Origin of the sequence: Streptomyces sp. CBMA152, from assembly GCF_014596475.1 — a bacterium.
Lineage (GTDB): Bacteria > Actinomycetota > Actinomycetes > Streptomycetales > Streptomycetaceae > Streptomyces.
On sequence record NZ_MECJ01000002.1, the window covers coordinates 169,722 to 631,094 of the forward strand.

A 461,373-nucleotide genomic window follows, 5' to 3' on the forward strand; every position below is an offset into this window, starting at 1 on the left:
ACCCGGAAGTGGACCGGATCCCGCGACAGCAGCGCGCCGCGCAGATGGTCCTCGTACGCGGGCCGGTCCAGCCAGGGCACGGCCTGCCACAGGGGTTGGCCGAGCAGTTCCGCGCGGGGCCGCCCGAGCAGCAGGGCGGCGCGCGGGTTGACGTAGCTGATCAGCCCGAGGCGGTCGAGCGTGAAGACGCCCTCGGGCAGCAGCTCCGCGGCCCCGTCGCCCGTCGCACCGCCGCCCATGTCGACCACGATGCCGCTGAGCCGGGTGTCGTCCGGTGCCGCGCCGCCCGGCCCGCAGACCTCCAGCAGGCGCATGCCGCCGTCCGCCGCGCGCACCCGCAGCGGCCGGGGCGGCGCCTGACCGGTCTCCGCCGTCTCGCGCAGCGCCGCGAGCAGCTGGTGGGCGTCGTGCGGGGCCACCGAGGCGGCCAGCGCCTCGGGCGTCCCGGTGAAGTCCCCGGTGCCGAGCAGGGCGGACAGGGTGTCGTCGGCGGTCACCGTGCCCGTCGCCAGGTCCCAGGAGAACCGTCCGACGGCGCCCGGCGGGGCGTCGTCGGCCGGTGGCCGTACGCTCAGCGGCTCGCCGTCCCACACGACCTGCGGCCCGTCCTCCTCCAGCTCCAGGAGCGCGGCGCCCAGGCCCTGTGCCACCTCGGTCAGACGGTCGCGGTCGAGCTTGACGGCCGTCGCGTCCGGCGTCGCGGGCCGCAGCACCGCGAGGACCCCGTACGGCGTGGACGCCCCCACCACGGGCACGTACACCGAACCGAACCGGAACGGCAGACCGGCCGCGAGCTGCGGATACCGGCGCATCGTCTCCGTCGAGTCGGCCAGCTGGATCTCCACGCCCAGGCGGTGGGCGTCGGCGACCGGGAACGGCCGGTCCATGTGCATCCGCCACCAGGGGCGGAACAGCGGTCCGGGCAGCCCGGCGAGCACGGCGAGGCGCAGCAGTCCGGGCGTGCTGGACCGCAGATACGCACCGCCCACATGGCCGCCGACCGCGCGCATCGACTCCGCCACGGCCCCCGTGAGCAGGGCGGTGAGCCGTCCAGGCGCCCGGTGCCGGCTCTCGGCGCTTCCAGTCATCGGTCTGCCCTCGTCCGCGTGCCGCGCGGTAGGTGATACAGCAAGAATGCGCCCCGGCGCCGCAGGCCCGCACTTCGGCGCCGGACCGTCCCGCCCGGCTTGAATGGATCGTACGTTCGATATCTACCGTGCCGGGACCGGGCCGCCGGGGCTCTGCTTCGGCCGGTGGCGCAGGGCCCGCACGGCCTTGCCGATGCCGCCGCTGAGCAGCAGACCCACCGCGCCGAGCGCGAGCAGGGCCACCAGCGGATGCCACCACGCGGACTGCAGCCAGGGCAGCGTATGGCGGCCGACCCAGCCGATGTCCTTGCCCGTGCACTTCACATCGCAGGCGCCGGTCCCGAAGAGCGATCTGCGGCGGAAACTCATCGCGGCGACGAGTCCCACGACGACCAGCCCCACCAGGGCCGGGACGAGCCGTCGGCTCAGCCCCCAGGCGGCGAGCGCGATCAGATACACGCCGATGGCCACGACCACCGCGCCGCCCAGGCTCAGCACCCGCGTCCCGAGCACCATGGCGGCGACGCCGATCACCACACAGACGAGCCCCGTGATCGTCAGCGCCCGGGGCGCGCCGCCGAAGAGGGCGGACGCGCGATAGCCGGTCATCGTCACCGTGCGCGCGGACGTGAGGAACGGTTTGACCGACGCCGGGGACTGCTTCACCGCGGTCGCCGTGGCGGTCGCGGTGGCGAGCGCCTTCGTGACGGTACGCGTGAACAGCGGCTCGCCCAGCTCCGTCGCGAACGTCTCGTCGGGGACCGGGCAGTCCGCGAGCCGCGCGGCGATCGCGTCCGCCGTCGCCGAGGTGGGTTCCGACCGGGCTCCGGACGCCGTGGTGTCGAGGGCGGACGCGATGAGCTTGTTCTGCTCCGGGCTCCACTTGCGGGTCATGACCGCCGACGCGGCCGCCTGGGCCGCCGCCACCGCCTTGTCGGGCTGCCCGGCCGCATCCAGTACCTCAACTGCCCACGGAGTGTGGTGAGTTGACGGATTGCCGAGCACGTGGCGGGCGACGACCGGCAGTTCCTCCGCCGCGATCCACCGCTGCCAGCTGTGCGCCGCCCACAGCGCGGTGAGGGGAAGACAGGTCGGCATGGCGCCGGCGTCGTCGTCGAGGAACTCCAGCTCGTTGATGACGGCGTCGCGGGTGAGCTGGACGGCGGCCTCCCCGGCCGCTTCGATGGGCCAGCTCTGCGGCTCCCCACCGTCGAGCACTTCGTCGCGCAGCCGCTCGTAGAACCACTGGCTGCGCGGGATGTCGTCAGTGGGGTCGTGGGACTCGGCGAGTGCGTGGACGCGCCGGGGATCGAGGAGCAGATGGACGATCCAGCCCGCGCCGTCCAGGCGGCCCCAGGCCCAGTCGTTCGCCCGCCAGGAGGACTTGTAGAACGCCCCGAAGTGGAACAACTGCATCCCGGTGAGCTTCGAGGCCGCGGTGGCACGCCGTGGGGCGAGCACACTGCGGGTGTCCGCACTCACCTGGATGAGCTCGACCGGCTGCTCCACCTCCACGGCCACGGGGAGTACGGAGCGGGTGGCGACGTGGAGTTCGAAGAGGCGGAACGCGATCGCGTCGAGGTCGTCGGAGTCGCTTCCACCGCACAGGAACTGGACGTAGGTCGCGAGTTCCGCCGCGGCCTTCTGCCGCGCCCGCTGCGTGGAGTTCGGCCGGAAGGCGTCCGAGTCGGTCGGTGTCGTCGTGTGACCGCTCATGGCGTACGTACGCAGGCGATCCACCACGGCTGACAACGCGCGCCAGCCGCTCTCAAGTGGGTCCGGCGTGGGATCGGGCGACGGAGGTTCGGGTGTCTGTGCCGGGAGCGCCAGCAGGTGCGCGTACTGCCCCGCGAGCGACTGGGCGAGTTGAGCGAGGGTGCGCTGATCCCCGTCGTCGCCGTCGAATTTCGTCAGCTCGCTCTCGACGAGCTCGTCGGCCCGGGGCCGCTCGCCCGGGACGAACGCCTCGTGCACCTGCTTGTTCAGCGCGGCCAGTTCGGTCCACTTCTCGGGCCGGCTGACGTACGCGGCCTGCAACATCGCAAGGACCGTGGCCTTGGCGCCGTCGAACGCCGGGCGCCCGAACTTCGCCAGCCCGCCGAGGTCGCGCCGTTCGGGCAGTACCCAGTCGGAGGCGATCGCCGACGCGGCCGCCTCCTGGCACTCCTCCTCGGCGCTGCGGCCCGGCGCCAGCGCCTTGCGCCAGTCGTCCGGCATCCGCTGCCCGGGCATCGTCGTCAGCGCGCGCATCAGCGCCGTCACCACGGGCTGGACGAGCCAGGTGGCCTCGCGGACGCGGTAGTCGTCCAACACCGTCTGGGTGAGCAGGCGAAAGCCCGGGAACTCCGTGGACGGTGGGCGGTCGGCCAGCCGGGATCCGATCTCCGCCATCCGCAGCCGGGTGTCGCGCAGCGCGTCCACCCGGTCGTTGTGCTGGCGCAGGGCCTTGAGGTCGGCGCTGATGCTCTGGTTCAGCACACTGCCGAGATCCTTGAGCAGTGCCTCGCCGAGCGTCCAGGGCGCGTCGAACGACTCCTGGAGCGCGGGCGCCTGGCGCGGGTCCGGGGCCTCGCCGGGCGACGGGACGACGTACAGCAGCACGCGCCTGACCTGGCGTTCGGCCGGCCGGTCGAAGACGGCCTGGAGCAGCGGGGCGATCGGCCGGTTGGCGAGCAGCCCGCCGTCCGCCACCCAGTGGTCGCGGGTGATCTCGGCGTACGGCTTCATGCCCGGGTGGCGCAGGATCCCCTTCGGAGGGACGGCGGGGATCTCCTTCTCGAACGGTACGAACGCGGGCTCGAAGGCGAGGGGATACGAGGCGCTGCACCGCGCCGCGAGCGACACCATGTCGAAGGCCGCCGCGCCCTTGAGCTGCTTCTCGTCGAACGCGAAGAGCCCACGGTGATCCACGTCCTGGACCAGGGTCCCGAAGGCGTCCGTGAAGCGGCTCGTCTCGCCCGTGAGCAGGGTGGTGGTGATGAAGAGATCGGTCGGCGGATCGGGTTCCGGAGCGGTCGCCGGGGGGCGGTACGACTGGTCCGACTGCGGCAGTGCCTGGATGCCCTTGAGCAGGTCGTTGAACAGCACGCCGTCGCCTTGCAGCAGCGAGGGCGGGTTCTTCTCCTTCGGATCCCGCAGCAGCGTCTCGAAGGCGCCGGACGTCAGCCAGAACTCCCGCAGAGGGCCCAGGTCGAACGCGTTGACCCGGGCAAGACCGAGCAGTGCGCCGTTGATTCCCCCGGCACTCGTGCCGGACAGGACGTCGATGCTGACCGTGGTGTCGAGGAGGTTGAGCAGCCGTACGTAGAGCTCCCGCACCTTGCCCTGGGGGTCCGGTGATGCGCCGAGGTGCGCGTCGAAGTCACCTTCCGCCGGTGGATGGCGGCGCCACGCGGCCTGTTGCAGCAGATTCAGTTCGCGCGCGACACCGCCCATCCAGATGGCCAGACTGACGCCTCCGGTCATGGCGGTGGCGATACGGATCTCCTGCGTACGCGCGTCGACCGGTTTCACATCCATGCTGCTCCTCTGGGCGGGACTGCTCTGGCTGCGCAGAACGGTCAGGCTCCCGCAAACACGGCACTTGCGGCATCCCGCCACGGCGGAGCGGCCCTTACTTTCTTCGCGCCTGTTCACGGCTCTCGCCGAACGTGCGGCGGTAGGCGCCGGGTGTGGTGCCCAGCGCGGCGCGGAAACGTCGACGGAGGTTGACGGCCGAGGCGAGGCCGACGCGGGTGGCGATGGCCTCGACCGGCAGATCGGTCTGCTCCAGCAGCACCCGTGCCGCGTCCAGGCGTTGACGCAGCAGCCACTGGCCCGGGCTGGTGCCCAGCTGGTCGGTGAAGCGCCGGGCCAGGGTGCGGCTGGACAGCTTGGCGTGGGCGGCGAGCCGGTCGAGGGTGAGCGGGGTGTGGAGTTGGGTGGTGGCCCACTCAAGGAGGGGTGCCAGCGACTCGTCGGGAGCCTTGGCAGGTGTGGGCCGCACAGCGTACTGGAGTTGGCTGCCCTCGCGGTGCGGTGGCAGGACCATGCTGCGGGCTATCTCGGCGGCGTGCGCCGAGCCGTGGTCGGAGCGTACGAGGTGCAGGCACAGGTCGATGCCCGCGCCGCTCCCGGCGCTGGTCGCCACGTCGCCGTGGTCGACATAGAGGACGTCGCTCGCCACGTCCACCGCCGGGAAGTCGGCGGCCAGCTGGGCGGTGCGGCGCCAGTGCGTGGTGGCGCGACGGCCGTCGAGCAGCCCGGCCTGGGCGAGGACGAACGCGCCCGTGCAGATGGCGACCATCCGGGCGCCGCGCCGATGGGCGGCCCGCAGCGAGTCCAGGATGGCCGGCGACACCTCGGGCCCGGGCTGCTGCCAGCCCCAGCCGGGTACGACCACGGTGTCCGCCTCTTCCAGGGCGTCGAGCCCGGCCTCGACGAGCATGCTGTAGCCGACGGTGGTCGGGAGCGGCCCAGGGCGCTCGGTGCACACCTGGAACGCGTAACGGCTGGGCAGTTCCGGCCGTTCGGTGGCGAAGACCTCGGAGGCACAGGCGAGTTCGAACGGTGACTGGGGTGAATTGAGCAGGGCCACGACACGATGACGGTCCATGGCGGGAATGTACCCGACGATGTCTTTCTGGACTCTGCGGCAGAGGGCTCGACTCGATCACAGTGGAGTCATGAGCGAGATCACTGAAACAGGACCGTTGAAGAGCGTCGTGCAGGTCGAGGAGGTGGAAGCCGTCACGGTGGCACCGGGGATCGTGCAGCGCAGGGTGGGCGGCACCGACCACGCGCTCGGCTGGCTGGTCGACTTCGCGCCGGGCAGCGAGTGGCCGGGGATCGACTCCCACACCACCGAGGAGCGCTACTACGTGCTCAGCGGGGAGATGATCGAGGGCGAGGAGCGCCACGGGCCGGGCACATATGTGGTGTTCGCGCCCGGCAGCCGGCACCGGCCGCGCAGCGAGAGCGGGGCGCGGATTCTGGGAATCACGGTGCTCTGAGCACGCGTATACACGAGTGGGCCGGAGGCAGTCTGCCTCCGGCCCACTCGGCCGCGTATGAGTCGGGACTAGCGTGCGGCGTGCCCGCTCGCCAGCGGCCACTCGCGGTTGAGCGCGCCCAGCGGGATACGGCGCTCGATCACCGGCGTCCCGAACAGGGAGAGCTGGAAGTGGAGTTGACCGCTGAGGTCGAATCCGCCGTACAGCGCCCAGGCGCCGGACACCGAGGTCTTGCCGTCGCTGGACGCGGTGGCCTTGGCGTCGGCCTCACCGCGCAGATACGGGGCGAAGTCGGCCGAGACGCCGACGGCGCCGTACAGACCGACCTCCGCCTCCGCGCCGAGGGCGCCCTTGACGCGCCCGGCGGCCGTGACGCTCGCCGTCACCGGGGTGCTGTGCACTGCCGAGGTGCTGACGGGGGACCAGCCCTTGCCGGCCGCGTAGCTGCCGCCGACGCGGAAGTCGCCCTTGACGTCCTGCTGGACGTCGAGCGTGACCTTGCCGTCGGCCTCGACCTGGACGTAGCAGGTCAGGTCGAGGTTGACGACGACGGGCACCGGGCCGACCTGGATGACGGGCGCGCTGTGCAGCTTGGCGAACGGGATGCGCTTGGGCTGGCCGGTGCTCGCGGCGGCGCGGCCCTGGAGCGCCCACTGCGAGGACCACTTGCCGCTCATACCGAGGAACGCGGAGCTGGGACCGAAGCCGCTGCTCTTGCTGCCGTCGTACGAGAACTCGACCTCGGGGGCGAGCTGCACGAAGCCGGAGACGGAGGCGCCGGCCGAGGCGGGGGCGTCCTTGGCGGTGTCCACGGCGGCGTTGACGTCGAGGCGCAGGTTGCCGAGGGGCAGCTTCGCGCCCTTCGGGCCGAAGTTCAGGCCCTCGCCCTTGGCCCAGGAGAAGGTGACACCCTTCATCAGGGGCACCACGGTGACGGCCGACGGGTCGACGGGGACCTTGCCGTCGGCCTTGTCCTCCTTGAGGACGGAGGCCAGGGTCGTGTCGGCGGTCTTCACCTCGGTGCCGTGCTCGGTCTTGCCGACGACCTCGGTGACCTTCGCGAGCAGGCCGTTGGGGGCGCCCGGGGCCGGTGCGCTGGCGATGATGTCGCCGACCGCGACGGGCTTGTCGGGCGCGGGGGAGTGACTGGGGGCGTGGCTGGGCGAGCCGGGGCGGTGCTGCGGCGCCGAGGATATGACGGCCCGTTGCTTCGCCTTGTCGTAGGAGGCGACCTTCAGCGCGGACTTCTCCGGCTGGCCCTTGCCCGAGCGGGTGCGGGCGATGGAGGTCGGCGCGGACGACTCCAGTGGCGCGGCGGCCACGTCGAGCTGCTGGGTGTCGTCGGCCGCGGGCGCGGTGGTGGCGGCGCTGCCCGGTGCGGCCGCGCTGGTGTGCTCCGAGGAGGAGCAGCCGGTGGCGGCGAGCGCCAGCGCGGTCAGACCGGGGACGAGGAGGCGTCTGGTGAGGATGCGCACGTAGGTGTGACCTTCACAGTGAGGGGGGTGGGGCGTTACTCGCAAGTAACGGGAAGGTGATCATGCCATGTACGCCCTGTGGCAGTCACATCGAGACGGCCGCCAACTCGCCCTCCGCACGGCAAGGTTGAAGCTTCATTTACGCGGGGTGTGCGCGCTCTGTTGGTGAGCGTCGGTGTGCGCCGTGTGATGACCCCCGCTCAGGCGCGCGGTGCCGTGCGCTGCCAGGGGTTGAGCCGTTCCAGCTGGGCGACGAGATCGAGGAGCTGATGCTCGGATCCGGGCCGCCCGACGAGCTGGATCGCGCCCGGAAGTCCCGTCGGCAGCAGCCCGAACGGCATCGACAGAGCCGGGCGGCCGGAGAGGTTCCATGGCGGGGTCATCGGTGAACAGAAGGTGTTGACCGCGATGTTGGCGAGCCAGCCGCGCTCGTGCCAGGCCACGGCCGCCGGGCCTCGCCGGGCAAGCGCGGGGGTGAGCAGGACGTCGTACTCCTCGAAGAACGGATCCAGTCGGGCGTTCAAAGCGGCCCGGTGGTCCGGGCGCAGCAAGCCGAGCCGTTCGGCGGCGCGGCCGATCGCCGCGTGCTGCCGGGTGCGGCGGGTGAGCAGCCGGGGGTCGAGTCCTTCGGCGTCCTGCGCCGTGCCGCCGGTCCAGCGGGCGAGGATGACCGCGCCGAACGAGAGCGGGTAAGGCGGGTTGGCGGTGGCCAGTTGATGGCCCGCCCCGGCGAGCAGCCGACCGGCCTGGCGGGCGAGCGCCGCGTACGGCTTGGTGACGGGCACGCCCGCGATGGGGCTGCGCGTGGAGAAGGCGATCTTGAGGCGGTGGGTGGCCTCGGCCTCGACGGACCCCGCGCCCGCCGGCACCGAATCGTGTGCCGGTACCGGTTCGCCCGCCAGCACCGAGAACATCAGCCGTGCGTCGGCCGCCGTCGTCGCCAGCGGGCCGTTCTCCGACATTCCGAACCAGGCGTCGCCGAGGTCGACCGGGACGCGCCCGCTGCCGGGCTTCAGACCGATCAGGCCGCAGTGGGCGGCGGGGATCCGCAGCGAACCCATACCGTCGTTGCCGAGCGCGATCGGTACCAGACCCGCCGCCACCGCCGCCGCACTGCCCCCGGACGAGCCGCCCGCCGTACGCGACGGATCCCATGGGTTGCGGGCGATGCCGTGCACCCCGTCGGTGGTGCCGAAGACACACAACTCCGGTACGTGGGTGAGTCCCACCACCACCGCGCCCGCCGCCCGCAGCCGGGCGACGGTCTCGTGGTCCTCGGCCGCGAGCGCGGTCGAGGTGGCCGCCGAGCCGATACGGGTCGACTCACCGCGTACCGGCAGGTTGTCCTTGACCGCCACCGGCACGCCCGCGAGCGGCAGTTCGGCCAGATCCGTCCGTGCGCCGACCGCGTCCGCCTCCTCCAGCGCGGCGGTGGCACGCACCACCCGGAACGCACCGACCCGGGCGTTACCGGCGGCGATCCTCGCCAGGTGCTCGGCGACCACCTCCCGGGGTGTGACCTCCCGGCGGCGCACCGCGTCGGCGATCTCGGTGGCGGTCCGGCCTGCCCAAACGGTCACGGTGGCTCCTCGCGCTGGCGTACGACGGGTTCGAGCTCACTCTGTACGACCCGGGTGTGCCGTGTCGATACCGCGTGGATCTTCACCACCGCCCGTGCGCTATGGACACGGCGTGCGGGCCGGGGCAGGCTCCGGCGCCCCACTCTCACCTGGAGGTATCGCGGCGGGCAACGACGGACTGCACCGGCCGCCGCCACCATCACCGAGGGGCAGGTCAAGGAGGTCGCCCGGGGTGGTGTGATCACGTATCCCTCCGTCACCAGCTGTCTGACCGTGACCGTACGGCTGCGCGGCGGCGGGCTGGTCGGTGCGCACGCGAGTCTGTTCCAGGTGCCGGGTGAGCTCCGGTCGGACGAGATACTGCCCGCCGTACGGAAGGCCGTGGCGGGACGTGCGGTGCGGGCCGTCGAGGTGCGGGGTGCCGTGGGCGCCTGGAATCCGAGCTACTTCACCCGGGCGATCGAGAGTTACGGGGACGGGGAGGCGGTCCCGGTTCCGCAGGGGCGGGACTTCGACGGTCTGGCGCGTGCGGTGGCTCGCCAACTGGTCCAACCCCGTGGCGCGGTGAGCGTCGAGGACGTACCGGACGGGGACCAGATCGTCCGCTGACCAACCCCCGGATCCGCTCGGGGGTTAACCCCACCGAGGCCGTCGTGCCTGCCGGATTGGATCATGGAAAGGGCTCAACCACCCTTGTTCCATGACCACTTACCGCAATCGAAGCCTCGCCGTCACCCTCTCCGCCGCAGCCGTCGCGACGGCCCTGACGGCCACCGTCGCCCCGACGGCCCACGCCGGGACGGGTGGCCCCGAGGTGCCCGAGCTCGACTGGACGTCCTGCGCCGGGGCGGGCGGCCAGGAGTGCGCACAGCTGCCCGTTCCGCTCGACTACCGCCACCCGGACGGGCCGACCGTCACCCTCGCCGTGACCCGGCTGCGCAGCGACGACCCCGACAAGCGGCGCGGGGTGCTGCTCGCGATCCCCGGCGGCCCGGGCGGGTCCGGGGTCGGGCTGCTGAAGGAGAAGGGTGACGCCCTGCGCAAGCAGATGGCGGGGGCGTACGACATCGTCAGCCTCGACCCGCGTGGGGTCGGCGGCAGCACGAAGGCGAGCTGCGAACTCACGCCGGACGACCGGATGCTGGTGAACGTGCGTTCCTGGCCCGGCGCGGGCGGTGACATCAGCGCGAACACCGCCAGGTCCCGCCGCGTCGCCGACGCCTGCCACCGCAACGGCGGCGAAGTGCTGCGCAGCTTCACCACCCTGAACGAGGCCCGCGACATCGACCTGTTCCGGCAGGCTCTGGGCGAGCGCAAACTCTCCGGGTGGGGTACCTCGTACGGAACGTATGCCGGAGCGGTGTACGCGCAGCTCTTCCCGCAGCACACCGACCGCTGGGTGCTGGACAGCAACGACGACCCGAACCCGAGCCGCGTCGGGCGCGGCTGGCTGGCCAACGCGGCGCAGGGGACCGAGGACCGGTTCCCCGACTTCGCGGCGTGGGCGTCCGACCCGGCACAGGAGGCCAAGGGGCTGCGGCTGGCCGAACGGGCCGAGGACGTCCGGCCGTTGGTGCTCGGCCTGGCGGCGAAGCTCGACGCCGCACCGAAGAAGACGACCACGAAGGACGTCCCGCTCACCGGCAACATGCTGCGCCAGACGCTCCAGATCGCCCTGATGAGCGACGACTCCTTCCCGATGATGGCGAAGCTCGTCAAGGACGCCCAGGACCCGACGGCGACGCCCGCCCTGCCCCCCTTCCTCGCCCAGCCGCTGAGCGACGAGGCCGTGGCGGTCATGTTCGGGGTCGTCTGCAACGACGTCAGCTGGCCGACGCAGGTCTCCTCGTACGAGCAGGCGGTCGCCGCCGACCGCGCCCGGCACCCGCTCACGGCCGGGATGCCGGTCAATGTCACACCCTGCACGTTCTGGCAGGACGGGGCCGCCGAGAAGCCGGCCCGGATCACCGCCGACGGGCCGTCCAACGTCCTGCTGATTCAGAACCGGCGGGACCCGGCGTCGCCGTACTCCGGCGCTCTGAAGCTGCGTCAGGCCCTGGGCGACCGGGCCCGTATGGTCACCGTCGAGCACGGCGGCCACGAGGTGTATCTGGCCAACGGCAACCCGTGTGCCGACCGCACGGTGACCACGTTCCTCACCACGGGCCAGCGCCCGGAGCAGGACACCGTCTGCCCGAACTGACGGTCATTCAGCTGGTGAAGCCGATGTGCACATGGTCGTGGTGGGTGGCGTCGGAGAAGTACTGGTTCGCCGTCGAGCCGCCCGACAGCTGAACCGGTCCGCCCACGTTGTACGAGCCCGCGGCGGCGGCCGCCCGCATGAACGCGGTGATCAGGCCGCGCGAGGTCGCCGGATCGACGACCGGGTGGCCGTCGATGCGCCAGACGTCGAAGGCCCGGCCGAGCGGGTGGTCGCTCGGCCGGTTGGTGCCGAACACGTCCAGCGGGTGCCCCGTCCGTACGACACTCACCGACACCCGGTAGTCGCCCGCGAGACGGAGCATCGCGCTCAGCACGCTCTCGTGCACCTGGCCGCTGCGGATGTCGGCGGCCGAGGCAGGCGGCAGCTCGATCCGCGACTGGGCGAGCACCGCCCGCGCCGAGGCCCCGAGCGCGGCCGGGGGCCCCGGGTTCGCGGGGTGCAGGGAGGTGACACCCCAGCCGGTGGAGGTGCGGCTGAGCCGTACGTCGACGGTGGTGCCGCCGTCCTGCACGGCCGCGCCCGTCCTGGTGCTCTGCGCGCAGACCACCAGGACGCTCGCGGAGTGGGAGAGGATCCCGCCGTACTGCGCGTCGATGACCCGGACGACCGCCGCGTCCGCCGCCGGGGTCAGCGGACCGGCCTGGGCGGCGAGTGATCCGGCGAGCCGGGCGGGGATGCCGAGCGCGGCCGCCCGGGCGGCCGCGTTGTCCGAGCCGCCCTGTCCGGTCGGCCAGGTCCCCAGGGCCTCGATCAGCCGGACGGCGGCGACTTTCGCGGCGGGTTCGACCTCGCTCGGGCCCGGCCGCCACGGCACGGCGGGCGGCAGCGTCGCCCCCGCGCTCGCGGTGGAGCCGGATGCGGTATGCGAACCGGCGGCGGACGGGGAAGTGGTGGTGGACGGGGAACCGGTGGGCGGCGACGCCTTCGTACTCGTCGAGCAACCGGCCGCGCAGACGCACCACGCGGCGGTGCCCAGCAGCAGGGAACGCCGTCCGACGCCTGATGGCTCGTTCTCGCGGACCGTGGGACGACGTGCCATGACCGCTCCTCCGACGACGCACGGTGTGCAGACGGTGTCCACTATCCGCCCCACGCCCCCCGGCGGCGACGAACGCCTCTCCGTGACTACTCCGGATGCGCCAACTCCCCGTACCCGATCATCACGTCGGAAAGCTGCCGGACCCGGCCCCGGGGCGGCTGCTGGACTGTCGGGACGAAGACCGGCGGACCACCAGTCACGGGACGGGACCACATGAGCACAGCCACCACCACCTCCTCGACCTCTGCAAGCCGTGCCACGCGGCGACCACCGCTGTCCGGCTGGCTCGCGGTGCTGTCGGTGACGGCGGGCCTCTTCTCGATCGTGACCACCGAGATCCTGCCGATCGGTCTGCTCACCCCGATCGGGGCCGACTTCGGGGTCTCGGACGGTACGGCGGGTCTGATGATGACGATGCCGGGGATCCTCGCCGCGCTGGCCGCGCCCGCCGTCACCCTGGCGACCGCCCGAATCGACCGCCGTCTGATGCTGTGCGCGCTCATGCTGCTGCTTACCGTGGCGGACTTCCTGGCGGCGGCCGCGCCCGCGTACTGGCTGGTGGTCGTCTCGCGGGTGCTCGTCGGCGTGACCATCGGCGGCTTCTGGTCGATAGCGGCCGGACTCGCCGAGCGGCTGGTGGGGCCGGAGTCGGTCGGGCGGGCAACTGCCGTGATTTTCGCTGCCGTTCCGCTGGGATCGGTCCTGGGCGTGCCGGTCGGGACCCTGGTGGGGGACCACGCCGGATGGCGAACGTCCTTCGCCCTCATGGGAGTTGTCTCGGCAGCGGTGTTCGTGGCGTTACTCGTGGTCCTGCCGCCGCTGCCCGCCGTGGCGGCCGTCCGTCCCGCCGTACTCCGCTCGCTGCTGCGCACCACCGGCATCCGGCGGGCGCTGCTCGTCACGTTCCTGACCGTGATCGCCCACTTCGGTGCGTATACGTATGTGACGCCGTTCCTGGAGCAGGTCACCCGGGTCGGCCCGGGCGCGGTCACGGGTCTGCTGCTCGTGTACGGGGCCGCCGGTATCGTCGGCAACTTCCTCGGCGGCGCGATGGTGACCCGCCATCCGCGTGCCACCTTCGGCGGGGCCGCCGCGCTGGTCGCCCTGGCTGCTCTGCTGCTGCCCGTGCTGGGCGGTTCGGCCGTGGGAGCGGTGCTGCTGCTGGTCGTGTGGGGGATCGGCTACGGCGCCGTGCCCGTCTCCTCCCAGACCTGGTTCGCCGTCTCGGCGCCGCGCGACCCGGAGGCGGCCGGGGTGCTGTTCACCGCCTCGTTCCAGGCGACGTTGTCCCTGGGAGCACTGTCCGGCGGGGTGGTCGTCGACCACGCCACACCGTCGGCGGTCATGCTGCTCGGCGGGTCGGTGGCGGCGGCCGCCGCGCTCGCGACGACGGTGGTGGGCCCGGGCGGGCGGCGCCGTCCCTGATGAGGACGGCGCCGCCGATGGGCGTTACGAGGCGGTCGGCGCCGGGTGGACCGACCAGCCGGACGCGGCCTGGGGCTCGAAGCCGTCGGCCGGGTCCAGGGTGAGGGTGGTGAGCCGGGCCTGGGTGTCCAGGACCGCGACGACCACGCGGCCCTCGGCGTCCAGGACGGCGGAGGGGGCGTGCACCAGCGGGCCGCCGCCGAGCGGGATCCACCGCTGGCGGACCGGGCTGCCGTCCAGCGGCTGGAGCGAGAGGCTCAGCCCGTTGTCGTCGGTGCGCTGGACCACGGCGGCCTCGCCGGTGGGCAGCAGCACATGGGCGAGCGGGCCGAACCCGGGGTTGGTGTCGGCGATCTCGGGCTGCGTGTCCCAGGTCCCGCCCGCCTCGCGCTGACGGTTGACCAGCAACCAGCCGGTCCCCGGCTGCCGCGAGATCATCATCAGTCGGCCGTCCGACTGCTCAAGGAGCGTCACCGGCGCCGCGGGCCGCGCCAGCTGGGTGCCGTAGTCGCGCTGGAACGGGCCGCTGGGCGTCTGCTGGTACCAGCGCAGCATGCCCATGCCGATCATCCGGCTGGTGGCGTAGACCTCGACGGCCCCGTCGCCCCGGGTGACGGCGGCCGCACCCTCCAGCGCACCGCCCTGGAGGTCTCCCCACGGCTCCCAGCCGCTCGGGGTGTACACCCGCGAGCTCAGTCCGGTGCCGAAGTTGCGGATCACGACCTGGATGCCCTTGTCGGTGGCGGCGACCACGGGCATGCCGAGCGCCCGGCGGCGCGGCTCGTGCTCCGCCGACGTGCCGTACGGGCTCTTGAGGTCGGTCCAGGCGCCGAACTCGCCGGTGACGGCGTCCTGGACGACGTGCATCAGGTCGCGCTGGTGCGCTTCGGGCGCGGCGCCGAGCGTGGCGCGCACCGCGATGACATGGATGCGGCCGCCCGCGTCGCGCACGGCGTCGAGCCGGTCCAGGCAGCGGCCCTCGCCCCGGGGCCACTGCCCGAGCGCCTCGGGCCCCGACCAGGTCTCGCCGCCCGGCCGGTCCTGCGTCCACATCACCGGGCGGCCGCCGAGCACCGCGAAGGCGGTGAGCCGGCCGTCGGAGCGCTGCTGGAGCCAGCTGGTGCTCGGCTGCCAGCGGTAGCTGGTGCTCTGCCCGTAGAAGCGGTTGTACGAGCGGTCGCCCAGCACACGGTCACCGCACATGCCGGGGGCCTCACGGCACTCGTGGCCGTCCTCGCCGCCGTACACCGCGAGGTAGGAGAACTTGCGGGCGGCCTGCTGGGCGCTGAGGTTGTTCGGGCGGAGCTTGTTGCAGTAGCCGATGTAGCTCTCGACGGCGGGCTTGCACACGGGGTTGGTCCGCTCGTACGCCTCAAGGGCGGCCAGGGCGAAGCACGCGGCGGCGGTGTGGTCGGAGTTGTCGGCGTAGGTGATGTGGCCGGTGGCCTTGTCGATCCCGGTGCGCTCCGGGTCGGGGTTCATCACGCGCACGACGCTCGGTGCATATGTCTGGAGGATGTCGGTCAGCGTGTCGATGACCCCGTCGCGGGTGAACGGTCGGCCGTCGCTCTTGGCGGGGATGGGGCTGTCGGTGGGCCGCAGGGTGTCCAGGCGCGGGTTGAGCTTGCGCCACAGGCCCATGATGCTCGCGCCGTTGGCGCCGAGGCCGGTGCGCAGGTTGAGGAAGATCAGGGTGACCCGGCCGTCATCGAGTGTGCTGATCTCGGCGGTGACGCCGTCGTGGACCTTCATGGCCGAGCGCTGCCAGTCGGCGCGACGGTTCCCGGTGACCATGGCGGCGTACGCGGCGCGTATGCCGTGCTGGCGCGCGGCGGTGTATCCCGCGAAGTCGGGCACGGCGGTCTTGCGGCCGGGGTCGTCCGTGGGGAGGTTGATGCCGTCGGCCTCGCCGGTGGTCAGATACACACTGACCATGCCCACTCCCGATTGCAGGGACTCCAGCAGGTCCGGCGTCATGAAGTACAGGTCGTCGTCCGTGTGGGCGCAGATCTGCAGATGGGGCGCGGCGGTCGCGGGCTGCCGGGGCTGCGGCAGCGAGGGAGTGGTGAAGCGCTTGAGAAGTCGCATGGTCGGTAGTGGCCTTTCCTGAGCTCCGATCGGTGGGGCGGTCGGTCCTTTGGACGGGAGCGCAGCGGACGCACAGGAGGTCGCACGCCCCTGTGAGTGGTGCTGATATGGGTGATGTGAAATGCGGAGTACGCCTCGACGGGGCTCCGCGGCGCACCGGCCGGAGTGTGGGGTTTCTCCGGCCGGTGATACGAAGGTCAGAGCTGGGCGAGGCCCTGCTTGAGCCGGCGGCCCAGCGGTCTCTCGACATAGCGGTGCACCAGCCAGGCGGCACACAGCATGGTGACGATCACCGAGCAGAGCAGCGCGTAGGCGGGCACCCGCGGGGACAGCGAGCTGAACAGCTCACGTCCGATGACCTCGTGCAGGAGGTACAGCGGGTAGGTGAGGGCGCCCGCGTAGGGCAGCCAGCGCCAGGTGATGCCCGAGAGCTTGCCGGTGGCGACGAGGGCCATGAGGCCGAAGCACGCGGCGATGATCAGGACCACCGGCCAGGACGGGACGTTGTGTCCCATGTACTTCTCGGTGTTCGCCCAGGTGTTGAGGGCGAAGGGAAGACTGGCGGAGAAACACAGCAGGACGACGCCGGTCAGCATCAGGTTCGGGCGGAACCGGTACATCAGGTAGAACGCCATGCCCGCGATGAAGTACCAGCTGTTGTCCGGCATGATCAGCAGCCGCAGCGGGCTGTTGGTCGGCGCATTGGCGAAGAACACGCTGGTCACGGCCCATATGCAGCAGAACGCGAGCACTCTGCGATAGGTGAGACCCCACCAGGCGACAACGGCGAACAACAGATAGAAACGCAGCTCGGCGAAGAGCGTCCAGTAGACGCCGTCGACGTGCTCCACCCCGATCGGCTCCTGGAGCATGGTGAGGTTGGTGATCACCGCGTTCCAGGGCAGTGGCTTCGCGCCGCCGGGTATGAGGGCGACGGTCAGCGTGGTGGCGAGGACCCCGAACCAGTACGCGGGGTAGAGGCGCACCACTCGCGAGACGAAGAAGTCCTTGAGCGACTTGCCCCAGCAGCTCATACAGATGACGAAGCCGCTGATCAGGAAGAAGAGCTGGACACCCAGCCAGCCGTAGGCGGCCACCGGGAACGCCTGCGGGAAGAGTGTCTTCACGTCGGTGTGCCAGCCGCCGCCGCGGGCCATGTAGTGGTAGAGCACCACGGTGAGGGCCGCGATCAGCCGGAGTCCGTCGAGCGCGTAGATGCGTCTGGGACGGGTGGCTTCGGGTGGAGAAGCGGTTTCCGGCCGTTGCATCGTCGATATGAGCGCGCGCGTCGGATCAAGCATTGGTTTGGTAGTCCCCTTGCCGGTGGTGTCCCGCCACCGGGCCGATTAACCGTGCCCAAGCAAAGGGCCCCTGGTCAGGTAGGCCCATGGCACGTGGCCTGGATCGTATGACCTGCCACAGGAACCTCACAACAAAGATCATGCAAAGCCGTGTCGGGGCTCGGTGCCTGGCCCGAAACGTCGCCGGTACGCGGACGGACTGAGACCAGTCTCACGGCGCAGCCGGGCGCGCAGGTTCGCCGCCGTGCCCAGGCCGCTACGCTGAGCGACGGCGTCGAGCCGCTGCTCGCCGCGCTCGATGAGACGGCACGCGAGGGCGACGCGCTCACCGGTGAGCCAGGCCAGCGGAGTCGTGCCGAGCTGGACGCGGAAGCGGCGGTGCAAAGTGGCGGGGCTCACAGCCGCACGGGCCGCGAGGTCGATCACCGTGAGTGGTTCGCCGAGCCGTTCCTGCGCCCAGGCCAGGACCGGCGCCAGGGATTCGTCCGGCACATCGGGGACGGGCCGCTCCACGAACTGGCGCTGGCCGCCGTCCCGGTGCGCGGCGAAGACGAGGCGCCGGCTCACCGAGTTCGCCACTTCCGCGCCGTGGTCGCGGCGGACCAGATGCAGTCCGAGGTCGAGCGCGGCCGCACTGCCCGCCGCGGTGAGGATGTCGCCGTCGTCGACGAACAGGACGTCCGGCTGGAGCTCGACCGAGGGGAAGCGGGCCCGGAAGGAGTCGGCCCACTGCCAGTGCGCGGTGGCCCGGCGCCCGTCCAGTACCCCGGCCTCGGCCAGCGTGAAGGCGCCGCTGCACATCCCCACCAGCCGCGCGCCCCGTGCGTGCGCGCGCCGGATGGCGTCGAGCACCGCCGGGCGGCGCGGCACATCGGTGTCCGGCCGGTTCGGCACGATCAGGGTGTCCGCCGTGTCGGCCGCGTCGAGCGGCGCCACACCGGTGAGCGTGAAGAACCCGTCGCGCATCACGGTCCGCGGCTCGGGGGAGCACAGGGTGAAGTCGTAGAGGTCGCGGCCCAGTTCGGGCCTGCGCAGCCCGAACACCTCGGTCACACAGCCGAGTTCGAAGGGGTTGGAGTTCTCGTCGACGATCACGACGACGCGGTGGGTGCGGTGATCAGCCGTCCCCTGAGAGGAATCTTGCGGCATATGCGATTTCTAGCACTCGTGGCGGTGGCGCGCCACGGCCGAGGATGACCCCATGAGCAACGAGAACGACAACAAGGCCAGTGCCCCCATCGCGCTGACGCAGGCCCTGGCCTCCTTCGACGCCCTGTGGAGCCCCCACATCGTCACCCGCGTCAACGACTACGACGTACGCGTCGCCAAGGTCGAGGGCGATCACATCTGGCACGTCCACGAGCACACCGACGAGTTCTTCCTCGTACTCGACGGGGAGTTGAGCATCGCGCTGCGCGAGCCCAGCGGGGAGCGTTCCGTGACCCTGCCCACCGGCTCGGTCTTCACCGTCCCGCGCGGCACCGAGCACAAGCCGTCCGCGCCCGACGGTGCCTCGATCCTCATGTTCGAGCCCAGCGGAACGCTGTCGGTGGGCGACCGCCACGACGAGGTCCCCGGCCATGTGGACGCGACGACCGGGCACGCCCTCTGAGCTCACCTGACGAGCACCCGGGAACCTCAGTACCGCCGGCCACACCCCTGAGCCGGGCATTCCGCTCGCCCGGGCAACGTCCGTACAGCAAAAGGGACTTCCCTCCCCGGGTGATCGTCTGACATCTTGCGTCCACCACTCGTTTCGTACGACCCGGTAGGTGCCAACGGCCCCCGGGTCATCGGAGGACGCATTGATACCCCCCATATCCAGACGCCCCCGACGTGCCCTGATCGCGGCTGCGGCCGTCGGGGCCGCGCTGACGTTCGCGGCGCCCGCGCTCGCGAGCACCCAGCCCGTCGCACCGTCGCCGTCGCCGTCCCGGCACGCGGCCGCCGCCCCGGTCGCGGGCCGGAGTGCGGTCGTGGCCGGCACCCGTGCCTACCTGGTCATCACCGCCCCCGGTGACAGCACGGCGGTGCGCTCGGCCGTCACCGCCAACGGTGGCACGGTCTTCTCGTCCTTCGACGCGATCGGCGTGATCGTCGCGCACTCGGCCTCCGCCACCTTCGCCACCACCATGCGGGGTGTGTCCGGAGTGCAGCAGGTCGGCGCCACCCGTACCGCCGATGTACCGGCCGACGCCGACAACCCGGCGCTGCCCAACAACCCCGCGCAGTCCACCACCCCGGCGGGCGAGCCGGTGCGCTGGGACATGAGCCAGATCAAGGCCGACCAGGCGTGGGCCGTCAACCCCGGCTCCGCCTCGGTGAAGGTCGGCATCCTGGACACCGGTGTGGACGACCAGCACCAGGACCTCGCGCCCAACTTCGACGCGGCCGACTCGGTGTCCTGCGCCTACGGCAAGCCCGACACCCGTACGGGCGCGTGGCGTGACGTGGACAGCCATGGCACCCATGTCGCGGGCACCATCGCGGCCGCGAAGAACGGCAAGGGCGTCGTCGGTGTCGCTCCGGGCGTGAGGATCGCCTCGGTCCGCCTCGCCGAGCCGGGCTCCACCCTCTTCTACGCCGAGAACACGATCTGCGGTCTGGTGTGGGCCGGTGACCACGGCTTCAAGGTCACCAACAACAGCTACTACACCGACCCCTGGCAGTTCAACTGCCCCGACGACGCAGACCAGGCCGCCATCATCGAGGGCGTGAGCCGGGCCCAGGCGTACGCGGACGGCAAGGGCTCCCTCCAGGTCGCCGCCGCGGGCAACGCCAACTACGACCTCGCCAACAAGACCACGGACACCGCAAGCCCCAACGACTCCACCCCGACCACCCGCCGCATCACCAACGCCTGCCTCGACATCCCCACCGAGCTCCCGGGTGTCGTCACGGTCGCGGCCATGGGCAGCGGCAATGTGAAGGCGTCGTACTCCAACTTCGGCAACGGTGTGATCGACGTCGCGGCCCCGGGCGGCGACGGCGCCAACGGTGTGTACTCCACGCTGCCGGGTGGCAAGTACGGCACCAAGAGCGGTACGTCGATGGCCTCGCCGCACGTCGTGGGCGTGGCCGCGCTCATCGCGAGCGCCAACCCCGGCATCACCCCGGCGCAGATCCGCGACAAGCTGGCCGTCCAGGCCGACGACGTCGCCTGCCCGTCTGACAGCCGGTGCACCGGCACCACTGCCAACAACAGCTTCTTCGGCGAGGGCCAGGTCGACGCGCTCAAGGCGGTCGGCGCGACGCCGCCCGCGGGCAAGTACTTCGAGAACCAGACCGACGTCGCCATCGACGACAACACCACCGTCGAGAGCCCCATCACGGTCAGCGGCGTGAGCGGCAACGCACCGGCCGCGCTGAAGGTGGGCGTGGCCATCAAGCACACCTACATCGGCGACCTGAAGGTCGACCTCGTCGCCCCCGACGGCACGGTGTACACCCTGCACGACCACACCGGCGGCGGCACGGTCGACATCAACCAGGTCTACACCGTCGACGCCTCCGCGCAGCAGGCCAACGGCACCTGGAAGCTCCGGGTGAACGACAACGCCGACGGAGACACCGGCCGGATCGACGCCTGGAACCTCACGTTCTGAGTACGTACCACCGAGGGGCCCTCGGGTGGCGGAGCGACCGCTGCCCGAGGGCCCCTCTTGTCGTGGTGCGCGGCGGGTGCCCGGTTCGCCCCGGCAGCAGGCCGCCAAATTCCATCCAATCGGATGGTTTTTGTCAATCTCACCCGATAAGTGGGGAGTTAGAGAGCATGATTCATGCGCTCGCCAGATCCTCACCGACCACTGCCCTGACGCTGCTCGCCGCGCTTGCCGTGGCCGCCGCGCCGACGTCCCCGGCGGCAGCGGCCGCGAGCCAGTCGCTGACCGTTCTCACCTACAACATCCACCATGGCGCGGGGGCCGACGACAGCCTCGATCTCGACCGCATCGCGCGCGTCGTCAAGGACAGCGGCGCCGACATCGTCGGGCTCCAGGAGGTCGACCGGCACTTCGCCGCGCGCAGCGACTTCGTCGACCAGGCGAGCTGGCTCGCCGACCGCCTCGGGATGCATCTGGTCTACGGGGCCAACATCAACGAGGACCCGGCCCGGTCCGGTGGCTCCCGCCGTCAGTACGGGACCGCCATCCTGTCCCGCTTCCCCGTCCTCGACGCGCACAACACCCTTCTGCCGCACCCGAGGGAGGGCGAGCAACGCGGGCTCCTCGCGGCCGACATCAATGTGCGCGGCACCACCGTGCGCATGCTGAACACCCATCTGGAGCACACCTCGCAGACCGAGCGGCTGGCCCAGGCGGACGCGATCGACAAGGTGATCGACGCGTCCGGCCGCCCCACGGTGCTGGTCGGGGACCTCAACGCCACCCCGGACACCCGCGAGGTCACCACACTCACCAAGCACCTCCGCGACCAATGGCGCGCCGTGGGAGACGGCAACGGCTACACGTTCGACGTCAGCAACCCGCGCAAGCGCATCGACTACGTCCTCACCTCACGCGGGATCGGCGCGCGGAGCGCCGACGTCCTCGACAGCGACGCCTCCGACCACCTGCCCGTACGCGCCGAGATCTCCGTTCCCTGAGCCGCCCGAACCACCCGTACGGGGACCGCTCTTAGAACCCTCTTAGAGCGCACGACTATTCACGACCCATGACATCCGACTCCGCACTCCACGACCACGATCGCGACCGCGCCCGACGGCGCGCCGCCGTACGCGGGTTCGCCGCCCTGCTGGCCTTCACCGCGATCACGGGTTGCAGCACGGCCGCCGGAGCCGAGGTCGACTCGGCTCCGGCGGGCTCCCACCCCGCCCACTCGGTCCGGGACGGCAAGCTGACCGTCGCCGTCGAGGGCGGCACGGCAGTCGTCGACATCGCCTCGCTCGGCGTACGGGCGCATCCGGCGTCCGGTGGTGACCTGGAGCTGTCCGCCCCGGCCGCCACCGGCCTCGGCGAGCCGGGCCCCGTCACCGACGTCGATGGGGGAGCCGGCTGGACCTACCCCGACCAGGGGCTGGCCGTCACCGCCGTCTCCGATCACGGGCGGCTGAAGGTCAGCATGCGGGCGCAGCGCGACGGCGAGGTGCGCTGGCCGGTCACCGGCGCCGACCGGTCGGCCTCGGACCTCCAACTCCCGCGCGGCGAGGGCCTGGACATACCCGTCTCGGACGCGTTCTGGAACGCCCCCGACCGTGGACTGACCGGCGATCCGATCGACCTGGGCTCCGGCGCGCTGAGCATGCCGCTGTGGGGCTATACGTACGGCAGGCACGGCGCCAGCTATCTCGTCCCCACCGACATCGGCACCTCGCTGCGCTTCGTCTCCGACCACGGGCGGCTGCGCAACACGGCCACCCACACCTTCGACGCGGGCGCCGACACCCGCTCGTACACCGTCACGTTCAAACTCACCGACGGCAACCCGGTCGCCCCGGCCGTCGACTACCGCGACTGGCTCTTGGAGCACGGTGAACTCGGCAGCCTGCGCGAGAAGATCAAGAAGAACCCGGCCACCGGGAAGCTGCTCGGCGCCTTCCACGCCTATCTGTGGGGCGACGCCCGCAAGCCGCAGGGCGTCGAGGCGCTGCGCCGCCTCGGGGTGAGCCGGATGTGGCTCGGCTACGACCCCGGCAACGACCCGATGGGCGCCGACGCGGTGAGCGCCGCGAAGAAGGACGGCTACCTCGTCGGCCCGTACGACTCCTTCGCCAACGGGCAGGACCGCGCCACCGCCGACTCGCCGAACTCGGCGTGGCCCGACACGGTCTACCCGGACTACTGCGTGATCGACGCCAAGGGCAAGCCGGAGACCGGTTTCGGGAACCGGGGCTGCTACCTCAGCACCCAGGCGTTCGAGCAGTCCGAGCCGACCAAGGGGTATCTCGCCGCCCGCACCCGCGCGATGGTGGCCAACGGCTCCGACAGCTACTTCCTGGACGTGGACTCGGCGGGCGACCTGTTCCGCGACTACGCGCCCGGCCACAAGATGACCATGGCCCAGGACCGGGCCAACCGTATCGCCCGGATGAAGCGCCTCCAGGACGGCGGGCTCGTCCTGGGCTCGGAGGCCGCCGTCTCCTGGGCGAACGGCGTCGTCGACTTCAACCACGGCTCGGCCACCCCGGTCGCGGGCGGGCTGTGGAAGCTGGAGCGCAACAAGGAGACCTGGGGCGGCTACGTCCCCGAGAAGGCGCCGAAGACCTTCTTCAAGCCGATCGACCTCCCAGCCGACCTGGCCAAGGAGATGTACGACCCGAAGTACCGCATCCCGCTGTACGAGACCGCCCTGCACGGCTCGCTCGTCAACGTCGAACGGTGGGAGCTGTCCTTCGGCAAGCTTCCCCAGCAGAAGACGACCCGGGCGCTGCTCGCGATGCTCTACAACGTGCCGCTGAACTACGTCCTGGACGGACCGACGATCCAGCAGTACGGGTCCGAACTCGCCGCCCTGCAGCAGTACTTCGCCCCGCTCCACGAGAAGGCGGGCACCGAGCAGCTCACGTCCTTCGCGTGGCTCACGGGTGACCGCAGCGTGCAGCGCACGGTCTTCGGCAAGGGCGCGCTGACCGTCACCGCCAACTTCGGCACGAAGGCCCACGACGGCCTGCCCGGCGGATGCGTGAGCGCGAAGCTGAAGGGCGACAAGAAGCCGCGGCTGCTGTGCCCGGCGAAGGTGATCGGCTCAGGCCCGCAGAAGTCGGCACACTGACACACTCACCGGCGGGCATCGGACTTAGCGGCGCATGGGGCCTATGTCGGACTCAGCGGTACATCGGCGCCGGAAGGTTGGAGCGGGGCGGCGCGATCACACGTTCCAGGCTGCGCTGGATGTGTTCGGCCTCCCGGCGTACGTCGCCGGGGACGTCGCCCCGTTCCCGTATGAGCTGGGCGTAGATCGGTACGTCACCATGGCTGTTCACCGCGCGCTGTCCTCCTGGCTGCCGGCGACTGCCGCCGGCGGGACGATTTTAGGGGGGAGCCCCGGCAGCCAGGTACGCGGGCTAGCGACGTGTGGAGTGTGCGGGGGTATGGGCCGGGGTGACCGTGTGCGGGATGGCCGCCGGGGTCGAGGTGGTGGGCGCGGTCGCCGGACGCAGGAGGCCGCTGAAGGCGTCCGTGGAGTTCAGCGGCTGGTTGTCATTGGCCTCCACGAGGAGCGGACGCAGGGCACCGGGCCCGTCCGTGACCAGCCCCTGGTAGTCGCCCAGGAAGTGCCCCCAGCCCGCGATCGGCGCCTGCAGCCAGTCGAAGACCCGGCTGATCCGCCGTTCCGAGGGGAACTGCTCACCGCCGCGCGGGAAGGACACCAGCCACTCCGCCGTGGGCAGGGTCGTGGTGTTGCCGGGCGTCAGGAAGCGCAGGTCGTAGTACGTCAGCGAGACCGTTCCCCGCCCGTCCACGGCGATGGCCGGGGTGAACGCGGGCGCGTTCGGCGCCTGGTTGATCCGGGTCGGGCCGGACCAGGTGTGCCCGCCGTCGGTCGAGTGCACCAGCTGGATGGCGTCGAACTTCCCGCCCGTGAACTCGCTTCCCTCGTACGCCATGTACAGCTCACCGGTCCGGGGGTCGATCGCCGCGCTGGGCAGCCCGGATCCGGCGCGCAGCGCCTTGGTGGAGTCGGTGGGCGCGTTGGGGTCCAGCTCGGGGACCGCGGTGTCGGTGGCGACCGTCTCGGGCTTGGACCAGGTGCGACCCTGGTCGTGCGAGTGCACCACCGCGAAGTGGATGTCGGTGGCCGTGGTGGCGTTGACGTCCGAGTAGGTCTGCCACTCGAAGAAGTCGTAGAGGGTGCCGTCGCGCGGGTCTGCCACGATGACGTTGCCGATCGTCTGCGAATTGGGAACGACGCTGGTGTCGACGAAGGGCCGGGCGGTGGACCAACTCCGGCCGCCGTCACGGGTGATGGAGATGTAGGCGGGTCCGTCGAAGACCGCGTTCGGACCGGTCGGCACCTGCTGGATACGGTCCCAGACCTGGTAGGCCGTGCCAGGGTGCAGCGGGTCGGCGGTCACGGCGTTCTTGTCGTCGACGAACGCCGCGTCCGTGTCCTTGATCAGCTCGGTGGTGTTGCGCCAGCTCTTCCCGCCGTCGTACGAGGTGGTCGCGGCCACTCCGTTACGGGCGGTGGTCGCGTCGAAGACCAGCCCGCTGGCGTACGCGACGCCGTCCGGGCCGAAACTCACCCATGGGTCCGACGCGCGCTGGTACGCGAGCCCGCCGGGCGCGCAGTGCGAGAAGGGCAGCGGCACGGTCGTGAAGTGCTCACCGTCCGTGGTGTACGTCGACGTCAGCCCGCGCGAGCCGCCGTTGGACCAGCGGTCCTGCTGGAAGGCCCCGATGACGTTGTGGGCGTCGCGCGGATTGGCCGAGAGGTTCGGCTCCTCCTCGGCGGCGGGATAGTTGGTGCCGGGGCCGTCCCCGGAGATGTTGCAGGCGGCGTACGGGTCGCCGGGCGAGACCAGCCGTACGGGCTGGTCGGCCGCCTGGCCGATCGAGGGAGCGAGAAGCGTCAGCGCCGCCGAGGCGACCGCCCAGAACGACGCTCTCGCCGGCCATACCGATGCTGTTGCACGTACACGCATGAGACCCCCCATGGTCCTTTGGCTGTGGTGCCTGGTGACTGTCCTGGGTGGTGCTGTGCTGTGCCGGGTGCGGTGTTTCGTTGTTGTGCCGCATGACTGCTACGCGATTTCCGTGCGCGGGTGAGCATAGGGAGCGCTGCCGCGAACTGGCGGGATTTGGTCGGAGTTTGGCGAACTCCTGACCGTTCCGCGCCAGGGTTCACGCTCACGCGGCGACGGCGTACAGCACCTCCCGCAGCCCCGGCACGGCTTCCCGGTCCGCGCGCCAGACCACCCGCAGATGCAGGTGGAGCGCGGGGGAGTCCAGCGGGAGCCGGACCAGCGAGCCGGAGTCCAGCTCGTCCCGTACGGCGAACTCGGGCAGCAGCGCCATGCCCAGACCGCGCTCCGCACACGCGCGGGCCACGGCCACCCCGCCGGTGCGGATCCGCTCGACGTCCGGCCCGAGCAGCCGCTCCCCGGCGAGCCAGAAACTGCACGCGGGGGTGTTGACCAGGAGCCGCTGGCCCCGCAGATCGTCCCGGGTGAGCGCGTTCTCGGTGGCGAGCGGATGTGCTGGTGCCACGACGAGCGCGAGCGGGACGTCCTCCAGATCGACGAAGTCCAGCGGGACCGGCGGCAGGTTGAAGCCGAGCTCGCCCAGCGGGCCCGAGGTGTCCAGGATCAGCACCGCCTCCAGCTCCCCGGTGGCGACGGAGTTGAGCAGTCCGTCGCGCGCGCTGTCGGTGTGCAGCGAGATGTCCAGCTCGGGGCGGCGTTCGGCGAGCCGGGCCAGGACGGCGGGCACATGCGTGGCTGCGATGGTCTCCAGCGCGCCGAGCCGCAGCCGGGGACGCGCGTCGACGACCTCGCGCCGGGCCTGCTCGGCCTGGTCGAGCAGGCGCCGCGACCAGAGCAGCAGGCGGTTCCCGGCCGCCGTGAGCGTCATTCCGCGCGGCGCCCGGTCGAAGAGGGGGACGCCGAGGGACTTCTCCAGGGTGCGTATCTGCTCCGAGACGGACGAGGGTGCGAGGCCGAGCGCCACGGCGGCGTCCGTGACGGTGTGATGGGCCACGACCGCCTCGAAGGTACGCAACTGCCTCAGTTCCACGGGTCCCCCAGGGTCGGTCCGGCTCTGCGGGAGCCAAGCGTACGGTGCGTTCGGATATTCCGAACGGGGTGTGCGGCGGGGGCGGTGGAGCGGTCCCCGCCCTGGCCGGACAGTGAGTGGCACAACACCGCACGCCCTTCGGAGATGCCAGATGTCCGCTACCGCCGTGTCCCTCAACTCGCCTACTACACAAGCCAGCTCAAGACGTCCACGCGCCCTCCTCGGCATCGCGCTGGGCTATTTCATGGTCCTGCTCGACACCACCGTCCTCTCCGTGGCCGAACCGGATCTCGCCCGTTCCCTGGGCAGTTCGACAGCCGGTCTGCAATGGGTGGTCACCGGTTACAGCGTGGCCTTCGGGGCCGTACTGCTCTCGGCCGGGGCGGCCGCCGACCGGTTCGGGGCGCATCGCGTCTTCCGGTTCGGCATCGCCGCCTTCGGGGCGGGCTCGCTGCTGAGCGCGCTGGCCCCGAACCTGGGGACGCTGATCCTGCTGCGTGCCGTACTCGGCGTCGCCGCCGCGGCCTGTGTGCCCGCGAGCATGGCGCTGATCACCCGGCTCTACCCGGTCCCCGCCGAGCGGGCCAAGGCGATCGCGGTGTGGTCGGCGGTGAGCGGCTGCGCCATGGCGTTCGGGCCGCTCGTCGGCGGCGTGCTGGTCGATCTGTCGGGCTGGCGGGCCGTGTTCTGGGTCAATGTGCCGCTCGCGGCGGTGGTGTGGGCACTCGTGGCCGGAAAGTCGGTGCACTGCCCGCGCGGTGAGCGACGCATCGACTGGTGGGCCCAGCTGGCCGCGTGCGCTGCGCTGGCGCTGTTCACCGACGCGCTGATCGCGCTCGGCTCCGGCGCCTGGGCCCATACGGGCGGGTCGGCGGCCGGGGCGCTGGTGGCCGGGGCCGCGTTCGTGCTGCGCGAGCGGCGCAGCACCGCTCCCGTGCTCCAGCCGACGGTGGTGCGGGCACGCGGGATGCGGACGGTGCTGCTGGCGGGTGCGGCGGTGAACTTCGCGATGCTGGGTGCGTTCTTCGTCCTGCCCCTGCTGCTGCGGCAGACGCTGCATCTGTCGCCAACACTGCTCGGCGCGGCGTTCCTGCCGATGACGCTGCCGCCCGGCTTCAACCCGCTGCTGACCGGGCGGCTCGTCGCGAAGGTCGGGCCGTGGCGACCGGCGCTGGGCGGTCTCGCCCTGCTGGTCGTCGGCAATCTGCTCTTCGGCGCCTCGGCCCTGGACGGGATGTCGTATCCGGTCCTCGCGGTGGGGCTGGTGTGCGCCGGATTCGGTGTCTCGTTCGCGCTGCCCGCGCTGATCACCGCCGTCGTCGCCACCGCGCCCGAAGGCAGCGCGGGCGCGGCGGGCGGACTGCTGAACGCGGCCCGGCAGGTCGGGGCGACGCTCGGCATCGCCGTGCTCGGCGCGTTCGTCGGCGTGGACACGGGCGGCCGGGGCCACACCGCCGCCTTCGCCATGCTCGTCCCCGCCGGAGTGTGCGCGCTGGCGGCGGCGCTGGTCCTCCGGGTGAACAGCCGCAGTCGGAGGTGAGCAACCGCGCCGCTGGACCCGGGCGAACCACCTCACACGGTGGGCAACCGCGCCGTGAGGTAGCTCACCGAACCGTCCCGCATTCCCCCTGTCCACAACCTCACAGTCGGCCCAACACGGCTGTGAGAATACCGCAGTTGACCGGTTGCCCTTGAGGTCAGCGCGCTGTCCGGCGTTATCTTCAAGCCCCCGTCGGCCCCGGCGAACCGGTGCGCGGCGGGCGAACGCCCAGCGAACCGTCGCGGAGTCCCCGGGGCGGGAGACAGGAGTGTGTTGGCATGAGGAGTGGCGATACGAGGACGCTGTGCATCGTCGGAGCCGGGCCCCGCGGGCTCTCGGTTCTTGAGCGACTGTGCGCCAACGAGCGGGCCGAGCCGTCGCACTCCGCCGTGACCGTCCACGTCGTCGAGCCGTGCGAGCCGGGCGCGGGCGCCGTGTGGCGCACCGACCAGTCCCGGCTGCTGCTGATGAACACGGTGGCGTCCCAGATCACGGTCCACACGGACGCCAGTTCCCAGATCGACGGCCCCGTGGAGCCCGGCCCGAGCCTGGAGCAGTGGGCCCGGGGCCTGGTCGCGGCGGGCGCCCGCGCCGGGCAGGACGAGCAGACGCTCGCCGAGGCGCGCGACCTCGGGCCCAACACCTACCCGAGCCGTGCCTTCTACGGCAGCTATTTGTCCGCGATGTTCCAGCAGGTCGTACGGCGTGCCCCCGCCCATGTCACCGTCGAGGTGCACCGCTCGCGCGCCGTCGCCCTGGCCGACAGCCACGGCCAGGCCGACGGCGAGCAGGCGGTGTGCCTGGCGGACGGCACCTGGCTCAGCGGACTCGACGCGGTGGTGCTGGCCCAGGGGCATGTGCAGGTGCGGCCGACCGCCCGCGAGCAGACGACCGCCAGCCTCGCCCGCGTCCACGGCCTGGCGTATCTCCAGCCCGCGAACCCGGCGGACCTCGACCTGAGCACGGTCCAGGCGGGCGAGCCCGTCCTGCTGCGCGGACTCGGCCTCAACTTCTTCGACCACATGACGCTCCTGACCCAGGGACGCGGCGGCTCCTACGAGCGCATCGACGGCCGCCTCGTCTACCAACCCTCGGGCCAGGAACCGCAGTTGTACGCGACCTCCCGCCGGGGCATTCCGTACCACGCACGGGGCGAGAACGAGAAGGGCGCCTCCGAGCGGTACTACCCCCGGCTGCTCACCGTCGAGCACGTCGCCGGACTGCGCCGACGCGCCGAATCCGGTGAACGGATCGTGTTCGGGACCGAGTTGTGGCCGCTGATCACCCGCGAGGTGGAGAGCGTCTACTACGGCGCCTGGCTCGCCGCCCACGGCAGAGCCGAGGAGCGCGAGAGCTTCGTGGACCGCTTCCTGGCGTGCGCCTTCAAGGAAGAGCGGAACGCGTTGCTGGACGCCGTGGACATACCCCGCTCGGCACGGTGGAGCTGGGAACGGCTCTCCCGCCCGTACGACGGACACGACTTCCCCGACCGGGACGCCTTCCGCGCCTGGCTGCTCGACTATCTCCGCGACGACGTGCGCGAGGCGAAGCACGGCAACCTCACCGGACCGCTCAAGGCCGCCCTCGACGTGCTGCGCGATCTGCGCAACGAGATACGGCTCGCCGTCGACCACAACGGCCTCGAAGGCGACTCGCACCGCGATGAACTCGACACCTGGTACACCCCGTTGAACGCCTTCCTCTCCATCGGCCCGCCCACCTCCCGTATCGAGGAGATGATCGCGCTGATCGAGGCCGGTGTGCTCGAACTGACCGGCCCCGGGACCGAGATACGTATCGACACCACCACGCCGTCCTTCGTCGCGTATTCGCGCGCCGTGCCGGGACCTTCGGTGCGCGCCCGCGTACTGATCGAGGCACGGCTTCCGGAGCCGGACCTGCGGCGGGCCGCCGACCCGCTGCTCCAGCACCTGGTCGCCACCGGGCAGGCCGTCAACCACCGTGTCCCCAACCGGGACAAGGACGACTACGAGACCGGCGGTCTGGCCGTCGCCGAGCGCCCGTACCGTATCCGCGACGCAGGCGGCCGCGCGCACCCCCGGCGGTTCGCGTACGGCGTGCCCACGGAGGCGGTGCACTGGGTGACCGCCGCCGGAATCCGGCCCGGGGTCGACTCGGTGACCCTGGCGGACTCGGACGCGATCGCCCGCGCGGTGCTCGCCCTCGCGCCCTGCCGCGAGACGACCGTCGCCGATGCGGACGCGCTGCAAGGAGCTCTCGTATGACGAGTGGTCAGAATGGTCTGATCGACTCGGGGTTGCTCTCGCCGGTCCGGGCGGGCACTCCCGTGGAGGAGGTCGTCAGCGACGCGGCCTGGCTGCAGGCGATGCTCGATGCGGAGGCCGCCCTCGCCAGGACCCAGGCGCGGCTCGGCACCCTGCCTCAGAAAGTGGCAGAGGTGATCAGCGCCGAGGCCCGCGCCGAGCAGCTGGATCTGCGTGAACTCGCTCTGGCGGCAAGGGAGACGGCCAACCCGGTGGTGGGTCTGGTGCAGGCGTTCAGCCGCCGCGTCGCGGCCGTGGACCCGGACGCCGCCAACTATGTGCACCGCGGCTCCACCAGCCAGGACATCTTCGACACCGGCGCGATGCTCGTCGCCCAGCGCGCCCTGCGGCTGATGCGCGCCGACCTCGGCAGATCCGCCGAGGCGCTGGCCGCCCTCGCGGCGGCGCACCGCGACACCACGATGGCCGGCCGCACCATCGCCCTCCAGGCGGTGCCCACCACGTTCGGCCTGAAGGCGGCCGGCTGGCGCCGACTGCTGCTCGACGCCGACCAGCGCCTCGCGCGCGTCCTGGACGGTGGACTGCCCGTCTCCCTCGGCGGGGCGGCCGGGACGCTCGCCGGATATCTGGAGTACGCGCGGCTCGACGGCGAGGGTCCGCTGGACGCGGCCGACTACGTGGCACGGCTCACCGACACCTTCGCCGAGGAGACCGGTCTGGCCTCCGCCGAGCTTCCCTGGCACACCCTGCGCACCCCGCTCGCCGATCTCGCGGCCGCCCTCGCCTTCACGGCAGGCGCCCTCGGGAAGATCGCGGTGGACGTCCAGTCGCTGACGCGCACCGAGGTGGGGGAGGTGGCGGAGCCCGCCGTCACCGGGCGCGGCAGTTCCTCGGCCATGCCCCACAAGCGCAACCCGGTCCTGGCCACCCTGCTGCGCAGCGCCGCACTTCAGGTCCCGGTCCTCGCCGCCGGTGTCACCCAGTGCCTGCTCGCCGAGGACGAGCGCTCGGCCGGTGCCTGGCACGCCGAGTGGCAACTGCTGCGCGAGTGCCTGCGGCTGACGGGCGGTGCCACATACACCTTGGTCGAGCTCGCCGAAGGGCTCGAAGTGCGGCCGGAGCGCATGGCCGCGAACCTGGCCCTGACCGGCGGCCAGATCGTCTCCGAGCGGATCGCCGCCGTACTGGCCCCGAGGCTCGGCAAGGCCGAGGCCAAGCAGGCGCTGACGCGGGCCTCGCACACCGCGCAGCAGTCCGGGCGTTCGCTCGGCGAGATCCTGGCCGGGTCCGAGGAACTGCGCGGCCACTTCACCGCCGCCGAACTGGCCGAGCTGTGCGACCCGGCCAACTACACGGGCGCGGCGGGCGTCTTGGTGGACCTGGCCGTGGCGCGACCGCACTGAGCCCTCTCGTACGTATGAGATCCCCCGGCGCCGCACCCGCCGGGGGATCCAGCAGGTCAGTGGTGGAATCAGATCCGGGTTGTCCGAAGGGTGAGCTATGTTTTGACCACGTTGTGAAGGCGCGAGGCACGAGAAGGAGGCCCGCCGGTGTCATCGGGGCAGAAGGCACGAGCGCAGGCGGCCGCGATCACGCCCAGCGGGCAGCCCGCGTCCAACGAGCGCGCCCCGGCCGACCGGGTCCGCGCACTGTTCGGCGGCCATCAGCTCTCCCCGGGCCAGCGCCGTATCGCCCAGTATCTGATCGACCACCTCACCGAGGCCGCGTTCCTGTCGATCACCGAGCTCGCCGAGCGGGTCGGGGTGAGCCAGCCGTCCGTCACCCGCTTCGCCGCGTCCCTCGGCTTCAGCGGCTTCCCCGCCCTGCGCGACGCGCTCCAGCCGATCGCCCTGAGCGCGGTCGCCGGATCCCCGGAGAGCCGTGAGGAGATGCGGCACAACGAGCTCCAGGCGGCGGTGGACGCCGAGATCGAGAACCTGGAGAACGTGCGCCGGCTGCTCGCCGACACCGACCAGATGCTGGAGATCGGCCGTGCGCTGGCCCGCTCGGTGCCGCTGACCGTCCTCGGCCTGCGCATCTCGGTCTCACTCGCGGAGTACTTCGCGTACGCGGCCCGGCGCATCCACCCCGATGTGCGGCTGGTGACCCGCGGCGGCAGCGTCGCCTACGACGCCCTGCTCCAGTCCCGGTCGGCGGGCGGCACCTGGGTGCTGGCGTTCGCGATGCCCCGGCACGCCAAGGAGACGCTGGCCGCGATGCGGACGGCCCGCAGCGCGGGGCTGCGCATCGCGCTGATCACGGACACCACGTTGGGTCCGCTCGTGGACGAGGCGGACGTGGCGCTGACGGCGGGCACGGGCTCGCGGCTGATCTTCGACTCGTACGCGGCGCCGGGCGTCCTCGCGGCGGGCCTGCTGCAAGCGATGGCGGACGCGGACCCCGAGCGCACCCAGGCCCGCCTGGAGGGCTATGAGCAGGCCGCCGACCAGCACGGATTCTTTCTCTAGCCGCCTGCGGATTCATCCCTCCAGGCCCGCATAGGTCCCATTTTCCCCAGCCGTTTCCTTCGGATCTTCACACTTCCAAGGCGCATGAATTTTTTCATACCCTTGTTTACTCGACGGTATATATGTTTACTGAGGCCGTGGTGCTCACGGATCCCTCATACGCCAAGGAGAGCGACCCCACGCACTCCTGGAACGCACACCCCGCCTGACGACCCCCTCCTCACGTCAGTCGCGGAGTCCGCTCCGGGCTTGCGGATCCGGCAGGGCCCGCCATGGCGGCCTCGGTTTACCCCTAGGCCGAGGCCGCCCACCCCTCTCGATCAACGTTCGACATCATTCGGAAGCGACGAGAATGTCCTACACGGCCCGTATCACCACCCTCAGCCCGGAACTCAGTCCGGACTGGCCCTGTCAGGTCAAGGCACCCGGGACCCGTGACTGGGAACGCACGGCCACCCGCTGGCTGCGGGACCTCCTCCCGGCCCGCTACGCCGGATACTCCCCGCTGACCCGCCACCACGTACTGCTCGCCCGGCACGCCCAGCTCCAGCTCACGCACGAGATGCGCGCGGTGCGGGTGGCGCTGCAGACCAGCCGCGCCGAGCTCCCGCCGATGGGTGTCGCCGAGGCCGTCATCGAGAACACGATCCGGATGTACGCGACGGAGCTGGAGCAGCTTGGCCGGCTGGCCCGGGGCGTCCGCCTCGTCACCGACGCGCTCGTCGGCGACAGCGCCACCCACCGCAGGTTCTGACCCGCGAGCGCCCGGCTCAGGTCAGCGCCGCCCCCAGTGCCACGAAGCCGCAGATCAGCACGAACAGCACGGCCAGCAGCGGCCAGACGAAGCGCAGGTACTTGTCGTAGCCGACCTTGGCGAGGGCGACACCGCCGATGGTCACGGCCGTCGTCGGCACCCACAGGTTCATCCACCCGCTGGCCGCCTGCCACGCCGTGACGACCACCGCGCGCGAGACGTTCGCGAAGTCGGCGAGCGGGGCGAGGATCGGCATCGCGAGGGTGGCGTGGCCGGAGGTGGACGGGATGAGGAAGGCGAGCGGCAGGTTCACCAGGAACACGATGACCGCGAAGACACCGGACGAAGTGCCTTTCACGACACCCTCGATGGAGTGCAGCACGGTGTCCGTGATCTTCGAGTTGTTCATGATCACCGTGACGCCCCGGGCCAGCATGATGACGAGCGCGGGGGAGATGAAGTCTCCCGCGCCCTGAATGATCGTGGAGCTGAGCTTCTGCTCGCCGAGGCGCGCCACCACGCCCACGAGCACGGCCGCGCACAGGAACAGCGCAGCCAACTGCGGGAAGGACCAGCCGAGTTCGAAGGAGTACGGCTTCGCGTCGGCCTTGCCGGTGAGTGCGCTCGACCACGGCACCACCGAGAAGATCATGAAGGCGAAGACCAGGCCGAGCAGAGCGAGGACGGCCTTGTGCGTGCCGGTGAGTTCGGGCGCCTCTTCCGCGTCCTCGGCCGTCGCGGTCTGCTCCCGGTCACCGGGCAGGAACCCGCTGACGGAACGCTCGGGATCCTTCTGTACGCGCCGCGCGTAGCGCACCACGTACGCGATGGTGACGGCGGTCAGCACCAGCCACATCACGAACCGCAGCACGATGCCGTCGCCCAGCGAGATGTCGGCCGCCGAGGAGGCGACGCCCGTCGCGAACGGGTTGACGGTGGAACACAGCACCCCGACCCCCGCCCCCAGGATCGCCGTCCCGACCGCCACCATCCGGTCGTAGCCGAGCGCGAGCATCATCGGCACCAGCAGCCCGTAGAACCCGAGCGTCTCCTCGGCGAAGCCCTCGACGGTGCCGAGGACCGAGAAGGCGAGCATCACCCCCGCGATGAGCAGCGCACCGCGCTCGCGCAGCCGATGGGCGAGCCGTGAGATGCCCCGGTCCAGGGCGCCGGTGGCGAAGACGACCGTGATGAACGCGCCGATGGCGAGGACGAAGAGGAACACCCCGGCGCTGCCGTAGAGCGCGCCGCTCAGATCGGGGCCGACCTGACCGCTGGTGGAGTCCTTCACGCCGTAAAGACCGTTGACCGGCGCAAGGAAGAGGTCATTGAGGCGGTCGACGAAGCTCTGGGCGGACGCGACGCGGTGGTAGGTGCCCTGGACGGGCGCCCCCTTGTCGTTGCGGTCGTACTGCCCGGACGGGATGAGGAAGGCGAGCGCCCACACCGCGATCGTGACGATCGCGAGGACCGTGAGGGCGCTGGGAAAGGCGAACCCGGCCTTGTGCTGCGGCTCCTGCTCCGGCTCCTCGGGCTCGGCGACCGGCCGCGCGTCGCCCGCGTCGCTCACGCTCGGCCGCCCTCGGCGCGGAAGTCGGCCGCGTACTCGCGGACGAAGGCGGCCAGGGCGATCACCGTGTTGCGCAGCTCGGAGAAGAGGACCCGTTCATTGGGCGCGTGCAGGTTGCACATGCTGTCCTGGGCGCCGAACAACAGCACCTCGGCCTCGGGCGCGGCCTTGGCCAGCCCGTTGACCAGCGGAATCGAACCGCCGGTCGCCACATACGAAGCCTCCTCGCCCCAAGCCTCCTTGAGCGCGGTGAGCGCGGCGCGATAGGCGGGTCCGCCGGTTTCCGCCTCGAAGCCGGGCCCGGTGTCGCCGGGCGTCACCGTCAGCGTGATGCCGAAGGGCCGCAGCGCCCGTAGATGCTCGACCAGCCGGAGCTGCGCCTCCTTCGGGTTCTGGAGCGGATGGAAGCGCAGGTTCAGCTTGGCTCTGGCGTACGGGACCACGGCCGAGGCCGCGTGCTCGACGCTCGGGGCGTCCAGACCGATGACAGTGATCGCGGGCCCGCTCCACAGCCGCTCGCCCAGCGATCCCGAGCCGATGAGCGGCACCCCGTCGAGGACGCCCGCGAGCGAACGGAACTCGTCCTCCCGGTACGTCGTCCCCGTCCAGGACTCCCGGAGCAGCCCCTCCACGGCCACATCGCCGTGTACGTCGTGCAGGGTGGCCAGGACCTTCACCAGGGCGAGCAGCGCGTCGGGCGCCGCGCCGCCGAACTCACCGCTGTGGCGCGGCTCTTCGAGCGTACGGACCTCGACGGTCACTTCGGCGGCGCCGCGCAGCCCCGTGGTCAGGGTCGGGGTGCCGGGGCGGAGGTTGCCTAGGTCGGCGATGACCATCGCGTCGCAGGCGAACCGCTCGGGATCGGTCGGCGGGTATTCGTCGAAGGGGCTGCCGTACTCCTCCTGCCCCTCGATGACGATCTTGATGCCGACAGGCGGCCGTCCGCCGTACGCCCGCAGCATGCCGAGGTGGGCGATGACATTGGACTTGTCGTCCGCGATGCCCCGGGCCCGCAGCCCGCCCTCGACAGGCGTCGGCTCGAACGGCGGCGAGAGCCACAGCGCCGCGTCGCCGGGCGGCTGGACGTCGTAGTGGCCGTAGAGCAGGACGGTGGGCGCGGCCGGGTCGGGCGGCGGGATCTCGCCGTAGACGACCGGTGCGGTGCCGGGCAGATCGAGCCGTTCGACCGTGGGCACACCGGCGCCCCGCAGCAGCTCCACGACCAGGTCGTGGGCCTGCTCGACGGGTTCGGGCGGAAAGCCCGGAAAGGCGATCGAGGGTATCGCGGCCAGCCGCTCCAGATCCGCGCGGAGTCCGTCCATCAGAGAGTCGACCCGGGTTTCCAGCTCCATCGCACGCCGCCCTGACTGCCGTTCTGCCGACGCGTCTCATACACATGTCGACATGGTCGAATGTCGTCGGCACCACGATTCTCGATCGGACGCGGCGGCGCACTTCGGGTGGTGCACCCGGGTCACCCGTCCGGTCGCGGACCCCATGGCGCACCGGCGATGTCAGTGGCGGCTGGCACGCTGGCGGGTATGGACGAGCTGATACGGCGCCGGGTGTACGGCGCGGACCACGACGACCCCGACCCCGGGCCCCGGCCGGGCCGTGTCTACCGGGAGCTGGTGGCCGGGCCGCTGGACGGGCTGCTGCTCGACGTCACCGGGTGGAGCGAGGAGTGGTTGCGGGACGGCGCGGCCCTCGCCACCGAGATCGGCTCGCACGGGCCGGGCGGCCATGCCTGGTACGGGCCGCGCCCGGGCGACCCGGAGCACTGGGACTGGTCCGGCGACACACCCTGACCTCCCGGTGGGAAGTCCCGGATCATGTGCCCCCGCGCACGATGAGCCGCGTCAGCAGGACCACCGAGCGCGGGGCCGAGCGGTCCCCGTCGATCCGGGCGAACAGCAGATTGGCGGCCGTGGTGCCGAGCGCGACCGGGTCCTGGCTGACCACGCTCAGCGGCGTGCTGAGGCGATCGGCGAGCGGGAAGTCGTCGAAGCCGACGACGGCGACGGGGTCGCGCTGTCCAAGGCCGTTCATCACCCCCATGGTGATCACGTCGTTGGTGGTGAACAGGGCGGTGGGCGGCCGGGACAGCGCCCGCAGCTCGGCGAGGGCGACGGCCGCGTCCGCCCGCGAGCGCAGCTCGTGCCGGACGAGCGCGGGGTCCTCGGGCACGCCGTGGGCGGCGAGCGCGTCGAGATAGCCCGCGTGGCGCTCGCGCTGGGTCCAGATGCCGAACCGGTCGCCGAGATAGGCGATACGGGTGTGGCCCTGGCCGAGCAGATGCCGTACGGCCCGCTCGGCGCCGGCGCGGTTGTCGACGGTGACGGTGTCCACGGCCAGGCCCTTGGTGGGCCGGTCCACACAGACGACCTGCGTCCCGCCCTCCATCGGCTGCTTGAGGAAGCCGTGGCCGCCGATGGTGGGGACGAGGATGAGGCCGTCCACCTGACGGGCCGTGAACGCGCCGATCACCTCGCGTTCGCGGCGCGGTTCGTCGTTGGTGCTGCCGACGAGGACCAGGTAGCCGCGCCGATGCGCCTCGTCCTCCACCGAGCGGGCCATCAGCGCGTAGAACGGGTTGGCGAGGTCGTCAACCACGAGCCCGATGGTGGACGTCCCGAGGTTCTTGCGCCGTAGATTGCGGGCGTTGTCGTTGCGCTGGTAGCCCAACTGCCGTACGGCCTGCTCCACTCGGGCCGCCGTGTCGGGGGAGACGCCGGGCTCGCCCGACACCGCACGCGAGACGGTCATGGTGCTGACCCCCGCCGCACGGGCCACGTCCTTCATCGTCGGGCGCTTCACGGGCCTCCTCGTCATCGGATCCGGTGTACAGCTTGCTAACGTTCCCGGCGGAGTGCTGTGCGGCACCGATGGAATCTGATGAAGCGTCAAAAATAGTTGAGCACAGATGTTTTGGTCATTTTTGCAGATGAGGGCGGAGCGTGCGAGAGGTCGGCGATCCCGAATCCGGTACGTGCTCTTGACGGGCGGTCAGGGACACCTCAACAATCCCGAGTTGATTGGTAACGTTCACACGCACTCCGAGCATCACCCGTCCCCGAGGTCCCCCGCCGGACGGCGAGAGGTCCTCCGCGAGAAGGTGGTCCCTCTCATGCTCCGTTCCGTGCACCCCGCAAGACCGGTGCTCTCAAGACCGGCCCGCCGGTCCCGATATCTGGGCGCGCTGAGCGCCCTCGCGCTGTCCGCCTCCGCGCTCGTCGGCCTCGCCGCGACGCCCGGTCATGCGGCGGGGACGCTTCCCCTCACCCAGTACGTCGACCCGTACATCGGCACCGACGACAGCAACGCGCCCAACCCCGTGCCCGGAGGCGCCGGAGGCAGCACCTACCCCGGCGCCGTGGTCCCGTTCGGCGGCGTGCAGTTCAGCCCCGACACCCCGACAGCCTCGCCCTCCGGCTACCGCTACAAGGACACCTCCGTCGAGGACTTCAGCCTCACCCACTTCGACGGCGCGGGCTGCGCCAACAACGAGGACCTGCCCCTGCTGCCGGTCACCGGCGCGCTCGGCAGCTCGCCCGGCACGAACTGGACGAGCTACGCGTCCGGGTACACCAAGGCCAACGAGGTGGCCAAGCCCGGCTACTACAAGACCCGCCTGGACCGGTACTCCACCGACGTCGAGCTGTCCGCCACCACCCGTACCGGCATGGGCAAGCTGACCTACCCGGCCTCGACCTCGTCGCGGCTGCTGATCAACACGGGCCGCAGCGCGACGGGCAACCGCGCCGGCACGGTCCACATCAGCGGCAACGAGCTGACCGGCAGCGTGACCGCGGGTGGCTTCTGCGGTTCGCCCAAGACGTATCAGATCTACTTCGACGTGCGCTTCGACCGCACGCCCACCGGCTTCGGCACCTGGTCGGGCGGCACTGTCAACGACGGCTCGGCGAACGCGTCGGGTACCAACACCGGCGCGTACGTCACCTTCGACACGACGAGCAACGCCTCGGTCCAGTTCAAGGTGGGTCTGTCATACGTCAGTGTCGCGGGAGCGCAGGCCAACGTGACGGCGGAGAACAACGGCTGGGACTTCGGCGCGGTCCGCACCGCCGCCGACTACTCCTGGAACCAGATGCTCAACAAACTCCAGGTCTCCGGCGGCAGCGACACCGACCGGCAGAAGTTCTACACCGCGCTCTACCACGTCCTCCAAAGCCCCAACGTCTCCAGCGATGTGAACGGCGATTACCGGGGCTTCGACAACGCTGTCCATAACTCGTCCCACCCCGTCTACCAGAACTACTCCGGCTGGGACATCTACCGCTCCTGGGCCGCGCTGGTCGCGTTGATCGCGCCCACCGAGGCGAGCGACATCGCCAAGTCGATGGTCCTGGACGGGCAGCAGGGCGGTCTGCTGCCGAAGTGGTCGCAGCAGACCAACGAGGATCTCGTCATGACGGGCGACCCGGGACCGATCATCGTCGGCAGCCTGTACGCGTTCGGCGCCCGCGACTTCGACACCTCGGCCGCGCTGTCCCTGATGGAGAAGTCATCCAACGGCGGCACCGCACAGGGCAGCGCGATCCGTGGCCGCCAGTCGATGTACACCAGCCTCCACTACCTCGAAGACCCGTCCGACTCCCTCGAATACTCCGCCTCCGACTTCGCGGTGGCCCAGTTCGCCAAGGCGCTCGGAAACACCTCCGGCTACAGCACCCATATGGGCCGGGCGCAGTGGTGGCGCAACACCTTCAGCCCCGAGTCGTCGTACGTCCAGCAGCACAAGAGCGACGGCTCCTGGACCTGGCCGCTCGACCCGGCGAGCCAGTCGACCTTCACCGAGGGCAACGCCTCCCAGTACACCTGGATGGTTCCGTACGACTTCGCCGATCTGATCAACTCGATGGGCGGCCGCCAGACCGCCGTCCAGCGCCTGGACCACCACTTCACCGAGGTCAACGCCGGTCAGAGCAGGCCCTATTACTACATAGGGAATGAGCCCGAGCACGGTGTGCCATGGGCCTACAACTACGCGCGCCATCCCGCCGGTGCCTCGGACGCGGTACGCAAGGTGATGGCCGACTCCTTCACCACCGGCGCGGGCGGGCTGCCGGGCAACGACGACCTCGGCGCCACCTCGGCCTGGTACGTATGGGCGGCGCTGGGGATGTATCCCGCGACGCCCGGCGCGGACACGCTCGCCCTGCACGGGCCGCAGTTCCCGTCCGTCCTGATCCAGCGCGCGGCCGGGAACATCAGCATCAACACCTCCGGGTCCGGCCCGTATGTGCAGGCGCTCGACGTCAACGGCACAGCGACCACGCACAACTACCTGCGCTACCCGGATGTCGCCGGGGGCGCGACCCTCACGTACACCATGGGCGCCGCACCCGGCGCGGCCTGGGGCACCGGGGCGAACGACGTGCCGCCCTCGTTCCAGGACGGCGGTACACCGGTGCCCGCCGCGCCCGAACTCGGTCCCAACCTCGCCCAGGGCAGGACGGCGACCGGAACCGCCACCTGCGCGACGGCCGAGAGCGCTGACAAGGCGGTGGACGGGTCGTTGATGAACAACAGCAAGTGGTGCTCGGCCGCGGCCACCCCCACGCTCCAGGTCGACCTCGGCTCCGCCCGTACGGTGTCGTCGTTCGTCGTCAAACACGCCGGGCTCGGCGGTGAGAACACCGGTTGGAACACGGGTGCCTTCCAGATCCAGACCAGCACCGACGGCTCCTCCTGGACCACGGCGGCCACCGTCACCGGATCGCGCTCCAGCCGGACGTACCACCCGGTCTCGGCCCGGACGGCCCGTTACGTACGGTTGGTGATCTCCAGCCCGGCCAACACGTCCAGCAGCGCGGCGCGTATCTACGAGCTGGAGGTGTACGGCGGAGGCAGCAGCAACTTAGCCCTGGGGCAACCGGCCACCGGCTCCACTCCGTGCAACTCCTCGGAGACCCCCGACAAGGCGGTCAACGGCAGTGTGAGCGGCGGCAACAGCGACAAGTGGTGCTCGTTGGCCGCCGGGACCAAGACCCTCCAGGTGGACCTGGGCGCTTCGCATCAACTGAGCTCGCTCACCGTCCGCCACGCGGGCGCGGGCGGTGAGAGCGCGGCTTTTGACACCAAGGACTTCGACCTGGGTGTCTCCGCCGACGGCAGCACCTGGACGACGGTGGCGCAGGTGCGCGGCAACACCGCCGACTCCACCACCAACCCGGTCGCTGTCTCGGCCCGCTATGTACGGCTCTCGGTGATCACGCCCACCCAGACCACCGACCAGGCCGCCCGGATATACGAGTTGGAGGCCTACGGCACCTGACCACCGCGACCCGTATGCCATGATCATGGCATACACGAGCGTGCCCCGGCGGGTGTGGCCCGCCGGGGCACGCGTGCGTCTGGTCTCGGATCAGACGAGGTCCATCGCGGCCACCTCGTCCGGGCTGCCGTAGCTGACCGGGCCCTGGAAGCGCCGGCGGGCGGTGGCGAACCACCAGAGGGTGGCGATGACCAGCACCGCACCCAGCGCGATCGGCGCGTAGTTGAAGTTGTCGGTGGTGATCGGAGACGTCTGCGGGAGCATGAACAGCACACTGCTCAGGACGATCCAGATCACCGCGATCGCCGCCACCGGCTTGCCGTAGCGCCCCAGGTTCCACGGGCCGGGCTCGAAGTCGTCCAGGCGCAGCCGCAGGAAGATGGGCACACCGTAGGCGAGGTAGAGCCCGACCACGTTGACGCTCACGATCGCGGTGAACGCGGTGTGCGACCACCAGCCGGGAATGATCAGCACCAGCGAGCAGGCCGCTGCCAGCCACACCGCCTTGACCGGGGTACGGGTGCGCAGGGACACCGAGTGCCACCAGCGCGATCCCGGCATCGCGCCGTCCCGGGAGAAGGCGAAGATCTGCCGGGTGTTGCTGGTCATGTTGGCGAGGCCGCAGAAGAGCATGGCGCCGATCACGATCAGCAGAAGCAGCTTGGCGGTGCCCATGCCGAGCGCGTCCACGAGGATCTGCACCGGCGGCGCCGACGCGCTCGCCTCGCCCGCGTAGTCGCGGATCGCGTAGACGAGGGCGAGCATCAGGACCAGTCCGGCGAGCGCGGAGTAGACGATCGCGCGCATGATGCCCTTGGGGGTGTTGACGGTGGCCTTCACCGTCTCCTCGGACATGTGGAAGCTGCCGTCGAAGCCGGTGAACGTCCAGCTGGTGACCAGCAGGCCCAGCATCGCCGCGTACAGACCGTTGTTGAAACCGGTGTTGTTGACGAAGTGGTTGGCGAAGGACGCCGACTGGTGGTGGCTGGGCTTCAGGGTCAGGGCGGTCACGATGACCACCATGCCGATGAGCAGCCACCACACCGAGATCCGGTTCACGACGGCGACCAGTTGCACGGTGTACGTGTTGGCGAGGGCCTGCACCAGGAGGATCACCGCCGAGATGCCGACCGTCTGCTGGGCCGTGGGCTCGTACGACGTCCACTGCATCGCGATGAACGCCTGGATGAAGGTCGCGGCCGCGTAGTTGGTGGCGGCCGTGCCGCCCACCTGGCCGACGAAGTTCAGCCACCCCGTGTACCAGGACCAGGCGCCGCGATGGCGTTTGGCGAGCTTGCCCGCGGAGAAGTAGAGGGCGCCGCTGGTCGGGTAGGCGGAGGCGATTTCGCCCATCGCGGCGCCGACGAACAGCACCATCACCGAGACGCCTATCCAGCCGAAGACGAGAATCCGCGGCCCGCCGGCGGCCATTCCGAATCCGAATGCGGAGAAGATTCCGGAGATGATGTTGATGATGGTGAACGAGATGGCGAAATTGTCGAAGGCGTGGAAGCGGCGGGTGAGTTTCCGGGGATAGCCCATCGCATGCAGGGTCGCGTCGTCGTCCAGGGCGACGGACTCGTCATGGTCACGGATTTGCGGGCGAGTGCGGGATATGCGCTCGGACACAGCGGCAACCTTTCCGGTGGGGGGTGGGGACGGGGGTGCGGGGGTCTCGCGCGGGTGGCCGTTCGGTCGGGGGGTGTTAAGAACGCGGAGGTCAGGCCGGTCCGGGTACCGGGAGTCCGCACGACCGCCTGGCCTTGGTCAGCCGTTCCTCGGGATCGCCGAACACGCTCCAGGGCATGCGCGAGGCATAGGGACCCATGGCCGTGAGGACTTCCCGTGCCTCGAATTCGCGCTTCGCCATGAAGAGCGCGTGTGCCAGATATGCCAGGTCCAGTACGGGGGTGAAGCGATATGCGGCGGTGCGCGGAAACCAGTGGTGGTAAATGCCGAGCGCCGTGGTCGTCCACTGGGACTGTTCCCAGGTGCTGTCCGCGAGGAGCGCGGCCGGGTCGTACTCCTCGACCAGTGCGACCAGGGGAAGAAGCCGCAGCGCGGAGGTGGCCGGGGCGCGGTGGCTGAGAAAGGAGGCGACGTCCCAGCGGGCGCTCGCCGAACCGCCGTTGCGGGTGAAGAAACAGGCCAGGAACCGGTGGTGTGCCTCACGGTTCCAGGGGTCGAGCCGCAGGATGTGCGAGAAGAGCAGCCAGGGGCCCGGCGGCGCGGTCAACAGCCCCTTGGGTGCGGGGTCGTACGAGCGCTGGAGGCGCGCCAGCGCCAGCTGGGCGACCCAAGGAGTGGGGTCCTTGGGTAACAGGCGCGCCGCGCGCGTGCACGCCGACAGCGCGATACGCACCAGGGTGTCCGCCCGGCCGTCATCGGCGTCGGCCATGCGCAGCGCGCGCACCATCGCCACACGCGCCGCCAACAGCGCGGCCTCCGGGCCCGGTTCCTCGGCCATCCAGCGTTCGGCGAGGTCGGAGTCGGCCGCCTCGGACGCGAGCACCAGCGACCGGTGGGCCCGCACCTCGAAGTCGGTGCGCGCCTCCTTGAGGACGTTGTGCGCGCCGAGGTAGCGCCCCGCCCTGACGTCGATGCAGGCCTGCGCCAGCGCGCGATCGTCGGCCGCCGGGTGCCATACGTACTGTCCCTCGAACGAACCAGCAGCCACGATTCCCTCCCCATCCGCCGACGCCACCACGCGGGTATGAATTCCGGCCACACCGAAATAGGCCGGAGTCGGCTCCCGAACTCGGGATCACCGACAGCGAGGTTCACCTTACTCATCCCTAACTCGCATCGAAACTCATCGCCCGGAATATCTGCTTCCAGGTGCTTTATGGTGCGGGTAAAGAGATGGCCGCGCGCCCGGGTCGTGGCGGGTCGGCGGCAACGGCGGCCACAGGGTATGTATTTGGCATATTCTTCGCGCCGGTCGCCGCTCGTCTGTTTTCCCTCAGGGGTGGCTGAAAACAGATGTCGGAGGGGTCGGTGGGGGAGCGGGCGAGTCGGCGCTGTGGCGCCGTGGGGTGAGGTGTGCGTCGGCGCTCCTGGTTGACCGGTGCGAAGCGTGGCGGCTCCGTCGCAGTGGGGAGTGCGCGCTGGTGAGGGTAGGCTTTGTCAGCCAACTCTGAAGCGGGTGCCAACCCGCGGAAGTGGCTCTGCCGCCGTATCGGCAGGGGAACCGGGTGCACTTTTCGGCCGATGACGAGCAGAAGTGGAACCGGAGCCTGCCGCTCTCCCTCAGACTTGGGTTTGCGGGGGACCTGCGTATTTTCCACTGGAGGGGCGATGGCGGACGGCGGCTTGGCATCCTTTGCCGAAGCGGGCGAGGACCGGAGTGTTCGCGAGGTCCGGGATCTGATGGTGACCTCTCAGTGGGGGGAGTTCGTCGAGTGGGGCGACGCGGCCCCCGCCTTCGCCGGGGGTGTCGACGCCGTCGCGGCCGACCGGCGTTCTCCCGACGAGTTCTGGTTCTTCAAGGGCGACCAGGTGATGAAGGCCGACATCGTCACCCGCCAAGTGGTCGAGCCCGCGCGGAGCATCGCCGAGAAGTGGCCGCTGGTGACCGCGGACTACGCGGGCGACATCTGTGCCGCGTTCATGCCGCCGGGCGCCATCGCCCCCATCCTCGCGCTCGTGAAACCCAGTGGGGACGCGGGTTTCCTGGACCTGGACGGTGCGCTCGAATTCCAGATCGCGACGGTCTGGGACCAGATCGGGGCGGCGGCGCCCGCAGGGTTCACCGGTATCGACGCGGCCATGCCGGACCCCGCCGACGACGGTCACCTCTACCTCTTCTCGGGGAAGCAGTCGCTGCGGTGCAACCTGATGGCGGGCACTGTGGAGGCGCCCACGGCGACGGCCGACCGCTGGACCGGAGTACGGGCCACAGGTCCGGGTGAGCGGGTCGACGCCGCACTGTCGCGCCCGGACGACACCGTCGTCCACCTGCTCCACGGCGACACATACATCAGCCTCGACCTCGCCACCCAGACCTGCCGCGCAACCTCCTAGGGCTGCCTCAGCTCGTGTACAACTGACGTGCGGGGACGATCTGTTGGTCCTGGCCCGGGCTGGACCAGAGCAGTTTCATGTGTGCCTCGCCGGTCTGCTCCGCGTAGTCGATCCTGATCGTGTGCCGGGTGCCCGCCGTGAGGGTCAGCTGCCCCTTGTCGACGCGTGGCTCGTGCGGCGACCAGGAGTCGATCACCAGCTTCCCGTCGATCCACACCCGCGTCATGTCGTCGGAGACGGTCGTGAAGGTGTACGTCTCTGAGCGGCGCGGTTCGATCGTGCCGCTCCACCGGATGCTGAACCGGTCCGCCGGGATGCTCTGGTCCGGTGAACCGGTGAACTTCCACGAGTGGTTGACCGTGGGGTCGACGCGGGTGATCTTCGGGGTGCCGCTGAGGTCGGCGTTGTCGAAGATCTCCTCCTTGAGCCCCTTGCCGCTCCCGACGGGGGCGGTGGGGCCGGGGTCCACGGTCAGCTCGATCACCGTGGCCGTGCTGTTGGTGGCGGCGCCGGACGGCCGCAGGTCGTACCCGTCCCCGGCCTTGACGACCTGCACCTTCTGAGTGCTGCCCAGCACCCGGGCCGCCTTCACGCCGAAGGCCGTACGCGCGCGCAGATGCAGGGCCGCGCCGGCCGACGGCCACTGGGTCGCCGCCGCGTACAGCTTGTCGCCCTTACGGCTGACCGAACCCCAGGCCGGTTCCTCGACCAGCCCGCCGTATCCCGCCCCGTACACGGCCTCGCCCTGACCGGCGGTGCGCAGCCAGTCGCCCATCTGCTTCAGGCGGTCGACGGCGGGCTGCGGCAGCCGGCCGTGCGCGTCCGGACCGACATTGAGCAGGTAGTTGCCGCTGCGGGACGCGGTGGCGAGGAGGTTGCGGGTCAAGGCCGTACTGGACTTCCAGTTCTGGTCGTAACGGGCGTACCCCCAGTGGTCGTTGAGGGTCATGCACGACTCCCACAGCTGCCCGTCGACCGGGCTCGCCGGGATCTCCTGCTCGGGCGTGCCGTAGTCGCCGTCGACTACGCGGCGCTTGCCGACGCGGTTGTTGATGACCAGACCCGGCTTCAGACCGTGCAGATACGCCTCAAGGCGCTCCCCGTCGTTCGCCGTCCAGGGGTTGGTGGGGTTGTCGGTGCTCCACTCGCCGTCGAACCACAGCAGGTCGGGGTCATAGCCGCCGACGAGCTCCTTGAGCTGGGCGTACATGCGCTCTTCGTACTGGGGGAAGGTCGCCGGGTTCGCGAAGTCCGGGTCGTGCCAGTCCCAGATCGAGTAGTAGAAGCCGAGTTTGATGCCCGCGGCGGTGGCGGCCGTCTTGAGCTCGGCGAGGATGTCGCGGTTCTTGTCGAAGGCCGAATGGTCGCGGAGATTCCAGGAGTTGACCTTCGTGGGCCACATCGCATAGCCCTCGTGGTGCTTCGCCGTGATGACGATGTAGCGCATCCCGGCGTCCTTGGCCGCCCGCACGACGGCCTTCGCGTCGAAGTCGGCGGGGTTGAAGGTCGCGGCCTGTTTCTCGTACGCGTCCATCGGGATGTTGCACTCCCGCTTGATCCACTCCGCGTTGCGGCAGACCGTGCCGTCGGGGCGGCGGTACTCGCCCTCCCAGTTCGCGTACGAGCCGAAGTGGATGAACATGCCGAAGCGGTCCTGGCGGAACCAGTTGGTGCGGGAGGCCGTGAAGGGGTCGTCGGCGGCGTAGTCGGTGCCCGGGCCCGAGGCTTGAGTTTTCGCGGTCGGAGCGGCATCCGGCGGGGCCGCGTGGCTTGCTGCGGCGCTGGGGACCACCCCGGCTCCCAGGGTGGCGGCGAGTAATACGGCGAGCCCGGTGACTGTGCGACCGGTGCGCGTGAGCAGGGTGTGCATGAGGCGGCTCCCTGGTCTGGTGTTGGGGGTTCGCCGGGGAACGTAGAGATGAATACATCGGATGTCAATGCGGGAAGCGTGGGTTCGGTGGTGCTGATTTGGTCCGAACCTCGGTGAGTGATCCGATGACTGAATGAAGAGTGCCAGGTAGCCAACCCGGCCGCTGCCGGGTTTGATTGACTTGCCGTATGAGTGATCTCTTCGTCAAGATCTGCGGTCTGCGGACCGAGCGGGATGTGGACACGGCCGTGGACGCGGGGGCCGACGCGGTCGGGTTCGTCTTCGCGGCCAGTCCGCGCACGGTCGACGCCGACACCGCCCGGCGGCTGGCGCTGCGGGTGCCCGCGCATGTCCTCACGGTCGGTGTCTTCCGGGGCCAGTCGATCGACGAGGTGCGGCGGCTCACCGAGGAGAGCGGCATCGGGGCCGTACAACTGCACGGGGACGAGGGGCCGGAGTACTACGAGGCGCTGCGGGCCACGGGCCGGACGCTCATCCGGGCCACCGCCGCCACCGAGCACGCGCCGCGCCTCGGTGAGCTGGGCGAGGACATGCTGCTGCTCGACGCCCCCGACCCGGGCTCGGGCAAGCCGTGGAACTGGGCCTCGCCGCAGTTCACCGCCCCCGCCGGCCGCTGGCTCTTGGCGGGCGGGCTGCACCCGGGCAACGTCCGCCGGGCGGCCGAGGTCACCGGTGCGTGGGGAGTGGACGTCTCCAGCGGGGTGGAGGGCGAACGCGGCGTCAAATCCCCGGAGTTGATCCGGTCCTTCCTGGCGGCGGCCCGGTCGTAACGGCCGCAGGTCTTGGGACAGCTGTTCCGGGCCCCCGTCCAAGCGTCGCGTCCTTGGTGCGCCCGCCCGCGGCCGCAGTGGCTCGCTCAACCGGAGCATCCCGTCGGTACCGTGGGCGTATGACGACACCCGACGCGATAAGTCCCGTAAGCCGCACGGCACTTGCCGTGGCCGCAGTGCGGGCGTGGGAGAGCGCACGGTCCGACAAGCTCTTCGACGACCCGTACGCGGCCGCCTTCCGCGCCGCCGCCGACCTGCCTCCCGCCCGCTCCGCCACGCCCAGCCCGCTCGCCGTCGGCTTCGCTCATCACGCCGTGATCCGTACGCGCTTCTACGACGACGCGTTGCTCGCGGCGTGCGATGCGGGCATCCGTCAGGTGGTGCTCCTCGCGGCGGGCCTGGACTCCCGGGCCTTCCGCCTGCCGTGGCCGGCGGACACCAGCGTCTACGAGCTGGATCTGCCGCCCATCCTCGACTTCAAGGAGGGCGTGCTGGACGGTCGGACGGCGGTGGCCCGCTGCGCGCGCACGGTGCTGCCCGTCGACCTCCTCGACCATGCGTGGCCCGAGGCGCTGCGGGAGGCGGGATTCGACCCAACTGCCCCCACTGCATGGCTCGTTGAGGGACTTCTGGTGTACCTCACGGCCGACGAGGCGGCCGCTGTCCTCACCGCCGTCGGCGAGCTGAGCGCGCCGGGCAGCCGGGTCGCCACGGAACGGGGGAGCGGCAATACCGTCCGCCCCGACGGTCCGGAGCTCGCCCGGATCACGTCACTGTGGAAGGGCGGACTGGGCGGCGGCATGGTGGACTGGCTGTGCGAGCGCGGCTGGCGCGTCGAGGAGTACGAGCTGCGCGAACTCTCGGAGCTGTACGGCCGCCCCGTCGAGCACCCGCTCCCCACCGGGTTCCTGACCGCCCAACGCGCCGGATAGCGGCGACGGTTCGCGCGTCTCAAGAGGCCGCGCGTCACGCTTCCAGGCGGGCGAATCCGGAGGTGCGCCAGGACTGCCCGTCCGGCGTGATCGCGTACGCCTCGTACCCCTCCAGCGATTCCAACCACCCCCGCGCGTCCTCTCCTCGGGCGAAGGCGGCCGTGGCGTACGCGTCCGTCATGGTCAGCCGGGGGCCGGTGACCGTGACGGAGGCGAAGCCCGTCGCGGGTGTGTTGCGGTGCGGGTCGATGATGTGGTGCCCGCGTTCGGCGGTGCCGGAGGTGGCGACGGCCAGGTCGGTGCCGGTGACGACGGTGACCAGTTCGCCCGGGCGCAGCGGGTCGGTGATGCCGATCCGCCAGGGGTTGCCGGGGGAGGACTCACCGCGCAGTTGGAGGTCGCCGCCGCCGTTGACGCACGTGTTGCGGGCACCTGCGTCGTACAGGAGGCGGGAGGCGTTGTCGATCGCCCAGCCCTTGACGAGGCCGGAGGGGTCGAGGCGGCCGCCGGTGACGACGCTGAACCAGCCGTCGGTGGCCTCGGTGACCGTCGCGCACAGCGACAGCACCTCGTGGACCTCGGGCGGGCAGTCTCCGAGGGCCATCTCGCCGCGGTCGAGCCTGCTGATGGCGCTGTCGGGGCGGTAGGTGGAGAAGACGGCGTCGACGGTGTGCAGCCCGCGCACCGCTTCCGCGAGAGCGCGGTGGATCGCCGGGGTGGGCCGGTCGCGGATGTCGAACGAGAACACCGTGCCCATCACATGCTCGACATGGCGCACTCCGCGCGGCGCGTCAGACATGGGCCTGGTCCAGCGCGCTCTGCAGGGACTGGATGTAGCCCTCGCTGGTGTAGCTCGCGCCGGAGACCGCGTCGATGTGCGCGCTCTGCGCGCCGAGCGCCTCCTGCGTCAGACGCGGGAGCGAGTACGCGGCGAGCTGCTGGTCGCGGCCGTTGCGGTCGGGTGCCTGGAGTATCCGTACGTCGGTGATCTTCCCGTGCGCGAGGACGGCGGCCACCTGCACGGTTCCGTACGGTGTGTCGATGGCATCGCCGGTGTACGTCCCGGTCGCCGCCGGTGCGCCGGGCGACGCGCTCGCCGGTGCGCGCGGGGCGGAGGTGGGGGAGGGGCGCGGTCCCACCCCGGCCACCGCCTGCGTATGGTGCGGTTTGAGCGCGAGCAGGGTGACGATCAGGGCGCTGATCCCGGTGGAGGCGAGCACGGCTCGGCGCATGGCGGTTCTCCTCAGAACTCGAACGACTCGTGGTGGACGCGGCGGCCGGGCACACCGGCCTCGCGCAGCGCGCGCCGGGCCGCCTCGGTCATACCGGGCGGGCCGCAGAGGTATACGTCGTGCGCGGCCAGATCCGGTACCAGTGCGCTCAGGGCGTGTGCCGTGAGGGGTGCGTCGCCGTCCGCGAGGTAGTGGACCCGCGCGTGGCGGGCGGCGGCTATGGCGTCGAGTTCGGCGCGCAGGGCGAAGTCCTCGGTGCGGCGCGCCCGGTAGAGGAGTGTCACCTCGCCCGGCAGGGTCTCGAAGAGCGTCCGCAGCGGTGTGATGCCGACGCCGCCGCCGAGGAGCAGCACCTTGCCGGAGGTGCGCCGGTCCGCCGTGAAGCTGCCGTAGGGGCCCTCGGCCCAGACCCGGGTGCCGGGGGCGAGCCGGGCCAGCGCCGCGCTGTGGCCGCCGGCGGCCTTCACGGTGATGCGCAGCCAGCCGGGGTGGGCGGCAGCCGACAGGGAGTACGGGCTCGCCGTCCACCACAGTCCCCGGGCGAGGAACCGCCAGCGCAGGAACTGGCCCGGCTCGGCGCCCAGTTCGGCCAGACGCTCACCCGTGAGGTACACGGAGACGACGCCCGGTGCCTCGGGGTGGACGGCCGCGACCCGCAGCCGGTGGCGCAGACCACGCCGTACGGGACCGGCGAAGCGGTACCACAGGACCAGGGCCGCGACGCCGAGATACAGGGCGTACCAGGCCAACTGTGCCGAGCGGTTGCCCACGAAGTCCGCGCCGTTGGACAGCTGGTGGCCGAAGGCGAGGAAGACCGCGAGATAGGTGGCGAAGTGGAGGTAGTGCCACACCTCGTAACTCATCCTGCGGCGGGCGGCGCGGGCGGAGACCACGCCCGTGGCCACCAGCAGCAGAAAGCCGATGGTGCCCTTGAGGAGGTCCGGGTAGTGCAGGACCAGCGCGGACGTCTGGCTCACCACGGAGGCGTGGGACGTCAGCGAGTAGCCCCAGATGATCAGCAGCACGTGCGCGAGGATCAGCGCGACCGTGCCCCGGCCGACCACCGCGTGCCAGCGGGCCAGCCGGTCGGTGCCGACGCGGTGGTCCAGGGCCGGGACCCGGGCCATCAGCGCCAGCAGGACAGCGCAGGCGTACCCGGCGAGGAGGCCGGTCATGCGCCCCGCGCCCGTCAGCCAGCCCGCCGGGCCCACCACGGAGGTGGTGTCGCTCCACCACAGGGCCAGCACGCCGAGCCCGCCCGCCCCGATGACCAGGGGTGCGAGGAACGGCACGACATCGCGACGTGGCCGCCGATGGCGCAGACCCCCGCTCGTACGAGGGGTGGGCGTGAAGGCGGTGGCCATGAGGACTCCTCCGGAAGGGTTCGCTCCGGTGATGGACGGCCAGCTTCACAGGGCAACCTCTGCGTACTCTCTGAATCGGCCTCCGCTGAGACGATTCAGAGGAAACTCAGAGGCGCCGCACATCTCGCGGCGGGCCGGTCCGGGGGATGCTGGGCACACCATGGAAGAGCGCCCCGCCACCTCCCCGCTGCTGCGCCCGGACGGCGACCCCGTGCGGGTCCTCGTCGTCGACGACGAACCCGACCTCACCGACGTCCTGGCAGGTGTCCTGACCAGCGAGGGCTTCGCCGTCCGCACCGCTGCCGACGGGGCCACCGCGCTGGAGACGGCCCGTGACTTCCGTCCCGACGCGGTCGTCCTGGACTGGATGCTCCCCGACATCGACGGTCTGCGGGTGCTGCGCGAGCTGCGCCGCGAGTCGGCGGGCATGTGCGTGCTGTTCCTCACCGCCCGCGACGCGGTGGAGGACCGCATCACCGGCATCACCGCGGGCGGCGACGACTACGTGACGAAGCCCTTCAGCCTGGAGGAGGTCCTGGCCCGGCTGCGCGGACTGCTGCGGCGGGCCGGGATGAGCCGGGCGCCCGGCCAGAACTGGATCACGGTCGGCGACCTCATGATGGACGAGGAGGCGCGCGAGGTCCGGCGCGCGGACACGGTCATCGAGCTCTCGCGCACCGAGTTCGAGCTGCTGCGGTTCCTCATGCGCAACCCCCGGCGCGTGCTGTCCAAGGACCAGATCCTCGACCGGGTCTGGGCGTACGACTTCGGTGGCCGGGCCCATATCGTCGAGCTGTACATCAGCTATCTGCGCAAGAAGATCGACGTTGGCCGGGTGCCGATGATCCATACGGTCCGGGGCATGGGATACGTCCTGAAGCCGGAGTCGTCGTGAGAGCACTCTCGAGACGGCTCGTGCCCCGCACGCTGCGCTGCCAGCTGACCGCCGGGCTCGTCACGCTGCTCGCGCTGGCGTGCCTCGCCGTCGGCGTCACCACCGTCCTCGCCCTCGAAGGCTTTCTGCGGGGGCGCCTGGACCAGCAGCTCACCTCCTCCGGCGGGCGCTTCGCGGCGAGCCTGGAACACGAGGCCAAGCCCGACGCCGACAACGTCTTCGACACCCGGGGCCAGGCCGAGTCCACCTTCGGCGCCCGGCTCCTCAATGGCGTCGTCACCCAGGCCGCCGTGGTCCACGACGCGGCCGACCATCGTGTCCCGCTCACCCCGGCCGATCGCCACGCCCTCGCGTCCGTACCGGTCGACGGGCACGGGCACGACATCCACCTCGACCGGCTCAGGGCCTACCGTGTCATCGCGGTGCACGGCGACGACCAGGACGTGCTCATCACCGGGCTGCCGCTGCATCCGATCGAGGAGACGCTGCACCGGCTCGAAGCGGTCGAGGCCGTGGTGTTCGGCGTCGCCCTGGTGGCCACCGGAATCGCGGGCGCGCTGTGGGTGCGGCTCTCCCTGCGGCCCCTGCGGCGGGTCACCGTACAGGCGGCCAACGTTGCCCAACTGCCGCTCGCCAGCGGCGAGATCGCGATGCCGGAGCCGCTGGCGGACGCCGATCCGGCCACCGAGGTCGGCACGGTCGGCAACGCGCTCAACCATATGCTCGGCCATATCGAGGACGCCCTGAAACGGCGTCATGCCAGCGAGGAGCGGCTGCGCCACTTCGCCGCGGACGCCAGCCACGAACTGCGCACCCCGCTCGCCAACATCCGCGGTCACGCCGAGCTCGCCCTGCGCCACCAGGGCTCCGTGCCCCCGGCCGTCCATCACGCGCTGGAGCGCATCGACGCCGAGTCGCAGCGTATGACGGGTCTCGTCGACGATCTGCTGCTGCTCGCCCGCCTCGACGCGGGGCGCCCGCTGGAGCGCGAGAGCGTCGATCTGACACTGCTCGTTCTCAACGCGCTCGACGACGCCCGCGCCGCCGGTCCCGGCCACCGCTGGCTGCTTGACCTGCCCGAGGAGCCGGTCACCGTGACGGGCGACGCCCACCGCCTCCAGCAGGCCATCGGCAACCTCCTCGCCAACGCCCGCACCCACACCCCGCCCGGCACCGAGGTGACCGTCGCCCTGTCCACCGAGGGCGCCGGGGCCGTGCTCACCGTGACGGACGACGGGCCGGGCATCCCTCCGGAGCTCCAGCCGGAGGTCTTCGGCCGTTTCGTCCGCGCCGATCACGCCCGCTCACGCAGCACGGGCAGCACCGGCCTCGGCCTCGCCATCGTGCACGCCGTGGTCACCGGCCACCAGGGCACGGTCGACGTCACCAGCCGCCCCGGCCACACCGTCTTCCGCATCACGCTGCCGGGCTGAGCGCCGAGCCGCGGGACCCATCGCGTACGACGCCACGAGTATCGCGCCGCCGAGCACCAGCCATCCCGGGGTTCCCCAGTCCACCAGGAGCGCGGTCAGCAGCAGGGGGCCCAGGGTGCGGGCCACCGTGACGCCCGTACCGAACAGGCCCTGGTACTCGCCGATCCGGTCGGCCGGGGCGAGGCCGAAGCCGAGCTGCCAGGAGCCCGCCGAGTGCAGCATTTCGGCCACCACGAGCAGCACCGACCCGGCCAGGAGCGCCGCGACGGCCACCCAGGTGGAGCTGCCGAACGCCGACAGCGCGAAGACCAGGCAGGTCGCGAACATGACGGCGCCGGACCGGCGTACGGCACGTATCGCCGTCCCAAGTCCCGTGACACTACCGGCCGTTCGTACCTGGAAGAGCATCACGGCGCCAGTGTTGAGGACGAACAGCGCCGAGACGAGCCAGGCCGGCGCGTTCGTACGCTCGGTGATCCACAGCGGCAGCCCCAGGCTGAGCAGCGGCATCCGCAGCAGCAGGACGGTGTTGAGGAGAGCGACCACGACGTACGGCCGGTCGCGCAGCACCATGAGGCGGCCGTCCTTGCCGGTGGGCACCGGTTCCACTGCGGGCAGTCGCCACAGCAGCAGCGCGCACACCAGGAAGCTCGCCGCGTCCATGGCGAAGACCGTGAGATACGCGCCGGTCGTGCCCGCGCGCAGGGCCACACCGCCGAGCGCCGCGCCCACCGCGAGCCCGGCGTTGAGCGTCGCCTGGAGGCGGGCGAGCAGGCCCGTCCGCTCGCCCTCGGGGACGAGCCCGGCGAGCAGCGACTGGCGGGCCGCGGCGAGTCCGGACTGGGCCGTGGCGTAGAGGCAGGCGGCTATGACGAAGGGCAGGAAGGCGCGGACGAACAGGAACGACGCGACCGCCGCGCTCGTCGCCAGGGCCAGCAGCACCGCCGTCCCCCGGGGCCCGCGCCGGTCCGCGAGCCGCCCGAGCGGCACGCCCGCGACGGACCCGATCGCCCAGGCCACGGTGAGCCCGAGCCCGACACGCGCCGGGGAGAGGCCGACGACGTGGGTGAAGTAGAGCGCGGAGGTGACGTAGTAGGCGCCGTCGCCCACGGAGTTGCTGAGCTGGGCGAGCGCGAGGAGGCGTCGCGGGCCCGCGAAAGGCGTCTGCCAGATCTTCATGGACACGACACTATGGCCCCGGTGGCCCTGTTGGGTGGTCCATTGAACATCTTGATCAATGGGCCACTTGAGGCGGTGTCACCTGGCGTTCATGGGGCCTGAACGCGCCATGTGGCGCCGACCGCCTGCGCAGCGGTGGCACCACATGTGCACGTGCGTCCGGAGGGGCTCAGGGATGAGCCGGCCGGCTCAGTAGTGGTGGCGGTCGCCGCGGTCGTTGTCCGACTTGCAGTCGTTCTCGTAGAACGAGCCGCGGTTGGCGCTGCTGCCCATGGCGGTGTGGCACTCGTGGCTCTTGCCGTGGTCACGGCCGTAGCTGTGGTGGCGACCGTAGTCGTTGTCGCGGCCGTAGCTGTTGCTGTGGCGGCCGTTGTCGTTGTCGCGGCCGTAGCTGTCGTTGTGACGGCCGTAGTCGTGGTCGCGGTTGTAGTTGTGGTGGCGACCGTTGTCGTGGTCGCAGTCGTCGTGGGCGAGGGCGGATCCGGCCCCGCCGAGGACCGCGCCGAGGGCCAGGACACTGGCGGCGATCGTGGTACGCAAACGCATGTGTTCTCCTGTGAATCGGAGACGGAACGTGACCTTGTCAGCGATCACCGTTACGGGCAGCGACGAAACCTGGCTTCACCCGACCGCCGAGGGTGTTAACCCGGTTCCCCGATCCCCGGGTGCGGCTTCGCCGTCCGGCGGGTTCGATTGCGGACGGTGGCCCGGAGCGGGGTCGCGGGTTGCAGGAGCAGTCCGGCGTGCGGCCTCGCCTCGGTGCCGGGCAGGTCGAGGTGGCAGCGCTGGGCGAGGGTGGCCAGCACCAGGGCGGCCTCGACCTGGGCGAACCGCGCGCCCAGGCAGGTGCGCTGGCCGCCGCCGAACGGGAACCAGGAGTGGTCGGGCACCGCGTCCGGGGCGTCGGCGCCCCAGCGTTCGGGGCGGAACCTCCCGGGCTCGGGGAACCAGCGCGGGTCCCGGTGGGCGGTCCACTGGCTGCACCACACGATGGTGCCGGCGGGGATACGCGTCCCGCCGAGCGTGGCGCCCTCGCGGGCGACCGCGGGGACGGTCCAGACCGGGGGATAGAGGCGCATCGCCTCCTTGACGATCTGCCGGGTCCAGGCGAGGTCGTCATAGTCGTCGATCGTGGGCGGCCGCCCGCCCAGCACCCGCTCCAGCTCCGCCTCCAGTCGGGCGCGCACCTCGGGCGCCCGGGCGAGCAGATAGAGAGTCCAGGTCAGGGCCGTGGAGGTGGTCTCGTGACCGGCGGCCCAGAGGGTGACCGCCTCGTCGCGCACCTCCTTGGGCGTCAGTGGCCGACCCTCTTCGTCGCGGGCCGCGAGGAGCCGGCTGAGCAGGTCGTCCCGCTCCTCGGCGGCGCCGCCCGCCGCGAGCCGCGCCTCGATGAGGCGGTGCACCTCGGTGTCGATGGTTTCCACGGCCTTCAGTACGCGCCGCCGGGACGGGGTGCGCACCCAGGCGGGCAGGAAGAGGCCGACGCTGCGCAGCTCGTCGCCCACGGCCCGTCCCGCGAAGTCCATCGCCCGGCTCAGGGCCGCTGTCTGCTCGCCGAGGTCGTTGCCGAACAGCGTGCGCACCACCACGCGCTGGGTGATGAGCGCCATTTCCCGGTGGACGTCGATCCGTTCGCCGTCGCGCCACCCGCCAGCCGCCGCGCCCGCGCATTCGACCATGGTGTCGGCGTACGTACGGACCTGGCGCGGCCGGACGGTGGGCTGGACCAGCGAGCGCTTGCGCCGCCAGTCGCCGCCCTTGCTGAGGAGGACGCTGTTGCCGACGACCTGCTGGAGCACCCAGCCGATCGTCAGGATGTCGTAGGTGTCCTCCCGGGCCGCAAGCATCTCCATGATGTGCTCGGGGCGGGAGACGAACAGGCTGCGCCGGGGGCCGAGTGACCAGGTCACGGCGTCCCCGAAGTCGTCGCGCAGCCGCGCGAAGAAGCTCAGCGGGTCCTTCCCGAAGGCGGGGAGATTACCCAGCGCCGGCAGGCCGCGCGGGCCGTGCACGGGGCGCAGTGTGGGCGCTGATACGGGCAAGGGGACTCCCGGGGTGTGCCGGATGCGGTTCACCATAGGGAGGTTCTGCCCGGTGTCGGGGTGCGACAGGCCAGTGGTGCCCGGACGTCACGCGTCCGAGGGCGGCAGCCGCTCCGGTTCGCACGGCGGATGGAGCTCGGGGTGGGCGTCCCACCAGGCCCGGTGGAAGGCGTTGTTGTCGACGTTGGCCAGATAGGCGCAGGCCGCCGCGCGATACAGCAACTCGGCCTGCTGCGGCGGGATCGCCGAGCGGTTCCAGGCGAGGCGGATACGTCCGGACAGCGGGGCGCCGAGCAGTGGCCGCATCACGGTGCCGTCCGCCTCCGGCGCCGTCGGCTGGCTCAGGGCGACCGCGCGGCCCCGGGCGATCAGGGCGTACTGCATCTTGCGATCGGTGATCCGGTGCCGCAGCGCGGGCACGAACCCGGTCCTCGCGCAGGCCTCCACCAGGGCCTCGGGCCCGCCGTCGTCGTCCTCCACCAGGGCCATCCAGGACTCGTCGGCGAGGTCGGCCAGATCGATGAACTCCCTTGTGGCCAGGGGATGTTGGGCCGATATCCGAATGGAGAACGGCTCCTCGGGGATCAGGGTGCGGACCATGGCCCCTTCGGGCAGCGGGACTTCGTGGCCGTTCACCTCGCCGTACACGATGGCGTCGTACCGTCCGGCGCCGAGCATGCGCGCCAGCGCGGTCACCGAGTGCTCCAGCTCCACGGTGATCTCGCGGCCGGACAGGGAGATGTCGGTCTGTTCGAGGAGACCGTCCACCAGGACCAGCAGGATGCAGCCGAGCCGCAGCGGCGCGTCGGCGGCGACGGAACGCGTGCGTGTCCCCAACGCGTCCATCTCGCTGAGCACTCGGCGCGCCCGCGCCAGGACGAACCGGCCGAGCGGAGTGAGCTCCGTTCCGTACCGGCTGCGGACGAAGAGGTCGCCGCCGGTCACCCGCTCGATCCTGCGCAGCTGGGCGGAGAGCGAGGGCTGCGACACCCCCAGGCGGCGGGCCGCGCGGCCCAGACTTCCGGCCTCCGCGATCTGGCAGACAGCCTGTAAGTGCCTCAGCTCCAGCTGCATCTTCCGAACGTACACAGCACGTCTTCAGCAGGCCATAACCCGCGTCCTATGCCCGATTGGTATGTACCTATTTTGCCATGTCCACGTCCATACTCGGCGGCGAAGCACAGGCCCCCCACGATCGGAGTGGACGTTGCGCCCCTTCAGATTGACGGCCGCCGTGGCAGCCCTGGCACTGACCACCAGCCTCACCGGAGCCATAGCCGGTACGGCATCGGCCGCACACCGCTCGCAGTCCGGGTCCGACCAGCGGCCCACCGCTGTCTCCCGCGCCCTCGCCGCCGCCGACCAGGCGGTGCGCAGCGGCCTCGACACCCTGGTCAACTCCCCGCAGGAACAGTACGAGAGACGCATGGTCACCCCCTGGGTGAAGGACCTCTACTCCATCGCGTACGAGCGCAGCTACCGCGGTCTGCCGGTGGTGGGCGGCGACGCGGTGGTCCTTGCGGACGGCGACGGCCGTGTGCGGGCCGTGCGCTCCGCGTCCTCGTCGAGGATCGATGTGGCGACCACCGCGACGGTCGGCGCGAAGTCGGCCGAAACCACCGCACGCGCGAAGCTCGCGAAGGTGGACAAGGTCATCAACAGTCGCCTTGTCGTCCGGCTCGTCGACGACAAGGCGACCCTGGCCTGGGAGACGGTCCTGACCGGCCGTACGAAGACCGCCCCCAGCAAACTGCATGTGTTCGTCGACGCCCGGACCGGCAAGGTCGTCGACACCCACGACGAGGTGGTGGCGGGCACCGACAACAGCAAGTGGAACGGCCCGCCGCCGGTCAGCATCGACACCACCAGCTCCGGCGGCAGCTACTCGCTGCGCGACCCCAATCGGCCGGGCCTGAGCTGCGCGGACTACGACACCGGCGCGGTCCTCACCAAGTCCTCGGACTCCTGGGGCACCGGCAGCCCCACCAGCAAGGAGACCGGCTGCGCGGACCTGATGTTCGCCGCGCAGAAGGAGTGGAACATGCTGGGCGCGTGGCTCGGCCGCAACGGCGTGGACGGCAACGGCCGCAGCTTCCCCGGAAACGTCGGCCTCAGTGACCTCAACGCGTACTGGGACGGCAGCTCCGTCACCATCGGGCACAACAGCGCCAACGAGTGGATCTCCGGCATCGACGTGGTGGCCCATGAGTACGGGCACGCCATCGACAGCAACACCCCCAGCGGCACCAGCGGACAGGAGTCCGGTCTCGGCGAGGCCACCGGGGACATCTTCGGCGCGCTGACCGAGGCGTACGCCAACGAGCCCGCGCCGTACGACACCCCGGACTACACCGTCGGCGAGATGATCAACCTCCAGGGCAACGGGCCGATCCGGAACATGTACAACCCGTCGCTCGTCAACAACGACCCCAACTGCTACAGCTCCTCGATACCCGGCACCGAGGTGCACAAGGCCGCCGGGCCGCTCAACCACTGGTTCTATCTGCTGGCCGAGGGCAGCAGCCCCGGCGGCGGCAAGCCGAACAGCCCCACCTGCGACAACTCCACCGTCACCGGGGTCGGCGTGCAGAACGCCGGGAAGATCTTCTACGGCGGCATGCTGCTCAAGACCAGCGGCATGTCGTACAAGAAGTACCGCTCGGCGACCCTGAGCGCCGCCAAGGCGCTCGACCTCACCACCTGCAACCTCTTCAACCGGACCAAGGCGGCCTGGGACGCGATCAGCGTGCCCGCGCAGAGCGGCGACCCGACCTGTACGCCCAGCGGCCAGAACGACGACTTCTCGATGGCCCTGAACCCGGCGTCCGGCATGCTCCAGCAGGGCGGGTCTCTCACCACGACCGTGTCCACCAGCGTCTCCACCGGCTCCGCCCAGTCGGTGGCCCTCACCGCCTCCGGCCTGCCCTCCGGTGTCACCGCCTCCTTCAACCCGGCCACCGTGCAGTCCGGCCAGTCCTCGGTGCTCACGCTCTCCGCCACCGCCAACGCGGCGCCGGGCAGCTCCACCGTGACGATCAAGGGTCAGGGCACCACGTTCTCGCACACCGTCGACTACGCACTCACCGTCGGCAGCACGCCACCGGGCAACGACCCGCCGAACATCGACGTGGCCAACGTCCAGGCGCACCTGGCGCAGCTCGGAACCATCGCCTCGCAGAACGGCGGCAACCGCCGTGCGGGCAGCGGTGGTTACACCCAGTCGGCGGCGTACATCAAGGGCAAACTGCAGGCCGCCGGATACACCGTCACCGAGCAGAACTGCTCCACCTGCACCTACCCGTCGAACAACCTGATCGCCGACTGGCCCGGCGGGCCCACCGACCAGACGGTGATGTTCGGAGCGCACCTCGACAGCGTCTCGGCGGGCCCCGGCATCAACGACAACGGCTCGGGCTCGGCCACGCTCCTGGAGAACGCGCTGGCCCTCGCACAGCGCAACCCCACCATGACCAAGCATGTGCGCTTCGCGTGGTGGACGGACGAGGAACAGGGCCTCAACGGCTCCAAGTTCTACGTCAACCAGCTCTCCAGCGCCCAGCGCGCGGCCATCAAGGGCTACTACAACTTCGACATGGTCGGCTCGCCCAACGGCGGCTACTTCATCGACAACGTCGGCTCCGCCACGGCCGCACCGCTCAAGGCGTACTGGGCCTCGCTGAACCTCGCCCCCGAGGAGAACGTCGAGGGCCAGGGCCGCAGTGACGACGCCTCCTTCCAGTCGGCCGGCATCCTCACCTCCGGCTACGCGGCCGGAGCCAGCGACACCAAGACGTCGGCGCAGGCGGCCAAGTGGGGCGGCACCGCGAACGCCCCCTACGACTCCTGCTACCACAGCGCCTGCGACACCACGAGCAACATCGGCGCCACGGAGCTGGACCGCAGCGCGGACGGCGTCGCCTACACGATCTGGAAGACGTCCGTGGGCGGTGGCACCCCGGCACAGGACTTCTCGATCGCGACCAACCCGTCCTCCGGCAACGCCAACGCGGGCGGCAGTGTCACGTCCACGGTGAACACCACCACCGTCAGCGGTGCCGCGCAGACGGTCGCACTGTCGGTCTCGGGCGCGCCGAACGGTGTGACCGCGACCCTCAGCCCGACGTCCGTACAGTCGGGCGGCTCCTCGACGCTGACCGTACAGGTCGGCGCCTCCGCCCAGCAGGGCACGTACACCCTGACGGTCACGGGTTCCGGCACCGTCACCCACAGCACCACGTACACGCTGACCGTCGGGGGCGGCGGCACCTGCACGCCGCGCCAGGTGGTCGTCAACGGGGGCTTCGAGAACGGCTCCAGTCCCTGGTCGGCGACCTCGGGTGTGATCACCAACCAGGCCGGGGAGTCGCCGCACAGCGGCTCGTACATGGCATGGCTCAACGGCTGGGGCTCCCCGCACACGGACAGCGTCTCGCAGTCGCTGGCGATCCCGGCAGGGTGCTCCACCTACCGGCTGTCGTTCTACCAGCACATCGACACGGACGAGACCGAGAACGTGGCCTATGACGTCTTCACCGTCTCGGTGGGCGGCAAGACCCTGGCGACCTTCTCCAACCTCGACGCCAACTCCGGCTACGTCCAGAAGTCCTACGACCTCTCGCAGTTCGCCGGACAGACCGTCGTCCTCAAGTTCAACGGAGTGGAGGACCAGGCGCTCCAGACGTCGTACGTGGTGGACGACGTCGCGCTCGATGTGAGCTGAGTCTGTCCGCGCGTGTCCGATGGGTATCCGCTCCGGCTTGCGGGCCGGGGCGGATACCGTGGGTTTTTCTACGGTTTCCGCAGGTGAAATGAGGTGGCGTCACCCATACGGCCCCGGCCGATCGCAGTCCGTCGGGCGCGCGGATACGTTCGAGACCGGACGTTTCGCGGCCGCGTGCCGCATCCCCCTCTCGCCGCCCAAGGAGCACCGTCATGGCCGGTCTCGTACGAAAGAGCTTCGACTCGCCGGAGGAAGTCCGTCCCTTCGAGGACGGCAAGGGGCGCCTTGAGCTGGTGAACGTGGACGCGGGCGCGGTGGGCCGGGCGACGTTCGAGCCGGGCTGGAAGTGGTCCGAGCACGTCAAGCCCATCGCCAAGACCGACAACTGCCTGGCCGCCCACGCGGCCTACGTCGTCTCCGGGCGGATGAAGGTCGTCATGAGCGACGGCCAGGAGGAGGACTTCGGTCCGGGCGACTACATGAACATCGCGCCCGGCCATGACGCGTGGGTGCTCGGCGACGAGCCGTGCGTCGTCGTCGACTGGCAGGGCTTCGCGGACTACGCGAAGGCCTGACAGCCGGGACGGCTTCGGGCTTCGGCCATGTCTGGTGGGTCGGCGTCTAGTGGGTCAGCGGATAGGACCTCCGTCCCGTGGCCTCGTCGATCTCACCGTGTGCCTTCTGCAACAGCTGCGACGCGAGATCCATGAGGACGCGCGCACCCGCGATCTCCTCGCCGACCCGTAGCTGCTCCGGGTCGGAGGGGTGGCGCATGGCGTAGCCGCGCCCCTTCACCTCGGTGCCGTCACCGAGTCTGACCAGGGCCGCCGCGCTGGTGCGGTCGCCCTCCTCGGAGAATTCCAGTTCCACATGCCACCCGACGAGCGTGGTCATGACGGATCACCTCCAGGGCTTGCCCCTTTCCGTCTCTCCAGGGTCCCTCTGCGGGGCCTGCGACGCGAGCCGGTGCCGGGCCGGTCAGGCGGCGGGGAGCTGATCGTAGGTCTTGAAGGTGTAGTACGCGGTGTAGGAGAGATGGTTGGCACCGGAGCCGGCGGGCAGCTTGTCGCGACGGTTGACCAGCTGTCCGAGCGGGCCGCAGTCGGTGGCCTGCGGGGTGGTGAAGGTGTTGTCGTACGCCTCGAACCTGACCAGCGGCGGATTCTTGGACAGCCAGGTGCTGGGCCCGGCCTTGCTGAGGTGCAGGTCCACCGGGTTCTCGTCGGTGCCTATGGTGCACCCCCGGCCGAGGAGCGGTGACACCAGCCGGAACTTCATCCCGAGCGCGCCCTTGTTCGTGGCGGTGCCCAGGAAGTCGGAGTAGCCGCCATACTCGGGCTGTACGGCGAGGCCGAGCACGGGCGACCGCCCCTTCGTCCCACCGAGCAGCCCGCCGGGCACCGGCGTCGGCTCGGCCCGCAGCGACCCGAAGACCTGACCGAAGGTGCCATCGGCCAGCGGCCCCTCCGCGTGCACGAGCGTGATCGGCTTGATGTCGGGCATATCGATCCCGCCGAGCGTGATGTGCCCATAGGTGACGGTCACTTCACACCGCCACGCGGCACGATCGACCCCGGCAGGCAGATCCTGCGGGCAGTCGGAGTAGTCGACGGTCGAGAGGATGTCAGGATCGGAAGCCGGGCCCGCCTCCGCGAAGGCGGGCCCGGTCGCGGCTGCGCCGACGAGGGCAAGGGCGGCGGCGACGGTACCGACTGCGGCAGCGGCGCGGCGAGGGGCGGCCGGGGTGGTGCGGTGAGCGGTGATGTGGCTGGTGCGGTGGGCGGTCGAGATCTTGTTCTCCATGCCCAAGATCCTCACCCGGCATCGCCCCTCACCGTATGGGGGAGCGCCCTGACCCACCCCCGTACGAACCCTGAGACGACGTCAGGGGTGTGGCCCCGACAGGCAGTTATGCCACGGCGACCGATCCGACGGGATGCCCCGCACCGCCCTGACCTGGATGGTTTCCTGAAAGTCAGTATCCGACTAAAAAGTCGGTACTTGTGGGGTATCGGGACCTGCCCGAACCATAGGGGCATGACGAACAATGATCTTGCACCCGTTACCGTTCTCGGCCTCGGCGCGATGGGGCAGGCCCTTGCCGGTGCCTTCCTTGCCGCCGGGCACCCCACCACCATCTGGAACCGTTCCGCCGGCAAGGGAGAGGAACTGGTCGACCGGGGCGCCGTGCGGGCCGCCAGTGCCGAAGAGGCCGTGCTCGCCGGGGAGTTGGTGGTCGTCTCCGTCGTCGACCACGACGCCTCCAAGTCCATTCTCGAACCGCTGACGGACGTCCTGCGTGGGCGCGTTCTCGCCAACCTCACCTCGTATCCGCCGGAGCGGGCCGTGGAGGCCGCCGAGTGGGCGGGGCGGCATGGCATCTCCTATCTCGACGGCGCCGTGATGGTGCCGACCCCGCTGGTCGGCACGCCCGAGGGGCTGATCCTGTACTCCGGCGCGCGCGACGCCTTCGAGTCGTACGAGGGCGCGTTGAAGGCGCTCAGCGGGCAGGCCGCCTACCTCGGCGCGGACCACAAGCTCGCCGCGGTCTACGACCTGGCCATGCTCGACTACTTCTACGGATGCATGGCGGGGATGGTGCACGCCTTCGCGCTGGGGCGCGCATACGGAGTGGGTGCCAAGGACATCGCGCCGTTCTTCCACGGCATCGACTCGATCATGCCGGCCATCACGGACGGCAGCGCCGTCACCATCGACTCGGGGAAGTACGACGGTTCGCAGGCCAACCTGGCCATGATGACCGCGAGCGTCGACCACCTGCTGCACCTGTCGCGCACCCTCGGCCTCGACTCGGGCGTACTCGCGGCCATCAAGTCCGTCGCCGACCGCGCGATCGCCAAGGGGCACGGGGCGGACGACTGGGCGGCCACCATCGAGGCGCTCAAGGTCTGACCCGAGCCGACGTCCGACGTCCTACCGGCATCCGGTTGCGATCAACTGCCGTACACATGGCCCAAGTTCAACACTTGCGCAAAGCTGCAATGATTCGCGATACTCGGCCCTGCTGGTTGGCATGGACGCGATAAATCTCGTGTACGCCGGACACCCCGGCGGACGTGCCCGACCGGCGCTGTCCTCCGGGCCCGGCAGACCGTGGCGGGCTCAACCCCCACTGGAGGTACCGAGATGAAGCAAAGAACGACGTCCGGGCGGCGGCGCGCGGCCACAGCCGCGGCCGGAGCCCTGGCGCTCACGGGCGCCATGCTGGCGACGCAGAGCGCGACCGCGGCTCCCGCGTCGCCCGGCACGGACGGGCTCACCGCCGTCTCGGCGGGCCGGTTGGCGCACCACGTCGAGAGCGCGCTCCTCGGCCGCACGGCGGGCTCGTACTACGACAGAGGGGCCAACAAGCTCGTCGTGAATGTCGTCGACAACGGAGCTGCTGACGCCGTTCGCGACTCGGGAGCCGAGCCCCGTCTCGTCAAGCACTCCATGGCCCAACTGAACGCCGCACGCCAGGAGTTGAAGGCCAAGGCGTCCATCCCCGGGACGGCCTGGTCGATGGATCCCGTCACCAACAAGATCGTCGTCAAGGCGGACCGCACGGTCACCGGCGAACGGCTGGCCAAGCTGTCCAAGGTGGTGCGCGGCCTCGGTGACACGGCCGTACTGAAGACCACGCCCGGACGGTTCCGGCCGCTCATCGCGGGCGGCGACGCGATCTGGGGCAGCAGTGCGCGCTGCTCCCTCGGGTTCAACGTCACCGTCGGCGGTCAGCCGTACTTCCTCACCGCCGGGCACTGCGGCAACGCGGTCTCCAACTGGTCCGACCAGCAGGGTGGTTCGGACATCGGGGTCACCGAGGCCTCGACCTTCCCCGGCCACGACTACGCGCTGGTCCGCTACGTCGCCGACGTCGACCACCCGAGCGCCGTCGACACCTACGACGGCTCCTCGCAGCCGATCAGCGGCGCCGGCTACGCCACCGTGGGGGAGCAGGTGCAGCGCAGCGGCTCCACCACCGGGGTCTACGGCGGCCAGGTCACCGGCCTCAATGCCACTGTGACGTACCAAGAAGGGCAGGTCGACGGCCTGATCGACACCACCGTGTGTGCCGAGCCCGGCGACAGCGGCGGCTCGCTCTTCGACGGCGGTACGGCCCTGGGCCTCACTTCCGGCGGCAGCGGCGACTGCAGCTCGGGCGGCGAGACGTTCTTCCAGCCGGTGCCGGACGCACTGAACGCTTATGGGGCGCAGATCGGCTGATGCGCTAAAAAAGGCCTTCGCCGAAGCCGTTTCCGCAGCCTTCCCGGGCGGCGGCGCCGCACCCATCGGCGTCGCCGTCCGGCCGTTCCGGTGATTGTCAGTGGGGCATGTCAGGATCGACGACATGCACCTTCACGTCCCGCTTCCCTCGGATCCGAGCCGGTCGACGGTCTACGTCGACTGGGTCAGGGCCACCGACGCCGACCCCGCCGCGGAAGCCGCCGCGCTCGCGGTGGTCGACGAGGTGGGCGCGAGCATAGCGTCGGCGTATCCGAAGACGGGACGTTGCGTCGACGTTCTTGAACGCCGGGCGCTCCGGCTGCCACCTGCTCATCTGCCCTGGTTCTGGGACACGGTGGGCCACCGGCTGATCTCCTGGCACCCCCGGTCGGCGGCGCGCGCGTACACGCTGGCCCGCAAGGCAGAACGTGAGCAGAAACTGCCCATGGACGCGGACCGGCACCGGGCGAACGTGCTGCTGTATGCCCGCGAAGGAGCGCTTCCGGTCAAGGAGTTGAACGACCATCAGCGCTGGCTGGCCGGTGTGGTGCCCGCTGTCGAGGCGCACGACGAGTACGTACGGGTCCTGACCGCCTGGGCCGCATCTCCGGGCGAGCTGCCCGCCGACCTGGCCCGGCGAGTTCGAGCGTCGGCACGTGCCGCCGGTCTCGGTACGGACGAGGACGCGCGCGTACTGGGGCACTTGCTGGCCTCGGCGGCTGGGAAGGCGGTGCCCGACGGACTGCTGGACGCGGCCGCCGCACTGCTCGCCGATCACCCGCAGGACGACGCCGTCAACGCACGTCTCCTTGACCTGTTCCCGGAGACGAGGAACGACGCCTCGGCCTGGCTGCGGCTCCTGCTGCGCTCCGGCGCCGCCGACGCCGTTGTCGCCGGGCGGCTGACCCCGGAGGGCGGGCTCGCCGCCTGGCTGGGGCGGTACACGCGCGCGTACTCGCACGGCAAGGTCGTGGGCGGCGGGGTGATGCGACAGCCGATGCCGCCGGAACTGTTCGAGCTGGTGGGCCGGTTCGGCCCCCGGCTGCGCGCGGCCGGGACGCCCGTGCGACTCCATGAGGACCGCTACGGCTATCCGGGACTGGACGCGGACCTGCTGGACCTCTGTCTCGCAGAGGGCATGACGGTGGAGGACCCGGGCGGCGCCGTACGACTGGAGTTCTGGGGCGAGCAGTCGCGGCGCGGCCTGAAGGCGCTGGCGGCCGACGCGGTGTTCGGGCGCCGCCTGGAGGGCACGGTCCACGCCGGGCTGCGCGGCGGCGGCACCGCGATCACCAGGCTGCCGCAGAACGAGGGCATCGCCGCCGAGGTGCACACCAGGATCGAGAGCCTGCTCGGTGCGTTGCGCGGCGGCGGTCTCGCGGCGGCCGACGAGGCCCTGGAGGAGTTGCGCGACCTGCTGGACCGGCCGACGGCCACGGCTCTGGACGGCATCGAGGAGGCGCTGGCGGAGCTCGACCTGAGCGGCCCCCTCGCGCGCGCCCTGCGGGCTGGGCTGCCGGAGGAGCTCGGCTGGCCCGCCCTGGACGAGGCGCTGGCCGGGTTCGGGCCCGACGAGATGGTGCGGGTGACGTCCACGTGGCCGGTGCTGACCGTGTACGGGTCGGACCGCGCCGTCGCCGTCGACCACGCGGGCCGACGCGGCACCTGCACGTTCCGGGTGCCCGACGACGCGACCCTGCACACCGTCCACTACGCGGGCGGACAGTTCCTGGTGAGCTGGACGACCTCCGAGCGGTACTCCTTCGGAGAGCACGCCTTCTGGGCCGACCACCCGGACGACGTGTTCGAGCCGGAGAACCTGAACCTTGAGCCGTACGGCGGGATCACCCAGGGCGGCTTCGGGTTCCAGTTCGAGAGCCCGGACGGCGGCGGACGCCACGACGGAGAGCGGGTGCTGCGGCCCGGCGACCGCCACGGCATCGGGGACTACGAGCTCCAGATGAGCGACGGCCACCGGTTCTGGAGCGCCGAGGTGTTCCACTCACGGGGCGACTGGACGCAGGTCGACCCGTTGACGGGGGAGCGCGGCAGTGACCGCACGCTGCCCGACTTCCACCGCGCGCGTGAAGTGCCGCCGGGAATGGAGGAGTTCGGCGACGGCCAGACCTTGGCGGCGCTGCCCCAGGACGCGCCGCCTTCGCCGCTCGGGCAGGACGGCCGCTTGGTCGGCTGCCGGGTCCTCAACCGCACGCCGTACGCGGGGCCTTCGCCGACCGCATTCCTGCTGGAGAACATCGACGGCCGCAGCGCGCGATACCGCAGCCGACGCCCGGGACGGCGGCCCTGGGGCATTGTCGGGCTGCCCGAGGGTGGCGAGTACGCGGTTCTGGTGGGCCAGGACAGCATCCGCTGCCACGCTGCCGAGGACAACTCACTGCTGTGGCAGGTGCACGGCTTCCCCGGCTCGGGCCGCAAGCGGACCGTGACGTTCGGGGAGGACGCGGGCCCGGTACCGCCGCCCGCGTTCTGGCACTTCCTCACCCCGCGCGACCCGTCCTCCTCGAAGACGCTGCGTACCGTGGCGGACGGCACGGCACGGGCGCTGGTCGAGGCCGCGGTCCAGGAGAGGCGCGGAGCGGACGTCCTCCCGGCCACGGTGGCCCGGATGCTGCCCGAAGTGACCGAACCGACGGTCATCAAGGGCGTGTTGAGGGCGGCGCGACTGGCCGCCGATGTGCTGCACCGCCGCGAGGAGCTGTCCCGGCGCGTGGGCATCATGCGGTCGGGCCCGGTGGTGGCGCCGGCCAACCCCGTGGCGGACACCGTGCTCACCCCCGCGCTGTGCGGGCTGCTGCCCGACCTCCTTCCGTACGAGGCACATGTGCCCCAGGCGCACCCCGCGTTGCAGACGGCGATCGCGGCGGACGGCCGTTACCTGCGCGGCGAGATCGACGACGAGACGCGACGCCTTGCGCTGCCCGCCGAACCGGCCGAGTGGGCTGTGTTGGTGGGCCGGATCGACGCGGTGGCCTGGCGCGTCGCCGTCGAGACGACCTCCACCGAGGAGCGCGCGGCACTGTCGGCCCTCCTTGAGACATGGAGCGGGCAGCCGTTCGCCGAACCGGGTGGAGTCTGGCGCACCGGCCGGGCGCCCGACGGGGAGCTTGCCGCATGCCGGTCCGCCGGAGAGACCGTGGCGTCGGGCGCCACGCGCGGCGGGTTGGCCCGCTTCCTCCAGCGGGCAGCCGACCCGGCTCCCGCAGCGGCGGAGGAGTGCGAGACCTCCACGGTCGCCGGGGACGACCGCGTACGCCTGCCCCGGCTCCTTGAGCTCGTGGCACAGCACGGGCCGCTCGTCGTACCGCCCGAGGCGGTGGCGCTCTTCTGCGCGCGTACGGGAGTGCGCCGCTCGATCGCGGCCCTGGTACTCGTCGGCCTGCCCCAGCGGGAGCGGTACGACGACCACCTCAAGATGCTGGGCATGGCGCTGCCCAAGGTGAACCAGAACCTGGTGGGGGAGTACGGCGCGTCCTGCCAGCGGCTCGGCGCGGCGGGCCGGGGCGCGGTCCTCGCGGCGGGCGTGCCGCAGGATCCGGCCGAGCTGTGGGCGCCTGGCGGCGTGAGTGCGGCGGCGGAGCGGATGGCTGCCGTATGGGCCGAACTGCTGGGCGCGAAGCTTTACATGGACGAGGAGTTGGCCGCCGCCCTTGAGGCGGACCTGGGGCTGAGCGACGTCTGGGCGCGCACGCTGACGACTGGCGCCGCTTCGGCGAGTGACGGAGCGTCCGGCGACGCACTGCCCGGCACCAACGGATCCGTACTCGTACGCAACAGGGACGGCGGGATCGACGTGCACCACGTCGATCCCGACGGCACGGCCGGGGCGTGGGTGCCGTGGACCCGGCCCGCGCACAAGGAGGCCGCGTCCGTCGTGGCCTGGGCGCTGACCGAGCGGCCGGTCGGAGATCCGACCGCCGAGGGCGCCGTGAAGCTGTACGAGCAGCTGCGGGCGCGGTTCGACGATCCTCGGACGCTGATCCCCATCGGCCAGTACGCCCCGCTCGCGCGGGCGGTGGCCGGCGACGCGGAGTTCGCGCCGTACCGGGGCGAGATACTGCCCTGCCCCAAGCCCCTGGCGGACGACGCCACCGACATATCCACGGTCTACGACGACGGGCTGCTGGTCGTCGCCGTGCCCCGGGGTGAGGTGTTCGTGCGATCGGCGATGCTCGCCGAGCCGGAGCGGGTGGAGCGGGCGCTGCGGTTCTGCGACGAGGTGAAGCTGCCCTGGCTGCGGGAGGACATCGTCAGGCTCCGGGGGACGTTCGACGGGCTGGACCGGATGGCCGCGCGTGCGGCCGCGACGCCGGTCTCCCCGGGCGGGTACGAGATGAACCCGGCGCTCAGCACCCCGGACCTGGTCGCCGAGGCCGCGCGGTCCCTCGGTGTCGGTGCGGACGCAGCCGCCCTGTACCTCCAACTCCTGGCGCTCGCCCGGCCCACCGACAAGAACGTCCGCCGCTGGAACGGCTGGTCGGCAGCCCGGCACAAGGCGGCCCAGGCGGAGCTGGTGGCGGCCGGTGTGGTGGAGAGCGACAAACGGGCCCGGGCGGGGCGCACGGCGTTCCTCCCCGGCCCATGGACGGAGGTGAACGCGCCGGACCTCCCGTTGGAGGAGGCGAAGGCCGCTGCCCATCTGACGGTTGTGCTGGGGAAACGGCCCTACGGCCCGTTCGTCCGACTTCTGCCCCCGCTGCCGCCGCACGAGTTGTTCGCCCGGGCGTGGGCGGTCAGCGGACCCAGGTCGTCGTGAGGGACTGGACGGCCGAGCCGTCGAGGTCGGCGAGCTTGGTGGCCACGAAGTCGCGGGCCCAGTCGGAGGTCTGGATCCGCAGCGGCGGCCGCTCGGCGGCGAGCGCGCTGATCACGGGCGCCGCGGCCTCGGCCGACGTCTGGGCGTTGTCGAAGGACTTCCGGGCGCGGTTGATGTACGCCTCCAGGGCCGGGGCGTAGGGCCCGGCGGCGGTGAGCAGCGCGGGGACGTCGAGCTGCTGGCTGGCGACGAACTCGCTGGCCACCGCGCCCGGTTCGACCAGAATGACGCCGACGCCGGTGGTCGCGGCGACGGGCGCCAGTGACTCCATGAAGCCCTCGACCGCGAACTTCGCGGCGCAGTACGCCTCATTGAAGGGCTGGCCCACCACGCCGCCGACGCTCGTGACGGTGATGACGCGGCCGTGCGAGGCGCGCAGATGGGGGAGGGCGGCACGGGTCACCTCGACGACGCCGAAGTAGTTGACCTCCATGGCGGCGCGAACCGGGTCCATACCGTTCTGCTCGACGGTGCCGAGGAACCCGGCGCCCGCGTTGTTCACCACGGCGTCGAGCCGGCCGTGCTCGGCGACGACCTCGTCCAGGCATCGGGCGACGGAGGCGGGATCGGTCACGTCGAGCTGCTTGACCTGGAGCAGGTCGGCGACGCCCGCCTCGGCGGCCGCGGCGAGCAGGGCGTCAGCCCGCCCGGTGTCCCGCATGGTGGCGACGGTGTGCCAGCCCGCCTTCGCGGCTCCGACGGCGGCGGCCAGGCCGATTCCCGACGAGGTGCCGGTGATCAGAACAGTGTTGTTGTTCGTGGTGCTCATGAGGTCTTTTCTCCGCTCGGACAAGCAGGGGATATCTGTGCGTGCACACACACCATACGATTGTGTGTACGTACACGCAAACAGGTAGGGTGGCGGCATGGCGCACAACGACCTCACCCTGGGCGAGCTCACCCCCCGCGACCACGCCTTTTACGGGCTGGTGTGGGCCGGGGCGACGCTCAGCGCCCGGGTGGACCAGGCCCTGGTCCGGGCGCATGAGCTGCCGCTCTCCTGGTTCGAGGTGATGCTGTGGCTGCACGGCCAGAGCGAGCCGGTCGCCGCCTCCGACCTGGGCGCCAAGACGCTGCTCAGCCGCAGCCAGGTCTCCCGCGTGGTCGACTCCCTCCAGGCGCGCGGCCTGGTGGCCCGCGTCCCGTCGGAGACGGACGCCCGTTCCGTACGGATCGCCCTCACCGACGCCGGGCGGCGCGCCTTCGCCGAGGCCGACGCCACCCGCCGGTCCACGCTGGCCGACGTCTTCGACGACCGGCTGGACGACAGCGACATCGAGGCCCTGGAAACGATCTGGGCCAAGCTCAAGCAGCCTCGCGACGCGTGACGCCGCCCCCTCACCACAACGGCCACCGCCAGAACGGCGGTGGCCGTGTGATGTCACCGATTCCGGTCGGGAAGCGGCGGGAGCCGTGCGACGCGGTTACGCCTGGGCCTTGATCAGCCGCCAGTCGCCGACGTTGCTCGACCGGTTCCAGTAGGCGCTGGTGCACACGTCGTACTTGCCGCCGGACGCCGTGGTGCCGCCGTTGGTCTCCAGGAAGCTCCCGGTCGGCGAGTAGAGGTTCCACAGGATGACGACGTCGTTGACCCGTACGGCCTGGTCGGCGGGGGCCGAGGTCTGGGCGAAGATCCGCCAGCTCGCGGTGCCCGCCCCCGCCCGGTCCTTGTCCTTGTTGGTCGTCACGTCGTACTTGGCCGCCGCGGTCTGGGACGGTGAGGCCCCGCCGTTGGTGTCCAGGTACCCGCCGTCGTTGGCGTAGAGGTTGCGCAGGTGGATGACGTCACCGCTCATCACCTGCTCGCCGGTCTTCTTCCCGGCGGCGGAGATGATCTCCCAGGTGCCGGTGCCCGTGGCGCGCGCGGGGGTCTCCGTGGTGGAGACGCCGTACAGGGCGCCTGTCTGGCTGCTCCCGCCGTTGGTGTCGAGGTACCCGCCCTTCCAGCCGTTGTAGCCGTTCTGGATGTGGACCCTGTCGCCGTACTTGAGTACGTCGGCCATGGCCGCCCCCTCAGTCGATGAGTGATCCCCCTGACGAACGGACCTGAAGCTCCGTCATCTAGGGACGAAGCCAAGCAGCGGGCGGCGAACAGTGACAGGGCTCGAACCAGCCAAGGATCGGACCACCCTCCGCTCCGACGTTTTCGGCCCCGGTCGCGGCTACGGTTCGAAGGCCGCGAGAAGGTGTTCCAGGGCCGCCTGGTCCGGCCCGGCGGGACGGTCTCGGGTTCCATGTCCCTGAGCGGCTGCATGGTGGCGAGCTCCGCGCTCGGCGTCGTACCGCCGAAGCAGCGCGCTACCCGCCCGTACACGTGAGATCGGCGGACGGCAGTCGTCCGGAGGCGAGATAGGTGTTGACCGTGTCATTGACACAGGCGTTGGCGTAGGTCAGGCCGTAGACCGCGTGACGGTCGGAGTTCCGTACGGTGAGCAGGCGGGAGCTGGGCCAGCGGGTGTGCATGGCCTGGGCCTCGGAGTAGAGGACGCGCGGATCACCCGTGGAGTTGACGAGCAGCGCCGGGACGTCGTTGTCGACCACGGTCGGCCGCTCGGGCGGCCGTGTCCAGAAGGCGCACGGGGTGATGTCGTTGAAGAGCGGGCCGAAGAGCGGGTGGTGTGCGCGGCTGTGCTCGACGGCCCGCCAGAACACCTCCGGGTCGCGTGGGCCGGGTGTGTCGGCGCAGAGATATGCCGTCTGTGTGCTGCCGTACGCGGAGTCCTGGCCGGTGAACAGCGACGGCAGCAACTCCGCGAGGCCCGGGTCCGGCTCCGCCCGCCCGGTCTCGGCGGCCCGCTTCAAGGTGCGGACCATGACGGCGATGTCCTGGTCGGTCTGCCGCAGGTCCTCGCCGAGCACCCCGTACATCAGGAGCGGCACCGCATGCCGGTCGAGTTTGTACGTGCCCACCACGAGCGGTTTTCGCACGGCGGCGGCCTGGACGCGGTCGACGGTGGCGAGCACCGCGTCCGCCGTGCTGCCGAGGCCGTAGGCGGCGTTGTCGGTGGCGGCCCAAGTCGCCCAGTGGCGCAGGGCGTTCTCGTTGGCCTGCTCGGTTCCGTACTCCGCCCAGGGCGCGAGGTGGCGCGGCTCGTGGACGCCGTCGAAGACGACCCGGTCGGTGCGGCCCGGGAACATCGCGGTGTACACCTCGCCGAGGTACGTACCGTACGAGATCCCGAGGTAGGAGATCCGCCGTCGGCCGAGTACGCCGCGCACCACGTCCATGTCCCGGGCGGCGTTCCGGCTCGACGCGTACGGCAGCAGATCGCCCGCGTTGCGTCGGCACTTCGCGGCCAGGCCGCGCTGGAAGGCCGTCATGCGGAGGAAATCGGCACGGTCGACACCGGCCGCGCGCATATACGTGGAGGTGGGCCAGCGGCATTCGAGGGGCGCGTTGCGGCCGACGAACCGGGGGTCGATGCCCACCAGGTCGAATCGTGCGGCGACCTTCTTGAGCGCGGTGTGACGGGTCGTCAGGTAGTCGATGGCCGGGTCACCCGGGCCGCCCTCGTTCACCACGAGGGCGCCGATCCGGTGGGCGCGGTCGGTGGCCGGGATGACCGCGACCGCGACGGAGATCGTACGGCCGCCCGGGTGCGTGTAGTCGGGGGGGACCTTCACGGCCGCGCACCGCGCGCCCAGGGCGTCGAGCTGCTTGCCCGGGGTGTCCTCGGCGTTGCGCACACAGGACTTCCAGGCCGGGGACTGGCGGTAGTAGCGGTCGAGCGAGTGGTCGGCGGCGGCCGAGGCCGGAAGGGCGGCGGTGAGTGACAGCGCGGCGACCAGGGCCGTCGTCGCCCGGAAGTGGAGGCGATTGCGGTACGCGAGCTTCATGCCACGGAGCGTAGTTCCTGTTAAGTGCGCCTTCGGGCGGATTGCGCAAAATGGTCACTGCGGCACAGTGCGATTGCGCCAGGCGCCGGTTCGGGCACCATGGTCACGTGCCGAGAAACCGACGAACGCCACCGCCGCCCACGCCAGTTGACGACCCGTTGCTGGACCAGGCCCTCACGGACCTCGACTGGTACGCGCGCTGTCGCGACCGCGCCCGCCGGTGGCACTGGGGCACCGAACTGGGCGCGCTGCTGACCGGTGCCGCGACCGTGGTGGCGGCGGGCATCCAGGCTCCCGCCGCCGTCACGGCCACCCTCGCGGGAATGACCGTCTTCATCGGTGGATTCCGCCAGGTCTTCGGTCACGCGGAGCGCCATGTGCTCGCCTCGGAGGCCTGGTCGAGGCTGCACCTGGCGGTCCGCCGCTACCGTCTCGTCCCCGAGGAGCAACGGGACGAGTCCGTCCGCCGACGCCTCCTCGAAGAGGTCGAGACGGTGGCGACGACCGAACTGCAAAGCTGGGCGGCCAGTCGGCGCGGACGGCAGCCCGGGCCACTCATGGGCAGTCAACTGCCGTAGGGTTCAGCCGACTTGAGGCGAGTCCGTTACGTCCGGTTCAGCCCGTGAAGTGGAGGCAGATGCCGAGCGGCGCGCCCCAGCCGGTGTGTACGCGGACCAGTACCGCGCTGTTGACCACGGTGACGTTCTCCGAGTAGACGTGCGCGTCGCCGACGAACTCCTGGGAGGGCAGGCCGCCGCCAGCCTCGGACGCGGAGGCGGTCACCGGCTGTCCGGCCGACACGGGGGCGCCGTACCAGGGTATGGTCTGGCCGTCGTTCACCCCGGTGTAGCAGTTGGTCTGGGTGAACGAGGTCGCGCCGAAGGCTCTCTTGCTCACCAGCGTGGCGGCGGAGTGGTTCTCCCGGGCGCTGTTGCCGGAGGGGGCGGAGCTGGAGGACGACTTCGGGGTGGTGTCCGCCGAGGCGATCCCGGGAGCGGTCAGGAGCGCGGCGGCCACGGCCGTCACGCCCAGCACACCGGTCAGCGAGCGCTTGGCCTGCGAGGAAATCCGCATGGTGGTTCCTTTCTGTTCTGGTGAAAGTGGAGTGTCGGACGGGAATTCATGGGTGGCGCAAAGGTGCGATGGAGCTGTCGTGACCGACGTCATACGGTGATGCCGTACCGTGATGTCATGAGCCCATCAAATCCCTGACCGGGTGCGGCGGCGAGAACGTCGCCGAGCACTGCCACGCTAGGTCGATGCGAAAGTCGTCCGGTATCCCGAGTTCTGGGTATGGCGCGACGGACGGTCCGTGTGCTCGCCGGGGAATGCGCCTCCTGTGGCCGACCTCCGAGAGGGCTGTGCGGCCAGGTGAGTTGTGCGCCCTGCAAAGGCGCGGCGCGCGGCGCCTAGACTGGGGGCGTGCCGGGCCCGGGGACGTGGTCCGGGCGGAAACGGGAGAGCGAACGTGACGGCACGCAACGGCCATGTCGAGGACCCGCCTGCCGAAGTGCTGGCGGAGGCGGCCGCCGTGTTCGGCCTGCTGGCCTCGCCCGCGCGGCTGCACATCGTATGGGCCCTGGCGCAGGGCGAGAGCGATGTCACCGGGCTCGCGGAACGCGTCGGGGGCGCCCTGCCCGCGGTGAGCCAGCATCTGACCAAGCTGAAGCTCGCGGGCCTCGTCCGCGCGCGGCGCGAGGGCCGGCGGCAGATCTACTTCGTCGACGATCCTCATATGGTCTCGATCGTCCGGCTGGTGATGGGGCAGCTGACCGAGCCCGTCGAGGAGCCCGAACGCCGACTGCGCGGCCTCGGCTGAGATACGACGGTGATGACGGTGGGGCACAAGGGCAGAGGAGGGGGTCGGTGATGGCCGAGCGCCGCAGGCGTGGGCTGGGTTGGTGGCTGGTGCTTCCGGTCCTCGCGCTCGCCCTCTGGGCGTGGGCGCGCGGTGGCGACGGTCCGGACACGAAGAGCGCGGCCCCGCAGAGTTCCGTCAAACCCACCCCGTCGGCGAGCCGCACGGCCTCCGCCGACAAGCACACCGCGTACGACCCCGCCGACTACGCCCCGCAGGTGCGTACGTACGCGAAGAAGGCGGGCGTCAGCGCGCAGCTGCTGATGGCGATCCTCTACAACGAGTCCTACAAACCGCACGACCCCGACTTCGAACGGTCCTGGCAGCGCTACAAGACCGACTCCGCCTTCGGCATCGCCAATATGCACCGGGCCGCCTTCGACGACACCAAGCGCGGCCGCGACTTCGCCGACCGGCGGTGGGACGAGCTGCCCGACGACCGCACCCTGGCCGTCGAGGCGGCTGCCTGGCATCTGCACGACCTGGCGAAGCAGCTGCCCGCGCACTGGACCGGCGCACGCACCAAGGACGAGCTGCTCGCGATGGGGTACAACGCGGGCGGTGGCAACATGCTGGCCTTCGCCCGCGGCGTCCGGCCGGGCAGCCAGGCCCAGTCGTATCTCGACACACTGCACAACAACTGGGACAAAGCAGGCACTGCCGTGCGCGACTGACGCCCGAAATACCCCCTTCTTCCCCTTTTGTGCCGCCCCGCTCTCGGCAACACTTTAAAAGTTGCGCAATGCTTGAAGTATGGTGTCCGGCGGGAACGCCTGCCGCCGGTCGGGCGGGGCGTGCGAGGGCTTGGGGGTGGGGAATGGCGCGCGACGGGGACGGGCTGCGGGCGCAGGACAGGCCGGTCTTCGCCCACGTCCTCCAACAGGCCCTCGATTCACCGGAGATACGTGCGGCGCTGCGCGATGCCTCCGTAACCGTCCGCCCCGAGTGGCTGCGGGCCCAGGCGCTGCGCGATCGGGAGGTGATCGCCGAGATGGCGGTCGTCGAGTATCGCGTGTACCTCCGGGCGAGCGCCGTCGCCGAGTCCGATTCCGACGGAGGAGTGTCGGATCCGAGCGCCTCGTGGCGCGACGGCGAGCAAGTCACCAGTGCGCGCGCCGAGTTGCTGTCCGCGCTCACCTTTTTCATACCCGCGCTGAGCGCCGTCGCCGCGGCCGCCTTCCTTCTCATCGGCCACAGCCTGGAACTCGTGGGGCTGCATCCGCTGCTCGCCGACGAGTTGCAGACGTGGGGGTGGGGATTCGCCCTGGTCGCCGGAGCGGGTGCGGCCGTCGTGCTCGCCCGGCTCCTGATGGCGGCCGCGCACAACACCCCGGCGGCCATGGCCGAACCGGCGGCGGACGCGTTCGACCGCGCCCGGCGTGAACAGGCCGTATGGCGCCAGGCGTTGCTCGAACGCGGAGTGCTCCCGTATCTGCGTCGTCGTATAGGTGAGGAGCGGCGGGCGGCGTCGGACACCGAGACGCGCCGTTGATATTTTAGTGATTGCGCAAGTGATGTAACTATAGTGACGGGCGCAGCAGGACTCGACGGACTCGACGCACTGGAGGAAGACCGTGGGAGTGACCCTGTCCAAGGGCGGCAACGTTTCGCTGAGCAAGGAGGCACCCGGCCTGAGCGCCGTGACGGTCGCCCTCGGCTGGGACGTGCGGACCACCACCGGAGCCGACCACGACCTCGACGCCAGCGCGCTGCTGTGCACGGAGGCCGGCAAGGTCGTCTCCGATCAGCACTTCGTCTTCTACAACAACCTGACCAGCCCGGACGGCTCCGTCCAGCACACCGGCGACAACCTCACCGGTGAGGGCGAGGGCGACGACGAGTCCATCAACGTCGACCTGTCGCGTGTGCCCGCAAACGTCGCGAAGATCGTCTTTCCGGTCTCCATCCACGACGCGAACGCCCGGGGCCAGAGCTTCGGCCAGGTCCGCAACGCGTACATCCGTGTGGTCAACCAGGCCGGCAACGCGGAGCTGGCCCGGTACGACCTGAGCGAGGACGCCTCGACCGAGACCGCGATGGTGTTCGGCGAGCTGTACCGCCACGGCGGCGAGTGGAAGTTCCGCGCCGTCGGCCAGGGGTATGCCTCGGGCCTCGCGGGGATCGCGTCCGATTACGGCGTCAACGTCTGAGCGTCTCGGCGGCGGCATTTCGAAAACATCGGCATGAACTTCGGGATCATGCCGGTGACCGGCATGCCGCTGCCTTTCGCCGGCTACGGAGGTTCTTCCCTGTTCACCGGCTGGATCGCCGTGGGTTTGCTCCAAATGATAAGGGTCCGATAAGGTCCCGGCGAACCGTCACAGGCTGAACACAGAATTGACCCCTGGTTTCCTTTGATTCGAACGGATTTGGCGAAGAGTCGGCCGACTCTTGGTGCGCTGTTTGTCGTTGAGATACGAACCACGGCCGCTCATCGCGCATCTCTCAATACGTTCAGCCCGCGTCCGCACGCGCGGAGCACAATTCCAAAGGAAACCTGCCTTGAACCCGCAACCGCCATACCCCGCCTCGGTGCGACGGATGACACATCCGCAGGAGCTGCTGACAGCTCGCCCCACCACCGGGGCACTCTGGCAGCCCGTTCCGCCGCCCGCCGCTCGCACACTTCTCGACGTCCTGGAGACGACCGCACGGACCCACCCCGCGGCGCCCGCCCTGGAAGCCGGGAACAGAGTGCTCGACTACCGCACCCTGATGGCCGAAGTCGGCGAGCTGGCAGCCAAGTTCAGAGCGCAGGGCATCGGGGTGGGGGACCGGGTCGGCATACGTGTGCCCTCCGGCACCACCGACCTGTATGTGGCCATCCTCGCGGTGCTCCACGCAGGTGCGGCCTATGTGCCGGTCGACGCCGACGAAGGTGAAGAGCGCGCCGAGATGATCTGGTCCGAGGCCGCGGTGTGCGCGGTCGTCGGCGCCGGACTCTCGGTGCTCCCGCGTTACGAGACGGCGCCGCAGGCGATTCGCCGCAGGCCGTCGCTGGACGACGACGCGTGGATCATCTTCACCTCCGGGACCACCGGGGTGCCCAAGGGCGTGGCCGTCAGCCATCGCTCCGCCGCCGCGTTCGTCGACGCCGAGGCCCGGCTGTTCCTCCAGAACGCGCCGCTGGGCCCCGGCGACCGTGTGCTGGCCGGGCTTTCGGTGGCGTTCGACGCCTCCTGCGAGGAGATGTGGCTCGCCTGGCGGCACGGTGCCTGTCTGGTCCCGGCGCCGCGCTCGCTGGTGCGTGCGGGCGTCGACCTCGGGCCGTGGCTGGTCGAGCGGGGTATCACCGTGGTGTCGACCGTGCCCACGCTCGTGGCGCTCTGGCCGCCCGCCGCGCTCGACCGGGTGCGGCTGCTGATCGTCGGCGGCGAGGCCTGCCCGGCCGAACTGGTGGACCGGCTCGGCGGCGGACGCGAGATGTGGAACACCTACGGCCCCACCGAAGCCACCGTGGTCGCCTGCGCGGCCCGGTGCCTGCCCGGTGAGCCCGTACGTATCGGAACACCGCTGGACGGCTGGCAGCTCGCGGTCGTCGACACCCAGGGCCACCCCGTGCCGTGGGGTGCGAGCGGTGAACTGGTCATCGGGGGCGTCGGCACCGCCCGCTACCTCGACCCCGTCAAGGACGCCGAGAAGTTCGCGGCCCACCCCGCCCTGGAGGGCCGCCGCGCCTACCGCAGCGGCGACCTGGTCCGCGCGGAACCCGAGGGGCTGATCTACCTCGGCCGCGCCGACGAACAGGTGAAGATCGCCGGACGCCGTATCGAACTCGGCGAGATCGACGCCGCGTTGCAGGCGCTGCCCGGGGTCCGGGCGGCCGCTGCCGCAGTGCGTACGACAGGGAGCGGCGCCCAGATCCTCGTCGGCTATCTCGTACCTGATAGACCGTCAGCCAATGGCGGCCTGGACACCGGCGCCGCCCGGCGTCAGCTGCTCGAACGGCTGCCGCAGGCCCTGGTCCCCGTCCTCGCGCTCGTCGGCGACCTGCCCACCCGCACCTCCGGCAAGGTCGACCGCAACGCCCTGCCCTGGCCGCTGCCCCAGTCCTCAATGGGTGCGGACGACAGCGCGGGGCAGCCGCTGGAAGGCACCGCGGCCTGGCTCGCGACGCTCTGGCAGGACCTGCTGGGCATGCCGGTGACGGCGGACGCGGACTTCTTCGTGCTCGGCGGCACCAGCCTCGGCGCCGCCAAGCTGGTCACCGCGCTGCGCGACCGCTATCCGGCGGTCTCCGTGGCGGACGTGTACCACTGCTCGGGTCTGCTCGCGCTCGCGGACCGGCTCGACTCGTTCGGCATGCGCGGTGCGGCCCGCCGTGAGGTGAAGCCGACGCCGCGTCACGTCGGAGCGGTCCAAAGCCTCGTCCTGGCCGTGCTGTTCACCGTGACCGGGCTCCGCTGGCTGCTCGCGCTCGCCACCCTCGACAACATGATCGGCCCGCTGCCCTGGGCCCCGCACACCTCCTGGTGGGTGGTGATCGGCGGCTGGGTCCTGCTCTACAGCGCCCCCGCCCGCCTCGGCATCGGCGCGGGCCTGGCCCGCCTGCTCACCCGGGGCATGCGCCCGGGCGACTACCCCCGGGGCGGCGCCACCCATCTGCGGCTGTGGGCGGCCGAGCGGGTGGTGGCTACCTTCGGCGTCCCGGCACTGCTCGGCACGCCATGGGCCTCGGTGTACGCACGTGCGCTCGGCTGTGACGTCGGCCGCGACATCGTGCTGCACACCATGCCGCCGGTGACGGGCCTCGCCCGCCTCGGCGACGGCTGCTCGATCGAGCCGGAGTCCGATCTCTCCGGCTGGTGGCTCGACGGTGACGTGCTGCGTCTCGGCGAGGTACGCATCGGGGCCGGCGCCCGGGTGGCGACGCGCTCGATGCTCTTCCCCGGCGCGCAGGTGGGCGAGGGCGCCGAGCTCGCGCCCGGAGCCTCCCTCGACGGCGCGGTGCCCCCGTACGAGCGCTGGGTCGGTGTGCCCGCCCGGCGCGACGCGGCCGCGGCCCCGGCGGGCAGCGACTGGCCCGCTCCGCCCCGCCACCACCGCCGCCATCGCCGCAATCCCCGGCGCTGGCACTGGGCGTACGCGGCCGCGCTGCTCGGTTTCAACGTCCTGCCACTGCTTGCGATGGTTCCGGCCCTGGCGTTCCTCTACGAGGTCGCCGGACATGACAGCTCGCTCGGCGTGCTGCTCGGAGATCTGCTGTGGACCGCGCCGATCCTGACCGTGCTCAGCGCGACCTGCTACGCCGCTCTGCTGGTGGTCGTGGTCCGGCTGGCCGCACGGGCGCTCAAGCCCGGTTTCCATCCGGCGCACGGCAAGGCGGCCTGGTGCGCCTGGGTCACCGCACGCCTGATGGACCAGGCCCGGGGCTCTCTCTTCCCCTTCTACGCCAGCCTGTTCACCCCCGTATGGCTGCGTCTGCTCGGCGCGCGGGTGGGGCGGCGAGCGGAGCTGTCCACCGTGCTCACGCTGCCGAGCCTGATGACGGTCGAGGAGGGTGCGTTCCTCGCGGACGACACCCTGATCGCACCGTACGAGACACGCGGCGGCTGGCTGCGGCTGGGCAAGGCGAGCGTCGGACGGCGGGCGTTCGTCGGCAACTCCGGCATCGTCGGACCGGGCCGCGACCTGCCCGACGGCGCGCTCGTCGGCGTACTGTCCGACGCGCCCGCACACGCCGAACCCGGCTCGTCCTGGCTCGGCAGGCCCGGATTCACCGTGGCGCGCAGCGCGGACACGGGCGATGTCAGCCGTACCTTCGAGCCGCCCAGGCGTCTGGTGCTGGCCCGCGCGGCGGTCGAACTGTGCCGTGTCATACCGCTGTTGTGCAGCGCGATACTCGCCGATGTGTCGTTCGTCGTCCTTCAGGAAGTCGTCAACCTCGACGGCTGGGCCCTGGCGTCCGCGCTGGCCGGTGCGTTGATGCTGGTGACCGGAGTGGTGGCGTGTCTGACCACGACGGTCGCGAAGTGGCTCCTGGTGGGCCGGTTCCGCCAGGGTGAACACCCGCTGTGGAGCTCGTTCGTGTGGCGCAACGAGCTGTTCGACACCTTCGTCGAGGAGCTCGCCATGCCCTGGCTGGGCAGCTCCCTGATCGGAACGCCTTTCCTCAACACCTGGATGCGGACGCTGGGCGCGCGTATCGGGCGCGGGGTGTGGTGCGAGAGCCACTGGCTGCCCGAGACGGATCTGGTGCGGCTCGACGACGGTGCGAGCGTCAACCGGGGCTGTGTGCTGCAGACGCACCTGTTCCACGACCGGCTGATGCGCATCGACGAGGTCCACCTCGGCCGGGGCGCCACGCTCGGCCCGCACTCGATCGTGCTGCCCGGCTCGTCGATCGGCGCCACCTCGGTGGTCGGCCCGTCGTCGCTGGTGATGCGCGGCGAGCAGGTTCCGGCCGACACCCGCTGGCTGGGCAACCCGGTCTCCGCGTGGACGCCGCAGAGCAACGAACCGGCGACCGCCGCAGTGTGACGTCATGTCAGAGGGCCCGCTCGCGTGCCGCGGGCGGGCCCCCGCGAACCCTTCAAGGAGACAAACCGTGTGTGGCTGGACTCGTCGGGCGTTCGTCACCGGCGCGCTGTCGCTCCCTGTGTACGCCGCATCGACGGGTGGAGGCCGGATGGACGCCGATGGAGTGACCCAGGCCGAAGAGCGCCGCGCCCAGGCGACCGGCCACTACTTCCCCCGCCACGGCGACCCCGCGTTCCACCCCACCGCGTACGACCTGCGACTGGCCTACCTCCCGTCGCAGCGCACCCTGACGGGTGTCGCGCGGGTGACCGCCACGGCCGAGGCGGCCGTCGAGCGCATCGGCCTCGATCTGTCGGCCGCGCTCGGGGTGAGCGCGGTGAGCCTGGACGGGGTGGACACCCGGTTCCGGCACCGGCGGGGCAAGTTGTGGATCGACGCGCCGAGCGGGCTGCGGCCCGGGCAGTCGTTCACCGCCGAGGTGCGCTACTCGGGCAGGCCCCGGCCGCTGCGCACCCCGTACGGCGACATCGGCTGGGACTACACCCCCACCGGTGTCCTGGTGGCCAGCCAGCCGCTGGGGGCGTCGTCGTGGTTCCCCTGCAACGACCGCCCCGGCAGCAAGGCCGCGTACCGGATGGCGGTGACGGTTCCCGACGGGCATCAGGTGGTCGCCAACGGGACGCTGAGCGAGCGCAGTCCGGCGAAGGCGGGGCATTCGACGTGGACGTATGAACACCGCAGGCCGATGGCGAGCTATCTGGCGACGCTCAACATCGGCCGGTTCGCCTTCAGCGAGCAGCACGGCGGCCCGGTGCCGATCCGCAACGCCTACCCGCCCCGTATGGCGGCGGCGTTCGCGCACGACTTCGGACGCCAGCCCCAGATGATGCGGCTCTTCGAGCGCCACTTCGGACCGTATCCCTTCGAGGTGTACGGATCGGTCGTGGTGGAGGCCGAGTTGGACCAGCCGGTGGAGAACCAGACATACTCCCTCTTCGGCGCCAACCACCTGGACGGCAAGCGCGGCAGTGAACACCTGGTCGCCCATGAGCTGGCCCACCACTGGTTCGGCAACAGCGTCGGACTCACCGAGTGGCGGCACATCTGGCTGAACGAGGGGTTCGCCACCTACTGCGAGTGGCTGTGGTCGGAAGAGTGCGGTGACGCCGACGCCGATGACTGCGCGGCGGCGAACTGGGCCGACCTCGCCGACGACAGCCAGCGGGTGCGGATCGGCGACCCGGGCCCGGCCAAGCTCTTCGACGAGCGGGTGTACTCACGGGGCGCCTGCACCCTCCACGCGCTGCGCACCACGATCGGCGACGAGCGGTTCTTCGCGACGCTGCGGGCGTGGGCGACCGAATACCGCCATCGCAACGCCGGGACGGACGAATTCATCGCCCTCGCCGAACGGCACGCGGGCCGAAGCCTCAGTGATTTCTTCCACCCGTGGCTGTACGAGAAGCGGCTGCCGCCGCTGCCGAGCGACGAGTGACCGGCACACCGCCGTACGCTCGCACCGGCGGAGCGCACCTCTCCACATTCTTGCTATATTGCGCAACTATGCAAGTCATTCGCTTCGCGGACCATTCCGTGAACGGGTGCTGACCACACCGGGCCGGGGGACGAGTGAACATGTCGAACAGCGGCGCGGGCGTACGCGATTGGACGGCCCGGCGCCGCAACACCGAACTGGTGCTGGTCGTCCTCGCCGTCCTCATCGCGATGTTCGGCCATGCCTCGGTGGGCCTGGCCATGCACGACTCGCTGCCCTCCGGGTTCTGGGGCTACAGCCTCGGTCTGGGCGCGCTCGCGCTCACCGCGCACCTGGCGGTACGGCGCTTCGCCCGCTACGCCGACCCGCTGATCCTGCCGGTCACCGTGATGCTCAGCGGTCTCGGTCTGGTGGTGATCGACCGGCTCGACGACTCGTACAAGACCCACTACCACGCCACCTCCGCCGCGCCCGGACAGGTCATGTGGACGGCCGTCGGCGTCGGTGTGCTGATCGCGATCATCGTCGCCCTCAACCATCACCGGGTGCTCCAGCGCTATACGTATGTGGTCATGGCGACGGCCCTGCTGCTCCTGATGGCGCCGGCGTTCTTCCCCGGCGACACCTACGGCGCCAAACGCTGGATCTTCCTGGGGCCGGTGTCGTTCCAGCCCGGTGAGTTCGTGAAGATCAGCATCGTGGTGTTCTTCGCGGGATACCTCACCGTCAACCGGGACGCGCTGGCCCTGGCCGGACGCAAGGTCGCGGGCATCAGTCTGCCCCGGGGCCGCAACGCGGGACCGGTCATCGCCGTCTGGGTGCTCAGCCTGCTGGTCCTGGTCTTCGAGCGCGACCTGGGCACCTCGCTGATCTTCTTCGGTGTGTTCGTGCTCATGCTCTACGCGGCCACCGAGCGCACCAGTTGGGTGATCTTCGGTGTGGTGATGGCGGCGGTGGGCGCGGTGGTGGTCGGGTCGCTGGAACCGCACGTCCACGGCCGCGTGGTGGCCTGGCTGCACCCCTTCGACATCTATCTCCCGCCCGACCGGCGCCCGGCGGGCCTCGTCTCCGACCAGGCCGCGCAGGCGATGTTCAGCTTCGGCCACGGCGGACTCACCGGCACCGGACTCGGCCGGGGCGAACCCTGGCTGATCGGGTTCGCCGGGCGCAGCGACTTCATCCTCACCACCATCGGCGAGGAGCTCGGATCGGCCGGAGTGATCCTCGTCCTGATGCTGTACGTCCTGCTGGTCGAGCGCGGACTGCGTACCGCCCTCGCGACCACCGACCCGTTCGGCAAGCTCCTGGCCCTGGGCCTCGCCACCACCATCGCGCTCCAGGTGTTCGTGGTCGCGGGTGGTGTCACCGGCCTGATCCCGCTGACCGGCAAGGCCCTGCCGTTCCTGGCCCAGGGCGGCTCCTCGTCCGTCGCGAACTGGCTCCTTGTGGCACTGCTGCTCAAGGTCAGCGACAGCGCGGGACGGGCTTCGACGCAGCCGGAGGGGAACGCGACGATCCTCACGCGGGTGGTTCAGCCGACGGGTTGACGGGTCCGGGCGGGGTCATCGGCTGCGCGAGTTCCCCGCCCGGTGCTCCGTGCCTGACGCTCCGTCAGAGAGTGCGCGCGAACAGCGCCAGCAGGTCCTCCCAGTGGCGCTTGTCCGCCTCCGCGTCGTACGCGGCGGTGTCGGCCTGGGTGAACCCGTGCTGGGCGCCCGGGTAGATGCCGCCGCTGTGGCGGACACCCGCCGCCGAGAGGGTCTTCTCCAGGTGGTCGATCTGCTCCGCCGGGTTGCCCCCGTCCTGGTCCGCGTGCCCGAAGTACAGCTCGGCGGTGATGTTCCCGGCGAGCAGATGGGGGCTGTCGGGGGCGTCGTTGGCCAGCCGTCCGCCGTGGAAACAGGCGGCGGCCGCGACGCGCGTGGGATGGGTGCCCGCGGTGCGCAGGGCGATGTTGCCGCCCATGCAGTAGCCGGTGACGCCCGCCGGTCCGTCGGTGGTCAGGGGCGACGCGGCGAGCCACGAGAGGTAGGCCTCCGCGTCACGCATGGCCAGTTCGGGGGTGAGGGCGAAGAGGAACGGGGTGATCTCCTCGAAGAGGTTGGGGCGCTCCGCCGGGTCGATGAAGTCGGGCAGCCCGAACAGCGGCGCACGGCCGGCACGGTAGAAGAGGTTGGGCACCAGTACGGTGTATCCGGCCGCGGCTATGCGGTCCGCCATCTTCTTGAGGTGGGGGCGCAGCCCGAACGCGTCCATGTAGAGCAGGACCGCCGGGTGCGGGGCGCCGTCGTCGGGGTGGGTGAGATAGGCGTCGGCGATGCCGTCCGGGGTGGGGACGTCGATATCGGTTCCGTGCACGGTGGCCATGGTGAATTCTCCTTCAATCCTGCTGAATCCTCTCGGCAGGATAGGCGACCAACATGGCATCAGGGCATCGCAGTTGACCTTTGTCACGTCTTTGACGGACCGTCATGTACAGCTTGGCGAAAAAGCCGTGGACCGGCAGCTGACCTGCCGGTCCACGGCTTTCGGCGTTCCGCCGCTTCGGGCTCAGCCCTGTCGCGGGTTCGGCTTCAGGACGGCGAACACCGCGCCGTACGGGTCGGCCAGCCAGGCGATGCGGCCGACGTCGGGTACATCGGCGGCCGGCATGAGCACCGATCCGTCGTTCTCCTGCACCTTGGTCACGATGACGTCGGCGTCGGCGACGGCGAAGTACGGCACCCAGCTCGGATCCCGCTGCCCCTCCTGGAGCGCGGCCACTCCGCCGAAGGAGGCTTCCCGCTGCTCGCCGTCCTTGATGCTGAGCACCCGGTAGACCATCCCTGGTGCCTGCATCTCCTCGGACCGCCAGCCGAACAGGCCGTTGTAGAAGTCGATGGCGCGTACCGGGTCCGGAACGTGCAGCTCCGTCCACACCAGGGTGTTGTCCTCGGACGTCTTCTCCAGGCCCTTGGTCTTCCCGGGCTGCCACACCGCGAACTGCGCGCCCTGCGGGTCGGTGAACTGGGCCAGCCACCCCTCGCCCATGACGTCCATGGGCTCGGCCCGCACGGCACCTCCCGCGGCGACCACGTCACGTGCGGTGGACTGGATGTCATCGCTCTGGAAGTACGTCGTCCAGGCCGACTTGGCACCGTCCTCCGACAGCGGCCCCAGCGCGCCCACGGTCTTGCCGCCCAGCTGGAAGAACCCGTACCCACCGGCCTCGGGCCCGGCGGAGGCGAACTGCCACCCGAAGACCGCGCCGTAGAACGCGGCGGCCCGGGTCGTGTCGGGGCTGCCGAGGTCGATCCAGTTGGGCGAGCCGGTGCGGAAATCGGTGCCGAGCATGTGTTTCCTCCTGCGGTTCCGGTACGAGGACGCCTGCCACGATGCCGATCGCACGGCCCGCCGGGATGATTACCGGGCTGGGCGGGGCGGGGTTTCACCCGGACGGTGGCAGCGGCGGTGGAGCGCGGGAGGAGATACGGCACGGCCGAGGCCGGGAGGCGCGACGACGGCGCGCGTCCCGGCCTCGGCCGGAGCAGAGCGGAATACGGGATTACGGCAGGAAGTACATCGGGTTCGGGATCTTGTACGTCTTGTCGGCGTGGCCGCCCGCGAGGTCGGTGTACTGGTCGCCCATGTTGGCGACGATGTTGTAGCCCATGTCCTCGATGTGCTTGCGGGTGCCCGACTTGTAGTCGACCGTGGAACACGTCCACTTGGGCTTGCCGCAGCTCAGGTACGCCGGCGGGTTGGTCTTGTCCTTGAGGAAGAAGTGCGCGGTGTCGACCGGAACCGCGTAGCCCGCCCTGGTGAGGTTGGCGGCGCTCGCCTCGCGCTGGGAGGCGTCGCGACCGGTCAGGAAGAAGACCGTCACACCCTTCTTGGCCGCGTAGTCGACCAGCTCGGGCATGCCGAACACCGCGATGGAACGGGCGCTCTGGACATACGCGTTGAACGCGGTGGCGTTGTACGCGAAGCCGTTCTTCTTCTCGTAGTCGTACGTGAGCAGCGTCGTGTCGTCGACGTCGAGCACGATGGCGGGCTTGCGGCCGTCGTGCCCGGGGTGCGCGGCGGCGCGGGTTATCTGGCGCTTGGCGCGGGCCTCGATCGCGGCGACCTGCTTGGCGTAGTTGCTGGTCGGGGAGGCCTGGTAGGCCCCGGTGGAGTCGGCGGCGCCCCCGTAGTAGGCGTCGATCTTCTCCTCGACCTTGGTGATGTTCGGGATCTCCTTGTCGCTCTTCGGCGTGCTGTCACCGGCGGAGGCCGCGCCGGCGCCGTACAGAGCGGCGCCGGTCACGGCGAGGGCGGCAGCAGTGGCTGCGGTTTTGGTGAGGGTGCGCATGAGCCTCATATCTACGCGCATCACACATCGCCCCGCCAGGGGGTTTGATCAACTCTTTACCGTGTGGTTGGCCGCATTCCTCGCCCATGAACCGAACGCGAAGCCGCTCACGCACGGCCTCCCGTGGTGCCCTCGGCCAGTGAGTCGGCGAGGTAGGCGGCCAGGTCCGTGCATAGGGTGTGCCGAATGACACGACACCTGGAATTCGAGCGCCTGCACAACTTCCGTGACCTCGGTGGCTATTGCACCTCGGACGGACGCACCCTTCGCTGGGGTCTGCTCTACCGCTCGGACTCGCTGGCCAAGCTCCAGGGCGCGGACTGGGAGCGCTTCCTCGCCCTGAACATACGTACCGTCATCGATCTGCGGTATCCGTGGGAGATCGAGGCCAAGGGCAGGGTGCCCGACGCCGACGGGTTCACGTATCTCAACCTCAGTGTGGAGCACCGCCCCTACGACCAGGCGGAGATCGACCCGGCGCTCGACCCCTGGCGCTTCCTCGCCGACCGGTACGCGGAGGTCGCTCTCGACGGGGCCGAGGAGCTGCGGCAGGCGCTGGAGGCCATCGCGGACGAGAGAGGGCCGCAGGTGTTCCACTGCGCCTCGGGCAAGGACCGCACCGGTCTGCTCGCGGCCCTGGTGCTCTCGCTCCTGGGGGTGGACGAGGACACCGTCGCCGCGGACTTCGCCCTCACCGAACTGGCCACGGACCGGCTGATCGCGGACTGGCGGGCCGCCAACCCGGGGCGGGCGCTCAACTGGCCCGGATACGGGCGGGCGCCCGAGGAGGTCATCCGGCTCTTCCTCGCCGACCTGACCGCCACGTACGGCTCGGTGCACGACTACGCGGTCAAGCACGTCGGCGTCGACGACGCCCTGATCGAGCGGCTGCGCGCCCGGCTGCTGGACTGAGTGCCACATCGGCGGGCGTCGGCCAAGGTGGCCTGGACCTGATGGTACCTACTAGGTACCATCAGGTATGCCGTCCTTGAATATCACGTTCACCGACGAAGAGCTGGCGGAGGTCCGCGCCGCCGCGGCCGCCGAGGGCAAGTCGCTCAAGCAGTATGTGCACGACCTGCCCCTGCGCGAACGCCAGCGCCGTCAGTTCGTCCGCTACGCCGTCTCCTGGGGGGAGGCCCATCGGGAACAGTTCGACGAGGCCTTCCCCGAAGAGGTCCCCCCGGCCGACCGACCGCAGGGGAGCCAGGCCGCCTGATGACTCTGTACATCGATGTGCCCTGGCTGCTCGATGTCCAGGAACAGGCCGTCCCCGAGGACGTCTCGGTCGCCGACTACTCCGCGCTCGTCGCCGCCGTGGCGCGCCACAAGACCCGTATCCCGCGCCCCACCACCGCCGAGCCCGACCCGGCCTGGCGCGCCGCCGCGCTGCTGCACACCCTGGTGCGCCTGCAACCGCTGCCGTACCGCAACTCGCTGTACGCGTGCCAGGTCGCGGTCGCGTACATGCACGCCTCCGGCGAAGGCATGGACCCGCCGTACGGCGCCCTGGTGGACCTCGTACGGGACATCCAGGCGGGCAAGGCGTCCGTCTACCAAGCGGCGGACAGCATCCGCGAATGGCGGCTCTGACGGGGCCAGTTGTCCCCGCACAGCAGCGCGCCCGCTCCGGCGGCCGGTCCGAGGGACCTGCTGGAGCGGGCGCTCGCGGTGATCGGGGTCAGTGCAGCACGACGACCTTGTGCATCCCGAGGAAGGCGTGCGGCACGCCGTTCTTGTCGTCCGGGATGAAGCAGAGCAGCGCGTACGTGCCCGGCGGCAGGTGGTGGGCCCGCAGCAGGACCGTGCCACCGGGGGAGACGGCGCCGAGGCCGAGGGCGGGTCCGGTGAACGGCGCCGTGGCCGGCTTCCCGGCCGCGATCTTGTCGAAGTACGCCTGGAGCTGGGCGTCGGTGGTCCCCGGCGTCACTGGCTGGAGTTGCATCTCGTGGAGCTCGTCCGCCGCGTTGTGGAACAGGATCGGGTCCTTGGCCTCGTGCAGGCCCCGGACGTCGAAGCGGGGCCCGGCCGGTGTCTCGCGCGTGACCACCGTGGCCCGGTGGTCGGTGCGGAGGCTGCCCTGGTTGCCGTCGTGCAGATGCATGACGCGGAACACCGGGTGCGCGGGGTCCTTGAGGAACGCGCTGAAGTCCAGCAGGACCAGCCGTCCGGGCTTGACCCGCGTGGTGAAGCTCTCCGACACGTTCCGGGTGACAAAAGCACCGCCGGGCGCGTCCGCCTCGTCGCGCAGCGCCGTGATGCCCTGGGCCGTCGGGACCGGCATGCGGCTGACGGCCTTGGTGAGATCGGCGAAGATCTTCTTGAGCGTGACCCCGTGGTGCGGGCGCAGAAGTTGCAGCTGGCGGCCGTTCACGTCGTCGGTGTGGACGCGGAAGGTCCGCAGACCGCCCCGGGCGTCGTCCTGGGCGTGGATGCCCGAGGTGTCGATGCCGATGTCGATGGGCTTCGGGCCGTGGTGGTGGCGGGCGCCGGCCGAGGCGTCGGCGTTCGCCATGCCGCCGAGCGCGCCGGCGACGGCGAGAGCGGTGACGGCCGCGGCTCTGGCGCCACGTCGTAGCAGTGCGGTGCGCATGAAACTCCTGTCGTTGTACGAACCCCCGATCACCCAGGCCACCACCTCATGGGCCGACCGGCCGTCAGCCACGCGGGCCGCAGGGCCCGATCGGAGCATCGGCTGTGTCCGGGGTGATGCATGGTGCGCGGGGGAACGGGCAGGATGAGGCGGCCATGACACACCCGTCCGGTGTCGCTCCGAAGGGAACCGTCCCGTGCTCCGTAAGGTAAGCGCCCTGCTCGCCGCCGCCGCTCTGCTTCCGCTCGGTACCGCCGTACACGCGGCCGCCGACACCAAGGCCGCGCCCGCCCCGGCTCCCGCCTGCACGTATACGTCGGCCGTCCCCGCCGACAACTTCAAGGGGATACCGGTCTTCGACCCGGTCAAGGCCGCCAAGCCCTACAGCGCCACCCTGCGCACCAGCCAGGGCGCCATCACCTTCCAGGCGCTCACCGACGAGGCGCCGTGCACCACGTACTCCTTCAAGTTCCTCGCCCAGCGCGACTACTTCGACCGCTCGCACTGCCACCGGCTCACCACCGCGCGCATCTACGTGTTGCAGTGCGGCGACCCGACGGGCACCGGGAGCGGTGGGCCCGGTTACTCCTTCCCCGACGAGAACCTGACCGGCGCCACCTATCCGGCCGGGACGGTGGCGATGGCCAACGCCGGGCCCAACACCAACGGCAGCCAGTTCTTCTTCGTCTGGAAGGACACCAAACTCTCGCCCGCCTACACGCCGTTCGGCCGGGTGACGGCCGGTCTCGACGTGCTGCAGAAGATCGCGGCGGGCGGCGAGGACGACCAGAACAACCCCGGGGACGGCTTCCCGAAGCTGCCGGTGAACATCAAGCGCGTACAGATCAAGAACAGGTAGTACGCCCTGGTCAGGATCGAGTCGCGGGAACCGGGGCCGTGTTGGCGCGGGTCTTCTCGGCGGCGACCGCGAACTGCCGGTTGGCCTCGGTCTGCCGCCGGTAGTTCTCCGGCAGGTCCGGCAGGGCGAGCAGGCGGTCGCAGGCCCGCAGGGAGCCCGCGTAGTCCCCGGTCCAGTACGCCGTGATGGAGAACTCGAAGAGCAGGCCCCAGCGGTAGACCCACGGCTGGGTGAACAGGATGTCGTCCGGGGCGGCGCGGTCCAGGCCCGCCACGGCGAAGGCGTGGGCCGACTGGTGGTGGCCCCGCGTGCGGAGCCGGGAAGTCAGCTCGTAACAGGCCTCCAGCCGTTGCGGGCGGGCTTCCCAGGCCCGTACGAGAGCGTCCATCGCGCCCGGCCAGTCATCGCTCTCGGCCCGCAGGACACCCACCTGCAACTGCGCGCAGTACACCTCCTCCGCCCAGCCGCCCATGTCCGCGCGGCGCTGGTAGAGGGCGATGGCCTCCTCGGTGCGGCCCATGTCGCGCATGGTCTGGGCCAGATAGAAGACCGTGCGGGCGTTGTCGGGATCGCGCTCCAGCTCCGCGCCGAGCAGCCGGGCGTCCCGCTCGAACTTGTCGTGCCGTGAGCCGCCGTCGGCGAAGTCCTGGATCGTCAGCGCGTCGAGGTGCTGCTGCCCGGAGCTCCCGTCGCAGGTCAGGTACTCATGGGTGACGCCTTCGTAGCGCCAGTCGAGGTCCGCGCGCACCAGGCGCTTGATGCGGTACGAGGTGGTGCCCTCGTGGCGCAGCATGTACGCGTCCGCGGTGAGTTCGAGGAGTGGGGCGTCCTGGCGGATGACCAGGTCCGCGTCGAGGAGCAGCAGGTAGTCGGCCCTGCCGCGTGCGTGGGCGATGTTGAGGCTGCGGTTGTGGCCGAAATCCACCCAGGGCTCCTCGTGCAGCTCGCCCGGGACGCCGTCGAGGGCCGCGCGGATCAGGTCCTGGGTGCCGTCGGTCGAGCCGGTGTCGGAGATGACCCAGGTGTCGATGAGATCGCGTACGGACGCCAAGCAGCGCTCGATGACGCGCGCCTCGTTCTTGACGATCATGCAAAGGCAAATGGACGGCTGCTGCACGGCATCCTTCATGTCCCTCACACCCTTCGTTTCGCGGCGGCCCACTGTGGCACGAGGGCGGGGACGCCGGGTCGCCGTGCGCGCGGAGTCGTCGGCGACGGACCTCGGTCGGCGTAGTGATGAGCGTCCGAGGGGTGGTGTGTTGCTGCGCCCGAGGGTGTTTGTTGGTCCGATGCGCTGATAAACGGGCGTGTCTGCCCGGGATCCGTGGTCGGCGGGTCATCGGCGGGGATGTTCCCGGAGGCGTTGGATAACGCCCGTAGAAGCCTCATCTAGGAGTAACGGGATGTGGCTCCTGATCGCACGACAAGGTCGCGGCTCGGACCGCTTCCCCGCCGGAGCAGATGGCTCGCCGGTGGCGCTCTGGCGTCCCTGGCCATGCTGCTGGCCGGTGTGGCGAGCCCGGCGGTGGCCTCGACCCAAGGCGCCGGCGCCCCTGTGGCGCAGCCGGGCGGCGGTGGCGACGACCACTGCAAGCCGAAGCCGGACAGGAAGGCGGGCACACCGGGTGCTCGCCTGGGCGGTGGTGGCGACGACGACGATTACTGCAAGGGCATGGGCCCAAAGGGCCCGCCCGGCCCCACGGGTCCCCCCGGCCCGAAGGGCGACACCGGACCGACCGGCCCTCCCGGCCTATCGGGTCCGACCGGTCCGACGGGTGACACGGGAGCCACGGGTGACACAGGGCGCTACTGGCGCGACCGGAGCCACGGGCGCCACCGGTGCGACCGGCCCCTGCACCGCCATCGACGGCATCGAGCCCTCCGCCACGGAGGACTTCACCGCCGTCCTCATCAACGGGAAGGCGTACGCAGGGCGGCAGAGCACCCCTGGCGGGACGATCGTCTGGACGGACCTGACCAACTCGGACAACCCCAACTACCCCGTCCACGTCTGCGGTATCTCCATCACCGAACAGGACAAGGACGCCTGGATCAAGGTGGTGACCACCGACGGGACGGTCTGGCAGACGCATGGCGACGTGAACGGCATGAACTTCATTTGGGCCGAAGGCTGGACCCAACTGGCGACGCCTGTACCGGGTTCGCTACGCAGCGGCGCCCCACGCAGGACAGGAGCCGCCAGAACCTCCTGAGCTGTTGGTGACACCGGGTGTGTGCCGTGGGCCCCATGGCACACACCCGGTTCGACGGTCACCACGTACGGCTCGGGCGCGTGCGCCCGCGCATGCTGCCGCACGCTCTTCGGCAGGTTCTCGCCACGCGGCACGCTGGCCGCAGGAATTGGCCGGATGAGTTAGCCGAAAACCTCGGTGGGTGGCAGTCCGAGAGCTGAGAGACAGGGGAATGTTCATGTCTGTTGTGATGTCGATGCGTTGGGCCGGGGTCAAGCCCGAGCAGTACGACGCCGTGCGTGCGGAGGTGAAGTGGGAGGAGGAGACCCCGGACGGGGCCTCCCTGCACGTTGCCTGGTTCGACGCCGGCGCACTGCATGTGATCGACGTGTGGGACGCCCAGAACGACTTCGAGAACTTCTTCGCCGAACGCCTCGCGGCCGCCGTGGAGAAGGCCGGCATCGCCGGTGAGCCGGAGATGCAGTTCACCCCGCTGCACCGCCGCTTCGTGGCTCCGGGCGTGAGCGGCGGCGGCGCGTAGCACCCCTCGGAAGTCCGTCGTCAGAAGTCCGTCGTCACAACTCCCGTGTCAGAACGCCGAGTTGGCGAACCAGCGGTCGAGCAGCTCCGTGTCTCCGGTGCTCTCGACCGTGTCCGCCGAGCGGTCGACGCGGCGGTACAGGAGCAGCAGCAGATCCGCGGCGCTCGCCCGTACCGTCGCGTCGGCCGTCGTCGCGGCGCTGTCCGCGACCACGCCGAACCCGTCGGGCCGCAGGCGCACCAGCCACTCGGCGCCGCTGTCGGCGCACTGGAAGCGGATGCTCTGGTCGGAGCCGCGCAGCTCGGCCACCTTCGGCGCGAAGAAGGCGGCGAAGGGGAGGTTGGTCAGGAACTCGTCGACGCCGTCCCGGGCGAGCGCGGGGTCGATGGTGGACGCAAGGCCGAGCGTCCACTCGGCGTCGACGCGGTGCACCAGGGTCTCGAACAGCATCCGCCGCACCCAGAACCGCGCATGGCCGTCGGCGCCCCAGACCCACATCGGCGCGTCCAGGTCGACGCTCGCGAAGGTGTCCGCCGCCACGGCGGCACTCGCGCCCAGCCAGTCGGCGTACCCGTCCACCTGCTCCGGCAGCTGCAGATCCACATCACGGCTGGTCGGCCGCTCCTGGACGCGCTGGCGCAGCAGCGCCGAGAACCACCGCTGGACGCTGCCGGTGTGCTTGATCAGGTCGGCCAGCGTCCAGCCGGGGCAGGTGGGCACCGGAGCCGTCAGGTCGGCGCCCTTGACCAGACCCACGAACCGGGCGGTCTCCGCCGCGACGGCCGTGCCGTGGTCGGGCTGATCGACTGTGTTCATCCTGATATGCCTTCCTGGCGTACCGATTTTCCTTGCCGTGCTTGCTGCGTCCCTTGCCATTTCGGCAATCCGGTTGACCTCAAGTTTGGTAGAGGTCGTACGTTTCCTTCATGAGCATGGAAGCCACCGCGTGGACGCAGCTCCACAATGTCATGAACGCGCAGCAGGACCGACGCCCCTTCAACAGAGCGACGCTGCGGCGCATCGCCGCGTTCGCCCGTCCGCATCGCCGCCGTATCGGGCTGTTTCTCCTGCTCAGCGTGGCGACGGCGCTGCTCGCGGTCGCCACTCCCGTCCTCGCCGGGCGCGTGGTCAACGCGATCGTCAGCGGCAAGGAGGAGGGCACGGTCACACGGCTCGCCGCACTCATCGCCGTGATCGCCGTCGCGGAGGCGGGGCTCGGGCTGGTGAGCCGCTGGCTGTCGTCGACTCTCGGCGAGGGGCTGATCCTGGATCTGCGGACCGCCGTCTTCGACCATGTGCAGCGGATGCCGGTCGCCTTCTTCACCCGGACCCGCACCGGCGCCCTGGTCAGCCGTCTCAACAACGACGTGATCGGCGCCCAGCGGGCGTTCAGCAACACCCTTTCCGGTGTGGTCAGCAATGTCGTCACGCTGCTGCTCACCCTCGGCGTCATGCTCAGCATCTCCTGGCAGATCACCGTGCTCGCGCTCGTGCTGCTGCCGATCTTCGTACTGCCCGCGCGCCGGATGGGTACGCGGATGGCGAAGCTCCAGCGCGAGGCCGCCGAGCACAACGCCGCGATGGGCACCCGGATGACCGAGCGCTTCTCCGCGCCCGGCGCGACCCTGGTCAAGCTCTTCGGCCGGCCCGCCGACGAGTCCGCCGAGTTCGCCGCCAGGGCCAGCCGGGTGCGTGACATCGGCGTCCGTACGGCGATGGCGCAGTCCGCCTTCATCACGGCCCTCACCCTCGTCTCGGCACTCGCGCTGGCCCTGGTGTACGGGCTCGGCGGGTACTACACGCTGCACGGACACCTCAAGGCAGGCGCGGTTGTCGCCCTCGCCCTGCTGCTCACCCGGATGTACGCGCCGCTCACCGCCCTCGCCGGTGCCCGCGTCGAGGTGATGAGCGCGCTCGTCAGCTTCGAGCGGGTCTTCGAGGTGCTCGACCTCAAGCCGCTGATCGCCCAGAAGCCGGACGCGCGGCCGGTGCCCGAGGGGCCGGTCTCCGTGGAGTTCGACGGGGTCCGCTTCGGCTACCCGTCCGCCGACAAGGTCTCCCTCGCCTCGTTGGAGGAGGTCGCGAGCCTGGACACCCGGGGCGGCACCGAGGTGCTGCACGGGGTCTCCTTCCGCGCCGAGCCCGGCCAGATGGTGGCCCTGGTCGGCTCCTCCGGCGCGGGCAAGTCGACCATCGCGCAGCTGCTGCCCCGCTTGTACGACACGGACGAGGGCGCCGTACGCCTCGGTGGCGTCGACGTACGCGATCTGACCGCCGACTCGGTCCGCGACACCATCGGCATGGTCACCCAGGACGGCCACCTCTTCCATGAGTCGGTCCGCGCCAACCTGCTGCTCGCCCGGCCGGACGCCGCCGAGGAGGACCTGTGGGACGCGCTGCGCCGCTCGCGCCTCGACGGTCTGGTCGCCTCGCTGCCCGACGGGCTCGACACGGTCGTCGGCGAGCGCGGCTACCGGCTCTCCGGCGGTGAGCGCCAGCGGCTGACCATCGCCCGGCTGCTGCTGGCCCGCCAGCGCGTGGTCATCCTCGACGAGGCCACCGCGCATCTGGACAACACCTCGGAGGCGGCGGTCCAGGAAGCGCTCGGCGAGGCGCTGGAAGGCCGCACCGCCGTGGTGATCGCCCACCGGCTCTCCACCGTACGGTCCGCCGACCTCATCCTGGTGGTCGAGGACGGGCAGATCGCGGAGCGGGGCACACACGAGGAACTGCTCGCGCTCGGAGGCCGCTACGAGGAGCTGTACCGCACCCAGTTCGAGCGCCCCGGCAACACGCCCGCGGGCCGCGGCTGAGCGCACGGCCGGCCGGTGAGCCGTCGAGCTCACCGGCGGGCGGCCGGTGCGCCTTCGACCTGGTCGCCGTGGTGGCTTCACCAGGTACGGAGCCCGCCCCCTAGGACTTCACCAGCGGGTGGTCGGAGTGGAGGAGGGCACTGACACGGACGGCGACAACGTACGGCTATTCGGGCGCGGCCTCCTCCCGCTCCAGTGCCCGTGTCAGGGCTGCGAAGCCGGGGTCGATCCCCTCCCTGTCCCCGCCGGTCCGCCAGTCCACCAGGAAGCCGCGCAGGACCCCGAGGATCATCTCGGCGACCTCCAGCTTGCGCCGGTCGGACCAGTGCTCCGGGCAGATGGCCAGGAGGGTCGGCAGATACAACTTGGCCGCGCCCCGGCCGAGTTCGGCGTAGCGCGAGGGGTCGTACATCGCGAGCCCGATGGCCTGGTCGAGTGCCAGTTGTCCGGGGTCGTCGGCGGTCAGGGTCGACCAGATGGCGCGTACCCGGGCCGCCAGTGAGGGATGGCCGGTGACATTGGCTGCGGCGGCCACCGCGTTGTCGATACGCCGGGTGCGCAGTTGCAGGATCGCCTGCTGGAGCAGGTCGTCCGCGCTGTCGAAGTGGTAGAGGAGCACCTTGTGCGTGGTGCCGGCCGAGCGTGCGGCGCGCCGGAGCGAGAAGTCGACCATGCCGTGGGCCGCGAGATCCGAGGCGACCAGGTCGAGCAGCTCCCGGCGTCTGGCCTCGCCCCGCTTCGATCCCGTCGACCGCCGGTAGCCCGCCCGTTCCTCGGAAGCGTCGTGCGCATCTCCGTCGACAGTGTCCACGGCCGAATCTCCTCCCGAAGCCCTCGCCAGTAAGTGAACCGCGTGGTTCACTCTATCTCAGGGCGGTTCGGCCCACTGGGAGGTTGTTGTGCACTCGTCCGTGGAACGGCAGAAAGTTCACTTCAGCAGCGGCGGCACCCACTGCGCCGCCTGGCACTATCCGGGCACCAACGGAGGCTGTGTGGTCATGGCCGCCGGAACGGCGGTCACCAAGGAGCCGGGCACCGACCGGTTCGCGCAGCGTTTCAACGAGGCCGGGTTCGCCGTCCTCGCCTTCGACTTCCGCCGGATCGGCGAGAGCGGCGGCGAGCCGCGCCAGGTCATACGTATCCCCGACCAACTGGCCGACTGGCAGGCCGCGATCGCGTACGCACGCGCCCTGCCGGACGTCGACCCGGCCCGGATCGCCCTCTGGGGTTTCTCCCTGGCGGGCGGGCATGTCCTGCGACTGGCCGCACGCGACGGCGAGTTGGCGGCGGCCATCGCCCAGACACCGCTCGCCGACGGCCCGACCACCGCGCGCGCGGCGATGCGGCACTCCACACCGGGCGCGATGCTGCGCCTCACGGGGCTGGTGGTCCTGGACGCGCTCGGCGCTCTCGTCGGCCGTCGGCCGATCCTGGTGCCGAGCGCGGGCGCGGCCGGGACCGTGGCCGCGCTCACCACACCGGACGCCATGGACGGCACCCGCGCGCTGGACCCCGACGGCGAACACCCCGACTGGGAGCAGACGATCGCCGCGCGCTCGGCACTCGCCCCCGGGTTCTACCGGCCCGGGCGCGACGCGCGGAACGTGAAGTGTCCGCTGCTGGTCGTGGTCGCCGAACAGGACCAGTCCGTCCTGCCCGGCCCGGGCCTGCGCGCGGCGGAACAGGCGCCGCTCGGCGAGTCGACACGGGTTCCCGGGACGCACTACGCCGCGTTCACCCACGCGCACCAGCTGGCCGTGGAGGCCGAAACAGCGTTCCTGCAAAAGCACTTGCTCGGTCCGTCGGCCGACCTTGTACGACTGAGGCCTCCGCGGCGAAACTGAGGGTATGGCGATCAACGAGCAGGCCCCGGACCACGACGTGCCGGATGACGCGCAGCAGACGGCCCAAGCCGCGTTCGATCTGGGGGCGCAGGAACGCACCGCGGGCAACATCGATGCCGCCCGCACCGCGTTCCTGCGCGCCGCCGCCACCGGCCACCCCGACATCGGCCCCATGGCCCTGGCCAACCTCGCCGTACTCGAAGCGTCGGACGGCCGGACCGAGCAGGCCCGTACCGTGTTCGCGCAGGCGATAGCCACCGGGCATCCCGAGCACGCACCGAAGTCCCTCTTCAACTTCGCGATCTTCGAGCAGCGCAACGGTGAACTGGCCCACGCCCGCGAGCTCTACGAGCAGGCCATCGCCGACGGGCACCCCGAGCATGCCCGCAAGGCCCGGTTCAACCTCGCCAACCTGGCGGCTCACCAGGGCCGACTCGGCGAGGCATGCGGTCTGTTCCTGGAGGCCATGGCACCCCCGTTCATCGGGGACACCGCCGAGCGCGCCCACCGACGGCTCATCGAAGTCGACCCCAGCCACCTCGCCGAGGCCCGCGAGATATACCTCCGGGCCATCACGAACGAGGACAAGGAGACGGCGGCGCAGGCCCGCGACCTCCTCTTCGACCTCGACCCCCACCACATCCTGCCCACGGACACCATCACGCTCGGCCCGAGGGAGGTCGACCTGGCCGACGTCGAGTCCGCCGACTGGGCGACCGGACGGCGACCGGCCTATTCCAGCGGCCATCTGGACGTCTACACCCGCGACGGAAACCAGTACACGATCTTCGTCGACCTGCGCGACCGCTACGACCGCCGGAAGTACAACATGCTCCGGGCACACCTCGGACCGGACTCGATCTGAGCGGTTTCGGTGAAGCGACGGGTGATGCGGTACGGGCTCAACCGACGGCGATCTCGCGTCGGTACCGCACCCCCGGGCGCCCGTTGATGACGGTGTCGCCCACGATCATGAACCCACTGCGTACGAGTACGGCCATGGACGCAGGGTTGTCGAGGGTGGTCTTCGCGGTGAGCGCCGAGAGCCCGTACACCTCGGCGGCGAGTCGGCATACCTCCGCGACCGCCGCCGTCGCCATACCCCGGCCCGAGGCGCGCTCGCCGACCCGGTAGCCGAGCTCGGCGGACCCGTCCTCGACGTCCACGAGATTGATTCGGCCGACCAGGTCACCGTGCTCGTCCACGACGACGTGGAAGTGACACACACCGGCGTCCTGTTCGGCGAGACGATCGCGCTGGTTGGAGGCGAACTCGGCGAAGTACGTGTCCCCGCGATCCGGGATGGTCCGCGCGAAAAACTCCCGGTTCAGGCGCTCGAATTCCAGCAGAGCGTCCGAGTGTTCGGCCCGCAGCCGCTCCAACCTCACCATGCGCGCCAGCATACGCACGCACCCGCCGATGGGCATTGCCTTTACGATCACCGTTGTGACGAACACTACGACCCGCACAGAAGAACCGGTCCTCGTCCGCACGGAGGGCCGTATCGGGCGGTTGGTCCTCAACCGCCCGCGCGCGCTCAACGCGCTCAGCCACACCATGGTGCTCCGCATCGAGGAGGCGCTGCTCGCGTGGGAGAGCGCCCCCGCCGTGGCGGCGGTGGTGCTGACCGGGGCCGGTGAGCGCGGGCTGTGCGCGGGCGGGGACATCCGCGCCATCTACGAGGACGCCCGCGCCGGTGGTTCCGCCTCGGCGGAGTTCTGGCGCGACGAGTACCGGCTCAACGCCCTGATCGCCCGCTACCCCAAGCCGTATGTGGCCCTGATGGACGGCATCGTGATGGGCGGCGGGGTGGGGGTGTCCGCGCACGGGAGCGTACGTGTCGTCACCGAGCGTTCCCGAGTGGCCATGCCCGAGACCGGCATCGGCTTCGTCCCCGACGTCGGCGGTACGTATCTGCTCGGGCGCGCACCCGGTGAGCTGGGCACGCATCTGGCGCTGACCGGTGAGGCCGTCGGCGCGGCGGACGCGATGCTGTGCGGCCTGGCCGACCACTTCGTACCGTCCGAGCGGCTCGACGCACTGCTGGCGGACCTGACCATGTCGCCCGTCGACGACGTCCTCTCCCGGTATGCCGCCGAGGCGCCGCCCGGTGAACTGGCGGCGCACCGGGCGTGGATCGACGACTGCTACGCGGCCGACACGGTCGAGGAGATCGTGGAGCGGCTGCTCGCACACGGCGACCCGGCCGCCAAGCAGGCGGCCGTCACGCTGTCCGCCAAGTCCCCGACCGCCTTGAAGGTCACGCTGGCGGCGGTGCGCCGCGCGCGCCAACTCGGTTCTCTGGAGCGGGTGTTGGAGCAGGAGTACCACGTCTCGTGCGCGGCACTCAGCTGCCCCGACCTGGTGGAGGGCATCCGGGCCCAGGTCATCGACAAGGACCGCACCCCCCGCTGGTCCCCGGCCACCCTCGCCGAGGTCACCGAGGAGGACGTGGCCCGCTTCTTCGCCGCGCCGGCCGCCTGAAGCCCGTACTCAGTCGAACTGGGAACTGGGCACCGGGCCGGACGAGTTGAGCTGGGCCCGGTCGCCCCGGAGCCAGGTCCCGCGGACGGCCTCGGCGAACTCCGCGAACCGGTCGTCCGGGTCCGCGGGCGTCTCGCCGTCGCCCTCTTCCGGCGTCGGGTCGGCGCCCACGATCTCGGCGGCGATCCGCGCGGCCGGGCGGTCGTCGGCCGGTGCCGGGTCCATCTCGCCGTCCTCGTCCGCGTGCAGCTGCTCGTCCCAGGGCGCCATCACCATCTGGTGCAGCAGGGCGACGCTGTCGGCGGTGATCACCGGAGGGTCGGTCCAGTTGCTCGCGTGCTCGTGCAGCACCTGTCCGGGTACGCGCTCGAAGAGCTGCCCGAGGATTTCGGGTCCCTCGTCCGTCTCGCCCAGCTCGTTGAGGTCGTACGCGATCACCACGGTGTTCTCGCGCCCCGCTTCGAAGGGCTGCGCCGGCAGACCGAGTACGTCGGCGGCGGCCAGGCCGAGGATCTGGCTGCCCCGGTCGGGCAGCAGCGACACCGAACCCGGCCGCACCTCGGCCGACTCCAGCAGCGTCTTCAGCCGCAGCAGACCCCGCAGGCACTGGTCGTGGGAGTCCTGCAACCAGGCGTACCGGCCGGTCATCGCCGCCTCGAAGCCGAACGGGGACAGGGTGCCGAGGACCGTGCCGCCCATCACGTACTGCCAGCCGCGCAGATCCTGCGTGTCCAGCGGGCTCACGCGCGCGGCCTCGGCGGCCCGGTCCAGCATCCGGCGCTGGCGGTCGCGCGTGGGTATCCACATCTCGTCCTGCGGGTCCGGCAGCAGGGCGTGGTGACGGTTCGCCAGGTCCAGGTCGCCCGACATGAGGGCGTTGTAGGCCAGCAGATAGCGGTCCGGCCAGTCGGAGAAACCGCTCTCGTGCCGCGCCAGTACCTCGACGGCCTCGCCGTGGCGGCCCTCGCGCTCGTACGCGGCCACCAGCTCACGCACCACCGCGAGCGCACCCGGGCGCTGCCGCAGTGCCTCGCGCAGGGCGGGGACCGCGAGGTAGGAGAGCCCGCGCTCGACGCATGCGTAGCCGAACGCGTACTGCGCCTCCGCCGACTCGGGGCCCGCTGCCAGCTTCTTGGCGGCCTTGCGCAGGTCGTCGAACCCGGCCGCCTCGGCGGCCCGCCCGACCACGAGCGCCACTTCACCCAGCGGCAGGGTTTCGGCACCCGCCCTCAGCAGCCGCAGGGCACCGGGGACGTCACCTGAGTCCATGCACTCCCAGGCCTCGACGAGCTGGGCGGACTTCGGACGGGTCTTCTTGCGCGAGAACATCCGCAGATCATCGCCGATGACGGAGTGTGATCTCAAACCGTTTCGCGGATGCCGCTGCCGTCCCTACCGTCGCTCCCCCTTCCCTTCGTGCTCCAGCACCGAGTCGAGGTCATGACGGTGTCCGGCCGCAGCGCGTGCGCAGACCTCGGCCTCGTTCGCCGCGCTGAAGGTGTCGGCCAAGGCGGTTGACCTGCGGTGTGCCACGGCGGCCTCGGTGTCCGCGTGCACCAGATCCGCGTTGATCGCCATCGCCGCCTGCACACCGGCCGCCTGGGCGAGCGGGAGAGTCGCCATCAACTCGGTGACGTTGCCCGCCACCCACACCCCGGCCACCTCGGTCAGCCCCGTGGCATCCGAGGCCACATACGTACCCGTGGCCATGGGGTGTTCCACCGGGACGAGCCCGAGGCCGGACAGCACCTCGCCGCGCGCCACCAACCGCGGCGCCACCACCAGCGCCTCCACCGCCACGCGCCGCCCCGAGGACAGCCGCACCCCGGCCAGCCGGTCCGCCACCACGTCCAGGGCGGTCACCGCGTCCTCGACGACCGTGATCCCGCGTGCCGCCAGGCGCTCCGAGTCCTTCTCGGCCAGGGCCGCACCGGCGGGCAGGAACAACGTGACCCGCGACGACCACTGCCGCAGCAGCAACGTCTGATGCAGGGAGGCGGGCCGGCCGCCCAGTACGCCGATCGGCGCGTCGCGGAACTCCCAGCCGTGGCAGTACGGGCAGTGGAGCACATCGCGCCCCCACCGCTCCCGCAACCCCGGTACCTCGGGCAGCTCGTCGACCAGCCCCGTCGTCACCAGGAGCCGCCGTGCCCGCAGCTCACGCCCGCTCGCGGTGCTGACGACGAAGCCGCCCGCCACCCGCCGGGCCGAGACCGCCCGGTCGGCGATGATCCGGCCGCCGTATCCGGCGACCTCCTCCCGGCCGAGGCGCAGCAGCTCAAGCGGGGCCACACCGTCGCGGGACAGCAGACCGTGGGCCTCCGCAGCGGGGGCGTTGCGCGGTTCGCCGGAGTCGACGACCACCACGGAACGGCGGGCACGCGCGAGCGTCAGCGCCCCCGACAACCCGGCGACGCCCCCGCCGATCACCACGACGTCCAGCTCTCCGGATACTTCCTCGGACGCTTCTACGGAATCCCTGTTCGCAGTCATGGAAACACCGTGCGCCCTGCCTGCCGGGCCCGCCATTTTTGTTGCTGATTCGGCAAGGGCATCAACGACGGCGCAGCGGCACCCCCGGCTCCCACCGCTGCTGGTACCGGCCGGCCGACGCACCGGCGGTGAACGCGGCCGAGGACGCGGTCGACGTCCCCACCCGCCAGTCGATCTCCTTCACCGCCTGGTACCAGATGACCCCGATGATGTCGCGCCGCCGGGGCAGCGTGCGGAACATATCGGTGATCCACTCGGCCTTCCGCCCGGCCGCGTCGGTGGCGCCGACCTCGGTGATGACGAGCGGCTTACGGGTGAAGCGCCGCAGCTCCGTCCGAGACGGGTTGAACAGCCGGTCGAACGACTGGTAGTTCTCCTTGCCCACCGTGCCGTAGTAGCCGGACAGACCCACCCAGTCCACATACGCGTCCCCGGGGTAAAGCCCGGCCAGCGGTGTGGAGTTGGCGTAACTGATGTTGGGGCTCCACACCCACACCGCGTTGCGCGCGCCCACCGCGTCGAAGATCCGGTGGACATGGCGCCAGGCCTGCACGTACTCACCGGCGCCGTTGCCGTTGGACTGCTCGCACCACGGGTACCAGTAGCCGTTCATCTCATGGGCGAAGCGGATGGCCACGGGGTAGTGGAGCGACTTGATGCCCTGAGCCCAGGACCGTACGTACGCGTCGAAGGAACCGTCGATGATGTGGGAGAGACGGTATGTGGGTTGTTCGCCGCGCAGCCTGGGCTCCTTGGCCTCGGCCGTGTGGTCCCAGGGTTCCCAGGCGATCATCGGGAGCATGCCCCGCTCGGCGACACGGTTGATCGCCCCGGCGTCGAAGTGGTCGCTCTTCCAGTCGGCCGAGAACTCGTACACCTGCGGATGGTGCCCCGTCTGCCGGGCGAACTCGGCGGCCTCCGTGAAGTCATGGGTGCCCGCCGAGGTGAAGACGCCGATGAACGCCTTTCCGGTGGCGGGGAAGGAGGCGGTGGTGGGTTGCTGTGCGGCGGGGTGTCGGTCGTCGGGCAGTACGGTCGTCGGGGGCAGTACGGCGTCGGCGCGTGCGGCGGCCGCGCGGCGGTCGCGGTCCGCCAGGTCCGGTGCCAGCGTGAAGGTGTACCAGGTCAGCAGTACGGCACCGAGCAGCGCGAGCAGCCGTGGTGCCGTGATCTTCACCGTTCGGCCCTCGCGGTGCGCAGCCGGGTGGAGAGGCCCTGGACCAGTGCGAGCAGCGGCGGGGCCGAACCGGCCGCGAGGCCGAGCAGTGTCCACATCCGCATCGCGGTGTAGTCGTGGTGGTGCAGGAAACTGGCCGTGAGCAGAGCCCCGGCCATGAGCGCCCACAACAGGTGCAGGCGGAACGTGCGCAGCGACTCCGAGCTGCGCAACTCGCCCTTGGCGGTGACGACATACGCCAGCGGTCGGCGCAGCAGGGCGTTCGCCGCCGCGTCGATGTAGACGGGTCCGGCGAAGAGCGAGAGCAGGATGCCCGCGATACCGATCTCCCGTCGCTCGTGTTCGGCGAGGTTGAACCGCCGCAGCCACAGCCACAGCGCGAACGAGCCGCCCATCCCCGCCGACCACAGCAGGAACCAGGGGAGACCCGGCAGTTGGATGGAGGAGACCCCGAGCAGCATGTACAGAGCGGTGGCCAGGGTGCCGAGGCCCAGACTCATGGCGACGCTCGGGTAGTAGAACTGCACCAGGCCGTACAACAGCCGCTGCCCGGGCCGCAGTTGAATGCCCTCCCGCAGCCGGGAGTTGAGGGTGATCTCCCAGACGCCGTACGCCCAGCGGCGCTGCTGGTTGAAGTAGTCGGTCCAGGTCGTCGGGCCTTCACCGATCGCCACCACATCGGGGGTGTAGACACCCTTCCAGCCGTTCCCGGTGGCGGGGTTGACCGTGCCGTGCACCCGCATGCTCGTGAGGTGGTCCTCGATGATGGAGTCCTGATAGCCGCCGATCTTCTGCCACGCGGTGACACGGTAGAGGTGGTTGGTGCCGATGAGCAGCGGCGCGTCCAGACCGTTGCCGCCGCGCTCGACCATGCTGCTGAACAGGTACTGCTGCACCGAGGCGCCGTGCGAGACCCAGTTGTCGTACGCGTTGCCGTACACCTGCGGGGCGACGACGAACGCGGTGTCGGGGGCGTGGAAGTAGCCGAGCGTCCGCTCCAGGAAGCAGGGGAGCGGCACATGGTCGGGGTCCATCTGGGCGACCACGTCGTAGTCGTTCTCGTGCTCGGCGCGCCAGGCGTTGTGGTTGCCCGACTTGGTGCGGGCGCGGAACGGGCCGGACGGCTGGTTGTACTCCGGTCGGCCCTTGCGGCTGAAGTGGTGCACGCCGAGCCGCGCCGCCATCTGCCGTACGGCCGGATCGTCGCCCTCGTCCAGGATCCAGACGTCGACGGTGCAGTTCCAGCGCTCCACCTCCAGCATGGCCCGCAGGGTCCGCTGGACGACGGCCAGCGGCTCCTTCGACGGCACGATGGTGGTGAGCATGGCGACGCGCAGTCCGGACGGCGGGACCATGGGGATGGGGTCCTTCGCCCGGAAGGCGAACACCCAAATGGCCGCCGCCTGCACGACTTTGATCGTCTCGACCCCGATCACCAGACAGAACCCGACCCGGGCCAGACACAGCCCGCAGCCCCCGAGCCCGGTCACCCCGGGTCCGGGCACATGTTCGGGCAGCAGCAGCCAGCCGATGAACACGATGTCGGCGAGCGCGGTGGCGGCGGTCACCGCCGTGAGCAACACCCGCTGGTCCAGGCGCAGTACGGGGCAGTACGCGACCTCCCGGCCCGGGTTGGCCAGCGGGCCGCAGGCCCGGGCGGCGCGGACATAGGCTTCGACGGCCGACGCGTTGCGGCGATCCCTCCTCTCGGCGCGCCGATCGGGCCGGGATGCATCTCTGGACATGTCCCCCCTTAGTGGCAACCAGCGTCACTCCGCTGTGAACAGGCCACTACCTGTTGTGAGTGAAGGACAGCGGCGTCGGCCGCCCGGTTCCCGCCGTTCTCGGATACCACCCGCTCGGATGTGAGAGGGCTCGGACGGGGCTCAGATACGAACGGCGTACAGGGTGCTGTCGTCGCCGCCGAAGTACACCGTGTCCTGTGTGACGGCCGGTGAGTGCACGGGGGCGGAGGCGGAGAAGGCCCACAGCTGCTCTCCGGTGGTGGAGCGCAGTGCGTAGAGCTTGGTGTCGTCGCTGCCCACGTACACCACGGATCCCGCCGTGACCGGTGAGTGCACGTCTCCGGCGGCGGTGAACTCCCAGGCGGGCTTGCCGGTTTGGGCGTCCAGTGCGTGCAGTGTCCTCCCACCGCCCACGTACACCACACCCGTGGCGATCGTGGGGTTGGAGCCGACCGAGGCCCCCTCGAATCGCCATACCTGCTTTCCGGTGCCCGCGTCGACGGCGTACAGGTTTCCGTCGGTGCTGCCGAAGTAGACGAGGCCGCTCGCGGTGCAGGGTATGCCGGACACGGCCCCCTTGGTGGTGAAGGCCCACCGCTTGTCACCGTTGTTCGCGTTCACCGCGTAGAGGTTGGTGTCACTGCTGCCCACGTACACCGTGTCGCCCGAGACGGCGGGGGAGTGGGTGTCGTTGTCCGCGGTGAAGGCCCATCTGCGGTTTCCGTCGGCGCTGTCCACGGCGTACAGGCGGTGATCCGCGCTGCCCACGTACGCGACGCCTCCCGTCACGACGGGGGTGTGGACGATGCCTCCCGTGACGAACCGCCAGCGGACCTTGCCCGACAGTGCGTCGAAGGCGTAGAGCGTACGGTCGTCACCGCCGAGGTAGACGCTGCCGCCAAGCACGGTGGGTGCGGAGCCGATGGCCGCGCCGGTCGTGTACGACCAGCGGCGCGTCCCGTCGGCGACGGCGAGCGCATACAGCGTGCCGTCGTTGCTCGCCGCGTAGACCAGATCGCCGGCGACTCTGGGATACGACAGTACGGTGCCGGTGGTCGTGAACCGCCAGCGCGGCGTTCCCGAGGTGGCCGACTTGCTCCCGTGTGTGAGGGCCCACGTGGCAGCGGCCACCCCACCGGCGGCCACGACTCCCGCAGCGCCGTACAGCAGTCGGCGCCGACTGACCGGCCGCTCGGGCAACGGCGCTGGTGGGAGCGCAGGGGTGTAGGGGGGTGCGGGCGGCGTCACCCGGTCCGGGACCGGGACCTCCGCGCTCTGCCAGGTCGTCGGCAGCCACCCGGCCGAGAGCAGTTCCACCGGCGACCGGCCGCCGGTCAGAGCGGGCATCAGAGCCGCCAGGGTCGGCCGGTCGGCGGGCTTCTTCGCCAGGCACCAGCCGATCAGCTGGCGCAACCCGGCCGGAATCGCTCCCAGATCGGGCTCCTCGTGCACCACGCGGAACAGTAGCGCCGCCACCGACACTTCCCCGAAGGGCCCGGCGCCCGTCGCGGCGAACGCCAGGACCGAACCGAGCGAGAAGACGTCCGACGAGGGCTCGATCGCGTGCCCCTGGATCTGCTCGGGCGACATGTACCCAGGAGAGCCGATGGTGGTTCCGGTGAGGGTGAGTCCGCTGTGCTCGGCGAGCCGGGAGATCCCGAAGTCGATGACGCGGGGCCCGTCTTCGGCCAGGAGCACGTTCGCGGGCTTGAGGTCCCGGTGGATCAGGGAGGCACCGTGAATCGCGGTCAGCGCCTCCACCAGTGCGGCCCCCAGCGCCCGTACCGACCGCTCGGGGAACGGTCCGCACTTCTGCACTGCTTGCTGGAGCGAGGGCCCGGGAATGTAGGCGGTCGCGAGCCACGGCTGACGCCCCTCGGGGTCCGCGTCGACCACCCCGGCCGTGAAGAACCCGCCCACGGCCCGGGAGGCCATCACCTCGCGCACGAAGCGCTGCCGGAACGCGGGTTCCTGTACGTACTCGGGACGGATGACCTTGATCGCGACCCGTCGACCGCTCGGCGAATACCCGAGGTAGACACGGCCCATGCCCCCACTGCCCAACTGGGCCACCACTCGGTACGGTCCCACGGCGACGGGATCGTCAGGCCCCAACGGCTCCAAGGCGCCCCCCGGGTCACGTCCTGGACGAATCACCAACTCGCTTGCCGTAGAAGCGTAGCGAAGCCAGGCCGGGCGCCGCGGGGAAACGCGCTTGACGTGCGTCGGAGTGGGGGGATCGGATGACGCCCATGAGCACAGGGCAGCTGGATCCGGATCTGCGTCCCATCGACGACGAACTCGTACGCGAGCTGATAGATAGTCAATTCCCGCAATGGACGGGGCTGATGGTGAAGCGGATTCCCTCCGGTGGCACGGTCAACGCCATGTTCCGGCTGGGCGAGGACATGGTCGTACGACTGCCCTTGGTGCAGGGTGGGGCTGCGGATGTGTCGATGGAGCGGAAGTGGCTGCCGCGGCTCGCGCCCTTGCTGCCCACGGCCGTGCCCGAGGTGCTGGGGGCCGGGGAGCCCGCCGAGGGGTATCCGTGGCCGTGGTCGGTGTACCGGTGGCTGGCGGGGGAGAACCCGGAGGAGGGGGCGCTGAGCGAGCCGGTGCTGTTGGCGAAGGATCTGGCCGAGTTCGTGACGGCGATGTGGAGCGTCACGCTGCCCGGGGCGCCGTGCGCCCACCGTGGCGGGCCGTTGGATTCGCTCGACGCGTCGACCCGGGCTGCGATCGAGGAACTGCGCGGGATCCCGGAGGAGGGCGTCGACTGCGATGCCGTGGCCGCTGTGTGGGAGGACGCGCTGGCGGCGCCGGGCTGGGACGGCCCGCCGGTGTGGCTGCATGCCGATCTGATGCCGGGCAATCTGCTGGTGGACGGCGGCAGATTGACGTCGGTGATCGACTTCGGGTGCATGGGGGTCGGCGACCCGGCCTGTGATCTGTTCCCGGCGTGGAACCTGCTGCCTCCCGATGCGCGGCGGGTCTTCCGCGAAGCGCTGGACGTGGACGACGCGATGTGGCGTCGTGGCCGGGGGCGGACGCTCTCGCAGGCGCTGGTCGCGCTGCCGTACTACCGCACGACCAACCCGTCGATGGCACGCAACGCCCGGCACGTGATCCGGGCGGTGCTGGCGGAAGCCGCCTGACTCGGGGCTCTCAGCGGGGCGCGTCGGTCTTGGTGAAGACGTACTCGTCGAGGATGAGGCCGATGGCGACGGCGGCCGGGATGGCGACGAGTGCGCCGATGATGCCCAGGAGTGCGCCGCCGATCAGTACGCCGACGACCGTGACCAGCGGGTGGACGTTCACCGCGAACTTCATCACCTTGGGCACGATGAGGTAGTCCTCGGCGAGCCGGAAGGCGGTGTAGAAGCCGGCCGTGGCGATGGCGACCGGCAGCGAGACGGACAGGGCGATGAGACTGACGACGATGCCGCCGATCGTGGACCCGACGATGGGGACGAGGTCCATCAGGGCGACGAAGACGCCCAGCGCGGCGGCATAGCGCACCCCGGTCCCCTCGCACCACAGGAAGGTGGCGAGACCGGCGATCGCGGAGGTGGCGACGTTGCCGAGCATGTAGCGGCCCGTGCGCGACAGGATCTCCTCGGTCATGGCCCGTACGTGCTCACGCCGGTCGAAGGCGACGAAGCGCAGGCAGAACTGTTTGAGCGCCGGCAGGAACGCCATCATGTACACCGCCACCACGACGACGATCACGGTGGAGGCCACGGCGCTGATCACGGCCTTCCCCGCCCCGAGCAGCCCGCCCACCAGCCCGGACGTCCCGCCGGACGAGAGCCGCTGGTTGGCCTTGTCCAGCAGATGGAAACGATCCTCCAGCCTGCCCAGCGTGGAGTGGTGGTCGTGCAGCTGCTTCAGCCACCCGGGGATCGACTTGGTCAGGGCATTGATCTCGTTGCTCACCGGCGGGATGACCAGGGCGAGGAACCCCGCCAGGACCGCGAGCACCAGAACCAGTACGACGGCGACGGCCAGTCCGCGCGGCAGCCGGTGGCCGGTCAGCCAGGTGACGACGGGGTCCAGCGCGATGGCCAGGAACATGGCGAGCAGCAGGAGCGTCAGCAGATTGCTGAGCTGGACCAGCGTCTGGGTGGTGAGCCAGGCCAGGGTGCCGCCCAGGCCCAGGCCGAAGCCGACCTTGAACCAGGACGTGCCGTGCGCCGCGGCCGGACGGAGAGCGGGACTGTGGGGGCTCGCCGGTGCGGACGCGTCGGCGGAGCCCTCGGCGGGGTCTCGTCCGTCGGGGTCGTCAGGCCGGGGGGAGGACATCGTGGTGCCCCCGTCCACCGGGGTCGGCCGAGGCGGCGGAGCGAGTGGCCCTCATGCGTGCCTGCCTCTCGTCGGTGTTCCGTGGTGGCGCTGTCGTGGCTGTCCTGGAGCCGTGGGTCCTCTCGTGCCCGTTGTTCCCAGTATCCCGATGCGCGGACTCCATGCCCGGCGTGCGGGACGGCCTCATTCACTCGTATGGCCTATGGCGCGGGCGGGCCCGGCTCCCGTAGACAGGTAGGAAATCGTTCCCGGAATCGGGCCGGGCAACCGGCTGCGGGGCGTCGGCCGTGGCTGTGCCCGCGCTCCTCTCGGCGCTCCGAGATGCACTTCACGAGCCCAGTGGGGACTCTGTAGGCGGGGGCAGTACGCAAGGAGGATGGCCATGTCCGTGATGGACAAGCTCAAGCAGATGTTGAAGGGTCACGAGGACCAGGCGGGACAGGGCATCGACAAGGCGGGTGACTTCGTCGACGAGAAGACCCAGAGCAAGTACAGCAGCCAGGTCGACACCGCCCAGGACAAGCTCAAGGAACAACTCGGCAGGGACCAGGACCAGCCCCCACAGTCGTAGCGGCGCCACCGTCGCATGGGCCCGGCTCGCACAGAGCCGGGCCCGTTCGGCGTGCGCCGACTGCTGACGTCCGCCCGCGCGCCCGTGCCTATCCGAGCAGATCCAGCAGCTGACGGGACGGGATGACGGGAAAGGTCACGGGCGGGGTGGCGGAGACAGGCTTTCCCAGCTCGCTGAACCGCACCGAGACGGCTCGCCCACCGTCGACCGAATACTCCGCGCCCCGCAGTACGGGCTTGCCGTGCGCCGACACGTAAACCCGAACGGTGACAGGCCCGTTGACCTGAACCAACGAGCGTACGCGCGCCCCGTCACGCTCCACCACGGGCCCGGCGTTGACAGTTCCGTCACCGTTCCCGGCCTCTGCCAGCAGGCGACCCGCCCGACAGACCGGGGCGAGGCCCTCCACCTCCGGCTTCGCACCGGGCAGATCGGTCACCAGGTACGCCCCGCGCAGCAGCCGGGCGGCCCGCCACGCCGGGTCCGACCGCGGGTCCGCCACGGGATCGATCACCTCGTCGAGCGGGCCGCCGTGCAGAGCGGCGAGCGCGTCGGGCACCGCGGCGTCATCCCAGTGCGTCCAGACCCGTTCACCCATCATGATGCTCTCGGCCCGCCCCAGCCGCCCCGTGCAGTTGCCGTGCGTATCCACTCGGGCGTCCACCGGCGTGCTCGACCCGTCGGCCGCTCGCAGACTGCCCACCATACGAAACGATCCGGCCGCACGAAGAGGTTGCACCGCCTTCCGCAGTGCCTGTGCGTCACTGTCCTTCGCCGCACCGCCCCCGGTGCACGCCGACGTGCCCGCCACCACCGACAACGCGGCTAGGCAGAGCCCGGATATCCGTAACGCACGGGCGGCGCCCATGTGTCCCCCAAGTGATCGATGGTGAGGCCCACTAGAGGTCACTCTTCACCATGGCCATCGTCCGGCACATACCCCCGCGCGCCACGTTCCGTGAGGAGTCGGGCCGGATCCTGACAGGGTCCGTATGGCCCGTGTTAATTGCGAATTGGGTGAACCGTACAGGCTGCGCATATCGTCCTCACTTCCGGGAGAGGCGGATCGACGTCAGCGGGGAGTGGACGTTCGTGGCACTGAGCGAACTGAAGACGAAGATGAAGAAGAAGTACGCCGTGGGCATAGCGGTCGGGGCCTCGGTGGTGGCGCTCACGGGGGCTGTGTGGGGCGCGACGCTGTTGACCGGGTCCGGGCACGACAGTGCTGCGCGCGGGGGCGCGGCCGGTAACCAGGGTTCCGTACGCGAGGGTTCGGAGCGTCCGGAGGTGACGGTTCCGCAAACCATCGCGCACGCGGCCGAGTCGGGCGGGCAGGCCGTGAACATCACCATCGACGACGGGCCGGACCCGAAGTGGACGCCCAAGATCCTGCGGGTTCTGAAGGAGAACCAGGTCAAGGCGGTGTTCTGCATGATCGGCCCGCAGGCCAGGCAGTACCCGGAACTGGTGAAGCAGGTGGTCGCGGAGGGCCACCGGCTGTGCGACCACACCATGACCCACAACACCTCGATGGACAAGAAGCCCGTGGCCTACCAGCAGCAGGAGATCCTGGCCGCGAAGAAGATGATCGAGGACGCCGCCGGGGGAGCGAAGGTGGAGTACTACCGCGCCCCGGGCGGCGCCTTCACCCCGGACAGCCGGCGCATCGCGGCAGGGGCCGGGATGCGGCCGCTTGGCTGGAACGTGGATACGAAGGACTTCGAGAAGCCGGGAACGGGCGTGATCGTCAACAACGTGCACCGGGAGCTCACGAACGGTCCCACGATCCTGTTCCACGACGGCGGTGGCGACCGCCACCAGACCGTCGCGGCGATGGAACAGATCCTTCCGTGGCTCAAGGAGCAGGGCCACCCCACCAGTTTCCCGGTGCGGACCCAGCCCTGACGGGAGGGGACACTGCGGTACGGCACCCCGTGTGAGGTGGAGGGGGCACGGGGTGCGTCGTGGCCGGGGAACTCGCCCCGCTGTGGCCGAAAGTAATGTTCTCCGGCGACGGAAGCGTCGCGTTGGACATGGCATGAACAATGCAGTGGGATGGACGCGGACGCTGGACTGGCAGGTCTTGACCACCCCGCGGGCCCCTTCCGGGCCAACAGGCGGGCTCACACCGGGGCCCGGGTCGCGGCCGGGGCCCCGGATGGAGGGGACTCCGGTGTACGAGGCGGTGGTGCGGCTGTGGCTGTCGCTGGGGCGGGAGGTGCCTCGGCAGAGTGGGGCGTGGGTTGTCGACTCCTGGCGTGCCGGGGGCGACGGCCCCGATTTCTTCGGTCGGGGCTGAGCCGCCGCGCCGCGCTGGAGCGGTGGTTCGGCTGCGGACCGTGGGGCTGGTCGCGCCCACGCGGCGGAGCCGCATGATGTCACGGCCCCGCGCCCTGTAGGTTCGCGGAACCGTTTCGGCGCCTCATGAGCGGGTTGGCTAACTGGCCTTACACACCACGGGAGTTGAGGCGTCACGGCCCCGCGAAAATCACGCGCGCCCCTTTGGTCGTGAGCGGTACCGTCCCCGGATGCATAGTGACGACGGATACTTCGGCGGCGAGGTCGCGGCCGCGTATGACCAGACCGAGGCGGACATGTTCCGCCCGGACGCCGTGGAACCGGCGGTCGATCTGTTGGCCGAGCTCGCCGGGGACGGACCGGCGCTCGAACTCGGCATCGGCACCGGGCGGATCGCGCTACCGCTGGCCGCGCGCGGCATCCCGGTGTCCGGTATCGACATGTCCCGGGCCATGGTGGACCAGCTGCGTGCCAAGCCGGGAAACGACGGCATCGGCGTGACGATCGGCGACTTCGCGACGACGCGGGTGGCGGGGGCGGGCACGTTCGCGGTCGCCTACCTCGTCTTCAACACCATCAACAACCTGACCACGCAGGACGCCCAGGTGGACTGCTTCCGCAACGCCGCCGACCATCTGCGGCCCGGCGGCTGCTTCGTCGTCGAGGTCAGCGTGCCGGAGCTGCGCCGGTTGCCGCCGGGGCAGACCGCCGTGCCGTTCCGCATCAGCGACACGCAGTGGGCGTTCGACACGTTCGACGTGGTCACGCAGGCGATGAGCTCCCACTACGTCACGATCGTCGACGGCCACGCCGAGCACCGCTCCCTGCCGTTCCGCTACGTGTGGCCGTCCGAACTGGATCTGATGGCGCGGCTCGCCGGGCTGAGGCTGCGCGACCGCTGGGAGGGGTGGTCACGTACGCCGTTCACGGGCGAGAGCCGACGCCACGTCTCGGTGTGGGAGAAGCCCACCGCGTGAGGCCCGCGAGCGATCGGCTCAGGAGTCACCACCCACCGCGAACCGGTCGAGCGCCCGGAGAACATACCCCCTCGTCGTCTCGCCGCCCAGGTGCCCCGCGTCCTCGACGACGATCAACTCCGCGTCCGGCCAAGTGCGTTGGAGCTCCCATGCCGTGTCGAGCGGTCCGCCCATGTCGAGGCGGCCGTGGATCAGGACCCCGGGGATGCCGGTCAGCCGGTGGGCCTCGCGCAGCAGCGCGCCTTCGTCCAGCCAGGCGCCGTGGGAGAAGTAGTGGGAGCAGATGCGTACGAGGGCGAGTTGGGCCGTCGCGGGGCGGTCGCCGTACGGGTTCGTGGCGCCGTTCGTCTCGCCCGACAGGACCGCGTCCTCCCAGGCGCACCAGTCGGCCGTGGCCTTCTCCCGCACCTCGGCGTCGGGGTGTTCCGCGAGCCGGGCGTAGGCGGCGACGATGTCGCCGTCGCGTGGGGTGCCGGGGGCTCCGGCGAGAAAGCGCTCCCACTGCTCGGGAAAGTACCGGCCCACTCCGCGATACAGCCAGTCGATCTCCGAGCGCCGGGTCGTGGTGACACTGGAGATGACGATTTCGGACACGCGGCTGGGATGCTGTTCGGCGTACGCCAGGATCAGCGTCGATCCCCAGGAGCCGCCGTGCAGCAGCCAGCGCTCGATGCCCAGGTGGTCCCGCAGCCGCTCCATGTCGGCGATGAGGTGTGCGGTGGTGTTGTGCCGCATGTCGGTCGTCGGGTCGCTCGCGTGCGGGGTGCTGCGGCCGCAGCCGCGCTGGTCGAACAGGACGACCCGATACCGGTCCGGGTCGAAGTATCGCCGCGCCCCGATGCCGCACCCCGACCCTGGCCCGCCGTGGACGACGAGCGCGGGCTTGCCGTCCGGGTTGCCGCACATTTCCCAGTACACGAGGTTGCCGTCGCCGACATCGAGCATCCCCTTGTCGTACGGCTCGATCGGCGGATGCGACTCGACCACGTCAACTTCCTTTCAGACATCCCAGGTCCCTCAGACGAAGGCGGCCGCATGGTCGGCGGCCCACCGGGCGAACGACAGCGGTGGACGGCCGAGCACCCGTCGTACGGTATCCGTCGCCGGGGACCCGCCCTCGGTGGCGGCGGTGATGAACTCCACGACCGCGGCCGCCGTCTCCCGTGACCCGAACCGCTCGAAGTCGTCCAGCGCCTGCGCCTCGGTGAGCTCCTCGATCCGGATGGGCCGCCCCGCGGCCTCACCGATCAGCTCGACCTGACGGCGCTGCGACAGCAGCTCCTCGCCGGTCAGAAGGTCACTGAGATCGCCGAGGCCGCCCGCCCCGTCCTCGGACCGATGGCCGGTCAGCGCCGCGACCGCGACCTGCGCGATGTCCCGCTCATGGATCGGCGCGGTCACCGCGTCCGGGTGCAGCAGCCGGGCCACGCCCTCTTTGCGGATCGAGTACGCCCAGGTCAGCGCGTTGCCGGCGAAGACGAGCGGACGGATCGGGGTCCAGCGCAACCCGGCGGCGGCGAGCACCCGCTCGGCCGCCCGGTGCGCCAGCGAGATCGCGTTGGCCTGCGCGTACGGCAGGAGCACGCTTCCGGACGACAGGAGCACCACATGCTCTACACCCGCCGCGCGAGCTGCCTCCGCGAAGTCCGCGATGCCCCGCGAGGTGACGTACAGGAAAACCTTCCGCACCCCGTCCAGCGCGGGCGCCAGCGTCTGCGGGCGGGTCAGATCGGCCGCGACCACCGGCACGCCGGGCGGCAGATCCGCCGACTCGGGATGGCGAGCCGAAGCGCGTACCGGCTCGCCCGCCTCGACGAGCTGATCCAGCACATGCCGCCCGACACTTCCGCGGGCCCCGATCACGAGCGTGGTCATGGTCGTCCTCCCCGGGTCGGCGTACTCCCCGACCCTCAGCAGCCTTCACGCAGGACCAACTGCCCCCGGCAGCCTCGGACAACGTAGTCCCAGCAGCGGGTCCTACGCCGTCGTCTGCCGCAGTACGACCTGTTACGCCTTCTTGACCACGCTGGACGAGTGGTGGTGGGGGCCACGGAAACCAGCCGGGTCCAATGCAACTTATGCAACCAATGCAACCAATCGGGCCGAAAGTGACGTCATGGCAGATGTCCCACCGTACGAACGCCTTCTTACGAACGAACGAAAGGACATGACTGTGCGACCCATCGGAGCCCGTGCGAGTCGGCGGACCGTGTTGGCGACCGGGGCCGGGGCGGCGCTCGCCGCCGTGGCCGTGGCCGCCCCGGCCCGTGCTGTCTCGCCCGCGACCGGCGACCGTGTCACCCGGCAGCTGCGCGCCCTGGAGCGGGAGCATGGTGCGCGCCTCGGTGTGTACGTGCATGACACCGCCACGGGACGCACGGTGGTGTACCGGGCGGACGAGCGCTTCCCGATGTGCTCGGTGTTCAAGACCCTCGGCGCGGCGGCGGTCCTGCGGGACCTGGACCGCAAGGGCGAGTTCCTGGCCCGCCGCATCCGTTACACCGCGCAGGACGTGAAGGAGTCCGGCTACGCGCCGATCACCGGCAAACCCGAGAATCTCGCTCGCGGTATGACGGTGGCCGAGCTGTGCGAGTACGCCATCACCTACAGCGACAACACCGCCGCCAACCTCCTGTTGCGTGAACTGGGCGGGCCTACCGCCGTCACACGTTTCTGCCGTTCTATCGGCGATCAGGTCACCCGCCTCGACCGCTGGGAGCCCGAACTGAACTCGGCGGAGCCATGGCGAGAGACGGACACCACCACGCCCCGGGCCATCGGACGGACGTATGCCCGCCTCGTCCTCGGTGACGCGCTCGGCCACCGCGACCGCCGGTTGCTCACCGACTGGCTGCTCGCCAACACCACCAGCGGTGAACGCTTCCGCGCCGGTCTGCCCGCCGACTGGAGGGTCGCCGACAAGACCGGGGGAGGCAGTTATGGCGTCACCAACAACGTCGGTATCGCCTGGCCTCCCGGCCGCCCACCGGTTGTTCTGGCCGTCCTGACCACCAAGCCCGCCCAGGACGCGCCCGCCGACAACCCTCTGGTCGCCAAGACGGCGTCCGTGCTGGCGGCGGCGCTGAGCTGAGCTTCGGCAGCGGTCGACGCGACCGGGCCGCCGAATAAATCCAGCTGACTGCGGCGTCGAACTCGCCTATCGTCAGCGTGATTTCCGGCGGACACCTCAGTCGGCCGGGGACGACGACGTGGAGGTTGATGGTGCGCTACCGCGAGCTGGGCCGCAGTGGGTTGTCCGTGTCCGAGATCGGTTACGGCGCCTGGGGCATCGGTGAGTCCAGTTGGGTGGGTGCGACGGAGGACGAGTCCGTACGCGCCCTGCACCGCGCCATCGACCTCGGCGTGAACCTCATCGACACAGCTCGTGGTTATGGCGAGAGCGAGCGGATCATCGGGCGCGTGGTGCGTGAGCGGGCGGGGGACGAGGTGTTGGTCGCCACCAAGGTGCCGCCGAAGAACCGTGTGTGGCCCGCGCCCGCCGGTATCGACCCGGCCGAGGCGTTTCCGGGTGAGCACATCCGTACCAGCCTGGAGACCAGTCTGCGGGCCAGTGGCCTGGACCACTTCGACGCCCTGCAGTTCCATGTCTGGAGCGACGACTGGATGGGGCGCGGCGACTGGTTGGAGACCATCGCCGAGCTGAAGCATGAGGGCAAGATCCGTCTGTTCGGTGTCTCCATCAACGACCATGAGCCCGACAGCGCGCTCGCGCTCGTGCGCAGCGGCGTCGTGGACAGCGTGCAGGTCATCTACAACGTCTTCGACCAGGCGCCCGCCGACGCGTTGCTGCCCGCCTGCGAGGAGCATGGCGTGGGTGTCATCGTGCGCGTGGCGCTGGACGAGGGCGGTCTCACCGGCCGGATCACCGCCGACACGACGTTCCCCGACGGCGACTGGCGCCACCGCTACTTCCGTGGTGACCGCCCGGCGCAGATCGAGCGGCGGGTGGCCGCGATCGTCGACGACCTCGGTATCGAGACCGATCAGATCGCCGAGTACGCGCTGCGGTTCGTCCTGAGTTCACCGGCGGTCTCCACCGTCATCCCCGGTATGCGCAGCGTCCACAACGTCGAGCGCAACACCGCCCTCAGCGACGGGCGTCCGCTCACCACCGACCAACTCGCCGTGCTGGCCAAGCACCGGTGGGAGCGCAACTTCTACTCCTGATGGGGTAGTTGACGGGAGAGGGCCGGTCGGGGGCATCGTCGTCGCCACGATGCCCCCGACCGGCCCGGTTCCGTAACGCCTACGGGTCAGGCGCTCAACGCGTTGACACGTACGGCCATGTTGCCGGACGGGTGCTTGTTCTCGTACATCAGCTGGTGTGCGAGGCCGGTCTCCTCGAAGTCGCCGACCCAGGACAGACACGGGTCGAGCTTCTTGCTGGCGGCGAGCTCGATGACCTGTCGGCACTGGCGGATGTTCGCGAAGTGCGAGCCCTGGAGGCGCTTCTGACGCATCCACAGGAACCGCAGGTCCACATCGCCGTTGTAGCCGCTGGTGCCACCGCAGATGACCACCATGCCCGCCGTGTCGCACAGGTACATGGAGGTGGGGATGGTGTTCTGGCCGCTGTGCTCCAGCACGATCTTCGGCGCCCGGCGCTCGCCGAGGACGTCCCAGAACTTGGTGCCGAAGGCGCGGACACCCTTCATCCACTTGCCCATGGCCGCGCTGTCCGTGGTGTCCGGCAGCCGGCCCCAGTGGTCGAACTCGTTGCGGTTGATGAACCCTTCCGCGCCGAGCTCCAGACAGTGCTTGCCGCGCTCCTCGTCGGAGACCACGGCGATGGGCACACCGCCGCGGATGCGGGTGATCTGGATCGCCATCGAGCCGAGGCCACCGGCGCCGCCCCAGATCAGCACCGGGTCCCCGGGCTCCACGGTGTGCGGGGCCCAGCCGCACAGCTGCCGGTAGGCGGTCGCGCCCGTCAGCAGGAAGCAGGCCGCCTCCTCCCAGGTGAGGTTGGCCGGCTTGGGGTGGCACTGGTAGTCGTCGACGAGCGCGTACTGCGCGAACGAGCCGTAGTTGGTCTCATACCCCCAGGCGTTCTGGGTGGCGGAGGTCATCGGGTCGGCGCCCATCCGGATGTCCTGGGCGGTCTCGTCCCAGGTGCAGCCCGAGAGCATCACCTCGTCGCCGACCTTCACACAGCTCACGCCCTCGCCGACGGCCCAGACTATGCCGGACCCCTCGGAGCCGCCGATGTGGAAGTCCTCGGGCTCGCCGCGCTTCTGCCGCCCGGCGATGACGTCGTACGGGTAGCCGAGGGACGCCCAGACGTTGTTGTAGTTGATGCCCGCGGCCATCACATAGACGAGCACCTGGCCCCGGCCGACGCGCGGCGTGTCCACGACCTCCATGGCGAAGCCCTGCTCCGGCGGACCGTAGCGGTCCGGGCGGATGACCGACGCGTGCATACGCGAGGGCACCTCGCCCAGCGGGGGCATCTGTCCGATGTCGTACAGGTCCTTGGTCAACTCTTCCTCCACCTGGTGTTTCTGTCGTTGCTGTCGAGCAGGGGGTGTCGCGGGGGTCGTCAAGCGACGGTGTCCGCTCCGAGTTCCACTTCGAGCTCCCGGGCCAGTGACGCGGTCGTGGTCTCCTTCACCAGCCGGGTCATGGGCAGGGCGACGCCGAGGTCCTTCTCCAGCCGCTTGCGCAGCTCGGTGGCCATGAGCGAGTCCATGCCGAGCTGGCTGAACCGCTTGTTCACATCGAGCCGGGCGACGCGCATCTTGAGGACGGCGGCGACGTGCTCCGCGACGCGTTCGGTGACGGTGCGGTTCGTGGCGGGCTGGGGTGTGGCTTGCGGTGCGGGGTGGGGCTGGGCCTGTGCTGCCGCGACGGGGGCGGGTGCCGCGACGGGCGCGGCGGTACGGACGGGTGCGGCGACCGGCGTCGCGGCCTCCACCCCACGTGCCGTACCGGCTGCGTTCGCCGCGATCCGCAGGCTGCCGCGCAGCTCGATCACGAAGCCACTGGAGGGGTCGGTCAGGCGCAGCTCGCCGGTGAGTTCGATGCCCTGGCCCAGGCCGTGCACCTCGCCCGGTTCCGCCGCTCGCGCGTGCTCGGCCGTCATGGTCGCGTTCACCTTGTCTTCCTCGTTCTGTTCGCCGGTGCGGCGACGTATCGGCATGCCCTTGGCCTCGGCGACGACACGGCGTTCGTCGTCGAACAGGGCGATGTCCAGGGCGAGTTCGCCGTCGGCGGCCTCGGTGATCCGGCACGCGGTCCACAGCTCGTCCGTCGCCGGGCCGTACACCGTGAACCCGGTGAGGTTCGGCGTGAGGAGCGAGGGATCGGGGAGCAGCGCCAGGGCCGGCTGGTAGGCCGACCGCACCAGATCGGGGTGGACCGGGTGACCCGTGCGGGGCTCCATCGAGGCGGGCCGGTGCAGTCGCGCGACGGCCTCGCCCTGCCCGAGCCAGATCTCGTCCAGTACGCGCCGCAGCGCACCGGCCCCGGCCGTGCGGCGGTAGAACGTGTCGGGATCCAGCCGGTCCGGGCAGCGCGCCAGGATCTGGTCGAGCGGTTCGTGCCCGGCCGGGGTCCCGTCGGGCAGCACCGTGGCGGTTCCACCGGCACGCCGCGTCCAGTCGCCGTCGCCGGGTCGGCTCGTGACCTCGAACTCCCAGCTCCCGTCGGTCGCGGCCGGGGTGAGGACGACCCGCAGGGTGTGCGCCTCGCCGGGCCGTACGAGCAGCGCCTCCTCGATGTCCACCCCGGTGAGCAGCACCGACTCGCTGCCCGAGGTCAGGGCGGCGGCGGCCCTGGCGACCTCCACGAACTCCGGCCCGTGCACCACGGCCGGACCGCCGTCGGCGCTCTCCGGCAGGAACGGCGACCCCGCCGCGTCCAGCCGGAACTCATGGGACTGCGGCAGTGACTCCAGGTCCTCCACCCAGTAGCTCTCCCGCTGCCACGGATACGTCGGCAGCGGTACGGCACGGCCGCCGCCGTACAGCCCGTTGAAGTCGACGCGGGCGCCCGTCTCGTACACCTTGCCCAGATGGGTCAGCAGGGTGCGGCGTTCCGGTTCCTCGCGGAGGAGGGAGCCGATGGCGGTGCCGGGCAGGGCGGCGTCGTCGAGGGAGTCCTGCACCGCGCCCGACAGCACCGGGTGCGGGCTGATCTCGATGAACACCGTCTCACTCTGGAGCGCGGTGCTGAGCACGGCCTCGTGGAAGTGGACGCGGCCACGGATGTTGCGGGTCCAGTACGAGGCGTCGAGCCCGGTCCCGTCCTCCAGCTCACCGGTGACCGTGGAGCGCAGCGGGATGCGTCCGGCGCGCGGCTCGATCTCCCGTAGTTCCGCCGCGAGTTCATCGAGCAGCGGGTCCATGTGGGCGCAGTGCGAGGCGGCTTCGGCCTTCATGACACGGCAGAAGACATCGCGGCTGTCCAGCTCGGCCTTGATCTTCTCGATGCCCTCGATCTCCCCGGCGAGGACGGTGGTGCGCGGGCCGTTGCTGGCCGCGACCGAGACATCGACGGCGAGCTCGGCGATGAGCTGTTCGGCGTCGGCGGCGGCGAGCGCGGCCACCGACATCGTGCCGCTCCCGGCGACGCGGTCGCGGATCAGCCGGGCCCGGCGGCAGACCACGGCCGCGGCATCCGCGAGGCTGAGCGCGCCCGCGACGCAGGCGGCGGCCGATTCGCCCATGCTGTGCCCGATGACCACGTCGGGTTCGACGCCCCAGGCCCGCCAGGTCTCGGCGAGCGAGACCTGGATCGCCCAGAGCACCGGGTGCACGATGGCCACGGTCTCGCCGATCAGGTCGCTGCCGTCGCTGAGCCTGTCGATGACGGACCAGCCGGTCTCGGCGCGTACGGCCTCGTCGCAGCGGATCAGCGCCGCGCTGAACGCCGGTGAGACGTCCATGAGTTCACGGCCCATGCCGATCCACTGGGAGCCGTGGCCGGAGAAGACGAAGGCGATCTGCGGGCGGCCCGCGTAGCCCGTGTGGCCGTCCTCGGCCAGGGTGTCGCGCAGGCGCTCGGCGAGTGCGTCGTGGCTGTCGCCGACGACCGAGAGGCGGCAGTCGAGGTGCGGGCGCCGAGTGGCGGCGGTGTGGCAGAGGTCCGCGAGCTCGGCGCTGCGGCCCGCGCCGCCCGGGGCGAGGTGGTGCGCCAGGTCCTGGACGCGCTGCCGCAGGGCTTCGGGGGAGGCGGCGGAGAGGGTGAGCAGGTGCTCGGCGCCGGTCTCGGTGGCGGCCGGACGGCGGACGCCGCCTTCGTCGGGCTCGGCCTCGGTCAGGACGAGGTGCACGTTGGTGCCGGACACGCCGAATCCGCTCACCCCGGCGGCCAGCGGGCGCCCTTGTACGTCGAGGGGTACGGCGCCGAGGCGCGGGATGTCGAGACCCGCGCCGTCCCAGTCGACCGTGGAGGTGCGTTCGGTGACATGGAGGCTGCGCGGGATGGTGCGGTGCTTGAGGGCAAGGGCGATCTTGATCAGCCCGAGCACGCCGGCGGCGGAGCCGGTGTGGCCGATATTGCTCTTCACCGAGCCGACGAGCAGCGGCCGGTCCGTGCGGTGGCCGGTGAACGCGGCGGCGATCGCGCCGAGTTCGACCGGGTCGCCCGCGCGGGTGCCGGTGCCGTGGGCCTCGATGTAGTCGACGTCGGAGAGGGCGATCCCGGCGTGCTCGTAGGCGAGTTGGAGCATCTGGCGCTGGCCGCTCAGGGCGGGGCTCATCATGGTGTCGCTGCCCGCGCCGTCGTTGTTCATCCCCCAGCCCCGGATCACCGCGCGGATGGGGTCGCCGTCGGCGATCGCCCGGTCCAGCGGCTTGAGCAGGACCACGCCGACGCCTTCACTGAAGACGAACCCGTCGGCGGCGGCGTCGCCGAAGCGGCAGTTCTCCGAGAAGACGTTGGCGTCGACGAACCCGTGGTTCTCGGTGTTGGCGAGCAGCAGCTGCGAGCCGCCCGCGATGGCCAGGGTGGACTCGCCGGCCTGGAGGCTCTGGCAGGCGAGCGCGATGGCGGTGAGGGAGGACGAGCAGGCGGTGTCGACCGAGAGTCCGGGCCCGGCGATGTCCAGGGCGAACGAGACGCGGCCCGTCGTGGTGGAGCGCGAACCGGCGCCGAGCGAGGCGTGGATGTCGGGCCAGCCCACGCTCTGCTGGAGATCCCAGTAGTGGACATTGGTGGTGCCCGCATAGACGCCGGTACGGGTCCCCGCGAGCTCGGCGGGGTCCTGCCCGGCATCCTCAAGGGCCTCCCAGACGGTCTCCATGAAGAGCCGCTGCTGCGGGTCCATGCCCGCCGCTTCCCGGGGGGAGATCCCGAAGTACTCGGCGTCGAACCGGTCCACGTCCTTGAGGAGCGCGGAGCGGACACGGGCCCCGGGAATCTCGTACTGCCGCCCGAACCTGACCGGCGGAACGTCCTCGACCGAGCAGACCTCGTCCATCAGGAGCTGCCAGAAAGCGTCCGGGCCGTCGGCGCCGGGGACCCGGCAGGCCATTCCCACGATCGCTATCGGTGCGGGCCGCACCGGGGTGTCTTGACCCATGATGTGTACGTGACTTCCTTAAGTCGGGCAGACCGCACGGCAGTCGGCTGCGCGGGATCGGATTCGACTCTCGCAATAACGGCCGGGAATGTTCAACATCCCGTCAGCAAATTGCCAGAGTGCCCGGTGAATTGATGTCATCAGTGGCAGGTTGCTGCCTACACGTAACGTGGAGGAAACGGCTGTGGACTTACGCCTGCAACAAGCCCATGCGGGCTGCGTGGAGTCCGGCCTGGAATCGGGAACGCGCGCCGAGCAGGCGCATGATGTCCGCGACTCGTCTGCGGTAGGTCCGCACCGACATGTCCAGTTCCCGGGCGGCCGCTTCGTCCGTGCAGCCGTCGCCGAGCATCTGCAGAATCCTCGTTCCGCAGTCGCTGCTGAGATATTCCTGGAGTTGCTGGTACTTGGCGAGCGGGGCGGCCCGGTGCCACGCGGTCATCATGAGGTCGTGGAGCGCCCTGACCACGCCGGGGGCGCGGATGATGGAGGCCTCGGCGCCGGGGGTGACCACGCCGGGCGAGCGCACCAGCGCGACCTGCCGGTCCACGACCAAGGCGGCCTGCCGCACGTCGGCGGCGGCCAGCCGGATCTCCACGCCCTCGACGATCGCGCCCAGTCGGGCCAGCCGGTCGTCCCCGGCCAGGTCGGGCGCCGCGAGAATCCGTACGCGGATATCGCGCGGGCGCCGGGCGGCCAGTCCGCGTAACGCGGCGCCGACCACGGGTAACGCGTCCTCTGAATTCGGTACGAGCATGGTCACCGAATGCTCGGCCCGCTCCACCAGGGATTCCAGTGTGTTGGCGGCGACACTTCTGTCGTCTATGACGGCGAGCGTCGAATCTTCGAGTGCGCGGATCTGTACATCGTTGACGACGGATTCGATCAACGGCCGCATCTGCGACAGCACTTCATCACAGAGGGAGTTGGAATTACGCATGCATGCCTCATCGAGTTTGCAGTATCGCGTCCGAAAAGGCAGCCGTGCTCGCAGCGACGAGGGAGTGAGGGGAAAATCCGGGTAGCGATGCGCGGCGCCCACCATTTCATGCCCCTGAAAAACACGCGCCTCTCTGTGATCACCACCCTACCGCTGAGTAACGCTACAGTTCGTAGCGATACATAGTCAACGCGTGACCACTGCACGGGGGTTGACATCCGGCCAGTCGCATGGTGCTGCGCTCGGTGACGCGGCCCACAGGGAGGGCAGGTCGGGCCCGCGCCCGCGCTCCCCGGCCACCATCGGACCGGCCCGGTGGGGCAACGGTTACCGCCGGTTCGGTGACCCCTGCGGCAGGCCCGGTGGCGTGAACGGCCGGACCGCGGCCAGTGGTTCGGATCTGACGCTTTTTGCGTGGTCCGAATTCTTGCGGGGCACGCAACTTCTGTACGCTGCCCGGCCATGGGCACTGCACAGCACAACGCCCCCGGGCCGGGGCTGCGCGAGCGCAAGAAGCAGGCGACCCGCACCGCGCTGAGCCTCGCGGCGCTGCGGCTCGCCTCGGAACGCGGCTGGGAGGCCGTCCGCGTCGAGGACATCGCGGCCGCGGCCGGGGTGTCGGCCCGTACGTTCAACAACTACTTCTCCAGCAAGGAGGAGGCCGTGATGGCCACGGGCGCCGACCGGGCCGAGCGGGTCAGGGTGGCGCTGCGGGGGCGGCCGCCCGAGGAGCCGCTGTGGGACGCGCTCACCCATGCGCTCACCAGTGCGCTCGGGGAGTCACCCGCAGTCGAACCCGGCATCGTCCTGCGCGCCCGCCTCACCCTCGCCCACTCACAACTCGCCGCCGAACAGATGCGGTTCGAGACGACCATGGCGGCAGCCCTCGCCGCCGAGATTGCCCGGCGCACCGGCACCGACGCCGAGCGCGACCTCTATCCGCGCCTGGCGGCCACCCTCGCCCTCACCACCACCCGGCTGGCCTTCGAGCACTGGGTGACCAGCGGCTCCGACGCCTCCGCGCTGGACTCCGTACGGCAGGCGCTGCGGCGCGTACGGATCGATCCGTAGCCCACCGCGGCGCGGACCCCGTCCGGCACGGCCGCCTCGGGTGCCCCAACGCACAGAGAGAGCCAACTGCCATGTCCCGTAAGCCTGTCAGCAATCCTGTCAGCACCGCATCACCCGCCAAGACTGCCGACGCGGAATCCACCGCACCGGACGGCTGGCGCAAGGTCCCGATCCTCGTCGTCGGACTCACCGCACTCCTCGTCGCGATGCTCACCGCCTTCGCGTTACCGGCGATCAACTCCGGCCCGCACAAGGTGCCCATCGCCGTCGTCGGGCCCGACGCGGCCGCAGAGAAGATCGCCGGGCAGCTGGAGAAGGCCAAGCCCGGCGGGTTCCGCATCAGGACGCTGCCGGACGCCGAGGCGGCCCGCGAGCGCATCGACGACCGCGACATCTACGGCGCGGTGGTCGTCGGCGCCACCCCGGGCGCCAAGCCCGAGGTCCTGATCGCCACCACCGCCAGCCCCACCATCGCCACGACCCTGCGCACCCTGGCCCGGGCGCTCGACCCGGCGACCGCCGAGTCCGGGGTCGTGGTGCGCGATCTGCACCCGCCGATGGCCGACGACCCCAACGCGATCGGGCTCTCGGCCGGTGCGCTGCCGCTGGTGCTCGGTGGGTATCTCGCCGCCGCCGCGATCGTGACGCTGCTGCGCGAACCCGCCCAGCGCGCCGCCACCGCGTTCGGCTTCTCGATCGCGGGCGGTTTCGCCCTCACGGCCCTGTTGCAGTACGGCTTCGGTGTGACCAACGGGAACTACGCGCTGACGTCGCTGGCCGTCACCTTCAGCACGGCCGCCACCTGCTGGACCATCATGGGCCTGCAAGCGGTGCTCGGCGGCGCCGGGCTGGGTCTGGGCGCGGCCATGATGATCTTCCTCGGCAACCCGCTGTCGGGGTTGGCCGGTGGCCCCGAGTGGCTGCCGACCCCATGGGGCACCTTCGGCCAGTTCCTGCCGCCGGGCGCGGGCGGGACGCTGCTGCGCTCGACCGCGTTCTTCGACGGCTCCGGCAGTATGCGCGCGCTGATCGTCCTGTCCTGCTGGCTCCTGGGCGGCCTCGCGCTCTTCGTCCTCGGATCACGCCGAGAGGCAGCGCCGGGAGTCGTGGCCCACACCCCGCAGCGGGAGCCGGAGCCCACGCTCGGCAAGTCCTAGGAAGGACAGCGGCCGTACGGGCCCCGAACCCGTACGGCCGCTCCGCCTCACTCCTCGACGAAGGCCACGGCCCGGGTGGGCGCCGCGCTCGTGCCGGTGAGTTTCAGCGGGAAGAAGCCGACCATGAAGCCGGTCGGCGGCAGGGAGGCCAGGTTCACCAACTGCTGGACGATCAGGGCCTCCTTGTCCTGGATCGCGTAGTGGCCGTCCCAGATGTGCGTGCTGTCACCGGTCTCCTGGAAGGCCGCGCGCATCCTCGGGATGGGGCGGTCCCAGCCGATGGCGTCGGTGCCGAGGATCGTGGCGCCCTTGCCGGTGAGGTAGCGGGTGCCCTCGCCGGACATACCGGGGTAGTCGAAGTACTGCGGCTCGCCCAGGGTGTAGCGCTCCTGACCGGTGCGGATGAGGACCGCGTCGCCTTCCTCGATGTCGCGTCCGGTCGCTTCGACGGCCTTGCGCAGCGCCTCCACGGGTATCGCCTCGCCCGGTTTGGCCCATGGTCGTACGTCCAGGACCAGGCCTGGGCGGTAGAGCTCTTCGAGGGCGAGGTCGCTGATGGTGCGGGAGGGGCGGCCCTCGCACATCCGGCCGCTGTGCAGCGGTGCGTCCACATGCGTACCGCAGTGGGTGCTGATCTCGCGCATGACCTCGCCGGCCGGTCCCTCGCGGCTCGGCAGGTCGTCGGGGTCGCAGCCGAAGGACGCGACCATGAAGTCACGGCCCCAGGCGTCGTGCGTGTGGTAGTCGATCTTCGGCGCGACCACCAGCGCCAGGTCGGGCATGTCGGGGGGGATGAGGTCTAGGTCACGGGGGTCGAGTGGGGAAGTCAGGTCGACGATGCGGCTCATCTCAACTCAGCCTCTCTCGGGTGCGGCGTGCGGGGACCTGCCGATGACTCCTCTCAGCTCGGTCTTCAGGACTTTTCCGTAGGAGTTCTTGGGCAGCGCGGCGACGAAGCGGAAGTCCCGTGGCCGCTTGAATCGCGCCAGCTGCCCAAGGCAGTGGTCGTCCAGCTCGGCGGCCGTCGCCGTCCGTCCGTCCGCGAGGACGACGAAGGCGACGGGCAGTTCACCCCACTCGGGGTCGGGAGCGCCCACGACGGCGGCCTCGGCGACCGCCGGGTGACGCAGCAGGGCTTCCTCCACCTCACGCGGATAGATGTTGGAACCCCCGGCGATGATCAGGTCCTTGGCGCGGTCGACAAGGGTGAGGAAACCGTACGCGTCGAACCATCCCAGGTCGCCGGTGTGCAACCGACCGCCGCGCAGGGTACGCGCGGTGGCGTCCGGGTTGTTCCAGTAGCCCGCCATCACGGTGTCACCCCTGACGGTGACCTCGCCCGTGGTCCCGGGCGCCACCTCCCGGCCGTCCGCGTCCACCACCCGCACCTCGACCCCGGTGCGCGGGCGCCCGACGCTCGCCAGGCGCCGTCCCAGCGCCTCGGCGTCGTCGCCCTCGTGGTCCTCGGGCCGCAGATGGGTGATGGTGGCGGGGGTCTCGCCCTGCCCGTACCCCTGCCACAGCCGCCGGGCTCCGAAGCGGGCGATGACCTTGCGCAGGTCCTCGGTGTACATCGGGGCCCCGCCGTAGAGGATGTGGTGCACCTGCCCGACCAGCGCGTCCGGCAGCAGGGCGGGATCCAGCAGTCGGCGCAGGATGGTCGGCACCGCGAAGAACGTCACCGGCCCGTGGGCCCGCAGCGCCTCGGCCAGGGCGGGTGCGTCCACCGCACCGCCCCGGGGGAAGACCTGGGGCCGCGAACGGGCCACCGTGGCCAGGCCGAAGAGCCCGCCCGCGTGGGACAGGGGTGCGATGTGCAGCAGCGAGGCGTCCATGCCCCGGCTGATGTCGGCGAGCGCGCAGGCGGTGGCCGCCGCCAGATTGGCATGGGTGAGGGTGGCGCCCTTGGGGTGGCCGGTCGTGCCGCTCGTATAGAACAACCACGCCGGGTCACCCGGTCGTACGTCCGCCGGGGGCTCGCCCCCGGGCTGTTCGACCGCCCCGGCCAGCTCCGCGACCGACGTCAACATGGTTGATCCCAGGCCGTGTTCACGCAGCAGACCGAACAGCTCGTCCGTGGCGACACACACCCGGGCCGTGCAGTCCTCGATCTGCTGGGCGAACTCCTTCGGGTGCAGCCGCGCGTTCATCGGCGTCGCCACAAGACCGGCCCACCACACGCCGAACAGGATCTCCGGATAGTACGGAGTGTTGCGCATCGCCAGCGCGACCCGGTCGCCGGGTCGCAGACCGTACTCGCGCAGCAACGCGGCCCCGATCGCCCGGGCCCGCTCGGCCAGTTGACGATAGTCGCGCACCACGTCGGCGCCCTCGCACACCGCCGGGGCGTCCGGGGTGCGCCCGGCCGCTCGGTGGAGCAGCGCAGCGATGTTCACGGGTCCGTACATCGGCTCGTTCATGAACGTCCCCCTTCGCCGGGCGGCGCCTCCAGGACGACGACCGCGGCGGCCGCCTCCTCGAAGCCCAGGAACCCGCCGCCGTTCTCGGCGAGCCCGATGCGGGCACCGGGCACCTGACGTACACCGGCCTCGCCGCGCAACTGTGTGGTGAGCTCTGCTATCTGCCCGATGCCGGTGGCCCCGACGGGATGGCCGTTGCACTCCAGACCGCCGGAGGTGTTCACCGGGAGGCGGCCGCCGAGCTCGGTGTGGCCGCGCTCGGCCGCGAGGGCGCCCTCGCCGGACGCCACTAGGCCGAGGGCTTCGAGCTGAAGGACCTCGCCGATCGCCGTCGCGTCATGGACCTCGGCGAGCGAGACGTCGCCGGGACCAAGTCCCGCGCGTTCGTAGGCAGTTGAGGATGCGAGCCGGGTGATCTGCCGTGCCTCGTCGTCCAGGGCCCGGCCCGAGCCGGAGGCCACCACGCTCGCCCGGATCCGCACGGCACGCCGCAGGCCGAGCCGTCGCGCCGCCGCCGGTGAGCAGACCAGGGCCGCCGCCGCGCCGTCGCCGATGGGCGCGCACATCGGCAGCGTCAGCGGCGCCACGATCTCCCGTGCGGCGAGCACTTCGTCGACCGTGAGCGGGGTGCGGTGGGTGGCCTTGGGGTTGAGCGAGCCGTGCCGCCGGTTCTTGGCGGTGACGGCGGCGAGCCGGCGGGGGGTGCAGTCGGGGTGCCGCCGTCGGTAGTGGGCGGCGAGGGCGGCGTAGATGTCCATGAACACCGAGCGCCGCCCGGGCGGGACGGCCTCGGCCCCGGCCGCCTCCCGCAGCGCCTTGAGCTCGGCCTCCCAGCGCGCCACGTCAAGACCGCCCCGGAACGCCTCGGTCGTGCGCACCTCGTCGGCCCCGTACATCTTCTCGGCGCCGAGGGCCAGGGCGACCTCCATCTCCCCGGCCCGTACGGCGGTGGCCGCGAGATGGAAGGCCGTGGCACCACTGGCGCAGGCGTTCTCGACGTTGACGACCGGAACACCTTCGAGGCCGGTGCCGCGCATCGCGATCTGACCCCGTATCAGATGCTGTCCTTCCAGGGCTCCTTGGGTGGCGTTCGCGAAGAACACCCCGTCGACCACGGAGGATTCGACCCCGGCGTCGGCCAGGCACAGCGACAGTGCCTCACCCGCGAGCGCGCCGACGCCGAGGTCCGGGAACCTGCCGTACGGAGTACGGCCCACGGCGAGCACGTACGCGTCGCTCATGAGCCGTTCGCGGGGCTCACCGGGACGCGCACCGTATTGCGCAGGACGCCGATCCCCTCGACCTCCAGCTCGACCACGTCCCCGTCGCCGAGCGAGCGCGCCAGGTCGAAGCCGGTGCCTGAGGGGACCGTGCCGGACCCGATGACGTCCCCGGCGTGCACCGCCCGGTCCCGGCTGAGCTGCACGATCGCGTCCTCGAAGCTGTGCTCCATGCCGTCGGTGGTGCCGCGCGACCACTCCTGGCCGTTGACCCGGGCGGTCATCGTCAGCGCGTACGGATCGGTCAGCTCGTCGCGGGTGACGATGCAGGGGCCGAGGGTGTTGGACCCGGCGAAGTCCTTGCCCTCGCAGGGCCCCACGCCCGCCCGCATCAGCACCATCTGGAGGTCCCGGGCGCTCCAGTCGTTGAAGACCGTGTACCCGAAGATGTGCTCGCCGGCCGCCCCGGGCTTGACCTCCCGGCCCGTACGGCCCACCACGGCGGCGAACTCCAGCTCGTAGTCGAGCTCCTGCGCCCCCGCCGGGGCGGTGATCACGTCCTCGGGCCCGCTCACCGACAGATGGTCGGCCGTGTAGTACATGACCCGCTCGCGGAACAGCGGGTTCAGGTCGAACCGGCCGCTCGCCATGAGCCGTTCGAACTCGGCGGCGGGATCCTCCGCCCCGGCGGACTGGCGCCGGGCCAACTCCCGTAATCCGGACTCCAGATGGGCGATGAACAGCCCGCAGTCGCGCAGCCGGGCCGGGCGCGGCAGGGGCGACAGGAGGCGGACGTCGGCCCGGGCGAGCAAGCTGCTGTCGGGACGGCGTTCGGCCAGCTCCTGGGCGCGGGCGAGACCGGCGTCGGCCGACTCGATCAGCGCCTGCATGGAGGCGAAGGCCGCTTCGTCGGGAGCTGCGGCGGTGAGATCGAGGACGGTCGCGTCCTCGTCCAGCAGTGCCCCGACGCACTGCCGGTTCGGTTGGTTCTCCCTGACGAACGTGACCAGGCGCATGACGTCTCCCAACGTGCGGCCAGCGGCTCGGAACAAGACTCGGAACGGGTACGGCTCAGAAGGGGTGCGGCGGGAAGGAGGCACGGCTCGATGGCTTCGACGGGGTGGCGAGACTCGCTCACCCGCGAATACTGGACAGCTGTCCAATCGTTGGACGCCTGACACAGGTCGTCAAGAGTCCGGACATGATCAGTGTCCGCGCGGTGCTCGGCCCGGCATCGGCCGCCGGAGGTCTGGGGCGGCCGCACCCCCTGTGGAACAATCGCCCGCATGGCTGGTCGTCGTGAGGAATCCGCGCGGGAGAGCCGCCGTCGTCTGCTTCAGGCCGCGACGGACCTGGTGGCCGAGGCGGGCCCGAGGGCCGCGTCCGTACAGGCGGTCGCCGAGCGGGCGGGCATCAGCCGGGGCTCGGTCGCCTGGCACTTCGGCTCGAAGGACGGCCTGATCGTCGAGGTGATCGAGCGCGCCTTCACCACGGCCGAGGAGGAGTACCGCCGACGCCTGCCGCAGTCCGGCCCGCTCTCCTTCGACCTGCTCGTGGACGCGCATCTGGCCGTGGTCGACGCCCCCTGCGGCCGCGTGTTCGCGACGGTCCTGCCCGAAGTCCTCGGCGGCGAGGGCCCGTTGAGGGGCGCCTACGTACGGGGTTACGAACGCACCCGGCAGGTGTGGATCGGCTATCTGGAACGGATCACGGCCGGAACGCCCGGACTGCCCGACGCGAAGAGCCTGGCGTCGATCGTCTTCGGCAGCGGGGTGGGCGTGAACACCCTGCACAGCCTCGACGGCCTGGTGGACCGGGAGGCGGCCTTCGCGGCCCTGAAGCAGCTCTTCGCTCTGGCGGTGGCTCCTCGCGGGGAGTGATGGTGCGAACACGTGGTGTGTGCTTGCGTTGGAGTGCGCTCCAACCTCTAGCTTCGACCACATGAACAGCGCACAGCACCACGCACCCGCTCACACCTCCCACTCCGACATCAGCGTCGACGACCGTTTCGAGCGTGGCCTCGAACTGCTCAGGAAGGTGGGCGGGCGGGAGCGGCCGGCCGTTCTCGACGCCGTCGCCGACATCGCCCCCGACCTCGGTCGTATGACGGTCGCGTTCGGATACGGGGAGCTCCTGGCGAACGACCGGCTCACCCTCCCGGAGCGCCAAGTGGCCACCGTCGCCGCGCTGTCGGCGCTGGGCAACGCCGCGCCGCAGCTGCGCTTCCACATAGACGGCGCGCTGAACATCGGTGTCACCCCGGCCGAGGTGGTCGAGGTGCTGATCCACACCGCCGTGTACGCGGGCATCCCGGCCGCACTCAATGCCATCGCCGTGGCCCGCGAGGCGTTCGAGGCCCGGCCCGACCTGGCCTTCGAGCCGGTCACCACGGCTGAGCAGGGCAAGCGATACGAGCGTGGCCTCGCCAAGCTCGCCGAGGTGGACGGGCACGCCGGGGACGCCGTCGTCGCCTCCCTGCGCGACATCGCCCCCGATCTGGCGCGCTACATCATCGAGTTCGTCTTCGGCGACATCTACTCCCGGCCCGCCCTGGACCTCAAGTTCCGCGAGCTGGCGAGCGTCGCCATGTGTACGGCGCTGGGCACCGCCGCGCCCCAGCTCCGGGTCCACATCCACGGCCTGCTCAACGTCGGCGGCACGCAGGAGGAGGTCGTCGAGGTGATCACGCAGATGGTGGGTTACGCCGGTTTCCCCGCCGCCCTGAACGGCATCGCGGCGGCACGCGAGGTGTTCGCGGAGCGGGCGGCGGGCTGAGCGCCCCGACTGATCCATGCGGGCGGAGGGCTGAGCGCCCGGACTGGTCGAGCGGTCACGCCACCTGCGCCGCGATCACACGTGCGCACTCCATCGACTCGACACCCGCCGTGTCCACCTCCACGTCGTACACCATGCCCCGGTGGACCAACTCCGCCTGGGACATGGCCATCCCGGTGATCCGGTCGCCGCGTGCCACCTCGCGGCCCGCGGCGACCGCGCCGTCGCACCGGACGCCGACCCACACCACCCGCAGCTCGCCCAGCGCCTTCTGCCAGCGCAGCTGGGAGTCCGCGCCGCCGAGGAAGACCTCGTCGAGGATGATCCGGGCGCCCGCGCGGGCCATCGCGGCGATTCCCTCCATCCACGCCGCCTCCACCGCGCGGAACTCCGGACCGACGATCACCTCGCCGTCCCCCGCGAGCTCGATCCCGCCGCCCCCGGCACGCATCGACGCGGGCGTCGCCTCGACGAGCGTGTCGATACCGAGAGCCAGCCAGGGATCCGGCAGAACCGCCTGCAGACACCGTGCGATCCCGGACTTGCCCGAGCTGGAGCCACCGTTGAGAACGATCACCTGAGTCATCACCGCGCCACAGTAGGGGCATCGTGGCCAGGTACGACACCGGATTTCAGCGCCGGGCCCACCGGGGTGTCCACGCGTCGTCGTGGTCGGACGGCGTCGGGCCGAGGTGGTCGCGCAGCGCCGTGAGCGCGGGGTGGGTGTTGTCGGCGCGCCAGATCAACGAGTGCGGGTAGACCGGCGTCGGGTCGTGCACGGGGATGCGTCGCAGGTCGTACCCGGCGGGCCAGACGAAGCGGGTCTGTTCACCGACGAGGGTCGCCAAGTCCGATGAATCGGCGATCGCTTCAAGAAGGTGCTCCATGCCGAAGTTGGGGCCGAGCGGATCGATGGTGAGTCCGAACTCGGTGGCGAGCTCGTCGTAGTACGCGGCCCACTCGGTGCCGGTGACGATGCCGGGCATCCAGATCCGGTGGCCGACTAGTTGACGGAGTGTCACTTCCCGGGCGCCGGCTAGTGCGTGGCCCGGTCCGGTGAGCAGTTGCAGCGGCTCGTCGTGCACCCGCGCGGCTTCGATGCCTTCGGGGAGCTGCCGTACGGGCACGGTGACCGCGCGGAAGGTCGCGTCGATGGTGCCCGAGCGGACCGCCGCGATCGCCGCGTCGGCGTCGAAGAGGGTCACCACGTCGAGCTCGACGGCGGGATGCGCGCGGTGGAAGTCCTGCAGCAGACCCGCCGGGGCGAGTCGGCGACCGATCACGTCGACGCGCAGCGCACGCCGCCCGGGCCGCACGGACGCGGCCGCCCGTTCCTCGGCCTGGAGCAGAGCGCGCGCGTACGGCCGGAACGCCTGCCCGTCGATGGTGAGCCGAGCCCCGCGCGCGGTGCGCGTGAAAAGCCGTACACCGAGGTCCTTCTCCAGCGCGGCGACGCGCTTGGAGACGGCCTGCTGGGTGATCGAGAGATCGGCGGCGGCTTCCCGGAACTGACCCGCGTCCGCGACGGCGACGAAGGTGCGTACGGCATCGAGATCCATGTCGAGCGATCCTAACGACACAACGAAGCGTTGTGGCTGAGCCTCCGGACGGTTGTTTGATCTGCGGCCCGGCCGCTGGCTTTAATCTTGACGGCCAACATGAGGTTGTACGGGAACGTCACGGCGAGGGGGACTCACATGGTGGCGGGGCGACCGCTGGGGCGGCGGTTCGGGTGGCTCTGGGCGGCGTACGGGGTGAGCACGCTCGGCACCTGGCTGGCCTTCGACGCGTTCCCGCTGATCGCGATCCTCGTGCTGCACGCAGGCTCGACCGAGGTGTCGCTGCTCGCGGCGGCGGGCCTCGCGGTGGGGGCGGCGGTGGCGGTGCCGCTCGGCCCATGGGTGGAGTTCCGCCGCAAGCGGCCGGTGATGGTGGCGATGGACCTGGTCCGGTTCGCGGCGGTGATCAGCATCCCGGCCGCGTACGCGCTCGGTCTGCTCGGCTTCGCCCAGCTCCTGGTCGTGTCGATCGTCGTCGCCGCGGCCGACATCACCTTCACCGCGGCCAGCGGCGCCTGCCTCAAAGCGCTCGTACGCCGCGAGCACCTGCTCGTCGCGAACGGGCGGTTCGAGTCGACGACCTGGACCGCCACCGTGCTCGGCCCGCCGCTCGGCGGGGCCGCGATCGGGCTGTTCGGCCCGGTCACGACCGTGGCGGCCAACGCGGTGAGCTTTCTGCTCTCGGCGGCGGGGATTCGCGCGATCGGCGGGAAGGAGCCGCACCCCGTACGCACCGAGGCGCCGCGCGGCCGGGTCGGTGAACTGCTCGAAGGGTGGCGCTACATCCTGACCCACCCGGAGCTGCGCCCGCTGTTCTTCAACACGATCCTCGTGAACAGCCTGATCATGGCGACCGGGCCGCTGCTGGCCTTCCTCATGCTCGGCCGCCTCGGCTTCGCACCCTGGCAGTACGGCCTCGCGTTCGCCGTGCCGTGCATCGGCGGTCTCGTCGGCTCACGGCTGGCCCACCGCCTCGTCACACGGTTCGGACGGCACAAGGTGTTGATCACCACCGGGGTGCTGCGGGCGTGCTGGTCGATCGGGCTCGCCTTCGTCCGCCCCGGCGTCACCGGGCTCGTCGTGGTGATGGTCGTCGAGCTCGGCCTGATCACCTGCTCGGGCGTGTTCAACCCGGTGTACGCCACGTACCGCCTCGACCGGACCGCCACGGACCGGGTCGCCCGCACCCTGTCGGCGTGGTCGGTCAGCACCAAGACCGGCATCGCGGCGACGACCGCGGCGTGGGGCCTGCTGGCGGGCATGGTGGGCGCCCGCACCGCGATCGGTCTCGCCGGCGCCCTCCTCCTGGCGACCCCGCTCCTGCTCCTGAAGCTCCCGCACGTCGGCGGCGATCGGACGGCCGACGTGGTGGGGGCCGCCTGAGCCGAGGTGTTCCGTGGCCGAGCCCGGGTACTCGGCCGGGCACCGCACGCCGAGGGGCGACGAAGGGGGCGAGTGGGATGTCGGGCGATCGCGTACCCGCACGGGCGGACGGCAGGCACGAGAGCGCCGACCAACGCGCGGACCGCAGGTGGGGCGAGCTTATCCAGGAAGTACGGGTGACCCAGACCGGCGTACAGATCCTCTTCGGATTCCTGCTGACCGTCGTGTTCACGCCGCGCTACCAGCAACTCCCGCACATGGACCGAACGATCTACATCGTGACGGTGGTCCTCGGCGCGGCGGCCACCGGCGCGCTCATCGGGCCGGTGTCCTTCCACCGGATCGTCGCCGGGCGGCGCATCAAACCCGAGGCGGTGCGCTGGGCCTCGCGCCTCACCTTCGCGGGTCTGCTCCTGCTGCTGGCCACGATGACCTCGGCGCTGCTGCTCGTCCTGCGCGTGGCCACCGATGGCGGCTATGTGCCGTGGCTGGTGGCCGGGGTGGTCGCTTGGTATCTGGCCTGCTGGTTCGTGCTTCCCTTCTGGGCCCGCCATCGGCACACCACCGGTTGACGGTGGCCGCTCCTACGCGACGGTCGCGTGCTCCCGCGCCGCTTCTGATCGACGGTAGGAATGGAACCAGCGGGAGCGGGAGCCGAGGACGCCGAGGCCCAGGGCGACCAGGTGGCCCGCGTCTGCCAGTTCCTGGTCGATGATCCAGGCCACCGCGAGCAGTACGGTCAGCGCGGTGAGCCCCAGCAGGCGGACGCGCCGGCCGGCGAGGGCCAGCAGGCAGGCCGTGGTGGCGACCAGGCCGTAGCTGATCCCCACATCGCGGGCCCGGGACAGGGCACCAGGCAGATGGGCGAGGTGCATCAGCCACATGGCGCCTTCCGTGAGCAGCGTCGCCACGACGTGCCCGAAGAGGAAGACACCGAACCCCCGGATGCCTCCCCACCGCCACTCCGCGAGCCCGAGCACGACGGCCACCGCCGCGATGCCGAGCAGTACGGGAACGCCGTCCACCACCAGCCCGCTGGTGAACAGGGTCCACCATTTCCCGACCTCCAGGTGGTGGACATTGCTGCTGTTGTGCCGGACGAACCGCGCCTGTTCCCCTACGGACTGGCTGGACATCCAGGCGGCCGTCACCAGCAGCAGCGTGACGTAGACCGTCGTCGCGGGCAGCCGGGGCACGGCGGCCAGCACCGTACGGACCGCCCGCCGCTCGCGCACCCCGTGCATCCGTACCTCTCGTCTCGCCTCATACGTCGACGCGTTCCAGCGCGCTCCCTTACCAAGAGCGTCCAGGTGACGGGACGGTTGCGCGATGGTGGTGAGGCGGGACTCACACCGCGCGCTCCATGAGCTGCCGCGCCGTCGCCCGGAGTTCGGCGAGGAAGGCCGCCACGGCGGGGGAGTCGGCGCGGCCGTGCGGGGTCGCCGCGTAGACCGCGCGGTGCGGCACGTCGTCCGGGTGGACGGGGACGAGCACGATGTCCGCGCGGACCGAGTCGGCCGCGAGCGCGGGCAGCAGGGTCACCCCGAGACCGGCCGCGACGAAACCCTGCTTGGCGATCCAGTCCCGTACGACGAGGGTCGCACGCGGCCGGAAGCCCGCCTCCAGGACCGGCCGCATCAGGGTGTCCTCGGGCCGGGTGCTGCCCGCCACCCACTCCTCGTCGGCGAGCTCGGCCAGCCGCAGCCTCCGTCGACCCGCCATACGGTGGTCCAGCGGCACGGCCACGAACATCGGCTCGTCCAGCAGATGCCGCAGCGCGCAGCCGTCGAGGGCCCGTCCGGCCGTGGCGCTGACGACGGCGATGTCCAGCTCCCCGGAGGCCAGCAGCCCCAGATGTTTGACGGAGGGGCCTTCGGTACGGGCGATGGTCACACGGGGATGCAGCCGCCGGAACGCGGCGAGGCTGCGGGGGAGCAGTGCGGCGTCGGCGGTCGAGAACGCCCCGACCCGCAACAGCCCGCTGTCGAGGGTGCGCAGCGCGGTGAGTTCCGCGCGGGCCGCCGCGAGCCGGTCCCGTACGGCTTCGGCGTGCGGCACCAACACCCGCCCCGCCTCGGTGAGTTGGACGCCACGGGGCAGCCGGTCGAACAGGACGCTCCCCAGCTCGGCCTCCAGCGTCTGCACCTGGCGGGAGACCGCGGACTGGGTGTAGCCGAGGGCCTGGGCGGCGGCGGTGAACGACCCGTCGGCGGCGACGCGCAGGAAGACGTCGTAGAGGCTGGAGCCAGAGGCATGCGTGTCGGTCATGGCTGCCATGCTAGACATTCGCTTGTGGCATGAGTGAGGTGATCCGTACGGTCGTTCCATGAACACGGACATGAAGACGAACACGCAGCGGGTCGCGTTTCTGGGACTGGGCAACATGGGCGCGCCGATGGCCCGTCGGCTGCTCGGCGCGGGGTATGAACTGACGGTCTGGAACCGTACGGCCGCCAAGGCCGAGGCGCTGGTGGCGGAGGGGGCCGTGGTCGCCGCGAGCCCGGCCGAGGCCGTGGCCGACGCGGACGTCGTCATCACGATGCTCGCGGATCCGGCGGCGGCACTGGCCGTCGCGGACACGATGATTCCGGCGCTGCGGGAGGGGGCGACGTGGATCGACACGTCGACCGTGGGCCCGGACACGGTCCGGGAGTTGGCCGCGCGCCTGCCGCAGGGCGTGACGCTGGTCGACGCGCCGGTGATGGGCAGTGTGGACCGGGCGGCGACGGGTGAACTGCTGATCCTGGCGGGCGGTGACACCGGCGAGGTGGACGCCCTGCTCGCGGAGCTGGGGTCGGTGACACCCTGCGGCGAGGTGGGCACCGGAGCGGCGCTCAAGCTCGTCCTGATCAGTACGGTCATCGGCGGAGTGGCCCTGGTGGCCGAGGGGTTGCGACTGGCCGAGGCACTCGGCCTGCCGGAAGAGCTGGCCCGCACGGCACTCGCGGCGAGCCCGGTCGCGGGGGTGGTGGCGCGGGCGTTCGCGACGGACGCCTACTTCCCGGTGTCGCTCGCGGCCAAGGACGTGGCCCTGGCCACCGCGACGACCGACCTGCCGGTCCTGGAGGCGGTCCACACCGCACTGCGCTCCCGGCCGGAGCTGTCGAGCGCCGACCTGGCGTCGCTGCGTACCTGATCGTCGGCACTTCCTCGTACGAGATCTCTCCCGTCCTCACACGACGGCGAGGACGAGGGAGGCGACGGCGAGGGCGAAGTAGCCCCCGGGGAAGTGGATGTTGCCGTACACCCGGGCTCGGATGTGTGCCACGAGCGCGCCGAGGAAGAACAGCACCAGCCCGATGGCCGCGGCGACACCGATGACGTGAAAGCCGAGAAGCCCGAGCAGCAGTCCCACGGCTCCGGCGGCTTTCATCGTGGCCAGCATCGGCAGCCAGGTCCGGGGCAGATTCACTTCGGCCGAGTTGGCGAGGACGAACTGGGCCCGGGCGAAGTCGGCGACGGCCATCCCGGCGTTGGCCGCGATGGTGAGGGCGGTGACGACTGCGTACGCGATGAACATGGTGACTCGGTATCTCCCGGTCGGGGGTCGTGTGCGGCGGCGAGCTGTCGCCCACCCGCTGTGTCGACCCTCGCCGAGGCTGCCGAGGTGCGTCCAATACCTGCTTCTATAACCTGATGGCATGGACGTCGACACCAGGCTGTTGCGTTACTTCGTCGCGGTCGCGCGGGAGGGCAGTGTCACGGGGGCCGCGGAGCGGTTGTTCGTGTCGCAACCGGCGCTGACCAAACAGATCAAGCAGCTGGAAACCCAGCTCGGGGTGCGGTTGTTCACGCGTTCCCGCGCCGGGATGGCCCTCACCGAACCGGGCCGGGCGCTTGCGGAGGGGGTGCCCGCGCTGCTGTCCGGCTGGGAGCGGGTGCTGCGCGAGACCAAGAGCGCGGACAGCCGGGCGGCCCGTGTGCTGCGTATCGGTTTCCTGGCCAGCGCCGCCAACGAGGCCACCCAGCACATCGTCGCGGCCTTCACCCGGCTGCGGCCGGGCTGGCGGGCCGAGATGCGGCAGGCCGCGTGGTCGGACCCGAGCGCAGGACTGGCCGACGGGGACGTCGACGCGGCCCTGCTCCGGCTGCCGTTCCCGGGCCAGGACAGGCTGCGAGTGGAAGTGCTGTTCACCGAACCCCGGTGGGTGGCACTACCCTCGTCACACCCACTGGCCGGGCGCGACCTGATCCCCTTCCGCGACCTGTGGGACGAGCCGTTCGTCGCGGCCCCGCCCGAATCCGGCGAGTGCCGGGACCACTGGCTGGCCACCGACGAACGCGAGGGCAACCCCGTGCGCGTCGGCGCCGTCACCGCCCAACCCGACGACTGGCTCAGCGCGATCGCCAACGGCTACGGCGTCGCGCTGGCCCCCGAGTCCGCGGTCCGCTTCTACGCCCGTCCCGGCGTCATCTACCGCCCGGTGAGCGGTGTGAGCCCCAGTGCGGTCGGCGTCGCCTGGGCGCCCGCCGACGACGCCAACCCCGTGGTCCAGGACTTCGTACGCTGCTGTCTGAGCAGCATGCCACCGGACGCAGCCACCGACTACCAGTCCCCGCCGCCGAAGTCACTTCCCGAATCAGAGCCGAAGCCACCGCCGCCGAAACTGCCCGAGAAGTCGGACGGGTTGAAGTCGGAACCCGTGAACTCACCGCCGCCCGGGGCGCTTTCGGCCCCCGCGAAGTCCGGGGCGGCGAACGCCGAGGGCGCGCTGAGCAGACTGCCGAGCGCCGTTCCCACCAGGAGGCCGCCGAGGATGCCACCGGCGCCGCCGAAGTAACCACCCGCCCAGGGCGCGTACGCGGGGCCCGCGTTCCAGTACGGCTGCGGCCCGTTGTCGGTGTGGACCATACGGGAGTCGGGCTCGTCACCGGCCTTCACGCGTACGGCGTCGGCGCCACACGCGGGCACCGGGCGCGGCGCCCCGCCCGCCGGCGCCCACTGCACGTCCTCCACCGAGGGCCCGTGGCGCGGGTCGAAGAAACAGGGCACACGCCGCTCGGGCAGCGGCGCGCCCGAGCGGCGGGCGGCGAGGGTGGCCAGCGCGAAGCGGCCCTCACCGAGGGTCTCGGTCACCGGTTGCACGTCCTGCGGCCCGGTGGCCGCGGCCATCTGCTCCTTGGCCTTGTCGTACGCGTCGAGAGCCCGCGCGTAGTCCTCGCGCATCGCGTCCGTCGCGCTGGGCTCGGACGGGGAGAAGACGAGCCGGTCCAACTCCTCGCCGAATGCGGTGATGTCCTCGTCGACCACGACGCGCAGAGCGTCCAGCTCGGCGCGTTCACGCTCCTCGCGCTTCTTCTTGGCGCGGCGGAACAAGGCGTACGCGCCTGCCCCGCCGGCCACGATCACACCGCCGCCGACGAGCAGCGCGGTGGCTCCGGAGCTGCCGTTGTCCTTGCCCGCCCAGGAGGCCGGAGCCTTGCCCTTGGCCTGCTCCAACGCCTGGTCGACAAAGCTGTTCAGCTCCGCCTGCGCGTTGCCGGGCGAGGAACGTTTGACGGCGCCCACCAGGTTGTCGACGGAGTTGCGGGACATCACCCGCCGGTCCGCACCGGCGTTGAAGCCGTCGCCGAGGCGGATCGCGTACACACCGCTGATGCCGGTGAGGGAGCGTACGTCCTTGAGCACGGAGCTCTTGGGGTAGTCGGCGGTCGTGGGCAGGACGGCGACGAAGACCGGCTTGCCCGCGTCCTTGATCTTCTTGGCCAGTGCTTCGGCCTCCGGCTTCGGCAGTTGGTCCGTGGCCCGTGGGTCCACGTACACGGGACCCTTCTTGAGCGCGTCGGCCACGTCACCGGTGCCGCCGCCCGCGGCGTGCGCGGGCAGCGGCAGGAGAGCGGCGGCGACCGCCAGCAGAAGTCCGGCCGACGCGGTGGCCGGACGGAGCCGTGAAGCAGCAATGGCGGGCATGGGGGAGCCTCCGCAGGTGACTTGTCGGTGTGGCCGACGGTGTCGGCCGACTGAGAGGGCACCCTTGAGGGCAACGGGACGCCCGCGCGCCCCCTCATACTTCTATAGTTGCGCAATATAGCAAGTAACCGAGGAGGGTGTGTCGGGCATGTCGGGTGTGTCGTCGCGCCGGTGGCGTCAGCCGATCGGCAGACAGACCACCTGGGACTGGAAAGTCCGTGCCGCGGTCCCGGTGTTGTTCATCGTCACGATCCATGAGTCCGTGACCGTGTGGGACGCCACCGGGATCAGACCGCTGGACTCACCGCCCCGGAACTGAAAGCCACCGCCGGTGACGCTCGTTCCGGCCGGGCACCTGGCGATGGCGCTCTCGGAAGCGCCGGGAGCGACGGTGGTCACCGCGCTGAGCACGGTACGGGGAGGCTTGGTGACCCCGGACGGACCGGTGGGGCCCTGATCGCCCTTGTCCCCCTTGTCTCCCTTATCGCCCTTGTGGCCCACTTCGCCGCCCTTGCCTGCGGGCCCTGCGGGGCCCGCAGGGCCCTGAGGTCCGACGGGTCCCTGTGGGCCATGGCAGACGAGGTAGTCGCCCATACGCTCGCACGGGTCGTCACCTCCGCCGGGAGGCGCCGCCGAGGCGGCCGGAACCGCCAGCGCGCCGACACTCATCACCGCGGCGGCGGCCACGGCCATACGAGTTGCTGCCCTACGAGTGTTCATGGTGTTCCTCTCCTTCGACTTCTTCGACGTGGGATCAGGTTCCGGGCTTGTGTCCCCAGACGTATACGGCGTCGCCCTCGTGCAGGGTCGTCCAGAGGCGGCGTGCGTCGTCGTAGCGCAGGTTGACGCATCCGTGGGAGCCGGCGCCTTCGTAGATGTTTCCGTAGACGCCGTGGATCGCCTGGCCGCCGCTGAAGAACTGGCTGAACGGCATCGGCGAGTCGTACAGCGTGGAGACGTGGTCGCGGTTGCGCCAGTAGACCGTGAACCAGCCGGTGCGGGTGGGGGTCTCGGTCTGGCCGCTGCGGACGCCGACCGGCGCGAAGGTCACCTTCCCGGCCGTGGCGACCCACATGATCTGGTGGTCCAGGTCGACGCAGGCCACCCGGCCCTGGCGTGTGGGGCAGCCGTGCAGCTCGCCGGTGTGGTTGAGGGCCCAGTCCAGGTACAGGGCCGCGTACGTGATCGGTCCGGCGGAGCCGTTGGCCGGGACGATGACCTGGCCCTCCTGGTACCGCTGGATCGCCTGGCAGTCGTCGGCCGACTGCTCGCCGTCCACCGTCAGTCCCAACAACCGCTCGACCTCGCGCTGATAGGGACCGTTCGACAGCACGCACTTCTCATGCGGGTCCACCACCGAGCTGGACCGGTGCGCCTCGGCCGGGTGAGTGGCGGCTCCGTGGGCCGGAGCGATGCCAACCGTGAGTACGAGGGGTGCCGCGACCGGGAGCAGGCCCCATCGGAGGCGACCGCCGGGAAACTTCCACATGTCGCATACATGTGCACCGTCTGGGCCGCCTCCTTCTCCCGTGGAACCGAAGTTCACTCTCATGCGTCGGGCAGATGGAGTGCGGGGAGACCGCGCGACCCCGGCTGATACACCGTCAGGCGGGGCCGAACACTCCCGACGGCAGCCGTGCCACGGAGTCCACGAGCGCGTGCACCGCCGGTGACCAGGGACGTTCCTGTGGGCCGCACAGCACGAGGCTTCGGCTGTGGTGCGGGGTGACCGGTACCAGGACGAGGTCGTCCGGGATCAGTGGACGGGAGACCCGCGGCAGGATGGAGACACCGAGGCCCGCTTGGACCATGCTGATGAGGGTCGGCAGGTCCCGTACGCGGTGGGCCGGGGTGTACTCCTCGCCCGCCAACCGGTGGATGGTCCGGATGTGCCGCTCGCAGCCGTTCGGCGAGAGGACCAGCGGGTCGTCCGCCAGCTCGGTGACGTGTACGGACTTCTCGCCCGCCAGGGGATGATCCTGGGGGAGCAGGGCGAGGAAGGGGTCGGTCACCAACGGCGCGCCGGTGTCGTCCGGCGGGTCCACCACGACGGCCGCGTCCGCCGCCGCGCTCGCCAGCCACGCCTCGGTCTCCTCGCCACTGCCCTGGAAGACGCGTACACGGACGGCGGGCAGACGCTCCTCCCAGTGACGCAGCAGCGAGGGCAGCAGGCCCTGGCACACCGTCGGGGTGGCGGCGAGGCGTACAGTGCCGCTCGTCGTCGCGTCGTGCAGCGCCGCCGCCTCCCGGATCGCGTCCGACGCGGCCAGTGCGGAACGGGCGTGGGCCAGGATCGCATCGCCAAGTGTGGTGGTACGTACGGGAGTTGAGCGGACGATCAGTGGACCGGCGAGGGTGCGTTCCAGCGAGGCGACGGCATGCGAGACGGCCGACTGGCTCAGGCCCAGGTCCACCGCCGCCGTACCGAAACCGCCCGCGTCGACGACCGCGACGAAGGCGCGCAACTGCGGCAGGTTGAGCGTCATGCCGTCCCCACCCCACCCCATGCCATGAGGCCCCCTCATGAGCCATCGAAGATCCGCGTTGGACTCATTTTCCCCGACCGGAAAAGGTCATGAGCAGTCACCCCCGCTCCTCTTGGAAGGCGTCGTCCCATGCCCTACATCCGTGTCACCGTCTCCGACCCCGACCTGGCGCCCGCCCGCCGCGACGCCCTCGCGCAGGGCCTGACCGACCTGGCCGTAGCGGCGCTCGGAAAGTCAGCCGCCCGCACCACCGTCCATCTGAACCTCGTCCCGGCCACCGACTATTTCGTCGCCGGACGCGCGGTACGGGAAGCCACCGGCGCCCATGTGGAGGTGAGCATCACCGCAGGCACGAACAACGCCGCCGAGAAGGCGCGATTCATCGCCGAGGCCCATGAGTTGCTGCGAACCACCTTGGGCGCGCTGCCGCCCATCGCCGGGGTCGCGCTCTATGAACTCGACCCGGAGGGCTACGGCTACAACGGGATCACGCAGTTGGACCACTACGGGCGGGTGGCTCGGAGTGTCCCGGACGCGAGCTGAGTCCCCTCCCGGGCGTACGCCTTTGAGGGGACGATCGGGCCTGGTCTCCGTGGCTACCATCGCCGGATGGATCACTCGTTGCCGCGCCCACCGTGGCTGAGGCGGTTGCCTGCGGCTGTGTGGACGGCCTCGGCGTGGTGTGCTGCCGGGCTGTTCGCGCTCGTTCTCTTCGCCACCACGACGTATCAGTTCCGCACGCAGTCGGGGTCGCCGGTCCTTGTCGGCCTCGGGCTGCGGGTGGGCCTGGCCGTGGTGTTGTCGCTGGTCGTCATCGGGGCCCGGCGTCGGCCGGTGACGGTGTTCGGGGTGCTCCTGGCTGAATCGACGGTGACACTCACCCTCGGCGAGAGTACGTGGCCGTTCTTCGTGGCGGCGGACGTTCTGCTCTGCCTCATCGCGACCACCCGCCGACGCCGAACCTCCTTTGTGGCGGCGACAGTTGAGCTGGCCGTGTGGCTCGGGCAGTGGGCGGCCACGGACCACGGCCAGGCGGAGTTCAGCGACTTCCTGAGCACCTTGCTGGCCGTCGTGGCGGGCATCGTCATACCCTTCGCGATCGGCAACTCGATCCGGCAACAACGCGTGTACGGCGAAGCCCTGCGCACGCACGCCGCCGCGCGGGCGGTGACGGAGGAGCGGCTGCGTATCGCCCGCGAACTGCACGACATGGTCGCCCACAGCATCGGCATCATCGCCATCCAGGCCGGTGCGGCGGGCCTGGTCATCGACACGCAGCCGGAAGGCGCCCGCAAGGCGTTGGGGATCATCGAGAGCACCAGCCGCGAGACGCTGGCGGGGCTGCGGCGCATGCTCGTATCGCTCCGCCGTGCCGAAGCCGACGCCGAGTCCGATCAGGCAGTTGCCGTTTCGACGACGGGTCTTGAGGGCGTCGAGCGGCTGGCCGCGACCGCGTCGGCCGCCGGGGTGCGGGTCGACGTCGACTGGCTGGGGGTACGGCGTCCGGTGCCGCCCGAGATCGATCTGGCCGCCTTCCGGATCATCCAGGAGTCGGTCACCAACGCGGCACGGCACTCCGGCGGTCGGCACTGCCGGGTGTGCGTCGAGTACCGCGACGAGGAGCTGGCGATCGAGGTCGTCGACGACGGGCACGGTCCCGCACGCGCCGCTGCCGGGACCGGCCTCGGGATATCCGGCATGCGCGAACGCGTCGCCCTGCTGGGCGGCCGGTTCAGCGCCGGGGCCGGGCCCGAGGGCGGCTTCCAGGTGGCGGCTAGGCTCCCGGTATGACGATCCGTGTCCTGCTCGCCGACGACCAGGAGCTGGTGCGCGCCGGTCTCCGTATGGTCATCACCGATCTGCCCGACCTCGACATCGTCGGGGAGGCCGGAACGGGTGCCGAGGCGGTGCGGCTCGCCGGTGAACTGCGGCCCGACGTCGTGGTGATGGACATCCGTATGCCCGGCATGGACGGCATCCAGGCGACCCGGGTGATCTCTGAGACAGCGACGGCACCTCCACGCGTGCTCATGCTCACCACCTTCGACGACGACGAGAACGTCTACGCCTCGCTGCGCGCCGGAGCGAGCGGGTTCCTGGTCAAGGACATGGCGCTGGTGGACATCATCGCGGCGATCCGGGTGGTCGCGGCGGGCGACGCCCTGATCGCGCCGAGCGTCACCCGCCGTCTCATCCAGGAGTTCGCCGAACGGCCGCCGTCCGCCGCGCCCGGGCGGCGGATCGACGGCGTCACCGAGCGGGAACGCGAAGTGCTGACCCTGGTCGGGCGGGGCCTGTCCAACGGCGAGATCGCCGCTCACCTCTTCATCGGCCCCGCCACGGCCAAGACCCATGTGGCCCGCCTGCTCACCAAACTCGGCGCCCGCGACCGCGTGCAGCTCGTCATAGCCGCGTACGAAGCGGGCCTGGTCTCACCGGGGTCGTCCTGATCCCGCCCCGAACCGGCAGCAGTATCAGGGGTGTTGGAAGGTGACCTCGGGGTTCGCCGCTGACGGTCCGTCAAGCAGCGGTTGCGCGATGCCCTTCAATTGCAGATCGAAGAAGGCCGAGACGTAACCCCGTGTGATCTCCTCCGAGCGTTGCGCGGAGAGCACGCCCGGGTGCGGTCTACCCGCCGCCTCGCTCAGGACCGGCATGTCGGTGAAGCTGCCGTGGTCGGCACTGGCGACGGTCAGCCAGCGCTTCCAGCCGTTCAGGGCGGTCCAGCCGGCGTCCCAGGTCTCGTCCCGGCCCGGCGCCATGTAGTCCGCGCCGAGCATCAGGAAGGGGCGGCCGCCCAGACCGGCGGCGGGTATCCGCTCGAAGAACGTGCCGTCCAGGTTCACTCCGGCCCGCACCCGTCCGTCCTCGGCCATGGTCGCGGCGGCCGCGTCACCGCCGATGGAGTGGCCCGCCATACCGATCCGCTTCGGGTCGATCATGTGGGCCGCGCGCCAGGCCGGGTGGTGTCCGGTCAGCTGGTCGAGCACGAAGGAGCTGTCCTTCGCCCGGCTGCGTGCGACGGCCGGGGTGCCGCCCGGCGGAGGTACGTCGCAGATGACGCAGGTGGCGGTGTGCCCGTCGGGGAAGGTGATGCCGGGTGCCTCGTAGGTGTGGTCGACGAGCGCCACCACGTATCCGCGGCTCGCCAGCTCCTCCGAGAGACCGGTGAGCGTTGCCCGCGGGAATCCGAGGCCGGGCGAGAGCAGCACCAGCGGGAACCTGCCGGGCGCCGGGCGGGCGTCGGTGTGCGCCCAGGTGCGGGTCGCGGTCAGGACCTCGGGCGGGTAGCCGGAGCCCGGAGCCTTCTCGTCCAGGAACAGCTTGGCCTCCTCGGTGGTCATGTACGCGGCGGGTCCGCCCGATCCGGGGCGGGCGGGGTAGTACATCGACACCATCAACTGCCGTGCGCCCGCCGCCGGGACCCAGGGGTCGGTGCGATGGGTGTCGACGAGGTGGAGCGTGCTGCGCCCGACCGCGTGCGGGCCCGTCGGACGGGGCAGCCGGGGCACGGCGAGCGTGCTGTGGGTGCCGGCGGAAGGTGCGGCGGCGAAGGTGGCCGGGGTCGCGGAGGCCACCCCGGCGACGGGCAGCGGCAGGACGAGCGCGAGCGCGGCGGCCGCGGCGGTACGACGGATTCTGTTCATGCCCAGGACGCTAGGTTCCGAGCACATCTCCTGGCGTCCGCTCCGGAGCGGACCATCGCGTCCCCTCACAGGTTTACGGAGTGTCCCCCTCTGGGTGGACGGCCGGGTGGATGGCAGGTGAACCTTCGGAAGTTCTCCCTATACGCAATTCCACATACATATCGAAGGGCATTGTTTTAAGCCACCATCGGTCCCGAAGGGCACACTCGATTTGGAGCTGTGTCAACTGTGTTCCATGATGTGGACGAGCGTCGGTGGGGGATCGGCGCTGCCCGGGTGCGTGAAGTGCACGTATCCCGAGGAAAGTTGAACGGTGAAGCAGGCGGGTCTGGGGGCGACCCGGTCTGTTGGCTCGCCCATGCCCCGGCCTCTCTTTTCTTCACCTCTCTTTAGGAAAACGCCGCATGCCCGTCCATCAGGTTTCGGACCTCATACGTTTCGCCCGTGACCACTCTCCTTTCTACGCGGATCTCTACGCGGACCTGCCGCCCGAGGTCGACCGCATCAGCGACCTTCCGGTGGTGGACCAGAGCGCTTTCTGGGCCGCCAACACCCTGCACGACAACAGTGTTCTGACCGCTCCCCTCGGGGAAGCCGTCGTGTTCAAGACCGGTGGCACCACGGGTGCGCCGAAGTTCTCCTGCTACACCCGGGAGGAGTGGCAGGAGTTCGTGACCGCGTTCGGTGCCGGGCTCGTCGACGCGGGTCTGCGCCCCGGACACCGGGTGGCCGATCTCTTCTACGCCGGTGAGCTCTACGCCAGCTTCCTGTTCATCCTGGACTCGCTCGCGCACGCCCCCGTCGCCAACGTACGGCTGCCCATCGGCGGCGGTGCTCCGCTGGAGTCGACGGTCCCCACCCTTGAGGACTTCGCCGCACAGGTCGTGGCCGGTACCCCGACCACCCTGTGCCGCCTCGCCGAGCACCTGATCTCGCTCGACCGTCAACTGCCCGCCGTAGAGCTGCTGTTCTTCGGCGGTGAAGCACTCTTCGACGACCAGCGCCGTCTGCTCGCGGCCGCCTTCCCCAACGCCGAACCCCGCTCGCTCGGCTACGCCAGCGTCGACGGCGGCCTCCTCGGCCGACCGGTTCCCGGCCCGGACCCGCGCACCCACCGCGCGTTCACCCCGCACACCGTCGTCGAGATCCTCGACGACGAGACCGGCGAGCCGATCCGCGAGACCGGCCGGGCCGGACGCGTAGTCGTCACCCAGCTCTTCCGCCGCCTCATGCCCGTCATCCGCTACCCCGCAGGCGACCGCGCGGAGTGGACCGACGTCGAAGGCGGTGTCTTCCGCATCCTCGGCCGCGCCGAGGAAGGCGTGCGCGTGGGCCCCGTGTCGCTGTACGCGCAGGACGCCCAGGCCGCCGTCGCCGAGGCCGACACCGAGGGCCGCGTGATGGGCATGCAGCTCGTCGTACGCCGTTGGGAGGGCCGCGACGGACTCGTGCTGCGCCTGGCCACCGCCCCCGGCGACGACGACCCGGCCGACCTGGAGGTCCTTGCCAAGGCGGTCGTCACCGAGCTGAACGACGCCCGCCCGTTCTACCCCGACTGCGTCGCCGCCGGATTCGTCCACCCGCTCCACGTCGAATGGGCGCGCCACCGCGACCTCGTGGTCAACCCCCGCTCGGGCAAGCTCGTCCGCGTGATCGACGAGAGGCCGACCGCATGACCACCCCGACGACCCCCGACCGCCGCCTCCCGCTCGTCCTGCGCAACCGCGCCTTCGGAACGGTATGGCTGGGCCAGGTGTTCACCCAGGCCGCGGTGCGTATGTTCCAGGTGGGTATCTCCTGGTGGCTCATCGCGTACGCCGCGTCCGGCTCGGGCGGACTCGCGTCCGGGCTGTTCATGGCGGTCAGCACGGTGCCCGCCGTGGCGCTCGCGCCGCTGGTCGCCCGCACCATCGCCCGTTACGCCCACCGCTCGCTGCTGCGCGCCGCCGCAGGTGGTGCGGGAGCGATCGCGACTGTTCTGGCCGTCTGGGCCTGCGCGAGCGATCTGCCCATCGTGGCGGCGTACGCGGCGACCCTCGCCCTCGCCACCTGCCAGGCGTTCTTCGACCCCTGTCTGACCACGTCCGTGCCCGAGCTCGTGGACGACGAGGACATCGAGGCCGCGACCGGCTTCGAACTGTCCACCCAGTCCCTGGCGAGCCTCGGCGGTGCCCTGCTCGGCGCCCTCATCGTGGACAAGGCCGGTGTGGCCGGACTCGCCGTCGGCTGCGCCGCCGCGTACGCGACCGCCGCACTGCTCATCGCGACCGTACGGTTCCGTACGGCCGATGACACCGCCGACGCCGGAGCGGACGCGACCGGGGGAGAGGCGCCGCAGCGGACGCTGCGTCAGATCCTGGGCTCGCTGCCCTACGTACGCGCGATCCTGCTCTGCTTCGCCGCCGCCAACCTCTTCACCACCGCGGTCTTCGTCGTGATGCCGCTGTACACCGCCTCGGTGCTGCACGGCGACGGCAGCACGGTGGCGCTCCTGGAGGCGTCGCTCGGCGCGGGCACGCTCATCGGCTCGTTCACCGGCGCGCGGATACCCGGGCGGCCCACCGTGGTCGGCTCGATCTGCCTCGCCACGATGGCCGTCGTGCTCGCCGTGCCCGGCCTGGTCGCCGCGCGGCCCGTCATCGCCGGTTCCCTGCTGGTGACCGGTTGGTGTGTCGGTGTGATCGGCGTCCGCTTCGTGGCGCTGTTCCAGCGGCTCGTCCCGGCCGCCGACAAGCCCGCGTTCTTCGCCGTCATGCAGGCCGTCCTCGGCGCCACCTTCCCGGTCGCCTCGCTGCTCTTCGGCCTCCTCGGCGACCATCTGTCCGCCCAGACGCTGTGCCTGATCCAGGCGGCGGGGCTGGTGCCCGCGGCCGCGTTCCTGGGTCTGCTGGGCGACAACCCGAAGGCGACGGACATGTCTGACGATTCGTCAACTGCTGCCCCGGAGCCGGTCACCGTCGGAGGCGCCCGATGACCGCCACCATCGAGCAGGCCACCCCCGCCGACATCGCCGACCTGCGCCAGCTCTACTACGCGGTGTACGGCCCGCACTACCCCACCGCGCTGGGCACCGACCCCGCCGAGATGTCCCGGCTCATCCAGGACCCGCACACCCTCTGGCTCGTCGCCCGCTGCGCCCGCACCGGCGCGCTCGCCGGGTCGGCCGCGGTCCACGGCGAGCCCGGCAGCCGCATCGGCCGGCTCGAAGGGCTCGCCGTCCACCCCGACCAGCGCGGCTCGGGGCTCGCCGGACAGCTCACCGAGGCCCTGTGCGCCCGTACCCTCGGGGCCGGGACGCTCGACTCGGTGTACGCCACGGTCCGCACGGTCAGCGCCGGACCCCAGCGTGTGGTGGCCCGCAACGGCTTCCGCCCGATGGGCATCCTGCCCAACGCCGTGGATCTCAGTAGCCGCGAAAGCCTCGCGCTCTACGCGCGTCACTCGCCCGGTGTCCTCGACCGGCGCGTCCCCGTCGCCGAGGTGCCCGCGTCGCTCGCGCCCCTGCTGCGTACGGTCGAGGGGAGCCTCGGCATCAGCTACGCGGACACCCGGCCCACCGCGCCGCAGCCCGTACCCGCCGGGTCCGCGCCGGCTCCGCTGGAGATCGTCGAGGCACCGGCGTTCGTGCGCCGCCACTTCCATGAGCGCTTCCCCGAACCCGGCCGCTGGTTCTACCCGTTGCACACCCCGAACATCCTGCTCACCCCGGACGACGGCGGCTTCGAGGTGTACGCGTACCTCAACCGCGTCGGCGGGTACTGCGCGTTGGTCACCGCCCACCCCGACCCGGCGTTCGCCGCGGGCTGGCTGGAGTCGGTCACCCGCACCCTCACCCGGGCCGGCGCCGGATACGTCGAGGCGCTGGTGCCGCTGGAACACCACGCCGCGCTGTCGGCGTTCGGTGCCCAGGGCTTCATCGCCGGGGCGCTGTATCCCGCGATGCGCCGGGACGGCGACGGCTTCCACGACTACGTGGTGATGTCCCGTACCACCGAGCACATCGACTTCCGCGGTGTGGTCGTCGACACACCGCTCCAACCCTTCCTCGATTCCTATGTGTCGGCCTGGGCGTCGACCTATCTGCCCTCCCGTGAGGTTGCCTCATGACCCCCTCGAACCCCCATCTCGCGCCCGTGGACGTCCCGGACGCCGCGGCCCTGGCCCGGGTGCAGCAGCTCTGCGACCTGACCGAGCCGTACGCCTGCGGACCCGCCGAGGACGAGCTGTTCGCCGCCGCCATGGCGGAGTCCAACGCCTGGCACCGCGAGCGGTCGCCGTTCTTCCGGAGCCTGTACGACGGCGAGCGCCAGGACACGCCGTACGACGCGCCCCTGGTGCACGCGAACTTCTTCAAGCGCCACGAAGTCCTGTCCATCCTCGAGGACGACGTCCATCTGCATCTGACCTCCTCCGGCACCACCGGGCAGAAGTCGCAGATGTTCTTCGACGAGTGGACCATCCGCTCCGCCCAGCGCATGGTCGCCCGTATCTTCGAGCGCAACGGCTGGATCACCCCGGACCAGCAGGTCAACTACCTGCTCTACAGCTACGAGCCCGCCCGCGACCTCAAACTGGGCACCGCGTTCACCGACAACTACCTGTGCGACTTCGCACCGGCCCGCGAGGTCGAGTACGCCCTGCGCGCCACCGGCAACGGGCACGAGTTCGACCCCTTCGGCTGTGTCGCCGCGCTGCGCCGCTTCGCCGAGGACGACGCGCCCGTACGCATCCTCGGTTTCCCCGCCTTCCTCTGGTTCACCCTGGAGCGGATGCGCGCGATGGGTCTGCCGCCGCTCCAACTGCCCGAGGACTCCCTGATCATCCTCGGCGGCGGCTGGAAGGGCCACACCGACCAGCAGATCGGCAAGCACGAGCTGTACGCCCGGGTCACCGAGCAACTGGGCATCCCCTCCGAGCGGATCCGCGACACCTTCGGCTCCGTCGAGCACTGCATCCCGTACATCGAGTGCTCGCACCACAACCTCCACGCGCCCGTGTGGTCGCGGGTGTTCATCCGTTCCACGCGCACCCTCGAATCCCTCGGGTACGGCGAGCGCGGCTATCTGCACCTCGTGTCCCCGTACATCACCTCGGTACCGGCGCAGAGCGTCGTCATGGGTGACCTCGCCTCGCTCCACCCGGGTGAGGAGTGCGGCTGCGAACTGGACACCGACTGGTTCACCATCCACGGCCGCGCCGGGGTGAGCCGCAACAAGAGCTGTGCCGTGGCCGCCGCCGAACTGATGAAGGGAATGTCATGACCGAGGCAGAGACCGTGATCAACCACCATTACTGGCAGGGCACCTTCATCGGCGACGACGAGGCCGCCCGGCGCCTGGCCACGCTGCCCGCCACCGTCGAGGCCGCGCTCGCCACCCCGCTGGACACCGAGACCGTCCTGGCCGCCTGCGACGCGCTCGCGGGCGCCCTGCGCGACCCCGGCCACCCCGTACGGGAGCGGCTGGCCCCGCACCTGCCCGGCGGCGACGCGGAGGACACCGAGGAACTGCTCGCCGAACTCGCCGCGTTCCTCGGCCGCGACGCGCTCACCCGCAAGCTCCGCCGCGAGCTCGGCGGCACCGCCCCGCAGCGCCTCAGCCGCCCGGACGCCAAGGAGACGGTGTACGAGGCGTGGGCCCCGGTCGGTCTGGTCGCCCACATCGCCCCCGGCAACGCCGCCACCGTCGCGCCGCTCAGCCTGATCGAGGGACTGCTCGCGGGCAACGTCAACATCCTCAAGACCAGCAGCGCCGACACCCTGCTCGCGCAGCATCTGCTCGCCGAACTCGCCGCGTTCGATACGAGCGGCGCCCTCGCCGAGCGGGTCATCGTGCTGCGGTTCTCCTCGTCGCGCGCGGAGTGGCTGCGCCTGATGTGCGCACCCGCCGACGCCGTCGCGGTGTGGGGCGGCGAGGCCGCCGTGGAGGGTGTGGCCGCGCACGTTCCGGCGGGCTGCCGTCTGGTGGAGTGGGGTCACAAGATCTCCTTCGCGTATCTGACGCGGGACGCATGGGCGGACGAGGCGACGCTGACCGCGCTGGCCCAGGACATCTGCGTCTTCGAGCAGCAGGCGTGCTCCAGCCCGCAGGTCGTCTACCTCGACACCGAGGACACGGGCGAGCTGCACGCCTTCGCCGACCGCCTCGCCGCCGCGCTGGCCGTCCAGCCCGCGCCCGTCGAGGACGAGCTCGACCCGGCCGAGTACGCCGAGCTCACCACCACCGAGCACCTCGCCCGCCTGGAGGAACACCTCGGCCTGACTCGCGTCCTGGCCGCCCCCGACGGCACCTGGCGCGTCATGGCCGACACGCGCTCGGCGCTCACCGCGTCCCCGCTGCACCGCAGCGTCTGGGTCAAGCCGCTGCCCCGCAAGAACGTCATCGCCACGCTGCGGCCCATGCGCCGCTATCTGCAGACCGCGGGCATCGCGGGCAGCCGCACCGACATCGCCGAGCTCTCCGCGGCGGTCCTGGCCGCCGGTGCCACCCGGGTCACCCCGGTGGGCGCCATGACCGCCGGCTATGTGGGCGAGCCGCACGACGGTGTGTACGCGTTGCAGCGTTACAGCCGCCGCGTCGCCGTCCAGGCCGACGCCCGCTTCGCCACCACCGCCTGCCTAGACGACCTCGCCCACCGGCCCGCGTTCCCGGCGCCCACCGGACCGCTGCTCGACAAGGCCGCCGTCCAGGAGCTCAACCGGGACGTCGAACGACGCGACGCCGAGCTGTACTTCCGCAGCGGCGGCAGCACCGGCACCCCCGCCCTGTCGCTCTTCAGCTACGACGACTACGACGCGCAGATGCATGCGGCCGCACGTGGTCTGCTCGCTGCGGGCTACGACCCGGCGAGCGACCGCACCGCCAACCTCTTCTACTGCGGCGGTATGTACGGCGGTTTCATCAGCTTCTTCTCCATCCTCGAACGCCTCGGCGGCGTGCAGATGCCGATGGCCGCCGGATCCGACCACCGCGCCACCGCCGAGATGATCGTCGCGTACGAGGTCGACACCCTCTTCGGCATGCCCTCCTACCTGTGGCAGCTCCTGCACGAGGAAGCGGACCTGCTGCGCTCCTACGGCGGCATCCGCAAGATCTTCTACGGGGGTGAGCACTTCACCGAGGAACAGCGCCGCACCCTCACCGAGACGTTCGGCATCGAGGTCGTCCGCTCCATCACATATGGCAGCACCGACCTCGGCCCGCTCGGCTACCAGTGCGTCGAGAGCGGCGGCAGCGTCCACCACCTGCACGCCGATCTGCACACCCTGGAGATCGTCGCCGTCGACGCCGACCGTCCGGTGGCGCCGGGGGAGACCGGCAGGCTCGTCTTCACCACCCGGGCCCGCCGGGGCCAGCACCTCGACCGCTACGTCATCGGCGACCTCGGCCGCTTCCTGCCCGGCGACTGCCCCTGCGGCAACCGCGCCCCGCGCTTCGAACTCCTCGGCCGTCTCGGCGAAGTGATGCGCGTGGCAACGTATTTCCTCAACTACCGCCGGTTCGTGGCCATCGCCGAGGAACACCTGCGCTACAGCGGCGAGCTCCAGGCGGTCCTGACCAGCGGTCCCGCCCGGGAATGCCTCACCCTGCGGATGGAGAGCTCCAAGGCCCCGGACGCGGACGTGGCGCGCGACGCGTTTCTCGCCGCATACCCGGAGGCGCGCTCGGCCGTGGACGAGCGGCTGCTGGACTTCGCGGTCGAGATACTGGACGGAGCCGATCTGGACCGTACGGCGACGAGCGGGAAGCTGCGGGCGGTGGTGGACCGGAGGCGTTAGTCAGCTCGTAGGTCGCAGTAACTCCGCGACCACACAAGCGAGTTCGAGAGACTGCCTGCGGTTCAGGCGGGGATCGCAGGCAGTCGTGTAACGGTGGTGCAGATCGGCGGGGGAGATCCGCTGCGCACCGCCCAGGCACTCGGTCACGTCGTCGCCGGTGAGCTCCACGTGGAGCCCACCGGCGTGCGTGCCGAGCGTGCGGTGCACCTCGAAGAAACCCCGCACCTCGTCGACGACGCAGTCGAAGTGCCGGGTCTTGTAGCCGGTTTCGGAGATCACCGTGTTGCCGTGCATCGGGTCGCACTGCCAGACGACGGTGTGCCCGGACGCGGTGACCTTCTCCACGATCGGCGGCAGCACGTCGTGTACCTCGGTGCTGCCCATCCGGCTGATGAGGGTCAGCCTGCCGGGTTCGTTGCGCGGGTCGAGCCGTTCCACGTATTCGATGGCCTGCTCCGGGGTGGTCGTCGGGCCCAGCTTGAGCCCGATCGGGTTGGCCAGGAGTTCGGCGAACGCGATGTGCGCACCGTCCAACCGCCTGGTCCGCTCGCCGATCCACAGGAAGTGCGAGGACAGGTCGTAGAGCTTCGGGTCGTACGGGCCTGTCACCCGCAGCATGGCCCGCTCGTAGTCCAGGAGCAGGGCTTCGTGACTGGTGAAGAAGCCGTGCTCGTACGGGAGGTGGTCATCCGGGCCGACCGCTTCGGTGGCGACCAACGCGCGCACCATCGTCATCGCGGCGCTGGAGTTGACGTAGGCGCGGAGCATCCGGTGGGGATCGGGAACGCGAGCCTCGATGGTGGCCTCGATCCCGTTGACGATGTCGCCTCGGTAGCTCGGCAGGCCACACGCATCGAGGGGCGCCGAGCGCGGTTTGGCGTACTGTCCGGCGATGCGGCCCAGTGTCACCACCGGCAGCCGTCCCGCGCGGGTGAGTATCGAGGCCATCCGGCTCAACGTGCCTACCGTGCCCGCGATATACCGCTCGGTGGTGTCGGCGAAGGTCTCGGCGCAGTCACCGCCCTGGAGCAAGAACGCCGTACCGCCCGCGACCTCGGCGAGGCGGGACCGCAACTGGTCGACCTCCTCGGCGCGCACCACCGGCGCCACGCCTTCGAGGACGGCCCGCACCTGGTGCGCGGCCTCGATGTCGGGCCACTGGGGCTGCTGCGCGGCGGGACGGGCGAGTGCGTCGTCCACCGCCATACGTAAGTGATCGGGTAGCGGCGACGGCCGCACGGCTCCGAGTCGGGACACCACGGGCGCGTGTCCGGTCAACGATCCCCTCAACGATCCCCCTCGTGAAGCTCGGCATGACCGTGGCCGGAGCCGAATACGTCGTTACGGGTTCGGACGAGCAGGCGGGCAGGGAAGTGGCCTTGTCGACGAGTCGATCTTATCGATTCTGCTCCGTACGACAAATGTCCAATGCCCAGGCCGAGTTGGCGGAGATGGACACGGGTGAACAACGCGACCCCCTTCGCTAGCGTTGATCGAATCGAACGCCTACCTGGTCGGGAGAGGACGTACGCGGTGAGTGGACTGATGCGGGGCAAGGTTGTTCTGGTGACCGGCGCGGCCCGTGGGCAGGGGCGCGCGCATGTGGTGCGGATGGCGGCGGAAGGCGCCGACGTGATCGCCGTCGACGTGTGCGCGACGCTGCCGGGCGTGGCCTATACGTCGTCGGTGCCCACCGACCTCGCGGAGACCGTCGCCCTGGCGGAGAAGTCCGGGCAGCAGGTCATTCCCCTGGTGGCCGATGTCCGGGACCTCGCCGGATTACGGGAATCGGTCGACGGGGCCGTGGAAGCCCTCGGGCGCCTCGACACCGTGGTGGCCAACGCGGGTATCTGTATCCCGTGCGCCTGGGACGAGGTCACCGAGGAGATCTTCCAGGACACCATGGACGTCAACGTACGAGGCACCTGGAACACGGTGATGGCGACCGCTCCCCATCTGGTGGCGGCGGGCGGTGGCTCCATCGTGCTGATGAGTTCGTCGGCGGGCCTGAAGGTGCAGCCGTTCATGATTCCGTACACCACCAGCAAGTTCGCGGTGCGTGGGATGGCGAAGGCGTTCGCCGCCGAGCTCGCGCGGTTCGGCATCCGGGTCAACAGTGTGCACCCGACCGGCGTCGACACCGCGATGGGCAGCCGCGCCATGCTCACCCAGGTCGCCAAGGCGAGCATGGCCGATCCACGGCTGCGGGGCATGCTGGTCAACATGCAGCCGGTCGACGGTATTTCGGTCGAGGACGTGGCCGACGCCGTACTGTTCCTGGCGTCCGACTCCTCCCGTCATGTCACCGCGCACGCGATGGCCGTCGACGCCGGGGTCAGCGAGTTCTGATCCGGGGTGTGGCGCCGACCAGGTTCTCGACGGTCGTCCGCAGACGCTCGCGCAGCACCGCCGGGCTGCTGATGTGCAGGGTGTGCATGCCCAGTTCACGCGCGGCCGTGATGACCGCGATCCGGTCGTCGACCATCAGCGCCTCGCGCGGATCGATACCGCACCGGTCCAGTGTCTCGGCGAAGTACTCGGCCGAGGGCTTCACCTGGCCGACCCGCCACGATGAACAGAGATGGTCGAACAGCCGGTAGTGGTGGTGCCGTTGGTTCTTGAGTTCGTCCCAGTGCGCGGCCTCGTTGTTGGCGAGGACCAGGGTGACCTCCGGATGCTCGCCGGCCACCTCGGCCAGCTCCATGACGTTGGCGCTGTGGCAGCGGACGTTGTCGGTATACCGCCGGTCCACCCACTCCGCGTCGTACGCGCCCACCAGCGGGCTGCCCGCCTCGTCGAGCAGCCCGCGCAGGACATCGTGCACATGGCACACGCCGCTCTCGTAGAGATGCGCCGACGACTGGACGGCCCACAGCAGCCGGTCCGCGTCGACGCGATGGCGGCGCGCGATCTCCGGTACGAACGCGGTCTCCTCCGTGATGTTGTTGAACAGGACGCCACCGGCGTCGACCAGTAATGCCTGAAGCATTGCTCAATTCCCTTTCAGTCGTCGGGCGTATGTGGGAAAGGTGTTCTCTTATGTCGCTCTACCGCGATCTCGTCGGGCGGACCTGGGATTCCGGGACCCGGCAGTGGGCCTTTGCCGACACCGCCCTCTATGCGCTCGGGGTCGGCGCGGGCGCCGAGGATCCCACCAGCGAGTTGGAGTTCACCACGGAGAATTCCGGAAGAGTCGCGCCCGCAGTGCTGCCGACGTTCGCCACCACCCTCGTCTCCCGCGAGGCCCAGCCCGCGCTCGGCGACTTCGATGTGTCGCAGCTGCTGCACACCGAACAGTCACTGACCCTGCACGGCCCGCTCCCCGTCGAGGGCACGGCGTCCACGACCTCCCGGCTGACCGCGCTCAGGGACCGGGGCCGCAGCGCGCTCGCGGTGATCGAGTCCTCGTGCGTGCACCCGCACACCGGCCAGCCGCTCGCCGACCTCCGCACCGGACTGACCATCCGACACGAAGGCGGCTTCGGCGGTGACCCGGGCGAGGAGGAGCCGTGGGAACGGCCGACGGGAGAGCCCGGCCACGAGGTCACCTATCGCACCGCACCCAACCAGGCCCTGCTCTACCGCCTCAGCGGCGACCGCAACCCGCTGCACTGCGACCCCGTGATCGCCGGACGCCTCGGCTTCCGGCGGCCCCTGCTGCACGGCCTGTGCACCTTCGGGTTCGCCGGCCGGGCGCTGCTGCACACGCTCTGCGGCGGCGACACGGGCCGGTTCGGGACGATGTCCGGCCGGTTCACCTCGCCCGTGCTGCCGGGCCAGGACCTGACCGTACGGATCTGGGAGCAGGAAGCATCCGCGCTGTTCGAGGTCCGGTCCGGGCAACGGGTCGTCCTCGATCGCGGCAGGTTCATCCGGCGTGTCCCTGGCGGGAGTTGAGTGCGGTCTCAGCCCGCATCCGCACGTCCGCACGGCTCGGCGAGCGTGTCGACGTACCAGCGAACCGTGCTCCGCACCCCTTCCGGCAGCCCGATGCCCGGCTCCCACCCGGTGGCGCGCAGCCGGGAGATGTCGAGCAGCTTGCGCGGGGTCCCGTCGGGTCTGGCGGTGTCCCAGGTGATCCGACCGGTGAAGCCGACCGCCTCGGCCACCAGCGCGGCCAGGTCCGCGATGCTCAGGTCCTCGCCGACGCCGATGTTGACCGGCGACGGATCGTCGTAGTGGTCCAGCAGATGCAGGCACGCCGCTGCCAGGTCGTCGACGTGGATGAACTCCCGGCGCGGTGTGCCGCTGCCCCAGACCACGACCTCCTCGGCGCCGGAGCGGACCGCCTCGTGAAAGCGCCGGATCAGCGCGGGCAGGACGTGCGAGCGGGTCGGATGGAAGGTGTCGCCGGGGCCGTACACGTTGGTCGGCATCGCGGAGATCCAGCGGCGGCCGTACTGCCTGCGATACGACCGCACCGCCAGCACTCCCGCGATCTTGGCGATGGCGTACGCGTCGTTGGTCTCCTCCAACGGGCCGGTGAGCAGGGCGGATTCGGGGATCGGCTGGGGGCTGTGCTTCGGGTAGATGCACGAGGAACCCAGGAACAGGAGTCGGTCCACGTCGGCCGCGTGCGCCGCCGTGAACAGGTTCGTCTGGATTCTGAGGTTGTCGTTGAGGAACTCCACCGGCTCCGCGTCGTTGGCGGCGATGCCCCCGACCCGGGCGGCCGCGTCGATGACGACGGCGGGCCGGATCGAGGTGATCCGGTCGAGCGTGGCTTGGGCGTCGGTGAGATCCACGTCCTTGGAGTGGATCCCGACGACCGAGGTGAACCCCTCGGCTTCGAGGCGGCGGAGCACGGCCGAGCCGACGAGTCCGGACGAGCCCGCGACCAGCACGGTCGCCGAGCGGTCGAGGGCAGGCTGAGGTGTGGGCATGGTCATCCTCGTTCGGCGGGCTTGTGCTGAGCAGGCGGTTGTACGGGGCGGACGTCGAGCGGGATCGGCAGCTCAAGCCCCCGGCAGTGCAGCGCTCCGAGCAGGCGCAACAGCGACACCGGCTCCGGCGTCTCCCGCTGGCCGGACGCGATCACCAGCGGATCCTCGATCCCCTCGGCCCGCAGCGTCTGCCGGATCGGCGGGATCAGCACCGGGTGCGGGCCGATCTCCACATATGCCCGGATGCCCCGGCGGGCCAGCACGGAGACCGCCTGGGTGAAGCGGACGGGCCGGCGCAGATTGCGCGCCCAGTAGTCGGCGGTGGCGAGCCCGGCCGGGTCCGGTTCGCCGTCGACGGTCGAGATCCAGGGGACGCGTGGCGCGGCCGGGACGAGATCGGCCAGCGCGTCCCGCATCTCGGGCAGCACGCCGTCCACGAACGGGCTGTGCGAGGCCGCGTTGATCCGGATCGTCCGACACCGCACGCCCTCGGCCTCCAACTCGGCCACCAGCGCCCGGGTCGCCTCGGCCTCCCCGGTGACCACCGTCTCGCTCGGCGCGGAGTGGGCGGCGACGACCACCGTCCCCGGTATCTCCGCGCAGCGGCGCTCGACGGTGTGCCGGTCGAGGCCGACCGTCGCCATCGCACCGCCGCCTCCCGCCCTGGTCAGCAGGCTGGAGCGCACGGTGACGACCCGCGCCGCCTCGGCGAGGGTCAGCGCACCCGCGACATGGGCGGCGGCGACCTCGCCGAGGCTGTGCCCCACGACCGCCGCCGGCCGCAGTCCCAGTGAGCGCAGCCAGTGGGCGGTCGCGACCTGCACGGCGAAGATGAGCGGCTGGGTCGTGTCCGGGCTGCCGGTCTCCCCGTCCGCTGAGCTCATCAGCGGCTCGACGACGCCGAAGGGCAGCAGTGCGTCGAGTTCCGTGAGTACTTTCGCGGCCGCCGGCGACCAGTTGAGCAGGGCGCGTCCCATGCCCGGCCACTGGCTGCCGTGGCCGCCGAAGCACCAGGCGACCCGCGAGGCGGCGCCGTCGGCCCGGCCCGACACCCAGCGCGGACTCGGCAGGCCGTCGGCGAAGAACGACAGCCCCTCGACCAGACCCGCCCGATCCGCGGCCGCGACCGCGAGGCGTTCCTCACCGGGCCGGGACGCGCGGCGCGTGGGCACCAACGACTCGGGCCGGGCGCCATCGGTCAACGACTGCGCCGCCGCTCTCGCCGCATCCGTCAACTCGCCCCGGCCGTCGGCGGAGAACACCAGCAACCACGGCGGGGGAGCCGGTACCGAGCCGTCGGTCGAAACCGCTGCCTCACTGTCGGATGACATAAGCACTCCCAATTTCCGTAAGCCTGACCGGTTTTCATAAAGGATCGACACGTCGTCAGGACTTGCTACCATCGCTTGCGCTGGAAATATCGGACAGTTGCCCGATAACGCCATGCGCGATAACGCCATGCGCGATAACGCGATGCTCGACAACGCGATAAAGGAGTAGAGGAAGCATGCCGGAAACCTCCTTCCAGGGCCAGATCGTCGACACCGAACCCGCCTCCGACGTATTTCTCGTCATCGGCATTCCGGGATCCGGGAAGAGTTCGGTGTCGGACAGCCTGGCCCGTCGGTTCCCGCTCGGTGCGCACATCGAGGGCGACCACCTCCAGGACCTGATCGTGTCGGGGGGACATCTGCCGTCGCCGGAGGAGGACTTGGAGGCAGATCGCCAGCTGCTGCTGCGGGCCCGTAACGCGTCGGTCCTTGCACGCAGTTTCCACGCCGGCGGTGTCGTCCCGGTCATCGACGATGTGGTGGTCCGGCGTGCGCACCTGGAGTTCTATCTGGAGCAGTTGAAGGATCTGCCGCTGCGGTTGATCGTGCTCGCGCCGTCGGCGGACGTGGTGGCCCGGCGGGTCGCCGAGCGGGACAAGGTGCTCGCGGACGACTGGTCGTTCCTGGACGACGCGATGCGTAAGGAACTCGCCGGTCAGGGAACGTGGTTCGACAGCTCCGAGCTGACCCTGAAGGAGACGGTCGACGCCATTCTCGCCTCGGGTTGATGCGCTGAGCACAGGTGCGGCGCGGGGAGTCCGGGCGGATTCCCCGCGCCGCACGCGTGTGTTCCTCAGCTGCCGTCGACACGGCGGACGGCCGTCAGCCAGGTACGCATGAGGTGGGCGCTGCGGTGCAGGAACGCCCGTGCCTCGGGCGACCAGGCCCGGCCCCGGGCCTGCTCGGCGAAGTCCTGCAAGCCGTGGCTGAGGGATTCGTACGCCTCGCGGTAGTCGCTGCCCTGCAGCGGGAACACCCGTAGCCACTCCAGGAGTTCGTCCATGAACCGGATCGCGGGCAGCTCGATGGTGAGGTCGTTGAGCAGGTCGTGTTCATTGCGCTCATGGTTGACCAGCGGACCGCCGAACCGCACCGAGTGGCCCAGATGTTTGGCGCACGCGGCGACGAAGTACCCGCTGAAGATGTCACCGAAGCGCTCCACCGCCGCGCCGCCGATGGGCTGACCCATGCGCAGGAAGTAGTACGCGGGCAGGGCGTCGTGGTGCACGGCGGTGTTCTGGGAGTTGACGGGGCACCAGGTGTTCTTGGCCAGTACGGCGGGTTTGCCGTTGTACGCGGTCACCCTCGGCCGGACCGCGAGCCGGGTCACCGCGTCCACATCGGGATCGTCCAGCCACAGCCCGGCGTTGACACGCACATCCGCCACCTCTTCGGTGGTGGTGACCTCGGTCGCGCTCTCCCGGGGCCCGTAGGGGAAACCCCGGGGGAAGACCCGGCAGGGGTCCACGGTGAGCAGATCGCACGCGTTGAACCAACCGTCGGCCGCCGACACCACGGGGTGGCGCACCGGACCCTGGAGGACGATGCGGTGCTCGTCGAGGAACGGGCGGTCGATCGGCAGGTTGTCGTCGTCCATCGAGACGGCCAGGGCACTGCCGTTCGCGTACGACAGCAGATAGCCGATGTTGCGGCGGTTGTCGGAGTCGTACGGGATCAGCTCGGGCACACCGAGCTTCGCCAGCAGCCGGTCCTGCTCCTCGATATCGGGGGAGACGACCGTGGCGCCCCGGGCGCGGGCCTTGTCACAGGCTTCGTAGAACGACTTGGGCGTCTTGCGGTCGGGTATGACGACGAGTCGGGCACCGCTCTCGGCGAGGGTGTCGGCGTAGTGCTCCAGGAACGATCCGGAGCCGATGGTGGTGATGACGATGTCGATCGCTTCGGTGGACATGTGTGGTCACTCCAAAGTGGGGATGTCCCGCCAGTTCCGCAGGCGGGAGGAGGCGGTGATGAGCGGGGCGCTGAGCCAGAGGAACATCACGACGGTCAAACCGAGCCGTGGGCCGAACAGGCTCCCGAGGCCGCCGCCGACGAGGCCGCCGAAGAAGAGCATGCCGCGGCTGATGAACCGGACGCAGGCGACGGTCCGTTGCAGCAGATCGGGCGGTGTGAGGAGTTGTACGAGCGTTGCCTGGCCGACCGTGAACACGGAGAAACCGGCGTGGAACAGCAGCGCACCGCACAGGAACAGCAGCAACCCCGAGCCGGGCCGGGTCAGGGGCAGCAGCAACCCCGCCGGGGCGAGGACGGCGGCCGGGACCCAGACGGCGCGTGCGGTGCCCAGGCGGCGGCTGACGCGGCCCGCGCTGAACGCCCCGATCAGCCCGCCGATGCCCACCGACCCGAGCAGCATGCCCAGGGTGCCCGGGGCGATCCCGACGTCGTCGGCCAGGAAGATGACGACCAGCGCCTCGTACGCGGCGAAGCAGCAATTGCCGACGGCCGAGCCGGCGATGGAGGCCAGCAGCACCCGCCGCCGCTTGATGAACCGTACGGCCTCGGCAAGTTCGGCCCACAGACCCTCCCCGCACGTCGCGTTGGTGGTGGCCTCGACGTGGGAGCGCATCATCAGGTTGCAGGACGCGGACGCGACGAAGCCCGCCGAGTTGAGCAGCGGAGCGTGCTCGGCTCCGAGCAGCTGCACGGTGAAACCCGCCACCGTCGGCCCGAACGCGAGCGACACCGCGCGGGCGACCTGCAGCCGTATGTTGCCGTAGACGAGTTTGTCCTTCGGTAACATCCGTGGCGGCATGGACAGATACACGATCTCGTAGAACACCGTCGCACAGCTGACCAGGACGTTGGACAGATAGAGGTGCCACAGGGCGAGATGGCCGGTCGCCGACAGGATCGGCACCATGGTCACGATCGCCGCCCGGCCGAGGTCGGCCAGGAGCAGCATCGTCCTCGGCGGCAGCCGCGCGCTGTACACGCCGGCCGGCAGGGTCAGGATCAGCCAAGGCAGATACCCGGCGGCGGTGATGAGCCCGACCTGGCCGACGCTCGCCCCGAGGGTCTGGGCGGCGAGCAGCGGGAAGGCGACCACCGTCGCCATCCCGCACAGCTGGCTGATCCCGCTGCCGATCCACAGCAGGCGGAAGTCCCGCTCGCGGTCGGACTCGGTCGCGAGGGTCACGGTCATGGCGCCACCGGGACCGATCCCGATCTGGCCGATCGCTCGGCGGCCAGCGCGCAGCGCAGCGCGTCGTGGGAGTCGCGCCAGCCGCCCGCGGCCGGGTCGTTCGGCCCGCCTGCCGCCATGGCCAGGAACGCGCGGGCTTGTTCGCGGTAGGCGGTGGCGAAGCGGTCCCAATACCCGTTGAATTGCGCGGTGTTGATGCTTCCCACCCCGACGGGTGCCTCCGCGTGGGTCAGTCCGGCCGCCATGTTGCCCCGTTCGCCCAGCACTTCGGCGCGGACGTCATAGCCCACGGGCTGCCAGCGTCCTGCGGAGAGTGCGGCCAGGGTGCCGTCGTCGAGCCGGACCATCGCCGTGACCGTGTCGAAGTCACCGATGTCCGCCAGCTCGGGCCCGGACAGCGCGGAGCCGTCGGCGACGACCTGGACGATCCTGCGGCCGGTGAGCCACCGCACCATGTCGAAGTCGTGCAGCATCAGGTCGGTGAAGATCGAACCGCTCTCGCGCAGCCGGGCGATGGGCGGCAGCGACACATCGTGCGAGACCAGTCGGAGCAGCTGCACACGGCCGAGCTCTCCTGCGACCGTACGCGCCCGCAGATCGGCGAAGCCGGGGTCGAAGTGCCGCTGGAACCCCACCCACAGAGGCACTCCGCGTTCTTCGGCCGTTCTGCCGAGTTTTTCGGTCCGCGCGAGGTCGATGGCCAGCGGTTTCTCGCAGAGTGTCGGCACCCCGGCCTCGATCAGCGCGCCGACGAGTTCGGGGTGGCTGGTGGTGGCCGCCGTCACCAGCGCGGCGTCGCAGCCGAGGGCCAGCAGCTCGCCGACCGATCCCGCGACGCTCCCAAAAGTCACCGAGCGCGCCACCTTCTCCGCGCGGTCGCGGTCCGCGTCCACGCAGATCAGGCGGTGCGAGCCGAGCGCGTCGAGGTGTTCGGCGTACATCGCGCCGATCTGACCGCAGCCCACGATGCCGACGACCAATCCCGTACTCATCGGCGCACCTCCACGGTCCGGGCGACAGCGGAATGGGCGAGGGCGGCCAGGTCGGTCGTCTCACGGCACGCGCGCAGCCGGGCACCCCAGTACGTCGCCCGCTCGGTGAACCCGGCATCGTCCAGGACCTCGGCGATGCCGCGCCGGACATCCTCGACGCGTACGCAGGGTTGGTCGGACGGGCCGGAGTACCGGTCGCGGAAGGTGAGGCGGCCGTGCGGGGTGGTCTCGCTGGTCCGCAGCAGGACACCCGCTCCCGTTGCCTCGACCAACTGCCGTCCGTTCATCTCCTGTTCGGACATGAACGGCATCACGACCGAGGGTTTGCCGTGCAGCAGGGTGGCGAGGACCGTGGCCGAACCTCCGTGGTTGACCACCACGTCGGCCCAGTCCAGCGGGGTGTCCAGACCGGTGAAGCCCGCCACCGTGACGTTGTCCGGTATCTCCAGGTCACCCTCGAACGCGAAGCCGCTGGAGACGTAGACGCTCCATGGTTGGTCCGCGCACGCGTCCAGTACGTTCTGCAGCGCCTGTCGGCCCACCGTCCCGCCGCTGCCGATGGTGACGTACACCTTGGGTCGGTCCGTACGCGGGGGAGCGGGGCCGTCGGTGGCGGCCACCGGATTCCAGTACATCGGTCCGACGTAATGCAGCTCGCCCCGTTGCGGCGGGCCGTCGAGCGGTTCCAGGTCGGACAGGCTGGACACCAGGGTGACCTCGCCCCACAGCAGGTGCTCCGCCCGCTCCACCGGACCGAGGCTCAGCTCCCGCGACACCTCGTCCCACACCGGCAGGCTCGACGGATGCGGCAACAGGTCGCGCGGCGCGACCGTCGACCAGGGCATCCACCCGTTGGCCTGGGGAGTGATGAAGTCCGCGTCCGCCAGCGAGACCACGGGGATACCTGCGGCCCGTGCGGCGAGAGCGGCGGTCGGGCACATGTCGATGACGACGAGCGTCGGACGGTATTTCTCGATGAGTTCGGCGTCCGCCGCGATCCGGCTCCGCACCCGCTCGATCCGGTGATACGTCGCCGCGACCGCGAACACCCGCTCCACATCGGCGAACGGCAGATACGGCGGCATGGGGTGCCGGTCGGGCGGTCGGGGGGCCTCGGGCTCGGAGTCGAGGACCGGGAAGCCCGCCTCGCGCACCATGGCGTTGATGCCGCAGTCCGCGAACGCCACCTCATCAGCCGCCTCGGCAAGCGCCGAGGCCAGCGCGAGGCACCGGCCCGTGTAGGCCGCGCCGCCTCCCCAGCCCCAGGGGAAGAACAACACTCGCTCGCTCACACGTCCTCCTGCTCGTCGTTCGTCCTCATGTCGTCATCCCGCCGTCCACCGCGATGACCTGCCCGGTGACGTACGACGCCGCCTCGGAGCACAGGAAAGCCACCACCGAGGCGATCTCCTCGACCCGGCCCGCCCGGCCCAGCGGCGTCCGGCCCACCACACCGTCCCGCGCCGCCACTGGCATACCGTCGTACGCGGGGGTGTCGGCGATCAGTCCGGGGGCCACGCAGTTGCAGGTGATCCCGAACCGTCCGTACTCCCTGGCGGTCGTCCAAGTCAGGCCGTGCAGACCGGACTTGCTTGCCGCGTACGCCGCCTGGCCCGGCTGGCCGCGCAGCCCCGCCACCGACGAGACGAGGACGATCCGCCCGCCCGTGTGCCGGGTCATGGCTTTCACCCCGGCCCGCAGACAGCGGAACGCCCCGCTCAGGTTGACCGCGAGCTGCTCGTCCCACTCCTCCTCCGATGTGTTGAGGAGCAGCCGGTCGTGGTGGACCCCGGCGTTGACCACGAGCGCGTCGAGCCGCCCGAACTCCTCGACGACCCGCCCGACGACCTGCTCGCCGCTACCCGGGCGCGACAGGTCGCCCGACACCGCGACCGCCTCCGCGCCCGTTGCCCGCACCTCGCCGACCAGGGCTTTCGCCGCCTGCTCATTGCGGTGTGCGTGCACCCCCACCGCGTAACCCGACAGGGCCAGGGCGTGCGCGATCGCTCCGCCGAGGGGGCCGGAACCCCCGGTCACCAAGGCCACCCGCTTGCTCACGCCCGCGCGTCCTCGCGTACGGGGAAGCAGGTGCTCTCGATGTGCGCGAACCGCGCCCGCATCCGGGCCGACGCCCCAGGGTCGGCCGGTCCCTCCCGGCCCCCTGCGGCGACCAGGGCCTCCCGCAGCCGGTCGAGGGCGGCCCGCAGCGGACGGCCCAGCTCCAGGACGCGGGGGTAGACCGCGAGCGGATCCGGCTTCTCGTGCGCCGCGATCAACGCGATACCGAGTCGCATGGCATGAACTCGGGCTTCCAGTGCGGCAGTTCGCACCGCCGCGACCTCCGGGGGCAGGGCCAGGGACTCGCCCGGGGCAGGGGCCACGGCGAGCGCGTTGGCGTAGATGAAGAGCTGGGGCTGGATGTCGCCGAGCACCAGCACATGCAGGGCCCGTGCCGTCACCGGCCCGAGTCCCGTCTCGGTGAGCTCGTCGATGAGCCCGCCGAGGGCGTCCACGCCCACCGAAAGGAGCGCGGTGTCGCGGTCCAGGCGTTCGGCGAAGTACTGCGCCGGGTCGGTGTGGTCCGGTGCGTCGGTGACCGTGACCGTGCCCACCCAGGTGAACAGCGACCGCAGCGCGGGCGTCAGCGTCCAGTACCGCCGAAAGCCCCCGTCCGGGGCGGCATCGGTGTCCAGGACCGTCATGACGCTGTCGTGCGGTGACCAGTCCACCGCCAGCACCGCGTGGTCGTGGAAGTGGAAACGGCCCTCGTACACATCGCCGGGCAGGTGGTACCGGTCCGGCAGCACCATCACCGGCTCGCCCGCAGCGAGACTGTCGAGGACGAACGGCACGTTACGGGTGCCGTCGTCGAACTCGGTGCGGTAGTCCACCCGGCAGCCGTCGAAGTCCTTCGCCAGATCCCGGCCCACCGGGTCCAGCGGGCCGTTCAGAGCGCGGGCGACCGCCAGCGGGTCGAGCCCCCGGGACTGCAGGACGGACTCGACGCAGCGCAGCACGCAGTTCAGCCCGTCCAGCGCGCGGTCCTGCCATCCCAGCGCCCCCAACTGGTCGAACCGGGGAGCCGTCGTGCCGGTCATCGTGCTTCTCGGGCGGCGGTACGGGCCCGGGCGACCAGGGTATCGGCCAGGTGCCCGAGGTTGTCGAAGGCCGTCCAGTCGGTCTCGTCGCCGCTGTAGGGCACACCCCACTTCTCCTCGAAGCGGGAGAGCACCACGATCAGGTCCAGCGAGTCGATGCCGATCTCGTCGAGCCGGGTGGTCTCGCTGAGCTGGTCCGGCACATGGGGACGCTCCGCGAGCACGGTGGTGATGAGCTCCATGACGTGCTGCCGGTCGGCGGGCACGGGCTGTGCGTCGGCGCTGTTGGTCATGTGGTTCTCCTTCTCCTTGTCGGGTGTGCCGGGGGCGTCAGTTGCCGTCTTCCAGCAGCGCACCCCGGCGGATCTTGCCGCTGCCCGTGCGGGGCAGTTGGTCGACCCGGCGGATCACCGCCGGCACCTTCACCGTCATCAGCTGTTCCCCGGCCCGGCGGCGCAGGGACGCGGCGTCGAACTCGTCGGCGGCGGCCTCGACGAAGGCCCACACCTGGTTCTCGCCCGAGGGCCCCGGCCGCCCCACCACGGCGCAGTCGTGCACCCCGGGCATCCCGCGCAGGACGGTCTCCACCTCGACCGGCGAGACCTTGTTCCCGCCGATGTTGATGAGCAGGTCGCTGCGGCCGGTGAGCCGGAGTCCGTTGTCGTCGAGCACCCCGAGGTCGCCGGTGGTGACCCAGCCCTCGTCGTCGGCGAGCGGTATCGCGTGCCCTTCCTCCATTCGTACGGGGAAGAGGCCCGGGAAGCGCGCCGCCACCGGTCCCGGCTCGCCGCTGCCCGCCTTCAACTCGACGCCGGGCAGCGGATATCCGACGCCGGGGGTGCCGCCGACCGGGTTGAGGGTGAGCTGGCCGAGCTCGGAGTTGCCGTAGTGGTCGTACACGGCGACGCCCGCTTCCTGCCAGGGTGCGGCGGCCCGCGCCGGGAGGGCTTCGCCCGCGCTGACACACCGCTTCCAGGAGCCCGCGTGAGGCACCCCGCCTCGGCCCCACCAGTCCAGGATCAGCGGAACGCTCTGCAGGACGGTGGGTCGGTGGCGCTCCACGAGAGCCACCGCTCGCGCGGGTGTCAGCGGTCCTGACGGCACCACCTGACACGCTCCGGCGGACAGTACGGCCAGGGTGCCCGCCTCGATCGCGTAACTGTGGCCGAGCGGGCTGGTGGTGAGCACCACGTCATCGGCGTCGAAACCGAACCCCTGGGCGAAGGCAGCCGAGTTGCGCAGGGTTCCCGACCACTCGCGGGAGATCACCTTCGGCCGCCCACTGGTTCCCGAGCTCGTCACCGCGAACGCCGGGTCGCCCCCGCCGGGCCCGGTCGACCTCAACCGGGTCATCAGACCGGCCGCGAGGCCGATCTCGGCACCGAAGTCGGCGAGCGCGGCCGAACGTTCGGCGTCGGCGGCGTGCTCCTGGAGCACCAGCACGGCGGCATGCAGGGAGGTGGCCGCCGCGAAGTCCACGACCGAGTCGAGGAGGGAGGTGAGGACCAGGCCGACCCGGCTCCCCGGGCCGACACCCGATGACCGTAACTCCCGTACCCGCTCGGCTACTTCACGTTCCAGCTCGGCATACGTCACCGAGCGCCGCTGGTCCACCAGGGCGAGACGGTCGCCCCGCCCGGCGCGGCGGTGTCCGGCCAGGACCTCCGGCAGTGTGTCGTCCACGGTCATCCTCCCTCCTTGTACGCGGTGCAGCGGTAGCCGTGCCGATGGTTCGACGCGGTCACTGTCGTGGTGGCAGGCCCGTCGGTGAGCGCCGCCGCCAGTTCGGCCAGCGGGGCGGTCGCGCGTACGTCGGAAGTACGCGAGGTCGACGGCGGGCCTGTCTCGACGGGGCCGAGACGGGCGAGCACCTTGACGCCCCGTTCGTGCGCCCGCGCGGCCGTCTCCAGGACCAGGAACGCTGCCCGCCCGGTCACCGGCTCGCTCCCGCACGCCTTGGCTGCGGCGGGGCTGAGCAGCTCGTACGCGCCGCACAGCACCGGGCCGTCGTCCGCGAGGCGGAGTCGGCGCTGGCCGAGGGCGAGGGCCTGAAGGCCCGCGCCGGGTCCGAGCACCGTGGCGCAGTAGCCGCGCAGACGGTGGCGCAGACAGATCAGGGACGTCACGCCGTGCGCGTTGAAGTACAGGAAGGACTCGGGCGCCAGCGACGAGCGCGCACCCGCGTCCAGCCGGGCGCGCATGGTCTCGGCCACCTGCCCCGAGCCATATACCGAACCGATGACGCAGGCGGTGTCGGACGGGTCCGGGGCGCCCGCGCCCGCGAGTGCCTGGCCCGCCAACTCGGCGATGCGCTCGGGTAGTTCGCGGGTCCACTTGTTCACGTCCCGCCAGCCGTCGGGGCCCGCGCCGTGCGCCTGCCACAGCTCTGCGGTGTCGACCTCGCCCGAGGCCACGGCGGTGATCACGACCGAGTCGTCCATCAGGGCCTCCGGAAGACGAGTGCGGTGTTCATACCGCCCAGACCACAGGACACGCTCAGCGCGGTCCGCAGTCCCGGCAGCGGCCGTGGGCCGTCGTCCAGGACCAGGTCGAGGTCGGCACAGATCGGGTCGACCGGCTCGGCGCCCCAGGTGGGGGTGACCGCGCCGTGCGTCAGCGACAGCACACACGCCATCGCCTCGATGGCGCCCGCGGCTCCTTGCAGATGCCAGAGCACGCCCTTCACGCTGTTGACCGGTATCGAGCCGAGCCGTGGCCCGAACACCGCGCGCAGCGCCTCGATCTCGGCGGTGTCGCCGCGTCGGGTGCCCGGGCCATGGGTGTTGACGAAGTCGATGTCCTCGGGTTCGAGGCCCGCGTCGGCCAGGGCGAGCCGTACGGCCAGCTCGATGCCGTCGGCGCCCGGGGCGGCGAGGTGACCGGTGGCGTTGGTCAGCCCGCAGCCCGCGAGCACGGCCAGGGGTTCGGCGCTGTCCGGCCCGATGTCGTCGAGGAGTTCGAGCCGCAGGACCGCCGCGCCCTCGGACACGCCGATGCCCCGCCGCTCGGTGCTGAACGGGCGGCAGCCCTCGGGGCCGAGCGTACGCAGTGAGTTGAGGCCCAGGAACGCCATGTCGGTCACGGCGTCGGCGCCGCCGACCACGGCAGTCGGTGCGTCGCCGAGCGCCACCAGGTCGCGGGCGACCGCAATGGCTGCGGCGCCGGAAGCTGAGGCGTTGGCGAGGGTGATGGCCTCGCCGCCGAGGCCCGTCCGGTCGGCGCAGGACGCGGCCAGATCACCGGTGAAGTGCCCCGGCCGGGGCGGGACCACACCGGGGTCGGTGGTGCCCAGGACCAGCGCGACGTGCTCGCGCTCGCCCACGCCGTCGAGGGCTTCCCGCACGGCGGTCTCGGCGAGGTCGAGCGCGCGCCAGACCCCGTCCCCGCCGGTGTGCCCCGGCACCTGACCGGCCGCGCCGAGGGTGGCGCCGGAGGCGTCGAAGGCGGTGATGGGTGGGTGGTTGGCCCGCCCGGTGGCCAGCGCCTCCCACAGCGCGGACACACCGACCCCGCCCGGGCCGCACACACCGAGCCCGGTGACGGCGACGGTCGGACCCGTGCCGCTCATCGCCGCTCCCCCCGGCTCAGGGCCGTGGCCAGCGAGCTGATGCTCGCGGACTGGAGTACGGCGTCGTCCGGCAGGGCCACGCCCAGCTCCTGCTCCAGCTCCCCGACCACCGAGATGAGCTGGACCGAGTCGACTCCGGCGGGCGCCAGCGGCTCGGTGTCGCTCAGCCACGGCAGGCTCGGGTCCTCCTGCAACTGGTGGGCGAGCTTGGCCCGTACGCGGGCCAGCATCGCCTGATGGGTGTGGGTGTCCACCATCACGCCACCTTCGCCGCGGCCCGGAACGCCTCGTCGCAGGCCGCCAGGGTGTGGTCGAGGTCGGCGTCGGTGGTGGCGGCGCAGATGAACCAGTGGTGGGTCGGGTGCAGCAGTACGCCTCGGCGGGTGGTGTTGGTGAAGAAGGTGTCCTGCATCAGTCGGGCGCGGGCCGGGTCCGGGTGGGAGAAGGTGAGGAACGGCATCTGCGGCACACCGCGCACCTCGGCCGGTACACCGTGCCGTTGTATGAGCTCGCTCAGTCCGCTCTGCAGCCGGACACCGAGGCGGCGCACCTTCTCCAGTGCCACGCCGTCGGCGAGTTGGTCCATCGTCGCCACCGCCGCGGCCATCGCCACGGTGTTGGAGTAGAACGTGGAGGAGATATGCGTCCGGCCGACCATGGCCATCACATCGGCCCGGCCGGTCAGCGCCGAGACCGCCCAGCCGTTCGCCATCGCCTTGCTGAACGTGGCGAGGTCGGCCCGTACACCGAACAGCTCCTGCGCCCCGCCCAGCGCGACTCGGAAACCGGAGCGCATCTCGTCGAAGACCACCAACGCACCGTGGTCATGGGCGAGTTCGACGGCGCCCTGGAGGAAGCCGGGTTCGGGGCTGTCGAGTTCGAACGGCATCAGGAGCAGACAGGCGATCTGCCCCGGATACCGGAGGAAGACCTCCCGCAGGCTGTCGAGGTCGTTGTACCGGAAGGTGTCGACCTGGGTCCGTACCGTGTCGGGGATTCCGCCCGGACGCTGGGCGGCCCAGTCGTGCCAGCCGTTGTAGCCCCAGCGCACCACCCTGTCCCGACCGGTGTACGCGCGGGCGAGGCGGACGGCGGCGCTGGTGGCGTCCGAGCCGGTCTTGAGCAGGAACACCCGCTCCGCGCCGGGGATGATCTGCACCAGGCGCTCGGCGAGTTCGATCTGCGTCCGCTTGCGCAGCGTGATCGAGAATCCCTCCTCGATCTCCCGCAGCGCGGCCTCCGTCACCACCGGGTCGGCGTGGCCGAGGATGATCGTGCCGTACGCCAGGATGTAGTCGAGGTATTCGTTCCCGTCGGCGTCCCAGATCCGGGCGCCCCTGGCCCGCTCGCCGTAGACGGGGTAGGCGCCGTCCACCAGCCGGTCCCGCTCGATGACGTAGTCCTTCTCGGACAGCGTCGCGTCGACGAGGCGGCCGCGCGCGAGCAACTTCATCGAGTTGTCGAGCCGGAGCTCTCCGGTCACATCGGTCACTTCGGTCACGGCGTGGTCCCCTCGGTAGCTTGACGTCCTCTGTTCGCCCGTACGGGACGGGAGTTGGCGCTCACAGCACGACCGGGCCCGACCGGGTCCCGCGCACGAGCCCGCCGGGCAGCGCGCCGGTGGCCTCGCCGTCGCGGAAGGTGATCTCACCCGCGACCACGGTGGCCGCGTAGCCGTCCGCCCGCTGGATGAGGCGGCCGCCACCGGCGGGCAGGTCGTGGACGAACTCGGGGGAGCGCAGGCTGAGCCGGTCGAAGTCGATGACGTTGATGTCGGCCCGGTAGCCGGGGCGCAGCAGCCCCCGGTCGCGCAGCCCGTACAGCCGCGCGGGCTCCGAGGTCTGCTTCCTGATCACGTACTCCAGCGGGAGCCGCGCACCCCGGCTGCGATCGCGCGCCCAGTGCGTCAGCATCGACGTCGGCGTACTGGCGTCGCAGATGAGCCGGCAGTGCGCGCCCGCGTCGCTGAGTCCGAGCACCGCCTGGGGGTGCAGCAGCATCTCGCGGATCGGGTCGAGGGTGTACTCCGCGTACCCGAGCAGCGGCCGGAAGATCATCCCGCTGGTGTCCTCGGAGGTGAGGAAGTCGTAGATGAGCGCTTCCGGGTTCTGCCCGGTGCGCCGGGCGAGGGCGTCGAAGGACTGGTCGGCGGCGGGCTCGTAGTCCGGCGCGGTCGCGTTCATCGGGAAGTGTCGCTCGTATCCCTGCGGGAACAGCGCCGAGCGCGGGTCGGCGTTCTCCGGCCGCTCGGCGAGGAGCCGCTCCCGCAGTACCGGGTCGCGCATCGCCGCCCGCCGCTCGGGCGCGGGCAGATGGGCGATCTTCTTGTACGAGGGCCGTTTGTGGAAGGGGTGGGTCGAGTCGAGGCTGATGATGACGCTGAACGGCCGCCCCGCCACCTGCGGATGCAGGTCCGCGCCCTCCGCCACCGCGTCCTCGGCGATCTGCAGCAACTCGCGCCAGCCGTCGGGGTCGTTGTCGTTCTGGAACAGCCCGAACGTGATCGGGCGCCCGACCGCCGCCGACAGCCTGCGCATCCACTTGATCTCGCCGAGCGGATCGTCGACCTTCTCGCCGCCCGCGCCCAACGGCACCAGCTGGAACACCCCGGTACCGGCTTCACCGAGCACCCCGCCGAGCGCGAACAGCTCGTCCTCGGCGGCGAACGTGCCCGGCACCGGGGCGCCGGTGATCGCCAGATGGGTCAGCGTGCGCGAGGTGGAGAACCCGATGGCCCCCGCATCCAGCCCCTCACGGACCAGCGCGCACATCCGCCGCAGGTCGTCCTCGGTGGGCGGTTGGTTGTCGGCGCCCCGCTCGCCCATCACGTATGCGCGCAGCGCGCCGTGCGGGACCTGGGCCGCGACATCGAGTACGCGGGGGACGCGCTCCACGGCGTTCAGGTAGTCGGGAAACGTCTCCCACTCCCAGGTGATGCCCTCGGACAGCGACGCGCCGGGGATGTCCTCGACGCCCTCCATCAGCCCGATGAGCCAGTCGTGGCGGTCCGGTCGCGCAGGGGCGAAACCCACCCCGCAGTTGCCCATCACCACCGAGGTGACACCGTGCCAGCAGCTCGGGGTGAGCTGGGGGTCCCAGCTGACCTGCCCGTCGAAGTGGGTGTGGATGTCGACGAAACCGGGGGTGACGAGATGGCCGTAGGCGTCGATCTCGGTCCGGCCCCGCTCGGTGACCCGCCCGACCTTGGTGATCACACCGTGGTCCACCGCGACATCGCCGGTACGGGCGGGCATGCCGGACCCGTCGTACAGCGAGCCATTGCGGATGATCAGGTCATGCATGGTGATCCGGCCTCCTCGTGTCGGATGCGTGCCACTGGCCCACCGGCGCGAAGAGCAGGTTCTGGTACGCGTAGTGGGTCTGCGGCCGATGGGGTACGGGGACGCCGCCGCGCAGCTCCCACGGCTCGTAGCCGGTGGCCATCAGCGTGTCGACCAGCTCCCGGCTGGTCGGTGCGCCGGGCACGTCGAGGTCGCCCACCTCCAGGGAGACGACGGGCCGTTGGTCGCTCAGCAGCTCGCGCATACCGCTCAGGACGTGTGCCTCCGCGCTCTCGGTGTCGATCTTCACGAAGTCGACGGTCATCCCCTCGGCGCGTACGTAGTCGTCCAGGCAGATCGCCTCCACGGTGAACGCCTTGGACGGGATCCGTGCCCGGACGGCGTCGGGCAGCCGGGCCTGGAACGCGGAGTTGTAGGCGCTGTAGCCGAGTCCGTGGTCGTGGAAGACGAGCTCTTCCCGCTTGGACCAGACCGCCGCGGGCACCACCGAGGCGTTGGGCAGCCGGTCGGCGTTGCGCCACAGCACCGACAGGGTCGAGGGCGTCGGCTCGAAGGCCACCACCTTCCCGGCGCCGCCGACCAGGGCGCTCGCCCACATCGTGTAGTAGCCGATGTGGGCGCCGACGTCGAGGACCGTCGCGCCGGGGCGCAGATGGGAGAGGAGGAACGCGGTGAGGTCGTAGTCGACGAACCCGTAGCGGTGAATGGAGATGGACACTTCCTCGGGGAGCGCGATCGACATCTCGTGACCCCAGAAGGTCCTCGCGGTCGAGGGGTGGCCCTCGCCGCGGTGTCGACGCGCCCGCAGTGCGCGGGTGCTCGGGTACGAGGTCCTGACCGGGTGGCGCAGACGCTGGGCGAACCCGCGGATCCCGGCGGTGTGCGAGCGCCGGTCGAGCGCGGTTCGCCATGCGGTTCGGTCGGTTGTGATCACAGACTGCTCCGGATGCGGGGGACGGGGGTGCGGTGCGGTGGGTGCGGGGTGGGACCTGTGCGGACGCGCATGTGGTGTGCGCGCGGGGTCACACCCCTCTGACGCGCTCGTGGTGTGCCCGGGAGTCCGCGAAGGGGATCGCGCTCAGGGGCTCGCGGGTGCTCGCGCCGATCCGGGCGAGTTCGGCGTCGACCATGATCTGGGCCAGCCGGTCCACCGAGGTCTGCGCGGTCCAACCCAGCGCCGTACGTGCCTTGGTGGCGTCGCCGACCAGGGCGTCCACCTCCGTCGGGCGCACGTACGCCTCGTCGTAGCGGACATGGCTGCGCCAGTCGAGGCCGACGTGGGAGAAGCAGTGCTCGGCGAACTCCCGCACGGTGGAGCCGACTCCGGTGGCCAGCACATAGTCGTCCGGCTCATCGCGCTGGAGCATGCGCCACATGCCCTCGACGTACTCCGGGGCGTAACCCCAGTCGCGGACGGCGTCGATGTTGCCGAGGTAGAGGTGTTTGTCGAGGCCGCTCTTGATGCGCGCCGCCGCCCGGGCGATCTTCCGGGTCACGAACGTCTCGCCGCGCCGGGGCGACTCGTGGTTGAAGAGGATGCCGTTGACCGCGAACAGCCCGTACGCCTCACGGTAGTTGCGGGTCATCCAGTAGCTGTAGACCTTCGCCGCGCCGTAGGGGCTGCGCGGGTGGAAGGCAGTCTGTTCGTGCTGGGGCGGCGGTGTGGCGCCGAACATCTCCGACGAGGAGGCCTGGTAATAGCGGATGTCCTGCGCGGACATGAGAATGGCTTCGAGTAATCGAGTGGTGCCGATACCGGTGATGTTGCCGGTGTTCTCCGGCTCGTCGAAACTCACCCGTACATGCGATTGCGCGGCCAGATGGTAGACCTCGTCCGGTCGGATGCGGGCGAGCAGGGTCACCAGCCGGCTTGCGTCGCTGACGTCGCCGTAGTGCAGGATCAACCGCCGCCCGGCCTCGTGCGGATCGCGGTAGATGTGGTCGAGGCGTCGGGTGTTGAAGGTGGAGCTGCGGCGGACTATCCCATGGACTTCATAACCCTTGTCCAGCAGCAAGTCGGCGAGATACGAACCGTCCTGACCTGTGATGCCGGTAATCAGCGCCCGCTTCACACCAATTCACCCGTCCTTTTCCAGAGGTACATACCTGGGATTGAACTTCTCGTGTATGTACACCCGTCCCGCGTCGCCGCAGTCGATGATGTATTCCTTGCTGGCGCATTCGGGCGAGGCGTCGCCGCTGAGCGGCCAGGTGTCGAGTGCCGCGGCGATCGCCTCCCGCTTCATCGCAAGTCCCGACTTCTTCAGGTAGGGGCCGAGGAGTTCATCTGGCGGCGGTATCAGCCGGTCGCTGTGCGGTCCGGCGATGACGACCCGGTTCACGCTGATGACGTCGCTGTCCGGGGTGAGGATGCGGGACTGGCGGTCGACCACCAGGGCGTTCGGTGCGGCGCCCAGGATGTGGCAGCCGATGCGCTGGACCTGCGCGGCGGGAATCTGCCGCTGATGGTCGACCCGTACGCTCAGCCCCTCGCCGACAAGGGCGTTGAGGAGCAGGGTGGTCGACCCGTCCGTACAGACGAGCATTCTCGTGTGTGGGGGAGCGGAGGAGAATGGGGTGAGCCGTTGTGTCATGTCACGACCGTTCCGCGCTGCAAAGCGACCAGTGCAATGGGGGCTCCTGGCGATTCCGTTCACTCGGGATTGATCATGTGCCGAGAAGGCTAGGAGTTTCCGAAGTGACCGGTCAAGCAGTGTTCGACGGAAGGCGACAGAAGGTCACGGAAGGTGTTCGGCGGGCGGTGTTCGACTGCACAACATTGTGCAACCGAACACCACGCGGAAAGGTGTGGCCGAATATCGTTCCAACCGGTGCACCGGTTTTCCCGATTGCCGCGCCGGAGTTACCGCTGCTCCAGCCTTCGGGCGAATTCCTCCAGGTTGGCCACGCACACGCGCATGGCCCGTGCCGCGATCCCGGTGCAGTGCTCGGGGACGCTGTTCACAATGGTCTTGTGGTTCTTGCTGATCGCCGCTGTGAGGCGCAGCCACTGCACCAGCATGCGGCCGGCGTCGGTGTGCCGTACGGACGGGTCGCGGGCCAGGAGCTCCAGATGGCGCAGGTGCTCGGAGCCGGCGGGGTGGGCGTCCGTGCGGTGGAGGGGGGTGGGTGGGGGCGGTGGCAGTTCGGGTGAGCCGTGCTGCTCGGTGGCGCGCCGCCGTACGTCCTGGGCGGTCGACGGGGAGATGTTGGCCGCTCTCGCGATCTCCCGCAGGGAGGCGTGGGGGTTGTCGTGGAGATACTGTTCGGCGATCCTTCGGTTCTCCTTGGGGTTCACGGGCCGGGCGCGTCCGTCCACCCCGATCCTCGGTTGCCCGGCCCCGCCCGTCGGCAGCTGCTGCCGGATCTTGGCGACGGTCTGCTGGGCCAGGCCGGTGAACTTCGACAGGGCGCGGTCCGACATCGTCGGGAAGCTCTCGATGATTCTCATCGCCGCGGCTCTGCGGTCCGCGCGGGAGAGCGGCAGCCCGTGCCTCGTGTTCGACTGGACGGCGAACAGGAAGGCCTCGCTGGCGCTTCCCGAGAAGTAGCGGGCCCGAATGGTGGTGTCACCGCGCTCGGCGCCCGCCCGCAGGCGGTGCATACCGTCGATCACCCGCATGGATTCCTTGTGCACGACGATGGGTTGCAGCTCGTCGTCCAGCTCGGCCATCAGCCGTACGTGCTCCATGTCCTCGCCCTGGAGGCGCGGGGAGTCCGCGGGGAGCAGCGACCCGATGGGGACGGAGACGCAGTACTCGCTGAGGTATCGCTGGAGCGGAAGGAAGTGATCGGCGCGGTCCTCATGTGATAAGTCGGGAACTGTCGACATGATCCCCCAAGCCCTGGTGGTGTCATCTCCCGCTCACTCGATGTGGACGTCGTGGCGGGAGTCCGTACTCCGGTTCCCTCGCGCCTGCCTGCCCGGGCGACCCTCGGGGTGGGTGGAGGCCACTGAACTCCCCTTTCGGTCTGCGAGGTACTGCTTTCAACCTTCGCCAGCCGCAGGAGGAGGTGCAAGTTCCGTTTCGGACAGTCCTGATCATCGTCGACGGTGCTGAGCAGGCCCGTACGGTCGCACAGCGGCGGCGGACAACAGTCCTGCTCTACGCTCCAGTTGAGGGAGGCGGACGGGCATGTCGTCCTCTTCGCCGACTTCGCCGAGTTTGCCGACCGATCCGATCTGAAAGGGACGAGCCATGGCTCCCGCCCACACCCGGACCACCGTCGGCATAGTCGGCGCGGGCCCGGCCGGTCTGATGCTGTCGCACCTGCTGGCCCGCGCGGGCATCGACTCGGTGGTGGTCGACCACCGCACCCGGCCCGCGATCGAGGCCACCAGCCGCGCGGGCATCCTGGAGGCCGGCAACGTCCGGCTGCTCACCGAGAGCGGGGTGTCCGACCGGGTGCACCGCGAGGGCCGCCCGCACGCGGGCATCGAGCTGCGCTTCGGCGGCGAGAGCCACCGCGTCGACTTCGAGGCGCTGGTCGGCAGCAACGTATGGCTCTACCCGCAGACGGATGTGTTCACCGACCTCGCCGACGCCCGCGAGCGCGGCGGCTCGGACGTCCGCTTCGGCGTCACCGGGACACGCGTGGTCGATCTGACCGGCGACCGCCCGGGAATCCTGTTCACCGACGCCGACGGTGTGACCCAGGAAGTGCGCTGCGACATACTGGTCGGCGCCGACGGGTCGCGTGGAGTGTGCCGGGCCGCGGTGCCCGAGGCGGCGCGTACGCACTTCTTCCGCGAGTACCCCTTCGCCTGGTTCGGCGTCCTCGTCGAGGCCCCGCCCAGCGCCGCCGAACTCGTCTACACCCACTCCGAGCACGGTTTCGCGCTCATCAGCCAGCGCACCGAGTCCGTCCAGCGCATGTACTTCCAGTGCGACCCCGACGAGGACCCGGCCGCCTGGTCCGAGGACCGGATCTGGGCGGAACTCCAGCAACGGGTGTACGGCGCCGACGGGTTCTCCCTCAAAGAGGGCCCGGTGACCGACCGCTCGGTCCTGCGCTTCCGCAGCTTCGTGTGCGAGCCGATGAGATACGGCAACATGCTGCTGGCCGGGGACGCCGCACACACCGTCCCGCCCACCGGGGCCAAGGGGCTCAACCTGGCGCTGGCCGATGTACGGGTGCTCGCCGAGGTGCTGGAGAGAGCCCTCGCCAAGCGCGACCACGGTGTCCTCGACGAGTACGGCCCGCGTGCGCTGCGCCGCGTGTGGCGGGCCCAGCACTTCTCGTACTGGATGACGACCATGCTGCACCGCGTGCCCGGCTCCACCGACTTCGACGTACGCCGCCAACTCGGCGAGCTGGCCGGGGTGGTGGACTCCACCGCCGGGTCGACGTATCTCGCCGAGGCGTACACCGGATGGAGCGCCGGATAGCGCGCCGGGGGGAGCCGTGGGCGACGTGTTCGCGACCTCCGGGGCGCGCGGCCACGCCCTCCCGGGCTGCTTCGCGCCGGTTCCAGTGGCCGGGCGACGAGGAACGTTAAGTCAGTCCAGTTCGGCGAGGGCCGCCTCGGCCGCCGTCGCGCCTTCCTCGAATCCGTGGGTCTTCGCCTCGTGCAATGCCTCGGTGAGCTGGCGGCGGGCCTCTTCGGCGCGGCCGAGACCGGCCAGTGCCTCGCCGTAGGCCGTACGCAGCAGGACGCGGCGGGGGGCCGCGTCCAGCGAGGGGCCGAGTTCGAGGCCGAGCGAGGCGTGCTCCAACGCCTGCTGCGGGGCGCCGGTGCGCAGGAAGTGGCGGGCGAGGTGCTGGTGGGCGAGCATCTCGGTGGAGCGGTCGCGACCTCGCCGGGCCAGGTCGAGGGCGTGCGTGACCAGCTCCAGGGCCTGCTCGTGTTCGTCGTACGCGGCGAGGGCTAGGGCGAGGTTGATACGGGCGATGGCCTCGCTGGTCAAGTCCCCTGCCCGGTGCGCGAGTTCGGGCGCCGCACGCAGATGCTCCAGCGCCTCCTCGTAGCGCTCCTCCTCGTGCAGCACCCACCCGAGCAGGGCGCGCGTGCGGGACTGCGCGTCCAGATCGTGGTCCAACTCCGCTGATTCCAGGGCCTGTTCGAGCAGCGGGACCCATCCGTCGCGCACCCGCCACACGATCAGCGGCCACTGGAGCAGGACCAGGCGCCAGACCCGGTCGTGCAACTGGGCCGCCGCGGCGGCGGTGGCCGCGCCGAGCAGGGTCGCCCGCTCGGCCTCGAACCAGGACAGCGCGTCCTGCCGGTTCTCGAACTCCCTCACTGCGGGCGGGCGCCGATAGGTGGCGGGCAGGGTGAAACAGGGCTGACTGGAGGGTTCGGCGGTGGCGGTGGCGATCAGACCGGTGTGCAGATAGTGGTCGAGCAGCCGGGTCAGGGCGCCGGGGTCGGCCTGCGGGGCGAGGGTGCGGGCGTACAGACGTACCAGATCGTGCAGGGTGTACGCGTCGGACGGGAGCCCGGAGTCGACGATGAGGTGGGCGTCGGCGAGCCGGTCGAGCGCGGACCAGGCGTGGTCGGGGGTGCAGTCGGCGAGCGCGGCGGCGGCGTAGCGGTCCAGGCGGGGGCCGGTGTGCAGGCCCAGGGAGTGGAACATGCGCCGGGCGTGCTCGGGGAGCTGGTGGACGGTGAGGCCGAGGGCGGCGGCCACCCCCGTGTCCTCGATGTTCATCAGGCCCAACCGCCGCTGCTCGTCGGCGAGTTCGGTGGCGAGCGCGGCCAGCGTCGCCCGCGGCCGGGTGGTGAGGCGGGCGGCCGTGATCCGCAGGGCCAGCGGCAGGCCGTCGCAGAGCGCGGCAAGGCGCCTCGCCGCGTCCGGTTCGGCAACGACGCGGTCCTCGCCGAGCACCGCGCCCAGCAGCGCGGCGCAGTCGTCGGCGGGCAGCTCGCCGAGCCGCACCGGCCGGGCCGCGTCGCTGGCGATCAGACCGCCGAGCCGGTCACGGCTGGTGACCAGGGTGGCGCTGTCGTCGCCGCCGGGCAGCAGCGGGCGGATCTGATCCGAGTTACGGGCGTTGTCCAGGACGACGAGGATGCGGCGCCCCGCCGTGAGGGACCGGTACAGCGACCCCATCCCGGCCTCGGTGTCGGGAATCCGGCGCACCGGAACACCGAGCGCGAGCAGGAACTCGTGCAGGACGACCGTGGTCTGCGGAGTCGGGGTGTCGCTGTAGCCGCACAGATCGGCGAAGAGCCTGCCGTCGGGAAACGCCGCCGCGTGCTCGTACGCCCAGTGCACGGCGAGCGCGGTCTTGCCGACGCCCGCACCGCCGGTCACCAGGGCGATCGGGCTGTGCGGACCGGTGGCCACCCGGGTCAGCGCGGTCAGTTCGGCCAGCCGGCCCGCGAAACCACGAGGCCTGCGCGGCAGCATGTCGGGCACGGCCGCGACCGGCTCGGGCTCGGGCACAGCGGGAGACTCGACGGCGTCGGGCGCGCCGATGTCGAGGACGGTGGTGTAGGCGTCGGTGAGCTGGGGGCCGGGGTCGACGCCCAGTTCGTCGGCGAGCAGGCGCCGGGTGCGCTGGAACCAGTCGAGCGCGTCGGAGCGCTGACCGGAGCGGGCGAGGGCCAGCATGAGCGCGGCCGACAGCGGTTCGCGCAGCGGATGCGCGACGGCCTCGGTACGCAGCACGGCGGCGGCCTTGCCGTGCTCGCCGAGTTCCCCGTACGCGGCGGCCAGCGCCTCCACCGCCGAGAGCCGCAGCTCTTCGAGGGCGTGCGCGGGGGCTTCGAGGGGAGGGCTCGCCACGGTGTCGGTGAGTGCGGGACCCTGCCACAGGGCCAGCGCCTCACGCAGCAGAAGCACCGCGTCACCGGGACTGCGCCGCCCCCGGGCGAGCTGGACCAGCTCCTCGAAGCGGTGCGCGTCCACCAGCGTCTCGGGCAGCCGCAGTACGTAGGCCGACTCCAGGGTCGCGAGCTCGATCCCGTACGTCCGGGCGCCGCGCGCGGCCAGCAGCGCGCGCAGCTGCGAGACATGACCTTGCAGGACGGTACGGGAGTGGGTGGGTGGCTCGGTGTCCCACAGCGCCTCGGTGAGCCGGTCCAGGGTGACGGGCTGGTTGGGGTGGAGCAGCAGCATCGCGAGGAGGCTGCGGCGTTTGACCGGGCCGAGCGGAAGGAGCTCGCCGTCCTCGGTCGCCACCGCCACGCTTCCGAGCACGCGGAAGTCCAATGCGCCCCACCCCTCCGGACCACTGCGGCCCGTTCGTACCGGTATTCGAGGATACGTGGGGTGGCCGGGCGGGGTGACGGGAGGGTGCGGTATGTCCGTAAGCAGACGCTGATGGGGTCGGGGCCGTGTGGCCCCGACCCGCCGTCGTCACTTGGCGCGGCTGAAGAACTCCAGCTCCGCGATGGCCACTTGCTTGTCCTTCGTGGCGCCGTACGCCGAGCGCAGCACCAGCCGCGCGGTCACCGCGTCCCGTACGCGCACGTCGACGCGCTGGACGCCGCCGTCGTCGATGACGTGGTGCGAGGTGTGGGTCTTGCCGCCGGAGTCGGTGACCAGCAGGTCGAACTCCTGCGGGCGGGCCTGTTCGGCCTGCTGGCCCGAGCGCTTGGAGGTGCCCGGGGTGACGATCAGCGCCAGTAGGTCGGTGGGCTGGCCGAAGGTGGCCTCCAGGTACTGGCCCGCAGAGTCGCCGCCGTAACCACTGCCCCACCAGGTGTTGGAATAGCTGTCGAAGGCGAGCTCCGGGCCGTGCCCGGCGGCCGAGTGGGACGCCTGCCAGGCGGTGGGGTGGACCGCGACGCGCTTGGAGAAGTGGTCCTGCACGGCCCGGGCGGCCGGGGGACCGCCGAGCACACCGCCGACGACCAGCGTGACGGCACCGGCGATGAGCAGGGCCCGCGCCACCCAGCGGGTGCGGTCGCGGTGGAGTGCCGGACGCTGACCCGCGTACGGGCCCGACGCGGTGTCGGCCGGGCGGGGGTCGAGCGGGTTGGCGCAGCTGCGGCAGAAGTGGCGGTGCGGCCTGTTGGGCGCGCCGCATCCGCGACACGGGGTGCCGTCCTCCGGCTCGGGCGCGGGCTGTGCGGCGCGCACACGGGGACGCGCCGCTTCCGGGCGGGCGGGCAGCACCGTGCCGGGCTCCTGCGGCGGCGTCGGGGCGGTCGGCTCGGGGACGGGGACGAGCAGGGCCCGGGCGGCCTCGGACTCCCGCGTCCGTGTGGCGGCGGCTTCGGAGTCCCGCTCCCGTGCGGCGGCCGTTTCGGATTCCCGTTCCCGTACGGCGGGCAGCGGTGCGGTCGTCTCCTCGCGGGCGGGCCGGTCGGGTTGGGCGGCCACCGCCGGGAGTGGGGCGGTTTCCGGCTCGGCGTTCTGCGGCGGCGCCGTCTTGTCGTGAGCGGTGGCGGGTGCAGATGCGGCGGTAGATGTGGATGCGGGCGCGGGCCTTCGCGCGGGCGCGGGCGTGGCGGGCGGCTCGGCAGCGGACGCCGGTGCGGGGGTTTCCGCCGCCGGGGACGTGTCCGGCGTGGCCGAACCGGCGGGAGCCGGCGGCGTCGCACTGGTCTCCCATTTCAGGAACGCCCCGCAGGTGTCGCAGAATGACTGGCCCATCGGGCGGGCCGGGGTTCCGCAGTCGGGGCACGAAAGGGTGGCGGACATGTCTCAACGGCCTTCCGGAAGCGATGACGTCGAGGAGGTCACCTCGACGGTGAAGGGGAGGTGGGCCGGCCGCGACGCGGCGACCACGGCATGCAGGCGGTACGGGTCGACCTCGGCGGGCTCCGCGACCCGCAGGGTCACATGGAGCGCGGCGCGCGGCTTGCCGGGAAACGGCCCGAGCGGCCGCGCGGACCAGGCCGCGCCGCCGCTCTCGGTGAGCTCGGGACGTACGCCGAAAGCCAGTTCCACGGCCTCGGACAGACCCCGGGCGGTGCCGCGCACCCGGTGCAGCGAGACCGCCGTGGCGACGGCGTGGCGGCGCACCGCCAACGGCTCGGTGCCGTCGAGCTCGGTGCCGACCCAGCCGGTCAGCCAGTCCACGAAGTCCTCGGGGGCCAGCGCGGGCGTGAAGTACGCCTCCAGGCAGTCGAGCACGGTGAACAGCGGGGCCAGGATCGTGTCCAGACCCGTCACGAAGCGCTGCGCGAAGTCGTCGTCGGCGTAGACGGCGGGGAGCTGGGCGCCCAGCGGCAGGGCGGAGCCGAGTCCCTCGACGGTGCCCCGGGAGCTCATCGGGCCTCGATCACGCGGACGCGGTGGTCGAAGGGGAACAGCAGGGCGGACGGGGCGAGTTCGATGCGGTCGGTGGCATCTCCCCGGCGGCCGGTGAGCGGGTCGGCCGAGTGCAGCAGCACCTCGTCGACCAGCTCCACGCCCGGAACGCGTTGCAGCGCGGCGAAGATCTCGCCCGCCCGCAGCGGCCGCCCGAAGGGCCAGCCGGTGCCGTGGGCGCCGCCGGTCAACGGGTCCAGATACGAGTAGAGGACGTTGAGCGCGTCGTCGCGCACATGGTCGGCCTTGGCGGCGCGGAACGCGTGCAGCGTCGCGACGACGGTGACGCCCTGGTAGAACGGTGGGCCGACGGCGAGCCGGGTGCCCAGTGGGCGCCGCTCGTCCAGGAACGAGGTCACCCGCCCCAACAGCTCGTCGCCCGGGACCAGTTGCTCGAACCGCAGCCGCCCGCCACGGTCGGGCACCGCCTGCGGGACCACGAGCACCCGCACCGCGTTCTCGCCCGCGTCGGCCGCGTCCGCCGCCAGACAGGCGATCCGGGCGGTCTCCGGGGCCGCCCGCCGCGCCAGCTCCTCGTAGTCGCGGGCGGTCACCGCCCGCTCCTGGGCGCGCAGCGCGATCGGCGCGCGGGTCTTGGCCTCCTCGACCGTCTCGCCGTCGACACCGCCGCGCGCCGCCTCCCGGTTCTCGACCCGGGCGATGTACGGGATGGAGCTGCGCAGCACCTGGATCGTGCCCCGCGCCACATTGCCCGCCCGGCCGCCACCGGTGCCGTACCGGGCCGCCCTGATGGTGGCGCCCTTGGCCGGCACCGCCCCGAACTGCCGCAGCAGGCCGTCGGGTTCGCGCACGGCGGGTCCGAACGCGAGCTCGCCGGTCGCCGCGTCCAGGGTGAAGTGCCGGTCGAAGGGGCCGGACGCGGCGAAGTCCCCGACGTGCTCCCACTCCTCCCAGCCGTCGCCCGCCGAGATCTCAAGACGCACCCCGCCGACGACCGGGGCGTGTGCCAGGCGCAGCCGCTGACCGGGCACACCCTCGGACTCGCCCAGGGACTCGTCGCGCACCGACTCCGCGTGCGAGACCGGGGTCGTACCGCCGATGGTGAAGGCGGACGCGCCGCGCACGGTCGGCGAGACACTGTAGAACGGCTGGCCCGCCGCTGCCGACACGACCCGGCAGCGCAGCCAGCCCGCCTCCAGGCGGCCCATCCGGTTCAGGGTGTGGCCGCCCGGCAGGTGCAGCACCACCTCGCCGGGGCGGTTGAGGCCGCCGGTGGAGTCCTCGGCGACCTCGCACTCGGCCCAGCCGTCCGCCGTCCACGCCTCCCACACCAGCGGCGGCTGACGGGGGTCGACACCGACACCGTCGACACGGCTCTCCAGGCGCAGCGCGACCGTGCAGTCGGGCACGGCGGCGGACAGGCCGAAGAGCAGCACGTCGCCGGGGAGCGGGGCCGGGGTGAACACCGACACGTCGGTGCCGCCGAGCATGTCCTGCGAGCAGTCCTCGGGAGCCGCACCGGCAGGCTGGCGCAGTACGTGGGAGAGCTCGCAGGGAATGATCGTCAGGTCCTGCTCGGTGGCGAAGACGACCGCCTCCTCCGTCTCGGTGCGGCCGGTCGCCACCTCCGTACCCCTGGGCAGCACCACGGACTCCGGCTGCGGCGCGGAGAGCCAGAACGTGACCGAGGCGCGCGCGGCGGACGGCGGGAAGAGGGTGACGCCGAGCAGATCGAGGAACGCCAGCTGGTTCTTCTCCGGGACCCGGTTGAGGCGGTACACCAACTGGTCGGCCATGTGCGCGACCGCCTCGATGAGCGTGACACCGGGGTCGGAGACGTTGTGGTCGCTCCACTCGGGGCAGCGCTGCTGGATGTAGCGCTTGGCGTCGTCGACGAACTGCTGGAAGCGGCGGTCGTCCAGGTGGGGTGCGGGCAGGGCCATCAGTGTCGTTCGCTTTCGCCGGCTGCCGAGTCCCCCGGGGCGGGGGCTTCGTCGGGGATCACATAGAAGGGGAAGACGAGGCTGCGCGGGTTGTTGGTGCCGCGCACCGAGTACCGCACGTCGATGTGGAGCACGGTCGGCTCGTCCGGCGCCGGGGTGACCGTGACCTCCTGGACCTCGATCCTGGGCTCCCAGCGGTCGAGCGAGGCGCGCACCTCGTACCGGATGCGCCCGGCGGTCGCGTCGTTGGCCGGCGCGAACACCAGGTCGTGCACGGCGCAGCCGAACTCGGGACGCATCGGCCGCTCACCCGGCGCGGTCGCCAGCACCAGGCGCATGGACTCCTCGATCTCGCGGTCCCGGCGGGCCAGGGCGATACCACCGCCCGGGTCGGTGCGCAGCGGGAAGGCCCAGCCCGCGCCGACGAAGTGTTCGCTCATTGCTCGCCCAACTCCTTTAGAACGGGAGGCCGTTGCGGAGGGTGATACCGGTCAGCTCCACCGTCATGGCGGTGATGTTGGCGTTGCCGACGGCCTTGATCGACGCCGTGCCGAGCGCGTTGACCTCGACGGCGCCACCGGCGTTGATGGCCGCCTCGCCGCCCGCCTGGACGCCGAACTTCATCCCGGCCTTGACGTCCACGCCCATGCCCGCCTTGATGTCGACGCTGGTGCCCGCCGTCAGCTTCAGCGCGCCCGCCGCCTTCAGCGACAGATCGCCGCCCGAGCTGATGTCGACCCCGCGCGCACCGCTGATGGTGACCGTGCCGTCGCTGTCGATGGTGAGGGTGGTACGGGCCTCGTTGAGCTGGACGCTCAGCTTGCCGCCGCCGGTGCGCAGCCGGATGCCGCTGGACGCCCGCGCGGCGCCGCCGGATTCCAGCAGCTCCACGGTGTGGCCGCTGCGGGCGGTCAGCGCACGCCAGTTGATCTGCCCGCTGGTCGGGTCGACGGCCGGGATGTTGTCCGGCTCGCGGGTGGGCTTGTCGATGCCGTTGTAGAGCCCGGCGAGGACGTACGGGTGCTCGAGCGAGCCCCGGTCGAAGGCGCACAGCACCTCGTCGTTGACCTCCGGAAGCAGCAGCCCGCCGCCGCGCACCCCGCCGAACTGGGCGATACGGCACCAGTCGCTCTCGTACGTCTCGGACAGCCACGGGAAACGCAGCCGGACCCGGCCGAGGTTCATCGGGTCCTTGGTGTTGGTGACCAGCGCGACGGCCACACCCGGCATGGGCGGCGCCTGGTCGGTGCCGCCCGAGGCGAGCCCGTACAGCGAACGGAACTGGCGCCCCGAAACCGTCAGCCAGGTGGTGAACTGCTCGCCGGAGGCGAAGACATGACGGACCCCGGTCGCCGTGTACTTGCCCTCGAAGGGGAATCCGGCGCCCCTGACCGCGATCGGCACACCGGGCTTGAGCTCCGGGTTCCCGGTCACCGCGACCTCCACCTCCGCGAAGGCACCGGTGACGTCGTCGGCGAGCGCCTGGGCCGCGTGGGTGACCTCGGACTGGGTGGTGTACGGGATCGACGTGGCGGTGATTTCCGCCGCCCCGAACGGCGTGGAGATCACGCCCGGGGTGATGTCGGCGGCGATGTCGGGGCTGGTGATCGCCGGTGCGGGGGCCGCGAGTTGCTGCTTGGTGCGCATGTCCCAGCCGCGCACATTGACCTGCTTGACCTGCCCGGCCGCGGTCATCGCGATCCGGCTGTGCAGGGTGTTGGCCCCGAAGTCCAGAACGTACGGGCTCTGGGCGGCCGGGGTGGTGTCGGCGGGGGCGCCGGAGGCCGGGTCGAGCGCGGCGAAATTGAGCTTGCCCTCGTTGTCGCAGGCCAGCCGCACATCGTTCTCGGCGGCGAGCCGCGACAGGAAGTCCCAGTCGGTGGTGTTGGGCTGCGTCGCCAGCTCGTACACCGTCGGCGTCGAGTCGACCTTGCCGAGCGCGATCCCGTTGAGACCGGCGACGCGGCGCACGATGTCGGACGCCGTCATGTTCGGATAGCCCACCACCCGCCGGTTGCGCAGCAGCCGGTGACCCGGGTCGTAACCACGTACGACCAGATGGCGGCCGGTGCCCGGCTCGGCGTCGACCTCCAGGGCGGTCACCTCGCCGGTGAGCATCGGGTCGCCGCGCCGCCCGTCCGTGAACGGGCTCAGCACCACCTTCGCCCCGATCTTCAGCTGCGGGAACTTGGTGGTGACCATCCCGTCCTTGTCGCTGAAGGTGAGCTGGAAGGCGGACGGGACGTTGACGCTGGCGTCCACCCAGCCCTCGATGAGCCGCACGGCCAGCGGATCGGGCAGCACGGCGCCCTCGATCTGGACGTGCAGGACGGTGGTGAAGGTCTTCTCACTCATACGACGCCCTCCGAGGCGGCGGGAAGAAGCAGCTCGGTGCCGGGGCGCAGCCGCATCGGGTCGTCGATCGCGTTGGCCTCGGCGATGGTGCGCCACCGGGTGGCGTCGCCGTACTCGCGCCAGGCCAGCGAGGCAAGGGTGTCCCCGGCGACCGTGCGGTGCACCCGGCGGGCCGACAGGGCGCCGGAGGTGGGGTTCTGGCGCTTGGTCTCGCTGGAGACCTCGACCAGCGCCAGCGTGCAAGTGGCGCGCAGCGGAACGCCGTTGGGGCTGAACAGGGTGTAGTTGGCGTTGACGCTGGTGACGTACGCGACGAACTGCACCGTCGAGAACGAACCCCAGCTGAACTCCACCCACGGAGGCGAGGGCGCCTTCGCGGCGACGCTCTGCGGGGTGACCTCACAGCACGAGAGCAGCAGCTCCACCTGCGTCTGCACAGTGGTGGAACTGGGCGTGCCGGACGCGTCGAGGAACACCTGCAACTGCAGGGACGCGGGCTGCGCCCCGGTGAACTTGGGCGGCGCGCCCCGCGTGTACGCGATGGCCGGCATCACGGTCCAGCTCGCGGACCGGCCCAGCTGCACCTGCGACGGGTTGAACTGGAACTTCACCTCACCCATGAGCCCGCCCATCGAGCCGCCCAGGTCGGTGGGCGGCTGGTGGATGGCAAGGGTGGCCCGGGACAGCCCCGCGGCCTTGCCCCCGGTGGGAGCGGCCATGCTCAGGCACCCCCGGCGTCGGTGAAGCCGTGGTGCGCGATCTCCAGCGTCTCGGTCGCCACACCCGGGCTCGCCGGGTCGAGGGTGGGCCCCGTCCAGCGCACCGGCAGCACCTCCACGAGCCCCCACTGCGCCACGATCGAACCGTCCGCGCGCAGCGCGGCGATCTGCGCGGTGGGACGGGTGATCCCGGTCGCGAGCGACGAGATCCACGACGCGACCTTGGCGGTGTCGGCGGTCAGCGGCCGGGTGAGCCGGATGGTCGAGAACGTGACGCGGGTGGGCAGCTGCCACACAAACCCGTTGTTCCCGCCCTCCTGGTGCTGCTCCACCTCGACCTGGGACGCGAGACCGTCGCAGCCGTTGAACAGGCCGAGGTTCTGGCCGTCGATGGTCAGCGTGAAGAAGACGGTGGAACCGGGGTCAAGGGTGGTGGGCACAGGGTTTCTTTCGGTGTCGGGAGGGGGTTTGCGTGGCTGCGGTCAGCGGTCGCGGAGGCGGCCGATGCGCTCGCGGTCCCCGCGGAGCTCGGCGCGCAGCAGCCGCGACAGCGGCGCGACGAGCCGTCGGGCCAGCGCGTCCAGATCGGCGGGCTCGTCCGGGGGTTCGGGGCTGGGCGCGGCCGCCGGTTGGGGAGTTGGTGCGGATGCGGTGGGCCGGGGGGCGGGGGCGGTGCTTTGGGAGCGCTGGATGGTGGGGGTGGGTGGAGGCTGGTTGCGGAGGGTCGGCTGGATTACGGGTGTGGGTGCGGGGGGTGTCGGCTGGGGGGCGGCGGGGCGGCGCTGGACGACGGGTTGGGGGGTGGGGCGGGCGGTGACGGGGGTGGTGGCGGCGCGCTGTGGGGTGACCACGGTCGGGGGGCGTTCGGTGGCTGTGGCGGGCGTCGCCTGCCGCAGGGGTATGGGGGCGGGCGCGCCGACCGGTGCCGGGCGGTGTTGTTCGCTCGGGGTGATCGGGCGGGACGAGGCCAACGGGCTGGATGCTGGGGCGCGTTGGATGGCGGGGGAGGGGAGACGGACGGTTCGGAGCGGGGTGAGGGGTTCGGGGGCGGGGGTCGGCTCGGGTGCGGGTGCGGGTGCCGGAGCCGGTGCTTCGGGTGTGGGTGCCTGGTGGGGTGCGGCGGGGGTGCGTTGCACGGGCGGGGGTGTGGTGGCGGGCTGGGGAGTGAGGGGGGCGCCGATGAGGGGCCTGCGGCGGGCTGCCGTTTCGGGCGCGGGGGAGGGGCCCGTGGTCGGGCTGGTGGTCGCACTCTGGCTGCGGGTCACCCGGCGTACGAGTGGCTTGCGTTGTACGGGTGCGGGGGTCGCTTCCGGGGTTGGGGCGGCCGGTACGGGGTCTGGAGTCCTCGCACCGGCGGGGGGAGCCGGTGCGAGGACGTCTTGGGTCGGCGCGGGAGGCTGTACCGCGCCGACGGGGGCGATCCGCCGCGTCGGCCTTACGGGACGCGGGGCGGATACGAGGGAAGGGCGTATGGGTGGGGAGAGCGGCATCGTGGCGCGCTGGATCGCCGGGGAGGCGGGAGTTGCCGTGCCAAGTCCCGAGGGCGCGGCCTCGGTCCGCTGGGCGGGGTGGGTCGGCCCGGTGGGCTGGAGGGGCGCGGGGGCCGGTGCCGGGAGGCGTGCTGCCTTGCGCTGAACCGGGTCGGGGGGCGCCGGTCGGGCGACGCTGGGGGCCTGAACGTGGCTGTGGGGTACGGGAGTTGAGCGCGGCATCTCGACTCGGTGCGCGGGGTGGTCCGAGGGTGGGGTGGCGGACGTCGGGTTGTTGTTCGCCGTGATGGCTTGCTGGATCCCGGCGCGGCGAGGCGTGGGGGGGAGGTGGGTGGGTGCGGCGGCATGTTGAATTGGTGCCGGGGCAGGGGCTGTTGACCCGGTAGGACGAGGGTTGCCCGACGCGGGTGCGGCAGAGCGCGGGGCCTCCGGGGTTGTGGCTCGCTGCGGGGTGGGCGAGTCGGGTGTGGTGGTCCGCTGAACCGTGGACGGAGTCGCCGTCGGTCCGCTCTGCCCAGTCCCCGGGCGGGCAGGGGCCGTGGGCCGCTCGACCTGCGGCGCCAGAGGCATGGCAGCACGCCGGATCGAGGGCGAGCTCTCCTTCGGCGCCTGCGGCGTTGCGGCTCGTTGGACGGCGGGTGAGGTGGTGCTGTGCGCCGTCTGGTCAATGCCCGGGCGGGCGTGCTCGGCCTGGGCGGCTGTACGTGCGGCTGCTCGCTGGACGGCAGGTGCAGGGTTGCTGTGAGCGGTCTGCTGAACGCCCGGGCGGGCAGGCCGGGTGGGTCGCTCGCTCTGCGGGGTCGTGGGTATGGCGGCCCGCTGGACTGCGGGTGACGTGGTGCTGGGTGCGGTCTGCCGAGCCTCCGGGCGGGCAGGCTCGGAGGAACGCTCGGCCGGCGACGTTGTGGCCCGCTGGATTGCGGGCGAGGCGTCGTCGGGCGCAGTCCGCCGAATCTCCGGGCGGTCGGGCGGGGTGGGGTGCCCGGTCTGAGGGGTCGTGGGTGCGGCGGTCCGCTGGACTGCGGGTGACGTGCTGTTGCGCGCTGTCTGCTGAGTACCCGAGTGGGCAGGCTCGGAGGGTCGCTCGCTCTGCGGGGTCGTCGGCGTGGCCGCGCGCTGGATGGCGGGTGGGGTGTTGATGGGTGCGGTCCGCCGAGTCGTCGGGCGGACGGGTTCGGCGGTCTTCGGCGCCGCAGGGGCGACGGCCCGCTGGGGGGTGTCGTCGGCCGCTGTCTGCTGAATCTCTCGGTGGGCAGGGCTGATGGTCCGTGCCGAGGGCGTCGTGGTGGGCGCACCAGGTACGGCGGTGGCTCGCTGCACGCCGGGGCCATCGACCTTGGCAGCCCGTTGGATCGCAGGCCCGTCCGGCGACACCGCACGCGGTGCCTCGATGCTTGGCCGGGCCGCGGACTGCCCGGCCGACGAGGTCGGCGGAGCAGGGTGCCCCGGCACGGATTCGATCGGCCGGCGGATGGCCGGACTCGGCGCCGGGACGGCGTTCCGGGCCGGGGTCCGCTCAGCGGACGTCGAGGCCGTCCGCTCCGAGCGGCCCGGCGCGGCGGTCCGCTGGATGGCGGCCGGGTTCATGGCCGGTCCGGCCTCCGAAGCCGAGGTCGGCTCGGGGGGTGTCGGTGCCGTCCGCGCCGGGTGTCCCGGGGCGACAGCCCGCTGGACGGCGGCCGGTTCGGCCCCCGCCCCGCTGTCCGTACGGCCCGCCCTGTTGCCCGTACGGACACTCGGGCTTGAGGCCCCAGTACGGGAAGCGTCTCCGGAACGTACAGCGGCCCCAGACCTCATGACCTCGGCCGGTCCAGCCGCCTCAGCGGACTCCGCCGTCTCACGAACGGCCCCCGCCACCGGCAACCGAAGCGCCGGCAACGGCAGCCCGGTCGGGCGGCCGGTGACCGGGGTCAGGGCGTCGCGGAGTACGCCATGCGGGGCCGAGTCGCTCACCGAGTGGCCCAACTCCCGTACGAATGAAAGGGGTTGGTGCGCGGCCAGAGTGGAGCCGAAGCCCGGCTCGGCGGTCAGGCGCGGGGTCGGGAGGATCCGCTGGACCGGCGGTGCGGCCGACCAGCCCGGGTCATGGCTGACCGGGGACGGCGTCTCGGCGGGGTGCGTCGCGGCCGACTGCTCCGTACGTGCCCGTCGGCGTCTGAACAACCCCATCCCCTGTCACCGTTCCCCTTCGCCCTGTTCCACCAATGCCGCCACCCGCCGTACGTACGCCCTCCGGTCCGCGTGTTCCAGGTCGAGGATGGCGTCCATGCCCCAGTGGAAGTGGTAGGCGAGGTACGCGGTCTCCTCCTCGATCCGGTCGGCCGCGTACGTCACGATTCCCCCAGGCGGCTCCCGGCCAGCTCGACTTCGAAGGACTCCTCGCAGTGCGGGCAGGCGACGGCCGCACGGGTGTGGCCCTCGGCGTTGATCTGCCGGTAGAAGTCCTGGAGGAAGGCCAGGTCGGAGGCGAACATGTTCTCCACCGTGCCGTCGTGCACATTGGCGAGCGTGCCGAGCCGGGTGATGACCCGGCCGAGCAGCACCACCGACAGATACGCGGGGTTCTCGCGCACCCGTACGTCCCGCAGCGGGACGAGTTCGTCGCGGGCCGTCGCCAGCCGCATCGCACCATTGCGGTGCACCGTGCCGGACTCGTCCACATACCCGCGCGGCAGCTCGAACTCGAACTCCGTGCGCAGCGGTTCCACTGAGAGTGAGGGGGAGGGAGTGGGGGCCGAAGCGGCCCCCGGACCTTCGCGGCGCATTACTCGATGACCAGCTCTTCGAAGGTGATGTTGACCTGCTCGGTCATCGCGGAGGCGTCGCCCGCCTTCACGGCGCTGATCTCGACCTTCGTGCACCAGGCGTTGCGCATGTGGTAGCGCTTCACCGGGTTGTTCATGTAGTCCATCATGATGATGGTGGCGTTCTTGCGGGCCGAGCCCATGTTCCCGTCGATGGACGTCTTGATCCACTCGGAGAACGCGGAGGAGTGGGTGGCGCCACGGGTCACCGTGCACTCACCGGCCTTCTTCACACCGGGCAGCTTCTTGATGACGGGGCGGCCGTCGGCGGACACCTGCTGGTACTCGATGACGTCCTGCTCCATCGAGAGGCTGCTGACCTCCTGGAGGAACTCGACCATGACACCGTCGATCTGCAGGCCGAAATTATGGGTGGTGAGGGCGTCACCGGGCTGAAGCGACATGCTGGGTTACTTCTCCTGATCGTGCGAAGTTGGCTGTGCGGTAGGTGAGTTGGAACGGCTGCTACTCCTCCAGCTCGCCGCCGCCACCCGAGAACTGCGCCAGGCGGAACACCACGAACTCGGCGGGCTTGACCGGTGCGATGCCGATCTCGCAGACCACGCGGCCGAGGTCCACGGACTCCGGCGGGTTGGTCTCCTCGTCGCACTTCACATAGAAGGCGTCCTCGGGGCGCTGCCCGAAGAGCGCGCCGTTGCGCCACTCGTTGACCAGGAAGGCGGAGATGTTGCGGCGGATACGGGCCCACAGCGCCTGGTCGTTCGGCTCGAACACCACCCACTGGGTGCCGATCAGGATCGACTCCTCCAGGTAGTTGAAGTACCGGCGTACGTTCAGGTAGCGCCAGGCCGGGTCGGAGGCGAGGGTGCGGGCGCCCCAGACGCGGATGCCACGGCCCGGGAAGGCCCGGATGCAGTTGACGCCGACCGGGTTGAGCAGGTCCTGCTCACCACGGGTGATCTGGAGCTCCAGATCGACGGCGCCGCGCACGATCTCGTTGGCCGGCGCCTTGTGCACACCGCGCTCGGAGTCGTTGCGGGCCCAGATGCCGGCCATGTGGCCGGACGGCGGGACGGTCTTGGTCTGGCCGCTGGCCGGGTCGAAGACCTTGACCCAGGGGTAGTAGAGCGCCGCGTACCGCGAGTCGTAACCGGCCACGTCCATGCGCCACTTGCGGATGTCACGGGCGTTGAGCCCGGGCGGCGGGTCGAGGACGGCCATCCGGTCGCCCATCAGCTCGCAGTGCGCGACCAGACCGAGCTGGACCGCCTTGACCTGCTCCAGGTCGATCAGGCCCTGCTGGTACGCGGCCATCAGGTCCGGCACCGCGACCGTGTTGATCTCGTCCAGGGACTCCAGGCCGCCGAAGCCGGTGCGGTCGGCGGAGTCGCCGATGAACCGGGCGGTGTCCAGACCGGCGGCGCTCGCGGCGCCGCCCTGGACGGCCACGGGGGCGGCGACGGGCGGCGCGAGGGTCACGGCCTGCGCGTCCGGCTTCGTCAACTGGCCACCGGCGGCGGCCTCTTCGAGCACGATGGTCTTCGAGCGCTGCTTGACCTGGGTGACGACGAAGTTGCGGGCCGACTTCTTCGCGCTGACGTCGAAGCTCTCGACGACGGTGTCGCCGTCCTTGACCACCAGCTTGAATCGGTCGTTGCCCGACTCGCCCTCGACGTCCTGCACCTCGACGGTCAGCGAGCCGTTCGCGCCCGGGGCGATGGCCGCCACCTTGAACGCGCCGAGCGTCACGGACGCGCCGGGGGTGAGCGCCTGCGGCGTCGCGGCCTGCGGGGCCGCGTTGGCCGTCCCGCCGTCGGTGCCGCCGACCCGGACGACGTACGCCGCCGTACCGCCGTTGTTGAAGAACCCGTACACCGAGTGCGCCAGGTAGTACCCGTCGGTGAACTCACCGAACTCGGCCACGTACTGTGACCAGTTGGTCACCAGGGTCGGCTCGTTGAGCGGCCCGGTGGGCGCGAGCCCGACGAATCCGGCGACAGAGGTGCCCACTCCCTCGATGGGGCGGGAGCCACTGGCGACTTCTTCGACGTAGACGCCGGGGGACAGGTAGTTGGGCATGCAGCGTTCTCCCACGAGGAGTGATGAGGGGGGCGCCCGGGCGCGGCCAGGTGTGGCTCGGCGCCGACGGAGCGGTCTGTCCATGATTTTTACGCACCCGCAGTGGCACCGACAGGGGCGTACGGACGTCTCAAGGGGCAGCGGCAGGTGTCCGAACGGACTCGGCCGAAGTGTCGGTCGGCCCGGCCATGGGCGTAGCGTTTGCCCTGGTCATCGGGGTGGTGGTCGGTGCTGGACACGACAGTACGGCCGATGGCCGCAGAACGACAGGGAAGGTGAGGCGTCAATGCCGGGCACGGGCGAGGGCGGGCTGCGGTTCCGGCTCCTGGGGGCGTTCGAGGGGGAGCTCGGTGGGCAGCTGCTGCCGCTCGGGCCGCCGCAGCAGCGCGCCCTGCTCGCCGTACTGCTGCTGCGCGAGAGCCGGCCCGTCTCCATGCCCGAACTGCTCGACGCGATGTGGGGCGAGCGGCTGCCCCAGCGTGCGGTCGGCACGCTGCGTACGTATGTGTCACGGCTGCGGGCGCTGCTCGAACCGGGGCGCCCGGCCCGTTCCACCGCCACCGTCCTGATGTCCGCGTCCGACGGCTATGTGCTGAGGCTGCCGCAGGGCGCGTTGGACACGGCCGAGTTCGAGCGGCGTATCGCCGGGGCCGGGCGGCTGCGGACGGGCGGCGACGCGTTGGGCGCGCACCGCGAGTTGGAGGCGGCGCTCACCCTGTGGGCCGGCACCCCGCTCGCCGGGCTCCCCGGCCCGCACGCCGAGCGCCAGCGCGACCGGCTCACCGAACTGTGGCTCACCGCCCGCGAGGAGCACTTCCACTGTGCCCTCGCCCTGGACCGGCACGCCGAGACGGTGGCACCGCTGCGCGCCTTCACGGCCGAACACCCGCTGCGCGAGCGCGCCCAGGCACTGCTGATGCTGGCCCTGCACCGGGAGGGCCGACAGGCCGAGGCCCTGGGGGTGTACGAGGCGACGCGCCGTACGCTCCAGCGTGAACTGGGGGCGAGCCCGGGCCCGGAGCTGTCCGCGCTGCACGCGCGTTTGCTCAACCCCGTCAAACGTTTGCCCGCCACCGTCACGCCGAAGCCGCCCGTTGCTGCCGCGACGGTATCCATACATACGGGGTCGGCCATGCTCCGGCGTGTGGCTCAGCTTCCCTCTGATGTCACGGACTTCGTGGGCCGCGAGGAATCCGTCGCCACCCTCAGCGGACTGCTCAAGCGGGCCGCCGATGGACAGGGCGCGGGGGTCGGGGTGATCGGAGGAGTCGTCGGGGCCGGTAAGACGGCGCTCGCCGTGCGTGTGGGACATGCGGTGCGGGGTGTGTTCCCGGGCGGTCAACTCTTCCTCGACCTGCGCGGCAGTACGGATGAGCCGATCGGTGCCGTCGCCGCCCTGGGCCACGTGTTGCGCTCGCTGGGTATCACCGAGCAGGCCGTGCCCGAAGCGGTGGAGCAACGGGCCGCGCTGTACCGGTCGCTGCTCGCCGGACAGCGCGTCCTCGTCGTTCTGGACGACGCCCGGGACATGGATCAGGTGGGCCCGCTGCTCACCGACAGCCCCGGCTGCGCGGTGCTGATCACCAGTCGCTCGCGCACGCTGTCCCCGCCGGGGGCACAGCACGTAAACGTCGGACCGCTCGACGAGGAAGAGGCGTTGGCCCTGCTGGGGGCGGTCGTCGGGGTCGAGCGGGTCGGTCGGGAACCGGAGGCGGTTCGTGATCTGGTCGCGCTGTGCGACGGGCTGCCCCTGGCCGTACGCATCGGCGCCTCGCGGCTCGGGGCCCGCCCGCACCTGCCGCTTGCGGATCTGGCGCAACAGCGGATGGACGGCACCGGCGTCGAGGCCGTGCTTCAGGGTTGTTACGAGGCCCTGGACCCGGTCGCGGCCCGCGCCTTCCGGCTGATGTCCGCTGTCGAGGTGCCCGACTTCGGGCCGGACACCGCGGCCGCGCTCCTCGCGGTACCCGAGCCCCAAGCCGCAGAGACTCTGCATACGCTGGCCGAGGCGGGCCTCCTGCAAACCCACCACCGCCCGCACGGCACGGACCGCTACACCTGCCCCCGCCCCTTCCGCGTCTTCGCCCGCCACCGCCTCGACGACTCCCCGGACGCCGCCGAGCGCCCCGCCGCCCTGCGCCGCCTCGTCGAGCAGACCCTCGCCGGAGTGCGCAACGCCATCGCCCGTACGAGACCGCTCAGCGTCGTGCCGGAACTCCTATACGTACCGGAGCAGCCGGGGCAGTGGCCCACCGACGCGGACGGAGCCATGGAGTGGTTGCGCGAGGCTCATCCGCTGATCAAGGCCGTCGTCGAACAGGCGGTGCGGGAGGAACAGGTGCCTCTCCGGCCCGTGGTCGACCTGCTGACCGGCTGGACGCAACTGGTCCTCGGCACCGCCCATTGCCGTGAGCCGGCCGACCCGGCACGGCTCACGCTCGCGGCCGCCCACCGCCGGGGCGATCAACTGGCGGCGGGGCGGGCGCTGCGCGTACTCGCCGCCGTGCCGCCGACCGGTGCGTACGGTTTCACGCGCACCGCACGCATGCTGCGTCAGGCGCTGCGGCACGCCGAAGCCTCGGGCGACCGGCTGAGCCAGGCCGCCGCGACCTTTGAACTCGGCCTGTCCGCAGGGGTGTTGGGCCGCCCGGACGAATCGCTGCCGTTGTTCGAGGAAGCCCGTGCGCGGTTCGCGGCGCTCGGTGCGCGCACCGAGGAGGCACGCGCCCTCGCCTCGATCGCCCGCGCCCGCATGGCGCTCGGCGAGACGGAAAGGGCCGAGGAGGCCATCGACGAAGCGCTGTGCCGGGCGCGTGAGCTGGCGGACCCGATCACCCTCGGACACGTCCTCTTCCACGTGGGATGTGCCCTGCTGTCCGCCGGACGGATCGCCCGCGCGGCCGCCCATCTGCGTGAGTCCCGTCAGCACCATCAGCGCACCGGCAGCCCGCGCTGGGAAGCGCTTGTCTGGGCGCGGCTCGCGTACTGCGCCCTGGCCGGGGACCGGCCCGGCGAGGCGGCGGCCTGCGCCACCCAGGCGCTGAGCCTGGAGGGCCCGGTGGGCGATCCGTACTGCCGGGGCCTGGCCCTCGCGGCCCGCAGCCGGGCGCTGCTCGCGCTCGGCGACGTCCCCGCCCTCGCCGCGCTGGACTCGCTGCGCACCGCGAACCGGATGCTGCGGGCGTGCGGCGCGGCCGAGGCGGACGACGTGGCCGGGCCGCCGATGGCCCGACCACCGCTGTCCCGGACGCCGGTCGGGACAGCCGCCCGCACAAACACTCAGTATGCGGGGGCAGTGAGCGCTGCCCCCGGACAGTGACTTTCGGGCTAGGGAGAGTAGGGGTGCGCCTCCTAGCCTTCCCGCATGAGCATGTGGACGTCCCTGGATCCCGCCGCCGTTGCCCTCGATCCGGGAGGGCGGGCCACCGCGCGGCTGCGGGTACGCAACACCGGAGACACAGTCGAGGAGTACCGCCTTTCGGTTGTCGGCACACCGGCCGGCTGGTCCCGTATCGAACCGGACACCCTGCGCCTGTACCCGGGCACCGAGGGCACCGCCGAGATCTCCTTCGCACCCCCGCGCTCGCCGGACGCACCGGCCGGCCCCACCCCGTACGGCATCAGGGTCGAACCCCGTGACCACCCGGACCTGCGTGACGTCCTCGAAGGACAGGTCACCGTCGCGCCGTTCGTGGAGATACGTGCCGAACTGCTGCCGCCCAACCTGATCGGGCGCTTCCGGGGCCGGGCCAAGGTGGCCGTCGACAACCTCGGCAACGCGCCGCTGACCGCGTCTTTGACGGTCCGTGACGAGAGCAACCGCCTCACCTTCGACATGGCGCCCAACGCGGTCCAGGTCGCCCCGGGCCGTGTCTCCTTCGCCGAGCTGACCGTACGGCCGCAGCAGGTGCGCTGGCGGGGTACGGCCGAGCAGCACAAGATGACCGTCTCGGTGCGCCGCTCCGGCGACGAGCGCGGCCACGACCTGTCCGGTGGCTTCGAGCAGCGGCCGGTGCTGCCGCGTTGGCTGCTGGCGACCGGCAGTCTGCTGGTCGCGGGGGCGGTCGCGTTCGCCGTGTTCTGGTTCGGGTTCGCGCCCAAGTTCGGCAGTTCCACCGGTGAGGCCCAGGCGGCCGGTGCCAGCCCGCAGCCGGTTCCGCAGGGCGCCGAGACCCCGCTGGGCCAGGCGCCGCCCACCTCGCCCCCGCCCGGCGGTGGGGCGGCCCAGCCGCCCCCGGCCTCGGACCCGGGCGGCGGGGGCGGCAGTGGTGATGGCGGAGGCGGCGGTGGTGGAGGCGGTGGCGGTGGTGGCGGTTCCACGCCCGGTGGTGGCCCGCCGGTGATTCCCCCGCCGCCGAAGACCGCGCCCGCTCCGAAGGCCGGTGCGCCGGCCGGGCCGCCGTGGCAGATGGGGTACCAGGCCGACGACATCGTGAAGTTCGCCCAGTACCGCCTGGCGACCCTCAACAACGCCTGCGAACTCAGGCCGGGCTGGACGGCCGGAGTGATCGACCGTCTCACGGACACCTCGCTGCGCTGCTACCAGCAGGCCGTCATGCACGACAAGAGCACCAGCATGCAGCTGACGAGGACGGACCCGATCGGCGTCCTCGGCCGGGCCACCCTCGGCTCGCTGTGGGCCCAGGGCATCAAGGCCTCCGACGTCACGTACGGGTCGAAGAACTACGAGGTCACGAAGTTGCGCGCGGCCCTGTGGTGGGCGATGCAGGCGAAGATCTCCACCAACGACCTCAACCGCGACCGCGGCTACGCCCAGTCCGGCATCGACTACTTCAAGAACGGCCAGCGGGGCGGCGAGTCGAGCAGCTTCGACGACACGATGAAGTCCGGGATCAGGACGTACCAGGGGCAGGTGGGACTACCGCAGACCGGAGTGGCGGACACCACCACGATCAAGCGGCTGATCGGCGGTTCCGTCAACGGACCGGGCCAGTCCGGACGCTGATTCCGTCCGTACGCCGGGGGGCGTTAGCGGACGTTAGTGGGCCCGGCAGACACCGTTGGTGGTGCGTCTGCCGGGCCCATGAGTGGTGCTTGCTTGCGGGGCCCGGCAGGGACCACCTCGTTACGGAGCCCAGCCAGTCCCCGGCACCAGCCGTCCCGACTTCACGTACTCGCGGCGCGCCCCGGACCGTACGTCCGCCGACGTCACCACGTCACCTCGGGCGGCAGCCAGGTAGGCAGCGGTGGCTGCGGCCGCTCGAATCGCGCCGCCCGCCAGCTCGAACTCCTTGGCGCACAGCTCCAGATCCGCGTCCAGGGCGGGATCCTGCGGGGCCGAGGCCAGACACGAGCGCCACAGCCGCGCCCGCAACGCGGCGTCGGGGAACGGGAAGTCGACCACCACGTCGAGCCGGCGCGTGAACGCCTCGTCGATGTTGGCCCGCAGGTTGGTGGTCAGCACGGCGATCCCGTCGAACGCCTCAAGGCGCTGGAGCAGATACGCGCTCTCCAGGTTGGCGTACCGGTCGTGCGAGCTCTTGACCTCGGAGCGTTTGCCGAACACCGCGTCCGCCTCGTCGAAGAGCAGCACCGAGTCCGTGCGGTCGACCTCGGTGAAGATCCGCTCCAGGTTCTTCTCGGTCTCGCCCACGTATTTGTCGACGACCGAGGACAGGTCGACCACATACAGGTCCAGGCCCAGTTCACCCGCCACGACCTCCGCCGCGAGCGTCTTGCCGGTGCCGGAGTCCCCGGCGAACAGTGCGATCACCCCGCGTCCGCGCCCGCCGCCGGTGCGCAGCCGCCACTCGCCGAGCACCCGGTCGCGATGGCGGGCGCGCCCGGCCAGTTCCTCCAGCATCCCGAGCGGCTCGTCCGGCAGCACCAGGTCCGCGAACCCGACGGCGGGCCGCACCCTGCGTGCGTGGCGGCCGAGCAGGGGCGTGGACAGCAGCCTGGCACTGCGTTGCACATGGCTGAGCCCGACCGGCGCGCCCTCGAAGTCGGCCAGCACCGCGGCGGCCCGCGCGGCCCGCCGCGCCTGTTCACCACCGATGCGGTACGGGGCGGTCGCCTCGGCCAGATCGCCCTCGTACTCCGGGAGTTCGCCGTGCCAGGCCGTCAGCGCGTCCTCCACGCCGACCTCGTCCTCCAGTGCGATGACCGTGGCCTGCGGCGCCGCCCAGGCCGGGTCATAGCCGTCCGTACCGGCGAACACCACGGTCACGTCGCGCTGCGCGGTCAGGGCCCGTACCAGCGGTCCGGCCGACGACGGCAGCGGCTCGACGACGACCGCCGCGCCCGCGCCCCGAAGCCGCGCCTCGCGCAACAACGCGCGCCCGATCCGCGCATCGGCGTGGTCATCGGGACGGTGACGCAGCACCACCCGCCCGGCGCCGCGCAGCGCGGCCGCCACGGCGTCGGCCCCACCACCGTCCCGGCGCTCGCGCAGATGCACGGCGACGGGGCGCGGGAACTCGGCGACCCGGGCCGCGAGGCCGCTGCCCGCCGGACCGCCCGGAGGCAGCACGTCCACCCCGGCGTCCAGGAGCCAGGCGTCCAGGGTGTCGTCGCCGAGCAGATGCGCCACCACACGCTCCGGCACCCGTACGGCCCGCCCGGGCAGCGGCCGGTCCTCGTCCTCGACGGCCAGGAGACCGCCGGCGGTCAGGGGCGCGGCCGGATGGAACCGGGCGCGCGCCGCCGCGTCGTGCGGCCCGGTCCCCGCCAGCTCCAGGACCAGCGCGACCGTGGCCCGGCGACGACTGACGTCGTCGTTGAGATACCCGTACAGCGCCTCGAACCGCCGGTCCACATCGGGGGCGAGGGCCGCGACGAGGATCCGCTCGTCGAGCTCGGTGAGGCCGAAGCCGCGTACGAGGGCGGTCATGCGGGAGCCCGCCGGACCGTGGCCGACCGGTTCCGACTCGCTGTGCGGCATCGGTTCGGCGGCCAGGCGCGTGGCCGTCTCCGCCGTGACGAACAGGCCCCGCATCGGGTCCCCGGCCGTCGGGTCGTCGGCCGATCGGGCGTCGACCCGGGCCGCGACAGCCTGCCGGAGTTCTTCGAGTCTGGCCAGCAACTCCTGTGCGGGGACGCTCACTTGGCGGCCTCCCGACGGGTGCTGGTGCGCAGCGTCCGGGGCCGGGAGTCGCCCGGCACCCCGTCGCGTCCGCGCACCGTGATCATCGCGTCGGTGACCGGCGGCGCCACGTCGTACACCGGTGTGACCGGGAACGGCGTGGTGATCACGACGTCCAGCGACGGCTTCAGCTCGCCGCCGAGCGCGGACCAGATGTCGGCCAGCGAGCGCGACTCGGCCGGCGGCACGGCGACGGTGAGCGGGATCCCCGCCCGGAACGCCGCGAGCGCGTCCGGCACCGACTCCTGCGGCAGCATCTCGTGCGGCAGCAGGCAGGCCAGCGCGCCCGAGAGCAGCCGGTGTTCGTCCTCGGGGCGGCTCGTCCAGGCGGTGAGCAGGTAGGAGAGCCGGAACCAGCGCGGCGGCTGGCGTCGGCGCAGCACCACGCCGTTCTCGTCCCGCTCCGCGTACGCGCCGCGCTCACGGCGGGCCACGTCCTCGCGGATGTCGTACAGATAGGCGTTGAGCGTCGGTGTGTTGCGCCGCGCGGCCCAGTCGCGGGTCGGTGCCTCGAAGACCACCTCGCCGGTGCCCTCGGGCAGCGCGCCACCGCGCAGGAGGCGCCGCAGCGCCTCGTCGATCTCGTGAATCATGGAACTCGTTCTTCCGTCGGTCGAGAGGGAGCGTTCGCGCGGTTTAGATGTAGCCCTCGCGCAGCGCGTAGGCGACGGCGTGCGCGCGATTGCTCAGCTGCAACCGGGTCATCAGCGCGTGCAGGATGTTCTTGACGGTCCGCTCCGAGTAGGCGAGTTTCTCGGAGATCTGCCGGGTGTCCAGGCCCTCGGCGACCAGACGCAGCACGTCCACCTCGCGCGGTGCCATGCCGAGGACGGGCGCGGGGCCGCCGGAGCCGGTGGCCAGCGCCGACTCCGAGCGGCGCAGCCGTCCCACCTGGGTGAGGAGACGGCTGAGCAGGTCGGGCGGCAGCTCGCCCTCGTCCCGCGCGGCGCTGTGCACCGCCTTCAGGAGGCGCTGTTCGGTGGCCTGGTGGCGCCACAGGATGGCGCGCACGCCGCACTCCACCACGGTGAGCAGATCCGACTCGCGCAGTTCGCGGGCGACCAGCACCACCCGCTGCTCACCGCCGCGCACCACGCGTCTGAGATCGGCGGAGACCGGCTCGTCGACCTGGTCGACCAGCATCACCGTGACCGTCCGCTCGCCCGGCCGTGTGTTCTGGTCCAGCGGCCCGCAGGAGTCGTGGATCACCTCTACGGTCGGCTGGTGCTGGAGATGGCTCATCGCCCCGGCGCGGCTCACCGGGTCGGAGGCGTGCACGGTCACCCTGACGCGCTTGTTGATCACGAGGTATCCGGTCCTTTTCGGCTGTGTACGTGTTGGTGTGCACAGGTTGGCCGGGGTGAATCAACAGCGAGTCAATGAACGTTAAGGCCGGGCGCGGCACCGGGGTTCAGCCGCCGCCAGCGCGCGTACACGGGGCTGGTGGCACACGTGGCCAGATAGCCGTCGGTGACCCGGCGCAGGATCTCGGCGGCGTGCGCCGCGATCGGACCGTCGTCGTGCCAGGCCAGAATGTGCCGGTACCACAAGGGGTTTCCGGCCAGCGGGCGCACCACGGTCCCCGGGGCCTCGATGAACGTGGCCTGGCAGAGGCTGACCGCGAGCCCCGCCCGGACGATCTCGACGAGCTGGCGCCCCTCCGCCTCGTACGGGGTGAAGGGGCTGCGGCCCGTCAGGGAGCAGACGGACGACCAGTATTCGCGGGTGCGGTCGCCGTCGGGGCGCGGGACCGCCCAGTCCTCCTCCACCAGCTCGGCCAGCGACACCTCCTCGCGCGCCGCGAGCGGATGGGCGGCGGGCAGCAGCGCGAAGACCGGCTCGCTGACGATCGGGTGCTGAGCCACACCCTCGCGCGGCGGCAGCTCCTGGTCGGGGTGGTCGCCCAGGACCGCCGCTTCCAGACGGTCCGCCGCCAGGTCGTCGAGGAGCGCGGCGGGGGAGTACTGGCAGCGCGAGGTCACCTCGGCCTCGGGCAGCAACTCCTTGACGGCCAGCAGGAGGTGGCCGAGCAGCGGGGCACCGACCGAGCCGACGCGGAGCCGGTCGGCGGCGGCCATCCGGCGGGCGGCCCGGGCGGTGTCGGCGAGCAGCCCGTCGATGCCGGGCAGCACGGCGCGGGCGCGTTCCAGGACCAGCTCGCCGAAGGGGGTGGGCAGCGCGCCCGCGTGCCGCCGGTCGAACAGCGCCCCGCCGAGCATCGTCTCGATGCGGCGCAACTGCGCGCTGAGCCCCGGCTGGGTCATACGCAGCGAGGCGGCGGCCCGCGTCAGGCTGCCCGCCTCGGCGATCGCGCACACCACACGCAGATGCCGTACCTCCAGATCCATGGCGCGGATGTTATGGACCGACGACAGCTTTCGGACAGGCCCCCTGCCACTCCAATCTTATGTGAAATGTCACACGCCATACATTGAGAGGTTGTGACCCCGTGATAAGCACGCGCCCCACACGGCCCCAACGTGCCGCGCTCCTGGCCCCGTTGCTCGCCGCGCTGCTCCTGCTGCTGACCGGAACGCCCGCCGCCCACGCGGCCACGACGGCCGACCCGGCGTCGGCCTGCGCACTGCCCGCCACCACCGGCTGGATGGACGAGGGCCACGACACGGACCACTCCGTGTTCAAGCGCCCCACCGGTACCGTCAGAGTCGCCATGATCTTCGTGGACTTCCCCGACGCACCCGCCACCGAGAACCCGGCCGACGACTCGGCCCAGCTCACCCCCGGCGCGGACTGGCTGTGGAACGCGTCGTACGGCAAGACCTGGCTCGCCATCTCCCAGTACCAGCACTGGGTGCGGATGCCGCGCGCCTCCACGGACTACGGCTTCGCGCGCGGGCTGTCGCACGAAGCGCACGAGGCATACGTCCGGGACGCGGTCGCGGCGGCCGATCCCCAGGTGGACTTCTCGCACTACGACCTGGTGTACGTCGTCCCGACCCGCAACGCGTCGGCGATCTCCTTCACCCCCACCTACATCTACGACCCGGACACCGCCGGAGTCGTCGCCGACGGCACCCGGATCAAATGGGCCGTCACCTTCGGCCAGGACATGTGGCACTGGGGACCCAAACTCGTGGCCCACGAGACCGCCCACACCTTCGGCCTGCCCGACCTGTACGCCTTCGACGCGGGCAGCGACGCACACCGCTTCATCGGCGGCTGGGACCTGATGGGGCTGATCGGCGGGGCCGGGCCGCAGTACTTCGCCTGGCAGTCCTGGAAGCTGGGCTGGACCGCCGACAGCCAGGTCCGCTGTCGGGCGTCGGCGGGCAGTGACACCGTGTATCTGACGGCGGTCGAGTACGGCAGCGGCACCAAGATGGCCGTCATACCCACCGGCCCCACCACGGCGTACGTCGTGGAGTCCCGGCGCGCCGTCCAGGGCGACAGCGGCCTCTGCTCGACCGGCGCCCTGGTCTACCGGGTCGACACCTCGGTCCCCACCGGCCAGGGCCCGATCCACGTGATGGACGCCAAGCCGACCGCCACACCGCCGAGCGGTTGCCGCCCCCTGGACGACGCCCCGTTCTGGGCCGGCGAGTCGTTCACCGACGCGGCGGCGGGCGTACGGATCGACGTGCTGAGCGCAGACGGCTACGGCGAGACCGTCCGCGTCACCAAGTCCTGGTGAAACAGGGACAGTTGTGCCCCGGCCCCCCTTGAGGGGAGCCGGGGCACCCCCCTGTTCAGGCGGCTTCGGGGAAGTGGCAAGCCACCTGGCGTGTGGTGCCCGGGGAAGTGATCTTCAGCAGCGGTGCCTCGGTCCGGCACACCTCCTGCGCCTTCGGGCAGCGCGGATGGAAGGTGCAGCCGGGCGGGGGTGCGGCCGGGCTCGGCGGGTCACCGAGCAGCGTGATCCGCTCCCGGGTCCGCTCGGCGGCCGGGTCGGGCAGCGGCACGGCCGAAAGGAGCGCCCGGGTGTAGGGGTGCGCGGGGGCCGCGTACACCCGTTCCTTGTCGCCGATCTCGACTATCCGGCCCAGGTACATCACCGCGACCCGGTGACAGACCCGCTTCACCACCGACAGGTCATGGGCGATGAAGAGGTAGGCGAGGCCGAGTTCGCGCTGGAGCCGCTCCATCAGATTGACGATCTGCGCCTGTACGGACACGTCGAGCGCGGACACCGGCTCGTCCGCGACGACGAGCCGGGGGTTGGTGGCGAGCGAGCGGGCGATGCCGATGCGCTGGGCCTGACCGCCGGAGAACTCGTGCGGATAGCGGTCGATGTGCTCCGGGATGAGCCCCACCAAGTCCATCAACTCGACCGCCCTCTTGCGCGCGTCGGCCGCCGAACTCCCCTGGATCAACAGGGGGTCGGAGATGATCCGGGCCACGGTCTGGCGGGGGTTGAGGGAGGAGTGCGGGTCCTGGAAGACCATCTGCAGTTCGCGGCGCAGCGGCTTGAGCTCGCGCTGGGACATGCGGCTGATGTCGTGTCCGTCGTAGGCGATCGAGCCGGTGGTGGGTTCGAGCAGCCGCACGATCATGCGGCCGGTGGTGGACTTGCCGCAGCCGGACTCGCCGACCAGGCCCAGCGTCTCCCCGGCCGCCACGTCGAAGCTGACGCCGTCCACGGCCCGTACCGGAGCCGCACCGCGACGCCGGGCCGGGAAGGCCATCGTCACATCCCGTACGGCGAGAAGGGGTTCAGGTGCGGTGGTCATGAGGCGACGCCTTCGTACGCGGGGAGGTGGCAGGCGGCCGGATGCCCGGCCGGGCCGCTCAGCAGCGGCCGTTCGGTCTCGCAGCGCAGTCGCTCGCTCGCCGTGGCCTCCGCCGCCCGGGGGCAGCGGGGTGCGAACGCGCAGCCGGGAGCGGGGCTCAGCAGCGACGGCGGACTGCCGGGGATGGCCCGCAGCGGTTCCCCGTCGCTGTCGTCGAGCCGGGGCAGCGAGTCCAGCAGACCCCGGGTGTACGGGTGGACGGGCGTGGCGAACAGGGCGTCCACCGGGGCCTGTTCGGCCGCGCGTCCGCCGTACATCACCAGCACGTCGTGGGCGACGCGGGCCACCACCCCCAGATCGTGCGTGATCATGACGACGGCGAGGCCGCGCTCCTGCTGGATACGGGCGATCAGCTCCAGGATCTGCGCCTGGACGGTGACGTCGAGCGCGGTGGTCGGCTCGTCCGCGATGAGCAGTTCGGGCTCGCAGGCCAGCGCCATCGCGATCATCACACGCTGGCGCATCCCGCCGGAGAACTGGTGCGGGTACTCGCCCGCCCGGCGCTCCGGCTCGGGAATGCCCACCTCGGCCAGCATCTCCACGGCTCGCCGACGGGCGGCGGAGCGGCGGGAGTTGAAATGGACCCGGTGGTGCTCGGCGATCTGCTCGCCGACGGTGTAGTACGGGTGGAGGCTGGAGAGCGGGTCCTGGAAGATCATCGCGATGCGGCGGCCGCGCAGCCGGTTGAGCTCGCGTTCGGTGAGGCCCACCAGCTCCTGCCCGTCGAGCCGGATCGAACCGGTGACCTCGGCGCCGGTGTGCAGACCGAGCACGGCCATCGAGGTGACCGACTTGCCGGAGCCGGACTCGCCCACGATGCCGAGCGTGCGGCCCCGGTGGACGTCGAAGCTCAGCGAGTCCACGGCCCGCACCGGCCCGCGCTTGGTCGGGAAGGTGACGCCCAAGTCATCGACACGGAGCAGAGGTTGGTTATCAGTCATCAGAATCTGACCCTCGGGTCGACAACGGCGTACAGCAGGTCGACGGCCAGATTGGCGACGACGATGAACGTGGCGGCGAGCAGGGTGACACCGAGGATGACCGGCTGGTCACCGGTGGACAGAGCGCCGTAGAAGAGCCGCCCGATGCCCGGCAGACCGAAGATCGACTCGGTGATCACCGCGCCCGCGAGCAGTCCGCCCAGATCCATGCCGAAGAGGGTGAGGATCGGGGTCATCCCCGCGCGCAGCCCGTGCTTGACCACGACCGTGCGGCGCGGCAGACCCTTGGCGCGAGCGGTGCGGATATACGGCTCCGCCATCGTCTCGATCATCGAACTGCGGCTCTGGCGCGCGTACATGGCCGCGTACAGGATGGCGAGTGCCAGCCACGGGAGCAGCAGGTTGGAGGCCCAGTGGACGGGGTCGGAGCCGAGCGACACGTACTGCGGATAGGGCAGCAGTCCCGCGGTCCTGATCAGTCCGTAGATCAGCATCATCGAGGTGAAGTAGACCGGAAGCGAGGCGGCGCCGACCGCGCCGACCATCAGGACCTTGTCCACGAGGGTGTCCTTGCGCAGCGCGGCCGTGACACCGGCGGTCAGACCGATCGCCAGCCACAGCACCGCCGAGCCGAACGCGAGCGAGGCCGAGACCGGCAGCCGGTCCATCAGCAGGCTCCACACGGACTCACTGTTCTCGTACGAGTAGCCCAGGCACGGGAACGAGCAGTGCAGGGTGTACTGGCCGGTGCCGATGGTGCGGCCGGTGAAGATGCCGCTGAGGAAGTCCCAGAACTGCCGCCAGATCGGCTGGTCGAGGCCCATATGGGCGCGGATCGCGATCAGCCGCTCGGTGCTGCACGACTTTCCGCAGGCCGCCGCCGCCGGGTCGGAGGGCAGGACGTAGAAGATGGTGAAGGTGACGGCGGCGATCGCGATCAGCACGCCGACCACGCCGAGCAGCCGGCGGCCGAGGTAGAGGATCATGAGCGGCTGCCCCTCGGGTCGAGGATGTCCCGCAGCGCGTCGCCGAGCAGCGTGAACGCCAGCACCGTGAGGAACAGACAGGTGCTGGGGATGACGAAGTACATGGGATCCGTGTCGTAGAAGGCGACGCTCTCCGCGATCATCTGCCCCCAGGACGGGGTGGGCGGGCGTACGCCCACGCCCAGATAGCTCAGCGCCGCCTCGGTGGCGATCATCCCCGGGATGATCAGGGTGGTGTACGCGATGACAGGACCGGCCACGCCCGGCAGGATGTCGCGGGTCAGGATGCGCCACGATCCCGCGCCGCCGACGCGCGCGGCGTCCACGTACTCGCGGTGCTTGAGCGAGAGCGTCTGTCCGCGCACCACCCGGGCGATGCCGGGCCAGCCGAAGAGGCCGATGACGCCGGTCATCAGCACGATCCGGTTGACGTCCTTGGCCACCGACATCATCGCGATCATGAAGATGAGGGAGGGGAAGGACATGGTCAGGTCCATGAGCCTGCTCAGGACGGCGTCGATGCGCCCGCCGAAGTACCCGGATGCGATGCCGGCCGCCGTTCCCGCGATCACCACGATGGCGGTGGCGGTGAAGGCGATCAGCAGGGAGACCTGGGCGCCGTGCACGACCCGGGCGAACAGGTCGCGGCCGGTGACGGGTTCGACCCCGAGCCAGTGGTCCGGGGAGATCCCGCCGAGCCGGCCAAGGGGCTGGCCGCCGAGGTAGGGGTCGACGGCGGTCTTGTCGAACTCGTCGGGCGACCAGCCGCCGGCCTTGCTGAGCAGGGGCGCGGCGGCGGCCATCACGACGAACAGGGCGACGATGACGAGGGAGATCTTGACGGAGGCGCGACGGCGAAGCTCCGCGCGGGCGAGCTGCCAGGGCCCGCTGCCGCTGGGGGCGGGGGCTTCGGTTTTCGCCGGTTCGGTGAGGGTGGTCATTTCTGATGGATCCTCAGCCCTGACCCTTGGACGGGTCCTTGAGACCGACCGTCGCGTAGTCGAGCTGCCCGCCGAACGAGGTCTGGCCGTACGCGCCCGCGATGTTGTCGCCGAGCACCAGCGGCCAGCGGCGCACCAGGACCGGCACGGTCGGCGCCTTGGCGAGGATCTCGCCGTCGAGCTGGCGCCAGGCCTCGGCGGCCTGCTTGGCGTCGGTCATCGCGGCGATCTCGTCCATCCGCTTCATGGTCGCCTCGTCGCGGAAGAGCGAGTGGTTGCCGGAGTTGCCCTTCTCCTTGATGTAGCGGCCGTCGAAGACGAACGGCAGGAACGTGGAGCCCGACGGGTAGTCGGGACACCAGCCCGTGTACACCAGGTCGGTGCGGTTCTTGGTGTCACCGATCGTCGCGTAGAACGCGGAGGGGTCGACGGTCTCGATGGTGACCTTGATGCCCGCCTTGCCCAGCGACTGCTGGATCGCCTCGGCGCGGCCCTTGTCGCCGGTGGAGACGGTCATCTTGGTCTCGATGCCGTTCTCCTTGCCCGCCTCCTTGAGTAGCTGCTTCGCCTTGTCGATGTCACCGGCGGCAGGGATCTTCAGGGTGTCGGGCTGCTTGCCGTCGAAGAGGCTGGCCGGCATGTACGCGGTGGAGAGGTCGTTGAAGGCCGGGCCGCCGGACGCGGTGAGCACCGAGTCCCGGTCGAGTGCGTACTGCACGGCCTGACGCACCTTCACATCGTTGAACGGGGCCCGCCCGGTGTGCATCTGGAGCATGTCGGTGCAGTTGGTGGACTCGGCGATCAGCCGCTTGCGGACATCGGCGTTGGGCAGCACCTTGGCCGCGCTCTCCGGCCGCAGCGCGCCCCAGGAGACAGCGGAGGCGTCGGCTCCCTGACTGGCGATCAGCCGGTCGTCGATCTGGTTGGCCTTGAGCCCCATGATCATCACGAGCTTGTCCGGGTACGCCTTGCGCACCTGGTCGGTGCCGGGGTCCCAGTTGGTGTTGCGCACCAGGACGAGCTTCTTGCCGCGCTCGTACGACTCGATCTTGTACGGGCCGGAGGAGAACGGCCGGTTGTCGTACTGCGGCCCCTTGTCCTGCTTCTGCGGCACCGGTGCGAAGGTCGGCATCACGGTGGCGTTGGGGAACTCCGCGAAGGGCTTGCGCAGTTCGAAGACGATGGTGTGGTCGTCGGGCGTCTTGATGGAGTCCAGGTGCTTGCCCTGGGCGGGGCCCTGGTAGCCCTCGGCGCCCGTGAGGTAGCGGGCCGCGTAGTCGGCGCCGCCGGGCAGGTCGGGGGAGAAGGACCGCTCCACGTTGTACTTGACGTCCTGCGCGGTGACCGGGGTCCCGTCCTCGTACTTGACGCCCTGCTTGAGGTGGAACGTCCAGGTCTTGGCGCCGTCGGAGGAGGTGCCGAGGTCGGTCGCGAGGTCGGGGGTGAGCTCGCCGCCGGTGGTGCCGGGGCCCGCCTTGTAGGTCACCAGGGTGCGGTAGAGGAGCCGGGTGCCGAACTCCATGTCGCTCATGACCCAGTTGCGGGCCGGGTCGAGATGGGAGAAGTCCTGGTTGGACAGGACGGTGAGGGTGCCGCCCTTCTGTGGAGTGCCGCCGACCACGGCTCCCGCGTTGGCCATGGCCGGGTTCTTGCCGCCCTGACCTCCGCTCGACGAGTGCTTGGTGCTGGAACAGCCCATGGCGCCGAGGGCGAGGGAGGCCACCAGGGCGGTGGAGGCAACGGTGAGGGTGCGCTTGTTCATCAGTGGTCACTCCGAGAGCACGAGAACAGTCAGGACAGCCAGGTCCGGGTGATGGCCGGAGCTGGCTGGAATGTGACCTGTAACATAGTAATGTGAAATTGTACTGACAAGAGGGGTGGCGCTCCTTTACCTGTTCGTGTCCGAACGTGCCCTGCCCTCCGGGGTGATGATGGGTGCGTCCCCCTTGGCGAACGCAGTGCAATGTGAAATATTACTGACGTGCTCACGAGAAACTCCTCGGATGTCATCGTCGTCGGCGCCGGTGTGGTCGGCGCGGCGTGCGCCTACTACGCCGCCGGATCCGGACTGCGCGTCACCGTCGTCGACCGCGGTTCCGTCGCGGGCGGCACCACCGGAGCCGGCGAGGGAAACCTCCTGGTCTCCGACAAGGAACCGGGCCCCGAGCTCGAACTCGCCCTGCTGTCCACGCGATTGTGGACCGAGCTGGCGAAAGTCCTTCCCCCGGAGATCGAGTACGAGCCCAAGGGCGGACTCGTCGTCGCCTCCCACGAGAGCGGGATGGCCGCCCTCAAGGACTTCGCGCTCCAACAGGAGAAGGCGGGCGTCACCGCCGAGGAGGTCCCCGCGGACCGGCTCCACGAGCTGGAACCCCACCTCGCCCCCGGCCTCGCGGGCGGCTACCACTACCCGCAGGACGCCCAGGTCATGCCCGCCCTCGCCGCCGCACATCTGCTGCGCGCGGGCGGCGACCGGGTGACCCTGCGGCTCGGCGAAGAGGTCACCGCCGTGCTCACCGGCGTCGGCGGCGAGGTTCGCGGAGTCCGGACGTCCGCCGGGGAACTCCACGCCCCGTTCGTGGTCAACGCCACCGGCACCTGGGGCGGCGAACTCGCCCGCCTCGCGGGCGTGGAGCTTCCCGTGCTGCCCCGCCGGGGCTTCGTCCTGGTCACCGAACCGCTGCCACGCGTGGTGCGCCACAAGGTGTACGCGGCCGACTATGTCGCCGACGTGGCCAGCGGGTCGGCCGCGCTGCAGACCTCGACCGTGGTCGAGGGCACCCAGGCGGGCCCGGTCCTGATCGGCGCCAGCCGGGAGCGCGTCGGCTTCGACCGCACGCTCTCCACCGAAGTGCTGCGGCGCCTGGCGGCCGAGGCCACGGCGATCTTCCCGGTGCTGGGAACGGTGCGGGCGATGCGGACGTACGCGGGCTTCCGCCCGTACATGCCCGATCACCTCCCGGCCATCGGCCCCGACCCGCGCGTCCCCGGCCTGCTGCACGCGTGCGGGCACGAGGGTGCGGGCATCGGGCTGGCGCCCGCGTCGGGTCTGATCATCGCCCGCTGGCTCAGCGGCGATGAACCGCCGCTCGACATCGGCCCGTTCAGGCCCGAGCGCTTCGCATCGGCGGCATCGTGAGTCGCAGGACTCAGCAGGTGTCACGTGGAAAAACGCAGTGACGAACCCGCCCGCCCCTTCCCCGTCCACCGCACTGTCTGGAGAGAGGACGCCCGCAGTGGCCCGCACCCCCACCGAGCTGGTCGCGGCACAGCCCGATCCGCCGTTCGAGATCACCTTCGACAGCCGCCGCGTCACCGCCCTGCCCGGCCAGTCCGTTGCCGCCGCGCTGTGGGGGGCCGGGATCCTGGCCTGGCGCACCACCCGCCAAGGCGGCCGTCCGCGCGGCGCGTTCTGCGGCATCGGCCAGTGCTACGACTGCCTCGCCACCATCAACGCCGAGCCCAACCGGCGGGCCTGCCTGGTCCCCGCGCGCCCCGGCGACACCGTCACCACTCAGGAAGGGCACGGCCATGACCGCCTCGGCGTCTGAACCGTACGACCTCGCGGTCATCGGCGCGGGCTCCGCCGGTCTCGCCGGCGCGGTCTCCGCCTCCGAACTCGGCCTCTCCGTCGTCCTGTTGGACTCCTCCGTACAAGCGGGCGGGCAGTTCTACCGGCATCCGGCACCCGGATTGGGAGCGGCCCGGCCCGAGGCGCTGCACCACGACTGGTCCGCCTTCGCCGAGCTGCGCCGACGCCTGGCGGCGAGCGACGTGACGCATCTGACGGCCCATCATGTGTGGAGCGTCACCAGGGAGGACGGCGACGACGGGCCGTGGGCCGTCCACGCCGTCACCGGGCCCGACGGCGCCGAGGGGCGGCCCCGCCGCATCCACGCCCGTACGGTCCTGCTCGCGACCGGCGCGTATGAGCGCCAACTGCCCTTCCCCGGCTGGACCCTGCCCGGTGTCGTGGGCGCCGGGGGAGCCCAGGCCATGCTCAAGTCCGGCCTGGTCCTGCCCGGCAAGCGGATCGTCGTGGCGGGCAGCGGCCCGCTGCTGCTCGCCGTCGCCTCCTCGCTCGCCATTGCGGGGGCGAAGGTGCCGGCCGTCGTCGAGGCCTCCGGCTATCTGCGGTACGCCCGCAGCCCCCGGGTGCTCATGACCAACCCGCACAAGGCGGCCGAGGCGCTGACCCACGGGACGGCGTTGCTGCGCCACCGGGTCCGGCTCGTCACCCGCAGCGCAGTGACCGAGGTGCACGGCACCGACCGGGTGGAGGCCGTGACCGTCACCCGTCTGGACCGCGACTGGCGACCCGTACAGGGGTCGGGCCGCCGGATCGCGTGCGACGCACTGGCCGTCGGCCACGGCCTTGTTCCCCAGATCGAACTGGCCACGGCGCTCGGCTGTGCCACCCGCCCGCTGGCCGACGGCACCCTGGCCCTCGCCCTGGACACCCGCCAGGAGACCTCCGTACGAGGACTGTGGGCGGCGGGCGAGACCGGGGGAGTGGGCGGCGCCGAACTCGCCCGTACAGAAGGCGAGTTGGCGGGAATCGCGGTTGCCGCACGGCTGCTGGGGCGCCCTGCCGACAGCGCCCGACTGCGTCGGCTGCTGCGCGACCGCGACCGGATGCGCGCCTTCGCCGAGCTGATGGGCCGCGCCCACGCACCCGGGCCGGGCTGGTCGGGATGGCTCACCGACGACACCGATGTGTGCCGGTGCGAGGAGGTCAGCGCCGGACGGGTGCGCGAGGCGGTGAGGGACCTCGGCGCGCGCGACGCGCGGACCGTCAAACTGCTCACCCGGGCGGGTATGGGCTGGTGCCAGGGCCGGATGTGCGGCACGGCCGTCGCCTGCCTCGCGGCACGCGGCGAAGCCCCCGAACCCCCGGCCGAGCGGCGCCCGTTCGCCACACCGGTCCCGCTCTCGACCCTCGCCGCGCTCGACGCGTCCACCGAGAACGACTCCTGACACGACTTCACACCGCAGGCGGGCCCCTTCGGGGGCCCTCGCACGACCACCTATAAAATGTCACACTGCATAGAAAGGTCATCGACATGACCGCCACCACCGCCACCACCTGGAACAGCGACCGTCCCTGGCGCGGCATCATGGTTGCCACCACCCTCCCCCTGCACGACGATCTGTCCGTCGACCACGACGCGTACGCCGAGCACGTGCGGTGGCTCATCGACAACGGCTGCGACGGTGTCGTGCCCAACGGCTCGCTCGGCGAGTACCAGACGCTCACCGACGAGGAGCGGGCCCGCGTGGTGCGCACCGCCGTCGAGGCGGCGGGCGACGGCGCGCGCGTGATGCCGGGTGTCGCCGCGTACGGCAGCGCCGAGTCCCGCCGTTGGGCGGAGCAGGCGGCCGAGGCGGGTTGCGGCTCGGTGCTGCTCCTGCCGCCGAACGCCTACCGCGCCGACGAGTCGGCCGTGTGCGCCCACTACGCCGAGGTGGCCAAGGTCGGGGTGCCGATCGTCGCGTACAACAACCCCATCGACACCAAGGTCGACCTGACCCCCGCCCTGCTCGCCCGGCTGCACCAGGCGGGCGACATCGTCGCCGTCAAGGAGTTCAGCGGCGATGTGCGCCGGGCGTACGAGATCGCCGAACTCGCCCCGGAACTCGACCTGTTGATCGGCGCGGACGACGTGCTGCTCGAACTGGCCCTGGCCGGCGCGGTCGGATGGATCGCCGGATACCCCAACGCCCTGCCCACCAGCTGCGCCGAGCTGTACCACGCCGCCGTCGCGGGCGACCTGGACACCGCGCTGCCGCTCTACCGCTCCCTGCACTCGCTGCTGCGCTGGGACTCGAAGACCGAGTTCGTCCAGTCGATCAAGCTGTCCATGGACCTGGTCGGCCGCCGTGGCGGTCCCAGCCGTGCGCCGCGCCTGCCGCTCACCGGCGAGGTCGAGGCCGCGGTGCGGACCGCCACCGAGAAGGCCGTCGCGCAGGGTCACCGCTGACCGAGACGCCGTCCCCGTGTTTCCCGAGTTCACCGAGAGAGAGCCCGTGACCACCACCGCCGCGTCCATCGTGTCCCGCAACCCGGCCGACCCGGCCGACGTACTCCTGGAGATCCCCGCGCCCGGCCCGCGCGCGGCGGCCGACGCCGTCGAGCGGGCCCGCGCCGCCCAGACCGGCTGGCAGCAGGGCGGCGCGGCCGCTCGCTCCGCCGCGCTCCACGCGGTCGCCGCCGCCATCGAGGCCGCCGGGGCGGAACTGGCCGACCTCGCCGTACGCGAAGTGGGCAAGCCACTCGCCGAGGCCCGCGCCGAAGTGGCGCGGACCGTCGCCATCTGGCGCTACTACGCCCAGGCTCCGTACGAACCCGTCGGCGCCGTGCACGAGCCGGCGGCGGGGGAGGGGATGCTGCTCACCCGGCGCCGTCCGCACGGTGTGGCGGCGCTGATCACCCCGTGGAACTTCCCGTTCGCCATCCCGAGCTGGAAGGCCGCGCCCGCGCTCGCCGTCGGCAACGCGGTGGTGCTCAAGCCCGCACCCGAGGCCACCGCGTGTGCCCTCCGTCTGGCCGAGATCATCCAACTGGCGCTGCCGGACGGGGTGTTCACCGTGGTGCCCGGCGGGTCGGAGGAAGGCGGCGCGCTCATCGGCGCGTCGGACGTCGTCTCCTTCACGGGCTCGACGGCCGTCGGGAACATCGTCGTACGTGCCGCGACCGCGCGGGGTGTACCGGTCCAGGCCGAGATGGGCGGCCTGAACGCGGCGATCGTCCTGCCGGACGCCGACATCGATCGGGCCGCCGCCCATATTGCCGCCGCGATCGCCGGATACGCGGGGCAGAAGTGCACCGCCACCAGCCGTGTCATCGCGGTCGGCGCCGCGCACGGCCCGCTGCGCGAGGCACTGGCCGAGGCTCTTCGGGCCGTCCCGGTCGGCGACCCCGCCGACCCGGCCACCGTATGCGGGCCGCTCATCGGGGAACGCGCCCGCGACCAGGTCACCGCCGCCTGGCACGGGCTCACGGCGCTCGCGGGCGGGACCGTGCCGGAGCGTCCCGGCTGGTACGCGGCGCCGACCCTGGTCGAGCAGGTGCCCTCGGCTCACCGGCTGCTCGCGGAGGAGGTGTTCGGCCCCGTCGCCGTACTGCTGCCCGCGCACGATCTGGCCGACGCGGTCCGGGTCACCAACGCGGTTCCGTACGGTCTGGTCACCTCGGTCCACACCGCCGACCTGGACACGGCCCTGGGCGGCCTCGACCGGCTCGACACCGGGATGATCAGGATCAACGCGCCGTCCACGGGCGTCGACTTCCACCTCCCGTTCGGCGGCGCCAAGTCCTCCAGCCACGGCCCCCGCGAACAGGGCCGCGCGGCGCTGGAGTTCTACACATCGAGCCATACCTACACGCTGGCGCCTGCGAGGTCTGCCTAAGCGGCTTGTGGGAGTCAGCTGCGGTTCCGCGTACTTATAGGGGCGCGGGGAACTGCGCGACCAGCCAAGCACGGTCCGCAGTCGAATAACCATACTTCCCGCGAAGCGGTCCGGCTCCATAACGCGGGGTTATGCCAATACAGGGGCTCCCGTCGAGGGAATCGGTCGGGGGAGGCTGAGCCAACCGATGCCACACCGTTCCGCGGCCCCCCGTCGCGGTGAAAGGGACGCATGAACCCCGCCTACGCCACCACCGACCACTTCTTCGACGTCCCACTCGATCACTCCCGCCCGCACGGGCCCACCATCGAGGTGTTCGCCCGTGAGGTCGTCGACCCGGCGCGTGCCGATGACCGACTGCCCTGGCTGCTCTACCTCCAGGGCGGCCCGGGCGGGAAGTCGCCGCGCCCGTCGGCCGGCGCGCCCGGCTGGCTGCCCCACGCGCTGAAGACCCACCGCGTGCTGCTGCTCGATCAGCGCGGCACCGGCCGCTCCACCCCGGTCACCGCACGAGCGGCCGCCGGGTTCGCCGAACCGGCTCAACTGGCCGAATACCTCGGCTACTTCCGTGCCGACTCGATCGTCGCCGACGCGGAGCTCATACGTCGTCGACTCTGCGGCGACAGCCCCTGGGAGACCCTGGGCCAGAGCTTCGGCGGTTTCATCACCCTCACCTACCTCTCCCAGGCACCCGAGGGTTTGAGGGCCTGCTACGTGACCGGCGGCTTGCCCGGCCTCACGGCGAGCGCCGACGATGTATACGCCCGCACCTATCCCCGCGTACGCGACCGGGTCCTCGACTTCTACGACCGCTACCCGGACGACGCCCCCCGCCTGCGCAAGATCGCCGACCTGCTGGCCGCCGACACGGTCCGTCTGCCCGACGGGGACCGTCTCACCGTCCGGCGACTGCGCACCCTCGGACTCGCCCTCGGTATGGGCGACGGATTCGAGCGCGTCCACTGGCTCCTCGACGAAGCCCTCGACGGCGACGGCGAGTTGACCCACACCTTCCTCCACCAAGTCGCGGCCCTCACCGGCTTCGCCGACAACCCGCTGTTCGCCGTCCTACAGGAGATGCTGTACGGGCAGGGGTGCGGCGCCACCGGCTGGGCGGCTTCCCGGGCCCTGGCGGACTTCCCGGAGTTCACCGAGGACGCGTACCCTCTGCTGTTCACGGGCGAGATGATGTACCCCTGGATGTTCCGGGAGATCGCCAACCTGCGGCCCTTCGCGGACGCCGCCGACCTGCTGGCCGCACGTACCGACTGGCCGCCGCTGTACGACCCGCAGCGGCTTGCGGCCAACGAGGTGCCTCTCGCCGCGATCGTCTACCACGACGACATGTACGTGGACGCCGGGCTCTCCCTGCGCACCGCGCGCGAGATCGGCGCCGCCCGTGTATGGGTCACCAACGAGTGGGAGCACGACGGCGTCAGCGCCTCGGGCGGCCGCGTACTGGCCCGCCTGATGGACCTGGCAGCGGGCCGCGCGTAAACCCTTCCTCCCCCACCTCTGATGGGAGCACCATGCCCACATCACCCCACCACCCGCGCCGCATCGCGCTGGCGGCCGCAGCCGTCCTCGTATCCTGCATGGCCGCCCCCACCACGGCGACAGCGGCCGTTCACCATCCGTCCCCGGCCGCCGACTGCGCGCTTCCCGGCCGGACGGGCTGGACGGACGAGGGCCACGACACCGACCGCACCCAGTTCCAGCGCCCCACCGGAACCCACCGCGTTCTCACCCTGTTCGTGGACTTCCCCGACGCGCACGCCACCGACTCCACCGACCCCTACGCCGCCCAACTCGCCCCCGCCGCCGACTGGATGCGCAAGGCCAGCTACGGTCGCTCGCGCCTCGCCATCAGCCCACTGCGTCGGTGGATCCGTATGCCCGCCACCTCCGACTCGTACGGATTCGCACGCGGCCTCACCTTCGAGGCGCACGAGAAATACGTACGCGACGCGATCACGGCCGCCGACCCGTACGCGGACTTCTCCCGCTACGACATGGTGTACATCGTCCCCACCAAGGCCGCGTCGGCGATCTCCTTCTCGCCGACCTACCTCTACGACCCCACCACACCCGGCATCACCGCCGACGGCACCCGCCTCAAGTGGGCCGTGACCTTCGGTCAGGACATGTGGCACTGGGGGTACAAGGTCGCCGACCACGAGACGAGCCACACCTTCGGCCTGCCGGACCTGTACTCCTTCACCGGCGCCACCCACCAGCACGTCGGCGGCTGGGACCTCATGGGCAACATCGCCGGCCCCGCCCCACAGTACCTCGGCTGGCAGTCCTGGAAGCTGGGGTGGACCCGGGACGACCAGGTGGCCTGCCTGCCCGCGTCCGGCCACCGCACGGTACGACTCACCCCGGTGGAGCGCCCCGGCGGCACCAAGATCGCCGTACTGCGGACGAGCGAGACGACGGCGTACGTCGCCGAGTCCCGCCGCGCCGAGGGCAACGACAGCGCCGCGTGCTCGACGGGCGTCCTCATCTACAAGGTCGACTCCGCCGCGAAGACGGGTGAGGGCCCGATCCGGATCATCAACCCCAACCCGTCCACCACCCCACCGACGGGCTGCACGTCCCTCGACCTCGCGGCCCACACCCCGGGCCAGTCGTTCACCGACCCGGACACCGGGGCCCGGATCGACGTCCTCGCGGGCGGGCGAGCGGGAGATGTGGTGCGGCTCAGCAAGTCCTGATGCCGGTATGTCAGGTGAGCAGCAACGCTGCGTCCCAGTAGGGTAGTTGGGTGGACGGTCGGGCCTCGGCGTAGGTGTGCAGGGCGAGGGCCGCGCCTGCCGCGCCTTCCAGGAAGCCGGGCTCGCACGGGCCGTCGAGTGCGTCCCGGACCTCGGTCGCGAGCGCGGGCAACTGGGCGGCGAGCTGCGCGTCGTCCAGGTCGTACGCCATGCGTGCGGCGATGTGCAGCAGCCCGGCGGTGCCGTGGCAGAGGCCGGGTCCCTCCAGCGCCCGGGATGAGGCGGGCCGGTCGAGCACCACGTGCAGGGAACGCGCCGCAGCCTCGCGCCACGCAGGCTCGTCCAGCGCCCGGCCCGCGAGGAAGAGCGCACGCGCCACACCCGGGCTGCCGTAACACCAGGCGGCCCGGGTGGCCGGGGCCGGGGGAGTACTGCCGTCGAGCTCGTCCTCGGCGCGCAACACCATCGGCCAGTACGGCCCGTGGGAGTCCTCGCTCCGCCGCGCCACCAGCCACCCGGCGAACCGTGCCACGGCCTCCTCCTGGCCCGCCACCCCGACTCCCTGTTCATGGGCGAGGGCGAGTACGGCCAGCGGGCCCGGAATCCCGTGTGCCAGACCCAAATTGAGGTGGCCGCGCGGGTATTCGGCGGACGAACCGTCGACCCCGGGTCCGCCCGCCGCCCACCAGCCCGGCAGGGTGCCGTGTGCGGTGGTGACCGGTTCGGCGAGGTCGACCAGGGCTTCCAGGCACTCACGCAGCGCCGGGCCGCGCGGATCGAGGACGAGCAACAGCCGGGCGAGCCCTGCTGTGCCGGACACAGCGTCGTACAGGTGCGCCGGTACGCCGGTACCTTCGGCATGGGCCGTACGCAGCTGTCGTGCGCGGCCCACTGCGGCCTCGGCGATGCGGGGTGTGAGGGTGGTCAGCAGCGAGAGGTAGGCGTCGGGGCCGGTGGCCGCGAGGCGGGCGGCCAAGGCGACGGCCGCCGTGCCGCTGTAGAGGCCGGTGGTGTGCAGCCCGCCCTCGGCGCGGATCGCGGCGGCGAGATGCGCGTGAGCGACGGTCCGGGCGTCGTCGCCTTGGTCGGCCGCCAACGTGGTGAACAACAGCGCCACACCCGGGTGCCCGGCGGCCAGCGAGTCGGCCCGGGTGCCGGGCGTGGCGACGGCCTCGGGATCGCGCAGCCGGGCCGCCACTTTGTCGATCGCCTCGCGGGCTTCGTCGGCCGAGATGCCGGGAGAGGATGTCATCGCTGCTCCTGTGCGCGTCGGCGGGCGCGATGTGCCTCGAAGGCACCCCGGGCCAGGGCGTGGGAGCGTCGCTCGGCATCGGGGTCGATGCCGATGAGACGGTTGTGGCTCATGTGGATGAGGCTGCCCAGTATGGATGTGGGCGCTGCACGGTCCGGGGCACGATCGCGGAGGTCGGCCAACTGGGCGCCGTAGTCCGCTAGTTGATTGGCCCGCCGCTCCCAAGCCTGCGCAAGTGCGGCCGAGGAGAAGGTGGGCACTGGACCATCGGGGCCGATCGCTCGCAGTACGGCGGCCCGGTTGTCACGGAAGGCGCGGTGGTCGCGCTCGGACTTCGGGTAGGCGGCGGGGAACCACACATCGGCCGCCGGGCCGCGCGCGCCCGCCAGGAAATGCCGGGCGATGTCGGCCGTGTTGACCGCCGAGAACAGGTCACGCTCGGGGCCGGGCCGCCCGCGCGACGGTCCGGCGGCGAGGGCCACCAAGCTGTCGGCGTGGAACACCCGCTCGGCGGCAGCCATCGCCTCGGGCCCGCCGTAACGTTCGAGCTCCGGGTCATACGTTTCCAGACGTAGCCCCGAGGAGAGGTGCGCGGCGCCGAGCTCGGCGGCCCAGTCGCGTACAAGTGGCAACAGCGCGGCCGCCACGGCGGGCGACTCGCCGTGGAAGCGGATCCGCAGATGGGGTTCGGGGGCGCGGTAGCGGATGAAGAACCAGCGGTCGATCTCACTCGGGAGCACGCCGAGAAGCTGGGGCAGCCACTCCTCGACGACGGTGTCCTGTCGGCTCTCCGGTATGTCCAGGCGGGCGAACAGCCAGTCGCTGCCGGGCAGCGACACCGACGCGGGCGTGCGGCGAACCTCCACGGGTGGGGCGGTGGGTCGGCGCGTGGGTCGGTCCTTCGCGTGGAGTGCGACGACGAGTTCGGTGGTGTGGGCCCCGCAGGGACTGCGCAGCCAACCAGATGCTCCGGCCGTGGGCTCCTCCTGGAGCACCGTAAGCTCGGCGGTACGGGCATGGGTGTACAGCAGCCGCTGATGCCAAGGGAGTTCGAGGTCGAGGCTGATCCGCTGGTCGCCGGTGACCAGCCGCACCGCTGCCGGAACACCCCAACGCCGCCGCCACCCGGGCAGCGCCGCGCACCACTCCTCGTACGTGCCGGTCGGCAGCGTGAGCCGCCAGGAGGCCGGGGCGAGTACCGTGCGCCCATACCGTACGCGGGGCAGCGCGGGGTTGCCGGCGGCCGCGCCCCAGTCCCACGGCTGCCAGAGGCGGTGTCCGGTCAGACCCACCTCGTGCAGGAAGCGAGCCACGTTGGGGGCGCCGGTGCGCTGGTTGAGCACATGGTGTGCGGTCACCCGGACCGGGCGGCCGAGAGTGCGGGAGTGGATGCTCAGGCTCTCCAGGTCGGCGCGGACCACGAGGTCGGCCAGCGGAAGTGTTTGGGGGCCCGCCGCGTCCGGGAAGGCGCTGACGACGACGCGGTGGTCCAGCCAGCGCGGCGTGCGGGTGAGGTTGGCGTGGCGAGGTCGGGCGGGGGTGAACTCCACGTGTACCGGCACCGGTTCGTCGTCGGGCAGGGTGGTCGGCCTGCTCCCGCTCACCTGCGCCATCAGTTCCGGGCTGCCCAGCAGTGCGGCGAACCGCCCGAACGTCGCCCCCGCCACATCGCTTCCCGCGACGGGGGAGAGCGCGATCCGGAAGTCGCCCGCGTCCAGCGCCTCGGGAGACGCCCCGACCAGCTCCGCGTACAGCTCGAAGGCGCGCGGCAGGCGGTTCTCGGCGGTGGAATCCGGTTCGGGTCCGGCGAGCCGGGCGAACAGTGCCTCGTCGAGGACCACTTCCGGCAGTGGTTCGCCCGGGGTGAGGTCGGCGAGCGCCCCGGCGGCGAGGTCGGCGAGCAGCCGCCGTCGCGCATCGTCGTCCGAGTCGGGTTCGGCGTCGTGCCGGTACCGGGGGACGGCAGGGTGCTCGTAACCGTCCGGCGGCCCCAACCCGGTTGCCGCGTCCAGCAGTTCCACCACGGGCACCGCGCGTTCGGTGCCGTATCGCTCGACGAAGGCCCGATGGTAGCCGCGTAGATGGGCTGATGCGGTGCGCGGCGGCGAGAGTCGCCACAGCGCGGTGCCCGCCCGCTCGAACTCCTCGCGCACCACGTCCGGCAGTACAACGTCCGCGTCCAGAGCGAGGTCGACATGCAGGACATGATCCGAGGGACACAGCGCGACCATGCGTTCCCGTACGACTTGCAGCGCCTTCAGCCGGGCACCATCGCCACCGGCCGCAAGTTCCTCGCAGCGCAGCAACTCGGCTCGTATTCCGTCGAGTTCGGCACACAGTGGCAGGTTTTGGGGCAGCCGTGCCCGTACGTGTCCGAGCGGGTCCACATTGTCGGGCGCGGGGAACAGGTCCGTGTGCAGGAACCCGCGTACGATCAGGGTGTGCACCAGATTCACGACGGCGTCGGTGGGTGCTGTCGGGAAGGCTTCGGTCACTCCGGCCAGGAGGTCGGGGAAGGCCACCGGCGAGGCGGCGATATGCAACACCTCGTCGACGACAGGTGTGTGACGAACACTCACTTCCTCCAGAGCGTCGTCGCTGTCCGCCCCCGGCACGTATGGCAATACGAGCCGTGAACCGCGTACCGCGCACTGCTGGTCCGCGACGAGCAGCAGGCCGGACAGGACCGCCGGGTCCTGGTGCAGGCGGTCGACGACCAAGGACAGCCAGCCGAGGTCCGGGCGCACGGTGGCCCGGTGTCGGCCGCCCAAGCGGACCGTGGTCACGTCACCGAAGCGGGCGAGGCCGACCCCGGCGAGCAGTCCGAACGGGGTGGGCCGGGTGGTCATACGCAGCCGGTAGCGGCCGATGGCGGTGGCCGCCCGACGCAGTGCGTCGCCTGACGGCGGCCGGTCGGCGGCGAGGACCCGGGCCAGCGACGGGCTCGACAGCTCGACCGCCTCCCGCAGCAGCGTGTCCCGCGCAGCCTCGGAGACGTAGTGCGCGAGGTCGGCCTCGGTTGACCCGGCGGGTGTGTCGGGGGACTCGGGCGCGGGTCGGGCGGGAGCCCGCAGCAACACCGGCTCGACGGCCGTGAACAGTCTGTCCCGCCCGGCGTGGCTGGTGGCGCGGTCACCGCGCCTGGTCGACCCCACCCGCTCGCGCTCTTCGCCCACGGTTCCCCCGCTTGTCGCACGACCCCATATCTCGTTCCTGTCTAGCCGAGCTCAGGTCGTTCGGCCTCCCTTCGGGTCGGGAGTGTGCCCGAAGAAGCAGAGGTGGTTGCCCTTTCGGTCATGGACCCTTGACGTAAGCACTCAACTCGGGCCTACCGTCCATTCGTTCCGTCGCGAACATCGCGACAGTGATGAGAGGAGTTCTCATGAACAACGAGACGACGCAGGACCTGTTCGACCTCGACGTGCGTGAGGTCGTGGCTGCGGGCGACGCTCAGCAGAGCGCCGGCATCAGCATCTCCTGCGACGGTTCCTGCACCCGTCCGTTCTGTATCTGATCGCGAGCCTGACGGTCGGTGAAGCGGCTGCGGTGGCCCGGTCGGGCCACCGCAGCCGCGGTGTTTATGCCGTCGGCCACTCGGTCGGGGCCTTGGTGCCCGGCAGGTCCGGGAGCGGGCCGCGGGCCCGGGCCAGCAGGTCCTCGGGCGACACCGAGTCCAGTGTCTTGCGCGCGGAGTCGAGCACATCCCGTATGGATGCGAGGAGTTGAGCCTCCGTCAGCGGTCTCGTGGGGAGGTCGCCCGGGTCCTGGGTCAGCAGGTCGGCCAGGGTCCGGCGGATGTGCGCCGTGCTCGCCTCGCGGACGGTGAGCGCGATGTGGACGGACAGACCTTCGTTGCCGGTGGCGGTGTGCGGGGCGCCGCGCGGAACGTAGAGCACATCGCCCGCGCCGACCACGGTCCGCAGCACGGGCTCACCGGGTTCCGGCACCGGCCCCGGACGCCAGTGTCCGTCGGTCGGGGCGGCATACACCGTCCACTCCTTGCGGCCCGCGACCTGCACCACCAGCACATCGGCGTCGTCCCGGTGCACGTCCAGCCCGCGCCGCCCGGCCATCGTCGCGAAGCAGAACGCTTCCACCCGTCGCCCCAGGTCATGCGCGAGGTGGGCGGCCAGCGCACCCACCGAGGCGTGCCACTGGTCGAGTTGGGGCAGCAGCAGGGTCGCCCCCTCACCGAGGAGCCGCATGATGCGCTGCGGATCGGCGAAACCCTCCTCCGGCGCTCCCGCGACGACGACGCGCTCGGTACAGAACTCGTACGCCGGTACCACCGCGCCCTCGCGCACCATCTCCACGTACGGCGTCCGCAGCAGGCCGCCGCGCAGCGCCGCCGCCAAGTCATCGAGATCCGGCACCTCGTGGGGCAGCGATGGGGTGGTGAACACCTCCGGAACCCCCTCCCGGCACCGCTCGAAGAACTGCTCGGGCACTCCCACCAGCCGGTCCAGCACTCCCCAAGTCATGCTCACTCCCCGCCTCTTCGCGTTCGGTACCCGGCAACGGCTTGGCCCAGTGGTAGCTACCGGGGCGGCGTTGTTCCCACCGCAGGGACATCAGCGTATAGCGGTTGATCCACTCATTGACCAGAGCGGCGAGCCGACCGGTGAGCACCCAGCCATGGGGTGCGTCGTCGGTACGTACGGGCTGGACGACACCGTCACCCCGACCGAGGCTGACCGACAGGGCCAGATACCGGAACCGGAACGGCTTCGGCTCCTTGCCCCGGGCCAGCGCGTCGATGACGCCTGCGGCGTGTGCCCCGGTCGGCATGGCCGTCGCGCAGGCCATACGCAACTCGCCCACGCCGGGCGCGACCACCCGGGCCGCGTCGCCCACCACGAACACATCGGGGTGAGAGGTCGAGCGGAGTGCCGCGTCCACCAGTGCCCGGCCCCGGCTGTCGACGGCCAGGCCCGCCTCGGCAGCCAGGGGCGAAACGGTGAACGACGCCGCCCACACTGTCACATCGGCGGGGATCGCGCCGCAGTCGGTGGCGAGCCCGTGTCGGTCGACGCCGGTCACCCGGGTGTGCGGGTGCACCCGCACACCGAGGCGGTCCAGTGAGCGGGCTACATGACGCCGTCCCCGCTCCGAGAGACCGGCACCCGGTTCACGTGCCGTCACGAGGCGAACCCGCCAACTGTGCGCCGACTCGGCCAGCTCAGCGGCCAGTTCGACACCGGTGTGCCCGCCGCCGACGACGGCGACCGTGCCGGTACCGGCCGCCAGCCGCCGGCTCAGCTCCACCGCCCGCTCGACGGTGTACGTGTGGTCGCGGGCACCCGGAACCTTGGTCGTGTCGGTACGGCTGCCGAGCGCGTACACGAGCACGTCATACGTGATGACGGTCCCGTCGTGGAGGTGCACGGCGTGGTAGTCCGGGGCGATGGAGGTGATGTGGGCGGTGACGGTCTCGATGTCCCGCCCGGCGACGAGATCACCCAACGGCACGGAGGCGTTGGTGTGCCCGGCGGCCACCTCGTGGAGCCGAATCCGTTCGGTGAAACGGCTCTTGGAGTCGATGAGGGTGACGTGGTGACGGTTGCTCACCCGCAGTGCCGCAGTCAGTCCCGCATACCCCGCGCCGATCACCACAACATGCCGCTTCATACCGATGCTCCCGTTGACGTACGTGGTTCCGCTTCAGCGCCCCTGTGCGGCGCCGGGATACGGACGGGCGAGTGCGGTAGGGCGTGACACTTCTCGCGCAACTGATGGTGTGACGTGGGTCTCCTGGGGATGTTCGTCCCGTTCCACCGTTCCAGGTGTATCTATTTCCGCAGGTCAAACGGGGTGGAACGTCCCGGCGTCCCAAATGGGCGGGACAGTGTGGCGGTTGGGGCGGGTGACGGGTGAGGGTGTTGCCCAGACCCACCCCGACACCCACAAGCACCGGAGATCCCACATGCCCAACCCCGGCCGCCGCCTCACCGCCAGCCTCCTCGCCGTCGCCGGTCTGATGACCGTCACGGGCGTCGTCGCCACCCCGGCCGCCGCCATACGTGGTGGTTCGACGACCACGACCGAGGCCGCGCCGTTCGCCGTGATGATCAGGAACCCGGACGGGGTGGAGGGCAAGGACAGTGCCTGGTGCGGTGGCACCCTCGTCGCCCCGGACAAGGTGCTCACGGCCGGGCACTGCGTGAAGAACGCTCCGCGCCCGCTGGCGATGACCGTGGTCGGCGGGCGTACCGACCGGCTGTCGACGGCCGGTCAGGTGCGGCGCGTCACTGCCGTGAAGATGGACCCGAAGTACACCACCGACCTCGTGCACGACGCGGCCGTCCTCACCCTGGACAAGCCGCTCCCGTACAAGCCGCTACGGGTCGCCACGACGAAGGACGCCGCGTTGTACACCAACGGGCGCACCGCCACCGTCTACGGCTGGGGCCACACCGACGGCAACACCCAGGGCCGGTTCCTCAAGAAGGCCGCGCTCACGCTCTCCCCGCTCGCCGCCTGCGACCCGTTCTCCAACACCACCGACACCAGCCTGAAGGTCTGCGGCACCTCAGCGAAGCACGACAGCATCTGCTCGGCCGACTCCGGCGGACCGCTCGTCGAGAGCGGTGTCCTGATCGGGATCGTCTCGACGGGCAACAAGGTCTGCGGCGACGAGTACCCCGTCTCCGTCTTCACCAAGGTGAGCACGGTCGCCCCGGGGCTGGGCCTGAAGTAACCCGGTATGCGGGCGGGTCCTGAACAACGGACCCGCCTGCCAGGTCATCGACGGGAGAGCACACCCCGTACGAACGCCGCCTGCCCGACGTGCTGCAAACCGTCCCCGATGACGCTGATCAAGCGGACGGCCAACGTCACCGGCGGGTTCCACGACGTGTCGACCACGCGGGCGAGCGCGTCGCCGTCGAGGTCCGAGACGTACGCGAGCGTCTGCGCGTGGACGGCGCCGTGATAGCCGCCCAGCCCATCGGCGGTGGCGACCACCGAGGCGACCTCGGCCGGCGTGTGCCCGTAGCCCGTGTCCGACACGGGCAGCGGCAGACCGAACCGCTTCGCCCAGCCCTGGCTGTCCCAGACCTGTTCGAGACCGGCCGCGTCGGCGATGTGGTCGTCCTGGATCCTGGTCAGATGCCAGATCAGCCAGGCGATGGAGTTGGCCGAGTCGTCGACGCGGAACGCCAACTCCTCGGCGCTCAGGCCCTCGACGGTCTCCAGCACCGTTTCATGGATTCTGCCGAAGGCGTCGACGAGAAGAGCGGAGCCGGTCACAGCGGTCACAGTCGCCTCCTGTACGAGCGTATGGGCGTACGTGGGGGTACGAACGTACGCAGGGACACGAGCGGTTCGCCCGGCGTGGTCAGCAACGTATCGCAGGAACCTGCTCTGCCGATCGGGCGACACGGCGCCCTGTCGTTGGCGCCAACGGGTGATCGGATCTTCCCGCGTTGGCACGATGCCGCCCATGACGACATCAGGACTGGTCCGGCGGCTCGCCGCCGCAGGGTGCTCGCTCCTGCTCGGGGTGGTGGTCGCGGGCAGCGCGGGCGCCACGGCGGGCGGCGACGATCCGGACCCGGAGATCGCTGCGATCATGCACAAACCGGACTATCGCCATGCACAGTGGGGTGTGTTCGAGCAGGACCCGAAGACGGGCGACGTCAGCCACTCCCACCTCGCCGACCGGTTCTTCCTGCCCGGATCGACGGCGAAGCTCTTCTCGGTCTCGGGGACCTGGAAGACCCTGGGCGGCCAGCACCGTTTCGTCACCCCGGTCCGGGCTGTGGGCGCGCGCCGGGGCGCCACGCTCACCGGCGACCTGGACCTCGTCGCCCAGGGCGACCTCACGATGGGCGGTCGCACCCGGCCCGACGGCACCGTCGCGTACACGGACATCGACCACACCTACGCCAACAGCGTCCCCGGCGCCACCCTCACCCCGGAGAACCCACTGGCCGGCCTCGACCACATCGCCCGGCAGGTGCGGCGCTCCGGGATCACGAAGGTCAACGGTGATGTGGTCGTCGACGAACGGCTGTTCCGGCCCGACCCCGAGCTCGATCCCGTCCCCGAGCCGCTGATCATCAACGACAACCTCATCGACCTGCTCACCATCCCGGGCACCCGGCCCGGCGTCCCCGCCAAGCTCAGCTGGCGCCCGCACGTGGCCCCGTACCGGGTCACGTCCACCGTGCGCACCGTCGCTCGCGGCAAGCCCGCCGACATCACCGTCACCGTGTCACCGGACGGCACCCGCATCCGGCTGTCGGGTACCATCGCCGCCGGTTCGGCGCCCGTACTGCGCGTCTCCGATGTCAGGGACCCGGCGGCGTTCGGCCGCACCGCGCTCATCGAAGCCCTCGGCCGGGCAGGCGTCCATGTCACGGCCAAGCCCACCGGGCCCAACCCGGCGGCCGAACTGCCGCGCACCTACCGTGGTGCGCCGAGCGTGGCGTCGTACGTATCGCCGCCGTACGCCCAGTACGCCAAGCTGATCCTCAAGGTCAGCCACAACCTCGGCTCCAACCTCGGGATCTGCCTGATGGCGGTCACCACCGGCAGCCACGACTGCCAGGCCGGATTCCCGGTGCTGCGCGCCTTCCTCAAGCGGGCCGGGGTCGACCCCGACGGCGTCCAACTGGCCGACGGCCGGGGCGGAAACTTCGTCGACCGGGCCACCCCGATCGCCGAGGCGCAGATGCTGAAGTACTGGCTGCGCACCCCCGACGCGACGCGCTTCCGGCTGGCCCTGCCGATCCTCGGGGTGGACGGCTCACTGTCCGGCAACTGCCGCGCCTGCCCCGCCCGGGGGAAGGTGTTCGCCAAGGTCGGCACCGTCGTGGGACTCGACGCGGTCAACAACCGGCTGGCCGTGGGCGCCCAGACCATCGCGGGCTATCTCCGGCGCGGTGACGGCCGGTACGACGTGTTCTACGTCGGCGTCAACGGCGCCTCGACCCCGACCGCCGACATCAACGGTCTGTTCGAGATCATCGCCGACCTCTCCGACATCGCGGCCCACCTCCAGCAGGACGCCGAGCATCGGTCGTGAGCACCACGCACCTGCCCGAATCAAGCGGAGGGGTGACTATCAATTCCAACACGCCATTCCACTCATGGAGTTGCGGCAAACGGGACGTGAAAGTCTGCACGATCAGACAACCACCGTGCACGGATCGTCAAGGAATTTCGCGGTGGTTTCATCGTTGAATGAGTCGACCGCTGACCAGAAGGGCAGACAGGTGGACGCTTCCTCGGGGCCGCAGTACCGCTCGGCCCATGTCGACACCTTCGTACAGGATCGATTACCGCACGTTTCCCGCCAACCCGACCTCCTGCTCGACCTCTCTTCCCTGCGCTATCCGCCCCGACTGAACTGTGCGCGGGAACTGCTCGACGGCGGCTCCGACGACCCGGACCGCGCCGGGCGGCCTGCCGTGCTGTCGCCGCACGGGGTGCGGTGGACGTACGCGGAGCTGACCGCCGTCGTCGCCCGTATCGCCCAGGTGCTCACGCAGGACATGGGCCTCGTCCCCGGCAACCGCGTACTGCTCCGAGACACCAACACCCCGATGCTCGCGGCCATTTGGCTCGCGGTGGTGCAGGCCGGCGGGGTCGTCGTGGCGACGATGCCTTTGCTGCGGGCCAAGGAGCTCGCGTACGTGATCGACAAGGCGCGGATCACCCATGCCCTGTGCGAGACCGGCCTCCGCGAGGAGTTGGAGGCGGCGGGTGACGGCGTACTCACCCTCATGGATTTCGACGGTCTTGAGCACGCGATGGCCACGAAAGCGGAAGAATTCACGGCAGTGGACACCGCCGCCGAGGATCCCTGTCTGGTCGCCTTCACTTCCGGCACCACGGGGATGCCGAAGGCGACCGTCCATTCCCACCGCGATGTGCTGTCGATCTGTGACTCGTTTCCCCCGCATATTCTCCGCGCCACCCGCGAGGACCGTTTCATCGGTTCTCCCTCGCTCGCCTTCACCTACGGTCTGGGCGGGCTGTTGCTGTTCCCTCTGCGCATCGGCGCCTCAACGGTGCTTCTCGACCGTGCCGGTCCGCGTCAACTCGCCCGCGCAATCGAGGAATTCGGGGCAACGATCTGTTTCAGCGGCCCGACGGCGTACCGCGCGATGTGCCTGGACACCCAGGACCATGATCTGTCCTCGCTGCGCGAATGCGTGTCGGCCGGTGAAGCGCTGCCGTTCGTGACCCGCAAGATGTGGAAGCGCCACACCGACCTGGACCTCATCGACGGCCTCGGCTCCACGGAGATGCTGCACATCTTCATCGCCATGCGCGGCGAGGAGGCGTGGACCCGACCGGGCGCGATCGGCCGGCCCGTCCCCGGATACATCACCGCCGTCCTCGACGCCGACGGCAATCCGCTTCCCTATGGCGAAGTCGGCGCGCTCGCCGTGAAGGGGCCCACGGGCTGTCGTTATCTCGATGACGAACGCCAGCTGGAATACGTACGCAACGGCTGGAATCTCACCGGCGACGCCTGCTGGGCGGACAACGAGGGCTATCTCTACTACCACTCCCGTATGGACGACATGATCGTGTCGGCCGGGTACAACATCTCGCCCGTCGAAGTCGAATCCACCCTGATGACCCATCCGGCGGTCCGGGAGTGTGCCGTCGTCGCCGCCCCCGACGACGGGCGCGGAGCGGTGGTACAGGCGCATGTCGTACTCACCGAAGGACATCTGCCAACCGCCGAACTCGTCGCAGAACTCCAGAAGTTCACGAAGACGGAGATGGCGCCGTACAAGTATCCGCGACTCATCGCGTTCTGCGAGGAACTGCCGAGGGCGGACACCGGAAAGGTCCAGCGCTATCGCCTGCGCGGAGCCGGCCACAACAGTTCGGGGACCGTCGTCATGACAGCGACGCCCGAGCCGGAAGGAGCGATCGGTGGCCCTGCCCCCGAATGAATCAGCTGAAATAGGCGAATCCGGTGAGCCCCAGCACGAGAACCCCGGCTTCACGCGCCGGAAAACCGTCTGGTTCCACCACTGCGACCCGGCGGGGATCGTGTTCTACCCGCAGTATCTGCTCCTCATCAACGAGGTGTTGCAGGAGTGGTTCGAGACGGGTCTGAACGTCGGTTACGCGGGGCTGTTCGCCGAGCGCCGGATCGGCATTCCCACCGTCCGCCTCGAATGCGACTTCCTTGGCCCGAGCCGTCTCGGCGACACGCTGGACATCACGCTCAGGGTCGCGCGGCTCGGCAAGTCGTCGTTCGAGCTGCGCTATGAATGCGTCGGCGGCGGGCAGCGGGACGTCCGCGCACAATTCCGCGCGGTGCTGGTGACGACATCGCTCGACGGGCACGGCCCGATTCCCCTTCCGCAGGACATCCGGACCGCGATGGAGCGCTACTTATGACGAACGACCGCATACCCTCCGACCTGATCCAGGCCGACGGGCTGGGCGCGGGCAACTTCTTCCGGCTGGCCGCGGCGGCGGTGAGCGAGTCCGACGAGAGCGTGATCGAGCTCGATCAGCCCTATCGGGCGCCGTCGGGGGAGAGATACGAGAGCATTACGCTGACCGAGCTGGACGAGCTCACCGACCGGGTGGCGGCCGGGTACTACGCCGACGGCATCCATGCCAAGGACCCGGTGGCGGTCTTCGTCGAGGAGAGCGTGCGCTATCTCGTCCACTACATCGCGCTCACCAAACTGGGTGCGATCCCCGTGTTCGTGAACAGTTCGCTGCCGTCGGAGATCGCGGCACGGTTCATCGAGCATGTGGGTGCGGCGGCTGTCGTCTCCGACCCGGGTCGGTTGGCGGAGGACCGGCTGCCGATCACGTATTACTCCGAAGAGCCTTATGATCAGGGCGACTTCAAGCTCTTCACCCACGAGGACGGCGATCCCGTACTGATCGCCCACACCTCCGGGACCACGGGCATCCCCAAGGCGGTGCAGTTCAACCACAAGGGGTTCTTCTTCGGGATCCAGCAGCAGATCAACGCCGACCTGGGCACACGCATCCTGTCCGCCCTGCCGCAGAGCCACGCGTCCGCCGTCTCGGTGCTCATGTCGGCGGTCGCGCGGGGCGCCACCGTGCTGCTCGCCACCCGGCGCGAGCCCGAGCGCATCGCGCAGGCCGTCCAGGAGTTCCGGCCGCAGCTCGTCGCCGGTTTCCCGAAGACCTTTGTCGATCTGTGCCGCGTCGACCTCGATGCCTACGACCTGTCGTCGGTCGCCCGCTGGATGTCGACCGGCGACGCCAACCACGAGCGGCACATACGCAAGCTGGTGGCGCGGGGCAACCATGTGGACCGGGACGGAAACCGTCGACCGGGCTCGCTGTTCATCGACAACTTCGGGTCCTCCGAGTTCGGCTTCGCGATGTTCCGTACGGTCCACACACCGACGAGCGACCGGTACCAGCGGTGCATCGGGCGCCCGTTCGCCTGGGTGGAGGCCGAGATCTTCGACGCGGACGACGAGCCGGTTCCCATCGGCACGGTGGGCCGCCTCGCCCTCAAATCCCCTACGATCACCGGGGGTTACTGGAACAACAGCCTGCTCAGCGAGAAGAACCGGGTCCGCGGCCACTGGCTCACCGGCGACCTCGCCTACCGCGACGAGAACGGCCTCTACTACCACGTCGACCGGACCACGGACCGTATCGTCACAGCCCACGGCACCCTCTACAGCGCACAGGCCGAGGAGCTGATCCTGCGTCACTTCCCCGAGCTGGTCGAATGCTCGATCGTCGGTACGGAGGGCACCAGCGACGACTTCCAGACACCGGTGTTGACCATCGAGTCACCGCTGTCGGAGACGGAACTGGCGGCGCTGCACGAGAGTGTCAACGCCCTGCTCGCCGAGCACGAACTACCGCTCGTGGAGCGGGTGTTGGTGACGGGCGCCGATGAACACGTGGGGGTCACCGGCAAGGCCCTGAAGCGGTCGATGCGGGTCGCGTTCGCGGAGCGCTAGGGCATCAGGGGCCCGGGGCCGCCATCCGCTCAGCGGCGTCGTGCGGCGCGTGTGCGTCGCACGAGGTCGTCGGCGGCCTCGGGCCACTGGCCGTACGTGAAGGTGAAGCCCGCGTCGGTGAGGCGGCCCGGGGTGACGCGGCGGCTCTTGAGCAGCAGCTCGGTGTCCGAGCGCATCGCCCAGGCGCCGAGCCCGGCCATCCAGCGGGTCGCGGGCAGACCGACGGGGACACCCCAGGCGGTGCGCAGCCCGCGCATGAACGCGCGGTGGGGCAGGGGAGTGGGCGCCGCGAGGTTCACCGGCCCGCTGATGTCCTCCCGCTCGGCGAGGAAGTCGAGCGCCCGGACGAAGTCCTGGTCATGGATCCATGACACGTACTGGGCGCCACCCGCGACCGGGCCGCCGAGTCCGATCCGGGTGAGCCACGACAGGACGTCGAAGACACCGCCGCGATCCGGGCTCATCACCATCGCCGACCGCAGGGCGACCTTGCGTGTGCGGGGTGTGTCGGCGCGCTCCTGTTCCCGCTCCCAGTTCTTGGCGATCTCGACGCTGTACGCCCAGTAGTCGGGGACGCCGGGTTCGGCGCCGCCGATCGTTCCGGTCGCCTCGTTGTTGGGGGCGTCGAAGCGGTGGGTGTAGATCGTGGCCGTACTCATCTGGAGCCACAGCCGGGGTGGCCGGGCGGCGGCCGCGATCGCCTGCCCCACGACACGGGCGGACTCGACGCGCGAGTCCATCATCGCCCGCAGGTTCTCCGGGGTGTAGCGGCAGCTGACACTGCGCCCGGCCAGGTTGACGACGATGTCGCAGCCGTCGATCTCCTCGGTCCAGGGTCCGAGGCTGCGGCCGTCCCAGAGGACTTCCCGCTCGTGCTGCGGCCGCCGGGTGAGGACGACCACCTCGTGCCCGGCTGCGGTCAGGGCACGATTGAGGACGTTGCCCACCTGCCCGGTCCCACCGGGGATCACTACCTTCATCGCACGTTCCCCTTGCCCCTCGGTGTGCGAGGTCTGTCCCTCGTACGGGAGTGACACTAGCGGGAGGAGTTGAACGCGTTCAAACGGGGGTCAGGTGAGGGTGTCGGCGGTTCGGCTCGCGGTCACTGCCACCGTCGTGTACTGCATCGTAAAGCTGCCGCCCATCGTGTCGATGGCCTTCCCCACGCCCTCCAGAACCGCCGCGACCTTGTCCGGTGGGAGCTGAGTGAGGGTGCCGTGTGTGGGCAGCTGGTCCAGCCAGGCATCCCGGGTGAAGGAGTGCTCCCAGTCGTATCGCCACTGCTCCGGGGCGCCGAACGCGCCCGCGTCCCGGATTCCGTCGGCGGGCTTGGTGGATGTGCGGTGCCGACAGGAGTGGCCTTGCGCGATGCGCGCGAGCAGCTGTTCGACGCGGCCGAGCGTGTACTGCTGCGGGACGGGGCGAACGCCCTGACCAGCCGGGCGGTCACCACGGAGGCGGGCTGTGCCAAGGGCGTCCTGCACCGGCACTTCGCCGACTTCGACGACTTCCTCGCCGAACTCGTCCGGGACCGTATCGCCCGCTTCGACGACCGAGGCGCCACTCTGCGCGCTCGTGCGGGAAGCGGCGCCGTCGCCGACAACCTCGCCGACGCGCTCACGGCCCTGTTCGAGTCGGTCGCGGTGGCGATCGTCGGGCTCGTCATCTCGCGGGACGAGCTGCGCGCCCGGCTGCGGACGACCACCCCGGTCGGCATCCCGCTCCTGACGGAGGCGTCGGCCGCGATCGCCTCCTACCTCGCCCGCGAGCGCGAACTGGGCCGTATCGCGGCGGACGCCGACGTCGACGCCCTCGCTCCCACACTCATCGGAGCCGTGCACCGGCTCGTCGTCGGCGGGGAAAGCACCCCGCCGGAACACGAAGGCGTCCGCAGGGTCGTGGCGACGGTCATTGCCGGTGCGGTGTGAGAAGTCGGCATCGCGGTGGGTTGGTCGAAGAGGCGCCGGACCTACGCCTCGTGACGTCTACTGCTCCAGCAGTCCCCACACCGCCGCGTTGAAGAGCTCGGGCTGTTCCAGGTTGGGCATATGGGCCGATGACGGGATGAGGGCCAACGTGGAGTCGGGGATCGCCGCGTGCATCGCCTCGGCGTCGGACACCGGGGTGAACTCGTCGTCCTCGCCCACCACGACCAGCGTCGGCACGGTGATACGGGTCAACAGGTCGCGGTAGTCCGGGCGTTCGGCCCGACCGCGCAGGGCGGCTGCCGCGCCCTCGGGGGCGGTGGACGTCATCATGCGGTGTACGTGGGTGCGTACAGCGGGATCCGCGTACGGGGCGACCATCTTGTCCAGGACCTCGTCCGCATACCCCTGCATACCCTCGCGCAGCAGCCGGTCGGCCATCGCGTTGCGGGCCGCCTTGCCCTCCGGGGTCTCGGCGGCCGGGAACGTGTCGGCCAGCAGCAGGCGGGTGATGCGCTCGGGGAAGCGGCGGTAGCACTCCATGACGATCTGGCCGCCCATCGACAGACCGCCGAGGGTGAACCGCTCGATGCCGAGCGAGTCGGCGAGGGCGAGGATGTCGTCGGCGAATGCGCCGAGGAGGGTGATGCCCGCAGGTCCCGGCAGGACCGGTGCGGCGCCGTATCCGCGCAGGTCGGGGACGATCACCCGATGGGTGGCGGCGAACTCGCGCACCTGCGGGTCCCACATGCTGCGGTCGAAGGGGTGGCCGTGGACGAGGATCAGCGCCTCGCCCCGGCCCTGGTCGGTGTACGCGGTAGCGGTCATGATCACGAGGCTAGGCAGTTCAACCCATCGGTGCAATAAGATCTTTGCTCTCGGTGCAATGTGGCTGACTGGATGCGGGTGTCTCGATGAGAGTGAGGGGTGGCGGGCGATGGACTTCCGGTTGGTGGCCGACGAGGTCGCGCGGGAGATCGAGCGCGGGGCGCTGAAACCCGGCGACCAGCTGCCCACCCAGCGCGCCTTCGCGCGGCAGCGCCGCATCGCGGCCTCCACCGCGATCCGCGTCTACGGCGAGCTGGTGCGGCGCGGCCTGGTGGTCGGCGAGGTGGGGCGCGGCACCTTTGTACGGGCCGCTCCGGTCCACCCGGATGCGACGATGGCAGAGGACAGCGGCCGTACCCCGGTCAACCTGGAGCTCAACTACCCTGTGGTAGAAGGGCAGTCGGAGCTGATGGGGCGCTCGCTCACCGGTCTTCTTCGGGCCGATGCGCTGGACCTGGCGATCTTGCCCGCGGCCCCCGATGGGTCCGTCGAGGCGCGGTCCGCCGCCGCCCGGTTGCTCGCCCGCCGCGACTGGGAGCCCGATGCGGACCGCGTCCTGTTCGCGGGCAACAGCCGCCAGGCCGTCGCGGCCGCGCTGTCCTCGCTGGTGCGCCCAGGCAGCCGTCTCGCCGTCGAGGAGCTGACGTACGCGATGGTCAAGGGCATCGCCCAACGCCTTGGCATCGAACTCGTCGCCGTACGCATGGACGAGCAGGGTATGTGCCCGGACGCGCTCGCCGCCGCCCACCGCCGCACCCCGCTCAGCGCCGTCTACGTACAACCGACCCTGCACAACCCACTGTCGCTCACCATGGCGGAGCAGCGCAGGCAGCAACTCGCCGATGTTGTAAGCGACTTGGACTTGTCCGTCGTGGAGGACGCCACCTGGTCGTTCCTCGTCGAGGACGCCCCGCCGCCGTTCGCCGCGTACGCACCCGAGCGTACGATCCTCGTCGACAGCCTCTCCAAGCGGCTCGCCCCCGGGCTGACCACCGGCTTCCTCGTCGCTCCCGCCGCACACGCCGACGCACTCGCGGCGGCCCTGCGGTTCGGGGCGTGGACGGCGGGGCGCTTCAACCTGGAGGCCATGGTGCGCTGGGCCGGGGACGGGACGGTGGCGCGGATCGCGGCGGCCAAACGTTTGGACGTGGCCGACCGGCAGACGTTGGTGCGTGAGCACTTGGCCGGGTTCGAGGTGCGCACCCACCCCGGCAGTTACTTCTGCTGGTGGCAACTCCCGTCCCCCTGGCGGGCGGAGACCTTCACGGCTCGGGCGGCCCGGGAGCTGGGCATCGCGGTGACGCCCGGCTCCGCCTTCGCTACGGGTGCGCGCACGGCACCGGACGCGGTGAGAGTCGCGCTGGCGTCCCCACCGCGCCCGGTGCTGGCCGATGCCCTGCGACGACTGGCCGAACTCGCCGCTAAGGACGGGTAGTTGGGCAGCTGGACTGTCAGGTGAACGGCCGTTGGTCCGCCGGGATCTGGACGGTGATGGTGGCGCGCTTCTCGGCCGGGGTGGCGCCCTGGCGGCTGGCCCAGGCTTCGTCGGAGCGCATCCAGGCGGGGAGTCCGGCCGGGAGGTCGGCCTCGGGGATGGTGGCGAGGTCGGCCGGGGTGAGGGTCGTGCCGTACGGAGTGAGCGGCCGGGCGGTGTCGGGGGTGATGGTGCCGTCCAGGGCGGTGAGTGCGGCGTTCCAGTTGGCGAGCAGTTTCGCCATCGCCTGGGCGGGGTCGGTGCCGGACGAGGCGGCGCTGTCGGGGTAGGTGGGGTGCAGGACGTGCTGATAGGCGCCGGTGTACGCGGCGCCGGTGGCGGTCTTGCGCCAGGTGTGGAAGGCGTTGTCGGCGAGGCCGCCCAGGGCGATGACGGCCTCGACGGGGTTGTGGGCGATCAGCGCGTCCAGCCAGCCGTGGCGGTAGGTGGCGATGTTGTCGTCGCCGGTGTGGGCGTTGCCGGCGCTCTGGCCGTACACGCTGTACAGATACGTGTTGATCATGACGTAGCTGGTGTCGATGCCCAGCTTGGCGAGGAACCCCTGGAAGCGGCGGCCCGCCGTGCCGACCAGGATCCGCCGGGTGATGGCCTCGTGCGCGGCCGGATCCTGCCCGATGACCAGGACGCGGGCTGTTCCGTCGAGCCGGCCGCGGTGGAAGATCGGGCCCCATTCGACGCGGAAGTCGGTGGCCGGGTAGATGTCCGTCCCGGGGTAGTCGCGTACGAGAGCGGCGTACGGATCTGCGGCGTAGCCGGGGTCGAAGGGGTGCATACGGGGCTCCTGCTCCTCGGGGCGGTCCGGGCGGCGGCTCGGGCAGAAGATGCTCAGCCGGTGCCGTTACGGCATGGTGTCTATTAAGCGATGTTCATCCGGTTTTATCCGTGTCATTTGATACGCGATTCGGTACGCGATGTTCATCGGCGCACTTCGGGGCGAGAAGGGACACCCGAATGCCGACTGGAACAGGTACCCCCGCCGGCACTCCCGCCGCCTTTCGGTTCGCTCTGCGGGGCCGGATCGTCACCCTCGACGCGCCCGGCACGGTCCTCGACGACGGCATCCTGTACGTCACCGGCCAGCTCATCGAGGACATACGCCCGGCCACCGCACCGCCGCCGCCCGGCTTCGACCAGGTCAAGGTGGTCGACACGGGCGGATCCGTGTATCCGGGGCTGATAGAGCTGCACAACCATCTCCCGTACGACGTACTGCCGTTGTGGCTCGTGCCGAAGAAGTACGGCAACCGTTCGCAGTGGGGCGGCAGCGGCAACCCCGCCTACCACCGACTGGTCACCGGGCCGATGTCGGCGCTGGGCGAGGATCCTCGGCTGATGCCCGCCGTGGTGCGGTATGTGGAGGCGAAAGCGCTGGTCAACGGGACGACGACCAGTCAGGGCATCGCCCTGTTCAGCAACGCCGGAGCCCGCCGGATGTACCGGGGTGTCATACGCAACGTCGAGCAGACCGACACCCCCGACCTGCCCGAGGCCGCCTCACGTATCGCCGATGTCGAGGCCACCGACGCCGTGAAGTTCCTGGCCCGGCTCCAGCAGCCGCACCGGCTGCTGCTGCACCTGGCGGAAGGCGTGGACGACGCGGCCAGGGCCCACTTCCAGGCGCTGCAGTTCCAGCCGGGCAAGTGGGCGATCACCGACAACCTGGTGGGCATCCACTGCACCGCGCTGACGGCGGCGGACTTCACCACGTTCGCCGGGCACGGCGGATCCATGGTGTGGTCGCCGCTGTCCAACCTGCTGCTGTACGGGCAGACCGCGGACATCGCCGCCGCCAAGAAGGCCGGTGTCCTGATGGGCCTGGGCTCCGACTGGTCGGTGTCCGGCAGCAAGGGCCTGCTCGGCGAACTCAAGGCGGCCCGGCTGACCTCCACCGCCGCCGGGTCCGTGTTCAGCGACCGGGAACTGGCCGCCATGGCCACCCGTGACGCGGCCCGCATCCTGCGCTGGGACCACGCGCTGGGTTCACTGCAACCCGGTATGCGCGCCGACCTCCTCGTCGTCGACGGCGCCCAGGGCGACCCGTACACCGCGCTGATCGACGCACGCGACACCGACATACGTCTCGTCACCATCGACGGCACCGCCCGCTACGGCACCCCCGCGCTGATGAAGGTGCTCGCTCCGGGAGCGTCGCTGGAGCCCGCGCCGGGCAGCGCCCAGGTGCTCAACCTGCACGACGACTCCACGGACCCCGTCGTGGCCGGTCTGACCCTCGCCGAGGCCACCGACCGCCTCACGCACGCACTGGCCGACCTGCCGACCCTGCCTGCGCACCCCGCTCCACCGCCTGTGGGCCTCGTGGAAGGCGGTGTGCAGTGGCGGCTGGCCCTGGACGAGATCCAGCCCACAGGTGCCGAGCTGCGCCCCCGCCTCCCTTTGTTGACCGAGGCCCACACGCTGAGCCCGACAGGCCCGGTCATCGACCTCGTGGCGGCCGCGCCACAGGCCCTGGAGGCGGTGGTGCTCGACGGTCTGACCGCGTCGGGCGACACCACGTTCCTCAAGACCCTGTCCGGCGAGACCAACCTGCCCACCGACTACGCCGCCCAGCTGTCCGACCTGCTGAAGAAGGCGGGGTCGGGATGAGGGGGGGCACAACGCCTCACAGGATGCCCAGGAGCTCGCCCAGTGTCCCGCCGAGCACCCGGTCGCGTATCTCGCCGGGAGAGGTGACCCGTTCGACGGTGGTGCGGGCGACCACGGGGTCGCCGTAGGGCGCGTCCGAGCCGAACAACGTGCGCGCGGGGATCTCCTGGATCGCGAGTCGCACCGCGAAGGCGATGGGCGCGGTGGACAGTTCGAGATACATGCTCGGTGTGTCCCGTACGAGTTCGATGGCGTCCATCCAGTTCATCCCGCCGAGCTGGCTGACCACGAGGGGGACCGCCGGGTATTCCGTGGCGAGCTGGGACAAGGTGCGCAGGTCCTCGGCGGTGGTGGGGGCGAAACCGTGCACGACCACCGGCAGCCCGCCGTGGTCGTGCGCCGCCCGCAGGATGGGCTCGATACGGGCCGCCTCCCCCGGGGGAGGGGTGAGCTCGCCGATACCGTGCAGCCCGCGTCCCACCACCTCTCGCTCGACCATGGCCGCGACCTCGTCCTCGGGCAGGGTGAGCGGTACGGAGCCGAACCCGATGAACCGATCCGGGTGCGCGGCCAGCGCCTCGTCCAGCTCCTGCCAGGCGGTGCGGTAGCCGTCGATGACGTTCCCGCGCCCTGCCAGGGCGTTGTCGAGGACGCTGAACTCACGGCGCAAGGAGGGCAGATCGACCGCTCGCTCGGGGTGCGGTCGGGTGCCGAAGAGCACCGTACGGTCCACCCCTGCGGCGTCCAGGTCGGCGAGGTGGCGGTCCAACGGGTCGTGGACGTGGCTGTGGGCATCGATGATCATGTGTTCCTCCGAAGCAGAGCGGGCCGCTGGAATGCGGCAGGACCTACTGTTGCTCCTTGACACGGTTGGAAGGTCAAGGGCTGAGGGGGAGACAGAGGGTGCTCATCGGGGAACTGGCCGAGCGGACCGGCGCCAGCGAGCGGCTGTTGCGCTATTACGAACGTGCGGGGTTGCTCCGGCCGGAGCGGCTGCCCAACGGGTACCGGACGTATGACGAGAGCGCCTACGACGCGGTCCTGCGCATCCGGGCCCTGCTCGCGGCGGGGTTGCCGACCCGCGTCATCCGCCAGGTGCTTCCGTGCACCGACGCCGAGGCCGCCGTGCGCCCGTGTCCCGGTGTGCTGGATGCGATGCGTGCCCAGCTGCACACGCTGGATGAGCAGTCGGCGGAGATCGACGCGGCCCGGGATGTTCTGCGGCAGACCATCGCCACGGCCGAGACCGCCCACGTGGCCCAGGTCTCGGCGACGGGCGGCGCCTGACCAGGCATGTAGGTATGTAGGTATACGGCGGGGGCGGCCGGAGACGTCCTTTCACCTGCGGATTTCCTGATCTTTACCTTTCCGTTCCCCGCCGAACCGGGCCGTTGGCGCATGCTGGGTCACCGCCATCGCACCGGGACTCCGGTGGCAGGCAGCCACTCCGATTTCCGAAGGACCGAACGCCCGTGGCCGCACCCGTCGTTCTCACCGGCCGTATGACCCGCCTTGAGCCACTCGCCATGCACCATGCCGAGGCCCTGGCCGAGGCCGCCGAGGACCGTACGACCTACGCCTTCACCCCCGTACCCCACGGCCTCGACGCGGCCCGCGGGTATGTCGACCGCGCCCTCGCCGAGCAGGCGGTGGGACGGGCACTGCCCTTCGCGGTCGTCAGTGCCGCGGACGGGCGGGTGGTGGGTTGCACCCGCTTCCTGGAGCTCGACCACTGGCAGGGCCCGATGGTCTGGCCGCCCGTACCGGGTATCCCGTACGGCGATCCGGCCACCGCCGTGCCGGACGCCGCTGAAGTCGGCAACACGTGGCTCGCCGCCCGCGCCCAGGGCACCGGCATCAACACCGAGGCGAAGCTGCTGATGCTGCGCCACGCCTTCGAGACCTGGGGAGTCCGCCGGATCTCGTTCCGCGCCGACGCCCGCAATGTGCGCTCGCGCGCCGCCATAGAGCGGCTGGGTGCCACCTGCGAGGGCGTCCGCCGGGCCCACTCGCGGGGGTTGGACGGTGTGGTCCGCAACACCGCGTTCTACTCGATCCTGGACGACGAGTGGCCCACCGCCCGCGACATCATCGAGTTGCATCTCGCGGCCGCGGTGACCGTCCCTCGACACATCGACCGGTTGGCGTCCGAGGCGTGGCCCACGGCCTCGACCGCACCGGGTGTGTCGGCGTAGCCCGGCCCCGCACATACGGCGACCAACGCCCGGGTCGGCGACGACCCGGGCGTGTACTTACACATCGTCAGCTACTGATCTGACGTTGGGCGCTCAGCCGAGCTGGAACGTCGCCTCAACCGGGTAGTGGTCGCTGGGGGAGCGGGTGTCGAGCTGCCCCGGCGTCCAGCCCGCCTGGGGGTCGAAGTCGGCGGTGACCTGGGGAAGCGCCAGCGGGACGGGGCGGCCGGGGGCGTTGAGGTAGCCGAGGTAGTCCAGGTTGTCCCGGTAGTCCTTGGGGAACGTCTCGACGTCCGCCATGTACTGGCACCAGGCCGAGACCGCGCAGTCCATGGTGGTGGGTGACGGCTGGGTCGTGGTGTTGAGCGAACCGCCCACCGCGGCCTGCGCGTTGGCGTAGTCGCCGCGCGACTGGCCGTGGGTGTACTCGACGTTGAGGTCACCGCCGATGAGGACGGGTGCGGTGGCGCCGACGATCCCGTTGGTCCAGTCGCGTATCTCGCCGAGCTGCGCGAGGCGGGTGGCCTGGGTGGTGTCGGTGGAGGTGTTGGACTGGTCGGCCTGGAGGTGGGTGCCCACCACCCAGGTCTTGGTGCCGCCCTTGTCGATCTGGGCGAGCACCGCGCCCTTGTTGGCGTTGTAGTCCCAGGTGCCGGAGGTGGAGTTGTTGAAGATGTGCGCGTACTGGGCGGTGATCGGGTACTTGGAGAGGATCATCGTGCCGCCGTTGATGACGAACCACGAGTTGGAGCAGTTGCCGCTGATCCCGGTCCACCCACCGCCGGAACAGGTCTGGCCGATCACGGGGGTGCGGTAGGGGTAGAGGTCGGCGAGCTTGGCGGAGATGTCGTCGGTCGAGGAGTGGTTGAACAACTCGTCGAGGACCACGACGTCCGCGCTGTGCTGCCGGATGATCGACTCGATCACCGGAGTGCGCTGGGCGGCCTTCTCGTTCTCCACCGAGTCGACGGCGGCCGTACCCAGGTCGACGTTCCAGGCGAACACGGACAGCGTCGAACCACCGGTCGCGGCGCGCGCGACGGGGGCCTGCACCACCGTGCCGGCAACCAGTACGGCACCTGCGGCAACGGCGGTCAGAGCGGGAAGGGTTCGGGGCACGCGCATGGGACAGCTCCAGTTGATCGGACTGTGGGGGCGGGGAACGGCGGAACTGTATCTACCGGTGAGTACGCGCGGAAGAACTCCAGTTGATCGATTTACGGCGCTGGGGTGTCCGAAGATCGGGCACCGGGCGGGGGGGATGACAAAGAGCGCGATCTAGAGGGCGAGCTTGAACCCTTCGTAGCTGCGGGCGAAGCCGAGCGAGGTGTAGAAGCGGTGGGCGTCCTCACGGCTCTTGTTGCTGGTCAGCTGGACAAGACCGCAGCCACGCGCGCGTGCCCGCGCGACCACGCACTCCATCAGGGTTCGGCCGAGCCCGCCGCCGCGCCGGTCCGCGCGGATCCGCACCGCCTCGATGAGGGCCCGCTCGGCACCACCCTTGCCGAGCCCGGGGATGTACGTTGCTTGAAGGCAGCCCACGACTGTGCCGCCGCCTCCCTGACCGTCGGCTTCTTCGACCAGGACCAGCAGTTCGTTGCGGGGGTCGGCGTCGATCGCCGCGAAGGCACGCTCGTACGCCTCCCCGACGGTGATCGTCGCCGGGTCCACCACGCGCTCCTCGTCGGCGAGGAGCGCGAGCACGACGGGCAGGTCGGCGCGGGTCGCGGGGCGAAGGGTGGGTGCGGGCGCGGGCTCAGGGGCAGCAGACATGGCCCAGACCCTAACCGTCGCTCGTAGGACTCCGGACGCCTGATCAGTCGTCGGAGGCGGCCAGACCACCGTCAGTTTGCTCGGGGCTCGGTACGAACACGCTCAGCCGATAGGTGGTCGGCTGCACCAGCCGTCCACAGAAGGTGTCCACGCGGACCATCGTCCAGTCAATGCTCTTGTCCGTCGCGCGGAGATGCTGGACGTATGCCTGCCATTCCGCCTCGTCCTGAGTCCGGTAGAGCACTTCCCACCGACCCGCTTCAGGGGCGAACCGATCGACAGCCCGCTGCCGCTCGGCCTTCTGCTGACGCTTCCTCTTCCGCTGTCCCGGCACGGGCCCAGCATCGCTGGCCGGACCCACTCGGGCAACGGCATTTCCCGCGCCCGAAGGCGCCGGGTCTCACATGCTCAGATACACAGCGCTGCCGACCCCCGCCAGCATGCAGTACACGGCGAACGGCGTCAGGCTGCGGCTTTCGAAGTACTTGGTGAGGAACTTGACCGAGATGTAGCCCGCCGCGAAGGCCGCGATCGAGCCGGCCACCAGGGGGCCGCGGACGCCCGCGTTCTCCGGCTTGAGGAGCTCGGGCAGTTTGAGTGCGGAGGCGGCCAGGATGACCGGGGTGGCCAGGAGGAAGGAGAAGCGGGCCGCGTCCTCGTGGTTGAGGCCGCGCAGGATGCCGGTGCTCATGGTGACGCCGGAGCGGCTGATACCGGGCAGCAGGGCGAGGATCTGCGCGGCGCCGATCCAGGTGCCCTGACGGTAACTCAGCTTGGAGATACGGTGGTCGGACGCGATGTCGGGGTCGACGCCGGGGGTGTGCGCGACCTGCGCGCCGGCTCGGCGCCGACCACCACCGCCCCGCTTGAGCCGTTCCGCGCCGAGCAGTACGAAGCCGTTGAGCGCGAGGAACACCGCGGACGGCACCGGCTTGCCGAGCGCGGCGCGCAGCGCGTGCTCGGCGACCAGGCCCACCACACCGACCGGAATGGTGCCCACGATCAGCAGCCACGCCAGCTTCTGCTCGCTGGTCTCGACCCGGCGCGTACGTATGGAACTGAACAGTCCGCCGACCACGCGCACCCAGTCCTTGCGGAAGAAGACCACCAGCGCCAGTGCGGTGGCCAGGTGCAGGCCCACCAGCACGGCGAGGTAGGGCGACTTGTCGGCCGTGATGTCCAGGTCCTTCTGGACGCTGCCGCCGATCAGGGCCGGGATCAGGATGCTGTGACCCAGGCTGGAGACGGGAAAGAGCTCGGTGACACCTTGCAGCAGGCCCACGCCGATGGACTCCGGGTAGGTCAGGGACATCGCACACCCTCAGCTTTGCGGTACCGGATCTGGTCGGAGGGTGCGCGCGAAGGCGCACTGAGGCGTACTGACATGACTTCAGGCCTCTCCCCGCGAGAACGTACTACATGTCTGTAGACGTCCGGCCGGGAGGCGATCGAGTTCATCTGTTGGTCATCTGGCGGCCACCCCCGGCCCACCGGAGGAGCGCTGTACGGCTACTGGTTGCGTCGGCGGCGCAGCAGCAGGAACCCGCTGGTGACGACGCCCGCGAGGGAGACCGCGGCGACGGGCTGCGCCACCGAGGAGGCCATGAAGGAGTCGGCGCTCGGCTTGCCGCCGCCGTGCCCGTGGTGGCTGACGGTGGACTTGGTCGCGTCGGCCGCGATGTGCTGCTCGGTGGGCGCGGCGGGCGCCGCCTTCGCCGCGGCGACTCTCTGTCCGTACACCACGTCCGAGCAGCTGTAGAACGCCTCGGGGCTGTCGTTGCGCTGCCAGATCTTGTAGACGACGTGCCGTCCGGTACGGGCGGGCAGCGTGCCGGTGAAGTTGTAGTAGCCGTCGGTGGCCGTCCGGCCCGTCTGGTACGTGGCGACCGGCGTCGGGTCGAGGTCGGACCACTTCAGGGGGTGCGTCGGGTCGAATCCGTCCTTGGTGATGTACAGGGTCATCGTGCCCGAATGGGGCGCCGTGACCCGGAACTTGAAGTCGAACGAGCCCGCGGCGACGTTGGTGGCGGGCCAGTCGGTACGGGCCCAGTCGAGCGCGCGGTACTTCTCCCGGTTCGCCGAGCACAACTTCCCGTCAGGGATGAGCTGTTGGTGATGACCGTCGGCATTGGCGATGTTCACCTCGTTCCAGTCGTACAGCGGCTGGGTGCCGGAGTCGGCCACCAGGTCCTTGCAGACCTGGGACTTGGGGGTCTCGGGACCTTCCGCGTAGCAGGCGGCGATCCGGCTCACCGGGTTGAACACCGCCCCGTGCGCGGACGCGGGGGAGGTGGCGACGGCGAGCAGCGCGGCGGAGGCGACGCCGAGTACGCCGAGGCAGGCGGTGGTGCGCGGTGCGGGCATGGGGGCCATGGGGGGCTCCTTCGCGTGACGGGGGACGCGCGCACGTCGTGCGGCTCGACGCGGCGCGGCGCGACTTGAAGAAGGTTGGCATTGGACTAGACCAAGACGCAAGAGGTCTGTACCAAATTGGCCTGGACCAACTTGATGAGCGTGGCGGCGAGTTGATGGACGCTAACGCCGGGCCGGGGTCGACTCGGGCGCCGCCAGACATCGGCCGCCCGCCGTCGCCCCCCGCCCGTCGCTCAGTCCGCCACCCGGAAGCTCAGGCACATGATCCGCGTGTCGGGGTCGACCTCGATCCCCTGCGCACCCCAGTACCGGGCATGTCCCTCACGCCACTCCTCGACGGACCGGAACCCCTCGCCCTCGCTGTCGGCGAACCCCCAACTCACCTCGCCGAACCGGCAGATCTCCACCCCGGTCACCACAATGTCGACCACCCGCTCACCTACGTCGTCGACCACGACCAGCCGCTCGCCGACGTGCTCGATCTCCTCGCCCTCGGTCCGGTACTCGTCGAGGAGCCCGGCCGTACCGCGCTTCTTCCCCGCCACCACGAGAGCATTGAGCTCGTCCCGGAAGCCGCCCGGCGTGCCGAGCTCCATCACCCGCAGTCCGTCGATTCGTGGCCACATGGTGTACCAGGCTAGAGCCTGTCCGGGCCAACCCCACCTCACACCGTACGAAGGCAGGAACATGACCTCGCAGACCCACCAGGTCGACGACATCCGCGACGTCGACCACGAACTCGTCCAGGCCGCAGCCGACATCGCCCGCACCCGTTGCCGGGGCGACAACCACACCATGGCGGCGGCGGGCCGCGCCCGGGACGGGCGGATCGTCACGGCGGTGAACGTCTACCACTTCACCGGTGGCCCCTGCGCCGAGCTCGTCCTGCTCGGCACGGCGGCCGCCCAGGGCGCTTACGAACTGGACACGATCGTCGCCGTGGGCGATCGCGACCGGGGGGTTGTTCCCCCGTGCGGCCGATGCCGCCAGGTGCTGCTCGACTACTTCCCGGACATCGAGGTCATCGTCGGCGCGCGCGACCGCCTGCGTACCGTCTCCATCGCCGACCTGCTGCCCGAAAGCTACGTCTGGGCCGAGCATCAGCTCGAAGACGCCGAGTAGCCCGCAATGCTGCCCGGGTCCACGGCCTTACCCCTGCGCCTGCGCGTCCAGGAACGTGGTGATGAGCCGCAGCCACTCCTCCGGGCGTTCGGCGAACGGCAGATGGCCGGTGGCGAGGTCCGCGCGGTGGACGCCGGGGATGGTGTCGGCGAGTTCTTCCTGGAGGGAGAGCGGGACCAGTGGGTCGGCGGTGGTGGTGATCAGCAGGGTCGGGATCGTGAGGGCGGCCAGGTCGGCGCGTACGTCGATCCGGCGGGCGAGCTCGATGTGGTCCGGGGTGCCCGGCGGGACGGACTCGGCGAGTGCTTCGGCGGCGGCCCGCACCTGGGCGGGGGTGAACGCGTTGAGGGCGGACGTGCCGAACGCCATCAGTGTGGAGAACTCGGCCAGCAGGAGGCGGTCGCCGGACTCGCACAGCTGCCGCCAGACCGACGCCGCCAGGTCGAACTTGGTGTCGGCGTGCGCGAAGGTCGCCGTCAGGACCAGCGCGGTCACCCGCTCCGGGTGGCGGGTGGCGGCCCGGATCGCGACCGGCCCGCCGAGCGAGTACCCGGAGACGGCGAAGGTCTCCAGGCCCTCGGCGTCCGCCGCCGCGACCAACTGGTCGGCCAGCACGTCCAGTTCGAGGGGTTCCGTCGAACGCGGCGTCGCGCCGGAACCCGGGAAGTCCGCCCCGACCACCGTCCGCCCGGCGGCCAGGCCGTCGAGGATCGGCCCATAGTTGGCCTCGATGCCACCACCGGCACCGTGTGCGAGCAGCAACCCCGGTTGCCCGGATCCCGCACCGCGAACGGTACGGGCGAGAGCCGGCTCGGGCAGCGTGAAAACGGGCATGACGGTCCCCTGTCTGGTGGTTGGTATCGCGCAGGTTCGTATCGCGCAGGCGTAGCTCACATAGACCTTGCTTTAGCGATCGCTAAGGCAAGCGATACCGCGACACTAGCAGCACTTCTTTAGCGATCGCTACAAGAGGGTTAGACTCATGCCATGACCACCACCGAGCGGACCACCGGGCGGCGGCCGCGCCGCTCCTTCGACCGCGACAAGGCGCTGGAGACCGCGCTCACCGAGTTCTGGCGGCACGGTTACGAGACGACCTCGGTCGCCATGCTCACCAAGGCCATGGGGATCAATCCGCCCAGCCTCTACGCCGCTTTCGGCGACAAACGGCAGCTGTTCAGCGAAGCCGTCCAGCTCTACGGGCGTACGCACGGCAGCCACGGCGCCCGCGCCCTCGACGAGCCCACCGCGCGGGGCGCCGTCGAAGGCGTGCTGCGGTTCGCCGCCGCCGACTACACCGACCCGAGCCACCCGCCGGGCTGCTTCGTCATCAACGGGGCCACCAACTGCACCCCGGCCGCCGAGGACGTCAAGGCGGAGCTGCGCGCCATCCGCGAAGGCACCAAGCGCGCCATCGAGGAGAAGATCACCGCCGACGTGGCAGCGGGACGCCTCCCCGACAGCGTCGACGCCCACGCCCTCGCCACGTTCTACGCGGCCGTCATCCAGGGCATGGACACCCAGGCCTGCGACGGGGTGGACCGGGCGACCCTGGAGAGCATGGTCGACCTCGCGATGGCGGCCTGGCCCGACGCGTCAGCGCCCTGAATCCCTCTTCCAGGGGCCGACGCCGACCTTGCCCGTGGTCCCGAGGTCGAGTTCGGGGATCACCATCATCGGGGCATCGCCGGGATTCGCCCGCACCCTGACATAGGGGGCGTTGACCGGATCGCCGACCCCGGCCTCGACGGTGTTGCGCCACACCAGCCCGGCATACGCCCGCTCGCCGGGTTTCAGCGCCAGTGGCTGCGGGACGCCGTCGGCCCCGGTGCCGGTGGCAATGGAGCTGCCGCCCTGGAGGACCTTCACTCCGTCGACGGGCTTGTGGGCCTCGTCGAGGAGTTGGACGTTCGGGTAGCCGTTGAGCCGACGGGTCTGTGTGCCGCAGTTCTCCAGGTGCAGACCGATGACCCGGAGCCCCATCGCGGCATCGCCCTCATCGGCGTACACACGTACTCCCGAGGGCGGGCAGGTTCCCCCACTGGAGGAGTCTTCGGCGGTGGGGACGCTCCGCACCCGGGCGATCTTCACGTGGGCCACACGGTGCGCACGTGAGGGGAGCCCGTGGAGGTCGCTCACGGTGACGCTGCTCTTTACGGTCTGGCCGGGCTTCACGGCCGACACTGTCTGCCTGGCCTCGCCCAACCCCTCACCGGAATCCGTCCGCAACGCGAAGCCGACGGTGTAAGTGGACGGCTCCGACTCGCGGTTGGTGGCCTCGAACTCGGCGCGTTGTGTGTCCGGGTTCCAGTCGGTGACCTTGACTCCGTCCTTTTCCGCATAGGGAGCGGCCTCAGGTCGAGGCGAAGTGCCGTGCTGCGAACCGGCACTCTGCGTCCCGCATGCCGTGAGCAGTAGAACGCCGACGGCAGTGACGGCGGCGGAGGTGGAAAGGGGGCTACGCATGGGTCGAGTCGATCAGTTCTGGACCGGGGTGGCTGTGACGGAAGCCATGTTTCCGGTCACGGTCACGGTCACGTCACAGAGCGGGGCAATGTAGTCGGAATCGCGGTGAGGACGGGTTGGTAGAACCCGCTGGCAGCCGGGGTGTGCCAGGTGATGTCCGTGAAGCCCGCCTCGGTCACGAATTCCGTCAACTGCCCCTGTGTCAGCGCCCAATACGTGGTCCGGCGCACGCGTACGTTCCAGGTGTCTCCCGCAGGGAGGAGCTGGAAGTGCTCCAGGTCGTAGCGCTCGCCGTCCTCGTGCCAGTGCCACAGCTGGAAAGTGATCACCTCGCCGTCGGCGGTCTGCGAGACCTGGGGAGGGGCCGCCGTGGGGTGGGTCTGCCGGGCTTCGTCGTACGCCCGGATGGTGAGCACGAGCAGCCCGTCGTCCCGCAGTACGCGTCGCATATCGAGCAGGGCCGTCCGAACCTCCTCGGGGGAGAGCAGGTGCGGCAGCGCGTTGTCGGCGCAGATGACGACGTCGAAGGAGGACGGTCTGAACGGCAGAGCTCGCATGTCCGCTGCTGCCAGCGGGAGTTGTACGCCACGGGTTGCCGCGTGGGCGGCGGCGTGGGCGGTGGCCACGGGGCTCAGGTCGCTGCCGACGACCCGGTGCCCGCCCAGGGCGAGCCCGATCGCCTGGGTGCCGATCCCGCAGGAGCAGTCCAGAATCGTCGGTGGCCCCGCCCCGGGTCGTAACCGAATGAGCCCGTCCAACACCTTCGCCTGGTACGCCATGCTCGCGTCCCAGTCCTGGAAGATCAGGTGGTAGTCGGCGGCCAGTTCGTCGTAGAAGTCCCTCACCGAGAATCCGGGCATGCGCCTCACCGTAGTGCGCGCGCGTCCGTCTACCTTTGATTTTGGCCAGTGCTCCGGCGATTACGCCGGGGGTGGGGGCTATCTCAGAATTGCTCTGACCGGTGCATGAGCACGGGTGGGTACTGTTCGCCTCAGCTCGCGGGGCGCTTCTGGTTTTCGATGTACTGCTTCACGACGGTCGGGGGTGCTCCGCCGCAGCTTCCGGCGAAGTAGGAGCCGGACCGGAAGTGCCCGCCCCACAGGTGCCGGCGCACGTGCGCGTCGTACTCCTCGCGCAGCAGCCGGGCAGAGAAGCCTTTGAGGGAGTTGACCAGCTTGGAGAGCTGGATTTTAGGCGGGTAGTGCACGAGGAGATGTACGTGGTCGTCCTCGCCGTTGAACTGCTTCATCTCGGCCTCGAAGTCGTCGCATACCTCCCGCATGATCTCTTCACAGCGCGTCAGCATGGCGTCTCTCGTGGTCTTGCGTCGGTACTTCGTGACGAAAACCAAGTGGACATGCAGGTTGTGGATGACGTGACGGCTGGTGCGTACATCGGGATTAGGGTTCCAGCGTGGTGACATGAACCACGTATGTATGGTGATTGCTATGCAGCTCAGGTACGGGTTCCGCCTGTATCCGAACGGTCCTCAGCTCTCGGCGCTGGCCAGGGCGTTCGGGTGTGCGCGGGTGGTCTTCAACGACGCGTTGCGCGTCCGTGAGGACGCCCGCGTCACCGGGCTGCCGTTCGTCACCTCCGCTGATCTTTCCAAGCGGCTCACGGCGTCGAAGAAAACCCCGGAGCGGGCATGGCTGGGTGAAGTTTCCTCTGTCATCCTCCAGCAGTCCCTTCGCGATCTGGACAGCGCGTACCGGAAATTTTTCGACGGCCTCAAGGGCAAGCGCCCGAAGATGGGGCCACCCCGCTTCAAGTCCAAGCGGGACACTCGGCAGGCGATCCGGTTCACCGCAAACGCCGGATGGAAGATCACACCCGGCGGGAAGCTGCGGCTGCCCAAGGTGGGCGACGTGCCGGTGAAGTGGTCGCGCACGCTGCCGTCCACCCCCACCACAGTGACCGTGATCAAGGACAGTGCCGGGCGTTGCTTCGCTTCGTTCATCGTGGAGACCGGCCCGGAAGGAGTCCTGACACCGGTCACGCCCCAGGTCGGCATAGACCTCGGCCTGGGGCACTTCGCCGTCCTCTCGGACGGCCGGAAGATCGACAGCCCGCGCTTCCTGCGCCGCGCTGAGAAGCGCCTCAAGCGCGCACAGCACAACCTCAGCCGCAAGGCAAAAGGATCGAACAACAGGAACAAGGCCCGGATCACACTCGCCCGTGCTCACGCACGGGTCGCCGATGCACGCCGTGAGTTCCACCACCAGCTTTCCACCAAGCTGATCCGCGAAAACCAAGCCATCGCGGTGGAAGACCTGGCGGTCAAGGGGCTCGCCCGCACACGCCTGGCCAAGTCCGTGCACGATGCTGGATGGTCCCAGTTCGTGGCCATGCTCGCCTACAAGGCCGACCGGTACGGACGCGCCTTCGTGCGCATAGGCCGGTTCGAGCCGCCCTCCCAGGTCTGCTCGGCCTGCGGCGTCAAGGACGGCCCCAAGCCCCTGCACGTCCGAGAGTGGACGTGCCGGGAGTGCGGGACGGTCCTGGACCGAGACATCAACGCGGCGGTCAACATCGCCAAGGCGGCCGGACTGGCCGTGACAGCCTGCGGAGCGCGGATAAGACCAGGACTTGTCCCGGCACAGCGTGAAGAAACAGGAACCCGCCCGGAGCCGCACCGGACCATAGTGCGACAGACGGGAATCGCCTTCCTCTAGGTGGGCCAGGATTTCAAAGGACAGTGCTGCCCAACACCTCCTTCCCACTCGCGCCGGGCAGCACGAAGAACACGGCGGAGCCGTAGTGCTCGATGTACGGGTTGAGGGCGTCATGGGCCGCCAGGCGGCGCTGGACGCGGACGAACAGCTCCGGATCGTTGAGGTAGGCGAGAAAGAGCAGGCCCTGGTCGTCCGGGCCGTTGTCGTACGAGTATCCGCGCCGCAACATGCGCGCGCCGCCGTCGAAGCGCGGGTGGGCGAGGCGTACATGGGCGTCGGCGGGGAGCAGATAGCGGCCCTGGGGTGTCTTGGCGAAGAGGTCGGCCTCGGCGTGCTCCGGGCCGCCCTGGAGTGGGCCGCCGCCCGCCTTGTGGCGGCCGATGATCCGTTCCTGCCGTTCGATCGGCAGGTCGCCGAACTCTTCTGTCGCCAGGCGGACGCGCCGTACGACCAGATACGTGCCACCGCGATACGGGCCGGACCCCAGCCACACCCAGCGCGCGGCCTCCGCGACGCTCGGGTTGGCCGTACCGTCCTTGAAGCCCAGGAGGTTACGAGGTGTCTCGCCGGGCCGTGTCACCGGGAGGAAACCCACCTGACGCCAACGCGGACGCAGCACACCCGACGCCGCCCGCTCCAGTGCGCGCCCCAACTCGCCGACGGCGTCCGGGGTGCGGGCGCAGACCTGGACACACACATCGCCGCCCCCGGCCTCGGGCCGAAGCCGGTCACCCGCGAAAGCGGGCAGCTCACGCAACGCCTCCGGTGCGTGGAGACCGAGCCGGGCGAAGAGGCCCGAACCCACCCCGACCGTCGCGGTCCGGCGGTCGCGGTCGTCGGCCCGGAGGTCGCCGAGCATCGGCGTCCAGGCCGCGAGCATGCGCCGCACCGCACGTCGGCCTTCCGGACCGTGGATGCCGGGGCACAGGTCGTACGAGAGCAGCAGCGCGTGCGGGGGCTGGGGGTCGGCGATGCCCCGCTGGTGGCCTGCGGGGGTGCGCCCGGGACCGTGCGCGGGGGACGGGGCAGGAGTCCGGGTGGGTGACCGCTGGCAACCGGCCGTCGTGGCAGTCGTACCCATGGCGACGAGGCCGCCCAGCAGGGTGCGGCGCCTGGGGGAGGTGCGGCTCTCGGGCCCGGGGTCCGCATCCGTATCCGCACCGGGCGGACCGGACCGTACGTATCCAGCCGACGGCAAGTAATCATAAAAAGGGGCGTAGTTCGCATTCACGGCGCTCCGCACGATACACCTGCCCCCATGGTCGCCCTTGCCTTTCGCCTCGTGCCGTGGCGACGCCGGTGGACCCCGGTCGTCGCTGCCGCTCTGCTTCTGCTGGTTCCGGCGTGTTCCGGTCCGGCGGACGACTCGGTGCCGCCCGGTCGCGGCCCTGGGGCCACACTGCGTGTGCCGCGTGACTACGGTTCCGTGCAGCAGGCCGTCGATCACGCCCGGGCGGGTGATCTCGTCCTGGTCGCGCCAGGCGTCTACCGCGAGAGCGTCACCATCGCCGCGCCGCGCGTCGTGCTGCGCGGCGCGGACCGCAACAGCGTCGTGATCGACGGGGAGTTCCGCCGCGCCAACGGCGTCACCGTCACGGGGCCGGGCTCGGTGGTGGAGAACCTGACGGTCCGCAACCACCTGGCCAACGGCGTGCTGTTCACCGGGGTGACCGACGCGTCCCGGCACACCGGCGGCGCGGGCGGAGCGGGGTACGAACGGCTCGACACCAAGGCGTACCCACCGCTCAGGGGCTTCCGGGCCTCGTACATCACCGCGCACAACAACGCGCTGTACGGCATCTACGCGTTCGACGCCCGCGAGGGGGTCATCGAGGACTCGTACGCCTCGGGGCAGGCCGACTCCGGTATTTATGTGGGCCAGTGCCGCCCGTGTCTCACCACGGTCCGGCGCAACACCGTCGAGCACAACGCGGTCGGCATCGAAGTCACCAACGCCTCGGAGGAGTTGTACGTCCTCGGCAACACCGCCCGCCGCAACCGGGTCGGGGCGACCGTCAACTCCAACGACCTGGAGGCCCTGGCACCCCAGCACCGGGCGGTGTTCGCCGGCAACGCCCTCAGCGACAACAACGACGACCACAGCCCCGAGCAGGCCGACGGCGGTTTCGGCATCGGGATCGGCCTCGGCGGTGGCACGGACAACGCCGTCGAGCACAACCTGATCAGCGGGAACCGCCGTGCCGGGGTGCTGCTCACCGATGTCGCGGGCTACCCGGCGGCCCGTAACGCCGTACGCGCCAACCGGGTCACCGGTAACGGCACCGACCTCGTGCTCGCCAGCGCGGCCCAGGGCGGCAACTGCTTCGACGGCAACACACAGGACCGGGTGTCCCCGGCCGAGCTCACCGAGGCGGCCCCGTGCGGCCGCAGCGGCGGGCCGTGGCCCGCGCCCGGCTCGGCGCCGGCCGTCACCGCGCCGCCGGGGATGTCCTTCCGGATCGTGCCCGCCCCGCCGCCGCAGCTGTCCATGCCCCGGGCGCTCTCCACGCCACCCAGTGCTGCCGTCGGCCTGCCGGGACGCCCGGACACGCAGTCCTACGCGCTGCCGACCGGTTCGGGAAGCCAGGGCCGGTCACGACGGCGGCGTGGTCGCTGACGGCCATGGCCCGGGCGGCAGCGGCGAGCGGTGCCGCCCGGTGAAGTCGACCGTCATCGGCTCCTCGCCGCTCGCCATCTGGGCCTCCACACGGCCGAGCGCGCCCGTCGCGTCGACCCAGTACGTCACCGGCGAAGCCCCCGACGGTTTGTCGCTGTTGGGCGTGTGCGCGCCCAGTCCCTCGGGGACCCGGGCGGGGCGCGGACCGGCGAAGAGGGTGTAGACGCGGCCCCGGATCCGTTTCTCACCCAGCCACTTGGGCCCCGACTGGGCCAGCAGCTGGGCGTTCTCGGGCCGGTCGCTGCCCAGGGCCAGGACGAGCCGCAGCGCGCGGTCCAGCGGGTCGCGGGTGTAGGGGCGCCGAGACCAGCGGGTGGCCGCGCCCGGGCGGGCCACCGCCCGCTCAGGCCCCGCCGACACGGCTCCCGGTGCCACCGACACGGTCGCCTGGTCCCAGGCGACCCGGCCCTCGTGGCCCAGCGCGCTGTAGCTGCCGCTGGCGCGGTGGGCCGCGTAGTCGACGACGGCCTCCACGCTGACCTCGGCGTCGGCGGTGGGCACGCGCAGCCGGACGGCGGCCGGGCCCGTCTCGTACACCGTCAGGCGGGCCAGCGCCAGCCGTTGGGCCTCCTCCTGGGTGAGCGGACGCGCCGCGTCGCCCGCGCCGCAGGCCGTCGTGCCGATGAGGAGCCATGCCGCGAGCAGTGCGGCGCGCCCGGTGCGCCGCAGGGCCCGGGGAATCGGTTGTCCCGTCACCGGGTCAGCACATCATCGGCGGTGCGCCGAGTGCGGCCATGACACGGTCGCGTCGGCCGTTCAGGTACACCACGGATGTTCGGCCACCCCGCCGACCCGAACCTGGTACGCCATCGACCCGAGGGGCGGTTCGGGTGAACCTGGCGTGGCAGAAGAGTGAGCGCCGACCTCCACGGCCGATGTCGATCAAGAGAGTTCGGCGATCCGATGTTCATTCTTTTCGTCGTATCAGGTGACGGCGGAAAAGAGAGACGATGAAACACCCTCCATGGCCTGCCACGGGCCGCTTCCGGTACTGGGCGGCGGGCGGCGCGGCGCTGATGCTGGCCACGCCCCTCCTGGGCACCGCCCAGGCCGGCGGCTCCACGGCCCGCGTGGACGGCACGGTCGATGTCACCGTGGTACGGGACGTGGACTCCGACGGCAGTTGGACGCCCGCCCTCGAAGTCGGGGAGCAGGGCATCCCCGTACTGCTCACGGACGCGGCGGGCACCACACGTACCGTCGTCACCGGTGACGACGGCAAGGCGCACTTCAACCCCGCGGACCTCGGGCTCACCGGCGGGCGCTACCGCGTCGAAGCGGTGATTCCGAAAAACAAGTCGTTCCTGCGCCCCGCCCAGGCGGGCGGCCCCGCGCCCTCCCTGTCGTCCCTCGTCGAGTTCGTCGACGTGACCGGTGGCAAGAACGCCTCCGTCGTCACCGGCGTACACGTCCCCTCCGACTACTGCCAGGCCAACCCCACCCTCGCGACGCCGTGTTTCCACCAGGGCGCGCCCGGACAGGTGGGCACGAAAGCGCTGGTGTCCTGGCCGTACGACCGCACAGGCAGCAGCCCGGCACCCACGGACGAGACCACCTTCGAGCAGATCGGCGCCACCTACGGCCTCGCCCACAAGCGGGACACCGACCAGCTGTTCGTCGGCGCGCTCACCAAACGTCTTATGCCGTACGGGCCCGCGGGCCCCGGCGGTATCTACGTCGTGGACCGCAAGACCAAGCAGACCTCGCTGTTCGCGACCGTTCCCGACGCCGGTGACGCCAAGCACTCCACCGACCTCACCCGCGACACGATGGAGATCAACAACGCGGTCGGCAAGGAAGGCCTCGGCGACCTCGACATGGGCGGCGACGGCCACACGCTGTACGCGGTGGGGCTCAAGGCCAAGAGCCTGTACGTGTACGACACCAACGGCGCCGGTCCTGGCAAACCGGCCGCTCAGCCCCAGCAGACCATCCCGATCCCCGACCCCGGCTGCCCCAGCGGCGCGGCCGACTGGCGCCCGTACGGCTTGGGCTTCCACGACGGCGCCCTGTACCTGGGCGGCACCTGCAGCGCCGAGTCCTCGCAGAACGACGCGGATCTGCGGGCGTATGTGCTCAAGCTCGACGGCACATCGTTCACCACCGTCGTCTCGCACGACCTCGCGTACGAGCGGGGCCTGGGTTACTCCTCCGTCGGCGGTGACACGCACTGGCGGCACTGGCTGAAGACCTGGGACCCGTACGCGTGGTTCAAGCAGGCCAACTTCCCGCAGCCGATCCTCTCCGACATCGTCTTCGACCGCGACGGCTCGATGATCCTGGGATTCCGGGACCGGCTCGGCGACCAGGCCGGCTACGAGGCGCTCTCGCCCGAGGGGTCCACCGACACCGCTCAGCGCTCGCTGTTCCCCTCCATGGGGGACATCACCCGCGTCTGCAAGAAGGGCACCGGGTGGGTGTGGGACAGCGAGGGGCCCGAGTGCCCCAACCACTTCGTGAACGGCAGCGCGCCGCCGCAGCAGGACGGGGTGAAGGAGTATTACTACGACGACTCCACGCTCGGGCAGCTCGCCGAATCCGTCCAGGGCGGGCTCGCGTTCGCGCCGCGCTTCACCAAGACCGTGTCGACGATCGTCGACCCGCTGACGATCTTCTCGGGCGGTGTGCGCAAGTTCGACAACACCACGGGCAAGGGCTCCGAGGACTATCAAGTCGACGGTGGCACAGGCTCGTTCGGCAAGGCCAACGGCCTGGGCGACCTGGAACTCCTGTGTGACGAGGCACCGATCCAGATCGGCAACCGCGTCTGGTTCGACCGCAACCGCAACGGCATCCAGGACCCCACCGAGGAGGCGATCCCCGGGGCGACCGTCACCTTGCTCGACAAGGACGGCAAGGTCGTCGAAACGACGCGGACCAACGAGCGCGGCGAGTACTACTTCCAGGTCAAGCCGCACACCGAGTACCAGATCAAGTTCGACGTGACCACGGCGGACACCGCCGGAATCCCCGAGAAACCCGCGCCCAAGGACCTGGTCCCCACGGCCAGGGACCGGGGCGACAACCGCTCCATCGACTCCAACCCCGACCCGCGCACCCAGATCGACAGGCTGACTACCGGGGCGGCGGGCGACAACGACCATACCCATGACGCCGGTTACTACATCCCGCCCCAAGGACAGGTGAGCGTCGTCAAACACGACGCGAAGACCGGCACACCCCTGTCCGGAGCCGTCTTCCAGCTGTGGCACGAGACCAACGGCCAGTCCGGTCTCCAGATGAGCGGGGCAACCCCCGACACCAAGGTGGGCGGCCCCTGCACCACACCGGCGGATGGCACCTGCCGCACCGGGAACCTGCCGCTCGGCACGTACTACTGGCAGGAAGTCTCGGCCCCCAGTGGTCATGTGCTGCCCACACCCGCCGTGTTCGGACCGCTGCATCTGACGGCGGAGGACGCCGAGCACGGGGTCAGCGTCACGGTCCCCAACCAGCCCCTGCAAGGACAGATCAAGGTCCTGAAGCTGGACGCCACGACCAAGAAGGCGCTTGAGGGTGCCGTGTTCGAGCTGTGGCAGGAGACCAACGGCACGGCCGGACTCCAGACCGGCGGAGCAACTCCGGACACCAAACACGGCGCGGCCTGCGCCACCGACGGGCAGGGTCACTGCGCCTTCCCGGACCTCCCGCTGGGCACCTACTACCTGCGTGAGACGGCGGTCCCCGAGGGCTACCGCCTCCCCGACCAACCGGTCACCGGCCCGTACACCATCACGGCCGACAACGCCGAGCACAGCGTGGACATCACGTTGAAGAACACCAGAGGCGAACCGCCCAAGGGCAAGGGGAAGGGAGCACCGCGCGGGCACTGACCCACACGGCAGGATCGCAGGCCCCCGGGGAGCGCGAGCTCCCACGGGGGCCTGCGCGCGCCGGTGCGGGGGTTACCCCCAGGGGAGGCCGGAGGACAGCCGTAGGGCGCGGTCGTCGCGTCGGCGCGATGATCAAACTCAGCTTGAAATATCCCAGTTGAGGAGTGTGCGGCATGACCGAGGCGATAGGGCGACGGCCGGTGTTGATGGCGGCGGCGGGCGCGATGGGGGTGCTGCTGGCTCCCACGACGGCCCATGCGGCCCAGCTCGATGGTCAGGACCCGGTCCGTGCGCTGCGGCAGGCGTCCCGCCCGCTGCGGTCGACGGATCCGGGGTGGGACGTGGCCGACCTGCGGCCCCTGGGGGCGATGATCGGTGACGCCCAGGTGGTGGGGTTGGGCGAGGCCACGCACGGGTCGCATGAGTTCTTCACCATGAAGGAGCGGGTCTTCCGGTATCTCGTCGAGAAGAGGGGTTTCACCACCTTTGCCCTGGAGATGAGTTGGCCTGCGGGACTGCGACTCGACGCGTACGTTCAGAGTGGCCGGGGGGACGCGCGCCAGGTCGTGAAGGAGACCCTCGGAGGATCGCCGTGGGAGCGCGAGGAGTTCCTGCATCTGATCGAGTGGATGCGGGACCACAACCGGCGTCATCCCGGCCATCGGGTCCACTTCATGGGTGATGACATCGGCGCTCCCAAGATCGGGGACGACCTCTTCGAGCGGGTGACGGGCTATGTCGGGCGGCACCACGCGCAGTTGCTGCCGCGCTTCACCGAGCTCTACACCGGCCTGCGTCCTCTCGACGACAGCTTCGCCTATCTGCGCGGGCCGCTCCCGGAACGACAGCGACTCGCGGCCAATGCCCAGCAGGCCCTGGATCTGCTGGAGGGCCAACGAGGCGCGGGCGGCGAGGAGTTCACGTGGACGGTGCAGCATGCCCGGTCCATCGCCCAGACCGCCGCGTTCCTCGCCAGCGACCTCGACAACCCCGAGGCGATACCCGCCGCGATGATCTACCGCGACCGGGCGATGGCCGAGAACGTCGCCTGGTGGCACCGGCACACCGGCCACAAGGTGCTCGTGTCGGCGCACAACGGGCACGTGGCCTACGTACCCGACCTCCCCCAGTCGTACCCGAAGGTGCAGGGTGGGTTCCTGCGAGAAGCGCTCGGCGCGGCATACCTCCCCATCGGACTGACCTTCGGCCAGGGGTCCTTCCTGTCGGAGGACAAGAGCCTCGCCGGCCCGTGGAAGAAGTTCACGGTGGGCGCGCCCGATCTCGGCACCAGTGAGCACACCCTCGACCAGGTCCGTCACACCGACTACTTCCTCGACATCCGCACCGCCCCGGCAGCGGCCCGCGCCTGGCTGGACACCACCCGCCCCATACGCAGTATCGGCACCGAATACCCCTGTCCGCTCGCAGACGTCCGGATCGGCCGGTCCTTCGACGTCCTCATCCACCTCCACCGCGTTCGGGAGGCTGACAAGCTGCGGTGACCATCCGGACACGGAGGCGGGGCAGCCGAGTGGCCGCCCCGCCGTTCGCTGACCGGTCGAGTCGCAGAGCTAGCGAAGGGTCACCACGGACGCCATCCACTGGTGCGTCGCGGTGCCGGAGGCCGCGTAGCTGCCGGTGGTGGGGACGATCTGGTACGCGGTGGCGAGCTGGTCCTCGGAGACGAACAGCGTCGGCCGGGCGGTGAAGCCCGCGTCCCAGGTGGCGTTGTCGCCGCCCTGGACGCCCGCCACCCCGAAGACGAGTTCATTCGCCGCGTTGGTCGTCGCCGTACTGCCCGAGTTGAACGGGGTGCCGGCCGCCCCGGTCGCGGACGAGGTCCGGTCGACGGCGGTCACTCCGCTGAACTCCTCTACGGAGGCGTGGTGTTCGCCGGTCGTGGGATAGGTCAGCGTGATGGTGTCCGACGGGGTGAGCGGCTTGACCCCGATCGAGGCGAGGACGAGGGTGCGGTCGCTCGCGCCGTCCGCCTTGTCGGTGACCACGGAGTACACATTGCCCTGGGTGTCGGTGGCGCCGACGGCACCGGAGTGCGTGTTGGTCAGCATCGCGGAGACCAGCAGGGTGTCACCGGCCCGGACCGTACGGCCCACGGGCAGCGCCAGACTCGTCCCGCTCGCCGCGGCCGCCGCCGAGGCGACCGGGCCCTGGTAGGCGATGGCGCCGTTGCGCTGGAGCGCGTTGCGGTACGCGTAGTCGCCGACCGAGTACCCGGCGCTCAGCCCCTGCTCGGTGTCGAAGCGGTAGTGGACCCCCAGATACAGCCGGCTGAAGCCGTCCTCGGTGGCGGCCGCGCTGATGGAGTTGAAGCTCCGGGTGACCGTCTCCGGGTTGGTGAGCTGCTTGTCCTGCGTATGGGCGGTGTACGAGACGTTGTCGCCGAAGTAGTCGCGCATCACCCCGGCCCAGGCTCCCGCGAAGGTTGCGTGCCCGGAGACATAAGAGGGGAACGGCGGGGTGAAATGGGTGCCGTCGGGCATCGCGGACAGCGGATTCCAGGAGCGATCCTGTTGGAGAGCCGAGTTGGTGGCGGTGTTGGCGTTCCGGATCGCGGTCACCGGCCGCCACAGCGAGATCGGCGTGTCGTACTTGGCGTCCCAGGCGGTGATCGAGGCGTCGGCCATGGAGATCGCGACCAGCGCGAACAGCCGCGCGTTGGCGAACTCGCCCAGTTGCTCGCCCGAGGACTGGGATATCGCCGCGGTGGTCTCGAAGAGCTGCCCGGGCGGTTTGTAGGTGCCCGGCGTCACAACGTTGTTGCCATCACAGATCGGACCGAGGTCGTTCGCCCAGAACTTGGCGTACTGCGTCTGGTCGTCCGAGCGGTCGGCCGTGGTGGCGGTGGCCGAGCCGACCCGCTGCACCTCGTTGACCTGAGCCGCGTATTCCGGACTGGCCAGCAGTGTCGAGTACGAGCTGTATCCGGCGGGCAGCGGAGGCCGGAACTGGTCGCCCGTGGTCATGGCGAACGGCTTGAGCTTGCCCCAGTTGGGACCGACGGCGGGCTTTCCCTCGGTGGGCCGCCAGCGTCCGTCGGTCTGGTCGACGGTGTAGGTCCCTCCGAAGGCGGTGTTCGTGTCGGCCGCCCTGGCCGCGATCATCGCCTGGGCAGCCTGCTGTCCGACCTTCTGCCCGGCCGTCTTCTGCGCATCGGTCACCGAGGCCGGGAGATAGCTGAGCTCCCTGTTCAGCGCGGTGTTGATGTCGTCGTAGAACGATGCCTGTTGCCCCGGGAACGCGGCCACCAGGGTGTCGTGCGCTGCTTGGTCGATCGCGGCCTCGGCCGAGGCGCCCGCGTCGGCGGATATCCGGCCCAGGTAGAAACCGTAGGCGGGATCGGATCCGCCGGAGATCGAGTTGTCGGCGTCCCAGATCGCGGCGTGCATCATCGCCCCGGCCCGTACGAGCGGCCCGGGAGCGCTGTACTCGCCGCAGACCTTGGTGAACTGCTGACGCAGGACCTGGTTCCACTCCAGCACGTGGTCGTGCGCGGGGGTGGCGGCGGCCGAGACCGCCGGGGTGGACAGGGCCAGCGGTCCGCCAAGGGCGAGCACGGTGGTGGCCACCACCCGCCACCGGGCCGTCCGGCCGGATCTTCGGTTGCGCGCGGGCGTGCGGGTCGGTTCCAACGAGCGAAGGTGTGCGAACACAGGACTCCTCAACAGGACGATGGTGCACGGGATTCGACACGTCGGGTGGATTCACCCAGCCGCGACTATTCGCCGTCCCGACCCGTCCAAGCAACGGCCTGGGACACTCCCGGACGATCGTGGACGCCGTCGGCATGACAGGCTGGCCCTGTACCTGGCATGTACACGGAGGAACGGATGCGCCGTCGTAGGAACTGGCCGCCGACGGCGCGAAGGTCGCGTACACCGTGACCAAGTTCCAGTACACAGCCACGGTCAAGAGCGTGCGGAACGGGCCGATGCAGTGGAAGGTGGAAGGTGGAGGGGGCGGGGGCGTGATGCCTGCTGTGAAGCTGACGCACTTCGAGGGGGAACGATGGTGTCGACGTTGTCGTGCGACGGGGGGCCGGAGTCGACGGCCGCTTTAGTCGCGGTGGTCCGCCGGGCGCTGGAGGGGGCCGGGCCCGCGGTGCTGCCGGTGGCGGCCGCCACCGCGCCGCCGCCGTTCGATCTCGCGGCGCACGTGCCCGAGGGAACCGCGGTCGTCATCGGGACCTCCGGCTCGACGAGCCACCCCAAGGGTGTGATGCTTTCGGCCACGGCCCTGCGGGCATCCACGCAGGCCACACACGCCAGACTGGGCGGGGCGGGCCGCTGGTTGCTGGCGTTGCCGCCGTACCACGTCGCGGGACTTCAGGTGCTGGTGAGATCGCTCCTCGCGGGCACCTCGCCCGTCGTCCACGACTCGCGCGGCGGGTTCCGGGCCGAGGACTTCCGCTCCGCCGACTGCCGCTATACCGCGCTTGTGCCCACCCAGCTCGTCCGTCTGCTGCGCGCGGGCGGTGCGGCCCTGGCGGCGCTGCGGTCGTTCGACGCCGTCCTCCTCGGCGGGACGAGTATGTCGCCCGAACTCGTGGGACGCGCCCGGGAGGCCGGGGTCCGGGTGGTGACCACGTACGGGATGAGCGAGACCGCCGGGGGGTGTGTCTACGACGGGGTGCCACTTGACGGCGTGCGCGTACAGGTGGCGGAGGATCACGACACCGGCGGATCCGTTCTCCTCGGTGGACCGACCCTCGCCTCGGGGTATTTGGGCGAACCGGAGCTGACCGCCCGGGCGTTCGCGGACGGGTGGTTCCGCACGGACGACCTCGGCCGTCGGCACCCCGATGGCCGTCTGGAGGTGCTGGGCAGGGCCGACGACGTGATCATCACCGGCGGGGTGAAGGTCTCGCCGTCGGCGGTGGAAGACGTCCTGCGCGAGCAGTCCGGGGTGGGCGAGGCGTGTGTCGTCGGGGTGGCCGACAGCGACTGGGGACAGATCGTGGTCGCCGTTGTCGTGCCGACCGAGCCGGGTGGTCTCCGGCTGGGCGTGGAGCGTGAGTTGGCGGATTCCGTACGGGCCCGGCTCGGCGCCGCGGCCGCGCCGAAGGCCGTACGGGTGCTCGCGGACATGCCCATGAGGGGGGTTGGGAAGCCGGACCGGCGGGCGGTCCGGGCGCTGTTCGAGCCGAGGTGAGCCGTTGGGTAGCCGTCAGCGGTTGGCCGTGAGCCGTGCGTGCCTTCGCGTACGCGCTGCCAGGAAGTCCATGTCGACCTCGTACGGCACCGGCTGGAGCGGAACGGCGATGAGGCCGTCCTTCGCTCGGGTCTCGGGCGTGACGATGTCGCGGTCGAAGTATTTGTCGGAGCCGGAGTTGTCGCCGGGGAGGGTGAAGCCGGGCAGTGCGGAGAGCGCGATGTTGGCCGCGCGACTGATGCCGAAGTCGTGCATGCCGCCGCACCACACCGGGACTCCTGCGGCCACGCAGGCGTCATGCGCCAGCTTGGCTTCCAACAGGCCGCCCAGCCGGGCCGGTTTGATGTTGACGACTCGGCAGCTGCCCAGTTCGAGGGCGCGTCGGGTCCGCTTCGCGGAGTTGAGGCTCTCGTCGAGGCAGAGCGGTGTGCGCAGGCTGCGCTGAAGCTCCGCGTGCTCGGTCAGGTCGTCCCAGGCCAGGGGCTGTTCGATCATCATCAGGTCGAAGGCGTCGAGCTGTTGGAGGTGGGTGACGTCCCGTAGGGTGTAGGCGCAGTTCGCGTCGACCATGAGCGGCAGAGTGGGGAAGCGGTCGCGTACGGCTTCCAGTACCGACACGTCCGCTCCGGGGCCGATTTTGAGTTTCACCCGGCGGTAGCCCTGGTCCACATGGCGTTGGACCGTCTCGCACAGCCGCCCGAGATCGCGGTCCATGCCCAGGCTGACCCCGGACTCGACGGTGTCGCGGGCGGCGCCGCCGAGGAGTTCGGGCAGGGAGCGACCGGTGGCGGTGGCCAGCAGGTTCCACGCGGCCATCTCGATGCCGCTGCGGGCGAAGTTGTTGGCCTTTACCCGGGAGTAGAGGCCGATGAACTCCTCGACGGTGTCCCAGGAGCGGCCGAGGACGGCGGGCGCGAGGAAGTCGTGCAGGACGGACCACACGGTGTCGGTCGTCTCGCCCGTGTAGTACGGGTCCACCGGCGTCGGCGCCTCCCCCCAGCCCACCAACCCCTCGGCAACGGCCCGTACCACCACATGCCGCAAGGTGCCGGCGCCGTGGGTGCTGGCCTGGAACGTGTGGTTGAGGCGCAGTTCGACAACGTACAGGTCGATATGTTCGATGCGCATACGGAGAAATTCCTCCCATTGAACGACGTACGTACCTGTCACGGCCTGAGCGAGGAGCCTCCGTCCACCGTCACCGTGGTGACCGTGAGGTGCGCCGCCTGGTCGGAGGCGAGGAAGCCCACGACGGAGGCGATCTCCTCCGGCTGGGCGAAGCGTCCGCGCGGGATGCCCACGCGGTAGCTGTCCTGTTCGCCGTGCAGCAGCGCCTCGCGGCGCCCGGAAAGGTGCCAGTTGGTGCGGGACATCGCCGTCTCGGTGGTGCCCGGCGCCACGACGAGGCAGCGCACTCCGAGCCCGGCGAGTTCGAGGCCGAGGCAGTTGGTGAGGTAGTGGGCCGCCGCCTTGGAGGCGCCGTACAGCCCCTGACCGGTCTTGACGATGGCGGCGCTGTTGGATCCGACGGTGATGATCCGGCCATGGCGGCGCTCGGCCATCCGCCGTCCCACGGCACGCATGCAGTTGAACGGGCCATGGGCGTTGACGGCGAAGACCCGCTCCCACTCCGCGTCCTCGTACTCGGTGAGCGCCGCGACCCGGCCCAGCACTCCGGCCGCGTTGACCAGAATGCCGATCGGGCCCACCGAGCGCTCGACGGTGTCCACGACCCGTTCCACATCGGTGCAGTCGGTGACATCCATACGCAGCCCGAGCGCGGTCGAGCCTCCCTCGCGCAGGGAGTCCGCCAGCGCGGTGGCACGCTCCCCGTCGATGTCGGCCGCCACCACGGACGCTCCTGCGGTGGCCAGGCAGGAGGCGACGGCGGAGCCGATACCACCGGCCGCTCCGGTGACCAGGACCGTGCTGCCCTCGATGCCCGTCAGCTTCATGGGACCTGCTCTCCCCTCGGACCGAAGAAGGCGTCCAATGTCCTTCTCTCGGTCTCGATACGTTCCAAGTCGCCACAGAATGCCTGTAGTTGGCGCTTGAGGAAGGCGGCGATGGCCGGATCGGCGCGGGCGGTCTGCGCGGCGACCTCGACGGCGGCCTTCCGTGCCCCACCCCGTGGCACCAGGCGTTGCAGCAGCCCGAGCCGTAGGGCTTCCTCGGCCCGAATCCAACGGGACGTCAGCACCAGGTCCTTGGCCGCCGCCGGTCCCACGACGCCGATCAGCCTTGCCGCTCCGATGGGGATCCCCATCTCCGCACCGGGAAAGCGGAAGCAGCTGCCCTGGGCTCCGACGCGCAGGTCACAGGCCGCGGCCAACTCCGCCGCCGCGGCGACACACCGCCCCTCCACGGCCGCGACGACCGCCTTCGGCGCGTCGGTGACCGCCCTATGGAGTCGACTGAACGCCCGCATCCGCCGCGCCCGCCCCGCCGCGTCCAACTCCTCGTCACGGTCCGCGCCCACGCCGAAGTCCTCCCCGCTGGTGGCGATGACGAGGGCGCGTACATCGGTGTCGGCGGCCGCCTCGGTCACGGCGTCGGCCAGCAGATCGGCCATCGCGGTCGTGAGTGCGTTCCGGGCGGCGGGACGGTCGAGCAGAAGTGTCCGTACGCCCGGAGCCATACCGTCGACGACCTCGATCACGACGTCAGCCCTTCGAGGGCGGCAGCGACGGCGGCGTGCACGCGCTCATGAACCGCCACATTCGCCTCGCGGTCGGTACGGACATGGATCACCGACACGCCCTGCTTTCCCACCAGTTCGGCCAGCGTCGCGTCGAACGCGCGCCGGTCGTCGGCAGTGCGCACCACAGCGCCGTACGCGGCCGCGATGGCCGGAATGTCGGCGGACTGCGGGGTTCCGAACAGTGCCTCGAAGGTGGCGGCGGGCAGCTCACGGGCCGGCGGGAGGAACGAGAAGATACCGCCGCCGTTGTTGTCGACCACGACGAACGTACAGCTCAGCCCGGCCTCAGCCGCGCCGAGCAGCGCACCCGCGTCATGCAGGAACGTCAGGTCTCCCACGAGCGCGACCACAGGATCGGTGGAGACCGCGGCCGCGCCGAGGGCGGTGGAGACGACTCCGTCGATGCCGTTGACACCACGGTTGGACAGCACGGACGGCGGTCGGTGGCGCGGCGCGGCGAACCACTCCAGATGGCGTATCGGCATGGACGACCCGACGACCAGGGTGGTGTGCGGGAGCAGCGCGGACCACAGCTGGCGTGCCACTCCGGGTTCGGTCAACTCACCGTAACCATCGAGTACTTCACCTATCGCACTCTGTGCGGCGGACTCCGCATCCGCCCATGCCTCGCACCACGCGGAGGGAACTGTATGGGTCACTTCCCGGGCGACGGCGTGGCACAGCTCGGTCGGATCGGCGCACACCACGGTGTCGGCCAGGCGCTGCGGATCCCGCCAGCGCCAGTCCGGGTCGACCACCAGGTGCTCGATGCCCGGCCGGGCGAGCCATTCGCTCAGGACACGGGAGGCCCAGCGTTCGCCCAGGTGGATAACGGTCTGCGGGTGCAGTCGGTCCCGGGTCGCGGGCGCGCGCAGTATCGCGTCGGCCGCCGCCACGGTGGCCCGATGGGGTGTACGGGCGGCCGAGCGCGGGTCGGCGAGCACCGGCCAGCCGAGCGCGGCCGCGAGCGCGTGCACCGCCTCCGGGTCGCCCGCGCCGCCACCTGCGACGATCACCCCACGCGTCCCGGCCCGACCGGCCAGATCGCGTACGGCCTCCGGTGACGGGGCACTAACACCGCGTACCACGCGATGCCACGGCCCGTCGACACGCGCCGGCGGCAGCGGTCCCGCCTCGGCGACGAGGGGATCGCGGAAGGCGAGATTGAGATGCACGGGGCCGGGTCCCGAGGGACCGGACGCGGCCTCGGCGACCGCCCGGGCGGCCAGCGACCGCCAGAACACCCCCTGGCCCGGCTCGGGCACCCCGAGATCGGCCGCCCACCGCACGGCGGATCCGTACAGACCCGCCTGCCGCATCGTCTGCGGCGCCGCCACCTCCTGGAGCTCCGGTGGCCGGTCCGCCGTGCACACCAGCATCGGCACGCCCGCGAGGTCGGCCTCGGCGACGGCGGGATGCAGTTCGGCGGCCGCGGTACCGCTGGTCGTCAGGACCACCGGCACCCGCCCGCTGCGGCGCGCGACGCCCAGGGCGAAGAACCCCGCCGAGCGCTCATCGACACGTATGTGCAGGCGGAGCCGGTCGTCGGCGGCGAGCGCCAGCGCGAGCGGGGTCGACCGCGAGCCGGGAGAGACCACGGCGTCGGTCACCCCGGCCCGCGCCCACTCGTCGACGAGGGTGGCGGCGAAGGTGGCCTGGGTGCGTCCGGCGTCGGTGTCGGCTCGGCGGTGCGGATGTGCGTCGGAAGGTGTCACGGCTGGGTCCAATCCTTCACGGCGCCGATGCGTACGAGCGCGGCGCCGAGCTGCCCCATCAGGCCGTTGCCGACCCCGGAGAGCATGCGGTAGCCACTGCGCTGCAGCTCCTCGCCGCCCTTGTTCGAGGGGGAACCGCCCGACAGCCAGCCGTCCTCGGTGAGATACGTGTCGGCAAGCTCCTCCCATGCCCGCAGCGCCGCCGCCCCTTCCCGGAAGGTGTCGAACTGGCCCTGCTCGGTGCCGAGGGCCAGCGCGGCCGCGATCCCCGCCGAGCCGCAGGTCTCGGCGCCGGTCTCCGGCTCGCCGAGATAGCAGTCCCAGATCCCGTCGGCGTTGCGCCGGGACAGCGCGAGCGCCGCGACCCGGCGGGCCTCGTCCCACAGCCCGGCGGTGTCCGCCTCGTCCCCGAGCTCCGTCAGGGTGCGCACAAGACCGAGCAGATACCAGGAGTACGCGCGAGCCCAGTTGCGGTACACGCGCGTACCGTCGGGGAACAGCCGGAGATGGAGATCCGTCCCCGTGCACAACCGCTCGCGGCGCGCCCGCAGTTGGCGCACCGCCGCGTCCCGCAGGGCCTCATCGGTCCGGTGCGCGATCGTCGCCATGGGGTAGGCCACGGTGTACGAGCCCTCGGCGGTCGTCGGCACGTCCTTGACGCACCCTTCGTCGTCGGTGCGGACCCGCCAGGACTCGATGGCCTGCGACAGCGCCGGGTCCAGCGGATTGAGCTTGGCCAGCACGGCGTACGGGAGTGTCGCCTCGATCCCGTAGACACGGCCGTCGGCCGGTCGGCCGCGCGGATCCTCGTACCGCAGCGCGCCGTTGGGGAAGTAGAACGCGAGATGTTCCGAGAGCGCGGTGCGCGCGCGGCCGTCCCGGGGGAACGTCACGGCCAGGTCGTACAGCGCGTCGAGCACACACCCCTCCATCCAGCCGAACGGTTGCACGCTGCCGATTCCGGTGAGCGTGCGGTGCAGGGCGCCGGTGGGGTTCAGCGTCGTGGTGCGGTCGAGGAGGAGTACGGGACGGCGCTCCGGGGGTGCCTGCGGTCCCGCGAAGATCCACAGTGTCGGAGGTAAGTCCCCGGATCCGCTGACGGTGGCCGACGGCTCGGACAGGCTGAGCAAAACCCCCTCTGTCAGGGCGAGTTGAGTCGATTCCCTGTCCAGGGGTGCGTCATAGGGCTGGTGGCAGTCGGGGTAGCGGATGTCGTACGTGGTGAGCAGGCGGCCGGTCATCGCCGACCGCACCTCCACTCGTACGGTTCCGCGCAGATCGCAGGCGACGAACAGCCGGAGACGTCCCTCCGCCGCACCTACTCCTGGGGGCCACTCGACCAGGGTGGGCGCGCCCTGGGAAGGGGTGGTGACGGGGGCGACGGACCAGTCGAGCGGGGTGCGCTTGCCGGCCGGGAACGGGAGGGGCGGCGCGTGCACTTCGGGGTGCACGGCGGTGGTCGATGTCATGGGCTCGGTCCTCCGATCAGGGCGCGATGAGAGCGGGGAGAAGGGCGCCGAGTTTCGCGCGGGTCTCCGCCAGCTCCTCGTCGGGGTCCGAATCGGCCACTATTCCGCTGCCCGCGAAGACAGTCGCGTTCATTCCCTTGAGTTCGGCGCAGCGAATTGTCACGCACAGACACCCGTTGTCCTGTGCGTCCACCCAGCCGAGCGCGCCGCCGTAAAGGCCGCGGTCCCAGTCCTCGACCTGGTCGATCACCGCGTACGCCGCCTCGCGCGGCCAGCCGCAGACGGCGGGTGTCGGATGGAGGGAGTTCGCCAGTTCCAGGAAAGGCGGGTGATCCGGTTTGAGTTCCACCGTGAGTCGGGTCATGAGGTGCTGCACATTGGTGAGTTTGAGGATCTCCGGTTCCTTGCTCACCTGGACACTGACCGCGTATGGCGCGAGAGTTTCGAGCACCATGTCGCGCAGAATGCGGTGTTCCTGCTGGTTCTTGGGCGACTGAGTGAGCCATCGGGCGAGCTCGCGGTCGGCTGTCTCGTCGCCGCCTCGGCGGGCGGTGCCGGCCAGGGCTTTCGACTCCACGTACCGTCCCCGCTTGGAGAGCAGCAGCTCGGGGCTGGCTCCTACCAGGCCGAACGCGGAGAAGAGGTAGGAGCCGGGGAAGGACTGCGCCAGTCGGCCGAGGACCTGCGGGGGCTGGATGACCACGTCGCTCGTCACCTCTACGCGCCGGGCGAGTACCGCTTTGTGCAGTTCTCCCCGCCGTACCGCACCGGCCACGTCCGCGACGCTCCCGCACCATTCGTCGGGCTCTTCGATCGGCCGTAACGCATAGGAACGCGGCGCCTCGTCGGTTTCCGGTGGAGGCCCCAGAGAAGCGAGCAGAGCGCGATGGTCGCAGTTGCGGTCCAGCCGCAGGGTGCGTTCGGGAACCGCGATTCGGACGGCCTCGCTGCGCCGGAACGGAAAGGCGACGAAACCGATTCCATCACCGTCCCGCAGAAGTTCGGAAATGTCGTCTCCGGGGCGGACGGAATACTCGGCGACGGGCTCGATGCCGAGCAGGGAAAGGTCCGGTGAGGAGAAGAAGATGCGCTGTCCGTCGGTGAATCGGATCGCTGCCCGGGCAGCGTCGGATAAGCTCGACACAACAACCCCCGTAGGTGAGCCGAACGTGCGCTGTGGCCGTTCTCGCCGGTCAGTGAGATTCATCAGCCACAGCGGACACCCGCCAACGAGCGTGACTGTGGCGTGTCTAGGGCGTCAAGGGTGATATCGAGCCACAACCTGTGCCGGCAGTGGAGTGGTGGGGCCCCTGAAGTGCCTGCTCACATGGCGTTTCGGGTGGTGGTCGTGCTCGGACGCGGCGCGATTCCACTAGAAAGTTGTTCTAGAAAAAGTTTCCATAACGGCCGGGCTGCGGGGCACACTTGCCCCATAACAGGTCGTATCAGCCGAGCCGACTGCCCGGCCGCAGCATCTGCGACCGGGCAGTCTTCGCGCTGTGAACCGCCCCCGACTCAGCCGTCGATGCGGTGCTGAGTCCAGAACGAGGTCAGGTCCGTGGTCGTGGCGGCCTGGGCGGCTGCCTTGAACTCGGCCGTGGTCGAGACGCCGTACCAGTGTGAACTGGCGTAGTCCTTGAGGAGTTTGGCCATGACGGTGTCACCAAGGACGCGTCGCAGGTCGTGCAGGGCGCACTTGCCGTAGCCGTAGACGACGGTGGAGTACCGGGAGGAGTTCGCGTCCCAGTAGGCCATCGAGTTGGTGATCTTCTCGGCCGACGAGGCCCAGGAGACGCTGTTCCAGCAGTTGGTGCCGGTCTTGTTGAGCGCCAGGTCGGTGGCGTAGTCGGTGAACGCCTCGTCCAACCACGGGCTGTTGTACTCGTCGTCGCCGACGATGCCGTACCACCACTGGTGGCCGATCTCATGGGTGAGCGCGGTGGTGCTGACCAGGTCGAGGACGAACCCGGGGTATTCCATGCCGCCGAACCAGTAGTTGTTGTCGATCACCGCGTCCAACTCGCCGTACGGGTAGGCCCCGAACCGGGCCGCGTGGGTGTCCACGGCGGTCTTTGCGGTGCTGAGCATCGACTGGGCGTCGGAGGAGCTGATGCCCGAGACGGAGTAGACGTTGACCGCCGTGCCGGCGGCCGACGTGCCGGAGATCTTGCTGAACGGGCCCGCCGCCCAGGCGAAGTCACGGACCTTGGAGGCGGTGGCGGTGGTGACCGTACGCCCGCTGGAGCCCGGGGTGTCGGTCGAGGTACCGGTGGCCGGTATCAGCAGATTGTTGGGGTGGTCGAGGGTCACCTTGAAGTCGGCGGCCAGGGAGTAGAACGACTCGCCGTTGTTGGTGTACGGGTCCAGGTGCCAGCCGGAGCCGTCCTTCACCGCGAGCACGGGCAGGGCGTTGCCGACGAAGCTGAAGGCCCCGTCGTGGCCGAAGCGGTCGGCGCCGTCGGGCACGGTGATGCCCAGGTCGAAGCCGATCGTGGCGGACTGCCCCTGAGCGAGCGGTGTCGGCAGGGTGACCTGGAGGGCCGTGCAGCCGACCGAGAGGGCGCCCGCGGTGCCGCCCGTGAGGTTGCTGACGGTGATCGGCATGGCGGAGCAGGTGCCGTGGTAGTTGTCCCACAGCCTCAGATACACCTCGCTGAGCGCGGTGGCGGATGCGTTGGTGAAGGTCGCGCTCTCGTGCCCGGTCCAGCCGGTGCCGTCGGTGTTGCTGCTCAGGTCGACGGTGTACGAAGGCGCGGCCGGCGTACGTGTGGAGTCCCCGGGCGGGGTGGTGTCACCGGAGGTGTTGAGGGCGATGTCGTCGAGGACGAAGCTCGTCTGGAGGCTGTAGTCCTCGGTCCCGGTGAAGGCGAGGTTCACGGTCTGACCCGCGAACGCCGACACGTCGATCGACTTCTGCACATATCCGGTGTTCTGGTCGAGGTTGGAGTACGTCGCCAGCGTCGTACTGCCGATCTTCGCCGTCAGTTTGTCGTACGCGGTGGACGACGTCGTCTCGTCGGTGTCGATGTGCAGCCAGAAGGTGAGGGTGGCGGTGCTGCACCCGGAGGGGATCGTGACGCTCTGGGAGAGCGTGTCGGTGTGCGTACTGCCGACACCGTCCAGCCAGGCGAAGCTGGTGCCGCCGTGGGCGGACTCACCGGCGCGGCTGGTGATCACGCTGCTCGACGACTGGCTCCAGGGCGAAGTGCCGCTCTCGAAACCGCCGTTGGCAACCACCTGGGTCGGCGTGCAGGTGGCGGCGTGCGGGGTGGCGGACGGCGCGGCGGCCGCCGGGGTGGCGGGGAGGAAGGTGGCGGCCAACGCGGCGACGGCTGCGAGCGCGCTCGCGGCGAAGGCCTTGTGGGGGGTCGGTCTCACACGTAACTCCTTTACGGCGGCCGGGATTCCGGCCTGCTCGGTGGCCGCCCGGTCGGCTGGGTGAGCCGACGGGTGGCCGGGGGCTGTCCGGCGCGTCGCTCGCGCGATGGCCGGGGGTGAGATTTCTGCCGCGTCCCCCTGGGTCGGGGAACATCGGGGAACATCGGGGAACAGCTGCGGGAAGCCTGGCAGAATTGACCGGAACATGCCATCACTGGCGGGTAAAGGTGGGCGTGCTTCGGACATGCGGTCCGGCTCCGCCGCCGGTGAAGCGGGACGGCCGTGAGGGTGCGCGAGGTTGGTGGCCGTCGGGGCTGCGGGGGCTGTTCTGGCGAGATTCCAAGCGTGCCGAAGAGGGAAGGGCCGCGTCACCATCTGAGTCGCGAAGCCGCACGACAACGACCGGGGCTGTCCGGCCCCGGCCGTTGGGTCGTTGACGCCGGGCCAACGGTGCGGCCCCACAGAACCCGCCGAAGGCAGAGATCACACAGCTAGTAGCCTGCGGCCATGCCCGATCCCTTAGCTTTCGCCGTTCCCACCCGCTTCGACGGCGCCCGTGACCGCGTCGCGATCGTCATCCCGGGTGTGGGCTACTCGCCCGCCAGACCACTGCTGCACTTCGCCCGCGCCGTGCTCCTCCAGCACGGCTGGACCGTCCAGGAACTGTGGTGGCAGATCCCCCACGACTTCTCCGAGTTCACGGTGGACGACCGGATCGCGTGGGTGGAGCGACAGGTCACCCAGGCCATCGACGCCGAGGAAGGAGCCTGTCGGCTCCTCGTCGGCAAATCCTTGGGCTCCTTCGCCGGCGGCATCGCGGCCGATCGGAACATCGCGGCGGCCTGGCTCACTCCAGTCCTGACCATCGACCACGTAGCCCGCTCGCTCCAGCGGACGCAAGCGCCGGCTCTCCTCATCGGCGGCAGCGCCGACAAGCTGTGGGATCCACGCATCGCAGCGGCCATGCGGCACGACGTGCTCGAAATCCCGTCAGCAGACCACGCGTTGGAGCTGGCGGACGACCCGATGGGGTCTGTTGATGCCGTACGGCAGGTCGTCGCACGACTCGACCGGTTCATCGGCTCACTCGGGCGGACGCCAGCCGAGATCGCCCGGGCAGGCTCTAGCAGGCAGTAGGCGTAGGGCGAGAGGCCGGACTCAGGGGACTTGTCCGGGCTTCAACAAACCCCCGGGCTATCGCAGTCGAACCGTACCGAGTGTGCCGACGGGGTGAAGTCCGGGGTGTTCCACGCGGTTCCTCGGCCTGGGTTTCCTGGTGGGGCGAAGGTCAGTTGCTGTTGGCAGTCGCTGGTCGCGTAGATGTGGGCGCCCGCGTCCGTGGCGTTGGTGCCGCTGCTCGCGCCGACCATGACCAGGCGTAGACACTTGCCTGTCGGCGGGTTGCGCAGTCCCAGGATCTGGTTGGCGCCGGTCGTGAACATGAAGTCGCCGTGGGCGACTCCCTGGGCCGCCGCCGTCGACGTCCCTGTCGTGATGGCGAGCAGGGCGGCAGCGGGCAGGATGAACAGGGTGCTGATCCGATGGGCCATGAGTCCTCCCGGTCCGGGGCGGTGCGGCGCAACCGTTCAGGTCGTATGCCGAGACTAGAGCCGGACCAGGGGACAACTCGGAGCCTAACGTGGGAATTCACCCGCAAGGTGGTGTTGCTCGCTCCGTGATCTTGAGCAACTCGACAGCCCTGGTGGGGATGAGCAGGGAATTCACCAGGCGACGCGGGACAATCGTCGTCATGAGTGAGCATATGGACGACGCCGAGAGCCGGCTGGTCAGGATCGAGCGGATGCTGGAGGAGGGGCAGCGTGGGGTGGCGCCCGCGTGGCGTCGGGCGACGCAGGGTGAGCCGCGTTGGGCGGTGACCGCCGTCATCCTGGTGACCGTCGCCCTCCAGTTGATACTGCCGCACCGGCTCACCCTCCAGCCCTTCTGGACGCTGCCGGTCCTGGAAGTGGTGCTGCTGGGCGGCCTGATCGCCGGGAACCCCCGACGGGTCGAGCCGCGCAACCGGTGGCTGCGGTGGCTCGGCCTTGCCCTGATCTGCGTGATCAGCCTGGCCAACGGCTGGTCGGCGGTCCGGCTGGTGAAGGGCCTGGTGAACGGGACCGAGGGAACGGACGCCGTACCGCTCCTGCTGACCGGCGGCAGCATCTGGCTGACGAACGTCATCGTGTTCGCGCTGTGGTACTGGGAGTGGGACCGCGGTGGACCGATGGCGCGGGTCCAGGGGCACCAGCAGTACCCCGACTTCCTCTTCGTACAGATGCAGAGCCCGGAGGTCGCGGCGCCGGACTGGGAACCGGCGTTCCTCGACTACCTCTACCTCTCGTTCACCAACTCCACCGCCTTCAGCCCGACCGACGTGATGCCGCTGTCGCGCTGGGCCAAGATGCTGATGATGCTGCAGTCCTCGGTCTCCCTGGTGACCGTGCTCCTGGTGGTCGCCCGGGCGGTCAACATCCTGAAGTGAGTGACCGGGCGGGCGAGGCGCCGACCCGCGCGGCCGCGCGACCCGCTCCGATCACGCCATCCCGCCACCACTCGCCCCTGGTCAGGCGCGCGTTCCTGTCCCGCAAGGGCGCCGTCAAGACCGGCCCGCCACTACGCCCCCACCTCACTCCTTTCCACCTTGACGAACCCTTAACAAACCACCCCCATCCGGAACATTTCTCGGCCAACTCCCGATTGCCATCTACATAGTTCGATCTCCAGTACGCGAATATTCACCGTGCGTTTGTTCAACGTTCGGATGACATCGTGTATGCACGGAGAGCGGAGCTATGGATTCCTTTCCCCACCTCGTCGCCCATCTGGGTCTCGACCTCACCGCCATCTGCCTGCTGACCTTCGGGATCTACTTCCCGCGACACCGGCGGCGAGATCTCGTACCGGCGTATCTCTCCCTGAACGCCGCCCTGTTCACGGTGGTCGCGGCCCTCGCCGAAGTCGGCGGCCGGGGCGGGGCGGCGCTCGGGTTCGGGCTCTTCGGAGTGCTGTCGATCATCCGGCTCCGCTCCGACGCCGTTCAGCACCAGGAAGTGGCCTACTACTTCACCACCCTCGTGCTGGGTCTCGTCTGCGGACTGCCCCACCTCGCGTTCGGCTACGCCGCCGCGCTGAGCGGTGCGCTGCTCCTCGTCGTCTACCTCGCCGACCACCCCCGGCTGCTGCCCCGTGCCCGCCGCGCGCTCATCACCCTCGACACCGTGCACACGGACCCCGCCGAGCTCCGCGCCGACCTCGCGCGGCGTCTGGGCGAGCCGTACCAGTGGACGGTCGCGGAGATCGACTTCGTACGCGATCTGATGGTCATCGATGTCCGCTATCGCGAGCCCGAACCCGGGTTTACAGAACGGCAGTTGGCGCCCGCTGGCGTCGTACGTCGGACCGCGCCCGCCACCGGGGGTGCCGCATGATGCTCGTGGCCACGGAGCTCGCCACCGCGCCCGCATCCTTACGGGCGATAACCTCGGCAGCCCACGACGCCGATCCCATCTCGCTGGCCGAGGTCAACGAGCGGTCCTCGCTGCTCGCGCGCTTCGACCGCAGTTATCTCGTCCCCGCCGACGTCTTCCTGCGGGTGATCGCCAGACTCACCCGGGCAGAAGGCCGCGATCGCCCCTTTCGAGCTCTCGACATCGACGGCCGCCGTGCCTTCCGCTATCACTCGGTCTACTACGACACCCCGGGCCTGCGCTCCTTCCACGACCACCGGCAGGGCCGCCGACTGCGCTTCAAGATCCGTGAACGCGTTTACGAGGACACCGGCGAGCGGCAGTTCGAGATCAAGCTCAAGGGGTGCCGTGGCGACACGGTCAAACACCGTCGTCCGCTCACGGGCGGCGACACCCCCCTCGATGCCGCTCCACTGGCCTTCCTGGCCGACACCTTGGACCAGGCGTACGCCATCGCGCCGCCCACCGTCCTCGCGCCCTCGCTGAGCACCGACTACCTGCGCGCCACCTTCGTGGCCGACGGGGAACGTATCACCTGCGACGCGGGCCTGACCTGCGTCGATCTACGCGACAACCGGGCTGTGCACTGCGGGAGCGACCTCGTGCTGGTCGAGACGAAGTCGGCGGACCACCTGACCGAGGCGGACCGCCTGCTCCATGCGCACGCCCTGCGCCCCGCCGTCTTCACCAAGTACTGCGGCGCCCTCGCCGCGCTCCACCCCGACCTCCCCGCCAACCGCTGGCGCCGGGCGGCACGTCAGGCCTTTGGGGGCGGTACGACACGGGCTTGAGGCGCACACACGTGGAGCAGGCGGTGAAGGCGCCCGGCCGCTCAGGCGGTCCGGGCGTCGCCGCCGAGCAGGTTCTGCGGCAGGGCGCGGAAGCTCCAGGCGCCGCCCTTGCGGGTGAACTCCCAGACCAGGTCGAACCGGTCCGGCCACTCCTTGGGCACGTTGGCGACCCCCGCGGCGCCGAGCGCGTCCACGATATGCGGGATACGGGAGTGTTCCCAGCAGATCAGCACGGGTGCCTTCGCCGCCAGCGCGGCGGTGGCCAGCTGCTTCTCCTCGTGCTCGGCGATGCTCGTGTCGACCGGGATGTGCAGCGCCTCGGCCAGCGGTGTCACCGTCTGCCGCATCCGGTGCGCGCCCGCGTGGGGGCCCTGGTCGGAGGCGGCGAAGATCGTCGCGGGGCGGGGGAGCAGTGGGGCGGGGCGGCCGGGGGTGGGGATGAAGAGCCCCGGCAGGGCGTGTGCGCGCTGCCAGCCGCGCTTCGTCAGCGACTTCTTGTCCGCCTTCCCCGATTCGTCCAACCCGGCGTCACTGTTGGCCGGCTTCTCGCCATGGCGAATGATCAGGATGGTGGTGTCGTCGACGCGGTCGGTGCCGGTTCCGGTGGTGGGGTGTGCGGTCGACGGCGTCGAATGCTTCGTGCCGCTGCTGCACCCTGCCGCCACCACGGGCGCCGCGAGCGCCAGGCCGACCAGCATCGCGCGACGGGTGGGGCCGACGTTGTCCGTATCGTGCACTTGTGCGCGCCTCTGCCTCGGTTCGGTGTGCGTATCTGCGTACGCAACCATGTCAACCACGTTGATGGCGGATCGGACAGCAGGGTTCCCGCAGGGCCCATTCTTGACCCTTCATAGAGGTCTCCTTGGGGGAGTCGGCTTACCGGTTTCCTACCGTGTCTGAGCCACTATGGGCTGGTCGGTCAACTCCAGAACGAGAAGGGTGTTTCCTCCGTGGCGGACAGCGATCGAGCCGGAACACCGAGGGCAGAGGGCGCGGCAGCGCTGTGAGCGCCGCGCCGGTTCACTCGGTTGAGGAGAGCGCGGGGGGCGACGACCGGGCTCGGCGACGGCCTACGGCCCGGATCCGACTGGTCCTCATCTACGGCGGCACGTTCCTGCTCTGCGGAGTACTGCTGCTGTCGGTCGTCTACTTCCTGGCCGCCCGGGCCCTGCACGACGGCAGCGGCGATCTTCCGTTCCGGGTGCTTCCCGGCAGTCAGATCTCGGGCAGCGGCAGTTGTCCGGGACTCTCCGCCCACACCTCGGCCGCCGATACGAACTCCGTGCTCGACGCGTGCCTGGCGCAAGAGCGCCGAGACGCCCTGGACGACCTGCTGACCCGGTCGCTGTACGCGCTCGCCGGGCTGACGGTGATGGCGTTGGCGTTCGGGTACGCGATGGCGAGCCGCGTCCTGTCGCCGCTGGGCCGTATCGCCCGTATCGCCCGCCGGGGGCCGGGGATGGACAATCGCGGGTGAGGGTATGGGGGTGCGTGTTACGGTCGCGCCATGTCCAAGGATCAGATAGACGCGATAACTGCCCAGTTCTACGGCGCTTTTGACAACCGGGACGGGAAGGTCGCCGACGTGGCCCGCATCCGTCGGCTGATGCTTCCGACCGGCGTGATCGTCAATACGGGCCCCAAGTTCACGGCGTACACCGTGGAGGAGTTCATCGCGCCTCGGGAGCAGTTGCTGTCGGACGGTCGGTTGGTCGAGTTCAGCGAGTGGGAGACCTCCGAACGGACCGACATCGCGGGTGACATCGCCTCGCGGTTCGGTACGTACCGCAAGTCCGGGACCCTGGACGGCGAGCCGTACGACGGTGGTGGGTCCAAGACCCTCCAGTTCGTACGCACCCCGGAGGGCTGGCGGATCGCGGCGTTCTCCTGGTACGACGACCAGTCCTGACGACGAAGGCGTATCGGCACATGGACACCCCGGTCATCCTCACGGCTCCCGCCACACCGACCGCTCCGGCCCTCGTCCTTCGCCCCTGGTCCACGGAGGACGTCGCCGTAGTGGTCGAGGCCTTCGGGGATCCCGGGGTGCGCCGTGGGTCGAGTGCTCCCATCGACAACGAGGCCGACGGTCTGCGATGGCTGCGGATGCAGGAGCGGGGTTGGGCAGCGGGCGATCGGTTCGGCTTCGCCGTCGTGGACGTGCCCGGTGACGATGCGCTGCCGCGCGTGGTGGGCAACGTAGGACTGAGAGAAGTGGCGTCCGGCAAACCCTCCGCCGAGGTCGGCTACTGGACGGTGCCATGGGCGCGCGGACAAGGTGTGGCACCTCGCGCCCTGCAGGCTCTCACCACCTGGGCTCTCGACACCTTCCGGGCCGACGGCCTGGAAAGGCTCGAACTCCTCCACCAGTTGGACAACCCGGCATCCTGCCGCGTCGCGGAGAAGTGCGGCTACGGGTTCGACAGGCTCATGCCGTCGGCGCCGCCCTTGTACCCGCTCGACGGCCATGTGCATGTACTGCGCGTCGCGGCTGGGTGACCGGTCTCCTCGGCGAAGATCCTGGCCAACACCGACTGCACCGGCTCGCCGTCGAGCAGTTTCCGCAGCTCCTCAACTCCCTCCCGGCGCTGGGTCGATGTGAGTGATACGTAGTGCTCGATACGTTCATTGAACGTCCGCCGGAACACCGCGTAGAGGTCGTCGTCCTCCCGGACCCTTGCGGCGATCTCCACCAGGGCCGCAGTACCCGCGAAGTCGTCCTCCGGCACGGGGTGGTCCGGCAGAACATCCCCGAACCGGGCCGCGCCCCGACCGAACTCCGTGCCGTCGAGTTCACGCATGGTGTAAACGTGCGCGGCGTGCTGTTCATGGATGGCCATGGGCAGTTGGTCCAGGGCCAGCGACTCATGGAGCGCGGTGAGCCCGGGGGCGAGCAGGTAGTGGGGCGCGGTCGCCGCAACCTGTAACAGCTCGCGCTGCTGAAGGAATCGGCAGGCGGCCTGCCGCCCGGCGACCGTGACGGTCCGCTGCCGCTCCCCACCGAACGGCCCTCCGCAGACCAGAACGGACCGGAACCGGGGCCAGTCCAGCAGGAGATCCGGGATCCAGCGCAGCAACAGCCGTACGTAGGCGTTGTTGACGTCGAAGTCCAGGAGGAAGTTCTTGAACCCGCCGACATTGATCAGCAGGTCGTGCGCGGGTTCGGAGCCGCGCGCTGTGGTCCGTAACCCTTCGGTGTCGATGATCGACCCCGTCAGATGGATGACGGGACCGCCGCCGAGAGCGGTGAACTCGGCCGCGCGCTGGGTGACTCCTGGAAAGTTCTGTACGACGCTGTGTGTGGCGAGCAGATGTGCCGCGACGATGCGTTCGTGCGGTGAGAGGCCGGCGAGGTGGTCGTTGGCGGCCGCGTATGACGTACGGGGCATCGTCGCGCACAGCTCACGGATCTCGGCCGGAGCCAGCTGCAACTGCCAGAAGCCGAACAGGCTGTCCACCATGACCACCGGCCGCCCTGCCACCACGGCCTGGAGGACCAGGTCGGCGTCCATGACGGAGACGACCTGATCAGTGGTGTGGAGTAGTTCGTCGATTTCCGCGGATTCGGACTTCTCGCGGATGTCGTCGAACGCATCAGGGTTGCGCCTGGCGAAGGCCGCCGCGACGCCGTCACCGACGAACACCCGCTCATGGTCACGTAACAGCCGGGAAACCGCGACCAGTTCGGCCGCCGGGCCGAATCCGCAGTTCTGGGCGCCCATCACGATACGCATGTCAACGCCCCCTATGGGTGAGGTGGTTCCGGGTGGGCGAACAGCTCGGTGAGTTGCCGGGCGAACTCGACCGGGTACTTCGCGTATCCGATATGCCCGCCGGGAAACAGGGTGAGTTCCTGGCCGAGCCGCTGCGCGAGTACGACTGCGGGACGGTGGACCAGATACGTACGCGACGCGCGGCCACCCGTCACGACGATGCGGTCCGCGACGGCGGCGAGTGCCGGGAGATCGGGTACGAAGTGGGAGAAGGGCCGGATCACATGGGCCAGGAAGAAGGCCGTGTTGTCGTGGGCCTCGGGCAACTCCGGCGCGGGGACGCCGCCGAAGAACGGCTCGAACCTGCGCAGGGCCGGACCTGCGCCCTCCCGGCGGAACGTCTCGTGAATGTCGTCGATGTCCTTGAGCGTCGCGGCGGCATCCGGAAGCAGCCCGAACGAGGGCGGCTCATGGATGACCGTCTGGAGCACACGGTCCTGCCGACGGATGGCGAGTTCTAGCGCCACCACCCCGCCCGAGCAACTGCCGAAGACGCGGACCTGTTCGTCCGGCCCGGCGAGGTGGTCGAGCAGGCGGCACGCGTCCTCGGCGTGCTCCTCGACCCGTTGGTCCTCCGGCGGTCCGTCGAGCGGACTGCGGGAGTTGCCCCGTGGGTCATACGTGACGACCCGGTACTCCAGGGCAAGGACGGCGGCCATCCGCTCGAAGACGGCCGCGTCGGAATCACCGCTCGCGATGAGCAGCAGCAACGGCCCCTCGCCGCGCACCTCGTAGTAGATGCTCGCGCCCGGCACCGTGAGCGTGCCGCTCTTCGATGGGTCCATCACACTCCATGGGACGAGGTCGGCGTGGCACCGTACGTCATAGAGAGATTACGTTCGGTGAAGAGGGCGCGGAAGTGCGCGCCCACGTTCCGCGAGGCGGTGCCCGTCGTCGGCAGGGGTGATGACCTGTGGAAACTCGGGTGCGACCGGTCGGTTCGGCAGTGGACACTGGGGAAATGGAACAGATCGCCGAGCTCGTCGAGCTGATCGACGACGTATGGGGCCCCGAGGTCATTGGTAGCTACCTGCACGGTTCCGCCGTGTCCGGCGGACTCCAGCCCGGCGGTCTCCAGCAGCCCGGCGAACTGGACGTTCTCGTCGTCTCCCGGCGCGGCCTGCATGACGAGGAACGGCATGCCCTGCTGCGCGGCCTGCTGACGGTTTCCGGTGCGGGGGAGGGGGATGGGGCCCGGCGGCCGGTCAACCTCACCGTTGTCGTGCAGTCCGAGGTCCGCCCGTGGCGGTTCCCGCCGTCCGGCGACTTCCATTACGGAGAAGGTTCGCGTGGGGAGTTCGAGGCGGGGGAGGTGCCGGAGCCGAAACCGATGCCCGGACTTGCCCTCGACATCACGATGACTCTGTCGGGCGGCCGCCCCTTGACCGGCCCGAGCCCGGAGCTGGTGCTGGACCCGGTGCCGCACGCGGACGTGGTCGAGGCGAGTGCGCCGGGCGTTACCCGCATGGTCGCCGGTCTGGACGGCGATCCCCGCACCGCCGTACTGAGCCTCGCCCGCATCTGGTGCATCCTCGCTACCGGCGAAGTCCGGTCGAAGAGCGACGCGGCCGACTGGGCCCTGGAGCACGTGACGCCGGAGCACCGTGAGGTCCTGGAGTACGCCAACCAGGGCGTGAGTGGGGCGGGTTGGAGCGAGGAGCTGAGGGCCCGGGTGCGCCCCTGCGTGGACGCGATGGTTGCCGAGATCGACCGGTACTCGGATGCGACGGCCGAGGAGGAGGCTCTGTTCGTCAACCGGCGGCACCCCCTGGTGGCCAACGGGCTGCGGATGCTGGAGGACGCGGCGTCCGGTCTGGCCGAGGAGCGCGACCGGTACGAGGTCACGTACCCCGTACTGAACCTCCTCACGGCGGTGGAGATCCTCTTCAGGGGCCGCCTGGCCATGCACTGGTCGGGCGACATCTGGTCCAGCGACAGCGGAGTCCGGGACGCCAACCGGCATGCGCGCGGCGAGTACACGGGCCTCGGCCTGCACGAGGCGGCCGACATGGCCGCCAGCTGGGGCGACCTGGACATCGAGGCAGCCCGCGCGGACATCAAGGCTTTCGCATACGTACGTAACCGGGTTCTGCTGTCGTCGGACCGGGAGTGCGACAGCCTGACGGCGATCAGGTGCCGGGCCCTTCCGGTACTCGACCTGATGCTCGCCTTCGTGGAGACCGACATCCTCGGGGAGCTGACAGAGGACATCCTCGACCAGCACGCGCGTGCGATACGACGCTCCGTGCGGCGGGTGTGCGCGGCCACGGAGCGCGTCCGGGAGGCGGTCGAGGAGAGCCGACGTGTGATCGCGCCGCAGCTGGCGCACTGGCCGGTCATCATCTGCTGCCCGTACTGCGGTCAGTTCGCCATTCCGACCGGCGACGACACGGTCGAGTGCCTGCTGTGCGGGCGGGATCTCCTGTCTTCCATCCACCACGCGCCCATCGACCTCGCCCCGCTGGCACCGGCGTACGAACAGGAACGGTGCGCGGACTGCGGCCACAACTCGATCCTGAAGAACACCCGGATCGCGGCCCGGCCCGATGCCGAAGTCGATGTGTGCCTGTACGACGGCACGGTGATGCAGGACCAGTGCGCCAGCTGCCGGGACGACACGGCCTCCCCGTCGGCGGAGGGCCTGTGCGTGCAGTGCGCCCCGAAGACGGCGGCCCACCGAGAGTAAGTGGATCAAGAGCCTGGCGATCGTGGTAACTTCTCCGTCGTCAGGAGCTGCTGCGACATGAGGAGGTGAGACCGATCAACGCTGTGACGTGTCGGGCCTCCCTCCCTTGCAAGGCTTAGGGAGTGCCCGCAAAGGCATCCCGAAAGGCTTGAACCATCATGCGCTTCACCTCCCAGACGTCCTTCGACGGCGTCACTGAAGAACTCTTCTCCCTCCCCTTCACCTTCGGTGAGATCCCCGGTGTGCTCTGGACGCCGGAAGGTGCCACCGGGGCGCGCCCGCTGATCCTCATGGGACACGGGGGCGGCCAGCACAAGAAGGCTCCCGGTATCACGGAGCGGGCCCACCGCTTCGTGACCGAGTGCGGTTTCGCGGTGGCGGCCCTCGACGCACCCGCCCACGGCGGTCGGCCGCGAAGCGAGGAGCACGATCGGCTCATCGCCGAGATGCGGTCCCGTATGCAGACCGGCGGTGAAGTGGCTCCGGTGCTCGCCGAGTTGCACACACTCATCTCCGGTCAGAGCGTCCCGGAGTGGCGGGCGGTCCTGGACGCGCTCCAGGAGCTCGACCATGTCGGCGCAGGTCCCGTGGGCTACTGGGGCATGTCGTTGGGTTGCGGACTCGGCGTTCCGTTGATCGCCGCCGAGCCCCGTATCCGCGCGGCCGTGGTGGGTCTGAACGGGGTGGACACCTCGGCCGAGGGCGCCGCGAAGATCACGGTCCCGCTGGAGTTCCTGGTGCAGTGGGACGACGAGAGGGTGCCGCGCGAAGCGAGTCTCGCGCTGTTCGACCTCTTCGCCTCGACGGAGAAGACGCTGCACGCCAACCCGGGCAATCACGGGGAGATCCCGGCGTTCGAGCTGGACAGCTCGATGCGGTTCTTCACCCGACACCTGAGCTGAGTACGGCTGCCGACCGCGACGCGTTGACCGGGTTCCTTGCCCGGTCAGCGCGTCCGGCGCGGACGGCGTGCAAGCAGACGGCGTTCAAGGACGGGGTCGCGGACGGTCAGTACCGCCGTCGTGGTCAGCAGCCCGATGCCCGCGAGCTGGAAGCCCGCCGCCCACCACCACATCAGCTCGCTCCTGGTCCCGAGGATCGGGCCGATGACGCCGCCCGGCGAGTAGACGACCGTGACGTGCGCCCCGCGAGGACCGGGGCAGGCGCCGGTCTTGGGAAGTTGCTCGTCGTTGCCGTTCGGCAGATCGACCCAGCACTGTTTGTACTTCGTGCCGTGCGCGCCGGTCTCCGTGGAGGCGTACGCGACCGTGGCGGTGCCCTGCTCACCGGTGAGGGCCAGGAAGGCGTCCGGCGCGTGCACCCCGCCGACGACCAGCAGCGCGCCGCCGACCCAGTACGTCACCTTGGCCCAGCGGGGTATGGCCCGGCTGCCGAACACGATCCGCCGCAGGATCCACGCGTACAGCGTGATCAGCACGATGAAGCCGAACACGATCCCCAGGCCGAAGTCGAGCATCGCCGGCACGAGGGTGCTCACCACGGCCACGGCGATGATCACGGTCCACGCCACGGCCATCGCGCGCGGCCCGAGTCCGCGTCTCGCCGCCGCCTGCTTCTTCCCGCCACCCATCGCCCCGCCCCTCGTCACGTGACCGGAAGTCTCGCATGCGCCACTGTGGCCGGATCCAGCCGCCGATACGGGCGGCTCCGGGCCGGGCCGACAGGCCCGGGGCGGTCGTGCACACCGGGCTGCCCTGGTGAACGCGGAAGGTAGGGTTCCATGGGCAATTGGCGTGATTCCAGCAGCGCGGACGGAGATTGGCGGTGGGCGGGGGCTCCCAGCGACAGGTGTAAGGACCATACTGGTCATGCCCCGATCACCCACAGAACGATTCCATGGCCAAGAACACGAATTCCTCGACCATCGTCCCCGACACCGCGTGGCTGGGGCGCGGGCGCCACTTCGGGCCCGAGCCCGAGCAGGACGTGCGGCGCAACCTGATCGCCCTCCAGGCGGCTGGGGTGCTCGACGACTTCCTGGACGTCGACCCCGTCGAGGCGGCCCGCTCCACCGTTCTGCACCCGCGCGACGAGTCCGCCGACCCCGGCCCGTCGGCCCGCCGCGTCTTCGAGGCACGCTGGCGCGTGGCCGGCGACGTCACGGTGCGCGCGCAGCTCACCACGTACGACCCGGAGACCCGCCGCAAGGAGGGCGAGGGCGTCACCTGGGTCCTCGCCGCCGAGGCGGAACGGGCGTGGGACGTGCAGTGGCCCTCGCCCGCCACCATGCTCTGGCCCGACAGCGACCAGATCGCCTGGGACCACGACACGGTGCCGGGGCTGCGTCTGCGGACGACGAACCATCTGCCGAAGGACGACGACGAGCTGCGCCATCGGCTGCGGGACTGCGCCCGGCAGAGCTGGTGCATCCATGTCGTGGTGCACGAGGCGATGACGCCGGACGCGAAGGGGCAGCAGCCGATCTCGGCGTTCCTGCCGCCGAGCCTGCGGCACCGGGTCGTCGAGCACCGGGGCACGCCGGAGCAGGCGCAGATCGCCGACTTCGCGATGAAGCGCGAGCTGAGCGTACGGATGCCGCGCGGCGGCGCCGTGGTCCTGCCCGCATCGCCGCCGGGCCCGGATTACGACGCCGATCGTTTTACGGTGCGGACTGTCTTCCTCGACGGCTCGGAACCGACCGAACTCGTCGACGCCATCGTGGAGTTCGCCGCGCTGCCGCAGCCGATGTCGGCCGATGCCGAGCGGGCCCTGACGCGGCTGCGCCAGGGCTGGCATCTGCTCACCCCGGACGAGGAGCTGGTCCACGCCCAGGGCATGGTCACCAAGTACGCCGAGGCGCTCGACGCCATGACGAACTCCCGTGACCTGTACCGCGAGGCCGCCGAGGCGGCGCAGGCCGCGCTGCCCGAGGCGACCGGCGGCGACGGTGTGCCCCGGCCGCGCGTGCCGGGGGCGGCCAAGACGGACGGCTCACCGCTGGGCGCCCTCACGAAGGCGTTCGGCCGCTTCCGGGACCCGAACAAGTAGGGCTCGTTCCGTACGTACCGTGCGGGGCGGGTTCGCTAGCCCGCCAGGCGCTCCACCAGCAGGAATCCGCCGATGACGATCATCATGGCTCCGGAGGCGCGGGTGACGGCCCGGGCCGCCGATGGGCGGGTCTTCAGGACGGTACGGGCCAGGACGCCGACGCCGAGGTAGACGACGGCGCAGGTGACCATGTGGAGCGTGCCGAGCAGTCCGGTCTGCGCGGCGACCGGCCAGCGGGACGCGGGGTCGATGAACTGCGGGAACAGCGAGAAGAACAGCAGCACCGCCTTGGGGTTGAGACCGCTGGTCCCGGCCCCCTTGAGCATGATCCGCAGACGGGAGGAGCTCATGGCCTCCTCGGAGGCGGCCAAGACGGCCGGCTGCCTCAGTACGCCCAAGCCGAGCCACACCAGATAGCCGGCCCCGGCGACGGTCAGCGCGGTGAGCAGGGTCGGCGAGCTCGCCACCAGCACCACCAGGCCCGCGACGGCGAGCAGCGTGTACCCCGCGTATCCGGCTATCAGCCCGGCGACCGCCGGCACGACCGAGCGGTCCCGCAGACCCGCCGCGATGGCGTAGGCCCAGTCCGCACCCGGTGTGAACACCAGCAGGATGTCCACTGCGAGGAAGGCCGCCAGCGTGGTCGTGTTCATGGATCGATCTTTCTCACGTGCTTCGTTACGTGAGGAAGGCTAGGGCGGATCCGCCGGAAAGTGTTTGCGTCTTTCCTTCATGATCGCGTGATCTGGGGGATAATCTTCTCCATGGACGCCCTGGACCGGAAGATTCTTACCGAGCTGCAGCTGGACGGCCGTCTCACGGTCACCGAGCTCGCCGCCCGCGTGCAGCTGAGCGTCTCGCCCTGCCACCGCCGACTGCGCGACCTGGAACGCGCGGGCGCGATCCGCGGCTACCGCGCGGTCGTGGACCCGGCGGCCGTCGGCCTCGACTTCGAAGCCCTCGTCTTCGCGACCCTGCGCTGGGAGGACCCCGACACCGTCACGGCGTTCGAGGAGGCCGTGGCCGCGGTCCCGCACGTGCTCCAGGCCCAGCGCCTGTTCGGCGAACCCGACTACCTCCTGCGCGTCGCGACCGCCGACCTGTCCGCGTTCCAGCAGCTCTACGACCAGCAGCTCGCCCGGCTGCCCGGGGTCCAGCGCCTGACGTCGACGCTGGTGATGAAGCATGTGGTGGACGACCGGCCGTTGCCCGAATAGCGATGCCTGCGGGTGCCGGGCGCCGGTGGCGTGCAGGCACAGCGGAATGTCCTCGGAGAAGCGACTCAAGGAATGACGGAGAGGACGATCTTTCCGGTGATGCGGCCCATCTCGCCCAGGCGGTGGGCCTCGGCGGCCTTGTCCAGGGGGAACACGGCGTCGGCGATCACCTTCAGGTGGCCGTCCTCTACCAGCTTCGCGACTTCCTGGAGGCCGTGGCGGTCGGGCTCGACCAGCATGAACACCGCGCGCACTCCCGCCGCTTCGGCCTCGATGGCGGGGAACGTCTCGTCCGGTGGCAGGATCGAGATCAGGATGCCGCCCGGACGCAGGGTGCGCAGGGAGCGGGACCAGTTGGGGCCGCCGAGGCTGTCGAGGACGACGTCGACGTCGCGGACCGTTTCGGTGAAGTCCTGGGTGCGGTAGTCGATGAGTTCGTCCGCGCCGAGCGAGCGCAGCAGGTCGTGCTTGGCGGCGCTCGCGGTGCCGATGACGTGGGCGCCTCGGGCCTTGGCGATCTGGACGGCCAGGTGACCGACGCCGCCGGCCGCGGCGTGGATCAGTACGCGTTGGCCGGGCTGCACGTCGGCGGTGTCGACCAGGGCCTGCCATGCGGTGAGTGCCGCCAGCGGCAACGCACCCGACTCGATGTGGGTGAGGCCCTTGGGGCGGCGGGCGAAGTGGCGGGCGGGTGCAGCGACGTACTCGGCGTACGCACCGGCCGGGTGAGGGAAGCGCGGCATCCCGTACACCTCGTCACCCGGCCGGAAGACGGTAACACCGGCGCCGACCGTCTCGACCACGCCGGAGACGTCCCAGCCCAGGGTGAACGGCGGCCGCGTACCCACGGCGAACTCGCCACGCGAGCGGGTCTTCCAGTCCGCCGGATTCACCCCGGCCGCGTGCACCCGGACCAGGATCTCGCCCCTCCCCGGCTCGGGTCGCCGCGTCTCGATCATCTTGAGGACCTCGGGGCCCCCGCCGGTCTCCTGGGAGACAGCACGCATAGTGGGGGTGGGGGTGGTGACATGAGACATGATGCCGTTCCTTCGATTCTGCGGTGCTGGTCGTGCGGTAGGTGACCCTGTTGGGCACGTCCTCACCCTGCCCGAGCGCGCACACCCTCGGTGGTGGCGCTCCGGCCACACGATGAAAAGATCTGGCCATGCATCACGTTGGCGTTCTGGCCCTGGACGGCGTCGTCCCCTTCGAACTCGGCATCCCGGCCCGCATCTTCGGCGCCGCCCGCGACGGCGCGGGCAACCCGCTGTACACGGTGACCACGTGCAGCCTGGACGGCGGCCCGGTCCGTGCCGAGGCCGACTACGGCCTCACTGTGTCCCGTGACGCCTCCCTCCTGGCCACCGTCGACACCGTCGTCATCCCGCCCTCCCACGACCTCGGCCCCATCCGCGAGGAGGGCTGCCTGCCCGACACCTTGCGCGGCGCCCTCGCCGCCATCCGCCCCGGCACCCGTATCGTCGGCATCTGCACCGCCACGTACGTACTGGCCGCGGCCGGGCTCCTCGACCACCGACCGGCCACCACGCACTGGCGCGAAGCCGACCGGTTGCAGCGGATGTTCACCACCACCCGCATCGACCCGGACGTCCTGTTCGTCGACGACGGTGACATGCTCACCTCGGCCGGGGTGGCCGCCGGTATCGATCTGTGCCTGCATCTCGTCCGCCGCGACCACGGCAGCCAGGTCGCCAACGAGGTGGCCCGCTCCTGCGTCGTACCGCCCTGGCGGGACGGCGGCCAGGCCCAGTACATCCGGCGTCCCGTCCCCGACGCGACGGCCTCCGGCACCGCCTCGACCCAGGCGTGGGCCCTGGAACGCCTCGCCGACCCGCTCACCCTCGCCGAGTTGGCCGCGCACGCCAACATGAGTGTGCGCACCTTCTCCCGGCGCTTCCGCGAGGAGACCGGGACCACGCCCGGCCAGTGGCTCATCCGCCAGCGTGTCGACCTGGCGCGCCACCACCTGGAGACCACCGACTGGCCCGTCGACCTCGTCGCCCACCGCTGCGGCTTCGGTACCGGCGTCTCCCTGCGCCAGCACCTCCATGCCGCCATCGGCGTGAGCCCGCAGGCATACCGCCGCACCTTCCGCCCCACCACTGTCCCCGCGACCGTCAGTTCATAGGGGCACAACTGCCCGAGCGAGCCGGTCACGTACGTACGCAATCAGCCTGACTGGCACGTGCCCGGGGCAACCCGTGGTTCCCGCATTTCGTCCACTCGTCGTCGCCCGTGCGCGCCGGTGCCGTGCGCGCCGAGTGTGCGCCCGTATCTGCCACCACACCACCCGCGACTCACAACGGCACGAGGTGTGGCTGTAGTTGCCCATGGGATGCCGCGTGCATACGGATGTGACGGTACGGACACCGGAGGAGGCAATAGCGGCGGAACGCGCGCAACGCAATTGCCCGGTCGCTCATCCGCCGCTCACCGACCGGAATTCGGCCAGCATGTCGGCTGGCTCGAAAGCAGTCGAACGCGTCTTCCATGGTTGACGGTGGCAGATGCTGCGGGGAGCCTTACGCTGACCGAATCGGCAGACAGATCGGGGACGCGAATGACCGCCAACGGCAATGGAAAGTCGGGCGACGAGCCGTACCTCATCACCGGCCGGGGAAAGGACGCCGCTCCGAAGAACGCCTTCGCCTTGTTCGCCGACATCAATTACAACGTAGGGGGCCCGCGCACCAAGATTCTCGTCATTCCGGCCAACGGGACGGCGAACAACTTCAGCGACTACGGATTCGACCAGAGCGACGACGGTGTGAGCAGCGTCGTCAACAACACCGACCGGGACAACATCCTCTTCACGAGGACCAATCAGGGCGGCTCGCAGTTACCCGTCCCCGCCAACTCCGCGATCGCCGACCTGACCCGGATCCCGCTCAGCGGCAGCGCCACCGGCACCTGGAACGACCAGGCCCAGTCCGCCCTAGCCTTCAACAAGCCCGTCCCGCTCCCGGTCTTCACCGCGCCCAGGGCCAGCGCGCAGACCCAGGAACGCCGGCAGGCCATCCACGGCAACGCGGCTCCCGACGTCCAGCAGGTCCTGCTCTACGAGGCGGCCAAACTCCTCGCCACCTGCCCGGTCAAGGACAGCAAGTGGGAGTACGTCCCGGACCACGACTGGCCGCTCGGCCAGCACGACCTGTCCGCCATCGCCGTACGGGACAACGTGCTGTCCGGCAAGGCGCCGCTGCGCTTCTACGTCATCCTGCCGACCCCCGTCGTGGACATCAGGTCGCCCAAGGAGGGCACCGAGGTGGACAGCAGCGCCACCGTCGACGGGGTCGCCTTCAACGCCGACTCGGTGTCGCTCACCGAGGGCGGCGCCGCGCTCGGCACCGCCAAGGTCACCAGCAACGTGTGGAGTTTCGCCCATACGGGCGGCTGGCCGGTCGGGAAACACAGCGTCACGGCGAAAGCCGTCCACGGCAGTCAGGAGTCCGAGCCGGACACCGTGAACTTCACGGCCGCCAACAAGAACCTCAAGGTCGAATTCAAATTCAACTCCTCCTGGCAGGACTGGCAGAGCCACAAGTACATCTACTCGTACGACGTCACCATGTACGCCGGGGTGACCGATGTGAAGCACTGGAATGTCGGCTTCGGTCAGCTCCCGGAAGGCTCGGTCCTGGCGCCGGAATTCGAGACCAGTTTCTGGGGGCTGATCATCAGCGACGGCTCCGACGGAAACGTCGTCCTCGGCTCGCCTCCGGAGGGAATCCATATCGTCCCGGCCAAGGGAAAGCTGGTCATTCGCGTACTCGTCCTCATCCCGACGCAGGACGACGCGTACCACAAGCTCTACGGCCTCTTCGCGAAGTCGCTGGCGGGATAGTCACCGTCTGCCGCCACTGAGCAGCGGGGGCGCGCCCATGCGCCCCCGCTGTCCCCATCTCTCGCCCAAGCCCTATGGATTCGCCACCCGCCGGACGCGGAATGGGGGCATGCTCGGGTGCGCAGAGCCCATATCCGTACGAGGGAGGTCTCATGGGGTGGCACAGTGAGGAGTTCGGGGCCTCGCACGAGGGCAGGGCGCAGGCGCTGCTGGCCGATGGCAGCGAACCCGGGCCGAGGTACTTCGACATGGGCAGCGGCCCCAACGTCCACAAGACGAGCGACTGGTGGGTGTACGACGGGGCGCGGCGCGCGCCGCACGCGACCGAGTTGAGGGCGGCGTGCGCCTGCGGCTGGCGCGGCGACGCCACCTACGTGATCGACTGGCAGGACGTAGAGCGGGACGGCCCGGACTTCTACGACACCTGCGGCCCGTACGGCGACTGGTCCCAGCACATCCGTGAGGTGACGGCCCGCACGGTACCGCTGCCCGCTGCCGTGGAGGACCTGCTGGAGCGCCTGGACGAGCAGTTGACCGCCCTGGCCATGGACGCCCCGCTGGCCGCGTTACGGGCGGTGGCGGCTCTGGAGCGCACCACCCGAAGCGTCGGCCGCGCGGCGGCGTGCATGGCGGAGGCGGACGACATGCCGTCGGAGGCGATCGGGACGGCGCTCGGGCTGAGCGAACGGGACGCTCGGGCGCGGTTGCGGCGGTACTGCCTGGATCACCGGTTCTGACTATCTATCAGCTAGCCATGTCCGGCCGCCGACGGGGAAGTTCGGCGCGCCGCACCGCGTCGGAGGCCAGGGCGACGGTTGCGCCCAGGCCGCCGACGATGCCGCACCCGACGAACACCGGCGCGGCGCCCCAGGCTCCGATGGCGGCGCCGACCAGCGGGTAGCTGAGGGGCGCGAGGCCGACCATGGTGAGCATGACGACGGAGGTGACGCGGCCGAGATAGGCGGGGTCCGCCGAGGTCTGGATGAGGGTGCTGTCCAGGCTGCCGAACACGCCCGCGTTCAATCCGATGACCCCTGCCAGCACCACGGCGATCCAGAGGTTCGGCACCAACGCGATGGTGGCCGCTCCCGCAGAGCCCACGAGCAGTGCGCCGCTCAGCATGAGTCCGGCGCGGGGCAGCCAACCGGCGATGGCGAGCAGCGCGGCGCTGGACGCCGCCCCCGCACCGAAGCTGCTGATGATCAGGCCGTACCCGGCAGGTCCCCAACCGCGCTCGGCGTTGAGAAGTACCATGCCGACGTTGAGCGTGCCGGTGAGGCCGAGTTGACAGATGGCGCCGGCGGCGACGAGCGGGCCGATCAGGCGATGGCGGCGGATGTAGCGCAGGCCGTCGCGCAGATCCTGCCACGCTGTGCCGGACTCCTGTTGTTCCTCGCTGCCGCCCGCTTCGAGGGGCCGTATCCGTATTGTCAGCAGGAGCGGCAGGGACACCGCGAACAGCAGCCCTGCGACGGCGAAGGTGGCCGCCGCGCCTCCAACACCCATGGCCAGACCGCCGACCGGCGGGCCCGCGATCTGGCTGAGGCGCATCGCGAGCGAACGCATGCCGGCGATACGGGCGAGCTGGTCGGAGCCGGCGATCCGTGGCGGGAGAGCGCCGACGGCGGGGATGAACAGCGCGTCGACCGCGCCGAAGACGAGCCCCACCGAGACCAGGATCCACAGGGCCGGTGCGGTGAGCGCGATACCGGCGGCCACCGCGAGGATGAGGAGACAGCGCAGCGTGTCGCTGCCGAGAATGACCCGGCGGGGGTCGAACCGGTCGGCCACCACACCTCCACCGAGCATCAGCAGCGCTCGCGGCAGCGCCCCGGCGGCCATGACGAGGCCCACCTCGGTGGGCCCGGCGGCCTTCTGTGCGGACCAGCCGAGGGCGACGAAGTACACGCTGTCACCGACTAGGGAGGCGGTGTACGCGCTGAGCCAGCGCAGCACGTTGCCGTCGCGGTGGGCCGGGGTGGTGGCGCGTTCGGGCAGGACTGTGCCGGTGGTGGCCATGGTGGGCTCCGGTGAGTCGGGGATATGGCGGTCGAGTCGGGGGATATGGCCGTATCAGAGCCGGAACGGGAAGCCGTAGAGCTGCACGGACACATGCTCGCGACCCTCTGTGTCACCGGCTGCCTTGGCGGCCTTGCCGCGCTCGCGCCAGCGTCGGCCCAGCGCCTCGAACTCGTCGTTCATCTCGGTGAGTTCGGCGGCAGTCAGGTCGAGCAGCCACTCGGCACTGAAGGCGGCGTCGGTCCACGTCTTGCCCCAGGCGGCTGTCTGCTCCAGATATGCGCGGTAGTTGGCGACGCGGGTGTCGAGGATGCCGCGGGTCACCGCGCCGATGGCAGCGGCTCCCTCGGGTGTGTCCGCGAAGTCCGAGCTGCGGAACCCCCAGCCCTCCTCGGACGCCACCTGCCACCACCGCTCACGGCCGTCGGAGCTCTGGCCGCTCGCCTCGGCCACGAATCCGTGCTCGGCCAGCTTGCGCAGGTGGTAACTGACCAGTGACGGCGCCTGGTCGACCTGCTCGGCGAGCTGCGAGGCGGTCGCGGTGCCTGCGGCGAACAGCAGCCGGTAGAGCTGCATCCGCAGAGGGCTCGTGAACGCCTTCAGTCGGGACAGGTCGGTGATCCGCTCGGTCTTGGGCTTCGGTGGCATGCTGCCACGGTAGATATGAAGCAGAAGTTGCGCAATATATTTTTCAGATCTTCCGGCGGAACGTGGCGCGGCAACTCACCGAGTGCTGCCCCGACATGGCCGTACCGGTAATTCGATGGCGCGCGTCGACCAGCACGGCCACTGTGGTCCCGTGTCAGAACCCAAGTACCAGATCCGCGCCCGGCATACGACGTCCACGCTCACCGTCTACCAGGCGTACGCGCCGGAGATCGGTCTGCCGGCGGCGCGGGAGGGCCGGTTCCCGGCGCTCTGGCGGCGGGAGCGGATGACATGGATCAAGCCGTCGTTCCTGTGGATGATGTACCGCTGCGGGTGGGGGACCAAGGAAGGCCAGGAGTCCGTCCTCGCCGTCGAGATCACCCGTGAAGGTTTCGCGTGGGCGCTGGAGCGCGCCTGCCTGTCCCACTACGAGCAGGGGCTCCACGCCGACCAGGCCACCTGGAAGCGGGAGTTGAAGCGGGCCCCGGCCCGGGTGCAGTGGGATCCCGAACGCGACCTGCACCTCCGGCCCCGCCCCCACCGTTCCCTCCAGCTCGGCCTCACCGGCGAAGCCGCGCACCGCTACGCCGACGAGTGGATCGTCTCCATCACCGACGTCACTCCGCTCGCGCGTACGATCCATGCCCATGTACGGGAGGGAGCCATGGATGCCGCCCGGCGACTCCTGCCTCCCGAAAGCCCCTACCCAGTGGCTGACGGGGTCCTGGCTCACCTGATCCCCTGATCCCCATCGACCCATCACACCCGGGCATCAGGTCGAATGGCGGCTACGGGATCATGGCTCTCATCTGCTGGAAGGCTCTCGTCCGCTGAAAGGGACCCATGGTCAACGCCCGGATACTCCTCGCTGCCGCCCTCATCGCCGTTCTGACCGGTTGTACGGCGGCCGGTCGCGCAGGTGACAGTGACCGGTCGTCTGCCGACAGCGCGACCCCTACCACCAAGTCCACGCAGCCGGGACTTGAGGCGTGGATCTACCCCGGATCCACGGGGGAGGACACCTGCGGGGCCGTCGCCGAGTACCGCGACGGCCGACTCCGTACCGGAGTGCTCAAACCCCAGTACTGGGACGTCGACCCGAGTGGCGCGCTGAAGCTGCTGGACTCCGACACCCACCCGTGCAACGGCTTCAGCGAGGCCAATGCCGCGGACATCAAGGCGCACTCGGCCGCCCAGTACACCACCGTCTCCGCGATGGACCGGCCCGCGATCGCCGCGCTGGTGAGTGACCCCGCCCGCCGTACGGCCGCCGTCGGCTCGCTCACCGAGCTCGCGAAACGTATCGGGTTCACCGGTGTGGACATCGACTTCGAGGACTTCTGGGTATGGACGGCCGACGACGAGAGCGGGTACGAGACGTTTCTCGCCGAGCTCGCGGAGAGCCTGCACCGAGCCGGGCTCAAACTCCAGGTCGACGCTCCGGTCGAAACCCATGACGGTGACTCGGTGTTCAGTTACGCGGCCGTCATGCGGGCCGGGGTGGACCAGCTGGTCGTGATGGACTACGGCCGTCAGTTCAACACCCCTGCTGGACAACGGTGTTGGGCGATCTCGCCGCACAGCTGGGTGCGCGAGGCCGTTACGTACGCACAGTCCCAGGTGCCGGACAAGGACCGGCTGGTCATCGGCTTGCCGTCGTACGGCTTCACCGCGCCCGACCCCTGTGTCACGGACAAGGTGAAGGACAGTGTCCCGCTCACAACGATCCGGCGGGCGCCGGGCTACTCCGACGACCCCGCGACGACGGCCGCCCGGCGCGACGCCGCCTCCGGCGAAGTCCGCTGGACGGCGGGCGGCACTCTGTACGACTACACCGACCAGCAGGGTATGGACGCGAAGTTGGCCGTCCTCCAACAGCTCGGCGTCACCCACGTGTCGGTGTGGGCGCTGGGCGGGAATCCGTGGTTCTCGGCCAATCCGAGGGTGAGGTGAGCTGGCCCGGCGGGCGGACGTGAGGGGTGTCGGCTGGTGGGGGCGGTGTATACGCGGGGCGGATTCCCTTCGCGTATGCCCGGGGCAGCCTTGTCACCCGACCGGGAGTCGCTGATGCTGGTGCCCACCGATCGGTGAGCCACGCACGGCCCGTCAGGCACCACCCGGCAATGGCGCACACCGCAATGGCGCAGGCGGCCCCACGTATGCCGTCGATCTCCTCGCGACCTGGTCGCGGCTTCCATCCGAGACAGACATGCCTGCGTCCGGCCTGCGCCCACGACACCCCGGAGGGATCACACCATGAGCAGATTACGGCTGACCGGACGCTGGAGAACAATGACCTGCGCCCTGGCCACCGCCGCGCTGGCGACCGCCGGACTCAGCGGTACAGCGGCCCACGCCGCCCCGGCGGCCCCGCTCGCCGCCGCGCCGGCGATCGGCATCCAGTACAACGCCGACGGCGACGCGGGCCAGTGCGGCGGCGCCACGGGCCAGCAGTGGGCCACATCGCCGGACTGGACCCAGCCGATCCGCTTCGACACCGACGGTCGCCCCGGCGGCTGCCAACTGGCCTTCGGCGTATACGACCCCGACCACACCTTCGCGGGCGCGTCCCTCAGCTACGACTTCCGCGTCAGCCCCGGTGGGGACAGCGGTCAGTGCGGTAACCAAGGTACGTATCAGATGCCGATCCAGCCGTTCCAGACCTTCGGCCCGAGCGTCCGCGTCGACACCGACAACCGCTCGGGCTACTGCAACCTCACCCTCGCCGTGTCGGGCCGCTCGGACGTCGGCCTCGACGTCCAGTTCTACCCGGACGGCGACGCGGGCCAGTGCAAGAACTACCTGCCCGCGGGTCAGTACCGCACCGCGTACGCGGGGAACCCGGTCACGGTCGGCATCGACGCCGACAACCGGCCCGGCGGCTGCCAGTTCCTGCTGAGGTTGCGGCACTTCTAGGGCGTATCGAGCCCGTCCATCCCTGGAAACTCGCTACGGATCGCAGGTTGACCTTCACCCTGGGGGAAGCCACAGCATCAAGGGGCCGGGCGACGGGCTCGGTGTGAGGAGGGGTGGGGGATGGGTCTGCTGACCATCGGGGCGTTCGCGAAGGCGTCCCGGCTGTCACCGAAGGCCCTGCGCCTTTCCGACGAGCTCGGCCTGCTGACCCCCGCCCACGTCGACCCGGTGACCGGCTATCGCCGCTACGCACCCGAGCAGTTGGATCAGGCCAGGCCGGTCGCCTGGCTCCGCCGACTGGGGATGCCGCTCGCCCGTATCCAGCGCGTGTGCGGGCTGGATACGGGCGCGGCGGCCGAGGCCGTGCGCGCGTTCTGGGAGCAGGTCGAGGCCGACACCGCCGTCCGGCGGGACCTGGCGACCTTCCTCATCGACCATCTGACCTGGAAGGACCCTGCCATGGCCCCGATCACCAGCCCCCTGGGCATCCGTTACGCCGCGCTGTCCGACGCCGGACTCGTCCGAGAGGACAACCAGGACATCGCCTACGCCGGATCCCGCCTGCTCGCCGTCGCTGACGGTTTCGGCCGAAGCGGAGCTCCCGCGAGTGCCGCTGCCGTCGACGTGCTCAAGCACCTCGACAGTGGCAGCGTCCCTGCGGGCGATCTCCTGAACGTCCTCGAAGACGCCATCGAGCAGGCCAAACAGGCCGTACACGGCATCGCCGCGACCAGCTCCTCGTCGGAGGAATGCGGGACGACGCTCACCGCGATGCTCTGGACCGGATCGCAACTGGCCCTCGTCCACATCGGTGACTCTCGCGCCCATCTCCTGCGCGGTGGAGAGTTCTTCCAGATCACCCATGACCACACCGTGGTGCAGTCCATGCTCGACGACGGACGCATCAGTCCGGAGGAAGCCGCCTCCCACCCCCAGCGAGCGCTGCTGATACGGGCCCTCGCCGAGGGCGCCGACGCCACCCCCGACCTGCGGTTGCACGACGTGCAGCCCGGTGACCGCTATCTGCTGTGCTCCGACGGCCTCTCCACGGTTGTGCCCGTCGAAGACGTACGTCAGGTGGTCACCACCGTCAGCGACCCCGAGCAGGCGGTGCGTAGGCTCGTCAACCTCGCCAACCGCGCCGGCGGTCCCGACAACATCAGCTGTGTGATTGCCGACGTGGTCGAGCTCCAGTAGTAGACGTGCTCTGCGCTCGTCGGCCACGTCATACTGGGGGAGGGTATGGAGCGCCCTGGCCACCTCCGCCCGGATCCACCCCGCACCCCCTAGGTAGGCTGACCCCGACAGCACATCGTGAGCCGTACGCGTAACAAGGAGCAGACGTGAGCCAGCCGGCGTCCATCGCCCTGCAGCAGGAGATCGCCCGGGAACTGGAGATCGCCGAGATCTTCGAGGCCGAGCGGGAGATCGAGCGCCGGGTGGCCTTTCTCGCCGAGCGGCTGACCTCCACCGGGCTGCGCTCGCTCGTGCTCGGCATCAGCGGCGGCGTCGACTCCACCACCGCCGGTCGGCTCTGCCAGCTCGCGGTCGAGCGGGCCCGGGCTGCCGGGCACGAGGCGCGGTTCTACGCGATGCGGCTGCCGTACGGGGTCCAGGCCGACGAGCACGATGCCCAGCTCGCGCTCTCCTTCATCCAGGCCGACCACGTGCTGACCGTCGACATCAAGCCCGCGAGCGACGCCGCGCTGGAGGCCGCGCTGGCCGCCGGTGTGAGCTTCCGCGACGCCCACCACCAGGACTTCGTGCGCGGCAACATCAAGGCCCGCCAGCGCATGATCGCCCAGTACGCGGTGGCCGGTGCGCACGACGGTCTGGTCGTCGGCACCGACCACGCCGCTGAGGCGGTCTCCGGCTTCTTCACCAAGTTCGGCGACGGCGCCGCCGACCTCGTCCCGCTGACCGGCCTGACCAAGCGCCGGGTGCGCGCCGTCGCGGACCTGCTCGGTGCCCCCACCGAGCTGGTGTGGAAGACCCCGACGGCTGACCTGGAGAACCTCGACCCGGGCAAGGCCGACGAGGACGCCCTCGGGGTCACGTACGACGACATCGACGACTTCCTGGAGGGCAAGCCGGTCGACGAACGCGCCCACGAGACGATCGTCAACCGCTACCGCCTCACCGACCACAAGCGCCGGCTGCCGATCGCGCCGTAAGCCCGCGTAGCTCCGTCTTGACCGCAGCCGCCACGAGCTCAGCGGACTCCTGTCAGGACGGTGCCATCGATCCGCAGAGCGCGAGCGCACGCCGCGGTGAAGTCCGCCGTGGCGGCGCGGGCGCCGCACTTGACCTGGTTCAGCAGGCTGAAGGAGTAAGAGATCATGGCCGAGAGTTCCCGCTGAGTGAGGCGGGCCAGCTTCCGCTGCTCCCTGATGCGTGCGCCGGTGTGGTCGTCGTCCAGTGTCGGCATACGGGACTCCCGTTCCTGACTCGTCATCTGGAACGGTACTCGCGTCAAGGGCGTTGGTGCCTGTTCCGCCGCCGCTTCCACGTGGTGCGGGGGCGGTTGCATGCGGCCGACGGGGCGCGGTGGGATGGGGGCCATGACGATCTCTCGCACTCTGTATCTGTTCTGCTCGGCGGCGCCGCCGGTGTTCGATGTCGCCTCGGTTGTCGAGGATGCCCAGCAGGACGGGTGGGACGTATGCCTAGGGCTCACGCCCACCGCAGCCCGCTGGTTGGGGGAGAGTCTGGGCGGGCTGGCGGCGCTGACCGGCCACCCGGTGAGGTCCGAGTACAAGCGCCCCGGCGAGCCGGACGTGTGGCCGAAGACGGACGTCATCCTGTTCGCGCCGGCCACGTTCAACTCGATCAACGCATGGGCCCTCGGGCTCACTGACAAGTTCGTCGTCGGGGTCGTGGCCGAGGGAATCGGGAAGGGTATCCCCACCGTCGCGATGCCTTGTGTCAATGCCGCGTACGTCCAGCATCCCGCCTTCGAGGGCTCGGTGCGGACCCTGCGGGATGCCGGGGTGACGCTGCTGTACGGCGAGGGCGGGTTCGTGCCGAATCAGCCTGGTCAGGGGCGTGCGGACGGGTATCCCTGGCGCCTGGCCCTGGATGCCGCAGGCGTGGCTGCGCGCGTAGGAGATCCCCAGGCCTGACCAGGAATCGGCGGCCCGCCCCGGCAGGATCCGCAGCAGGCCGCCCGCCTATCGTCGGAGCGCCGGAAGCGCTCGACAACTCACCACCGACCCGACTACTCCGCCGCGATCGGACGCAGGAACTCCAGCGACCAAGTAGCCTGCGGCTCGGGTTTCTGCGCGATGAGCTGGATCTGCGCGCCCAGATAGTCCGCGCGCCACGCCAGGCCCTTGTCCGAGAGGATCTGGAGGCCGCCGATGACGGGCTCGAAGGTCCACTGTGTGCGGTCCTCCGGCCGGACGCTGTTGGCGAAGAGCTTGTCGTCGGCCGCGAGCAGGCCCACCTGCGGGTGGGTGTCGAGGAATATCTGGTACGGCGCCCCTGGCGTGTCCTGGATGGGCAGGATGGCCCATTCCTGTTGGAACGGCGGGTCCAGGGGGCGGTCGGTGGCGACCGGGACGCCGTGCTCGATGGGGTGCTCCCGGGCCGTCGCGAGCGCGGGCGGACCGAAGATATGGGCGTAGAGCCGGTAGACGCCGGGCCTGATCGGTACGGGAGGCATGCTCGCCACGTCCTCTCTCCCTCACTGGCCGGTGGCGACACCACCGGTCCTCGCCCCACCATCACGGGCGCGCCCGCCGCAGCACAGTTCAAATGCCGCCAAGCCGATGACGAGGTGTATGAGTCGACGGGGACTGCCGTGACCATTGGGCAGACCCGGACCATTGCCGGGTGAACTCGCCTGTCGCTAGCCTGTGTTCGTCATTACGATCGTTGACCGGGGTTTCGAACACGAAGGGCGGGTGGCGGGCAATGGGACGACTGGTTCCGGCGGTGACCAGGGCGCTGGACGTACTGGAGCTCTTCCTGGAGAGCGAAGTCCCGCTCTCCGCCCCCGACATCACCCGCAGACTCCAACTGCCCCGGACGACCGTCCATGAACTGATCACCACCCTGGCCGCCCGGTCGTACGTGGTCGCCGTCCCCGAGCAGCCCGGCCGCTACCGCCTCGGGGTGCGCACGTACCAGCTCGGCAGTCGGTACGCGGAGCAGCTGGACCTCGCCGCCGAAGGACAGCAGGTGGCGCGCGAGGTCGCCGAGACCTGCGACGAGACCGTGCACGTGGCCGTTCTTGAGGACACCGACGTCATCTACATCGCCAAGGTGGACTCCACGCACGCCGTCCGTATGGTCTCGGCGGCCGGCCGGCGTCTGCCCGCGCACTGCACCGCCGTCGGCAAGATGCTGCTCGCCACGTTGCCACCGGCCGAGCTCGACGTACGGCTCGCGCGTGGCGAACTCGTCGCGATGACCCCCGACAGCATCACCGACCCGGCCGTGCTGCGCGCCGCCCTCGGGGAGATCCGGGACCGGGGGACCGCCGTCGAGCACCGCGAATCCAACCCGGACGTGAGTTGTGTCGCCGCACCCGTACGCGACAGTGCGGGCCGGGTCGTGGCCGCGCTGTCGATCTCCGTACCGATGATCCGGTGGAGCGGGGAGCGTGAGGCGGAGCTCGCGGAGCTGGCGCTGAAGGGCGCGGGCGACCTGTCCGTACGGCTCGGGCACCGGGGCGCGCGATGAGGGCCGAGGTCGCGGTGCGCGAGTGGGCCGAGCTCGGCGAGGGCCCCACCTGGGACCCGGTCACCGGACGGCTGATCTGGGTCGACATCCTCGCGTCACGTATCCATACGTATGAGCCCGGCAGCGGTCGGCGTACGGTCATGGCGACCGAGCAGCACGTCGGCGCCGCGAAGCCCCGCGCGGGCGGCGGTCTCGTCGTCAACCTCCGCGACGGCGTGGGTCTTTACGGACCCGACGGATCTTTTTCGTGGCTGCTGCGGGAGCCGGTGCCCGGGCGGCGTGGCAACGACGCGGCCGTCGCGCCGGACGGGGCTCTGTGGGCGGGCACGATGCGCTACGACGAGGCACCCTCGGGCGGCTCCCTCACCCGGGTCACGGGCGACGGCACGTCCACCCGGCTGCCCGGTGACATCGCGGTCAGCAACGGCATCGGCTGGAGCCCGGACGGCCGGTTGATGTACTACGTGGACAGCCCTACCCGGCGGATCGACGTCTTCGACTTCGACGGTCAACTCGCCTATGGAAGGCGGGAGTTCGCCACCATCGAGGAAGGTTTTCCGGACGGGCTCACCGTGGACGCGGCGGGCGGTGTGTGGGTGGCGCTGTGGGACGGCCACGCGATTCGCCGCTACGGTCCGGACGGCGCGCTCGACCTGGTCGTCGAGCTGCCGGTGCGCCGCCCCACCGCCTGCGCCTTCGGTGGCCCGGGCCTCAGCGACCTCTACGTCACCACCGCCCGGGTCGGCCAGGACCGGCCGCACCCGCTCGCGGGCTCGCTCCTCGTACTGCCGGGCATCGGCAGGGGAATACCGGGCACCGCCTTCGCCGGATGAACGGCGAGAGCGGTGCCCGGCGACCGGGCCGCCCACCTGGCCCGGGGTCTGTGATCAGCGCGTATCAGCGCGTCGAGAAGGTGTGCAGGGTGGCGGAGCGATACGTCCGGCCGGGGCGCAGCACCGTCGACGGGAACGCGGGCCGGTTGGGCGAGTCGGGGAAGTGCTGGCTCTCCAGGCACAGTGCGTCGCCCTGGCGATAGGTGCGTCCCGAGGGGCCGACCAGGGTGCCGTCGAGGAAGTTGCCGCTGTAGAACTGAAGGCCCGGCTCGGTGGTGTACATCCGCATCACCCGGCCCGAGCACGGATCGGCGAGCGTAAGCGCGTACTCGGGGGTGGACGTGATCCCCTTGTCCAGCACCCAGTTGTGGTCGATGCCCTTGCCGTACAGGAGCTGCGCATGCCCCTGGCGGATGTCGCGGCCGATCTCCTTCGTACGGCGGAAGTCGAAGGGCGTGCCGGACACCCGGGCCAGCTCGCCCGTCGGGATGAGGCCCGGGCCGACCGGGGTGTAACGGGCGGCGGCCAGTTCCAGGGTGTGGTCGAGGATGGAGCCGGTGCCCTCGCCGCCGAGGTTGAAGTACGTGTGGTTGGTGAGGTTGACGACGGTCGCCCGGTCCGTCGTCGCCTCGTAGTCGATGCGCCAGGCACCGCGTGCGGTGAGGGTGTACGTGACGCGGACCTTGAGGGTGCCGGGGTAGCCCATCTCGCCGTCCGGTGAGATCCGGGAGAGGACGAGGCCGGTCTCGGAGCCGTGGGTGAACGGCTCCACGTGCCACATCCGTTTGTCGAAGCCCTGGGTGCCACCGTGCAGGCTGTTCTCCCCGTCGTTGAGGGGCAGTTGGTAGGTGTGGCCGTCCAGGGTGAACCGGCCGCCCGCGATGCGGTTGCCGTAGCGGCCGATGAGTCCGCCGAAGTAGGGGGACTTGGCCACATAGTCGGCGAGGTTGTCGAAGCCGAGCGCGATGTCGGCCAAGTGGCCGTGCCGGTCGGGGACTTCGAGGGAGTGGACGATCCCGCCGTACGAGAGGATCTTCAGGCGGGTGCCGCCGTTGGTGACGGTCCACAGGTACACCTTGGTGCCGTCGGCCAGGGTGCCGAAGAGCGTCCTGGTGGGGGTGGAGCGGCCCGGCGCGGCATGGGCCGTTGCGGGGGCGAGCCCTGCGGCCAGTCCGGTGGCGAGACCGGCCGCGAGTGCGGTGCGTCTGGTGGTGTTCATGGGGCGACTCCTAGAAAGTGGGGAGGTCAGGAACCGGCCTTGCGCTTGTTGTAGACGTCGAAGCCGACCGCGGCGAGCAGGACGAGACCCTTGATGACCTGCTGGTAGTCGGTGCCGACGCCGACCAGCGACATACCGTTGTTGAGCACGCCGAGGACCAGACCGCCGATCACCGCGCCCAGGACCGTGCCGACGCCGCCGCTCATCGACGCACCGCCGATGAAGGAGGCCGCGATCGCCTCCAGTTCGAAGTTGACGCCCGCGTTGGGGGTGCCCGCGTTGAGGCGGGCCGCGAAGACGACGCCGGCCAGGGCGGCGAGCACGCCCATGTTCACGAAGACGAGGAACGTGACCCGCTTGTCCTTGACGCCGGAGAGCTTGGCCGCGGCCTGGTTGCCCCCGAGCGCGTACACATGGCGTCCCACCACGGCGTTGCGCATCACGAAGCCGAGCCCCAGGAGCAGCGCGCCGAGCAGCAGCAGAACGACCGGCACGCCCCGGTAGCTCGCCAGCGTCAGGGTGAACGCGAGCACGGCCGCCGTCATCGCCACGCACTTGGCCAGGAACAGGCTCCGGGGCAGCACTTCCAGCTCGTACGCCTGCTGGCGCCGCCGGGACCGTACCTCCTGGACCAGGACGACGACAATCAGACCGAGCCCCAACAGCACGGTCAGATTGTGGTAGTTGGTGTGCGGGCCGACCTCCGGCAGATAGCCGGTGGATATCTTCTGGAAACCGTCGGGGAACGGGCCGAGCGAGCGCGAGCCGAGCAGGATCTGGGTGGCGCCCCGGAACAGCAGCATTCCGGCGAGGGTCACGATGAACGACGGGATCCCCACATACGCGATCCAGAACCCCTGCCAGGCACCCGCCAGCGCCCCGATGGCGAGCGCGATGACCAGCGCGAGCACCCAGGGCACATGGTGCTCGACCATCAGCACCGCGCACGCCGCCGAGACGAACGCCGCCAGCGAGCCCACGGACAGATCGATGTGGCCCGCGATGATCACGATCATCATGCCGATGGCGAGGACCAGGATGTAGCTGTTCTGCAGCACCAGATTGGTGACGTTGTTCGGCTTGAGCAGCACGCCGTCGGTCCAGATCTGGAACAGGACGACGATCAGGCCGAGCGCGACCAGCATCCCGTACTGCCGCATGTTGCGGCGGGCCGCGTCGAGCAGCAGGGCTCCGGCCGTGGCGCGCGGGGACTCGGGGGCGCGTGGGGCGCTCGGCGGGCTGTCGGTGGTGACCGGACTCATGGCGACTACCTCTTGTTCGTGGTCATATGGCGCATCAGCACTTCCTGGGTCGCCTGCGCCCGGGCGACCTCGCCGGTGAGCCGCCCGGCGGCCATCGTGTAGACGCGGTCGCACATACCGAGCAGTTCGGGCAGCTCGGAGGAGATGAGGACGACCGCTCTGCCCTCGGCCGCGAGCCGGTCGACGACGGTGTAGATCTCGTACTTGGCGCCCACGTCGATGCCGCGCGTCGGCTCGTCGAGGATCAGCACATCGGGGCCCGCGAAGATCCACTTGCTGAGGACGACTTTCTGCTGGTTGCCGCCGGACAGCCGCCCGGCCCGCTCGAAGACGGTCGGCGCCTTGATGTTCATGCTCGCGCGGTACGACTCGGCCACCCGCCGCTCCTCGTGCTCGTCCACGATCCCGCGCCGGGACACCTTGCCGAGGGCGCCGAGCGTGATGTTGTGCCCGATGGTGTCGATGAGGTTGAGGCCATACCGCTTGCGGTCCTCCGTCACGTACGCGATGCCATGCGCGACCGCCTCCGGGACCGTCCGGGTGCGGATCTCGCGGCCGTCCTTGTGTACGGTGCCGCTGATGCCGCGCCCGTACGAGCGGCCGAAGACGCTCATGGCCAGTTCGGTACGGCCCGCTCCCATCAGTCCCGCGATGCCGACGATCTCGCCGCGCCGCACCTGCAGGCTCACCCCGTCCACGACCTTGCGCTGCTGGTCGACGGGGTGGTGCACGGTCCAGTCCCGTATCTCCAGGGCGGGGTGGGCGCCCGGATCGCCCTCGTACGGGGTGCGTGCGGGGAAGCGGTGGTCGAGGTCGCGGCCGACCATGGCCCGGATGATGCGGTCCTCGGTGGTGGCCGCGTCCTTCACGTCGAGGGTCTCGATGGTGTGGCCGTCGCGGATGACGGTGACCGAGTCGGCGATCGCCGCGATCTCGTTGAGCTTGTGCGAGATGATGATCGAGGTGATGCCCTGGGCCTTCAACTCCGCGATGAGGGACAGGAGATGGGCGCTGTCCTCGTCGTTGAGCGCGGCCGTCGGCTCGTCGAGGATGAGCAGTGTGACCTCCTTGGCGAGGGCCTTCGCGATCTCCACGAGCTGCTGCTTGCCGACCCCGATGTCCGCGACCCGGGTCTGCGGATGCTCGTCCAGACCCACCCGTTTGATCAGTCGCGCGGCGTGTTGGAGCGTGCGGCTCCAGCTGACGATGCCGCGCGCGGCCTGTTCATTGCCCAGGAAGATGTTCTCGGCGATGGAGAGATGGGGGACCAGGGCCAGCTCCTGGTGGATGATGACGATCCCGCGTGCCTCGCTCGCGCGGATGTCTTTGAAGGCACAGGGCTCGCCCTGGAAGAGGATCTCGCCCCCGTAACTCCCGTACGGATGAACGCCGCTGAGCACCTTCATCAGCGTCGACTTGCCCGCGCCGTTCTCCCCACAGACGGCGTGCACCTCACCCGGTGCGACGGTCAGGGAGACGTCCGAGAGCGCCCGGACGCCGGGGAAGGACTTGCCGATGGAACGCATCTCCAGGACGGGTGCGCGCGGGGCGGGTATACGAGGGGCGGGCGCGTCCGGGGCCGGGGTGTCCGGTGTGGGGGCGTGGTTCACTTCAGGTCACTCGCCTTGATGTAGCCCGAATCGACCAGTTCCGCCTGGTAGTTGGTCTTGTCGACGCTGACCGGGTTGAGCAGGAAGGACGGCACGACCTTCTTCTCGTTGTCGTACGTCCTGACGTCGTTGACCTCGGGCTTCTTGTTGTTGAGCACCGCGTCCGCCATCTGCACGGCCTGCTTGGCCAGCGCCCGGGTGTCCTTGTAGACGGTCTGCGTCTGGTTGCCCGCGATGATCGACTTCACCGACGCCACCTCGGCGTCCTGCCCGGTGACGACCGGATACGGCTTGGCGGCGGTGCCGTAGCCGCCGGAGCGCAGTGCCGACAGGATGCCGATCGACATACCGTCGTACGGGGACAGGACGGCGTCGACGCGGTCGGAGGAGTACGACTTCGTCAGCAGGTCGTCCATCCGCTTCTGCGCGGTGGCGCCGTCCCAGCGCAGCGTGGTCACCTGGTTGAGCCGGGTCTGTCCGCTGCGGACGACCAGCTGCCCCTTGTCGAGGTAGGGCTGGAGCGTCTTCATGGCGCCCTGGAAGAAGTAGCGCGTGTTGTTGTCGTCGGGGGACCCGGCGAAGAGCTCGATGGTGAATGGCCCGCTCTTGGCACCGCTCTTGAGCCCGAGTTTGTCGATGATGTACGTCGCCTGGAGCACGCCGACCTTCTCGTTGTCGAAGGACGCGTAGTAGTCGACGTTCGGCGAGCCGAGGATGAGACGGTCGTACGAGATCACCTTGATGTGCTGGTCGGCGGCCTGCCGCAGGACGTCGCTCAGCGCGCGACCGTCGATCGCCGCGATGACGAGGACGTCGTCGCCCTTGGTGATCATGTTCTCGATCTGGGCGACCTGCTGGTCGACGTTGTCCTCGCCGTACTGGAGATCGGTCTTGTAGCCGAGCGCGTGGAACTGCTTGGCCATGTTGTTGCCGTCGGCGATCCAGCGCTCCGAGGACTTCGTCGGCATCGCGATGCCGATCGTGGCGCCCTTGCCGCTCTTGGCGGTGCTCTTGCCGCCGCCCTCGCTGCTCTGCCCGCATGCGGCGAGCGCGAGGGCGAGCGAGGCGGCGACGAGGGGGAGTGCGGCTCGGCGGGTGCGGCGCGTGGTCATCGGTACTCCGGGGTGAGGGGGAAGCGGGTGAGGGGGCCGGGGCGGCGGGAGCCGAGCGGGGACATGCCGCCGTCGGCGCGGTGGCGGGCGAGCAGATCGAGGACGAGCCGTCCCCGGCGCACCCGTTCGCGGGCGGTGTCCAGGGCGGTGTCGCGCAGATGGCCGCCGTACGGGTAGATACCGGGCGCCTTGGACAGGCCGAACTTGAGGTAGAGCGGGGCGGCCCGGCGGATCAGCTCGGCCGCCTCGTACATCCGCACATAGCCGCCGAGGTCGTCCGGCGCTTCGACGTACAGGTCGAGGGGGACCCGGGAGACCCGGCGGATCTCGGTGAAGTGAGTGAGCGTCAGATCGGAGGGAACGTTCACGGAGTCGGCGCCGAGGTGTTCGTACACCGCGACCGAGGCCGGGTTGACCGGGCCGACGAGGGCGGAGACCTTCAGCGTGGTGTCGTCGGGCAGCAGGCCCCGCTCGCGCATCCGATGCAGGGTCCACAGCACGCCCTCGTCGGCCACGAGCAGCGAGGGCACCCCCAACTCCGTTGCCCGCAAGGCGTCTTCGACGCACCCCGCGAGCGCGTCATGGCCCCGCGCACGCAGTCCCGCGCCGCCCGAAGCGGTACGGGTCGAGGCGCCGGTGTCCCAGGTGCCGCGCGGGCCGGTGAACAGGCAGAGCTCGATGTCACGCTCGGCGGACGCCTCCACCATCTCGGTGATCTCCGCGTCGGAGAGCATCCACACCCCGCTGCCCTGGCTGACCCGGTGCACGGGTACATCGAGGCGGGAGGCCTCCTTCAGGACCGCGCCGAGCGCTTCCGGGCCCTCCACGGAGGGGATCTCGGTGCGCCAGGTGCCCCCGTCGGGGAAGGAGTGCGGGGAGGAGTCGGTGGGATGGCCGGCGGGCGCGGCCAGGCCGAGCGCCGCCAGGGCCGGTTCACCCGGACGGCGGGGCCCTTCGGGGGTCGGGGCGGGGGTTGATGCGTGGGTCACGGGGGGTTCCTCGGTGTGTGAACTTGGGGAGTGTGCGGGGGCCTTCGGTTTTCGGGGTTCCGGATTCGGCTTCACGGTTCGGGAGTGTTCGAGATTTCGGACGTCGTTCGGATTGCTGGGCATGCGGCCTCGTTGAAGGGCATGAGACCCGCGCCTCAAGGGCGCAACAGGACCTTCCCCGTATCGGGATCGTCGGCCGCGAGCAGCGCGAGGGCGTCGCCGAACCGCTCCAGCGGGAACTCGTGCGTGATCAGCCGCGCCGGATCGATCCGCCCCGTGGCGTACGCCCGTACGGCGAAGGACCAGGCGGACGACGGCGCTCCGAAGACGCTGCGCACGGTGAGCTGGCTCAGCGAGAGGTGGACCGGATCGATGCCGACCGCTCCGGTGGTGAACATCCCGGTGAGGACCACCCGGCCGCCGCGCCGCGCGAGCAGACAGGACCCGGCGGCGGTGCCGGACGCCCCGGCGGTCTCCACGACCAGGTCGTAGCGGCCGTACACCTCCTCGGAGGCAGCGGGCGTACGGGCCTCGGTCGCGCCCATCAGGAGGGCGAGCTTGGCGCGTTCGGACCGGGGGTCGATCGCCGCGAGCTCGGCGGGGGAGTAGGCCGCGAGCAGTTGGACCGCGAGCAGGCCCAGTGTCCCCGCGCCGACCACCGCGATGCGTTCCCCCGTCTCCGGCGCCCCGGCCCGTACCGCGGCGGCGACCACCGCGGTCGGCTCCAGCAGGGCTGCGGCGCGCAGATCCGCGTCGTCGGGCAGCGGATGCAGCAGCCGGGCGGGCACGATCAGGTGGTCGGCGAAGGCGCCGGGGTGGGTGAACCCCGTCTCCGCGTACGAGGCCGTGCACAGGGAGGTCTCGCCGCAGCGGCACCGCTCGCAGGTCCCGCAGGTGCGGAATCCCTCGGCGACCGTGTTGCGCCCGACGAGCGCCGGATCGACTCCCGGCCCGGCCGCGACGACGGTGCCGGACCACTCGTGGCCGGGGGTGACGGGGTAGCGGACATAGTCGGGGGCGCGGTGGCCGTCGTACACCTCCAGGTCGCTGCGGCAGATCCCGGCGGCGGCCACCTGCACCAACACCTCGCCGGGTCCGGGCTCGGGGCGTGGCCCGGTGACCAGGCGGTGGCTGCCCGGGGTGTCGATGACGACCGCGCGGCTGTTCATCGGCCCGCTCCCGGCGACTTGGGCGCCCGCTTCTCCCAGCCCTCCGCCCACAGGTCGAAGCGGGCCTGCTGCTGGGGGAATTCGGCCGCCGCATCCACATCGAGCTCGACGCCGAGGCCCGGGGCGTCGGGCAGGGTGAAGTAACCGTCGACGACCTGCGGCGCGCCCTTCACCACCTTCTTGATGTCGGCGTCCGCGAAGTCGTTGAAGTGTTCCAGGATCTTGAAGTTCGGTGTGCAGCCCGCGAGTTGGAGGGTGGCGGCGGTGAGCACCGGGCCGCCCACGTTGTGCGGAGCGACGAGTACGTAGTGGGTCTCGGCGGTCGCCGCGAGCTTACGGGTTTCCAGGATGCCGCCGATGTGGCCCACGTCCGGCTGGATGATGTCGGCGGCCTGCGACTCGAAGAGCTCGCGGAACTCGATGCGGTCGTGGATGCGTTCGCCGGTCGCGATGGGGATTTCCACCTTGTCGGCGACTTTCCGCAGCGCCTTGAGGTTCTCCGGCGGGACCGGCTCCTCCAGCCAGGCGGGTGCGAACGGGGTGAGTTCGCGGGCCAGGCGCACCGCCGTGGCCGGGGAGAACCGCCCGTGCATCTCCACCATCAGCTCCGCGTCGGGGCCGATCGCGTCCCGTACCGCCTCGATCAACGAAACGGCGTAGCCGGTCTGTTGGTGGTCGAGCTCGAAGTGCCCGGTGCCGAACGGGTCGATCTTCAGAGCCCGGTAGCCGCGCTCCATCACCGTACGGGCGGCCTTGTGGTAGGCCTCCGGGGTGCGCTCGGTGGTGTACCAGCCGTTCGCGTACGCCTTGACGCGGTCCGTCACCCTGCCGCCGAGCAGCTGCCACACCGGCACGCCGAGCGCCTTGCCCTTGATGTCCCAGCAGGCCATCTCGACCACCGCGATGCCGGACATCACGATCTCGCCGGCCCGGCCGTAGTCGCCGTACTTCATCCGGCGCACCAGGTCCTCGATCGCGAAGGGGTCGGAGCCCGCGATGTGGTTGGTCTCGGCTTCCCGGAGATAGCCGATCAGGGCGTCGGTGTGGCCGAGCATGCGGGTCTCGCCGATGCCGGTGATGCCCTCGTCGGTGTGGACCTGGACGTAGGTGAGGTTGCGCCAGGGGGTCCCGACGACATGGGTGCTGATTCCGGTGATTCGCAAGGCAGTTGCTCCCGGGACGCGATGCACGACGTTCGATATTTCGTCACTCGTTCGAAATTCTGGCGTGACGGTAATGACGCCGGGGCGCGGGTGTCAATGGGTCGCGCGGCAATCGTTGAAATGCGAAGAACCAATGGTGTGCGGGGTGTTGACGTGACGGTGGAGCAGGCGGAATGCTCCCGGCGTCGAAATGCAGAACGCTGTCCGAAATCTCGAACCACTGGCGAGAGTTGAGGAGCCCGGCATGACCGCACACCCCGCATCCGGACCCGCACAGCCGCCCACTCAGGGGCCCGGCCGCAGAACCGTCCTCGGCGCGCTCGGCGCACTGCCACTCGCCGGAGCGATCCCGGCCCTCGCAGCAACCTCGGCGCGGGCCGCCGACGCGCTCCCCGTGCCCGTGGCGCACTGGACGTTCGACGAGGGCGCCGGCACCACGGCCGCCAGCAGCTCCGGCGGACCCGCCGTGACCCTCGGCGGGGGTGCGCGGTGGGGCGCGGCGAAGTACGGGGCGTCGAGCCTCGACCTGTCGGCGGGCGGCAGCGCCACGGCGCCGGGTCCCGTCGTGAACACCGCTGCGAGCTTCAGCGCGGCCGCGTGGGTACGACTCACGGCCACCACCGGATACCAGACCTTCGTCTCCGTCGACGGCACCGACGTCAGCGGCTTCTACCTCCAACTCCGCGACGACACCGGCGCGTTCGCCTTCACCCGGCTGCCCTCGGACGCCAGCTCCGGCAACGGCGCGGCCGCCGTCGCCGGAGCGTCCTTCGCCCCCGTGACCGGCGTCTGGTACCACGTGCTGGGCGTGAACGACACCTCGTCCGGAGTCGTCCGGCTGTACGTCAACGGCGTATTGGAGGGCGAGGCGCCATATCACGACGGCTGGCGCGCGACCGGGGCCACCGCCGTGGGGCGCGGCCGCTTCGGTGGCGCTGAGGTCGACCAGGTCCACGGGCTCATCGACGACGTCCAGGTCTTCGACATCGCCCTCACCGCCGACCAGGCGGCCGCACTGGCCGGAGTACCCGTGGAGGACACGCGCCCGCTGCTGACCGTCGACACGACCCGTCCAGGACCGGTGGTCAGCCCCGAACTCGGCGGGATCTTCTTCGAGGACATCAACCACAGCGGCGAGGGCGGCCTCTACGCCGAACTCGTCAACAACCGCAGCTTCATGGCCGCCGCCACCCCGCTGCACTGGTCCGCCGTAGGCTCGGCCACCCTCGCGATCGACCCCGCCCAGCCACTCAACCAGGCCCTGACGCAGTCGTTGCGCGTCAACGCCTCGGCTGCGGGCGCGGGGGTGGCGAACGAGGGCTTCTGGGGAATCCCGGTCCGGCCGAACACGACCTACCGTGCTTCGCTGTACGCTAAGTCACCAGGTACATCAGGCAAGTTGACGGTGTCCATAGTGGGCAACGACGGTACGGTCCACGCCACGGCCACCACGGGCACCCTCACCACAGCCTGGCGCAAGCACGAACTCACCCTGACGACCGGCCCGAACGCACCCACCACCGTGGACGCCCGGCTGACCGTGACCGTGACGGCCCCCGGCACGCTCTGGCTGAGCCAGGTCTCCCTCTTCCCGCCGACGTACAAGAACAGGCCGGGCGGGCTGCGGGTGGACCTCATGGAGAAACTGGCCGCGCTGAAACCCGCGTTCCTGCGCTTCCCCGGTGGGAACTACCTCGAAGGCAACGTCATCGCCGACCGCTTCGACTGGAAGAAGACGATCGGCCCGCCCGAGCAGCGCCCCGGACACCACAACTCCGCCTGGGGCTACTGGTCCACCGACGGACTCGGCCTGTCCGAATACCTCCAGATGACCGAGGACCTCGGCTGCGTCCCGCTGCTGTGCGTGTACGCGGGCTACTCGCTGGGCGGCGAACACGTCACCGGCGACGCCCTGCAGCCCTTCATTCAGGACGCCCTCGACCAGATCGAGTACATCACCGGCCCCGCCACCTCCACCTGGGGCGCGCGGCGCGCGGCCGATGGACACCCGAAGCCCTTCCCGCTGACATACGTGGAGATCGGCAACGAGGACTGGTTCGAGAGGTCGGGCTCGTACGAGCAGCGGTACGCGGCCTTCCACGATGCCATCAAGTCCCGCTATCCGGCACTCAAGCTGATCGCCACGACGCCGGTGGCGTCCCGCCCGTACGACCTCATCGACGAGCACTACTACCTCTCGCCCGCCGCCTTCCAGGCCGCCTCCCACAAGTACGACCAGCGTGATCGCGGCGGCCCCAAGGTGTTCGTCGGCGAATGGGCCGCGCAGGAGGGCCGCCCCACCCCGGACCTCAACGCCGCCCTCGGTGACGCCTCCTGGCTGGTCGGGCTCATCCGCAACTCCGACCAGGTGCTCATGGAGTCGTACGCGCCGCTGTTCAGCCACGTACGGGACAACACCTGGGCCACCAACCTCATCGCGTACGACGGGCTGACCAGCTACAACTCACCCAGCTACTACGCACAGCAGCTGCTGCGCACCCGGCGGGGGAGCGTGGTCCTGCCGACCTCCGTCCGCGCCTTGCCCGGCCTGAACGTCGTGACCACCCACGACCCGGCGACCCACCGCGTCTACCTCGCGGTGATCAACACCAGCGACACGGCCCGCACGACGGTGGTCCGCCTCCAGGGGGTTGCCCGCACCGCGCCGACGGGTGCGGTCACGGTGCTGTCCGCCACCGACAAGACGGCCACCAACACCCTCACGAACCCGGAGGCGGTCACCCCGCACCGCCGCCCCGTCGGCGGCCTGACCCCCGCGTTCCGGGCGACGTTCGCGGCGTATTCGGTGACGGTGCTGGAGGTGACGGCGGGCTGAGGGGGCCAGGGGCCCGTCACTGGTCTGCTGGGGAAATCCGGTGGCGGGCGCGGCGCCCGGTGGTGAGGATCGCGGGATGGATGTCTTCCTGGAGACCGAACGGCTGGTACTGCGCCCGTTCAGCGACGCCGACGCCGACCACCTGTTCGCGCTGGACAGCGACCCTGACGTCATGCGCTTCATCAATGGCGGCCGGCCGACCAGCCGTGAAGCGATCCGCGCGCTGACCCTGCCACGGCTCCTGCACGACTACCCGTGCTTCGGCACCCGTGGCTACTGGGCCGCCGAGGAGAAGGGCACCGGGACCTTCTTGGGGTGGTTCGAGTTTCGTCCCCTTGACGACGACAGCACGGCCGTGGTCGAGCTCGGTTACCGGCTGAACAAGGCCGCCTGGGGCAAGGGCTATGCCGCTGAGGGGTCCCGGGCCCTGATGGAAAAAGGGTTCACCGACCTCGGTGTGGAGCGGGTCACCGCGAACACGATGGCGGTGAATACGCGATCCCGGCGTGTGATGGAGAAGGCGGGCCTGTCATTCCTGCGGAACTTCACCGGGGACTGGCCGGAAGCGATCCCGGGATCCGAGCACGGCGAGGTCGAGTACGACCTTGTCCGAGACGACTGGGTGCGGGGCCGGTAGCTGTCGGCCTCCGGTCCGTTCCGAACTCCTTACCGCCCGTGACCAGCCAAACCCACCCGCCGCGCTCCTATATCATGATCGAACCCATGATGATCGCCCTCGTCGCCCGCCCCTACGGAAACCATCCTGCCCAGCATGAAGAGCGATCGATGTAAATAAATCTAACAAATCGGCCAAACAATTGATATCTATAGCATCACGGAAGATTTCGCGAATCAACTGGAAAAGCGTGTTCGCCGCGTGGCGTCAGCCACGGGCGATGTTGTGGACCGCGGCGAGTGTGGTGGCCCTCGGATTCCTTGTCGCGCTGGAGATCGCCGCGCGGCACTACGGCACACGCGGGCCGATCGACAACCAGGTGCGAGAGGTGGTATTCGCCCCGAAATCGGGGCCGCTGCTGTACGCCAGTATGGCGTTGATGATGGTGGTGCTCACCTGGCGGCAACGGTTCATCGCGATCGGTGTCGCGGTCGGCATCGACATCGTTTTCTTCGTGGTGCGGTGGTCGCTCGACGCCAAGATGATGTTCGGCAACGGCGCGCTGTGGGTGCTTCTGGGCTGCGCGGTCATCGCTGTCACGCGCCGTACCGGGCGGGAACGTGCCCTGCTGCTGAAGGGTGTCGGGCTCGGCCTGCTGCTGGTGGCCGGCCGCAAGACCGGTGACGCCTGGCTGCTCATCACGTCGAAGACCCGCCTGACGGTGCTCGACCAGTACGTGGCGGTCGCCGATCACGCGCTGGGCAACCCGTCGTGGGTGGTGGGCCGGATGGTCAAGGCCACGGGCCCGATCGGCGCCCATGTGCTCGACTACGTCTACATTCAGCTCGCCGTGGCCGCGGTCATCGTCACGGTGTACCAGCTGCGCAATGTGGCGGCCGAGCGCCGCTTCCCGAGCCATCATCTGGTGCGCACCTTTTTGACGATCGGCCTGCTCGGGCCCGCGATCTACATGATCTTCCCGGTGGTCGGACCGATCTTCGCGTACGGCACCGGCGCCTTCGGCACCGGCAGCGAACACCTGGCGGTGGCCAACCTGTGGCCGCACACCCCGCCGCCGATCGGTGCCCCGCACCACATGCCATTCGACGAGCTCACCCCGCGCAACTGCATGCCCAGCCTGCACACGGCGTGGGCCACCGCGATTTTCATTCATTCCCGCAAGGGCCCGAGAATTCTGCGTTATGCGGGCGCGTTCTGGCTGATCGCGACGCTCGGCGCAACGCTGGGATTCGGCTACCACTACGGCACGGACATCATTGCCGGTGTCGCCTTCACGCTCACGATCGAGGGCGCGCTGCGCGCGATCGAACGTGGCTGGGACCGGTCGGGAATTCAGCTGGTCGCTTATGGCGCGACCGTGTTCGCCGCGCTCTTGGTGTCGTATCGCTATCTGCCGCTGCAGATGGCCGAACACCCGTGGATATTCGGCCCCCTTCTCATGCTGGCCATGGCTTCGGTGATCTACGGCTATGTACGGACCACCAAGCGGTGGGAACCGACGGCAGCGAAGGTCCCCGCGGCGCGGCAGCCGGAACGGCAGCCCGAACTGGTCTGAGTCGGCAGTGGTGTCCGTCACGGCCTGACGGTCCACTACACTTCGTGCTCGATTGGTCTCACAGGGTGCTCACCCCCGCGAGGGTGGGCACCCTGCCGTTCGACCGGGCAGGAGTCGTTGACCTTGGAGCGACCGGACGTTGTCATCGGCCCGGAGGTCGCGAACGACGCGACCACGGCGGTGACGAGGAAACTGCCCGAGGTCACCCTGGCCTTCTGGATCATGAAGATCGCCGCGACGACGCTGGGCGAGACGGCCGGGGACCTCTTCGCGCAGACCCTCAAGCTGGGCTATTTCCTCACCACGATCGCGCTGTTCCTCGTCTTCGTGGTGACCTTGCTGGTCCAGCTGCGGTCCCGCCGCTACAACCCGTTCTGCTACTGGACCGTGATCCTGTCGACCAGCACGGCCGGCACCACGATGTCCGACTTCATGAACCGGGACGCCAGCGCCAAGTACCTGTCGAACGGGGCCGATGCGCTCGGCTGGGGCCCGCAGGGCCTCGCCCTGGGATACCCGACAGGCGCGGCGCTCCTCCTCTCCCTCCTCCTGGTGATCTTCGTGATCTGGAAGTCGAGCGGGATGACGTTCCAGATCCGGGAGATCGTCACCTTCCGGGGTGAAGTGCTGTTCTGGTCGGCGATCCTCGTCTCCAACACGCTCGGCACCTCGATGGGCGACTTCCTCTCCGACAGCTCGGGCCTCGGCTACGCCGGTGGTGCACTCTTGGTCTCCTCGGCGCTCGCGCTGCTCGTCGCGCTGATGAAGGTGCCGGTGGTGCCGAACGTGCTGCTGTTCTGGATCGCCTTCGTCCTCACCCGCCCGCTCGGCGCCACGGCGGGCGACTTCCTGACCAAGCCGGTCGCCAAGGGGGGCCTGGACCTCGGGACGGCGGGTTCGTCGGGCGTCCTGCTCGTCACCCTGCTCGTCCTGATGGCGTACGCGCAGGCGCAGGAGCGCACGCCTGCCGAGGCGAGGGAGACAGCCGGCCGCTCGGTGGGCTGACGGTGAATCGCCCCCCCCGGGCGCTGTCAACCTCGGTCGTACGTGTGAAACCCCCGCCCCGCCTTCCGGCCGAGCAGCCCGGCCTCCACCATGCGCTGGAGCAGCGGCGGCGGGGCGTACAGGGGCTCCTTGAACTCCTCGTAGAGCGACTTGGCGATGGAGGCCACGGTGTCCAGGCCGATCAGATCGGCGAGCTTGAGCGGGCCCATCGGGTGGGCGCAGCCCAGTTCCATGCCGGCGTCCACATCGGAGGGGGTGGCGAAGCCCGACTCCGCCATCCGGACCGCGGCGAGCAGGTACGGGATGAGCAGGGCGTTGACGACGAAGCCCGCCCGGTCCTTGGAGCGGATCACTGTCTTGCCGAGTGTGTCACGGGCGAACACCTCGGCCGCGGCGGCCGTTTCGGCGGTGGTGTGCAGCGAGGTGACGATCTCCACCAGCGGCATGACCGGTACGGGGTTGAAGAAGTGCAGGCCGAGGACGCGGTCGGCGCGGTGCGTGGCCATGCCGAGGCGCATCACGGGCAGGGACGAGGTGTTGGTCGCCAGGATCGCCGCCGGGTCCTCGACGATCTTGTCGAGGGCGGTGAAGATCTCCGTCTTGACGTCGGCGTTCTCGGTGGCCGCTTCGACGACCAGGTGCTGGTCGGCGAGGTCGTCGAGGCTGCTGGTGAAGACGAGCCGGGCCAGGGCGTTCTCGGCGGCGAGACGGTCCAACTTGCCGCGTTCGGCGGCGCGTTCCAGGGATGTGGCGACCCGGTCGCGGGCCCGTCGGGCTGTGGCGGCGTCGGCCTCGCACACGACGGTGTCGAGCCCGGCGCGGGCACAGACCTCGGCGATACCGGCGCCCATCTGACCACCGCCGACGACGCCTACGCGCTGGATGCTGTTGGTCATGATCGCTCCGTTCTGGTTCGTGGCGCGGTGCCGCGCCCCCTCAGGGGCGCGGGGCTGTGACACTGTGCGGCCGCGACCGTCCCCCAAGCTCTCAACTTCGTCCGAGCAGGGGCCCCCACGCACGGTCGGCAGCCGAACGCCGCACTCAGTGGAACTGCTCCTCCTCCGTGGAGCCGGCCAGCGCGGTGGTCGACGAGGCGGGGTTGACGGCGGTGGAGACCAGGTCGAAGTAGCCGGTGCCCACTTCACGCTGGTGTTTCACGGCAGTGAAACCACGCTCCTGCGCGGCGAACTCCCGCTCCTGGAGGTCGACATACGCGGTCATACCGTGCTCTGCATAGCCATGCGCCAGGTCGAACATGCCGTGGTTGAGGGAGTGGAACCCGGCCAGGGTGATGAACTGGAACCGGTAACCCATCGCGCCCAACTCCCGCTGGAACTTGGCGATCTGGTCGTCGTCGAGCGCGGCCTTCCAGTTGAAGGACGGCGAGCAGTTGTACGCCAGCATCTGGTCCGGGTGGCGCGCGTGGATCGCCTCGGCGAACTCGCGGGCCTGGGCGAGGTCCGGGGTGCCGGTCTCCACCCAGATCAGGTCCGCGTAGGGGGCGTAGGCGAGGCCGCGGGCGATGACGGGCGCCATACCGTTCTGGACCCGGTAGAAGCCCTCGGCCGTGCGCTCACCCGTCACGAACTGCGCGTCGCGCTCATCGACGTCGCTGGTCAGCAGGTTGGCGGCGAGTGCGTCCGTACGGGCGATGATCACGGTCGGGGTGTCCGCGATGTCGGCGGCCAGACGTGCGGCGTTGAGGGTACGGATGTGCTGCGAGGTCGGCACCAGGACCTTCCCGCCGAGGTGGCCGCACTTCTTCTCGGACGCCAGTTGGTCCTCGTAGTGGATGCCAGCCGCACCGGCCGCGATCATCGCCTTGGTCAGCTCGAAGGCGTTCAGCGGTCCACCGAACCCGGCCTCCGCGTCGGCGACGATGGGCGCGAGCCAGTCGGTGGTGTCGGCGCCGCCTTCGGAGGTGGCGATCTGGTCGGCGCGCAGCAGCGCGTTGTTGATCCTCCGCACCACCTGGGGAACGGAGTTGACCGGATACAGGCTCTGGTCGGGGTAGGTGTGCCCGGCCTGGTTGGCGTCGGCGGCCACCTGCCAGCCGGAGAGGTAGATGGCCTGCAGCCCGGCCCTGACCTGCTGGACGGCCTGGCCGCCGGTGAGCGCGCCGAGCGCGTGGATGTAGTCCTGCTCGTGCAGTTGCCGCCACAGCCGCTCGGCGCCGCGCCGGGCCAGGGTGTGCTCCTCGCGCACACTGCCGGAGAGCCGTACGACGTCCTCGGCGCGGTAGGTGCGCTCGATCCCACTCCAGCGGGCATCGGTCGCCCATCGCCGTGCCAGCTGTTCGGCCGCCGCCGTCTGTGCCTGAGCCATGACCCACTCCTGGTGTCGCTCGGTATCGCGTGGATGTCTGTCAAGGGTGCGAAGAGGGGCATCGGCCCCGCCTCGATCTACGGCCCGCAGTGCCAACACCCGTACCGTTGAGCCGATATGGAGGGCTCCGGTGGGCCGCACCACAACTCTGGCAGTGGCACCCAGTGCCATCAACCGTGGCCCGATGTCAAGTGCTGCGAATCATCGCCGCTGTGTTCGCCAAGCTTGCGAAGCCGTATGACGACCTTTCACCTTCTACGCTGTGAGTGGCGATCGGAGGCCGGGATGAGCAAGACGTATGCGGGTACGCGGCTGCGGAGGCTGCGCGAGGAACGACGTTTGAGCCAGGCTGAGTTGGCCCGGATGCTGGCGATCTCGCCGAGCTATCTCAACCAGATGGAGCACGACTCGCGGCCGCTGACCGTGCCCGTACTGCTGCGGCTGACCGAGGCGTTCGGGGTGGACGCCGGGTTCTTCTCCGAGCGGGACACCAGCCGCCTCGTCGCGGACCTGCGCGAGGCGCTGGCAGACGACGTGGCCACGAGTCGCGTCTCAGCGTCCGACCTGGCGGAGCTCGCCGCCAAGCTGCCCGGTGTTGGCGAGGTGCTGCTGCGGCTGAGCCGCCGTACCCAGGAGTTGGGTGAGCAACTGGCCCAGGCCACCGACGGTCACCGCGCCACCGCCGATCCCGTCGTCGCCCGTACCCCGCACGAGGAGATCCGCGAGTTCTTCTACCGCCGTCAGAACTATCTGCATGAAGTGGACACCGCTGCCGAGGAGTTGGCGGAGGCCATCGGTATCCGTCCCGGTGAAGTACGCCGGGCATTGGCCGCCTGCCTCGCCGACCGGTACGGCGTCCGCATCGTGGCCGACGGGGACCGGCCGCACCATTATGACCCCGCCGGGCGCGTCCTGCATCTGTCGCCTCGGCTGCGGCCCGGCCGGCAGGCGTTCCGTATGGCGACGCAGCTGGCGATGCTGGAATACAGCGAGGTGCTGTCGCGGCACGCCGGTGAGGACTTCGAGGAGGGCTCCCCGACGTGGAAGCTGGCCCGGATCGGGGTGGCCAACCACTTCGCCGCCGCGCTGATCCTGCCGTACCGCGCCTTCCACGCGGCCGCCGAAGAGGTGCGCTACGACATCGAGCGGCTGACCGACCGTTTCGGGCTCGGCCACGAGACGGTGTGCCACCGTCTGAGCACCCTTCAGCGCCCGCGTCTGCGCGGAGTTCCCTTCTCCTTCGTACGCGTCGACCGAGCGGGCAACATGTCCAAGCGGCAGTCGGCCACCGCCTTCCACTTCTCCCGGGCCGGCGGCACCTGCCCCCTGTGGAACGTGTACGAGGCGTTCGCCGCGCCCGGCCGCATCCACGTCCAGATCGCCGCGATGCCCGACGGGCAGCGGTATCTGTGGACGGCGCGCGCAGTCACCCGCTCCCGGGGCGGCTGGGGGGAGCCGGGCAAGACGTTCGCGATCGGCTTGGGCTGCGAGATCCGCCACGCCTCCCGGCTCGTCTACTCCGACGGCTTGGACCTTGCCAACGCCTCCGCCGCGACCCCGATCGGCATGGGCTGCCGAGCCTGCGAACGCCTGGACTGCCCCCAGCGCGCCATGCCGCCGCTCGGCCAGCACCTGTCCATCGACGAGAACAGCAGCACGTACGTGCCGTATCCGGTCGCGGAGCGGGCGAGCGGCCGCTGACCCGGGGTTGGAACAGACGCGGCGGCCGTAACGGCCGGGCCCGCCGCGTTCCTCGTCACACCAGCGGTTCCAGGAATTCCAGACGGTTGCCGACCGGGTCCTGGGTGTAGAAGCGGCGGTGGGTCGGCAGGCTGGCGTTCCAGACCACCGGTGCTCCGTGCCGCTCCAGGCGGGTGGCGAGGGCGTCGAGGCCGGTGACCCGTACCGCCGGGTGGGCCTTGCGGGGTGGGCGGTAGCCGTCCTCGATCCCTACGTGGATCTCCAGCCGGCCGCCGTCGGCGGCGGCGAACCAGCAGCCGCCCCGCCGCGCAGGCCCCGGCGGCCGGGGGATCTCGATCATTCCGAGCGCGGTCAGATAGAAGCTGCGCAGGGCGTCCTCGGAACCGGCCGGGGCCGCCAGCTGAACATGGTCGAGTGCGGCGAGCATGACGAATCAACCTCCGTACGGGAGTTGGCCAGGGCAGTGCCCGGGGCGGGTCGATCCGCCCCGGCGGGCGCGGTGTCGCTACTGCGCCAGAGCGACCTGGACGATCTTTATGACGACCAGGACCATCGCGATGAGGAGGTACGTGCGCAGGGCGCCCATGCCGATCTTGCGGGCGGTGGACATGGCCGGCCGGGTGAGGGTGTCCAGCGGGGGCATCCGCCAGTTCTCCCGGCCGGTGCGGTCGATCGGGTCCTCCTTGGTGCCGGTGCGGCGGCGGGTGAAGGAGTATCCGGCCGCGAGGACTCCGATGACACCGCAGGCCGCCAAGATGTCGAGGATCGCGGCGGAGGTGATGTCCGGGAAGAGGACCGAGGCGGTCAGGATGACGGAGAGGGTGACCAGGACGCCGACCACCGCCGCCGTGAAGGCGTTGGTCTTCGGGCCGTTGGCCCACGGGCCGAGTACGGCCTTGTCGTTGCAGAGCAGCAGCAGGAAGACGGACGCCGAGGGCAGCAGGACTCCGGCGAGGGTCTGGACGCCCTGGGTGAGCAGGCCGAGCGGGGAGCCGGGGATCAGCACGACGGTGGCGGCGACGGCGACGAGTCCCGCGTAGACGGCGTAGAAGCCCTTGGCGCCCTTGATGCCACGGTGCAGGGAGTGCTTCATACCCATCACGTCGCCGATGGCGTAGGCCGTGGACAGGGACACCGCGAACGCGCCGATGATCGAGGCGTCCAGGAGCGCGACGGCGAACAGCACCCCGGCCAGCTTGCCCGCGTGGGCCTCCAGACCCTGCGCGACACCGGCGGCGTCGGTGAACTGGCCGAACTCCTTCGTCCCGGCGAACGTGGCGGCGGTGAAGCCCATCATGGCGGCGGCGCCGACGACCACGATGGCGATGCCGATCCAGAGGTCGACCTTCTCGTACTTCATGAACCGCGGCGTGATCCGCTTGTCGATGACGAAGGACTGCTGGAAGAACAGCTGCCAGGGGGCGACGGTGGTGCCCACGATCGCGATGATCAGCAGCATCACGGTCGCCAACTCGCCGGAGCCGCCCGGGATCGCGGGCACCACGAAGTCGTGGGCCATCTGCGACGTCTTCGGGTGGACCATGAAGTACAGCGGGACCAGCAGCAGCGAACCGGCGCACAGGAGGATGGCGATGCGCTCGAAGCGGCGGAAGGAGCCGGTGAACGCGGAGGCGATGATGATCGCGGCGGCCAGGACCACCGAGCCGGTCTTGGGCAGTCCCAGGTATCCGGCCGCCAGCGTGATGCCGATGAACTCCGTGACCAGGGTGAGGGCGTTGAGCAGGAACAGGTCGATGACACTGAACGCGCCCCAGAACTTCCCGAACCGCTCCAGGATGAGGCGGGCGTGCCCGACCCCGGTGACCGCGCCCAGACGCAGCACCATCTCCTGGTTGACGTACAGGACGGGGACCAGCAGGAGCAGGGTCCACAGCAGGCCGGTGCCGTAGTTCTGACCGGCCTGGCCGTATGTGCCGAAGGCGCCGGCGTCGTTGTCGCCGACCATCACGATCAGGCCGGGCCCGACGATCGCGAGCAGCGTCTTGAACTTGGCGGACAGGCCCCGGCGTTCGCCGGTGTCGTCCAGCTTGATGGTGCCGAGCGCGCCGCGGATGTCGCCGACATGGGCGTCGTCGAGTACGGCGGCGCGGGGCGCGGGAACAGCGGGCCTGACGGGTGCGGTGGTCATGAGAGGTCTCCCGACTCCCCTTGTACGGGGAGGAGTTGGGGACGCTCGGCAGCGATCCGCCCTGCGAGCGCGCAGCCCGACCACCCGGGGGGCGAAGGCCGCACGGGTGCCGTATCGGTTGCGTGGAAACGCGCAGGGAAGGTGGTTACCGGGCGCCGGAAGTCAACGAGGACAAGCGGACGCGGGGCCGATGATGGCCCGGACTACTACAACTGCTGTCCATGTCTCTCGCCTCCTTCCGGCCGGAGCGCATACGCGCGCTGAAACGACGCGGCAAGGAGCGGACCGGGGCACACCCCCGGTTCACCCCGACTCGTCAGAGCTCTGGCAGTGCACGGCGCGATCCCCGTACGGGGCAGGTCGCGGTGCTCCGCCGAACCTCCAGAAGCATAGCCGCATTCTTGCGCGATTGCGCAACTACTTGAGGAAGTCTTGACACAGCGCGTCCCCGGGAGAAACCCCAGGTCGCAGGGATCTTGTCGGTGTCGACAACCGTCACCGTTACCACCTTTGGATCTTCGGCCGCAACGTGTTCCACTGAACGTGGCCGACCGATCCGGGCCGCTGTCGCCGACCTCCCCGGGGGACCTCTCGATGAGCAACCACGTCCACGACCACACCCGCGAGGGCGAGGCACACGGCCACCGGCACGGCTCCGACGGGCACAGCCACGGGGTGGCCGCGGACGCGGACCGACGCTGGCTGACCATCGCGCTCGCGCTGATCGTCGTCTATATGTGCGGCGAGGTCGTCATCGGTGTCGTCGCCCAGTCGCTGGCGCTGATCTCGGACGCGGCGCACATGCTCACGGACGCCGCCTCCATCGTGCTCGCCCTGGTTGCGATGCGCCTGTCGGCCCGCCCGGCCAAGGGCGGCTATACGTATGGACTCAAGCGGGCCGAGATCCTCTCCGCCCAGGCCAACGGGCTCACCCTGCTCCTGCTCTCGGCCTGGCTGGCGTACGAGGCCGTCGTCCGCCTCATCTCGCCGCCCGAGGTCACCGGCGGCCTGGTGGTGGTCACCGCGCTGGTCGGAATCGTCGTCAACATCGTTGCCGCGTGGTGCATTTCGAAGGCCAACCGCACCTCGCTCAACGTCGAGGGCGCCTTCCAGCACATCCTCACCGACCTCTACGGCTTCATCGCCACCGCCGTCGCCGGCGCCGTCGTCCTGTTCACCGGCTTCTCCCGCGCGGACGCCATCGCCTCCCTGGTCGTGGTGGCCCTGATGCTCAAGGCCGGCACCGGCCTGGTGCGCAAGTCGGGCCGGATCTTCCTGGAGGCCGCGCCCGCCGGCATCGACCCCGACGCGCTGGGCGCCCGGCTGGTCGCCACCCCCGGCGTCGTCGAGATCCACGACCTGCACGTATGGGAGATCACCTCCGGACAGCCCGCCCTGTCCGCGCACGTCCTGGTCGACGAGGCCAGGGACTGTCACGCCGTCCGCCGCGACCTCCAGGGCCTGCTGGGCAGCGAGTACGAGATCACCCACGCCACCTTGCAGGTCGACCACGCCTCCGACCAGGTGCCCGCCCTCGCCACCGGCGGGACGGAGGGCGACCCGCACTGCGACGACGCCCACGGCCCGGTCCACCGCACCGGATCCCGCGACCACTGATCGCGTCCCGGGCTACGACGGCAGGCGGATGCCCTTGACGGCCGTGTCGAAGACCGGCCGGTACTGGTCCCACTGCGCGTTCGGCGCGGAGAGGTAGACCACGTACTGCGTGCCGTCGGTGCCGCTGAAGGCCAGTTCCACCGCGCGGTATTTCCGTACCTTGCCCTGGAACGTGAACTCCCAGTACCCGGCGGGTCGTCCACGGAACGTCGTGGGAGCCATGCGCACCCGCTCGTAGCCCGGGTTGTCGCGGCGCGTCTGGCCCTCTTCGGTCTCGCGCCAGTGCGTCAGCGGGTCGGAGCCCGCGAACTGCACGACGTCGACCCGCAGACCGGCGAGCCCGGAGGGGCCGATGAAGGCGACTTCACCACCGGGGACGTTTTTCGGGGTCCACCCGTCCGGTACGGGCACGGAGAAACCTTGTCCGGCCTTCTCCAGGTGATAGCCGGTGGGCAGCGGGGGCGGACTCGCAGGCGCGGGGGAGGAGGTGCCGGTCCCGGACGCGTCGGCGGCCGTGGACGCGGTGCCGCCCTGGGACCAGAGCAGTGCGCCGCCCGTCGCGGTGGCGGCGACCAGCACCGCCGAGACGACCCACAGCGCTGTACGGCGCCCGCGCTTGCGCTTCGGTGCGGGAGATACGACGGGGTCGGCCACGGGTTCCAGGCGCGTGGTGTGGGTGAGACGGGTGGTCCCCGCCGTGGCCACGGCGCCGAGGAGGCGTTCGGCCTCGTGGGCGGCCATGCGCCGCTCGGGGTCCTTGACCAGCAGGCCCTCGATCACCGGGGTCAGGTCTGCGGCGTTGCGCGGGGGCTCGTGCGGGTCGGCGGCGATGGCGTACGCCGTCTCGATCGGGGTGTCCCGGTCGAACGGGTGGCGCCCCTCGACCGCCTGGTAGAGCGTCGTACCGAGCGACCACAGGTCGCAGGCGGGCCCGGGCTCGGCGCCCCCGTCGCGCAGGCGTTCCGGGGCGAGGTAGTGGATCGACCCGACCAGTTCGCCGGTCCTGGTCAGGGACGACGCCCCGGACTCCACCGCGATCCCGAAGTCGGTGAGGACGATACGCCCGTCGTGGCCGAGCAGGACGTTGGCGGGCTTCACGTCCCGGTGCAGCACCCCGGCGTCGTGCGCGGCACGCAGCGCGGTGGCCATGATGCGGCCGATCCGGGCCGCCTCACCGACCGGCAGCGTGCCCTGCTCCTTCAGTACGTCACCGAGGGTGACCGAGGGTATGTACTCCATGACGATGCACGGCAGGCCCTCGTCGTCGACGACGTCGTGCACCACGATGATGTTGGGGTGGCTGATCCGGGCGGCGCTGCGCGCCTCGCGACGGGTGCGCTCGTGGAGGCGCTGGACCTCGTCGTCGTGCAGATGCGGCGGTACGTGCAGCTTCTTGACGGCGACGTGGCGGCCGAGCACCTCGTCCTCGGCCCGCCACACGGTGCCCATGCCGCCCCGGCCCACCCGCTCGACCAGCCGGTATCGGTTGGCTATGAGCCGCCCCAGATCGGACACCGTGAGACCTTCTACTTCCCCGTACACACGTGCACGTCTGAAACGGAACCTTGGACTCACCATACCTAGCGGGTGTCGGTGGCCGGACGCGGTGGAGTGCTATGGGTGACTGTCACTGCATGTGACCAATATTGTGGTGATATTTCCGCAGGTCGCGGGTCTGCATCCGAATCTTCGTCCGCAGTATTCGCCGCTGCGTATTGCGTCCTGGTGGGACCGGAGTTTGACTTGGGACGTTTCCTCAGAGAGACGTTCGCAGGGGAGGACGTACTGGCCTCCCAGGAGAACGGAGATCGTCATGTGCCCTTCTGCGACACCGGAGACCTCCGGGCGCGGTATGACCTCGGCCGACCGCCAGGCGGCGGAGGCCGAGAGGCTGGACCGGCAGCGGCTGGAGTCGCTGATCGACGAGCTGCGCGCGCGCCAGCAGCACCTGCCAGGGCTGGCCGAGCAGCGGCACCAGTTCCTCGACATAGACCCTGACCTGGCCGAACGCAGCTACCCGACACCCGCCGGGTGAGCCACCCGCCCGTGAACCGGTGACCGGCTCACGCCGAGGGCGCTCGGCAGGTCAGATCCTCGGCCGGGAGCCTGCCCGTCGTCAGGTAGACCGTGGCGCTGTCGTCCGCGCAGGCGTTGGTGCCGTTGACGATGTGCCCCTCTCCACCGGCGACGGTGACCATCCGGGAACCGCGCAGGGCGTGGTGCATGGCCCGGCCGCCCGCCAGGGGAGTCAAGGGGTCCCACTCGTTCTGCAGGATGAGCGCCCGGACGTCGTTGTTCACCGTCGTCCCGGGCTCGCTGCCCGCCTTCCAGAAGGCACACGGTTTGACGTTGGACGCGACATCTCCGGACAGCGGATACCGGGCCCTGTCGCGGATCGCGTCCCGCCGGTACTGCTCGGGGTCGCGCGGCCACGACGTAGGAGTGTCGGCACACAGGACAGCCCAGGCACTCGCGGCGTTGTTGTCCGAGGGAACATCACGGTCCGATGCGGGTGGGAGTGGGCTCGGGGGCTGCTCGGTCGGCTTCTTGCCCTCGGACGCCTTCTTCAGCCCGGCGAACCATGTGGCGGCTTTCTGCAGGCGGGAGAACCTGTCTCGCTCAGCGCGGATGGCGTCGCCGGTGAAGAGTGTCCCGTCGTAGTCGACGGGTTGACGGTCGGCCCGCGCGACCAGGTTCCAGAAGGTGGTGCGAACCTCGGCCGGAGTCGTCCCCAGTTGATACGTCGCGTGTCGCTGGGCAGTCCACTCGGTCCATCGCGTGAAGGCGGGCTCGGCCCGCTCCGCCATGGCCTGGAACATACCGCGCCCGTACCGCGCGGGGTCGGCCGCACTGTCCAGCACGAACCGGTCGGTCCAGCGCGGAAACATCTGCGTGTAGACGGCGCCGAGGTAGGTTCCGTACGAGAACCCCACGTACGAGATCTTCTTCTCTCCCAGCACGGCGCGGATGACGTCCATGTCGCGAGCGGTGTTACGGGTGGTGAGGTGGCGCAGTGTGTCACCGACCTTGGTATGGCACTTGTCGGCCACCGTACGGGCCCACTTCACATCGCTCGCGAAAGTCTCGGCGTGATACGGGTGTTCCATGTTCTGTTCGTCGTCGGTCAGACCGCAGCCGACGGGAGAGCTGTGCCCGACGCCCCTCGGGTCGAACCCGATGAGGTCGTACTGTCGCTTCACGTTCTCGGACAGTGTGACGGCCGGGTCGACAGGCAGGGTCAGGCCCGGCCCGCCGGGGCCACCGGGGTTGAGCAGCAGAACGCCACGGCGTGACTCCGGGCTGCTTGCCTTCAGTCGTGATATGGCGAGGTCAATTGTCCTACCGCCGGGATCGCTGTAATCCAGCGGTACTTTGAGGGTTGCGCACTGAAAGGCGGCAGGGCTGTCCGCATCGCAGCGCTCCCATCGGGGTTGCTGTTGTGTGTACTGCCGCAGAGGGTCTTTGGCCGTAGAAGGTTCGGATGCGGCGAAGGTCCTTGCGGGGGTCAACGCCGAGACGAAAGTTGCTACGGTGCCGATGGCCAGGAGAGAGGCTGTTCGTGTGTTTCGCACGGCCCGATCCTGACTTCCGGGGCCGTGGGTGCACATCGCGGGAAGGCGGGAGAAATACCTCCCCCGATAGAGGGAGGCCCCTGGTGGGACGCCGGGCGATACTGACTGATTGTGATCACCAGGGGAATACGGCCGCTGCTGCGCGGCTCCACATATACGGGCATGTTGTTCGCCTTGTGCGGCGCGTTGGCGAGCCTTCCACTGCTGCCTTTCGGCATGTTGCCGGCGCTGGTGTGGCCATCCGCTCCCTATGGAGCGCAGGCCGTTATGGCGCTTCTGGTCTGGACTGCGCTGATTGGCGCGGGTGGTCTGGCCCGCACCACGCGGCGGGGGCTGGTCGCATGCGCCCGCCGGTTGCTGGCGGTGCCGTTGCCGGATCCCGCGTCAACTATCGTCACTTCACCTGGAGTTGACCGTTGGCGGACTCCTCTCTGGTTGCTGTTGCACGTGGCACTGGGGTGGATTGGGGCACTGGTGGGTGGTGCGCTGCTTCTCATGGGGCTGACCCTTCCCGGGGGTTGGCTCCGCGCCGAGGCCGGGGTGAGTCTGTTCGGCTGGACGCTGCGGGCAGAGGGGGGTTGGTCGAGCTGGATGGCGGCGCTGGTGTGCGCACTGCTGGCAGCGGCGGTGTGCGCGGTGGTGACGAGCTCCCTGCGGTGGTTGGCGCCGAGGCTGTTGGGTCCGTCGTCGGCCGAGCGGCTCGCGCTGGCGGCCGAGCGAGAGCGGCGGCTTGCCGAACGCAACCGGCTGGCCCATGAGTTGCACGACTCGATCGGACACACCCTGACAGCCACCACGATCCAGGCGGCGGTGGCGGGCGAGGTACTGTCCGTCGACCCGGTGGCGGCCCGGGCCGCGCTGCGCAGCATCGAGGAGTCGACCCGGGCCGCGCTGGAGGACCTGGACTACGTACTGGGCGTGCTGCGCGACCAGCGGGCGGAGACGGCGCCGACGCGGACGTTGGCCGATCTGCCCGAACTGCTCGACCGGTTGCGGCACGCGGGTGCGATGGTGGAGCCGGAGCTGTCTGGCGACCTGTCGTCGGTGCAGGGGACGCTCTCCCGGGCGGCGTACCGGATCCTCCAGGAGGGTTTGACGAACGCGTTGCGGCACGGGGCGGGCGGCCGGATCGAGGTACGTGTGGCGGCCGCGCCGGACGGGTTGGAGCTGAGTGTGGTCAACCGGACGGGCACGCGCCAGGGCCCGGGTGCCTTCCCGACGTCCGGGCACGGTATGCCCGGTCTCGCCGAGCGCGTACGGCTGCTGCACGGCGAGATCGAGGCAGGCCCGCACGGACCGCAGCACTGGCGGTTGGCGGTCCGGCTGCCGATACGGTTGTCGGCATGATCGGCACTGACGCGGGCCCAACCGCCACGACCAGCCCTGTCGGAAGCCCCGTCACACTCCTGATCGCGGACGACGACGAGGTGACCCGCAGCGGCCTGCGTACGTTGCTCGCCGCACAGCCGGGGATCGTGGTGATCGGGGAGGCAGCAGACGGTGTCGAGGCGGTCGAGCAGGTGCGGCGGCTGCGGCCGGACGTGGTTCTGATGGATGTACGGATGCCGCGTCGCAACGGGATCGAGGCCACCCGGCAGATCCTTGCCGAGTCCGCCGAACCGCCGCAGGTCGTGGTGATCACCACCTTCGAGAACGACGAATACGTCACCGCCGCGCTCAGCGCGGGGGCCGGCGGGTTCGTGCTCAAGCGGCTTCCGGTCCGGCAGATCGCGGAGGTGGTGCGGGTGGTGGCGGCGGGGGAGGCGATCCTCTTCCCGGCGGCCCTGCGCGAAATGGTCACCGCCCGTCCGCTGGGTTCCGCCGAGGCGTTGCCGAAGGCGGCGCTGACGGGGCGGGAGGAGGAGGTGCTGCGGTTGATGGCCACCGGCCTTTCCAACCCGGAGATCGCCGCATCGCTCACGGTGAGTCTGGAGACGGTGAAGACGCACGTCGGGAACGTGCTCACCAAACTAAGCGCACAGAACCGGACCCACGCGGTGGTGATCGCGTACGAGTCCGGTCTGGTGGTTCCGGGGTTTGCGGGCTGACGCCAGGGTTTGATCAGTTGTGGCCGAACTTCCGCGGCTGCTTGTGGGAGACCTCCGGGGTCGGGTGTGTCGTCGTCTCCTGCGCGGCAATCGTCGGCGCTTGCCGCTTGGTGGTCTCGGCGGTGGTGTTGTGCTCGTGGCCGCCGGTACGGGCTCCGCGGTTCTGGCGGGTCTGTTTCTTGCCCATGGTGATTGCCTCCTGTCGGGTCGGGGACGTCGCAGGATGAAGTGCTTCCACGCTCGCGCACACGTACGAAGATCGCATTTCGAGTGGCTGTGCCATGGGAAGCCACATCGATTCGAGGTACCTCGAATCGATGTGGCATGATGCAGGCATGCTGGAGCTCGCGATCCTGGGATTCCTCGCCGGCGGCCCGCTGCACGGCTATGAGCTGCGGCAGCGCGTCGCCCAGTTGTCCGGCCACACCCGGCCGGTCAGCGACGGCAGCCTCTACCCGGCGATCAACCGCCTCGTAAAGAAGGGGTGGCTCGACCGGCGGGTCGAGCCCGGAGCCGGGGCGGCCCGTCGATACGTCCTCACGCTCACCGAGCCCGGGCGCACCGAGCTGCTGGACCGCCTGCGCAACCCGGCGGAGCACGACCTCACCGACGGCAGCCGGTTCTTCACGCTCCTGGCGTTCCTCTCCCTGCTCCCCGACGTCGCCGACCAGCACGCCGTGCTGCGTCGACGGCTGGCCTTCCTGGAGACCCCGGCGAGCTTCTTCTACGACGGGGACACCCCGCTGCGCGCGGAAGAGGTTGCCGACCCGTACCGCCGAGGCATGCTCCTGGTCGCCCGTGCCACCGGCCGGGCGGAACGTGCCTGGCTGCACGAAACCCTGGCGGCGGGCGGGACGGGCACCGACGGCACACCGCCCTGACCCGGGCCGCTCATCGACGTCAACCACACCCCACTCCACACCCAAGGAGACCAGTGCACGCAACGATGAACGCCGTCGTCCTCGACGCGCCGGGCCCCGTGACCAACCTCCACATACGTCGCCTGCCGATCCCCGAGCCCCGGCCGGGCTGGGTCCGGATCAAGGTCGAGGCGTTCGGTCTCAACCGCTCCGAACTGCACACCCGCCTCGGCCTGGCGGAAGGTGTGACGTTCCCGCGTGTCCCGGGCATCGAGGCGACCGGGACCGTGGACGCCGATCCCGACGGTATGTTCCCGGTGGGACAGCAAGTGGCCGCCCTCATGGGTGGTATGGGCCGGGTCTTCGACGGCGGCTACGCCGAGTACACCCTCGTACCGCGCTCGCAGGTCATACCCTTCACCAGCGGCCTGCCGTGGGCCACCATCGGCGCGGTGCCCGAGACCCTGCAGACCGCGTACGGGTCGCTGACCACCGGCCTGGACCTGAGCGCCGGACAGACGCTGCTGATCCGGGGCGGCACCTCCGCCCTCGGCCTGGCCACCGCCACCCTCGCCAAGGACATGGGCGCCACCGTCCTCGCCACCACCCGCAAGCCCGAACGCGCCCAGGACCTCGCCGACCACGGCGTCGACCACGCGCTCGTCGACGACGGGAACATTGCCGGCCAAGTCCGCCACATCTTCCCCGAAGGGGTGGACGCGGCTCTGGAGTTGGTCGGCACACCCACCCTGCCCGACACACTCCGTGCCACCCGCGTCCACGGCACGGTCTGCTTCACCGGCATGCTCTCCAACGAGTGGACCGTGCCCGACTTCTACCCGATCTCCTACCTGCCGCGCGGAGTACGCCTCAGCGCATACGGCGGCGACGCCGGCGACCTCCCCGCCGCTGTCCTCCAGCGCTACCTCGACCGCATCGCCACCGGCGAGGTCACCCTGGGCCCTGTCCACGCGTACGCCCTGAACGACATCCGCACCGCGCACCGAGACCTCGAAGAAGGCAACAAGGTCGGGAAACTCGTCGGTGTCACCGGCTCTTCGTCGGCCTGACTATTCTGATCACCGCGCGGTGAGCGGGAAAGGTTCGCCACTTCGTACGACTCAGGGGCTGGGCCAATGAGTCGGCGACCGGGCTGATCTGCTGGAACTGTGGCTACGTCCATCTGTTCGTGAACAAGAGCCTCAAGCTGTACGCGCCGGAGAAGGGCAAGGGCTGAGCACGCCGTCCCCTGTTGGCCCGACACACCGTCCAGCAGCCGAACCGCATCGACGGCGGCCGGGTTCGTATACGTGGGTCCATGGTTCCCTCCCCGTCCAAAGGCCAACAGCGGTCAATATTGCCGTCGGGACGGGGTCTCCACCAGGTGGGGGCGGACCATGCCTCCGCCCCCACCCGATGGTCCGCTAAGGGCGCATCCAGCGCTGGTTCGCCCCGCCGTTGCAGTCCCAGATCGCGACCTGCACCCCCGGGATCGTGGCGAAGGCCGGGTCGTCGAGGCACTTGCCGGAGTGGGGGTTGAGGAGGGCACCGTTGGGCTGGCGTTGCCATTGCTGTGCGCCGGTGCCGTTGCAGGAGTAGATCTGCACCGGGGTTCCGATGCCGGTACCGGCGGCCCGCACGTCCAGGCACTTGCCCGCCATATGGACGGTGCCGTCCGACTCCTCGGTCCACTCCTGACCGTTGGTGCCGTTGCACGGGAAGATGTCGACCTTGGTGCCGTCGGTGTTGTCGTGTCCGGCGAGGTCGAGGCAGAGCCCGTTGTATCCGACCAGCGGGGTCGTCACCGCCGAGGTTGCCGGAACCACCGTCCACAGGAAGGTAGTTGTGGCCAGCGCTCCGGCCGCGTCCCTGGCGGTGACGGTTACGGTGCTGGTGCCCGCACTCGTCGGGGTTCCGCTGATACGTCCCGCAGGGGAGATCGAGATGCCGGCGGGGAGACCCGTCGCGCTGAAGGTCGGGGTCTGGCCGCTGGTGGTGTCCTTGGCGGTGATCTGTAGCGACACCGGTGAGCCGGTCGGGCCCTCCTGCACTCCGGGACCGGTGACGGTCAGCGGCTCGCCGAGCTGCGCCGAGGTGAGCGGGAGTGTCCCGGTCAGTGGCAGATGCGCGGCGGAGTCCCCGACCGAGATGCGGTAGTCACCGGTGCTGATGGCCCAGTTGTCGGTGCCGGTGTCCCAGTGCCGCAGATTGCGCCCGGTCAGCGGGAAGGTGACTGTCCTGCTCTCGCCGGGTTTGAGGTCGACACGGGCGAACCCCTCGAGCTGCTTGGGAGGTTCACCGGCCGAGGCCGGTTGGCCGACATACAGCTGGGCCACGTCCGCACCGGCCCGCGAGCCGGTGTTGGTGACAGTCGCAGTGACGACGGCCTGGCCACCGGCAGGCAGCGTGCCGACCTTCAGGTTGCTGAAGGAGAAACCGGTGTACGAGAGCCCGTGCCCGAACGGGAACAGCGGCTCGATGTTGTTCGCGTCGTAGTGGCGGTAGCCGACGTTCACGTCCTCGGAGTACTGCACCTTGCCGTTCGTCCCCGGCCACTGGGCCGCCGTCTTCGCGGGCACGTCGGCCAGCGACTTGGGGAAGGTCACCGGCAGATGGCCCGACGGGTTGGTGTCGCCGAACAGCAGGGAGGCGATGGCCGTGCCGTAGCCCTGGCCCGGGTACCACGCCTCGAACACGCCCTTGACCTTGTCGAGCCAGGGCATGGTGACCGCGGAGCCGGTGTTGAGTACCACGATTGTTTGGGGGTTGGCCTGGGCGACGGCGGAGATCAGGGAGTTCTGGTTGCCGGGCAGATCGATGTCGCCCAGGTCGCCGCCCTCGGACTCGCCCTTGTTGACGAAGACCACCGCCACGCCGGAGTTCTTGGCGAGCGCCGCGGCCGAAGCGGTGGAGATACCGTCGTCGTACTGCACCGAAATACCGCTGCCCGCACGGGACTTGATGCCGTCCAGCGGTGTGACGGTGCCGCTGGAGTGGACGTTGGCGCTGCCGCCTCCGGCGGTCTGGGCGTTGGTGGAGGCGTTGCCGATCACGGCGATCGACTTGGTGGACGACGCCAGCGGGAGTACGTCGTCCTGGTTCTTCAACAGGACGGTGCCCTCGGCGGCGATCTCCGCGCCGGTCTTCTGGTGGGCCGCGCCGGTGGAGGTCTGCGCGACCGAGCCGGTGGGCTCCTTGTCGAAGAGGCCGAACGCGAACATCTGGGTGAGGACGTGTGTGGTCAGCGCGTTGAGCGTGGTCTGGCCGACCTGCCTGGAGTCGACGGCCCGGACGAGGTTGTCGCCGTAGTACCCGTCACCGCCGGGCATGTCCTGGTCCAAACCGGCGTTGGCGGAGTTCGCCGTGGAGTGGACGGCGCCCCAGTCCGAGGTCACGAAACCCTTGAACCCGAACTGCCCGCGCAGCACCGAGTCCAGCAGGTCCCCGTCCTCGCAGGCGTGGACACTGTTGATGCGGTTGTACGAGCACATCACCGAGGAGGCCGCACCGCCCTGCACCGCGTTCTGGAACGCCGGCAGGTAGATCTCCTGCATGGCACGTCTGCCGATCTCCGCCGACACGTCGAAGCGGTTGTTCTCCTGGTTGTACACCGCGAGGTGCTTGACCTGGGCGAGTATGCCGGTGGACTGCACACCTCGGATGTTCGCCGCGCTCAACTGCCCGTTCAGATACGGGTCTTCGCCCATCGACTCGAAGGCGCGGCCCCAGCGCGGGTCGCGGTCGATGTTGATGGTCGGCCCCAGGTCGACGTTCGCGCCCTTGGTGGCCTGCTCCGCTCCGATGACCTGGCCGTAGGCCTGCTCGGCCTGGGTGTCCCAGGTGGCCGCGGCACCGACGGGCGCGGGGAGCTGGGTGACGCCGTCCTCGCTGTGCCCGACCCCGGCCGGTCCGTCCTCCAGGTCCATCGCGGGGATGCACAACGCGCCGATGGCCGGGGTGAATCCGGTGTAGCGGGAGCCTCCCGTACCGGTGGCCAGCGTGACCTTCTGGGCCGTGGACATCTTCGCCAGTAACTGGCCGACCCGGTCGGGGATCGGGGCGGTGGAATGCACCCAGGGACAGGCGCTGTCCGCGGTGGCCCGGGCCGTCGGGATGGCGCTCGCGGCCGGAGTGCCCATGGCCAGGGCGCCGACGGTGACCAGGGCCAGAGTGAGCGGAAGTGTGAGGTGTCTGTCCAGGGGTGCGTGTCGTCTCGCGGGTGTTCGGGGCATGAGCAGAGGACCTCCATGGAACGGCCGCCCGGGCGGAGCGGCACGGTGGGGTTGCCGGGAGGGAGGAGAGTCGGTCGTTCTCGTGCTCGGAACGCGACCGTAGTGCGGTGCCGTAAGTGTGTCCAGTGATTGAACGGTGGTTGTTGTACGGGAAGGCCAAAGACGCGAGTTGGCTTCACTGAATGAACGGAAGGTGCGGGGGAGTCTGTCGGCCGCTTGGCCAAGGATCGGACAGATCCCATGGGTTGACGTGAAAACGCGGGTCAGAGACCACAGTTGGGAACAGGGTCGTTGACTGACATCGGATGTCTCCCTACGCTCCCATGAGCGTCACCTGTCATGTTCCTGACGTAACGATGCTTCTCGTACGGATGAGTGCGCCGCCCTTCTCCGAGAGGATCGCCATGAGGCACAAGCGACAGTCCGGCAGAGCTGTAGGCGCGTCGCGGGTCACCGCCCTCGTCGTCACGGTGCTCGCGCTCCTCGCCGGTGCGGGTGCGGCGGTCGCCGACGAGGTGGTGCCCGTCGGTCCGTCCGATTCCGCCGCACAGGTCGTCGCGAAGGCCGCGAGCGTGACGCCCTCGCCGCGCCAACTGGCCTGGCAGCGGCTGGAGCAGACCGCGTTCCTGCACTTCGGGGTCAACACGTATGACGGTAGGGAGTGGGGCACCGGCACCGAGGACCCGAACATCTTCCGGCCCACCGGCCTCAACACCGACCAGTGGGCGGCGTCGCTGAAGGGCGCAGGATTCAAGGAGGCGATCCTCACCACCAAGCACCACGACGGGTTCCTGCTGTTCCCCTCCGCGTACTCCCGGCAGTCCGTCGCCGCCTCCTCGTGGGCGGGCGGCCACGGCGATGTGGTGAAGAGCTTCACTACATCGATGCACAGGGCCGGTCTGAAAGTCGGCGTCTATCTCTCCCCGGCGGACCTGCACGAGGCGCTGCCCGGCGGGAAGTACGCCAACGGCAGTACCCCGAAGCAGGTGACGATCCCCGCGCAGACATCGGAGGTCAAGGACGGCGTGACCTTCTCCTTCGCCTCGGACGACTACAACGCGTACTACGAGAACACCCTGTACGAACTCCTCACCCGCTACGGCCGGATCGACGAGATCTGGTGGGACGGCGCCAACCCGACCGGCCGGACCCAGCCGTACGACTTCGTCAACTGGATCACCATGGTCCGCAGGCTCCAGCCGCAGGCGGTCATCTTCAACGACGGTGGCCCGGACGCCCGTTGGGTCGGCAACGAAATCGGCATCGCCCGTACGTCGGAGTGGTCGCCGCTGCCGTTCACCGGCGATCCCGCCACCGCGGCCGACTCCATCCTGGCCGTGCCCGGCGGCAACTCGGCGGCCGACCTGGGAAGCGATGCCGTCCTGGGGCGGCGTAATGGCGCCAACAGCGCCTGGAGTGGCGTGCGTTGGACACCGGCCGAGTGCGACGCCACGCTGACCGCGCAGCAGCATTGGTTCTGGCACCCGGGCGACACCGATCGCAGCGAGGCGGCCCTGGAGAACATCTATTACGGGTCGGTCGGCCGCAACTGCAACCTGCTCCTGGACGTGCCGCCCGACACCGACGGTGTCTTCGACGCGCCGACCTTGAAGGCGCTCACGACGTTCGGCACCGCGTTGTCCGGCACGTTCTCGAAGAACCTCGCCACCGGCGCCGTCGCCGCCAACGACACCGGCACGGCGAACACTTCCGGCCATGCACCGGCCGCCGCGACGGACAACAACCTCGACACCTCCTGGCAGTCCGGCCGGACAGCCGGCGGCCTGGTGCTCACCCTGTCCGCCCCCCGGACTTTCGACGTCATCTCCACCCGCGAAGACCTCAACGTGGGCCAGCGCGTGGAGAGTTTCGCCGTCGACGCCTGGAGTGGAGGGGGCTGGAGCCAGATCGCCACCGACACCACCATCGGCAACCGGAAGCTGATCCGTCTGCACCGCCCGGTCACCACCAACAGGATCCGGCTGCGGATCACCTCCTCCCGCGCCAACCCGGCGATCGCCGAACTCGGTCTCTACCTCCGACCGGCCGCCGGTCGTGGCCTGATCGGTGCCGTCGCCGAATAGCCGCGGGTAAAAACATCCGCAGTTTCTGTGATCCGCCGCGCGTCACAGGGTCTCCTCTTGTGTACGGCACAGACGGGTTCGCCGGAGGGAGCGCGAGGATGACAGGCACTGAAGGGGACGCGCGGTTGGTGGCGGCGGCACGTTATGGCGAGCCCGAGGCGTTGGAGGAGCTGGTGAGCCAGTACCTCCCGCTCGTCTACAACATCGTCGGACGGGCCCTGCCCGGACGCGCGGACGTGGACGACGTGGTGCAGGAGACGATGCTGCGCATGGTCCGAGGCCTGTCGGGGCTGCGCGACGACACGGCGTTCCGCTCCTGGCTGGTGGCGGTGACCATGAACCAGATCCGCGACTACCGCCAGTCCCTCCCGGTGGCGGTATGCGCCCTCGACGAGCTCGCGACCGTCGCCGACCCGGGCGCGGACTTCGCCGACCTGACACTGATCGAACTGGGTCTGACCGGGCAGCGCAAGGAGACCGTGGAGGCGACCCGGTGGCTGGATCAGGACGACCGGGAGCTGCTCTCCCTGTGGTGGCTGGTCACGACGGGACATCTGAGCCGAGCGGAACTGGTGGCCGCGATCGGACTGGACACCCATCACGTCAGCGTCCAAGTCAGCCGGATGAAGGAGCAGTTGGAGATAGCGCGATCCGTCGTACGAGCCCTGGCCACCGACCCGCGTTGCGACGAACTCACCCGGAGCATCCACCTGTGGGACGGCCGCCCCAGCCCGCTGTGGCGCAAGCGCTTGGCCCGGCACCTGCGCGGGTGCGGGTACTGCGGTGGCCTGAGCGCCGAACTGGTCCCGGCCGAGCGCCTGTTGGTGAACCTCACTCTGGTACCGCTGCCGCTCGGCCTGGCCGCGCTCGTCGCGGCGCACACCGCAGGGCAGGCCGTGCCGGTGGGATACGCGATGACCGCGTCGGACGGCATACGGGCAGCACAGCCGGTGTCACATCGCCGCACCCGCATCCCCAAGCACCGCGCCAGGCGCCCGCTCACCGTGTTCACCGGAAAGCCCCTGGTGACGGCCGCTGCGGTGGCAGCCACGGTGACGGCTGCGGTGGGTATTGCGGCGCTGAATTCGAGCTCAGGAGGCGGGCGTTCGACGGTCGGCCAAGAACGGCTCGATGAAACGGACCAGACCGTCACGGCCTCAATCCCACCGACGCATACGACCACACCCACCACCCGGCCACCGGCGAAGCCGACACCGAGCAAGACCGGCAAACCCACCCCGACCCCTACGCACACGCAACACCCGCCTTCCCCCACTCCTCGTACGACGGAGCCGACGCCCACCCACGCGGCAACGTCCCCCGAGCCCGGCAGCCCGGAGGAGGCCGCTGCCGCGCAGGTCCTGGCCGCCATCAACCAGGCCCGCGCGGACCAGCACGTTGCGCCGCTCCAGGCGCTCTCCGGCCTTGAGTCCAGCGCCGGGACGCACAACCGGACCATGGACTCGGGCTGTGGTCTGAGCCATCAGTGCCCGGGCGAAGCCGACTTCGGCGCACGCGAGCACGCCGCCGGGGTCTCGTGGGGGAGTGCCGGTGAGAACATCGGCAGCGGCGGGAGCATACCGAGTACGACGTCGGCGGTCGCCGGAATGGCCGTGGGCATCACCAAGTCCATGCTCGCCGAGCAGCCACCGAACGACGGCCACCGCAAGAACATCCTCAACCCGGGCTTCCACCACATCGGGATCCACGTGCTGCACGACAGCTCCGGCATGCTTTACATGACCCAGGACTTCACCGACTGACGGAGCCCATATCGAGGCGCGCCGCACTCACGTGAGGCGGCGGCCCCTCGTCGTGGGTGCCGTCAGTCTTCGGGACGCGACGGCGGCGTCAATCCGTCCAGTGTCAGGGCGAGAAGGCGTTCGGCCTGGTCGCGTTGGTCCGGGTGTGCCGAGGTGAGGGCGATGCCGGCGAGGGCGGCGAACAGGTCGGTGGGGCGGATGTCGGAGCGGAAGGCGCCGACAGCGGTACCGGCGTCCATGAGGGTGGTGATGGCGTTCTGGATCATCTCGCGACTCTGGCCGTAGGGGTCGGTTCCCGAGGCGACGACGGCTCGTAGGGCGTCGGCCATGCCGAGTTTGGCGGTGGCGTAGTCGATGAAGCGGCCCATCCAGGCGCGCAGGGCCTCGCGCGGGGGCATGGTCGCCAAGAGGTCGGGGACGGCGTCGCACAGTCGAGCCACTTCGTTGCGGTAGGCCGCCTCGATCAGGGCTTCCCGGGTGGGGAAGTTGCGGTAGAGGGTGCCGGTTCCCACGCCGGCCTCCCGCGCGATGCGCTCGAAGTGGGCGTCCAGGCCCTCCTCGGTGAACACGCGTACCGCCGCGGCCAGGATCTTGTCCCGGTTGCGCTGCGCGTCGGCCCTCAGCGGGCGTCCCGTATCCCGTGCCATATCCGGTGCCATCGGTGGCTCGCTCCCTCGTCCCCATTGCTAAGTGGAGGAGCCTCCACTTACTGTGTGGTCAACCGGCGGCGCCTCCACTTCCATCGTAGGCCAGGCGCCGCGCCTACTCTCCCGGAGGGATCAACCATGTCGGAAATCGAGGGAATCGAAGGCAAGGTCGTCGTGATCACCGGCGCCAGCAGCGGGATCGGCGAAGCGACCGCCCTTCTGCTCGCCGAGCGCGGTGCGAAAGTCGTCCTCGGAGCGCGGCGGCCGGACCGTCTTGCGGCGCTGGCCACCCGCATCGAGCAGGTCGGCGGCCAAGCCGCATACGCGCGTACGGATGTGAAGCGCCGCCAGGACCTCTCCGACCTGGTCGACCTGGCCCGCGACCGGTACGGAAAAGTCGACGTCCTGGTCAACAACGCCGGGGTCGGCCTGATCTCCCCGATCGACGAGCTCCGCGTCGAGGACTGGGAGGAGATGATCGACGTCAACCTCAAGGGCGTCCTGTACGGGATCGCCGCGGCGCTGCCCGTGTTCCGGGAACAGGGCTTCGGGCACTTCGTCAACACCGTCTCCACGGCCGGACTGCGCATCGTGCCGCTCCAGGCGGTGTACGCCGCCACCAAGAACGCCGTACGCACTCTGTCCGAGGGTCTGCGTCAGGAAGCCGGGGACAGTTTGCGCGTGACGGTCGTCTCGCCGGGTATGACGCGTACGGAATTCGCGGACTCCATGGCACCGGAGATGAAGGCCCAGGTTCTCGACAGGATGGAGAAGACCGCGATCCCACCGGACGCCATCGCCCGTGCCATCGCCTTCGCCATCGAGCAGCCTGCCGGTGTGGACGTGGGGGACATCGTCGTACGCCCGACGGCGCAGAACTAGGGCCTGACTGGTGGTGGTTGGTCGGTTGGTCGACAGGAAAAAAAGATCTGGGCAGGATGACGTCCGGTGGGTAGTGTTCGGCACGACCGAGACACCGCACCAGGAGGTGAGACCCATGAACGCAGTATCTGTATGGGTGCTCCCCCTTTCCGTCACGGTCTGGCGATAGACGTAGGTGTCGCCGGGAGCGCCTCTTCGACAAGGCATTCCTGAAAGGCAACACCTATGAATTCTCTGCAGTTCACCACTGAGTCGTCGTCGAACGGCATGATCGAGCGCGACTTCACCGTGGGCGACGTCCCCGGTGTCCTCTGGTCGCCCGTATCCGGCGCCGATCGCGCACCCCTGGTGCTGATGGGCCACGGCGGCGGCAACCACAAGAAGCACCCGGCGATGGTCGGCCGCGCCCGCCTCCTTGTGACTTTCTGCGGCTTCCATGTCGCCGTCATCGACGCGCCCGCTCACGGCGAGCGGCCGGTCACGGCGCACGACGAGGCGGAAGTCGCCGACCTGTTCCGGGCGAGGGCGGGGGGCGAGCCGGAAGGCCCGATCGTCGTGCGCTACAACGACCACCTCGCGGAGCTCGCCGTGCCCGAGTGGCAGGCGACCCTGGACGCCCTCCAGGAGCTTCCGGAGATCGGCACCGACGGGCCGGTCGGCTACTTCGGCATCAACATGGGCACCGCGATCGGCGTGCCGTTCGTGGCGATCGAGCCCAGGATCACGGCCGCGGTCTTCGGGCAGCACTGGCCCGACACCCTGGCCGAGAAGGCGAAGCAGATCACCATCCCGATCGAGTACGCCATGCAGTGGGACGACGAGCACATCTCGCGCGAGGACAGTCTCGCGCTGTTCGACGCCTTCGCGTCGAAGGAGAAGTCCCTGCACGCCAACACGGGCAAGCACAAGGAACTGCCCAGGTTCGAGGCCGACAGCGCGGTCCGGTTCTTCGCCCGGCACCTCGGCACCGGTCTCATCTGACGCGCAGCGGCGTCCGGGCCGCTCTCAAATCGCTGGCGCGCCCGGATACGTCATTCTGACGGTGTACGTGACGGTGAGGCGAAACGTAACCGTACACGTGAGGGTCAGTGTTCTGCTGGGGGTGGAGCCGCAGCGGTCTGCGGGGCATGGTCCGGCGACGGCACCGTTCCGCACGCCGGGTCCGGTGCCGCCGCCTTGTACCTGCGGCGTGACCTAGCGCGCGAGGAACGGACCCAGTACCCCGATGAGTTCGGTGGGTGCGTCCAGCGGGATGAGGTGTGCCGCGGTGGCGAACTCGGCCAGGGTGGCACCGGGTATCCCGGTGGCGTATCGGTGGGCGATGTCCTGGAAGTCGGCGATGTCGAGCCGGCCGATCCCGACCAGTGTGGGGACGGCGATGGTGGTGATGTCACCGCTCGTGGGGCCCTGGGAGTGCGTCCCCACGATGTCCTGGTTCACCAGCGACGTACGCAGTGGGCCGCGGAGCTGGTCGGCCAGTGCCGCGTCGACGTCCTGCCACTGGCGAGCCGACCCGCGCAGCCACATGTCCATGTTCACACGGACGGCCTCGTCCAGGTCGCCCGCGGCCAGGGCCGCCGTCTCGGCCTCGTCGTACGCCACCATGTCCGCGGACCAGGCGTATCCCGGCCACGGCGGGCAGAGCGCCACCAGGGAGTGCACCCGGTCCGGGTGGGTGAGGGTGAAGTCCACGGCCACGCGGCCGCCCCAGGAGCAACCGACGAGCCGGACACGTTCGTGGCCGAGGTGGTCCAGGAGGCGGCGCAGGTCGTCGGTCTCGCTGAACGGACCGGTCGGCGGTGCGGATTCACCGAAGCCGCGCAGGTCATAGCGGATGACGGTGTGCCGCTCCGCGAGCGCGGGCACGACCGCGTCCCACATACGGTGATCGGCGACGCCGGCGTGTATGAGGACGACGGGCGGTCCATCGCCGGTCACGGTGTAGGAAAGGTGGCCGAGTTCGTCGGCGAGTGTCAGCATCCGCGGATGTTCGCAGGTCGGCGGGGTACGTGCCAAGCGATTTGGCCGTGCCTCGGGATGCGTTGAGCGGTGCGTGGGGGAGGTGTCCGCCCTCGCTCCTTGACCTCAACTCCGCTTGAGCTCCTACCGTCGGAGCCATGAACTACTCGCACAGCGACGAAGAACTGGTCCGCCAGCCCATCGGTTACTGGAGCTGGGCCGCCCACAGCGCGGTGGTCACCCACATCCGGGCAAACCTCGCCGAGTTCGGCCTCACCCAGCCGCAGTGGTGGATCCTCAACCGGGTGCTCGCGGGCCCCGACGCCCGCCGCCCGCGTACGGAGGTGATCGAGATCCTGCGCGGCTATCTGGACATCGGCGACGGCCCGCTGGACGAAGGCATCGACGAGTTGGTCGTACGCGGCCTGCTCACCGAGGACGACGAGCGCGTCCTTGCCCTGACCTCGCAGGGCCGAGAGGTACGCGACCGGGCGGCCGAGCGGCAGCTGAAGGTCCGGGACCGGATCCACGAGGGCATCGAAGACGAGGAGTACGTGGCCGTGCTCAAGGTCCTTCAGCGAATGATCCACAACGTCGGGGGCAAGGCCCGGCACCACTGAGTGCCGCGCCGGGCGGGCGGGCGGCGCCCCGCGCCACCCGCTCCCGGCGACAGTGAAGACAGTGGGTTACGCGGACTTGTTGGTGACGTAGAAACCCGGGTCGTGGATGGCCTGGACCTCGATCTCCTCGCCGTGGGCGGTGAGCCACTCCTCGCGCAGGCGGGAGGCCTCGTCGTCGGCCTGGGAGGCGGGGACGAGGCGGCCGTCGGGGGTGAGACGGTGGGGAATGTCGCCGGCCGGGCGCCAGTCGAAGCGGGCGGCGATCTTGAAGAGGTCTTCCTGGGTGAGCGGTCCGCCGTTGTCCTTCTCGGCCTGCAGGGCGGTGGGGTGGTAGTCCTCGTAACCGCCGGGCATGTGAAGGGTGAGGAAGTGGCAGCCTTCGCCGGGCGGGGTGGCCCAGGTGTGGCGGGTGCCACTGGTGATGTGGGCGAGCGCGCGCGGACCCAGCTCCACGACCTCGTCGTCGACCTGGACCAGGAGGGTGCCGGACACGACGTAGTAGGTCTCGGTGGACTCCGCGTGGGTGTGCAGCGGCGGACCGGACCAGGCAGGGCCCTGACGGGTTTCGACCCAGGACGCCGCGCGGTCGGTCATCGTGCTGGAGAGGAAGATCTCGAATCCTCGGCGGCCTTCGGGCCGCTCGCCGGCGTGGACGATGTGGGTCATAAGGACAGTCGCTTCCTGCTTGATAATGGCTTGAGTTCTGATCTACCCCAAAGCGGGCCTGTTCGTCTGCGGGCACCCGTCCGCAGTCGAACGCGGACACCCCGCCACCGTGTCCGTCCTCCCAGGTCGGTGTGGCAGGAGACCACGATGTCGCGGCCGCACATCAGGGCGTCAAGGCGGAATGCAGCCAGGTAGCAGGGTCAAGTGGGGGCCGAAAGCGCCTTCTTGAAGGTCGGGGCCGGACGTGATGTACGCGACGGTGGGCAGGATCCGGCAGTTGGGTGACGGCCTTGTCGTACGGGAGGGGGAACGCTTACTCATCACGACGAGGCGCAGGCTGGGTCTGCGGCGCCAGGTGTTCGTGGCGAACGACCAAGGACTGTGGCCGGATTCGTCGTCTGACAGGTGTTCGGATCCGGCAATACTCGGACTGGGAAATCCGTCCCGATCCCTATGTCCGGAGGCCGCTGATGCCCCAGACCAGTGTTCCCGCCGCCGCTGTTCTCAACGCCTGGCTGTCGGGCGCCGAGAGTGCGTACGGTCAGTCCAACCCCGCCGGGCCGCTCTACGTCGGCGGCGCGGCCGCCGAGGCGGCGCTCGTCGACCCGAGCGACTCCCTCTACGGCTTCTGCTCCAGCCCGAGCGGGTCGCACGGCAGTTGGTGTTGCTGACAGTCGCCGGCGACGAGTGTCGCTAGAGACAAGTGGGGAACCGCGCACGCGGTTCCCCACACCCTTGGGGCGCCCGGACGGCGCGAAGGTGCGACGGGATGGGGAGGGCGGACGGGTGGACGTATCGACGCCGAAAGCGAGGGACGAGGCGGAGTGGTTCGCCCGTCCGGTAGGTACGATCGCCCGGCCGTGGCGGGAGGAGCTGGCCCGGCGGCTGGCCGACGTGGACGCGCTGGACGGCAAGGAGCGGGACGTGGTGCTGGAAGCAGGCCATACCGCCCTGCTCAGGTCCCTGCACGCGAAACTGTCCCGGCTGTTCCTGATCGAGCTGCACGCACAGCGCATGGCGGCGGGCGACGCGGGCGGATCCGACACGGACACGTGGGCCGCGTTCATCGAGCAGGCAGAGGAGGAGGGGTATCTCGACCGATTGGCCGGTCGATACCCCACCGTCGGCGCGCGGATCGCGTCGGTGGCGCGGCTGTCGGTGGCGGCGACAGCCGGTTTCGCCGCGCGGCTCGCCTCGGACCGTGAGCTGCTGCGGCCGCTGCTGGACGCTCCCATGGGCGAGTTGCGGGCGGTCGCGTTCGGGGCGGGCGACACCCACCGAGGTGGGCTGACGGTCAGTCAGATCGACTTCGACGGCGGGACCGTGATGTACAAGCCCCGCCCTTCCCAGGCCGACGCGGCGCTGGGCGCGCTCCTCGACGAGCTGTTCGCGGACTTTTCCGGGGCTCCGGCACCGCAGGAGCGCATCCGGGTGCCGCGAACGCTGGTGCGCGAGGGGTACGGGTGGGCCGAGTTCGTCCGCCACCGCTACTGTGCGGGCGACACCGAACTCGCCGCGTTCTACCGCAACGTAGGACACTGGTTGGCCGTCCTCCGCTTCACCGGCGGCACCGACATGCATGCCGAGAACATGATCGCCGCAGGTCCGGTCCCGGTGATCGTGGACGCGGAGACGCTCTTCGACTCTCCCGCGCCCTTCCCGGCCAGCGGCCGGGGCGACGCGGTGGACGTGGCGGCGGCGGCCATCCGGCGGACGGTGTTGCGTACCGGACTGCTGCCCGTACGCGGCACCGGCTTCGCGCTCGGCGGGGTGGACATCTCCGGGGCCGGGGCCCTGCCCGGTCAGCAGCCGCTGATCCCCAACCCGGTGATCGCGGACGGCGGCACGGCGGCGGCCCGCTTCGAGGTGGACCTGGTGGCCATGCCCACCGCCGCCAACCACCCAAGCCCCGCCCCGGTGTTGAGTACGTACTGGGACCGGATCCTGGCCGGGTTCCGTGAGATGACCGCGCATCTGCACCGGCCCGGGACCGACCCGTACCGCCTGCTGCGCCGGTTCGAAGGCGCGCAGGCACGGCGGATCCTGCGGCCGACGCAGGCGTACGTCGACATCGGCCGGATGCTGTGGCACCCGGCGTCGCTGCACGACGAGCCGGCGGCCGTCGAGCGGGCCCGCGACATCCTGCGGCGCAACGCCGAGGTGCTGCCCGGCGCCCCGACCGACCGTGCCGCCATCGACGGCGAGATCGCGGACCTGCTGGCCGGGGACGTACCGATGTTCACCTTCACCGTGGACGCGGCCGCCGTGCACGCCACGATCGAGGACTGGCGCACCGCCGATCTGCCGTTGGAGGAGGCGGTGATCCAGGACGCGTTGGTGGGCGCGTATCTCAACGAGCGTTCGCTGCCTGCGCGTGTGCAGGCCGCCGCCGACGCCCCGCACGCACGCGACCGCGAGCGGCGCCGCCGCGATCTGGCCGCGCAGATGGTACGGAGGCTGTGCGACGGGGCGGTGCGCGGCGAGGACGGTACGGTCACCTGGATCAGCCCCGTCTTCACCCCGGCCGGGTGGTCCATCAGGGTGCTGCCCGCCGACCTGTACACCGGGCAGGGCGGGGTGGCGCTCACTCTCGCTGAGTACGTGAACGAGGTGCGGGCCGGGCGGGCGGACGAGGTGGCGGGGGTTGCCGAGACGTTCGAGGGTGCATTGCGGGTGCTGGTCGGCACCGAGGACCGGACGCCGACGCCGTCCGCCGGGGCGTTCAGTGGTGCGGCGTCGCAGGTGTGGACGTGGATGGCGCTGCACCGGGTGCTCGGCGAGGACTGGCTGCTGGAGCGGGCCGCCGAACGAGCTCTGCTGCTCGCGCGGGGCCCCCTGGTCGAGGACGACGTCGAGGTGGACCTCCTCAACGGAGCGGCCGGGGGCGTGGTTCCACTGCTGAACCTGGCCGAGGCGACCGGCGAGGACCGCTGGCTCGCGGCCGCCGCGCACATCGGCCGCCGACTGTCGGGTATCGCCACGGTGGACGCGAGCGGTGCGCGCTGGACGACCCGGCTCAACCCCGAGGGCATCGGCGGCTTCGCCCACGGCGCCACCGGCATCGGCTGGGCGCTGCGGCGGCTGACCGTCAGCGAGGCGGGTACCGCCGCCGACCGTCGCGGTTGGGGTGATCTGGCCGAACGGGCCTTCGCCTATCAGGAGTCCCTGTGGCAACCCGAGCAGGGCAACTGGCTCGACGTCCGCGTCGGCGCCGAGGAGGACTTCTTCACCAGCTGGTGCCACGGGAGCGCGGGCATCGGCATCGGCATGCTCGACCTCTACCGCCGCGCAGGCGATCCCGCTCACCTGGACATGGCCCGCCGCGCCGCGCACGCCTGCGCCGCAGAGGGCTTCGGCTGGAGCCACACCCTGTGCCACGGCGACCTCGGCCTGTGGGAACTCCTCACCTCGATGAACGTCGGCGAGCGCGACGACCTCGACGGTGAAATCCTGACCGGTCTCGAACAGCGGGGCCCGGTGGGCGGATTGGCCCGCGAGGCTTTCTCCCCGAGCCTGATGTCCGGCCTGTCCGGGGTCCTCCACACGCTCCTACGGATGCACCCGTCGGCCGATCTACCGAATCCGCTGCTCCTCGACTGACGTATGACGTTCAGGGTTGATTTTCAGCCAAGGTTGGCCTGGCCGGCGCCGTCAAGGACTTAAGTCCCTAGGCCACCATGGTGATCGGGGATTGCATGGCGTACCAGGAATTCCGTCCCGTACGCCCATGCCGCCGAAAGGTCACGAATCCCCATGTCGCAAACCCCCACGCCCCGGATATCCGGGGTTTCCCGGCGGAACCTGTTGGCTTTGGCGCCTGCTGCGGGCGTAGCCGCCACGATTCCGCTCTCGCTCGCCGCCGCGACCCCCGCGCAGGCCGCACCTCCCAAGAAGGGAGCTGCCCGTTCCCTCCAGGAGATCACTGATGCCTGGGGCGGTTGGATGGCCCGCGAACGCCATCCCTCGTCCCGGGGCTGCCGTTTCACCGCCTCCACGGACTACGGAAAGCAGAGTTTCCTCGCCGACTATCACCGCCATCAGGTCCGCACGAAGTATTCCGGCATCACCTACGACCCGAGTGCGCCCTCTCCGATTCCCGGCCAGGTCAGTTCGATCACCACCAACTACCGTAACGGTACGGAAGTCGAGCAGACCGTCACGTACAAGCAGAGCAAGACGACGGAACAGGACCTGCGGATCTCGGTGACCGAATCGCTGAAGATCGGCGTGACGATGGAGGTATCGGCAGAGATCCCGGCGGTCGCGAAGGTGAGCGAGACGACGTCGATCGAAGCGAGCCTTTCCTCGACGCAGGAATTCACGCACAAGGAGACGCAGACCTGGAGCGTCGACCTGCCGTTGAAGGTTCCGGCGAAGTCGGTCGTCGAGGCGTCGTTGGTGGTGGGGACCCAGCGGTACGACATCGACTGGTCGGCCACGGTGTCGATGTCCGGGATGGTGGCCGTGTGGTTCAACGAAAAGGTCGACCTCAATGGTGGGTCGGATGTCCACTGGCTCTGGTTCGTCCCGATCCAGGACGTCTTCCGCGACTGCCGCACCCACAACATCGTCGACACGACGGGTTACGAGATCACAGCGGACGCGACCGTGAACGCGTTCGCGACCGGCACGTTCAGCGGCGGCCAGGGCGTCTCCCTGAACATCAACACGGTCCAAAAGCCCCTGGACAACCGCGCGGCCCCGCAGACGCTTACGGTGCCATTGACCCCGGACGGCAAGCGGTCGGTTGTGGCGGGCCGCTGAGGATGTGGTTGACGAGGCGCCGCTGCCGGTGGCGGCGGCGCCACACTCCTGTGACCGGGGCGTGTCCGTCCGCAATGAGCAGGTGCTGAACAACCCGCCACTCACTGGAGCCGTGCTTGCTCGACCACGGCAAGAACGGCCTTCGCGACGGCTTCCGGCTGGCTGCGGTGGATGTAGTGACCCGCATCATGCACCTCTATGTGCTGTCCCTGATCGGCCGCAGCGGCGATCTGGGCCTGCAACGCGGTCCACCGGGTGCGCATCCCGTTGGGCAAGCCCAGTGTTGCGCTCAGCACAGAGACCGGAACAGCAGGAAGGGGCGAGGACGCACGCATCTGTCGAGCGACGGGCATGTGCCGCTCGATCACCCGGTTTTCGGCCAGTGCGGTGCGGATATGGTGGGCGTCTCCATGGCAGGCCATGTGCGCGTCGATGAGCAGATTCTGGGTCCGCGGGTCACTCGTCAGCGCCTGAGCCGCCTGGACGGCCTCCTTGCGCAGCATGGGTTCGGCGAGCCCGAGAGCCTTCCTGGCGCTGAGAAAGCGGAGGGACATTGTGTCCGCCACTCGGCCGATCCAGGGGCGAAACTCCTCGTGGGCAGGGTCCACCAGCACGAGCCCGGATATCAGCGCGGGAGCTGTCCACGCCACTTGCTGGGCCAGCAAGCCGCCCCAGCTGTTGCCGACCAGCACAGAAGGTTCCTGTGTCACATCCGACAGCAATGCGGTCAGATCCTGCACGGAGGACTCGACGGTGAGGTCTTTGACCGGGTCGCTCAGACCGAGGCCGGCTCGGTCGTACACGATGACCCGTGTGTGCAGGGCCAGGGTCGGCAGAATCGGCGCCCATGTCAGCCCCGGAGTGCCGCTGGCCGCCTCCAACACCACCGTTGGTCTGCCCGCCCCCGCCGCGACCCATCGTAAGACACGTCCTCCCCGGTCCAACTCACCACACGTAGCCCCGCCCGGTAACAGCCCTGCTAACGCCCGCACCACAACATCACTCATGGCTCCCCCTACTCAGCCGACCTCACCGACCCGATCCGATTCGGCGACGTCCCGCTGGAGCCTATTCGTCGACCACTCCGTCGACCGCTTCGCGCAGCAGGTCGGCGTGTCCGTTGTGGCGGGCGTACTCCTCGATCATGTGCGTCAGGACGTAGCGCAGTGAGATGGTCTCTCCTCGGAACTCCACGGTGTCATCGAGGGATTCGAAGGTGTCCGTGATGGCGCGGGAGCCCGCACACGCCTCCTGCCAGAACGCGAACGCCTCGTCGACGTCGGCGTCCTCCACCAGGAATTCACCGTAGACACCGTCGACGGCGGGCCAGAGGGCCTTGCCCTGCTCCGCGCTGAGCACCATACGGAACCAACTGCGCTCGACCTCGGCCGCGTGCCGGACGAGGCCGAGGAGTGACAGGCCCGAAGTGGCTATCGGTTTCCGCTTCAGCTGCTCACCGTTCAACCCCTGGCACTTCATCGCCAAAGTGGTGCGTTGGTAGTCGAGGAACGAGGTCAGCGACGCACGCTCGCCGCCCATCTTGGAAGGGTGTATGCGCTGGTCATTACTCATCGGGCGATCATGTCAGAGGGCCGGCTGACCGAGCCGCCTCGAAGGCCGGGGTTGGATGGCCGGAGCGACCGGCCCGGAGGTGATGACGGCGGGTAAGGCGGCCGATGCCGGGGCTGTCCGTGTAGCGCGCCTCCGCCGGAGGGAACCGGACCCGGCCCACCGGCGGTGCGCCAGTTCCGAGCTTCGCTCGTCTGCCACCTACAGCGGGCCCACCGACCGCCGACGCCTCCACGTACTGGTCCTGCTCCCCGTACCTTCAACCGCTCGCGGCACGGAAACACCCACGAGAGTGAACCTGCCACACGATTCCGCAATAGCGTCCCAACCATGCGCATGTAGCGGTGAGATGGACCCCTCACTCAAGGGGGACCCGTGACTGGTAACCGTATTGCCGCCTCCGCACTCGCGGCCGGTCTGCTGCTCGCCGGATGCAGCAGCACAACGCCGCCCACCGTTGACGGACGCCCCGGCAGCGCAGGAGTCGGCAGCTCCACCGGCCGGGCCGCAGACGCCTCCAGCGCGTTCGCCGTCATCGCCGCAGCCGTCCCCACGGCCAAGGTCGGCAGCGTCATCACCGCCGCGACCGACGCGAACCACCTCCTGGGCCGACCCGGCCAGTACACGTCGAAAGTCACCTTCACCGACCGCCGCGTCCTCGCCGCGGACGCTCAAGGCTTCAAGCCCGGCGACGTCGAACTCGGCGGCGCCATGGAGGTGTTCGCAGCACACGGCGATGCGGAAACCCGAGCCGCATACATCCAGGCCGTCACGAAAAGCATCCCGGTCCTCGCCGAATACGACTACGTCCACGGCACCACCGTCGTCCGCGTCAGCCACTTCCTGACCCCCGCCCAGGCCAAGGAATACGACGCCGCAGCCGTGAACCTCGGGTAGCCGGGGCCAGAAATGATCTCGGGGGCCGTCGGCGCCGGGCTGCTTGATGTCAATTCTCAGTGCGTGCGGTGATCCCGGCCGGTTCGGGGTTCGTGGTGAGGAGGTCGTGGCCGAGGCGGGTGAGGGTGTGGTGGACCTCGCGGCCGTGGCGTTCGGTGGTGATGGTTCCGGCCGTCCGCAGCGCATTGGTGTGCGCGGAGACCGAGGGCGCAGTGATGCTCAGCCGGTCGGCGAGTTCCTTGGTGGTGCACGGGCCCCGGCCGATCGCGCGCAGGGCCCGGGCCCGCGCGGGGCCGATCAGTGTGGCGAGCCCGTCCGGTCCCGGCGCGGTCCGATCGAGCCCGGGCCACGGGCCCACCGGGTGGAACAGCACCGGTTGACGCCCCTGCGGGAGGAAGAAACCTATCCCGCCTTCGAGGAAGATCGAGGGGCGGAGTTCCAGGCCGTAACCGCCCAGCGTGAAGGTGTTCTCGCCGTGCCAGGGAGCCTCGGAGTATCGCAGGAGGCCTGCCTCGTTCCAGCTGAGCCGGGGGTGCACGCTTTCCAGGAGTTCACCGACACCCCGCTGGGCGCAGGTGTGCATCCGACGGGAGATGTCGGCCCGTAACTGCCGTTGGATGTCCGGCCAGTCGGGAGCCAGACACCGGGTGTACAACGCCCGGGCCGCATGGGTCAGGCGTCGTAGCCCGTCGCTTCCCGCGTCGTACAACTCCCTGACGATTCGGGGTGGTTCGGCTCCTCTGTTGCCGGTACGACCGTCGGTGTCCTCTGGGTCGTAGAGGTGGCCATAGGCGGCGGACAGGTCCGCGCGGACCTGTCCGTCCGGCACGCTGCGGATGGCGTCGAGTTCGTCGCCGATACGCCGGTGTTCGACATCGATCTGCGCGCTCAGGAAGTCCGGCAGGCCGGTGGGGCTCACGGCGCAGAGCTCCATCAACGGCCCGGCCGCCTGCGGCACGTGTGCGCGCACGCGCCGCCACCAACGGTCGCGCGTCGTCGAACCGGCGTAGTGCGGGCATTCCTGCGGGACCATTCCGCAGATCACATGGTCCAGCGGCGAGGTGGCGAACCGTGTGCGGGCCAAGTCCTCGACGGTGAAGGCCAGTTCCAGCACGGAGTCTCCCTCGGTCGGCGTGGTGATCGTCGCGATGGCCCGAGGGCAGCATGCCACCCTCCGTCGTGTTTCGCGGGTGTTCGCCGCTATTAGGCCCACGGCCTCATAGCTGGCAGCCGGTGAGGTGGGACTGCGACGGTTGCACCAGGTCACCGGGCCACCGGGCGGATCGGAGCTCCACCTTCAAGGCCATCTGAAGACCACCTCATGTCCGACAGGCTCACGAACCCGCAGCCATTCGCCCCGCTCGGGGGAGGGGGCGAATGGAGCGGGCTCGTCGAGCACAGCCGTCGGACGACCAGCCAGCCACTGCCCGACAAGGGAGAGCACATGTGAAGATCAGCAGCATCGAGGACCGGAACTCGATCACGTCCTCCGTCGACATCAACATCTGGTCCTAGCCCTGCGCGACCGCGGTCACCCGGGAGTGCGTGGCGGGCGTGATGGCAGGATGTGCGTATGGTGACGAATCAGCCCTGGGCGGGGCTTCCCGGTGATCTGCTGGCGGCGAAGGCGCTGGTGTACGACCCGAGTGGGTTTGTCTGCTCGCAGCCGGTGCCCGAGCCCGAGAGCGCGGAGTACGCGGCTTACGGGTTCACGCTCGACGGGTTGTCGGTCAGGTTCCGCGTGGGCAAGACCACCCCGACGAAGGTCGGCCAGTTCGTCACCGTGTGGCAGCGGTCCGCAGAAGGTCCGATCCGGCCCTTCGATGCCGCTGACGGGGTTGATCTCTTCGTCATCAGCAGCCGCGACGGCGGTCACTTCGGGCAGTTCGTGTTCCCGCGTGAGGTGTTGTGCGAGCGCGGCGTCGTGTCGCGTAACGGCTCCGGCGGGAAGCGTGGCTTCCGCGTGTATCCGCCGTGGGTGACCACGACCAACCGTCAGGCAGGCAGTACGCAGGCGTGGCAGGTGAACTACTTCCTGCCTCTCGACGAGGACGCTCCTGTTGATGCGGTGCACGCCCGCGCCCTCTACCACCCCTAGACCTACCGCGGGCTTCCGCAGGTGCGGCGCTGTCGCGGAAGCGCGGGGCGATAGGCTCCCCACCATGCACTTCTCGGCCGACGCCATCCTTTTCGACAGCGACGAAACACTCGTATCAACCATGCGCTCTGTCGTGCGCGCCTGGACGCGGTGGGCCGAGTCGTACGGGATGACTCTCGCCGACGTCACCCGCGTCGAGGTGCACGGCCGCCCGGCCGCCGCGATCGTCGCCGACCTCCTGCCCGCGCATCTGGTGGCCGAAGCGGTCGCGCGACTGGAGGACGCGGAGGTCGCCGACGCGGTCGGGGGTGGCGTCGTACCGGTTCCCGGTGCCGCCGAGCTCCTGGCGGAGCTGCCCGTGGATCGCTGGGCCGTGGTGACGTCCGGGACCCGGCGGGTGGCCGAGGCCCGTCTCGCCCAGGCCGGGATCCACCCCAAGTTCCTCATCACCATCGACGACATCACCCACCACAAGCCGCACCCCGAGCCGTTCCTCCTCGCCGCCCAGCAACTCGGCGTCGACCCGGCCCGCTGCGTCGTCGTCGAGGACGCACCCGCCGGACTGACCGCGGGGCGGGCGGCGGGTATGAAGACCATCGCTCTGACCACGACGCACAGTGCGGCCGACCTCGACGCCGACGCGATCGTGGCCGACCTCACCGCCGTGTCGGTTCAGGCCGCGGGCACCGGGCTCACGATCACGATCGAGTGACGCGAAAGCAGGGGCTCAGCGCCGCTGGACCATGGATCGGTGTCCAAAATCGTCCCGGCCCGTCCAAACTCGTCCCAACCCTCGCGCATGCATTGCCAGACATTCGGTGGCGGTCCTAAAGTCGCCACGCCGGGTGGTTTCCGCCCAGGCGCTTGGCAAGGCGAGCGGCGCACCGGCGCGGGGCCGGGCGCGGGGAGGAGCACCTGATGAGCCTGAAACGGCCTGTCGCGCGCGGCACAGCCGCACTCGTGCATCCCCACGTGGCACCCGCCATCACCGCATGACCCACCTCGTGCTCCGCATGAGACACACACGTACGCGGCGGGCACCGCGATGAGCGGCCAGGCCGTGCTGCTCTTCGGGTTCCCGGCGATCGTCGGTGTGGCGGCAGGGTATGCGAGCGGCGGCCGACTGGGCGGACTGGTCGCCACCCGGCTGCGGGCACTATGGCTGGTGTGGCTCGCCGGCGCGGCCCAGGTGGCCGAGTACGCCACCGACCGCCTCGACGGTCGGCCGGGCCAGGTACTCCGCAGCGTGCTGCTGGGCGCGACCTTCGCGATGGCGTTGGGGTGGCTGCTCGTGAACCTGCGGGGGCGGAGCCGCGTACTGAAGACCGCCGCGTCGACCGCCCTGGTGGGCGGGCTGCTGAACGGCGTGGCGATCGCGCTCAACGGGCGGATGCCCTACTCGCCCTCGGCGGCCGCCACCGCGGGCATCCCACCGGGGTCGAAGACGGCCAAGAACATCGCCGCCGCACACGACAGCCGGCTGTCCTTCCTCGGCGACATCATCCCCGTACCCCCACTGCATGCGGTCATCAGCGTCGGCGACATCCTCATCACCCTGGGAGCCGCCGCCGTCATCGCCGCAGCCATGCACCAACCCGTACCGCGGCACACCCCGGAGGGGAGACATGACTCAAACCATCAACGTACGGCGCCTGATGACGGCACTGTTCACCCTGGCGACCATCGCCCTGCTCCTGTACACCATCGGAGCTCCTGGCGAGATGACCGGCGGCTGACGCCTCACCGTAGAAGGAGATTGACGTGACCCGAACAATCAGTGCGCAGCGCCTGATAGCGGCGCTGTTCACCGTGGCTACCTTCGGCCTGCTCCTGTACGCCATCGGAGCCCCCGATTGGTCCGGCGGCTGATCACCACACCAGAAGGGGAAGTCCGACCATGACTCAAACCACCACTGCGCGGCGCTTGATGACCGCGCTGTTCACCGTGGCCACCTTCGGCCTGCTGCTCTACACCATCGGAGCGCCCGGCGATTGGACCGGTGGCTGATACCTCACCGTAGGAGGAGTCCGACGTGATCCGAACAATCGGTGTGCAGCGCCTCATGACGGTGCTGTTCGCCCTGGCTACCTTCGCCCTGCTCCTGTACACCATCGGAGCTCCTGAATTCGGCGGCGGCTGACATCGCACCGTAGGAACCTCGCCACAACACCGGACCCAAACCCGTCCCACCACCCCGGCCAGGACACCGGGTAGCCCCGGCTCCTGGCCGGTCGCGGTTGCGGCGATGAGTTTTCTCCGGCCCGGCAGTCTCACTGTTGTGTTGTCGACAACAACAGGAGGAACGACGTGGGTCAGCTGCTGAGGGTGCAGAACTTCACTGTGTCGTCGGACGGGTTCGGTGCCGGTGAGAACCAGAGTCTGGAGAGGCCGTTCGGTGATGCCGATCCCGGGGAGATGTTCACCTGGGCCGGTGCCACGGCGAGCTGGCCGATGCGGACCGATCCCGGGGGAAGCCGGGGCCTCGACGACTACTTCACTCGGGACTTCCCGCGCAACATCGGCGCCGAGATCATGGGCCGTAACAAGTTCGGACCCCAGCGCGGGCCGTGGCAGGACCATGACTGGCGCGGCTGGTGGGGTGCCGAACCGCCCTTCCACACCCCGGTGTTCGTCATGACGCACCACAAGCGTCCTTCGTTCACGCTCTCCGACACCACCTTCCACTTCGTCGACGGCGATCCGGCCACCGTCCTCGCACAGGCGCGGGAGGCCGCGCAGGGCAAGGACGTCCGGCTGGGCGGCGGTGCCACCACTATCCGGGAGTTCCTCGACGCCGACCTCGTCGACACCCTGCATGTGGTGGTCTCGCAGGTGCGGATCGGATCCGGGGCACGACTCTGGAAGTCACCCGATGAACTGCTCGACCGGTTCCACCTGGAGGTCGTGCCCAGCCCGAGTGGTGTGACGCATCACCTGTTCTGGCGAAGGTAGGGCTGAGCCGCGTCCCCACCCCGCACCGGGGGGTAGCCCTACCTGGAGCGGGGTGGGTGGCAGGATCGCTCCGGCCGGTCGCATCCGGACATGCTTGGGACCAGCAGTTTCCGCTGCTTTCCCCAGGTATGCCTAGGAGTTGGCCCGTGAGTGAGCAGGTTTGGCAGAGGTTTCGTTCGTCCGGGCGAGGGCGGAGTGGTCGGCGCGGAGTCGTACCGGCTGCGGCCGCGGTGGCCGTCGGCGTCATGACGATGGGTGTGCTGGCGCCGCCCGCCGCGTTCGCCGCCCCGAGGCCGGACACGGTCCAGCAGGGTCTGAACGCGCTGGTGCACACCGACGGCCTGCCCGCCGCACTGGCGAGCGTCCAGGACCGTCAGGGTCACACCCGTACGTACACCGCAGGGGTGGGCGACCTGGCCACCGGTGCGAAGGTGCCCAGGGACGGGCAGGTGCGGATCGGCAGCAACACCAAGGCGTTCACCGCGGTGGTCGTGCTGCAACTGGTCGGTGAAGGGAAGATCGACCTCGATGCCACGGTCGACAGGTATCTGCCTGGTCTCGTACGTGGGGAGGGTATCGACGGAGGGCACATCAAGGTCCGTCAGTTGCTCCAGCAGACCAGCGGACTTCCCAACTACACCCCCTATCTCAGCGACGACGTCCGGTACTACGAGCCCCGCGACCTCCTCGACCTCGCCCTCCAACACAAGTCCCACTTCGACCCCGGCGAGAAGTGGGAGTACAGCAACACCAACTACGTGCTGGCCGGCCTGATCATCGAGAAGGTCACCGGCCACCCCGTCGCGGAGGAGATCGACCGCCGGATCGTCCAGCGCATCGGGCTGCGCCACACCTACTTCCCCGCCCCCGGTGACGCGACCATCCGCGAGCCCCACCCCAAGGGCTACGACCGCGATGCGGCAGGCGCCCCGCTCGACGTCACGGAATTCGACCCCTCCTGGGCCTGGTCGGCAGGCCAGATGATCTCCACCAACTCCGACCTCAACCGGTTCTTCACCGAGCTCATGACCGGCGGCCTCCTCCCGCGGGCCCAGCTCGCCGAGATGCGCACCACCGTCCCGGCCGGAGAGCCCTTCGCCCCCGGCGCCCGCTACGGACTCGGGCTGGTCAGTACGCCACTGTCGTGCGGCGGCGTCTACTGGGGCCACGGCGGAAGCATGACGGGATACGAGACCCGGGGCGGCGTCACTGAACGCGGCCGCGCCGTCAACATCGCGGTGACCACCCAGCCGAGCGACAAGGCGGCCATGAAGCACGTGGAGCGTGTCGTGGACACGGCTCTGTGCCGCTGATCCACGCTTCCCTGGAGATCGCGGCCCGCCGCCGTTGCGATCGATCCCGGGACGCTTCCGGGAGTCTTTAGGGCAATCCTGGATGTCCCTTGGTGCACTATTGATAGTTACATGGGGCCCTATTGGGGATTAGCAGGCCATTTCATTAACTTCCGGATTACGTTCGCCGCAGACGGGTCGTGGACGCGACCCGCCCAACACTGGAGGTTTCAGTCATGCGACGGACCATCACCAAGGTCGGTAGTCTCGCGGCGGTTTCGCTGTTCGCGCTGGCGTTAGCCCAGCCCGCACAGGCGGCGCAGAACGGCGCCGGTTCCGCGACCGCGTCGGCGGCCTACTTCGAGTTCACCGACGGCCACGACAAGTTCGTCTTCAAGCTCACCGACCCCGCCCGTATCCAGCAGGCGCGCGACATCCTGAGCGGCGTGGACACGGAGAACCGCAGCGTCATGGGCACGGTCGTCAAGACGCCCGCCTCGTACAACCAGCCCTGGAAGTACCAACTCGCCCCCGACTCCGTGAAGTTTTTCTCCATGGCCATGGAGGTGTGCGACGCGAGCATCTCCTACGTCAACAATCACCTGAGCGAAGTGGGTGGCGCCCTGCTGCCCAAGTCGACGTGGTGTCCCTGGCAGTCGAAGCTGACGCGCGAGGTCACCGCGCCGTAAGGCGTCCCACCTCGGACCGCTGAACGTACTCGGTCGCACTCCGGCCGCCGGACCCCCGGCTGCCGGAGTTGCCGGGGCAGGCGGTCACTGGTTCAGCCGAGTGACGGCAGGGACCGTTGGCACTCCTCGATGGCCCCCTGCACCGCGTCGGCCGCCTCGGGGGCGAGCAGGCCGCTGATGGACAGCATGTCCTGAAGGGGCTCGATCACCGAGGTCAGCACCGCTTGACGCTCCTCGGGCGGGATGAGGGCGACCGCCTTGCGCAGCTCGGTCAGGCCCTCCGCGCCCCGACCGGTCAGCAGCATGGTGTCGGCGAGGTCGAACAGCGTCCACGCGTCGGCCCATCCCGTACTACGGGCTTCGAAGAGGGCCAGCAGTTCCAGGTTGCGGAACTGCTGGATGACGGGGGTGGTGTCCGTGCCGCGGAGTCCGGCGAGCAGCAGGTTGATCCGGGCCACGTTCATCAGTGGGTACGGTTTGTTGCCGCTGAGCAGGCCGGCCCGCTGATAGCAACTCAGCGACCGCTCCAGCTGGATGACGTCGAAGGAGCCCGGGGGCCGACCGTGGCGGGCGAGCCTGCGGTGGAGTCCGCCGAGGGTGGCCCAGGTCTCGGAGTCCTGGTCGTCGAGGGCGACGGCACGGTCGAACGCCTCGATCGCGGCCTCGTCCGAGGCTCCCATCTTGCTGAGCGTCAGGCCCAGTTCACGCCAGGCCGGAGCGAAACCGTCCTTCAACCGGACCGAAGTACGCAGCAGTTGCTCGGCCTCCGCGTACCGGCCTTCCTTGCGCAGGACCACGCCCAGTTCGAAGTGGGCCTGCGCACTGGCCGGGTTACGGGTCACGGCCTCCCGGAGCAGAGCGATGCGGCCCGTCTGCGAGGTCTCGACGAGGGCCGCGTTGATCAGGTCCTCGGCCTGCTGTTCGCGCAGCCTGCGCATCTCCTCTTGGAGGAAGTCGTACTCCTGCCGGGAGATGAGCATGAAGGCGGACCCGTCACGGACCGGGCTGTCCACGCGCCAGGGGCTCTGCAGTCCCGTGACGGCCGCCTCGGTGATCTGCCGGATCGAGTGCTCCAGCTCGTCGGGCATCGGTCCGTACGGGATGACCCGGCTGGACGAGGCGTTGTACCGCACCTCTGTGACGTTCTGGCAGATCGGGATGGTGACACCGTCTCGCAGCGCCCAGCGCACGCCGAGCTCCAGGTAGACGTTCGGGTTCGCGCTGCTGAGGTCCGCGATGTAGACATCGGCGTCGAAGGCCTCGGAGAACATGGACCGGTGGATGGCGCCGGTCGCGGTCTTCTCCTTCTCGATGACGAGTTCGGTGTGGCAACCCATCTTCTGCGCGATGCGCTCGGCGACGGGTTCGAGCAGATTCCGCCTGATCTCCGGGATGCTGCTCCAGATCGCCTGTTCGCCCATGGTGGAGCCCGGCATGGCGACGAAGATCCGCACGATCCGGCGCCCGTCGGGTCCGGTCGCGGGGAACGGCTCCTCCAACGTCCCGATGTCGTACGGCTCTTCCTCGCCCGGGGCTTCGTCGCGCGGTGTGTCCGGGAATACGTCCACGTCCGGGGACGCATGCTCGCCGGTCGTGAGCTGGGCGCGGCGTCCGTCGCTCTTGAGGAGCTGGAGTTCGCGCCAGCGCACGCGCCAGGGGTCGAGGCGCGGATCGCTCAACGACACGGGCTGTCGACGGGGGTCGTCGTGGGCGCAGAGGGTTTGGACCAGGGCGATGAGGAAGTCGCGGCCGGGCAGCCGCTTGCCGTTCAGTACCTCGCTGACGGCGGAGACCGACAGTGGCCGGGCCACGGGGGCGTTCTTCTCGATCTCCCGCAGGGAGGGCTGCCCGTGGTCGATGCGCAGCGCCTCCAGATCCTTGGCGAACACGGCCAGGGCGCGCCTGAACTCATCGTCCGCCCGACGCCCGCCCCCGCCGTCTGTGATGGTCACATCCGCCCCCTGCCACGTGGTGTGTTTCCAGGCTAGGTGCCTTCCCGCCGCACGGCGACGGAGTTGCCCGAACACCGGGGGAGTGTCCGGCGTCGTCCGGTCAATTCCCGTCCGGTGCGGCCTTGTTCCACGGCGTACGACTTCTGCCGACAGCGTTCGTCCCATGAGGGGAAGCGGTTGGCGGCGGGGTGCACTGGGCGCATGGAGAACCTGAAGAGCAACGAGAACAGTGGCGACGCGGGTCCGGGTCGGCCCGTCCGGGAACGGATGGCCGACCTGGTCGGGCTCCTCTGTCTGCTGGGGGTGGCGACCCTCGTATACGTCGCCACTGGGCCGGAGGCCTTCGCGGCTGTGACGGCCGTGGGTGCGAGCCTTTTCGCCGGCTGGCGGGGGCGCGGCGAGCGGGAATGAGCGGATGCCGGCGCCCGGAGCGGTGTCCGTCATGACAAGCTGTACGTTCCACTGCCCGAACCCAGGAGGTCACCATGACCGCAGACCACGCACCGCAAGAAGGTTCGGAGCCGACCGAGGCCGAGGGCACCGCCCTGGCGCCGGACGAAGACGGCCAGTACGACCTGAAGCGCAAGTTTCGTGAGGCCCTGGCGCGCAAGCGCGGCGTGCAGGCGGACGCCGCCGCCCGCGGTGCGGACTCCGACGCGTCGAAGGTCCGAGGCGCGCACGGCCCGGCGTCGAGCCAGAAGTCGTTCCGACGCAAGAGCGGCGGCTGAGACCGAGAAGGTCGCCCACAGAACTGGGCGGGATACGGACCGGCACTCCATGCCGGTCCGTATCCCGCCCAGTCCGAGGCGTCGCTTTCCGAGCTGTTGCTTTACGTCGACCCGGTCGGCAGGCGGGCCGCACGCGTCACACTCTGGTGTCAATATCCATTGGCTGATCGATGTCCATCGAGTTGGTTGCCGCGGATGTCGTCGCGGCAGCCGGCTCGGCGTCCGAATCGGAATCCGTGTCGTTCGCCCAGTTCACCCGCCGCATGGCGTTTTGGTGATCCTTGCACTGAAGCTCCAGGGTCGCGAATGTACCCCCGGCCGTCGTGACCGCGTCGTCGATTTCCCTGGCCAGGGCGGCTGCCCCTTCGATGGAGTAGTTCTCCATGAGGACATTGGCGGATATGCTGGGCCAATAAGGGCCGGGCCTGGCTCCGGTTCCCCGGTAGAGACTGAAGTAACAGGCCACGCAGGGCCGTTTGGTGCCGGCGATCATGTCGGGCGTGACCTTCGGACCTGCCCCCATCAGATCCTTCAGTCCCATGCCCGCGAAGTCCGGGTCGTTCTGCTTGAGGGCTACGTCGATACGCCGTTCGGCATGGAGCCCTTCCTGCTTGCCGGGTACTCCCGCCGGGATCTCCGGCTTTCCGGTGAGCGTCGCGATGATTCCTTCGAATTCCTTGGGAATCTCACCTGCTTGGACGGCGGGATTGAGGAGCCTGTCGGTAGCCTTCTTGGTGTGCCGGGCTTCGCGCTTCGTCGGGTTGTCCGTCATTCCGGCTATGAGGGCCCGAACGAAGTCGCTGCCCGTCGGCTGTGACGTGGCGAGCGCGGACAGTGCGGTGTTCTGGGCGTTCCTGTTCGCGGAGATGTACAGCTTGCCGCCGTGGATCGCCGCCTGTACCTCTTCGGGCTTCATTTCTGCGGCTTTGAGATAGTTGAGCGTGATGGTCGATATCCAGCGCAGCGCCTGCCTGTTCTTCTCGCCCTCCTCGTACTTCCGGGGGCTGCGGACGTTCTGGCTGCTGCCGTAGAGAGCGTTGCTCTTGTTCGCGGTGAGCTTGAGGTCCCCGGGCGCGGCATCTGCGGCCGCCGGTGTGGCCTTGTGCAGGGTGAGGCTCTGATTCGCTCCCAGCGCACTCCAGCCGAGAGCCACCAGCGCGGCCCTCAGATGCGTGGAGATCTTCGTCATGGGGTCCTGCGCCGACCGTCTGGCGGCCGCTTCCGTGGTCGGTCCGTTCGCGACCGCGCCGCGGAGCACCGGCGGCTTGGGAATGGCCCGCTTTCTGGTCGTGGCCTTCCGCGTGGGCTTCTTGATCGTCACCCGTTGCACGGTCGGCGGCTGAGCTGTTGTGCGTGGCGCGGTAGCGGTGCCTTCGGCGACGCCGGAGGTGTAGGCGCGGGCGCCCACTTCGGCGGTGGAGGCCTTGGCCGCGCTGTCGTTGTGGACGCGCACGTCGGAGAAGTCCGCGCCGAGCCGGGCCTCCATGTCCGTACGGGTCGTATCGTCGAGCGGTCGGCCGCCGGAACGCAGGACGTCGTGGACAGCGGAGCGCTGCACCTGCGGCTGCCCGACCTGCTGGTGCCCGCATCCGGCGCCGTGCTGGTGCTGCTCCTGCGCCCAGGAGTGGCCGGCCGCCCGAAGCATCTGGACGGCTGCCGCGTTCCCCGCGGTGGCCTGCAAGGCGAGGATTCCCCCGAGCGGCGTCCTGTCCCCGGTCGCGGGCTTACGGGCCGAGGTCCGGCCCTTGTGGGTGCCGGTCGATGTGGCGTTGTCCTGGTCGTGCAAAGGAGGGCTTCTTTCCGCGCGGGAATCCAACTCCTCCTGCATACGCGGTACGTAACGTCGGGGCCAGGTACCCGAGGGCAGTGTGGGCCGGTCGTTAGGGCAGAACGACGTAGGCCGGTGACAGCGGATCGGGCCGTGCCTTGGTGCGTCCTCGCGGCGCGGTGAATTCGGTTGCTCGGGATTGGGAGCGTCCGCGAGGGTTTGGCCATGACGCATCCTGCGCAAGGACCCCGGACCGCGCCTGCGCTGGCCGAGGAGATCCTCGCCTACTACCAGCAGGGCAAGGAGGACGGGCGGCTGCGCGCGGGCAGACGCCGTCTTGAGCTGCTGCGGACCCAGGACGTGCTGCGCAGGCTGCTGCCGTCGGCGCCCGCGAAGATCCTGGATGTGGGCGGCGGCAGCGGCGTCCACGCCGAGTGGCTGGCACGGGACGGTCACGTCGTGGACCTGGTCGACCCGGTACCGCTGCACATCGAGCAGGCCGGACGGCTGCCAGGCGTGCGCGCCCGGCTCGGCGACGCGCGCGCATTGCCCTTCGCGGACGACTCCTTCGACGTGGTGCTGCTGCTCGGGCCGCTTTACCACCTCGCGGAGGCGGACGATCGTACGCACGCGCTGGCCGAGGCGTACCGCGTTCTCCGCTCCGGAGGCTTGCTGGTCACCGCCACGATCAACCGATTCGCCGGGCTCCACGACGCACTCAACCGGGAGCGCTACTTCGACCCTTCCCGGCGTTCCCGGATCGAAGCCGCGGCCCGGGACGGGCGGTTGTGCAACGAGGGTGGGAACGCCCTCTTCACCACCGCGTACTTCCACCAGCCTCCCGAGATCGCACGTGACCTCGAACGCGCTGGGTTCACCCCGGTTGGCCAGTACGGGGTGGAGGGTGCTGCCTGGCTGATGGGCGAGGTTGGTACGTGGTTGGAGGACGCGGCTCGATGCGAACTGCTCCTGGGTGCTCTCAGGCTGACCGAGTCGGAGCCGTCGTTGCTCGGGGTCAGTGGTCACCTGCTGACGGCCGGTGGCAAGCCGTAGCTGCGACCGGCCGGTCTGCGGGCGGGGCTCAGCCTTCGTATGTGGCCAGCCGTTCCGGTATGGGGATGCCCAGGCGTACGTGGAGGGTGTGGGCAGCGCGTAGGCAGGTCGCCGCGCGTTCGGTGTTGCCCGCTGCGGACAGCGTGGTGCCGAGGTCTAGCAGAGCGACGGCCTGTAGTGGGTCGTTGCCGAGCCGTCGTGCGCCCGCGAGGCTGCGTTCCAGGTGCGCCGCTGCCTGTTCGTACCGGCCGAGTGTGTGCAGTGCCTCGCCCAGGCCGCGCTCGACGAGGAGTTCCATGTGCTCGGAGCCGATCTGTCGGCAGCCATGGAGGGCTTCGGTGTAGCTTGCCACCGCCTCGGCGGGGCGGCCGAGTCGGACCAGGGTGCGGGCCTGGCCCGCCTGTACGTATACGCGTACTGCCGTCCAGCCGAGGGGCGTCGCGCGGTTCAGGGCGTTGTCGAGGCAGTCGAGGGCTTCGGAGTGGCGGCCCAACTGGCGTAAGGGGTGCGCCGTGTTGTAGCGGGTCTCCAGCTCGCCCCAGAGGTTGCCGCGCCGGACGTGTACGGCGACGCCCTCACGGAGCAGGGCGAGAGCGGCCTCGTGACACTGGGGGCCGGTGGCTCTCGTTGTCTCCAACAGGCCGCTCACATTGAGGAGTTGACCGAGCATCGCTTCGTCGCCGGTGGTGCGGCTCAGCTCCAGTGCCCGGTTCACCTGTGCGCGTCCCTCGTCCCGGCGGCAGACCTGCCACAGTCCGCCGCCCAGTATGTATCGCGCGCGGATCTCGGCGGACGGTTCACCGCGTAGCGCGGCGGCGTCGGCGAGTGCGGTGGCGGGGCCGTTCAAGTGTGGCCACAGGAAGTCGATTTCGCCGAACGGGTCGAGGGCCAGGAGCAGGTCGGCCGCAGGTGTGATGCGTACGCCCGGTCTGCGCGCGGCCTGCCGTAATAACCCGAGCAGTGTGTCGAGCTCATCGCGCACCCACTCCTGCCCGGCCGCCGCGTGCTCGAAGCGGACGGGGGTCGCGCGCGTCGGTGTCATGGCCTCCGGTGTGGTGCAACCGGGGCGGGACAGACGGTAGGCGCCGCGCACTGTGGCCAGGCAGAAGTCGATGAGACGGTCGAGGGCGGCGTCGGCTTGCGACTCGTTCGTTGTTTCCGGTGTCCGTCTTCCCTGTGCGCCTGCCCCCGCCTCCTCGACCTGCGCCCGTGCGAACAGACGCAGCAGGTCGTGGTAGCGGTAGCGGCGCTCGCCCGACGACTCCAACAGGCCGACGTCCACAAGCTGTTCGAGCAGCGACTCGGTCTGCCGCTCATCCCTGCCGAGCAGGGCGGCAGCCATCGGCACCGAGAACACCGGGCCCTCGGCGAGCGAGGCGAGGCGGAACGCCCTCGCGAGCTCGGGCGACAGCTGGTCGTAGCTGAGCCGGAACGTCGCGTCGACGGCCAGGTCGCCGATCCTGATCTGGTCGAGCCTGTGCTGCTCCTCGGTCAGCCGGTCCACCAGCCAGGCGACCGTCCAGGCGGGGCGCTGGGCGAGGCGCGCGCCCACGATGCGTACGGCGAGCGGCAGTTGACCGCAGGCGGCGACCAGTTCGGCGGCGGCCTCCGGCTCGGCGGCGATACGTTCCCGGCCGACGATCCGGGACAGCAGCGCCATCGCCTCTTCGGTCGAGAAGACGTCCAGCTCGAAGGCCTGGGCCGACGGCAGCGCCAGTCTGACGCGGCTGGTCACCAGGGCGGCGCAGCCCGGAGTGCCGGGCAGCAGCGGGTTCACCTGCGCCGGGTGGGCCGCGTTGTCGAGGAGTACCAGGACACGGCGTCCCGTGAGTACGGAGCGGTAGAGCGCCGCCCGTTCGTCGAGACCGTCCGGTACGGATGGGACGCCGAGGGCGCGCAGGAACCGGCCCAGGACCTCCGCCGGTTCGACGGGGTCTGCCGACATACCGCCGAGGTCCACGTGGAGCTGGCCGTCCGGGTAGCGCTCGCGGACGCGATGGCCGGCGTGCAGGGCGAGCGCGGTCTTGCCGACGCCGCCGAGACCGGACATCGCGGAGACGACGATCTGCGGGGAATCGGCGTCGAGCGCGGCCAGCAGGTGCTCGACGGCGGCCGTACGACCGGTGAAGTCCGAGGGTGGAGCCGGGAGTTGGGCGGGCGTGGGGTGTTGGTAGTCCGCGCTTGAGGTGCCGGAAGTGGGACCCGGCGGCGCCTCCGTTTCCGGGAGCGGACTACTCGTCGCGGCCGGGGACGGCTCGGCGGCAAGGGACGGGTCGGCCCGCAGCACCCGCTCGTACAGATCGCTCAGCTCCGCGTCCGGCTCCACGCCGAGTTCGTCGGCGAGTATGGAGCGGCCGTCGGCGTACGAGGCGAGTGCTTCTGCCTGCCGCCCGCTGCGGTAGAGAGCGAGCATCAGCAGGGCCCGCAGCTTCTCGCGCAGTGGGTGCTCGGCGACGAGGAGAATCAGCTCCGGGACGCTCTCGGCGTGCGCGCCCAGCTCCAGGTCGAGTCGGATACGTAACTCTGTCGCGGTGAGCCGCTGCTCAATCAGCGCGCTGCGCAGGCTGTCGGCATGCGGTCCCGGTACACCGGTGAGCGGTTCGCCGCGCCATAAGGAGAGCGCTGAGCGCAGGAGTCGGCGGGCGTCCTCCGGGTCACCGCACTGGGTCGCCTGTCCGGCCTCGGTGATGTACCGGTCGAACTGGTCGATGTCACAGGCGTTTTCGCCGGTCAGCAGCCGGTAGCCGCCGGGTGCAGAGGCCAGGACGGTCGCAGGCGCGCGCCGTGGCCGACCGGGCTCCAGCTTGCGGCGCAGTTGGAAGATCTGGCTCTGCAGGATGGACAGCGTCCGCTGCGAAGAGGTGTGCCCCCACACACCGTTCACAAGGTCGTCGACCGTGACCGCCCGGCCTCGCCGTGCCAGCAGTATCGCCAGGATCGCCCGCTGCTGTGGTGTGAGCGGAATGGGTTCCCCCGCGCCGCGCACCACCTTGACCGGCCCGAGCAGCGCATAGCGAAGTTCGTCTCCCTGCATGGTCCCCCCGTGCTTTCGAGTGTTGCTCCCATGTGCCCCTGTGCTGCCTGAATTTTTCCGTACATTTTAGTGAGCACAGCGGTACGAGTGGGAGTGGTTGGCCGTCCTCGGCGGGTCGCGGGATGTTCCTGGCGCTGTCCGGGCAACGCACCTACGCGTTCTCCGGAACCATCCGGTGCAGACCCTTGCGGTCGTAGTACGAGGTCGCGGCCAGGCCGAAGGCCAGGGTCAGTACCACCGCCACGCCGATCATGATCCAGGCGCGGGTGAGACCGGCCTCGGCGCGCGCGTCGAAGTACAGGATGGCCCGCACACCGCCGCCCAACTGCCGCATCGGTTCGAACACGGCGAGCCAGCGGTAGAAGCCGGGCAGCGCCTCCAGAGGAATCGTCGTGCCGGAGGAGGGCAGGGCGAGCACGATGAAGACGAACATGCTGACGAGCTGTCCGATGCCGCCGAACGCCGCGTTGATGGCCTGCGTCCCGAGGCCCACCGTGGCGGTGGCGCAGAACGAGAACACCCACAGCAGCCACAGGTGCGAGGCGTCGATGCCCAGGATCACCACACACGCCAGCATGATCAGACCGGACGTCAGCGCGGCGATCGCGATGGACATCACCCACTTGATGATCAGGGTCCGCTTGCGGTTGATCGGTACGACGGGGCGGCGGGTGTGCCACGGGCCGATCTCGCTGTCCGCGTAGCCCAGGCCCACGTCGACGCCGTTGCTGATGACGTTGCCGCCCATGAATCCGGCGAGCACCAGCAGCAGGGTGTAGTAGAAGGCGGTCAGGCCCAGACCGCTGTGCGCGCCGATCGGGTGGCCGACCTTGACCGCGACGGTGATCGGGTCGGCGAGCAGCAGCCGCGCCGTGCCGCTCGCGCCGGGAGCGGCCGCGGTCAGCGTCTTGCCGAGCTGCAGCGAGGCCTGGTGCGCGGCCGTCTGGTTGATGGTGCTGGCGAAGGAGGAGGCGAGGCTGCCGACGCCCGGGTTGGTGAGGACGATCAGTGTGGGCCGTGCCGGGGTCGCCGCTGCGGCGCTGGGGAGCGCCGCCACGGCCGCGGTGAAGTTCTCGGGCACCTCCAGCACGCCGTAGAGCTTGCCCGAGGCCAACTGCTGCTGGGCTGTGGTCTGGTCCAACTGCCGCCAGGACGCCTGCTTCCCGGGGGCGGAGGCGATGGAGTCCGTGATCCGGCGGCCGAGGTCGGTCTGCTGACCGGCCAGGACGGCACCTCGGTCGACGCTGACCAGGCCGATGGGCAGCCGGTGCAGATGCGCGTTGGGGTTGACGACGCCGCCCATGTAGAAGAGCGAGAGCAGCAGCACCGCCAGCGAGACGATGACCGTGGGGAACTGCCAGATCTTGGGGTTGCGCAGCACCTGGCCCGGGCGTGCCCCACCCGGCCTTGCCGGGGCCGCTGGGGGCTGGACGGGGGAAGTCATGGCACTCCAGGGGCTTCGGCAGGTAGGCAGCAGGGGCAACCTAACCGTGCCCACGCCCTCAGCCCGGCGCCCCACGCGCCCCGCCCGGTGTTTCCATCCGACGGCCGAAGGACTCGTACGGTATCGACCGGGGCGCGCCGTCACCACCGACTTGGGTATGACGGTGATCGAGGCTCGTCGGCTATCCGGCTGCGGGCTCGGCGCCGGCGGGTACTTCGTAGATCTTTCCGTCGACACCGGACCGGTAGAGCTTGCCCGCCGAGAACCCGTGGTCGCCGTGTCCGTAGGTGATCTGCGTGGACAGGTACATCCCCGACTGGACGGCGCAGAGGGTGCCGCCCTGGGCCCGCCAGATCTGTCCCGCCGTGTGGGTGGCGATCAGCGGGCGTCCTTGGCTGTCGAGCGTGAGTCCGTCGGGGAGGGCGAGCGCGTCGGAGAGGCTGGTGGAGATCCAGCGCTGCGGGTGTGCCGGGTCGTTGACGGGGATGCGGTAGAGCCCGGGGGCGACGGTCGTCTGGATGACGTAGACCTGGCCTCCGTCGGGTGAGACGGCGATCCCGTTCGGCTGTGCCACCTGCGCCCACGCGGGGTCGACCCGGCCGTCCGGTGTGACGCGACCGATGTGGTGGCCGCCCACAGTCGTGGTGTAGACGGTGCCGTCGGGCGCGAGAGCGACGCCGTCGATACCGCCAAGGCCCGAGGCGTACGTGGTGACCTTGCCGGACTCCGGGTCGATCTGCAGCAGTTTCGAGGTGGGGAAGACGTCACCGGTGAGTGAGTGCCCGACGTCGTTGCCCGTACCGACGAGCAGTTGGCCGTCCTCGCGGATGACGATTCCGCCGTTGGCGCCGACGTTCGGGGTGAGAGCGACGGGCGTGCTGCCGGGGGCGTCGATGCGGTAGACCCGGCCGGTGAAGTACGCGGTGGCGAACATCCGGCCCTGCTTGTCGACGGCGATCGACTCGACCCAGTCGGGGATGTGCGCGACCTGGACGGGCGGTGCCGACGGGGTGGCGTCGCATGCGGGTGCCGCGTGGGCGGAGGCCGGTGTGAGCAGAGCCGCGGTCGCGGCCAGCGCGACCGCCAGCATGCCGCTTCGGCGCAGCCCGCGTATCGGGGTATGGGGAATGTTCATGGGCGTCGTCAATTCCCTTTCAGTCTCCGACGTTTGGCTGGTTGGTGAGACGTCGGCTCCTGATCTTCCGGCACCGGCGAGTACGGCGCCGCAACTATTGAGCCAAGGACGGCTGTTGGCCGACTCTCCTCCATCACCGGCCCCGCCAGATGCTGGAGGCGCTGGTGAGGTGAGCCGGGTGGTGCCGCCCGTACGGTCGGGGCGGCACCACCCGGGCTACCGGTGGTGGGGCCTTATGCGGGCAGCGGATGGACGGTCACGTGGTAGTCCTGCAGGATCCGGCCGTCGTCGTCCAGTACGAGGAAGACCCGGGCGGCCCAGGCCACCTCGTCGACCAGCGGGCCCTTGGCGTACGTCATCTGGATGGTGAAGATGACGACTTGACCGTGCACGGTGACGTGGTGGTCGGCCGCGATGCGGTAGTCGCCGGAGGCGACGAACAACCCGTACGCCTCCGCGACCCGGTCCACCAGCTCGTCATGGCCGCGGAACTGGGTGCCTTCGATGAACTCGACGCCGTCCGGGGCCCAGAGCCGGGCGACGGCTCGCCTGCGTGCGGCAGCGTCGGGCTCGCTCCAGACGTCGACGTAGCGCTGCACGATCTGGTCCACATCCGTTGCGGTGGTCTGCGCCGTCATGGTTGCTCAACTCCATTGCTTCGGTGGGTGGTTCGCCGGGGTCCGGCGTGGGCACCACACTCCGGGCGGCCGTCGGGGGAAGGGCAAGGGGGAAGGCGCCGCCGAACTCTCCCCCTGGGGGAGGGCGCACAATCGACGGGTGACGAGCTACCTGTCGATCGGCGACTTCGCGCGTGCCACCCACATGACCGTCAAGACCCTGCGCCACTACCACGAGATAGGCCTGCTGGAACCGGCCGACGTCGACCCGCACACCGGATACCGGCGCTACTCGACCCGGCAGATCCCCACCGCCCAGGTGGTACGACGCTTCCGGGACCTCGGGATGCCCCTGGAGGAGATCAGGACCGTACTGACCGCGTCGGACGTGGAGGCCCGCAACCAGCACATCAGCGCCCACCTGCGGCGGCTGGAGGATGAACTCGGCCGTACCCAGCGAGCGGTCGCGTCGCTGCGCGACCTGCTGACACCGCCCGCGTCCGAGGACACACCCCCGATCGAACTGCGCAGCGTCGGCGCCGTTCCGGCCGCGGCGATCACGGCGACGATCGAGGCGCAGGACGGTGTGACCTGGCTCCAGGGCGCCCTGGGTGAACTGTTCGCGACCATGGCGGGCCAGGGGTTGCGCGAGACGGGTCATGCCGGCGGCGTGTACGAGGACGACCTGTTCACCGTGCACCGGGGCCGTGTCACCGTCTTCGTCCCCTGCGACGGCCCTGTCCGGCCGGTCGGCCGGGTCGAGCCCCTGCTCGTGCCCCCGGCGGAGCTCGCCGTGATCGAACACTGCGGCTCCCCGTCCGAGGTCGACCGTGCCTACGGCGCCCTCGCCGCATACGTATCGCGCCACACCCTCGCCGTCGACGGCCCGATCCGCGAGTACTACGTGACCGGCCAACGCCACACCCCGGACCCCGCGTTGTGGCGGACCGAGGTCTGCTGGCCGGTCTTCAGCACACGCGTCACCGACCGCGACAGCGCGGCCCAGTCCGGGCGGGCGGATTGAGCGGGGGCCCGAACGCGCTGACGGGCGTACGTTGCCGTAGGCGAGGCAGCGCTCACCATCCGTGGTGGTTCACCAGGGCGGTCAGTGGCGCCGGTGGGCGTTGAGCCGGGCGGCCTGGCGCGTCAGGTAGTCGCGCTCGGCGAGGTTGGGTGCTTTGAGGGCGGCTTCGGCGTACAGCCGTGCCGCCGTCGACAGGTCGCCGTCGCGCTCGTGGAGGTACGCGGCCACCGCGGTGTGGCGGGGCAGCGAGTCGTCCAGGGCCGCGAGGGCCGCGAGACCGGCGCGTGGTCCGTCGGCCTCGCCCACGGCGACCGCGCGGTTGAGCCGGACGACGGGGCTGTCGGTGAGGCGTACGAGCTCGTCGTACCACTCGACGATCTGCACCCAGTCGGTCTCCTCGGCGGTGAGCGCGTCGGCGTGGAGTGCCGCGATGGCGGCCTGGGCCTGGAACTCGCCGAGGCGGTCGCGGGCGAGGGCGGCTTGCAGGATGTCGACGCCCTCCGCGATCGACTTGGTGTCCCATCGGCCGCGGTCCTGCTCGGCGAGCGGCACCAGGCTGCCGTCGGGGGCGGTGCGGGTGGCGCGCCGGGCGTGGTGGAGCAGCATGAGGGCGAGCAACCCCGCCACCTCGGGGTGGTCGATCGCGGCCGCGAGCTGCCGGGTGAGGCGGATGGCCTCGGCGGCGAGGTCGATGTCGCCGGAGTAGCCCTCGTTGAAGACCAGATAGAGGACGCGCAGCACGGTGGCGACGTCGCCGGGCTGGTCGAACCGTATGCCGGAGACGGTGCGTTTGGCGCGGCTGATGCGCTGCGCCATGGTCGCCTCGGGCACCAGGTAGGCCTGGGCGATCTGGCGGGTGGTGAGCCCGCCCACCGCGCGCAGCGTGAGCGCGATGGCGGACGACGGGGTCAGTGACGGGTGGGCGCACAGGAAGTAGAGCTGGAGTGTGTCGTCCACGCCGGGCGCGGGCCCGGGTGCCGGTTCCTCCTCGACCAGGTCCTCGCGTCGGCGGCGGGCGGTGTCCGCCCGGGCCTGGTCGAGGAACTTGCGCCAGGCCACGGTGACCAGCCAGCCCTTCGCATCGCGCGGCAGGTCGGCGGGCCAGACGCGGACGGCCTCGACCAGCGCGTCCTGCACCGCGTCCTCGGCCGCCGCGAAGTCGGCTCCGCGGCGGACGAGGACGGCGAGCACGCTCGGCGTGAGGCTCCTCAGCAGGGCCTCGTTCATAGGGGAGGTCACTCCGTGATGGTGGGAGGGCAGGCCAGGAACGGGCGCACCTCAAGCCACTCGTGGATCGGCTTCCCGCCCGCCCCGGGGGCGGCCGACAGCTCCCCGGCCAGCTCGATGGCGCGCTCGTAGCTGTCGACGTCGATCACCATCCAGCCGGCGATGAGGTCCTTGGTCTCGGCGAACGGGCCGTCGGTGACCGGCGGGCGCCCCTCACCGTCGTATCGCACAAACGTTCCCTCGGGGGTGAGTGCCTGGCTGTCGACGAACTCGCCGGTTCCCTCCAGCCGGTCCGCGAAGTCGCGCATGTACTGCACGTGCGCCGAGATCTCCTCGGGCGTCCACTGGTCCATGGGCACGTCGTTCAGGCAGGCCGGGGCGCCGCGGTAGTGCTTGAGCAGCAGGTACTTGGCCATGATGGTCTCCTCGGTACTGGTGCGCCCCATTGTGGTCGCGTTCACTGCCGGGACGGAGCCGGTCACGGGTTCTCGACATCGGCGTGCGAACTTTTTTCGCCCGGGTAGCTGAGCCCGGGTGACGGGGCGGCCGGGCCCGACCCCGGCAGCGTCAGCTGAAGGAGCGCCGGTAGGTGTGGGGGCTGACGCCGGTGGTGCGCTTGAAGCGGTCGCGGAAGGCGGTGGGGGAGCCGAATCCGACTTGGGCGCCGATGCGCTCGACGGAGTGGCGGGTGGTCTCCAGGAGGTGCTGCGCCTGGCGGACGCGGGCGCGGTGGAGCCATTGCAGTGGCGTGGCCCCGGTTTGTTCGCGGAAGCGTCGGATCAGGGTGCGGGTGCTCATCTGGGCCTGAGCGGCGATGTCGGCGAGCGTCAGCTCGCGGTTCAGGTTGCCCTGGAGCCAGGTGAGCAGGGGTTCGAGTTCCGAGCCCTGCGGGGTCGGTGCGTGGTCGTGGACGATGAACTGCGCCTGGCCGCCCTCGCGTTCGAGGGGGACGACGGACAGACGGGCGGCGTCGGCGGCGACCGCCGAGCCGTAGTCGCGGCGGATCATGTGCAGACACAGGTCCAGGCCGGCGGCGGCGCCCGCCGAGGTGAGGATCTGCCCGTTGTCGACGTACAGGACGTTCGGGTCGACCTCGATGTCCGGGTGGGCCGCGGCCAGGAGGTCGGCCGCGATCCAGTGGGTCGTGGCGCGCAGGCCGTCCAGGAGACCGGTGGCGGCCAGCGGGAAGGCGCCGGTGCAGATGGAGGCGATACGGGTGCCGCGCCCGGCCGCCGCGCGCAGCGCGTCACGGACGGCTGGGCCGATCGGCGCCGCGGGATCGGCGGTGCCGGGCACGATGATCGTGTCGGCACCGTCGAATCCGTCCAGCCCCCAGGGCGCGCGCAGGGTGAACGCGCCCGCGTCGACGTCGGGCTGCTCGGCGCACACGCGGACCTGGTATCCGGGACGGCCGTCCGGGAGGCGGGTGCGGCCGAACACCTCGATCGGGGTGGACAGATCGAAGGGGATCACCTGGTCCAGGGCCAGGACGGCGACGGTGTGCATGGCTGGAAGGTATCCGCCCGCCCTAGCCGGGATGGCTCTCGGGGTCCGAGGCACGTCCGTATGACCAGCTCAGAAGCCATGCCGGCGGTGATGGTGATATTCCGTCGGAACCTGTCACTCACGCCACTGGGAGGTCGGCCGGAGCCCGTTTGGCGTCGGGGACGAACCGCGACGACCGATACGACCCGGGGCCGCATGGGGGAGCTCGGCGAACTGCCCGATCTGGAGGCGGAGGTGGGGCCGGGGGAGTGGAAGCAGGACGAGTTCATCCCCGTACTGCTGGGCCGCACCTTGAGCACCGAGCTGCCCGCGCTGATGAAGGCGGCGATGGACAACCCGGAGGTGACGGTCAGTACGGTGTGCGGAGGTTCGCTGGTCCTGGCCATGGCCGGTCTGCTGGAGGGCCGCCATGCCACCACTCACCACATGGCCTTGGACATGCTGGGTGCCATGGGCGTCCACGCGGTCGGCCTGTGACCATGCGCCCGCCGATGGGGCACGTCCGGGCCCGCGAGCGGATGCCCGTTGTCGTCACCGCCGCCGTTCGATGCCCTGCATGAGCAGTGTGACCACGGTGTTGAGGACTGAGTCCAGTTCCTGCGGGGGAATGCGGAGGCGGTCGGCGCGCCATGTGAGGCCGAGTACGCCGTTCATGGTGGCCCACATCGCGGTGGCGGCGAGTTCGGGGTCCACGTCCGGGTTGAACGAGCCGTCCGCGATGCCGTCGCGCAGCGCCGCGACGAGCTTGGCGTTCTGCTCGACGACGAGATCCGCGATCCCGCCCAGGCCCTCGGCGTCGGCGGGCGGTTCCGCGAGGAGGCGGAAGTGGTGCGGGCGTTCCATGGCGAAGCGCGTGTAGGCCTCGGCGGCCAGCAGGATGCGCTCGGACGGAGTGCCGGGGGTGGCGTACGCCGCGTCCATGTAGTCCCGGTTCTCCTCGAAGGCCAGCTCGGCCACCGCGATGAGGACGGCGGATCTGCCGCCCACCCGGTTGTAGACCGTCTGCACGGCGACATCGGCGCGCTCGGCGACGGCTTCGAGGGTCAGGGCCGCGGGTCCTCCCGCGACGAGGATCGCTTCGGCCGCTTCGATGATCGACCGCCGTGTCGCGGCCGCCCGCCGTTGCGTTCGGGAGGTGTCTTGCGTTGCCACGGCGCCACTTTACAGTGCTTCCAAAGTTGGGATAGCTTCCAACATTGTGAGTGGTTCCAACATTAACGATTTACCGGGTGTCGACCCGGGGGAGCGTTCGCGGTGGGCGCGGCCGGGGAGCCCACGAGGGCGGGGGCGTGCGGCGCTGGCTCTGTGCGCGGCCGTGCTCGCGGGTTGTACGGCCACCGACGGCGGGCACGGCGAAGCCCGTCCCGAGCGGACGGGCACTGGCGCGTCCGGCCTGACGTCCCCTGTGCCCACGAGCGCGCAGACCGGGCAGGCGGGCACCGCCACGCCGACTCCCCGCTTCCGGGCCGACCCCGCGCGCGTCCCCACCACCCGCGCCGCAGCTCTCGACCTGGCACGCGCCGTCGCCGCGGGGCCCGACAGTTACGGTCCCGGGTACGAGAGGCGCTCGCCGTACGAGAGCGATCCGGCCGACTGGCCGGTCCTGGGCACGGACTGCATATGGCGGCAGGAGAAGCAGCCCGATGACGTCCTCGCCGCCTTCACCCGCTACAGCCGCCTTCCCGCGAGCGGCGGCAGGGGCGAGGTCCGGCTGGCCGCCACCGTCACCGTCCACCGCACCACAGCCCAGGCCGACTTGGAGATCGCCGAGACGCTGGAGCAGGCACTGCGCTGCCCCGACCAGCAACTGCGTGAGACCGAACGGATCTCCGGTCTGAATTCCATCGGCTCCGGCTACGGCATGAACGGCGACCTCTCCGTCGACGACACCCTCATGGAGATGGGCAGCTACCTCGACCCGGCCCTGGGCAACGGCCCGACCCAGTACTACTGGAACCAGGTCCGGCTCGGCCCGGTCACGTTGGCAGTCGCCGTCCAAGGCGGCCGGGGTATCGCCCAGATCGACCTGCTGACCACTCAGGCGCGGGCGGTCGGCGAGATGAAGTCCATGGTGCGCACTCGTCTCGGGGGCCAGAAGTGACCGACCGTTCCCTGCGTCCCTCCGACCCCGCCTTCGTCGGCGGCCACCGTGTGCTGGCCCGGCTCGGCGAGGGCGGCATGGGCGTCGTCTACCTCGGCCGTACGGAGACGGGGGCGCTCGCCGCGGTCAAGGTGATCCAGGCCGAGTACGCGCACGACGAGGAATTCCGGGCCAGGTTCCGCCGCGAGACACGGGCCGCACGGCGGGTGGACTGCCCCTGGGTGGTCAAGGTCACCGGAGCCGACCCGGAGGCCGAACAGCCCTGGCTGGCCACGGCGTTCGAGCCCGGGCCCTCGCTCGCCGACGCCGTCCACCGGCACGGTCCGCTGCCGGTAGGGGCCGTACGGGTCCTGGGCAGGCAACTGGCCCGCGCGCTCGATGCCGTCCACGCGGTGCGCCTGGTGCACCGGGACGTCAAGCCCGGCAACATCCTGCTCGCCGTGGACGGCCCCCGCCTCATCGACTTCGGCATCGCCCGGTTCGCCGACGACACCGCGATCACCTCCGCCGACCTGGTCGTCGGCACCCCCGGCTTCCTCTCTCCGGAGCAGGCGGCGGGTGGTGGCCAACTCGGCCCGGCGAGCGACATGTTCTCGTTGGGATGCGTGCTGGCGTACGCGGCGACCGGGCGGCCGCCCTTCGGCGGCGGTGCCGTCGACGCCCTGCTCTATCGCACCGTCCACGACCGGCCCGACCTCGACGGTGTCGAGGAGGAACTGGCCGCCGTGCTGCTGCGCTGCCTCGCCAAGGTTGCGGCCGATCGCCCGACCGCGGCCGAACTGGATGCCGCGCTCGTCGAGGACGTACCCCCGGCAACCGCCGACTGGTTGCCCGAGGACGTGGTCCGGCTGATCGCCGAGCGGTCGGCCGAGATGATGGCGCTGCCGGAGATCGAGGCCACGCTCGCCGACGCGCCGCAGCCCACCGCGCCGTCGCGCCGCAGGTTCCTCGCCCTCACCTCCGGCGGCGCGGTCCTCGCCGCAGGAGGCGGCATCGCGGCCTGGGCGGCGCTGCGCAGCGGCAGCCGTCGCGCGAAGGGGCCTGCCGCACCCGGCTGGGCGCTGGGTGTCCAGGCCGATCTCAGCGGCCCCGGCAAGGCGGCCGGGCAGGCCCAGGAACAGGGGGCGCGGCTCGCCGTCGAGCAGTTCAACGCCCTTGGCGAGCGGGCGTTCACGCTGGAATTGCGGACCGCCGACGACGGCGGCAGCGCCGACCGCGCCGTCACGGCGGCACAGCGGCTCGTGGCCGATCCGGACGTCCTGGCCGTCCTCGGTTCGAGCGCCGACGCCACCACCCAGGCCGCGCTGCCCGTCTACGACGCGGCGCTGCTGCCCGTGATCAGCATGTCCGCCGGGCAGAACCTCCTGCAGAACGTCCGCTCCTTCGTACGCGGCCGCCCCCTGCACAACGCGGTGGCGATGAAGCTCGCCTTCCAGCTGAAAGCCACCAGCTCGGCCACGCCGGTCGGCCTCCTCCTTGACCGCAGCGGCGGCGACGTCTCCTGGATGTCCATCCAGATGATCAACCTCGTCCTCCGCAAGTACGGCGACACCACCCACCCCCGCGTCATCCCGGCCGGCACCACGGACCTGGCGCCGGTCCTCGACGACATGCGGGCCCACGGCATCCGCGCCTTCGTCTACGCGGGACCGGCGGAAGGGGCGATCCGCGCGGCCCGGGGCCTCGCGCGCTTCGACGGGCCGAAGTACGCGGCCGAACCCGCCCTGGACGCCCGGTTCGCCGCCGAGCCGACGGCCGAGGGCTGGACCGTCACGGCCAGCGCGATCGGGATCGAAGCACCCTCCGTACACACCTTCGCGCAGGCGTTCCGCACCCGGTACGGTCACGCGCCCGGGCTCTGGGCCGCCGAGGGTTACGACGCCGCGAACCTGCTGATCCGCGAGCTCACCGCAGCCAACGGCAAGCGCCCGGCGCGCGCGGCGCTCGCCACTTCCCTCAAGACCGCCCGCTATCAAGGCATCACCCGTGCCTTCGCCTTCGACGCCGAGACGGCGGGGACGCCGATGCTCGCCACCCCCGCCAGCTTCGTCCACGAGGTACGCGGCGGAGCGTTCCGCTATCTGGGCCCCGCACCGGACAAGGCGCCCCGGCCGAAGGGGAAGTGACGGTGCGTCCGCTCCTCGCGGCCGACCCCGAATCCATCGGGGGCCACCGCCTCCTCGCCCGGATCGGGTCGGGCGGTATGGGCGTCGTCTATCTGGCCCGCTCCGAGGGCGGGGCCCTGGCCGCCCTCAAGGTCATCCGCGCCGAACACGCCGCCGACCCCGGTTTCCGGACCCGCTTCCGGCGTGAAGCCACCGCGGCGGCGCGGGTCGACGGCCGCTGGACCGCGCCCGTCACCGCGGCCGACGCCGAGGCGGACGAGCCGTGGATCGCCACCGCATTCGTCCCGGCTCCCTCGCTCGCCGAGACCGTCGTCGGCCATGGGCCGCTTCCGGCCGCCACTGTACGTGCGTTGGGCGCGCGGCTCGCCGAAGCGCTCACCGCCGTGCACACGGCGGGCCTCGTCCACCGCGACGTCAAACCCGGCAACGTGCTGGTCGCTCTGGACGGTCCCCGCCTCATCGACTTCGGCATCGCGCGTACCGGCGGCGCCACGGCCCTGACCGCGACCGACGTCGTCATCGGCACCCCCGGCTACCTCTCGCCGGAACAGGCCCGCGCCCGCGACGAGGAGGTGGGCCCGCCCAGCGACGTCTTCTCCCTCGGCTGTCTGCTGGCGTACGCGGCGAGTGGCCGACCGCCGTTCGGCGGCGGTGGGGCGGCCGCCGCGCTCTTCCGCACCATCCACGAGCAGCCCGACCTGGACGGCATCGCGGACCCGGGTCTGCGGGCCCTGATCGCCCGCTGTCTCGCCAAGGCCCCGGCCGACCGCCCCGGCGTGCCCGAACTCCGCACCGCACTGGGCGACTTCCGCGCCGACGACTGGCCGCCGCCCGGTGTGCCCGCGCTCATCGCCGAATGCTCGGCCCGCATCCTGAACCTGCCCGAGCCCGAACGCGTCGCCCCGCGCACGACGGCGGACGCGCCGCCCGCCCCGGCCCGCCGCCGCTTCCTGCTCCTTGGCGCCTCCGCCGCCGGGGTGCTGGCCGTAGGCGGTGGCGCCGTCTGGCTCACCGGCAGCAGCCCCGCGTCATCGGCCGCCGCCACCCGCCCTTCGCGCACCGTCGCCGTGCACGCCGATCTGACCGGACCCGGCCGGAGCCTCGGCACCCCGATCGAGCAGGGGGTCCGGCTCGCCTCCGCAGAGCACAACGCGCGTACGGACCGGCTGTTCGACCTCGTCGTGCAGATCCACGACGACCTGGGGGACCCGGACAGGGCCCGGGAAGTGGCACGGCGGCTCGTCGCGGACCGGCGGGTGTGCGCGGTCGTCGGGCCGACAGCCGACGCCACCGCGCTCGCCGCACGCGACACGTACAACAGTGCTTCACTGGCGCTGGTCACGGCGTGGGCGGGGGCCGACACCCTGTACAGCACGGTGTCGACCACCTCCCCGGCGGTGTTCCAGATCCGGCCGCCCGACTCCGCGATCGACGCTCCCCTCGTCCGATACCTCACCGCCGTCCACCCGGCCGCCCGTATCGCCCTCGTCGACGACAGGGCCACGCGCGACTACAGCTGGCTGATCGCGAAGTCACTGAAAGGGGTCCCAGGCTTCGGCACACCGCTCACCCCCTTGGCCGTCGCCGCCGACACCGACGACTTCGCTCCCATCGCTCGGACGGTACGGGACCGGGCCCAGGCCGTCGTCTACTGCGGCAGCTCGCCCGAACGCGCCGCCGCCTTCGCGCGGGCCCTGCGAGCGGCCGGGTTCACCGGCACCGCAGCAGCCACCGAGACGGTCTTCGACCCCGCCTTCTTCTCACGCGCGGGCGCGGCGGCCGAAGGATGGGTGTTCTCGACGACGTTCGTGGACTCGGAACGCACCGCGACCGCCACGGAGTTCGTCCGCTCCTTCAAGAAACGCTACGGCGCAGAGCACGTGGGAAGGGGAGCCGCCGAAGCCTATGACGCACTGGGACTGGTCACCCGAGCCCTGGCCGACGCGCAACCGGCCGGCGCGGACGTGGACCGGGGCACCCTCGCACACCGGCTGCGGGCACTGTCGTACCGGGGCATCACCCGCACCTTCACCTTCCAGGAGCCAACCGGTGACGTGCCGTTGGCCCCAGGGCTGTTCCTGTGGCGGGTCGAGAAGGGGACGCCGGTCTTCCTGGGGCAGTATCAGGAGGTCAGGGCGTAGTGAGCGGGTGCTTTCGGTACCCGGGAACTTTGGTGGCCGACGGTGGGGCACCCGGACCTCCCCTCACGGGTGGTGCGGGTCAAGAAATCTGGGTAGGACGATGTTCTGAGAACTGTGGCCGAGGCACCAGTTGGGGGATGGGGTCTGCGTGGCTCTCGATTCAGCATCCGGATTGACGGGTGCCATAGGGACAGTAGCGGCGGTGATCGTAGCTTTGTATCTGTCAATATGGCGGGAAAGCAGGCGGCAGGCCGATCTCGAAGTTCTGGACTTCGAACCGTCTCGAACCGGAGACCAGGTGGAGGTGCCCGCTGCCGATCACCAGTCCGTCTGGGTGCGCTTGCCCGTGGTGAACGGGCCACGCCGCAAGACAGCCCACGACGTAGAGGTCACCCTTGAGAGCATTGAGCCTCTGGACGACGAGGTCCGGCCCGACCTCCGACGCGACTTGGCGGGCGCCGCCGGGAGACAGTTGAAGTGGGCCGACCGCTCCGACCGGGTGCTGTCGATCCACCCTGGAGCCGCGCGACGGTTCGATCTTGTGCACGCCAGGATCTACCCATCCGCAGATCAAAATTACTGCCGAATGACGTTTCGGGATCCAGGCCACGGAGACGACGGGCACGCGCACGGGTGGCGGGGCGTCCTGCTCCCCGGTTCCTATCGGGTCACCTTTTCCGTGGAAGCTGCCGATATTGATTCGAGGCAGTTTTCCTGCGTGATCAAATGGGCTGGTGGACTGGAGATAGACGTATCAGTCGTTACGCGCATCGCGTAGGAACTGCGGGGCACCCACCAACCCGCGGGCGCCCCACAGCCGTACCGCCGCTCAGTGCAGGAACGCCCCCATCCGCTGCACCGACTCCACGACCTGCTGGGTCTCCACCGCCGTGAAGCACAGCCGGAAATAGCCGGGCTCGGCGCAGGAGAGGAGCTGGCCGGGCAGGAGTTGGACCTGGGCGTGGTTGGCGAGGGCCCAGCGCAGCCATTCCTCCCTGCTGTCGATCTCCGGGAAGAGCAGGGGCAGCGTGAGAGCCTGCGCCTTGTCACCCTCCACCGCGAACTCGCCCGGGATCCGGTCGGGTTGGGGGAAGTGCGGGCCCGCGTGCGCGGGGATCCCCGGGGCGTCGACCGGAAGGTATCGGCGCATATCAAGCCACAGGAACTGCGCCGTGTTCTGCCCCTTGCGGAAGCGGTAACGGAATCCGTGTTTTTCGAGCTCGCCGCGGACGGTGTCGCACGCCGTGGTCAGCAGCCCCCGGTACTGTTCCATCAGCTCCAGGGGGTAGCTCTTGCCGCCGACGCGGGTCTGGAGCATCCGGCCGATGACGAAGTGCTTCAGCGAGTCGAACGGGCTGAACCAGGACAACGTCTCCTGCTTGTCCGCCACCCCCGTCATGGCCAGGTGGACCGCCGGCGACCGGGAGATGATGGCCCCGGCCTTGAAGCCCGACATACCGAAGTCCTTGGCGAACCCCCAGACGACGTGCACCCGGTCCCGCGCCCCGTCGATGGCGCGGTACGCGTCGAGGGCGAGCGCGCTCACGAACTCCGAGGCTGAGCCGGTGAGCCGGGAGTGCGTGTACATCTCGTCGGAGATGATGTGCATCCCCGTCTCGTTGAGGACCCAGGCGTAGATCTCCTCAAGGAGTTCCTTCTCGTAGGTGTCGCCCAGTGGGTTGTTGGGGTTGGTCAGGACGAGAAGCTTCGGCGGCTCCGGCTGGGTGCGGTAGGCGCGTTGGATGTCCTCCAGCGTGAGCTCGAAGTTCTCCGGGCCCCGCTCCTTCAGGTGGACGGGGACGCACACCAGCCCGGGCCGTTGCTCGAAACACCAGTTGAAGCCCTGCCAGTAGGGAGCCGGCAGCAGTACGCGGTCGCCGTCGCGCAGGACGTCGGCGTCCTTCAGCGCGAACGCCAGGCACTCCAGAGCGGCCGAGACGCCCGAGATGCCGAAGATGTCTCGCCAGTCGAGCTCTTGGGAGAACAGGGGCCGCAGCATGTCGGCGATGCCCTGGCGTAAGGACTCGCTGCCGTAGGCGGTGGTGTACTTGGCGTCCTGCTGCTCGATGGTGCCGAGCTTGGTGAACACGTGCTCGCGCAGGGACGGGTAGACCAGGACGTTCTCGGCGGTGGCGAGATTGGTGACGTTCGGGAACAGCTCCTGGTGGGCGGCCAGCCGACGCTCGGGGTCGGCGGCACCGGCGAGCAGGGCGAGCAGTTCGTCTGCGGACCTGTCCTGCGGGGGCCGGTTCTGGGCGCTGGGGTTCTTCGGGTGAGAGGCCATGGTCATGCTCCTAACGTGCCCGGGCGATCTGCGACTTGACGAAGACGGTCGGGCCGTCGTCCGGGTGCTGGTCGGGGTTGTTGAACGGCACGGTGAACTCGTCGACGACTCCCGGCTGGAAGACCAGTGCCATGCTCGACCCGCCGTAGCTGAACCAGCCCAGCTCCTGGCCCCGGGCCACCGGCGCGCCGACCTTGATCTCCGGGTTCCAGGAGATCGAGGACACCTCCTCCATACCGATCACCACGGCGCACACCAGACGGTTGCCGAGTTCGGAGCCCGTCCTGATGAACGCGAGGCCGCGCGTGCTGACATGGGCCTGGTAGCCCTGCGAGTGGGTGTAGGCGATGGGGTCGGGGCTCGCCGACTCGACGTGGCTGAAGGGGTAGCCCGGCACGATCTCCAGATGCTCGATCGTCCCGTCCACCGGCACGTTCCAGCGGTGGAAGCTGTTGACGGAGAGAAACGCCTGGTAGACGTCGCCGCCGACGAAGGCGCTCACGTACTCGTCCTTGCACTGCGGCCCGTACACCATGTTCTCCAGCGAGTACGGCTGCCCCTTGAGCCAGAAGTCGGCGCTCCTGGGCACATTGCGCTGGATGTTGTAGACCGTGCCGTCGTTCGGGGCGACGATCACCGACGGATCGCCGTTGCCGGCGAGCGGCCGGAACTCGTCCTGGATGGGGCGGTGGAAGAAGTCGTTGAAGGAGGTGAAGCCCCAGTGCTCCTTGTCACGGTGGTTCCAGCACTCGTACTCGGAAAGCCGGTTGAGCTCGATCGCGGACTGGGAGAACCAGTCCCGCGTGTTCAGTACGTGCGCGCTCTCCGGGCTGTCCAGATACGCGCACCAGGCCTTCAGGATCCCATGCAGCTTCTCGCCGAACGCCTGGTTGCGGAACGCGACGTTCCCGGACGGCGTCAGACGTATATAGCCGAACAGCGCGGACATCGGCAGGAAGATCTGCTTGAGCGGATCCCGGTCGTACGAGGGCGCCCAGGTGACGATGACATTCAGATACTGGATGAGCTCGTCGACGGTGTGAATGTGCCGGTGCTCCTGCGGCACTTCGCGCAGCATGTTCTGGACGTACATGCGTAATACGCCGTCGGAGCGGAGGGTGTCCGCGAGCTCCTGTACGGCGGGGTGGAGCTCTTCCTTGAGGTCCGCCGCCCGACGAGTGAGTCCCTTGTGGAACTCGTCGATCGCGGCGGGGTTGCGGGGCAGGTAACCGCCCACCCTGCCAAAGGTGTTCCGGTATCGCGCGTGGAGTTCCTGCGGTGTGACAACCGTGGTCATGACCGTACTCCTCACTGACCGTTCCCAGTGGATTTCCGCATGCCGCGCCGGGGTTCGGGGTTTGCGGGCACGCATGCTCCAGGGAGGGTGCGTTGGCGTTCGCACACCCGGAAAGGCACACACCGCACCCCGGGATTTCCGGCTCCTCGCCAGGCATCGTCCCAAAACCGGGGAATCCACGAAACGACGGCAATCAGGCCACCTCGGCGTGGCTATTTGCAGGTGAACAGGCGTACGAGGCCAAGCGTCGGCGCACGACGTACGGCGAGGGCACCCTCTGCCGACCCTTGATCGGCCAGGGCCGGGTCGCGCCACTCGTCGAGGTGTTTCAGCGCGGGGGTGAAGTCGGTGCGGACAGGTGCATGTGGACGTCCACGACACCCTCGACGGCTCGGGTGAGCCGCGCTGCGACCGGTACCCTCCCGTCGCCCATCGGCCCGTGGAAGGGCACCGTGCCCTGTTCGACGGTGGCGGTGACGGAGTGGGCGGAGCAGGAGAGGTACGGGTCGTGGTGGCGACGGTGTGGGCCGTCAGCGCGGGACCCCGCTCCCGTACGGCGCGTACAGGTCGAGCAGCCTGGTCCGGGTCTGCTGCAGCCGGTGGGCGAGGATCTGGCCGACCCACAGCGCGACCGACGAGCCGAGCTGCGGGTCGCTGTCGCACATGAGCCGGACGGTGACCGCGTCGAACTCGTGGGCGCGCACCGGTGTCATCGCCTCGGCGCCCAGGTGCCAGAGGTGCGGCGGGAACAGCCAGGACCACCCGACGAGTTCGCCCGCGCCGAGCGACTCGATGACGGCTGCCCGGCGGCCGGGGACGCGCAGGTCCAGGGTCACGGTGCCGGTGCGGACCACCCAGAACCGGTCGGCCCTGCGGCCCTCCTCGAACAGACGGGAGCCCGCCGGGAAGCTGACGTCACGGGCGATGTTCATCAGCCGCTTCTGATACGGCCCGGGCAGCGCGATCGTCATCCGGTTGGCCTGCTTGGTCGTCATGGCCGTCCTTCCCTTCGGGGTGTGGCGAACTCCGCCTGGAAGGCGGTGACTTCGAGGCTTCCAGCGTCGGCGCGCCGGGTGGATCGGGGCAGGGGCCGAACAGCCCTCGTGGGCGGGCCGGTCAGGCTCCCTCGGCTCCGGATCCGCTGAAGGCCAGGGACTCGGTGGCGATCCGCTCGGCCCAGGCGGTGATGCTCTCGAAGTCACGGAAGTCGCCGCCGCGGCCGGAGTTGACCATCGACCGGGCGATACGGCCCTTCACGTTGTCGCGGAGACAGCCGCCGAACGTGCGGTGTTCCACCGCGTCGAGCCGGACCATCGCCCGGCGCGCGCCGGGCGATGGCGGTATCAACCGCTGCGAGGCCGACGCGTCGAGCGGGCCGCTGCTGAACAGCCACACCGGGGTACCGGACAGCCGGCTGGCATTGCGCCGGGCGAACCGGCGTGCGTCGCGGTGCCAGTGGGCCGCGTACAGGGCGCCACCGAGTACCACCACGTCGTACGGCTGCACATCCCGCACCTGCGCGGCCGACCGGACCTCCGTGTCCAGGCCGTGCCCGCGCAGCACCTCGCCGATCCGTTCGGCGATCTGCGCGGTGGAGCCGTTCTTCGAGCCGTAGGCGACAAGTGCCTTGGGAGCCATGGCGCACACCTGCTTTCACAGTTTGCGCATCCAGTCGTCGGCGATGCCGCGCATGGCCGGCTCGTCGGGATGCAGATGGGAGTCGTCGGTCCGGTGACTGAGCTTGTCGACGACCTCGACCACGCCGTCGACCATGCGCGTCATCCGCACGGCCAGCGGTACTTCGCTGCGCCGCTCCAGTTGTCCCGTCAGGGTCACCACGCCGTCCTCGACCGTGATGCCGATCGATCCGTGCTGCAGCCACAGCGTTCCGACCAGTACGTCCCGGATCACCTCGGCGCGGATCTCGTCGTCCGAGCGCAGGAACAGCTGGAGCAGACTGCGGCGGGTCACGATGCCGACCAGCCGGTCCTCGGTGTCCAGTACCGGCAGGCGTTCGACGCGGTGTCGCGCCATGACGCGGGCGGCCCGGGCGATGGTGTCGTCGGCGTGGACCGTGACGGCGGGGGTGGACATCAGCTCGCCCGCGGTCCGGGCGCGCGCCTTGGCGCGGCGCGAACGTGCGGCGCTGCCAAGGGCGGGCGCGTGGAGGCGGTGCGGTGGCTCGTACGGGTCCTCGGCCTCTGCCTGATGGGCCATCAGATCCGTTTCGGAGAGCACACCGACGACCTTCTCGTCGTCGTCCACGACCGGAACTCCGCTGATGCGGTGCTCGGCCAGGAGCCTGGCGACCTCCTTGAACGGGGTGCCGGGCCGGGCGCGTACGACGTCACCGGTCATCACCGAGCCGACCTTGGCGTGTTTCATGGACTGTGCCTCCTCATCTCAGGTGTCGCGGGCAGGGGTGGTGCGGGTGGCCGGGTACCAGCCGCCGCCGGACGGAGAGGGCGGGCACCCCGCCGGGAGTGGTCCGCCTTGTTCAGCGTCGAGCGACCGGGCCGTGCTCCCGAGGGGCCGCAAGGGCAGAGGGCGGGGCCGTCCGGCCCTGCGGGGCAGGCCCGTTCGGGCAGCGGCTCGCCCAAGCCCAGCACGTCGTGTTCACCCCTTCCTCCGCGCCAGGCGGGCGGCGGCGACGACCGCCTGGCCGAAGCTGATTCCGCCGTCGCCGCACGGGACGTCGGCGGGTACCAGTACCCGCAGGCCCTCGGCACAGAGCCGGCGCCGGACCTCGGCGAGCAGTCGGCGGTTGACGAAGCACCCGCCGCCCAGGCAGACGGTGCGCGGGGCACCTTCGGCCACGGCGCGGCCCACCAGGTCGGCCGTCGCGCAGGCGACGGCCAGGTGGAAGGCGGCGGCGAGGCGGGGGAGCGGTTCACCGTCGGCGGCACGCTCCAGGAGGTCGGTCAGCGTCGGCACCGGGTCGTACACCCACAGACTCCCGACGCGCACGACCCGGACGGCGAGCGGCTGGGCGCGTGCTGTGCCGGCGGCGTTCTCCAGTGCCACGGCGGCCTCGCCGTGGTAGCTCGCCCGGTCGCACAGACCGAGCAGGCTCGCGACCGCGTCGAAGAGCCGTCCCGCGCTGGAGGTGCGCGGGGCGTGCGGATCGCGCCCGATCATCGCCCGGACCACCTCGGCCTCGCGCGGGTCGAGCCGGCCGGTGAACCGGCGGGTCAGCCGCGCGTCCGGCGCGGGTGCGCCCAGGGCCTCCACGCCGTGGAGGTAACCCAGCGCCATACGGGCCGGATGGCGAACGGCCGCCTCGCCGCCGGGCAGCGGCGCCGTGGCGAACCGGGCGACGCGGCGGTAGACGGTCAGGTCGGCGACCAGGATCTCGCCGCCCCACAGGGTTCCGTCGTCGCCGAGGCCGAGCCCGTCGTAGGTCACCGCCGTGAACGGGCCCCGCACCCCGTGCTCGGCGGCGCAGGCGGCGGCGTGGGCGTGGTGGTGCTGCACCGGGATCCGTTCGAGGGGCCGGTCGGTGGCCCACACGGTGGAGAGACAGCGCGGATTCAGGTCGTGGGCGACGGCGTGCGGAGTGATGCCGGTGAGCCGGGTCAGATCCGTGTACGCGGTCTCGAAGGCCTGGAGGGCTGCGGCGCTCGACAAGTCGCCCGAGTGCGGGCTGAGATGGGCGTGCCCGTGTTCGGCGAGCGTGAAGGTGTGCTCGATCCGGGCGCCGGCCGCGACCAGCGGGACGGGCGTATGGACGGGAAGCGGCAGCGGCGCCGGGGCGAGGCCGCGCGCCCTGCGCACGGTCCGCACCGCGCGGCCGGTGGGCTGCACCACCGAGTCGTCGTAGCGCGCGCGGATCGGCCGGTCGTGGACGAGGAATCCGTCGGCGATCTCCGCGAGCTCCCGCCGGGCCGTCGCGTCGTCGATGGCCAGGGGCCCGTCCGTGACGTTGCCGCTGGTGACGACCAAGGGACGGGCCGACTCCTGGAGCAGGAGCCGGTGGAGGCCGGTGGTGGGCAGCAACACTCCCAGACGGTCGGTGTCGGGCGCCACGGAGGGAGCGATGCCCTGCCCCAGCCGGGGGAGCAGCACCACGGGCCGTACCGGTGAGGTGAGCGCGGTGCGTGCGGTCTTCGAGATGGTGGCGATGCGGCAGGCGTCGGCGAGATCGGCGGCCATGACGGCGAAGGGCTTGGCCGGGCGGTGTTTGCGGCGGCGCAGTTCCGCCACCGCGCGCTCGTCGGCCGCGTCGCACACCAGTTGGTAGCCGCCGACTCCCTTGACGGCGACGATCTTTCCGTCGGCCACGGCCGCGACGGCCGCCCGCAGCGCCGCCTCGCCGGTCAGAGACTGCCAGGCCAGGCGCGGCCCGCAGTCGGCGCAGGCGATCGGCTCGGCGCGGAAGCGCCGGCCGCCGGGGTCGGCGTACTCGGCCGCGCACGCCCGGCACGGCGGAAAGTGCCGCATGGTGGTCAGGATCCGGTCGTACGGCAGCTCCTCGATGATCGTGGCCCGGGGGCCGCACCGGGTGCAGGTGATGAACGGATAGCGGTGGCGGCGATCGCCGGGATCGCCCAGTTCCCGCAGACAGGCGTCGCAGATCGCAGCGTCCGGCGGAACCTCGCGCGCCGCCCGCGCCCGGCGCGCCCCGCTGTCGGCGCGGACGGTGAAACCGGCACCTGCGGCGGGCGGACGGCCGCGGGCGGGGTCCAGGGACACCCGGCGGACCCGGGCCGGCCCGGGAGCCTCCTCGCGCAGTCGCGCCGCGAACTGCCCGATGGCGAGGGGGGATCCGACGACCAGACCCTCGACATGGCCGTTGACATCGGCGACCCAGCCGTCCAGGCGGAGCCCCACCGCCGTCCGATGGACGAAAGGCCAGAACCCCACAACCTGGACCGTCCCGTACACACAGAACCGGCGAGCGTTCCGGCCCTCGCGCTCACCCATCCGTGCCCCTGGCGGCGGTGATCCGGTGGCGGACGATCTCACCTGCGACGGACTCGCTGCCCACACCGATGACGGCGATGCGCGTACGTGGGGCCATACGGTGCGCGTGGCCCCACGGCGCCGGGGCCGAGCGGGGCTGAACGACCCATCCCAGTGAGCGGTTCGGCCCCGTCGCATGCCACGGCTGCCGCGAACCCCGGCCGAGGGGGCTCGCGACCGGGGTTGCGCGGTTCACCGCAGCCAGCTGTGGTCGCCGACGAACGGCAGGCGCTCCCACAGCTTGCCGAGCCCCCAGGTACGGCCGGCACAGGCGACGGCGAGGGTGATCAGAACGGCCGCGTAGAGCACGTGGTAGTCGACGAACGGGTTGCTGGACGCGCTCGGGGAGCCGTTCGACAGGTGCCGGGCGGGCGGCCATTCGGCCATCCACATCAGCGCCATCAGCGCGGTGCCCGCCACTGCGGCGAGCCGCAGCGCGACCCCGCTCACCAGGGCTATGCCGATACCGAGCAGCCCCAGCATGAACAGCCAGTCCGCCCAGGTGTCCCCGGCCCAGTCGTGGAACGTGGACTCCATGGGGCCCTTGGTCACACCGCTGAGGAAGCCCTTGGTGGGGGAGCCGCCGTCGATCCAGCCCTTGCCGGAGTGCGTGGCGTAGCCCCAGCCGAAGGTCTTGTCGAAGAACGCCCACAGGAACGTGAACGCCGTCACGAGCCGCAGTCCGGCCAGCGTGCGCGCGAGGGCCGGTGACGCCGCCACGGCGCGCTCGGCCGACGCGGCCCGCGCGGCGCCGCCCGCCCTGCTCCTGAGCCGGAAGGTGAAACGGGTGCCTGCGTGCGGATGGGGGTGCCCGTGTACCGCCATGGTCCTCAGCCCTCTCCTCATGCCCACGCCCAGTGCGGGGCAGAGCCAATGTGGCGCCGGGCGCGGCCGCTGTGGTGGGGGCGTCCGGGCCACCCCGTGGGGCCGTTGGTCCTTCGTACGGGACGTGTCGGGACCGTTCGGCCCTCGCGGCAGACGCGGGACGGGAGCAGTGTGGAGCCGGTCGCCAGGTTCCGTTCCCATGGGAGGACGTCATGCCACGTACCGTCATCGCCGGAATCGACGGCTCCCCCGAGTCGAGGGCCGCTGCCGCGTGGGCGGCGCGCGAGGCGGCGCGGCGCGGGCTCGCGCTGAGGTTGCTGCACGTGTGGCAGGCGTGGCGGCCGTCCTACGGGTACGCGCCGATGGGCGCCGCGGCAGTGCTGCCGGACGGGCCGGGCAATGACGAGAGCCGGGCCCAGCGCATGCTGGACGAGATGTACGAGCAACTGGGCGACCGCTATACGGATGTGGACGTCACGGCGGAGCAGGTGCCGGGCCGGGCGCTGGAAGTCCTGCGGTCGGCCGCCGACGAGGCCGAGGTGCTGGTCCTGGGCTCCCGGGCGCTGAGCACTCTGGCGGGCTTTGTGACGGGGTCCGTCTCGATGTCCGTCCTCGCCCACGCCCGGCGGCCGGTCGTCCTCGTACGGCCGAAGTCCCCAGCCGGTGACGGCGGTTCAGCGGAAACGGAGGACGAGGCGCACGAGGGTGACGTGGTGCTCGGGCTCGACTTCTCGTGTCCCTGCGACGAGTTGATCGAGTACGCCGTCGAGGCCGCCATGGTGCGCGGCGCCACCCTGCGGGTCGTCCACACCTGGAGTCCGCCGCCCATCTACGGGTACGACCCTGCCGCGGTCGACCCGCGGCACATCGACGCGCTGGGCGTTGCGGAGGGGAGTGCGCTGGACGATGTGCTGCGGCCGTGGCGGGCCAAGTTCCCCTCGGTGCAGATCGAGACGCGGTGCGTCGCGGACCGGCCCGCCGAACGCATCGTCGAGGCGGCCGAGGGCGCCGCGCTGCTGGTGGTCGGGCGTCGTATCCGGAGCGGGATCACGCATATCGGACCCGTGACGCACGGCATCCTTCACCACGCCCGCACTCCGGTCGCGGTCGTGGCGCACCGCTGAGCGGGAGACTTCAGCGCCCGCTGCGTGCGGTCGACGGCGCGTACCTGACGTCCACCACACCTTCGACGGCCTGCGCGAGGCGGGCCGCCGTGGTGATCAGGTCGCTGTCGCGGGCGTCGCCCCGCAGCGTGACGACGCCTTCGGTGACGCCGATATGGCGACGGTGTACCTGCTGGTCATGGCGTGCCTCCGGGCCTTCTCTCGGTCACCGTGGCACCCGGTCGGTGCGGGCGGGAGGGCCGAGGGGGCCGGACCTGCGGGGCTGACCGGCCCTTGTCGGTGCGGTCGGCGGGGTCACAGCACGCTGTCGCTGCCACTGCCGTGCGGGGCGTACAGATCGAGCAGCCGGACGCGGGCCGCGTGGAGCCGGTGGGCGAGGACGCGGCCAACCCACGCTCCGATCGCGGAGCCGAAGGCGGTGTCGTCGTCCATCATCGTCCGCACGGTCGCCGCGTCGAACTCATACGTACGCACCGGCGTCATCGCCTCGGCGCCCAGTTGCCACACGAACGGCCGGAACATCCACGACCAGCCCACCAGCTCACCGGAGCCCAGCTGTCCGATCACGGCCGCGCGTCGGCCGGGGACGTGCAGGTCGAGCGTCACGGTGCCGGAGCGCACGATCCAGAACCGGTCGGCGTGGCCGCCCTCGTTGAAGAGCCGTGTTCCGGCGGGGAAGTTGACCTCATGGGCGATGCCCATAAGGCGGTCGCGGTACTCGACCGGCAGCGCGGTGGAGATCGAGGTGGGATTGCTCATGGACGGCCTCCTTGTCCGGGCCCCCTTTCAGTGTCGCCCAGCAGGCGCTGCGCGCGCGGGGCCGTGTCGGACCGCCTGCGAGGAGGCGCGGGCGAGTCGATGCGTCGTCACTCGGGCAACCGGAGTTCGCGGACCTCTCCGGGCCGTACGGGCCCCTACGTTTACCCGTTCGGCACTGGGACGTATGCGGTGCGCGGCGGAACGTGGGCCGCAGGCGACGACTAACGCTGCCGGATCGGCGAGGGCGGAGGTCACAGTGAATTCCGTATGCGACACACAGACGGTGACGGCACTCGTGCGGGACGCCACGACCGCACCCTCCCTGCACAACGCCCAGCCCTGGGCGTTCGTCTTCCGCTCGGCGGACGGTGTGCTGGAACTGCACGCCGACCCGAGCCGGCAGCTGCCGTACGCGGACCCGAGCGGGCGGGCGCTGCACATCAGCTGCGGGGCGGCCCTGTTCACCCTGCGCGTGGCGATCGCCCACCGGGGGTGGGAGGCGGAGGTCGCGCTGCTGTCCGACCCTGCCCGGCCGGGCCTGCTCGCGACCGTGCGCCCGCGCCGGACCCCGCAAGCCGACACGGACCTGGACGACCTGCACCCGGCCGTGCACCGCAGGCACACGAGCCGCTACCCGTTCACCGAGACACGCGTCCCGCAGGAGATCCGGGACGCGCTCGCCGAGGCGGCGCACGCGGAAGGCGCCGTGCTGGTGGTGCCCGGGCCGTGGCACGTCCAGTCGGTGCTCTCACTCGTCGAGAACGCGCGATGGTACGACGCCGAGGACCCCGGCCGGGCCGCCGAGCTGGACCGGTGGACCCGGCTGGGCGGGGAGGCGGCGGACTCGGCCGTCGACGGCGTGCCCGCGTACGCCTTCGGCCCGGGTCGGAGGGTCGGCGGCGCCGGGGTCCGGGACTTCTCGGCCGGGCGGAGCGTGGCGGACCGGGGCACCGCCGACTTCGAGTCCGCTCCCCGGCTCGCCCTGCTCGGCACCGCCGACGACACGCCGATGGCCTGGCTGCGTTCGGGCCAGGCCCTGCAGCGCGTCCTGCTCCTCGCCACCCGCCACGATCTGGCGGTCGGGCTGAGCAGCCAGGCCCTGGAGCGCGGGGAGTTGCGGTGGGCCGCCCGCGATCCGCTCTCCGCGATGCAGCACGTCCAGATGGTCCTGCGGCTCGGTTACGGTCCGACGGGCCCGCGCAGTCCCCGGCGCGGTGTACGGGACGTGCTGACGGTTCGGTAGATGTGGTCCCGGTTCGGGCCGAACGGCCCCTCGTGCAGGGCCGGTTCGCCCCTGCCGGGTGCGGCCGGCCCGGTGGGAGTCTGCGCGGTGGGGCCATGGTGCCCCGCCCGGCGGACCCACGGATGTGAGCCCGTGCGGCCGACGCCCGCGCCCCGCCTGCCCGCCCATGGATCCACCGGAGGTCGATCATGGAATGCCATATCACCGCAGGCATCGACGGTTCGCGCGAGAGCCTGGACGCGGCCGACTGGGCGGCCCGCGAAGCGCTGCGCCGCGGCCTGCCGCTGCACCTCCTCCATGTGGACGACGAACCCGCCGGCCGTACGGGCCTGCCCGAACTGGACGCCCCGGGCGAGCGCGACCGTACGGCACCGGAGCGGGCGGCCGTCCAACTCGCCTACTGCCACCCCACCTTGGAGATCCATCCGGTCGCCGCGCTCGGTCCGCCTACGGCCACGCTCCTGGACGCGGCCGCGACTTCCGAGATCCTGGCCCTGGGCTCGCGCGGCTTCACCGGTCTCGCCGCGTTCCTCGTCGGCTCGGTCGCGCTGGAGGTGACCGCACGTGCCGCGTGCCCGGTCGTCCTCGTACGGGCCGGGGAGTGCCCGCAGGACGAGCGGCAGGGCGCGTCGGGCACCGGCGCCTACCGGCCTGTCGTCCTCGGCCTGGACCTGGACCACCCGTGCGACGACCTGCTCGCGTACGCCTTCGACGCGGCGGCCACCCGCCGGGCCCCGCTCCACGTCTGGCACACCTGGGCCGTTCCGCTGGTGCCGTCGGCGGACGCGGAGGACCCGGCGGCGGAGAAGGCCCACGCGCTGGCGGCGGTGCTGGCGCCCTGGCGGCGCAAGTTCCCCGAGACGGAGGTGGTCGAGCGCACGGTCCACGGCCGGGCCGGCCACCATCTCGTGATGGCCTCCACCGGTGCGAGTCTCCTGATCGTCGGCCGCCGCACCGACCGCCTCGGCCCGGTGGCCCACTCCGTGATCCACCATGTGCTGTGCCCGGTTGTGGTGGTGCCGCACGACTGAGGCCCGCGCGGATGCTCTTTATGGGCGGGCTCCACTTGCGCATGATTCCTCCTTCGGTTCGGGTAGGGGCGGTAGAAGCACTTGGGAAGTGCATCCGGATTTCCCGAGTCACGGTGTGATCCAGGCCGTATCCGACACAGAGGGGGAAATTCGTGTACGAAGCCGATGCTCTCGATGCGCTGGACCGCCGCCTTCTTCACGCTTTGGAGGTGGACGGGCGGGCGCCGTTCAACCGGATCGCGGAGGTGCTGGGCGTCTCGGACCAGACCGTCGCCCGCCGCTACCGCCGGCTGCGGGCCGAGCTCGGGCTGCGCGTGGTCGGCCTGCGGGACCCGCTGGTCCTCGGTCACGACCTGTGGATGCTTCGGCTGCGCTGCACCCCCGAGGGCGCCACGTCCATCTCCCAGGCGCTGGCCCGCCGCCCGGACACCGCCTGGATCGCGCTGGCCTCCGGAGGTACGGAGGTGGTCTGCATGGCCCACGCCCAGCGGCACGGCGACCACGAACTACTGCTCGGCAAGCTGCCGCGGACCCCGAACATCGTCGAGATCCGCGCCCACCAGGTGCTGCACCGCTTCCACGGCGGGCCGACCGGGTGGCCGGACCGGACCGGCGGGCTGACCCGCGAGGAGGCGCTCGCAGTCCGCTCGCCCCAACTCCCGGACCTGGACGCGGCATTGGAGGTGGGATCGGTCCGGCTGACCGAGCAGGACGAGGCTCTGATCGCCGCTCTGGAGACGGACGGGCGGGCCACCTACCCGGAGCTGGAGCGGGCGACCGGGCAGTCGGAGTCCGTGGTCAAGCGCAGGGTGGCCGCGCTGCTCGGCTCGGGGGCGGTGTACACCGACGCGGACTTCCCGCCGGAGGTCTTCGGCGAGCGGGTCTCGGCCCTGCTGTGGATCTCCGTGGCCCCGTCCGCGCTCGCCCGGGCGGGTCAGGAGCTGGCCGCACATACGCAGGTCGTCTTCGCCGCCGCCATCGAGGGCCCGTCCAACCTCGTCGCCAGCGTCCTGGCCACGGACGTCGCAGCGCTCTACGCCTACCTCAGCGGCCCCTTGGGCTCGCTGGAGGGTGTCCTGCACGTCGAGACGACGCTGTTCCTGAGCCGGATCAAGCAGCTCACCTATCAGGCCCCGCTCCGCTGAGCTGCCGCCGCACCTCAGCTGGCGTCGTTCCGGCGCTGTTCGCGCAGGGCGGCCCAGCGTTCCAGCCACTGGCGGACATGTGCCTCGTAGCCGTGGTGGGTGGGTTGGTAGAAGGCTTCTCGGTCCATGCCGTCGGGGAAGTAGTCTGCACCGGAGAAGCCGTTGGCGGCGTCGGGGTCGTACTGGTAGTTCTCGCCGTAACCGAGGTTCTTCATCAGCCCGGTGGGCGCGTTGAGGATGTGTGCCGGCGGCATGAGGGAGCCGGTCCGGCGGGCGAGCTCCTGGGCCGCGCCGAAGCCCCGGTACACCGAGACCGATTTGGGGGCGGTGGCCAGGTAGACGACGGCCTGCGCGATAGCCAGTTCACCATCGGGCGAGCCGAGCCGTTCGTAGACCTGCCAGGCGGCCAGGGCCTGTTGGACCGCCTGGGGGTCGGCCATGCCGATGTCCTCGGTGGCGAAGCGGGTGATGCGGCGGGCGATGTAGCGCGGGTCCTCACCGCCGTCCAGCATCCGGGCGAGCCAGTACAGGGCGGCGTCCGGATCGGAGCCGCGCATCGACTTGTGCAGGGCCGAGATCAGGTTGTAGTGGCTGTCCTGCTTCTTGTCGTACTGCGGTGCCCGTTTGTGGACCTGGGCGGTGAGCGCGGTGACGTCCAGCGACTCGGCGTCGTCGGGGAGCGATTGGAGCTGTTCGGCCATGTTGAGCAGGTAGCGGCCGTCGCCGTCCGCCATCGCCGTGAGCGCCTGGCGGGCGTCGGGGGTGAGGGGCAGTTCGCGTCCGGTGAGGTGTTCGGCGCGGGCGATCAGCGTGTTCAGGGCTGTGTCGTCGAGGCGTTTGAGGACGTAGACCTGGGAGCGGGACAGCAGTGCGCCGTTGAGCTCGAAACTCGGGTTCTCGGTCGTCGCCCCGACCAGGACGACCGTGCCGTCCTCGACGTACGGCAGGAAGCTGTCCTGCTGGGCGCGGTTGAAGCGGTGGATCTCGTCGACGAACAGCAGCGTCCCCTGACCGATCTCACGCCTGCGGGTCGCGGTCTGGAACACCCTTCTCAGGTCGGCGACGCCCGAGAAGGTCGCCGACAACGGCTCGAAGGCGAGCTGGGTCTGCTCGGCCAGGAGACGGGCGATCGTGGTTTTGCCGCAGCCGGGCGGACCCCACAGGACCATCGAGACCAGCCGTTCCTGGGCGATCATCCGACCGATCGGCGCGTCGGGTGCCAACAGGTGATCCTGGCCTACGACTTCACTCAGGCTGCGCGGGCGCAGTCGGTCCGCCAGCGGACGGGCCGACTCGTCCTCGAACAGGGAGGGGGCGTCGTGAACCATCAAGAAGTCCTTCGGAACGGGCAGTCGGTGGGTCAGGGGCCGCGTTCGGTCGGGTCACTGCGAGGGGGCGAACGCCTGCTTCAGCGCGGCCTTCAGCTCCTGGTCCACGCTGGCGGCCAGGCGGCCGGGCGCGACACCGATGCCGTGCGGCGCTCCGGGGTAGACGTGCAGCTCGGTGGGGACGGCGGCGCGCAGCAGCTGGTCGGCGTATTCGAGGGCCTCGTCGAGCAGCAGGTCCAGGGCGCCTACGGCGATGAACGTCGGCGGAAGGCCGGTCAGGTCCTTCGCGCGGGCCGCGACGGCGTACTCGGGCGCGGTCCTGCCGCCGGGCTTGTGGCCGAGCAGGCTCTCCCAGCCGAAGGTGTTGCTGGCCGGGGTCCAGATGTACTGCCCGGTGTGGGGGTTGAGGTCGGTGCGCGTCGCGGTGCGGTCATCGAGCATTCCGTACATCAGCACCTGCAGCCGGAGCGGCACCTGTCCCTGGTCGCGGGTGAACTGTGCCAGTGTCGCGGCGAGTCCGCCGCCCGCGCTCTCGCCGTAGACGGTGATCAGGTCGGGGTCGACGTTCAGCTCGTCGGCGTTGTCGTGCAGCCAGGTCAGCGCGGCGTAGCAGTCGTGGAGCGGGCCGGGGTGCGGGGTCTCGGGGGCGAGCCGGTAGTCGACCGAGGCCACGACGCAGCCGAGCTCGTCGGCGAACGCGTTGGCCAGCGCCTGGCACTGGCGGGCGTTGCCCATCACGTACCCGCCCGAGTGGATCATCAGGACGGCGGGCCGCGGGCTGTCGGCCCGGCCGCTGGGGCGGGTGAGGATGACGGAAACCTTCGGGTCATCCTCGAAGCCGGGCACCTGCCGGGTCTCGATCGTTACGTCCGCAGGCGTGGCGGCTTCCATCTCCCATAGGTTCTCCCGCGCCGCCTGCAGGTTCTCGGCCGTCACCTCGAAGGGCGGCATGGCGTCAAGCTGCGGCAGCAGCTCCGGGTCCACGAGATGACGCGTGGCGAAGGCTTCGGCCGACATGGTGTCTCTCCCTCGATCGCTACAGGATTTGCTGACAGAAGAGACATTACGGACGAAGTTCGAGGATGCTGAGTCAACGCACGCCATCTCGTCCGCATCCGACATGGGGAGAGCTATTGGTATCCGAAATCGACTCCGGCAGTCCCACCGGCGCACCACTCCACGCGAAGCGTGCGGAACACCCGCCGGACATCGCCCAGCACCTCCCGCAACGCCGCCGCTCATCGGCCCACCGGGTGCTCCGCACGGGCGGTCCCTCTGCCAGGGCGGCGCGTACGGCTCCGTCCGTCTGTGGGCCGAAGACCGCTCGTAGTGTCGAGATGAGCAACTGGGCGGCCTGGAAGCGCTGTTCGGCGGCCGTGGGGCGCGCCGAGGCGGGCGCGTAGGGGGCGTGGAGGGGTCCGACCGGTTCCCAGGCGGGCACGGCGACCACCTCCGCGTGCAGCGCACGTGCCTGCTGGGCGGCCCAGTGCTGTGCGGCCGTCGACGCCTCGGACCCGTCGACGCCCACCACGATGCCGCACTCGGTGGTGCTTCGTCATGGCATCCTCCAACCCTGGACGGCCTCTCGTTCCACGGTGGTCCGGGGTGGGTCGGCGGGACAGGGGCCGGTGGGCCCTTGCGGGCGCCGATCGGCCCCTCGCCCACAGCTCGGCACCGCTGGGGCCGAACCGCGCCTGATCAGCCCTTTTCGAGCCGGGGGCCGCCGTCGGCGCACAGGACGGCCAGGCGGCGCCGGTACTCGTCCTCGTCGATCTCGCCCCGGGCGAACCGTTCGGCGAGGACCTGCTCAGGGGCGGGCCGGGACGGTGGGCTGCTTGTCGTCGCCCCGGTGCCGGCCGATCGGGACAGGGCCCGGAACAGCAGTACGCCGAGGGTGACCAGTGCCGCCCAGAAGAGGATCATCCCGCCTGACATGGCGAACCAGCCCCATCCACCAGGGTCGTGGCCGTACGGGTGCATCGCCGTCACCTCGATGTGCTCAAGTGCCGACTTCGATGTCGATCGCAGGAGGTTCGTGCTGCGTGTTGTGGACGGTGCAGTGCGAGGCGACCGCGAGCATGGCCGCCAGGCGCTGTGCGGACGCCCGGGCGGCGCGACGATGACCAGGCGTACGGACGCGACGCGGGCCGGACGGTCCGCGGCCATGGTGAACTCGGTACGGACCCGCAGTCCGGCTCGTGGCAGCCCGCGGCGTTGGAGGTAGCGGCCCGCGTAGAAGGCGACGCAGGTGAAACGGGACCGTCCGGCCCTGAGAGCCTGTCTTTGAACCCCCGCCTGCGCCCCGACGCCCGGCAGACAGGCTCTCATCGTGGCCGCGTCGCCCGGCGGACGCCGCCGTCACGCCGTCGGGCGTTCGCCCGTCTCGGACTGTTCCAGCTGGGAGGCGAGGACCGCGGCCTGGACCCGGCGCTGCACGCCCAGCTTGGCCAGCAGCCGGGAGATGTGGTTCTTGACGGTCTTCTCCGACAGATAGAGCTTCTTGCCGATTTCGCGGTTGGTCAGCCCGTCGCCGATCAGCGCGAGGATGTCCCTCTCACGCGGTGACAGGCTCGCGAGCTCGGACGGTACGGCGGGGCTCTGCGCGGGGTCCGCTCGCAGTGAGCGCATCAGCCGGGCCGTGGTGGCGGGGTCCAGCATCGACTGGCCCGAGGCCACCGTGCGTACCGCCGAGACCAGGTCGGATCCCTTGATCTGTTTGAGGACGTATCCGGCCGCGCCCGCCATGATCGCGTCGAGCAGGGCCTCCTCGTCGTCGAACGAGGTCAGCATCAGACACGCCAGCTCCGGCATCTGGCTGCGCAGCTCCCGGCAGACCGCGATGCCGTTGCCGTCCGGCAGCCGTACGTCCAGGACGGCGACATCGGGGCGCAGCGCCGGGCCGCGCGCGAGCGCGTGGTCGACGGTGCCGGCGTCGCCGACCACCGTGATGTCCGGCTCGGCGTCGAGCAGGTCGGCCAGGCCACGGCGGACGACCTCGTGGTCGTCCAGCAGAAACACCCGGATCGGGTTCTGCTCGGTGAAAGTACGTGGCTCCGACATGGCGACCCCTCGTTCCCCGGCGGCGGACAGACTGCGGGCTGCCCTTGACGCCGATCATCACGCGTCGGGACCGAATGCACTAGGGCCGACAGGCCCAACTCGCCCAGGCTGATCCGGAACGGATGGTCGTGGCGCCGGTCGCCGGCCCGACGGTCGGACCGGGACCTTCGGGGACCTCCGCGGGCCCGTACGGCCGGTAGCCCTGATCCGGCATGGCGCAGAAGCATCGTTCGCGGATCTGCACATCCCCCTTGGCGTGTACAAGGAGCACAGCCATGTCCAGAACCGCGACGCGTGGCGACCGAGCGGCGCCCAAGGCGGCGCTCGGTCTGCCCCGCCGCCTCCGCGCTGGTGATCGGCAGCATCATCACATCTGCTCGGTGCCCAGACCCAGGGCGTCATCGGCCCCCTGCTGGCCTGCACGCTGCACAATGCCCTGCCCGGCCGCCGCATCGCGACCCTGGTCACCCACACCCTCGTCAGGGCCGACGACCCGGCAATCGTACGGCCCACCAAGTTCGTCGGCCAGGCCTACCCGCGCGACATCGCCAACTCCCTCGCCCGCGAACGTGGCTGGCACATCGCGCGGGACACCACCGGCTGGCGCCGCGTCGTCCCCTCCCCGGTGCCGGAGCGGATCCTGGAGTGCGACACCGTCCACGAGTTGCTGAACAGCGGGGCGTTGGTGATCTGTGCGGGTGGCGGGGGCGTCCCCGTGACCGCCGACCCCGGCACCGGCGCCCTGACGGGCATCGAGGCGGTCGTCGACAAGGACCTCACCGCCGCCCTGCTCGCCGAGGACGTGAAGGCCGACTTCCTGCTCGTCCTCACCGACGTCCCGTGTGTGTACGCGGACTACGGGACCCCACGCTCAACAGCCGCTCCTCGACGCCAGCCCCGCCGAGCGGCGCCGCGATGGCTACCCCGACGGCTCCATGGGGCCCAAGGCCGAGGCCGCCGCCCGGTTCGTGGAGCGGACCGGAGGGCTCGCCGCGATCGGGGCGCTGGACGCCACGTACGAGATCGTGCACGTCAGGTCGGGCACGCTGATCCGCCCGGATCTCACGACCGGTTGACGAGCGCGGGCGGGGGCCGGGACAGGCCGTCCGGCCCTCGGACCGAGGCCGGACGGTACACCCGGGTGCGCTGTCCGGCCCACCCCGCGACGACCGCGAACTGATCGTCGGCCTGCAGACCGACGCCCCGCTGAAGCGCGCGATCATGCCGACGGGCGGTCTGCGCATGGTGGAGAACGGACTCAAGGCGTACGGCTACGAGCCCGACCCGTACGTCACCAAGGTCTTCGGGACCTACCGCAAGACCCACAGCCTTCCCGCTCCGCGACCACCCGGTTCCCGACCCCGCCCTCACCGAGGACGTCCGCGAACGCTTCAGGGACTACGGCGTTCCGGCCTACTGACCGCCGAGGCCGGTCGGCCCCGATTCGGGACCAGTGGTCCCTGCCCGGGGATCGCCCCGCCGACGACGCTGGAAGCGGAACCCCCGAGCTCCAGGAGGTAGCGATCATGCTGGCCACCGTCACCGTAGGCCTCGACGGTTCGCCGGAGAGCCGGGCCGCCGCGGAGTGGGCGGCCCGCGAGGCGAAGCTGCGCGGCCTGCCGCTGAAGATCGTCCATGTGCGGGAGCCGGCACCGGACCCCCTGGCGCAGGCGCCTCTGCTGGGAGCCGAGACCGAGCAGCACTGGACCGAACAGATCCCGGGCGAAGCCGCCGACGGACTCCGGCTGCGTCACCCCGGCGTCGAGGTGAGCAGTGAGCAGCTGTCCGGCCGCCCCGGCGAGGTGCTCGCCGAAGCGGCGAACTCCGCTGAACTCCTCGTCCTCGGCTCACGCGGCCTGGGAGGAATCGGCGGCTTCGTGGTCGGCTCCGTAGGCCTGAGCGCCGTGGCCCGTGCCGGGCGGCCCGTGGTGCTGGTCAGGGCGGGGGAGCAGGCCGCCGACGAGCACGAGATGGACCCGGCGGGAGTTCCCAGCGCCGCGGCGCCCTTCCGGCCCGTCGTCCTCGGCCTGGACACCGACCACGCCGACGACACGCTGATCGAGTTCGCCTTCGACGCGGCCGGACGCCGCGCCACGTCCCTGCACGTCGTGCACGGCTGGTTCCCGCCGCCGTACTACGCGTACGGGATGCCGGCGAGTCCGCCCCTGTACGAAGCACTCGCCCTGAGCCACTCGGCGGCCCTGGCCGACGTGCTGCGCCCCTGGCGACAGAAGTTCCCGGACGTCGAGGTCGTCGAGGAGTCCCGCTACGGCAGCGCGGCGGAGGTCCTGCTCGACGCCTCGCGGCCGGCCTCCCTCGTGGTCGTCGGCCGACGTGTCCGTCGCGACCCGTTCGGCGCCCACATCGGCCACGTCACGCACGCCGTACTGCACCACTCCACCGCCCCCGTCGCCGTGGTCCCCCACGGCTGACCCGTCCCCGAGGAGGCGAGCCCCATGAAGGAAGAGGTCGTACGCGCAGAGGGCGAGCACCCCCTCGTCGTCGGAGTGGACGGCTCCGAGCCCAGTCTGCGGGCCGTCGACTGGGCGGCCGACGAGGCAGCCCTGCGCCGGGTGCCGCTCCGGCTGGTGTACGCCTCCCTCTGGGAGTGGTACGAGAGCGCCGCGCTCGCGGAGGATCTGGGAAAGCATTCCGAGCAGGTCATGGCCGAGGACATCGTGCGGACCGCCGCACAGCGGGCCCGCCTGCGCCAGGCCGGCGTCAGCACCTCCGCCGACGTGGTGGCCGAGGAACCCGAGTACGCGCTCGTCCGCGAGGGCCGCTACGCCACCGCGCTGGTGCTCGGCACCCGCGGTCGCGGCGGCATCGCCGAGATGCTGCTCGGGTCGGTCAGCCTGACCGTGGCCGCCCACGCGGACTGCCCGGTGATCGTGGTGCGCGGCAGCCACGACGACCGCAGGCACGGTCGCGTGGTCGTGGGCATCGGCGAGAAGAAGACGGATTCCGCCGCGCTGCGCTTCGCCGTCCAGGAGGCGAGGCTCCGCGACGCGACCCTGGACGTCGTACGGGCCTGGCGGCGGCCGGCCCACGAGAGCATCGCCCACCCCCTGTTCTCCGGCGGACCCGCACGGCTGCACGAAGAGCAGGCCGCCGACGTCCTGGAACAGGCGCTCAAGGACGCGCCGACGGACGTGGACCTGCACCGGCGCACGGTGGAGGGCCCGGCCCGCAGGGTGCTCCTGGCCGCCTCGCACGAGGCCGACCTGCTGGTGGTCGGCGCCCGGCGCGCCCCGCAACAGATCGGACTCCAGCTGGGGAGCGTCGCCCACGGAGTGCTGCACCACGCCGCCTGCCCGGTCGCCGTCGTACCCGAGCGGCTGTGAGGGCGGTGGCCGACTGTTCAGAGGTGCGCCGTGTGGTCGGGGACGTAGTGCTGCAGATTGCGCGGCGGGCGCTCGTAGCCGGTCGACGGCGGCCGCTGCGGCAGCCGCAGCACCTGCGGCGCGGCCTCCTCGTACGGGACGGAGGCCAGCAGGTGGGCGATGGTGTTCAGGCGCGCCCGCCGCTTGTCGTCGCTCTCCACGACGTACCAGGGCGCCTCGCGGATGTCGGTGTGGACCAGCATGTCGTCCTTGGCCCGGGAGTAGGTCTCCCAGCGGGTGATCGACTCCAGGTCCATGTGGGAGAGCTTCCAGCGCCGCAGCGGATCCTCCAGCCGGCGCCGGAAACGGTCCTGCTGCTCGGTGTCGCTCACCGAGAACCAGTACTTGCGCAGCAGGATCCCGTCCTCGACCAGCATCCGCTCGAAGATCGGGCACTGCCGCAGGAAGCGCTGGTACTCCTCCTGCGTGCAGAAGCCCATGACGTGTTCGACCCCGGCCCGGTTGTACCAGGACCGGTCGAACAGCACGATCTCCCCGGCGGCCGGCAGATGCTCGACATACCGCTGGAAGTACCACTGGGTGCGCTCGCGCTCGGTCGGCTTGGGCAGCGCCACGATCCGTGCCACACGCGGGTTGAGGTGCTCGGCCACCCGCTTGATCGTGCCGCCCTTGCCGGCCGCGTCCCGCCCCTCGAAGACCACCACAAGGCGGGCACCGGTCGCCCGCACCCACTCCTGCAGCTTCACCAACTCCGTCTGCAGGCGCAGCAGTTCCCGCTCGTACGCCTTGCGCGGCAGCGCCGCCGTGTTCTTGCCGGCCATGCCGCCTCCACCGCCCGATGACCTACCGACGACTTCTGGAGTCCCACCCATGTCCAAGGTCGAACACCAGGACGCCACCGTACTTTCCGACGACGAACTGCGCACCCTGGACGCGCACTGGCGCGCCGCCAACTACCTTGCGGCGGGCCAGATCTATCTGATGGCCAACCCGCTGCTCACCGACCCCCTGAAGCCCGAGCACATCAAACCCCGGCTGCTGGGCCACTGGGGCACCTCGCCCGGCCTGAACCTCGTGTACACCCACCTCAACCGGGTGATCACGGCGCGCGGGCTCGACGCGCTGTGCGTGTGGGGGCCGGGCCACGGCGGGCCGGCCGTGCTGGCCAACTCCTGGCTGGAGGGCAGCTACAGCGAGACCTATCCGGACGTGCCGCGCGACGGCGAGGGCATGGCCCGGCTGTTCCGGCAGTTCTCCTTCCCCGGCGGCGTGCCCAGCCATGTGGCACCCGAGACGCCCGGCTCGATCCACGAGGGCGGTGAACTCGGCTACTCGCTCTCCCACGCGTACGGGGCCGCGTTCGACAACCCCGGCCTGCTGGTCGCCTGTGTGATCGGCGACGGCGAGGCCGAGACCGGACCGCTGGCCGCCGCCTGGCACTCCAACAAGTTCCTCGACCCCGTGCACGACGGCGCGGTGCTGCCGATCCTGCACCTCAACGGCTACAAGATCGCCAATCCGACCGTGCTCTCCCGTATTCCGGAGGCCGAACTCGACGCGCTGCTGCGGGGATACGGGCACGAGCCGATCCATGTCAGCGGCGACGACCCGGTCCAGGTGCACCGGGCGATGGCCCGCGCCCTGGACGACGCGCTGGACAGCATCGCGCTGATGCAGCGGACCGCCCGTGAGGACGGTGTCACCGAGCGCGTGCACTGGCCGATGATCGTGTTGCGTACGCCCAAGGGCTGGACCGGTCCCGCCGAGGTCGACGGCGAACCCGTAGAGGGAACCTGGCGCACCCACCAGGTCCCGCTCGCCAACGTACGCGAAGACCCGGACCATCTGCGGCAGTTGGAGAGCTGGCTGCGCTCGTACCGGCCCGAGGAGCTCTTCGGACCGGACGGACGGCCCCTCGCCGACGTGCTCGCCTGTGTCCCCGCCGGTGCCCAGCGGCTCGGCGCCACCCCGCACGCCAACGGCGGACTCCTCGTCCGGGACCTGCCGATCGCCTCGCTCGACGACTTCGCCGTGCCCGTCGACAAGCCGGGCACGACCCTGCACGAGCCCACCCGCGTCCTCGGCGACCTGCTCGCCCAGGTGATGAAGGACACCGGCGGACGCCGGGACTTCCGGCTGGTCGGGCCCGACGAGACCGCCTCCAACCGGCTCCAGGCCGTCTTCGGCGTCAGCGGCAAGGCCTGGCAGGCCCAGCACCTGCCGGTCGACGAACACCTCGAACAGCACGGCCGGGTGCTGGAGATCCTGTCGGAACACACCTGCCAGGGCTGGCTGGAGGGGTATCTGCTGACCGGCCGGCACGGCCTGTTCTCCTGCTACGAGGCGTTCGTGCACATCGTCGACTCGATGGTGGCCCAGCACATCAAGTGGCTCAGGACATCGCGCGAGTTGCCGTGGCGCGCCCCGATCGCCTCTCTGAACTACCTGCTGACCTCGCACGTCTGGCGCCAGGACCACAACGGCTTCTCCCACCAGGACCCCGGCTTCGTCGACCACGTACTCAACAAGAGCCCCGAGGTCGTACGGGTCTATCTGCCGCCGGACGCCAACACGCTGCTGTCGGTGGCCGACCACGTCCTGCGCAGCCGCGACTACGTCAACGTCGTCGTGGCGGGCAAGCAGCCCTGCTTCGACTGGCTGTCCATCGACGACGCCCGCGCCCACTGCGCCCGTGGAGCCGGGATCTGGGAGTGGGCGGGCACGGAGAACGGCGGCGAACCGGACGTCGTCCTGGCCTGCGCCGGCGACGTGCCCACCCAGGAGGTGCTGGCCGCCGCGCAGCTGCTGCGCCGAAACCTCCCCGACCTCGCCGTGCGGGTGGTCAACGTCGTCGACATGACCCGGCTCCTGCCGCGCGAGGAACACCCGCACGGGATGAGCGACTTCGAGTACGACGGCCTCTTCACCCGGGACAAGCCGGTGGTCTTCGCCTACCACGGCTACCCGTGGCTGATCCACCGCCTCGCCTACCGGCGTACCGGCCACAAGAACCTGCACGTACGCGGCTACAAGGAGTCCGGTACCACGACCACGCCCTTCGACATGGTCGTACGCAACGACCTGGACCGCTACCGCCTGGTCATGGACGTCATCGACCGCGTCCCCGGCCTTGCCGTGCGCGCCGCCGCCGTACGCCAGCGGATGGCCGACGCCCGCACCCACCACCACGCCTGGATCCGCGAGCACGGCACGGACCTGCCGGAGATCGCGGAGTGGAGCTGGGACGCCTGACCGCCCTTCCTGCGCGTTCGGCCGGCCCTGACCCGGTCGGCCGTGCCAGGAGGGCCGACCGGCCCCGTTCGGCCTCCGCGCGGCCCATGGGAGCGTTCCTCGCCCCGATGGACGATCGACGTATCGACAACCATGGAGGCGACCTGTGATGACGGACGATCTGCTGGACCGCCCCCCGGTCCACGCGCTGCTCGCGGACGGCACCACCGTGTGCATCCGTTCCGTCCTGCCGGGCGACCACGCCCAGTTGCAAGGGTTCTACGAGGAGATGTCCCCGGAGAACCTGCGTCTGCGGTTCTTCGCGGCGAGCCGGAGTTCGGCGGCGATGGCCGCCGACCGGGCCTGTGCCCCGGTCCGCCCGGGCTACCGGGCCCTGCTGGCCGAGGCGGACGGCCGGGTGATCGGCCTCGCCGAGTACGACACCGGCGGGGGCGAGGACGGCGCGGAGATCTCCATCGCCGTCGCCGACGGCCTGCACCACCGGGGCGTGGGCACCCTGCTCGTCGAACACCTGGTCTCGGCGGCGCGGGCGGAGGGCATCACCACCTTCACGGCCGACGCGCTCAGTGAGAACCACGAGGTGCTCCGCCTCTTCGCCGACCTCGGACTGCGCACCTCCCGCCGCTTCGAGGGCCCCGAGGTGCGGTGGACCGCCCACCTCGACCAGGACGACACCTACCTGTCGGCCGTCGAGGCCCGGGGCCGGTCCGCCGACGTGGCCAGCCTGCTGCCGCTGCTGCGACCGTCCGTGGTCGCCGTCGTCGGCGCCGGCCGCAAGCCCGGCTCGGTGGGCCGGGCGATCCTCCACCACCTGCACACGGGCGGCTTCACCCGACGCCTGTTCGCGGTGAACCCCAGCGCCAGCTCGGTGCTCGGGGTGCCCTCTTACCCGTCCGTCGCTGGCCTGCCCACGACCCCGGATCTCGTGATCGTGGCCGTACCGGCCGCCATGGTCCCGGCGGTTGCCGAGGAGTGCGGCAAGGCCGGGGTGCGCGCGCTCGTCGCCGTCACCGCCGGGCTCGACCACACCCAGGCCCGGTCCCTGCTGAGCGCATGCCGCACGTACGGCATGCGGCTGGTGGGACCCAACTGCCTGGGCATCTCGAACACCGAACCGGGACTGAGCCTCGACGCGACCTTCGCCGCCGGGCACCCGCGCCCAGGGACGGCCGGTGTCGCGGTGCAGTCCGGCGGGGTCGGCATCGCGCTGCTCGACGGCCTGTCCCGGCTGGGCATCGGCGTCTCGTCCTTCGCGTCCCTCGGCGACAAGTACGACGTCAGCGGCAACGACATGCTCCAGTGGTGGGAGAGCGACGGCCGTACCGACCTCGCCCTGCTGCACCTGGAGTCCTTCGGCAACCCGCGCGCCTTCTCCCGCACCGCCCGGCGGGTGACACGCCGCATCCCGGTGCTGACCGTCGACGCTGGCCGTACGGAGGCGGGCCGCAAGGCGGCCGCCTCGCACACGGCGGCCGCCGCGACCCGCACCATGACCCGTGGCGCGCTGTTCACCCAGGCCGGCATCACCGCGACCCGTTCCGTCGGCGAACTCCTGGAAACCGCGGCGCTGTTGCACTCCCAGCCCCTTCCGCAAGGAGCCCGCGTCGCGGTCGTCACCAACGCGGGCGGAGCCGGTGTGCTCACCGCCGACGCCTGCGCGGAGGCGGGGCTGACCCTTCCCCCGTTCACCGCCTCGACGGTGGACGAACTGCTCGGTGTGCTGCCCGACGGCGCCGCGATCGGCAACCCGGTCGACGCCACCGCCGCGGTGTCCGAGGAACAGCTGACGGAGTGCGTCAACCGTCTCACCCGGTGCCCCGGCATCGACGCCGTCGTGGTGTCCCTCGTGCCGACAGCGCTCGCCGAGGCCACCGGCGACGACCTCGTGCGCGCCCTCACCGGGGCGCCCGGACGCCGGGCGCGGCCCGTGCTCGCCGTACGCCTGGAACAGGACCTGCCCGTCCGGCTGCTGCCCGCCGCCGACAGCGGCACGATCCCCTCCTACGCCGAACCGCAGGCGGCGGCCCGCGCGTTGGCGCACGCCGCCGAGCGGGCCGCCTGGCTCGCCCGGCTGCCCGGCGTTGTCCCCGACCTCGACGGCATCGAGACCGAACGAGCCCGTACGGTCGTGGCGGACTACCTCGCCGCGCACCCCGACGGGGGCTGGCTCGACCCGCGCACCTGCGCCGACCTGCTGGCCTGCTACGGCATCCCGCAGATCCCGTGGGCCTGGGCCGAGACCGAGGACGCCGCCGCCCTCGCCGCCGACCGGCTGCACGGCTTCGACGGCCGGGTGGTCATGAAGGCCCACTGGCCCGGCCTTCTGCACAAGTCCCAGCAGCACGCGGTCCATCTGGATCTGCGCGGCGACTCCCAGGTGCGGGCCGCGTTCCGCGACCTGGAGACCCGCTTCGCGGGGCTGATGACCGGCGCGGTCCTGCAACCGCTGGCCGGCCGCGGCACCGAGTTGTTCGCGGGCGTCGTCCAGGACGAGGTCTTCGGCCCGCTCGTCCTGTTCGGGCTCGGCGGTACGGCCACCGAGGTACTGGCCGACCACGCGGCCCGCCTGGCCCCGCTCACCGACCGCGATGTGCACGAGCTGATCACGTCACCGCGGTGCGCCCCGCTGCTGCTCGGCGCGAACGGCAGCCCCTGCGCCGACCTCGGAGAACTGGAACGCCTGCTCCTCGGGCTGTCCCGGATGGCGGCGGACCTGCCGCAACTCGCCGAGGCCGACTTCAACCCGGTCCTGGCGACGCCGGGCGGCGTCACCGTGCTGGATGCGCGGGTCCGCCTGCTGCCGCGCCGCGCCCGGGACCCGTACCTGCGCCGGCTGCGCTGAGGGGGGAACGGGCTGCCGCGCGGCGCCGCCGGGGGCCCCTCGGGGCCAACCGCACTGCTGGGCAGGGCCGTTCAGCCCTGGCGGCGCCGGGCTCGCCCGGACCCCGGCGCAGGTCCCTCGACCCCTGCCGGTGGCGAGCCGAGGGCGCCCATGCTCATGGGGACAGTACGAGCCGTCCGACGCCCCTGTGCGGGGAGGGCACTATGGAGAACACATCCTTCGACGCGCCGTCGAGTGGGGGGAGCTGCGGGCCGCACTGCTCAGCGCCGACAGCGCCGCCCGTCCCTAACTGCTCATGCGCCTCGGATACGGCCCGGAGGGCCCGGCCACCCCTCGCCGCGCGGCGGACGGTGTGCTGCGGCAGGCCGTCGGTGCAGGGGATCGGCCATCGTACTGACTCAGCCGACCGAAGCGGAGGCGAGGTCGGCGACCGATGCGTCGGCCGCGTCCTCGGGCCACCGTGGGTGGATGTCGAAGACGCCGGTCAGGTCGGTGCAGCGGAGGATCCGCAGGAAAAGGGTGCTGTCGGTGACCAGTCGCAGGCGGCCGTGCCGGGCCTGTGCACGGTTGTGTGCCCGGCACAACATGCCCAGTCCGGCGCAGTCTATGAAGGACACGGGACGGAGGTCGAGCACCAGATCGGGGCGCGGAGCGGCGGTCAGTGCGTCCAGGCGTGCCGTGAGCGGCGGTGCCGTCAGGATGTCGATCTCGCCTTGCAGGGTCACGACGGTCGCCGCGCCGATGACGCGTTGCGCGCGGTACTGCGTGGACCTCGTGTGGTTGTCGGCCATGAGCAGAGCAAAGCGGTGCCGACCGGGTCCGCGGAAGGGCTGTTCGGTCCCTGTCGAGCGGGTCCGACAGGGACCGGCGCGGACTGGGAGCCGCCGGTTGAGGGCCCGTACGGCAGGCGAAGGGGCCGGACGGCCCAAGCGAAGCGGACGGCTGCCGGACAGGCTGGATCCGTGGGGCGGTCCCGGCACGCGAACGGTGGCCCTCGACTCGGACAAAGGACGGTGAAGAGCATCATGAAAGGCTTCGCCTTCCACGGCCCCGGGCAGTCCGCCTGGGAGGAGGCCCCGGACCCCGCCGTCAAGGAGCCCACCGACGCCGTCGTGCCCGTGGGTGCCGTCACGATCCGCGGCACGGACCTGCACATCCTCAAGGGCGACGTGCCCGAGGTGCTCCCGGGTACGGTCCTGGGCCACGAGGCCGTCGGCGAGATCGTGGAGGTCGGCGGCGACGTGCGGACCGTACGGCCGGGCGACCGCGTGCTGGTCTCCTGCATCAGCGCCTGCGGGCGCTGCCGCTACTGCCGTGAGAGCGCCTACGGCCAGTGCCGGGGCGGGGGCGGCTGGATCCTCGGCCACCTCGTCGACGGCGCCCAGGCCGAGTACGTCCGCGTCCCGTTCGCCGACCTGTCCTTGCACGCGCTGCCCAGCGCGGTGCAGAGCAAGGACGCCGTACTGCTGGCGGACATCTTCCCGACCTCGTACGAAGTGGGCGTGCTCAACGGGAACGTCCGCCCGGGCGACGCCGTCGCCGTAGAGGAGGCGTACGACGTCTTCGCCCGGGCCGCCGACACCGGCGCGCTCAAGGTGGTGCTCGGCAGGCGGTCGCACGACGACGTCGCCGTCCCGGCGGCCTGAGGCCCCGCACGGTCAGGTGAGAGACGAGAGGGCAGATGTACGCCAACGACGGATTCCGTGAACTCGACCGGCAGGAGTGCCTGCGCCTGCTGGCCAAGGTGCCGACGGGGCGCATTGTGTACACGCGACAGGCGCTGCCCGCCGTGCTGCCGGTCAACTTCTGCCTGGACGGCGACGGCGCGGTGCTGCTGACGACGTCGGCCTTCTCGCAACTGGTGAGCGCGATCGACGGAGCGGTGGTCGCCTTCGAGGCCGACGAGGTGGACGCCGCCGCCCACTCCGGCTGGAGCGTCGTCGTCACCGGCGAAGCCACTGTGGTGACCGACCCCGCCGAGCACGCGAGGCTCCTGCGGGCCGGACCGCGCTCCTGGGCGTCGGCGCCGCACGAGGTCTTCGTACGTATCGAACCGGAGCTGGTCACCGGGCGCGGACTGGCCGACGGCCGCAGCCTGTACGGCGTTCCCTTCGCTCCCTGACGTCCGATCACCAAGTTCACCGTTCACCGACAGAAGGGGGAGTTACGGCTATGACATCCCAGCACGTAGTCGTCGGAGTGGACGGCTCACTGGTCTCCGTACGGGCGTTGGACTGGGCGGCGGTGGAGGCCGTACGGCGCGGTGTCGTGCTGCGCGTGGTGTACGCGGTCGCCGACCGCGACGAGGCCGCGCCGGTGCTGCGCTCCGCCGCCTCGCGGGTACGGCAGCGGCAGCCGGGTCTGCGGGTGGTGACCGTCGCGGTGCAAGGCGGTGCGGTGCACGCGTTGGCGTGCGCGAGCGCGGACGCGGTGGTGACCGTCGTGGGGACACGGGGCCTGGGCTCCGTGATGGGCGCGGCGCTCGGCTCGGTGAGTCCACGGCTGGCCGCGCTCGCCCGGGGCCCGCTCCTGGTCGTACGCGGGGACCCCCCGTGCGACGACGGACGGGACGTGGTGCTCGGCCTGGCGGACGGCACCGCCGCTGCGGCGTACGCCTTCCAGGAGGCCGAGCGGCGCGGTGCGCGGCTTCGCGTCCTGCACTCCTGGAGCCACCGGTATGTCGCCCCCGAACCGCCTTCCCGCGTGCTGGTACGCAGCGGGGGCCGGGCGGGGGAGGCGGTACCGGGCCACGTGCTCACTCGCCTGCGCGAGCGGCACCCCGATGTCGTGGTCGAGACCCATACGGTCCGCACCGCTCCCGCGGACGCCCTGCTGGCGGCGACCGGGGAGGCCGCCGTGGTCGTCATCGGCGCCCACCGCCGTACGAGCGCGTCAGGCGCGCGCCCGGGCCCGCTCACCCGCACACTGCTGCGCCGCGCGCACTGTCCCGTGGCCGTCGTGCCGCACGGCTGACGCGGTTCAGGCGAACGGGGGCGGATCGCGGTCGGTGAGGCGGACTCCGGTGACCAGATCGGGGTGGATGCGGACGGCGTGGTCCATCTTCTGCGATCCCCAGGGGCGCAACAGCGCCCGGTAGCGGGCCAGTTCCACCGGGTCGGTCACCAGCTGGGCATAGCCCGTGACGACCACGCTCCAGCCGAGATGGGTGTCGGGGTCGATGTCGTCGGCCTCGTAGGCGACGACGGCCCCCTCGCCCCCGGTCTGCCGCGTGTACCGAGCGAGCGCGGCGTCACCGTGGGTGCGGATGACGATGTCGCCGTCGACCAGGACGTGGTTGACCGGGCGGACGGTCGGCAGCGCGTGCCGGGTGAAGACGATCCGTCCCAAGGACACGCCGGCAAGCAGCCGCAGCGACACGTCGGTGTCCAACTGGACACTCCTGTACGTCTCCGGGCCGTTCGTCAGGTCGTCGTCACCGGTCATGGCAAGGTTCCGTGGGGTCGGGTCACTCACAAGTCCTCTGTCTCCCGCAGGCCACGCTCGGGCCCCGGCCCGGACATTCGAACCGCGCGGCAACCCCGTGCGCCAGGGCTGTTCGGCCTCGGCCGGCGAGCCCTTCCTCACGGATGCCCGCGTGAACGGGAGCGGCACCGCGGGGGATCGGCGCCGCTCCTGCTGCCACTGTCGCTCGGTCCACGCGGTTCCCGTAGGTGCCGAAGGTCCCTGCCGCGGGGCCGGACGTCCCTCGCACCCCGGGTGGGATATCGAGGGTGCACCCGTCCTGACGGGAGTGGGGCCTTTCTGTATTCGCTGACGCCCCCCGCGACGGGCCATTACGGTGGCACATGACAGGACCGGCGGCGGTCCGTGCGTTGAGGGGACCTGGAGGAACGCAGGTGGAAAGCCCCGACGAAGCTCGCGTACGGCTGCCTCAGCTGAGGCTGGACGAGCTGCTGGAGGAACTGCAGGCCCGTCTGGACGCGGCCCGCGGTACTCGCGACCGGGTGCACAGCCTGCTGGAGGCGGTGCTGTCGGTCGGCCGCGAGCTCGATCTGGAGCAGGCGCTGCGCAGCATCGTGGAGGCCGCGGCGGTGCTCGTCGACGCGGAGTACGCGGCGCTCGGTGTGATCGGACCGGACGGCAGGCGGCTGTCCGCCTTCCACACGGTGGGGGTCAGCGAGGAGCAGATCGCGCGGATCGGCCCGTACCCGGAGGGCCACGGCATCCTCGGCGAGCTGATCCACCACCCCGAGCCACTGCGGCTGGCGAAGATCTCCGAGCACCCGTCCTCGTACGGATTCCCGGCCCACCACCCGCCGATGAACACCTTCCTCGGGGTGCCCATCCGGGTGCGCGACCAGGTCTTCGGCAACCTGTACCTGACCGAGAAGCGCGGCGGCGCCCAGTTCGACGAGGAGGACGTCTCGGTCACGCTCACGCTCGCCGTGGCGGCCGGAGTCGCGATCGACAACGCCCGTCTGTACGAGGAGTCACGGCTGCGCGAGCGCTGGCTGCAGGTGAACGCGGAGATCACGCATCGCCTGATGTCCGGCGATGCGCGCGGCGAGGTCCTCGGCCTGATCGCCCAGCGGGCAGGCGAGATCACCGGATCGGCCCTGGCGGCGGTCGCGCTGCCCATGACGGACACCGCCTCGCTCGCCGTGGAGATCGCCGTCGGGATGGACGCCGAGGCGCACCGGGGGCTCGTCCTGCCCATGGACCGCAGCCTGATGGGGCTGGCCTTCTCCAGCGCCGCCCCGGTCACCAGCGCGGACGTCAGCCACGACGAACGGGTCTCCCCGGAGCCGCCGCGCTTCGGCGGGCTCGGCCCTTCCGTGGCCGTGCCCATCGGCACGGGCGACGCGGGTGTGCGAGGCGTGGTCCTGCTGGCGCGCAAGGCCGGTCGGCCGGTGTTCACGGCCACCGAGACCGAGACCTTGCAGGCGTTCGCCGCGCAGGCTGCCATCGCGATGGAGCTGGCGGAGCGCCGCCAGGACGCCGAGGAGGTCGCGGTGCTCAAGGACCGCGACCGTATCGCGCGGGACCTGCACGATCTGGCGATCCAGCGGCTGTTCGCCACCGGGATGACGCTGCAGAGCGCCGGGCGCTTCATCGAGCACGAGGAGGCCGCCGAGCGGGTGGCGCGCGCGGTCGACGACCTGGACGAGACCATCAAGATCATCAGGTCGACGATCTTCGGGCTGCGCACCCGCGAGGGCGCCGGGGAGGCGGGTCTGCGCGCTCGGGCCGTACGGGTGGTCGGGGAGGCGGCGCCGGTGCTTGGCTTCGCGCCCAGCGTGCGGATGGAGGGTCTGCTGGACACCGACGTACCGAAGGAGATCGCCGATCACGTGGTGGCGGTGCTCTCCGAATCCCTGACCAACATCGCCCGGCACGCCGGTGCGTCGCGGACCGACGTGGTCCTGGCCACTGACGGGCGGGAGGTACGGCTGTCGGTCACCGACAACGGTGTGGGCATCCCGGCCGACGGCCGCCGCAGCGGGCTGCGCAACCTGGCGGAGCGGGCCGAGCACCTGGGCGGCCGACTGGAGTTGGGCGCGGCCGAGGGTGGTGGCGCGGCGCTGATGTGGTGGGTGCCGTTGGGGAAACCGAAGGGCGCGTGACCGGGACTGACGACCTGTTGAGTCCGCCGGGCGCTGAACTCGGCCAGGGTGGTGGAGGGTTGAGTGCGGTGCGGAGATCGTCCTCCCGTGGTCCACGGCCCGCGCACCCCCATATCGGTGAAGAACAGGGCCCGGGTCGCCACCGCGGTCGGCAGGAGCAGCCCCAGCGCGTACGAGCCGTAGGCGCCGTACAGCGAACCCATCGCCAACGGTGCGGCGCCAGCAGGGCCACGAAGGCGAAGGCCGCGCCGCTGTCGGCACCCCAGGGTGCCCGCCATGGCGAGGACCGCGACTGTGTTCAGCGGCGCGAGCAGCGGAGTGAAGGACTGCGCGGGCGCTGCTCCGTCACGACCACCGCCAGCGCGCCGGACAGCACCTGCACCGGCCCGACCCGGCCGGCCGCGCGAGGCACGCACCGGCGGCTGTCGGCAGACTCGACGATCGGCCGGGTGCCGTGCCGTGGGCCGAACGGCCCTCGATCGCCACCGGACGCTCCCGGTCCGCGCGTTGTGCGGGCCGACGGGGGCCGTACGGGTCGCGCACAGGGACCTTCGGCCCAATGCGTGGGCGGACGGTGGCTTCTAGCGTCTGCTGCCATGAGGAGCGACCGGGCCGCGCGCCCTTCGGTTTCCCCACCGGCACCCACCACATCAGTGCCGCACCCCGGCACGGACGGGGCGCTGGCGATGGCCATGGGGCGTGTGATCCTGCGCGAGTTCCTCGTGGAACGCGAAGTGCCGTACTTCCAGCAGTACTTGAGGACGTTCACGGACGCCCTGTTCCTGGTGTCCCTGCGCGAGCACGAGCGGGGGCTCGTCCCCGACGGCTTCCTGACCGCCGCCGACCTCGGCAGCGACGAGGAGAACGCGCGGCACAGGACCGTCCTCGTGGACCGGACCACCGGAGAACCGGTGGTCCCCGGCGGCTCGCTCGGCTTCCGGTGGGGGGAAGCCGGGCGAGGCCGCTGGAACCTTGACCTGGGTGAGGTCGATTCGGAACTGAGCCTGCTGGGGAGCGCCGAGGACACCGCCGAAGTCGCACTGCCGCGCTTCGACGAGGGCGGCTCGACGATGGTGCGCGGTGTCCCGGCCCGCCGCACCGGCGGCGCCTGGTCACCACGGTCTTCGACCTGATGCTCGCCCGGTACGGGGTCCACCGCCCGCTCTGCCTGGCCTCCGGCCCTCCTCGTGCGAGGACGCGTCCCAGCCGTACACCCCGGCCTGGCAGGAGGCGATCACCTCCGTGCCGGGCGGGCAGGCCGCCCGGATCGCCCGCGAGTTCGCCCGCAACGCCGAGCGCACCCGGGGCCGTTCGATGATCGCGACGGGCGCGGGCACCAATCACTGGTTCCACTCCGACACCGTCTACCGCGCCTTCCTGGCCCTGACCACCATGACCGGCTGCCAGGGCGTCAACGGCGGCGGCTGGGCCGGGGATCGTCTGGTGCGCGCCGCCTCGGAGCCGGGCGATGGGCGGCGTCGGCAGGTTCATGCCGGGATCGGTCGGCGTGGCCACCTCGGCCCACGCCGACCGATCCCGTCGTCCTGATCCGTACGAGCGAGAGAGCGGCGGACGAACACCTGCCTCGGTCCCCGACGGCCGGTGGTGCACTGCGGTCCTGATGGTGGCCGGGATCAACCGGAATCCATAGAGCTCGTATGTGATGGCTGGGTGCGACTGGTGTGATGATCCGGTTGTTCGTGGGGTGTGAGTATGTGTCTGTGTTTCCCTCCCTTTAGAGCTTCCCGCCTCGATGTGCACAACGAGGGCCCGGAGGTCGCCCGGGGACAGGCGGCCGACGGTCCGGGATCCTCCTCGGGCGGTACCAGATCCGGGGGGTGACAGTGCGTCATCCGGTGGGGACGTCGGGGGAGGTCACCCGGAGTTCCCTCCTCGGTCGGCACGCATGGGAATTTCGCGCGTTGTCCGAGTTCCGCACTACTCAGGAGCCGTCTTGCACATACCCAGATACGTCGCCGCCGTCTGTGCCGCCGCCGCGGCGACGGTCCTGGCCACCTCCACGTCCGCGGCAGCGGACACCGGCCCGACGCAGGACAATTTCCTTCCCGCCATGGTCTATTCCATCCTCCGCCTCGACATCGATCCGCCGGGCGCCGACGACTGGAACTGCCGTCCCAGCGCCGCCCACCCGCGTCCGGTCGTCCTGGTCCACGGCACCTACGAGAACCGCTACAACAACTGGGCCAGGATGTCCCCCGAGTTGAAGGCCCAGGGCTACTGCGTCTACGCCCTCGACTACGGCGACACCGACGACGCCGGCGTGGCTCTCGCTCCCACCGTCAAGGGTTACGGAGACATCAAAAAGTCCTCCAAGGAGCTGGCCGCCTTCGTGGACAAGGTGCTCGCTGCCAGCGGCGCCGGCCAGGTGGACCTGGTCGGCCACTCCCAGGGCGGGACCCTGTCGCGCTGGTATCTCAAGGCCGACGGAGGCGCGAACCCGGCCGACCCCTCGAAGAACAAGGTCAAGAAGATCGTCCAACTCGGCGCGACCAACCACGGCACCACCATCAGCGGCATCGAGACTCTCGCCGACAAGCTCCACATACTGGAGCCCGGGGCGACGCCCCTCGGGAAGGCGGGCGTCCAGCAGTACGTGAAATCCGACTTCATCAAGGAGCTCAACGCCGGCGGGGACACTGTTCCCGGGATCGAGTACACCGTGATCGCCACGAAGTACGACGAGATCACCACCCCCTGGCAGAGCACGTTCATGACGGCGGGCCCCGGGGCAACGGTGCAGAACATCGCCTTGCAGGATGGCTGCTTCGTCGACTTCTCCGCCCACCTGAGCATGTCGTACAGCCCGCGTGCGATCGGACTGGTCAAGCGGGCCCTGGACCCCTCAGCGTCGGCGGCTCCTTGTGTGCCGAGGGCGCCCGCTTTCTGATTCCGGCCCGAAGATCCGCCTTGGCCGATCTCGATCGTCAGTCGGCCGCCGACGGCAAGGCCACCCCACGACACGTCATCACGACCCCCGCCAACGTCACCGACACCACCCAGACCCTCAACCTGGTGGACGGCATCGCGTCCATGGCGGCGGCCCAAGAACGCCGCATCGTGATCTCGTTACGAGCTCATAGTGTCGACCATCGCGTCATTCGGTGCGACATCTGTTGCGCGCCATTTCTCGCGGCTTCTCGTATTTGCTTGCCAATCGTCGAGAAGACCGCAACTCGATAATCGTGCCCCGAGAATGATGCATTGCCCTTACCCTTTGGGCTTATGTTCCACCGGCTTCCGCCTCGGGAGGCAGAGCTTCTCGCGGTTTTGCCAGTAACGACCACATCGGCAGCAGAGCCCGACACGATTCCCAGCCCGCACTCCAGTCGCCGACAGCATGGCCTGAATGCCTGCTTGCGGGCGGGGTATTGGCCCACGAAACTTCATGGAGCGACATCGAGATCCCTCCCGGGATACCCCCCACATTCCACACTCGGTCATCGGTTTCACCGATTCGCGTGGAGGCGGAAAATGGCGACAGCCGGCAAGGGGCAGATATTCGAGCTGCGTTTCGAGCAGTTCGATGTGAACCAGGACGGCCGAATCGATCGCTCCGACTTCGACCAGGAGGTGAACAGGCTGATCCGTGCCTTCGGAGCCGACCCGGACTCGCCGCGCGCACTCGTGCTCAGGCAGAGCTACCTGAGCGTGTACGAGTACCTCGTGAGCAAGGCCGACGCCAAGAGCGGTGTCCTCAGCCGGCAGGAGTTCGTCACAGCGGCGAAGTCGGCGATCACCGACCGGGGCGGTGTGGGCTTCGCCGAAGTCATGGCGCCGTATGCGTACGCCTGCGCGAACCTGTGCGACATCGACGGCGACGGAATGATCAGCCAGGAGGAACTGGCCACGTGGCTCACGGTCATCGGCGTCCGTACGGACGCCGTGGGCGACGCCTACCAGGCCATCGACACGGACAAGGACGGAAAGATCTCCATCGGTGAGCTCGTGTCGGCGATCAAGAGCTATGTCCTCGGAGAATCCGGCATCGGGATGCACGGATAGGGACTCCCGCCACTGGGCGACGGGATCGGCGACCGAAGTCGCCGATCCCGTCCGCGATGCCGGCCCGGGGGCGCTGCCCGTCCAGGCCCGGCGGGATTGCCGTACAGCTTCTCTGGGACCGATAGCCACGGTCCTGGTGGGCGGTGGCGGAACGTCCGGTCGGCTGAGCATGCGCGCCGCGAGCGGGTGACCGAGGGCTGGTCGGCCCGGACTTCGGGCCGTTAGGCCGCTCATTCCGCTGCAGGACGGGCCGTACCGGGCCCGGAGCCAGACGCATGCCCGGGACCTACGGACGGGGACTGACCGGCGGGTCCCGTAAAGCCGGGCGCGTTCTCGGTCCCTCCCCGGGCAACCTTCCGCCTGCCCCGGCCGGGGCAGGCCGTACCGGCTCTGGGTAACTCTCCTCGCCTAGCCGTGCAATTCGGACAGAGAGGTGGATCCGGGCCCCGGCCGGTAGTTGAATAGTCGAGAACCACACGGGCAGCAGCGCGGCCGCCGCCGTACGTGTCGGCGGTCGGCGGCGGCCGCCTGCGCGGGGATCCCCCACGGCTCCCCTTCAATGGAGGAGATCTCCGCATCCCGTCCCCACCCAGCGCCCCCGGGGCACGACGCGGGAGTGAACCCCGGCTCGAACAGGGCTCGGTGAGGGCGAAGGGCCGGAACCGCAGTACCCGACGCGGACTGCGGCTCCGGCCGTCCCGTTGAGCAGCGTGGCCTGGCGACGGCCCGGAGACCAGGGGCCGAACGGCCCGTCCCGATCGGCGAGGTAGCGGACTCACCGGATTCGCCAGCTGGTCGGGGTGTTCCACGACGAGATGGCGGGGAGCGGACTGTCCCTCAGCCGACGGGAAGCACAGCGTCGGTCCGCGCTCCCCGAACCCGCCCGCCCCTTCGCACACTCATGCGCTGGCAGATCTTCCGCCGCGTCCACTTCAGCCCGAATCAACTCACGTCAACCGTCCAGGCCATCATCGCCCTGGAGACTCACCGCTGAAGATCCATACGCGATTTCGGGTTCGCCGGTCGAACCTCAGCTGAGGAACTTCGCCTTGGCTCTGTCGAACTCCTCCTGGCTGAGGTCGCCGCGGTTCTTCAGCTCCGCGAGTGTGGCGAGCTGCTGCACGCCGCTGTCCGAGCTGCCCGCAGCGTCCCGCACGTACTGTTTGAAGGCTACTTGGGCGTCCTCGGCCTGTTTCGCCTCACGCTTGCCCATCGCGTCGCCGCGCACGATCACGTAGATCAGGACGCCGAGGTAGGGGAGCAGGACGAGCAGGACGATCCAGCCCGCCTTCGTCCACCCGCGCATCTCGTGGTCCCGAAACAGGTCGCCCAGGACGCGGAAGAGCAGGAAGAACCACAGCACCCACAGGAAGACGAGGAGCATGGTCCAGAAAAGGTTGAGGAGCGGGTAGTCGTCCATTCCCTCAGTCGACGCCACACCTTCCCCTCGCCGCATGGGGAGCAGGGCCGAACGAGTGAGGGGGCCTGCGGTCGAACATGGCGAGCTGGGCCCGGGTTGCGGCGGAGGCCGCCGGGGTGGAGGCGCTGAAGCCGTAGTGGGCCAGGGCGCGAACCGGATCAGGCCTTGTGTGGACGGACGGAAACGGACCACTCGGTCGGCAGGTGCCGGAATGCGCCTCGACCCGCCGACGCCCACGCTTGGGGCATGTTCGGTTTCGCTGCGATGGTGCTCCGGATGGTGAGGGCGGCTCGGTCCGCGTGGCGTACGCCGGAGTTCCGCGGCGTGTTCTCCACCACGGTGCTGCTTCTGTTCAGCGCGACGCTCTTCTACACGCTGCGCGAGGGGTGGTCTGTACTGGACAGCCTGTACTTCGCTGTCTGCACCGGCCTGACCATCGGCTTCGGAGACCTGACCCCCACGAGCGATCTGTCCAAGGCGTTCACCGTGGTGTACGCGTTGCTGTCGGTCGGGCTGTTCGTCTCCCTCGTGGCGATGTTCGGACAGGAGGTGCTGCGCAACAAGGGCGCCGTCTCCCGGGTGCGTGCCAGGCGGCGCGAGGGCAACACCGCCGAGTAGCTGCCGGTGCCAGCTCCCGGGCGGGGGTGCGGCACCGCTCCGTGTCAGGACGGCGGCGGGTTCTGTTGGGCGGCCTGGAGGTCGGCGAGCAGTTCGGCCTGGCCGGCCAGCACGCCGGACAGGATGCTGCGGGCGACCCGTAGCAGCTCCGCCACCTGGGGGCTGGCCAGGGTGTAGTAGACGGTGGAGCCCTCGCGGCGGCTGCGCACCAGGTTGGCTCGGCGCAGCACTGCGAGCTGTTGCGAGAGGTGGGCGGGCTCGACGCCGACCTCGGGCAGCATCTCGGAGACCGCGTGCTCACGCTCGCTCAGCAGCTCAAGGACCCGGATACGGACCGGATGCCCCAGCGTTTTGAAGAACTCCGCCTTGAGTTGATACAGCGGCGTGCTCACCGTGCCATCCCCTCTGCGGAACAGCACTGCGGCCGCCCTGGCCGAACCTTGGCGCATCGTATCCACCCAGCCGTGACTGACATGCGGTCCATCCTCACGTGCGACACCCGGCGGGCCCGAATCCGCGACCGAGGGGGAACCGCCGAATTTCAGCGGTGACGACCTCGGTAATTGCCAAGATTAACAATTCCATAGGCCAGGTGAGGCAGGCTTACGTGAGGATCACCCCCGCTGCGCGGCAGAGCCGTCGCCTTGCTGAGGTGTCCCGCCTGCCGCCTCGAACGTCGTCGCACCGCCGCCGACACCGGCGGAGTACGCCCGCGCCGCGGCCAGGCCCGCATGCTCAAGCTCGCCGTAGGCAACCGCCCTCGGCCGTCTGCCGCCGAGGATCTGGATCACGGCTGATGGCGGCGGTGAGCCACCACCGGCTGTGAAGACCGATCACAGCGGCAGCGTGATCCAGATGCTCTTGCCGCGGCCGTCGGCGTCGCCCCGGACGACGGCCGTGCCGCTCAGCCCGAGGGTGAGTTCCATGACCGTGGCCAGTCCACCGCTGCCGGTTGCGGTGACCGCGCCGTACAGCGCGGGCTGATGAGGGTGACGGTCGTGGACGGCGAACGCGAAGGTGTCGGGTCCGGCGGCGAAGATGACGGTGACGTTGGGGGAGAGCGCGGCGGCATGCCGCACGCTGTTGGTGACCAGTTCCGACAGGATCAGCAGTGCCGGGCCGACGCTCGGGTGGTGCCGGTTGATGCCCCACTCGGCCAGGACCTGCTCGGTGGTCTCACGCACTATGCGTACGGCCGATCCCATGGCGGGCAGGGTCAGTCCGTGCCGGTAGGGCAGCGTCTCCAGCTGGGAGGTCACCTGGCCGTGACCTCGGTTTCCCGCAGCTCCACCAGGAGTTCGTTCCGCCCGGTCAGCATCTCGGTGAGGATCCGCCGCGCGGCCCGCATCAGATCCGCGACGTCGCCGCCGGCGATCTCGTACACCACCGTCGAACCATCACGGCGCGAGGTGACGATCCCCGAGCGGCGCAGCACCGCCAGTTGCTGGGAGAGGCTCGAAGGCTCCACCTCGACCCGCGCCAGCAGATCACGCACCGGCATGGGGCCCTCCTGCAGCAGCTCCAGGACCCGGATGCGGACCGGGTGGCCGAGCATCCGGAAGAACTCGGCCTTGGCCTGATACAGCGGAACCGACACGCCCCCACGACCTCACTCGCAGCGATTAGGGCTGTGCCCGCGGCTACCTACGAGCACAGCGATCTCAGCATCTAACGAATTGCGAAAATTTGCAATTAGCTAGATTCCGATGACCCTGGGTACTCTGACGGCATGATCGAGAACCTTCCCCCCTGCCCGAAGTGCGCCTGCGAGTACACGTACGAGATGAACGCCCTCGTGGTGTGCCCGGAGTGCGGCCATGAGTGGGTGCCCGCCGAGAACGGCACGGAAGGTGACGGCGGCGGTCAGGAGCGAGTGATCAAGGACGCCGTCGGCAATGTGCTGAGCGACGGCGACACCGTGACCGTCGTCAAGGCGCTCAAGGTGAAGGGCAGCCCGTCGGGCATCAAGGCCGGTACGAAGGTCCGCAACATCCGACTGATCGACGGGGTCGACGGCCACGACATCGACTGCAGGATCGACGGTTTCGGCGCCATGCAGCTCAAGTCCAGCGTGGTCAAGAAAGCCTGATTCCGAGGAAGCCGATCCCGCCCCGGTCCTGGCGGGCCAAGCACCTGCCGCCGCCCGCGGCGGGCAGACGCTTGGCTGTGTGCTTTGGTTCCCCAACTCCGGCAGCGTGTTGGAGCATTCGGAAAATTGCTCGCGCACCCCGACAACTCACACTAGTAGTACAAAGCTTCTCGTCCCTGGCTCACGATGAACGGAAATCGCGCCAAGGGATGGGGAGTGAGATGAAGGAAATCGTGCGTGTGCTGGTAGCCGTCACGACCGCGGCCGGGCTGGCCTTCGCCGGGGCCACCGCCACAGCGTCCGCCTCGCCGAGTCTGGGCTATGAGTGTCCGGACCTGGCGAAGGGGCTGGCAGGTCCCTGCGTGGCCGCGCTGCAGCAGGCGCTGAACGCCAACGGCGCCGACCTGGCCGTCGACGGGATCGACGGGCCGCTCACCGACCGGGCCACGCGGGACTTCCAGGCGTCCCATGGCCTTGTCGTCGACGGCATCGCGGGCCCGGTGACCAAGGCCGTGCTGACCCTGAGCGCTTCGGTGCCCACCCCGCGACTGACCACGCCTGCCGCGCCGCCGGCGCCGACGCTGCCCGTGCCGCCGGGGAAGAGCCTGTACGAGCGGATCACGGGTGGTATCTGCGGCATCCTCGGCGATGCCGCCGGGGCAGCGGGCTGGGTGGTCGTCGACGGCGTCGACACCGCGAAGACCATGGACCCTGCAACGGCGGCCGCTGCGGCGGCCGCAGGTCGTGCAGCCGGGGCCGGGGCAACCAAGTGGGCCTGCAACCAGCTGGTTGAGATCCCCCCGGCTTATTGAGAGCGATCTCTGCGTCTGCTCGCGTCGCCGGCGCAGCCGTCTGCTTTTTTCGACGGATGTGTCGGCGACGACCACACGGTCGAAGCCCGGCGGCGGGCCGAGGACATCGAACGCAACGTGGGCAGCCCCTGGGGGCACCGTGGTCAACTGCTGATCTCCCATGCCTGGTTGGTGTGGCCTGAACGGTCCGCCGTCTGTCGAGGCGTTCTTGCCGCGGGGGTGTGGGGCTGTTTCACTGCGTTGCCGCCGAGACGGTGTCATGGCCCGCTGTCGGCCTGCCGGTGCTTTCCGCGGCTCGGACTGCCCCCGTCTGACCAAGGAGCGTATGTGATCGAGGAGTTCGATCTGCTGACCCGAGCGGTGGGTCACATTCACGCCGAACGCCCCGCGCAGGCCGCACCCATGCTGGACAGACTGCGTGCGGTGCTGGACGGTCGGGCGCGGCCGAAGCCCGGCGATCGGCTGTGCCGTCTGTATCTGGAGGCCCTGACGCACCGGATCGGCGCGGAGCCCGGGCACGCCGACGAGACCAACCTCTACCGGCAGCAGTACGCCGACCATGCGCAGATAGACCTGTACTACCTGCTGTGCGAGCACCTGCCCTTCATGCACACCACCCCTGCGGTCACCAACCTGCTCGCCGCACCGCTTCAGCGGGACGGTGTCGAGCAAGCCGTCGTCCTGTCGATCGGTATCGGCCATGCCCGTCAGGAAGCGGCCCTTCTTGACGAACTGGCCCGCCCTGGCGCCCCGTTGCGCCGCTGCACCGTCGTCGGTATCGACCCCGACGCGGAGAGCCTCGCCAAGGCGGAGCGGCGCCTACGTGAGAGCGACGCCGTGGCCAAGCACGGTCTGGAGCTCGACTTCCTTCCCGTACCGAGGATCGCCGAAGAGGTCGAGCCGGCCGACTGGCAGTGCATAGCCGCCCTGGACGGGGTGCTGGTGGTCAACTCCACATTGGCTGTGCACCACATGCAGGATGCGGCACCCGGGCATGACGCCCGTGACGAGTTCTTCCAGCGGTTGCGGCTTCTGGCTCCGGCTGTCGTGGTGCTCACCGAGTTCGACTCCGACCATCACGACGTCTCGCTGCCGCAGCGCTTCTTCAACTCCTGGCATTTCTTCGGTTCCATTCTGCGGGCCATCGAGGACAGCGCGGCCACAGATGCGGAGAAGGACCTGATGACGACGTTCTTCCGGCGCGAGGTGATGAACATCGTCGGTGCCCGCACCGACGCCCAGCGCTTCGAACGCCACGAACCGGCTCGTGCCTGGCTCGAACGTCTCCATCGCTGCGGCTTCGCTCCCGTATGCCCCGACCCGGCGCTCGACACCGCCCACGGCCACCATGCCGTGCACGCGACATCCGATCACGTACGCCTGACCTGCCGAGACCGGACCATCTGCGCCGTCATCGCCGCCGGACCAGCGGGCTGATCACCGCAGGGCCCGGGGCTCCGGGTAGCGGCTCAAGCCAGGCCGAGTGTGTCCGAGAAGTGGGTTTGTGGCGGGCCGGTTCGGTCGAGGAATCTCGCTATGGCTGAGGACACCGCGGCTCGGGCCGCCGATACGGCACGTACGTACTACAACACCCGTGACGTCGACGGGTTCTACGCCCAAGCGTGGGGCGGGGAGGACATTCACGTCGGGGTGTACGTCGATGAGCGCGAACCGGTCCACGTGGCGTCCGGGCGCACGGTGGAGCGGCTGGCGGCGAAAGTGGCCGATGTGCTGGGGCCCGACAGCACCCTGCTGGACATGGGGTCCGGTTACGGGGGCGCGTCCCGCAGGTTGGCGCAACAGTTCGACTGCCGTGTCGTGGCGCTCAACATCAGCGAGGTGCAGAACCGTCGGCACCGCGAGTTCAATTCCGAGTGCGGCCTCGACGGCCGTATCGAGGTGGTCACCGGCTCCTTCCACGACATCCCCGCCCCTGACGCGAGCTTCGATGTCGTCTGGTCGCAGGAGGCCCTGTGCCACAGCGGCGACCGGCCCCGGGTGCTGCGGGAGGCCAGGCGTGTTCTCAAGCCCGGTGGTCACGTGGTCTTCACCGACATCATGGCCGCCGAGGACGCCCCGGAGAGCGAGGTGCGGCCGCTTGCGGAACGCCTGGCGATCAGTGGGTTCGCCACGCCGGGCTTCTATCAGGAGCAACTGCGGGCGCTCGGTTTCGCGGAGGCGGAATTCGAGGACCTCAGCGCGCACATGGTGACCCACTACGAACGCCTCGTCGAGGAGGTCCAGACGCCCGGACCGGGCCTGGTGAAGGGGGTCAGCGCCGAGTATTTGGAGCGCCTGGAGACGAACTTGCCGCAGGTGGCGGCCGCCTGCCGCAACGGTCACCTCAGGTGGGGCATTTTTCACGGCCGTCGCGGGTGACCGGGGCGCTCGGGTCCGTACGGGGTTGGGTGGACGGCTGAGCCAGTGCGAAGCCGTCCAGTGACATACGTTGAACGGCTTTGACCATTCTTCGGCTGTGGGCCCAGACCGCCGTCCTCGCCCGTACGGGGGAGCGTCCGGTGCGCTGTGCGAGGACGGCGCCCAGCACCAACCGCCGGGTGCCGTGCACGTCGGCGTACGCGGCCCACAGAACGTTGCCGCCGGCCGGGGTGCTGGTGCCGGTCTTCAGCCCGACGACACCGTACTGACCGAGAAGCCGGTTGGTGGTGCCGCCTTTGCCCTGACCGTCGGGGAGCGGGACGGACGGGGTGGCGACGATGGCCCGGAACACGTCGTCCCGCATGACCGTTCGGGCCAGGGTGAGCAGGTCGACAGCGGTGCTGGTGTTGCCGATGTCCATCCCGCAGGAGCCGGTGAAGGCCGTACGGGTCATGCCGAGGTCGGCGGCGGCGTCGTTCATCCGGTGCACGAAGGCCGCCTCGGAACCGGCGGTCCAGCGGGCGAGGAGTCTGGCGATGTTGTTGCCCGACGGGATCAGCATGTACTCAAGCAGCTGCCGGAGGGGGAACCGCTGCCCTTCGGTGACGGGCACGACCGACTCGATCGTCGAGTGCGACTCCTGGGCGGCGATCCGGTCGATACGGACCAGCGGCCCGGCGTCCTGCGGGCCCAACGGATGCTCCCGCAGCACCACATAGGCGGTCATCACCTTGGTGATACTCGCGATCGGCACCGGTATCTGCTCGCCGACGGTGCCTAGGCTGCCCACCCCGACGACCTCCACACTCGCCTGGCCTTCGTGGGGCCAGGGCAGCGCCGTCATCGACCCGATGCGGTGCGCGCCGGCGACGGCGGCGTCGCCGAGGCGGCAGACCGCGAGGCGGACTCGCTCGGGGAGGTCGCCCCAGGGGTCCCTGCGGCTGCTCATCGGCGCCCCGACGTCGCTACGAAACGGACCAGCATGCCGACGACGACGAGCGTCACACCGAGGCACAGCCCGACCGCGCCGAGCACACCGGCGGGCTGCCACGATTCGCCCGCCTTCGGGTCCGCGGCGAAGGCGCCGATGAGCAGCAGTACGGATGCGACGACAGCGACTGCGCCGACGACCCACACCGTACGGAACACACCGATCTGCACGCGGGAGGCGACGGCGCGCCAGCCCGCCGGGACAGGGGCTGTGCTGTGAGAGGTGGTCATGCTCGGCTCCTCGGATGCGTGTGGGCTGCTTCGGCGGTAGTACGACACGGCTACGGCATCTCCTGTTCGGGTGCCGGAGGGTGTACATCGAAGACTGCCTGGTCAACGCATCGGAACCTGGGCGGCTGTGTATCGGCAGGCGCTCTGGTGTGTAGCAGTGCTGTAGGGGCGTGCCGTGGGCGGAGGTCCGTTCGAACCGAACGACGGTTGATCGTTTCGGGGGACACTACGTGAATGAGTTCCGACATGATCCAGACACCGCAGGAACGGGCCCTTGGGTATGTGGGCGGGCTGTCGTCCGGGCCGCCTGTGGACCCGGTGCTGCGGGTGACTCTCAACTTCCACCCGGATCGGCTGGCTCACGGTAAGCCGATCCTTGAGGCGCTGGCGCAGGAGGGTGTCTACCGCTCGCAGTTTGTCACCGGGACCAGCAACGGCGGTCTGACCGCCCACCCCGGCGGTGACCGGTGGCGGTGGGAGAGCCGGATCTTCAATGGTGCGTACGACAACGCGCCGGCTCACGACCGGCCCGTCTACGGGGCGTTGAACTTCCGCCGCAAGCCGGTCGGCGCGGCGCCGCGTTTCGGGTCCGCCCATTTCCGGCTCACCGCCGAGGCGCTGGTGCGGACCACATTCTGCTACCCGGACAGCTTCTTGGCGCCCACGGACTTCGGCACCGCGGACCGCATGCGTCTCGTCGAACTCGCCCTGGCCGATGACCAAGACGCCCTGGACGACTACATCGAGGCGCAGGTGCACGGGCCCGTCCGGCTGGACCGCGACGTCGAGGCGCTGGTCCTGGACCCCTGCTACCACGGCACGGCCGTCGAGGACGCCGCCCGTCGTCTTGCGTGCTCGGTGGAATGGCACCCCGGATTCCAGCTCGCGGTCGAGGAACTTCACCGGCATCCCGCTTACCGGGGGCGGGAGTTCGTCGAGCTGGGCGCACGGATCGCCGTCGGGGGCAGGCTCGACCCACGGATCATCGGAGATGCCGCCGCCACGGGCCTCTACAACCCGCAGGCGGTGAAGAAGGTATGGCACTACCTGGCACGTTTCGGAGCGCCCTCGCGGACTTCCGGCGAAGCGGTGGCCCACGTACAGGAAGAGGACACCGTGCTCGATGCCGCTCGCTGACACCGTCTGGTGCCGAAGCAGTTGCGGGAGCTGTTCCGCGTTGTCTACCGGACGGGGACGCGTGTGTCGGCGCGGACCTTGGCGGCGGTGTCGGCGTCCTCGCCGATGGTGACGCCGGTGCGGCCCGTGGTCATGGTGGTGGGGTCGAGGACCATGACCTCGCCCAGGGTGCTGTGGTCGGCCCAGATGCAGATGGGGTCGGTGCTGCCGGTGCTCGACGGGTGGGACGCTTCGGCGGTCTTGTACATCTGGCACTTCATGACGGCGTCGCCGAGTCCGCCGGGGGAGACGTTCTGCGGGACGCCGAGGAAGGTGCTGATGCTGGTCTTGTCGGCAGTTGCTTTGCGGGCGTGCAAGGCGAACGCGCGGTCGATCGCCTGCTCGGGATCGTCGATGGTTCCCCAGGCTCCGCTGAGTTGCACCATCTGCCCGGAGGCGGATGAGCCGGACTTGTAGTGGATGGCCACGGGCTGCGGGTTGCGGATCCCGTCGGCGACGTATCCCTTGATGTCGTCATTGGTGATCCGGATACGCACGTTGGGATCACCTACCCACGCGCCGCCGACGATGCTCGGGGGAGTCGTCAGCTTGTACGGGACGGGCGCGGCGGCCGCCGGATGGCTCGTGCCCCGGCCCAGCACGTAGCCGGTGGCGCCGACCGCACCGACCACCACCGTGAGCGCGATCGCCAGCACCGTGTTCCTCATACGTGCTCTCGGCTGTGCGCCGGGCGTCACGCCCCCGTACGGGGGCGGCCGCCCGAAGGCCTGCGGCGGCGGGCCGTACGGGCCCGGCTGGTTGTGGCTCACGTGTGGGCGTTCCCTCCCGGGGCGGAACTGAACGCTCCATCTTCGCCGATGGGACCAAGGGCGCCGAAGGCAGGGGCATGGCATTGCACGTGGAGGGCCGTACACCCTGAGCAACTAGGGTCACGGTATGACCGCCTTTACCCCCGATGCCGAACTGAACGCCGGCCTCGACTTCCGCCTCATGGCGAACAGCTTTGTCACGCTCTTCTGCCGCCGGAGCCTGTTGGAGGAGTCCACCACCTGGCTGGACGAACACGGTTACCAAGTGACGATTCTGGATGCGGCGACCATGTCATCACCGACGGACCTGCTCAAGGGAATCGGCGACGCGCTGGACTTCCCCGACTACTACGGCCGCGGTCTCGACGCGTTCAACGACTGCTTCTGCGACGTCGCTTCCTACGGCGCCTACGGGATCGCCCCAGAGGCCACCGGCTTGGTCCTGGTTTTCACAGACTTCGACAGGTTCGCTGCCGCCTATCCGGAGACTGCCCAGGACGTTCTGGACATCATCGCGGACAACGCCCGCCGAGCCGCTTTGTTCGGCCGCCGCGTGATGTGCCTGGTCCATAGCTCCGACCCCTGCATCGAGTTCGCGCCTGTCGGCGCCATGCCCGTTGTGTGGAACCACGCGGAAAGCCGTGTCAGCCACCAGGGGTGACCAGGCCCGTCTCGTAAGCCAGGACGACGGCTTGGGCGCGGTCGCGGAGGGTGAGTTTGGCGAAGATGCGGGCTACGTGGGTTTTTACGGTGGCCTCGCTGAGGGTGAGGGTTTCGGCGAGTTCGGTGTTCGACAGGCCGCGGCCCATCAGGGCCAGTACCTGCCGTTCGCGTGGGGTGAGCGCGGCCAGGTCGCGGTGGATCGCCGTGGGGCGGGTTGCGCCGACGGAGCGGTCGGCGGTTGCGTAGCGCTCGACCAGGCGGCGGGTGATCGTCGGGGCGAGCAGTGCGTCGCCGGTGTTCACCAGGCGTACGGCTGCCGCGAGGTGCGCGGCGGTGACGTCCTTGAGCAGGAAGCCGCTCGCCCCGGCGGCGAGCGCCGCGTAGACGTAGTCGTCGAGGTCGAACGTGGTGAGCATGAGGACCCGGCAGTGCGGGAGCAGGCGCAGTACGCGCTTGGCCGCCTCCAAACCGTCCAGGTTGGGCATCCGGATGTCCATCAACACGACGTCCGGACAGAGGCGTTGGGCCTCCGCGACGGCCTGCGCGCCGTCCGCGGCCTCGCCCACGACGTCGATGCCGCGCGAGGTGAGGATGAGGCGGAAGCCGGTGCGGATGAGTTCCTCGTCGTCGGCGATGAGGACGCGGGGACCATCCGATTCCCGGCCAGGGGTCTGGTGGGCGCGGCCGTCGGGGGTGGGCTCGGTCACGGGCGCTCCAGGGGGATGCGGGCACGGACGCGGTAGCCGCCGCCGATGCGGCGCCGGGCGTCGAAGTGGCCGCCGTAGACGGCGACGCGCTCGCGCAGGCCGATCAGCCCGCGCCCCGCACCGGCGTCCCGGCGTTCACTGGGACTCGGTCCCGTACTCGTGCCGTCCCCGAACAGCACGCTCGGGCCGCTGTTGAGGACCTCGACCCGCAGGCTGTGGTCGGCATAGCGCACCGTCACCGCCGCCTTGCCGCCGTCGCCGTACTTGAGCGCGTTGGTGAGCGCCTCCTGGATGATCCGGTACGCGGTGACGTCGATGCCGGGCGCCAGGGGGCGCGGTTCGCCGGAGATGCGTACCTCGACCGGGAGGCCGGCGAAGGCGATGCGGTCGACGAGGGTGCCCAGTTGGCTCAGGCTGGGCTGCGGTGCGAGCGCGGAGAGGTCGCTGTGCGCAGGTGTGTCCTCGCCGTCGGGGGAGGGCGCCAACAGGCCCAGCAGATGGCGCAGTTCGGTCATCGCGTCGCGTCCCGCACCCTCGACGGCCCGCAGCGCGGTCTCCGCCTCGTTCGGCAGCGTGGCCAGCACCTCGCGGGCGGCGCTCGCCTGGACGACCATCAGGCTGACCTTGTGGCTGACGATGTCGTGCAGTTCGCGGGCGATACGGGCGCGCTCGGCCGTAACCGCCGTACGGGCGGCGGCCTCCCGTTCGCGCTCCAGCAACCAGCGCCGGTCCTCCAGAACCTTGCGGTAGCGGCGGCGGGCGCGTGCCAGCAGCACGGTCGTCGTGCCAGCCATTGCCAGGCTCGCCGTCACAAGGGCGGCAACCAGCCAGCCCGTCCCCGATATCCCCACGTCGCCCATCGTGCCAGGCGGTCGGCGAACGGGCGTCCCCCTGCGGGTCCACCTCGTACATCCCCAGGATGACCACTACTGAGGGTTACCTCCGGGGAGTGATGCCCGGGCGGCCCGCGCCGCCTACCGTCCCTGCCATGAGCACCGAAGACATCAGCGGCACGGTCCTGGGGACCGACCCGGCCGCCGTGCGCGAGAAGGCAGTTGTGCGGGTGAGCGGCCTGCGCAAGGAGTACGGCGACACCGCGGCCCTGGACGGAGTGTCGCTGGAGATCGGCGCGGGGGAGGCGGTGGCCGTGATGGGACCGTCCGGCTGCGGCAAGTCGACCCTGTTGAACATGATCGCGGGCCTCGACCGGCCGAGCGCCGGCTCGCTGCGTGTGCACGGCGAGGACCTGGGCGGCTTCAACGAGACCAGGCTGGCGATCTTCCGGCGCCGCCGGATCGGCATGATCTTCCAGTTCTTCAACCTCATCGACGACCTGTCGGCGATCGACAACATCGCCCTGGCCGCCCAGCTCACCGGAACGCCGGCCCGTCAGGCCCGGCGCCGGGCCCTGGAGTTGCTCGACGAGCTCGGCATCGCCGACCGCAGGAACGTGTATCCCGCCGCGCTGAGCGGCGGCGAGCGCCAGCGGGTGGCGGTGGCCCGCGCGCTGATGAACCGCCCCGCGCTGCTGCTGGCGGACGAGCCGACCGGCGCGCTGGACAGTCAGGCGGGCGAGCAGGTGATGGACCTGCTCATCGACCTCAACCAACTCGGCCAGACCCTGCTCCTTGTGACGCATGATCAGCGGCTGGCGACGCGTTGCGCGAGTCGCCTGGTGATGATGGCGGACGGCCGGATCACCGGCGAGCGGACCCTGGATCGGTCGGTATGAGCGCGGTGTGGCGGGCCTCGCGCGCGGCCGTGCGCCGCCGTCGGCTGCAGACCTCCGTGATCGCGGTGGTGGTCCTCGTCTCCAGCATGGCTCTCGTGGTCGCGCTGGGTCTGTTGGACGTCGCGTCCGGACCGTTCGACAAACTCTTCGGGCAGGCGCACGGCGCGCATGTCGTCGCCACCTTCGACGCGGCGAAGGTGTCCGGCGCGCAGGTGGCACGGACCGCGCAGCGTCCGGGAGTACGGGATGCGGCCGGGCCGTTCCCGCAGGCCGTGGTCGACCTGCCGCAGAGCGCGGCCGCCGAGATGCCCGGGGTGGGGGCCGGTCCGATGACCGTGGTGGGGCGGGCGGAGCCGGGTGGACCGGTCGACCGCCTCGACCTGTTCGCCGGGCACTGGGCCACCGGCCCCGGCCAGCTCGTCCTGGCGCTGCCGGACGTGCCCGGGATGGGCACCGGGCCGCACTCCCCGCTCGGCAAACGGATCCAGCTGCCGGGACTCGCGCCGCTGACCGTCGTCGGCCTCGCGTCCAGTGTGAGCGGCACCGCGCAGGCATGGGTCTCCCCGCAGCAGATCACGGCCCTGCACCCCACGACGTACCAGATGCTGTACCGGTTCGACCGGGCAGTGACATCCCGTCAGATCACGGACGGCACCGCGGCGGTGACCGTCGGTCTTCCCTCCGGATCGCTGGTCACGCACCAGTCGTATCTGACGCTGAAGGCGCAGGTCGCCTCCCAGCCCAACGCCCTGGTGCCGTTCCTCATGGCCTTCGGGATCCTCGGCCTGCTCGTGGCCGTCCTGATCGTGGGCAATGTGGTGAGCGGAGCCGTGGTGTCCGGCTTCCGGCACATCGGGGTGCTCAAGTCCCTGGGATTCACGCCCCATCAGGTGGTCGCGGTCTATCTGGTGATGGTCTGCGTCCCGGCGACGGCGGGCGCGGCCCTGGGCACGGCGCTCGGCGGTGTCGTCGCGCGGCCGCTCCTGCACCAGGTCTTCCAGGGCGCGGACCTCGCCACGGTGAACGTCACCCCGACGGTCAGCTCCTGGGTGTACGCGACCACGGCGCTCGGCATGCCCGCGGTGGTCGTACTGACCGCGCTGATCCCGGCGCTCCGGGCGCACCGGCTCTCGGCGGCACAGGCGATCAGTGCGGGCAGCGCCCCCAGCGGCGGACGCGGGCTGGCGATCCAGCGCTGGCTGTCCGGGCTACGGCTGCCGCGCTCGGTCACGCTGGGTCTCGGTCTGCCCTTCGCGCGGCCCGGGCGGGCGCTGCTCACCGTCTCCGCTGTCCTGCTCGGAGTGGCGACGGTGACCTTTGCCACCGGCCTGGCGACCACCATGGTCTCCTACGGCGATGCCGTCGAGGGCGCCGGCAGGATGCAGGTCGTCGTCTGGCCCGGGCAGGCCAGGTTCGGGCAGACCCTCCCGCACCAGGGCGACGCCGCGACACAGGCGCTGCTGCGCGGTCTGCCGCATGCGGCGGATGTGTCCGCCGTGGGCTTCACCGACGTACGGCTGCTCGGGCAGAGCCAGGGCGTGAGGATCCAGGGCGCGCGCGGGGGCCGGTCCGTTCTCCAGGACGACCTGGCCAGGGGCCGGTGGATGCGGACGCCCGGAGAGGTGGTGGCCTCCGGCAGGTTCCTGTCCAAGCACGGTCTGCGGCTCGGTGACTCGTTCACGCTGGGCGCGGCGGCCGGTCGTACCGAGCGCGTGAAGCTGGTCGGGGAGGTCATGTCCGGGCCGGCGGACATGATGCGCGCCGACTGGTCCACGGTGACCGCCCTGGCACCGACCGCGCAGGCCAACCAGTACTGGGTGCGGCTCACCGCCGGAGCCGATGTCGGTGCCTATATGAAGGCCGTACGGGCTGCCGACCCCGGGCTCGCCCCGAGCGAGCAGACATCGGTGAACGCCGGGACCGTGACGGTGATCAGCTCCGCGTCCGCGCTGACGCTGATGCTGTCGGTGGTCGCCGCGATGGGCGTGTTCAACACGGTCGTACTGAGCAGCCGCGAGCGGCGGCGCGACCTGGGAATGCTGAAGTCGATCGGCATGACACCGCGTCAGGTCACGGTGATGCTGGTGGTGTCCATGGCCGGGCTCGGCCTGGTCGGCGGGCTCCTGGGGCTGCCCCTGGGGGTCGCGGCCTACGAGGTGGTGCTCCCGATGACGGAGAGCAGTGCCCATCTCGCTTTCCCGGAGCGGATGTTGGACGTATGGCACCCGGGGAACATGGCGCTGCTGGCCCTGGCGGGGGTGGCGATCGCGGCGCTGGGCGCGGTGATACCGGCGCGGGCGGCGGCTCGGCAGACCATCGCCCGGGTGCTGCACACCGAGTGACGGTGGTGTCTCCGTGCCGCAGGCGGTATCCGACCGATCTGTCCATAGAGTGGTCCTATGCCCCTGTCCCCGCGTGTGCCCGATCTGCCGGCCCTCGACCTGCTGCTCAGCGTGATCGAGCTGGGGAGCCTGGGCCGGGCCGCCGCGGCGCACGGCATCAGCCAGCCCTCGGCCAGCTCCCGGATCCGCTATCTGGAGAAGCTGGTCGGCATGCCCGTACTGGAGCGCACCACGCTCGGCTCCAGGCCCACCCCGGCGGGCGCGCTGATCGCGGAGTGGGCGCAGACCGTCGTCGACGCGGCGCGGCGCCTGGACGCGGGGATCGGCACGCTGCGCGACCAGCGCGACTCGCAGCTGCACGTGGCCGCCAGCCAGACCGTAGCCGAGTACCTGTTCCCCACGTGGCTGATGGCGCTGCGGGCCCGGGCGCCGCAGACCACCGTCGCGCTGGAGGCGGGCAACTCGACCGAGGTCGGCGAGGCGGTCCTGGCGGGGCGCGCGGAGATCGGCTTCATCGAGAGCCCGCGCGCCCCCAAGGGCCTGGAGAGCCGCCCGGTGGCGCGGGACCGGCTGCTCGTGGTGGTGGCGCCGGGCCACCCCTGGGCGCGGCGCGGCACGCTCACGGCCGACGAGCTGGCGGCGACCGCGCTGATCATGCGGGAGGCCGGTTCCGGTACGCGTATCTCGTTGGAGCGGGCGCTCGCAGCGCAGGTGCCCGGCCGGAAGCCCACGCCTTTGCTGGAGCTGTCCTCCACCACGGCCATCAAGACCGCGACGGCGGGCGGGATCGGGCCCACGGTGCTCAGCTCGCTGGCGGTGGAGGCCGAACTGGCCGCCGGGACGCTGAAGGCGGTGCCCGTGTCCGGCTTCGAGGCGGGACGCACGCTGCGGGCGGTGTGGCCCAGGGGCCGGCGGCCGGTCGGCCCGGCCCGTGACCTCTACGCGATCGCCCACCATGAAGCTTAACCAGGGGGCATAGAAACGTTCTATGGGTCCATCGATCCGTTGCCGCTACCGGCGGGGAACGGACAGACGCAGGGTGTGAGTGACAAGGAAGTCACCGAACCCGAAGAAGCTGGACACCATGTACACCCTCCTCTTCCTGCTGATCGCCCTGTGCGTGGTCGCGGTACTGCGCGACTGGCCGCGCCGGGCCCGGCTGCTGATGTGGTCGTCGACGCTGGCGCTGTCCTTCATCGCCTTCCTCCCGCACGTCATCGACCACAGCTACCAGCTGGCCTTCTGAGGAGGACCCCGCCATGAACACCGCCACCGCCACCGTGACCCGTACCCCCGTCACCGAGGCCGGGCTCTCCAACAAGCTCGGCCTGCTCTTCGCCAACCTGTACGTGCTCGGCATGTGCGCCACCATCGGCGGCGCCTACATCTTCCAGTTCGGGCTGTGGGAGTACCCCTGCCCCATGTGCCTGCTCCAGCGCATGTTCATGCTGCTCAGCGCGCTGGGCCCGGCTCTCGTCGTGTACCGCTCGCGCAAGGGCGCGGTCAGCAGCCAGGACAACGCCTCTGGCTGGGGCTGGGCCCTGGTGTGCGCCCTGCTCGGCAGCACCGTCTCCATCGCCCAGGTCCTGATGCACATCGTGCCCCCGGACGCCGGTTACGCCGGTGCCCTGTTCGGCCTGCACCTGTACACCTGGGCCGCCATCACCTTCGGCGCGGCCGTCCTGGCCGCCGGGATCAACCTGGTGCTGGTCCACCGGTCCGAGCCGCTCGACGCCGGAGTCGCCTCGCCCGCCCTGCGCCGCATCGGCTCCTTCACCCTGGCGGTGCTGGTCTTCTTCGCGGTCAGCAACCTCGTCGCCTGCTTCTTCCTGCAGGGCTTCCACTGGCAGATGAGCGGCGACCCCACCAGCTACGCCTTCTTCTCGGATCTGTTCTGAGCCCGAAAGGCAGCCCGTACGAAGGGCCCCGACCGCGAAGGCGGCCGGGGCCCCGTCGTACCGAGATGCGACGGGGACGTGGGCGGCGCACGATGGACGAGGACGTCTGAGCACGAGCGTGGAACGAGCTCGGCAGCGGCGACGGGCCGACGCCTTGGGGGCGGGTCGGCCGCGCGTCAGAGCGTCCGCCTCCAGATTGTGCACGGCTGCGGCGCGGGGGATTCCGGCGCGCCCCGATGACCGGCCGCACGCGCCCCGGCGTCCCACACACCCAAGTGCGAGGAATGGGGAGAACCATGAGGAAATCCCTGGTGGCCGTACTTGCCGCAGCCACTTCCGCGACGGCCGTCCTGCTGGCCGGTCCGGTGACGCCCGCGACTGCCACTTCGTCGTACTGCGACCGGACGACGCCGAGCACCTCGATCCTGTTCTACAACGCCGACAGCGGCTCGGCCGCCACCGGCACCCTCTCCGCCGGCCAATGGCAGCAGAAGGCGGAGTTCGACCTCCCGACCGGCTACACGCACGCGGCGGCGAGCCGCGACTCGGTGGTGCTGTACAACAAGGACACCGGGGCAGGAGAAGTCGGCACCCTCACGGGCGGGCGGTACCAGCGCCACCAGTCCTTCGACGACTTCTCCACGGGCTGGACCTTCATCGAAGCGTCCGGCGACTCCGTGGTCTTCTACAACGGGGACACCGGCCACGGCGTCACAGGCACCCTCAAGCACGGTGTATACCGACAGGTGCGCGTGTACGACAACTTCAGCACGGGCTGGCAGACCATGGCCGCCTCGTGCGACACGTTGCTCTCCGCGGCCAGGCACGGGGGCGACGTCCCCTGGAGCAACGTGGGTTACGGGACCCTCAAGAACGGCGTCTACACGGACACCGGCAGCATCCCGAGAGCCGATTTCCTGGGGGATCTGACCGCGACCAAGGATTCCGTGCTGTCCTTGGCGAAGGCCGGTGGCGCACTCGAATTCCGGGTGTCCAAGGCGACCGACGGCTCGGGCATCGCCTTCAACAAGATCGGCACCTCCGGCATCTGGGAGAAGGTGGGCCGGACCTCGGACAGCCTGTTCTTCTACAAGAACGACGGGACCGCCTGGACGTCGACGCTCGTCAACGGCGCCTACACCAACGTGGGTTCGCTCGCCCAGGTCTCCTCGGGCTGGACGCTCATCGCGGGCGGCGTCTGACCTGCGCGCCGTTCGGGTGGCGATGGGGCACATCGCGCCGCGACAGCCGCCTCCTTCAGCGGGTCACCACGGTGAAAACCGGATAGATCTTCGGCTGCGGGCTCTCGACGCCGAGTTCTTGCAGGATCGGAACGATGGTCTTGCCGAATTCCTGGAACGCCTCCTCCGATTCCCATACGTCGACGACGAGCCAGCCGTCGGGAGTGGGGGCGGCGGTGTGCGAGATGAGACCGGCCACCGGCCAGTCCGCCGGGGTCTTCACGGGGCCGGGCCGGCCGGCGACCTTCTCCGCGCTCTGCTCGTACTGGGCCTGGGTCATCCCTGGGACATCGAAGACCGCGACGATTGCCATGCTGAGCTCCCGGGCAGTGGAAAGGCTGACTCGTCGAGTCGACCATCCCGGTGGACCACCCGCACGCCGGCTGAGCCGAACGGTCCAGGGGCACCCGTTCACCTCCGCCGCGCCCGCCCCGTAACCGTGCACCCGCGCGGCTTGGGGCGGACGATGGAGGGACCATGCGCGGGCGCCCCGAGAGGAGCGTGGGAGTGGTAGGCAGAGCAGCCGAACGGGCCGACCAGCCGAGGCCGACTGATGCGACGACGGCCGTGGGCGGGCTCCTTGACGTGCTGGGCGTGGCCGCGGTGGTCCTGGACGAGCGGGGCCGGATCGTGCTGTGGAGCCCGCAGGCCGAGGAACTGTTCGGCTTCAGCTCCCAGGAGGCGCTGGGCCGGCCCGCGGCCCAGGTGCTGGTGGAGGAGGAGCGGCAGCACGAGGTGCTTGAGCTGTTCGGCCGGGTGATGTCGGGGCACGGGCCGTGGGCCGGGGTGTTCCCGGTGCGGCACCGGGACGGACACATCCTGGGCGTGGAATTCCGCAACATGCGTCTTGAGGCCGAGGGTGGTCGCCTGTTCGCGCTGGGTATCGCCTCGAAGGAGACGACACTGCGCCGGGTGGAGCGGGAGCTGGCGCTGTCCTCGCGGCTGGTGGGCCAGTCGCCGATCGGGCTCGCGGTGCTGGACACCGAGCTGCGGTACGTACTGGTGAACGCGGCGCTTGAGGAGATCAACGGGATACCCGCCCGGGAACACCTCGGCCGCACCCCGAGCGAGATGCTGCCGCATCTGGACACCGAGGGGATCGAGGCGCGGATGCGCGGGGTGCTGGCGTCCGGGGAGCCGATGCTGGACGAGTTCACCACCGGATACACACCGGCCGACCCGCACCACGAGCACGCCTGGAGCGCCTCGTTCTACCGGCTGGAGGACCAGGCCGGGCGGGTGATCGGGGTGGGGATCTCGGTGGTGGACGTCACCGATCAGCACGAGACGGCACGGGCCGCCGCACGCGCCCGGCGCCGACTGTCGCTGATCGCGGACGCCTCGATCCGGATCGGCACCACCCTCGACCTGGCCACCACCGCGCGCGAGCTCGCCGACGTGGCCGTGCCCGAGGTCGCCGACATCGCCGCCGTCGACGTGCTGGACAGCGTCCTGGCCGGCTCCCCGCCCGGAAACGACACACGCGGAGTACGGTTCCGCGCCCTGGCGCTCACCTCCGCCCATCCGAGCGTCGCGGTCCAGGCCGCCGACCCGGTCGGAGACGTCGCCCTGTACGGAGTGCAACGGCTGGTCGCCCAGTGCGCTCGTACGGGCCGTCCAGTGCTGGTTCCTCGGGTGCACGGCACGGACTTCGCCCGTATCGCCCGTGACGCGGATGCCGCGGAGCTGCTCCAGCAGGCCGGGGTGCACTCCTACCTCGCCGTGCCGCTGATCGCCCGTGGGGAAGTCCTGGGCGCTCTCGACCTGAAGCGGGCCGACAACCCCACCGCGTTCGACAGCGACGACGTGCTGCTGGCCACCGAACTGGCGGCCCGGGCCGCCGTGTGCATCGACAACGCCCGCTGGTACCAGCAGCAGCGCCATGCCACCCTCGCCCTCCAGCGCCACCTGCTGCCGCCCCACCACACCACCGCGCCGCCCGGCCTCGCCATCGCCCACCGCTACCAGCCCGCCGTCGCCGCGGACGAGACCGGCGGCGACTGGTTCGACGCCATCCCGCTGCCCGGCGGGCACACCGTGCTCGTGGTCGGCGACGTCATGGGCTCCGGCATCACCGCCGCCGCCACCATGGGACAGCTGCGCACCAACACCCGTACCCTCGCCCGCCTCGGGCTCGCCCCCGACGAGGTGCTGACGCATCTGGACGAGACCACCCGCGACCTCGGCGAGGCCATGGCCACCTGCGTCCTCGCGCTCTACGACCCGCAGACCCGCCTGTGCCGGCTGGCCTGCGCCGGCCACCCACCGCCCGTCCTGGTCCGCGCGCACGGCCGACCGCACCTGATCGACCTCGACCCCGGCGCGCCGCTGGGCGTCGGCGGCGTCCCGTTCCGCACCACCGACCTGCGACTTCGGGCCGGGGACGACCTCGTCCTGTACACCGACGGCCTCGTCGAAGTCCGTGACCAGGACATCGACCAACGCCTGGAAGCCCTCACCGACCTCCTCGCCGGCCCGCACCGGCCGCTGGAGGACACCTGCGACCTGCTGCTCTCTGCCCTGCGCCGCCCCGACACGGCCGACGACGTCGCCTTGCTGATCGCCCGCGTCCTGCCCTGACTGAACGGGTCGCGCTGACCACGTACTCGCTCACGGCGCCAGCACCAGGCGCCCCCGCAACCCGCCCTCCGCCAGCCGTCGATGGGCCTTCTCCGCATCGGCCAGTGGCAGGGTGTCCGCCACCCGCAGAGTGAGCTCTCCGCGCGCGGCCAGTTGCGCCAACCGTCCCAGCGCCGCCCCGTCCGCCGCGATCCAGACCGTCTGCACCCGGATCCCGCGCAGTCCCACCGGCACGTCCCCCGCCACCGAGACGAAGGCGCCCCGGTTGCGCACCGCGCCCAGCGCCCGGATCCCGAGCAGCGCAGCATCGAGCGCGCCATCCACCCCACCCGGGACCAACTCCCGTACCGCCGCAGCCAGATCCGATACCTGACGGTCGATCACGAACTCCGCGCCCATCGCCCGCAGCCCGTCGTGGTCCGCCGCGCCCGCCACCGCCACGACCCGCAAGCCACGCTGACGGGCCGCCAGCTCCACCGCGAAGCCGCCCACCCCGCCCGCCGCACCCGTGACCAGCAGGCTTGCTCCGGCGGGCAGGTCCAGGAGGTCGAGCGCCTGGTCGGCCGTCAGTCCGTTCAACGGCAGAGTGGCCGCGGCGACCGGCGACAGCCCGGCGGGCAGCGGGGCCACCGCCGAGGCGTCAAGGACCAGCTGTTCCGCATACGTGCCGAGCGGCGCGTCCAGCCGGTCGCGCAGCCCGATGACCTGGTCTCCCACGGCGAAACCCTCGGCACCCGGGCCGAGTTCGGCGACCGTACCGGCAACATCCCAGCCGATGCCGACGGCCCCCGTCGGCGTGGGCATCAGTCCGAACTCGGCCAGCGCCCCCGACCGGGTCACCAGGTCCACCGGGTTCACCCCTGCCGCCGCCACCTCGATCCGCAGCTGCCCGGGCCCCGGGACCGGCACCGGCAGCTCGGCCAGCCACAACGCCTCGGGCCCGCCGAACTCCCGCACCACCACTGCTCGCATCACCGAACTCCCCTCCTGGACACTCCTGTTGACCTGCTGCCACTAACCTAAAGAGAGTTACGCTCTGCCAGGAAGAACGCACTTCAGAGTGCGTAGCGCACCCGGAGGAGAGCCCCGACATGGCCACCAGAACCGCCGCTGAGCAACGCGCCGACGCCAAGCTGGTCTACGACGCCTACGTGGCCGAGTGCCCGACCCGCCACCTGCTCGACCGGATCAGCGACAAGTGGGTCAGCCTGCTGATCAACGCCCTCGCCGAACAGCCGCAGCGTTACGCCGACCTGTCCCGCCGGGTCGCCGGAATCAGCCAGAAGATGCTCACCCAGACACTGCGCAACCTGGAGCGCGACGGCCTGGTCTCACGCACCGTCACCCCGGCGGTGCCGGTCCGGGTGGAGTACGCGCTCACCCCGCTCGGCCTGGGCCTGCTCCCGGTGATGCGGGCGATCATGCACTGGGCGGAGACCAACATGGACGAGGTACTGGCCGCCCGCGCCGACTACGACGCGGCCAACGGCGCCTGATGACCTACCGCAGGGTGACGGTCGCGTTCCGGTGAGCCGTGCCCGAACGCACTCCGGGCCGGGCCTCGGCTCCGCTGGTCGGCCACAGGAGCAGTCGCACGGTGAGAGGCATGCCAACCCCTGTCGCCCCACGTATTGTTGATGCTCCGTCACTTGTATGCTGCTGCCCCTGGTGCTGTGCACAGCGAACGGGGGCGATGATGACCAATCTGCCGACCACGGTCGACGAACTCGGAAGTCTTGCCGAGGAGGGTGCCGTCGTCCTCGCCGGCGCCCTGGCCACGGGCGCGTTCGCCGTGGCGCGCGCGAGGATCGCCGGCATGTTCCGACGGCTGGGTCCGGAGCAAGAGGCGGGCGCCGGGCGGCAGTTGGACGCCGACCAGGACCTGGTCCGCGATGCGGCGCCCGAGGAGCAGGACGACGTCCGTCAGGACATCGCGCCCGTCTGGCGGCGCAGACTGGCGAACCTGCTCAGGGACTGCCCCGAGGTCGTGCCGGAGCTGCGCGAGTTGCTGGCAGCGGTCCGCGAGGCGCTGCCGGAGGAGCGCCAGGGCTGGGTGCAGACGATCGTGGCCCGCGACAACGCCACCGTCTACGGCGCACAGGGTGGGAACGTGATCCACTATCAGGGCGCCTATGTACGCGAGGTGCCGCCCGCCGACAGGGATGCCACGGGCGACGGGCAGGCCGAGGTATGAGCGACGCCCTCACCGGCCCCGGCGCCCAGCCCAACCGGCAGCAGGTCCAACAGGTCCGCACCGAGGGCGGGTTCGCCTACGGTGCCGTCGGCGCCGACATCCATGTGTTCGGCGACGGTACGCCGGTCTATCTGCTGCTGCGCCATCACCGCCGGGCCGGCCTCGACCCGGCCTGGCTCAGGTCGCAGCCCAGCCGGATGCTGGACGCGCGTGCCGAGGTCGTCGACTTCACCGGCCGCGACGCCGAGTTGGGGGAGTTACGGGCGTGGCGCGACGCCGAGCCGCGGTTCGCGGTGCGGTGGCTGCACGGCGAGGGCGGCCAGGGCAAGACCCGGCTGGCCGCGCGGCTGGCCGAGGAGTCCGCGCGTGAGGGCTGGGTGGTCGCGGACGCCGTCCACGGGACGGACACCCACCCGCCGGCCGAAGGCAGCCAGGATCTGCGCCTCGACGGCAGCGCGGGGGTGCTGGTGCTGGTCGACTACGCCGACCGCTGGTCGCTGTCCGACCTGAGCTGGCTGTTCCACAACATGCTGCTCCGGCAGCCGGTTCCCGCGCGCGTGCTGCTCATCGGCCGGTCGGCGGGCCTGTGGCCCGCGCTGCGCGGCAAGCTGGACCGGCTCCGGGAGAACATCGACACCTCCGACCAGCTGCTGCGGCCTCTCGCCGACGACGGAGGTCAGCGCGGCACGATGTTCGACGCGGCCCGAGACTGTTTCGTCCGCCACTACCCCGAGCTCGGCGACCCGGCGTCGATCCGGCCGCCCAGCGCCCTGCACCACGCCGACTTCGGGCTGACGCTGTCCCTGCACATGGCCGCCCTCGTCGCGGTGGACGCGGCGGCCCGCGGCCGTACTCCACCCGTGGACATGGTCGGCCTCACCACCTACCTGCTGGACCGCGAGCGCGAGAACTGGGGCCAGCTCCACGAGAACACCGGCCGGGGCCTGGACTACGGCACGCCCGACGAGGTGATGGCGCGGACGGTGTTCACCGCGATCCTCTCCGGGCCGGTCGCCCGCCCCAGAGCCGGGACGGTCCTGGAGCACGTCCTGCCCGGAGTGTCCGTCGACCGGACCCTGGCCGACCACGCCGTCTGCTACCCGCCCTCGGACCCCGGCATCGCGCTGGAACCGCTGCTGCCCGACCGGCTGGCCGAGGACTTCCTCGCCCTGCTCCTGCCCGGCCACCCGGTCACCGGCTTCCCACCGGACGCCTGGGCTACCGCGGTCCCCGAGCGGCTGCTCACCGCCGAGCCCACCGCCTTCTGCACGCCCCGCGCCGTCACCTTCCTCGCTGCCGCGGCCGACCGGTGGCCACATGTGGGGGCCACCGTGCTCTACCCGGTGCTCCGGGACCGTCCCGACCTCGCGCTCCGCGCGGGCAGCGCGGCCCTGACCGGCCTGGCCGCCATCGGCGCCGACAGCGGCCCGATCGACCCCGAGCTGCTCACGGTGCTGGAGCACGTGGAGCCGCTGCTGCCCGAGGACGAGCACATCGACCTGGACGTCGGCGTCCTGGCCGTGACCGAGCGGTTGACCTCGCACCGCCTGGACGGCAGCACGGACCCGACCGAACAGGCCGGGCTGTACGGGACGCTGGGCAGGCGCCGGACCAACGCCGGCGCGTGGGGACCGGCCCTGGCGGCCGCGGAGGAGGCGGCCCGGATCAACCGGCGGCTGGCCGAGAACGACCCTCGGCACCGGGACCGGCTGGCGAACTCGCTGACCGTACTCGGCAACGCCCTTGCCCGGCACGGTCGTTGGAGCGAGGCGCTGTCCCAGTCCCAGGGCGCCACCGCCCTCCTGCGCGAGCTGGCCGAGCACGACCCGAGCCATCGCCCTTCCCTGGCCGTGTCGTTGACGGACCTCGGAGGACGGTTCTCCGAGTGCGGTCGGGCCCGCGAAGCCCTCGACGTCACCGAGGAGGCGGCGGCTCTGCGCCGGGAACTCGCGGCCGAGGACCCCGGCGGACAGTCGGCCCCGCTCGCCCGAGCACTCAGCAGCCTGGGCGCCCTGCGCCTCCAACAGGGCCATCGGGACGAGGCCGTGGCGGCGGTGGAGGAGGCCGTCGCCGTGCTGCGCGAGCCGGCTCGGGTCCGGCCGGGCGAACACCTCGGGGATCTGGCGCGGGCACTGAGCAATCTGGGACGGGTACGCCTCGAAGCCGGACGCCGGGAACAGGCCATCGAGGCGGCGCAGGAGGCGGTCGGCCTGTTCCGGCGCCTGGCCGAGGCCAATCCGGCCGTGCACCGGCCGCATCTGGTGACCGCCCTGATCCATCTGAGTGCGACGCTCCCCGCGCATGCGATATCCGGACCGGCCCTGACCGCGGCCGAAGAGGCCGTGGCCCTGGCCAGGGAGCTCGCCGAGACCGATCCCGCGATCCACCGGCGCGGCCTGGGCCGCGCCCTGGAGGCCCACGGCGACAGGCTGGCCGAAGCCGACCGGCGGGACGAGGCCGTCACGGTGCTGCGCGAAGCCGCTGACGTCTATCAGAAACTGAGTTCCGGCAGCAGTACGCCCCCCTGGGAACTCACCGGCCTGCTCAGGCGGTTGGCCGCTCTCTATGGCGAGTCCGGGGCACCTGAGAACAAGGCGCACATGCTCCTCAACCTGAGCGCCCAGCCCTTCGGCACGCCCGAGGAGCGCGTCGAGGCGGCCCGGCAGGCCGTCGAGCTGTACGCCGGGACGGGCGAACGCGCGGTCGAGGCCGCCGCCCTGCTCAACCTGGGGACCGCGCTGGCCACGTCCGGGCAGTACGACGAGGCCGTGGCCGTCGGCCGACGCGCCCTCGGGATCTCCCGCGAGCTGCGCTTCCGCGAGTTCGAGGCCGTGTCACTCACCAATCTGGCGGACTACCTGCGGCGCGCCGGGCGGTACGAGGAGGCGATCGAGGCAGCCGACGCCGCCCGCGCCCTCGATGAAGTGCTCGGCCAGGACAGAGGCCGCCCCTTCTACACCCGCGGTGAGGCTCTTCTCGGGTTGGGCCGGAACGAGGAGGCCGTCGTCGCCCTGGAGCGGGCCGCCGCCCTCTACGAGCGCACCGGCAAGGGGGAGTACGAGGACAGCGGACATCCCCTGGAAGAGGTCGATGCCCGGCACAGCCTCGGGACCGCGCTGTCGCGTACCGGACGATTCGCCGAGGCGACCACCGCGCTACGCCGTGCGGCGGCGCTCTATGAAGCCGCCGGAGAGCACCGCCGGGCCAGACAGGCGTCGCTCACCCTCTGCGCCAACCTGGTCGGTTCGGGCCGACTGGACCAGGCCCTGCCCCTCGCCGAGCAGCTGCTCGCCCGCTGCCGCGCGGCGGGCGACGCGGAGCAGGAGGCCGTGGCGCTGTCCCAGTACGGCGCCGCGCTCCTGGAGGCGGGCCGGGTCGATGAGGCGCTCCCGCTGTGCCGTGCGGCGGCAGCGGCACTGAGCGGCCCGGCGAGGCCGGACGACCCCCGCCACCAGGCGGCGGCCTGGCACAACCTGGGCCGGGCCCTGGAGCGGTCGGGGCGGCCGTCGGAAGCCGCAGCGCCGTGGCGCGAGGCCGCGCGGATGTGGGCCGAGGCCGGGGACCGCGACCACGAGCAGGCCGCTACCTATGGGCTCGGCATCGCCTGCTTCGCTCTTCACCACAATACGGAGGCCATCGCCGCCTTCGAACGGGCTGTGCAGCTGAGCCGGCAGACGGCCGACCGTTCGAGTGAGGCCGGAGCTCTGCTCGGCCTCACCGGCGCGCTGGTGGACTCGGAACAGTTCGCCGAGGCGGTCACGGTCGGACGTCATGCCGCAGAGCTGCTGCGGGAGTTGGGCAACCACGGCAACGAGGCGCTGGCGCTGGGGCAGGTGCACGAAGCGCTCACCCGGCTCGGCCGACCGGACGAGGCCACCGCCGTACTGGACCAGGCCGCGGCCGCCCACCGCGCCGACGGCGACGCGGGCAGCGAGGCCGATGCGCTGGTCCGGCTGAGCAGCGCCCGGATCCGGGCGGGCGATCTCGACGCGGCAATCAGTGGTGCCCGGCGTGCCGTCGACCTCTGCGCAGCGGACGGCGACCGGTTGGGAGAAGGGTCGGCACTCTACGTCCTCGGCACCGCGCTGCTGGACGCCCGGCGCTTCGAGGAGGCCGCGGCGGCCAACGGCCGCTGCGCCGACCTGATGCGGGAGCTCGGCGAGGCATCGCGCGAGGGGTCGGCCCTGCTCAACCAGTGCCAGGCTTTCCAGGCGACACAGCGGTACGACGCCATGGCCGCCGCCGCAGGCAGGGCGGCAGCCGTCCATCACTCGATCGGTGACCGGTCCGGCGAGGTCAAGGCGCTGATCAGGCTCTGCATGGCATCGCGGGAGACCGGACGTGCCGAGGAGCACCTCGCCGCCGCCGGCCGGGCCGCGACGACGCCGCTGGAACTCGACGACCCGCTCCGGGCGATGGCCTGGTTCGAACTCGGCGCGGCGCTCAACCAGAGCGGGCAGTACGAACAGGCCGCCGCGGCTTTCACCGAAGCCGCCACGTCGTACCAGGCCGCAGGCGATCTCCACCCCGCCGCGACGAACTGGCTGAACGCGGGGGAGATGCTGCTCTGGGTCGAGCAGTGGCTCCAGGCGGTCGAACCCTGCCGACAGGCCGCCGCCCTCTTCGCGGCTCCCCTCGCCGACCGCGCCAACGAGTTCAACGCCCAGTTCGCGCTCGGCAAGGCGCTGCTGGGAGCCGGTTGCTACGCAGAGTCGACCCCGGTGTGGCGGCGGGCGGTCGATCTCGCCCGGACGCTGGGCGCACGCGAGAACGAGGGCTCATCCCTGTTCATGCTCGGCGCGGTCCTGGTCGATCTCGGAGAGTTGCGGGAGGGCATCGCCGTCAGCCGGGAGGCCGCAGCGGTCCTCCAGGCATGCGGTCAGCACTCGCAGGCCGAAGGCGCGCTGCGCAACATGGACGTGGGACTGCGCAAGCTGCGCGGCGCCTGATCCGCTCCCGAGTGAAGGGCGGATGGGCCGCCGTACGGATTGTCCCAGTGGAGTTCGACGACGGCGCCATTGTGGACGGTGCCGGAGTGGCAGCGCGGGTGGCGAAGCGGCCGGGCCGCTTCCAGTGCAGTGCCTGGGTGCGTGCACAGGCGAACGCCCGGTTCCTGTGGAGGAACCGGGCGTTGTGCGGTGCTCGTCGCTCTCGTGCTTCACTGCCTCTTCGGGGCTTACGCGAGCGGAACCCGCCCTCGCGTCACTGGCCGGCGGCGCGGGTGTGGACGACCTGGTAGGTGTTGGAGTCGACCGAGGTCATGAGCGAGGCGGTGCGGCGCTCGGTGGCCTGACGGGCGGCGGGCTTCTCGTCCTGCGGGACGGCCAGGTAGGCGTCCCACGCCTCCTTGCTCTCCCACTGCGAGTAGGAGATCACGAAGGAGCCTTCGAGGCCGCGGGCGGCGATGCCCTTGAGGACGGTGTGGGAGACGAAGCCGGGTACGTCGTCGAGGAACTTCATCGACGGGCCCATCGAGTCGACCAGGGCGTCCTGGTTCTTCTCCTCGACGCCGAAGACCGCGATGACGGTGTGGTCGGCGCGGGCCGGAGAGATCTCGACGCCGTCACCCGACTTGGTCTGGGTGTAGGCGATCTCGTTCTGGAGCAGCCGGATCGAGGTGGTGAGTTCGCCGAACAGGGGGAGCGTGCGGTGCTCGAACTCCTCCTCCTCGTAACGGTCTTCGAGGTCGGCCTGGCTGCGCCACTGGATGAAGTTGGCCGTGCCCGGCTTGTCCACACCAGCGTGCACGGTGGACGACATCCAGCCCGGGTAGGCCGCCGCGTCGACGATCTCGCGCATCGCACCGAGCAGACCCTCCTGCTTCTCGGGAGCGTCCGTGGTGAAGATGTTGAGGACGGTGAGGTTCTTGTCCTCGGCGGAAATCTTGGGCATGTGTTCATCGCTTCCTGTGCGGTACGGATGTGAAAGGCGCTCAGGATCCGCCCAGTTGGCCCTTGTCCGGACCACCGATGGACTGCGTCGGCTCCTGCGCCCCGCCTCTCGGCGCTGGTGACCACACTGGCCCGGGCGGCGCGGCGGGCGGGAGAGCCCGGCTGATCCAGGGACTGCCACTCCCTAGATGCACGGACCGGGCATCAGCAGTCCCGGGGGACGGGGTGAAGACCATGGGCCCGTGGCTCGGCCCTCACCCGTACTGCGTGTGCGATGTGTGAAAAATGTGGCTCGTGAGGCAGATTTTTTTCACGAAAATTTGAATCGGTCACAACTTGGTCACTAAGGTCATGTCTCGAACCTTCGCTCGATCGGTCACCCACTCGGGGTGTCGGCGAAGGGGCCGCCATGTCCGCGTAGTTCGGCGGCTCTGAGGAAGAAGGAGCTGCCCTCCGTGGGGTCCCACCGTCGTCCCAAGCATCCGAGCCGCGCCCGTGTCACCGTTTTCACCGCCACGGCCGCCGCAGCCGTCGCGCTCAGCTCCCAGGCCGCCAACGCCGCGCCTGCCAAGCCGAGCAAGGACGAGGTGAAGTCGAAGGTCGACGAGCTCTACCACCAGGCGGAGAAGGCCACCGAGGAGTACAACGGCGCCAACGAGAAGCAGACCGCCCTCCAGAAGGAGGTGACGTCCCTTCAGGACCAGGTGGCGCGCGGCCAGGCCGAGCTCAACGCCCTTCGCAACGGCATCGGTTCGCTCGCCAGCGCCCAGTACCGCACCGGTGGCCTGGACCCGTCCGTCGCGCTGTTCCTCTCCACCGACCCGGACAGCTTCCTCGACAAGGCGTCCGCGGTCGACCGGTTGGGCGCCAGGCAGACCGAGGCCCTGGAGACCATCCAGGCCAAGCAGCGGGCCCTGGCGCAGAAGCGCGCCGAGGCCACCCGTAAACTCGCCGCCCTCGGGGACGTCCGCAAGACGGCCGGCGAGAAGAAGCGGGCCTTTCAGGGCAAGCTCGCCGAGGCGCAACAGCTCCTGAACACCCTCACCACCGCCGAGCGTGCCACGCTTCAGCAGGACGAGAGCCGCGCCAGCCGCGACGCCGGCGAGCGCGTGAACCTGGGTCACGAGAAGCCGGGTTCCGGGCGGGGCTACGCCGCCCTGCAGGCTGCCGCAACGCAGATCGGCAAGCCGTACCAGTCCGGCCACGAGGGTCCCGACTCCTACGACTGCTCGGGTCTGACCCAGTGGGCCTTCGCCCAGGTGAACGTCCAGATATCGCGCGTCACGTACACGCAGATCAACGATGGCAGCCCCGTCAGCTTCGACCAGCTCGCCCCCGGCGACCTCGTCTTCTTCAACAACCTTCTGCACGTCGGCATCTACGCGGGCAACGGTATGGTGCTGCACGCCCCGAAGCCCGGTGCCTTTGTGCGTTACGAGAAGATGAGCTACCTCGGCAGCTTCTACGGCGCCCGACGCATCTGAGTCCAAAGTGCCGCTGAACCCGACCCGGTTCAGCGGCACTCCGCGCAGACGTCCCCCGGACCGCCCTGCCGCCGTACCGTCTCCACCGCCGCCTCGGCGAAGGCGCGGATGCGGCTCGTGTCCGCCGCGGTCCGCCACACCAGGCCGTACTCCAGCGGGGGAGCGTCGTCGAAGGGGACGTACGCGATGTTCGGCCGGGCGTAGTACCTGACCTCGTGCGCGGCGGCCGGGTGCACCCCGCGCCCCGCGCCGACCAGGGCCAGGAGCTCCTGGCGGGTCGCCGCCCGCTCACCGCGCTCGACGGGACGGCCCGCCGGGGTCGTGGGCGGCAGGAGGTGGTCGAGCCAGTAGTCCGGTACGGGCCCCGAGAGGCTGAGCACCTTGTCCCCGGCGAGGTCGTCGACGCGGACGGAGGGCCTCTTCGCGAAGGGGTGCCGGGTGGAGACGGCCAGTACGCGGGTGTCGGAGATCAGTACGGGGCCGGTGGCCAGATCGGGTTCGGCGACGGGGAACTGGGCGAGCAGCAGGTCGAGTTGGCCCGAGCGCAGCAAGCCGAACGGGTCGCAGAGCGGGGTCTCGTGCAGGAGCACCTCACCGGCCGTCGGATACCGCTCGCGATACGCGGAGGCGGCGAACAGCACGAGCTCACCCGCGAGCGGACTACTGAACCCGACGCGCAACGGCTCGGCCAGACCGCGTCCCGCGGCGACCGCCCTCTCGAGGCCGTCCCTGATCAGCTCGTAGCCGGGACGTATGTCGTCCGCGAGGCGGCGCCCGATCGACGTCAACTCCACGCGTCTGCTGGTCCGTTCGAAGAGCGCCGCGCCTATGCGCCGCTCCAGTTGCTTGATGGTCTGGCTGACCCGGGCCTGCGACACGTGCAGGCGCCGGGCGGTGCGGCCGAAGTGCAGCTCCTCGGTGAGGGCCAGGAAGATCTCGACGTCTCGGCGTTCCATAACCGTCAGGTTATCGATCGTTGCGCGACCGGCTGTTGTTCGGGGTCCGCCGGACGATCAAGGTTGAGGACATGAACAGCGACATGAACACCGACACGAACGCCACCGCCAAGCCTCTCGCCGTCATCACCGGAGCCAGCTCGGGCATCGGCGCCGCCACCGCCCGTACTCTCTCCGCACTCGGCCACCCCCTCCTGCTGCTGGCCCGCAGGGCGGACCGGATCGAGGCGCTCGGCCTCCCCGACACACTCGCCAGGTCCGTCGACGTCACCGACGCCGAGGCGGTGACCGGGGCCGTCCGGGAGGCCGAGGCGCTGTACGGCCCCGCCGACCTGATCGTCAACAACGCGGGCGTGATGCTCCTCGGCGAGGTGGCCAGGCAGTCGGCCGGCGAGTGGGAGCGGATGTTCGACGTCAATGTGCGAGGTCTGCTCCACGGTGTACGTGCGGTCCTGCCCGGCATGATCGAGCGCGGCCATGGCACGGTGATCAACGTCAGCTCGGTCGCCGGTCGCAGGACCTACGCCAACCACACGGTCTACAGCGGCAGCAAGTTCGCCGTGCACGGCATGTCCGAGAGCCTGCGGGAGGAGGTCGCGGGCCACGGGGTCCGCGTCGTCACCATCGCCCCGGGAGCCGTCGAGACGGAGTTGCTCTCGCACACCACCGACGAGGCGGTGAAGGCCGACTACCAGGCCTTCAAGGACTCCATCGAGGTGCTCGCCCCCGAAGACGTGGCTGCGGCGATCAGCTTCGCGTACCAGCAGCCACAGCGCGTCACCCTGCGCGAGCTGGTCTTCGCGGCCACGGCCCAAGTGGCGTGAGAGTCGAGCGAGCTACTGTGCGGCTGTCGCTCTACGGCGGCGACCGGGTGGTGCCAGTGCCCGAGCTGTTCCCTGTGGCACGTCCGTCGGCTAGACAGTGTCGCGGGTCCGGTCAGCGGCGGACAGGATGGGGGAACCGGCCCCGGCTGGGGAATTCGTGATCGTCGACGCGCGGCGAGAGCAGTGTTGGGTGTGGCCTGTGAGGGAGGTCCGGTGATTACGTGGCGGCGGGTGGCCGAGGGAGATCTTGGCCTGTTGCAAGAGTGGCTCGCGCAGCCGCACGTGGCCCGTTGGTGGCACCACGAAACATCGGCGGAGGCGGTCGCACGGGACTTCGGGCCGACGCTGCGTGGCGAGGAGCCGTCCGAGGATCTGCTCGTGATGCTGGACGGCACGCCGGTGGCGCTGGTCCAGCGATGCCGTTTCGCGGACTACCCCGACTATTACACCGAGATGGCCGCCCAGACCGACCTCCCCGCCACGGCGGTCACGCTCGACTATCTGATCGGCGATCCCGCACGGGTGGGGCAGGGGCTGGGTCCGCGCATCATCACGGCGGTCGTGACGGCGACATGGACCGATTACCCGGACGCCGTCGCTGTCGTGATCGCGATCCACGCGACCAACCGCGCCTCATGGCGCGCCCTGGAGAAGGCCGGGTTCCGTAGGACCGGCACAGCCGACCTGGCCCCGGACAACCCGGTCGACGACCGTATCCACTACGTCTACCGCATCGACCGACCGGTCGGCGAAATCTCCGACACCCCCACCCCGGTGGCACCTCGCACGCGCTGAACCGGGCACGAGCACATGCGACACCGGCATACGTATGGCCACTTACCCCCTGGACGGTCTGCGCACCACCTGTGATGATCCATATCCTCTGTCCCTGCTGGACGCTCCCATGCGTCCGGCGGAGCAGGACCACAGACCACGTACCGCACCCCTGGGGGAAACCATGAAGCCGTCCCGTACACGCACCCGCATCGGCGCCACCGCACTCGCCGCCGTCGCCCTCACCGCGGGCGCGGTGGCCATCGCGTCTCCGGCCTCCGCCAAGGCGAACGCCATCGCCATCAACAAGGCCGCGTTCGCCGCCAAGCCCAAGCCGGTCATCAAGGTCAAGGTCACCTACTCCTGCGACACGGGCACGTCCCTGCGCATCGAGGGCGTGGCGACCGGAGCCGCCAGCAAGAAGACCGTCGCCACCGGCACCGTCGCCAGCAAAAACGTGGTCTGCGACTACCGCAACCACGTCACCGAGGTGAAGCTGACCCCGAAGCCGGGAACGGCCCTCCACAAGGGCGCCAAGGTCAGGCTCACGGTGAAGACCCGCGACGCCGCCGGCCACGTCTACGCCAACGCCTCGAAGTCTGCAACGCTCTGACGGGTTGACGAGGCGGAGCTACATATCGTGTCCGCCTGAATCATGGGAATCGTGGGGGCGGTCATGGCAACGGGCGACCAAGAGGGCGAGCGGCGGGCTGCGATCCGACCTGATGCGGTGTCGTCTGCGGATCTGGTCCGGCGTGTGGAGCTCATTGCACGGGCTCAAGGTGTCGACTTGGGGCAGCTGCGGCCGGTATCCGGTGGGGACGTGGGCGTTGAGGTGGACACACCTCGCGGCAAGGTGGTCGTGTCCCTGTGCGCGGAGGACGCGTTCCGTGTACAGATCTGTCTCCACCCTGTTTTCGCCTGGTCGGAGGGGTGGACGAACGATCTCGTTGCGGCGGTGGGGCGGCAGGTCTGTGGCGCAGGGGCGGCCGTCTCCGGGAGTTGCACGATCGATTCCCGTTCATGAGTTGGGGCGAACTGGCGCAGGCGTTCGAGGACGGTGACCCTGCTCCCGCGAAGTGGCGACAGCTCCTCTCCGGCGATCGGCGTCCACATGACCGCCTGCTCCTCGAAGCAGCCCATGCTCACCTGGACCTGCGGGTGTTCTATCCGGACCTCAGCATGGGGAGCCTGATCCTGTGCCGGAAGCCGTTCGACGTGGAATCCGGCCTTGTGAAGATCACGCCTTTTTCCGAAGACCACTGCCGAGTGACCATGCGGCCGACCGGATTCCGGCGTGACGTGACGTCGTTGAACGAGGCGCTTGACGTCGCGGCGGCCTGCTTCCGATCCCTGCCGGATGCGTAACCCGGGCGGGCCGCAAGCGTCTCTGCGACAGGATCGCGCATCGCCGCCGCTCAGCTCGGTGCAGGGACGGGCGAGGCGGCGGTCCGCAGGGTCTCCCTGAGGTGGATGTCGATGTACCGGGCGAGAATCACCGGGTCGTCGGGGTCGTCGGCCTCGAAGGTGATGCGGCGGAGCAGGCCGACGCCGTTGAGCGTGACGCCTTCGCGAGCGAGGACGAAGACGAGGGCGAGGAACGCGGAGCGGGCGTTGCCGTCGTCGAACGGGTGGAAGAAACACACGTCCAGGTAGGCGCGTGCGGCGCGGGCGGTGAGGTGGAGCGGTGCGCCGTGGTCCTTGGCGCTCTCGGACAGGCAGGCATCGAGGCGGGCGTGGGTGTCGGGGCCAATGCCGTAGCGTTCCCGGCCCCCCTTGGCGAAAGCGGGCGAACTGCGGAACGGCGGCGGCTGCGGTGTGCCGAGGACGTGCTGCTGCCAGCTGCGGAGCAGTTCGAAGTCGAGCGGGACACCGCGCGCCGCGTCGGCCCGCAGCAACTCCAGCGCAGTGAACAGGCCCTGGGCGCGTACGGGATCCACCGCGCCGTCGAAGGCACGGATGAATTCGGCCGCGCCGTCGCGCGACGGGGTCACCGGTGTGCCCGTGCTGCTGTCCGGGGCCTCCGGCCAGGGCACGTTCAAGCGCATCGCGAGCCAGCTCCGCAGGTGGTCCGGGGTCGACTCGACGGAGCGTATGCCGTCATCCGGCCGCAGAGACAGCGCCAGCTGCTCCGCGATGTCGTCGACCAGCACCGCGTCGGGCCCGGTCCAGCTGCGGAACCGCCCGCCGATCGCCTCGTCGACCAGATCCTGTGCGACGTCGGGTGCGACCGCCCAGTGGTCGAGGAACCAGGTGAGCACCTGGTGGCAGTGCCCGTACCAGCCGCTGCCACCGCCGGTACGGTCGGCGACCTGCAGGATCAGGTTCCTGGCGGCACGCTCCCACAGGATCCGCTGGTCCTCGACGTCGGTCAGTTCCAGCGGGTACG

398 protein-coding genes and 8 pseudogenes (2 of these 406 running past the window's edge) are annotated in these 461,373 nt (G+C 70.5%); 196 read left to right on the top strand and 210 right to left on the bottom strand.

The window, feature by feature from the left end:
* The 3 genes from BG418_RS01780 to BG418_RS01790 form a co-directional block, all read right to left on the bottom strand.
* Positions 1-1,088: the beginning of a SpoIIE family protein phosphatase gene (locus tag BG418_RS01780; RefSeq protein WP_188271834.1), read on the bottom strand. The gene continues 1,519 nt to the left of window position 1, outside the view; the window shows 1,088 of its 2,607 coding nt (coding positions 1-1,088); it begins with the start codon at positions 1,086-1,088; the stop codon falls past the left edge of the window.
* Between the two features lie 123 nt (positions 1,089-1,211).
* Entirely contained in the window at positions 1,212-4,607 is a 3,396-nt protein-coding gene (locus BG418_RS01785) for a patatin-like protein (RefSeq protein ID WP_188271835.1), read from the bottom strand.
* Between the two features lie 94 nt (positions 4,608-4,701).
* A complete protein-coding gene (locus BG418_RS01790) occupies positions 4,702-5,682 on the bottom strand; it encodes a GlxA family transcriptional regulator (RefSeq protein WP_188271836.1) in 981 nt (326 codons plus the stop codon).
* 70 nt (positions 5,683-5,752) lie between these two features.
* Here BG418_RS01790 and BG418_RS01795 point away from each other — a divergent pair, with 70 nt between their 5' ends.
* A complete protein-coding gene (locus tag BG418_RS01795; RefSeq protein WP_188271837.1) occupies positions 5,753-6,079 on the top strand; it encodes a cupin domain-containing protein in 327 nt (108 codons plus the stop codon).
* Positions 6,080-6,147: 68 nt separating this feature from the next.
* Here the strand turns inward: BG418_RS01795 and BG418_RS01800 are convergent, their stop codons facing one another.
* Positions 6,148-7,554, bottom strand: a complete 1,407-nt coding sequence (locus BG418_RS01800; protein WP_188271838.1) for a hypothetical protein — start codon at positions 7,552-7,554, stop codon at positions 6,148-6,150.
* A gap of 200 nt (positions 7,555-7,754) precedes the next feature.
* Entirely contained in the window at positions 7,755-9,134 is a 1,380-nt protein-coding gene (locus BG418_RS01805; RefSeq protein ID WP_188271839.1) for an amidase, read from the bottom strand.
* 237 nt (positions 9,135-9,371) lie between these two features.
* Here BG418_RS01805 and BG418_RS01810 point away from each other — a divergent pair, with 237 nt between their 5' ends.
* Together BG418_RS01810 and BG418_RS01815 are read left to right on the top strand one after the other, a co-directional pair.
* The gene (locus BG418_RS01810; protein WP_223184204.1) at positions 9,372-9,743 is read left to right on the top strand and encodes a hypothetical protein; all 372 of its coding nucleotides are present in this window, start codon (positions 9,372-9,374) and stop codon (positions 9,741-9,743) included.
* Between the two features lie 91 nt (positions 9,744-9,834).
* Complete coding sequence (locus BG418_RS01815) at positions 9,835-11,337, top strand: alpha/beta hydrolase (RefSeq protein WP_188271840.1); 1,503 nt, start codon at positions 9,835-9,837, stop codon at positions 11,335-11,337.
* Positions 11,338-11,344: 7 nt separating this feature from the next.
* Here the strand turns inward: BG418_RS01815 and BG418_RS39435 are convergent, their stop codons facing one another.
* Positions 11,345-12,397, bottom strand: coding sequence for a hypothetical protein (locus tag BG418_RS39435; protein ID WP_223184205.1), 1,053 nt, complete (start codon positions 12,395-12,397; stop codon positions 11,345-11,347).
* A gap of 213 nt (positions 12,398-12,610) precedes the next feature.
* On the opposite strand from BG418_RS39435, the gene BG418_RS01825 reads away from it, so the two are divergent.
* Positions 12,611-13,822: an MFS transporter gene (locus tag BG418_RS01825; protein ID WP_188271841.1), complete on the top strand. Its 1,212-nt coding sequence runs from the start codon at positions 12,611-12,613 to the stop codon at positions 13,820-13,822.
* A gap of 24 nt (positions 13,823-13,846) precedes the next feature.
* On the opposite strand, the gene BG418_RS01830 is transcribed toward BG418_RS01825, so the two are convergent.
* The 3 genes from BG418_RS01830 to BG418_RS01840 form a co-directional block, all read right to left on the bottom strand.
* Positions 13,847-15,910, bottom strand: coding sequence for a PIG-L family deacetylase (locus BG418_RS01830; RefSeq protein WP_188271842.1), 2,064 nt, complete (start codon positions 15,908-15,910; stop codon positions 13,847-13,849).
* 197 nt (positions 15,911-16,107) lie between these two features.
* The gene (locus BG418_RS01835; protein ID WP_223184206.1) at positions 16,108-17,178 is read right to left on the bottom strand and encodes an acyltransferase; all 1,071 of its coding nucleotides are present in this window, start codon (positions 17,176-17,178) and stop codon (positions 16,108-16,110) included.
* A gap of 171 nt (positions 17,179-17,349) precedes the next feature.
* Positions 17,350-18,360: a GlxA family transcriptional regulator gene (locus BG418_RS01840; protein WP_188271844.1), complete on the bottom strand. Its 1,011-nt coding sequence runs from the start codon at positions 18,358-18,360 to the stop codon at positions 17,350-17,352.
* 52 nt (positions 18,361-18,412) lie between these two features.
* On the opposite strand from BG418_RS01840, the gene BG418_RS01845 reads away from it, so the two are divergent.
* From BG418_RS01845 to BG418_RS01860, 4 genes are all read left to right on the top strand, one after another.
* Positions 18,413-18,823 (top strand): cupin domain-containing protein, encoded by a 411-nt coding sequence (locus BG418_RS01845; RefSeq protein ID WP_188271845.1) that lies wholly within the window; start codon positions 18,413-18,415, stop codon positions 18,821-18,823.
* A 232-nt stretch (positions 18,824-19,055) separates the two neighbouring features.
* On the top strand, positions 19,056-20,816 hold the full coding sequence (locus tag BG418_RS01850) for a S8 family serine peptidase (RefSeq protein WP_188272294.1): 1,761 nt from the start codon (positions 19,056-19,058) through the stop codon (positions 20,814-20,816).
* A gap of 167 nt (positions 20,817-20,983) precedes the next feature.
* The gene (locus tag BG418_RS01855) at positions 20,984-21,814 is read left to right on the top strand and encodes an endonuclease/exonuclease/phosphatase family protein (RefSeq protein WP_188271846.1); all 831 of its coding nucleotides are present in this window, start codon (positions 20,984-20,986) and stop codon (positions 21,812-21,814) included.
* A 68-nt stretch (positions 21,815-21,882) separates the two neighbouring features.
* Complete coding sequence (locus tag BG418_RS01860; protein WP_188271847.1) at positions 21,883-23,940, top strand: glycoside hydrolase; 2,058 nt, start codon at positions 21,883-21,885, stop codon at positions 23,938-23,940.
* 52 nt (positions 23,941-23,992) lie between these two features.
* Here BG418_RS01860 and BG418_RS01865 read toward each other — a convergent pair whose 3' ends face one another.
* From BG418_RS01865 to BG418_RS01875, 3 genes are all read right to left on the bottom strand, one after another.
* A complete protein-coding gene (locus BG418_RS01865; RefSeq protein WP_188271848.1) occupies positions 23,993-24,151 on the bottom strand; it encodes a hypothetical protein in 159 nt (52 codons plus the stop codon).
* 81 nt (positions 24,152-24,232) lie between these two features.
* Positions 24,233-25,813, bottom strand: a complete 1,581-nt coding sequence (locus tag BG418_RS01870; protein WP_188271849.1) for a sialidase family protein — start codon at positions 25,811-25,813, stop codon at positions 24,233-24,235.
* A gap of 205 nt (positions 25,814-26,018) precedes the next feature.
* A complete protein-coding gene (locus BG418_RS01875) occupies positions 26,019-26,903 on the bottom strand; it encodes a LysR family transcriptional regulator (protein ID WP_188271850.1) in 885 nt (294 codons plus the stop codon).
* Between the two features lie 151 nt (positions 26,904-27,054).
* Here BG418_RS01875 and BG418_RS01880 point away from each other — a divergent pair, with 151 nt between their 5' ends.
* The 5 genes from BG418_RS01880 (at position 27,055) to BG418_RS01900 (ending at position 33,911) form a co-directional block, all read left to right on the top strand.
* Positions 27,055-28,443 carry an MFS transporter gene (locus BG418_RS01880; protein ID WP_188271851.1) on the top strand — a complete coding sequence of 463 codons (1,389 nt, stop codon included), beginning with the start codon at positions 27,055-27,057 and terminating at the stop codon, positions 28,441-28,443.
* A 278-nt stretch (positions 28,444-28,721) separates the two neighbouring features.
* On the top strand, positions 28,722-30,689 hold the full coding sequence (locus tag BG418_RS01885; protein WP_188271852.1) for an FAD/NAD(P)-binding domain-containing protein: 1,968 nt from the start codon (positions 28,722-28,724) through the stop codon (positions 30,687-30,689).
* Positions 30,686-32,092, top strand: a complete 1,407-nt coding sequence (gene pcaB / locus BG418_RS01890; RefSeq protein ID WP_188271853.1) for a 3-carboxy-cis,cis-muconate cycloisomerase — start codon at positions 30,686-30,688, stop codon at positions 32,090-32,092. The genes BG418_RS01885 and pcaB overlap by 4 nt, the downstream gene beginning before the upstream one ends.
* 147 nt (positions 32,093-32,239) lie before the next feature.
* On the top strand, positions 32,240-33,157 hold the full coding sequence (locus BG418_RS01895; RefSeq protein WP_188271854.1) for a MurR/RpiR family transcriptional regulator: 918 nt from the start codon (positions 32,240-32,242) through the stop codon (positions 33,155-33,157).
* 352 nt (positions 33,158-33,509) lie between these two features.
* Positions 33,510-33,911 (top strand): hypothetical protein, encoded by a 402-nt coding sequence (locus tag BG418_RS01900; protein WP_188271855.1) that lies wholly within the window; start codon positions 33,510-33,512, stop codon positions 33,909-33,911.
* 16 nt (positions 33,912-33,927) lie between these two features.
* Here the strand turns inward: BG418_RS01900 and BG418_RS01905 are convergent, their stop codons facing one another.
* Positions 33,928-35,481 (bottom strand): YfcC family protein, encoded by a 1,554-nt coding sequence (locus BG418_RS01905; protein WP_188271856.1) that lies wholly within the window; start codon positions 35,479-35,481, stop codon positions 33,928-33,930.
* The gene (locus BG418_RS01910) at positions 35,478-36,833 is read right to left on the bottom strand and encodes a M20/M25/M40 family metallo-hydrolase (RefSeq protein ID WP_188271857.1); all 1,356 of its coding nucleotides are present in this window, start codon (positions 36,831-36,833) and stop codon (positions 35,478-35,480) included. The genes BG418_RS01905 and BG418_RS01910 overlap by 4 nt, the downstream gene beginning before the upstream one ends.
* Before the next feature lie 189 nt (positions 36,834-37,022).
* On the opposite strand from BG418_RS01910, the gene BG418_RS01915 reads away from it, so the two are divergent.
* The gene (locus BG418_RS01915) at positions 37,023-37,289 is read left to right on the top strand and encodes a hypothetical protein (protein ID WP_188271858.1); all 267 of its coding nucleotides are present in this window, start codon (positions 37,023-37,025) and stop codon (positions 37,287-37,289) included.
* Positions 37,290-37,311: 22 nt separating this feature from the next.
* Here BG418_RS01915 and BG418_RS01920 read toward each other — a convergent pair whose 3' ends face one another.
* On the bottom strand, positions 37,312-38,313 hold the full coding sequence (locus tag BG418_RS01920; RefSeq protein WP_223184208.1) for a LacI family DNA-binding transcriptional regulator: 1,002 nt from the start codon (positions 38,311-38,313) through the stop codon (positions 37,312-37,314).
* Between the two features lie 295 nt (positions 38,314-38,608).
* On the opposite strand from BG418_RS01920, the gene BG418_RS01925 reads away from it, so the two are divergent.
* Positions 38,609-41,779: a GH92 family glycosyl hydrolase gene (locus tag BG418_RS01925; protein WP_188271859.1), complete on the top strand. Its 3,171-nt coding sequence runs from the start codon at positions 38,609-38,611 to the stop codon at positions 41,777-41,779.
* A 90-nt stretch (positions 41,780-41,869) separates the two neighbouring features.
* Here the strand turns inward: BG418_RS01925 and BG418_RS01930 are convergent, their stop codons facing one another.
* Entirely contained in the window at positions 41,870-43,321 is a 1,452-nt protein-coding gene (locus BG418_RS01930) for an amino acid permease (protein WP_188272296.1), read from the bottom strand.
* A gap of 178 nt (positions 43,322-43,499) precedes the next feature.
* The gene (locus tag BG418_RS01935) at positions 43,500-44,456 is read right to left on the bottom strand and encodes a hypothetical protein (protein ID WP_188271860.1); all 957 of its coding nucleotides are present in this window, start codon (positions 44,454-44,456) and stop codon (positions 43,500-43,502) included.
* A 692-nt stretch (positions 44,457-45,148) separates the two neighbouring features.
* Between BG418_RS01935 and BG418_RS01940 the strand changes: the two genes are divergently transcribed.
* Positions 45,149-45,802: a hemopexin repeat-containing protein gene (locus BG418_RS01940; protein WP_188271861.1), complete on the top strand. Its 654-nt coding sequence runs from the start codon at positions 45,149-45,151 to the stop codon at positions 45,800-45,802.
* Between the two features lie 7 nt (positions 45,803-45,809).
* Here the strand turns inward: BG418_RS01940 and BG418_RS01945 are convergent, their stop codons facing one another.
* Positions 45,810-47,672, bottom strand: coding sequence for an alpha-L-fucosidase (locus BG418_RS01945; RefSeq protein ID WP_188271862.1), 1,863 nt, complete (start codon positions 47,670-47,672; stop codon positions 45,810-45,812).
* Between the two features lie 188 nt (positions 47,673-47,860).
* Between BG418_RS01945 and BG418_RS01950 the strand changes: the two genes are divergently transcribed.
* Complete coding sequence (locus tag BG418_RS01950) at positions 47,861-48,463, top strand: phosphoribosylanthranilate isomerase (protein ID WP_188271863.1); 603 nt, start codon at positions 47,861-47,863, stop codon at positions 48,461-48,463.
* Positions 48,464-48,582: 119 nt separating this feature from the next.
* The gene (locus BG418_RS01955) at positions 48,583-49,395 is read left to right on the top strand and encodes an SAM-dependent methyltransferase (protein WP_188271864.1); all 813 of its coding nucleotides are present in this window, start codon (positions 48,583-48,585) and stop codon (positions 49,393-49,395) included.
* A gap of 34 nt (positions 49,396-49,429) precedes the next feature.
* On the opposite strand, the gene BG418_RS01960 is transcribed toward BG418_RS01955, so the two are convergent.
* From BG418_RS01960 to BG418_RS01970, 3 genes are read right to left on the bottom strand one after another with little or no spacing between them, the layout of a single operon-like run.
* On the bottom strand, positions 49,430-50,194 hold the full coding sequence (locus BG418_RS01960; RefSeq protein WP_188271865.1) for an FAD:protein FMN transferase: 765 nt from the start codon (positions 50,192-50,194) through the stop codon (positions 49,430-49,432).
* A complete protein-coding gene (locus BG418_RS01965; RefSeq protein WP_188271866.1) occupies positions 50,187-50,627 on the bottom strand; it encodes an FMN-binding protein in 441 nt (146 codons plus the stop codon). The genes BG418_RS01960 and BG418_RS01965 overlap by 8 nt, the downstream gene beginning before the upstream one ends.
* Positions 50,628-50,638: 11 nt before the next feature.
* Positions 50,639-51,991 carry a ferric reductase-like transmembrane domain-containing protein gene (locus BG418_RS01970; RefSeq protein ID WP_188271867.1) on the bottom strand — a complete coding sequence of 451 codons (1,353 nt, stop codon included), beginning with the start codon at positions 51,989-51,991 and terminating at the stop codon, positions 50,639-50,641.
* Positions 51,992-52,151: 160 nt separating this feature from the next.
* Here BG418_RS01970 and BG418_RS01975 point away from each other — a divergent pair, with 160 nt between their 5' ends.
* Both BG418_RS01975 and BG418_RS01980 read left to right on the top strand, forming a co-directional pair.
* Positions 52,152-52,886, top strand: coding sequence for a response regulator transcription factor (locus BG418_RS01975; RefSeq protein ID WP_188271868.1), 735 nt, complete (start codon positions 52,152-52,154; stop codon positions 52,884-52,886).
* On the top strand, positions 52,883-54,319 hold the full coding sequence (locus BG418_RS01980; RefSeq protein WP_317453463.1) for a HAMP domain-containing sensor histidine kinase: 1,437 nt from the start codon (positions 52,883-52,885) through the stop codon (positions 54,317-54,319). The genes BG418_RS01975 and BG418_RS01980 overlap by 4 nt, the downstream gene beginning before the upstream one ends.
* On the opposite strand, the pseudogene BG418_RS01985 reads toward BG418_RS01980, so the two are convergent.
* The 4 genes and pseudogenes from BG418_RS01985 to BG418_RS02000 all read right to left on the bottom strand — a co-directional run.
* A pseudogene (locus tag BG418_RS01985) lies at positions 54,287-55,498 on the bottom strand (MFS transporter); the annotation flags it as partial. The gene BG418_RS01980 and the pseudogene BG418_RS01985 sit on opposite strands and share 33 nt — an antisense overlap.
* Positions 55,499-55,687: 189 nt before the next feature.
* Positions 55,688-56,044, bottom strand: a complete 357-nt coding sequence (locus BG418_RS01990; RefSeq protein ID WP_188271870.1) for a hypothetical protein — start codon at positions 56,042-56,044, stop codon at positions 55,688-55,690.
* 95 nt (positions 56,045-56,139) lie between these two features.
* A complete protein-coding gene (locus tag BG418_RS01995; RefSeq protein ID WP_317453464.1) occupies positions 56,140-57,510 on the bottom strand; it encodes a cytochrome P450 in 1,371 nt (456 codons plus the stop codon).
* Between the two features lie 117 nt (positions 57,511-57,627).
* The gene (locus BG418_RS02000; protein WP_188271872.1) at positions 57,628-58,614 is read right to left on the bottom strand and encodes a LysR family transcriptional regulator; all 987 of its coding nucleotides are present in this window, start codon (positions 58,612-58,614) and stop codon (positions 57,628-57,630) included.
* 160 nt (positions 58,615-58,774) lie between these two features.
* Between BG418_RS02000 and BG418_RS02005 the strand changes: the two genes are divergently transcribed.
* On the top strand, positions 58,775-62,260 hold the full coding sequence (locus tag BG418_RS02005; RefSeq protein ID WP_317453465.1) for a M28 family peptidase: 3,486 nt from the start codon (positions 58,775-58,777) through the stop codon (positions 62,258-62,260).
* 212 nt (positions 62,261-62,472) lie between these two features.
* Positions 62,473-62,835, top strand: coding sequence for a cupin domain-containing protein (locus BG418_RS02010; RefSeq protein ID WP_188271874.1), 363 nt, complete (start codon positions 62,473-62,475; stop codon positions 62,833-62,835).
* A 46-nt stretch (positions 62,836-62,881) separates the two neighbouring features.
* On the opposite strand, the gene BG418_RS02015 is transcribed toward BG418_RS02010, so the two are convergent.
* Both BG418_RS02015 and BG418_RS02020 read right to left on the bottom strand, forming a co-directional pair.
* Positions 62,882-63,154: a DUF1876 domain-containing protein gene (locus BG418_RS02015; protein ID WP_188271875.1), complete on the bottom strand. Its 273-nt coding sequence runs from the start codon at positions 63,152-63,154 to the stop codon at positions 62,882-62,884.
* 84 nt (positions 63,155-63,238) lie between these two features.
* A complete protein-coding gene (locus BG418_RS02020) occupies positions 63,239-64,063 on the bottom strand; it encodes a hypothetical protein (RefSeq protein ID WP_223184209.1) in 825 nt (274 codons plus the stop codon).
* Between the two features lie 234 nt (positions 64,064-64,297).
* Between BG418_RS02020 and BG418_RS02025 the strand changes: the two genes are divergently transcribed.
* The 3 genes from BG418_RS02025 (at position 64,298) to BG418_RS02035 (ending at position 71,261) form a co-directional block, all read left to right on the top strand.
* The gene (locus BG418_RS02025) at positions 64,298-65,173 is read left to right on the top strand and encodes an NAD(P)-dependent oxidoreductase (protein ID WP_188271876.1); all 876 of its coding nucleotides are present in this window, start codon (positions 64,298-64,300) and stop codon (positions 65,171-65,173) included.
* A gap of 234 nt (positions 65,174-65,407) precedes the next feature.
* Complete coding sequence (locus BG418_RS02030; RefSeq protein WP_188271877.1) at positions 65,408-66,487, top strand: S1 family peptidase; 1,080 nt, start codon at positions 65,408-65,410, stop codon at positions 66,485-66,487.
* A 124-nt stretch (positions 66,488-66,611) separates the two neighbouring features.
* Positions 66,612-71,261 (top strand): hypothetical protein, encoded by a 4,650-nt coding sequence (locus BG418_RS02035; RefSeq protein ID WP_188271878.1) that lies wholly within the window; start codon positions 66,612-66,614, stop codon positions 71,259-71,261.
* On the opposite strand, the gene BG418_RS02040 is transcribed toward BG418_RS02035, so the two are convergent.
* Positions 71,239-72,090, bottom strand: a complete 852-nt coding sequence (locus BG418_RS02040; protein WP_188271879.1) for an SDR family NAD(P)-dependent oxidoreductase — start codon at positions 72,088-72,090, stop codon at positions 71,239-71,241. The two genes, BG418_RS02035 and BG418_RS02040, sit on opposite strands and share 23 nt — an antisense overlap.
* Positions 72,091-72,187: 97 nt before the next feature.
* Between BG418_RS02040 and BG418_RS02045 the strand changes: the two genes are divergently transcribed.
* A complete protein-coding gene (locus BG418_RS02045) occupies positions 72,188-72,649 on the top strand; it encodes a MarR family winged helix-turn-helix transcriptional regulator (RefSeq protein WP_188271880.1) in 462 nt (153 codons plus the stop codon).
* Between the two features lie 96 nt (positions 72,650-72,745).
* On the opposite strand, the gene BG418_RS02050 is transcribed toward BG418_RS02045, so the two are convergent.
* Together BG418_RS02050 and BG418_RS02055 are read right to left on the bottom strand one after the other, a co-directional pair.
* Entirely contained in the window at positions 72,746-73,324 is a 579-nt protein-coding gene (locus BG418_RS02050) for a hypothetical protein (protein WP_188271881.1), read from the bottom strand.
* A 295-nt stretch (positions 73,325-73,619) separates the two neighbouring features.
* Positions 73,620-75,158 (bottom strand): alpha/beta hydrolase, encoded by a 1,539-nt coding sequence (locus BG418_RS02055; RefSeq protein WP_188271882.1) that lies wholly within the window; start codon positions 75,156-75,158, stop codon positions 73,620-73,622.
* Between the two features lie 107 nt (positions 75,159-75,265).
* Between BG418_RS02055 and BG418_RS02060 the strand changes: the two genes are divergently transcribed.
* Positions 75,266-75,736 carry an SLATT domain-containing protein gene (locus BG418_RS02060; protein WP_317453466.1) on the top strand — a complete coding sequence of 157 codons (471 nt, stop codon included), beginning with the start codon at positions 75,266-75,268 and terminating at the stop codon, positions 75,734-75,736.
* A 37-nt stretch (positions 75,737-75,773) separates the two neighbouring features.
* Here the strand turns inward: BG418_RS02060 and BG418_RS02065 are convergent, their stop codons facing one another.
* The gene (locus BG418_RS02065) at positions 75,774-76,232 is read right to left on the bottom strand and encodes a hypothetical protein (protein ID WP_188271884.1); all 459 of its coding nucleotides are present in this window, start codon (positions 76,230-76,232) and stop codon (positions 75,774-75,776) included.
* Between the two features lie 394 nt (positions 76,233-76,626).
* Here BG418_RS02065 and BG418_RS02070 point away from each other — a divergent pair, with 394 nt between their 5' ends.
* From BG418_RS02070 to BG418_RS02105, 8 genes and pseudogenes are all read left to right on the top strand, one after another.
* Complete coding sequence (locus BG418_RS02070; protein WP_188271885.1) at positions 76,627-76,977, top strand: metalloregulator ArsR/SmtB family transcription factor; 351 nt, start codon at positions 76,627-76,629, stop codon at positions 76,975-76,977.
* Positions 76,978-77,027: 50 nt separating this feature from the next.
* Entirely contained in the window at positions 77,028-77,690 is a 663-nt protein-coding gene (locus BG418_RS02075; RefSeq protein ID WP_188271886.1) for a transglycosylase SLT domain-containing protein, read from the top strand.
* Between the two features lie 143 nt (positions 77,691-77,833).
* A complete protein-coding gene (locus tag BG418_RS02080; RefSeq protein ID WP_188271887.1) occupies positions 77,834-78,508 on the top strand; it encodes a hypothetical protein in 675 nt (224 codons plus the stop codon).
* Between the two features lie 82 nt (positions 78,509-78,590).
* Positions 78,591-79,166 carry a TerD family protein gene (locus BG418_RS02085; protein WP_188271888.1) on the top strand — a complete coding sequence of 192 codons (576 nt, stop codon included), beginning with the start codon at positions 78,591-78,593 and terminating at the stop codon, positions 79,164-79,166.
* 18 nt (positions 79,167-79,184) lie between these two features.
* A pseudogene (locus BG418_RS02090) lies at positions 79,185-79,319 on the top strand (FtsW/RodA/SpoVE family cell cycle protein); the annotation flags it as partial.
* 238 nt (positions 79,320-79,557) lie between these two features.
* Positions 79,558-83,496: a Pls/PosA family non-ribosomal peptide synthetase gene (locus BG418_RS02095; protein WP_188271890.1), complete on the top strand. Its 3,939-nt coding sequence runs from the start codon at positions 79,558-79,560 to the stop codon at positions 83,494-83,496.
* A 148-nt stretch (positions 83,497-83,644) separates the two neighbouring features.
* Positions 83,645-84,991, top strand: coding sequence for a M1 family metallopeptidase (locus BG418_RS02100; protein ID WP_188271891.1), 1,347 nt, complete (start codon positions 83,645-83,647; stop codon positions 84,989-84,991).
* Positions 84,992-85,131: 140 nt separating this feature from the next.
* Positions 85,132-86,538 carry an FtsW/RodA/SpoVE family cell cycle protein gene (locus BG418_RS02105; protein ID WP_188271892.1) on the top strand — a complete coding sequence of 469 codons (1,407 nt, stop codon included), beginning with the start codon at positions 85,132-85,134 and terminating at the stop codon, positions 86,536-86,538.
* A 64-nt stretch (positions 86,539-86,602) separates the two neighbouring features.
* On the opposite strand, the gene BG418_RS02110 is transcribed toward BG418_RS02105, so the two are convergent.
* The 3 genes from BG418_RS02110 to BG418_RS02120 all read right to left on the bottom strand — a co-directional run bounded on the left by BG418_RS02110 (position 86,603) and on the right by BG418_RS02120 (position 89,324).
* Positions 86,603-87,358: a dienelactone hydrolase family protein gene (locus BG418_RS02110; protein ID WP_188271893.1), complete on the bottom strand. Its 756-nt coding sequence runs from the start codon at positions 87,356-87,358 to the stop codon at positions 86,603-86,605.
* A 183-nt stretch (positions 87,359-87,541) separates the two neighbouring features.
* The gene (locus BG418_RS02115; RefSeq protein ID WP_188271894.1) at positions 87,542-88,324 is read right to left on the bottom strand and encodes a VOC family protein; all 783 of its coding nucleotides are present in this window, start codon (positions 88,322-88,324) and stop codon (positions 87,542-87,544) included.
* 211 nt (positions 88,325-88,535) lie between these two features.
* Positions 88,536-89,324, bottom strand: coding sequence for an HAD family acid phosphatase (locus BG418_RS02120; RefSeq protein WP_188271895.1), 789 nt, complete (start codon positions 89,322-89,324; stop codon positions 88,536-88,538).
* A gap of 186 nt (positions 89,325-89,510) precedes the next feature.
* Here BG418_RS02120 and BG418_RS02125 point away from each other — a divergent pair, with 186 nt between their 5' ends.
* The 3 genes from BG418_RS02125 to BG418_RS02135 all read left to right on the top strand — a co-directional run bounded on the left by BG418_RS02125 (position 89,511) and on the right by BG418_RS02135 (position 90,917).
* Positions 89,511-90,236: a tyrosine-protein phosphatase gene (locus tag BG418_RS02125; RefSeq protein WP_188271896.1), complete on the top strand. Its 726-nt coding sequence runs from the start codon at positions 89,511-89,513 to the stop codon at positions 90,234-90,236.
* 67 nt (positions 90,237-90,303) lie between these two features.
* Entirely contained in the window at positions 90,304-90,543 is a 240-nt protein-coding gene (locus BG418_RS02130; protein WP_188271897.1) for a hypothetical protein, read from the top strand.
* A complete protein-coding gene (locus BG418_RS02135; protein ID WP_188271898.1) occupies positions 90,543-90,917 on the top strand; it encodes a toxin Doc in 375 nt (124 codons plus the stop codon). The genes BG418_RS02130 and BG418_RS02135 overlap by 1 nt, the downstream gene beginning before the upstream one ends.
* An 88-nt stretch (positions 90,918-91,005) precedes the next feature.
* Here the strand turns inward: BG418_RS02135 and BG418_RS02140 are convergent, their stop codons facing one another.
* Positions 91,006-91,917, bottom strand: a complete 912-nt coding sequence (locus BG418_RS02140) for a hypothetical protein (RefSeq protein ID WP_188271899.1) — start codon at positions 91,915-91,917, stop codon at positions 91,006-91,008.
* Positions 91,918-92,113: 196 nt separating this feature from the next.
* Here BG418_RS02140 and BG418_RS02145 point away from each other — a divergent pair, with 196 nt between their 5' ends.
* Positions 92,114-92,776, top strand: coding sequence for a peptidylprolyl isomerase (locus tag BG418_RS02145; RefSeq protein WP_188271900.1), 663 nt, complete (start codon positions 92,114-92,116; stop codon positions 92,774-92,776).
* Between the two features lie 10 nt (positions 92,777-92,786).
* Here the strand turns inward: BG418_RS02145 and BG418_RS02150 are convergent, their stop codons facing one another.
* The gene (locus tag BG418_RS02150; RefSeq protein ID WP_188271901.1) at positions 92,787-93,866 is read right to left on the bottom strand and encodes a glycosyltransferase; all 1,080 of its coding nucleotides are present in this window, start codon (positions 93,864-93,866) and stop codon (positions 92,787-92,789) included.
* Between the two features lie 703 nt (positions 93,867-94,569).
* Between BG418_RS02150 and BG418_RS39440 the strand changes: the two genes are divergently transcribed.
* Positions 94,570-94,989: a hypothetical protein gene (locus BG418_RS39440; RefSeq protein ID WP_223184211.1), complete on the top strand. Its 420-nt coding sequence runs from the start codon at positions 94,570-94,572 to the stop codon at positions 94,987-94,989.
* 217 nt (positions 94,990-95,206) lie between these two features.
* Positions 95,207-95,509, top strand: a complete 303-nt coding sequence (locus BG418_RS02160) for a hypothetical protein (RefSeq protein ID WP_188271903.1) — start codon at positions 95,207-95,209, stop codon at positions 95,507-95,509.
* Positions 95,510-95,557: 48 nt separating this feature from the next.
* Here the strand turns inward: BG418_RS02160 and BG418_RS02165 are convergent, their stop codons facing one another.
* Positions 95,558-96,325, bottom strand: coding sequence for a maleylpyruvate isomerase family mycothiol-dependent enzyme (locus BG418_RS02165; protein ID WP_188271904.1), 768 nt, complete (start codon positions 96,323-96,325; stop codon positions 95,558-95,560).
* 110 nt (positions 96,326-96,435) lie between these two features.
* Here BG418_RS02165 and BG418_RS02170 point away from each other — a divergent pair, with 110 nt between their 5' ends.
* Positions 96,436-98,322, top strand: coding sequence for an ABC transporter ATP-binding protein (locus BG418_RS02170; RefSeq protein WP_188271905.1), 1,887 nt, complete (start codon positions 96,436-96,438; stop codon positions 98,320-98,322).
* Between the two features lie 166 nt (positions 98,323-98,488).
* On the opposite strand, the gene BG418_RS02175 is transcribed toward BG418_RS02170, so the two are convergent.
* A complete protein-coding gene (locus BG418_RS02175; RefSeq protein WP_188271906.1) occupies positions 98,489-99,133 on the bottom strand; it encodes a TetR/AcrR family transcriptional regulator in 645 nt (214 codons plus the stop codon).
* An 88-nt stretch (positions 99,134-99,221) separates the two neighbouring features.
* On the opposite strand from BG418_RS02175, the gene BG418_RS02180 reads away from it, so the two are divergent.
* Both BG418_RS02180 and BG418_RS02185 read left to right on the top strand, forming a co-directional pair.
* On the top strand, positions 99,222-100,166 hold the full coding sequence (locus BG418_RS02180) for an alpha/beta hydrolase (protein ID WP_188271907.1): 945 nt from the start codon (positions 99,222-99,224) through the stop codon (positions 100,164-100,166).
* Positions 100,167-100,170: 4 nt separating this feature from the next.
* Positions 100,171-101,031 carry a tetratricopeptide repeat protein gene (locus BG418_RS02185; protein ID WP_188271908.1) on the top strand — a complete coding sequence of 287 codons (861 nt, stop codon included), beginning with the start codon at positions 100,171-100,173 and terminating at the stop codon, positions 101,029-101,031.
* 37 nt (positions 101,032-101,068) lie between these two features.
* Here the strand turns inward: BG418_RS02185 and BG418_RS02190 are convergent, their stop codons facing one another.
* Positions 101,069-101,557: a GNAT family N-acetyltransferase gene (locus tag BG418_RS02190; RefSeq protein WP_188271909.1), complete on the bottom strand. Its 489-nt coding sequence runs from the start codon at positions 101,555-101,557 to the stop codon at positions 101,069-101,071.
* Between the two features lie 55 nt (positions 101,558-101,612).
* On the opposite strand from BG418_RS02190, the gene BG418_RS02195 reads away from it, so the two are divergent.
* Complete coding sequence (locus BG418_RS02195; RefSeq protein ID WP_398997281.1) at positions 101,613-102,650, top strand: enoyl-CoA hydratase/isomerase family protein; 1,038 nt, start codon at positions 101,613-101,615, stop codon at positions 102,648-102,650.
* Between the two features lie 9 nt (positions 102,651-102,659).
* Here the strand turns inward: BG418_RS02195 and BG418_RS02200 are convergent, their stop codons facing one another.
* The 5 genes from BG418_RS02200 to BG418_RS02220 form a co-directional block, all read right to left on the bottom strand.
* On the bottom strand, positions 102,660-103,979 hold the full coding sequence (locus BG418_RS02200; RefSeq protein WP_188271911.1) for a hypothetical protein: 1,320 nt from the start codon (positions 103,977-103,979) through the stop codon (positions 102,660-102,662).
* A 63-nt stretch (positions 103,980-104,042) separates the two neighbouring features.
* Complete coding sequence (locus BG418_RS02205) at positions 104,043-105,143, bottom strand: NAD(P)/FAD-dependent oxidoreductase (RefSeq protein WP_188271912.1); 1,101 nt, start codon at positions 105,141-105,143, stop codon at positions 104,043-104,045.
* Positions 105,144-105,204: 61 nt separating this feature from the next.
* A complete protein-coding gene (locus BG418_RS02210; RefSeq protein ID WP_188271913.1) occupies positions 105,205-106,320 on the bottom strand; it encodes a glycosyl hydrolase in 1,116 nt (371 codons plus the stop codon).
* Positions 106,317-108,065, bottom strand: a complete 1,749-nt coding sequence (locus BG418_RS02215) for a glycosyltransferase family 2 protein (RefSeq protein ID WP_188271914.1) — start codon at positions 108,063-108,065, stop codon at positions 106,317-106,319. Before BG418_RS02215 ends, BG418_RS02210 begins: the two co-directional genes overlap by 4 nt.
* Before the next feature lie 141 nt (positions 108,066-108,206).
* Positions 108,207-110,156 (bottom strand): serine/threonine-protein kinase, encoded by a 1,950-nt coding sequence (locus BG418_RS02220; protein WP_317453467.1) that lies wholly within the window; start codon positions 110,154-110,156, stop codon positions 108,207-108,209.
* A gap of 161 nt (positions 110,157-110,317) precedes the next feature.
* On the opposite strand from BG418_RS02220, the gene BG418_RS02225 reads away from it, so the two are divergent.
* On the top strand, positions 110,318-111,220 hold the full coding sequence (locus tag BG418_RS02225) for an aminoglycoside phosphotransferase family protein (protein WP_188271916.1): 903 nt from the start codon (positions 110,318-110,320) through the stop codon (positions 111,218-111,220).
* A gap of 10 nt (positions 111,221-111,230) precedes the next feature.
* On the opposite strand, the gene BG418_RS02230 is transcribed toward BG418_RS02225, so the two are convergent.
* Entirely contained in the window at positions 111,231-112,367 is a 1,137-nt protein-coding gene (locus BG418_RS02230; RefSeq protein WP_188271917.1) for an AI-2E family transporter, read from the bottom strand.
* Positions 112,368-112,749: 382 nt separating this feature from the next.
* On the opposite strand from BG418_RS02230, the gene BG418_RS02235 reads away from it, so the two are divergent.
* Positions 112,750-112,938, top strand: a complete 189-nt coding sequence (locus BG418_RS02235) for an antitoxin (protein WP_188271918.1) — start codon at positions 112,750-112,752, stop codon at positions 112,936-112,938.
* A gap of 88 nt (positions 112,939-113,026) precedes the next feature.
* Here BG418_RS02235 and BG418_RS02240 read toward each other — a convergent pair whose 3' ends face one another.
* Entirely contained in the window at positions 113,027-113,644 is a 618-nt protein-coding gene (locus tag BG418_RS02240) for a hypothetical protein (RefSeq protein WP_188271919.1), read from the bottom strand.
* Positions 113,645-114,057: 413 nt separating this feature from the next.
* On the opposite strand from BG418_RS02240, the gene BG418_RS02245 reads away from it, so the two are divergent.
* On the top strand, positions 114,058-114,843 hold the full coding sequence (locus BG418_RS02245) for a polysaccharide deacetylase family protein (RefSeq protein WP_188272298.1): 786 nt from the start codon (positions 114,058-114,060) through the stop codon (positions 114,841-114,843).
* A gap of 623 nt (positions 114,844-115,466) precedes the next feature.
* On the top strand, positions 115,467-116,213 hold the full coding sequence (locus tag BG418_RS02250) for a class I SAM-dependent methyltransferase (protein WP_188271920.1): 747 nt from the start codon (positions 115,467-115,469) through the stop codon (positions 116,211-116,213).
* A gap of 18 nt (positions 116,214-116,231) precedes the next feature.
* Here the strand turns inward: BG418_RS02250 and pip are convergent, their stop codons facing one another.
* Complete coding sequence (gene pip / locus BG418_RS02255; protein WP_188271921.1) at positions 116,232-117,200, bottom strand: prolyl aminopeptidase; 969 nt, start codon at positions 117,198-117,200, stop codon at positions 116,232-116,234.
* A gap of 30 nt (positions 117,201-117,230) precedes the next feature.
* A complete protein-coding gene (locus tag BG418_RS02260) occupies positions 117,231-118,088 on the bottom strand; it encodes an NAD(P)H-binding protein (RefSeq protein ID WP_188271922.1) in 858 nt (285 codons plus the stop codon).
* A 292-nt stretch (positions 118,089-118,380) separates the two neighbouring features.
* Here BG418_RS02260 and bla point away from each other — a divergent pair, with 292 nt between their 5' ends.
* On the top strand, positions 118,381-119,304 hold the full coding sequence (bla, locus tag BG418_RS02265) for a class A beta-lactamase (RefSeq protein WP_223184213.1): 924 nt from the start codon (positions 118,381-118,383) through the stop codon (positions 119,302-119,304).
* A 131-nt stretch (positions 119,305-119,435) separates the two neighbouring features.
* Positions 119,436-120,401, top strand: coding sequence for an aldo/keto reductase (locus BG418_RS02270; protein ID WP_188272300.1), 966 nt, complete (start codon positions 119,436-119,438; stop codon positions 120,399-120,401).
* Between the two features lie 86 nt (positions 120,402-120,487).
* Here the strand turns inward: BG418_RS02270 and ccrA are convergent, their stop codons facing one another.
* The 3 genes from ccrA to BG418_RS02285 all read right to left on the bottom strand — a co-directional run bounded on the left by ccrA (position 120,488) and on the right by BG418_RS02285 (position 126,697).
* A complete protein-coding gene (ccrA, locus tag BG418_RS02275; RefSeq protein WP_223184215.1) occupies positions 120,488-121,714 on the bottom strand; it encodes a crotonyl-CoA carboxylase/reductase in 1,227 nt (408 codons plus the stop codon).
* 59 nt (positions 121,715-121,773) lie between these two features.
* Positions 121,774-125,757: a type I polyketide synthase gene (locus BG418_RS02280; protein ID WP_188271923.1), complete on the bottom strand. Its 3,984-nt coding sequence runs from the start codon at positions 125,755-125,757 to the stop codon at positions 121,774-121,776.
* A gap of 190 nt (positions 125,758-125,947) precedes the next feature.
* Positions 125,948-126,697, bottom strand: a complete 750-nt coding sequence (locus BG418_RS02285; protein WP_188271924.1) for a helix-turn-helix transcriptional regulator — start codon at positions 126,695-126,697, stop codon at positions 125,948-125,950.
* A gap of 462 nt (positions 126,698-127,159) precedes the next feature.
* On the opposite strand from BG418_RS02285, the gene BG418_RS02290 reads away from it, so the two are divergent.
* Both BG418_RS02290 and BG418_RS02295 read left to right on the top strand, forming a co-directional pair.
* Positions 127,160-127,768, top strand: a complete 609-nt coding sequence (locus BG418_RS02290) for a TetR/AcrR family transcriptional regulator (protein WP_188271925.1) — start codon at positions 127,160-127,162, stop codon at positions 127,766-127,768.
* 71 nt (positions 127,769-127,839) lie between these two features.
* Complete coding sequence (locus BG418_RS02295) at positions 127,840-128,925, top strand: hypothetical protein (protein ID WP_188271926.1); 1,086 nt, start codon at positions 127,840-127,842, stop codon at positions 128,923-128,925.
* A gap of 47 nt (positions 128,926-128,972) precedes the next feature.
* Here the strand turns inward: BG418_RS02295 and BG418_RS02300 are convergent, their stop codons facing one another.
* Genes BG418_RS02300 through BG418_RS02315 form a run of 4 tightly spaced genes read right to left on the bottom strand, consistent with a single transcriptional unit; the run spans position 128,973 to position 133,581 of the window.
* Positions 128,973-129,773, bottom strand: a complete 801-nt coding sequence (locus BG418_RS02300) for a cyclase family protein (RefSeq protein ID WP_188271927.1) — start codon at positions 129,771-129,773, stop codon at positions 128,973-128,975.
* 6 nt (positions 129,774-129,779) lie between these two features.
* Positions 129,780-131,345 carry an AMP-binding protein gene (locus BG418_RS02305; RefSeq protein ID WP_223184216.1) on the bottom strand — a complete coding sequence of 522 codons (1,566 nt, stop codon included), beginning with the start codon at positions 131,343-131,345 and terminating at the stop codon, positions 129,780-129,782.
* Complete coding sequence (locus tag BG418_RS02310; protein WP_188271928.1) at positions 131,342-132,586, bottom strand: thiolase family protein; 1,245 nt, start codon at positions 132,584-132,586, stop codon at positions 131,342-131,344. The genes BG418_RS02305 and BG418_RS02310 overlap by 4 nt, the downstream gene beginning before the upstream one ends.
* Positions 132,583-133,581 (bottom strand): fumarylacetoacetate hydrolase family protein, encoded by a 999-nt coding sequence (locus BG418_RS02315; protein WP_188271929.1) that lies wholly within the window; start codon positions 133,579-133,581, stop codon positions 132,583-132,585. The genes BG418_RS02310 and BG418_RS02315 overlap by 4 nt, the downstream gene beginning before the upstream one ends.
* 270 nt (positions 133,582-133,851) lie before the next feature.
* On the opposite strand from BG418_RS02315, the gene BG418_RS02320 reads away from it, so the two are divergent.
* Together BG418_RS02320 and BG418_RS02325 are read left to right on the top strand one after the other, a co-directional pair.
* Positions 133,852-134,445, top strand: coding sequence for a TetR/AcrR family transcriptional regulator (locus BG418_RS02320; protein WP_188271930.1), 594 nt, complete (start codon positions 133,852-133,854; stop codon positions 134,443-134,445).
* 61 nt (positions 134,446-134,506) lie between these two features.
* Positions 134,507-135,340 carry a carboxymuconolactone decarboxylase family protein gene (locus BG418_RS02325; protein WP_188271931.1) on the top strand — a complete coding sequence of 278 codons (834 nt, stop codon included), beginning with the start codon at positions 134,507-134,509 and terminating at the stop codon, positions 135,338-135,340.
* Positions 135,341-135,395: 55 nt separating this feature from the next.
* Here the strand turns inward: BG418_RS02325 and cpt are convergent, their stop codons facing one another.
* Together cpt and BG418_RS02335 are read right to left on the bottom strand one after the other, a co-directional pair.
* Entirely contained in the window at positions 135,396-135,926 is a 531-nt protein-coding gene (cpt, locus tag BG418_RS02330) for a chloramphenicol phosphotransferase CPT (RefSeq protein WP_188271932.1), read from the bottom strand.
* Between the two features lie 46 nt (positions 135,927-135,972).
* Complete coding sequence (locus BG418_RS02335) at positions 135,973-136,899, bottom strand: LysR family transcriptional regulator (protein ID WP_188271933.1); 927 nt, start codon at positions 136,897-136,899, stop codon at positions 135,973-135,975.
* A 138-nt stretch (positions 136,900-137,037) separates the two neighbouring features.
* On the opposite strand from BG418_RS02335, the gene BG418_RS02340 reads away from it, so the two are divergent.
* Both BG418_RS02340 and BG418_RS02345 read left to right on the top strand, forming a co-directional pair.
* A complete protein-coding gene (locus tag BG418_RS02340) occupies positions 137,038-138,282 on the top strand; it encodes an MFS transporter (protein ID WP_188271934.1) in 1,245 nt (414 codons plus the stop codon).
* Between the two features lie 77 nt (positions 138,283-138,359).
* Positions 138,360-138,854 carry a DUF6328 family protein gene (locus BG418_RS02345; RefSeq protein ID WP_188271935.1) on the top strand — a complete coding sequence of 165 codons (495 nt, stop codon included), beginning with the start codon at positions 138,360-138,362 and terminating at the stop codon, positions 138,852-138,854.
* 12 nt (positions 138,855-138,866) lie between these two features.
* Here the strand turns inward: BG418_RS02345 and BG418_RS02350 are convergent, their stop codons facing one another.
* Positions 138,867-139,526, bottom strand: a complete 660-nt coding sequence (locus BG418_RS02350; RefSeq protein ID WP_223184217.1) for a rhomboid-like protein — start codon at positions 139,524-139,526, stop codon at positions 138,867-138,869.
* 103 nt (positions 139,527-139,629) lie between these two features.
* Positions 139,630-140,550, bottom strand: coding sequence for a LysR substrate-binding domain-containing protein (locus tag BG418_RS02355; protein ID WP_317453468.1), 921 nt, complete (start codon positions 140,548-140,550; stop codon positions 139,630-139,632).
* 58 nt (positions 140,551-140,608) lie between these two features.
* Between BG418_RS02355 and BG418_RS02360 the strand changes: the two genes are divergently transcribed.
* Positions 140,609-141,418: an NAD(P)-dependent oxidoreductase gene (locus BG418_RS02360; protein ID WP_223184218.1), complete on the top strand. Its 810-nt coding sequence runs from the start codon at positions 140,609-140,611 to the stop codon at positions 141,416-141,418.
* Positions 141,419-141,454: 36 nt separating this feature from the next.
* Here BG418_RS02360 and BG418_RS02365 read toward each other — a convergent pair whose 3' ends face one another.
* A complete protein-coding gene (locus BG418_RS02365; RefSeq protein ID WP_188271937.1) occupies positions 141,455-141,802 on the bottom strand; it encodes a DoxX family protein in 348 nt (115 codons plus the stop codon).
* A gap of 121 nt (positions 141,803-141,923) precedes the next feature.
* Between BG418_RS02365 and BG418_RS02370 the strand changes: the two are divergent.
* A pseudogene (locus tag BG418_RS02370) lies at positions 141,924-142,796 on the top strand (LysR family transcriptional regulator); the annotation flags it as partial.
* Positions 142,797-142,828: 32 nt separating this feature from the next.
* Here BG418_RS02370 and BG418_RS02375 read toward each other — a convergent pair.
* The 4 genes from BG418_RS02375 to BG418_RS02390 all read right to left on the bottom strand — a co-directional run bounded on the left by BG418_RS02375 (position 142,829) and on the right by BG418_RS02390 (position 146,679).
* Entirely contained in the window at positions 142,829-144,193 is a 1,365-nt protein-coding gene (locus BG418_RS02375; protein WP_188271938.1) for a hypothetical protein, read from the bottom strand.
* 177 nt (positions 144,194-144,370) lie between these two features.
* A complete protein-coding gene (locus BG418_RS02380; protein ID WP_188271939.1) occupies positions 144,371-144,913 on the bottom strand; it encodes a hypothetical protein in 543 nt (180 codons plus the stop codon).
* A 34-nt stretch (positions 144,914-144,947) separates the two neighbouring features.
* The gene (locus BG418_RS02385) at positions 144,948-145,682 is read right to left on the bottom strand and encodes a L,D-transpeptidase (protein ID WP_223184219.1); all 735 of its coding nucleotides are present in this window, start codon (positions 145,680-145,682) and stop codon (positions 144,948-144,950) included.
* Between the two features lie 115 nt (positions 145,683-145,797).
* Complete coding sequence (locus tag BG418_RS02390; protein ID WP_188271941.1) at positions 145,798-146,679, bottom strand: LysR family transcriptional regulator; 882 nt, start codon at positions 146,677-146,679, stop codon at positions 145,798-145,800.
* 129 nt (positions 146,680-146,808) lie between these two features.
* Here BG418_RS02390 and BG418_RS02395 point away from each other — a divergent pair, with 129 nt between their 5' ends.
* The 3 genes from BG418_RS02395 to BG418_RS02405 all read left to right on the top strand — a co-directional run bounded on the left by BG418_RS02395 (position 146,809) and on the right by BG418_RS02405 (position 149,129).
* Complete coding sequence (locus BG418_RS02395) at positions 146,809-147,222, top strand: tautomerase family protein (protein WP_188271942.1); 414 nt, start codon at positions 146,809-146,811, stop codon at positions 147,220-147,222.
* A 66-nt stretch (positions 147,223-147,288) separates the two neighbouring features.
* Positions 147,289-148,470 (top strand): sensor histidine kinase, encoded by a 1,182-nt coding sequence (locus BG418_RS02400; RefSeq protein ID WP_188271943.1) that lies wholly within the window; start codon positions 147,289-147,291, stop codon positions 148,468-148,470.
* A complete protein-coding gene (locus tag BG418_RS02405; protein WP_188271944.1) occupies positions 148,467-149,129 on the top strand; it encodes a response regulator transcription factor in 663 nt (220 codons plus the stop codon). Before BG418_RS02400 ends, BG418_RS02405 begins: the two co-directional genes overlap by 4 nt.
* Positions 149,130-149,153: 24 nt before the next feature.
* Here the strand turns inward: BG418_RS02405 and BG418_RS02410 are convergent, their stop codons facing one another.
* Positions 149,154-150,326 carry an alpha/beta hydrolase gene (locus BG418_RS02410; protein WP_188271945.1) on the bottom strand — a complete coding sequence of 391 codons (1,173 nt, stop codon included), beginning with the start codon at positions 150,324-150,326 and terminating at the stop codon, positions 149,154-149,156.
* A 404-nt stretch (positions 150,327-150,730) separates the two neighbouring features.
* Between BG418_RS02410 and BG418_RS02415 the strand changes: the two genes are divergently transcribed.
* The 5 genes from BG418_RS02415 to BG418_RS02435 are packed head-to-tail and all read left to right on the top strand — an operon-like array spanning position 150,731 to position 158,103.
* A complete protein-coding gene (locus BG418_RS02415) occupies positions 150,731-152,002 on the top strand; it encodes a phenylacetate--CoA ligase family protein (protein WP_188271946.1) in 1,272 nt (423 codons plus the stop codon).
* A complete protein-coding gene (locus BG418_RS02420) occupies positions 151,999-153,300 on the top strand; it encodes an MFS transporter (RefSeq protein ID WP_188271947.1) in 1,302 nt (433 codons plus the stop codon). Before BG418_RS02415 ends, BG418_RS02420 begins: the two co-directional genes overlap by 4 nt.
* Positions 153,297-154,433: a GNAT family N-acetyltransferase gene (locus tag BG418_RS02425; RefSeq protein ID WP_188271948.1), complete on the top strand. Its 1,137-nt coding sequence runs from the start codon at positions 153,297-153,299 to the stop codon at positions 154,431-154,433. The genes BG418_RS02420 and BG418_RS02425 overlap by 4 nt, the downstream gene beginning before the upstream one ends.
* Positions 154,430-155,587, top strand: a complete 1,158-nt coding sequence (locus BG418_RS02430; RefSeq protein ID WP_188271949.1) for an acyl-protein synthase — start codon at positions 154,430-154,432, stop codon at positions 155,585-155,587. Before BG418_RS02425 ends, BG418_RS02430 begins: the two co-directional genes overlap by 4 nt.
* Positions 155,584-158,103, top strand: a complete 2,520-nt coding sequence (locus BG418_RS02435; RefSeq protein ID WP_188271950.1) for an aldehyde dehydrogenase family protein — start codon at positions 155,584-155,586, stop codon at positions 158,101-158,103. The genes BG418_RS02430 and BG418_RS02435 overlap by 4 nt, the downstream gene beginning before the upstream one ends.
* Here the strand turns inward: BG418_RS02435 and BG418_RS02440 are convergent, their stop codons facing one another.
* Positions 158,104-159,309 carry a 3-deoxy-7-phosphoheptulonate synthase gene (locus tag BG418_RS02440; protein WP_188271951.1) on the bottom strand — a complete coding sequence of 402 codons (1,206 nt, stop codon included), beginning with the start codon at positions 159,307-159,309 and terminating at the stop codon, positions 158,104-158,106.
* A gap of 327 nt (positions 159,310-159,636) precedes the next feature.
* Between BG418_RS02440 and BG418_RS02445 the strand changes: the two genes are divergently transcribed.
* Complete coding sequence (locus BG418_RS02445) at positions 159,637-160,452, top strand: mycofactocin-coupled SDR family oxidoreductase (RefSeq protein WP_188271952.1); 816 nt, start codon at positions 159,637-159,639, stop codon at positions 160,450-160,452.
* On the opposite strand, the gene BG418_RS02450 is transcribed toward BG418_RS02445, so the two are convergent.
* Positions 160,439-161,092 (bottom strand): HAD-IA family hydrolase, encoded by a 654-nt coding sequence (locus tag BG418_RS02450; RefSeq protein ID WP_188271953.1) that lies wholly within the window; start codon positions 161,090-161,092, stop codon positions 160,439-160,441. The two genes, BG418_RS02445 and BG418_RS02450, sit on opposite strands and share 14 nt — an antisense overlap.
* A gap of 50 nt (positions 161,093-161,142) precedes the next feature.
* Between BG418_RS02450 and BG418_RS02455 the strand changes: the two genes are divergently transcribed.
* Complete coding sequence (locus BG418_RS02455; protein WP_188271954.1) at positions 161,143-162,000, top strand: MaoC/PaaZ C-terminal domain-containing protein; 858 nt, start codon at positions 161,143-161,145, stop codon at positions 161,998-162,000.
* Between the two features lie 8 nt (positions 162,001-162,008).
* Here BG418_RS02455 and BG418_RS02460 read toward each other — a convergent pair whose 3' ends face one another.
* Both BG418_RS02460 and BG418_RS02465 read right to left on the bottom strand, forming a co-directional pair.
* Positions 162,009-162,986: a GDP-L-fucose synthase gene (locus BG418_RS02460; RefSeq protein WP_223184220.1), complete on the bottom strand. Its 978-nt coding sequence runs from the start codon at positions 162,984-162,986 to the stop codon at positions 162,009-162,011.
* Between the two features lie 2 nt (positions 162,987-162,988).
* Positions 162,989-164,317 carry an acyltransferase domain-containing protein gene (locus BG418_RS02465; RefSeq protein WP_188271956.1) on the bottom strand — a complete coding sequence of 443 codons (1,329 nt, stop codon included), beginning with the start codon at positions 164,315-164,317 and terminating at the stop codon, positions 162,989-162,991.
* Positions 164,318-164,493: 176 nt separating this feature from the next.
* On the opposite strand from BG418_RS02465, the gene BG418_RS02470 reads away from it, so the two are divergent.
* The gene (locus tag BG418_RS02470) at positions 164,494-165,045 is read left to right on the top strand and encodes an AAA family ATPase (protein WP_188271957.1); all 552 of its coding nucleotides are present in this window, start codon (positions 164,494-164,496) and stop codon (positions 165,043-165,045) included.
* A gap of 65 nt (positions 165,046-165,110) precedes the next feature.
* On the opposite strand, the gene BG418_RS02475 is transcribed toward BG418_RS02470, so the two are convergent.
* The 17 genes from BG418_RS02475 to BG418_RS02555 form a co-directional block, all read right to left on the bottom strand.
* Positions 165,111-166,229: a hypothetical protein gene (locus tag BG418_RS02475; protein ID WP_188271958.1), complete on the bottom strand. Its 1,119-nt coding sequence runs from the start codon at positions 166,227-166,229 to the stop codon at positions 165,111-165,113.
* Positions 166,230-166,235: 6 nt separating this feature from the next.
* On the bottom strand, positions 166,236-167,480 hold the full coding sequence (locus BG418_RS02480; RefSeq protein WP_188271959.1) for an MFS transporter: 1,245 nt from the start codon (positions 167,478-167,480) through the stop codon (positions 166,236-166,238).
* Positions 167,477-168,472 carry a Gfo/Idh/MocA family oxidoreductase gene (locus BG418_RS02485; protein WP_188271960.1) on the bottom strand — a complete coding sequence of 332 codons (996 nt, stop codon included), beginning with the start codon at positions 168,470-168,472 and terminating at the stop codon, positions 167,477-167,479. Before BG418_RS02485 ends, BG418_RS02480 begins: the two co-directional genes overlap by 4 nt.
* Complete coding sequence (locus BG418_RS02490) at positions 168,469-169,764, bottom strand: nucleotide disphospho-sugar-binding domain-containing protein (RefSeq protein ID WP_188271961.1); 1,296 nt, start codon at positions 169,762-169,764, stop codon at positions 168,469-168,471. The genes BG418_RS02485 and BG418_RS02490 overlap by 4 nt, the downstream gene beginning before the upstream one ends.
* Before the next feature lie 25 nt (positions 169,765-169,789).
* Complete coding sequence (locus BG418_RS02495) at positions 169,790-170,530, bottom strand: SDR family NAD(P)-dependent oxidoreductase (protein ID WP_188271962.1); 741 nt, start codon at positions 170,528-170,530, stop codon at positions 169,790-169,792.
* Positions 170,527-171,570, bottom strand: a complete 1,044-nt coding sequence (locus BG418_RS02500) for a hypothetical protein (RefSeq protein ID WP_188271963.1) — start codon at positions 171,568-171,570, stop codon at positions 170,527-170,529. Before BG418_RS02500 ends, BG418_RS02495 begins: the two co-directional genes overlap by 4 nt.
* A complete protein-coding gene (locus tag BG418_RS02505; RefSeq protein ID WP_188271964.1) occupies positions 171,567-171,863 on the bottom strand; it encodes an acyl carrier protein in 297 nt (98 codons plus the stop codon). The genes BG418_RS02500 and BG418_RS02505 overlap by 4 nt, the downstream gene beginning before the upstream one ends.
* A gap of 37 nt (positions 171,864-171,900) precedes the next feature.
* Positions 171,901-173,259: a class I adenylate-forming enzyme family protein gene (locus BG418_RS02510; protein WP_188271965.1), complete on the bottom strand. Its 1,359-nt coding sequence runs from the start codon at positions 173,257-173,259 to the stop codon at positions 171,901-171,903.
* Complete coding sequence (locus BG418_RS02515; protein WP_188271966.1) at positions 173,256-174,011, bottom strand: 3-oxoacyl-ACP synthase; 756 nt, start codon at positions 174,009-174,011, stop codon at positions 173,256-173,258. Before BG418_RS02515 ends, BG418_RS02510 begins: the two co-directional genes overlap by 4 nt.
* The gene (locus BG418_RS02520) at positions 174,011-175,138 is read right to left on the bottom strand and encodes a beta-ketoacyl synthase N-terminal-like domain-containing protein (protein ID WP_188271967.1); all 1,128 of its coding nucleotides are present in this window, start codon (positions 175,136-175,138) and stop codon (positions 174,011-174,013) included. Before BG418_RS02520 ends, BG418_RS02515 begins: the two co-directional genes overlap by 1 nt.
* Positions 175,135-175,395: an acyl carrier protein gene (locus BG418_RS02525; RefSeq protein WP_188271968.1), complete on the bottom strand. Its 261-nt coding sequence runs from the start codon at positions 175,393-175,395 to the stop codon at positions 175,135-175,137. The genes BG418_RS02520 and BG418_RS02525 overlap by 4 nt, the downstream gene beginning before the upstream one ends.
* Positions 175,395-176,639, bottom strand: a complete 1,245-nt coding sequence (locus tag BG418_RS02530) for an aminotransferase class III-fold pyridoxal phosphate-dependent enzyme (protein ID WP_317453469.1) — start codon at positions 176,637-176,639, stop codon at positions 175,395-175,397. Before BG418_RS02530 ends, BG418_RS02525 begins: the two co-directional genes overlap by 1 nt.
* Before the next feature lie 61 nt (positions 176,640-176,700).
* Positions 176,701-178,440 (bottom strand): amidohydrolase family protein, encoded by a 1,740-nt coding sequence (locus BG418_RS02535; protein WP_188271969.1) that lies wholly within the window; start codon positions 178,438-178,440, stop codon positions 176,701-176,703.
* Entirely contained in the window at positions 178,433-179,374 is a 942-nt protein-coding gene (locus tag BG418_RS40700; RefSeq protein WP_317453470.1) for an FkbM family methyltransferase, read from the bottom strand. The genes BG418_RS02535 and BG418_RS40700 overlap by 8 nt, the downstream gene beginning before the upstream one ends.
* An 88-nt stretch (positions 179,375-179,462) precedes the next feature.
* Positions 179,463-180,518 (bottom strand): GDP-mannose 4,6-dehydratase, encoded by a 1,056-nt coding sequence (gene gmd / locus BG418_RS02545; protein ID WP_317453497.1) that lies wholly within the window; start codon positions 180,516-180,518, stop codon positions 179,463-179,465.
* Entirely contained in the window at positions 180,519-180,986 is a 468-nt protein-coding gene (locus BG418_RS02550) for a hypothetical protein (protein WP_188271971.1), read from the bottom strand.
* Positions 180,987-181,303: 317 nt separating this feature from the next.
* Entirely contained in the window at positions 181,304-182,272 is a 969-nt protein-coding gene (locus BG418_RS02555; RefSeq protein ID WP_188271972.1) for a ParB/RepB/Spo0J family partition protein, read from the bottom strand.
* 367 nt (positions 182,273-182,639) lie between these two features.
* On the opposite strand from BG418_RS02555, the gene BG418_RS02560 reads away from it, so the two are divergent.
* Entirely contained in the window at positions 182,640-183,830 is a 1,191-nt protein-coding gene (locus tag BG418_RS02560; RefSeq protein WP_188271973.1) for a 4-hydroxybenzoate 3-monooxygenase, read from the top strand.
* Between the two features lie 111 nt (positions 183,831-183,941).
* On the opposite strand, the gene BG418_RS02565 is transcribed toward BG418_RS02560, so the two are convergent.
* The 13 genes from BG418_RS02565 to BG418_RS02625 all read right to left on the bottom strand — a co-directional run bounded on the left by BG418_RS02565 (position 183,942) and on the right by BG418_RS02625 (position 199,960).
* Positions 183,942-186,587: a BTAD domain-containing putative transcriptional regulator gene (locus tag BG418_RS02565; protein ID WP_317453471.1), complete on the bottom strand. Its 2,646-nt coding sequence runs from the start codon at positions 186,585-186,587 to the stop codon at positions 183,942-183,944.
* 159 nt (positions 186,588-186,746) lie between these two features.
* Positions 186,747-188,036, bottom strand: a complete 1,290-nt coding sequence (locus BG418_RS02570; protein WP_188271975.1) for a discoidin domain-containing protein — start codon at positions 188,034-188,036, stop codon at positions 186,747-186,749.
* Between the two features lie 3 nt (positions 188,037-188,039).
* Positions 188,040-188,609: a phage tail protein gene (locus BG418_RS02575; protein WP_188271976.1), complete on the bottom strand. Its 570-nt coding sequence runs from the start codon at positions 188,607-188,609 to the stop codon at positions 188,040-188,042.
* Entirely contained in the window at positions 188,606-190,552 is a 1,947-nt protein-coding gene (locus BG418_RS02580) for a putative baseplate assembly protein (RefSeq protein WP_188271977.1), read from the bottom strand. Before BG418_RS02580 ends, BG418_RS02575 begins: the two co-directional genes overlap by 4 nt.
* On the bottom strand, positions 190,552-190,992 hold the full coding sequence (locus tag BG418_RS02585; RefSeq protein WP_188271978.1) for a GPW/gp25 family protein: 441 nt from the start codon (positions 190,990-190,992) through the stop codon (positions 190,552-190,554). The genes BG418_RS02580 and BG418_RS02585 overlap by 1 nt, the downstream gene beginning before the upstream one ends.
* A 16-nt stretch (positions 190,993-191,008) precedes the next feature.
* The gene (locus tag BG418_RS02590; protein WP_188271979.1) at positions 191,009-192,907 is read right to left on the bottom strand and encodes a VgrG-related protein; all 1,899 of its coding nucleotides are present in this window, start codon (positions 192,905-192,907) and stop codon (positions 191,009-191,011) included.
* On the bottom strand, positions 192,904-193,626 hold the full coding sequence (locus tag BG418_RS02595; protein ID WP_188271980.1) for a LysM peptidoglycan-binding domain-containing protein: 723 nt from the start codon (positions 193,624-193,626) through the stop codon (positions 192,904-192,906). Before BG418_RS02595 ends, BG418_RS02590 begins: the two co-directional genes overlap by 4 nt.
* Positions 193,627-193,628: 2 nt before the next feature.
* On the bottom strand, positions 193,629-194,066 hold the full coding sequence (locus BG418_RS02600) for a phage tail protein (protein ID WP_188271981.1): 438 nt from the start codon (positions 194,064-194,066) through the stop codon (positions 193,629-193,631).
* Between the two features lie 42 nt (positions 194,067-194,108).
* Positions 194,109-194,597, bottom strand: a complete 489-nt coding sequence (locus tag BG418_RS39445) for a hypothetical protein (RefSeq protein ID WP_223184221.1) — start codon at positions 194,595-194,597, stop codon at positions 194,109-194,111.
* Between the two features lie 2,694 nt (positions 194,598-197,291).
* Positions 197,292-197,450, bottom strand: a complete 159-nt coding sequence (locus BG418_RS02610; protein WP_188271982.1) for a DUF6760 family protein — start codon at positions 197,448-197,450, stop codon at positions 197,292-197,294.
* Positions 197,447-197,881, bottom strand: coding sequence for a hypothetical protein (locus BG418_RS02615; RefSeq protein ID WP_188271983.1), 435 nt, complete (start codon positions 197,879-197,881; stop codon positions 197,447-197,449). Before BG418_RS02615 ends, BG418_RS02610 begins: the two co-directional genes overlap by 4 nt.
* Positions 197,881-198,324, bottom strand: a complete 444-nt coding sequence (locus BG418_RS02620; protein WP_188271984.1) for a phage tail protein — start codon at positions 198,322-198,324, stop codon at positions 197,881-197,883. The genes BG418_RS02615 and BG418_RS02620 overlap by 1 nt, the downstream gene beginning before the upstream one ends.
* A gap of 61 nt (positions 198,325-198,385) precedes the next feature.
* Positions 198,386-199,960 carry a phage tail sheath subtilisin-like domain-containing protein gene (locus BG418_RS02625; protein WP_188271985.1) on the bottom strand — a complete coding sequence of 525 codons (1,575 nt, stop codon included), beginning with the start codon at positions 199,958-199,960 and terminating at the stop codon, positions 198,386-198,388.
* Positions 199,961-200,246: 286 nt separating this feature from the next.
* Between BG418_RS02625 and BG418_RS02630 the strand changes: the two genes are divergently transcribed.
* Both BG418_RS02630 and BG418_RS02635 read left to right on the top strand, forming a co-directional pair.
* Entirely contained in the window at positions 200,247-203,279 is a 3,033-nt protein-coding gene (locus BG418_RS02630) for a BTAD domain-containing putative transcriptional regulator (RefSeq protein ID WP_188271986.1), read from the top strand.
* 45 nt (positions 203,280-203,324) lie between these two features.
* Entirely contained in the window at positions 203,325-204,926 is a 1,602-nt protein-coding gene (locus tag BG418_RS02635; protein WP_188271987.1) for a peptidoglycan-binding domain-containing protein, read from the top strand.
* A gap of 120 nt (positions 204,927-205,046) precedes the next feature.
* Here the strand turns inward: BG418_RS02635 and BG418_RS02640 are convergent, their stop codons facing one another.
* From BG418_RS02640 to BG418_RS02655, 4 genes are all read right to left on the bottom strand, one after another.
* Positions 205,047-207,026, bottom strand: coding sequence for an ATP-binding protein (locus BG418_RS02640; protein ID WP_317453472.1), 1,980 nt, complete (start codon positions 207,024-207,026; stop codon positions 205,047-205,049).
* A complete protein-coding gene (locus tag BG418_RS02645) occupies positions 207,023-207,658 on the bottom strand; it encodes a DUF4255 domain-containing protein (RefSeq protein ID WP_188271988.1) in 636 nt (211 codons plus the stop codon). The genes BG418_RS02640 and BG418_RS02645 overlap by 4 nt, the downstream gene beginning before the upstream one ends.
* A gap of 43 nt (positions 207,659-207,701) precedes the next feature.
* Positions 207,702-208,307 carry a response regulator transcription factor gene (locus BG418_RS02650; RefSeq protein ID WP_188272309.1) on the bottom strand — a complete coding sequence of 202 codons (606 nt, stop codon included), beginning with the start codon at positions 208,305-208,307 and terminating at the stop codon, positions 207,702-207,704.
* A gap of 134 nt (positions 208,308-208,441) precedes the next feature.
* Complete coding sequence (locus BG418_RS02655; protein ID WP_188271989.1) at positions 208,442-209,413, bottom strand: LysR family transcriptional regulator; 972 nt, start codon at positions 209,411-209,413, stop codon at positions 208,442-208,444.
* Between the two features lie 104 nt (positions 209,414-209,517).
* On the opposite strand from BG418_RS02655, the gene BG418_RS02660 reads away from it, so the two are divergent.
* Complete coding sequence (locus BG418_RS02660; protein ID WP_188272310.1) at positions 209,518-210,717, top strand: M6 family metalloprotease domain-containing protein; 1,200 nt, start codon at positions 209,518-209,520, stop codon at positions 210,715-210,717.
* A 55-nt stretch (positions 210,718-210,772) separates the two neighbouring features.
* Here BG418_RS02660 and BG418_RS02665 read toward each other — a convergent pair whose 3' ends face one another.
* From BG418_RS02665 to BG418_RS02685, 5 genes are read right to left on the bottom strand one after another with little or no spacing between them, the layout of a single operon-like run.
* Complete coding sequence (locus BG418_RS02665) at positions 210,773-211,753, bottom strand: ABC transporter ATP-binding protein (protein WP_188271990.1); 981 nt, start codon at positions 211,751-211,753, stop codon at positions 210,773-210,775.
* Positions 211,750-212,754 (bottom strand): ABC transporter ATP-binding protein, encoded by a 1,005-nt coding sequence (locus BG418_RS02670; RefSeq protein WP_188271991.1) that lies wholly within the window; start codon positions 212,752-212,754, stop codon positions 211,750-211,752. The genes BG418_RS02665 and BG418_RS02670 overlap by 4 nt, the downstream gene beginning before the upstream one ends.
* On the bottom strand, positions 212,754-213,740 hold the full coding sequence (locus tag BG418_RS02675) for an ABC transporter permease (RefSeq protein WP_188271992.1): 987 nt from the start codon (positions 213,738-213,740) through the stop codon (positions 212,754-212,756). The genes BG418_RS02670 and BG418_RS02675 overlap by 1 nt, the downstream gene beginning before the upstream one ends.
* The gene (locus BG418_RS02680; protein ID WP_188271993.1) at positions 213,737-214,681 is read right to left on the bottom strand and encodes an ABC transporter permease; all 945 of its coding nucleotides are present in this window, start codon (positions 214,679-214,681) and stop codon (positions 213,737-213,739) included. The genes BG418_RS02675 and BG418_RS02680 overlap by 4 nt, the downstream gene beginning before the upstream one ends.
* A gap of 13 nt (positions 214,682-214,694) precedes the next feature.
* On the bottom strand, positions 214,695-216,443 hold the full coding sequence (locus BG418_RS02685; protein WP_188271994.1) for an ABC transporter substrate-binding protein: 1,749 nt from the start codon (positions 216,441-216,443) through the stop codon (positions 214,695-214,697).
* Positions 216,444-216,662: 219 nt separating this feature from the next.
* Here BG418_RS02685 and BG418_RS02690 point away from each other — a divergent pair, with 219 nt between their 5' ends.
* The 7 genes from BG418_RS02690 to BG418_RS02720 all read left to right on the top strand — a co-directional run bounded on the left by BG418_RS02690 (position 216,663) and on the right by BG418_RS02720 (position 224,808).
* Positions 216,663-217,820 carry an FAD-binding oxidoreductase gene (locus BG418_RS02690; RefSeq protein WP_188271995.1) on the top strand — a complete coding sequence of 386 codons (1,158 nt, stop codon included), beginning with the start codon at positions 216,663-216,665 and terminating at the stop codon, positions 217,818-217,820.
* 97 nt (positions 217,821-217,917) lie between these two features.
* A complete protein-coding gene (locus tag BG418_RS02695; RefSeq protein WP_188271996.1) occupies positions 217,918-218,232 on the top strand; it encodes a (2Fe-2S)-binding protein in 315 nt (104 codons plus the stop codon).
* Positions 218,213-219,658 carry an NAD(P)/FAD-dependent oxidoreductase gene (locus tag BG418_RS02700; protein WP_188271997.1) on the top strand — a complete coding sequence of 482 codons (1,446 nt, stop codon included), beginning with the start codon at positions 218,213-218,215 and terminating at the stop codon, positions 219,656-219,658. Before BG418_RS02695 ends, BG418_RS02700 begins: the two co-directional genes overlap by 20 nt.
* Before the next feature lie 86 nt (positions 219,659-219,744).
* Positions 219,745-220,662, top strand: coding sequence for a dihydrodipicolinate synthase family protein (locus BG418_RS02705; RefSeq protein WP_188271998.1), 918 nt, complete (start codon positions 219,745-219,747; stop codon positions 220,660-220,662).
* 46 nt (positions 220,663-220,708) lie between these two features.
* Positions 220,709-222,091, top strand: coding sequence for an aldehyde dehydrogenase family protein (locus tag BG418_RS02710; protein WP_188271999.1), 1,383 nt, complete (start codon positions 220,709-220,711; stop codon positions 222,089-222,091).
* A 231-nt stretch (positions 222,092-222,322) separates the two neighbouring features.
* Positions 222,323-223,588 carry an alpha/beta fold hydrolase gene (locus BG418_RS02715; RefSeq protein ID WP_188272000.1) on the top strand — a complete coding sequence of 422 codons (1,266 nt, stop codon included), beginning with the start codon at positions 222,323-222,325 and terminating at the stop codon, positions 223,586-223,588.
* Positions 223,589-223,620: 32 nt separating this feature from the next.
* Entirely contained in the window at positions 223,621-224,808 is a 1,188-nt protein-coding gene (locus tag BG418_RS02720) for a M6 family metalloprotease domain-containing protein (protein WP_188272001.1), read from the top strand.
* A gap of 10 nt (positions 224,809-224,818) precedes the next feature.
* Here the strand turns inward: BG418_RS02720 and BG418_RS02725 are convergent, their stop codons facing one another.
* Positions 224,819-226,060, bottom strand: a complete 1,242-nt coding sequence (locus BG418_RS02725) for a lanthionine synthetase C family protein (protein ID WP_188272002.1) — start codon at positions 226,058-226,060, stop codon at positions 224,819-224,821.
* The gene (locus BG418_RS02730) at positions 226,057-229,236 is read right to left on the bottom strand and encodes a lantibiotic dehydratase (RefSeq protein ID WP_188272003.1); all 3,180 of its coding nucleotides are present in this window, start codon (positions 229,234-229,236) and stop codon (positions 226,057-226,059) included. The genes BG418_RS02725 and BG418_RS02730 overlap by 4 nt, the downstream gene beginning before the upstream one ends.
* Before the next feature lie 206 nt (positions 229,237-229,442).
* Between BG418_RS02730 and BG418_RS40385 the strand changes: the two genes are divergently transcribed.
* Positions 229,443-229,574 carry a hypothetical protein gene (locus BG418_RS40385; RefSeq protein WP_262928539.1) on the top strand — a complete coding sequence of 44 codons (132 nt, stop codon included), beginning with the start codon at positions 229,443-229,445 and terminating at the stop codon, positions 229,572-229,574.
* A 64-nt stretch (positions 229,575-229,638) separates the two neighbouring features.
* Here the strand turns inward: BG418_RS40385 and BG418_RS02735 are convergent, their stop codons facing one another.
* Both BG418_RS02735 and BG418_RS40390 read right to left on the bottom strand, forming a co-directional pair.
* On the bottom strand, positions 229,639-230,463 hold the full coding sequence (locus tag BG418_RS02735; protein WP_188272004.1) for a JmjC domain-containing protein: 825 nt from the start codon (positions 230,461-230,463) through the stop codon (positions 229,639-229,641).
* Positions 230,417-231,688 (bottom strand): NAD(P)/FAD-dependent oxidoreductase, encoded by a 1,272-nt coding sequence (locus BG418_RS40390; RefSeq protein ID WP_188272005.1) that lies wholly within the window; start codon positions 231,686-231,688, stop codon positions 230,417-230,419. Before BG418_RS40390 ends, BG418_RS02735 begins: the two co-directional genes overlap by 47 nt.
* Positions 231,689-231,983: 295 nt before the next feature.
* On the opposite strand from BG418_RS40390, the gene BG418_RS02745 reads away from it, so the two are divergent.
* Positions 231,984-232,757, top strand: a complete 774-nt coding sequence (locus BG418_RS02745) for a trypsin-like serine protease (RefSeq protein WP_188272006.1) — start codon at positions 231,984-231,986, stop codon at positions 232,755-232,757.
* A gap of 44 nt (positions 232,758-232,801) precedes the next feature.
* Here BG418_RS02745 and BG418_RS39455 read toward each other — a convergent pair whose 3' ends face one another.
* On the bottom strand, positions 232,802-233,308 hold the full coding sequence (locus tag BG418_RS39455; RefSeq protein WP_317453498.1) for a mycothiol transferase: 507 nt from the start codon (positions 233,306-233,308) through the stop codon (positions 232,802-232,804).
* A gap of 193 nt (positions 233,309-233,501) precedes the next feature.
* Between BG418_RS39455 and dacB the strand changes: the two genes are divergently transcribed.
* The 4 genes from dacB to BG418_RS02770 all read left to right on the top strand — a co-directional run bounded on the left by dacB (position 233,502) and on the right by BG418_RS02770 (position 238,998).
* Entirely contained in the window at positions 233,502-235,088 is a 1,587-nt protein-coding gene (gene dacB, locus BG418_RS02755) for a D-alanyl-D-alanine carboxypeptidase/D-alanyl-D-alanine-endopeptidase (RefSeq protein WP_188272008.1), read from the top strand.
* 190 nt (positions 235,089-235,278) lie between these two features.
* Positions 235,279-236,976: an AMP-binding protein gene (locus BG418_RS02760; protein ID WP_317453474.1), complete on the top strand. Its 1,698-nt coding sequence runs from the start codon at positions 235,279-235,281 to the stop codon at positions 236,974-236,976.
* Entirely contained in the window at positions 236,957-237,430 is a 474-nt protein-coding gene (locus BG418_RS02765) for a thioesterase family protein (protein ID WP_188272009.1), read from the top strand. The genes BG418_RS02760 and BG418_RS02765 overlap by 20 nt, the downstream gene beginning before the upstream one ends.
* Complete coding sequence (locus BG418_RS02770) at positions 237,427-238,998, top strand: class I adenylate-forming enzyme family protein (RefSeq protein WP_188272010.1); 1,572 nt, start codon at positions 237,427-237,429, stop codon at positions 238,996-238,998. Before BG418_RS02765 ends, BG418_RS02770 begins: the two co-directional genes overlap by 4 nt.
* A 29-nt stretch (positions 238,999-239,027) precedes the next feature.
* On the opposite strand, the gene BG418_RS02775 is transcribed toward BG418_RS02770, so the two are convergent.
* A complete protein-coding gene (locus tag BG418_RS02775) occupies positions 239,028-239,978 on the bottom strand; it encodes a TIGR01777 family oxidoreductase (protein WP_188272011.1) in 951 nt (316 codons plus the stop codon).
* Positions 239,979-240,341: 363 nt separating this feature from the next.
* Here BG418_RS02775 and BG418_RS02780 point away from each other — a divergent pair, with 363 nt between their 5' ends.
* A complete protein-coding gene (locus BG418_RS02780; RefSeq protein ID WP_188272012.1) occupies positions 240,342-240,926 on the top strand; it encodes a TetR/AcrR family transcriptional regulator in 585 nt (194 codons plus the stop codon).
* Between the two features lie 57 nt (positions 240,927-240,983).
* On the opposite strand, the gene BG418_RS02785 is transcribed toward BG418_RS02780, so the two are convergent.
* Entirely contained in the window at positions 240,984-241,751 is a 768-nt protein-coding gene (locus BG418_RS02785; protein ID WP_188272013.1) for an alpha/beta fold hydrolase, read from the bottom strand.
* Positions 241,752-241,860: 109 nt separating this feature from the next.
* Here BG418_RS02785 and BG418_RS02790 point away from each other — a divergent pair, with 109 nt between their 5' ends.
* Positions 241,861-243,186 (top strand): PLP-dependent aminotransferase family protein, encoded by a 1,326-nt coding sequence (locus BG418_RS02790; RefSeq protein ID WP_188272014.1) that lies wholly within the window; start codon positions 241,861-241,863, stop codon positions 243,184-243,186.
* Positions 243,187-243,202: 16 nt separating this feature from the next.
* On the opposite strand, the gene BG418_RS02795 is transcribed toward BG418_RS02790, so the two are convergent.
* Complete coding sequence (locus BG418_RS02795) at positions 243,203-244,018, bottom strand: uracil-DNA glycosylase family protein (protein WP_188272015.1); 816 nt, start codon at positions 244,016-244,018, stop codon at positions 243,203-243,205.
* Between the two features lie 179 nt (positions 244,019-244,197).
* On the opposite strand from BG418_RS02795, the gene BG418_RS02800 reads away from it, so the two are divergent.
* A complete protein-coding gene (locus BG418_RS02800) occupies positions 244,198-245,850 on the top strand; it encodes an amidohydrolase family protein (RefSeq protein WP_188272016.1) in 1,653 nt (550 codons plus the stop codon).
* Positions 245,851-245,866: 16 nt separating this feature from the next.
* Here BG418_RS02800 and BG418_RS02805 read toward each other — a convergent pair whose 3' ends face one another.
* Positions 245,867-246,655 (bottom strand): amidohydrolase family protein, encoded by a 789-nt coding sequence (locus tag BG418_RS02805; protein WP_188272017.1) that lies wholly within the window; start codon positions 246,653-246,655, stop codon positions 245,867-245,869.
* 98 nt (positions 246,656-246,753) lie between these two features.
* Between BG418_RS02805 and BG418_RS02810 the strand changes: the two genes are divergently transcribed.
* Positions 246,754-247,137, top strand: coding sequence for a MerR family transcriptional regulator (locus tag BG418_RS02810; RefSeq protein WP_188272018.1), 384 nt, complete (start codon positions 246,754-246,756; stop codon positions 247,135-247,137).
* A 185-nt stretch (positions 247,138-247,322) separates the two neighbouring features.
* On the top strand, positions 247,323-248,045 hold the full coding sequence (locus BG418_RS02815) for a GNAT family N-acetyltransferase (protein WP_188272019.1): 723 nt from the start codon (positions 247,323-247,325) through the stop codon (positions 248,043-248,045).
* 93 nt (positions 248,046-248,138) lie between these two features.
* On the opposite strand, the gene BG418_RS02820 is transcribed toward BG418_RS02815, so the two are convergent.
* The 6 genes from BG418_RS02820 to BG418_RS02845 form a co-directional block, all read right to left on the bottom strand.
* Entirely contained in the window at positions 248,139-249,170 is a 1,032-nt protein-coding gene (locus tag BG418_RS02820; RefSeq protein WP_188272020.1) for a sphingomyelin phosphodiesterase, read from the bottom strand.
* A gap of 153 nt (positions 249,171-249,323) precedes the next feature.
* Complete coding sequence (locus tag BG418_RS02825; RefSeq protein ID WP_188272021.1) at positions 249,324-249,818, bottom strand: GNAT family N-acetyltransferase; 495 nt, start codon at positions 249,816-249,818, stop codon at positions 249,324-249,326.
* Positions 249,819-249,861: 43 nt separating this feature from the next.
* Positions 249,862-250,062 carry a hypothetical protein gene (locus BG418_RS02830; protein ID WP_223184223.1) on the bottom strand — a complete coding sequence of 67 codons (201 nt, stop codon included), beginning with the start codon at positions 250,060-250,062 and terminating at the stop codon, positions 249,862-249,864.
* 156 nt (positions 250,063-250,218) lie between these two features.
* Positions 250,219-251,130 (bottom strand): undecaprenyl-diphosphate phosphatase, encoded by a 912-nt coding sequence (locus BG418_RS02835; protein WP_188272023.1) that lies wholly within the window; start codon positions 251,128-251,130, stop codon positions 250,219-250,221.
* A 197-nt stretch (positions 251,131-251,327) separates the two neighbouring features.
* The gene (locus BG418_RS02840; RefSeq protein WP_317453475.1) at positions 251,328-252,191 is read right to left on the bottom strand and encodes a lytic polysaccharide monooxygenase; all 864 of its coding nucleotides are present in this window, start codon (positions 252,189-252,191) and stop codon (positions 251,328-251,330) included.
* Between the two features lie 233 nt (positions 252,192-252,424).
* A complete protein-coding gene (locus tag BG418_RS02845; RefSeq protein ID WP_188272024.1) occupies positions 252,425-252,817 on the bottom strand; it encodes an ASCH domain-containing protein in 393 nt (130 codons plus the stop codon).
* Positions 252,818-252,878: 61 nt separating this feature from the next.
* On the opposite strand from BG418_RS02845, the gene BG418_RS02850 reads away from it, so the two are divergent.
* Entirely contained in the window at positions 252,879-253,313 is a 435-nt protein-coding gene (locus BG418_RS02850; protein WP_188272025.1) for a cytidine deaminase, read from the top strand.
* Between the two features lie 27 nt (positions 253,314-253,340).
* Here the strand turns inward: BG418_RS02850 and BG418_RS02855 are convergent, their stop codons facing one another.
* Positions 253,341-254,147, bottom strand: a complete 807-nt coding sequence (locus tag BG418_RS02855; RefSeq protein WP_188272026.1) for an alpha/beta fold hydrolase — start codon at positions 254,145-254,147, stop codon at positions 253,341-253,343.
* A 153-nt stretch (positions 254,148-254,300) separates the two neighbouring features.
* Between BG418_RS02855 and BG418_RS02860 the strand changes: the two genes are divergently transcribed.
* Complete coding sequence (locus tag BG418_RS02860; RefSeq protein WP_188272027.1) at positions 254,301-254,921, top strand: TetR/AcrR family transcriptional regulator; 621 nt, start codon at positions 254,301-254,303, stop codon at positions 254,919-254,921.
* Here BG418_RS02860 and BG418_RS02865 read toward each other — a convergent pair.
* The 3 genes from BG418_RS02865 to tnpA all read right to left on the bottom strand — a co-directional run bounded on the left by BG418_RS02865 (position 254,910) and on the right by tnpA (position 257,202).
* Positions 254,910-255,779, bottom strand: coding sequence for a DUF4232 domain-containing protein (locus BG418_RS02865; RefSeq protein ID WP_188272028.1), 870 nt, complete (start codon positions 255,777-255,779; stop codon positions 254,910-254,912). The genes BG418_RS02860 and BG418_RS02865 overlap by 12 nt on opposite strands.
* Positions 255,780-255,847: 68 nt before the next feature.
* The gene (locus tag BG418_RS02870; protein ID WP_188272029.1) at positions 255,848-256,639 is read right to left on the bottom strand and encodes a class I SAM-dependent methyltransferase; all 792 of its coding nucleotides are present in this window, start codon (positions 256,637-256,639) and stop codon (positions 255,848-255,850) included.
* 131 nt (positions 256,640-256,770) lie between these two features.
* On the bottom strand, positions 256,771-257,202 hold the full coding sequence (gene tnpA, locus BG418_RS02875) for an IS200/IS605 family transposase (RefSeq protein ID WP_188272030.1): 432 nt from the start codon (positions 257,200-257,202) through the stop codon (positions 256,771-256,773).
* Positions 257,203-257,227: 25 nt separating this feature from the next.
* On the opposite strand from tnpA, the gene BG418_RS02880 reads away from it, so the two are divergent.
* Complete coding sequence (locus BG418_RS02880) at positions 257,228-258,454, top strand: RNA-guided endonuclease TnpB family protein (RefSeq protein WP_188272031.1); 1,227 nt, start codon at positions 257,228-257,230, stop codon at positions 258,452-258,454.
* 13 nt (positions 258,455-258,467) lie between these two features.
* Here BG418_RS02880 and BG418_RS02885 read toward each other — a convergent pair whose 3' ends face one another.
* Positions 258,468-259,652, bottom strand: a complete 1,185-nt coding sequence (locus BG418_RS02885) for a Dyp-type peroxidase (protein WP_223184224.1) — start codon at positions 259,650-259,652, stop codon at positions 258,468-258,470.
* A gap of 207 nt (positions 259,653-259,859) precedes the next feature.
* On the opposite strand from BG418_RS02885, the gene BG418_RS02890 reads away from it, so the two are divergent.
* The gene (locus BG418_RS02890) at positions 259,860-261,071 is read left to right on the top strand and encodes a right-handed parallel beta-helix repeat-containing protein (protein WP_317453476.1); all 1,212 of its coding nucleotides are present in this window, start codon (positions 259,860-259,862) and stop codon (positions 261,069-261,071) included.
* Here BG418_RS02890 and BG418_RS02895 read toward each other — a convergent pair.
* The gene (locus tag BG418_RS02895; protein WP_188272033.1) at positions 261,048-261,827 is read right to left on the bottom strand and encodes a hypothetical protein; all 780 of its coding nucleotides are present in this window, start codon (positions 261,825-261,827) and stop codon (positions 261,048-261,050) included. The genes BG418_RS02890 and BG418_RS02895 overlap by 24 nt on opposite strands.
* 254 nt (positions 261,828-262,081) lie before the next feature.
* On the opposite strand from BG418_RS02895, the gene BG418_RS02900 reads away from it, so the two are divergent.
* Positions 262,082-264,964 (top strand): collagen binding domain-containing protein, encoded by a 2,883-nt coding sequence (locus BG418_RS02900; RefSeq protein ID WP_188272034.1) that lies wholly within the window; start codon positions 262,082-262,084, stop codon positions 264,962-264,964.
* 173 nt (positions 264,965-265,137) lie between these two features.
* On the top strand, positions 265,138-266,466 hold the full coding sequence (locus BG418_RS02905; protein ID WP_223184225.1) for an erythromycin esterase family protein: 1,329 nt from the start codon (positions 265,138-265,140) through the stop codon (positions 266,464-266,466).
* Positions 266,467-266,535: 69 nt separating this feature from the next.
* On the opposite strand, the gene BG418_RS40705 is transcribed toward BG418_RS02905, so the two are convergent.
* Positions 266,536-268,551, bottom strand: a complete 2,016-nt coding sequence (locus BG418_RS40705) for a vanadium-dependent haloperoxidase (protein WP_188272035.1) — start codon at positions 268,549-268,551, stop codon at positions 266,536-266,538.
* A 439-nt stretch (positions 268,552-268,990) separates the two neighbouring features.
* Here BG418_RS40705 and menE point away from each other — a divergent pair, with 439 nt between their 5' ends.
* Positions 268,991-270,133, top strand: coding sequence for an o-succinylbenzoate--CoA ligase (gene menE, locus BG418_RS02915; RefSeq protein ID WP_188272036.1), 1,143 nt, complete (start codon positions 268,991-268,993; stop codon positions 270,131-270,133).
* A gap of 15 nt (positions 270,134-270,148) precedes the next feature.
* Here the strand turns inward: menE and menC are convergent, their stop codons facing one another.
* The 7 genes from menC to BG418_RS02945 form a co-directional block, all read right to left on the bottom strand.
* Positions 270,149-271,261, bottom strand: coding sequence for an o-succinylbenzoate synthase (gene menC, locus BG418_RS02920; RefSeq protein ID WP_188272037.1), 1,113 nt, complete (start codon positions 271,259-271,261; stop codon positions 270,149-270,151).
* A gap of 38 nt (positions 271,262-271,299) precedes the next feature.
* The gene (locus tag BG418_RS02925) at positions 271,300-272,088 is read right to left on the bottom strand and encodes an SDR family NAD(P)-dependent oxidoreductase (protein ID WP_188272038.1); all 789 of its coding nucleotides are present in this window, start codon (positions 272,086-272,088) and stop codon (positions 271,300-271,302) included.
* The gene (locus tag BG418_RS02930; protein WP_188272039.1) at positions 272,085-272,792 is read right to left on the bottom strand and encodes an enoyl-CoA hydratase/isomerase family protein; all 708 of its coding nucleotides are present in this window, start codon (positions 272,790-272,792) and stop codon (positions 272,085-272,087) included. Before BG418_RS02930 ends, BG418_RS02925 begins: the two co-directional genes overlap by 4 nt.
* Positions 272,789-274,549: a 2-succinyl-5-enolpyruvyl-6-hydroxy-3-cyclohexene-1-carboxylic-acid synthase gene (menD, locus tag BG418_RS02935; RefSeq protein ID WP_317453477.1), complete on the bottom strand. Its 1,761-nt coding sequence runs from the start codon at positions 274,547-274,549 to the stop codon at positions 272,789-272,791. Before menD ends, BG418_RS02930 begins: the two co-directional genes overlap by 4 nt.
* The gene (locus tag BG418_RS39470; protein ID WP_223184227.1) at positions 274,546-276,018 is read right to left on the bottom strand and encodes a glycoside hydrolase family 88 protein; all 1,473 of its coding nucleotides are present in this window, start codon (positions 276,016-276,018) and stop codon (positions 274,546-274,548) included. Before BG418_RS39470 ends, menD begins: the two co-directional genes overlap by 4 nt.
* 16 nt (positions 276,019-276,034) lie before the next feature.
* Positions 276,035-277,225 carry an isochorismate synthase MenF gene (locus BG418_RS02940; protein ID WP_188272041.1) on the bottom strand — a complete coding sequence of 397 codons (1,191 nt, stop codon included), beginning with the start codon at positions 277,223-277,225 and terminating at the stop codon, positions 276,035-276,037.
* Positions 277,226-277,533: 308 nt separating this feature from the next.
* The gene (locus BG418_RS02945) at positions 277,534-279,396 is read right to left on the bottom strand and encodes a M1 family aminopeptidase (protein WP_188272042.1); all 1,863 of its coding nucleotides are present in this window, start codon (positions 279,394-279,396) and stop codon (positions 277,534-277,536) included.
* Between the two features lie 507 nt (positions 279,397-279,903).
* On the opposite strand from BG418_RS02945, the gene BG418_RS02950 reads away from it, so the two are divergent.
* On the top strand, positions 279,904-280,533 hold the full coding sequence (locus tag BG418_RS02950; protein ID WP_188272043.1) for an alpha/beta hydrolase: 630 nt from the start codon (positions 279,904-279,906) through the stop codon (positions 280,531-280,533).
* A 41-nt stretch (positions 280,534-280,574) separates the two neighbouring features.
* On the opposite strand, the gene BG418_RS02955 is transcribed toward BG418_RS02950, so the two are convergent.
* Positions 280,575-280,946: a hypothetical protein gene (locus BG418_RS02955; RefSeq protein ID WP_188272044.1), complete on the bottom strand. Its 372-nt coding sequence runs from the start codon at positions 280,944-280,946 to the stop codon at positions 280,575-280,577.
* 200 nt (positions 280,947-281,146) lie between these two features.
* Between BG418_RS02955 and BG418_RS02960 the strand changes: the two genes are divergently transcribed.
* The 3 genes from BG418_RS02960 to BG418_RS02970 all read left to right on the top strand — a co-directional run bounded on the left by BG418_RS02960 (position 281,147) and on the right by BG418_RS02970 (position 283,657).
* Positions 281,147-281,881 (top strand): DUF1345 domain-containing protein, encoded by a 735-nt coding sequence (locus tag BG418_RS02960; RefSeq protein ID WP_188272045.1) that lies wholly within the window; start codon positions 281,147-281,149, stop codon positions 281,879-281,881.
* A gap of 310 nt (positions 281,882-282,191) precedes the next feature.
* Positions 282,192-282,827, top strand: a complete 636-nt coding sequence (locus BG418_RS02965; protein ID WP_188272046.1) for a DUF4956 domain-containing protein — start codon at positions 282,192-282,194, stop codon at positions 282,825-282,827.
* Positions 282,824-283,657, top strand: coding sequence for a polyphosphate polymerase domain-containing protein (locus BG418_RS02970; protein WP_223184228.1), 834 nt, complete (start codon positions 282,824-282,826; stop codon positions 283,655-283,657). The genes BG418_RS02965 and BG418_RS02970 overlap by 4 nt, the downstream gene beginning before the upstream one ends.
* 41 nt (positions 283,658-283,698) lie before the next feature.
* On the opposite strand, the gene BG418_RS02975 is transcribed toward BG418_RS02970, so the two are convergent.
* A complete protein-coding gene (locus BG418_RS02975; RefSeq protein ID WP_317453478.1) occupies positions 283,699-284,394 on the bottom strand; it encodes a hypothetical protein in 696 nt (231 codons plus the stop codon).
* A 266-nt stretch (positions 284,395-284,660) separates the two neighbouring features.
* On the opposite strand from BG418_RS02975, the gene BG418_RS02980 reads away from it, so the two are divergent.
* The 3 genes from BG418_RS02980 to BG418_RS02990 are packed head-to-tail and all read left to right on the top strand — an operon-like array spanning position 284,661 to position 286,156.
* On the top strand, positions 284,661-285,134 hold the full coding sequence (locus BG418_RS02980) for a hypothetical protein (protein ID WP_188272048.1): 474 nt from the start codon (positions 284,661-284,663) through the stop codon (positions 285,132-285,134).
* Between the two features lie 30 nt (positions 285,135-285,164).
* Positions 285,165-285,566 (top strand): nuclear transport factor 2 family protein, encoded by a 402-nt coding sequence (locus BG418_RS02985; RefSeq protein WP_188272049.1) that lies wholly within the window; start codon positions 285,165-285,167, stop codon positions 285,564-285,566.
* 20 nt (positions 285,567-285,586) lie between these two features.
* Positions 285,587-286,156, top strand: coding sequence for a GNAT family N-acetyltransferase (locus tag BG418_RS02990; RefSeq protein WP_188272050.1), 570 nt, complete (start codon positions 285,587-285,589; stop codon positions 286,154-286,156).
* Here BG418_RS02990 and BG418_RS02995 read toward each other — a convergent pair.
* On the bottom strand, positions 286,069-287,391 hold the full coding sequence (locus BG418_RS02995; protein WP_223184229.1) for a hypothetical protein: 1,323 nt from the start codon (positions 287,389-287,391) through the stop codon (positions 286,069-286,071). The two genes, BG418_RS02990 and BG418_RS02995, sit on opposite strands and share 88 nt — an antisense overlap.
* Before the next feature lie 11 nt (positions 287,392-287,402).
* Positions 287,403-288,215, bottom strand: a complete 813-nt coding sequence (locus BG418_RS03000; RefSeq protein WP_188272051.1) for an alpha/beta fold hydrolase — start codon at positions 288,213-288,215, stop codon at positions 287,403-287,405.
* A gap of 176 nt (positions 288,216-288,391) precedes the next feature.
* Here BG418_RS03000 and BG418_RS03005 point away from each other — a divergent pair, with 176 nt between their 5' ends.
* Complete coding sequence (locus BG418_RS03005; protein ID WP_188272052.1) at positions 288,392-290,116, top strand: aminoglycoside adenylyltransferase domain-containing protein; 1,725 nt, start codon at positions 288,392-288,394, stop codon at positions 290,114-290,116.
* Positions 290,117-290,274: 158 nt separating this feature from the next.
* The gene (locus tag BG418_RS03010; protein WP_188272053.1) at positions 290,275-291,018 is read left to right on the top strand and encodes a dienelactone hydrolase family protein; all 744 of its coding nucleotides are present in this window, start codon (positions 290,275-290,277) and stop codon (positions 291,016-291,018) included.
* A gap of 44 nt (positions 291,019-291,062) precedes the next feature.
* Here BG418_RS03010 and BG418_RS03015 read toward each other — a convergent pair whose 3' ends face one another.
* Complete coding sequence (locus tag BG418_RS03015) at positions 291,063-291,707, bottom strand: hypothetical protein (protein ID WP_188272054.1); 645 nt, start codon at positions 291,705-291,707, stop codon at positions 291,063-291,065.
* A 266-nt stretch (positions 291,708-291,973) separates the two neighbouring features.
* Here BG418_RS03015 and BG418_RS03020 point away from each other — a divergent pair, with 266 nt between their 5' ends.
* Positions 291,974-293,125: a hypothetical protein gene (locus BG418_RS03020; protein WP_188272055.1), complete on the top strand. Its 1,152-nt coding sequence runs from the start codon at positions 291,974-291,976 to the stop codon at positions 293,123-293,125.
* Positions 293,126-293,160: 35 nt separating this feature from the next.
* Here the strand turns inward: BG418_RS03020 and BG418_RS03025 are convergent, their stop codons facing one another.
* On the bottom strand, positions 293,161-293,778 hold the full coding sequence (locus BG418_RS03025) for a LysE family translocator (protein WP_188272056.1): 618 nt from the start codon (positions 293,776-293,778) through the stop codon (positions 293,161-293,163).
* A 111-nt stretch (positions 293,779-293,889) separates the two neighbouring features.
* Here BG418_RS03025 and BG418_RS03030 point away from each other — a divergent pair, with 111 nt between their 5' ends.
* Positions 293,890-294,342, top strand: a complete 453-nt coding sequence (locus tag BG418_RS03030; protein ID WP_188272057.1) for an Lrp/AsnC family transcriptional regulator — start codon at positions 293,890-293,892, stop codon at positions 294,340-294,342.
* Positions 294,343-294,407: 65 nt separating this feature from the next.
* On the opposite strand, the gene BG418_RS03035 is transcribed toward BG418_RS03030, so the two are convergent.
* Entirely contained in the window at positions 294,408-295,379 is a 972-nt protein-coding gene (locus BG418_RS03035) for an NADP-dependent oxidoreductase (RefSeq protein ID WP_223184230.1), read from the bottom strand.
* A 128-nt stretch (positions 295,380-295,507) separates the two neighbouring features.
* Here BG418_RS03035 and BG418_RS03040 point away from each other — a divergent pair, with 128 nt between their 5' ends.
* The 3 genes from BG418_RS03040 (at position 295,508) to BG418_RS03050 (ending at position 298,944) form a co-directional block, all read left to right on the top strand.
* Complete coding sequence (locus BG418_RS03040; RefSeq protein ID WP_188272058.1) at positions 295,508-296,491, top strand: GlxA family transcriptional regulator; 984 nt, start codon at positions 295,508-295,510, stop codon at positions 296,489-296,491.
* 432 nt (positions 296,492-296,923) lie between these two features.
* Positions 296,924-298,207, top strand: coding sequence for an Ig-like domain repeat protein (locus tag BG418_RS03045; RefSeq protein WP_188272059.1), 1,284 nt, complete (start codon positions 296,924-296,926; stop codon positions 298,205-298,207).
* Positions 298,208-298,359: 152 nt separating this feature from the next.
* Positions 298,360-298,944: a hypothetical protein gene (locus BG418_RS03050; RefSeq protein ID WP_188272060.1), complete on the top strand. Its 585-nt coding sequence runs from the start codon at positions 298,360-298,362 to the stop codon at positions 298,942-298,944.
* Between the two features lie 7 nt (positions 298,945-298,951).
* Here BG418_RS03050 and BG418_RS03055 read toward each other — a convergent pair whose 3' ends face one another.
* Positions 298,952-300,226 carry an MFS transporter gene (locus tag BG418_RS03055; RefSeq protein ID WP_188272061.1) on the bottom strand — a complete coding sequence of 425 codons (1,275 nt, stop codon included), beginning with the start codon at positions 300,224-300,226 and terminating at the stop codon, positions 298,952-298,954.
* Positions 300,227-300,280: 54 nt separating this feature from the next.
* A complete protein-coding gene (locus tag BG418_RS03060) occupies positions 300,281-300,874 on the bottom strand; it encodes a transcriptional regulator (protein ID WP_188272062.1) in 594 nt (197 codons plus the stop codon).
* A 115-nt stretch (positions 300,875-300,989) separates the two neighbouring features.
* Between BG418_RS03060 and BG418_RS03065 the strand changes: the two genes are divergently transcribed.
* From BG418_RS03065 to nadE, 5 genes are all read left to right on the top strand, one after another.
* Positions 300,990-301,619, top strand: a complete 630-nt coding sequence (locus BG418_RS03065) for a DUF4291 domain-containing protein (protein WP_188272063.1) — start codon at positions 300,990-300,992, stop codon at positions 301,617-301,619.
* 98 nt (positions 301,620-301,717) lie between these two features.
* Complete coding sequence (locus BG418_RS03070) at positions 301,718-302,827, top strand: glycosyl hydrolase family 18 protein (RefSeq protein WP_188272064.1); 1,110 nt, start codon at positions 301,718-301,720, stop codon at positions 302,825-302,827.
* A gap of 303 nt (positions 302,828-303,130) precedes the next feature.
* Positions 303,131-303,790 (top strand): hypothetical protein, encoded by a 660-nt coding sequence (locus BG418_RS03075; RefSeq protein ID WP_188272065.1) that lies wholly within the window; start codon positions 303,131-303,133, stop codon positions 303,788-303,790.
* A gap of 120 nt (positions 303,791-303,910) precedes the next feature.
* Positions 303,911-304,987, top strand: coding sequence for a protein phosphatase 2C domain-containing protein (locus BG418_RS03080; RefSeq protein WP_188272066.1), 1,077 nt, complete (start codon positions 303,911-303,913; stop codon positions 304,985-304,987).
* A 146-nt stretch (positions 304,988-305,133) separates the two neighbouring features.
* Positions 305,134-305,964 carry an ammonia-dependent NAD(+) synthetase gene (gene nadE / locus BG418_RS03085; protein WP_317453479.1) on the top strand — a complete coding sequence of 277 codons (831 nt, stop codon included), beginning with the start codon at positions 305,134-305,136 and terminating at the stop codon, positions 305,962-305,964.
* Between the two features lie 38 nt (positions 305,965-306,002).
* Here the strand turns inward: nadE and BG418_RS03090 are convergent, their stop codons facing one another.
* Positions 306,003-306,218 (bottom strand): helix-turn-helix domain-containing protein, encoded by a 216-nt coding sequence (locus BG418_RS03090; protein ID WP_223184231.1) that lies wholly within the window; start codon positions 306,216-306,218, stop codon positions 306,003-306,005.
* A 133-nt stretch (positions 306,219-306,351) separates the two neighbouring features.
* Here BG418_RS03090 and BG418_RS03095 point away from each other — a divergent pair, with 133 nt between their 5' ends.
* The gene (locus BG418_RS03095; protein WP_188272067.1) at positions 306,352-306,912 is read left to right on the top strand and encodes a flavoprotein; all 561 of its coding nucleotides are present in this window, start codon (positions 306,352-306,354) and stop codon (positions 306,910-306,912) included.
* 95 nt (positions 306,913-307,007) lie between these two features.
* On the opposite strand, the gene BG418_RS03100 is transcribed toward BG418_RS03095, so the two are convergent.
* Positions 307,008-307,454, bottom strand: coding sequence for a hypothetical protein (locus tag BG418_RS03100; RefSeq protein WP_188272318.1), 447 nt, complete (start codon positions 307,452-307,454; stop codon positions 307,008-307,010).
* 251 nt (positions 307,455-307,705) lie between these two features.
* On the opposite strand from BG418_RS03100, the gene BG418_RS03105 reads away from it, so the two are divergent.
* Together BG418_RS03105 and BG418_RS03110 are read left to right on the top strand one after the other, a co-directional pair.
* Positions 307,706-308,476 (top strand): IclR family transcriptional regulator, encoded by a 771-nt coding sequence (locus BG418_RS03105; protein WP_188272068.1) that lies wholly within the window; start codon positions 307,706-307,708, stop codon positions 308,474-308,476.
* Entirely contained in the window at positions 308,473-309,309 is an 837-nt protein-coding gene (locus BG418_RS03110) for an SMP-30/gluconolactonase/LRE family protein (protein ID WP_188272069.1), read from the top strand. The genes BG418_RS03105 and BG418_RS03110 overlap by 4 nt, the downstream gene beginning before the upstream one ends.
* 64 nt (positions 309,310-309,373) lie before the next feature.
* Here the strand turns inward: BG418_RS03110 and BG418_RS03115 are convergent, their stop codons facing one another.
* The 7 genes from BG418_RS03115 to BG418_RS03145 all read right to left on the bottom strand — a co-directional run bounded on the left by BG418_RS03115 (position 309,374) and on the right by BG418_RS03145 (position 317,833).
* The gene (locus tag BG418_RS03115; RefSeq protein WP_188272070.1) at positions 309,374-310,528 is read right to left on the bottom strand and encodes an aldose epimerase family protein; all 1,155 of its coding nucleotides are present in this window, start codon (positions 310,526-310,528) and stop codon (positions 309,374-309,376) included.
* A gap of 26 nt (positions 310,529-310,554) precedes the next feature.
* Positions 310,555-311,790 carry a multiple monosaccharide ABC transporter permease gene (gene mmsB, locus BG418_RS03120; protein ID WP_188272071.1) on the bottom strand — a complete coding sequence of 412 codons (1,236 nt, stop codon included), beginning with the start codon at positions 311,788-311,790 and terminating at the stop codon, positions 310,555-310,557.
* Between the two features lie 5 nt (positions 311,791-311,795).
* Complete coding sequence (gene mmsA / locus BG418_RS03125; RefSeq protein WP_188272319.1) at positions 311,796-313,316, bottom strand: multiple monosaccharide ABC transporter ATP-binding protein; 1,521 nt, start codon at positions 313,314-313,316, stop codon at positions 311,796-311,798.
* 80 nt (positions 313,317-313,396) lie between these two features.
* Positions 313,397-314,512 carry a multiple monosaccharide ABC transporter substrate-binding protein gene (gene chvE, locus BG418_RS03130; RefSeq protein WP_188272072.1) on the bottom strand — a complete coding sequence of 372 codons (1,116 nt, stop codon included), beginning with the start codon at positions 314,510-314,512 and terminating at the stop codon, positions 313,397-313,399.
* Positions 314,509-315,501: a hypothetical protein gene (locus BG418_RS03135; RefSeq protein WP_188272073.1), complete on the bottom strand. Its 993-nt coding sequence runs from the start codon at positions 315,499-315,501 to the stop codon at positions 314,509-314,511. Before BG418_RS03135 ends, chvE begins: the two co-directional genes overlap by 4 nt.
* Positions 315,502-315,656: 155 nt before the next feature.
* A complete protein-coding gene (locus tag BG418_RS03140) occupies positions 315,657-316,670 on the bottom strand; it encodes a zinc-binding dehydrogenase (protein ID WP_188272074.1) in 1,014 nt (337 codons plus the stop codon).
* Complete coding sequence (locus BG418_RS03145; protein ID WP_188272075.1) at positions 316,667-317,833, bottom strand: mandelate racemase/muconate lactonizing enzyme family protein; 1,167 nt, start codon at positions 317,831-317,833, stop codon at positions 316,667-316,669. The genes BG418_RS03140 and BG418_RS03145 overlap by 4 nt, the downstream gene beginning before the upstream one ends.
* Positions 317,834-318,077: 244 nt before the next feature.
* Here BG418_RS03145 and BG418_RS03150 point away from each other — a divergent pair, with 244 nt between their 5' ends.
* The 4 genes from BG418_RS03150 to BG418_RS03165 all read left to right on the top strand — a co-directional run bounded on the left by BG418_RS03150 (position 318,078) and on the right by BG418_RS03165 (position 323,866).
* Positions 318,078-320,669, top strand: a complete 2,592-nt coding sequence (locus BG418_RS03150; protein WP_188272076.1) for an alpha-L-arabinofuranosidase C-terminal domain-containing protein — start codon at positions 318,078-318,080, stop codon at positions 320,667-320,669.
* A gap of 76 nt (positions 320,670-320,745) precedes the next feature.
* Positions 320,746-321,306, top strand: coding sequence for a GNAT family N-acetyltransferase (locus BG418_RS03155; RefSeq protein ID WP_188272077.1), 561 nt, complete (start codon positions 320,746-320,748; stop codon positions 321,304-321,306).
* A gap of 259 nt (positions 321,307-321,565) precedes the next feature.
* Positions 321,566-322,861, top strand: a complete 1,296-nt coding sequence (locus tag BG418_RS03160; RefSeq protein WP_188272320.1) for a phosphatase PAP2 family protein — start codon at positions 321,566-321,568, stop codon at positions 322,859-322,861.
* 123 nt (positions 322,862-322,984) lie between these two features.
* Entirely contained in the window at positions 322,985-323,866 is an 882-nt protein-coding gene (locus BG418_RS03165) for a hypothetical protein (RefSeq protein WP_223184232.1), read from the top strand.
* 26 nt (positions 323,867-323,892) lie between these two features.
* On the opposite strand, the gene BG418_RS03170 is transcribed toward BG418_RS03165, so the two are convergent.
* Both BG418_RS03170 and aceA read right to left on the bottom strand, forming a co-directional pair.
* On the bottom strand, positions 323,893-324,762 hold the full coding sequence (locus BG418_RS03170; protein WP_188272078.1) for a 3-hydroxybutyryl-CoA dehydrogenase: 870 nt from the start codon (positions 324,760-324,762) through the stop codon (positions 323,893-323,895).
* Between the two features lie 145 nt (positions 324,763-324,907).
* Positions 324,908-326,191, bottom strand: coding sequence for an isocitrate lyase (gene aceA / locus BG418_RS03175; RefSeq protein ID WP_188272079.1), 1,284 nt, complete (start codon positions 326,189-326,191; stop codon positions 324,908-324,910).
* Positions 326,192-326,476: 285 nt separating this feature from the next.
* Between aceA and BG418_RS03180 the strand changes: the two genes are divergently transcribed.
* Positions 326,477-327,892, top strand: coding sequence for a short-chain fatty acyl-CoA regulator family protein (locus BG418_RS03180; protein WP_188272080.1), 1,416 nt, complete (start codon positions 326,477-326,479; stop codon positions 327,890-327,892).
* A 55-nt stretch (positions 327,893-327,947) separates the two neighbouring features.
* On the opposite strand, the gene BG418_RS03185 is transcribed toward BG418_RS03180, so the two are convergent.
* Together BG418_RS03185 and BG418_RS03190 are read right to left on the bottom strand one after the other, a co-directional pair.
* Entirely contained in the window at positions 327,948-328,319 is a 372-nt protein-coding gene (locus BG418_RS03185) for a VOC family protein (RefSeq protein ID WP_188272081.1), read from the bottom strand.
* Positions 328,320-328,397: 78 nt separating this feature from the next.
* On the bottom strand, positions 328,398-330,041 hold the full coding sequence (locus BG418_RS03190; RefSeq protein ID WP_188272082.1) for an NRAMP family divalent metal transporter: 1,644 nt from the start codon (positions 330,039-330,041) through the stop codon (positions 328,398-328,400).
* A gap of 594 nt (positions 330,042-330,635) precedes the next feature.
* On the opposite strand from BG418_RS03190, the gene BG418_RS03195 reads away from it, so the two are divergent.
* Positions 330,636-331,658 carry a cation diffusion facilitator family transporter gene (locus BG418_RS03195; protein WP_188272083.1) on the top strand — a complete coding sequence of 341 codons (1,023 nt, stop codon included), beginning with the start codon at positions 330,636-330,638 and terminating at the stop codon, positions 331,656-331,658.
* A gap of 12 nt (positions 331,659-331,670) precedes the next feature.
* On the opposite strand, the gene BG418_RS03200 is transcribed toward BG418_RS03195, so the two are convergent.
* Complete coding sequence (locus tag BG418_RS03200) at positions 331,671-333,173, bottom strand: serine/threonine-protein kinase (RefSeq protein ID WP_188272084.1); 1,503 nt, start codon at positions 333,171-333,173, stop codon at positions 331,671-331,673.
* A gap of 298 nt (positions 333,174-333,471) precedes the next feature.
* Between BG418_RS03200 and BG418_RS03205 the strand changes: the two genes are divergently transcribed.
* Positions 333,472-333,693: a hypothetical protein gene (locus BG418_RS03205; protein ID WP_188272085.1), complete on the top strand. Its 222-nt coding sequence runs from the start codon at positions 333,472-333,474 to the stop codon at positions 333,691-333,693.
* 28 nt (positions 333,694-333,721) lie between these two features.
* Here BG418_RS03205 and BG418_RS03210 read toward each other — a convergent pair whose 3' ends face one another.
* Positions 333,722-335,266, bottom strand: a complete 1,545-nt coding sequence (locus BG418_RS03210) for an alpha/beta hydrolase (protein WP_188272086.1) — start codon at positions 335,264-335,266, stop codon at positions 333,722-333,724.
* 459 nt (positions 335,267-335,725) lie between these two features.
* On the opposite strand from BG418_RS03210, the gene BG418_RS03215 reads away from it, so the two are divergent.
* Together BG418_RS03215 and BG418_RS03220 are read left to right on the top strand one after the other, a co-directional pair.
* Entirely contained in the window at positions 335,726-336,577 is an 852-nt protein-coding gene (locus tag BG418_RS03215) for a histidine kinase (RefSeq protein WP_317453480.1), read from the top strand.
* Positions 336,574-337,278 carry a response regulator transcription factor gene (locus BG418_RS03220; RefSeq protein WP_188272088.1) on the top strand — a complete coding sequence of 235 codons (705 nt, stop codon included), beginning with the start codon at positions 336,574-336,576 and terminating at the stop codon, positions 337,276-337,278. The genes BG418_RS03215 and BG418_RS03220 overlap by 4 nt, the downstream gene beginning before the upstream one ends.
* 13 nt (positions 337,279-337,291) lie before the next feature.
* Here the strand turns inward: BG418_RS03220 and BG418_RS03225 are convergent, their stop codons facing one another.
* Complete coding sequence (locus BG418_RS03225; protein ID WP_188272089.1) at positions 337,292-337,465, bottom strand: hypothetical protein; 174 nt, start codon at positions 337,463-337,465, stop codon at positions 337,292-337,294.
* 148 nt (positions 337,466-337,613) lie between these two features.
* Here BG418_RS03225 and BG418_RS03230 point away from each other — a divergent pair, with 148 nt between their 5' ends.
* Together BG418_RS03230 and BG418_RS03235 are read left to right on the top strand one after the other, a co-directional pair.
* Complete coding sequence (locus BG418_RS03230; protein WP_188272090.1) at positions 337,614-338,159, top strand: PadR family transcriptional regulator; 546 nt, start codon at positions 337,614-337,616, stop codon at positions 338,157-338,159.
* A gap of 65 nt (positions 338,160-338,224) precedes the next feature.
* Positions 338,225-339,208: a zinc-binding alcohol dehydrogenase family protein gene (locus BG418_RS03235; RefSeq protein WP_188272322.1), complete on the top strand. Its 984-nt coding sequence runs from the start codon at positions 338,225-338,227 to the stop codon at positions 339,206-339,208.
* Positions 339,209-339,562: 354 nt separating this feature from the next.
* On the opposite strand, the gene BG418_RS03240 is transcribed toward BG418_RS03235, so the two are convergent.
* Positions 339,563-342,370 carry a glycoside hydrolase family 3 C-terminal domain-containing protein gene (locus BG418_RS03240; RefSeq protein WP_188272091.1) on the bottom strand — a complete coding sequence of 936 codons (2,808 nt, stop codon included), beginning with the start codon at positions 342,368-342,370 and terminating at the stop codon, positions 339,563-339,565.
* Between the two features lie 404 nt (positions 342,371-342,774).
* Here BG418_RS03240 and BG418_RS03245 point away from each other — a divergent pair, with 404 nt between their 5' ends.
* Together BG418_RS03245 and BG418_RS03250 are read left to right on the top strand one after the other, a co-directional pair.
* Positions 342,775-344,454, top strand: coding sequence for an alpha-L-fucosidase (locus BG418_RS03245; protein ID WP_188272092.1), 1,680 nt, complete (start codon positions 342,775-342,777; stop codon positions 344,452-344,454).
* A 98-nt stretch (positions 344,455-344,552) separates the two neighbouring features.
* Positions 344,553-346,217: a sigma-70 family RNA polymerase sigma factor gene (locus tag BG418_RS03250; protein WP_188272093.1), complete on the top strand. Its 1,665-nt coding sequence runs from the start codon at positions 344,553-344,555 to the stop codon at positions 346,215-346,217.
* Positions 346,218-346,279: 62 nt separating this feature from the next.
* On the opposite strand, the gene BG418_RS03255 is transcribed toward BG418_RS03250, so the two are convergent.
* On the bottom strand, positions 346,280-346,864 hold the full coding sequence (locus BG418_RS03255; protein WP_188272323.1) for a TetR/AcrR family transcriptional regulator: 585 nt from the start codon (positions 346,862-346,864) through the stop codon (positions 346,280-346,282).
* Positions 346,865-347,011: 147 nt separating this feature from the next.
* On the opposite strand from BG418_RS03255, the gene BG418_RS03260 reads away from it, so the two are divergent.
* The gene (locus tag BG418_RS03260) at positions 347,012-347,746 is read left to right on the top strand and encodes an SDR family oxidoreductase (protein WP_188272324.1); all 735 of its coding nucleotides are present in this window, start codon (positions 347,012-347,014) and stop codon (positions 347,744-347,746) included.
* Positions 347,747-347,971: 225 nt separating this feature from the next.
* On the top strand, positions 347,972-348,727 hold the full coding sequence (locus tag BG418_RS03265; RefSeq protein WP_188272094.1) for an alpha/beta hydrolase: 756 nt from the start codon (positions 347,972-347,974) through the stop codon (positions 348,725-348,727).
* Positions 348,728-348,940: 213 nt separating this feature from the next.
* Here the strand turns inward: BG418_RS03265 and BG418_RS03270 are convergent, their stop codons facing one another.
* Positions 348,941-349,726, bottom strand: coding sequence for an alpha/beta fold hydrolase (locus BG418_RS03270; protein WP_188272095.1), 786 nt, complete (start codon positions 349,724-349,726; stop codon positions 348,941-348,943).
* Positions 349,727-349,863: 137 nt separating this feature from the next.
* Here BG418_RS03270 and BG418_RS03275 point away from each other — a divergent pair, with 137 nt between their 5' ends.
* A complete protein-coding gene (locus BG418_RS03275; RefSeq protein WP_188272096.1) occupies positions 349,864-350,325 on the top strand; it encodes a MarR family winged helix-turn-helix transcriptional regulator in 462 nt (153 codons plus the stop codon).
* Positions 350,326-350,391: 66 nt separating this feature from the next.
* Here the strand turns inward: BG418_RS03275 and BG418_RS03280 are convergent, their stop codons facing one another.
* Positions 350,392-350,991, bottom strand: a complete 600-nt coding sequence (locus BG418_RS03280; RefSeq protein ID WP_188272097.1) for a cupin domain-containing protein — start codon at positions 350,989-350,991, stop codon at positions 350,392-350,394.
* Between the two features lie 470 nt (positions 350,992-351,461).
* On the opposite strand from BG418_RS03280, the gene BG418_RS03285 reads away from it, so the two are divergent.
* The 3 genes from BG418_RS03285 (at position 351,462) to BG418_RS03295 (ending at position 355,755) form a co-directional block, all read left to right on the top strand.
* Positions 351,462-351,662, top strand: a complete 201-nt coding sequence (locus tag BG418_RS03285; protein WP_188272098.1) for a DUF6229 family protein — start codon at positions 351,462-351,464, stop codon at positions 351,660-351,662.
* 115 nt (positions 351,663-351,777) lie between these two features.
* A complete protein-coding gene (locus tag BG418_RS03290) occupies positions 351,778-354,591 on the top strand; it encodes a type 2 lanthipeptide synthetase LanM family protein (RefSeq protein WP_188272099.1) in 2,814 nt (937 codons plus the stop codon).
* 153 nt (positions 354,592-354,744) lie between these two features.
* Positions 354,745-355,755, top strand: coding sequence for an ETX/MTX2 family pore-forming toxin (locus BG418_RS03295; RefSeq protein ID WP_223184235.1), 1,011 nt, complete (start codon positions 354,745-354,747; stop codon positions 355,753-355,755).
* Between the two features lie 101 nt (positions 355,756-355,856).
* On the opposite strand, the gene BG418_RS03300 is transcribed toward BG418_RS03295, so the two are convergent.
* Both BG418_RS03300 and BG418_RS03305 read right to left on the bottom strand, forming a co-directional pair.
* Complete coding sequence (locus BG418_RS03300; protein ID WP_188272100.1) at positions 355,857-356,639, bottom strand: alpha/beta hydrolase; 783 nt, start codon at positions 356,637-356,639, stop codon at positions 355,857-355,859.
* Positions 356,640-356,823: 184 nt separating this feature from the next.
* A complete protein-coding gene (locus tag BG418_RS03305) occupies positions 356,824-357,327 on the bottom strand; it encodes a DinB family protein (protein WP_188272101.1) in 504 nt (167 codons plus the stop codon).
* A 372-nt stretch (positions 357,328-357,699) separates the two neighbouring features.
* Here BG418_RS03305 and BG418_RS03310 point away from each other — a divergent pair, with 372 nt between their 5' ends.
* A complete protein-coding gene (locus BG418_RS03310; RefSeq protein WP_188272102.1) occupies positions 357,700-358,221 on the top strand; it encodes a hypothetical protein in 522 nt (173 codons plus the stop codon).
* 49 nt (positions 358,222-358,270) lie between these two features.
* Here the strand turns inward: BG418_RS03310 and BG418_RS03315 are convergent, their stop codons facing one another.
* Positions 358,271-359,335 (bottom strand): helix-turn-helix transcriptional regulator, encoded by a 1,065-nt coding sequence (locus BG418_RS03315; protein ID WP_188272103.1) that lies wholly within the window; start codon positions 359,333-359,335, stop codon positions 358,271-358,273.
* A gap of 459 nt (positions 359,336-359,794) precedes the next feature.
* Between BG418_RS03315 and BG418_RS03320 the strand changes: the two genes are divergently transcribed.
* The 6 genes from BG418_RS03320 to BG418_RS03345 all read left to right on the top strand — a co-directional run bounded on the left by BG418_RS03320 (position 359,795) and on the right by BG418_RS03345 (position 365,253).
* Entirely contained in the window at positions 359,795-360,319 is a 525-nt protein-coding gene (locus BG418_RS03320; RefSeq protein WP_188272104.1) for a MepB family protein, read from the top strand.
* Positions 360,320-360,383: 64 nt separating this feature from the next.
* Positions 360,384-361,031, top strand: a complete 648-nt coding sequence (locus BG418_RS03325; RefSeq protein ID WP_188272105.1) for an HAD-IA family hydrolase — start codon at positions 360,384-360,386, stop codon at positions 361,029-361,031.
* 333 nt (positions 361,032-361,364) lie between these two features.
* Positions 361,365-362,084, top strand: a complete 720-nt coding sequence (locus tag BG418_RS03330) for a DUF5317 family protein (RefSeq protein ID WP_188272106.1) — start codon at positions 361,365-361,367, stop codon at positions 362,082-362,084.
* A gap of 543 nt (positions 362,085-362,627) precedes the next feature.
* Positions 362,628-363,272 (top strand): dihydrofolate reductase family protein, encoded by a 645-nt coding sequence (locus tag BG418_RS03335; protein ID WP_188272107.1) that lies wholly within the window; start codon positions 362,628-362,630, stop codon positions 363,270-363,272.
* Between the two features lie 245 nt (positions 363,273-363,517).
* Positions 363,518-364,585: a serine hydrolase gene (locus tag BG418_RS03340; protein WP_223184323.1), complete on the top strand. Its 1,068-nt coding sequence runs from the start codon at positions 363,518-363,520 to the stop codon at positions 364,583-364,585.
* Positions 364,586-364,800: 215 nt separating this feature from the next.
* Positions 364,801-365,253 (top strand): calmodulin-binding protein, encoded by a 453-nt coding sequence (locus tag BG418_RS03345; protein WP_188272109.1) that lies wholly within the window; start codon positions 364,801-364,803, stop codon positions 365,251-365,253.
* A gap of 92 nt (positions 365,254-365,345) precedes the next feature.
* Here BG418_RS03345 and BG418_RS03350 read toward each other — a convergent pair whose 3' ends face one another.
* Positions 365,346-367,205, bottom strand: coding sequence for a tetratricopeptide repeat-containing protein (locus BG418_RS03350; protein WP_188272110.1), 1,860 nt, complete (start codon positions 367,203-367,205; stop codon positions 365,346-365,348).
* Positions 367,206-367,406: 201 nt separating this feature from the next.
* Between BG418_RS03350 and BG418_RS03355 the strand changes: the two genes are divergently transcribed.
* A complete protein-coding gene (locus BG418_RS03355) occupies positions 367,407-367,616 on the top strand; it encodes a hypothetical protein (RefSeq protein ID WP_188272111.1) in 210 nt (69 codons plus the stop codon).
* Between the two features lie 74 nt (positions 367,617-367,690).
* Complete coding sequence (locus tag BG418_RS03360; RefSeq protein WP_188272112.1) at positions 367,691-367,933, top strand: DUF5302 domain-containing protein; 243 nt, start codon at positions 367,691-367,693, stop codon at positions 367,931-367,933.
* A gap of 136 nt (positions 367,934-368,069) precedes the next feature.
* On the opposite strand, the gene BG418_RS03365 is transcribed toward BG418_RS03360, so the two are convergent.
* Positions 368,070-369,761 carry a DUF4157 domain-containing protein gene (locus BG418_RS03365; protein ID WP_188272113.1) on the bottom strand — a complete coding sequence of 564 codons (1,692 nt, stop codon included), beginning with the start codon at positions 369,759-369,761 and terminating at the stop codon, positions 368,070-368,072.
* 165 nt (positions 369,762-369,926) lie between these two features.
* Between BG418_RS03365 and BG418_RS03370 the strand changes: the two genes are divergently transcribed.
* On the top strand, positions 369,927-370,754 hold the full coding sequence (locus tag BG418_RS03370; protein WP_188272114.1) for a class I SAM-dependent methyltransferase: 828 nt from the start codon (positions 369,927-369,929) through the stop codon (positions 370,752-370,754).
* 28 nt (positions 370,755-370,782) lie between these two features.
* Here the strand turns inward: BG418_RS03370 and BG418_RS03375 are convergent, their stop codons facing one another.
* From BG418_RS03375 to BG418_RS03390, 4 genes are all read right to left on the bottom strand, one after another.
* A complete protein-coding gene (locus BG418_RS03375; RefSeq protein ID WP_188272115.1) occupies positions 370,783-373,788 on the bottom strand; it encodes a BTAD domain-containing putative transcriptional regulator in 3,006 nt (1,001 codons plus the stop codon).
* Between the two features lie 151 nt (positions 373,789-373,939).
* The gene (locus tag BG418_RS03380) at positions 373,940-375,232 is read right to left on the bottom strand and encodes a YhgE/Pip domain-containing protein (RefSeq protein WP_188272116.1); all 1,293 of its coding nucleotides are present in this window, start codon (positions 375,230-375,232) and stop codon (positions 373,940-373,942) included.
* 181 nt (positions 375,233-375,413) lie between these two features.
* A complete protein-coding gene (locus BG418_RS03385) occupies positions 375,414-376,367 on the bottom strand; it encodes an SMP-30/gluconolactonase/LRE family protein (RefSeq protein WP_188272117.1) in 954 nt (317 codons plus the stop codon).
* Between the two features lie 233 nt (positions 376,368-376,600).
* Entirely contained in the window at positions 376,601-377,005 is a 405-nt protein-coding gene (locus tag BG418_RS03390; protein WP_188272118.1) for a nuclear transport factor 2 family protein, read from the bottom strand.
* A 139-nt stretch (positions 377,006-377,144) separates the two neighbouring features.
* Between BG418_RS03390 and BG418_RS03395 the strand changes: the two genes are divergently transcribed.
* Positions 377,145-378,008: a MerR family transcriptional regulator gene (locus BG418_RS03395; protein WP_188272119.1), complete on the top strand. Its 864-nt coding sequence runs from the start codon at positions 377,145-377,147 to the stop codon at positions 378,006-378,008.
* A gap of 81 nt (positions 378,009-378,089) precedes the next feature.
* On the opposite strand, the gene BG418_RS03400 is transcribed toward BG418_RS03395, so the two are convergent.
* From BG418_RS03400 to BG418_RS03410, 3 genes are all read right to left on the bottom strand, one after another.
* Entirely contained in the window at positions 378,090-379,235 is a 1,146-nt protein-coding gene (locus BG418_RS03400; RefSeq protein WP_188272326.1) for an RNA polymerase sigma factor, read from the bottom strand.
* A gap of 8 nt (positions 379,236-379,243) precedes the next feature.
* Entirely contained in the window at positions 379,244-379,651 is a 408-nt protein-coding gene (locus BG418_RS03405) for a YciI family protein (RefSeq protein ID WP_188272120.1), read from the bottom strand.
* 151 nt (positions 379,652-379,802) lie between these two features.
* Positions 379,803-380,741 carry a GlxA family transcriptional regulator gene (locus BG418_RS03410; RefSeq protein ID WP_188272121.1) on the bottom strand — a complete coding sequence of 313 codons (939 nt, stop codon included), beginning with the start codon at positions 380,739-380,741 and terminating at the stop codon, positions 379,803-379,805.
* Positions 380,742-380,930: 189 nt separating this feature from the next.
* Between BG418_RS03410 and BG418_RS41065 the strand changes: the two are divergent.
* A pseudogene (locus BG418_RS41065) lies at positions 380,931-381,209 on the top strand (DJ-1/PfpI family protein); the annotation flags it as partial.
* Positions 381,210-381,272: 63 nt separating this feature from the next.
* On the opposite strand, the gene BG418_RS40710 reads toward BG418_RS41065, so the two are convergent.
* The gene (locus tag BG418_RS40710; protein ID WP_188272122.1) at positions 381,273-381,893 is read right to left on the bottom strand and encodes a TetR/AcrR family transcriptional regulator; all 621 of its coding nucleotides are present in this window, start codon (positions 381,891-381,893) and stop codon (positions 381,273-381,275) included.
* Positions 381,894-382,146: 253 nt separating this feature from the next.
* On the opposite strand from BG418_RS40710, the gene BG418_RS03425 reads away from it, so the two are divergent.
* The 4 genes from BG418_RS03425 to BG418_RS03440 all read left to right on the top strand — a co-directional run bounded on the left by BG418_RS03425 (position 382,147) and on the right by BG418_RS03440 (position 387,887).
* Positions 382,147-382,842, top strand: coding sequence for a hypothetical protein (locus BG418_RS03425; RefSeq protein WP_188272123.1), 696 nt, complete (start codon positions 382,147-382,149; stop codon positions 382,840-382,842).
* The gene (locus tag BG418_RS03430) at positions 382,839-384,968 is read left to right on the top strand and encodes a bifunctional serine/threonine-protein kinase/ABC transporter substrate-binding protein (protein WP_188272124.1); all 2,130 of its coding nucleotides are present in this window, start codon (positions 382,839-382,841) and stop codon (positions 384,966-384,968) included. Before BG418_RS03425 ends, BG418_RS03430 begins: the two co-directional genes overlap by 4 nt.
* Positions 384,965-387,109, top strand: a complete 2,145-nt coding sequence (locus BG418_RS03435; protein ID WP_398997406.1) for a bifunctional serine/threonine-protein kinase/ABC transporter substrate-binding protein — start codon at positions 384,965-384,967, stop codon at positions 387,107-387,109. Before BG418_RS03430 ends, BG418_RS03435 begins: the two co-directional genes overlap by 4 nt.
* A 148-nt stretch (positions 387,110-387,257) precedes the next feature.
* Entirely contained in the window at positions 387,258-387,887 is a 630-nt protein-coding gene (locus tag BG418_RS03440) for a hypothetical protein (RefSeq protein ID WP_188272125.1), read from the top strand.
* Between the two features lie 51 nt (positions 387,888-387,938).
* On the opposite strand, the gene BG418_RS03445 is transcribed toward BG418_RS03440, so the two are convergent.
* The 7 genes from BG418_RS03445 to BG418_RS03475 form a co-directional block, all read right to left on the bottom strand.
* The gene (locus BG418_RS03445) at positions 387,939-389,393 is read right to left on the bottom strand and encodes a pyridoxal phosphate-dependent aminotransferase (RefSeq protein ID WP_188272126.1); all 1,455 of its coding nucleotides are present in this window, start codon (positions 389,391-389,393) and stop codon (positions 387,939-387,941) included.
* Positions 389,394-389,403: 10 nt separating this feature from the next.
* Positions 389,404-390,690 carry a phosphatidylserine decarboxylase family protein gene (locus BG418_RS03450; protein ID WP_188272127.1) on the bottom strand — a complete coding sequence of 429 codons (1,287 nt, stop codon included), beginning with the start codon at positions 390,688-390,690 and terminating at the stop codon, positions 389,404-389,406.
* A 530-nt stretch (positions 390,691-391,220) separates the two neighbouring features.
* Entirely contained in the window at positions 391,221-391,685 is a 465-nt protein-coding gene (locus tag BG418_RS03455; protein WP_223184236.1) for a Crp/Fnr family transcriptional regulator, read from the bottom strand.
* 121 nt (positions 391,686-391,806) lie between these two features.
* Positions 391,807-392,328, bottom strand: coding sequence for a flavodoxin domain-containing protein (locus BG418_RS03460; RefSeq protein ID WP_188272128.1), 522 nt, complete (start codon positions 392,326-392,328; stop codon positions 391,807-391,809).
* Positions 392,329-392,343: 15 nt separating this feature from the next.
* Entirely contained in the window at positions 392,344-393,075 is a 732-nt protein-coding gene (locus BG418_RS03465; protein ID WP_188272129.1) for a CBS domain-containing protein, read from the bottom strand.
* A gap of 231 nt (positions 393,076-393,306) precedes the next feature.
* A complete protein-coding gene (gene hypF, locus BG418_RS03470) occupies positions 393,307-395,613 on the bottom strand; it encodes a carbamoyltransferase HypF (RefSeq protein ID WP_188272130.1) in 2,307 nt (768 codons plus the stop codon).
* A gap of 231 nt (positions 395,614-395,844) precedes the next feature.
* Positions 395,845-396,477, bottom strand: coding sequence for a hypothetical protein (locus tag BG418_RS03475; protein WP_188272131.1), 633 nt, complete (start codon positions 396,475-396,477; stop codon positions 395,845-395,847).
* 212 nt (positions 396,478-396,689) lie between these two features.
* Between BG418_RS03475 and BG418_RS03480 the strand changes: the two genes are divergently transcribed.
* The gene (locus BG418_RS03480; protein ID WP_188272132.1) at positions 396,690-397,601 is read left to right on the top strand and encodes a universal stress protein; all 912 of its coding nucleotides are present in this window, start codon (positions 396,690-396,692) and stop codon (positions 397,599-397,601) included.
* 10 nt (positions 397,602-397,611) lie between these two features.
* On the opposite strand, the gene BG418_RS03485 is transcribed toward BG418_RS03480, so the two are convergent.
* Both BG418_RS03485 and BG418_RS03490 read right to left on the bottom strand, forming a co-directional pair.
* A complete protein-coding gene (locus tag BG418_RS03485; protein ID WP_188272329.1) occupies positions 397,612-397,755 on the bottom strand; it encodes a BON domain-containing protein in 144 nt (47 codons plus the stop codon).
* 140 nt (positions 397,756-397,895) lie between these two features.
* Positions 397,896-398,360: a Crp/Fnr family transcriptional regulator gene (locus tag BG418_RS03490; protein WP_188272133.1), complete on the bottom strand. Its 465-nt coding sequence runs from the start codon at positions 398,358-398,360 to the stop codon at positions 397,896-397,898.
* A gap of 283 nt (positions 398,361-398,643) precedes the next feature.
* Between BG418_RS03490 and BG418_RS03495 the strand changes: the two genes are divergently transcribed.
* From BG418_RS03495 to BG418_RS03505, 3 genes are all read left to right on the top strand, one after another.
* Positions 398,644-399,603, top strand: coding sequence for an Acg family FMN-binding oxidoreductase (locus BG418_RS03495; protein ID WP_317453481.1), 960 nt, complete (start codon positions 398,644-398,646; stop codon positions 399,601-399,603).
* A 188-nt stretch (positions 399,604-399,791) separates the two neighbouring features.
* Positions 399,792-400,634 carry a universal stress protein gene (locus BG418_RS03500; RefSeq protein ID WP_188272135.1) on the top strand — a complete coding sequence of 281 codons (843 nt, stop codon included), beginning with the start codon at positions 399,792-399,794 and terminating at the stop codon, positions 400,632-400,634.
* A 152-nt stretch (positions 400,635-400,786) separates the two neighbouring features.
* On the top strand, positions 400,787-401,779 hold the full coding sequence (locus tag BG418_RS03505; RefSeq protein ID WP_188272136.1) for an Lrp/AsnC family transcriptional regulator: 993 nt from the start codon (positions 400,787-400,789) through the stop codon (positions 401,777-401,779).
* A 14-nt stretch (positions 401,780-401,793) separates the two neighbouring features.
* Here BG418_RS03505 and BG418_RS03510 read toward each other — a convergent pair whose 3' ends face one another.
* The 5 genes from BG418_RS03510 to BG418_RS03530 all read right to left on the bottom strand — a co-directional run bounded on the left by BG418_RS03510 (position 401,794) and on the right by BG418_RS03530 (position 406,167).
* Positions 401,794-403,107, bottom strand: coding sequence for a replication-associated recombination protein A (locus tag BG418_RS03510; RefSeq protein ID WP_188272137.1), 1,314 nt, complete (start codon positions 403,105-403,107; stop codon positions 401,794-401,796).
* A gap of 54 nt (positions 403,108-403,161) precedes the next feature.
* On the bottom strand, positions 403,162-404,124 hold the full coding sequence (locus BG418_RS03515) for an alpha/beta hydrolase (RefSeq protein WP_188272138.1): 963 nt from the start codon (positions 404,122-404,124) through the stop codon (positions 403,162-403,164).
* Positions 404,125-404,197: 73 nt separating this feature from the next.
* Complete coding sequence (locus BG418_RS41070) at positions 404,198-404,638, bottom strand: universal stress protein (RefSeq protein WP_188272139.1); 441 nt, start codon at positions 404,636-404,638, stop codon at positions 404,198-404,200.
* Between the two features lie 167 nt (positions 404,639-404,805).
* Positions 404,806-405,087: an SHOCT domain-containing protein gene (locus BG418_RS03525; RefSeq protein ID WP_188272140.1), complete on the bottom strand. Its 282-nt coding sequence runs from the start codon at positions 405,085-405,087 to the stop codon at positions 404,806-404,808.
* A gap of 378 nt (positions 405,088-405,465) precedes the next feature.
* A complete protein-coding gene (locus BG418_RS03530) occupies positions 405,466-406,167 on the bottom strand; it encodes a response regulator transcription factor (RefSeq protein WP_188272141.1) in 702 nt (233 codons plus the stop codon).
* Positions 406,168-406,540: 373 nt separating this feature from the next.
* On the opposite strand from BG418_RS03530, the pseudogene BG418_RS03535 reads away from it, so the two are divergent.
* The 4 genes and pseudogenes from BG418_RS03535 to BG418_RS03550 form a co-directional block, all read left to right on the top strand.
* A pseudogene (locus BG418_RS03535) lies at positions 406,541-407,243 on the top strand (carbamate kinase); the annotation flags it as partial.
* A 91-nt stretch (positions 407,244-407,334) separates the two neighbouring features.
* Positions 407,335-407,496 (top strand): annotated as a pseudogene (locus BG418_RS03540) (pyruvate formate lyase family protein); the annotation flags it as partial.
* A gap of 197 nt (positions 407,497-407,693) precedes the next feature.
* Complete coding sequence (locus BG418_RS03545; RefSeq protein WP_188272142.1) at positions 407,694-408,599, top strand: universal stress protein; 906 nt, start codon at positions 407,694-407,696, stop codon at positions 408,597-408,599.
* Between the two features lie 24 nt (positions 408,600-408,623).
* Positions 408,624-409,511, top strand: a complete 888-nt coding sequence (locus BG418_RS03550) for a universal stress protein (protein WP_188272143.1) — start codon at positions 408,624-408,626, stop codon at positions 409,509-409,511.
* A gap of 17 nt (positions 409,512-409,528) precedes the next feature.
* Here the strand turns inward: BG418_RS03550 and ppk2 are convergent, their stop codons facing one another.
* Positions 409,529-410,332 (bottom strand): polyphosphate kinase 2, encoded by an 804-nt coding sequence (ppk2, locus tag BG418_RS03555; RefSeq protein ID WP_188272144.1) that lies wholly within the window; start codon positions 410,330-410,332, stop codon positions 409,529-409,531.
* Positions 410,333-410,381: 49 nt separating this feature from the next.
* Here ppk2 and BG418_RS03560 point away from each other — a divergent pair, with 49 nt between their 5' ends.
* Both BG418_RS03560 and BG418_RS03565 read left to right on the top strand, forming a co-directional pair.
* Complete coding sequence (locus BG418_RS03560) at positions 410,382-412,763, top strand: phosphoketolase (protein WP_188272145.1); 2,382 nt, start codon at positions 410,382-410,384, stop codon at positions 412,761-412,763.
* A 148-nt stretch (positions 412,764-412,911) separates the two neighbouring features.
* Positions 412,912-415,605 carry a bifunctional GNAT family N-acetyltransferase/acetate--CoA ligase family protein gene (locus tag BG418_RS03565; RefSeq protein WP_188272146.1) on the top strand — a complete coding sequence of 898 codons (2,694 nt, stop codon included), beginning with the start codon at positions 412,912-412,914 and terminating at the stop codon, positions 415,603-415,605.
* Positions 415,606-416,003: 398 nt separating this feature from the next.
* Here BG418_RS03565 and BG418_RS03570 read toward each other — a convergent pair whose 3' ends face one another.
* Positions 416,004-416,396, bottom strand: a complete 393-nt coding sequence (locus tag BG418_RS03570; protein WP_188272147.1) for an STAS domain-containing protein — start codon at positions 416,394-416,396, stop codon at positions 416,004-416,006.
* Between the two features lie 234 nt (positions 416,397-416,630).
* On the opposite strand from BG418_RS03570, the pseudogene BG418_RS03575 reads away from it, so the two are divergent.
* From BG418_RS03575 to BG418_RS03585, 3 genes and pseudogenes are all read left to right on the top strand, one after another.
* Positions 416,631-417,197, top strand: a pseudogene (locus tag BG418_RS03575) (alcohol dehydrogenase catalytic domain-containing protein); the annotation flags it as partial.
* 89 nt (positions 417,198-417,286) lie between these two features.
* Complete coding sequence (locus BG418_RS03580) at positions 417,287-417,727, top strand: pyridoxamine 5'-phosphate oxidase family protein (RefSeq protein WP_188272148.1); 441 nt, start codon at positions 417,287-417,289, stop codon at positions 417,725-417,727.
* A gap of 50 nt (positions 417,728-417,777) precedes the next feature.
* Positions 417,778-418,578: a universal stress protein gene (locus BG418_RS03585; protein WP_188272149.1), complete on the top strand. Its 801-nt coding sequence runs from the start codon at positions 417,778-417,780 to the stop codon at positions 418,576-418,578.
* A 6-nt stretch (positions 418,579-418,584) separates the two neighbouring features.
* Here BG418_RS03585 and BG418_RS03590 read toward each other — a convergent pair whose 3' ends face one another.
* Positions 418,585-419,049 carry a pyridoxamine 5'-phosphate oxidase family protein gene (locus BG418_RS03590; RefSeq protein ID WP_188272150.1) on the bottom strand — a complete coding sequence of 155 codons (465 nt, stop codon included), beginning with the start codon at positions 419,047-419,049 and terminating at the stop codon, positions 418,585-418,587.
* Between the two features lie 362 nt (positions 419,050-419,411).
* On the opposite strand from BG418_RS03590, the gene BG418_RS03595 reads away from it, so the two are divergent.
* The 5 genes and pseudogenes from BG418_RS03595 (at position 419,412) to BG418_RS03615 (ending at position 425,213) form a co-directional block, all read left to right on the top strand.
* Positions 419,412-421,190, top strand: coding sequence for a GAF domain-containing protein (locus BG418_RS03595; RefSeq protein WP_188272151.1), 1,779 nt, complete (start codon positions 419,412-419,414; stop codon positions 421,188-421,190).
* A gap of 656 nt (positions 421,191-421,846) precedes the next feature.
* Positions 421,847-422,621: pseudogene (locus BG418_RS03600) on the top strand (molybdopterin-dependent oxidoreductase); the annotation flags it as partial.
* A 523-nt stretch (positions 422,622-423,144) separates the two neighbouring features.
* Positions 423,145-424,098, top strand: a complete 954-nt coding sequence (locus BG418_RS03605; protein ID WP_223184237.1) for a triacylglycerol lipase — start codon at positions 423,145-423,147, stop codon at positions 424,096-424,098.
* A 20-nt stretch (positions 424,099-424,118) separates the two neighbouring features.
* Positions 424,119-424,391 (top strand): hypothetical protein, encoded by a 273-nt coding sequence (locus tag BG418_RS03610; protein ID WP_188272153.1) that lies wholly within the window; start codon positions 424,119-424,121, stop codon positions 424,389-424,391.
* 291 nt (positions 424,392-424,682) lie between these two features.
* Positions 424,683-425,213, top strand: coding sequence for an EF-hand domain-containing protein (locus BG418_RS03615; protein ID WP_188272154.1), 531 nt, complete (start codon positions 424,683-424,685; stop codon positions 425,211-425,213).
* Between the two features lie 1,030 nt (positions 425,214-426,243).
* Here the strand turns inward: BG418_RS03615 and BG418_RS03620 are convergent.
* The gene (locus BG418_RS03620; RefSeq protein ID WP_188272330.1) at positions 426,244-426,633 is read right to left on the bottom strand and encodes an SHOCT domain-containing protein; all 390 of its coding nucleotides are present in this window, start codon (positions 426,631-426,633) and stop codon (positions 426,244-426,246) included.
* 246 nt (positions 426,634-426,879) lie between these two features.
* On the opposite strand from BG418_RS03620, the gene BG418_RS03625 reads away from it, so the two are divergent.
* Complete coding sequence (locus tag BG418_RS03625; protein WP_188272155.1) at positions 426,880-427,251, top strand: potassium channel family protein; 372 nt, start codon at positions 426,880-426,882, stop codon at positions 427,249-427,251.
* A gap of 44 nt (positions 427,252-427,295) precedes the next feature.
* Here the strand turns inward: BG418_RS03625 and BG418_RS03630 are convergent, their stop codons facing one another.
* From BG418_RS03630 to BG418_RS03640, 3 genes are all read right to left on the bottom strand, one after another.
* Positions 427,296-427,643 (bottom strand): helix-turn-helix transcriptional regulator, encoded by a 348-nt coding sequence (locus BG418_RS03630; RefSeq protein ID WP_188272156.1) that lies wholly within the window; start codon positions 427,641-427,643, stop codon positions 427,296-427,298.
* A 441-nt stretch (positions 427,644-428,084) separates the two neighbouring features.
* On the bottom strand, positions 428,085-428,456 hold the full coding sequence (locus tag BG418_RS03635) for an ATP-binding protein (protein ID WP_223184332.1): 372 nt from the start codon (positions 428,454-428,456) through the stop codon (positions 428,085-428,087).
* A 50-nt stretch (positions 428,457-428,506) separates the two neighbouring features.
* Positions 428,507-428,848, bottom strand: a complete 342-nt coding sequence (locus tag BG418_RS03640) for a metalloregulator ArsR/SmtB family transcription factor (protein WP_188272158.1) — start codon at positions 428,846-428,848, stop codon at positions 428,507-428,509.
* A gap of 132 nt (positions 428,849-428,980) precedes the next feature.
* Between BG418_RS03640 and BG418_RS03645 the strand changes: the two genes are divergently transcribed.
* From BG418_RS03645 to BG418_RS03660, 4 genes are all read left to right on the top strand, one after another.
* Positions 428,981-429,340 (top strand): zinc ribbon domain-containing protein YjdM, encoded by a 360-nt coding sequence (locus BG418_RS03645; RefSeq protein WP_223184238.1) that lies wholly within the window; start codon positions 428,981-428,983, stop codon positions 429,338-429,340.
* Between the two features lie 233 nt (positions 429,341-429,573).
* Positions 429,574-430,152, top strand: coding sequence for a peptidoglycan-binding domain-containing protein (locus tag BG418_RS03650; RefSeq protein WP_317453483.1), 579 nt, complete (start codon positions 429,574-429,576; stop codon positions 430,150-430,152).
* 327 nt (positions 430,153-430,479) lie between these two features.
* Positions 430,480-431,589 (top strand): GRAS family protein, encoded by a 1,110-nt coding sequence (locus BG418_RS03655; protein WP_188272160.1) that lies wholly within the window; start codon positions 430,480-430,482, stop codon positions 431,587-431,589.
* 99 nt (positions 431,590-431,688) lie between these two features.
* The gene (locus BG418_RS03660; protein ID WP_188272161.1) at positions 431,689-432,531 is read left to right on the top strand and encodes a cyclopropane-fatty-acyl-phospholipid synthase family protein; all 843 of its coding nucleotides are present in this window, start codon (positions 431,689-431,691) and stop codon (positions 432,529-432,531) included.
* Here the strand turns inward: BG418_RS03660 and BG418_RS03665 are convergent.
* Both BG418_RS03665 and BG418_RS03670 read right to left on the bottom strand, forming a co-directional pair.
* Positions 432,497-433,480: a D-alanyl-D-alanine carboxypeptidase family protein gene (locus tag BG418_RS03665; RefSeq protein ID WP_188272162.1), complete on the bottom strand. Its 984-nt coding sequence runs from the start codon at positions 433,478-433,480 to the stop codon at positions 432,497-432,499. The genes BG418_RS03660 and BG418_RS03665 overlap by 35 nt on opposite strands.
* Positions 433,477-433,752, bottom strand: coding sequence for a hypothetical protein (locus BG418_RS03670; RefSeq protein ID WP_188272163.1), 276 nt, complete (start codon positions 433,750-433,752; stop codon positions 433,477-433,479). The genes BG418_RS03665 and BG418_RS03670 overlap by 4 nt, the downstream gene beginning before the upstream one ends.
* Positions 433,753-433,986: 234 nt before the next feature.
* Here BG418_RS03670 and BG418_RS03675 point away from each other — a divergent pair, with 234 nt between their 5' ends.
* Complete coding sequence (locus BG418_RS03675) at positions 433,987-434,889, top strand: DUF3626 domain-containing protein (protein ID WP_188272164.1); 903 nt, start codon at positions 433,987-433,989, stop codon at positions 434,887-434,889.
* Between the two features lie 44 nt (positions 434,890-434,933).
* Here BG418_RS03675 and BG418_RS03680 read toward each other — a convergent pair whose 3' ends face one another.
* The gene (locus BG418_RS03680) at positions 434,934-435,698 is read right to left on the bottom strand and encodes a hypothetical protein (protein WP_188272165.1); all 765 of its coding nucleotides are present in this window, start codon (positions 435,696-435,698) and stop codon (positions 434,934-434,936) included.
* Positions 435,699-435,825: 127 nt separating this feature from the next.
* Here BG418_RS03680 and BG418_RS03685 point away from each other — a divergent pair, with 127 nt between their 5' ends.
* Complete coding sequence (locus BG418_RS03685; protein ID WP_188272166.1) at positions 435,826-436,359, top strand: barstar family protein; 534 nt, start codon at positions 435,826-435,828, stop codon at positions 436,357-436,359.
* Here BG418_RS03685 and BG418_RS03690 read toward each other — a convergent pair.
* Both BG418_RS03690 and BG418_RS03695 read right to left on the bottom strand, forming a co-directional pair.
* Entirely contained in the window at positions 436,343-437,068 is a 726-nt protein-coding gene (locus BG418_RS03690; protein ID WP_188272167.1) for a response regulator, read from the bottom strand. The genes BG418_RS03685 and BG418_RS03690 overlap by 17 nt on opposite strands.
* Positions 437,065-437,862: a sensor histidine kinase gene (locus tag BG418_RS03695; RefSeq protein WP_223184240.1), complete on the bottom strand. Its 798-nt coding sequence runs from the start codon at positions 437,860-437,862 to the stop codon at positions 437,065-437,067. The genes BG418_RS03690 and BG418_RS03695 overlap by 4 nt, the downstream gene beginning before the upstream one ends.
* Before the next feature lie 194 nt (positions 437,863-438,056).
* On the opposite strand from BG418_RS03695, the gene BG418_RS03700 reads away from it, so the two are divergent.
* The 6 genes from BG418_RS03700 to BG418_RS03725 all read left to right on the top strand — a co-directional run bounded on the left by BG418_RS03700 (position 438,057) and on the right by BG418_RS03725 (position 444,242).
* Entirely contained in the window at positions 438,057-438,800 is a 744-nt protein-coding gene (locus BG418_RS03700; RefSeq protein ID WP_188272169.1) for an ABC transporter ATP-binding protein, read from the top strand.
* Positions 438,797-441,142, top strand: a complete 2,346-nt coding sequence (locus BG418_RS03705; RefSeq protein ID WP_188272170.1) for an ABC transporter permease — start codon at positions 438,797-438,799, stop codon at positions 441,140-441,142. The genes BG418_RS03700 and BG418_RS03705 overlap by 4 nt, the downstream gene beginning before the upstream one ends.
* Before the next feature lie 57 nt (positions 441,143-441,199).
* Complete coding sequence (locus BG418_RS03710; protein WP_188272171.1) at positions 441,200-442,108, top strand: LysR family transcriptional regulator; 909 nt, start codon at positions 441,200-441,202, stop codon at positions 442,106-442,108.
* Between the two features lie 118 nt (positions 442,109-442,226).
* Complete coding sequence (locus tag BG418_RS03715; protein ID WP_188272172.1) at positions 442,227-442,388, top strand: hypothetical protein; 162 nt, start codon at positions 442,227-442,229, stop codon at positions 442,386-442,388.
* A 13-nt stretch (positions 442,389-442,401) separates the two neighbouring features.
* On the top strand, positions 442,402-443,040 hold the full coding sequence (locus BG418_RS03720) for a disulfide bond formation protein B (protein WP_188272173.1): 639 nt from the start codon (positions 442,402-442,404) through the stop codon (positions 443,038-443,040).
* 296 nt (positions 443,041-443,336) lie between these two features.
* Positions 443,337-444,242: a hypothetical protein gene (locus BG418_RS03725; RefSeq protein WP_188272174.1), complete on the top strand. Its 906-nt coding sequence runs from the start codon at positions 443,337-443,339 to the stop codon at positions 444,240-444,242.
* A 55-nt stretch (positions 444,243-444,297) separates the two neighbouring features.
* On the opposite strand, the gene BG418_RS03730 is transcribed toward BG418_RS03725, so the two are convergent.
* The gene (locus tag BG418_RS03730) at positions 444,298-444,594 is read right to left on the bottom strand and encodes a hypothetical protein (RefSeq protein WP_188272175.1); all 297 of its coding nucleotides are present in this window, start codon (positions 444,592-444,594) and stop codon (positions 444,298-444,300) included.
* A gap of 164 nt (positions 444,595-444,758) precedes the next feature.
* Here BG418_RS03730 and BG418_RS03735 point away from each other — a divergent pair, with 164 nt between their 5' ends.
* Positions 444,759-446,861, top strand: a complete 2,103-nt coding sequence (locus BG418_RS03735) for a SpoIIE family protein phosphatase (protein ID WP_188272176.1) — start codon at positions 444,759-444,761, stop codon at positions 446,859-446,861.
* A gap of 30 nt (positions 446,862-446,891) precedes the next feature.
* Here BG418_RS03735 and BG418_RS03740 read toward each other — a convergent pair whose 3' ends face one another.
* On the bottom strand, positions 446,892-447,833 hold the full coding sequence (locus BG418_RS03740; protein ID WP_188272177.1) for an NADP-dependent oxidoreductase: 942 nt from the start codon (positions 447,831-447,833) through the stop codon (positions 446,892-446,894).
* Positions 447,834-447,952: 119 nt separating this feature from the next.
* Here BG418_RS03740 and BG418_RS03745 point away from each other — a divergent pair, with 119 nt between their 5' ends.
* The 3 genes from BG418_RS03745 (at position 447,953) to BG418_RS40400 (ending at position 454,004) form a co-directional block, all read left to right on the top strand.
* Complete coding sequence (locus BG418_RS03745) at positions 447,953-448,357, top strand: helix-turn-helix domain-containing protein (RefSeq protein WP_188272178.1); 405 nt, start codon at positions 447,953-447,955, stop codon at positions 448,355-448,357.
* Between the two features lie 200 nt (positions 448,358-448,557).
* Positions 448,558-449,055 carry a hypothetical protein gene (locus tag BG418_RS03750; RefSeq protein WP_188272179.1) on the top strand — a complete coding sequence of 166 codons (498 nt, stop codon included), beginning with the start codon at positions 448,558-448,560 and terminating at the stop codon, positions 449,053-449,055.
* Complete coding sequence (locus tag BG418_RS40400) at positions 449,052-454,004, top strand: tetratricopeptide repeat protein (protein WP_188272180.1); 4,953 nt, start codon at positions 449,052-449,054, stop codon at positions 454,002-454,004. Before BG418_RS03750 ends, BG418_RS40400 begins: the two co-directional genes overlap by 4 nt.
* Positions 454,005-454,257: 253 nt before the next feature.
* On the opposite strand, the gene BG418_RS03760 is transcribed toward BG418_RS40400, so the two are convergent.
* Entirely contained in the window at positions 454,258-454,947 is a 690-nt protein-coding gene (locus tag BG418_RS03760; RefSeq protein WP_188272181.1) for an antibiotic biosynthesis monooxygenase, read from the bottom strand.
* A 454-nt stretch (positions 454,948-455,401) separates the two neighbouring features.
* On the opposite strand from BG418_RS03760, the gene BG418_RS03765 reads away from it, so the two are divergent.
* Positions 455,402-456,430 (top strand): NlpC/P60 family protein, encoded by a 1,029-nt coding sequence (locus tag BG418_RS03765; RefSeq protein ID WP_188272182.1) that lies wholly within the window; start codon positions 455,402-455,404, stop codon positions 456,428-456,430.
* 29 nt (positions 456,431-456,459) lie between these two features.
* On the opposite strand, the gene BG418_RS03770 is transcribed toward BG418_RS03765, so the two are convergent.
* Positions 456,460-457,386: a LysR family transcriptional regulator gene (locus BG418_RS03770; protein WP_188272183.1), complete on the bottom strand. Its 927-nt coding sequence runs from the start codon at positions 457,384-457,386 to the stop codon at positions 456,460-456,462.
* A 71-nt stretch (positions 457,387-457,457) separates the two neighbouring features.
* Here BG418_RS03770 and BG418_RS03775 point away from each other — a divergent pair, with 71 nt between their 5' ends.
* From BG418_RS03775 to BG418_RS03790, 4 genes are all read left to right on the top strand, one after another.
* Positions 457,458-458,210 carry an SDR family oxidoreductase gene (locus tag BG418_RS03775; protein WP_188272184.1) on the top strand — a complete coding sequence of 251 codons (753 nt, stop codon included), beginning with the start codon at positions 457,458-457,460 and terminating at the stop codon, positions 458,208-458,210.
* A gap of 231 nt (positions 458,211-458,441) precedes the next feature.
* Positions 458,442-459,005 carry a GNAT family N-acetyltransferase gene (locus BG418_RS03780; RefSeq protein ID WP_317453500.1) on the top strand — a complete coding sequence of 188 codons (564 nt, stop codon included), beginning with the start codon at positions 458,442-458,444 and terminating at the stop codon, positions 459,003-459,005.
* Positions 459,006-459,168: 163 nt separating this feature from the next.
* Entirely contained in the window at positions 459,169-459,597 is a 429-nt protein-coding gene (locus BG418_RS03785) for a hypothetical protein (RefSeq protein WP_188272186.1), read from the top strand.
* Between the two features lie 410 nt (positions 459,598-460,007).
* Positions 460,008-460,352, top strand: coding sequence for a DUF6193 family natural product biosynthesis protein (locus BG418_RS03790; RefSeq protein ID WP_188272187.1), 345 nt, complete (start codon positions 460,008-460,010; stop codon positions 460,350-460,352).
* 50 nt (positions 460,353-460,402) lie between these two features.
* Here BG418_RS03790 and BG418_RS03795 read toward each other — a convergent pair whose 3' ends face one another.
* Positions 460,403-461,373, bottom strand: partial view of a Fic family protein gene (locus tag BG418_RS03795; RefSeq protein WP_317453484.1) — the 3' portion only. It continues 253 nt past the right edge of the window; 971 of the gene's 1,224 nt are visible here — the last part of the coding sequence; the start codon falls outside the window, past its right edge; the stop codon is at positions 460,403-460,405.

Coding starts and splice junctions, on each gene's coding strand:
- BG418_RS01900 (WP_188271855.1), top strand. CDS start 33,510: ATGTCCTACACGGCCCGTATCACCACCCTCAGCCCGGAACTCAGTCCG.
- BG418_RS02965 (WP_188272046.1), top strand. CDS start 282,192: ATGGATTCCTTTCCCCACCTCGTCGCCCATCTGGGTCTCGACCTCACC.
- BG418_RS02800 (WP_188272016.1), top strand. CDS start 244,198: ATGCCGACTGGAACAGGTACCCCCGCCGGCACTCCCGCCGCCTTTCGG.
- BG418_RS01815 (WP_188271840.1), top strand. CDS start 9,835: ATGACCACTTACCGCAATCGAAGCCTCGCCGTCACCCTCTCCGCCGCA.
- BG418_RS03750 (WP_188272179.1), top strand. CDS start 448,558: ATGACCAATCTGCCGACCACGGTCGACGAACTCGGAAGTCTTGCCGAG.
- BG418_RS03450 (WP_188272127.1), bottom strand. CDS start 390,690: ATGACCACGGTTGTCACACCGCAGGAACTCCACGCGCGATACCGGAAC.
- BG418_RS03670 (WP_188272163.1), bottom strand. CDS start 433,752: ATGACCACCTCTCACAGCACAGCCCCTGTCCCGGCGGGCTGGCGCGCC.
- BG418_RS02995 (WP_223184229.1), bottom strand. CDS start 287,391: ATGCGTATCGTGATGGGCGCCCAGAACTGCGGATTCGGCCCGGCGGCC.
- BG418_RS03590 (WP_188272150.1), bottom strand. CDS start 419,049: ATGACCGGTGACGACGACCTGACGAACGGCCCGGAGACGTACAGGAGT.
- BG418_RS02655 (WP_188271989.1), bottom strand. CDS start 209,413: ATGGATCTGGAGGTACGGCATCTGCGTGTGGTGTGCGCGATCGCCGAG.
- BG418_RS02000 (WP_188271872.1), bottom strand. CDS start 58,614: ATGCAGCTGGAGCTGAGGCACTTACAGGCTGTCTGCCAGATCGCGGAG.
- BG418_RS02125 (WP_188271896.1), top strand. CDS start 89,511: ATGACACGACACCTGGAATTCGAGCGCCTGCACAACTTCCGTGACCTC.
- BG418_RS03365 (WP_188272113.1), bottom strand. CDS start 369,761: ATGCAGGAGGAGTTGGATTCCCGCGCGGAAAGAAGCCCTCCTTTGCAC.
- BG418_RS01880 (WP_188271851.1), top strand. CDS start 27,055: ATGTCCGCTACCGCCGTGTCCCTCAACTCGCCTACTACACAAGCCAGC.
- pcaB (WP_188271853.1), top strand. CDS start 30,686: ATGACGAGTGGTCAGAATGGTCTGATCGACTCGGGGTTGCTCTCGCCG.
- BG418_RS03295 (WP_223184235.1), top strand. CDS start 354,745: ATGTCGCAAACCCCCACGCCCCGGATATCCGGGGTTTCCCGGCGGAAC.
- BG418_RS03250 (WP_188272093.1), top strand. CDS start 344,553: ATGACAGGCACTGAAGGGGACGCGCGGTTGGTGGCGGCGGCACGTTAT.
- mmsA (WP_188272319.1), bottom strand. CDS start 313,316: ATGCGTTCCATCGGCAAGTCCTTCCCCGGCGTCCGGGCGCTCTCGGAC.
- BG418_RS02535 (WP_188271969.1), bottom strand. CDS start 178,440: ATGCATGACCTGATCATCCGCAATGGCTCGCTGTACGACGGGTCCGGC.
- BG418_RS02360 (WP_223184218.1), top strand. CDS start 140,609: ATGAACACGGACATGAAGACGAACACGCAGCGGGTCGCGTTTCTGGGA.
- BG418_RS02170 (WP_188271905.1), top strand. CDS start 96,436: ATGAGCATGGAAGCCACCGCGTGGACGCAGCTCCACAATGTCATGAAC.
- BG418_RS03615 (WP_188272154.1), top strand. CDS start 424,683: ATGGCGACAGCCGGCAAGGGGCAGATATTCGAGCTGCGTTTCGAGCAG.
- BG418_RS02845 (WP_188272024.1), bottom strand. CDS start 252,817: ATGTGGCCACGAATCGACGGACTGCGGGTGATGGAGCTCGGCACGCCG.
- BG418_RS02045 (WP_188271880.1), top strand. CDS start 72,188: ATGGCGCACAACGACCTCACCCTGGGCGAGCTCACCCCCCGCGACCAC.
- BG418_RS03320 (WP_188272104.1), top strand. CDS start 359,795: ATGGTGACGAATCAGCCCTGGGCGGGGCTTCCCGGTGATCTGCTGGCG.
- BG418_RS03570 (WP_188272147.1), bottom strand. CDS start 416,396: ATGGCCGACAACCACACGAGGTCCACGCAGTACCGCGCGCAACGCGTC.
- BG418_RS03155 (WP_188272077.1), top strand. CDS start 320,746: ATGGATGTCTTCCTGGAGACCGAACGGCTGGTACTGCGCCCGTTCAGC.
- BG418_RS01785 (WP_188271835.1), bottom strand. CDS start 4,607: ATGGATGTGAAACCGGTCGACGCGCGTACGCAGGAGATCCGTATCGCC.
- BG418_RS03445 (WP_188272126.1), bottom strand. CDS start 389,393: ATGGCCTCTCACCCGAAGAACCCCAGCGCCCAGAACCGGCCCCCGCAG.
- BG418_RS03500 (WP_188272135.1), top strand. CDS start 399,792: ATGGAATGCCATATCACCGCAGGCATCGACGGTTCGCGCGAGAGCCTG.
- BG418_RS02580 (WP_188271977.1), bottom strand. CDS start 190,552: ATGGCCCTGCCCGCACCCCACCTGGACGACCGCCGCTTCCAGCAGTTC.
- BG418_RS02350 (WP_223184217.1), bottom strand. CDS start 139,526: ATGCACGGGGTGCGCGAGCGGCGGGCGGTCCGTACGGTGCTGGCCGCC.
- BG418_RS01940 (WP_188271861.1), top strand. CDS start 45,149: ATGGTGACCTCTCAGTGGGGGGAGTTCGTCGAGTGGGGCGACGCGGCC.
- BG418_RS03015 (WP_188272054.1), bottom strand. CDS start 291,707: ATGGGTGGCGGGAAGAAGCAGGCGGCGGCGAGACGCGGACTCGGGCCG.
- BG418_RS02235 (WP_188271918.1), top strand. CDS start 112,750: ATGTCCGTGATGGACAAGCTCAAGCAGATGTTGAAGGGTCACGAGGAC.
- BG418_RS03635 (WP_223184332.1), bottom strand. CDS start 428,456: ATGGGATCGGCCGTACGCATAGTGCGTGAGACCACCGAGCAGGTCCTG.
- BG418_RS02335 (WP_188271933.1), bottom strand. CDS start 136,899: ATGGATCTCGATGCCGTACGCACCTTCGTCGCCGTCGCGGACGCGGGT.
- BG418_RS03090 (WP_223184231.1), bottom strand. CDS start 306,218: ATGCCGACACTGGACGACGACCACACCGGCGCACGCATCAGGGAGCAG.
- BG418_RS02970 (WP_223184228.1), top strand. CDS start 282,824: ATGATGCTCGTGGCCACGGAGCTCGCCACCGCGCCCGCATCCTTACGG.
- BG418_RS02650 (WP_188272309.1), bottom strand. CDS start 208,307: ATGAGCCATCTCCAGCACCAGCCGACCGTAGAGGTGATCCACGACTCC.
- BG418_RS03075 (WP_188272065.1), top strand. CDS start 303,131: ATGAGCAGATTACGGCTGACCGGACGCTGGAGAACAATGACCTGCGCC.
- BG418_RS02575 (WP_188271976.1), bottom strand. CDS start 188,609: ATGAGCTCCCGGGGCACCGTCGAGGGACTCGGCTCCGCCCTGCCGCTG.
- BG418_RS02520 (WP_188271967.1), bottom strand. CDS start 175,138: ATGAGCGGCACGGGTCCGACCGTCGCCGTCACCGGGCTCGGTGTGTGC.
- BG418_RS02115 (WP_188271894.1), bottom strand. CDS start 88,324: ATGCTCGGCACCGATTTCCGCACCGGCTCGCCCAACTGGATCGACCTC.
- BG418_RS02820 (WP_188272020.1), bottom strand. CDS start 249,170: ATGCGCGTGCCCCGAACCCTTCCCGCTCTGACCGCCGTTGCCGCAGGT.
- BG418_RS02905 (WP_223184225.1), top strand. CDS start 265,138: ATGACCGAGGCGATAGGGCGACGGCCGGTGTTGATGGCGGCGGCGGGC.
- BG418_RS01790 (WP_188271836.1), bottom strand. CDS start 5,682: ATGGACCGTCATCGTGTCGTGGCCCTGCTCAATTCACCCCAGTCACCG.
- BG418_RS02020 (WP_223184209.1), bottom strand. CDS start 64,063: ATGGAGAACAAGATCTCGACCGCCCACCGCACCAGCCACATCACCGCT.
- BG418_RS02075 (WP_188271886.1), top strand. CDS start 77,028: ATGGCCGAGCGCCGCAGGCGTGGGCTGGGTTGGTGGCTGGTGCTTCCG.
- BG418_RS02955 (WP_188272044.1), bottom strand. CDS start 280,946: ATGGCCCATCGGATCAGCACCCTGTTCATCCTGCCCGCTGCCGCCCTG.
- BG418_RS03265 (WP_188272094.1), top strand. CDS start 347,972: ATGAATTCTCTGCAGTTCACCACTGAGTCGTCGTCGAACGGCATGATC.
- BG418_RS03070 (WP_188272064.1), top strand. CDS start 301,718: ATGGTCAACGCCCGGATACTCCTCGCTGCCGCCCTCATCGCCGTTCTG.
- BG418_RS02010 (WP_188271874.1), top strand. CDS start 62,473: ATGGCCGGTCTCGTACGAAAGAGCTTCGACTCGCCGGAGGAAGTCCGT.
- BG418_RS01885 (WP_188271852.1), top strand. CDS start 28,722: ATGAGGAGTGGCGATACGAGGACGCTGTGCATCGTCGGAGCCGGGCCC.
- BG418_RS02410 (WP_188271945.1), bottom strand. CDS start 150,326: ATGAACAGAATCCGTCGTACCGCCGCGGCCGCCGCGCTCGCGCTCGTC.
- BG418_RS02985 (WP_188272049.1), top strand. CDS start 285,165: ATGTCCAAGGATCAGATAGACGCGATAACTGCCCAGTTCTACGGCGCT.
- BG418_RS02100 (WP_188271891.1), top strand. CDS start 83,645: ATGGACGCCGATGGAGTGACCCAGGCCGAAGAGCGCCGCGCCCAGGCG.
- BG418_RS03390 (WP_188272118.1), bottom strand. CDS start 377,005: ATGACGGCGCAGACCACCGCAACGGATGTGGACCAGATCGTGCAGCGC.
- BG418_RS03375 (WP_188272115.1), bottom strand. CDS start 373,788: ATGCAGGGAGACGAACTTCGCTATGCGCTGCTCGGGCCGGTCAAGGTG.
- BG418_RS02715 (WP_188272000.1), top strand. CDS start 222,323: ATGAACCCCGCCTACGCCACCACCGACCACTTCTTCGACGTCCCACTC.
- BG418_RS02095 (WP_188271890.1), top strand. CDS start 79,558: ATGACACATCCGCAGGAGCTGCTGACAGCTCGCCCCACCACCGGGGCA.
- BG418_RS02625 (WP_188271985.1), bottom strand. CDS start 199,960: ATGCCCAACTACCTGTCCCCCGGCGTCTACGTCGAAGAAGTCGCCAGT.
- BG418_RS01915 (WP_188271858.1), top strand. CDS start 37,023: ATGGACGAGCTGATACGGCGCCGGGTGTACGGCGCGGACCACGACGAC.
- BG418_RS02380 (WP_188271939.1), bottom strand. CDS start 144,913: ATGAACACTCGTAGGGCAGCAACTCGTATGGCCGTGGCCGCCGCCGCG.
- BG418_RS03055 (WP_188272061.1), bottom strand. CDS start 300,226: ATGGCCACCACCGGCACAGTCCTGCCCGAACGCGCCACCACCCCGGCC.
- BG418_RS02865 (WP_188272028.1), bottom strand. CDS start 255,779: ATGCGTAGCCCCCTTTCCACCTCCGCCGCCGTCACTGCCGTCGGCGTT.
- BG418_RS03195 (WP_188272083.1), top strand. CDS start 330,636: ATGAGCAACCACGTCCACGACCACACCCGCGAGGGCGAGGCACACGGC.
- BG418_RS03210 (WP_188272086.1), bottom strand. CDS start 335,266: ATGTGCACCCACGGCCCCGGAAGTCAGGATCGGGCCGTGCGAAACACA.
- BG418_RS40400 (WP_188272180.1), top strand. CDS start 449,052: ATGAGCGACGCCCTCACCGGCCCCGGCGCCCAGCCCAACCGGCAGCAG.
- BG418_RS02205 (WP_188271912.1), bottom strand. CDS start 105,143: ATGACTGCGAACAGGGATTCCGTAGAAGCGTCCGAGGAAGTATCCGGA.
- BG418_RS03215 (WP_317453480.1), top strand. CDS start 335,726: ATGGGGCTGACCCTTCCCGGGGGTTGGCTCCGCGCCGAGGCCGGGGTG.
- BG418_RS01975 (WP_188271868.1), top strand. CDS start 52,152: ATGGAAGAGCGCCCCGCCACCTCCCCGCTGCTGCGCCCGGACGGCGAC.
- BG418_RS02185 (WP_188271908.1), top strand. CDS start 100,171: ATGGCGATCAACGAGCAGGCCCCGGACCACGACGTGCCGGATGACGCG.
- BG418_RS03285 (WP_188272098.1), top strand. CDS start 351,462: ATGCCCCAGACCAGTGTTCCCGCCGCCGCTGTTCTCAACGCCTGGCTG.
- BG418_RS02400 (WP_188271943.1), top strand. CDS start 147,289: ATGGATCACTCGTTGCCGCGCCCACCGTGGCTGAGGCGGTTGCCTGCG.
- BG418_RS03455 (WP_223184236.1), bottom strand. CDS start 391,685: ATGACGACCAAGCAGGCCAACCGGATGACGATCGCGCTGCCCGGGCCG.
- BG418_RS02200 (WP_188271911.1), bottom strand. CDS start 103,979: ATGTTCTCGCGCAAGAAGACCCGTCCGAAGTCCGCCCAGCTCGTCGAG.
- BG418_RS03245 (WP_188272092.1), top strand. CDS start 342,775: ATGAGGCACAAGCGACAGTCCGGCAGAGCTGTAGGCGCGTCGCGGGTC.
- BG418_RS01990 (WP_188271870.1), bottom strand. CDS start 56,044: ATGCGTTTGCGTACCACGATCGCCGCCAGTGTCCTGGCCCTCGGCGCG.
- BG418_RS03330 (WP_188272106.1), top strand. CDS start 361,365: ATGAGCGGCCAGGCCGTGCTGCTCTTCGGGTTCCCGGCGATCGTCGGT.
- BG418_RS03515 (WP_188272138.1), bottom strand. CDS start 404,124: ATGTCGGCCGAAGCCTTCGCCACGCGTCATCTCGTGGACCCGGAGCTG.
- BG418_RS02325 (WP_188271931.1), top strand. CDS start 134,507: ATGAACAGCGCACAGCACCACGCACCCGCTCACACCTCCCACTCCGAC.
- BG418_RS02785 (WP_188272013.1), bottom strand. CDS start 241,751: ATGACCGCTACCGCGTACACCGACCAGGGCCGGGGCGAGGCGCTGATC.
- BG418_RS02635 (WP_188271987.1), top strand. CDS start 203,325: ATGAGCATGTGGACGTCCCTGGATCCCGCCGCCGTTGCCCTCGATCCG.
- BG418_RS02525 (WP_188271968.1), bottom strand. CDS start 175,395: ATGGTGGACACCCACACCCATCAGGCGATGCTGGCCCGCGTACGGGCC.
- BG418_RS02440 (WP_188271951.1), bottom strand. CDS start 159,309: ATGGCGGTGGACGACGCACTCGCCCGTCCCGCCGCGCAGCAGCCCCAG.
- BG418_RS03045 (WP_188272059.1), top strand. CDS start 296,924: ATGACCGCCAACGGCAATGGAAAGTCGGGCGACGAGCCGTACCTCATC.
- BG418_RS03770 (WP_188272183.1), bottom strand. CDS start 457,386: ATGGAACGCCGAGACGTCGAGATCTTCCTGGCCCTCACCGAGGAGCTG.
- BG418_RS02595 (WP_188271980.1), bottom strand. CDS start 193,626: ATGGCCGCTCCCACCGGGGGCAAGGCCGCGGGGCTGTCCCGGGCCACC.
- BG418_RS03150 (WP_188272076.1), top strand. CDS start 318,078: ATGACCGCACACCCCGCATCCGGACCCGCACAGCCGCCCACTCAGGGG.
- BG418_RS02450 (WP_188271953.1), bottom strand. CDS start 161,092: ATGCTTCAGGCATTACTGGTCGACGCCGGTGGCGTCCTGTTCAACAAC.
- BG418_RS03665 (WP_188272162.1), bottom strand. CDS start 433,480: ATGAGCAGCCGCAGGGACCCCTGGGGCGACCTCCCCGAGCGAGTCCGC.
- BG418_RS03225 (WP_188272089.1), bottom strand. CDS start 337,465: ATGGGCAAGAAACAGACCCGCCAGAACCGCGGAGCCCGTACCGGCGGC.
- BG418_RS02015 (WP_188271875.1), bottom strand. CDS start 63,154: ATGACCACGCTCGTCGGGTGGCATGTGGAACTGGAATTCTCCGAGGAG.
- BG418_RS03235 (WP_188272322.1), top strand. CDS start 338,225: ATGAACGCCGTCGTCCTCGACGCGCCGGGCCCCGTGACCAACCTCCAC.
- BG418_RS02555 (WP_188271972.1), bottom strand. CDS start 182,272: ATGTCGACAGTTCCCGACTTATCACATGAGGACCGCGCCGATCACTTC.
- BG418_RS03185 (WP_188272081.1), bottom strand. CDS start 328,319: ATGCTCGCCGCACTCGACCATGTTCAGCTGGCGGCCCCGGCCGGTTCC.
- BG418_RS03275 (WP_188272096.1), top strand. CDS start 349,864: ATGAACTACTCGCACAGCGACGAAGAACTGGTCCGCCAGCCCATCGGT.
- hypF (WP_188272130.1), bottom strand. CDS start 395,613: ATGGGTGAGCGCGAGGGCCGGAACGCTCGCCGGTTCTGTGTGTACGGG.
- BG418_RS02960 (WP_188272045.1), top strand. CDS start 281,147: ATGAGTGAGCATATGGACGACGCCGAGAGCCGGCTGGTCAGGATCGAG.
- BG418_RS03140 (WP_188272074.1), bottom strand. CDS start 316,670: ATGAACAGCCGCGCGGTCGTCATCGACACCCCGGGCAGCCACCGCCTG.
- bla (WP_223184213.1), top strand. CDS start 118,381: ATGACTGTGCGACCCATCGGAGCCCGTGCGAGTCGGCGGACCGTGTTG.
- BG418_RS02290 (WP_188271925.1), top strand. CDS start 127,160: ATGGGCACTGCACAGCACAACGCCCCCGGGCCGGGGCTGCGCGAGCGC.
- BG418_RS02260 (WP_188271922.1), bottom strand. CDS start 118,088: ATGACCACGCTCGTGATCGGGGCCCGCGGAAGTGTCGGGCGGCATGTG.
- BG418_RS03345 (WP_188272109.1), top strand. CDS start 364,801: ATGCGACGGACCATCACCAAGGTCGGTAGTCTCGCGGCGGTTTCGCTG.
- BG418_RS03530 (WP_188272141.1), bottom strand. CDS start 406,167: ATGTCGGAGCCACGTACTTTCACCGAGCAGAACCCGATCCGGGTGTTT.
- BG418_RS03560 (WP_188272145.1), top strand. CDS start 410,382: ATGTCCAAGGTCGAACACCAGGACGCCACCGTACTTTCCGACGACGAA.
- BG418_RS01795 (WP_188271837.1), top strand. CDS start 5,753: ATGAGCGAGATCACTGAAACAGGACCGTTGAAGAGCGTCGTGCAGGTC.
- BG418_RS03710 (WP_188272171.1), top strand. CDS start 441,200: ATGCCCCTGTCCCCGCGTGTGCCCGATCTGCCGGCCCTCGACCTGCTG.
- BG418_RS02840 (WP_317453475.1), bottom strand. CDS start 252,191: ATGGCCCCCATGCCCGCACCGCGCACCACCGCCTGCCTCGGCGTACTC.
- BG418_RS02300 (WP_188271927.1), bottom strand. CDS start 129,773: ATGAGCCGCATCGTCGACCTGACTTCCCCACTCGACCCCCGTGACCTA.
- BG418_RS02215 (WP_188271914.1), bottom strand. CDS start 108,065: ATGTCCAGAGATGCATCCCGGCCCGATCGGCGCGCCGAGAGGAGGGAT.
- BG418_RS02775 (WP_188272011.1), bottom strand. CDS start 239,978: ATGAAGGTAGTGATCCCCGGTGGGACCGGGCAGGTGGGCAACGTCCTC.
- BG418_RS03405 (WP_188272120.1), bottom strand. CDS start 379,651: ATGGCCAAGTACCTGCTGCTCAAGCACTACCGCGGCGCCCCGGCCTGC.
- BG418_RS03035 (WP_223184230.1), bottom strand. CDS start 295,379: ATGTCTCATGTCACCACCCCCACCCCCACTATGCGTGCTGTCTCCCAG.
- BG418_RS03730 (WP_188272175.1), bottom strand. CDS start 444,594: ATGGCAATCGTCGCGGTCTTCGATGTCCCAGGGATGACCCAGGCCCAG.
- BG418_RS02805 (WP_188272017.1), bottom strand. CDS start 246,655: ATGATCATCGATGCCCACAGCCACGTCCACGACCCGTTGGACCGCCAC.
- BG418_RS02560 (WP_188271973.1), top strand. CDS start 182,640: ATGGCTCCCGCCCACACCCGGACCACCGTCGGCATAGTCGGCGCGGGC.
- BG418_RS01950 (WP_188271863.1), top strand. CDS start 47,861: ATGAGTGATCTCTTCGTCAAGATCTGCGGTCTGCGGACCGAGCGGGAT.
- BG418_RS02720 (WP_188272001.1), top strand. CDS start 223,621: ATGCCCACATCACCCCACCACCCGCGCCGCATCGCGCTGGCGGCCGCA.
- BG418_RS02590 (WP_188271979.1), bottom strand. CDS start 192,907: ATGAGTGAGAAGACCTTCACCACCGTCCTGCACGTCCAGATCGAGGGC.
- BG418_RS02165 (WP_188271904.1), bottom strand. CDS start 96,325: ATGAACACAGTCGATCAGCCCGACCACGGCACGGCCGTCGCGGCGGAG.
- BG418_RS02500 (WP_188271963.1), bottom strand. CDS start 171,570: ATGACCGGCACGACGGCTCCCCGGTTCGACCAGTTGGGGGCGCTGGGA.
- BG418_RS03305 (WP_188272101.1), bottom strand. CDS start 357,327: ATGAGTAATGACCAGCGCATACACCCTTCCAAGATGGGCGGCGAGCGT.
- BG418_RS03475 (WP_188272131.1), bottom strand. CDS start 396,477: ATGGCGGTACACGGGCACCCCCATCCGCACGCAGGCACCCGTTTCACC.
- BG418_RS03545 (WP_188272142.1), top strand. CDS start 407,694: ATGCTGGCCACCGTCACCGTAGGCCTCGACGGTTCGCCGGAGAGCCGG.
- BG418_RS03705 (WP_188272170.1), top strand. CDS start 438,797: ATGAGCGCGGTGTGGCGGGCCTCGCGCGCGGCCGTGCGCCGCCGTCGG.
- BG418_RS01845 (WP_188271845.1), top strand. CDS start 18,413: ATGAGCAACGAGAACGACAACAAGGCCAGTGCCCCCATCGCGCTGACG.
- BG418_RS02395 (WP_188271942.1), top strand. CDS start 146,809: ATGCCCTACATCCGTGTCACCGTCTCCGACCCCGACCTGGCGCCCGCC.
- BG418_RS03230 (WP_188272090.1), top strand. CDS start 337,614: ATGCTGGAGCTCGCGATCCTGGGATTCCTCGCCGGCGGCCCGCTGCAC.
- BG418_RS02435 (WP_188271950.1), top strand. CDS start 155,584: ATGACCGAGGCAGAGACCGTGATCAACCACCATTACTGGCAGGGCACC.
- BG418_RS01960 (WP_188271865.1), bottom strand. CDS start 50,194: ATGTCTGACGCGCCGCGCGGAGTGCGCCATGTCGAGCATGTGATGGGC.
- BG418_RS01955 (WP_188271864.1), top strand. CDS start 48,583: ATGACGACACCCGACGCGATAAGTCCCGTAAGCCGCACGGCACTTGCC.
- BG418_RS02080 (WP_188271887.1), top strand. CDS start 77,834: ATGGCGCGCGACGGGGACGGGCTGCGGGCGCAGGACAGGCCGGTCTTC.
- BG418_RS02315 (WP_188271929.1), bottom strand. CDS start 133,581: ATGCGCCTGGTCACGTTCGTCAGGGAGAACCAACCGAACCGGCAGTGC.
- BG418_RS01835 (WP_223184206.1), bottom strand. CDS start 17,178: ATGCAACGGCCGGAAACCGCTTCTCCACCCGAAGCCACCCGTCCCAGA.
- BG418_RS03255 (WP_188272323.1), bottom strand. CDS start 346,864: ATGGCACGGGATACGGGACGCCCGCTGAGGGCCGACGCGCAGCGCAAC.
- BG418_RS01825 (WP_188271841.1), top strand. CDS start 12,611: ATGAGCACAGCCACCACCACCTCCTCGACCTCTGCAAGCCGTGCCACG.
- BG418_RS02425 (WP_188271948.1), top strand. CDS start 153,297: ATGACCGCCACCATCGAGCAGGCCACCCCCGCCGACATCGCCGACCTG.
- BG418_RS03410 (WP_188272121.1), bottom strand. CDS start 380,741: ATGCACACCGTCGCCGTCCTGGCCCTGGACCAGGTGATCCCCTTCGAT.
- BG418_RS02250 (WP_188271920.1), top strand. CDS start 115,467: ATGCATAGTGACGACGGATACTTCGGCGGCGAGGTCGCGGCCGCGTAT.
- BG418_RS02680 (WP_188271993.1), bottom strand. CDS start 214,681: ATGACCACCCTCACCGAACCGGCGAAAACCGAAGCCCCCGCCCCCAGC.
- BG418_RS01925 (WP_188271859.1), top strand. CDS start 38,609: ATGCTCCGTTCCGTGCACCCCGCAAGACCGGTGCTCTCAAGACCGGCC.
- BG418_RS03465 (WP_188272129.1), bottom strand. CDS start 393,075: ATGAAACACGCCAAGGTCGGCTCGGTGATGACCGGTGACGTCGTACGC.
- BG418_RS02120 (WP_188271895.1), bottom strand. CDS start 89,324: ATGCGCACCCTCACCAAAACCGCAGCCACTGCTGCCGCCCTCGCCGTG.
- BG418_RS02770 (WP_188272010.1), top strand. CDS start 237,427: ATGACGAACGACCGCATACCCTCCGACCTGATCCAGGCCGACGGGCTG.
- BG418_RS40385 (WP_262928539.1), top strand. CDS start 229,443: ATGAACAACGAGACGACGCAGGACCTGTTCGACCTCGACGTGCGTGAG.
- BG418_RS02160 (WP_188271903.1), top strand. CDS start 95,207: ATGTCTGTTGTGATGTCGATGCGTTGGGCCGGGGTCAAGCCCGAGCAG.
- BG418_RS02320 (WP_188271930.1), top strand. CDS start 133,852: ATGGCTGGTCGTCGTGAGGAATCCGCGCGGGAGAGCCGCCGTCGTCTG.
- BG418_RS03735 (WP_188272176.1), top strand. CDS start 444,759: ATGCGCGGGCGCCCCGAGAGGAGCGTGGGAGTGGTAGGCAGAGCAGCC.
- BG418_RS01965 (WP_188271866.1), bottom strand. CDS start 50,627: ATGCGCCGAGCCGTGCTCGCCTCCACCGGGATCAGCGCCCTGATCGTC.
- BG418_RS02645 (WP_188271988.1), bottom strand. CDS start 207,658: ATGATTCACGAGATCGACGAGGCGCTGCGGCGCCTCCTGCGCGGTGGC.
- BG418_RS02835 (WP_188272023.1), bottom strand. CDS start 251,130: ATGTCCCTGACCTACCCGGAGTCCATCGGCGTGGGCCTGCTGCAAGGT.
- BG418_RS03625 (WP_188272155.1), top strand. CDS start 426,880: ATGTTCGGTTTCGCTGCGATGGTGCTCCGGATGGTGAGGGCGGCTCGG.
- BG418_RS03170 (WP_188272078.1), bottom strand. CDS start 324,762: ATGACCAACAGCATCCAGCGCGTAGGCGTCGTCGGCGGTGGTCAGATG.
- BG418_RS02870 (WP_188272029.1), bottom strand. CDS start 256,639: ATGCCCGGATTCTCGGTGAGGGACTTCTACGACGAACTGGCCGCCGAC.
- BG418_RS03790 (WP_188272187.1), top strand. CDS start 460,008: ATGAGTTGGGGCGAACTGGCGCAGGCGTTCGAGGACGGTGACCCTGCT.
- BG418_RS03720 (WP_188272173.1), top strand. CDS start 442,402: ATGAACACCGCCACCGCCACCGTGACCCGTACCCCCGTCACCGAGGCC.
- BG418_RS02505 (WP_188271964.1), bottom strand. CDS start 171,863: ATGACCAACAGCGCCGACGCACAGCCCGTGCCCGCCGACCGGCAGCAC.
- BG418_RS02480 (WP_188271959.1), bottom strand. CDS start 167,480: ATGACCGTGACCCTCGCGACCGAGTCCGACCGCGAGCGGGACTTCCGC.
- BG418_RS03510 (WP_188272137.1), bottom strand. CDS start 403,107: ATGGTTCACGACGCCCCCTCCCTGTTCGAGGACGAGTCGGCCCGTCCG.
- BG418_RS03490 (WP_188272133.1), bottom strand. CDS start 398,360: ATGAGCAATCCCACCTCGATCTCCACCGCGCTGCCGGTCGAGTACCGC.
- BG418_RS02675 (WP_188271992.1), bottom strand. CDS start 213,740: ATGATCCTCTACCTCGGCCGCCGGCTGCTCGGCGTGGTCGGCGTGCTG.
- BG418_RS01945 (WP_188271862.1), bottom strand. CDS start 47,672: ATGCACACCCTGCTCACGCGCACCGGTCGCACAGTCACCGGGCTCGCC.
- BG418_RS03385 (WP_188272117.1), bottom strand. CDS start 376,367: ATGAACATTCCCCATACCCCGATACGCGGGCTGCGCCGAAGCGGCATG.
- BG418_RS01870 (WP_188271849.1), bottom strand. CDS start 25,813: ATGCGTGTACGTGCAACAGCATCGGTATGGCCGGCGAGAGCGTCGTTC.
- BG418_RS03105 (WP_188272068.1), top strand. CDS start 307,706: ATGGGACGACTGGTTCCGGCGGTGACCAGGGCGCTGGACGTACTGGAG.
- BG418_RS03220 (WP_188272088.1), top strand. CDS start 336,574: ATGATCGGCACTGACGCGGGCCCAACCGCCACGACCAGCCCTGTCGGA.
- BG418_RS02420 (WP_188271947.1), top strand. CDS start 151,999: ATGACCACCCCGACGACCCCCGACCGCCGCCTCCCGCTCGTCCTGCGC.
- BG418_RS01840 (WP_188271844.1), bottom strand. CDS start 18,360: ATGCCGCAAGATTCCTCTCAGGGGACGGCTGATCACCGCACCCACCGC.
- BG418_RS03775 (WP_188272184.1), top strand. CDS start 457,458: ATGAACAGCGACATGAACACCGACACGAACGCCACCGCCAAGCCTCTC.
- BG418_RS02745 (WP_188272006.1), top strand. CDS start 231,984: ATGCCCAACCCCGGCCGCCGCCTCACCGCCAGCCTCCTCGCCGTCGCC.
- BG418_RS03030 (WP_188272057.1), top strand. CDS start 293,890: ATGGACGCCCTGGACCGGAAGATTCTTACCGAGCTGCAGCTGGACGGC.
- BG418_RS02485 (WP_188271960.1), bottom strand. CDS start 168,472: ATGAGTACGGGATTGGTCGTCGGCATCGTGGGCTGCGGTCAGATCGGC.
- BG418_RS03745 (WP_188272178.1), top strand. CDS start 447,953: ATGGCCACCAGAACCGCCGCTGAGCAACGCGCCGACGCCAAGCTGGTC.
- BG418_RS02585 (WP_188271978.1), bottom strand. CDS start 190,992: ATGAGCGAACACTTCGTCGGCGCGGGCTGGGCCTTCCCGCTGCGCACC.
- BG418_RS03460 (WP_188272128.1), bottom strand. CDS start 392,328: ATGGCTCCCAAGGCACTTGTCGCCTACGGCTCGAAGAACGGCTCCACC.
- BG418_RS03725 (WP_188272174.1), top strand. CDS start 443,337: ATGAGGAAATCCCTGGTGGCCGTACTTGCCGCAGCCACTTCCGCGACG.
- BG418_RS02035 (WP_188271878.1), top strand. CDS start 66,612: ATGCACCTTCACGTCCCGCTTCCCTCGGATCCGAGCCGGTCGACGGTC.
- BG418_RS03360 (WP_188272112.1), top strand. CDS start 367,691: ATGACCGCAGACCACGCACCGCAAGAAGGTTCGGAGCCGACCGAGGCC.
- BG418_RS03645 (WP_223184238.1), top strand. CDS start 428,981: ATGATCGAGAACCTTCCCCCCTGCCCGAAGTGCGCCTGCGAGTACACG.
- BG418_RS02460 (WP_223184220.1), bottom strand. CDS start 162,986: ATGCCCACACCTCAGCCTGCCCTCGACCGCTCGGCGACCGTGCTGGTC.
- BG418_RS02375 (WP_188271938.1), bottom strand. CDS start 144,193: ATGCCCGCCATTGCTGCTTCACGGCTCCGTCCGGCCACCGCGTCGGCC.
- menC (WP_188272037.1), bottom strand. CDS start 271,261: ATGCGCATCGAACATATCGACCTGTACGTTGTCGAACTGCGCCTCAAC.
- BG418_RS02900 (WP_188272034.1), top strand. CDS start 262,082: ATGAAACACCCTCCATGGCCTGCCACGGGCCGCTTCCGGTACTGGGCG.
- BG418_RS03785 (WP_188272186.1), top strand. CDS start 459,169: ATGAAGCCGTCCCGTACACGCACCCGCATCGGCGCCACCGCACTCGCC.
- BG418_RS02700 (WP_188271997.1), top strand. CDS start 218,213: ATGACCGCCTCGGCGTCTGAACCGTACGACCTCGCGGTCATCGGCGCG.
- BG418_RS02940 (WP_188272041.1), bottom strand. CDS start 277,225: ATGAATCTCACTGACCGGCGAGAACGGCCACAGCGCACGTTCGGCTCA.
- BG418_RS03340 (WP_223184323.1), top strand. CDS start 363,518: ATGACGATGGGTGTGCTGGCGCCGCCCGCCGCGTTCGCCGCCCCGAGG.
- BG418_RS03585 (WP_188272149.1), top strand. CDS start 417,778: ATGACATCCCAGCACGTAGTCGTCGGAGTGGACGGCTCACTGGTCTCC.
- BG418_RS02465 (WP_188271956.1), bottom strand. CDS start 164,317: ATGTCATCCGACAGTGAGGCAGCGGTTTCGACCGACGGCTCGGTACCG.
- BG418_RS02040 (WP_188271879.1), bottom strand. CDS start 72,090: ATGAGCACCACGAACAACAACACTGTTCTGATCACCGGCACCTCGTCG.
- BG418_RS02055 (WP_188271882.1), bottom strand. CDS start 75,158: ATGAAGCTCGCGTACCGCAATCGCCTCCACTTCCGGGCGACGACGGCC.
- BG418_RS40390 (WP_188272005.1), bottom strand. CDS start 231,688: ATGAAGCGGCATGTTGTGGTGATCGGCGCGGGGTATGCGGGACTGACT.
- BG418_RS02065 (WP_188271884.1), bottom strand. CDS start 76,232: ATGCGGATTTCCTCGCAGGCCAAGCGCTCGCTGACCGGTGTGCTGGGC.
- BG418_RS03715 (WP_188272172.1), top strand. CDS start 442,227: ATGTACACCCTCCTCTTCCTGCTGATCGCCCTGTGCGTGGTCGCGGTA.
- BG418_RS02030 (WP_188271877.1), top strand. CDS start 65,408: ATGAAGCAAAGAACGACGTCCGGGCGGCGGCGCGCGGCCACAGCCGCG.
- BG418_RS02385 (WP_223184219.1), bottom strand. CDS start 145,682: ATGTGGAAGTTTCCCGGCGGTCGCCTCCGATGGGGCCTGCTCCCGGTC.
- BG418_RS02245 (WP_188272298.1), top strand. CDS start 114,058: ATGAAGAAGAAGTACGCCGTGGGCATAGCGGTCGGGGCCTCGGTGGTG.
- chvE (WP_188272072.1), bottom strand. CDS start 314,512: ATGACCACGCGCCGCACCCGCCGAGCCGCACTCCCCCTCGTCGCCGCC.
- BG418_RS03240 (WP_188272091.1), bottom strand. CDS start 342,370: ATGCCCCGAACACCCGCGAGACGACACGCACCCCTGGACAGACACCTC.
- BG418_RS02825 (WP_188272021.1), bottom strand. CDS start 249,818: ATGTCTGCTGCCCCTGAGCCCGCGCCCGCACCCACCCTTCGCCCCGCG.
- aceA (WP_188272079.1), bottom strand. CDS start 326,191: ATGGCTCAGGCACAGACGGCGGCGGCCGAACAGCTGGCACGGCGATGG.
- BG418_RS03010 (WP_188272053.1), top strand. CDS start 290,275: ATGCGCTTCACCTCCCAGACGTCCTTCGACGGCGTCACTGAAGAACTC.
- BG418_RS03000 (WP_188272051.1), bottom strand. CDS start 288,215: ATGGACCCATCGAAGAGCGGCACGCTCACGGTGCCGGGCGCGAGCATC.
- BG418_RS02705 (WP_188271998.1), top strand. CDS start 219,745: ATGACCGCCACCACCGCCACCACCTGGAACAGCGACCGTCCCTGGCGC.
- BG418_RS02345 (WP_188271935.1), top strand. CDS start 138,360: ATGTCGGGCGATCGCGTACCCGCACGGGCGGACGGCAGGCACGAGAGC.
- BG418_RS02105 (WP_188271892.1), top strand. CDS start 85,132: ATGTCGAACAGCGGCGCGGGCGTACGCGATTGGACGGCCCGGCGCCGC.
- BG418_RS02280 (WP_188271923.1), bottom strand. CDS start 125,757: ATGGGTCAAGACACCCCGGTGCGGCCCGCACCGATAGCGATCGTGGGA.
- mmsB (WP_188272071.1), bottom strand. CDS start 311,790: ATGAGTCCGGTCACCACCGACAGCCCGCCGAGCGCCCCACGCGCCCCC.
- BG418_RS03760 (WP_188272181.1), bottom strand. CDS start 454,947: ATGCCCAAGATTTCCGCCGAGGACAAGAACCTCACCGTCCTCAACATC.
- BG418_RS03160 (WP_188272320.1), top strand. CDS start 321,566: ATGTTGTGGACCGCGGCGAGTGTGGTGGCCCTCGGATTCCTTGTCGCG.
- BG418_RS02135 (WP_188271898.1), top strand. CDS start 90,543: ATGACTCTGTACATCGATGTGCCCTGGCTGCTCGATGTCCAGGAACAG.
- BG418_RS01830 (WP_188271842.1), bottom strand. CDS start 15,910: ATGCGACTTCTCAAGCGCTTCACCACTCCCTCGCTGCCGCAGCCCCGG.
- BG418_RS01910 (WP_188271857.1), bottom strand. CDS start 36,833: ATGGAGCTGGAAACCCGGGTCGACTCTCTGATGGACGGACTCCGCGCG.
- BG418_RS02310 (WP_188271928.1), bottom strand. CDS start 132,586: ATGAGCGACGCGTACGTGCTCGCCGTGGGCCGTACTCCGTACGGCAGG.
- BG418_RS02110 (WP_188271893.1), bottom strand. CDS start 87,358: ATGGCCACCGTGCACGGAACCGATATCGACGTCCCCACCCCGGACGGC.
- BG418_RS03400 (WP_188272326.1), bottom strand. CDS start 379,235: ATGAACGAGGCCCTGCTGAGGAGCCTCACGCCGAGCGTGCTCGCCGTC.
- BG418_RS02150 (WP_188271901.1), bottom strand. CDS start 93,866: ATGATCGTCAAGAACGAGGCGCGCGTCATCGAGCGCTGCTTGGCGTCC.
- BG418_RS02615 (WP_188271983.1), bottom strand. CDS start 197,881: ATGCGCCGCGAAGGTCCGGGGGCCGCTTCGGCCCCCACTCCCTCCCCC.
- BG418_RS02510 (WP_188271965.1), bottom strand. CDS start 173,259: ATGACCGTGGACGACACACTGCCGGAGGTCCTGGCCGGACACCGCCGC.
- BG418_RS03205 (WP_188272085.1), top strand. CDS start 333,472: ATGTGCCCTTCTGCGACACCGGAGACCTCCGGGCGCGGTATGACCTCG.
- ppk2 (WP_188272144.1), bottom strand. CDS start 410,332: ATGGCCGGCAAGAACACGGCGGCGCTGCCGCGCAAGGCGTACGAGCGG.
- BG418_RS02925 (WP_188272038.1), bottom strand. CDS start 272,088: ATGAAGCTGACGGGCATCGAGGGCAGCACGGTCCTGGTCACCGGAGCG.
- BG418_RS03325 (WP_188272105.1), top strand. CDS start 360,384: ATGCACTTCTCGGCCGACGCCATCCTTTTCGACAGCGACGAAACACTC.
- BG418_RS02415 (WP_188271946.1), top strand. CDS start 150,731: ATGCCCGTCCATCAGGTTTCGGACCTCATACGTTTCGCCCGTGACCAC.
- BG418_RS02475 (WP_188271958.1), bottom strand. CDS start 166,229: ATGTCCACCGAAGCGATCGACATCGTCATCACCACCATCGGCTCCGGA.
- BG418_RS03040 (WP_188272058.1), top strand. CDS start 295,508: ATGCATCACGTTGGCGTTCTGGCCCTGGACGGCGTCGTCCCCTTCGAA.
- BG418_RS39470 (WP_223184227.1), bottom strand. CDS start 276,018: ATGACATCGACCACCGCCGTGCACCCCGAAGTGCACGCGCCGCCCCTC.
- BG418_RS02340 (WP_188271934.1), top strand. CDS start 137,038: ATGGTGGCGGGGCGACCGCTGGGGCGGCGGTTCGGGTGGCTCTGGGCG.
- BG418_RS02355 (WP_317453468.1), bottom strand. CDS start 140,550: ATGACCGACACGCATGCCTCTGGCTCCAGCCTCTACGACGTCTTCCTG.
- BG418_RS03115 (WP_188272070.1), bottom strand. CDS start 310,528: ATGAACACCACCAGACGCACCGCACTCGCGGCCGGTCTCGCCACCGGA.
- BG418_RS02685 (WP_188271994.1), bottom strand. CDS start 216,443: ATGAACAAGCGCACCCTCACCGTTGCCTCCACCGCCCTGGTGGCCTCC.
- BG418_RS03095 (WP_188272067.1), top strand. CDS start 306,352: ATGACGATCTCTCGCACTCTGTATCTGTTCTGCTCGGCGGCGCCGCCG.
- BG418_RS02515 (WP_188271966.1), bottom strand. CDS start 174,011: ATGGACGACTCGGTCGTGATCACCGCCGTGGCCTCGGGCGAGGTCGAC.
- BG418_RS02795 (WP_188272015.1), bottom strand. CDS start 244,018: ATGCACCCCTTCGACCCCGGCTACGCCGCAGATCCGTACGCCGCTCTC.
- BG418_RS03580 (WP_188272148.1), top strand. CDS start 417,287: ATGTACGCCAACGACGGATTCCGTGAACTCGACCGGCAGGAGTGCCTG.
- tnpA (WP_188272030.1), bottom strand. CDS start 257,202: ATGTCACCACGCTGGAACCCTAATCCCGATGTACGCACCAGCCGTCAC.
- BG418_RS02240 (WP_188271919.1), bottom strand. CDS start 113,644: ATGGTGGGCAGTCTGCGAGCGGCCGACGGGTCGAGCACGCCGGTGGAC.
- BG418_RS02050 (WP_188271881.1), bottom strand. CDS start 73,324: ATGGCCGACGTACTCAAGTACGGCGACAGGGTCCACATCCAGAACGGC.
- BG418_RS03550 (WP_188272143.1), top strand. CDS start 408,624: ATGAAGGAAGAGGTCGTACGCGCAGAGGGCGAGCACCCCCTCGTCGTC.
- BG418_RS02025 (WP_188271876.1), top strand. CDS start 64,298: ATGACGAACAATGATCTTGCACCCGTTACCGTTCTCGGCCTCGGCGCG.
- BG418_RS02470 (WP_188271957.1), top strand. CDS start 164,494: ATGCCGGAAACCTCCTTCCAGGGCCAGATCGTCGACACCGAACCCGCC.
- BG418_RS03080 (WP_188272066.1), top strand. CDS start 303,911: ATGGGTCTGCTGACCATCGGGGCGTTCGCGAAGGCGTCCCGGCTGTCA.
- BG418_RS02455 (WP_188271954.1), top strand. CDS start 161,143: ATGTCGCTCTACCGCGATCTCGTCGGGCGGACCTGGGATTCCGGGACC.
- cpt (WP_188271932.1), bottom strand. CDS start 135,926: ATGACTCAGGTGATCGTTCTCAACGGTGGCTCCAGCTCGGGCAAGTCC.
- BG418_RS03190 (WP_188272082.1), bottom strand. CDS start 330,041: ATGACCACCGCACCCGTCAGGCCCGCTGTTCCCGCGCCCCGCGCCGCC.
- BG418_RS03065 (WP_188272063.1), top strand. CDS start 300,990: ATGGCGCGCGTCGACCAGCACGGCCACTGTGGTCCCGTGTCAGAACCC.
- BG418_RS02790 (WP_188272014.1), top strand. CDS start 241,861: ATGGACTTCCGGTTGGTGGCCGACGAGGTCGCGCGGGAGATCGAGCGC.
- BG418_RS02225 (WP_188271916.1), top strand. CDS start 110,318: ATGAGCACAGGGCAGCTGGATCCGGATCTGCGTCCCATCGACGACGAA.
- BG418_RS03005 (WP_188272052.1), top strand. CDS start 288,392: ATGGAACAGATCGCCGAGCTCGTCGAGCTGATCGACGACGTATGGGGC.
- BG418_RS03270 (WP_188272095.1), bottom strand. CDS start 349,726: ATGCTGACACTCGCCGACGAACTCGGCCACCTTTCCTACACCGTGACC.
- BG418_RS03480 (WP_188272132.1), top strand. CDS start 396,690: ATGCCACGTACCGTCATCGCCGGAATCGACGGCTCCCCCGAGTCGAGG.
- BG418_RS01920 (WP_223184208.1), bottom strand. CDS start 38,313: ATGACGAGGAGGCCCGTGAAGCGCCCGACGATGAAGGACGTGGCCCGT.
- BG418_RS02570 (WP_188271975.1), bottom strand. CDS start 188,036: ATGTCCGCCACCCTTTCGTGCCCCGACTGCGGAACCCCGGCCCGCCCG.
- BG418_RS03685 (WP_188272166.1), top strand. CDS start 435,826: ATGACCGCCTTTACCCCCGATGCCGAACTGAACGCCGGCCTCGACTTC.
- BG418_RS02285 (WP_188271924.1), bottom strand. CDS start 126,697: ATGCGTAATTCCAACTCCCTCTGTGATGAAGTGCTGTCGCAGATGCGG.
- BG418_RS02670 (WP_188271991.1), bottom strand. CDS start 212,754: ATGACTGATAACCAACCTCTGCTCCGTGTCGATGACTTGGGCGTCACC.
- BG418_RS01855 (WP_188271846.1), top strand. CDS start 20,984: ATGATTCATGCGCTCGCCAGATCCTCACCGACCACTGCCCTGACGCTG.
- BG418_RS03565 (WP_188272146.1), top strand. CDS start 412,912: ATGACGGACGATCTGCTGGACCGCCCCCCGGTCCACGCGCTGCTCGCG.
- BG418_RS02305 (WP_223184216.1), bottom strand. CDS start 131,345: ATGAACGAGCCGATGTACGGACCCGTGAACATCGCTGCGCTGCTCCAC.
- BG418_RS02550 (WP_188271971.1), bottom strand. CDS start 180,986: ATGCTCGTCTGTACGGACGGGTCGACCACCCTGCTCCTCAACGCCCTT.
- BG418_RS02855 (WP_188272026.1), bottom strand. CDS start 254,147: ATGCCCGTTTTCACGCTGCCCGAGCCGGCTCTCGCCCGTACCGTTCGC.
- BG418_RS02620 (WP_188271984.1), bottom strand. CDS start 198,324: ATGTCGCTTCAGCCCGGTGACGCCCTCACCACCCATAATTTCGGCCTG.
- BG418_RS03100 (WP_188272318.1), bottom strand. CDS start 307,454: ATGCCTCCCGTACCGATCAGGCCCGGCGTCTACCGGCTCTACGCCCAT.
- BG418_RS01970 (WP_188271867.1), bottom strand. CDS start 51,991: ATGGCCACCGCCTTCACGCCCACCCCTCGTACGAGCGGGGGTCTGCGC.
- BG418_RS02130 (WP_188271897.1), top strand. CDS start 90,304: ATGCCGTCCTTGAATATCACGTTCACCGACGAAGAGCTGGCGGAGGTC.
- BG418_RS02405 (WP_188271944.1), top strand. CDS start 148,467: ATGACGATCCGTGTCCTGCTCGCCGACGACCAGGAGCTGGTGCGCGCC.
- BG418_RS03380 (WP_188272116.1), bottom strand. CDS start 375,232: ATGACTTCCCCCGTCCAGCCCCCAGCGGCCCCGGCAAGGCCGGGTGGG.
- BG418_RS02365 (WP_188271937.1), bottom strand. CDS start 141,802: ATGTTCATCGCGTACGCAGTCGTCACCGCCCTCACCATCGCGGCCAAC.
- BG418_RS03370 (WP_188272114.1), top strand. CDS start 369,927: ATGACGCATCCTGCGCAAGGACCCCGGACCGCGCCTGCGCTGGCCGAG.
- BG418_RS02665 (WP_188271990.1), bottom strand. CDS start 211,753: ATGACCACCGCACCTGAACCCCTTCTCGCCGTACGGGATGTGACGATG.
- BG418_RS03110 (WP_188272069.1), top strand. CDS start 308,473: ATGAGGGCCGAGGTCGCGGTGCGCGAGTGGGCCGAGCTCGGCGAGGGC.
- BG418_RS03525 (WP_188272140.1), bottom strand. CDS start 405,087: ATGCACCCGTACGGCCACGACCCTGGTGGATGGGGCTGGTTCGCCATG.
- BG418_RS02880 (WP_188272031.1), top strand. CDS start 257,228: ATGCAGCTCAGGTACGGGTTCCGCCTGTATCCGAACGGTCCTCAGCTC.
- BG418_RS02860 (WP_188272027.1), top strand. CDS start 254,301: ATGACCACCACCGAGCGGACCACCGGGCGGCGGCCGCGCCGCTCCTTC.
- BG418_RS02430 (WP_188271949.1), top strand. CDS start 154,430: ATGACCCCCTCGAACCCCCATCTCGCGCCCGTGGACGTCCCGGACGCC.
- BG418_RS03180 (WP_188272080.1), top strand. CDS start 326,477: ATGAGCAAGACGTATGCGGGTACGCGGCTGCGGAGGCTGCGCGAGGAA.
- BG418_RS03740 (WP_188272177.1), bottom strand. CDS start 447,833: ATGCGAGCAGTGGTGGTGCGGGAGTTCGGCGGGCCCGAGGCGTTGTGG.
- BG418_RS02190 (WP_188271909.1), bottom strand. CDS start 101,557: ATGGTGAGGTTGGAGCGGCTGCGGGCCGAACACTCGGACGCTCTGCTG.
- BG418_RS03060 (WP_188272062.1), bottom strand. CDS start 300,874: ATGCCACCGAAGCCCAAGACCGAGCGGATCACCGACCTGTCCCGACTG.
- BG418_RS02725 (WP_188272002.1), bottom strand. CDS start 226,060: ATGACATCCTCTCCCGGCATCTCGGCCGACGAAGCCCGCGAGGCGATC.
- menE (WP_188272036.1), top strand. CDS start 268,991: ATGGTGTCGACGTTGTCGTGCGACGGGGGGCCGGAGTCGACGGCCGCT.
- BG418_RS03660 (WP_188272161.1), top strand. CDS start 431,689: ATGGCTGAGGACACCGCGGCTCGGGCCGCCGATACGGCACGTACGTAC.
- BG418_RS02850 (WP_188272025.1), top strand. CDS start 252,879: ATGACCTCGCAGACCCACCAGGTCGACGACATCCGCGACGTCGACCAC.
- BG418_RS03700 (WP_188272169.1), top strand. CDS start 438,057: ATGAGCACCGAAGACATCAGCGGCACGGTCCTGGGGACCGACCCGGCC.
- BG418_RS02630 (WP_188271986.1), top strand. CDS start 200,247: ATGCCGGGCACGGGCGAGGGCGGGCTGCGGTTCCGGCTCCTGGGGGCG.
- BG418_RS03020 (WP_188272055.1), top strand. CDS start 291,974: ATGGCCAAGAACACGAATTCCTCGACCATCGTCCCCGACACCGCGTGG.
- BG418_RS02990 (WP_188272050.1), top strand. CDS start 285,587: ATGGACACCCCGGTCATCCTCACGGCTCCCGCCACACCGACCGCTCCG.
- BG418_RS01930 (WP_188272296.1), bottom strand. CDS start 43,321: ATGGGCTATCCCCGGAAACTCACCCGCCGCTTCCACGCCTTCGACAAT.
- BG418_RS39435 (WP_223184205.1), bottom strand. CDS start 12,397: ATGGCACGTCGTCCCACGGTCCGCGAGAACGAGCCATCAGGCGTCGGA.
- BG418_RS03620 (WP_188272330.1), bottom strand. CDS start 426,633: ATGGACGACTACCCGCTCCTCAACCTTTTCTGGACCATGCTCCTCGTC.
- BG418_RS03050 (WP_188272060.1), top strand. CDS start 298,360: ATGGGGTGGCACAGTGAGGAGTTCGGGGCCTCGCACGAGGGCAGGGCG.
- BG418_RS02950 (WP_188272043.1), top strand. CDS start 279,904: ATGCCCGATCCCTTAGCTTTCGCCGTTCCCACCCGCTTCGACGGCGCC.
- BG418_RS02230 (WP_188271917.1), bottom strand. CDS start 112,367: ATGTCCTCCCCCCGGCCTGACGACCCCGACGGACGAGACCCCGCCGAG.
- BG418_RS03595 (WP_188272151.1), top strand. CDS start 419,412: ATGACAGGACCGGCGGCGGTCCGTGCGTTGAGGGGACCTGGAGGAACG.
- BG418_RS03355 (WP_188272111.1), top strand. CDS start 367,407: ATGGAGAACCTGAAGAGCAACGAGAACAGTGGCGACGCGGGTCCGGGT.
- BG418_RS02390 (WP_188271941.1), bottom strand. CDS start 146,679: ATGACGCTCAACCTGCCGCAGTTGCGCGCCTTCGTCGCGGTCGTCGAC.
- dacB (WP_188272008.1), top strand. CDS start 233,502: ATGACGACATCAGGACTGGTCCGGCGGCTCGCCGCCGCAGGGTGCTCG.
- BG418_RS02295 (WP_188271926.1), top strand. CDS start 127,840: ATGTCCCGTAAGCCTGTCAGCAATCCTGTCAGCACCGCATCACCCGCC.
- BG418_RS03695 (WP_223184240.1), bottom strand. CDS start 437,862: ATGGCTGGCACGACGACCGTGCTGCTGGCACGCGCCCGCCGCCGCTAC.
- BG418_RS03675 (WP_188272164.1), top strand. CDS start 433,987: ATGAGTTCCGACATGATCCAGACACCGCAGGAACGGGCCCTTGGGTAT.
- BG418_RS01860 (WP_188271847.1), top strand. CDS start 21,883: ATGACATCCGACTCCGCACTCCACGACCACGATCGCGACCGCGCCCGA.
- BG418_RS03025 (WP_188272056.1), bottom strand. CDS start 293,778: ATGAACACGACCACGCTGGCGGCCTTCCTCGCAGTGGACATCCTGCTG.
- BG418_RS03280 (WP_188272097.1), bottom strand. CDS start 350,991: ATGACCCACATCGTCCACGCCGGCGAGCGGCCCGAAGGCCGCCGAGGA.
- BG418_RS02140 (WP_188271899.1), bottom strand. CDS start 91,917: ATGCGCACCGCACTGCTACGACGTGGCGCCAGAGCCGCGGCCGTCACC.